Annotated in this window: 448 protein-coding genes, 3 tRNA genes, 4 pseudogenes and 2 riboswitches (1 of these 457 cut by a window edge); of the genes and pseudogenes, 207 read left to right on the top strand and 248 right to left on the bottom strand. The window is 71.4% G+C overall.

All coding sequences use genetic code 11. The annotated features are described in order from the left end of the window. Positions 1-721, bottom strand: the 5' portion of a protein-coding gene (locus ABFX46_RS12780) for a helix-turn-helix domain-containing protein (RefSeq protein WP_346042071.1). 152 nt of this gene lie to the left of the window's left edge; only the first 721 of its 873 coding nucleotides appear in the window; it begins with the start codon at positions 719-721; its stop codon lies off the left edge, out of view. 882 nt (positions 722-1603) lie between these two features. Between ABFX46_RS12780 and ABFX46_RS12775 the strand changes: the two genes are divergently transcribed. Next, a complete protein-coding gene (locus ABFX46_RS12775; RefSeq protein ID WP_346042070.1) occupies positions 1604-3439 on the top strand; it encodes a cyclic nucleotide-binding domain-containing protein in 1836 nt (611 codons plus the stop codon). Positions 3440-3602: 163 nt separating this feature from the next. Here the strand turns inward: ABFX46_RS12775 and ABFX46_RS12770 are convergent, their stop codons facing one another. Next, a complete protein-coding gene (locus ABFX46_RS12770; protein ID WP_346042068.1) occupies positions 3603-4934 on the bottom strand; it encodes a sensor histidine kinase in 1332 nt (443 codons plus the stop codon). Positions 4935-5203: 269 nt separating this feature from the next. Here ABFX46_RS12770 and ABFX46_RS12765 point away from each other — a divergent pair, with 269 nt between their 5' ends. Next, complete coding sequence (locus tag ABFX46_RS12765) at positions 5204-6085, top strand: LysR family transcriptional regulator (protein ID WP_346042067.1); 882 nt, start codon at positions 5204-5206, stop codon at positions 6083-6085. Between the two features lie 115 nt (positions 6086-6200). Here the strand turns inward: ABFX46_RS12765 and ABFX46_RS12760 are convergent, their stop codons facing one another. Then, on the bottom strand, positions 6201-7052 hold the full coding sequence (locus ABFX46_RS12760) for a glycerophosphodiester phosphodiesterase (RefSeq protein ID WP_346042066.1): 852 nt from the start codon (positions 7050-7052) through the stop codon (positions 6201-6203). On the opposite strand from ABFX46_RS12760, the pseudogene ABFX46_RS43500 reads away from it, so the two are divergent. Then, positions 6966-7178 (top strand): annotated as a pseudogene (locus ABFX46_RS43500) (pentapeptide repeat-containing protein); the annotation flags it as partial. The gene ABFX46_RS12760 and the pseudogene ABFX46_RS43500 sit on opposite strands and share 87 nt — an antisense overlap. A 421-nt stretch (positions 7179-7599) precedes the next feature. On the opposite strand, the gene ABFX46_RS12755 reads toward ABFX46_RS43500, so the two are convergent. Both ABFX46_RS12755 and ABFX46_RS12750 read right to left on the bottom strand, forming a co-directional pair. Continuing rightward, a complete protein-coding gene (locus ABFX46_RS12755; protein WP_346042065.1) occupies positions 7600-9267 on the bottom strand; it encodes an adenylate/guanylate cyclase domain-containing protein in 1668 nt (555 codons plus the stop codon). A gap of 49 nt (positions 9268-9316) precedes the next feature. Then, the gene (locus tag ABFX46_RS12750) at positions 9317-10732 is read right to left on the bottom strand and encodes an amino acid permease (RefSeq protein WP_346042064.1); all 1416 of its coding nucleotides are present in this window, start codon (positions 10730-10732) and stop codon (positions 9317-9319) included. Positions 10733-11019: 287 nt separating this feature from the next. On the opposite strand from ABFX46_RS12750, the gene ABFX46_RS12745 reads away from it, so the two are divergent. Together ABFX46_RS12745 and ABFX46_RS12740 are read left to right on the top strand one after the other, a co-directional pair. Next, a tRNA-Asp gene (locus ABFX46_RS12745) sits at positions 11020-11097 on the top strand. A gap of 17 nt (positions 11098-11114) precedes the next feature. Then, positions 11115-11188: transfer RNA gene (locus ABFX46_RS12740), tRNA-Phe, on the top strand. Between the two features lie 76 nt (positions 11189-11264). On the opposite strand, the gene ABFX46_RS12735 is transcribed toward ABFX46_RS12740, so the two are convergent. After that, positions 11265-12101 (bottom strand): site-specific integrase, encoded by an 837-nt coding sequence (locus ABFX46_RS12735; protein WP_346042062.1) that lies wholly within the window; start codon positions 12099-12101, stop codon positions 11265-11267. Between ABFX46_RS12735 and ABFX46_RS12730 the strand changes: the two genes are divergently transcribed. The 5 genes from ABFX46_RS12730 (at position 12088) to ABFX46_RS12710 (ending at position 15003) form a co-directional block, all read left to right on the top strand. Then, a complete protein-coding gene (locus ABFX46_RS12730) occupies positions 12088-12339 on the top strand; it encodes a hypothetical protein (protein ID WP_346042061.1) in 252 nt (83 codons plus the stop codon). The genes ABFX46_RS12735 and ABFX46_RS12730 overlap by 14 nt on opposite strands. Before the next feature lie 289 nt (positions 12340-12628). Then, positions 12629-13060, top strand: coding sequence for a hypothetical protein (locus tag ABFX46_RS12725; RefSeq protein ID WP_346042060.1), 432 nt, complete (start codon positions 12629-12631; stop codon positions 13058-13060). 52 nt (positions 13061-13112) lie between these two features. Beyond that, positions 13113-13691 (top strand): hypothetical protein, encoded by a 579-nt coding sequence (locus ABFX46_RS12720; protein ID WP_346042058.1) that lies wholly within the window; start codon positions 13113-13115, stop codon positions 13689-13691. A gap of 170 nt (positions 13692-13861) precedes the next feature. Continuing rightward, a complete protein-coding gene (locus ABFX46_RS43495; protein ID WP_428831242.1) occupies positions 13862-14299 on the top strand; it encodes a DUF7662 domain-containing protein in 438 nt (145 codons plus the stop codon). Positions 14300-14565: 266 nt separating this feature from the next. Continuing rightward, on the top strand, positions 14566-15003 hold the full coding sequence (locus ABFX46_RS12710) for a hypothetical protein (protein ID WP_346042055.1): 438 nt from the start codon (positions 14566-14568) through the stop codon (positions 15001-15003). Positions 15004-15090: 87 nt separating this feature from the next. Here the strand turns inward: ABFX46_RS12710 and ABFX46_RS12705 are convergent, their stop codons facing one another. Next, on the bottom strand, positions 15091-15435 hold the full coding sequence (locus tag ABFX46_RS12705; protein ID WP_428831249.1) for a tyrosine-type recombinase/integrase: 345 nt from the start codon (positions 15433-15435) through the stop codon (positions 15091-15093). Positions 15436-16106: 671 nt separating this feature from the next. Beyond that, positions 16107-16769: a hypothetical protein gene (locus ABFX46_RS12700; RefSeq protein WP_346042054.1), complete on the bottom strand. Its 663-nt coding sequence runs from the start codon at positions 16767-16769 to the stop codon at positions 16107-16109. Between the two features lie 263 nt (positions 16770-17032). Here ABFX46_RS12700 and ABFX46_RS12695 point away from each other — a divergent pair, with 263 nt between their 5' ends. Next, entirely contained in the window at positions 17033-17548 is a 516-nt protein-coding gene (locus tag ABFX46_RS12695) for a DUF2199 domain-containing protein (RefSeq protein WP_346042053.1), read from the top strand. 501 nt (positions 17549-18049) lie between these two features. Further along, entirely contained in the window at positions 18050-18400 is a 351-nt protein-coding gene (locus tag ABFX46_RS12690; protein WP_346042051.1) for a hypothetical protein, read from the top strand. A 229-nt stretch (positions 18401-18629) separates the two neighbouring features. Here the strand turns inward: ABFX46_RS12690 and ABFX46_RS12685 are convergent, their stop codons facing one another. Further along, on the bottom strand, positions 18630-19220 hold the full coding sequence (locus ABFX46_RS12685) for a TetR/AcrR family transcriptional regulator (protein ID WP_346042050.1): 591 nt from the start codon (positions 19218-19220) through the stop codon (positions 18630-18632). A gap of 122 nt (positions 19221-19342) precedes the next feature. Between ABFX46_RS12685 and ABFX46_RS12680 the strand changes: the two genes are divergently transcribed. From ABFX46_RS12680 to ABFX46_RS43490, 4 genes are all read left to right on the top strand, one after another. After that, entirely contained in the window at positions 19343-20392 is a 1050-nt protein-coding gene (locus tag ABFX46_RS12680; RefSeq protein ID WP_346042048.1) for a zinc-binding alcohol dehydrogenase family protein, read from the top strand. Between the two features lie 93 nt (positions 20393-20485). After that, positions 20486-21607: an alkene reductase gene (locus ABFX46_RS12675; RefSeq protein ID WP_346042047.1), complete on the top strand. Its 1122-nt coding sequence runs from the start codon at positions 20486-20488 to the stop codon at positions 21605-21607. Positions 21608-21621: 14 nt separating this feature from the next. Further along, on the top strand, positions 21622-22386 hold the full coding sequence (locus ABFX46_RS12670) for an SDR family NAD(P)-dependent oxidoreductase (protein ID WP_346042045.1): 765 nt from the start codon (positions 21622-21624) through the stop codon (positions 22384-22386). Beyond that, a complete protein-coding gene (locus ABFX46_RS43490) occupies positions 22383-22841 on the top strand; it encodes a nitroreductase/quinone reductase family protein (RefSeq protein WP_428831248.1) in 459 nt (152 codons plus the stop codon). Before ABFX46_RS12670 ends, ABFX46_RS43490 begins: the two co-directional genes overlap by 4 nt. Here the strand turns inward: ABFX46_RS43490 and ABFX46_RS12665 are convergent. Further along, entirely contained in the window at positions 22729-23226 is a 498-nt protein-coding gene (locus ABFX46_RS12665; RefSeq protein ID WP_346042044.1) for a MarR family winged helix-turn-helix transcriptional regulator, read from the bottom strand. The genes ABFX46_RS43490 and ABFX46_RS12665 overlap by 113 nt on opposite strands. 174 nt (positions 23227-23400) lie before the next feature. On the opposite strand from ABFX46_RS12665, the gene ABFX46_RS12660 reads away from it, so the two are divergent. Continuing rightward, the gene (locus ABFX46_RS12660; protein ID WP_346042042.1) at positions 23401-24354 is read left to right on the top strand and encodes a hypothetical protein; all 954 of its coding nucleotides are present in this window, start codon (positions 23401-23403) and stop codon (positions 24352-24354) included. A gap of 58 nt (positions 24355-24412) precedes the next feature. Here the strand turns inward: ABFX46_RS12660 and ABFX46_RS12655 are convergent, their stop codons facing one another. Next, entirely contained in the window at positions 24413-25375 is a 963-nt protein-coding gene (locus ABFX46_RS12655) for a threonine ammonia-lyase (RefSeq protein WP_346042041.1), read from the bottom strand. 54 nt (positions 25376-25429) lie between these two features. Between ABFX46_RS12655 and ABFX46_RS12650 the strand changes: the two genes are divergently transcribed. Both ABFX46_RS12650 and ABFX46_RS12645 read left to right on the top strand, forming a co-directional pair. Then, positions 25430-25858 carry an MmcQ/YjbR family DNA-binding protein gene (locus tag ABFX46_RS12650; RefSeq protein ID WP_346042039.1) on the top strand — a complete coding sequence of 143 codons (429 nt, stop codon included), beginning with the start codon at positions 25430-25432 and terminating at the stop codon, positions 25856-25858. Positions 25859-25867: 9 nt separating this feature from the next. Beyond that, a complete protein-coding gene (locus tag ABFX46_RS12645; RefSeq protein WP_346042038.1) occupies positions 25868-26611 on the top strand; it encodes a class I SAM-dependent methyltransferase in 744 nt (247 codons plus the stop codon). A gap of 31 nt (positions 26612-26642) precedes the next feature. On the opposite strand, the gene ABFX46_RS12640 is transcribed toward ABFX46_RS12645, so the two are convergent. The 3 genes from ABFX46_RS12640 to ABFX46_RS12630 all read right to left on the bottom strand — a co-directional run bounded on the left by ABFX46_RS12640 (position 26643) and on the right by ABFX46_RS12630 (position 31193). Further along, positions 26643-27353: an alpha/beta fold hydrolase gene (locus ABFX46_RS12640; RefSeq protein WP_346042037.1), complete on the bottom strand. Its 711-nt coding sequence runs from the start codon at positions 27351-27353 to the stop codon at positions 26643-26645. Beyond that, positions 27350-28306, bottom strand: coding sequence for an alpha/beta hydrolase (locus ABFX46_RS12635; RefSeq protein ID WP_346042035.1), 957 nt, complete (start codon positions 28304-28306; stop codon positions 27350-27352). The genes ABFX46_RS12640 and ABFX46_RS12635 overlap by 4 nt, the downstream gene beginning before the upstream one ends. Before the next feature lie 151 nt (positions 28307-28457). After that, positions 28458-31193, bottom strand: a complete 2736-nt coding sequence (locus ABFX46_RS12630) for a helix-turn-helix transcriptional regulator (protein WP_346042034.1) — start codon at positions 31191-31193, stop codon at positions 28458-28460. A gap of 218 nt (positions 31194-31411) precedes the next feature. On the opposite strand from ABFX46_RS12630, the gene ABFX46_RS12625 reads away from it, so the two are divergent. Both ABFX46_RS12625 and ABFX46_RS12620 read left to right on the top strand, forming a co-directional pair. Further along, positions 31412-31957: a GNAT family N-acetyltransferase gene (locus tag ABFX46_RS12625; protein ID WP_346042032.1), complete on the top strand. Its 546-nt coding sequence runs from the start codon at positions 31412-31414 to the stop codon at positions 31955-31957. A 77-nt stretch (positions 31958-32034) separates the two neighbouring features. After that, positions 32035-33318: an FxsB family cyclophane-forming radical SAM/SPASM peptide maturase gene (locus ABFX46_RS12620; RefSeq protein WP_346042031.1), complete on the top strand. Its 1284-nt coding sequence runs from the start codon at positions 32035-32037 to the stop codon at positions 33316-33318. Here the strand turns inward: ABFX46_RS12620 and fxsT are convergent. Then, positions 33249-35783, bottom strand: a complete 2535-nt coding sequence (fxsT, locus tag ABFX46_RS12615) for an FxSxx-COOH system tetratricopeptide repeat protein (RefSeq protein WP_346042029.1) — start codon at positions 35781-35783, stop codon at positions 33249-33251. The genes ABFX46_RS12620 and fxsT overlap by 70 nt on opposite strands. A gap of 247 nt (positions 35784-36030) precedes the next feature. Between fxsT and ABFX46_RS12610 the strand changes: the two genes are divergently transcribed. The 7 genes from ABFX46_RS12610 (at position 36031) to ABFX46_RS12580 (ending at position 46145) form a co-directional block, all read left to right on the top strand. Beyond that, positions 36031-36177, top strand: coding sequence for a hypothetical protein (locus tag ABFX46_RS12610; RefSeq protein WP_346042028.1), 147 nt, complete (start codon positions 36031-36033; stop codon positions 36175-36177). Positions 36178-36227: 50 nt separating this feature from the next. Continuing rightward, complete coding sequence (locus tag ABFX46_RS12605; RefSeq protein WP_346042027.1) at positions 36228-38123, top strand: tetratricopeptide repeat protein; 1896 nt, start codon at positions 36228-36230, stop codon at positions 38121-38123. 265 nt (positions 38124-38388) lie between these two features. Further along, positions 38389-40116: an MFS transporter gene (locus tag ABFX46_RS12600; RefSeq protein WP_346042026.1), complete on the top strand. Its 1728-nt coding sequence runs from the start codon at positions 38389-38391 to the stop codon at positions 40114-40116. Between the two features lie 85 nt (positions 40117-40201). Beyond that, positions 40202-41245, top strand: coding sequence for an effector-associated domain 2-containing protein (locus ABFX46_RS12595; protein ID WP_346042024.1), 1044 nt, complete (start codon positions 40202-40204; stop codon positions 41243-41245). A gap of 1 nt (position 41246) precedes the next feature. Then, positions 41247-43076 (top strand): WD40 repeat domain-containing serine/threonine protein kinase, encoded by a 1830-nt coding sequence (locus tag ABFX46_RS12590; RefSeq protein WP_346042023.1) that lies wholly within the window; start codon positions 41247-41249, stop codon positions 43074-43076. 197 nt (positions 43077-43273) lie between these two features. Beyond that, the gene (locus ABFX46_RS12585) at positions 43274-44659 is read left to right on the top strand and encodes an MFS transporter (RefSeq protein ID WP_346042022.1); all 1386 of its coding nucleotides are present in this window, start codon (positions 43274-43276) and stop codon (positions 44657-44659) included. 52 nt (positions 44660-44711) lie between these two features. Further along, positions 44712-46145 (top strand): arylsulfotransferase family protein, encoded by a 1434-nt coding sequence (locus tag ABFX46_RS12580; RefSeq protein WP_346042020.1) that lies wholly within the window; start codon positions 44712-44714, stop codon positions 46143-46145. On the opposite strand, the gene ABFX46_RS12575 is transcribed toward ABFX46_RS12580, so the two are convergent. From ABFX46_RS12575 to ABFX46_RS12555, 5 genes are all read right to left on the bottom strand, one after another. Further along, positions 46146-46550, bottom strand: a complete 405-nt coding sequence (locus tag ABFX46_RS12575) for an RNA-binding S4 domain-containing protein (RefSeq protein WP_346042019.1) — start codon at positions 46548-46550, stop codon at positions 46146-46148. 12 nt (positions 46551-46562) lie between these two features. Next, positions 46563-47531 carry a 1-acyl-sn-glycerol-3-phosphate acyltransferase gene (locus tag ABFX46_RS12570; protein ID WP_346042017.1) on the bottom strand — a complete coding sequence of 323 codons (969 nt, stop codon included), beginning with the start codon at positions 47529-47531 and terminating at the stop codon, positions 46563-46565. Between the two features lies 1 nt (position 47532). Beyond that, entirely contained in the window at positions 47533-48369 is an 837-nt protein-coding gene (locus ABFX46_RS12565; protein ID WP_346042016.1) for a patatin-like phospholipase family protein, read from the bottom strand. 144 nt (positions 48370-48513) lie between these two features. Beyond that, positions 48514-50439 carry a glycoside hydrolase family 3 protein gene (locus ABFX46_RS12560; protein WP_346042015.1) on the bottom strand — a complete coding sequence of 642 codons (1926 nt, stop codon included), beginning with the start codon at positions 50437-50439 and terminating at the stop codon, positions 48514-48516. A gap of 436 nt (positions 50440-50875) precedes the next feature. Then, complete coding sequence (locus ABFX46_RS12555; protein ID WP_346042014.1) at positions 50876-51859, bottom strand: DUF2382 domain-containing protein; 984 nt, start codon at positions 51857-51859, stop codon at positions 50876-50878. A 361-nt stretch (positions 51860-52220) separates the two neighbouring features. On the opposite strand from ABFX46_RS12555, the gene ABFX46_RS12550 reads away from it, so the two are divergent. Continuing rightward, complete coding sequence (locus ABFX46_RS12550; protein ID WP_346042012.1) at positions 52221-53243, top strand: matrixin family metalloprotease; 1023 nt, start codon at positions 52221-52223, stop codon at positions 53241-53243. Between the two features lie 55 nt (positions 53244-53298). Here the strand turns inward: ABFX46_RS12550 and ABFX46_RS12545 are convergent, their stop codons facing one another. The 3 genes from ABFX46_RS12545 to ABFX46_RS12535 form a co-directional block, all read right to left on the bottom strand. After that, complete coding sequence (locus ABFX46_RS12545) at positions 53299-53844, bottom strand: class E sortase (RefSeq protein WP_346042011.1); 546 nt, start codon at positions 53842-53844, stop codon at positions 53299-53301. A gap of 111 nt (positions 53845-53955) precedes the next feature. Then, on the bottom strand, positions 53956-54951 hold the full coding sequence (locus ABFX46_RS12540) for a chaplin family protein (protein ID WP_346042010.1): 996 nt from the start codon (positions 54949-54951) through the stop codon (positions 53956-53958). Positions 54952-55133: 182 nt separating this feature from the next. Beyond that, positions 55134-55904 carry a hypothetical protein gene (locus tag ABFX46_RS12535; protein WP_346042009.1) on the bottom strand — a complete coding sequence of 257 codons (771 nt, stop codon included), beginning with the start codon at positions 55902-55904 and terminating at the stop codon, positions 55134-55136. Positions 55905-56253: 349 nt separating this feature from the next. Between ABFX46_RS12535 and ABFX46_RS12530 the strand changes: the two genes are divergently transcribed. Next, positions 56254-56508 (top strand): hypothetical protein, encoded by a 255-nt coding sequence (locus tag ABFX46_RS12530; RefSeq protein WP_346042007.1) that lies wholly within the window; start codon positions 56254-56256, stop codon positions 56506-56508. Positions 56509-56704: 196 nt separating this feature from the next. Here ABFX46_RS12530 and ABFX46_RS12525 read toward each other — a convergent pair whose 3' ends face one another. Further along, entirely contained in the window at positions 56705-57964 is a 1260-nt protein-coding gene (locus ABFX46_RS12525) for an FAD-dependent oxidoreductase (RefSeq protein ID WP_346042006.1), read from the bottom strand. Positions 57965-57990: 26 nt separating this feature from the next. Further along, positions 57991-59217: a carboxylate--amine ligase gene (locus tag ABFX46_RS12520; RefSeq protein WP_346042005.1), complete on the bottom strand. Its 1227-nt coding sequence runs from the start codon at positions 59215-59217 to the stop codon at positions 57991-57993. A gap of 293 nt (positions 59218-59510) precedes the next feature. On the opposite strand from ABFX46_RS12520, the gene ABFX46_RS43485 reads away from it, so the two are divergent. After that, on the top strand, positions 59511-60647 hold the full coding sequence (locus ABFX46_RS43485) for a glycoside hydrolase family 26 protein (RefSeq protein WP_428831247.1): 1137 nt from the start codon (positions 59511-59513) through the stop codon (positions 60645-60647). 53 nt (positions 60648-60700) lie between these two features. Here the strand turns inward: ABFX46_RS43485 and ABFX46_RS12510 are convergent. The 8 genes and pseudogenes from ABFX46_RS12510 to ABFX46_RS12475 form a co-directional block, all read right to left on the bottom strand. Further along, positions 60701-61693, bottom strand: a pseudogene (locus tag ABFX46_RS12510) (glycosyltransferase); the annotation flags it as partial. After that, positions 61686-62804 (bottom strand): GNAT family N-acetyltransferase, encoded by a 1119-nt coding sequence (locus ABFX46_RS12505; RefSeq protein ID WP_346042003.1) that lies wholly within the window; start codon positions 62802-62804, stop codon positions 61686-61688. The pseudogene ABFX46_RS12510 and the gene ABFX46_RS12505, both read right to left, overlap by 8 nt. After that, entirely contained in the window at positions 62801-63559 is a 759-nt protein-coding gene (locus tag ABFX46_RS12500) for a YveK family protein (protein ID WP_346042001.1), read from the bottom strand. Before ABFX46_RS12500 ends, ABFX46_RS12505 begins: the two co-directional genes overlap by 4 nt. Then, on the bottom strand, positions 63546-64685 hold the full coding sequence (locus ABFX46_RS12495) for a glycosyltransferase (RefSeq protein ID WP_346042000.1): 1140 nt from the start codon (positions 64683-64685) through the stop codon (positions 63546-63548). Before ABFX46_RS12495 ends, ABFX46_RS12500 begins: the two co-directional genes overlap by 14 nt. Then, positions 64682-65362 carry a polysaccharide deacetylase family protein gene (locus ABFX46_RS12490; RefSeq protein WP_346042148.1) on the bottom strand — a complete coding sequence of 227 codons (681 nt, stop codon included), beginning with the start codon at positions 65360-65362 and terminating at the stop codon, positions 64682-64684. The genes ABFX46_RS12495 and ABFX46_RS12490 overlap by 4 nt, the downstream gene beginning before the upstream one ends. Beyond that, complete coding sequence (locus ABFX46_RS12485; RefSeq protein ID WP_346041999.1) at positions 65334-67001, bottom strand: lipid II flippase MurJ; 1668 nt, start codon at positions 66999-67001, stop codon at positions 65334-65336. Before ABFX46_RS12485 ends, ABFX46_RS12490 begins: the two co-directional genes overlap by 29 nt. Before the next feature lie 11 nt (positions 67002-67012). Continuing rightward, positions 67013-68338, bottom strand: a complete 1326-nt coding sequence (locus ABFX46_RS12480) for an O-antigen ligase family protein (RefSeq protein ID WP_346041998.1) — start codon at positions 68336-68338, stop codon at positions 67013-67015. Further along, complete coding sequence (locus ABFX46_RS12475) at positions 68335-69738, bottom strand: sugar transferase (protein WP_346041996.1); 1404 nt, start codon at positions 69736-69738, stop codon at positions 68335-68337. Before ABFX46_RS12475 ends, ABFX46_RS12480 begins: the two co-directional genes overlap by 4 nt. Before the next feature lie 346 nt (positions 69739-70084). Between ABFX46_RS12475 and ABFX46_RS12470 the strand changes: the two genes are divergently transcribed. From ABFX46_RS12470 to ABFX46_RS12460, 3 genes are read left to right on the top strand one after another with little or no spacing between them, the layout of a single operon-like run. After that, positions 70085-71317, top strand: coding sequence for a L,D-transpeptidase (locus ABFX46_RS12470; RefSeq protein WP_346041995.1), 1233 nt, complete (start codon positions 70085-70087; stop codon positions 71315-71317). A 59-nt stretch (positions 71318-71376) separates the two neighbouring features. Next, a complete protein-coding gene (locus tag ABFX46_RS12465) occupies positions 71377-72024 on the top strand; it encodes a hypothetical protein (protein WP_346041994.1) in 648 nt (215 codons plus the stop codon). Further along, positions 72021-72533, top strand: coding sequence for a hypothetical protein (locus ABFX46_RS12460; RefSeq protein WP_346041992.1), 513 nt, complete (start codon positions 72021-72023; stop codon positions 72531-72533). Before ABFX46_RS12465 ends, ABFX46_RS12460 begins: the two co-directional genes overlap by 4 nt. Here ABFX46_RS12460 and ABFX46_RS12455 read toward each other — a convergent pair. The 3 genes from ABFX46_RS12455 to ABFX46_RS12445 form a co-directional block, all read right to left on the bottom strand. Further along, entirely contained in the window at positions 72469-72972 is a 504-nt protein-coding gene (locus ABFX46_RS12455) for a GNAT family N-acetyltransferase (RefSeq protein ID WP_346041990.1), read from the bottom strand. The two genes, ABFX46_RS12460 and ABFX46_RS12455, sit on opposite strands and share 65 nt — an antisense overlap. Before the next feature lie 7 nt (positions 72973-72979). Continuing rightward, positions 72980-73279 carry a type II toxin-antitoxin system TacA family antitoxin gene (locus ABFX46_RS12450; protein WP_346041989.1) on the bottom strand — a complete coding sequence of 100 codons (300 nt, stop codon included), beginning with the start codon at positions 73277-73279 and terminating at the stop codon, positions 72980-72982. A 103-nt stretch (positions 73280-73382) separates the two neighbouring features. Then, positions 73383-74231: a class I SAM-dependent methyltransferase gene (locus ABFX46_RS12445; protein WP_346041988.1), complete on the bottom strand. Its 849-nt coding sequence runs from the start codon at positions 74229-74231 to the stop codon at positions 73383-73385. A 156-nt stretch (positions 74232-74387) separates the two neighbouring features. On the opposite strand from ABFX46_RS12445, the gene ABFX46_RS12440 reads away from it, so the two are divergent. Next, positions 74388-74807: a Fur family transcriptional regulator gene (locus ABFX46_RS12440; protein ID WP_346041986.1), complete on the top strand. Its 420-nt coding sequence runs from the start codon at positions 74388-74390 to the stop codon at positions 74805-74807. Positions 74808-74858: 51 nt separating this feature from the next. Here the strand turns inward: ABFX46_RS12440 and katG are convergent, their stop codons facing one another. Together katG and ABFX46_RS12430 are read right to left on the bottom strand one after the other, a co-directional pair. Then, entirely contained in the window at positions 74859-77060 is a 2202-nt protein-coding gene (gene katG / locus ABFX46_RS12435) for a catalase/peroxidase HPI (RefSeq protein WP_346041984.1), read from the bottom strand. Continuing rightward, a complete protein-coding gene (locus ABFX46_RS12430) occupies positions 77053-77484 on the bottom strand; it encodes a Fur family transcriptional regulator (protein WP_428831246.1) in 432 nt (143 codons plus the stop codon). The genes katG and ABFX46_RS12430 overlap by 8 nt, the downstream gene beginning before the upstream one ends. Before the next feature lie 156 nt (positions 77485-77640). On the opposite strand from ABFX46_RS12430, the gene ABFX46_RS12425 reads away from it, so the two are divergent. Beyond that, the gene (locus ABFX46_RS12425) at positions 77641-78864 is read left to right on the top strand and encodes a coiled-coil domain-containing protein (RefSeq protein ID WP_346041982.1); all 1224 of its coding nucleotides are present in this window, start codon (positions 77641-77643) and stop codon (positions 78862-78864) included. Positions 78865-78944: 80 nt separating this feature from the next. Here the strand turns inward: ABFX46_RS12425 and ABFX46_RS12420 are convergent, their stop codons facing one another. The 23 genes from ABFX46_RS12420 to ABFX46_RS12310 all read right to left on the bottom strand — a co-directional run bounded on the left by ABFX46_RS12420 (position 78945) and on the right by ABFX46_RS12310 (position 102688). Beyond that, positions 78945-79979: a hypothetical protein gene (locus ABFX46_RS12420; protein WP_346041980.1), complete on the bottom strand. Its 1035-nt coding sequence runs from the start codon at positions 79977-79979 to the stop codon at positions 78945-78947. Further along, positions 79976-80338 carry a PadR family transcriptional regulator gene (locus ABFX46_RS12415; protein WP_346041979.1) on the bottom strand — a complete coding sequence of 121 codons (363 nt, stop codon included), beginning with the start codon at positions 80336-80338 and terminating at the stop codon, positions 79976-79978. Before ABFX46_RS12415 ends, ABFX46_RS12420 begins: the two co-directional genes overlap by 4 nt. A gap of 26 nt (positions 80339-80364) precedes the next feature. Next, a complete protein-coding gene (locus tag ABFX46_RS12410; protein WP_346041977.1) occupies positions 80365-82071 on the bottom strand; it encodes an FAD-dependent oxidoreductase in 1707 nt (568 codons plus the stop codon). A 120-nt stretch (positions 82072-82191) separates the two neighbouring features. Then, on the bottom strand, positions 82192-83412 hold the full coding sequence (locus ABFX46_RS12405) for a PucR-like N-terminal domain-containing protein (protein WP_346041976.1): 1221 nt from the start codon (positions 83410-83412) through the stop codon (positions 82192-82194). Between the two features lie 211 nt (positions 83413-83623). Beyond that, on the bottom strand, positions 83624-84157 hold the full coding sequence (locus ABFX46_RS12400; RefSeq protein ID WP_346041974.1) for a hypothetical protein: 534 nt from the start codon (positions 84155-84157) through the stop codon (positions 83624-83626). Further along, complete coding sequence (locus tag ABFX46_RS12395) at positions 84154-84663, bottom strand: hypothetical protein (protein ID WP_346041973.1); 510 nt, start codon at positions 84661-84663, stop codon at positions 84154-84156. The genes ABFX46_RS12400 and ABFX46_RS12395 overlap by 4 nt, the downstream gene beginning before the upstream one ends. Positions 84664-84673: 10 nt before the next feature. Next, positions 84674-85162 carry a hypothetical protein gene (locus ABFX46_RS12390; protein WP_346041971.1) on the bottom strand — a complete coding sequence of 163 codons (489 nt, stop codon included), beginning with the start codon at positions 85160-85162 and terminating at the stop codon, positions 84674-84676. Next, positions 85159-85647, bottom strand: a complete 489-nt coding sequence (locus ABFX46_RS12385) for a hypothetical protein (RefSeq protein WP_346041970.1) — start codon at positions 85645-85647, stop codon at positions 85159-85161. Before ABFX46_RS12385 ends, ABFX46_RS12390 begins: the two co-directional genes overlap by 4 nt. Positions 85648-85793: 146 nt before the next feature. Next, positions 85794-87038, bottom strand: coding sequence for an MCE family protein (locus tag ABFX46_RS12380; protein WP_346041968.1), 1245 nt, complete (start codon positions 87036-87038; stop codon positions 85794-85796). Next, entirely contained in the window at positions 87038-88135 is a 1098-nt protein-coding gene (locus ABFX46_RS12375; protein WP_346041967.1) for an MlaD family protein, read from the bottom strand. Before ABFX46_RS12375 ends, ABFX46_RS12380 begins: the two co-directional genes overlap by 1 nt. Beyond that, positions 88132-89124: an MCE family protein gene (locus ABFX46_RS12370; protein WP_346042147.1), complete on the bottom strand. Its 993-nt coding sequence runs from the start codon at positions 89122-89124 to the stop codon at positions 88132-88134. Before ABFX46_RS12370 ends, ABFX46_RS12375 begins: the two co-directional genes overlap by 4 nt. After that, entirely contained in the window at positions 89124-90143 is a 1020-nt protein-coding gene (locus ABFX46_RS12365) for an MCE family protein (RefSeq protein WP_346041965.1), read from the bottom strand. The genes ABFX46_RS12370 and ABFX46_RS12365 overlap by 1 nt, the downstream gene beginning before the upstream one ends. Next, positions 90140-91174, bottom strand: coding sequence for an MCE family protein (locus tag ABFX46_RS12360; protein ID WP_346041964.1), 1035 nt, complete (start codon positions 91172-91174; stop codon positions 90140-90142). The genes ABFX46_RS12365 and ABFX46_RS12360 overlap by 4 nt, the downstream gene beginning before the upstream one ends. Next, a complete protein-coding gene (locus ABFX46_RS12355; RefSeq protein WP_346041963.1) occupies positions 91171-92433 on the bottom strand; it encodes an MCE family protein in 1263 nt (420 codons plus the stop codon). Before ABFX46_RS12355 ends, ABFX46_RS12360 begins: the two co-directional genes overlap by 4 nt. After that, entirely contained in the window at positions 92430-93257 is an 828-nt protein-coding gene (locus ABFX46_RS12350) for an MlaE family ABC transporter permease (RefSeq protein WP_131943951.1), read from the bottom strand. The genes ABFX46_RS12355 and ABFX46_RS12350 overlap by 4 nt, the downstream gene beginning before the upstream one ends. A gap of 2 nt (positions 93258-93259) precedes the next feature. Further along, entirely contained in the window at positions 93260-94042 is a 783-nt protein-coding gene (locus ABFX46_RS12345; protein WP_346041962.1) for an MlaE family ABC transporter permease, read from the bottom strand. Between the two features lie 34 nt (positions 94043-94076). Further along, complete coding sequence (locus tag ABFX46_RS12340; protein ID WP_346041961.1) at positions 94077-94595, bottom strand: hypothetical protein; 519 nt, start codon at positions 94593-94595, stop codon at positions 94077-94079. An 11-nt stretch (positions 94596-94606) separates the two neighbouring features. Continuing rightward, a complete protein-coding gene (locus ABFX46_RS12335) occupies positions 94607-95848 on the bottom strand; it encodes a lipase family protein (protein ID WP_346041960.1) in 1242 nt (413 codons plus the stop codon). A 10-nt stretch (positions 95849-95858) separates the two neighbouring features. Beyond that, a complete protein-coding gene (locus ABFX46_RS12330) occupies positions 95859-96968 on the bottom strand; it encodes a DUF6801 domain-containing protein (RefSeq protein WP_346041959.1) in 1110 nt (369 codons plus the stop codon). A gap of 74 nt (positions 96969-97042) precedes the next feature. After that, positions 97043-98371, bottom strand: a complete 1329-nt coding sequence (locus ABFX46_RS12325; RefSeq protein ID WP_346041957.1) for a DUF6801 domain-containing protein — start codon at positions 98369-98371, stop codon at positions 97043-97045. Positions 98372-98628: 257 nt separating this feature from the next. Beyond that, on the bottom strand, positions 98629-99645 hold the full coding sequence (locus ABFX46_RS12320; protein WP_346041956.1) for a cupin-like domain-containing protein: 1017 nt from the start codon (positions 99643-99645) through the stop codon (positions 98629-98631). Positions 99646-99702: 57 nt separating this feature from the next. Further along, positions 99703-101067, bottom strand: coding sequence for a DUF6801 domain-containing protein (locus ABFX46_RS12315; protein WP_346041955.1), 1365 nt, complete (start codon positions 101065-101067; stop codon positions 99703-99705). Between the two features lie 46 nt (positions 101068-101113). Further along, a complete protein-coding gene (locus ABFX46_RS12310) occupies positions 101114-102688 on the bottom strand; it encodes a dolichyl-phosphate-mannose--protein mannosyltransferase (RefSeq protein ID WP_346041954.1) in 1575 nt (524 codons plus the stop codon). Between the two features lie 445 nt (positions 102689-103133). Here ABFX46_RS12310 and ABFX46_RS12305 point away from each other — a divergent pair, with 445 nt between their 5' ends. Together ABFX46_RS12305 and ABFX46_RS12300 are read left to right on the top strand one after the other, a co-directional pair. Further along, on the top strand, positions 103134-104381 hold the full coding sequence (locus tag ABFX46_RS12305; RefSeq protein WP_346041952.1) for a PucR-like N-terminal domain-containing protein: 1248 nt from the start codon (positions 103134-103136) through the stop codon (positions 104379-104381). Beyond that, positions 104378-104965, top strand: a complete 588-nt coding sequence (locus tag ABFX46_RS12300; protein ID WP_346041951.1) for a DUF4232 domain-containing protein — start codon at positions 104378-104380, stop codon at positions 104963-104965. The genes ABFX46_RS12305 and ABFX46_RS12300 overlap by 4 nt, the downstream gene beginning before the upstream one ends. A 1-nt stretch (position 104966) precedes the next feature. Here ABFX46_RS12300 and ABFX46_RS12295 read toward each other — a convergent pair whose 3' ends face one another. Then, positions 104967-105848: an SCO6745 family protein gene (locus tag ABFX46_RS12295; RefSeq protein ID WP_346041949.1), complete on the bottom strand. Its 882-nt coding sequence runs from the start codon at positions 105846-105848 to the stop codon at positions 104967-104969. 60 nt (positions 105849-105908) lie between these two features. Further along, complete coding sequence (locus ABFX46_RS12290) at positions 105909-106982, bottom strand: hypothetical protein (protein WP_346041948.1); 1074 nt, start codon at positions 106980-106982, stop codon at positions 105909-105911. Between the two features lie 251 nt (positions 106983-107233). Here ABFX46_RS12290 and ABFX46_RS12285 point away from each other — a divergent pair, with 251 nt between their 5' ends. Then, the gene (locus ABFX46_RS12285; protein WP_338071303.1) at positions 107234-107656 is read left to right on the top strand and encodes an ATP-binding protein; all 423 of its coding nucleotides are present in this window, start codon (positions 107234-107236) and stop codon (positions 107654-107656) included. Between the two features lies 1 nt (position 107657). On the opposite strand, the gene ABFX46_RS12280 is transcribed toward ABFX46_RS12285, so the two are convergent. Continuing rightward, positions 107658-108239, bottom strand: coding sequence for a TetR/AcrR family transcriptional regulator (locus ABFX46_RS12280; RefSeq protein ID WP_346041946.1), 582 nt, complete (start codon positions 108237-108239; stop codon positions 107658-107660). Positions 108240-108387: 148 nt separating this feature from the next. Between ABFX46_RS12280 and ABFX46_RS12275 the strand changes: the two genes are divergently transcribed. Then, on the top strand, positions 108388-109293 hold the full coding sequence (locus ABFX46_RS12275; RefSeq protein WP_346041945.1) for an alpha/beta hydrolase family protein: 906 nt from the start codon (positions 108388-108390) through the stop codon (positions 109291-109293). A 4-nt stretch (positions 109294-109297) separates the two neighbouring features. On the opposite strand, the gene ABFX46_RS12270 is transcribed toward ABFX46_RS12275, so the two are convergent. Both ABFX46_RS12270 and ABFX46_RS12265 read right to left on the bottom strand, forming a co-directional pair. Beyond that, on the bottom strand, positions 109298-110899 hold the full coding sequence (locus ABFX46_RS12270; RefSeq protein ID WP_346041944.1) for an AMP-binding protein: 1602 nt from the start codon (positions 110897-110899) through the stop codon (positions 109298-109300). A 95-nt stretch (positions 110900-110994) separates the two neighbouring features. Continuing rightward, entirely contained in the window at positions 110995-112554 is a 1560-nt protein-coding gene (locus ABFX46_RS12265; protein WP_346041942.1) for an MDR family MFS transporter, read from the bottom strand. A 151-nt stretch (positions 112555-112705) separates the two neighbouring features. Between ABFX46_RS12265 and ABFX46_RS12260 the strand changes: the two genes are divergently transcribed. Next, entirely contained in the window at positions 112706-113296 is a 591-nt protein-coding gene (locus ABFX46_RS12260; RefSeq protein ID WP_346041941.1) for a TetR/AcrR family transcriptional regulator, read from the top strand. On the opposite strand, the gene ABFX46_RS12255 is transcribed toward ABFX46_RS12260, so the two are convergent. Beyond that, positions 113293-115026 (bottom strand): pyruvate dehydrogenase, encoded by a 1734-nt coding sequence (locus ABFX46_RS12255; protein ID WP_346041939.1) that lies wholly within the window; start codon positions 115024-115026, stop codon positions 113293-113295. The genes ABFX46_RS12260 and ABFX46_RS12255 overlap by 4 nt on opposite strands. 121 nt (positions 115027-115147) lie before the next feature. Here ABFX46_RS12255 and ABFX46_RS12250 point away from each other — a divergent pair, with 121 nt between their 5' ends. From ABFX46_RS12250 to fahA, 4 genes are all read left to right on the top strand, one after another. Beyond that, positions 115148-115678, top strand: a complete 531-nt coding sequence (locus ABFX46_RS12250) for a MarR family winged helix-turn-helix transcriptional regulator (protein WP_131940104.1) — start codon at positions 115148-115150, stop codon at positions 115676-115678. Between the two features lie 103 nt (positions 115679-115781). Further along, entirely contained in the window at positions 115782-116972 is a 1191-nt protein-coding gene (locus tag ABFX46_RS12245) for a homogentisate 1,2-dioxygenase (RefSeq protein WP_346041938.1), read from the top strand. Beyond that, positions 116969-117805 (top strand): hypothetical protein, encoded by an 837-nt coding sequence (locus ABFX46_RS12240; RefSeq protein WP_346041936.1) that lies wholly within the window; start codon positions 116969-116971, stop codon positions 117803-117805. Before ABFX46_RS12245 ends, ABFX46_RS12240 begins: the two co-directional genes overlap by 4 nt. Further along, a complete protein-coding gene (fahA, locus tag ABFX46_RS12235; RefSeq protein WP_346041935.1) occupies positions 117802-118986 on the top strand; it encodes a fumarylacetoacetase in 1185 nt (394 codons plus the stop codon). The genes ABFX46_RS12240 and fahA overlap by 4 nt, the downstream gene beginning before the upstream one ends. A gap of 86 nt (positions 118987-119072) precedes the next feature. Here fahA and ABFX46_RS12230 read toward each other — a convergent pair whose 3' ends face one another. From ABFX46_RS12230 to ABFX46_RS12220, 3 genes are all read right to left on the bottom strand, one after another. Next, on the bottom strand, positions 119073-119651 hold the full coding sequence (locus ABFX46_RS12230) for a TetR/AcrR family transcriptional regulator (protein WP_346041933.1): 579 nt from the start codon (positions 119649-119651) through the stop codon (positions 119073-119075). Between the two features lie 69 nt (positions 119652-119720). Then, positions 119721-120209 carry a GNAT family N-acetyltransferase gene (locus tag ABFX46_RS12225; protein ID WP_346041932.1) on the bottom strand — a complete coding sequence of 163 codons (489 nt, stop codon included), beginning with the start codon at positions 120207-120209 and terminating at the stop codon, positions 119721-119723. Positions 120210-120218: 9 nt separating this feature from the next. Beyond that, a complete protein-coding gene (locus ABFX46_RS12220) occupies positions 120219-121523 on the bottom strand; it encodes an APC family permease (protein WP_346041930.1) in 1305 nt (434 codons plus the stop codon). 51 nt (positions 121524-121574) lie between these two features. Here ABFX46_RS12220 and ABFX46_RS12215 point away from each other — a divergent pair, with 51 nt between their 5' ends. Further along, complete coding sequence (locus ABFX46_RS12215; protein ID WP_346041929.1) at positions 121575-122339, top strand: arsenate reductase/protein-tyrosine-phosphatase family protein; 765 nt, start codon at positions 121575-121577, stop codon at positions 122337-122339. Further along, positions 122336-122716: a VOC family protein gene (locus tag ABFX46_RS12210; RefSeq protein ID WP_346041927.1), complete on the top strand. Its 381-nt coding sequence runs from the start codon at positions 122336-122338 to the stop codon at positions 122714-122716. Before ABFX46_RS12215 ends, ABFX46_RS12210 begins: the two co-directional genes overlap by 4 nt. 56 nt (positions 122717-122772) lie before the next feature. Here the strand turns inward: ABFX46_RS12210 and ABFX46_RS12205 are convergent, their stop codons facing one another. The 3 genes from ABFX46_RS12205 to ABFX46_RS12195 all read right to left on the bottom strand — a co-directional run bounded on the left by ABFX46_RS12205 (position 122773) and on the right by ABFX46_RS12195 (position 124637). Next, on the bottom strand, positions 122773-123003 hold the full coding sequence (locus tag ABFX46_RS12205) for a hypothetical protein (protein ID WP_346041926.1): 231 nt from the start codon (positions 123001-123003) through the stop codon (positions 122773-122775). Between the two features lie 12 nt (positions 123004-123015). Continuing rightward, entirely contained in the window at positions 123016-123984 is a 969-nt protein-coding gene (locus tag ABFX46_RS12200; protein WP_346041925.1) for a hypothetical protein, read from the bottom strand. 62 nt (positions 123985-124046) lie between these two features. Next, positions 124047-124637, bottom strand: coding sequence for a TetR/AcrR family transcriptional regulator (locus ABFX46_RS12195; protein ID WP_346041923.1), 591 nt, complete (start codon positions 124635-124637; stop codon positions 124047-124049). 138 nt (positions 124638-124775) lie between these two features. Here ABFX46_RS12195 and ABFX46_RS12190 point away from each other — a divergent pair, with 138 nt between their 5' ends. The 6 genes from ABFX46_RS12190 to ABFX46_RS12165 all read left to right on the top strand — a co-directional run bounded on the left by ABFX46_RS12190 (position 124776) and on the right by ABFX46_RS12165 (position 130017). Beyond that, positions 124776-125609: a M24 family metallopeptidase gene (locus tag ABFX46_RS12190; RefSeq protein WP_346041921.1), complete on the top strand. Its 834-nt coding sequence runs from the start codon at positions 124776-124778 to the stop codon at positions 125607-125609. Further along, the gene (locus tag ABFX46_RS12185) at positions 125606-126541 is read left to right on the top strand and encodes an alpha/beta fold hydrolase (protein WP_346041919.1); all 936 of its coding nucleotides are present in this window, start codon (positions 125606-125608) and stop codon (positions 126539-126541) included. The genes ABFX46_RS12190 and ABFX46_RS12185 overlap by 4 nt, the downstream gene beginning before the upstream one ends. Beyond that, on the top strand, positions 126538-127452 hold the full coding sequence (locus ABFX46_RS12180; RefSeq protein ID WP_346041918.1) for a metal-dependent hydrolase: 915 nt from the start codon (positions 126538-126540) through the stop codon (positions 127450-127452). The genes ABFX46_RS12185 and ABFX46_RS12180 overlap by 4 nt, the downstream gene beginning before the upstream one ends. A 211-nt stretch (positions 127453-127663) precedes the next feature. Beyond that, the gene (locus tag ABFX46_RS12175) at positions 127664-128830 is read left to right on the top strand and encodes an acyl-CoA dehydrogenase family protein (RefSeq protein WP_346041916.1); all 1167 of its coding nucleotides are present in this window, start codon (positions 127664-127666) and stop codon (positions 128828-128830) included. Between the two features lie 12 nt (positions 128831-128842). Further along, the gene (locus tag ABFX46_RS12170) at positions 128843-129397 is read left to right on the top strand and encodes a TetR/AcrR family transcriptional regulator (protein WP_346041915.1); all 555 of its coding nucleotides are present in this window, start codon (positions 128843-128845) and stop codon (positions 129395-129397) included. A gap of 92 nt (positions 129398-129489) precedes the next feature. Further along, positions 129490-130017, top strand: a complete 528-nt coding sequence (locus ABFX46_RS12165; RefSeq protein WP_346041914.1) for a DUF6199 family natural product biosynthesis protein — start codon at positions 129490-129492, stop codon at positions 130015-130017. A 37-nt stretch (positions 130018-130054) separates the two neighbouring features. On the opposite strand, the gene ABFX46_RS12160 is transcribed toward ABFX46_RS12165, so the two are convergent. Next, a complete protein-coding gene (locus ABFX46_RS12160) occupies positions 130055-131041 on the bottom strand; it encodes an alpha/beta fold hydrolase (RefSeq protein ID WP_346041912.1) in 987 nt (328 codons plus the stop codon). A 100-nt stretch (positions 131042-131141) separates the two neighbouring features. Between ABFX46_RS12160 and ABFX46_RS12155 the strand changes: the two genes are divergently transcribed. Then, complete coding sequence (locus ABFX46_RS12155; RefSeq protein WP_346041911.1) at positions 131142-131627, top strand: nuclear transport factor 2 family protein; 486 nt, start codon at positions 131142-131144, stop codon at positions 131625-131627. Positions 131628-131642: 15 nt separating this feature from the next. Here ABFX46_RS12155 and ABFX46_RS12150 read toward each other — a convergent pair whose 3' ends face one another. Together ABFX46_RS12150 and ABFX46_RS12145 are read right to left on the bottom strand one after the other, a co-directional pair. Next, positions 131643-132098 (bottom strand): carboxymuconolactone decarboxylase family protein, encoded by a 456-nt coding sequence (locus ABFX46_RS12150; RefSeq protein ID WP_346041909.1) that lies wholly within the window; start codon positions 132096-132098, stop codon positions 131643-131645. An 88-nt stretch (positions 132099-132186) separates the two neighbouring features. Beyond that, the gene (locus tag ABFX46_RS12145) at positions 132187-132666 is read right to left on the bottom strand and encodes an RrF2 family transcriptional regulator (RefSeq protein WP_346041907.1); all 480 of its coding nucleotides are present in this window, start codon (positions 132664-132666) and stop codon (positions 132187-132189) included. Positions 132667-132745: 79 nt separating this feature from the next. Here ABFX46_RS12145 and ABFX46_RS12140 point away from each other — a divergent pair, with 79 nt between their 5' ends. Next, positions 132746-133279, top strand: coding sequence for a GNAT family N-acetyltransferase (locus tag ABFX46_RS12140; protein WP_346041906.1), 534 nt, complete (start codon positions 132746-132748; stop codon positions 133277-133279). On the opposite strand, the gene ABFX46_RS12135 is transcribed toward ABFX46_RS12140, so the two are convergent. Genes ABFX46_RS12135 through ABFX46_RS12125 form a run of 3 tightly spaced genes read right to left on the bottom strand, consistent with a single transcriptional unit; the run spans position 133272 to position 135585 of the window. Continuing rightward, a complete protein-coding gene (locus ABFX46_RS12135) occupies positions 133272-134450 on the bottom strand; it encodes a glycosyltransferase (RefSeq protein WP_346041904.1) in 1179 nt (392 codons plus the stop codon). The genes ABFX46_RS12140 and ABFX46_RS12135 overlap by 8 nt on opposite strands. A gap of 1 nt (position 134451) precedes the next feature. Continuing rightward, positions 134452-135033 carry a TetR/AcrR family transcriptional regulator gene (locus tag ABFX46_RS12130; RefSeq protein ID WP_346041903.1) on the bottom strand — a complete coding sequence of 194 codons (582 nt, stop codon included), beginning with the start codon at positions 135031-135033 and terminating at the stop codon, positions 134452-134454. A gap of 27 nt (positions 135034-135060) precedes the next feature. Further along, positions 135061-135585 carry a DinB family protein gene (locus ABFX46_RS12125; protein WP_346041902.1) on the bottom strand — a complete coding sequence of 175 codons (525 nt, stop codon included), beginning with the start codon at positions 135583-135585 and terminating at the stop codon, positions 135061-135063. Between the two features lie 183 nt (positions 135586-135768). Between ABFX46_RS12125 and ABFX46_RS12120 the strand changes: the two genes are divergently transcribed. Next, complete coding sequence (locus ABFX46_RS12120) at positions 135769-135960, top strand: hypothetical protein (protein ID WP_346041901.1); 192 nt, start codon at positions 135769-135771, stop codon at positions 135958-135960. A 68-nt stretch (positions 135961-136028) separates the two neighbouring features. Here ABFX46_RS12120 and ABFX46_RS12115 read toward each other — a convergent pair whose 3' ends face one another. Both ABFX46_RS12115 and ABFX46_RS12110 read right to left on the bottom strand, forming a co-directional pair. After that, positions 136029-136319 carry a hypothetical protein gene (locus ABFX46_RS12115; protein WP_346041900.1) on the bottom strand — a complete coding sequence of 97 codons (291 nt, stop codon included), beginning with the start codon at positions 136317-136319 and terminating at the stop codon, positions 136029-136031. After that, positions 136316-136549 (bottom strand): hypothetical protein, encoded by a 234-nt coding sequence (locus ABFX46_RS12110; protein WP_346041899.1) that lies wholly within the window; start codon positions 136547-136549, stop codon positions 136316-136318. The genes ABFX46_RS12115 and ABFX46_RS12110 overlap by 4 nt, the downstream gene beginning before the upstream one ends. Before the next feature lie 520 nt (positions 136550-137069). Between ABFX46_RS12110 and ABFX46_RS12105 the strand changes: the two genes are divergently transcribed. Further along, entirely contained in the window at positions 137070-137612 is a 543-nt protein-coding gene (locus tag ABFX46_RS12105) for a hypothetical protein (protein WP_346041897.1), read from the top strand. Between the two features lie 95 nt (positions 137613-137707). Here the strand turns inward: ABFX46_RS12105 and ABFX46_RS12100 are convergent, their stop codons facing one another. After that, a complete protein-coding gene (locus tag ABFX46_RS12100) occupies positions 137708-138652 on the bottom strand; it encodes a hypothetical protein (RefSeq protein ID WP_346041896.1) in 945 nt (314 codons plus the stop codon). Positions 138653-138840: 188 nt separating this feature from the next. On the opposite strand from ABFX46_RS12100, the gene ABFX46_RS12095 reads away from it, so the two are divergent. After that, complete coding sequence (locus ABFX46_RS12095; protein ID WP_346041895.1) at positions 138841-139806, top strand: hypothetical protein; 966 nt, start codon at positions 138841-138843, stop codon at positions 139804-139806. Between the two features lie 41 nt (positions 139807-139847). On the opposite strand, the gene ABFX46_RS12090 is transcribed toward ABFX46_RS12095, so the two are convergent. Continuing rightward, the gene (locus tag ABFX46_RS12090) at positions 139848-140066 is read right to left on the bottom strand and encodes a DUF6243 family protein (protein WP_346041894.1); all 219 of its coding nucleotides are present in this window, start codon (positions 140064-140066) and stop codon (positions 139848-139850) included. Between the two features lie 244 nt (positions 140067-140310). On the opposite strand from ABFX46_RS12090, the gene ABFX46_RS12085 reads away from it, so the two are divergent. Both ABFX46_RS12085 and ABFX46_RS12080 read left to right on the top strand, forming a co-directional pair. Then, positions 140311-141381 carry a quinone-dependent dihydroorotate dehydrogenase gene (locus ABFX46_RS12085; protein ID WP_346041892.1) on the top strand — a complete coding sequence of 357 codons (1071 nt, stop codon included), beginning with the start codon at positions 140311-140313 and terminating at the stop codon, positions 141379-141381. A gap of 169 nt (positions 141382-141550) precedes the next feature. After that, the gene (locus tag ABFX46_RS12080) at positions 141551-142801 is read left to right on the top strand and encodes a sodium:proton exchanger (RefSeq protein ID WP_346041891.1); all 1251 of its coding nucleotides are present in this window, start codon (positions 141551-141553) and stop codon (positions 142799-142801) included. Here the strand turns inward: ABFX46_RS12080 and ABFX46_RS12075 are convergent. The 4 genes from ABFX46_RS12075 to ABFX46_RS12060 all read right to left on the bottom strand — a co-directional run bounded on the left by ABFX46_RS12075 (position 142794) and on the right by ABFX46_RS12060 (position 146892). After that, the gene (locus tag ABFX46_RS12075) at positions 142794-144254 is read right to left on the bottom strand and encodes a DUF7059 domain-containing protein (RefSeq protein WP_428831241.1); all 1461 of its coding nucleotides are present in this window, start codon (positions 144252-144254) and stop codon (positions 142794-142796) included. The genes ABFX46_RS12080 and ABFX46_RS12075 overlap by 8 nt on opposite strands. A gap of 33 nt (positions 144255-144287) precedes the next feature. Further along, positions 144288-145121 carry an N-acetylmuramoyl-L-alanine amidase gene (locus ABFX46_RS12070; RefSeq protein ID WP_346041888.1) on the bottom strand — a complete coding sequence of 278 codons (834 nt, stop codon included), beginning with the start codon at positions 145119-145121 and terminating at the stop codon, positions 144288-144290. Positions 145122-145217: 96 nt separating this feature from the next. After that, positions 145218-145454, bottom strand: coding sequence for a hypothetical protein (locus ABFX46_RS12065; RefSeq protein WP_346041886.1), 237 nt, complete (start codon positions 145452-145454; stop codon positions 145218-145220). 307 nt (positions 145455-145761) lie between these two features. Next, complete coding sequence (locus tag ABFX46_RS12060; protein WP_346041885.1) at positions 145762-146892, bottom strand: LacI family DNA-binding transcriptional regulator; 1131 nt, start codon at positions 146890-146892, stop codon at positions 145762-145764. A 295-nt stretch (positions 146893-147187) separates the two neighbouring features. On the opposite strand from ABFX46_RS12060, the gene ABFX46_RS12055 reads away from it, so the two are divergent. Then, positions 147188-147889: a TetR/AcrR family transcriptional regulator gene (locus ABFX46_RS12055; RefSeq protein WP_346041884.1), complete on the top strand. Its 702-nt coding sequence runs from the start codon at positions 147188-147190 to the stop codon at positions 147887-147889. A 250-nt stretch (positions 147890-148139) separates the two neighbouring features. Here the strand turns inward: ABFX46_RS12055 and bldC are convergent, their stop codons facing one another. Together bldC and ABFX46_RS12045 are read right to left on the bottom strand one after the other, a co-directional pair. Beyond that, positions 148140-148343 (bottom strand): developmental transcriptional regulator BldC, encoded by a 204-nt coding sequence (bldC, locus tag ABFX46_RS12050; protein ID WP_012850682.1) that lies wholly within the window; start codon positions 148341-148343, stop codon positions 148140-148142. 273 nt (positions 148344-148616) lie between these two features. Further along, positions 148617-149534 carry a DUF8083 family protein gene (locus ABFX46_RS12045; protein WP_346041882.1) on the bottom strand — a complete coding sequence of 306 codons (918 nt, stop codon included), beginning with the start codon at positions 149532-149534 and terminating at the stop codon, positions 148617-148619. Between the two features lie 84 nt (positions 149535-149618). Here ABFX46_RS12045 and ABFX46_RS12040 point away from each other — a divergent pair, with 84 nt between their 5' ends. Next, positions 149619-150701, top strand: a complete 1083-nt coding sequence (locus ABFX46_RS12040) for a Leu/Phe/Val dehydrogenase (RefSeq protein WP_346041881.1) — start codon at positions 149619-149621, stop codon at positions 150699-150701. Positions 150702-151024: 323 nt separating this feature from the next. Continuing rightward, positions 151025-151231, top strand: coding sequence for a DUF3073 domain-containing protein (locus ABFX46_RS12035; RefSeq protein ID WP_131941167.1), 207 nt, complete (start codon positions 151025-151027; stop codon positions 151229-151231). A 271-nt stretch (positions 151232-151502) separates the two neighbouring features. Here ABFX46_RS12035 and purM read toward each other — a convergent pair whose 3' ends face one another. Further along, the gene (gene purM, locus ABFX46_RS12030) at positions 151503-152528 is read right to left on the bottom strand and encodes a phosphoribosylformylglycinamidine cyclo-ligase (protein WP_346041880.1); all 1026 of its coding nucleotides are present in this window, start codon (positions 152526-152528) and stop codon (positions 151503-151505) included. Beyond that, complete coding sequence (gene purF, locus ABFX46_RS12025) at positions 152525-153979, bottom strand: amidophosphoribosyltransferase (RefSeq protein WP_346041879.1); 1455 nt, start codon at positions 153977-153979, stop codon at positions 152525-152527. Before purF ends, purM begins: the two co-directional genes overlap by 4 nt. Before the next feature lie 128 nt (positions 153980-154107). Between purF and ABFX46_RS12020 the strand changes: the two genes are divergently transcribed. Beyond that, the gene (locus tag ABFX46_RS12020) at positions 154108-154626 is read left to right on the top strand and encodes a hypothetical protein (RefSeq protein ID WP_346041878.1); all 519 of its coding nucleotides are present in this window, start codon (positions 154108-154110) and stop codon (positions 154624-154626) included. Here ABFX46_RS12020 and ABFX46_RS12015 read toward each other — a convergent pair. Together ABFX46_RS12015 and ABFX46_RS12010 are read right to left on the bottom strand one after the other, a co-directional pair. After that, positions 154518-155153 (bottom strand): LamG domain-containing protein, encoded by a 636-nt coding sequence (locus ABFX46_RS12015; protein WP_346042145.1) that lies wholly within the window; start codon positions 155151-155153, stop codon positions 154518-154520. The genes ABFX46_RS12020 and ABFX46_RS12015 overlap by 109 nt on opposite strands. A gap of 35 nt (positions 155154-155188) precedes the next feature. Beyond that, positions 155189-155632 (bottom strand): sterol carrier family protein, encoded by a 444-nt coding sequence (locus tag ABFX46_RS12010; protein ID WP_163064408.1) that lies wholly within the window; start codon positions 155630-155632, stop codon positions 155189-155191. 184 nt (positions 155633-155816) lie between these two features. Between ABFX46_RS12010 and ABFX46_RS12005 the strand changes: the two genes are divergently transcribed. The 3 genes from ABFX46_RS12005 to ABFX46_RS11995 all read left to right on the top strand — a co-directional run bounded on the left by ABFX46_RS12005 (position 155817) and on the right by ABFX46_RS11995 (position 160192). Continuing rightward, on the top strand, positions 155817-157745 hold the full coding sequence (locus ABFX46_RS12005; protein WP_346041877.1) for a serine/threonine protein kinase: 1929 nt from the start codon (positions 155817-155819) through the stop codon (positions 157743-157745). A 136-nt stretch (positions 157746-157881) separates the two neighbouring features. Next, entirely contained in the window at positions 157882-159045 is a 1164-nt protein-coding gene (locus tag ABFX46_RS12000) for a S8 family peptidase (protein ID WP_346041875.1), read from the top strand. Between the two features lie 244 nt (positions 159046-159289). Continuing rightward, on the top strand, positions 159290-160192 hold the full coding sequence (locus tag ABFX46_RS11995) for a coiled-coil domain-containing protein (protein ID WP_346041874.1): 903 nt from the start codon (positions 159290-159292) through the stop codon (positions 160190-160192). A 63-nt stretch (positions 160193-160255) separates the two neighbouring features. Here ABFX46_RS11995 and ABFX46_RS11990 read toward each other — a convergent pair whose 3' ends face one another. From ABFX46_RS11990 to purS, 5 genes are all read right to left on the bottom strand, one after another. Continuing rightward, positions 160256-160471, bottom strand: coding sequence for a PLD nuclease N-terminal domain-containing protein (locus ABFX46_RS11990; protein WP_346041872.1), 216 nt, complete (start codon positions 160469-160471; stop codon positions 160256-160258). 107 nt (positions 160472-160578) lie between these two features. Continuing rightward, positions 160579-162879, bottom strand: a complete 2301-nt coding sequence (purL, locus tag ABFX46_RS11985; protein ID WP_346042144.1) for a phosphoribosylformylglycinamidine synthase subunit PurL — start codon at positions 162877-162879, stop codon at positions 160579-160581. 1274 nt (positions 162880-164153) lie between these two features. Beyond that, the gene (gene purQ, locus ABFX46_RS11980; protein ID WP_346041870.1) at positions 164154-164834 is read right to left on the bottom strand and encodes a phosphoribosylformylglycinamidine synthase subunit PurQ; all 681 of its coding nucleotides are present in this window, start codon (positions 164832-164834) and stop codon (positions 164154-164156) included. 100 nt (positions 164835-164934) lie between these two features. Next, positions 164935-165375 (bottom strand): ATP-binding protein, encoded by a 441-nt coding sequence (locus ABFX46_RS11975; RefSeq protein WP_346041869.1) that lies wholly within the window; start codon positions 165373-165375, stop codon positions 164935-164937. Positions 165376-165591: 216 nt separating this feature from the next. Beyond that, entirely contained in the window at positions 165592-165834 is a 243-nt protein-coding gene (gene purS, locus ABFX46_RS11970; RefSeq protein WP_083946837.1) for a phosphoribosylformylglycinamidine synthase subunit PurS, read from the bottom strand. A gap of 96 nt (positions 165835-165930) precedes the next feature. On the opposite strand from purS, the gene ABFX46_RS11965 reads away from it, so the two are divergent. Next, the gene (locus tag ABFX46_RS11965) at positions 165931-167550 is read left to right on the top strand and encodes a hypothetical protein (RefSeq protein ID WP_346041868.1); all 1620 of its coding nucleotides are present in this window, start codon (positions 165931-165933) and stop codon (positions 167548-167550) included. Between the two features lie 87 nt (positions 167551-167637). Then, entirely contained in the window at positions 167638-170019 is a 2382-nt protein-coding gene (locus tag ABFX46_RS11960) for a hypothetical protein (RefSeq protein WP_346041867.1), read from the top strand. 11 nt (positions 170020-170030) lie between these two features. On the opposite strand, the gene ABFX46_RS11955 is transcribed toward ABFX46_RS11960, so the two are convergent. Beyond that, positions 170031-171140 carry a hypothetical protein gene (locus ABFX46_RS11955; protein ID WP_346041865.1) on the bottom strand — a complete coding sequence of 370 codons (1110 nt, stop codon included), beginning with the start codon at positions 171138-171140 and terminating at the stop codon, positions 170031-170033. 96 nt (positions 171141-171236) lie between these two features. Further along, positions 171237-171788, bottom strand: coding sequence for a hypothetical protein (locus tag ABFX46_RS11950; protein WP_346041864.1), 552 nt, complete (start codon positions 171786-171788; stop codon positions 171237-171239). Between the two features lie 772 nt (positions 171789-172560). Between ABFX46_RS11950 and pdhA the strand changes: the two genes are divergently transcribed. From pdhA to ABFX46_RS11935, 3 genes are read left to right on the top strand one after another with little or no spacing between them, the layout of a single operon-like run. Further along, positions 172561-173691, top strand: coding sequence for a pyruvate dehydrogenase (acetyl-transferring) E1 component subunit alpha (pdhA, locus tag ABFX46_RS11945; RefSeq protein ID WP_346041862.1), 1131 nt, complete (start codon positions 172561-172563; stop codon positions 173689-173691). Further along, positions 173688-174665, top strand: coding sequence for an alpha-ketoacid dehydrogenase subunit beta (locus ABFX46_RS11940; RefSeq protein WP_346041861.1), 978 nt, complete (start codon positions 173688-173690; stop codon positions 174663-174665). Before pdhA ends, ABFX46_RS11940 begins: the two co-directional genes overlap by 4 nt. A gap of 5 nt (positions 174666-174670) precedes the next feature. Next, on the top strand, positions 174671-176056 hold the full coding sequence (locus ABFX46_RS11935) for a dihydrolipoamide acetyltransferase family protein (protein WP_346041860.1): 1386 nt from the start codon (positions 174671-174673) through the stop codon (positions 176054-176056). 52 nt (positions 176057-176108) lie between these two features. Here the strand turns inward: ABFX46_RS11935 and ABFX46_RS11930 are convergent, their stop codons facing one another. The 6 genes from ABFX46_RS11930 to ABFX46_RS11905 form a co-directional block, all read right to left on the bottom strand. Beyond that, positions 176109-176348, bottom strand: a complete 240-nt coding sequence (locus tag ABFX46_RS11930) for a DUF6458 family protein (RefSeq protein ID WP_131944839.1) — start codon at positions 176346-176348, stop codon at positions 176109-176111. A gap of 91 nt (positions 176349-176439) precedes the next feature. Further along, positions 176440-177969: an OmpA family protein gene (locus ABFX46_RS11925; protein WP_346041859.1), complete on the bottom strand. Its 1530-nt coding sequence runs from the start codon at positions 177967-177969 to the stop codon at positions 176440-176442. A gap of 200 nt (positions 177970-178169) precedes the next feature. Further along, positions 178170-179006 (bottom strand): phosphotransferase, encoded by an 837-nt coding sequence (locus ABFX46_RS11920; protein ID WP_346041858.1) that lies wholly within the window; start codon positions 179004-179006, stop codon positions 178170-178172. A 22-nt stretch (positions 179007-179028) separates the two neighbouring features. Further along, positions 179029-179934, bottom strand: coding sequence for an aldo/keto reductase (locus ABFX46_RS11915; RefSeq protein ID WP_346041857.1), 906 nt, complete (start codon positions 179932-179934; stop codon positions 179029-179031). After that, positions 179934-181121 (bottom strand): JmjC domain-containing protein, encoded by a 1188-nt coding sequence (locus ABFX46_RS11910; RefSeq protein ID WP_346041855.1) that lies wholly within the window; start codon positions 181119-181121, stop codon positions 179934-179936. Before ABFX46_RS11910 ends, ABFX46_RS11915 begins: the two co-directional genes overlap by 1 nt. A gap of 9 nt (positions 181122-181130) precedes the next feature. Beyond that, on the bottom strand, positions 181131-181253 hold the full coding sequence (locus ABFX46_RS11905) for a hypothetical protein (RefSeq protein ID WP_346041854.1): 123 nt from the start codon (positions 181251-181253) through the stop codon (positions 181131-181133). A gap of 208 nt (positions 181254-181461) precedes the next feature. Between ABFX46_RS11905 and ABFX46_RS11900 the strand changes: the two genes are divergently transcribed. From ABFX46_RS11900 to ABFX46_RS11890, 3 genes are read left to right on the top strand one after another with little or no spacing between them, the layout of a single operon-like run. After that, a complete protein-coding gene (locus ABFX46_RS11900; RefSeq protein WP_346041853.1) occupies positions 181462-182346 on the top strand; it encodes an SLOG cluster 4 domain-containing protein in 885 nt (294 codons plus the stop codon). Then, positions 182343-183023 (top strand): RibD family protein, encoded by a 681-nt coding sequence (locus tag ABFX46_RS11895; RefSeq protein ID WP_346041852.1) that lies wholly within the window; start codon positions 182343-182345, stop codon positions 183021-183023. The genes ABFX46_RS11900 and ABFX46_RS11895 overlap by 4 nt, the downstream gene beginning before the upstream one ends. Positions 183024-183062: 39 nt before the next feature. Beyond that, positions 183063-183401 (top strand): VOC family protein, encoded by a 339-nt coding sequence (locus ABFX46_RS11890; RefSeq protein WP_346041851.1) that lies wholly within the window; start codon positions 183063-183065, stop codon positions 183399-183401. Between the two features lie 58 nt (positions 183402-183459). On the opposite strand, the gene ABFX46_RS11885 is transcribed toward ABFX46_RS11890, so the two are convergent. The 6 genes from ABFX46_RS11885 to ABFX46_RS11860 form a co-directional block, all read right to left on the bottom strand. Further along, entirely contained in the window at positions 183460-186894 is a 3435-nt protein-coding gene (locus ABFX46_RS11885; protein WP_346041850.1) for a DEAD/DEAH box helicase family protein, read from the bottom strand. A 30-nt stretch (positions 186895-186924) separates the two neighbouring features. Then, a complete protein-coding gene (locus ABFX46_RS11880) occupies positions 186925-188133 on the bottom strand; it encodes a restriction endonuclease subunit S (protein WP_346041849.1) in 1209 nt (402 codons plus the stop codon). 2 nt (positions 188134-188135) lie between these two features. After that, positions 188136-189653: a type I restriction-modification system subunit M gene (locus ABFX46_RS11875; RefSeq protein WP_346041848.1), complete on the bottom strand. Its 1518-nt coding sequence runs from the start codon at positions 189651-189653 to the stop codon at positions 188136-188138. A 231-nt stretch (positions 189654-189884) separates the two neighbouring features. Further along, positions 189885-190052 (bottom strand): DUF397 domain-containing protein, encoded by a 168-nt coding sequence (locus ABFX46_RS11870; protein ID WP_131941702.1) that lies wholly within the window; start codon positions 190050-190052, stop codon positions 189885-189887. 50 nt (positions 190053-190102) lie between these two features. Further along, on the bottom strand, positions 190103-190288 hold the full coding sequence (locus ABFX46_RS11865) for a DUF397 domain-containing protein (RefSeq protein ID WP_131941704.1): 186 nt from the start codon (positions 190286-190288) through the stop codon (positions 190103-190105). After that, the gene (locus ABFX46_RS11860; RefSeq protein WP_346042143.1) at positions 190279-191085 is read right to left on the bottom strand and encodes a helix-turn-helix domain-containing protein; all 807 of its coding nucleotides are present in this window, start codon (positions 191083-191085) and stop codon (positions 190279-190281) included. The genes ABFX46_RS11865 and ABFX46_RS11860 overlap by 10 nt, the downstream gene beginning before the upstream one ends. A 203-nt stretch (positions 191086-191288) precedes the next feature. Here ABFX46_RS11860 and ABFX46_RS11855 point away from each other — a divergent pair, with 203 nt between their 5' ends. The 5 genes from ABFX46_RS11855 (at position 191289) to ABFX46_RS11835 (ending at position 193324) form a co-directional block, all read left to right on the top strand. Further along, entirely contained in the window at positions 191289-191690 is a 402-nt protein-coding gene (locus tag ABFX46_RS11855; protein ID WP_346041846.1) for an ATP-binding protein, read from the top strand. Continuing rightward, positions 191669-192070: a hypothetical protein gene (locus ABFX46_RS11850; RefSeq protein WP_346041844.1), complete on the top strand. Its 402-nt coding sequence runs from the start codon at positions 191669-191671 to the stop codon at positions 192068-192070. The genes ABFX46_RS11855 and ABFX46_RS11850 overlap by 22 nt, the downstream gene beginning before the upstream one ends. 62 nt (positions 192071-192132) lie before the next feature. After that, positions 192133-192525 (top strand): hypothetical protein, encoded by a 393-nt coding sequence (locus ABFX46_RS11845; RefSeq protein WP_346041843.1) that lies wholly within the window; start codon positions 192133-192135, stop codon positions 192523-192525. 112 nt (positions 192526-192637) lie between these two features. Beyond that, complete coding sequence (locus ABFX46_RS11840) at positions 192638-192967, top strand: hypothetical protein (RefSeq protein ID WP_346041841.1); 330 nt, start codon at positions 192638-192640, stop codon at positions 192965-192967. 186 nt (positions 192968-193153) lie between these two features. After that, entirely contained in the window at positions 193154-193324 is a 171-nt protein-coding gene (locus tag ABFX46_RS11835) for a hypothetical protein (RefSeq protein ID WP_346041840.1), read from the top strand. 282 nt (positions 193325-193606) lie between these two features. Here the strand turns inward: ABFX46_RS11835 and ABFX46_RS11830 are convergent, their stop codons facing one another. Continuing rightward, entirely contained in the window at positions 193607-195442 is a 1836-nt protein-coding gene (locus tag ABFX46_RS11830) for an acyl-CoA dehydrogenase (protein WP_346041839.1), read from the bottom strand. Between the two features lie 279 nt (positions 195443-195721). Between ABFX46_RS11830 and ABFX46_RS11825 the strand changes: the two genes are divergently transcribed. The 5 genes from ABFX46_RS11825 to ABFX46_RS11805 all read left to right on the top strand — a co-directional run bounded on the left by ABFX46_RS11825 (position 195722) and on the right by ABFX46_RS11805 (position 200905). Next, positions 195722-197077, top strand: coding sequence for a UDP-glucose dehydrogenase family protein (locus ABFX46_RS11825; RefSeq protein ID WP_346041838.1), 1356 nt, complete (start codon positions 195722-195724; stop codon positions 197075-197077). Positions 197078-197115: 38 nt separating this feature from the next. Beyond that, a riboswitch (guanidine-III (ykkC-III) riboswitch) is annotated at positions 197116-197178 on the top strand. 31 nt (positions 197179-197209) lie between these two features. Next, positions 197210-197533: a DMT family transporter gene (locus ABFX46_RS11820; RefSeq protein ID WP_346041836.1), complete on the top strand. Its 324-nt coding sequence runs from the start codon at positions 197210-197212 to the stop codon at positions 197531-197533. 221 nt (positions 197534-197754) lie between these two features. Further along, a complete protein-coding gene (locus ABFX46_RS11815) occupies positions 197755-198540 on the top strand; it encodes a sporulation protein (RefSeq protein WP_346041835.1) in 786 nt (261 codons plus the stop codon). 86 nt (positions 198541-198626) lie between these two features. Beyond that, positions 198627-200084 carry a hypothetical protein gene (locus tag ABFX46_RS11810; protein ID WP_346041834.1) on the top strand — a complete coding sequence of 486 codons (1458 nt, stop codon included), beginning with the start codon at positions 198627-198629 and terminating at the stop codon, positions 200082-200084. Positions 200085-200158: 74 nt separating this feature from the next. Continuing rightward, entirely contained in the window at positions 200159-200905 is a 747-nt protein-coding gene (locus ABFX46_RS11805; RefSeq protein WP_346041832.1) for an SDR family oxidoreductase, read from the top strand. A 27-nt stretch (positions 200906-200932) separates the two neighbouring features. Here ABFX46_RS11805 and ABFX46_RS11800 read toward each other — a convergent pair whose 3' ends face one another. Together ABFX46_RS11800 and ABFX46_RS11795 are read right to left on the bottom strand one after the other, a co-directional pair. Further along, entirely contained in the window at positions 200933-201571 is a 639-nt protein-coding gene (locus ABFX46_RS11800; RefSeq protein WP_346041831.1) for an HD domain-containing protein, read from the bottom strand. 76 nt (positions 201572-201647) lie between these two features. Then, positions 201648-202235: a rhomboid family intramembrane serine protease gene (locus ABFX46_RS11795; RefSeq protein WP_346041830.1), complete on the bottom strand. Its 588-nt coding sequence runs from the start codon at positions 202233-202235 to the stop codon at positions 201648-201650. An 89-nt stretch (positions 202236-202324) separates the two neighbouring features. Here ABFX46_RS11795 and ABFX46_RS11790 point away from each other — a divergent pair, with 89 nt between their 5' ends. Further along, positions 202325-203254, top strand: coding sequence for an NADPH:quinone oxidoreductase family protein (locus tag ABFX46_RS11790; RefSeq protein ID WP_346041828.1), 930 nt, complete (start codon positions 202325-202327; stop codon positions 203252-203254). A 21-nt stretch (positions 203255-203275) separates the two neighbouring features. On the opposite strand, the gene ABFX46_RS11785 is transcribed toward ABFX46_RS11790, so the two are convergent. Then, complete coding sequence (locus ABFX46_RS11785; RefSeq protein ID WP_428831240.1) at positions 203276-203677, bottom strand: WhiB family transcriptional regulator; 402 nt, start codon at positions 203675-203677, stop codon at positions 203276-203278. A gap of 96 nt (positions 203678-203773) precedes the next feature. Between ABFX46_RS11785 and ABFX46_RS11780 the strand changes: the two genes are divergently transcribed. After that, on the top strand, positions 203774-204232 hold the full coding sequence (locus tag ABFX46_RS11780; protein WP_346042141.1) for a GNAT family N-acetyltransferase: 459 nt from the start codon (positions 203774-203776) through the stop codon (positions 204230-204232). A 21-nt stretch (positions 204233-204253) separates the two neighbouring features. Here ABFX46_RS11780 and ABFX46_RS11775 read toward each other — a convergent pair whose 3' ends face one another. From ABFX46_RS11775 to ABFX46_RS11765, 3 genes are read right to left on the bottom strand one after another with little or no spacing between them, the layout of a single operon-like run. Beyond that, a complete protein-coding gene (locus ABFX46_RS11775) occupies positions 204254-205567 on the bottom strand; it encodes a phosphotransferase (RefSeq protein WP_346041827.1) in 1314 nt (437 codons plus the stop codon). After that, positions 205564-205962: a nuclear transport factor 2 family protein gene (locus ABFX46_RS11770; protein WP_346041825.1), complete on the bottom strand. Its 399-nt coding sequence runs from the start codon at positions 205960-205962 to the stop codon at positions 205564-205566. Before ABFX46_RS11770 ends, ABFX46_RS11775 begins: the two co-directional genes overlap by 4 nt. 12 nt (positions 205963-205974) lie before the next feature. Then, positions 205975-206589, bottom strand: coding sequence for a TetR/AcrR family transcriptional regulator (locus ABFX46_RS11765; protein ID WP_346041824.1), 615 nt, complete (start codon positions 206587-206589; stop codon positions 205975-205977). Between the two features lie 123 nt (positions 206590-206712). Between ABFX46_RS11765 and ABFX46_RS11760 the strand changes: the two genes are divergently transcribed. The 8 genes from ABFX46_RS11760 (at position 206713) to ABFX46_RS11725 (ending at position 214942) form a co-directional block, all read left to right on the top strand. Then, positions 206713-208218 carry an AMP-binding protein gene (locus ABFX46_RS11760; protein ID WP_346041823.1) on the top strand — a complete coding sequence of 502 codons (1506 nt, stop codon included), beginning with the start codon at positions 206713-206715 and terminating at the stop codon, positions 208216-208218. Then, positions 208215-208787: a VOC family protein gene (locus ABFX46_RS11755; RefSeq protein ID WP_346041821.1), complete on the top strand. Its 573-nt coding sequence runs from the start codon at positions 208215-208217 to the stop codon at positions 208785-208787. Before ABFX46_RS11760 ends, ABFX46_RS11755 begins: the two co-directional genes overlap by 4 nt. After that, positions 208771-209412, top strand: coding sequence for a carboxymuconolactone decarboxylase family protein (locus ABFX46_RS11750; protein WP_346041820.1), 642 nt, complete (start codon positions 208771-208773; stop codon positions 209410-209412). The genes ABFX46_RS11755 and ABFX46_RS11750 overlap by 17 nt, the downstream gene beginning before the upstream one ends. After that, a complete protein-coding gene (locus ABFX46_RS11745) occupies positions 209412-210566 on the top strand; it encodes an acyl-CoA dehydrogenase family protein (RefSeq protein ID WP_346041818.1) in 1155 nt (384 codons plus the stop codon). Before ABFX46_RS11750 ends, ABFX46_RS11745 begins: the two co-directional genes overlap by 1 nt. Next, positions 210563-211588 carry an SMP-30/gluconolactonase/LRE family protein gene (locus ABFX46_RS11740; RefSeq protein ID WP_346041817.1) on the top strand — a complete coding sequence of 342 codons (1026 nt, stop codon included), beginning with the start codon at positions 210563-210565 and terminating at the stop codon, positions 211586-211588. Before ABFX46_RS11745 ends, ABFX46_RS11740 begins: the two co-directional genes overlap by 4 nt. A gap of 108 nt (positions 211589-211696) precedes the next feature. Beyond that, positions 211697-213838, top strand: a complete 2142-nt coding sequence (locus ABFX46_RS11735) for a tetratricopeptide repeat protein (RefSeq protein ID WP_346041815.1) — start codon at positions 211697-211699, stop codon at positions 213836-213838. 12 nt (positions 213839-213850) lie between these two features. Further along, complete coding sequence (locus tag ABFX46_RS11730) at positions 213851-214027, top strand: DUF397 domain-containing protein (RefSeq protein WP_346041813.1); 177 nt, start codon at positions 213851-213853, stop codon at positions 214025-214027. 501 nt (positions 214028-214528) lie between these two features. Beyond that, positions 214529-214942 (top strand): ATP-binding protein, encoded by a 414-nt coding sequence (locus ABFX46_RS11725; RefSeq protein WP_346041812.1) that lies wholly within the window; start codon positions 214529-214531, stop codon positions 214940-214942. Positions 214943-214984: 42 nt separating this feature from the next. On the opposite strand, the gene ABFX46_RS11720 is transcribed toward ABFX46_RS11725, so the two are convergent. From ABFX46_RS11720 to ABFX46_RS11710, 3 genes are all read right to left on the bottom strand, one after another. After that, positions 214985-215626: a choice-of-anchor P family protein gene (locus ABFX46_RS11720; protein WP_346041811.1), complete on the bottom strand. Its 642-nt coding sequence runs from the start codon at positions 215624-215626 to the stop codon at positions 214985-214987. Between the two features lie 29 nt (positions 215627-215655). Beyond that, complete coding sequence (locus ABFX46_RS11715) at positions 215656-216486, bottom strand: L,D-transpeptidase (RefSeq protein ID WP_346041809.1); 831 nt, start codon at positions 216484-216486, stop codon at positions 215656-215658. Positions 216487-216629: 143 nt separating this feature from the next. Next, positions 216630-217103, bottom strand: coding sequence for a MarR family winged helix-turn-helix transcriptional regulator (locus ABFX46_RS11710; RefSeq protein ID WP_346041807.1), 474 nt, complete (start codon positions 217101-217103; stop codon positions 216630-216632). A gap of 100 nt (positions 217104-217203) precedes the next feature. Here ABFX46_RS11710 and ABFX46_RS11705 point away from each other — a divergent pair, with 100 nt between their 5' ends. Beyond that, entirely contained in the window at positions 217204-218397 is a 1194-nt protein-coding gene (locus tag ABFX46_RS11705) for a PP2C family protein-serine/threonine phosphatase (protein WP_346041806.1), read from the top strand. On the opposite strand, the gene ABFX46_RS11700 is transcribed toward ABFX46_RS11705, so the two are convergent. From ABFX46_RS11700 to ABFX46_RS11690, 3 genes are read right to left on the bottom strand one after another with little or no spacing between them, the layout of a single operon-like run. Further along, positions 218372-218809: a response regulator gene (locus ABFX46_RS11700; RefSeq protein WP_346041804.1), complete on the bottom strand. Its 438-nt coding sequence runs from the start codon at positions 218807-218809 to the stop codon at positions 218372-218374. The two genes, ABFX46_RS11705 and ABFX46_RS11700, sit on opposite strands and share 26 nt — an antisense overlap. Continuing rightward, entirely contained in the window at positions 218806-220506 is a 1701-nt protein-coding gene (locus ABFX46_RS11695) for a sensor histidine kinase (RefSeq protein WP_346041803.1), read from the bottom strand. The genes ABFX46_RS11700 and ABFX46_RS11695 overlap by 4 nt, the downstream gene beginning before the upstream one ends. Beyond that, positions 220506-221699 carry a PP2C family protein-serine/threonine phosphatase gene (locus ABFX46_RS11690; protein WP_346041801.1) on the bottom strand — a complete coding sequence of 398 codons (1194 nt, stop codon included), beginning with the start codon at positions 221697-221699 and terminating at the stop codon, positions 220506-220508. The genes ABFX46_RS11695 and ABFX46_RS11690 overlap by 1 nt, the downstream gene beginning before the upstream one ends. Positions 221700-222060: 361 nt before the next feature. Between ABFX46_RS11690 and ABFX46_RS11685 the strand changes: the two genes are divergently transcribed. Both ABFX46_RS11685 and ABFX46_RS11680 read left to right on the top strand, forming a co-directional pair. After that, on the top strand, positions 222061-222612 hold the full coding sequence (locus ABFX46_RS11685) for an RNA polymerase sigma factor (RefSeq protein ID WP_346041800.1): 552 nt from the start codon (positions 222061-222063) through the stop codon (positions 222610-222612). Then, on the top strand, positions 222609-223772 hold the full coding sequence (locus ABFX46_RS11680; RefSeq protein WP_346041799.1) for a CU044_5270 family protein: 1164 nt from the start codon (positions 222609-222611) through the stop codon (positions 223770-223772). The genes ABFX46_RS11685 and ABFX46_RS11680 overlap by 4 nt, the downstream gene beginning before the upstream one ends. A 68-nt stretch (positions 223773-223840) precedes the next feature. Here the strand turns inward: ABFX46_RS11680 and ABFX46_RS11675 are convergent, their stop codons facing one another. Then, the gene (locus ABFX46_RS11675; protein ID WP_346041797.1) at positions 223841-224098 is read right to left on the bottom strand and encodes a hypothetical protein; all 258 of its coding nucleotides are present in this window, start codon (positions 224096-224098) and stop codon (positions 223841-223843) included. Between the two features lie 226 nt (positions 224099-224324). Between ABFX46_RS11675 and ABFX46_RS11670 the strand changes: the two genes are divergently transcribed. The 3 genes from ABFX46_RS11670 (at position 224325) to ABFX46_RS11660 (ending at position 228888) form a co-directional block, all read left to right on the top strand. After that, on the top strand, positions 224325-225791 hold the full coding sequence (locus ABFX46_RS11670) for a pentapeptide repeat-containing protein (RefSeq protein WP_346041796.1): 1467 nt from the start codon (positions 224325-224327) through the stop codon (positions 225789-225791). 150 nt (positions 225792-225941) lie between these two features. After that, complete coding sequence (locus ABFX46_RS11665) at positions 225942-228026, top strand: RNA degradosome polyphosphate kinase (protein WP_346041795.1); 2085 nt, start codon at positions 225942-225944, stop codon at positions 228024-228026. Beyond that, positions 228019-228888, top strand: a complete 870-nt coding sequence (locus ABFX46_RS11660) for an NUDIX domain-containing protein (RefSeq protein ID WP_346041794.1) — start codon at positions 228019-228021, stop codon at positions 228886-228888. The genes ABFX46_RS11665 and ABFX46_RS11660 overlap by 8 nt, the downstream gene beginning before the upstream one ends. Here the strand turns inward: ABFX46_RS11660 and ABFX46_RS11655 are convergent. After that, a complete protein-coding gene (locus ABFX46_RS11655; protein WP_346041792.1) occupies positions 228885-230378 on the bottom strand; it encodes a CYTH and CHAD domain-containing protein in 1494 nt (497 codons plus the stop codon). The two genes, ABFX46_RS11660 and ABFX46_RS11655, sit on opposite strands and share 4 nt — an antisense overlap. A 117-nt stretch (positions 230379-230495) precedes the next feature. Between ABFX46_RS11655 and ABFX46_RS11650 the strand changes: the two genes are divergently transcribed. Next, a complete protein-coding gene (locus tag ABFX46_RS11650) occupies positions 230496-231188 on the top strand; it encodes an HAD family hydrolase (protein ID WP_346041791.1) in 693 nt (230 codons plus the stop codon). 30 nt (positions 231189-231218) lie between these two features. On the opposite strand, the gene ABFX46_RS11645 is transcribed toward ABFX46_RS11650, so the two are convergent. Continuing rightward, positions 231219-231767, bottom strand: a complete 549-nt coding sequence (locus tag ABFX46_RS11645; RefSeq protein WP_346041790.1) for a TetR/AcrR family transcriptional regulator — start codon at positions 231765-231767, stop codon at positions 231219-231221. A 64-nt stretch (positions 231768-231831) separates the two neighbouring features. Here ABFX46_RS11645 and ABFX46_RS11640 point away from each other — a divergent pair, with 64 nt between their 5' ends. The 4 genes from ABFX46_RS11640 to ABFX46_RS11625 all read left to right on the top strand — a co-directional run bounded on the left by ABFX46_RS11640 (position 231832) and on the right by ABFX46_RS11625 (position 234586). After that, positions 231832-232227, top strand: a complete 396-nt coding sequence (locus ABFX46_RS11640; protein ID WP_346041789.1) for a nuclear transport factor 2 family protein — start codon at positions 231832-231834, stop codon at positions 232225-232227. A gap of 162 nt (positions 232228-232389) precedes the next feature. Further along, positions 232390-232686 carry a hypothetical protein gene (locus ABFX46_RS11635; RefSeq protein ID WP_346041788.1) on the top strand — a complete coding sequence of 99 codons (297 nt, stop codon included), beginning with the start codon at positions 232390-232392 and terminating at the stop codon, positions 232684-232686. Between the two features lie 65 nt (positions 232687-232751). Further along, positions 232752-233705: an ATP-binding cassette domain-containing protein gene (locus ABFX46_RS11630; protein ID WP_346041786.1), complete on the top strand. Its 954-nt coding sequence runs from the start codon at positions 232752-232754 to the stop codon at positions 233703-233705. Next, positions 233702-234586 (top strand): ABC transporter permease, encoded by an 885-nt coding sequence (locus ABFX46_RS11625; protein WP_346041785.1) that lies wholly within the window; start codon positions 233702-233704, stop codon positions 234584-234586. The genes ABFX46_RS11630 and ABFX46_RS11625 overlap by 4 nt, the downstream gene beginning before the upstream one ends. Here ABFX46_RS11625 and ABFX46_RS11620 read toward each other — a convergent pair. Both ABFX46_RS11620 and ABFX46_RS11615 read right to left on the bottom strand, forming a co-directional pair. Beyond that, complete coding sequence (locus tag ABFX46_RS11620) at positions 234568-237594, bottom strand: ATP-binding protein (protein WP_346041783.1); 3027 nt, start codon at positions 237592-237594, stop codon at positions 234568-234570. The genes ABFX46_RS11625 and ABFX46_RS11620 overlap by 19 nt on opposite strands. Before the next feature lie 22 nt (positions 237595-237616). Continuing rightward, positions 237617-237901, bottom strand: coding sequence for a putative quinol monooxygenase (locus ABFX46_RS11615; protein WP_346041782.1), 285 nt, complete (start codon positions 237899-237901; stop codon positions 237617-237619). Positions 237902-238109: 208 nt separating this feature from the next. Between ABFX46_RS11615 and ABFX46_RS11610 the strand changes: the two genes are divergently transcribed. Together ABFX46_RS11610 and ABFX46_RS11605 are read left to right on the top strand one after the other, a co-directional pair. Beyond that, positions 238110-238235, top strand: a complete 126-nt coding sequence (locus ABFX46_RS11610; RefSeq protein WP_346041780.1) for a hypothetical protein — start codon at positions 238110-238112, stop codon at positions 238233-238235. A 14-nt stretch (positions 238236-238249) separates the two neighbouring features. Further along, entirely contained in the window at positions 238250-238819 is a 570-nt protein-coding gene (locus ABFX46_RS11605; protein WP_346041779.1) for a hypothetical protein, read from the top strand. 383 nt (positions 238820-239202) lie between these two features. Here the strand turns inward: ABFX46_RS11605 and ABFX46_RS11600 are convergent, their stop codons facing one another. The 3 genes from ABFX46_RS11600 to ABFX46_RS11590 form a co-directional block, all read right to left on the bottom strand. Next, entirely contained in the window at positions 239203-240480 is a 1278-nt protein-coding gene (locus ABFX46_RS11600) for an RNA-guided endonuclease InsQ/TnpB family protein (protein ID WP_346041777.1), read from the bottom strand. Positions 240481-240747: 267 nt separating this feature from the next. Continuing rightward, positions 240748-241149 carry a hypothetical protein gene (locus ABFX46_RS11595; protein ID WP_346041776.1) on the bottom strand — a complete coding sequence of 134 codons (402 nt, stop codon included), beginning with the start codon at positions 241147-241149 and terminating at the stop codon, positions 240748-240750. Continuing rightward, complete coding sequence (locus ABFX46_RS11590) at positions 241128-241436, bottom strand: ATP-binding protein (protein WP_346041774.1); 309 nt, start codon at positions 241434-241436, stop codon at positions 241128-241130. The genes ABFX46_RS11595 and ABFX46_RS11590 overlap by 22 nt, the downstream gene beginning before the upstream one ends. A gap of 291 nt (positions 241437-241727) precedes the next feature. Here ABFX46_RS11590 and ABFX46_RS11585 point away from each other — a divergent pair, with 291 nt between their 5' ends. The 4 genes from ABFX46_RS11585 to ABFX46_RS11570 all read left to right on the top strand — a co-directional run bounded on the left by ABFX46_RS11585 (position 241728) and on the right by ABFX46_RS11570 (position 243691). Further along, positions 241728-242531 carry a helix-turn-helix domain-containing protein gene (locus ABFX46_RS11585; protein ID WP_346041773.1) on the top strand — a complete coding sequence of 268 codons (804 nt, stop codon included), beginning with the start codon at positions 241728-241730 and terminating at the stop codon, positions 242529-242531. Next, a complete protein-coding gene (locus tag ABFX46_RS11580) occupies positions 242522-242707 on the top strand; it encodes a DUF397 domain-containing protein (RefSeq protein ID WP_346041772.1) in 186 nt (61 codons plus the stop codon). Before ABFX46_RS11585 ends, ABFX46_RS11580 begins: the two co-directional genes overlap by 10 nt. A gap of 35 nt (positions 242708-242742) precedes the next feature. Next, positions 242743-242928, top strand: coding sequence for a DUF397 domain-containing protein (locus ABFX46_RS11575; protein ID WP_346041771.1), 186 nt, complete (start codon positions 242743-242745; stop codon positions 242926-242928). Between the two features lie 127 nt (positions 242929-243055). After that, on the top strand, positions 243056-243691 hold the full coding sequence (locus ABFX46_RS11570) for a pentapeptide repeat-containing protein (protein WP_346041769.1): 636 nt from the start codon (positions 243056-243058) through the stop codon (positions 243689-243691). A gap of 62 nt (positions 243692-243753) precedes the next feature. Here the strand turns inward: ABFX46_RS11570 and ABFX46_RS11565 are convergent, their stop codons facing one another. The 5 genes from ABFX46_RS11565 to ABFX46_RS11545 all read right to left on the bottom strand — a co-directional run bounded on the left by ABFX46_RS11565 (position 243754) and on the right by ABFX46_RS11545 (position 250749). Beyond that, complete coding sequence (locus ABFX46_RS11565) at positions 243754-244209, bottom strand: lamin tail domain-containing protein (RefSeq protein ID WP_428831239.1); 456 nt, start codon at positions 244207-244209, stop codon at positions 243754-243756. Positions 244210-244391: 182 nt separating this feature from the next. Then, entirely contained in the window at positions 244392-248231 is a 3840-nt protein-coding gene (locus tag ABFX46_RS11560) for a trypsin-like peptidase domain-containing protein (RefSeq protein ID WP_346041767.1), read from the bottom strand. Then, on the bottom strand, positions 248210-248542 hold the full coding sequence (locus ABFX46_RS11555; RefSeq protein ID WP_346041766.1) for a CU044_2847 family protein: 333 nt from the start codon (positions 248540-248542) through the stop codon (positions 248210-248212). The genes ABFX46_RS11560 and ABFX46_RS11555 overlap by 22 nt, the downstream gene beginning before the upstream one ends. A gap of 115 nt (positions 248543-248657) precedes the next feature. Further along, positions 248658-250373, bottom strand: a complete 1716-nt coding sequence (locus tag ABFX46_RS11550; RefSeq protein WP_346041765.1) for a serine/threonine-protein kinase — start codon at positions 250371-250373, stop codon at positions 248658-248660. Positions 250374-250485: 112 nt separating this feature from the next. Further along, the gene (locus ABFX46_RS11545; RefSeq protein ID WP_346041763.1) at positions 250486-250749 is read right to left on the bottom strand and encodes an SDR family oxidoreductase; all 264 of its coding nucleotides are present in this window, start codon (positions 250747-250749) and stop codon (positions 250486-250488) included. Positions 250750-251046: 297 nt separating this feature from the next. Between ABFX46_RS11545 and rox the strand changes: the two genes are divergently transcribed. Together rox and metE are read left to right on the top strand one after the other, a co-directional pair. Beyond that, the gene (gene rox, locus ABFX46_RS11540) at positions 251047-252474 is read left to right on the top strand and encodes a rifampin monooxygenase (protein WP_346041762.1); all 1428 of its coding nucleotides are present in this window, start codon (positions 251047-251049) and stop codon (positions 252472-252474) included. Positions 252475-252505: 31 nt separating this feature from the next. Then, positions 252506-252714: riboswitch (cobalamin riboswitch) on the top strand. Positions 252715-252815: 101 nt separating this feature from the next. After that, positions 252816-255062 carry a 5-methyltetrahydropteroyltriglutamate--homocysteine S-methyltransferase gene (gene metE, locus ABFX46_RS11535; protein WP_346041761.1) on the top strand — a complete coding sequence of 749 codons (2247 nt, stop codon included), beginning with the start codon at positions 252816-252818 and terminating at the stop codon, positions 255060-255062. Positions 255063-255132: 70 nt separating this feature from the next. Here metE and ABFX46_RS11530 read toward each other — a convergent pair whose 3' ends face one another. The 9 genes from ABFX46_RS11530 to ABFX46_RS11490 form a co-directional block, all read right to left on the bottom strand. Beyond that, complete coding sequence (locus tag ABFX46_RS11530; protein ID WP_346041759.1) at positions 255133-255888, bottom strand: ATP-binding protein; 756 nt, start codon at positions 255886-255888, stop codon at positions 255133-255135. A gap of 345 nt (positions 255889-256233) precedes the next feature. Continuing rightward, positions 256234-256431 carry a DUF397 domain-containing protein gene (locus tag ABFX46_RS11525; RefSeq protein WP_067636766.1) on the bottom strand — a complete coding sequence of 66 codons (198 nt, stop codon included), beginning with the start codon at positions 256429-256431 and terminating at the stop codon, positions 256234-256236. Between the two features lie 5 nt (positions 256432-256436). Then, entirely contained in the window at positions 256437-257276 is an 840-nt protein-coding gene (locus ABFX46_RS11520) for a helix-turn-helix domain-containing protein (RefSeq protein WP_346041758.1), read from the bottom strand. A gap of 125 nt (positions 257277-257401) precedes the next feature. Next, positions 257402-257617 carry a DUF397 domain-containing protein gene (locus ABFX46_RS11515; RefSeq protein ID WP_346041756.1) on the bottom strand — a complete coding sequence of 72 codons (216 nt, stop codon included), beginning with the start codon at positions 257615-257617 and terminating at the stop codon, positions 257402-257404. Then, positions 257614-258441, bottom strand: coding sequence for an SAM-dependent methyltransferase (locus tag ABFX46_RS11510; protein WP_346041755.1), 828 nt, complete (start codon positions 258439-258441; stop codon positions 257614-257616). The genes ABFX46_RS11515 and ABFX46_RS11510 overlap by 4 nt, the downstream gene beginning before the upstream one ends. A 67-nt stretch (positions 258442-258508) precedes the next feature. Then, entirely contained in the window at positions 258509-259339 is an 831-nt protein-coding gene (locus ABFX46_RS11505) for an SAM-dependent methyltransferase (protein WP_346041753.1), read from the bottom strand. Positions 259340-259414: 75 nt separating this feature from the next. Then, the gene (locus ABFX46_RS11500) at positions 259415-260245 is read right to left on the bottom strand and encodes an SAM-dependent methyltransferase (RefSeq protein WP_346041752.1); all 831 of its coding nucleotides are present in this window, start codon (positions 260243-260245) and stop codon (positions 259415-259417) included. A gap of 105 nt (positions 260246-260350) precedes the next feature. Beyond that, positions 260351-263452 carry an AfsR/SARP family transcriptional regulator gene (locus ABFX46_RS11495; RefSeq protein WP_346041751.1) on the bottom strand — a complete coding sequence of 1034 codons (3102 nt, stop codon included), beginning with the start codon at positions 263450-263452 and terminating at the stop codon, positions 260351-260353. Between the two features lie 783 nt (positions 263453-264235). Beyond that, the gene (locus tag ABFX46_RS11490; protein WP_346041749.1) at positions 264236-264394 is read right to left on the bottom strand and encodes a hypothetical protein; all 159 of its coding nucleotides are present in this window, start codon (positions 264392-264394) and stop codon (positions 264236-264238) included. 762 nt (positions 264395-265156) lie between these two features. On the opposite strand from ABFX46_RS11490, the gene ABFX46_RS11485 reads away from it, so the two are divergent. Further along, entirely contained in the window at positions 265157-266374 is a 1218-nt protein-coding gene (locus tag ABFX46_RS11485; protein ID WP_346041748.1) for a hypothetical protein, read from the top strand. Positions 266375-266719: 345 nt separating this feature from the next. On the opposite strand, the gene ABFX46_RS11480 is transcribed toward ABFX46_RS11485, so the two are convergent. Further along, positions 266720-268801 (bottom strand): hypothetical protein, encoded by a 2082-nt coding sequence (locus ABFX46_RS11480; RefSeq protein ID WP_346041746.1) that lies wholly within the window; start codon positions 268799-268801, stop codon positions 266720-266722. 302 nt (positions 268802-269103) lie between these two features. Between ABFX46_RS11480 and ABFX46_RS11475 the strand changes: the two genes are divergently transcribed. Further along, on the top strand, positions 269104-269478 hold the full coding sequence (locus ABFX46_RS11475; protein ID WP_346041745.1) for a hypothetical protein: 375 nt from the start codon (positions 269104-269106) through the stop codon (positions 269476-269478). 76 nt (positions 269479-269554) lie between these two features. Then, the gene (locus ABFX46_RS11470) at positions 269555-270382 is read left to right on the top strand and encodes an MBL fold metallo-hydrolase (RefSeq protein WP_346041744.1); all 828 of its coding nucleotides are present in this window, start codon (positions 269555-269557) and stop codon (positions 270380-270382) included. Here the strand turns inward: ABFX46_RS11470 and ABFX46_RS11465 are convergent. The 3 genes from ABFX46_RS11465 to ABFX46_RS11455 form a co-directional block, all read right to left on the bottom strand. Continuing rightward, positions 270373-270663: a hypothetical protein gene (locus ABFX46_RS11465; protein ID WP_346041742.1), complete on the bottom strand. Its 291-nt coding sequence runs from the start codon at positions 270661-270663 to the stop codon at positions 270373-270375. The two genes, ABFX46_RS11470 and ABFX46_RS11465, sit on opposite strands and share 10 nt — an antisense overlap. A 1-nt stretch (position 270664) precedes the next feature. Next, positions 270665-273307 (bottom strand): MFS transporter, encoded by a 2643-nt coding sequence (locus ABFX46_RS11460; RefSeq protein WP_346041741.1) that lies wholly within the window; start codon positions 273305-273307, stop codon positions 270665-270667. A 170-nt stretch (positions 273308-273477) separates the two neighbouring features. Next, positions 273478-274041 carry a DoxX family membrane protein gene (locus tag ABFX46_RS11455; RefSeq protein WP_346041739.1) on the bottom strand — a complete coding sequence of 188 codons (564 nt, stop codon included), beginning with the start codon at positions 274039-274041 and terminating at the stop codon, positions 273478-273480. Positions 274042-274221: 180 nt separating this feature from the next. On the opposite strand from ABFX46_RS11455, the gene ABFX46_RS11450 reads away from it, so the two are divergent. Then, positions 274222-275046: an SAM-dependent methyltransferase gene (locus ABFX46_RS11450; protein WP_346041738.1), complete on the top strand. Its 825-nt coding sequence runs from the start codon at positions 274222-274224 to the stop codon at positions 275044-275046. Positions 275047-275062: 16 nt separating this feature from the next. Here ABFX46_RS11450 and ABFX46_RS11445 read toward each other — a convergent pair whose 3' ends face one another. The 4 genes from ABFX46_RS11445 to ABFX46_RS11430 form a co-directional block, all read right to left on the bottom strand. Further along, complete coding sequence (locus ABFX46_RS11445) at positions 275063-275506, bottom strand: pyridoxamine 5'-phosphate oxidase family protein (protein WP_346041736.1); 444 nt, start codon at positions 275504-275506, stop codon at positions 275063-275065. Beyond that, positions 275503-275730: a non-oxidative hydroxyarylic acid decarboxylases subunit D gene (locus ABFX46_RS11440; protein WP_346041735.1), complete on the bottom strand. Its 228-nt coding sequence runs from the start codon at positions 275728-275730 to the stop codon at positions 275503-275505. The genes ABFX46_RS11445 and ABFX46_RS11440 overlap by 4 nt, the downstream gene beginning before the upstream one ends. A 100-nt stretch (positions 275731-275830) precedes the next feature. Beyond that, complete coding sequence (locus ABFX46_RS11435; protein WP_346041733.1) at positions 275831-277255, bottom strand: non-oxidative hydroxyarylic acid decarboxylases subunit C; 1425 nt, start codon at positions 277253-277255, stop codon at positions 275831-275833. Next, a complete protein-coding gene (locus tag ABFX46_RS11430; RefSeq protein ID WP_346041732.1) occupies positions 277245-277868 on the bottom strand; it encodes a non-oxidative hydroxyarylic acid decarboxylases subunit B in 624 nt (207 codons plus the stop codon). Before ABFX46_RS11430 ends, ABFX46_RS11435 begins: the two co-directional genes overlap by 11 nt. 69 nt (positions 277869-277937) lie before the next feature. Between ABFX46_RS11430 and ABFX46_RS11425 the strand changes: the two genes are divergently transcribed. The 5 genes from ABFX46_RS11425 to ABFX46_RS11405 all read left to right on the top strand — a co-directional run bounded on the left by ABFX46_RS11425 (position 277938) and on the right by ABFX46_RS11405 (position 280556). Beyond that, positions 277938-278846: a helix-turn-helix domain-containing protein gene (locus tag ABFX46_RS11425; protein ID WP_346041731.1), complete on the top strand. Its 909-nt coding sequence runs from the start codon at positions 277938-277940 to the stop codon at positions 278844-278846. 34 nt (positions 278847-278880) lie between these two features. Continuing rightward, positions 278881-279072: a helix-hairpin-helix domain-containing protein gene (locus ABFX46_RS11420; RefSeq protein ID WP_346041730.1), complete on the top strand. Its 192-nt coding sequence runs from the start codon at positions 278881-278883 to the stop codon at positions 279070-279072. Positions 279073-279103: 31 nt separating this feature from the next. Then, complete coding sequence (locus tag ABFX46_RS11415) at positions 279104-279445, top strand: MmcQ/YjbR family DNA-binding protein (protein ID WP_346041729.1); 342 nt, start codon at positions 279104-279106, stop codon at positions 279443-279445. A gap of 261 nt (positions 279446-279706) precedes the next feature. Next, positions 279707-280147, top strand: a complete 441-nt coding sequence (locus tag ABFX46_RS11410; protein ID WP_346041727.1) for an Hsp20/alpha crystallin family protein — start codon at positions 279707-279709, stop codon at positions 280145-280147. 91 nt (positions 280148-280238) lie between these two features. Continuing rightward, positions 280239-280556: a MerR family transcriptional regulator gene (locus tag ABFX46_RS11405; protein ID WP_346041726.1), complete on the top strand. Its 318-nt coding sequence runs from the start codon at positions 280239-280241 to the stop codon at positions 280554-280556. Positions 280557-280582: 26 nt separating this feature from the next. On the opposite strand, the gene ABFX46_RS11400 is transcribed toward ABFX46_RS11405, so the two are convergent. The 5 genes from ABFX46_RS11400 to ABFX46_RS11380 all read right to left on the bottom strand — a co-directional run bounded on the left by ABFX46_RS11400 (position 280583) and on the right by ABFX46_RS11380 (position 284187). Then, a complete protein-coding gene (locus ABFX46_RS11400) occupies positions 280583-281422 on the bottom strand; it encodes an alpha/beta fold hydrolase (protein WP_346041725.1) in 840 nt (279 codons plus the stop codon). Next, positions 281419-281787 carry a DUF4180 domain-containing protein gene (locus ABFX46_RS11395; RefSeq protein ID WP_346041724.1) on the bottom strand — a complete coding sequence of 123 codons (369 nt, stop codon included), beginning with the start codon at positions 281785-281787 and terminating at the stop codon, positions 281419-281421. The genes ABFX46_RS11400 and ABFX46_RS11395 overlap by 4 nt, the downstream gene beginning before the upstream one ends. After that, positions 281780-282229 (bottom strand): helix-turn-helix domain-containing protein, encoded by a 450-nt coding sequence (locus tag ABFX46_RS11390; RefSeq protein WP_346041723.1) that lies wholly within the window; start codon positions 282227-282229, stop codon positions 281780-281782. The genes ABFX46_RS11395 and ABFX46_RS11390 overlap by 8 nt, the downstream gene beginning before the upstream one ends. Positions 282230-282328: 99 nt before the next feature. Continuing rightward, positions 282329-282970: a response regulator gene (locus ABFX46_RS11385; protein WP_346041722.1), complete on the bottom strand. Its 642-nt coding sequence runs from the start codon at positions 282968-282970 to the stop codon at positions 282329-282331. Then, complete coding sequence (locus ABFX46_RS11380) at positions 282967-284187, bottom strand: sensor histidine kinase (RefSeq protein ID WP_346041721.1); 1221 nt, start codon at positions 284185-284187, stop codon at positions 282967-282969. Before ABFX46_RS11380 ends, ABFX46_RS11385 begins: the two co-directional genes overlap by 4 nt. Here ABFX46_RS11380 and ABFX46_RS11375 point away from each other — a divergent pair. Then, entirely contained in the window at positions 284176-286077 is a 1902-nt protein-coding gene (locus ABFX46_RS11375; protein WP_346041720.1) for a protein-arginine deiminase family protein, read from the top strand. The two genes, ABFX46_RS11380 and ABFX46_RS11375, sit on opposite strands and share 12 nt — an antisense overlap. Here the strand turns inward: ABFX46_RS11375 and ABFX46_RS43480 are convergent. From ABFX46_RS43480 to ABFX46_RS11365, 3 genes and pseudogenes are all read right to left on the bottom strand, one after another. Further along, positions 286040-286201, bottom strand: a pseudogene (locus ABFX46_RS43480) (hypothetical protein); the annotation flags it as partial. The gene ABFX46_RS11375 and the pseudogene ABFX46_RS43480 overlap by 38 nt on opposite strands. Before the next feature lie 90 nt (positions 286202-286291). Next, the gene (locus ABFX46_RS11370) at positions 286292-288235 is read right to left on the bottom strand and encodes a WD40 repeat domain-containing serine/threonine protein kinase (protein ID WP_346041719.1); all 1944 of its coding nucleotides are present in this window, start codon (positions 288233-288235) and stop codon (positions 286292-286294) included. Positions 288236-288288: 53 nt separating this feature from the next. Continuing rightward, on the bottom strand, positions 288289-289623 hold the full coding sequence (locus tag ABFX46_RS11365) for a cytochrome P450 (protein ID WP_346041718.1): 1335 nt from the start codon (positions 289621-289623) through the stop codon (positions 288289-288291). Between the two features lie 114 nt (positions 289624-289737). Here ABFX46_RS11365 and ABFX46_RS11360 point away from each other — a divergent pair, with 114 nt between their 5' ends. Further along, the gene (locus ABFX46_RS11360; protein WP_346041717.1) at positions 289738-290391 is read left to right on the top strand and encodes a TetR/AcrR family transcriptional regulator; all 654 of its coding nucleotides are present in this window, start codon (positions 289738-289740) and stop codon (positions 290389-290391) included. Positions 290392-290472: 81 nt separating this feature from the next. Here the strand turns inward: ABFX46_RS11360 and ABFX46_RS11355 are convergent, their stop codons facing one another. From ABFX46_RS11355 to ABFX46_RS11335, 5 genes are all read right to left on the bottom strand, one after another. Next, on the bottom strand, positions 290473-291342 hold the full coding sequence (locus tag ABFX46_RS11355) for an LLM class F420-dependent oxidoreductase (protein WP_346041715.1): 870 nt from the start codon (positions 291340-291342) through the stop codon (positions 290473-290475). Then, positions 291339-291869 (bottom strand): nuclear transport factor 2 family protein, encoded by a 531-nt coding sequence (locus ABFX46_RS11350; RefSeq protein WP_346041714.1) that lies wholly within the window; start codon positions 291867-291869, stop codon positions 291339-291341. The genes ABFX46_RS11355 and ABFX46_RS11350 overlap by 4 nt, the downstream gene beginning before the upstream one ends. Before the next feature lie 66 nt (positions 291870-291935). After that, positions 291936-292484 carry a P-loop nucleotide/nucleoside kinase family protein gene (locus tag ABFX46_RS11345; protein ID WP_346041713.1) on the bottom strand — a complete coding sequence of 183 codons (549 nt, stop codon included), beginning with the start codon at positions 292482-292484 and terminating at the stop codon, positions 291936-291938. Between the two features lie 95 nt (positions 292485-292579). Further along, positions 292580-293506 (bottom strand): Rieske (2Fe-2S) protein, encoded by a 927-nt coding sequence (locus ABFX46_RS11340; RefSeq protein ID WP_346041712.1) that lies wholly within the window; start codon positions 293504-293506, stop codon positions 292580-292582. A gap of 83 nt (positions 293507-293589) precedes the next feature. Beyond that, entirely contained in the window at positions 293590-294666 is a 1077-nt protein-coding gene (locus tag ABFX46_RS11335) for a flavin-containing monooxygenase (RefSeq protein WP_346041711.1), read from the bottom strand. Positions 294667-294746: 80 nt separating this feature from the next. Between ABFX46_RS11335 and ABFX46_RS11330 the strand changes: the two genes are divergently transcribed. Beyond that, positions 294747-295055, top strand: a complete 309-nt coding sequence (locus ABFX46_RS11330; protein ID WP_346041710.1) for an ArsR/SmtB family transcription factor — start codon at positions 294747-294749, stop codon at positions 295053-295055. Between the two features lie 101 nt (positions 295056-295156). Here the strand turns inward: ABFX46_RS11330 and ABFX46_RS11325 are convergent, their stop codons facing one another. From ABFX46_RS11325 to ABFX46_RS11315, 3 genes are read right to left on the bottom strand one after another with little or no spacing between them, the layout of a single operon-like run. Then, positions 295157-295981, bottom strand: coding sequence for an ABC transporter ATP-binding protein (locus ABFX46_RS11325; protein ID WP_346041709.1), 825 nt, complete (start codon positions 295979-295981; stop codon positions 295157-295159). Then, complete coding sequence (locus tag ABFX46_RS11320) at positions 295981-296751, bottom strand: ABC transporter permease (RefSeq protein ID WP_346041708.1); 771 nt, start codon at positions 296749-296751, stop codon at positions 295981-295983. The genes ABFX46_RS11325 and ABFX46_RS11320 overlap by 1 nt, the downstream gene beginning before the upstream one ends. Then, entirely contained in the window at positions 296748-297590 is an 843-nt protein-coding gene (locus ABFX46_RS11315) for an ABC transporter permease (protein ID WP_346041707.1), read from the bottom strand. The genes ABFX46_RS11320 and ABFX46_RS11315 overlap by 4 nt, the downstream gene beginning before the upstream one ends. Positions 297591-297844: 254 nt before the next feature. Here ABFX46_RS11315 and ABFX46_RS11310 point away from each other — a divergent pair, with 254 nt between their 5' ends. Beyond that, positions 297845-298549, top strand: a complete 705-nt coding sequence (locus tag ABFX46_RS11310; protein ID WP_346041706.1) for a FadR/GntR family transcriptional regulator — start codon at positions 297845-297847, stop codon at positions 298547-298549. A gap of 130 nt (positions 298550-298679) precedes the next feature. On the opposite strand, the gene ABFX46_RS11305 is transcribed toward ABFX46_RS11310, so the two are convergent. Further along, positions 298680-300302 carry an amidohydrolase gene (locus tag ABFX46_RS11305; RefSeq protein ID WP_346041705.1) on the bottom strand — a complete coding sequence of 541 codons (1623 nt, stop codon included), beginning with the start codon at positions 300300-300302 and terminating at the stop codon, positions 298680-298682. Positions 300303-300426: 124 nt separating this feature from the next. Between ABFX46_RS11305 and ABFX46_RS11300 the strand changes: the two genes are divergently transcribed. Beyond that, positions 300427-301413, top strand: a complete 987-nt coding sequence (locus tag ABFX46_RS11300) for an ABC transporter substrate-binding protein (protein WP_346041704.1) — start codon at positions 300427-300429, stop codon at positions 301411-301413. A gap of 61 nt (positions 301414-301474) precedes the next feature. On the opposite strand, the gene ABFX46_RS11295 is transcribed toward ABFX46_RS11300, so the two are convergent. From ABFX46_RS11295 to ABFX46_RS11270, 6 genes are read right to left on the bottom strand one after another with little or no spacing between them, the layout of a single operon-like run. Beyond that, positions 301475-302371, bottom strand: a complete 897-nt coding sequence (locus ABFX46_RS11295) for an MBL fold metallo-hydrolase (RefSeq protein ID WP_346041703.1) — start codon at positions 302369-302371, stop codon at positions 301475-301477. Beyond that, on the bottom strand, positions 302352-303335 hold the full coding sequence (locus ABFX46_RS11290) for an ABC transporter substrate-binding protein (RefSeq protein WP_346041702.1): 984 nt from the start codon (positions 303333-303335) through the stop codon (positions 302352-302354). Before ABFX46_RS11290 ends, ABFX46_RS11295 begins: the two co-directional genes overlap by 20 nt. Then, entirely contained in the window at positions 303319-304095 is a 777-nt protein-coding gene (locus ABFX46_RS11285; protein ID WP_346041700.1) for a 2-keto-4-pentenoate hydratase, read from the bottom strand. The genes ABFX46_RS11290 and ABFX46_RS11285 overlap by 17 nt, the downstream gene beginning before the upstream one ends. Further along, positions 304092-305315 carry a 4-hydroxybenzoate 3-monooxygenase gene (locus ABFX46_RS11280; protein WP_346041699.1) on the bottom strand — a complete coding sequence of 408 codons (1224 nt, stop codon included), beginning with the start codon at positions 305313-305315 and terminating at the stop codon, positions 304092-304094. Before ABFX46_RS11280 ends, ABFX46_RS11285 begins: the two co-directional genes overlap by 4 nt. 54 nt (positions 305316-305369) lie before the next feature. Continuing rightward, the gene (locus ABFX46_RS11275) at positions 305370-305888 is read right to left on the bottom strand and encodes a 3-hydroxyanthranilate 3,4-dioxygenase (RefSeq protein WP_346041698.1); all 519 of its coding nucleotides are present in this window, start codon (positions 305886-305888) and stop codon (positions 305370-305372) included. A 14-nt stretch (positions 305889-305902) separates the two neighbouring features. Then, positions 305903-306322, bottom strand: a complete 420-nt coding sequence (locus tag ABFX46_RS11270; protein WP_346041697.1) for a RidA family protein — start codon at positions 306320-306322, stop codon at positions 305903-305905. Positions 306323-306545: 223 nt separating this feature from the next. On the opposite strand from ABFX46_RS11270, the gene ABFX46_RS11265 reads away from it, so the two are divergent. The 5 genes from ABFX46_RS11265 (at position 306546) to ABFX46_RS11245 (ending at position 311771) form a co-directional block, all read left to right on the top strand. Beyond that, positions 306546-307604, top strand: a complete 1059-nt coding sequence (locus tag ABFX46_RS11265) for an amidohydrolase family protein (protein WP_346041696.1) — start codon at positions 306546-306548, stop codon at positions 307602-307604. 16 nt (positions 307605-307620) lie between these two features. Then, on the top strand, positions 307621-307860 hold the full coding sequence (locus ABFX46_RS11260) for a tautomerase family protein (RefSeq protein WP_163062950.1): 240 nt from the start codon (positions 307621-307623) through the stop codon (positions 307858-307860). A 13-nt stretch (positions 307861-307873) separates the two neighbouring features. Further along, positions 307874-309325, top strand: a complete 1452-nt coding sequence (locus tag ABFX46_RS11255) for an aldehyde dehydrogenase (protein ID WP_346041695.1) — start codon at positions 307874-307876, stop codon at positions 309323-309325. Beyond that, on the top strand, positions 309322-310563 hold the full coding sequence (locus ABFX46_RS11250; protein WP_346041694.1) for an MFS transporter: 1242 nt from the start codon (positions 309322-309324) through the stop codon (positions 310561-310563). Before ABFX46_RS11255 ends, ABFX46_RS11250 begins: the two co-directional genes overlap by 4 nt. An 86-nt stretch (positions 310564-310649) precedes the next feature. Continuing rightward, positions 310650-311771, top strand: a complete 1122-nt coding sequence (locus ABFX46_RS11245) for a serine hydrolase domain-containing protein (protein ID WP_346041692.1) — start codon at positions 310650-310652, stop codon at positions 311769-311771. Positions 311772-311784: 13 nt separating this feature from the next. Here ABFX46_RS11245 and ABFX46_RS11240 read toward each other — a convergent pair whose 3' ends face one another. Genes ABFX46_RS11240 through ABFX46_RS11225 form a run of 5 tightly spaced genes read right to left on the bottom strand, consistent with a single transcriptional unit; the run spans position 311785 to position 315104 of the window. Then, positions 311785-312000: a hypothetical protein gene (locus ABFX46_RS11240; protein ID WP_346041690.1), complete on the bottom strand. Its 216-nt coding sequence runs from the start codon at positions 311998-312000 to the stop codon at positions 311785-311787. Then, on the bottom strand, positions 311973-313055 hold the full coding sequence (locus ABFX46_RS11235) for a hypothetical protein (RefSeq protein ID WP_346041688.1): 1083 nt from the start codon (positions 313053-313055) through the stop codon (positions 311973-311975). Before ABFX46_RS11235 ends, ABFX46_RS11240 begins: the two co-directional genes overlap by 28 nt. Next, a complete protein-coding gene (locus ABFX46_RS43475) occupies positions 313004-313849 on the bottom strand; it encodes an NACHT N-terminal helical domain 7-containing protein (RefSeq protein WP_428831238.1) in 846 nt (281 codons plus the stop codon). Before ABFX46_RS43475 ends, ABFX46_RS11235 begins: the two co-directional genes overlap by 52 nt. Before the next feature lie 50 nt (positions 313850-313899). After that, a complete protein-coding gene (locus ABFX46_RS11230; RefSeq protein WP_346041686.1) occupies positions 313900-314256 on the bottom strand; it encodes a DoxX family protein in 357 nt (118 codons plus the stop codon). Further along, positions 314253-315104, bottom strand: a complete 852-nt coding sequence (locus ABFX46_RS11225; RefSeq protein WP_346041685.1) for a sigma-70 family RNA polymerase sigma factor — start codon at positions 315102-315104, stop codon at positions 314253-314255. Before ABFX46_RS11225 ends, ABFX46_RS11230 begins: the two co-directional genes overlap by 4 nt. 453 nt (positions 315105-315557) lie before the next feature. Between ABFX46_RS11225 and ABFX46_RS11220 the strand changes: the two genes are divergently transcribed. From ABFX46_RS11220 to ABFX46_RS11190, 7 genes are all read left to right on the top strand, one after another. Then, positions 315558-316193, top strand: coding sequence for an SHOCT domain-containing protein (locus tag ABFX46_RS11220; protein ID WP_346041683.1), 636 nt, complete (start codon positions 315558-315560; stop codon positions 316191-316193). Positions 316194-316314: 121 nt separating this feature from the next. After that, a complete protein-coding gene (locus tag ABFX46_RS11215; protein ID WP_346041681.1) occupies positions 316315-316746 on the top strand; it encodes a hypothetical protein in 432 nt (143 codons plus the stop codon). A 102-nt stretch (positions 316747-316848) separates the two neighbouring features. Further along, positions 316849-317751 carry a hypothetical protein gene (locus ABFX46_RS11210; protein WP_346041680.1) on the top strand — a complete coding sequence of 301 codons (903 nt, stop codon included), beginning with the start codon at positions 316849-316851 and terminating at the stop codon, positions 317749-317751. A gap of 379 nt (positions 317752-318130) precedes the next feature. Continuing rightward, positions 318131-320917: an ATP-binding protein gene (locus ABFX46_RS11205; RefSeq protein WP_346041678.1), complete on the top strand. Its 2787-nt coding sequence runs from the start codon at positions 318131-318133 to the stop codon at positions 320915-320917. Positions 320918-321164: 247 nt separating this feature from the next. Further along, entirely contained in the window at positions 321165-321989 is an 825-nt protein-coding gene (locus ABFX46_RS11200) for an alpha/beta fold hydrolase (protein ID WP_346041676.1), read from the top strand. A gap of 136 nt (positions 321990-322125) precedes the next feature. Further along, on the top strand, positions 322126-323091 hold the full coding sequence (locus ABFX46_RS11195; protein WP_346041674.1) for an alpha/beta hydrolase: 966 nt from the start codon (positions 322126-322128) through the stop codon (positions 323089-323091). A 109-nt stretch (positions 323092-323200) separates the two neighbouring features. Further along, positions 323201-323593, top strand: a complete 393-nt coding sequence (locus ABFX46_RS11190; protein ID WP_346041673.1) for an ester cyclase — start codon at positions 323201-323203, stop codon at positions 323591-323593. Between the two features lie 178 nt (positions 323594-323771). Here the strand turns inward: ABFX46_RS11190 and ABFX46_RS11185 are convergent, their stop codons facing one another. The 14 genes from ABFX46_RS11185 to ABFX46_RS11120 all read right to left on the bottom strand — a co-directional run bounded on the left by ABFX46_RS11185 (position 323772) and on the right by ABFX46_RS11120 (position 338163). Continuing rightward, positions 323772-324374 carry a hypothetical protein gene (locus tag ABFX46_RS11185; RefSeq protein WP_346041672.1) on the bottom strand — a complete coding sequence of 201 codons (603 nt, stop codon included), beginning with the start codon at positions 324372-324374 and terminating at the stop codon, positions 323772-323774. 233 nt (positions 324375-324607) lie between these two features. Beyond that, positions 324608-325780 (bottom strand): acyl-CoA dehydrogenase family protein, encoded by a 1173-nt coding sequence (locus ABFX46_RS11180; protein ID WP_346042139.1) that lies wholly within the window; start codon positions 325778-325780, stop codon positions 324608-324610. A 185-nt stretch (positions 325781-325965) separates the two neighbouring features. After that, positions 325966-327513 carry a long-chain-fatty-acid--CoA ligase gene (locus ABFX46_RS11175; RefSeq protein WP_346041670.1) on the bottom strand — a complete coding sequence of 516 codons (1548 nt, stop codon included), beginning with the start codon at positions 327511-327513 and terminating at the stop codon, positions 325966-325968. Between the two features lie 41 nt (positions 327514-327554). Then, entirely contained in the window at positions 327555-329111 is a 1557-nt protein-coding gene (locus tag ABFX46_RS11170; RefSeq protein ID WP_346041668.1) for a 4-hydroxyphenylacetate 3-hydroxylase family protein, read from the bottom strand. A gap of 26 nt (positions 329112-329137) precedes the next feature. After that, entirely contained in the window at positions 329138-329719 is a 582-nt protein-coding gene (locus ABFX46_RS11165; RefSeq protein WP_346041666.1) for a flavin reductase family protein, read from the bottom strand. Between the two features lie 19 nt (positions 329720-329738). Beyond that, positions 329739-330149, bottom strand: a complete 411-nt coding sequence (locus ABFX46_RS11160; protein ID WP_346041664.1) for a RidA family protein — start codon at positions 330147-330149, stop codon at positions 329739-329741. Then, complete coding sequence (locus ABFX46_RS11155) at positions 330146-331042, bottom strand: alpha/beta fold hydrolase (protein WP_346041662.1); 897 nt, start codon at positions 331040-331042, stop codon at positions 330146-330148. Before ABFX46_RS11155 ends, ABFX46_RS11160 begins: the two co-directional genes overlap by 4 nt. 6 nt (positions 331043-331048) lie before the next feature. Then, positions 331049-331774, bottom strand: a complete 726-nt coding sequence (locus ABFX46_RS11150) for an ABC transporter ATP-binding protein (RefSeq protein WP_346041660.1) — start codon at positions 331772-331774, stop codon at positions 331049-331051. Further along, on the bottom strand, positions 331767-333581 hold the full coding sequence (locus tag ABFX46_RS11145; RefSeq protein ID WP_346041658.1) for a branched-chain amino acid ABC transporter ATP-binding protein/permease: 1815 nt from the start codon (positions 333579-333581) through the stop codon (positions 331767-331769). Before ABFX46_RS11145 ends, ABFX46_RS11150 begins: the two co-directional genes overlap by 8 nt. Then, positions 333574-334398 (bottom strand): branched-chain amino acid ABC transporter permease, encoded by an 825-nt coding sequence (locus ABFX46_RS11140; protein WP_346041656.1) that lies wholly within the window; start codon positions 334396-334398, stop codon positions 333574-333576. The genes ABFX46_RS11145 and ABFX46_RS11140 overlap by 8 nt, the downstream gene beginning before the upstream one ends. After that, a complete protein-coding gene (locus ABFX46_RS11135; RefSeq protein ID WP_346041654.1) occupies positions 334395-335645 on the bottom strand; it encodes an ABC transporter substrate-binding protein in 1251 nt (416 codons plus the stop codon). Before ABFX46_RS11135 ends, ABFX46_RS11140 begins: the two co-directional genes overlap by 4 nt. A gap of 38 nt (positions 335646-335683) precedes the next feature. Then, complete coding sequence (locus tag ABFX46_RS11130) at positions 335684-336682, bottom strand: VOC family protein (protein ID WP_346041652.1); 999 nt, start codon at positions 336680-336682, stop codon at positions 335684-335686. 33 nt (positions 336683-336715) lie between these two features. Beyond that, entirely contained in the window at positions 336716-337468 is a 753-nt protein-coding gene (locus tag ABFX46_RS11125) for a GntR family transcriptional regulator (RefSeq protein WP_346041650.1), read from the bottom strand. Continuing rightward, positions 337465-338163, bottom strand: a complete 699-nt coding sequence (locus ABFX46_RS11120) for a fumarylacetoacetate hydrolase family protein (protein ID WP_346041648.1) — start codon at positions 338161-338163, stop codon at positions 337465-337467. The genes ABFX46_RS11125 and ABFX46_RS11120 overlap by 4 nt, the downstream gene beginning before the upstream one ends. Before the next feature lie 422 nt (positions 338164-338585). Between ABFX46_RS11120 and ABFX46_RS11115 the strand changes: the two genes are divergently transcribed. Both ABFX46_RS11115 and ABFX46_RS11110 read left to right on the top strand, forming a co-directional pair. After that, complete coding sequence (locus ABFX46_RS11115; protein ID WP_346041646.1) at positions 338586-339746, top strand: CaiB/BaiF CoA transferase family protein; 1161 nt, start codon at positions 338586-338588, stop codon at positions 339744-339746. Between the two features lie 840 nt (positions 339747-340586). Next, positions 340587-341123: a DUF4240 domain-containing protein gene (locus ABFX46_RS11110; protein WP_346041644.1), complete on the top strand. Its 537-nt coding sequence runs from the start codon at positions 340587-340589 to the stop codon at positions 341121-341123. 510 nt (positions 341124-341633) lie between these two features. On the opposite strand, the gene ABFX46_RS11105 is transcribed toward ABFX46_RS11110, so the two are convergent. The 3 genes from ABFX46_RS11105 to ABFX46_RS11095 form a co-directional block, all read right to left on the bottom strand. Next, positions 341634-342050 carry a PPOX class F420-dependent oxidoreductase gene (locus tag ABFX46_RS11105; RefSeq protein WP_346041642.1) on the bottom strand — a complete coding sequence of 139 codons (417 nt, stop codon included), beginning with the start codon at positions 342048-342050 and terminating at the stop codon, positions 341634-341636. Between the two features lie 69 nt (positions 342051-342119). Then, complete coding sequence (locus tag ABFX46_RS11100; protein ID WP_346041640.1) at positions 342120-342488, bottom strand: MmcQ/YjbR family DNA-binding protein; 369 nt, start codon at positions 342486-342488, stop codon at positions 342120-342122. 7 nt (positions 342489-342495) lie between these two features. Continuing rightward, positions 342496-342648, bottom strand: coding sequence for an MmcQ/YjbR family DNA-binding protein (locus ABFX46_RS11095; RefSeq protein WP_346041638.1), 153 nt, complete (start codon positions 342646-342648; stop codon positions 342496-342498). 625 nt (positions 342649-343273) lie between these two features. On the opposite strand from ABFX46_RS11095, the gene ABFX46_RS11090 reads away from it, so the two are divergent. After that, the gene (locus ABFX46_RS11090; RefSeq protein WP_346041636.1) at positions 343274-343984 is read left to right on the top strand and encodes a site-specific integrase; all 711 of its coding nucleotides are present in this window, start codon (positions 343274-343276) and stop codon (positions 343982-343984) included. After that, positions 343957-344268 (top strand): tyrosine-type recombinase/integrase, encoded by a 312-nt coding sequence (locus ABFX46_RS11085; protein WP_346042137.1) that lies wholly within the window; start codon positions 343957-343959, stop codon positions 344266-344268. The genes ABFX46_RS11090 and ABFX46_RS11085 overlap by 28 nt, the downstream gene beginning before the upstream one ends. 90 nt (positions 344269-344358) lie before the next feature. Here ABFX46_RS11085 and ABFX46_RS11080 read toward each other — a convergent pair. Beyond that, positions 344359-344429 (bottom strand) — tRNA-Gly (locus tag ABFX46_RS11080). Between the two features lie 79 nt (positions 344430-344508). Here ABFX46_RS11080 and dcd point away from each other — a divergent pair. From dcd to ABFX46_RS11060, 4 genes and pseudogenes are all read left to right on the top strand, one after another. Next, complete coding sequence (gene dcd, locus ABFX46_RS11075; RefSeq protein ID WP_131943466.1) at positions 344509-345084, top strand: dCTP deaminase; 576 nt, start codon at positions 344509-344511, stop codon at positions 345082-345084. Between the two features lie 171 nt (positions 345085-345255). Then, positions 345256-346506: a quaternary amine ABC transporter ATP-binding protein gene (locus ABFX46_RS11070; protein ID WP_346041634.1), complete on the top strand. Its 1251-nt coding sequence runs from the start codon at positions 345256-345258 to the stop codon at positions 346504-346506. 160 nt (positions 346507-346666) lie between these two features. Next, positions 346667-347323: pseudogene (locus ABFX46_RS11065) on the top strand (ABC transporter permease); the annotation flags it as partial. 217 nt (positions 347324-347540) lie between these two features. Further along, entirely contained in the window at positions 347541-348425 is an 885-nt protein-coding gene (locus ABFX46_RS11060; RefSeq protein WP_346041631.1) for a glycine betaine ABC transporter substrate-binding protein, read from the top strand. A 111-nt stretch (positions 348426-348536) separates the two neighbouring features. Here ABFX46_RS11060 and ABFX46_RS11055 read toward each other — a convergent pair whose 3' ends face one another. After that, positions 348537-349298, bottom strand: a complete 762-nt coding sequence (locus ABFX46_RS11055; RefSeq protein ID WP_346041629.1) for a ZIP family metal transporter — start codon at positions 349296-349298, stop codon at positions 348537-348539. 106 nt (positions 349299-349404) lie between these two features. Continuing rightward, positions 349405-350172, bottom strand: a complete 768-nt coding sequence (locus tag ABFX46_RS11050; protein WP_346041627.1) for a hypothetical protein — start codon at positions 350170-350172, stop codon at positions 349405-349407. A 154-nt stretch (positions 350173-350326) separates the two neighbouring features. Here ABFX46_RS11050 and ABFX46_RS11045 point away from each other — a divergent pair, with 154 nt between their 5' ends. After that, complete coding sequence (locus ABFX46_RS11045; protein ID WP_346041625.1) at positions 350327-352708, top strand: BTAD domain-containing putative transcriptional regulator; 2382 nt, start codon at positions 350327-350329, stop codon at positions 352706-352708. A gap of 49 nt (positions 352709-352757) precedes the next feature. On the opposite strand, the gene ABFX46_RS11040 is transcribed toward ABFX46_RS11045, so the two are convergent. After that, the gene (locus ABFX46_RS11040) at positions 352758-354908 is read right to left on the bottom strand and encodes a (Fe-S)-binding protein (RefSeq protein ID WP_346041624.1); all 2151 of its coding nucleotides are present in this window, start codon (positions 354906-354908) and stop codon (positions 352758-352760) included. A gap of 292 nt (positions 354909-355200) precedes the next feature. Between ABFX46_RS11040 and ABFX46_RS11035 the strand changes: the two genes are divergently transcribed. The 3 genes from ABFX46_RS11035 to ABFX46_RS11025 all read left to right on the top strand — a co-directional run bounded on the left by ABFX46_RS11035 (position 355201) and on the right by ABFX46_RS11025 (position 357460). Continuing rightward, positions 355201-355797 (top strand): TIGR03086 family metal-binding protein, encoded by a 597-nt coding sequence (locus ABFX46_RS11035; protein WP_346041622.1) that lies wholly within the window; start codon positions 355201-355203, stop codon positions 355795-355797. A gap of 277 nt (positions 355798-356074) precedes the next feature. Beyond that, complete coding sequence (locus ABFX46_RS11030) at positions 356075-356620, top strand: PadR family transcriptional regulator (protein WP_346041620.1); 546 nt, start codon at positions 356075-356077, stop codon at positions 356618-356620. 471 nt (positions 356621-357091) lie between these two features. Continuing rightward, positions 357092-357460 carry an ABC transporter permease family protein gene (locus ABFX46_RS11025; RefSeq protein ID WP_346041618.1) on the top strand — a complete coding sequence of 123 codons (369 nt, stop codon included), beginning with the start codon at positions 357092-357094 and terminating at the stop codon, positions 357458-357460. A 21-nt stretch (positions 357461-357481) separates the two neighbouring features. Here ABFX46_RS11025 and ABFX46_RS11020 read toward each other — a convergent pair whose 3' ends face one another. Continuing rightward, the gene (locus ABFX46_RS11020) at positions 357482-358690 is read right to left on the bottom strand and encodes an acetyl-CoA C-acetyltransferase (protein WP_346041616.1); all 1209 of its coding nucleotides are present in this window, start codon (positions 358688-358690) and stop codon (positions 357482-357484) included. Between the two features lie 67 nt (positions 358691-358757). Here ABFX46_RS11020 and ABFX46_RS11015 point away from each other — a divergent pair, with 67 nt between their 5' ends. Further along, complete coding sequence (locus ABFX46_RS11015; RefSeq protein ID WP_346041614.1) at positions 358758-360323, top strand: 3-hydroxyacyl-CoA dehydrogenase; 1566 nt, start codon at positions 358758-358760, stop codon at positions 360321-360323. 305 nt (positions 360324-360628) lie between these two features. Here ABFX46_RS11015 and ABFX46_RS11010 read toward each other — a convergent pair whose 3' ends face one another. From ABFX46_RS11010 to ABFX46_RS10995, 4 genes are all read right to left on the bottom strand, one after another. Next, a complete protein-coding gene (locus tag ABFX46_RS11010; RefSeq protein WP_346041612.1) occupies positions 360629-361834 on the bottom strand; it encodes a CU044_5270 family protein in 1206 nt (401 codons plus the stop codon). Beyond that, a complete protein-coding gene (locus ABFX46_RS11005) occupies positions 361831-362436 on the bottom strand; it encodes an RNA polymerase sigma factor (protein ID WP_346041610.1) in 606 nt (201 codons plus the stop codon). The genes ABFX46_RS11010 and ABFX46_RS11005 overlap by 4 nt, the downstream gene beginning before the upstream one ends. 116 nt (positions 362437-362552) lie before the next feature. Then, complete coding sequence (locus ABFX46_RS11000; protein ID WP_346041608.1) at positions 362553-363704, bottom strand: CU044_5270 family protein; 1152 nt, start codon at positions 363702-363704, stop codon at positions 362553-362555. After that, entirely contained in the window at positions 363697-364308 is a 612-nt protein-coding gene (locus tag ABFX46_RS10995) for an RNA polymerase sigma factor (protein WP_346041606.1), read from the bottom strand. Before ABFX46_RS10995 ends, ABFX46_RS11000 begins: the two co-directional genes overlap by 8 nt. A 500-nt stretch (positions 364309-364808) precedes the next feature. On the opposite strand from ABFX46_RS10995, the gene ABFX46_RS10990 reads away from it, so the two are divergent. Continuing rightward, positions 364809-366152 carry an MFS transporter gene (locus tag ABFX46_RS10990; protein WP_346041604.1) on the top strand — a complete coding sequence of 448 codons (1344 nt, stop codon included), beginning with the start codon at positions 364809-364811 and terminating at the stop codon, positions 366150-366152. An 87-nt stretch (positions 366153-366239) separates the two neighbouring features. Continuing rightward, positions 366240-366596 (top strand): YybH family protein, encoded by a 357-nt coding sequence (locus ABFX46_RS10985; RefSeq protein WP_346041602.1) that lies wholly within the window; start codon positions 366240-366242, stop codon positions 366594-366596. A 125-nt stretch (positions 366597-366721) separates the two neighbouring features. Here ABFX46_RS10985 and ABFX46_RS10980 read toward each other — a convergent pair whose 3' ends face one another. The 3 genes from ABFX46_RS10980 to ABFX46_RS10970 are packed head-to-tail and all read right to left on the bottom strand — an operon-like array spanning position 366722 to position 367977. Next, positions 366722-366931 carry a DUF397 domain-containing protein gene (locus ABFX46_RS10980; protein WP_346041600.1) on the bottom strand — a complete coding sequence of 70 codons (210 nt, stop codon included), beginning with the start codon at positions 366929-366931 and terminating at the stop codon, positions 366722-366724. Next, positions 366921-367121: a DUF397 domain-containing protein gene (locus ABFX46_RS10975; RefSeq protein ID WP_346042136.1), complete on the bottom strand. Its 201-nt coding sequence runs from the start codon at positions 367119-367121 to the stop codon at positions 366921-366923. Before ABFX46_RS10975 ends, ABFX46_RS10980 begins: the two co-directional genes overlap by 11 nt. Further along, positions 367114-367977 (bottom strand): helix-turn-helix domain-containing protein, encoded by an 864-nt coding sequence (locus tag ABFX46_RS10970; RefSeq protein ID WP_346041598.1) that lies wholly within the window; start codon positions 367975-367977, stop codon positions 367114-367116. The genes ABFX46_RS10975 and ABFX46_RS10970 overlap by 8 nt, the downstream gene beginning before the upstream one ends. Before the next feature lie 381 nt (positions 367978-368358). Here ABFX46_RS10970 and ABFX46_RS10965 point away from each other — a divergent pair, with 381 nt between their 5' ends. From ABFX46_RS10965 to ABFX46_RS10925, 9 genes are all read left to right on the top strand, one after another. Then, positions 368359-368700, top strand: coding sequence for a hypothetical protein (locus ABFX46_RS10965; RefSeq protein ID WP_346041596.1), 342 nt, complete (start codon positions 368359-368361; stop codon positions 368698-368700). Then, positions 368697-368948 (top strand): hypothetical protein, encoded by a 252-nt coding sequence (locus tag ABFX46_RS10960; protein WP_346041594.1) that lies wholly within the window; start codon positions 368697-368699, stop codon positions 368946-368948. Before ABFX46_RS10965 ends, ABFX46_RS10960 begins: the two co-directional genes overlap by 4 nt. Positions 368949-369249: 301 nt before the next feature. Next, positions 369250-371109 carry a molecular chaperone DnaK gene (gene dnaK, locus ABFX46_RS10955; RefSeq protein WP_163059984.1) on the top strand — a complete coding sequence of 620 codons (1860 nt, stop codon included), beginning with the start codon at positions 369250-369252 and terminating at the stop codon, positions 371107-371109. Between the two features lie 38 nt (positions 371110-371147). Next, a complete protein-coding gene (gene grpE / locus ABFX46_RS10950; RefSeq protein ID WP_346041591.1) occupies positions 371148-371768 on the top strand; it encodes a nucleotide exchange factor GrpE in 621 nt (206 codons plus the stop codon). A gap of 87 nt (positions 371769-371855) precedes the next feature. After that, positions 371856-373025, top strand: a complete 1170-nt coding sequence (gene dnaJ, locus ABFX46_RS10945) for a molecular chaperone DnaJ (protein ID WP_346041589.1) — start codon at positions 371856-371858, stop codon at positions 373023-373025. Positions 373026-373031: 6 nt separating this feature from the next. Then, positions 373032-373478, top strand: a complete 447-nt coding sequence (locus ABFX46_RS10940) for a heat shock protein transcriptional repressor HspR (protein WP_131942796.1) — start codon at positions 373032-373034, stop codon at positions 373476-373478. 39 nt (positions 373479-373517) lie between these two features. Then, the gene (clpB, locus tag ABFX46_RS10935; protein WP_346041587.1) at positions 373518-376115 is read left to right on the top strand and encodes an ATP-dependent chaperone ClpB; all 2598 of its coding nucleotides are present in this window, start codon (positions 373518-373520) and stop codon (positions 376113-376115) included. Between the two features lie 210 nt (positions 376116-376325). Further along, positions 376326-377111 (top strand): lytic polysaccharide monooxygenase, encoded by a 786-nt coding sequence (locus tag ABFX46_RS10930; protein WP_346041585.1) that lies wholly within the window; start codon positions 376326-376328, stop codon positions 377109-377111. Next, positions 377096-377695: a DUF305 domain-containing protein gene (locus ABFX46_RS10925; RefSeq protein WP_346041583.1), complete on the top strand. Its 600-nt coding sequence runs from the start codon at positions 377096-377098 to the stop codon at positions 377693-377695. Before ABFX46_RS10930 ends, ABFX46_RS10925 begins: the two co-directional genes overlap by 16 nt. Positions 377696-377748: 53 nt before the next feature. On the opposite strand, the gene ABFX46_RS10920 is transcribed toward ABFX46_RS10925, so the two are convergent. Genes ABFX46_RS10920 through ABFX46_RS10905 form a run of 4 tightly spaced genes read right to left on the bottom strand, consistent with a single transcriptional unit; the run spans position 377749 to position 379622 of the window. Next, positions 377749-378090 (bottom strand): hypothetical protein, encoded by a 342-nt coding sequence (locus ABFX46_RS10920; protein WP_428831245.1) that lies wholly within the window; start codon positions 378088-378090, stop codon positions 377749-377751. Between the two features lie 50 nt (positions 378091-378140). Then, positions 378141-378557 carry a roadblock/LC7 domain-containing protein gene (locus ABFX46_RS10915; protein ID WP_346041579.1) on the bottom strand — a complete coding sequence of 139 codons (417 nt, stop codon included), beginning with the start codon at positions 378555-378557 and terminating at the stop codon, positions 378141-378143. 41 nt (positions 378558-378598) lie between these two features. Next, positions 378599-379243, bottom strand: a complete 645-nt coding sequence (locus tag ABFX46_RS10910; RefSeq protein WP_346041577.1) for a hypothetical protein — start codon at positions 379241-379243, stop codon at positions 378599-378601. A 1-nt stretch (position 379244) separates the two neighbouring features. Next, positions 379245-379622: a hypothetical protein gene (locus ABFX46_RS10905; RefSeq protein WP_346041575.1), complete on the bottom strand. Its 378-nt coding sequence runs from the start codon at positions 379620-379622 to the stop codon at positions 379245-379247. 432 nt (positions 379623-380054) lie between these two features. On the opposite strand from ABFX46_RS10905, the gene ABFX46_RS10900 reads away from it, so the two are divergent. From ABFX46_RS10900 to ABFX46_RS10890, 3 genes are all read left to right on the top strand, one after another. Then, entirely contained in the window at positions 380055-380963 is a 909-nt protein-coding gene (locus tag ABFX46_RS10900; protein WP_346041573.1) for a DNA-processing protein DprA, read from the top strand. A gap of 1 nt (position 380964) precedes the next feature. Beyond that, entirely contained in the window at positions 380965-381711 is a 747-nt protein-coding gene (locus ABFX46_RS10895; RefSeq protein ID WP_346041571.1) for a phosphoribosyltransferase, read from the top strand. A gap of 223 nt (positions 381712-381934) precedes the next feature. After that, a complete protein-coding gene (locus ABFX46_RS10890) occupies positions 381935-382957 on the top strand; it encodes an NAD-dependent epimerase/dehydratase family protein (RefSeq protein WP_346041569.1) in 1023 nt (340 codons plus the stop codon). On the opposite strand, the gene ABFX46_RS10885 is transcribed toward ABFX46_RS10890, so the two are convergent. After that, on the bottom strand, positions 382913-383350 hold the full coding sequence (locus ABFX46_RS10885; RefSeq protein WP_176194109.1) for a MarR family winged helix-turn-helix transcriptional regulator: 438 nt from the start codon (positions 383348-383350) through the stop codon (positions 382913-382915). The genes ABFX46_RS10890 and ABFX46_RS10885 overlap by 45 nt on opposite strands. Positions 383351-383415: 65 nt before the next feature. On the opposite strand from ABFX46_RS10885, the gene ABFX46_RS10880 reads away from it, so the two are divergent. The 7 genes from ABFX46_RS10880 (at position 383416) to ABFX46_RS10850 (ending at position 391071) form a co-directional block, all read left to right on the top strand. Beyond that, a complete protein-coding gene (locus ABFX46_RS10880) occupies positions 383416-384462 on the top strand; it encodes a substrate-binding domain-containing protein (protein ID WP_346041567.1) in 1047 nt (348 codons plus the stop codon). Positions 384463-384611: 149 nt separating this feature from the next. Next, on the top strand, positions 384612-384893 hold the full coding sequence (locus ABFX46_RS10875) for an FmdB family zinc ribbon protein (RefSeq protein ID WP_346041565.1): 282 nt from the start codon (positions 384612-384614) through the stop codon (positions 384891-384893). Between the two features lie 13 nt (positions 384894-384906). Next, a complete protein-coding gene (locus ABFX46_RS10870) occupies positions 384907-385536 on the top strand; it encodes an AmiS/UreI family transporter (RefSeq protein WP_346041563.1) in 630 nt (209 codons plus the stop codon). A gap of 35 nt (positions 385537-385571) precedes the next feature. Then, positions 385572-386819, top strand: a complete 1248-nt coding sequence (gene fmdA / locus ABFX46_RS10865; protein WP_163059995.1) for a formamidase — start codon at positions 385572-385574, stop codon at positions 386817-386819. Positions 386820-386955: 136 nt separating this feature from the next. Beyond that, entirely contained in the window at positions 386956-388578 is a 1623-nt protein-coding gene (locus tag ABFX46_RS10860) for an alkaline phosphatase D family protein (protein WP_487046964.1), read from the top strand. A 403-nt stretch (positions 388579-388981) separates the two neighbouring features. After that, entirely contained in the window at positions 388982-390343 is a 1362-nt protein-coding gene (locus tag ABFX46_RS10855) for an NYN domain-containing protein (protein ID WP_346041559.1), read from the top strand. 80 nt (positions 390344-390423) lie between these two features. Further along, positions 390424-391071 carry a tetratricopeptide repeat protein gene (locus tag ABFX46_RS10850; RefSeq protein WP_346041557.1) on the top strand — a complete coding sequence of 216 codons (648 nt, stop codon included), beginning with the start codon at positions 390424-390426 and terminating at the stop codon, positions 391069-391071. 1 nt (position 391072) lies between these two features. On the opposite strand, the gene ABFX46_RS10845 is transcribed toward ABFX46_RS10850, so the two are convergent. Beyond that, positions 391073-391597, bottom strand: a complete 525-nt coding sequence (locus ABFX46_RS10845) for a lipase family protein (RefSeq protein ID WP_346041555.1) — start codon at positions 391595-391597, stop codon at positions 391073-391075. A gap of 57 nt (positions 391598-391654) precedes the next feature. On the opposite strand from ABFX46_RS10845, the gene pyrE reads away from it, so the two are divergent. Beyond that, complete coding sequence (pyrE, locus tag ABFX46_RS10840; RefSeq protein WP_346041553.1) at positions 391655-392191, top strand: orotate phosphoribosyltransferase; 537 nt, start codon at positions 391655-391657, stop codon at positions 392189-392191. A 25-nt stretch (positions 392192-392216) separates the two neighbouring features. On the opposite strand, the gene ABFX46_RS10835 is transcribed toward pyrE, so the two are convergent. Next, positions 392217-392627 (bottom strand): hypothetical protein, encoded by a 411-nt coding sequence (locus ABFX46_RS10835; RefSeq protein ID WP_346042134.1) that lies wholly within the window; start codon positions 392625-392627, stop codon positions 392217-392219. A 72-nt stretch (positions 392628-392699) separates the two neighbouring features. Beyond that, the gene (locus ABFX46_RS10830) at positions 392700-393425 is read right to left on the bottom strand and encodes a DedA family protein (RefSeq protein ID WP_346041551.1); all 726 of its coding nucleotides are present in this window, start codon (positions 393423-393425) and stop codon (positions 392700-392702) included. 172 nt (positions 393426-393597) lie between these two features. Here ABFX46_RS10830 and fbaA point away from each other — a divergent pair, with 172 nt between their 5' ends. From fbaA to ABFX46_RS10815, 3 genes are all read left to right on the top strand, one after another. Continuing rightward, positions 393598-394620: a class II fructose-bisphosphate aldolase gene (gene fbaA, locus ABFX46_RS10825; protein WP_346041549.1), complete on the top strand. Its 1023-nt coding sequence runs from the start codon at positions 393598-393600 to the stop codon at positions 394618-394620. Positions 394621-394693: 73 nt separating this feature from the next. Continuing rightward, positions 394694-395143 (top strand): winged helix-turn-helix transcriptional regulator, encoded by a 450-nt coding sequence (locus tag ABFX46_RS10820; RefSeq protein ID WP_346041547.1) that lies wholly within the window; start codon positions 394694-394696, stop codon positions 395141-395143. A gap of 58 nt (positions 395144-395201) precedes the next feature. Next, positions 395202-395717, top strand: a complete 516-nt coding sequence (locus tag ABFX46_RS10815) for a GNAT family N-acetyltransferase (RefSeq protein ID WP_346041545.1) — start codon at positions 395202-395204, stop codon at positions 395715-395717. Positions 395718-395720: 3 nt separating this feature from the next. Here the strand turns inward: ABFX46_RS10815 and ABFX46_RS10810 are convergent, their stop codons facing one another. Further along, positions 395721-396515, bottom strand: coding sequence for an SAM-dependent methyltransferase (locus ABFX46_RS10810; RefSeq protein WP_346041543.1), 795 nt, complete (start codon positions 396513-396515; stop codon positions 395721-395723). A gap of 188 nt (positions 396516-396703) precedes the next feature. On the opposite strand from ABFX46_RS10810, the gene ABFX46_RS10805 reads away from it, so the two are divergent. The 3 genes from ABFX46_RS10805 (at position 396704) to ABFX46_RS10795 (ending at position 399397) form a co-directional block, all read left to right on the top strand. After that, positions 396704-397126: a DUF3151 domain-containing protein gene (locus ABFX46_RS10805; protein WP_346041541.1), complete on the top strand. Its 423-nt coding sequence runs from the start codon at positions 396704-396706 to the stop codon at positions 397124-397126. Between the two features lie 133 nt (positions 397127-397259). Next, on the top strand, positions 397260-398543 hold the full coding sequence (locus tag ABFX46_RS10800; RefSeq protein ID WP_346041539.1) for an adenylosuccinate synthase: 1284 nt from the start codon (positions 397260-397262) through the stop codon (positions 398541-398543). A 44-nt stretch (positions 398544-398587) separates the two neighbouring features. Next, positions 398588-399397 carry a glycerophosphodiester phosphodiesterase family protein gene (locus ABFX46_RS10795; RefSeq protein ID WP_346041537.1) on the top strand — a complete coding sequence of 270 codons (810 nt, stop codon included), beginning with the start codon at positions 398588-398590 and terminating at the stop codon, positions 399395-399397. Here the strand turns inward: ABFX46_RS10795 and ABFX46_RS10790 are convergent, their stop codons facing one another. Next, complete coding sequence (locus tag ABFX46_RS10790) at positions 399398-400483, bottom strand: magnesium and cobalt transport protein CorA (RefSeq protein WP_346041535.1); 1086 nt, start codon at positions 400481-400483, stop codon at positions 399398-399400. Positions 400484-400851: 368 nt separating this feature from the next. Between ABFX46_RS10790 and purD the strand changes: the two genes are divergently transcribed. The 3 genes from purD to ABFX46_RS10775 all read left to right on the top strand — a co-directional run bounded on the left by purD (position 400852) and on the right by ABFX46_RS10775 (position 404275). After that, positions 400852-402099 carry a phosphoribosylamine--glycine ligase gene (gene purD / locus ABFX46_RS10785; RefSeq protein ID WP_346041534.1) on the top strand — a complete coding sequence of 416 codons (1248 nt, stop codon included), beginning with the start codon at positions 400852-400854 and terminating at the stop codon, positions 402097-402099. Positions 402100-402162: 63 nt separating this feature from the next. Next, positions 402163-403473 carry an adenylosuccinate lyase gene (purB, locus tag ABFX46_RS10780; protein ID WP_346041532.1) on the top strand — a complete coding sequence of 437 codons (1311 nt, stop codon included), beginning with the start codon at positions 402163-402165 and terminating at the stop codon, positions 403471-403473. A 19-nt stretch (positions 403474-403492) separates the two neighbouring features. Then, positions 403493-404275 (top strand): MOSC domain-containing protein, encoded by a 783-nt coding sequence (locus ABFX46_RS10775; protein WP_346041530.1) that lies wholly within the window; start codon positions 403493-403495, stop codon positions 404273-404275. 47 nt (positions 404276-404322) lie between these two features. On the opposite strand, the gene ABFX46_RS10770 is transcribed toward ABFX46_RS10775, so the two are convergent. Further along, positions 404323-405366 carry a suppressor of fused domain protein gene (locus ABFX46_RS10770; RefSeq protein ID WP_346041528.1) on the bottom strand — a complete coding sequence of 348 codons (1044 nt, stop codon included), beginning with the start codon at positions 405364-405366 and terminating at the stop codon, positions 404323-404325. 276 nt (positions 405367-405642) lie between these two features. Here ABFX46_RS10770 and murA point away from each other — a divergent pair, with 276 nt between their 5' ends. Further along, complete coding sequence (gene murA / locus ABFX46_RS10765; protein WP_346042133.1) at positions 405643-406929, top strand: UDP-N-acetylglucosamine 1-carboxyvinyltransferase; 1287 nt, start codon at positions 405643-405645, stop codon at positions 406927-406929. A 791-nt stretch (positions 406930-407720) separates the two neighbouring features. Continuing rightward, positions 407721-408983, top strand: coding sequence for a transcriptional regulator (locus ABFX46_RS10760; RefSeq protein ID WP_428831244.1), 1263 nt, complete (start codon positions 407721-407723; stop codon positions 408981-408983). A gap of 48 nt (positions 408984-409031) precedes the next feature. Here the strand turns inward: ABFX46_RS10760 and ABFX46_RS10755 are convergent, their stop codons facing one another. From ABFX46_RS10755 to ABFX46_RS10700, 12 genes are all read right to left on the bottom strand, one after another. Continuing rightward, positions 409032-409880 (bottom strand): LLM class flavin-dependent oxidoreductase, encoded by an 849-nt coding sequence (locus ABFX46_RS10755; RefSeq protein ID WP_346041524.1) that lies wholly within the window; start codon positions 409878-409880, stop codon positions 409032-409034. Between the two features lie 94 nt (positions 409881-409974). After that, on the bottom strand, positions 409975-410145 hold the full coding sequence (locus ABFX46_RS10750; protein WP_346041522.1) for a hypothetical protein: 171 nt from the start codon (positions 410143-410145) through the stop codon (positions 409975-409977). A 170-nt stretch (positions 410146-410315) separates the two neighbouring features. Further along, a complete protein-coding gene (locus tag ABFX46_RS10745; protein ID WP_346041520.1) occupies positions 410316-410762 on the bottom strand; it encodes a MarR family winged helix-turn-helix transcriptional regulator in 447 nt (148 codons plus the stop codon). After that, entirely contained in the window at positions 410729-411319 is a 591-nt protein-coding gene (locus ABFX46_RS10740) for a sigma factor-like helix-turn-helix DNA-binding protein (protein WP_346041518.1), read from the bottom strand. Before ABFX46_RS10740 ends, ABFX46_RS10745 begins: the two co-directional genes overlap by 34 nt. Positions 411320-411541: 222 nt before the next feature. Then, a complete protein-coding gene (locus ABFX46_RS10735) occupies positions 411542-411895 on the bottom strand; it encodes a hypothetical protein (protein ID WP_346041517.1) in 354 nt (117 codons plus the stop codon). Between the two features lie 86 nt (positions 411896-411981). Continuing rightward, positions 411982-413061, bottom strand: a complete 1080-nt coding sequence (gene hisC, locus ABFX46_RS10730) for a histidinol-phosphate transaminase (protein WP_346041515.1) — start codon at positions 413059-413061, stop codon at positions 411982-411984. A 40-nt stretch (positions 413062-413101) separates the two neighbouring features. Continuing rightward, positions 413102-413377: a DUF6401 family natural product biosynthesis protein gene (locus ABFX46_RS10725; protein ID WP_346041513.1), complete on the bottom strand. Its 276-nt coding sequence runs from the start codon at positions 413375-413377 to the stop codon at positions 413102-413104. A gap of 70 nt (positions 413378-413447) precedes the next feature. Next, positions 413448-414122, bottom strand: a complete 675-nt coding sequence (locus ABFX46_RS10720) for an NUDIX hydrolase (protein ID WP_163060021.1) — start codon at positions 414120-414122, stop codon at positions 413448-413450. 88 nt (positions 414123-414210) lie between these two features. After that, positions 414211-415551: an SPFH domain-containing protein gene (locus ABFX46_RS10715; RefSeq protein ID WP_346041510.1), complete on the bottom strand. Its 1341-nt coding sequence runs from the start codon at positions 415549-415551 to the stop codon at positions 414211-414213. A gap of 114 nt (positions 415552-415665) precedes the next feature. Then, a complete protein-coding gene (locus ABFX46_RS10710; protein WP_131941232.1) occupies positions 415666-415848 on the bottom strand; it encodes a hypothetical protein in 183 nt (60 codons plus the stop codon). Positions 415849-415962: 114 nt separating this feature from the next. Beyond that, positions 415963-416658 (bottom strand): hypothetical protein, encoded by a 696-nt coding sequence (locus ABFX46_RS10705; protein ID WP_346041508.1) that lies wholly within the window; start codon positions 416656-416658, stop codon positions 415963-415965. 156 nt (positions 416659-416814) lie between these two features. After that, positions 416815-417489: a lysophospholipid acyltransferase family protein gene (locus tag ABFX46_RS10700; RefSeq protein WP_346041506.1), complete on the bottom strand. Its 675-nt coding sequence runs from the start codon at positions 417487-417489 to the stop codon at positions 416815-416817. Positions 417490-417897: 408 nt separating this feature from the next. Between ABFX46_RS10700 and ABFX46_RS10695 the strand changes: the two genes are divergently transcribed. Next, the gene (locus tag ABFX46_RS10695) at positions 417898-418251 is read left to right on the top strand and encodes an STAS domain-containing protein (protein ID WP_346041504.1); all 354 of its coding nucleotides are present in this window, start codon (positions 417898-417900) and stop codon (positions 418249-418251) included. 6 nt (positions 418252-418257) lie between these two features. Here ABFX46_RS10695 and ABFX46_RS10690 read toward each other — a convergent pair whose 3' ends face one another. Genes ABFX46_RS10690 through ABFX46_RS10665 form a run of 6 tightly spaced genes read right to left on the bottom strand, consistent with a single transcriptional unit; the run spans position 418258 to position 425728 of the window. Continuing rightward, on the bottom strand, positions 418258-419073 hold the full coding sequence (locus ABFX46_RS10690; RefSeq protein WP_346041503.1) for a glutamate ABC transporter substrate-binding protein: 816 nt from the start codon (positions 419071-419073) through the stop codon (positions 418258-418260). Between the two features lie 23 nt (positions 419074-419096). Beyond that, entirely contained in the window at positions 419097-420635 is a 1539-nt protein-coding gene (locus ABFX46_RS10685; protein WP_346041501.1) for a hypothetical protein, read from the bottom strand. Next, entirely contained in the window at positions 420632-421345 is a 714-nt protein-coding gene (locus tag ABFX46_RS10680; RefSeq protein WP_346041499.1) for an FHA domain-containing protein, read from the bottom strand. Before ABFX46_RS10680 ends, ABFX46_RS10685 begins: the two co-directional genes overlap by 4 nt. Before the next feature lie 5 nt (positions 421346-421350). Further along, entirely contained in the window at positions 421351-422643 is a 1293-nt protein-coding gene (locus tag ABFX46_RS10675; RefSeq protein ID WP_346041497.1) for a vWA domain-containing protein, read from the bottom strand. Further along, the gene (locus ABFX46_RS10670) at positions 422640-423686 is read right to left on the bottom strand and encodes a PP2C family protein-serine/threonine phosphatase (RefSeq protein WP_346042131.1); all 1047 of its coding nucleotides are present in this window, start codon (positions 423684-423686) and stop codon (positions 422640-422642) included. Before ABFX46_RS10670 ends, ABFX46_RS10675 begins: the two co-directional genes overlap by 4 nt. 14 nt (positions 423687-423700) lie before the next feature. Continuing rightward, positions 423701-425728, bottom strand: coding sequence for a serine/threonine-protein kinase (locus tag ABFX46_RS10665; protein ID WP_346041495.1), 2028 nt, complete (start codon positions 425726-425728; stop codon positions 423701-423703). On the opposite strand from ABFX46_RS10665, the gene ABFX46_RS10660 reads away from it, so the two are divergent. Next, the gene (locus tag ABFX46_RS10660; protein ID WP_346041493.1) at positions 425727-426077 is read left to right on the top strand and encodes a hypothetical protein; all 351 of its coding nucleotides are present in this window, start codon (positions 425727-425729) and stop codon (positions 426075-426077) included. The genes ABFX46_RS10665 and ABFX46_RS10660 overlap by 2 nt on opposite strands. Positions 426078-426504: 427 nt before the next feature. Here ABFX46_RS10660 and ABFX46_RS10655 read toward each other — a convergent pair whose 3' ends face one another. Beyond that, entirely contained in the window at positions 426505-427719 is a 1215-nt protein-coding gene (locus tag ABFX46_RS10655; RefSeq protein ID WP_346041492.1) for a hypothetical protein, read from the bottom strand. A 384-nt stretch (positions 427720-428103) separates the two neighbouring features. On the opposite strand from ABFX46_RS10655, the gene ABFX46_RS10650 reads away from it, so the two are divergent. The 4 genes from ABFX46_RS10650 (at position 428104) to ABFX46_RS10635 (ending at position 434461) form a co-directional block, all read left to right on the top strand. After that, on the top strand, positions 428104-429444 hold the full coding sequence (locus ABFX46_RS10650) for a hemolysin family protein (RefSeq protein ID WP_346041490.1): 1341 nt from the start codon (positions 428104-428106) through the stop codon (positions 429442-429444). After that, on the top strand, positions 429441-430457 hold the full coding sequence (locus tag ABFX46_RS10645; protein ID WP_346041488.1) for a hemolysin family protein: 1017 nt from the start codon (positions 429441-429443) through the stop codon (positions 430455-430457). The genes ABFX46_RS10650 and ABFX46_RS10645 overlap by 4 nt, the downstream gene beginning before the upstream one ends. A 91-nt stretch (positions 430458-430548) precedes the next feature. Next, positions 430549-431583 carry a cation diffusion facilitator family transporter gene (locus tag ABFX46_RS10640; RefSeq protein ID WP_346041486.1) on the top strand — a complete coding sequence of 345 codons (1035 nt, stop codon included), beginning with the start codon at positions 430549-430551 and terminating at the stop codon, positions 431581-431583. Between the two features lie 79 nt (positions 431584-431662). Then, a complete protein-coding gene (locus ABFX46_RS10635; protein WP_346041484.1) occupies positions 431663-434461 on the top strand; it encodes a hypothetical protein in 2799 nt (932 codons plus the stop codon). Between the two features lie 86 nt (positions 434462-434547). Here ABFX46_RS10635 and ABFX46_RS10630 read toward each other — a convergent pair whose 3' ends face one another. Continuing rightward, on the bottom strand, positions 434548-434928 hold the full coding sequence (locus ABFX46_RS10630) for a phage holin family protein (protein ID WP_346041482.1): 381 nt from the start codon (positions 434926-434928) through the stop codon (positions 434548-434550). A gap of 82 nt (positions 434929-435010) precedes the next feature. Further along, positions 435011-435451 carry a hypothetical protein gene (locus ABFX46_RS10625; RefSeq protein ID WP_346041480.1) on the bottom strand — a complete coding sequence of 147 codons (441 nt, stop codon included), beginning with the start codon at positions 435449-435451 and terminating at the stop codon, positions 435011-435013. A 183-nt stretch (positions 435452-435634) separates the two neighbouring features. Here ABFX46_RS10625 and ABFX46_RS10620 point away from each other — a divergent pair, with 183 nt between their 5' ends. After that, on the top strand, positions 435635-436294 hold the full coding sequence (locus tag ABFX46_RS10620) for an HAD family hydrolase (RefSeq protein WP_346041478.1): 660 nt from the start codon (positions 435635-435637) through the stop codon (positions 436292-436294). A gap of 44 nt (positions 436295-436338) precedes the next feature. Then, positions 436339-438177: a DNA helicase RecQ gene (gene recQ, locus ABFX46_RS10615; RefSeq protein ID WP_346041476.1), complete on the top strand. Its 1839-nt coding sequence runs from the start codon at positions 436339-436341 to the stop codon at positions 438175-438177. Positions 438178-438203: 26 nt separating this feature from the next. Here recQ and ABFX46_RS10610 read toward each other — a convergent pair whose 3' ends face one another. Continuing rightward, positions 438204-439544 carry a flavin monoamine oxidase family protein gene (locus tag ABFX46_RS10610; protein ID WP_346041475.1) on the bottom strand — a complete coding sequence of 447 codons (1341 nt, stop codon included), beginning with the start codon at positions 439542-439544 and terminating at the stop codon, positions 438204-438206. A 64-nt stretch (positions 439545-439608) separates the two neighbouring features. Here ABFX46_RS10610 and ABFX46_RS10605 point away from each other — a divergent pair, with 64 nt between their 5' ends. The 7 genes from ABFX46_RS10605 (at position 439609) to ABFX46_RS10575 (ending at position 445918) form a co-directional block, all read left to right on the top strand. Continuing rightward, positions 439609-440196, top strand: coding sequence for a TetR/AcrR family transcriptional regulator (locus tag ABFX46_RS10605; protein ID WP_346041474.1), 588 nt, complete (start codon positions 439609-439611; stop codon positions 440194-440196). Between the two features lie 65 nt (positions 440197-440261). After that, entirely contained in the window at positions 440262-440726 is a 465-nt protein-coding gene (locus ABFX46_RS10600; RefSeq protein ID WP_346041473.1) for a DUF5666 domain-containing protein, read from the top strand. A gap of 76 nt (positions 440727-440802) precedes the next feature. Continuing rightward, a complete protein-coding gene (locus ABFX46_RS10595) occupies positions 440803-441486 on the top strand; it encodes a response regulator transcription factor (RefSeq protein WP_346041472.1) in 684 nt (227 codons plus the stop codon). Beyond that, positions 441483-442832 (top strand): sensor histidine kinase, encoded by a 1350-nt coding sequence (locus ABFX46_RS10590; protein WP_346041471.1) that lies wholly within the window; start codon positions 441483-441485, stop codon positions 442830-442832. Before ABFX46_RS10595 ends, ABFX46_RS10590 begins: the two co-directional genes overlap by 4 nt. A gap of 80 nt (positions 442833-442912) precedes the next feature. Further along, positions 442913-443887, top strand: a complete 975-nt coding sequence (locus ABFX46_RS10585) for an alpha/beta fold hydrolase (protein WP_346041469.1) — start codon at positions 442913-442915, stop codon at positions 443885-443887. Beyond that, complete coding sequence (locus tag ABFX46_RS10580) at positions 443884-444738, top strand: SDR family NAD(P)-dependent oxidoreductase (protein WP_346041467.1); 855 nt, start codon at positions 443884-443886, stop codon at positions 444736-444738. The genes ABFX46_RS10585 and ABFX46_RS10580 overlap by 4 nt, the downstream gene beginning before the upstream one ends. Positions 444739-445288: 550 nt before the next feature. Continuing rightward, the gene (locus ABFX46_RS10575; protein ID WP_346041465.1) at positions 445289-445918 is read left to right on the top strand and encodes an acetate uptake transporter; all 630 of its coding nucleotides are present in this window, start codon (positions 445289-445291) and stop codon (positions 445916-445918) included. 270 nt (positions 445919-446188) lie between these two features. On the opposite strand, the gene ABFX46_RS10570 is transcribed toward ABFX46_RS10575, so the two are convergent. Next, positions 446189-446401, bottom strand: a complete 213-nt coding sequence (locus ABFX46_RS10570; protein WP_346041464.1) for a hypothetical protein — start codon at positions 446399-446401, stop codon at positions 446189-446191. A 285-nt stretch (positions 446402-446686) separates the two neighbouring features. Between ABFX46_RS10570 and ABFX46_RS10565 the strand changes: the two genes are divergently transcribed. After that, positions 446687-447445: a transposase gene (locus ABFX46_RS10565; protein ID WP_346041462.1), complete on the top strand. Its 759-nt coding sequence runs from the start codon at positions 446687-446689 to the stop codon at positions 447443-447445. 5 nt (positions 447446-447450) lie between these two features. Continuing rightward, on the top strand, positions 447451-447945 hold the full coding sequence (locus ABFX46_RS10560) for a DUF4265 domain-containing protein (protein WP_346041460.1): 495 nt from the start codon (positions 447451-447453) through the stop codon (positions 447943-447945). A 724-nt stretch (positions 447946-448669) separates the two neighbouring features. Here ABFX46_RS10560 and ABFX46_RS10555 read toward each other — a convergent pair. Next, the gene (locus ABFX46_RS10555; protein ID WP_346041458.1) at positions 448670-448828 is read right to left on the bottom strand and encodes a hypothetical protein; all 159 of its coding nucleotides are present in this window, start codon (positions 448826-448828) and stop codon (positions 448670-448672) included. Between the two features lie 161 nt (positions 448829-448989). Here ABFX46_RS10555 and ABFX46_RS10550 point away from each other — a divergent pair, with 161 nt between their 5' ends. Both ABFX46_RS10550 and ABFX46_RS10545 read left to right on the top strand, forming a co-directional pair. Further along, entirely contained in the window at positions 448990-449595 is a 606-nt protein-coding gene (locus ABFX46_RS10550; protein WP_346041456.1) for a hypothetical protein, read from the top strand. Continuing rightward, the gene (locus ABFX46_RS10545) at positions 449592-449756 is read left to right on the top strand and encodes a hypothetical protein (RefSeq protein ID WP_346041454.1); all 165 of its coding nucleotides are present in this window, start codon (positions 449592-449594) and stop codon (positions 449754-449756) included. Before ABFX46_RS10550 ends, ABFX46_RS10545 begins: the two co-directional genes overlap by 4 nt. Before the next feature lie 183 nt (positions 449757-449939). Here the strand turns inward: ABFX46_RS10545 and ABFX46_RS10540 are convergent, their stop codons facing one another. Continuing rightward, positions 449940-450224, bottom strand: coding sequence for a winged helix-turn-helix domain-containing protein (locus ABFX46_RS10540; RefSeq protein ID WP_346041452.1), 285 nt, complete (start codon positions 450222-450224; stop codon positions 449940-449942). A 121-nt stretch (positions 450225-450345) separates the two neighbouring features. Between ABFX46_RS10540 and ABFX46_RS10535 the strand changes: the two genes are divergently transcribed. Together ABFX46_RS10535 and ABFX46_RS10530 are read left to right on the top strand one after the other, a co-directional pair. Further along, the gene (locus ABFX46_RS10535; RefSeq protein WP_346041450.1) at positions 450346-450597 is read left to right on the top strand and encodes a hypothetical protein; all 252 of its coding nucleotides are present in this window, start codon (positions 450346-450348) and stop codon (positions 450595-450597) included. Continuing rightward, positions 450594-450815, top strand: coding sequence for a hypothetical protein (locus ABFX46_RS10530; RefSeq protein WP_346041448.1), 222 nt, complete (start codon positions 450594-450596; stop codon positions 450813-450815). The genes ABFX46_RS10535 and ABFX46_RS10530 overlap by 4 nt, the downstream gene beginning before the upstream one ends. Positions 450816-451402 lie beyond the last annotated feature (587 nt).

The raw sequence follows: 451402 nt of genomic DNA, 5'->3' as shown, positions 1-451402 counted from the left end.
CCAGATAGAGGACGTCGTCGAGGTCGCCGTCGAACTCCAGAATGCTGAACGGCCCCTCCATGCCGAGGTGCGCGCCCGTACTGAACGGGATGACCCGCACCGTCAGCAGGTCGTCGCTCTCGGCGGCGTCGGCGACATGGTTGAGCTGGGCGGGCATGATCGCGGGGTCGGTCCTGATGCCGACGTGCCGGCGGATGACCGCCTCGTCGATGATGTAGTGCTGGCGGGGCGGATTCTCCCGCTTGGCGAGCTCCTGCTGCCGCTGGATGCGCAGCTTCGCCGCGAGCACCCGCGCCGTTTCGGACGCCTTGCCGGTCGACAGGACCTCGGCGTACTCGGGCGTCTGAATGAGCCCGGGGATGACCGTCCCATGGAACTGGCGAATGAAGGCCGCACCCGCCGAGTACCCGACGTAGTTGAGGAAGCTGGGGTCGAGCTCACCGCGGTAGACGTTCCACCAAGCGGGTTCGCGCGCGCCGCGGGCCAGTGCCTGCAACCGCTCCTGGCGGCCTTCCGAGGTGACGTCGTACACCGCGAGGAGGGCCTGCAGATCGGTCCGGGTGATGGCGTTCTTACCGCCTTCGACCCGGATGAGCTTCGACGGGGACCATTCGAGTTGCCGCGCCACCTGCTCCTGCGTCAGCTTCTTCTGCTTGCGGAGCCGGACGAGCTCCGCCCGCAGCAACGCACTCTGGACTATCGGCCCCTGGTCACTGGACATGGCGTTCGCTCACTCTAAGTAGTTGGTGCCAGCAACCTGGATGCTACATGGCAAACGGGGACCTGACATCCCGCTTGCCACCACGACGCTACATCTCTTGGTCATGTGATCTTCGCTCCACACGCCAGACCCCGTCATATCGCCCAAAACTCGCGCCGGAAGCTTCCAGACTGCTGCACACCGGAAAGTCGTCTGTTAGTCTGCTACCTAGCACATTACAACATAGTCAGCTGCAACAGAACGTCGTGCCACATCGAAGGGGCAGGCGACCTGACGCACGGTGAGGGTCCGGACGGGGACGCGTGTCATCCGGACGGACGCTCGCGACCGGCCGGGGGCGCACGGGCCACGGGGCAACGGGCCGCCCGGGCACCGCCGGCGCAGGCAGCACGAACGGGACACGCACGAACGGGGAGGTCAGCCGCACCACGAGACTTCGGCACCGCCGGCGGGAACGCCGGCGACCGACCGCGAAAAACAGAGTCGCCCGCCACTTTCAGCCGATCACCGGTTGGCAGCCAAGACGATCGACGGAAAGCGGAGAGCGACTCCCGAGCCGCGCGAAAGCGCTCCGGCGGGTCTGCGCAGATACCCTGCGAAAACGCAGAAAGATCCAGGCTGACCTGCCAAAACGTTTTCTGCGGACTCACCCAGTCTAACCGCGATCACGCGGAACGGGCTATAGGTGATGCGACTTCGGCCGCCGCGACCGGATGCCGGGCGATCCCGGGCACCGGCGCACGGAGGCTGAATTCGCGCTTCGAGGCATGGGGTTCCTGACATGTCAAGACAGCAGATTCGTCCCCCGATCTTCGACGTCCACCCCACGAGTTCTTTCAGCCCCAGGGGTTCCCTTCGGCCGATCGCCGGGGCGGTGTTCGGATGAGCGAACACGAGCGCCTGCACGACCCGGACCAGATCGTCAGCCCGGACGCGTCCTCCACCGGTTCCGGGAGCGAGCACAGCCGATCTTCGAGCGAGAACACGGACCTGGTGAGCATGGCGGCGCCGGCCCCGGCGGCGGCGTCCGGCCCGGCGTCCGGCCCGGCGTCCGGGCGGGCGGGCGGACCGTCCCAGCGGCCCGGGTTCTGGCTCGCCCTCACCACCATTGAGCGGGCCGAGTTCCTCGCGACCGCGCAGGAGGTCGTCTACCCGGCGGGCGCGGTGCTCTGGGAGGAGGACCAGGCCGCCGACCACACCATCGTGATCAAGTCCGGCTCCGTGCGGGTCTGCGTGGAGCGGGACGGGCACGAGCGGATCATCGCCTTCCGCGGTGCCGGCGACATCATCGGCGAGCGCGCCGCACTGATGCTCCGCCGCCGCTCGGCGACCATCGTGGCGATGGAGACGCTGCACGCGCTGCACCTGACCACGCAGCAGTTCGTCACCTACCTCAGCAACCATCCGCGCGTGGTCGCCGTCCTGGAACGCGAGATGTACCACCGGCTCACCGAGCAGTCGGGCGCCATGCGGGACGAGACGGGCCAGTACAGGCCGGCAGACGCGCCAGGGGCGGCCGCCCAGTACGGCTCACCCCAGGTGTACGCGACGGCGTACATACCGATACCGGCCATCTGGCCGCACGCACCGCAGGGCGTACCCGCTCCGTACGGGCCGTCCCCCGGCCCTTATGTCGCGGGTGACCAGTACAGGCCACCGTCGGGCCCGTACGCGACGTCCAACCGGTCCAACCCGTCCGTAGCGAACGACCCGTACGCGACAACCGACCCCTACGCGACGGTCGCCCCATCGGCGGCGAACGCCCCGTCTGCGACGACTGACCCGTATGCGACGGGCGACCGGTACGTGACGGGCGCCCCTTACGTGACCTCGGAACTGCCGGAAACGAACAACCCCTACACAACGACCGATTCATACGTGGTGGGCGGCCAGTACGTGTCGTTCGACCCGTATGCGTCGTCCACAGTGCCCGCCGACACCCTGCATCGTGCGAACGGGGCCCATGGCGCCCCTGCGGGCGGGTCGTCTGCCGGGCGTTGGGCGCACGTGGAGGAGACGGTCAACGCGGCCTGGCAGGCGCGTCCTGCGGTCGACGTGCGGGTGCCGTTCCATGGGCAGCCGACTCGGCCCGTGGCGATCACGCCGCCCGAGTCCGCCGGTCCGTCCTGGGCCGGGCAGAACTGCACGATCGTGTTCACCGACATCGCCGGCTTCAGCTCGCGCGTCCGGGACGAGAGCGACCGGCTGGAGGTGCGGCGCGCCATGTACGCCGCGCTGCGGCAGTCCTTCGAGGAGTCGAGGGTGCCGTGGGACGCCTGCTACAGCGAGGACCGCGGCGACGGCGCGCTCATCGTCGTCCCGGCCGGGATACCGACCGCCGCCGTCATCGATCCCATGATCGCCGTGCTCGGGATGCGGCTGCGGCGCCACAACCACCGGTCGAGCGAGGCGGTCCGCATCCAGCTCAGGGTCGCGGTGGACGTGGGGCCGGTGCTGCCCGATCCGCCCGGCGTGTCCGGCTGGACGATCATCAACGCGGCCCGGCTCCTCGATGCCGCCCCCTTCAAGGAAAGGCTCGCCGCGACGGGCGCCGATCTCGGTGTCATCGCGTCGAGGTTCGTCTACGACTCCGTCATCGCCCACAGCCCCGGCTACGTGAACGCCGCCGAGTACGAGCCCATCGGCTGCAGGGTGAAGGAAACGGACATCGAAGGCTGGATCCACCTGCGCGGCATGCCCGCCCGATCCGCCATCTGACCGCACGAAACCCGCTCCCGGCCCGTCCCCGCGCGGGCCCCTCACACCTGTCGACAACCCCGCGTGCACCGGCGCCGCGGGGTTTTCCACGTCCAGCCCGAACGGCCCCCCGCACGCAGCCCCATCGGGCCCGTTGCCGTCCTGCGTCACCAGGAGTCCCTGATCAGGAGCCCTGGCTGGGACGGCCTGGAACGTTCCGAGGGATGCACAGGACGAAACGGGCGCCGCGCTCGCTGTCCTCGATCGTCAGGGTTCCGCCGTGCAGCCGCGCGATCTCCCGCGCGATGGGGAGGCCGAGGCCGGTCCCGCCCGGGTCGCGGGACTTGCTGGCCTCGAGCCGCGCGAACCGCTGGAAGACGACGTCGCGGTGCTCCTTGGCGATGCCCGCGCCGTCGTCCTGCACCTCCAGGATGGCGTGGCCGTCGCTGCGCCGGACCGTGACGTCGACCTGCGATTCGGCGTGCCGCTCGGCGTTGTCCAGCAGATTCGTGAAGAGCCGGACGAGCCGGAGCCGGTCGCCGCGGACGGTGACGCCCTCCTGGAGGTGCGGGACGATCCGCTTCGTCCGGTCCGACCGCGCCACCTCGATGGTGACGAGGGCGCCGAGGTCGATCGTCTCGACGTCCTTCCAGGCGGCGGCGTCCAGGCGGGCCAGTTGCAGCAGGTCCGTGACGATCGCCTGGAGGCGCTCCAGGCTCTGCAGGACGGCGCGGGCCGTGCGCGGCCAGTCCACCTCGTCGGGGTAGAGGAGCGCCTCTTCGATCTGCGTGCGCGCCGCGGCGATCGGGCTGCGCAGGTCGTGGGACGCGTCGGAGGTGAAGCTGCGCTGCCGCTCCAGCGCGCTGTCGAGGCGGTCGAGGGTCGCGTTCGCGGCCTCGGCGAGCCGCCTGAGCTCGTCCCGGTTCTCCGGGACCGTGACCCGGCGGCCCGACTGCAACGCGGTGATCTCCGCCAGTTCGCGCCGGATCGCGTCCACCGGGGCGAGGGTCTGGTCCACCGTCCCCCAGGCGCGCAGGCAGGCCAGCAGGGTCACCAGCAGCGAGACGCTGACCAGGAGCATGGTCAGGCCGGGACTGACGTACCAGGGGACGGTCGGCGCCGCGGCGTAGACGAACCAGTCCCCGGTCGGGTGGTAGACGCGGAAGCCGATCACCCACGCGCAGCCGGGCAGCTCCACCGACGAGCAGACGTCACGAGTGGAGTACACCTGTGCCTGAGATGGGTGGAAATGGGCGATCGGCGGACCGTCGAGGGACGGCCCCGGGGTGCCCGCGATCACCGTCCGGTTCTCGTCCATGACCTGGACGACCACGCCGTCCGGCGCGTCGAGGTCGCCCCGCACCGGACCGCGGCGCATCTCGTAGCTGATCCGCAGCGCCGCCGCCGTCGCCTGGCTGCGCTTGGACTCGGTCTCGGAGCCGCGCACCTCCACAAGGATCAGGATGGCGACGATGACGCAGATGACGGCGGTGACCATTCCGGCAATCACGGTCATCCGCACCCGTATGGACCATGTGCGCCGTCCGTACACCCGACCTCCCGCAGGTGAGGTATTCACCGCCCAGACCGGAATCAGTCCTCTGAACTGCAGCGACGCACCCAAGAAGGTCCAAAGAAATGGTTGCCGAGGCCGGCCGCCCCAGCCCTCGCCCCCCGCATTGGACGGCCGGGCACACTCTTTGCGCACGCCCCGGGGTGGACGGCGCGGGTCGGTCCTGGCAGAAGCCATGGCGCTGAACGGAGGCCCGGTTAGCATGGCCGGTTATGGAGCTGCGCCAACTGGAGTACTTCGTCGCGGTGACCGAAGAGGCCAGCTTCACCAAGGCGGCGGCGCGGCTGCACGTCGCGCAGCCGGGCGTCAGCGCGCAGATCCGGCAGCTGGAGCGGGAACTGGGCCAGCCGCTGCTGGACCGGTCCGGACGGACGGTCCGGCTCACCGAGGTCGGCGCCGCCGTCCTCCCCTACGCGCGGGCGGCGCTCGCGGCCGTCGAGGGCGCGCGGCTGTCGGTGGACGAGCTGACCGGGCTCCTGCGCGGGCACGTCACCGTCGGCACCATCGACTGGATCAGGTCACTCGACCTTCCCGGCATGATCGCCGAATTCCACCGCGATCACCCGGAGGTGGAGATCACGGTCATCCAGGAGGACGCCGACACCCTGACCGACCGGCTGCGCACCGGACGCGTCGACCTCGCGTTCCTCAGCCTCGGCGCCGAACCGCCCGAGGGCATCGCGACCAAGGTCGTCATCGAGCAGGAGGTCCACGCCGCCGTCACCCGTGATCATCCGCTCGCGCGGCGGTCGACGATCACGTTGCGCGCGCTCGCCGACGAGCCGCTGATCAGCCTGCCGAGGGGGACCGGGCTGCGGGCCGTCCTCGACGCGGCCTTCGCGGACGCGGGCCTGCGCCCCCGCATCGCGTTCGAGGCCGGCGAGCCGCCCGTGCTGGCGCAGATCGCCGCGCACGGGCTCGGCGTCGCCGTGCTGCCCGAGTCCGCCGCCCGCGGCCTGCCGGACGCGCTGCACGCGATGCCGATCGTCCGGCCCCGGCTGAGCGGCCGGATCGCGCTGGCCTGGCGGGCGGACGGCCCGCGCAGTCCGGCGGCGCGGGCGTTCACGGCCCACGCCCGCCGGCTGCTGCCCTGACTCGACGCACCGACCGGCCATCGCCGCCGTGGCGCCGGGGCCGATCGCGGCCGATCGCGGCCGGTCGCGGCCGGTCGCGGCCGGTCGCGGCCGGTCGCGGCTGGTCGCGGCGGCCTCAGGCCGCCTTGGACTCCTGGCTCCGCGACGTCTTCAGGACATGGCGCAGGACGTCCGGTTTGTTGGTGATGATCCCGTCCACGCCGAGGCGGGCGGCCTTCTCCATGTCGCCGCGGTCGTTGATCGTCCAGGTGAGGACGTCCATGCGCGACGCGTGCACCTTCTTGACATAGGACGCGGTCAGATCGCCGAACGTCGGGTTGATCTGGTCGGCGTACTTGGCGAGTTTCGGCAGGTCCGCGACCTTCGGGGTGCCGAGCAGGCCCGTCGGCACCTTCGGCAGGACGGCGTGGAACCGCCGCACGGAGTGCCAGTCGAAGGACTGGACGGCGAGGCGCCGCTCCCGCGGATCATGCCGCAGCCAGGACGGCGAGCGCTTCAGCGCCGCGGCGACCCGCTTCTCGATGCCCGGGTACAGGGCCGGGCTCTTGAGCTCCAGCAGCATGCCGAGCCCCGTGCCGCGCATCGCGGACAGCACCCTGCCCAGCGTCGGGACGCGCTCGCCCTTGTACTTCGCCGCGAACCACGACCCCGCGTCCAGCTTCTCGATCTCGGCGAGCGTGAAGTCGGCGACCTTCCACGGCTTGCGGTCCGGATAGACGTCCTCCACGTTCGTCGTCCTGTCGAGCGTGGTGTCGTGCATGATCACGAGCTTGTGGTCCTTGGTCTCCTGGACGTCCAGCTCGAACATGTCGGCGTGCTTCGCCTTGGCCAGCTTGAACGCGGCCAGCGTGTTCTCGGGCGCGTACGCGGACGCGCCGCGGTGCGCGACGTCCACGATCCCGGCGCGCAGCGCGCTCCCGGCCCCCGGCCGCGGCTCCGACGCCGGCTGCTGCGCACCCGGCTGCACCGCCCCAGGCTCGTCCGCCCCGGGCTGGGCCGCGCCAGGCTTCGAGGCACCCGGCTGGGACGCACCCGGCTGCGAGGCGTCGGGCTGAGTGGCGCCAGGCTGGGACGCGCCAGGCTGCGTCGCGCCAGGCTGCGTCGCATCAGGCTGCGTCGCATCAGGCTGCGTCGCGCCCGGTCGTGGATCGGCAGGCCGCGGGTCGGCAGGTCGTGGATCGACAGGCCGCGGTCCGCCGCCGGGACGCGGTGCGCCGGGGTCCACCGCGCCGGCCTGCTGCGGAGCCGCGACCGGATCGGGCCCGGGATCGGCGGCGGCCGCCGTCGCCGGTACGACGAGCGCCGTGGTGGCCGTGACCGTGAGGAGCGCGAGACGATTCCGTCGGTGCATGTGTCACCTTTCGGGAGCCGGAGCTGTCCGCCCCAACCCTCGGGCCGTCCGGTGACACCGGAGTTTTGGGCCGGTAGCAGACCGTTTACAGTCGGTGACGATACGCAGTTGATCGGTTCGCACCGAGCAGGACACGGCGCTTTCCCCGGAACCGCCAGCCCCGCTACTCGGACTCTTCCGACTTGTCCGGCGTACGCGCGCTCTTGGCGGCCTTCGAGAGGATCAGCGCGCCGACCAGCAGCCTCCGGCTCCTCCGCAGCGGACGCGGGAACCGGACCCGCCGGACGGGCCGCTCCGCATCGGACGCCCGCTCCGGCTCCGGCTCGACGGCCGGCGCCGAACGACGCGGAGTACCCAGCCGTGTCGGGCGGCTCCGCCCGCGCAGCGTCACCGACCGGCCGACGTCCCATTCGCCGGCCTCGGACAGATGCGCCAGGTCGAGCACGGCCGCCGAGGCCAGCACCCGTCCCGCCTCGCCCTTCGCCAGGTCGCTGAGCCGGGCCGCCTCGTTCACCGGGTCGCCGATCACCGTGTACTCGAACCGCTCCTCGGCGCCGATGTACCCGGCGACGACCGGGCCCGCGGACACGCCGATCCCCGCGTCCAGCATCGGCACCTCGGCGCGCAGCCGCACCGCCAGTTCGCGGGCCGCGCCGAGCGCGCCGCCGGCCGAGTCCTCCATCCGCGTCGGCGCCCCGAAGATCGCGAGCGCCGCGTCCCCCTCGAACTTGTTGATCCAGCCGCCGTGCTGCGCCACCACCGACACCACGACGCCGAAGAACCGGTTGAGCAGCCCGACGACCTCGTCCGGGCTCCGCGTGTCGGCGAGCCGGGTCGACCCCGTCAGATCGACGAACAGCACGGCCACCTCGCGCGTCTCGCCGCCGAGCGTGATGGCGCCGCGCTCCAGCGCCAGGTCGGCGACCTCCTCGCCCACGTGCCGTCCGAACAGGTCGCGCAGCCGCTCGTTCTCGCGCAGCCCGGCGACCATGTGGTTGAACCCGGCCTGCAGCTGCCCGACCTCGCTCGCGTCGTACACCGCGACCTCGGCGCCCAGGTCGCCCCGCTCGACCTGCGCCATCCCCTTCCGGACGGCCTTGATCGGATCCGCGATCGCCCGTGTCGCCATATAGGTGACATAGACCCCGGCCAGGATCGCCACGCCGCCGAGCCCCAGGATCGTGATCGCGAGCTGCTCGACGTTGATGTCCGGCGCGGCGAGCGCGGCGATCGCGACGCAGATCAGCCCGAACACCGGGATCGCCGTCCCGAGCGCCCAGGCGAGCATCACCCGCGTCGTCACCCCGGGCAGCCGGAACCTCTTCGGACGCTCCGTCCCCAGCACCAGCGCCGCCGCCGGCCGCAGCAGCCGCTCCGACAGCAGGTACACGATCGTGCACGTCGTCGCCGCGCCGAGCAGGCACGTCAGGCCGGTCTTCACCGCCAGCCGCCCGGTGAACAGCACGAGATCGAGCACCGCCCAGCCCAGCGCGCCGACCGTCCACAGGGCTCCGATGAGCAACGTCAACCGGAGCGGCCCCAGCAGGACGGCCCGCCGCTGCTCCCGCCCGGGCTCTCCCCCGTCCCGGACGAACGTCACGACGGGCCGCCACAGCCACAACCCCATGACCAGCGCCACCGGAGCGGCCACCACCGGATAACTGAAGAACGCCACCGCGTTCACCATGTGGACGTAGTCGCGGTCATCCAGCGGCGGGTCGGGCACCACGAACGTCGCGAACAGGAGCACGACCAGCGAACCGACCAGGTTCGCCACGCCCACCACGACCAGCAGGACCCAGCGCACACGGATCTCAAGCTTGCTGGTCACGCGCGCCTCCGGGGGGATGAGACCGCCATACGGAATCATCCCATGGAGGTCAGGCGCTGGTGCTCTCCACCGCCACCTTCATCTCGGCGCTCTGCGAGTTGCGCCGGACGAACGGCCACCCGACCACGATGAGCGCGACCCACGCGGCCATGACGTACAGCGCGACCCGCGTATCGGCCCCCCACGCGATCGTCACCGTGACGAATACGAAGAACGCCAGCACGGCCCAACTGCTGTAGGGCGCCCACGGCATCCGGTAGGGCGACTTGGGCAGCGCACCCGCCGTCGCCCGCCGCCGGTAGATCATGTGCGCGACGAGGATCACCGTCCACACCAGGAGCGCGCCCCCAGTCGAGACCGACGTGATGTACTCGAACGCCTTGTCCGGCACGATCGCATTGATGACGACCCCGATCCCCATGACGAGCGCCGAGATGACGACCGTCAGCACGGGGACCCCACGTCCGTTCAAGCGCGAGAGCACCTTCGGCCCGTCACCGTTGACGCCGGCCGTCCTGAGCATCCTGGACGTCGAGTACAGCCCGCCCGCGTTGCAGGACGACAGCGCCGCCGTCAGCACCACGAAGTTGACGATGTCCCCGCCGCCGGGGATGCCGATCTTGTCGAACGCCAGCACGAACGGGCTGGCCCCGCCCTTGAACGCCGTCCAGGGAACCACCGCCAGGATGACCAGCAGCGACCCGAGGTAGAACAGCGCGAACCGCAGCGGCAGCGCGTTGATCGCCCGCGGGATGTTCTTCTCCGGATCCTTGGCCTCGCTGGCCGTGACCCCCACCAGCTCGACGCCCAGGTAGGCGAACATCACCATCTGCAGCGTCATGATCGTCGCGGAGTACCCCTCGGGGAACACACCCCCGTGATTCCACAAGTTCCCGACGCTCGCCGTGTCTCCGGCATCGCTGAACCCGAAGGCCAGCACCCCGATCCCCACGAGGATCATCATCACGATCGCCGCGATCTTGATCATCGCGAACCAGAACTCCAGCTCGCCGAAGAGCTTCACCGAGATCAGGTTCACCACGAACAGCACCAGCAGCGCCACCAGCGCCGTCTGCCACTGCTCCACGCCCGGCCACCACTTCTCGATGTAGGTGCCGGCCGCGGTGAGCTCCGCCATCCCGGTCGTCACCCAGATGATCCAGTACGTCCAGGTCGTGGCGTATCCCCAGAACGGACCGAGGAACTCCCGGGCATACCCGGCGAACCCGCCCTCCGTCCGCCGGTACGTCAGCAACTCGCCGAGCGCCCGCATGACGAAGAACAACGCCAGCCCCGCGACGGCGTACGTCAGGATCAGGCTCGGCCCCGCCTTGGCGATGTTCTCCCCGGCCCCGAGGAACAGCCCGGTGCCGATCGTCCCCCCGATCGCCAGCATCTGGATCTGCCGCGTACCGAGCCCTCTCTGGTAGTCCTCGGCGCTCTGGTCTGGGAGCTTTGCGACCACGCCGACCTCCCTTCTCCGGCCGTCCTGGCTACAGACGGCGCCACCCTCCGGTCACGCACGGTTGCGCAACCCGGACAGACTAGGACCCCAGGCCGCAAACTCGCGCCACCCGCCAGCAATCCGTACTCACCCGGTACCTCTCCGTTACCGCTCTATCCCCCACCGCCTCCCCCGTTAACGAGTTGGCGCCGCCCTCAGCCATCGCGTATGCTCTCGGACGTGCCAAACGCCGGGGGGTCACCACCGGCCGACACACCCCTCCGAAGCCGCTAAGCTCGGAGCAGCAAGGTCCTGTGGAGCAGTTAGGAGTGCTCGCCACCCTGTCAAGGTGGAGGCCGCGGGTTCAAATCCCGTCAGGACCGCCAGGCGCACCAAGCGTCCTGGGCAGGTAGCTCAGTCGGTACGAGCGTCCGCCTGAAAAGCGGAAGGTCGGCGGTTCGACCCCGCCCCTGCCCACTCCCTTGACCAGCCAAAAGGCCCGGAACCTGATCAGGTTCCGGGCCTTTTGACAGCAACAGTGACAGCAACGGCCTCAGCCGAGCGCATCCCCCAGCTTCCGAAGCGCCGCCCGCTTCTCGTCGACGGCCGCGTGAGCGTAGATCGTCATGGTCACCTCGATGTCGCTGTGACCGACGATGTCCCGGACGATGTGAGGCGGAACGCCGAGGTCTAGGAGCAGCGTGACGCAGGTGTGCCGCATGTCATGGAAGCGGACGCCGTCGAGCCCGGCCGCCGCGCGGATACGGCCCCAGCTACGGCGAAGGTTGTCCGGCTCCATAGGCGTGCCGAGGCGGGACGGGAAGACGAGCCCGTGATCCTGCCAGTCCGGCCAGGCGTCGGCCCGTTCGGCGTTCTGCTTCACCCTGTGCTCGCATAACGCGGTGATGCACAGATCCGGGAGCGGGACCGTGCGTTTGGAGTCGGCAGTCTTGGGCGGGACGAACCGCAGCGCTCCCCCGACCCGTTGCAGCGTCTGGACGACTTCGAGCGTGGCCGACTCGACACCGGACTCGGCGCACCGGCCGCACGGGTCACCGTCGAGGGTGCCACCCTCACCGCCGCAGGCCCGGCAGCCAACGAGCCGCACGTCTTCCCAGCGCAGCCCGAGCAGTTCGCCGCGCCGCAGGCCAAGGCAGAGCGCCAGGACATAGAGCGCGTAGAGCCGTTCGGGCTGAGCCGCCTTGAGGACGTCCCGCACCTGGTCGACCGTGAGCCCCCGGTTGACCCCGTACTTGGGCGTGGAGACGGTGACGAGCTTGGGGACATAGCCGATGACCTGCGGCAACAGATCCGGGAAGGGCGCCTGGTCGCCGACGGCCCGGCTCCGTGAGGAGTACGCGGTGTCAGCCGGAGTCGTGAAGGCCGCCATCAGCGTGTTGCGGACCGAAGGCGTCGTGATCGTCCAGCAGGGCAAGGGCGTGTTCGTGCGCGACCAGCCCGACGCCCGACCGTCCACCGCGGCCCCGCCGGCGACCGGCGAGGACGACGTGACGATGAAGCAGCTCACGGAAGTACTCGCCGCCGTCCGTGATCTGGGAGAGCGCGTCGCCCGGATCGAGCGGACCGTCTTTCCAGCGCCTCCGCAAGCTGGTCAGCCCGGCGAGTGAGCTCGTCCAGCTCCGCAAGAACCAACTCCAGCAGTTCCCGCGGAGTCCGCCCCTGCTCGCCACTGCCCGCCACCGGTGATCGCCTCCCGCCTTGACCTTTTCTCTCGTTCGGCACACCGATATTTCAGTGCAGGAGACGACACCTCTAGCCCATCACTAATGCATCATCGGGTTCTTTCACGTCCGTTTATACTCAGAGCGCCTGCTGATCTCGCTCGGCGTCGACCAGCACGACCGCCACACCGACCTCTACCGCGCCGAGGTACGTCCCCACGAGTACCGGTGCCTGATGAACACCGCCTACGGCAACATCGACTGCGGCGTGTCGATCATCCTCGCCGCGCCGTTCATCACCGAGCTCAGCAACCCGAGCTGGCTCCCACGCCTCACCCACCGATGCCAGGCCAAGGGCGTGGACGTGACGTCCAACGTCTTCAAGGGCGCCCGCTACGCGGCCGCAGCCGGCTGGTTCGGGCCGGGCATGCGGCCTCTGCGGGCCGCCCGGCCCGAACCAGTCGACCGCCCAGCAGCGCAGCACGCAAAAAGCCTGAAGAGATCACATGACTCCGTCTCGTTTCAGCGCTGCACGAATCTCCCGGCCATGTCCGGCGCGTCGAGTCCGAGCCGCTACGTGGTCGACTTGGTCGAGCCTCAACCGTTTACTGACCAGCACGATTTCAGCTGTTTTGGCCGCTGCCCTATCCGGTTCCGGACAGGATAGGTCCATGGGGTATTGGGGCACGTATATAGTCGCGCGCAGCAGCCGCCCGATTATGGAACTCGACGCGCTGCGGGCGTCGGCGGACCGGCTGGCCTGGCGCGGCGTAGCCTCGGACGGCTGGCAGGTGGCGCAGATCCACCGTGGCCCGGAGGGGTGGGAGTCGACGTCGTTGCCCGCTGAGTGGGAGGACCTGCTCGTCGCGGTGATGGAGCAGACCAGGCATCCCGTGCTCGCCGCTGTGGTGATGGATAGCGACGGCGCCCAGTTGATCGGCTTCAGCCCGAAGGCGGGCCGGTGGGGCGGCTGGCTTGAACTGGACAGCATCATCGGGCACATCGTCCCCGGGGCGTGGCCGTACTTCTATGAGGACGAGAACGGCGAGATGCAGCCCGATGAGGGCGAGGACTACCAACGCCGACGCCGCGCGGCCGAACAGCAGATGCATGCGGTGGGACCGCCCGCTCCCCTCGCGGCGCCACTGGCCGTGCAGTGGGCGACCGAGGCCGGGTTCACGTCAAGCATCGCCGCTGTGCAGGCCGTTCTGGACGGTCGAGAGGTCTTCGTCGAGGACCTCTTCTTCCGACTCCTTGAGACGCTGGGCCTGCCCGAGTTCGCAGACGCCGAGTCCTGACCACCAGCGCCTACAGGCCGACGAGGACACCGGTTGAACGTGCCCGAAGCAGTGGCTTCGCAGCCCCCGGTCCCCCGAGCACCGGGGCACTCGTTCGCGCGAGACGGTCTGTCACACCTTGCTCGCCGTTCGCGCGAACGAGCACCCCGGACCGGTTGAGGTCGGCGCGGGTGCTAACGGCAGCGCTGACAGCAACCTCGGATGATCTCGGACGGGTATGGACGCTCGGGGGGGCAGTCGCACTGGTCAGAGGGCAAGTGTGGACATGCCTGGACGGGGCTGATCTTGCTGCGGATCAGAAGGCAACGGACGCCCGACCGGCTGACAGTCGGGGCTTGCTCACCGATGATGGGAGCGTGGTCCGGCGGGAGCAGTACGAACGGCTAGAGCGTCATCTTCGGTCAGACGGTCGCGAGCGTATTGACATGACGTTCGCTGAGGTGTCGACGCTGATCGGTGCGGCGTTGCCCAGGAGCGCCCATAATCACCCGGCTTGGTGGGGTACAGACCCGAAGCACACTCAAGCGGTCTGGCTGGACGCCGGCTACCAGGCACGCCCAAACCTAACCACGCAACGCGTGACCTTCATCAAGACCACCCGAGGCTGACAGCAACAGCGGCAACCGTCCCAACCACGAGCGCACGCCGACAGCCGTCCAACCTCGGACGACGCTGCCCCAGCGGGGAGGGTGCTATAGCTGAAAAGCGAGGTCGGCGGTTCGCCCCCGCCTCTGCCCACATCTTTGACCAGCCAAAAAGCCCGAAACCATAATCGGTTCCGGGCCTTTGACGGCAACCCTGACGGCAACGGCCACGTTCAACGGCTCCCACCCACGTAAGATCACCACCCATGGCACGCCCATGCCGGTCCGCAGTGCTCGCCACACTGATGATCTTCTTTCTCATCTGTGTGAGCATCGCGGTGTGGCACCTCGCCGCCAACGGCCAAGCCGCGGAGCGCCGAGAACAGGTACGAGCTCGCGCGACGCTGGTCACCTATCTCGACCTGGTTCGCCGCCGCAATTGGACGAAGGCTTGCGCCATGCAGGACGAGGACTCCGGGCTGGATGATGCTAACTGCAAGAAGTTCCTGTCCAGCGGTTCACGTCTTGTGATCTTCGACGTTGGCCGCGTTCTGAGGACCGGGTCGGGTATCGACGGCACCTTTATCACGTTCGTGGTTTCACTCACTTACGCTGACGGAAGCCATGAGCAGATCGAAATGCAGGTCAGCCCGAAGGTCAGCGGCTACCCGGACACCGTCCTCGACGGCCCGTCCGTCCACACCCGCAAACGCCCCTACGACGGGTGAACCCCGCCAAACTACAGCAGTGAACGCCGTCCGAACAGGCAAGAAGCTCCGGGCGACCTTCAGCCCGGAGCTTCTGAACCCAACCTCTTAGCCGAGCGCATCCCCCAGCTTGCGGAGCGCCGAGCGCTTGTCGTCGAGGGACGTGTGAGCGTAGATCGTCATGGTCACCTCGATGTCGCTGTGTCCGACGATGTCGCGGACGGCGTTCGGCGCGATGCCCAGGTGGAGCAGCAGGGAGACGCAGGTGTGCCGCATGTCATGGAAGCGCATCGACTCCAGGCCGGCGAGGGCACGGACACGCCCCCAGCGACGGCGAAGGTTGTCCGGTTCCATGGGCGTACCGGGCCGGGACGGGAAGACGAGGCCGTAGTCGTCCCAGGCGTCCCAGGCGTCCGACCGTTCGGCCACCTGCTTTACCTTGTGCTCGCACAGAGCCGTGATGCAGACAGGAGGCAGCGGGATGGTCCGCTCGGAGTCGTCGGTCTTGGGACGGACGAACCGCAGCGCTCCGCCGACCCGTCGGAGCGTTTGCGCAACTCGAGCATGGCGTTCTCGACTCCGCTATCGGCGCAGGTCTAGCACTCAGCGCCGTCCACCTCACCACGCTCACCGTCACAGGCCCGACAGCTGACGGGGGTGACAGACTCCCAGCGCAGGCCGAGGCAGAGGGCTAGAACGTGCAGAGTGTCGTTCGTCCTTCCGCTGGTAGGTCGTCCCTTCGCGGACAACGCTTAGGCACACGGGGCGACGGCATACACAGCAAGACCACTGACCACATCTGCCACGTCGGGTATGGACGGTGCCACGGCTGGGTTCGTTGGCGCGATGCTCAGGTGGAGCAGCGGGGAGATATGGGTGTGCCGCACGTCATGGAAGCGCGCCGACTCCAGGTCGGGGACGGTGCGCGGAAACGGCGCCAGCTACAGCGAAGGCCATCCGACTCCGTGGGCGTACCGCGCCGGGACAGGCGGACGAGGTCGTAGTCCTCCTCCATCCCAGGCATCCGCCATCTGTCCACCTTTTCGTGGACACCTTCGCATCCGCTGCCCTGAGCCGACTCAGCGGCCGTCTGTCGGTGACTGGCCGCTCCCTGACCTCGGGGCTCATGTCTGCTCGGTGCCCGCTGCCGCAGCGGTCGGCCAGATGCCGAAGGCGATGTGGTCGTAGAAGGAGTACGTCGCTATGTCGTCCTCGATGGAGAGGGTGAGCGCCATCGTTCCCCGATCCCAGATCTCTCTCTTCCATCCGATGGTGATGTCACCGACCGAGCGGGTGGGCGGTCCGATTCGGTGCTCGATAAGCGCGCGCACGCGGTGGTACTCGGCTTCGAACTCCGCAGGACCGGCGTCTGGGTACCGGATCCACTCGGCCGAGTAGTCCTCCTGCAGATCGTCTTCGTCGTCTTCGTCATCGTCGGGCTCTTCGGTGTTGAGCGGCGGCCACAGGAGCGCGAAAGGGAAGGCCACGAAGGAGTGACGGTCCACCTCGCCGGCCTCGTCGTCCGGTGGGGGCGTGCCCAGGTCCAGTCGCCATCCGGCGCCATCCGAGTCGTCGGCTAGAGGCCCGGAATCAATAGGTAGGTCCAATTGGGGCCAGATTTCACCGCCCGCCTGCCAGGGCACTCGGGCGGTGCCCGCGTCGTCGGCCTGTATCCATCCGCGGTCCACGAACAGACGCTCGACGGCCTCCCTGGTCCAGGGGCCGGTCGCGAGCGAGATCATGGCATCGACCCACGCGCCGTCCACCGGTAGCAGCTTCATACTCATGTTGGGACCCTACGGTTCACCTCGGACACCGGCTCTTGGGATGCGATGTGTCCAACTGGGGCGCCTCGTGTCTTCTGTGCAAGGCCACCGCGGTGGGGCTTCGGGGCTCGCCTACTGCTTCCCAGCGAGGAGCGTCGAGTTCCGGCACTGAATCCGTCGCATTGCAGCGCCGTTCTTCGCCCGAGCGGGACGGTCGTGTTGAAGGTGGCCGAAGGGTGCATTGGAGGCGATCAGGGACCTGGTTGCGGGTTAGGATCTCCGGCATGAACGGTGATGTCGGGTACATGTGTTCCTGCTGCGGAGAGCGGCATGACGAATTGCCCATGCACTATGGGTCTGACGCGCCTGCGTACTGGTCCGATGCTGTTGCGACGCAGCCTGACAGCGAACTCACCTCCGATCAGTGCGTGATCCAAGGGGAGCACCTGTTCGTCAAGGGGCTCATCGAGATTCCCGTCGTCGGAGGGGACGTCTTCTCATGGGCTGTGTGGGTGTCGCTCAGCCCGCAGAATTTCGCTCGTATGAGTGAGTTGTGGGAAACCCCTGACCGGGAGCAGGAGCCGCCCTATTTCGGGTGGCTGGCGAGCGAGTTGTTCCTTTACGAGCGTCCTACGCTGAACCTCAAGACGAACGTGCACACCCGTCCTGTGGGAGAGCGCCCGTTCGTTGAACTCGAACCGACTGACCACCCTCTCGCGGTCGAGCAGAGGACGGGGATCACCCGGGAGCGCGTGCAATGGTTCGCGGAGCAGATTCTGCATCCGGAACCTCAGCGATGAACCCATCATTCCGGTGGACGGGATCCTCGGGGTCGGCGGCCAGGGTTCCGTCGCTGCCGGCGAAGGCGGGCGGCTGTCGCTTGGAGTCGTTTGTCTTGAGGTGACAGACCGTCGCGCTCTCCTGACTCGGTGGAGCGCCTGTGCGACTTCCAGCCGCCTCGTCGTGCGGAGGCGCGGCACCCGGTACGCGGCCCTGTCCAGGCCCGACGTGCCGGATAGGGGGCCCGTTTCACGGCTTCGGGCATCGGATTCCGGCCTTGAACCCTTCTCTCTAATCTACCCACGGCGTGACAGTTGTGTATTGGAAGAACCTCGCGGCCATTACCTCTCCTTTGTGAGATTCTCAAATTTGACTTTTGAGTGAGATTTCCTGCCTCTGGCCCTCCAGCAGGGCATCTGCCAGGGCAGGCGCCACGGGGGCGAGATTTCTCATCGGGTCTTGACAGACGATCTTGGTCGGGTGATGATCAACTTACCCAATCCCCCCGAAGGGAGCTCGAAATGCGAATGGCGGCTAACCGTGTCATGGCCATGGCGGCCGCGGTGATTACGGCGACCATGGCCCCTGTTGCGTTCGCCATTCCAAGCGCAGCGGCGAGCGAGCAGGGCGTCCAGGCTTCCTGCTCGGACTGGACTCCGCACATTCGCCGGGTCATCGTCGGCTCGGCGAAGGTGCACACCAGCTACTCGGGGTCTTCCTCGGTGATTGCCACCTGGAAGTCCGGCACGCTCTTCCGGATCGACAAGCGGTGCGTGAACAACGCCGGCAACCTGTGGTGGCACTCGGACTGCTGCACCGGCGTCAAAGGCTGGATCTGGAACGACTACACAGAGTTCGCCCACTACAACTAACACATACTCATTCAGCAATCTGCGGCTGTGGGTCACAGCCGCAGATCGCCCGGTAGACCTAGAACGATGAGCGGCGAACTCAGTCCCACGGGGAGCCGGAGTCTGCACTCGATATTTCTTTTAAGAAATCGCAGATATCGGCAGTGGTAATCATTCTATTCAGGGGTAACTGCGGACGCGTGCCACCCCGTGCTCGCATGATTCTCGCAAGCCAGGCATACGACCGTCCTCAGTGGGCGGTTGAGGCGCCTGCGAGGAAGAGGGTGATCGCGTCCTTGATGAGGCCCTCGCCCTGGGACGTGGTGATCCGTCGAGATGCGATGAGTGACGCGGTGCCCTGCACGGTCGCGGACAGCACCAAGGTCAATCGGTCTACATCGCTCGCGTCGTAAACGCCTGCTTCGACACCCGCGCTCATGATGTCGGCCATCGCGGCGAACAGGCGTTCCGCGGCGGTTCGGACGGCCTCGGAAGGGGCGTCCACCTTGGCTGCGAACATCAGGTCCAGCAGCGCCGGCTCTTTGACGGCGAACCTCACGTACGCGGAGCCCGCCGCCTGGAGGGCGTGTGCGTGGTCGGGCGCGTGCGCGGCTGCTTGGTGTATTTCGTCGGCCAGGCGGACGAAGCCCCGTTCAGCCAAGGCGTCCAGGAGTGCGTTGCGGTCGATGAAGTGCTTGCGGGGCGCCCCGTGGCTGACGCCCGCCTCCCGTGCCAGTTCCCGGAGGGACAGCCCGTCGAGTCCGCGCTCGCGAAGCACCGCCTCCGCCTGATCGAGCAGCACGGCACGCAGGTTGCCATGGTGGAACGGCCGGTCGGGCATCTCGCCATCGTATCTCGAAGTAGGCGTTGACTACTTTGTAGGCGGTGTCTACTCTGACACCGGGCGTCCCGCGCGTGTGGATGCGGTGGCATGGCCCGGCGATCGTGGGAAGAGGTCCGGAGATGACCGAGCAGAACGTCGCATTGTGGCTGCCCAAGCGGGGCGGACGGTTCGAGGTGGGGCCCGCCCCGTACACGTCCCCGGCGGCCGGCGAGGTCGTGGTCCGCGTGCGGGCGGTCGCCGTGAATCCCATCGACGGCATCCCGGGCCTGCTGTATCGCGCGGTCCTGCCGTGGCTGACGTTCCCGGCCGTCATCGGCTCGGACGTCGCCGGCGAGATCGTCGAGGTCGGCGCGGACGTGACCCGGCTGCGGCCGGGGGACCGCGTCCTCGGGCACGCGTTCGGCGTCGAGAAGTCGCAGAACCGCGCGGCGGAGGGCGCCTTCCAGCGCTACGTCGTGCTGATGGAGCACATGGTCTCCGCCATCCCCGACTCGCTGCCCTTCGAGCAGGCGGCCGTGCTGCCGCTGACGCTCTCGACCGCCGCGACCGGCCTGTTCCAGCAGGACCACCTCGGGCTTGCGCTGCCCGCCGCCGATCCCGTTGAGCGGACGGAGACCGTGCTGGTGTGGGGTGGTTCGCCGAGCGTCGGGAGCAACGCGATCCAGCTCGCCCGCAACGCCGGCTACCGGGTCGTGGCCACATCGTCTCCGCACAACTTCGACTACCTCCGCTCGCTGGGCGCGGTCGAGGCGGTCGACCGCCGCAGCCGCAGCGCCGTCAAGGAGATCGTGGACCGGATCGGCGGCAGCCCTCTCGCCGGCACGCTCGCGATCGGGGCCGGGTCGCTCGCGGCGGCGGTCAAGATCGCGTCCCGTACGTCCGGCGGCAAGCGCGTCACCTCGGCCCAGCCCGAAAGGGTCACGCGCCTGCGGGGGCCGCGCGCACGGCGGCCCGGCGTACGGGTGAGCGGGATCTGGGGCGGCACGCTCAAGGACAACGAGGTCGGACCGGCCATCTACGCCGATTTCCTCCCGACCGCTCTCGCCACGGGCGCCTACCGGGCCGCGCCGGACGCGGTCGTCGTCGGCCACGGGCTCGATCGCATCCCGGACGCACTCCGGCAACTTCGGGACGGGGTCTCCGCCAAGAAGCTCGTCGTCACCGTCTGACCGGAGCGGCACCCGTCCGATCGGGAATCATTCGCCCAAGGTACTTGTTCGGCTAACTGTTCAGTGAGTCGAGCAAGAAATGAGGACGGCGGCATGACTGCTTCCATCGAAGGCCAAGCCCGCGTGAACCCGTTCGAGAGCATGGAGGTCGGGTTCGGAACGCTCAAGAACCGGGTCGTGATGGCGCCGATGACGCGCAGCCGCGCGTACGGGCCGGACGAGAGTCCCACCCGGCTGATGGCCGAGTACTACGCGCAGCGGGCCGGTGCGGGGCTGATCGTCACCGAGGGCGTCCAGCCCAGCCGGATCGGCCAGGGCTACCCCGATACGCCCGGTCTCCACAGTGCCGCCCAGGTCGAGGCGTGGCGCCGGGTGACCGGTGCCGTGCACGGCGCCGGCGGGAAGATCGTCGCGCAACTGATGCACACGGGGCGGATTGGTCATCCGGACAACTATTCTTCGCCTGCCGTGCCGGTCGGTCCGTCGGTGGTCCGTGCCGAAGGCCAGATCTTCACCGCCGGCGGGCTGCGGGACTTCGTCGAGCCGGTGCCGCTCACCGGCGAGCAGATCTGGGAGACGGTCGCGGACTTCGCCTCGGCCGCCCGCAACGCGATCGCGGCCGGCTTCGACGGTGTCGAACTGCACGGCGCCAACGGCTACCTGCTCCACCAGTTCCTCTCCACCAACGCCAACCGGCGCGAGGACGAGTGGGGAGGGCCGGCGGAGAACCGGATCCGCCTGACGCTGGAAGCCGTCCGCGCGGTGGCCGGGGAGATCGGCGCCGGTCGCACCGCGCTGCGGATCTCCCCGGCGAACCCGCTGAACGACATCGAGGAGCGCGATCACGCCGAGACGTACGTCCAGCTCGTCGACGAGCTGGACGGCCTCGGCCTGGCCTACCTGCACGTGCTGGAGTCCACGGATCCCGGGCTGACGTCCGTCCTGCGGGCGCGGTGGTCCGGCGTGTTCATGGTGAACCCGGCCACTCCCGGGTCGCGGACCGGGCCGGAACACCTCTCGCTCATCGAGGAGGGTGCCGCCGACCTGGTCTCCTTCGGCCGCCTCTTCATGGCCAACCCCGATCTGCCGCACCGGCTGGAGACGGGCGCGCCCCTTCGCGAACCGGACCTGAGCAGGGCCTACGGCGGCGACGCCGCGGGCTACACCGACTACCCCTCCCTGCGGCCCGCGCCGACGGCCGGGGCCTCCTCCTGACAAGGGACACTGCTATGAACACCACCGCACGCACTGACCACGGCACCGGACGGGTCGTCGTCATCACCGGCGCGGCCGGAGGAGTCGGGTCCGCTCTCGTCGGCCGATTCCTGCGCAACGGCGATCGGGTGATCGCCGCGGACCTGTCCGCCGCCGCACTCGGCAGGCTCCGCGCGGATCTTGGCGGCGCGGACGAGTCGCTCGTGACCGTCGCGGGCAGCATCGCCGACGAGGAGCACGTCCAGGCGATCGCCGACGCCGCTCGCCGGTCGGGAGGCGTCGACGTGCTCCTCAACGTCGCCGGATTCTTCCCGTTCGACATGTTCGAGGACACCAGCCCCGACCGCTGGCGCACGGTGATCGACATCAATCTGACCGGCTATTTCCTGGTGACTCATGCCTTGCTGCCCCTGATGAGAGGCCGCGGCTGGGGCCGGATCGTCAACGTCGGGTCGGCGTCGATGTTCCCCGGCGTCCCCGGGCAGGTCCACTACGTCACGGCGAAGGCCGGACTCGTCGGGTTCACCCGCAGCCTCGCACGCGAGGTCGGTGCGGACGGCATCACCGTCAACCTGCTGACCCCCGGCCTGACACTCACCGGGCCCGTGCTGGAGAACTTCCCGCCGGAGCTCATCGCGTCCCAGCGCGAGGGCCGCGCCCTCAAGCGGGACCAGCACGCCGGCGACCTCGTCGGGCCGATCTTCTTCCTGGCGTCCCCGGACGCCGACTTCGTGACCGGCCAGACGCTGAACGTCGACGGCGGCATGTTCATGAACTGACCTCGGCGGGCCGTGCTCCGGCGCGGAGCACGGCCCGGCGGAACGACGGCTGGCTGGTGGTGGGGTCCGCGAAGGGTGCGCCGCGCGACCCGGCCTGGACGGTCGACCTGCGCGCTCACCCCGACACAGAGATCGAGGCCGCGATCGACGGCGATATCGCCACCGTTCCGGTGCGCGCCGTCGAACTGGCCGGCCAGGAGCGCGAGGCCGCGTTCGCGCGGTTCGTCGAGATGACGCCCGTTTTCGCGTCCTACCAGGCCAGGGCGCCGCGGCCGCTGCCGGTGATCCGCTTCGTGCGCCGCGGGCCCGGAAGCCGAGCCGTGTCGCGGACCGGGCCCGCCGTCAGGCCGGCGGGTCCGGATCCCGCTGTTCGGCGGCGGTCAGGTTGCCTTCCAGGACGTGCAGCGCGTGCAGCACCCGGTCCCGCTCGGCGGCGTCCATCTCGCCGACGGTGAGCGACTCCAGCTCGGCCCAGATCCGCTCCACGCTCTGCTTCAGCGCGAGGCTGGCACGGGTGGCCTCGATGATCGTCACCCGCTTGTCGGTGGGGCTGGGGGTGCGCCGGACGAACCCGGCCGCCTCCAGCCGGCGGACCGACCGTGCCACCGAGGGCGCGTCGGTTTCCAGGGTCCGGACGAGGTCGACCTGCCGCTGCGGTCCGCGATCCCACAGCTGGATCATCAGCAGCTCTTGGCCGGGATAGAGGCCGACGTCGCGGAGCAGCCGGCCCGCGAACGCCTTGTGCAGCCGCGCGACGCGGAAGATCGAATGGCTGATGGGACCGAGGCCGGCGACCGAGCCCTCCGACGGCCCGTCCGCCGCACCCGCTGTCTCCGCCACGGTCTCGAGATTACCGAGGCCGATCGCCGGCCAGGCCCTCGGAGGTCGGGCCGCCACCGGTCAGGCTCGCGCCCGGGAAGCAGCGGCCCACGCTCCACCTCCGTGCAAACGCAATGCGGGCTGGCGGGTGGAGCCGTGCCTAACGATGTCGCCAGGCTCGGGTACCGTCGCGCCATGATCGAAGGTCTTGTGGCGCGGGTGGAATCCGGCGATGACGACGCCGTCGAGGAACTGGCCGACATCGCGGCGGCCGACCCTGACGCGCTGGCCCCGTACCACCTGCGGCTGATGAACGCCGGTGCGTTCTGGCGGGAGTCCGCCCTGTACCGGGGCGCGGACGAAGAGTTCCAGCGTGCGGTGGTGGCCCGGATCGAGTCGGGCGGCTCCGAATGGCCGGGCAGGCTGGCGTACGTGCTGGCGCAGACACGCGGCCATGTCGCGGAGGAGGCATTCCGCCGCTGGACGGAGTCACCGCCGACGGCGCCCGACTTCGACCCCTACCAGCGAGGTGTGGCGGCATTGATTCGCGATGGCGGCTGGGAACTGTCGGCGGACGGTGTCCGTGAACTCTGCGGCGCCAGCGCCTATCGCCTCGTCCCGGAGCAGGGCGGCGACGACCGCACCGGAGACACCTGCCCCTGGTGCGGAAGCCCATTGTGGGCCGCGCTGGACCTCGACACCGCCGACCCCAGAGTTGCCGACGCACTGGCGCACACTCATTGGCAGGGCAGGCTGCGCATTGCCACCTGCCACCTATGTTCCTGCTACGGCACCACTTACTGCGAGGTCACCGACGACGGGGGCGCGACGTGGTCTGCGCATAACGAACGTCCGGAGTATCTGCCCGGCGGAGGGGCCGAGGAGCCGCCGCGGATCAGGTTCACGCCCGGCGAGCGGCGGCCCACGCCCCACCTTGCCAGCGCCTGGGATCGGGAGGGGTCCACCCTCGGCGGATGCCCCGACTGGATCCAGGACCCCGCCTACACCGACTGCCCGAAGTGCGGAATGGCAATGGATTACGTCGGCCTGGTCGGTGGGGCAGACCTGTTCGACTACGGCGAAGGCGCCTATTACCTGTTCGTGCACACGCAATGCGGGCTCGCGGCAGTGGAGTACCAGCAGAGCTGAACACGAGATGTGAGACGCCTGCAGCGCACAACGAGAGAAGCGTCCGGCGAACGAACGCTCAGGGGCGTACCCAGTGGTGGTAGTCGTGCAGATTGACGTTGCCGCCGCAGATGATGGTGACCACGTGGCGGTCCGCGAAGCGGTCACGGTCTTCCAGGACGGCGGCGACGCCGAGGGCCGCTGAGGGTTCGGCGACCACGCCCGCGTGCTCCCAGAGCATCCGCATGCCCGCGATGATGGACGATTCCTGGACCAGGACGGCGTCGTCGGCGACCTGGAGGAGGTCGTCCAGGACGGCGGCAATGGGATGCCGTCCGGCGACACCGTCGGCGATGGTGTCGGTGGAGTCGGTGGTGACGACATGGCGCTGATGCCAGGAGCGCGTCATCGCGGGTGCGCCGTGGGGTTGGACGCAGATGACCTCGGTTCCGGGTGCCAGCGTCTTGAGGACGTGGCCCACGCCGGTGGCCATGGCGCCGCCTCCCAACGCGATCAGGACGGCGTCGACGGAGTCCGCCCGTTCCGCCAGTTCCAGGCCGATGGTCGCGGCACCCTCGCAGGTCTCGATGTCCGAGCTGTCCTCGACCAGCCGGACGCCCCGCTGCCGCGCGATGGCCGCCGCCCGTTCCCGCGCCATGTCGAAGTCGCCGTCAACCAGCTCCAACTCGGCTCCCAGGGCGCGGATCCGGTCGAGCTTCGCGGCGGGTGCCCGGTCTGAGGCCACGACCGTCACCTCCATGCCGCGGCGGTGGCCCGACCATGCCAGTGCCCAGCCGAGGTTGCCGGCACTGGCGCACACGACCGCCTTGCGGCCCTGGTCTTCGAGTCCGCTCGCGACCAGCTCGGTCCCCCGCCCCTTGAAGCTGCGGACCGGGTTGGCAGTCTCGAGTTTGATGCTCACCGCGCAGCCCAGCGCGCGTCCCAGGGGGTCGCATCGGTACAGCGGAGTGTCCAGGAACACCGGGTCGATCACGCGGCGGGCGGTACGGATCCGGTCGAGATCAAGGCGCGTCTTGAGCACGGGGTGAAAACGTATCCCATGGGAACCCGAATGCGCACCGCCTAGGCTGGGCTCATGTCGGACGGCGGGAGTCGGCCCGCGCGGGTCGAGGACGTGCATGAACTCGCGCTCGCCATGCCGCACGTCACCATCTACCCCGGCACCGAAGAACGGCCGGTCTACCAGGTGGGCGGAAAGTCGTTCGTCTTCTTCCGGACGCCGCGCCCCGACGCGGTCGATCCGGAGACCTGGGAACGGTACCCCGACGTGATCGTCTTCTGGGTCGCGTCCGAAGACGATAAACAGGCCCTCGTGCAGGACGGGACGTCGCCGTTCTTCACCACGGCGCATTTCAACGGCCATCTGTCCGTGCTCCTGCGGGCGAGCCGCATCGGCGAGCTCAGCCGCGGGGAATTGGCGGAGATCGTCCAGGACGCATGGCTGTCGCGCGCGTCGGCCCGCCGAGCCGCCGATTGGCTCTCCCGCCACGGGCCGGGCAAGTAGCCTTGGGCGGTGTTCTCGGCTCAAGGTCCCTCCCTGCGTGAACTGGCGGTTCAGGCGCTGTCGTCGGTCGAGCACGGTTATGACCTGCTCGCTCCGAAGTTCGACCACACGCCGTTCCGGACGCCTGACGGCATTCTCGACGCGACCGCGGGCGCGCTGCGTTCGCTCGGGCCCTTCAAAGACGGGCTCGACGTCTGCTGCGGTACCGGGGCGGGCATGCGAGTCCTGAAACCGCTCTGCGAAGGACGGAACACGGGCGTCGACTTCAGCGCCGGAATGCTCGCGCAAGCGCGTAAGGCGCACCCCGACGCCGAGTGGGTGCGCGGCGACGTCCGAGCCCTCACTTTCGACGACGAGTTCGACCTCGCCGTCACTTTCGGAGCGCTCGGGCATGTGCTGCCCGCCGAACGGCCCGCAGTATTCGCGGGAGTGCACCGCGCGCTGCGGCCCGGCGGGCTGTTCGCCTTCCCGATCGGCGCGCCGCCGTCCCCCGCCTCGGGCTGGTACTGGGCCCTGCTCGGGTTCGACCTGGCCATGCGGGTCAGGAACGCCCTGTGGCGTCCCCCGTTCGTCATGTACTACCGCACCTGCCCGCTGGGCGCGGTCCGGCGCGATCTGGCCGCAGCCGGGTTCGCGGTGACGACAGCGCCGTTGGCAGACCTGGGACGGCGCGAGGACGGCGGCCCGCGATACCGGCTCGTCCTCGCACGCAAGCCCGGCACCCCCGGCCACGAGGCGCGGCCCGGCGAGTAGAGGCCGGGCCGCAGGCGGACGGACGAATCCGTCAGGCGCATGCCTCCAAGACCGTGTCGGCCACCGCGTCGGGCTGCGAAACGGCGATGGCATGGGAGGCGCCCGGGATCTCGCGGGTGCCGCGCGACCCGGCGCGGTCGGCCATGAAGTGCATCAGGGCCGCCGGGATGTTCCGGTCGTCGGAGCCGAGGATGAACCAGGACGGCTTCTCGCGCCACGCCGGCTCGTCCACCGTGAGGGGCCCGGTCAGGGCGCGTTCGGTCACCGGGCGCTGGGTCGCCGCCATCAGCGCGGCCTCGTCGGCGCCGACGTCGGCGCAGAACTGGGCGTGGAACTTGTCCGAGGCGATCCGGAGGTCGTTGCCGCCCTCGGTGAGCGGGTAGGACTCCAGCGCCGCGCCGAGCGTGCTGCCCTCGAACTTCTCCGACAGCTGGAACGCGGTCTCGTCCCGGTCGGGCGCGAAGCCCGCGATGTAGACCAGGGACTGGACGGCCGGGTTCCCCGAAGCCGCCTCGGTGATGACCATCCCGCCGTAGGAGTGGGCGGCCAGCACGACCGGGCGGTTCAGGCCGGCGATCACGTCGCGGACGTAGGCGGCGTCGCCGGGGACGCCGCGCAGCGGGTTGCCGGCGGCGACGGCGTCGTGGCCGCGGTCGTTCAGGCGCCGGATGACGCGGTTCCAGCTGGCCGACTCGGCGAAGGCGCCGTGGACCAGGACGATGACGGGTCGGTCGTTGCTCATGTGTTCGCCTTTCCGAGCGCGGTCTTGAGGACGTCGATCGCCTGGGCGACGGCGCCCCGGGCGGCGCGGGTCTCGGTCACGTTGTTGAGCATCATGAAGTCGTGCAGGATGCCGTTGTAGCGGACGCTGGTGGTGGGGACGCCGGCCTCGGTGAGGCGGCGCGCGTAGGCCTCGCCCTCGTCGCGCAGCACGTCGTTCTCGTCGACGATCAGGAAGGCGGGCGGGAGTCCGCGCAGGTCGTCGAGGGTGGCGCGCAGCGGGGAGGCGGTGATCTCGGTCCGCTGGACGGGGTCCATGGTGTAGGCGTCCCAGAACCAGGCCATGGCCTTCGCGGTCAGGTACGGGCCGTCGGCGAACTCCCGGTAGCTGCCGGTGTCCTGCCCCGCGTCGGTCACCGGGTAGTACATCGACTGGTGGACGAACCGGACATCGCCCCGCCGCTTGGCCATGATCGCCAGCGCGGCGGTCATGTTGCCGCCGACGGAGTCGCCGGCGACCGCCATGCGGGAGGCGTCGAGCCCCTCCCCGGCGCCGTGCTCGCTGATCCACCGGGCGGTGCCGTACGCCTGCTCGATCGCGACCGGGTAGTGGGCCTCGGGCGACCGGTCGTACTCGACGAACGCGACCGCGGCGCCCGTCCCGGCGGCCAGTTCGCGGACGAGCCGGTCGTGGGTGCCCGCGTTGCCCAGCACCCAGCCGCCGCCGTGGACGTACAGGACGACCGGCAGCATCCCGGACGCCCCGGCGGGCTTGACGATCCGCACCCGCACGTCGCCGGCCTCGGACGGGACGGTGATCCACGCGTCGTCCACGTCCGGCATCGGCACCGGCGCGGACTGCAGGTCGTCCAGGACCTTGCGGGCCCCCTCGGGGCCGAGCTCGTAGATGAACGGCGGCCTGGACGTCGCCTCGGCGAACTCCTGGGCGGCCGGCTCCAGGATGTGGTTGCTCATGCTCCCCCTCGCCTCCTCCGTGATTGAGCCGTTACCGACAACGGTCGCCGGACGGAGGGTCGCGGGGCACCAGGGTCGTGCACGGGCCTTGTCCCTAGCCGGTCCCTAGCCGGCCACGGGGCGGACACGGGGGGGGCGCCGGCCCCCGGGGTCAGGCCCTGCCGGTGGTGGAGGTGCGCTGGAGCTGCCTGCGCGAGGTGATGCCGAGCTTGCCGAACGTCTTGCGGAGGTGCCATTCGACGGTGCGCGGGCTGATGAACAGCCGCGCCCCGATCTCGGGGTTGGTCAGGCCCTCCCGGACGAGCCGGACGATCTGCGCCTCCTGCGGCGTCAGCTCGCTGACGGTCTCGGCGGCGCGCCGGCGGACGTGCTCGCCGGTGGCCTGCAGCTCGTCGGCGGCCCGTCCGGCGAACGCCGCCATGCCCATCGCGGTGAACGACTCGTGGGCGCCGCGCAGCTCCTCCCGGGCGGCCCGCCGGCGCTGCCGGCGCCGCAGCCATTCCCCGTACAGCAGGCGGGCGCGGGCGAGTTCGCCGGGGACGCCGGCGCGGCCGAGCCGGTCGATCGCCTCGCGGTAGTGGTCCTCGGCGGCGGTGCCCTCGCTCAGCAGGGCCCGCGCGCGGGCGTGGACGCCGAGCGCCCAGTCGGTGCCGGCCGGCAGGGCGGCCTCGCCGAGCCGGCGGAGGGCGACGGCGGCCTCGGCGGACCGGCCGCCGCGGGTCGCCGCCTCGATGTACTCGGCCAGGGCCCAGGGCCCGGTGCCCACGTCGGCCGGACGGTCCTCGGCGGCGTCCGGCACCGCGTCCAGCGCCTCCGCGTAGCGGCCGCGGCTGTTGCACAGCAGGGCCTTCGCCCAGGCGCCGACGGTCGGCCCGTTGCCCTCGCCCCGGCGCCGCGCCTCCGCCGCGACGGTCCGCAGCAGCCCGGTGAGCTCGGCATCGCGGCCCTGCCAGGCGGCGACCAGCAGGCCGCCGTAGGGCGGGACGGGGATCCCGATCGCCTCCGACACCGTCGCGACCTCCTCGACCAGCGACGCGGCGCCGGCCAGGTCGCCCGCGAACACGTCCACGGCGATCTGCTGGGTCAGCGCGAGGGGGAGCGCGGCGGTCTGGCCGGACTCGCGCGCAAGGCGGACGTGCCGGGACGCGAGCACGCTCCAGGCGCCGTGGTCCCACAGGGTCGAGGCGGTCACGCCGGCCAGCCAGAGCCAGCGCAGGCCGTCCTCCTCGGTGAGGTCCGGGCCGCGGAACACCTCCAGCGCGGGCCGCAGGACCGGCAGCCCGGCGGCGAGGCCCTCGCCGATCCGCAGCGCCAGGCCGTCCAGGAGGAGGTCGGCGGGGCGCGGCGGGCCGGGCGGCCGGGGCGCGGAGCGGGCGGCCGCGGCCGTCTCGGCCTGCCCGGCGCCGTCGGCCAGCGGGCCCGCGAACAGCGCCGCGCTGATCGCCTCCAGGTAGGTGTCGCGCGCCAGCCGGACGTCGTGCGGGGTGAGCCGGCGGGCCGCCGTGAGCAGCAGGCCGGGCGCGTCGCGGCCCCGGTCGACGGCGAAGGCGATCTCGGCGCGGAGCAGGTCGACCTCGCCGCGCGGCCGCGCGTCGAGCGGGGCGGCCTCGGCGACCGACAGCAGCCGCAGCGCACCGTCGGGCGCGCCCGCCCGGTGCGCCGCCCACGCGGCGGCCAGCGCCCGCTCCTGCCGCCGGACGGGGTCGGGCGTCAGCTCCACCGCCCGGGCGAGGAAGGCGGCCGCCGCCGCCAGCCCGCCGCGGGCCCGCGCCCGTCCGGCGGAGCGCTCGAGTTCGGCCGCGACGTCCTCGTCCGGTGCCGGGGCGCCCTGCGCCGCGTGCCAGGCGCGGCGGTCCGGGTCGGCCCGCGCGTCGGTGACCTCGGCGAGGACGCGGTGGACGCCGCGCCGGTCCTCGGGCGGCGCGGCCCAGTAGACGGCGGACCGGACGAGCGGGTGGTGGAACCGCACCCGGTCCCCGATCTCGATCAGCCCGGCCGCCTCGGCGGGCGTCGCGGCCTCGATGTCGATGCCGAGCCGGTCGGCGGCCCGCCACAGCAGCACCGGCTCGCCGCCGGGTTCGGCCGCCGCGGCGAGCAGCAGCCGCCGGGTGGCGGGCGGGAGCCCGGCGACGCGGCGCTCGTAGACCTCCTGGATGCGGCCGGCGAGGCCCGCGGCGGTCGGCACCCCGAACCCGCCCGCCAGCTCGGCCGGCGTGGACTCCTTCGGCAGCTCCAGCAGGGCGAGGGGGTTGCCGCGCGCCTCGGCGACGACCCGGTCGAGGACCCGCGGGTCCCAGGGGCCGCTGACGACGGACCGCAGCAGCGCCCGCGCCTCCGCGTCGGGCAGCCCGCCGACGGCCATCTCCGGCAGCCCGGTCAGCTCGTGCGCCTCGTCCGGTTCCCGGGCGGCGAAGGCGATCGCGACCGACTCGGCCAGCAGCCGCCGGGCGGCGAACGCGAGGGCCTGCACCGAGGCCCGGTCGAGCCACTGCGCGTCGTCCACCACGCAGGCGAGGGGCTGCTCGCGGGCGGCGTCGGCGAGCAGGCCGAGGATCGCGAGGCCGACGAGGAACCGGTCGGGCGCCCGCCCGGCGCTCTGCCCGAGCGCGGCGCGCAGCGCGTCGCGCTGCGGGGCGGGCAGGCGCTGGAAGCGGTCCGCCATCGGCGCGCACAGCTGGTGCAGGCCGGCGAAGGCGAGCTCCATCTCCGACTGCACGCCGGTGATGCGCACGATCCGGAACCCGGGCGCCCGGTCGACCAGGTACTCCAGCAGCGCGGTCTTGCCCGCGCCGGCCTCGCCGCGGAGCACCAGTGCCCGGCTCTCCCCGCTCCGGACGGCCTCCAGCAGCCCGTCGATCTCGGCGCATTCACCGCGTCGGCCTCGCAACACGAATTCCCACCGCCACTCGGTCAGCCGGCCGCGGGCACCCGCCACGTGTGCCCGCCCGCACCCATCCATCTTTCTCGAACCACGCGGGCCGACCCGCCCGCAATACCCGGTCATGGCGACTTTGTGGGAATACGGTGACCTGTACCGACCGTCCGGCATCGGCCGTCCCGGCCACCGTGCCCGGCATCCGGCGGTGCGCCGGTTAGGTTCCATGCATGGCGATGCTGGTCGGAGCACGGGTCTCGTTGCGGACGGTCGCGGCCGAGGACGAGGACGCCTTCGTCAGGTCGGCCAGGCAGAGCGCGGGCCTGCACCGGCATCTGATCTACGCGCCCACGAGCGCCGCCGAGTTCGGCGAGTACCTGGCGCGCTTCGACGGCGTCCGGGCCGTCGGCTTCGTGGTGGTGCTGAACGGCACCGGGGAGCTGGCCGGGCTGGTGAACATCAACGGCATCGTGGACGGGCGGCGCGCCGGCGGGCCGCGCGCCTGGCTCGGGTTCGGCGGGTTCGCGGCGACGTCCGGGCACGGGTACGTGGGCGAGGGCGTGCGGCTGGCGGTGCGGTACGCGTTCGGGGAACTGGGGCTCCGCCGGCTGGACGCCGACGTCCAGCCGGGGAACGCGGCGTCCCGGAAGGTCGTCGAGCGGGCGGGGTTCCGGCCGGCCGGAGCCGCGCCGAAGAGCATCCGCATCGAGGGAGAGTGGCGCGAGCACGAGACGTGGGTACTGCTGGCCGGAGACGGCCTCCGGAAGGACGTTTAGCGATCTTGAGATAAGTACATATCAGCCCAGAATCCCTCATATGCCGCAGCCCGATCCTGGGTCAGGGAGCGATCAGCGTGGCCGACGGCCCCGAAGGCAGCGAATGGCCGGAGACCCTCGACGTCCAGGCGCTCCTCGGGCGGGGCTGGCGGCCGACGCCGTTCCGGGAGTTCATCCTCAAGGTCCACAGCCGCTGCAACCTGGCGTGCGACTACTGCTACATGTACGAGATGGCCGACCAGAGCTGGCGCCGCCAGCCGCGGAAGATGGCCAGGCCCACCGTCGACTGGACGGCGCGGCGCATCGCCGAGCACGCGCGGGCGAAGCTGCTCGACCGGGTGGACGTCACCCTGCACGGCGGCGAACCGCTCCTCGCCGGGGTGGAGCATCTGCGGTACACCATCGAGACCGTCCGGGAGGCCTGCGCGCCCGACGTCGACGTGCGCTTCAACATCCAGACCAACGGCGTGCTGCTCGATCCGCCGTTCCTGGACCTGTTCGACGAGTACGACGTCCACGTCGGGGTCAGCCTGGACGGTGACGAGGAGGGCCACGACCGGCACCGCAGGACGGCCAACGGGCACGGCAGCTTCCACGCCGTCCGGGACGGGCTGCTGAGGATCGGCGCCGACCGGTACCGGCACTTGTTCAGCGGGCTGCTGAGCACGGTCGACCTGGCCAACGACCCGGAGAAGACCTACGAGGCGATGCTGGAGTTCGCGCCGCCCGGCATCAGCTTCCTGCTCCCCCACGGGAACTGGGACGCTCCCCCGCCCGGCCGGCCGCCCGACGCGTCCACGCCCTACGGCGACTGGCTCGTCGCCGTGTTCGACCGCTGGTACGGGTCACCGGAGAAGCGCACCGTCGTGCGGCTCTTCGAGGACGTCCTGCGGCTGCTGCTCGGACGCGCCTCCACCGGCGAGGCGGTCGGGCTGTCGCCCGTCGCGATCGTGGTCGTGGAGACCAACGGGCAGATCGAGCAGGTCGACACCCTCAAATCGGCCTACGAGGGCGCGCCCGGGACGACGCTGCACGTGTCCCGCGACCCGTTCGAGACCGCGCTGATGCACCCCTCGATCGCCGCCCGGCAGATCAGGGAGCTCGCGCTCGCCGACGAATGCCGGGAGTGCCGGCTCCGGAAGGTCTGCGGGGCCGGCCACTACTCCCACCGGTACCGGAGCGGCACCGGGTTCCGGAATCCGAGCGTCTACTGCCACGACCTCCAGCGGCTGATCACCCACATCCACGGGGTGGTGTCGCGCGACATCGCCGACATCAGGGCGCGGCGGGATCAGATGGGCGGCGCGTCGAAGTCGGCGTCCAAGTGCCGGCCCTCCTGGAACACGACCGCGTCCGGGTGATTCAGGCCGAGCGTCCGCCGGTAGCCGGTCCGGGTGCGCTCGACCAGTTCCTCCGCCTCCTCCGTCCGGCCGACGGCCTCCAGGTCGGCGGCGAGGTTCGCGCCCGCGGTCAGCGTCAGCGGGTGCAGGTCGCCGAACAGGGCGCGGAGCCGCCGCAGCGTGCCCTCGCCGAGCCGGCAGGCCGCCTCGAGGTCGCCGAGCGCCACGAGGTCGGTGGCGAGGTTGATGGCGACCGTCAGCGAGTAGTCGTGGTCCCGGCCGAGTTTGGCGTCCAGGCCGGCCAGGGCGCGCTCGTTCAGCTTGCGCGCCGCCTCCACGTCGCCCTGGATGCGGCGCAGGACGGCGAGGTTGGTCAGGCACGCGAGGGTGTAGGGGTGGTCGGGGCTGAGGACCTCCGCGTACCGGGCGGCCGAGTCGGCGACCAGCCCGGTGGCCTCGTCGAGCCGGTCCGTGGTGCGCCAGAGGTTGGCCAGGCAGACGGCGGCGGCGAGCGTGTCCGGCGAATTGGGGCCGAGCAGCCGGACGCAGCGCTCCTGCACCTGCGTCGCCAGTTCCTCCGCCTGGTCGAATTCACCGTACCTGCGAAGCGCGATCGACAGGTCCTTACCCGTGCGCAGCGTCCAGTTGTGCTCCGCACCGAGGAACTGCTGGCCGATCGCATAGGCGTCGGCCCCGAGGTCGCACGCCTCCGAGTACTCCCCGGACAGCCGGACGGCCCTGGCCAGCCCGCTCAACGCGTTCAGGACACTGGCCCTGACCACTTTGGCGTCGCGGTCCTGCCAGCCGGAATACGACCGGTTGTGCAGTTCGCGGGCCCTTTTGTAGTCGCTTATCAGACCGTAGTCGAGGGCGAGGTTGTTGACGGCGCGGAGGGTCCCGGCATGGTCGGGACCGTACCTTTCCTCATAGCGGCGCAGCGCTTCCTCGTCGCGTTTCAGCGCCTCCCGGAAATCGCCGGCGGCCCGCAGGTCGGCCGCCGATCCCCGCAGCGACCAGAGCGTGACGGAGTCGTCCGGGCCGAGGACTTTCTCCGCCGTCGACAGCACCTCGCCGTTCAACTTGGTGGCGGTGTCGTACTCCCCGAGTTCCCGCAAGGTGTTGGTGAGTTCGAGCTTCACCCGGATGACGTCGGGATGCTCCGATCCCGTATCGGCGCTCCACTTCTCGATGAAGTCCTCCGCGACCTTCCGGGCCGAGTCGTAGTCGCCGGAGCTGAACAGGAAGCGCAGCATCCGGATGGCGAACGCGCGGACGGCCGGGTTACGGCATTCGGAGACCCGCGACGGGGCAAGATGCCCGAGCAGTTTGCCGTAGTCGCCCCAGACCGAGTCGTCGTCCGGGTCGCCGGGGTTGTAGGCCGCCAGCAGCAGATGGACTTCGTGCTGAATCTCGCGCTGCTCTTCCGGCGACAGTTCGTCCTGCACCAGCTTCTGAACGAGGCGGTGGACGTGAATGGTGCGCCCCTGGATGTCCAACCGCGCGAGCGCGTACCGGCCCAGTTCACCGAACGCCCGTCCCAGCCGGATCGTGTCGCCGATGAGCGCCGCGAGTTGCGGTCGGAGACCGTCCGGAGACCGACTGACAACGTCCCGGGGAATGGGCTCGGAACCGAAGAACGCGCAAATGCGCAGCAGGTCGACCGCCTCGGGAAGGCTCTCGTTGAGGTTGGCCACCGAGACGCTCCACGCCGCCGTCATCGGCACCGGGTATTCGACCGGGCGCCCCTGGGAGAGCAGTTGGCTGGTGCGCTCGCGCAACTGCTCCAGGTATTCCGCGACGGTCATCCCGCGTTCGAACAGCAGAGCGCCGGCCTGCTCCAGCGCCAGCGGCAGGTCGCCGAGCTGCTCGGCGAGTTCGCGCGCCTCCTCTTCGCCGATTCCGGCGCGCACCCGCTTGAGGAGGAATTCGACGCTCTCGTCGCGGCGGAACACATCGACCGGGACCGCGTCCACCAGGCTCGCCCAGCGGTGGTTCCGGGACGTGATCAGCACGTGCCCCGGGCCCTGCGGAATGATGTCGAACAGGTCCTCGGGCTGGTCGGCATTGTCGAAGACCAGCAGCCAGCGGTGGTAGGGCTCTCCGCGGCGCAGTGCGTCGAGGACGTCCCGAGCGGCGTCCTCGATCCCGCTCACGGCGGCGGTGGGCAGCCCGAGCTTCGGAGCGAGCGTGGCCAGCGCCGCCTTCACGAGGAACTGCTGGTCGGCGGGAATCCACCAGACGACGTCGTAGGTGTGCCCGTAGCGGTAGATGTACTCCACCGCGGTCTGGGTCTTGCCGACACCGCCGAGGCCGTGCAGCGCGTGCGGCTGCGGGACCACGGCGGTCACCCTGTCGGTGATGCCCTCGCGCAGCGACGCGAGGAGTTCCTCACGGCCGGTGAAGTTCTTGTTGCGCGGCGGAACGTTTCCCCAGATCTGCGAAGGGCGGATCAGCGGACTTCCGACAGCCGTCTCTTCTCCGGACACTCGACCCGCCTCCGACTCAGGCTCGGCACTGCTCACCACCGGTAAGCCTATGTCTGGTCAGCGCATTCATCTATAGTGCCGGGCGATGCCGGGAAAAATTCTCCGCAACCTGCGTCACACGACACATTTGATTCGGTCATTCCCCATACACCATTAGGTCCGGGAACACAAAGAAAAGCCGACCGCCCTGTGGTTATATTGTCGGGGACGGCCTCGGGCCGTGCCACGGAGTCATTGGGGAGAGACCATGCCGCCAATCACCATCGACACCCGGGACTTGACCGCCGACCTGCTCCGCCCGGATGACAACCCCGTTCTCGCGGACGCGGTCATGGAGGTGATCGTCCCGGTCGGGCCCGTGCTCGACGGCGCCGGTTTCGACAACAGGGTCTAGCCGCGAGGGGCCCCGGCTCCGCTCGGCGCCTGTTCCGGCCGCTACCAGACATGAGCACGCGTTTCCCCTTCGTCGGTTTGCGCCCCTTCGACACCGGTGACGAAGCGCTCTTCCACGGGCGGGACGAGGAGGCCGCCGCCTTGGCACGGCTCTGGCGGGACCGCCGGCTGACCGTGCTGCACGGCCCGTCCGGCGTGGGCAAGTCCTCACTGCTGCGCGCCGGCGTGCTGCCCCGGCTCGGCGGGCGGCCGCGCGTGGACGTGCTCCCGATCGGGGGGCCGGCGTTCCGCGCCGACTTCCCGCTGGCCGCGCTGCCGGATCTGAACCCCTTCACGTTCGCGCTGCTGACGTCCTGGTATCCGGACGAGTCGCCGACCCGGGCGTCGGGCTCCTCGGTCTCGGGTCTGGTCCGCCGGAATGTCCGTACCGACCGCTACGGCGACCCGGTGCCCGTCCTCGCCGCCATCGACCACGCCGACCTCCTGTTCCGAGGGGCGGGGCACTGGGACCGGCACCGCGCCCGGTTCGCCGCCGAACTCGCCGGGGCCGCGGCCGCCTGCCACGGCCTGCACCTGCTGATCGCCGTCCGCACCGAGAACCTCGACGGGCTCCTCGGGCTGCTGGCCCGGGCGGGTGTGCCGGACGAGTCCGTGGCCCGGTTCCCGCTGGACGCGTTACGGCCGGCGGCGGCGCGGCAGGCCGTCCGCGGGCCACTCGGCGGCAGCGGCCATCCGCTGGCCGCCTGCGCACCGGAACTCGTCGACGAACTGGCGGCCGGTGAGGCCCGCGTCGATCCGGCCCTCCTGCAGATGGTGTGCCATCGCCTGTGGGGCGAGCTGAGGTCCGGTGGCGAATCCGGGATCGCGCACCTGCCGGAAGCGTTCGACCCGATCCTCCGCGACCACTGCCTGACCGCGCTGTCCAGGACGGCGAACGAGTACGAGCGACTGCCGAGCTGCCTCACCACGTGGTTCCGGGAGACCTTCGGAGGCCGGTCCGGCGGCGTCGCGCAGACGAGGGACATGCCCGGCACGGTGCTGCGCGCCCTTGAAGACGCGCGGCTGCTGTCCGCCGGTGAGCGCGGCGGGTACCGGCTGCGCCACACCCGCCTCCGGCCCGTCGTCCGCGACCTCGATCCGGACCCGGCGTCTCCGGCGCCGCCCGAGCCGCCCCGGCTGGACGCCGCCGAGACGGCGTTCACCTCGGGCGAGCCCGAACTGGCCCGGCGGCGCGCGAAGGCGGTGGCGGCGGCGGGCGGCGACGCGCGGCTGCGCGGCGCGGCCGAATGCCTGCTCGGCACCATCGCCTACCACCAGGGGCGGCCGGGGCGCGCCGTCGAGCACTACGAGAACGCGGCCGGCGCGTTCGGCGCCGCCGGGGACGCGGTCCGCGTCGGCATGCTGCTCGCGGCGATCGGCCGGCTGCGGATGGACGACGACACCGCCGAGGCCGTGAACCGGCTGCGCGCCGCGCTCACCCGGCTGCCCGGCGACCTCTTCGTCCGGACGAGCCTCGCCCAGGCGCTCTGGTACGCCGGGCGGACGCAGGCGGCGATCGCCGTCCTCGACGACGCGCTCAGCCAGGACGGCGGCGTCCCCGAGGCGCTCCGGCTGCGCGGCGAGCTGCTGGCCGACCTGAACCGGGCCGAGCCGGCCCTCCGCGACCTGGACCGCGTCGACCACGGCGACCGCCCCTCCACGCGGGCCGCGTGGGCGCTCGCCCGGCGGACGCGCGACGGGCCCTGCGGCCTGGCCTCGACCGAGGAGCTCGAACTGGCCGCGGACGCCGACGACAGCGGGCCGGTGCTGCTGCGCGTGGCCCGGGTGCTGCGGCTCGGCGGGGCGGCCGACACCGCCGCAGGGCTGGCCAGGCGGGCCGTCAACGCGCGGCGGCCGCCGCTGCCGCAACATTTGCACAAAGAGGCGGAGCGCCTCATGACTCAATAGGCATTGAGTGGGCAGCCTTTGGGGTGAATCGGTCCATCAGCCTGATAGCGTGCGTGGCATTGGCTTCGGGAGGCGGATGACGGGCGCGCCGCTCCTTTGATCACGATCCCATCGCCAAGGGACGCGGATGGCAAGTCTCGTCCGTTTTGTCCCAGCATTGCCCTGCTCCTCAACTTTACATGTGCAATGTTGGTTTTAGCGATCGCTCCATGACCAGGAGGGCGACCCTCGATGAGGATGGTCACTCTGGAAGAGGTCCGCGCCGATGAGAGGGCGTGACTTCACCCTGCTGTGGAGCGCTTCGGCGGCCTCGCAGACGGGGAGCATGTGCCTGGCCGCGGCCAATCCCCTGCTCGCGCTGCTGCTGACGCACTCGCCCGTCGTCGCGGGCTGGGTCGGCGCGGCCGGCACGATCCCGGCCCTGCTGATGCAGCTCCCGGCCGGCTGGTTCGTCGACCGCTGCAACCGCCGGCTGCTGATGTTCATCGGCCAGACGGGGCGGCTCACCGCCTGCTTCCTGCCCGTCTGCGCGATCGTTTTCGATTACCACCCGACGGCCCTGCTGATCCTCGGCGCGTTCTTCGAAGGCGTCTTCCTCGTCCTCTACAACGCCGCCGAGATCACCGCGGTGCAGCGCGTCGTCGACTCCGCGGAACTGCCGTCGGCGCTGGCCACCAACGAGGCCCGCGGCCATCTCGCGCTCATGGCGGGCAAGCCCCTCGGGGGCTTCCTCTTCAGCCTCGACAGAACACTCCCGTATTTCTTCGGCATCGTGGCCTCGGCCGTCTCCATACAGGCGCTGATCTCGATGAAGAAGAAGGACTATCAGCCGCGAGAGGCGGACGGCTCACCCGTCCGGGCGGGCGCGCGGACGCCGCGCGCCCCCTTTCTCGGCAGTCTGAGATTCGTCCTCCTCAGCCCCTTTCTCCGCACGGTGATCGTGGTCTGCGCGGTCGGCAACTTCTTCTTCCAGACCGTCGTGTTGCTGCTGGTGGTGCTGGCCGAGCAGCGGCACATGTCCGGTACCGAGATCGGGCTGCTGCTCGCGTCCTCGGGCGTCGGCGGGCTCATCGGCTCGGTCGTCGCCCCCAAGGTCGGCAAACGGTTCCGGCAGGAGCGGAACATCATCGTGTTCTGCGTCGTGGTCTGGCTGGCCCTGATCGCCATCGTCGCGGGCACCGTGCACCCGGTCGCGGGCCTGCTCGCGTGGGGCGGCCTCAGCGTCACCGGCGGCTTCCTCAACGTGGCGATCATCAACCACCAGACCGGCCGGGTGCCCGAGCACATGCTCGGCCGCGTGATGGCCGTCAACCGCTTCGTCACCGGCGGCGCCGTTCCGCTGGGCGCGCTGAGCGCCGGCTACATCATCGCCGAGTTCCGGCCGGACGGCGCCGCGCTGCTGGTGTTCTGCGTCATCGCGGCCCTGTGCCTCGCCGTGCCCGTCCTGCTGCGTCCGCGGAGGATGCTGCCGGACCGGACGGTCGACCGGCTCAAGTACCGGATCTCCCTGCCGAAGACCCTCCAGGAAGTCCCCGTCATTCCAGCGGTTCCCGCCCTGCCGACGGTTCCCGCCCTGCCGGCGGTCCCGGAGGTTCCGGCCGTCCACGCGCCGCCGGTCGCGCCCGCCATTCCGGCGGCCTCCATGGTCCCGGCCGACTTCGTCATTCCGGCGGCCTTCATCATCCCGGCCGGTTTCGCCATTCCGCCCGCCTACGCGATACCGACCGTGCCGACCGCGCCCGCGCCGGCCATGGCGGCCGTCCGCGCGGTCACCATCGTCCGCGTCACCGCGATCCTTCCGATGGCCTTCGGGGCGCCTACGGTGACCATCATCCGTATCACCGTCGTCTTCCCGATGGGCTTCGGGGTCCCGGCACTGCCCATCGTCGACGTGATCCGCATCCGCGCGACGAGTGCGCTGGAGGTCCGGAGGTCCCTGGCGGTTCCGGAGACCGTCCACGAGCGCCGGCTGAAACCGCTGCCCGCGCATTAGCCGTTTGTGTCACCAGACCTTGACGGGTTCGCGCGCCATGGTGGTAGATGGCATTCGACGGCTCGCGATCTGAAGGCGACGGCGCATGTCCGAATCCGGCGGTGGATGGACGCCCAACGGGTTGTGCTCGCTGTTCGCCTGCGACATCGCCTCGTTCGGGCATCCGGCGCGCAGCGACCTCGACCGGCGGAAGGTGCGCAAGGCGCTCTACGAGGGGCTCCGCGCGAGCTTCGACGCCGACGGGATCGGGTTCCCCGCCTGCTACCGCGAGGACCGCGGCGACGGGGCGCTCGTGGTGGTCCCCCCGTACGTCGACCCGGCGCGGCTGATCACCTCCCTGATCGACCTGCTGCGGGGCGAGGTGCGGCGGCACAACGAGGTCTCCAGCGCCTCCGCCCGCATGCAGCTGCGGGTGGCCGTGCACGCGGGCATCGCCCATTCCGACGGCGAGGGCCTGGTCGGGACGGCGGTGAACCACGTGTTCCGCCTGCTGGAGGCCGACGCGCTCCGGCAGGGGCTGCTGCGGTCCGGCGCGGAGCTGGCGCTGATCGCCTCCGACCGCGTCCACGAGGACGTGATCAGGCACGGCCTGGGCATGGTGCATCCCGGCGAGTACCACCGGATCGACGTCCAGGTGAAGGAGACGGTCACGCACGCGTGGGTGCGGCTGCCCGGCGTTCCCGCGGCGGGACGTCCCGTCCCCGAGCCGCCCCGCGTGACCAGGAACGCCCGGGTGATACCGCCGCCGGCCGAGCCGACGGAGATCGACCCGCCCCCGCCCTCGGTCCAGCCTCCGGTCCCGCCTCCGGCCCTGCCGCCGGCCTCGGTCACGATCGTCGAGCGGCCGCGCGGGCTCGACGCCGCCCTGGACATCGCGCTGACGATCCGGCAGCTCCGCGGGCGCCGTCTGCGGGACCAGATCGTCGCCGAGCTGCCGCTGGCGCTCGCGACGGTCATCGGGCGGCGGCGGGCCGAGGACGACCGGGACGACATGGCCGCCATCGTCGGTGCCTGCCGCGAGCATCCGCAGGGCATCGCGGAGCTGCTGCGCGCGGTGCGGCAGTTCGCGGGCGACTCCGCCGATCTGGAGGAGTTCCGCAGGTCCGTCGAGGCGCTGGGGCGGGCCTAGGGTGGCGCCGCGTCCGCTGGAAGCCGGCGATCCGGAGCGGATCGGCGAGTACCGGGTGATCGCGCGCCTCGGCTCGGGCGGCCAGGGCGTCGTCTACCTCGGCACCGCACCGGACGGCCTGCGCGTCGCGATCAAGCGGCTGCACCCGTGGTTCGGCGGGACGGCCCGCGGCCGGCAGCTGTTCGCCCGGGAGATCAAGTCGGCCGACCGGGTGAAGGGGTACACCGCGCGCGTGCTCGACTCCGGCGAGCAGGCCGGCCGGCCGTACGTCGTCAGCGAGTACATCCCCGGCGAATCGGTCCTGGACCGGGTCCGCCGCGAGGGGCCCTACGGCCCCGCCGAGGCGCTGGCGCTCGCCTCGGGGACGGCGTCGGCGCTGGCCGCGATCCACGAGGCCGGGCTCGTGCACTGCGACTTCAAGCCCGCCAACGTCCTGACCGGGCCGGACGGCGCGCGGGTCGTCGACTTCGGCATCGCCCGCGCGCTGGACACGATCGCCCACCGCGACAACGAGCTGCGCGGCACGCCCGCCTACATGGCGCCGGAGCAGGTCACGGGCGGCGCGATGGGCCCGCACACCGACGTGTTCGCGTGGGGCTCGACGATGGCGTTCGCGGCGACCGGGAAGCCGCCGTTCGGGTTCAGCGAGGAGTACGGCCACGGGGTCATGTACCGGATCGCGCACCAGGAGCCGGACCTCGACGCCGTGCCCGAGCCGCTGCGCGGGATCATCGCGCGGTGCCTGGCGAAGGACCCGGCCGAGCGTCCGAGCGCCGCCGACGTGGTGGCCGTGCTCGGACGGGACGCCGCCCCGGGCGCACCGTCCGCCGGCGCGCAGGTCGGCGACTCGCTGACCGGCCACACCGGCGCCGTCATCTGCATCGGCGGCGGGTCGCTCGGCGGCGAGCCGGTCGCGGTGACCGGCAGCGACGACCGCACCGCGCGGGTCTGGGACCTCACCGCGTGCGAGCAGCGCGGAGCGCCCCTCCGGCACGACGACGCGGTCCTGTCGGTCGCCTGCGGCGTCCTCGACGGCGCGCCGATCGCCGTGACCGGCTGCCAGGACCGCACGCTCGGCGTCTGGGACCTGGCGACCGGGGAACGGATCGGCGAACCGCTGCGGGGCCACACCGGCGCGGTCCTCTCGGTCGCCGTCGCCGTGCTGGACGGCGGTCCCGTCGCGGTCAGCGCCGGCGACGACCGGACCGTCCGGCTGTGGGACCTCGCCGGCCACCGGCAGCTCGGCCCGCCGCTCGTCGGCAACAACAGCGTGATGTCGGTGGCGTGCGGCGACCTGGACGGACGGGCGGTCGCGGTCATCGGCGGCGCCTGGGACCAGTCGCTCCGCGTCCTCGACCTCGCGGACCGGCGGCCGGCCGGGCTGCCGCTGACCGGCCACACCAACTCGGTGATGGCGGTCGCGTGGGGAAGCCTCGCCGGGCGGCCGATCGCCGTCACCGGCGGATACGACCGGACGGTCCGCGTCTGGGACCTCCGCACCCGCCGCGAGGTGGGCCGGCCGCTGGTGCACCGGAGCGCGGTCATGTCGGTGGCCTTCGGGACGCGCGGCGACGAGCCGATCGCGGTGACCGGCGGCGCCGACCGCGCGGTCCGCGTCTGGAGCCTGCTGACCCGGGAGCAGGCCGGCGACCCGCTCCTCACCGAGCGGACGCTCACCGGCCCGGCCGTCCCCGTCGCCTGCGCGGAACTCGGCGGCCGGCCCATCGCCATCACCGGCGGCGAGGATCGGGCGCTCCGGCTCTGGAACCTCGGCACCGGCCCGTCCTCCCCCGCCGCCACCAGGGACGACGAGCAGCCCGCGGGCCGATGAACCGGACCGGGCACCGCGCCGGGTGCACGACGAGGACATGGCCGAGACCGTGCTCGTGCGCCGCATCGTGAACCCGTCCGGAGCCCGGTACACCCGAGCCCGGTACACCTGAGCCCGGTGCGGGTGGGGCTCGACATACCTGGTCGGTCTACGGGCACTACCGGTTGGTGACGTGGACGCCGCGGCCGTGGAGACGGGTGGGCGAAGCCCTCGCGGACCGGCTCGGCGGGCGGCGGCGGGCCCGCATCGTGCTGCTGCTGGCGTGCGTGCTCGCGCTGAACACGGCCGACACGGGGGTCATCGGGGCGATCGTCCAGCAGTTGCGCGATTCCCTGGACATCGGCAACACGCAGGTCGGGGTGCTGACGGCGGCGCCGGCGGCGGTCGGCGCGCTCGCGACGCTGCCGGTGGGGCAGCTGACCGACCGGGTGCCGCGGGTGCCGCTGCTCGCGGGCAGCATCGTGCTGTGGAGCCTCGCGATGATCGTCGGCGGGCTGGCCCAGTCGTACGAGTGGCTGCTGGCGTCGCGGGTGGCGCTGGGCGCGGTGACGGCGACGGCGGGGCCCACGGTCGCGTCGCTGATCGGCGACCTGTTCCCGCCGGAGGAGCGGGCCGGGACGTGGGGCCGCATCCTCGCCGGCGAGCTGGTCGGGGTCGGGTTCGGGCTGATCGCGGGCGGGAACCTCGCGGCGTTCCTGAACTGGCGGTTCGCGTTCTGGCTCGTCGCGGCGCTCGGGCTGGTGCTGGCCTGGCTGCTGTGGCGGATGCTGCCGGAGCCGGAGCGGGGCGCGCAGGCCACGGCGCCGGGCCGGGGCGGGGAGGAGCCCGCCCAGCGGCAGGTCGAGCGGGCGCACGTGGAGCCGGACCCGCGCACCGTCCTGGCGGCCGATCCGGAGCGGATGACGCTGCTCGCGGCGGCCCGGTACGTGCTGCGCATCCGCACCAACGTGATCATCATCATCGCGTCGGCGATCGGGTACTTCTTCTTCGCGGGGCTGCGCACGTTCGCGATGGTGTTCGTGCAGGAGCACTACTCGATCAGCCAGGGCGAGCTGACGGCGTTCATCCCCGTCATCGGGCTGGCGTCGCTCGCGGGGGTGCTCGTCGGCGGGCGGCTGGCCGACCGGCTGGTGCGCCGGGGCGTGGTGACCGCGCGGGTCGCCGTGCCGGGGGTGGCGTTCACCGTGTCCGCGCTGCTGTTCCTGCCGGGCCTGCTCACCGAGCGGGCGCTGATCGCGCTGCCGCTGTTCACGCTCGCCGCGGCCGCGCTCGCCGCCGCGAACCCGCCGCTGGACGCGGTGCGGCTGGACGTCGTCCACTTCCGGCTGTGGGGGCGCGCCGAGGCGATCCGGACGATCGTGCGGATGGCCGGGGAGGCGGTGGCGCCGGTGCTGTTCGGCTGGCTGTCCGGGCTGCTCGCCGGCGGCCGGGAGTCGGCGGTCGGGCTGGACCGGGCGTTCCTGCTGGCGCTCGCCCCGCTGCTGTTCAACGGCCTGCTGCTGGTCAGGGCCCGGCACAGCTACCCGAGGGACGTGGCGTCCGCGCTGGAGTCCGAGCGCCGCTACGCCGACGGCCCGCGCTGAGCCGTTTATGCGGTTCTCATGATCGGAGGGTAGACAGGGCCGCATGAGGGTGATGACACGTCGTGGTTTCCTGCTGTCCGGGCTCGTCGGAGGGGCGGCGCTCCTCAGCGGCGCCGGGTCCGGCCGTCCGCCCCCCGCCGAGGCCGACGCCCCGAGTGGCTACGCGACGATGCCGGACGTGGAGCCGCCCGGCCTCACGGCGCGGCGCCTCGGCCCCACGGAGGGCGGGCTGCTGTTCCTCGCCCCGTTCCGCGGGACGGGCTCGGCCGACGCGCTCATCGTCGACGACACCGGCGAACCGGTCTGGATCCACCGGTCCGCGCAGCTCATCACCGACGTGCGGGTGCAGGTCTTCGAGGGCGAACCCGTCCTCACCTACTGGGAGGGCGAGCGCCGGACGGGCGGGCACGGGGCGGGCACCGGCGTCCTCCTCGGCCGCGACTACCGGCGCGTCGCCGAGGTCCGGACCGGGAACGGCGTCCGGGGCGACTTCCACGAGTTCGTGCTCACCGACCGCGGGACGGCGCTGATCATCGCCTATCCGACGGTCACGGCCGACCTGCGTCCGATCGGCGGGCCGCGCGCGGGGGTGGTCCTCGACAACCGGGTCCAGGAGATCGACGTCCGCACCGGCGAGGTGCTGCTCGACTGGAGCGCCCTCGACCACCTCGACATCACCGAGACCCGCATGCCCCTGGCCAAGGACGCGAACGGCACGAAGGGCAAGGCGTTCGACCCCGTCCACGTCAACTCGGTCCAGGACGACGGGGACACGCTGCTGCTGTCGGCGCGCAACACCTGCGCCCTCTACTCGCTCGACCGGCGGACGGGCGCCGTCCGGTGGCGGCTCGGCGGCCGGCGCGGCGACTTCGCGCTCGGCGACGGCGCCGCGTTCGCCTGGCAGCACGACGCCCGCCGGCAGCCGGACGGGACGATCACGCTGTTCGACAACCACATCGACGAGCCCGGCGACGGCTCCTCCCGGGGGCTCGTCCTCGCGGTCGACGAGGACGCCCGCACCGCGGAACGGGTCCGCGAGTACGCCGACGGCAAGACCTTCGGCCAGTACATGGGCAACATGCAGGTCCTGCCGGACGGGAACGTGCTCGTCGGCTGGGGTTCGACACCGGCGATGACGGAGTTCGCCGCCGACGGCACCCCCAGGCTGGAGATCACCGGGATCGGCGACGGCTCCTACCGCGCGTACCGCGCCGACTGGTCCGCGCGCCCCGCGGCCGCCCCCGACGTCGCGATGACGCCGCTGCCGGACGGCCGCATGCGCGTCCACGCGAGCTGGAACGGCGCGACCGGCGTCGCCCGCTGGCGTTTCGTCACCGGCTCCGAGACCCGCCCGGTGGTGGCGAAGACCGTTCCCCGCAAGGGCTTCGAGACGGCGGTGACGCTCGCGCACTCCCCCAACGTCATCGCCGAGGCCCTGGCCGCCGACGGCACCGTCCTCGGCCGGTCGGAACCGCGGGTCGTGTGATCAGTCCTCTTTCGGTGGGTTGTTGAGGACGCGGTAGCGGTCGAGGATGCGTTCCAGCTCGCGGCGGTCGCGCTTGGTGGGGCGGCCCGCGCCGCGCTCGCGGCGGCCGATCGGGATGAGCGCCTCGCGCGGCGGCGGGGGCGGGCTCTGGTCGATCAGGCACTCCTGCGCGGCGGGCGCGCCGACCCGCTTGCGGACGATCTTCTGCACGACGACGACCCGCTCCCGCCCGTCATGGCGGAGCCGCACCGTGTCGCCCGGCTTCACCGCGGTGGACGGCTTGGCGCGCTCGTCGTTCACGCGGACATGGCCCGCCCGGCACGCCGTCGTCGCCATCGAACGGGTCTTCAGCAGCCGCACGGACCAGATCCACAGATCGACCCGCACGGACCCCTCGTCGCCCATGCGTCCATGATGTCACCCGGACACGGGTGCCCGGTTTGCGCCGATCCAGGCGTCGGCGCGCTCCCACTGCCCGTAGAGCCAGCCGACGCGGGCGTCCCGGCCGGCCGGGACGTCCTCGGCGGGGATCCGCCACCAGCGGGCCTGGACGGGCCCGGTCAGCGGGATGCGCCGCCAGACGTCCCCGACCGTGGCCATGTGGTCGAGGCCGATGTGCGCGACGAACACCACGTCGGCGGACGGCGCGGCGTCGAGCGCGGCGAGGACGCCGCCGGGGCGCGGCGGCATCAGATGGCGCATCGCGGCGGCGCGGGCCGCCTCGTCGGTGCGGCGCAGCCGGGTCAGCCGCCGGATCGCGCGGCGACGCCGCTCCGGGGAGAAGTTGCCGCCCTCGGGGAAGATCAGCAGCGCGTCGCGCGGGCCGAGGCCCGCGGCGAGCCGGCCGATGTCCTCGACGGCGCCGCCGCCGGGCGTGACGAACACGTTCGGCATGCGGTTCGCGGCGATGTCGATGCACGGGTCGAACTGGAGCTGCGCCTTCATGACGACGCGGGGCCGCCGCCGGTAGTCGGTCAGCAGGTGGTGGACGAGCAGGAGCGCGTCCCCGGGCCCGGCGTGCCGGCTGAGGACGATCAGCGGGCGGTCGCCGGGCGGCGCGGCGCCGCCGCCGGAGATCTCGACCCGCAGGCCGAGCCGCCGCTGCGCGGACCCGTACAGCCCGGCGACGTAGCGGCGGATGACGTCGTAGTGCCGGTCGTCGCGGGTGCGGCGGCGGAGCCACAGCAGTCCGCACTCCAGCACCGCGACCGACTCCCGCGTCCCCCAGGCGAGCGCGAACCACAGCAGCCGGAGCGCCCTCTTGCGGTCGCGCCCGATCAGGAACGCCACCGCGTACCCGACCGGGAAGACCACGATGATCAGCAGGGTCAGCACGAACAGCAGCGGCGTGAGGACCAGGCGGCGGACGACGGGGGGAGGCAGCATGTCACGCTCGTTCTTTGAGGTACTCCAAGGATGCCTGGTAGGCGCGTTCGATGTGAGCCCGGATTCCGGACACGTTCCTGTAGCGCATCTGGGCGAGGTCCACGCCGGCCTTCTGCGGCTTGGCGCCCGCCGGCAGGACGTGCACGGCCAGGCCGTCCGGGAGGGTCGCCATCTCCTCGAAGAACCGGTGCCGCCGCGCGATCTCGAACGCGACCATGCCGACCTCCCACGGGCGGCGCGGCGGCGGCAGGTCGCGCTCGATGCGGCCGACGTGCAGGACGTAGACGGTCGTCGCGCCGAGCATCACCGCCCGCCCGACCGGGATGCTGTGGACGAGCCCGCCGTCGACGTAGTGCCGGTCCCCGACCCGGACGGGCGGCAGCAGCCCCGGCACGGCGGACGAGGCCAGCACCGCCGGCACCAGCGGGCCGGAGGTGAACCAGTGCGCCATCGCCGTCTCGATCCCGGCGGCGACGCACTGGAAGGGGACGGCGAGCTCCTCGAACGTCCGGACGGGGAGCAGCTCGTCCAGCATGCGGCGCAGCGGCTCGTTCGAGTGCAGGTGGGTACCGGAACGGGCCAGCGTCCACAGCCGCGCCCAGAGCCGAGCGCCGAACACGTCGCGGGTCGCGTCGTCGGACCACAGGCTGGTGAGGCGTTCGACGGCCGTGCCGGGGTCCGCCGCCACGAACGCGCCGTTCAGCGCGCCGATCGACGTCCCGACGACGAGGTCGGGCCGGACACCGGCCTCCGCGAGCGCCCGCAGCATGCCGACCTCGTGCGCGCCGAGCACGCCGCCGCCGCCGAGCACGAACGCCACCCGCGGCTCGCCGTCCACCCACGTCTCCCTTCACGACGCTGGAAGCCTCACCCGCAGAAACCGGGCTAAACGACCGGACGGCCGCACCGAGTGCGTTGACCTGCGGCGTGTTGTTGTTATGAGGCGCCCTATAACAACAACACGCCGCAGATCAACGGGGGGTCAGTGGTGGTGGGGTCGGGTGCGGAGGCCGTAGCCGTAGGGGAACAGCGGCTTGTAGTCCCGGTCGCCGACGTTGATCGGCTCCTGGGCCTCGCTGCGCGGCCACGTCACCGGCAGGCGGCCGGTGAAGGGACGCTTGCCGAACAGGACGTCCGCGACGCCCGCGCCCTCGCTGCCCGGCAGCCAGGACATGACGAACGCGTCCATCTTCGACAGCTGGTCGGTGACGATCTGCGGCCGTCCCGCGACGTCCAGGACGACGCAGGTCCGGATCGCGCCGCACACCTTGTCGATCGCGGCCTTGTCGGCGTCCGACAGGGTCAGCGTGTGCCCGTTGCCGACGTCGCCGACGCCCTCGGCGTACGGGGTCTCGCCGACCACGACGACGCCGACGTCACTGCCCGCCATGGGCGCCGACGCGTCCGCGCTGTAGGTGACGTGGGACGAGTTCTGCTTGATGCCGTCCAGGATCGTCGTCCCGGGGATGATGTCCCCCGACGAGCCCTGCCAGGTGACCGTCCAGCCGCCCGCCTGGTTGCCGATGTCGTCGGCGTTAACGCCCGCGACGTAGATCCGCGCGTTCTTGCGCAGCGGCAGCGCGCGGCCCGCGTTCTTCAGCAGGACCTGCGACTCCGCGACGGCCTGCCGCGCGACCGCGCGGTGCTCCGGCGACCCGATCGTCGTGGCGAGGCTGCGGTCGGTGTAGGGGTGCTCGAACAGGCCGAGCTCGAACTTCGCCGTCAGGATGCGGCGCACGGCGTCGTCGATGCGGGACATCTTCACGCGCCCCGCCTTCACCTCGGCGATCAGCGTCTGGATGAACTGCGGAGCGCTGTAGGGCTCCATGAACATGTCCATGCCGGCGTTGACGGACGTCCGCACCTGCGTGGCGTAGTCGCCGGGGATCTGCTGGATGGCCGCCCAGTCGCTGATGAGGAACCCGTCGAAGCCGATCTTCTTCTTGAGGACGTCGGTCAGCAGCTCCTTGTGCGCGCTCATCTTGACCGGGTTGCCGACGCCGTCCTCCGTCCAGTCGACGCTGGAGAACGACGGCATGATGCTGCCGACGCCGTACTTGCGCACGGCGGTGACGTACGGCGCGAGGTCGATCTTCGCGAACGTCCTGCGGTCGGTGACGGTGACGCCCTGGTCGATCGTGTACGTCCCGCTCGTGGACGAGCCGAACTTCGTGTCGCCGTCCCCGGCGAAGTGCTTCGCCGTCGCGAGGACGTGCCGGTTCGTCGCCATGTCCCGCTTGTGCCTGCCCTGGAAGCCCTCGATGCCGACGGCCATCTCGCTCACGAGCCGCGGGTCCTCGCCGAAGGACTCGTACGTCCGGCCCCAGCGCAGGTCGCGGCTGACGCAGACGCACGGCGCGAACACCCACTGCGGCCCGGTCGCCTTGGTCTCGATCGCCGTGATCTGCTCTTCCCGCCTGACGAGCGCGGGGTCGCGGGTCGCGCCCATCCCGATGTTGTGCGGGAAGATCGTCGCGCCGACGAGGTTGTTGTGGCCGTGCACCGAGTCGATCCCGTACAGCAGCGGGATCTTCAGCCGGGTGGCGAGCGCCTTGGACTGGTAGGCGTCCACCATGTCGGCCCAGCCGGCCGGGGTGTTGTCGGCGGGCACCGACCCGCCGCCGGACAGCACCGAGCCGAGGGCCAGCGTCGTGATCTGGTCGCGGTCGCCGTCGACGGCGCCGCGCTCGGCCTGCGCCATCTGGCCGACCTTCTCCTCCAGCGTCATCCGGCCGAGCAGGTCGTTCACCCGCTGGGCGACGGGGAGCCGCGCGTTCAGGTAGGCCGGCGGCCCCGCGGCCACCGCGGGCGGTACCGCGATGGCGGACGGGAGCGCGGCGATGGTCGCGAGCGCGACCAGTGATCGCCCGATCCGGGTGGCGATGACGCGTCTGTGGGGGTGTCGCAAGTCGTCCCTCCTGAGTCGCTGCGAGGACGCCGCACGGCCCGGCGGACCGCGCACGGCCGGGCGCGGAGGTCGCGGCACGCCCGGACGGCCACGACCCCCGCGCTCGGCGACGTCGTCACTCAGGAACCTCCCCCGGCTTCCGGGCGGCTGTCAACGGACCCGCCCGGCGCTCGCCGGACCCTGGTGAAAACTGGGGAAGAGGGGTTGACGGAGACTAAATTCACACGTTGAATCATGCACCGAACAAAGCCGGTCGGACGGGCGGGGACCGCGAGCGCCCCCGCCCCGGCGGCGCTGCTCCGCCTGCGCCGGCGCTCCCGCACCACCGGTCGCGCTGACCACCTCCGGCCACGCGAGCGCCCGGGCGGCCGGCGGGTGAACGGCCTGCCCGGGCGCTCGCCATCCGGTGTGGCGCTCACTCAGGACCGCGCGTCGCTCACGTGGACGGGCGACCGCGCTTCCCGCGGTCCTCCCCGCGCACGCCCCCGCGCACGTCCTCGTCGCGGGTCACCTCGATGCGCTCCTTGCGGAGTTCGCCGCGCACCGTCTGCTCGTCCTGCACCTCCTCGGTGCGCACGTGGATGCGCTCGACCGGGATGGTCTCCTTGGCGATGACCGGCCGCTCCTCGTAGAGGATGATCTCGTGGTCGTCCTCGGCGAGGCTGATCTGCGGGTCCGGCTCGCCGCCCACGATCGGCTCGCGGTCGATCCGGACCTCCTCGTGCGAGACCGGGATCGTGCGCTCGACCATCTCCGTCTCGACGTACTTGTGCACCCGGACGCGGCCGGCCTCGTGCCGCTCGGTGCCGATGCGCATCTGCTCCTCCGACCGGGTGATCTCGGTCATCGGGGCCTCCGCGCCCTCGCGCGCCGACTGCGGCGGCATGGCCGGCTGCTCGCGGCCCGCCCGGTCCGGGCGGACGGCCATCCCGGCGGCGCCCGCCGTGCCGGCCGCGCCCGCCGCGCCCGCGGCCCTGCCGGTCTCGGTGCTCCCGCTCGTACCGGTCGTCCCGGCGGCCTTGCCCTCGCCGGTCAGTCCGCGCTCGCCGGCCGTCCGGTCCGCGTCCCGCGTCGTCTCCGCGTCACCGCCCTGGCGGCGACCGCCCGGGGGGCGTACGCCGTAGTGCCGGTACAGGTCCACGATCTGGGCGTGCGACAGGTGCTCGTCGGCGTCGACGTTCGGGGCGCCCTTGATGGTCTCCTTGTCGTACGGGACCTGCAGCATGTCCTTGTTCTTGCGCGAGCCCGAGAGCGGGACGAAGCTCTCCCGCATCCCGAACCATCCGGTGTGCACGGTCACCCACTCCGGCGAACCGGAGTCGTCGTTGAGGTAGACCTGCTTGATCGTGCCGACCTTGGTGCCGTTGGCGTCGGTCACGCTCATGCCCATGAGTTCCCGCACCTGTGTCTGCGTCTGCACGTTGAACACCTCTGCTTCCGTGAACGCTGCCGGCGGCGAGACGGGGGGCCGGGGGAGGTGGGTCCTGCACCCGCCTCTCGGCAACGGTGTTCTGTTTGATCCCGAGTTGCCGGATTACTTGCTGCTTTTCCGCATGGGGGGACAATAAACGTGTTTGCCGTATTATGAGGGATGATTTACCTGATTCTTACGCCGCTCTCCGCGTGGCGCGTCACCGATTTCCCGACAAAGACACATCGGGACGGTCATCGAGGAAAGACACGTGCGCCGAGATGGTGATCATTTTAGAAAGCGGCCGTTTCCCTTTTCCGGCCCCGCGAAAGACTGCCAGGGGACGTTCCCGCACATCGGAGAAAATGCTATGCGCGACTATCCACGGGCGGTCCGGCGAGCGGGGGCCGCGACGGCCGCCGCGGCGCTCGCGGGCACCGCGTTCACCGGCACCGCATTCATCGGCACGGCGTTCACCGGCACCGCGTTCGCGCGTCCCGCCTCCGCCGGGCCCGCGTGGTGCAAGCCGGGCGGCCCGCTGTCCGCCCGCGCCATGCCGCGGCGGGTGAAGATCGCCGACTGCGATCTGCGCGGCCGGACGGTGCGCGGCCCGAACGGGCTCGCGGCGGTCGTCCCGTCCGACGGGACCTCGCTGGTCGCGCACGAGCTGCGTACCGACGGCGCCGCCGAGCTGCGCATCCGGGTGGACGAGCGGGACGGCGAGATCACCATCGACGCGCGCGGCGGGCGGGTGCCGCAGGGCCGCCCGCGCGGCTTCCGGGCGCCGGCCGCCGCCTGCGCGGACGGCACGCACCGCGCCGAGCCGAGCAGGTGGCCGAAGGGCACCACCGTCCAGTGGCGCTACTCCGCGGGAACGGCCGGACCGTCTCGGGACCCCATCGCCAAGGGCATCGCCAACATGGCCGACGCCCGCACGGACTGCGAGGCCGGCGGCGGCTTCACTCCGAGGCCGGACGTGGCCGAGCACTACACCGGGCAGGCGTCGCAGCCTCCGAACGTCACCGGCGCAGCCGACTGCGGGAAGCGGGACGGTGCCAACACGTTCGGCTGGCAGGCCATGCCGGACGCCGACAAGGACGTCCTCGCCGCGACCTGCACCTGGTTCAAGGGCACGACGACCGTCGAGAGCGACATGGCGCTGCAGACGCAGGGCAAGCGATGGTGGACGGACGGATCGTGCCCGGCCGGGAGCTACTCCGCCGAAGCGGTCGCGACGCACGAGTCCGGCCACGTCCTCGGGCTGGCCCACGTCGAGGGCACCGAGCACGAGAACCTGACGATGGCGCCGTCCATCGCGTCCTGCGACGGCGGCCCCGCCACCCTCGGCAAGGGCGACTACGACGGCCTGATCGCCCTCTACGGCGGCCGCTGAACGGCGCGGAGCCGCACCGCGCCGTCCAGCGCCCGGCCTTCGATCGGGGTCCGGATCAGCGCTTCCGCTGGAGCTCGCCGACGACGACGAGGCGGTAGCGGTCCGAGCCCTTCGGGGTGCAGGTGATGAGCGTGACGTACTGGCCGTGGGGCGCGCTGCGCCGCTTGAACGGCACCGGCTCCAGGACCCGCCGGTCACGCGGTTCGATGACGCGCTTGGTCCGCACCCGGTACACGTAGGTCGTCCGGCCCCAGCGCAGGACGATCGTGTCGCCGCGCCGCATCCGGTCGAGCCTGTTGAACGGGCGCAGCCAGGTCGTCCGGTGGCCGAGCAGCACGGTGTTGCCGTCCCGTCCGGGGACGCCGGTCCCCGGGTAGTGGCCGACGGCCCGCCGCAGGACCGCCTGGCCGACGCCCTGCCGGACGTCCGCCTTCAGGCGCATCCGCTTGATCCGGATCTGCCCGAGCCGCGCGCCCTTGTCGGGACTGGCGGCGACGGCCGCCGGCAGCGCCGGGGCCGCCTGCGCCCGCGGGACGCCCACGACGGGCGCGCAGCAGAACGCCGCGACGGCCGCCGCCCCCGCCGCCTTCAGGTTGAGCATGGTGAGCCTCCATCGATCTGGAGTGCCGCGTGCATGGGGAAGGGGCGGCACGTCTGCCGCCCCCTCTCCTCGTCCGCCGGCCGGTGGATCGTCATCCGGGCCGGCGCGTGGTCAGTTCAGGACCGGCGAGCCGACCCGAACGGGCGCCCCGGCGCCGCCCTGCGGACCCACCTGCCCGGGGCGGACGTTCACCCCGGGCACGTTGACGACGCCGCCGAGCGTGTTCAGCAGCTGCTGGACACCGGGCAGGCCCTCCGCGGTGCGGTAGTTCGCGCCGGTGTCCGCCATGCGGCGGCCCTCGGCCCGCAGGGTCGAGGGCAGCTTCTTGTGCTTGGCCGCCGGGCGGTGCTTGGACGGCTTGTAGGGCTTCTTGTGCTTCTTCACCGGCGGCGTCCGCAGGGTGGGCGGCAGGTCGTGGTCGCCGTCCCCGACGCTCGCGCCGCCCTTGCACTGCGCCTGCGCGAGGCCGAGCGCGGCGACGGCGTTGCCGCACACGTTGATCGGGGCGTTGATCGGGATGTAGAACTGGTTGCCGTTCAGCGCCCCGAAGTTGCCCGAGGACTTCATGTCGACGTCGCGGTCGCCGGTCCGCTTCACCGACGCGCCGCCCTCGCACTGCGCCCGCGCGAGCCCGAGCACCGCGACGGCGTTGCCGCACACGTTGATCGGGACGCTGATCGGCGCGTAGACCTGGTTGCCGTTGGCGATCCCGAAGTTGCCGGACGTCTGCATGTGCACGGACTTGCCGTGCTCCCAGCCGCCACCGCCGCCCCAGAGCCCGGAGGCCCGGTAGCCCCGGTCGGCCGTGTGGCCGCCCGAGCGGTGCGACGACACCGAGGCGCCGCCCTTGCACTGCGCCTGCGCGAGCCCGGCGATCGCGACCGCGTTGCCGCAGACGTCCAGCGGCAGGCTGATCGGCGCGTACACCTGGTTGCCGTTGGCGATCCCGAAGTTGCCGGACGACGTCATGTCGACGCCGCCGCCGTGGCCGCCGCCGTAGAACGCGGCGGCGTTGGCCGCGACTCCGGAGCCGAAGGCGGCTCCGATGGTGAGGGCGCCCGCGGCCACCAGGGCGGCGCGGGAGGTGCTCTTTGCCCACTTTCGCATGATGTGTTGCTCCTGTCCTTGCATCGGTGGTGATCGCTGCGCGGCACCGTCCGGGTGGGCGCAGCACTGGCAGCGGCCGGGGCCCGGCCGTTGCGCGTGGAGAAGGGTTCGGTGGGGCGGGCGGCGTGCTGCGCGCACGCGGCCGCCATGAGTCGGCCGGTCACGGCCGGAAGGGGATCGTCCTAGTCGGGGACGACGGACGGGCTGCCCGGGGCGGCCACGTCGGTCAGCGCCGTGCGCCGGAAGGTGCCGGCGTCCACGGCGGCCGGTGCCGCCGGATGCCGCCGGTTCGGCAGGTCGGCGACGGGCATGAGCGGGTGCCCGCCCGTCGATCCGCCGCCCTGCGGGGCGTCCTGGCCGGGCTGGACGGGCGCCTGCGCGGGTGCGCGGTGGTCACCGCGGCAGCGCGAGCAGTCGCCTGCCGCCGGGGCCGCGCTCGTCTTGGCGGCGGCCTTCGGACTCACGGCAGTGGAGGCGGCGTCCTTGGACGCCTCGTGGGAAGCACCGGCGGTGTCCTGCCGCTCCGGCCGCGCGTCGGCCGGCCGCTGGACGAGCCGGGTGTCGGTCACCTTCGTGACGAGCCTGCCGAGGACGGGCCGCTCAGGCCGGACGTCCGGGAGCCGGACCCGCGGCACGCCGGCGGCGTCGGCCGCCTTCCGCACATGGCGGACGGCCCGGTCCTTGTCGTCGAACAGGTCGTGCCGGCGCGACCGGACGTAGCGCATGGGGTCGTTCCCCATGTCGCGCACATCGTCGCTCATCATGTGCCAGCCCGGCTTCGACGTGAAATGCCGGAGCGTGGCCGACCCCTCGCCGGCCGCCTGCACCGCCTGCACCGTGCGCACCGCGTGCGGCCGCTCGGCCGCGAACGCGGCGTCGTGCAGCGCGGAGAGCGCGATCCATCCGGCGACCGCGAACCCGACAATGGCGGCGAGGCGTAGGAGAACGGGCACCAGGGCATGCCGCGACCGATCCTGCGGGCGAATCGCCCCGCGCCGGATCGATGCGGATTCCACGGCCGGTCCTCCCTGTCGCCTATTCGAGGTCCGGTCGAACGTAACACCTGGCGCGGCCGGCGCAAGGAGCCATTGTTCCGTTCACCGGCGTGTCCCGGGATCATTTACCGGCCCGTGAATTCGCCTTTTACCGCACCCGGTTTTCCGTTCCGCCGACGCCCGCTTTGCCGTGCTCATCCGTTCTGCGGCGCCGCCGCCCGAGACCTGGGAGAAGCATGGCGAACGGTATCGGATGCGCTACAGTCGGTGAGCGAGTGGTCACCGACCGCCTCACGGAGGAGCTCCCTTGCCCAACGCCTCGTCCGCGATCACCCGGTTCCGCCCGCTGCGCCGGCCCCGCGCCCCCCGCCGCGAAGTCCACCGCTTCCTCACCCGCGCCGACCTCGTCCGCATCGCGATCGCCAACGTCCCCGCTGATCAGCGCCCGAAGCCGGGCCGCGGCCCGATGTCGGTCTGGACGCTGTACTGGCGCGTGCGGTGGTCCATCGCCGCCGCCCAGACCGAGCGCGCCCGCCGCCGCGCCCGCCCCGTCAGGTACTAGCACGCACGGGCGGCAACGGCCCCGTCCCCGCCCACCCAGAGGAAGAACCTCACCCCACACCCCCGCCCCCGGGAGGACGAAATCCCTCCCGAAGCCCGCCCCAGCCCCTCCACCGGATGCGTTGACCTGCGGCGTGTTGTTGTTATGAGCGCGTCGAAAACAACAACACGCCGCAGATCAACGAGATGGCGGCTTCTTATCGGCGGGACGCGTCCGGCTCCGGGGTGTGGGCCGGGCGGGGCGCGGGCGGGCGCATGCGCGGCGTCCGGCGGATGATGTGCCGGGAGATCCGGGTCGCGGCGAAGTCGGCGCCGTGCACGAAGCGCATGACGGGGCCGAACGTGGCGGCCGCGGCCAGGCCCGCGAAGTACAGGCCGGGCGTGGACGCCTCGAAGTCGCGGCTGAGGACCGGCGCGCCGAGCCGGGTGGCGATGCGGCCGCGCAGGTCGGGGGCGAGCAGGCCGAGCCGGGCCACGTCCGGGACGTAGCCGGTCGCGGCGATGACGTGCTCGACCTCGGTGACGAGCCGGCGGCCGGAGCGGTCGACGGTGGTGAGCGCGAGGCCGTCCTCCTGCTCCACGGCCTTCGCGGGCCGGTGGCCGGTCGTGACGCGGACGCGGTCGTCCAGCCGGTCGCGCAGCCACCAGGAGCCGGCGGGCGGCAGCGTCTCGCGGACGATCCGGCGGCGGGTCGCCTCCGGCAGGTACCGGACGATGCCGGGCCGCTCCGCCCACAGCCAGGTGCGGTAGCCGGTGCCGAGGCCCGAGCGGGGCCCGCCGAGCAGCCGGTCGCGCAGGGCGCGGCGCTCCTGCGGCACCGTGTTCCAGTCGAGCTCCGGCCGCCGCGCGATGACGTGCGGGTGCGCGCCGGCGTCGGCGAGCAGCACCGCGGTCTCCAGCGCGGACTGCCCGGCGCCGAGCACGGCGACCTCCTTGCCCGCGAACAGGCCGAGGTCGCGGTGCGCGCTGGCGTGCGAGACGAGCCAGGACGGCATGCCCGCCAGCTCCTCCGGGATGTGCGCGAACGGGCCGACGCCGACCGCGACCACCACGGCCCGCGCCGCGATCGTCTCGCCGGTGGACAGCGTGACGGCGTAGCCGCCCGGCCGGCCCCGCTCGACGTTCACGACCTGCGCGTCCCGGTCGCCGGGCCGCTGCGGGACGGCCTCGGCGGCGAACCAGCGGCCGTACTCGACGAAGGTCTCCAGCGGGATCGGCTGCCCGATCCGCCAGCCGGGGTGCAGGTCGGTGAACCGCATGCCCATCTGCGGCGACCCCAGGTTGGACGCGAACGGCTCGGATTTCAGGAACATGCCCTCGGGCATGTTCGCCTCCCAGAACCGCATCGGCTCCCCGATGATCCGGATGTCGAGCCCGAGGTTCTGCAGGTGGGCGGCCGTCGACAGGCCGTAGGGCCCGGCGCCGGCGATGACGACGTCGCTGGCCGAGTCGCTCATGTCTCATTCCCCCGTGTGTTGTGGTGTTACCTGGTGCGGAGCCGCTCGACCGCGCGGAGCAGGCTCCGCCGGCCCATCGCAAGGAAGGGCGGCAGGTCGTCCGCGGCGTACCAGGCGAACTCGTCGGCCTCGCGCAGCGGGCGGAGGGCTCCCGCGCGCAGCGGCCGCCGTCCGGCCGTCTGCTGGACGTAGTGGTTCTCCACCAGCAGCCGGCGGCCGGTCGCCGGGCTCGCGTCCGGGACGCGGCGGCCGGACTGGTGCAGGTGCAGGACGCGGGCGAGGTCGAGCCCGTCGCGGTCGGTGAACAGCCGGAACTGCGCGCCGATCCGCGGGTTGAAGTCGAGCAGGTGGTAGCCGCCGTCCTGGTCGAGCCGGAAGTCCAGGTCGACGAGGCCGCGGCAGCCGAGCTGCCGGACGATCCGGACCGCGAGCCGGTACAGCTCGTCGTTGGCGACCCACTGCCCCACGACCGTGTGCCCGGCCTGCGGCGGATGCGCGAGGTGCTTGCGGCCGGTGCCGCCGTACAGGCAGTCGAGGTTCGCGTCGAAGTAGCCCTGGAAGAACCAGTCGCCGCCGCCCGCCGGGACGCGGCGCTGCAGGATGAGCGGGCCGGCGTCGCCGTCGGGGTCGCGGTGCCGGGTGGCGGCGAACAGCCGGTGCAGTTCGCCGCGCGTGCGGACCAGCGTGGTGCTGCGCAGCCCGGTGCCGAGCCGCCACGGCCGCGACCACTTGGCGATCATCGGCAGCCCGAACGCGTCGGCGGCCTCGTCGACGTCGGCGGCGGACGCGGGGATCAGGCTGGGCGGGCAGGTGATGCCGTGCTCCGCGCAGGCGTCCCGCAGCAGGGACTTGTCGGCGACGCGGCGGGGGACGTCCGGGTCCTGGGCCGGGAAGGCGAAGCGGGGCCGGAGCGCGTCCGCGTGCTCGGCGACGAAGATGGCGCCGGCGTCGTCCATCGGGACGAGCAGCGTCTCGCGGCCGATGCGCTCGCCGATCGCGCGCAGGTGGCTCACCATCTCGGCCGGGTAGGCGGCGGGCGGCGCCCACGGATGCCCCCGGTGCAGGTAGCGGGAGCGGGACGCGGGGTTGGCCCGCCCCTCCATGATCGCGTGCACGGGCACGCCGGCGCGGCCGAGGCTGCGGATCGCCGCGAGCGTCCCGTGGTGGAAGACGTTGCGGTCGGTGCGCAGCAGCAGGACGGGAAGGCCGGTGTCGAGGCGGGTCCGCTGCGGGGTACGGGTGTCGAAGAACATGTGTTCAGGCGCATTCCCAGGGAAAGTGGCGCACGACAACCTTCCTAACGTAAATTCTCGGCCTGTTCCGTCCGGACGGCTTTTTCGCGGCGGACGTCCAAGGGCATACGATACGCATGGGAGCTGCGGATATCCATTCAGCCGGGCGGCCATTCGGACCTCGCCGGAAAAGGCCGCTTCCGTTCTGTCCGCTCCCTCCGCTTCTGGCCGCGTTCGCCATCGTGGTCCTGCTCGCGGCGTCCACGATGGTGACCTGGCTGCAACCGCAGGCGATTCAGAGATCACCGTCCTATGTGCCCTTGGGCGCATTTCTGGGCTCCGGTGCGGAGGGGGTGGCCCGGGTCGGCCGGTTCCAGCGGTGGCTCGGCTCGACCGTCACGGTCGGCCGCACCTACCTGCCGGGCGACGACTGGCACGAGATCGAGGGCCCGCACGGGCTGCTCACGCCGTGGGCCCGCTGGAAGGCGGCCGATTCGCGCCGGCTGCTGGTGATAAATGTGCCGATGATGGCCCCCAACGAGGCGTGGATCCCGGTGTCGGTGCTGGACTCGCTGCTGCGCGGCGGCGCGTCGGGCGCCTTCGACGCGCACTACCGGATCCTGTCCCGGCGGCTGGTGAGGCTGGGCGCGGGCGACGCGGTGATCGTCCTCGGCTGGGAGATGAACGGGGACACCTACGGCGGCCGGTGCGCGCCGAATCCCCGCGCGTGGAAGGCGTACTGGAGGCGGATCGTCGCGACCATGCGCTCGGTGCCGGGCGCGCATTTCCGATTCGATTTCGCGCCGACGCGGGGCCGGGACGCGGTTCCGTGGACGGAGTGCTATCCGGGTGACGACGTCGTCGACATCATCGGCTCCGACACTTATGACCAACCACCGGGCAAGTCGTTTGACGATTACGTGAACGAGCCGTACGGGCTGCGCGCGCAGGCCGATTTCGCGGCCGCGCACGGCAAGCGCATCTCGTTCCCGGAATGGGGCCTGTTCCGCAATTCCGACAACCCCGAATATATTCGGGGAATGCATGAGTGGATCATGTCGCACGATGTCGTGTACCAGTCGATCACCGACTACTGCCCGCACGGGGTCTGGTCGTGCGGCGGCAATCCGCGGTCGTCCGCCGCCTACCGCGAGCTGTTCGGCGGCGTGACCGCCCCGCCGCCGGCGTCGCCGCACGGGCCGTTCAAACCGGCACCGGGCGCGCCCGCGGTGCCGCCGCCGACCGCGCCGGCTCCCACCGCACCGGCCCCCACCGCACCGGCCCCCACGGCACCGGCGACGGCGCCGCCCGCCGACCCGACTCCGGCGAGGCCCGCGTGGACGAACCCGCCCGCCACGGCCCGCGCGTCCACCCGGCCCTCGTCGGGGGAGCCTCCGGCCACCTCGCGGGTGACGGCGGCGAGGAGCTCCAGGGTCCCCGACAGGTCGTAGGCGGCCGACGCGGCGGCGCCCGCGCGCCCCTCCCGCCCGGCGGCGTCGGGGCGTTCGAGGCGCGCGGCGATCTCCGCGGCGAGCGCGGCGGGGTCCTCCACGGGCACGAGCGCGCCCGTGCCCGGCGCGACGATCTCCGCGATCCCGGGGATGTCCGTCCCGACGATGGGGCGGCCCATGGCGAGCGCCTCCAGCGCCGTCAGCGGCAGCCCCTCCCACCGGGACGGCAGGGCGACGACGTTCGACGCGGCCAGCCAGTCGCGGGTGTCGTCCACCGCCGGGACGAACCGGACACCGGGCACCCGTTCGCGCCGCAGCCGCGCCAGGTCGTCGCCGTCCCCGATGATCGCGAGCACGGCGGACGGGCAGCGCTCGGTCACCGCCGGCCAGGCCGCGACCAGGACGTCCTGCGCCTTCTGCCGGGTCACCCGGCCCACGCACACGGCGAGCGGCACCCCGGCGGCCAGCCCGAGCCGGATGCGCGCGGTGAGCCGGTCCGCGCCGTCCGCCGGGGTGAACCGGGCCAGGTCGACGCCGTTGCGGACGAGCCGGTACGCGCCGCGCACGCGCGCGTCCAGGCCCTGGGCCTGCTCCCCCGCGCCGACGCAGACGAGCGCGTCGCTCCAGCGCGCGGCGAGCCGCTCCCAGCGGCGGCTGCACGCGGCCTGCCGCCCGGTGGCGGCGAGCCACGACCAGCCGTGCGGCTGGAACAGCGTGGGCGTGCCGCACGGGCGGCGCAGCAGCCGCCCGGCCAGGCCCGCCTTCGAGGAGTGCAGGTGGACGATGTCGGGCGCGAACGTCGCGACCACCCGCCGGAGGCGGAGCGCCTCCGCCAGGACGCCGGGGCCGGGGGTCCGCGCGGCGTCCCAGTTGAGCCACGGGACGCCGGCCGCCATGCACCGCTCGGGCAGGTCGCCGCCCGGCGGGCACGCCACCGCGACGCTCCAGCCGCGCCTGCGCTGGTCCATGGCCGCCTGCCCGACGTACACCGCGACCCCGCCGGCGTTGGGCTGGCTGACGTGCAGCACCCGCAGCGGCTCAGCCATGGCCTTCCTGCCCGCGGTGCCGCCGTGCCGACACGTACCCGCGGGCCTGCGCGAGGCCGGCGAACGCGGCGGCCGCCGCGGACCGCCCGAGGATGATCCGCTCGTTGCGGACGGGCGTCGGCCGCCATTTCAGCTTGTACGGCTCGTCGCCGCGCAGCAGGCTGACGCCCTGCCGGTGCCGGTCCCGCGCGATGGCGAGGTTCTGCCGCAGCATCATCAGCGAGACGTCCACGCAGGCGCGCAGGTCCGGGATCGCGCCGTACAGGTAGGCGCCGACGTACCGGTGGCCGATGAGCACCAGGTCGCTGGCGACGAGCCGGTCGTCCCAGGTGTACCGTATGATGGCGGCGCGCCCGTCGCGGACCATCCCGGGCGCGGCCTCGGCCAGGTGCCGGCGGAACCGCTCCCGCGTGTGCTCGGGGTTGATCGGACGGCCCGCCCACTGGAGGGCGTGCAGGTCGAGCAGGGCGTGGACGGCCTCCGCCGCCCGCTCCGGCGGGGTGCTCTCGGCCGTGATGCCGCGCACGTCGACCTTGCGGAGCTTGGCGCGCATCTTCCCGGCGGTGCGGCGCGGCAGCCGGCCGAGGACGTCGTCGATGCCGCCGGCCGGGAGTTCGAGGCACACCGACGACGGCGTCCGCCACGTCCGGCGCGGCCACCGCGCGGCGACCAGGTGCGCCACCGAGCCGGGGCGGACCTCGCACAGGTCGAGGGCGCACCATCCGCGCTCGTCCAGCAGGGCCCGCGCGAGGTGCGGGACGGCGCCGTCGGCGTACACGGGGTCGAGGAGGAAGTCGGTGAAGTCGCTCTGCTCGGCGGCCAGCGGGACCAGCACCGGGAACCCGTACCGGACGCCCGCCATCAGCGGCGCCGCCGCGACGAGCCGGCCCCGGCACCGGACGAGCGCGAGGCGCAGCCGCCCGCGCGTCCCGTACCAGCCCCACCACGCCCTGATCCACTCGTAGGTCTGGAAGGGCGTCGCGGCCGGGCTGCGGTCGTACAGGTCGCGCAGCTCGTCCGCGAGGCCGACGAGCGCCTGCTCGTCCCGGTGCACCTCGACCGACCATTCGACGGCCGGGGTCGCGAGCCGGACGGGCGCGATCGCGGTCATGACGTCACCTCCGCGCGCTCGGCGTCCGCCGGCTCGCCCTTCGCCGGTTCGGCGACCGGAGCGGCGACCGGAGCGGCGGCCGGCGGGGCGGCGGCCGGTGCGGGGACGGCCGCGTGCCGGGCCGCCGCGTCGCGCCGGGCACCGCGCCGACCGCTCAGCACGGCGGCGCTGAGCCCGGCGAGCAGGACGCCCGCGGCGGTCCCGGCGGCGACGTCCAGCAGCAGGTTCGGCGACGACGGGACGGCCGGCGGCTCGGCGAGCGTCATCAGCGCGACGCGGACGCCGGTGTCGGCGCGGTGCTGCGCCCCGTACCGGACGAGCGCGTCGGCGGCGGCGTTGGCGAACGCGGCGGCGTCGCGGGGCGTCCGGGCGCTGCCGGCCAGCCGGATCAGCGGCGTGTCCGGCGAGGTGGACGCCTGGATGTGCTCGCGGGTGCCGCCCGCGGCGTGCCGCGGCAGCGGGATCGAGGAGTGCTCCAGGGTCTCGGGGAGCGGTGCGAGCCGCCCGTACGCCTGCGCGAAGCTGACCGCCGCGGGGCCGGACTGCCCGTCCCCGGCGTCCACGACCAGGACGAACGCGGTCGCGGTGTAGGTGGTGGGGGCGAGCAGGCCGTAGCCGAGCCCGCCGAGGAGGCCGGCCAGCACGAACGCCAGGGCCGGGCCGAACCGCCGCAGGAACGCGGTGACCGGCCCGCGCAGGCGCCGGACGGCGGCGTCCAGCGCCCCGCCCTTCGGTTTCGGTTCAGGTTGCGGCATCTTGAGCCCTTTCTCGTAGCGGAACAACCCCGCGGGCGGCCGGCTCGGGCAGGTACAGCCGGGCGAGCTCGGCGGCCTGCCGGGCGATGTCGTAGCGGGCGACGACGGGCGGCACGCGCGTCCGGTCCCGGTCGCCGGCGCGGTCCCCGGCCAGGGCGCGGGCGAGTTCCGCGCTCCAGACCGCGGCGTCGGTGGGGAGGCGGCGGGCGCCGGGGGCCTCGCCGGGCGGGAGGTCGTCGAGCGCGGGGCAGGCGGTGTAGCGGACGGGCAGCCCGGCGGCGAGGGCCTCCAGCACACCGAGCCCGAACGTCTCCTGGACGGACGGCGCGGCGAGCACGTCCATCGCGGCGAGCGCGCCGGCGACGTCCGACGTCCCGCCGGTGAACACCACCGGGACGCGGAGCTCGTGCGCGAGCCGCTCCAGCGCGCCGCGCATCGGCCCGGCGCCGACGAGCAGCAGCCGGGCGCCGTCCAGCCGGGCGGCCGCCTCGATCAGCAGGTCGAACCGCTTGGTCGGCACGAGCCGCCCGACCCCGCCGACGACCGGCTCGTCCGGGCCGATGCCGAGCCGGCGGCGGGTCGCGGCGCGGCGGGCGGCGTCGAACGCGAACGCGGCGGCGTCGATGCCGTTCGGGATCACGGCGATCCGGCCGGGCCGCACGCCCCAGCCGCGCAGCCGGGCGGCGACCGTCGGCGACACCGCGATCGTCGCGTGCCCGAGCCGCTCGGTCGCCCGGTACAGCGCCCGGACGCCGCGCGTCGTCGCGCGCCCCTCGATGTGCCCGTCCCCGAGCGAGTGCTCGGTGGCGATGACGCGGGCCGTCCCGGCGAGGCGCGCGGCGATCCGCCCGTAGACGCACGCCCGGTACAGGTGGGTGTGGACGACGTCGTACCGGCCGCGCCGGATGAGCCGCGCGAGCCGGGGCAGCGCGGCGAGGTCGCGGTTGCCGCGCATACCGATCTCGTGGACGGGCACCCCGGTCCGGCGGATCTCGGCGCCGAGCGTGCCGGTGCGGGTGAGCGTCGCGACCTCGCACGCGACCGGCAGGTGGCGCAGCAGCAGCGCGAGCTGGCGTTCGGCGCCGCCGTGCTCCAGCCCGGTGATGACGTGCAGGACGCGGGTCACACGTGGCTCCGGCGCCGCAGCTCGTGCCGGACGAGCTTGACCCGCAGCCGCAGCGGCCCGTCCCGGTCGCCGATGTAGGTGCGCGGCAGCGCGTGCCGGGACGGCTCCTCGGGCCGGATGTCGCACGCGTGGTCGTATCCGGCGGCCCGCACCGCCTCGACCTCGCGGGCGGTGGCGTGCCCGTAGGGGTAGGCGAAGCCGGTGACCGGCGCCTGGACGATGTCCTCCAGCGCGGCGCGGCTCTCCTCCAGTTCCTCGCGGAGTTCGGTGTCGTCGGTCTCGGGGAGGGACACGTGGTGGCGGCCGTGCGAGGCGACCTCCATGCCGGCGCCCGCGACGGTCCGGATCTGGTCGGCCGTCATGAGCGGCTTGCGGGGGCCGTCGGCGTCCCAGGCGTTGTAGGTGCCGATCCGCCCCGACACGACGTAGACGGTCGCGCCGAACCCGTACCGCAGCAGCGCGGGGACGGCCCGGGTCGCGAAGTCGGCGTAGCCGTCGTCGAACGTCAGCCCGACGAGGCCGCGGGCCCGTCCGGCGGCGTGCGCGTCCAGCAGCTCGGCCATGGCGACGCCGCGCAGCCCGCGCGCCCGCAGCCAGGCGAGCTGGCGCTCGAACCGCCCCGGCGACACCGTGATCAGGTACGGGTCCTCATCGACGTGGTCGACCGAGTGGTACATCAGCACCAGCGGGACCGGCCGGATCTCCTCCGCCGGGTGCGGTTCGGTGGTTCTGGCCGGCTGCGCGGTTCCCGCCGGCTCGGTCGGCTGGCTCACTGGTCTCCCCCGATTCGGTCCGGCCGCGCACGCTGCGGCGCGACCGCAAAGCGATCCATGGAGCAACGAGGTCCGGTCCCGCCAGGACGATCAGGACCGCGAAGACGGCGGTGGTCACGAGGCCGCCCACCGCGAGCAGGACGAGCGGCGGCAGCCCGGCGGCGGCGTGCGCGGTGAGGCCGCCCGCCGCGCAGGCCCCGGCGGCGGCGAGCACCAGCCGGGACACGTCGGCGGCGATCCGGCGCGGCGAGACCGGCGCGATGCCGCGCCGCAGCCCGCCGAGCAGCAGCACGGCGGCGAGCGTGATCCCGGCGGCGTTCGCGGCGGCGAGCGCGAGCGTCCCGGCGGACGCGGCGAAGGCGCCGCCGATCGCGGCGGTCACCACGAGGCCGAGGCACAGCACCCGCGCCGGGCGCCAGGTCGGCCGCCGCTGCGCGAAGAACGCGCGGGCGGCGAGGCCGACCGCCGACTGCCCCCACAGCCCGAGCGCGTAGATCCGCATGATGGACGCGGTGCTCGCCGTGTCGTCCGCCGTGAACTCGCCGTGCTGGAACAGCAGCGCGATGACGGCCGGCGCGAACGCGATGAGGAACGCGCTCGCGCCCAGCACCATCGTGCTGGCGATCACGAGGTCCTGCCGGATGCGGCGTGCGACCTGCCAGGTGTCGCCGTCCGCGGACGCCCGCGCGAGCCTCGGGAACGTCACCGTCACGATCAGCAGCGACAGCACCATCGGGACCTGCGCGACCTTCTGCGCGTAGTTCAGGTGCGAGATGGAGCCCGCGGCCAGTTCCGAGCCCAGGAAGCGCTCGACGAACACCTGCGACTGCCGCGTGACCGTGTAGACGACGACGGGCGCCACCGCCGCGATCCCGAGCCGCCATTCGACGCCGTCCCCGCCCAGGGCCCGCACGGGCGGGCTGTCGCGCAGGCAGCGGGCGAACGCCGGGGCCTGGACGGCGATCATCAGCAGGCTGCCGGCGGCGACGCCGACGGCCGCGCTGGTGATCCCGACGACGCCGGACAGGCCCGCGATCAGCGCGAGGATGCCCACGTTGTAGGCGAGGTAGATGGCGGCGGGCGGGCCGAACCGGTGGTGGGCGCGCAGCGCCGCGCTCATGAAGCCGGCGACGCCGAACGTCACCACGGTGATCGCGGTCAGCCGGACGCACTGGACGGCCGCGGCGCTCTCGTCCAGGCCGGGCGCGAGGACGTCCACCACGACCGGGGCGGCGGCGATGAGCGTGACGGTGATCAGCGACAGGCCGAGCACCATGCGCGGCAGCGTCGAGCCCGCGAGCGGGCGCAGGCCGTCGCCGCGCGCGAGGAGCCGGGTGACGGCGGGGACCATGAGCAGCGCCATCGCGTCCTCGATGAGCAGCGGCGACACGGTCTCGGGGATCGTCCAGGCGACGAGGAACGCGTCGGTGCTGCGGCTCGCGCCGAACATGTGCGCCATCACGAGGTCGCGGGCGAAGCCGAGCCCGGTGCCCGCCGCGATGAGCACGCCCGACAGCGCGGCGGCGCGCCCGACGGAGTTCATCCCGCCGCCGGTCATTCCCGCACCGCCCCGAACGCGCGGGCGGCGACCGCGCCGACGACGATCGCGGTGAGCGCGCAGGTCGGCCCGCCGAGGTCCGCGTACAGGAAGTTGACGAGCAGGAACGCCAGCAGGCCGAGGCTCGCGAGCCACAGCGGGTCGCGGACGCGGCGGCGCGTCCACAGCCCGGCGACGAGCGCGGCGATCAGCGCGGCGAACCCGGCGAAGCCGACGATGCCCTGCTCGGACAGGAACAGCAGGTACTCGTTGTGCGGCGACAGCAGCGGCTGCCGCGTGTACCCGTTCACGGGGTCGGCGGTCTCGCTGCCCGACGACAGTTCGATCGTGGCGTAGGTGTCGCGGTAGGCCGGGAAGTTCTTCACGCCGACGCCGGTGACGGGGTGGTCCTCCCAGATCCGGACGGCGGCGGCCCACAGGGTGTACCGGTCGTCCACCGACTGGTCGGGATGGCTGATCGAGGACGCCATCGACTTGGACCGCTCGACGACGGCCTGCCCGCCGCCGCCCAGCACCGCGAGCATCATCACCATCAGCGCGGCGCAGCAGGTCAGCACCTTCACGGCCGTCCAGCGGCTGAAGACGGCCAGGGTGAGGACGGCGGCGGCGCCGAGCGCGAGCCACGTCCCGCGGCTCAGCGCGAGCGTGAGCGCGCCGGCCAGCACGGCGAGCCCGGCCAGCGCGGCCGGGACGGCGGCCGGGCCGCGGCCCGGCGCGGTCAGCGCGAACGCGGTCAGGATGAGGAACGCGAACCCCGCGACGATCGACATCGCCATCACGTCCAGGGCGCCGAACGTGCCGACGGCGCGGATGTTCTCCCCGCCCATCGACGCGCCGTTGCCGGTGGCCGACTGCCAGATCCCGTACCCGGCCTCCGCCAGCCCGAGGCCGAGCACCGACGCGAGGACGATCGCGAGGTCGCGGCGGTCCCGGACGAGCAGCACGACGGCCAGCGGCACCAGCACGAAGACCTGCAGGTCGCGGACGAACCCGACCATGCTCGACCCGATGTCCGGCGAATGCACGGTGCTGATCCCGAGGCCCGCGACCAGCGGCGCGAACGCCCAGAACGCCGCGCGCGGCAGCTCGACCCGCTCGATGGCCAGCAGGAACGCGGCGACCGCGACGAGCGCGCAGCTCGCGACGTCGCCGGCGGTGACCTGCACGCCGGGGCCGAACGCCTCCGCGCCCGGCGGGATGCCGACGCTCGCCACCGTCGCGGCGATCAGCCAGCTCGGCCGGTTCAGCAGGCTCGGCCGGGGGGGCCTGCTCGCCCGCCTCGGCTCCCGGCTCGGTGCGAGCGGCGGGGCGAGGACGGTCATCCGGCGTCCCGGCAGAGCATGGCCCGCGCGGTCAGCAGCAGGATCTTCAGGTCGCCGGCGAACGTCCAGTGGTCGATGTAGTGGTTGTCGAGCCGCGCCCGCAGCTCGATCGACGTGTCGCCGCGGAACCCGTGGACCTGCGCCCACCCCGTCATCCCGACCGGGACGCGGTGCCGCAGCATGTAGCCGGGGCAGGTGCGGGCGAACTGCTCCACGAAATGGGGGCGTTCGGGACGCGGCCCGACGAGGCTCATGTCGCCGCGGACGACGTTCCACAGCTGCGGGAGCTCGTCCAGCGACGTGTTGCGGAGGAAGCGGCCGACCCGCCCCATCCGGGCGTCGTTCTTGACCGTCCAGCGGGTGTCGGACTCCTCCTCGTCCACCGGCTTCAGCGTGCGGAACTTCAGCAGCACGAACTCCTCGCCGCCGAGCCCGATCCGCCGCTGCCGGAACAGCACGCCGGGGCCGCCCTCCAGCCGCACGGCCAGCGCGCACACGGCGAGGACGGGCGCCGCGACGACCAGCAGCAGGCACGCCACCACGACGTCCAGGGCCCGCTTCGCGCGCCGGGCGGCGGGGTCGCGGAGCCGCCAGTCGACCCGCGCGCACGGCAGCCCGGCGAGGTACTCGCGCCGCACCGGCGCCACCGGCACCACGTGCGACGGCGGCTGGACGAGCAGCGTCTCGCACGGCAGCCCGAACGACATGCGCAGCACGGCGTCCAACTGGTCGGGGTGCACGTCCTCGGCGACGACGACGAGCGTGTCGACCGAGTACTCCTCCACCAGCGCCGGGAGGTCGGACGTCTCGCCGAGCACCGGCGTCGACGCGGGACGTCCCGCCGCCACCTGCCCGATCGCCGCCAGGCCGAACTCGGTGCGGTCCCGCAGGATGTCGACCATGTGCGCGGCCGTCCCGCCCGTCCCGACGACGAGCGCCGGACGCGGCCGGGCGCGGCGGCACCGGTAGGTCCGGACGGCGGCGTTCATGAACACCCGGAAGCCGAGCGACATCGACGCGGACACCGCGACCGCCCACAGCAGCGCCGTCACCGGATGCGGCAGCAGCACCGCGACGACCGCGCCGACCACGAGCATCCGGGCGAGGAGCGCCGGCGCGTCGGCCAGCAGCGACGGGCTGCGGCGCGTCCGGTAGAGCCCGCCGGCGGCGTTGAACGCGACCACGCCCAGCGCGGCGAGCCCCGCGAGCATCCCGCCCCGCGACATGGAGACGCCGACGGCCATCGCCCAGCCGTCCACCACGGCGACGCACGCCGGGCAGAGGTCGGCGAGCGTCCGCGCGCCGCGCCCGGCGGGGACCAGCACACCGGCGGCGGCCGGCACGAGGTCCGCGGCGCCGGCGCCCGAGTCGATGGAAGGACTCAGCCCCTGGGCTCTCATCGCGCGGGTCCCTTCACAGCCGAGAACTCATCTGGCGGGGGCCGTCGCTGGCGGCCACGGTCCAGCATCGCAACAGGTCAGCGCGGGGACCGCCGCTTTTAACCGGCCTCACCACAGTCTTGAAGAGAAGATCGACGGAGCGCCCCGAGCGTCAGCGGACCACGAAAGATCCGCCGAATCGTCCCCCGGCGGCGAACCTTCGGGGGACGATGGACGTCCTACGTGATCGGACGCCGCCACACGCGCCGCCCCGCCCTCGGACGGGACGGGAATAAAGGGCCGTTCCGTAAGCGATCTTGTTGCCGTCCCGCGACCCGCGGGCCCGGCGGGCTTGTGAAGGAGAACGGTGCGAGGAAAGGCGTTGGTGCTGGCGCTGGTCCTGGGACTGGCGGCCGCATGCGGCGGCGGCGACGGGGAGACCGGCGGCGTCACCGCGAAGGGCGGCGACGACGGCACGCCCCAGGTGACCATCACCCCGGCGGACGGCAACGGCAAGGCCCGCCCCGACGAGGGCGTGACCGTCACCGCGACCGGCGGCGCGCTCGGCGCCGTCTCCGTCAAGCTGAAGGGCGAGGACGTCCCCGGCAAGCTGTCGGCCGACAAGACGAAGTGGCAGTCCACCTGGACGCTGCAGCCCGGCGGCCGCTACCAGGTGTCGGCCACCGCCACGTCCCCGAAGGGCAAGTCGACCACCGCGACCAGCGCGTTCCGCACCAGCCGCGCCACGGCCGCCACCCGCGTCAACAACGTCGTCCCGAGCCAGAACGAGACGGTCGGCACCGGCATGCCGATCTTCGTCCAGTTCAACAAGGCCGTCCCCGACAAGGCCAAGCCGCTCATCGAGCGCGCCACCGAGATCTCCTCGACCACCCCCACCGAGGGCGCCTGGCGCTGGCTGAGCGCCGGCGAGTCCTTCAACGGCCTCCCCTCGATGGTGTTCCGCCCGAAGCACCCGTGGAAGCCCCGCCAGCGCGTCACCGTCACCGTCCACTACGCCGGCCTGAAGATCGGCGACGACGTCTTTGGCGACAAGGACGTCACCCACACCTTCAAGATCGGCGACTCCCACGTCGTCAGCATCAACGCCAACACGCACCGGCTCACCGTCAAGAAGAACGGCCGCACCGTCCGCAACTGGGGCGTCAGCCTCGGCGTCGGCGGCGACGTCCAGCGCGACGGCGTCGACCACCTGCTCACCACCAGCGGCGTCCACCTCACCATGGACCACGTCCGCCTGGAGCGCATGCGCCCGCCGGGCAAGAAGAAGGGCGACCCCGGCTGGTACGACGAGAAGGTCCCGTGGGCGACCCGCATCTCCAACAGCGGCGAGTACATCCACCAGAACATGGACGACCCGTCCTGCCTCGGCAACCGCAACTGCAGCCACGGCTGCGTCCGCTCCCCCGCCGCCGACGCCCAGTGGTTCTTCCACTGGTCCTACCGCGGCGACATCGTCAAGATCACCGGCACCAAGCGCAACCTCCAGTGGACGAACGGCTGGGGCTACTGGCAACTACCGTTCACCAAGTGGGCCAACGGCAGCGCCCTAGGCAAGCCCATAACCACCACCAAGGCCTGACCACATCCGGAGCCATCGGCTCCCCGCGAAATCCATCCGCGCATTGACACAATGGCCGGATGGGCTTTCCCGACGCCGAACTCAAGATCGTCTCGCTCGTGCGGTACGTCGATGCCTGTGACCCCGCCCGCAGGCATCGCGACTGCCCCTACCCCGTCGAGCGGGACGGTACGCCCACCTGCCGCGAAGAGTGCCGCGAGGTACTCGCGTCCGCTCTCAGGCACGGCCGCGCCGCCGCGCCGGCCGCCCGGACCTTCGACGCCCGTGGACTGCTGCTCGGTGAGACCGGCCCCACACCGCACGTGCTCTGGCACACCTCGTCCCTGCTCCAGGTGCTCGTGGACGTCGCACAGACTCATCCTCTGCTCGACGACGGCACCCTCAACCTGCGGCGTCTCGTTGACGCCACGTCCGCTCTGGGCGCGCTCGGCTGCCGGGGCCTCGACCCCGACCAGGTCGTACGGCGCGGGCTCGCGGAGACCATGAAGCTCACGCTCGCCGGATGGCTGGAGCGCCTGGAGTTCTCGGACGAACCACGAGGCGATGACCAACATGCCGCGCGATGGCGTGCGTTCTTCCGCGGCGACGCCGGCGAGGCGATATCGCCCGGCGGGTACATCCAGGCGATCTGGCACGGGAGGACGTCGCCACCGCACTCGCCGATCGGGCGGTCGCCGGCGGCGACGCCATCGACCCTGCGACGATGACCTCGCTGACCGGCCAGGCGGTGGCGCTCCTGGAGGAGGGGCAGCGCAAGGCGGCCGCCGCCCTCCTGGACGGGGCGCGCAGGCTGAGGCCGTCCGACCTGACCCTGCAGCAGAACCACGCGTTCTGCATCCTGGTGGACGAACCCGAGAGGGCGCGGGCGGCGTTCATGAACGCCCTCGCACGCGACACGCGGCGGCCCGAGGTCGCCCTGTGCAACCTGGCGCTGACCGAAGCGCTCCTTGGCAACGTCCAGGCGGCGTTCGACGCGTGCGAACTGGCTTACACCACGGCGTCGGAGGCCGGGTCGGTCTACCTGTGGGTGCAGGGCGGGGACGGCTGGAGCGTCGAGAACACCGACGTGCGGCGGTGGGCCGCTCATCTCGGGGCAGAACTCGAGTTGTCGCGCGGCGCCACCGGCCGCTGGGCGCGGCGGAAGGCCCGCGTCACCCGGTTCGCAATGCCTTCCGCAAGTCCTTCATCAGCAGGAACAGGTGGAGAGGGTCCGTAGGCGACGGTTCGAATTCCCCGTTGCGCATGTAGAACCTCTTCGCCTGGTCGTCCTTGGCGTGGATCAGCAACGCCCGCACGCCGATCTCCTCCGCGGCGTTCGCCACTCGGACCAGCGCGTCCCTCAGCAAGGCCCTGCCGAGACCCTTGCCCTGGACCGTGGAGTCCACGGCGAGCCGCGTCAGGAGGATGACCGGGACCGGGTGGGCGGGAACGCCCCGGACGACACGTTCCGGGGCGTTGGCCCTCTCAACGCCACCGGTTGCCAACGCGTAGTAGCCGACCACCCTGTTCTCGGACGAGGTGGCGAACACGGTCGCCATTCCGGCCTTCTGATTGACCAAGGCGTATTTCTCGAGCCAGCCGTCGAGGTCGGGCCGGCCGCAGTCGAAGCCTTGGACATCGTCCTGCGCTGTCAGCTTGTGCGGTTTCGAGAACATGCGCGGGTCAGTCCTCGAAGAGGTCCGGTTCCTCGGACAGGAGTTCGGTCAAGCGCGGCTTGACCACGGCCGGCCGTTCCAAGGCGTCCTGGAAGGCGTCCCATGCCGCGTCATCGAGCATGAACCAGCGCCGATCGGCCAATACCTGCTCAGCCGCCGAACTCGCACTGTCGAGGATGAAGGCCGTCACCGTCTTGTTCGTGGCCTGCGCCGCCATCCGGATGAGCGCGTCCTGCCGTTCACTCGCGCGGAGGTTGAGGCGCGTTTGGCGCGCCTGTGCCTCGGAATCGCCGCTGTGACTGGCCATGATCATCCTCCGTACCCTCTGGATACCAAGGGTACAGACAATGTACGTACACTGCAAGGTCCTGTGCGCACGATGTACGTACATGACCAGGCCCCGGGAGTGGTCAGGGGCGGCGGGCGGCCCAGGTGGTGCGTTCGGTGCGGATGGTCAGGTCGTCGCGGTTCAGGATGCCTTCGGGGGCGCTCGGGTCGAGGAGGCGGTCCAGGGCGGCCAGGTCTTCGGACGAGAGGGCGTCGGCGACCCTGCCGCGCATGCGCTGGAGGGCGCTGAGCGCGTAGCGGGCCACCGCTTCGGAGTGGCCGGTGCTGACGGTGATCGTGCGTTCGCCTTCGACGGTGAAGCCGGCCGCGGTCAGCTTGGGGCCCCAGTCGGCGCCGCGGTAGGGGACGTGCTCGGCGTGGTGGCGGTCGCTCGCGGCGTGGCAGCGTTCCTCCAGGCCGGGGCGGTCCTCGGGGGCGTCCTCCGGGAGGAAGCGGGGGAAGTCGGCCAGTTCGACGACGGCGAACAGGCCGCCCGGCGCGAGCATGCCGTGGACCTGGCGCAGCGTCCGGTCGGGGTCGGCCATGTGGTGCATGGACGCCGACGCCCACACCAGGTCCGGCCTGCCGAGGTCCGGCCACTCGGTGTCGAGGTCGGCCCGGACGGTGCGGACGCGGTCGTCCAGGCCACTCGTGTGGGCCTTCTCGCGCAGGCGGTGCAGGTGGTCGGGCGAGGAGTCGACGGCGGTCACATGCGCGTCGGGGAAGCGCGCGAGGAGGGCGAGGGTGCCGGCGCCGGTTCCGCAGCCCAGGTCCACGATCTGGCGGGGGCTCTCCTTGAACGGCAGCCACTCGATGATGGACGCGGTGTGCTCGGCGAGCACTTCCGCGTCGAGGTCGAGGATGTCGGCTTGGTCGTCGGCGGCGTGCCCGTGCCCGTGGTGCCCGCCGTGGCCGTGCGCTGAGTGGGTCATACCGCCACGCTAAGCGGACACGGCGCCGAAGCCCGCGAAGCTTGCCCATTCGGCAAAGCGAGCGAAATGACGGGTGCGGGTTTTCAAGGGGATAGGGGGCCTCGATTACACTTTTGTCATTCGTTGTCGGGAATCGTTCGCGTCTAGAGGTGGGGCATGACCGCGTCGCAGGGCATCGCCGACGAGCTGCGCGGGGTCGGGCTGCGGGTGACGGCCGCCCGTGTCGCGCTGCTGGAGACCGTCCGGGCCGGGGACCACCTCGACGTCGAAACGATCGCCGGCGGGGTCCGCGACCGGGTCGGGCACATCTCGCTGCAGGCCGTGTACGAGGCGCTGCACGCGCTCACGGCGGCGGGGCTCGTGCGGCGCATCCAGCCGGGCGACAGCCCGGCGCGGTTCGAGGGACGCGTCGGCGACAACCACCACCACCTGGTCTGCCGCAACTGCGGGGCCATGCGGGACGTCGACTGCGTCGTGGGGCACGCGCCCTGCCTGGAGCCGGTCGACGAGGCCGGCTACCTCGTCGACGAGGCCGATGTCACGTTCTGGGGGCTGTGCCCGAACTGCCGTCCGTGACGGGACGGCGTCCAGGCCGGCCCGGGAACCGGACCGGCCTGGACGAGCGGGTCACGCGAGGTCGAAGCGGTCCAGGTTCATCACCTTGTCCCACGCGGCGACGAAGTCGCGCACGAACTTCTCCTTCGCGTCGTCGGCCCCGTAGACCTCGGCGACCGCGCGCAGCTCGGAGTTCGAGCCGAACAGCAGGTCGACGCGGCTGCCGGTCCACTTGACCTCGCCGGAGGCGTCGCGGCCCTCGAAGGTCTCGGCGTCCTCGGACGTCGGCTCCCACGTGATGTTCATGTCGAGCATGTTCACGAAGAAGTCGGTGGTCAGCGCGCCGGGCCGGTCGGTGAGCACGCCCAGCTTGGACTGCCGGTAGTTCGTGCCGATGGCCCGCAGGCCGCCGACGAGCACCGTCATCTCCGGCGCGGTGAGGTTCAGCAGCTGCGCCCGGTCGAGGAGCAGGAACTCGGCCGGCAGGCGGTTGCCCTTGCCGAGGTAGTTGCGGAACCCGTCGTGCGTCGGCTCCATCTCGGCGAACGACTCGACGTCGGTCTGCTCCTGCGAGGCGTCGGTGCGCCCCGGCGTGAACGGCACCGTGACGTCGTGGCCGGCGTCCTTCGCGGCCTTCTCGACGCCCGCGCAGCCGGCGAGGACGATCAGGTCGGCGATCGAGATCTTTTTGCCGCCGGTCTGGGCGGAGTTGAACGCCTCCCGGACGCCCTCCAGCGTGCGCAGCACCTGCGCCAGCTCGTCGGGCTCGTTGACCTCCCACCCGCTCTGCGGCTCCAGGCGGATGCGGGCCCCGTTGGCGCCGCCGCGCTTGTCGCTGCCGCGGAACGACGCGGCCGACGCCCAGGCGGTGGTGACCAGCTGCTGCACCGTCAGGCCGGAGGCGAGGACCCGCTGCTTGAGGTCGGCGATGTCCGCGTCGTCGACGAGTTCGTGGTCGACGGCGGGCACCGGGTCCTGCCAGATGAGCTCCTCGTCCGGGACCTCGGGGCCGAGGTAGCGGACGACCGGGCCCATGTCGCGGTGCGTCAGCTTGTACCAGGCGCGGGCGAAGGCGTCGGCGAACTCGTCGGGGTTGTCCTTGAACCGCTGCGAGATCGGCCCGTAGATCGGGTCGAAGCGCAGCGACAGGTCCGTCGTGAGCATCGTCGGGTGGGTCCGGCCGTCGGAGTGGGCCAGCGGGATGGTGCCGGCGCCGGCGCCGTCCTTCGGCCGCCACTGCCAGGCGCCCGCGGGGCTCTTGAACAGCTCCCACTCGTAGCCGAACAGGATCTCCCAGAAGCTGTTGTCCCAGGTGGTGGGCGTGTCGGTCCAGGTGACCTCCAGGCCGGAGCCCATCGCGTCGTCGCCCTTGCCGGTGCCGTAGGTGCCCTTCCAGCCGAGGCCCATCTGCTCCAGCGGGGCGGCCTCCGGCTCGGGACCGACGTTGGCGTGCGGGTCGGCGCCGTGGGTCTTGCCGAAGGTGTGGCCGCCGGCGATCAGCGCGACGGTCTCCTCGTCGTTCATCGCCATCCGGCGGAACGTCTCGCGGATGTCGCGGGCCGCGGCGATCGGGTCCGGGTTGCCGTTCGGGCCCTCGGGGTTGACGTAGATGAGGCCCATCTGGACGGCGGCGAGCGGGTTCTCCAGGTCGCGGTCGCCGGTGTAGCGCTCGTCGGCGAGCCATTCCTGCTCGGGGCCCCAGTAGACGTTCTCGTCGGGGGCGTAGACGTCCTCGCGTCCGCCGCCGAACCCGAACGTCTTGAAGCCCATCGACTCGAGGGCGACGTTGCCGGCGAGGATGTAGAGGTCGGCCCAGGAGAGGCTCTTGCCGTACTTCTTCTTGACCGGCCAGAGCAGGCGGCGGGCGCGGTCGAGCAGGACGTTGTCCGGCCAGCTGTTGAGCGGCGCGAAGCGCTGCTGGCCACCGCCGCCACCGCCGCGGCCGTCGTGGATGCGGTAGGTGCCGGCGCTGTGCCAGGCCATCCGGATCATGAGCGGGCCGTAGTTGCCGAAGTCGGCCGGCCACCAGTCCTGCGAGTCGGTGAGCAGCGCGGCGATGTCGGCCTTCACCGCGGGCAGGTCGAGGCCGTTGAACGCCTCGGCGTAGTCGAACTCCTCCCCGTAGGGGTTGGTCTCGGACGGCTGCGGGGCCAGGACCCGCAGGTTGAGCCGGTTCGGCCACCAGCCGCGGTTGCCGCCGCCCTGGGTCGGGTGCGGGGCGCGCGTGCTGTGCACGACCGGGCAGCCGCCGGCGCTCTCGTTGTTCTCAGCCATGTGCTTCCTTCCAGGACGAAGCAGGGGTCGATTCGGGTGGACAGGCGGGACACAGGCCCCAGTAGACGACCTCGGCCTCCTCTATCGAGAAGCCCCGGTCGTCGGAGGCGGTCAGGCAGGGGGCTTCGCCGACGGCGCAGTCGACGTCGGCGATGGCGCCGCAGGACCGGCAGACGACGTGGTGGTGGTTGTCGCCGGTCCGCGACTCGTAGCGCGCCACGGAGCCGGAGGGCTGGATGCGCCGCACCAGCCCCGCCGTGGTCAGCACGCGCAGCGAGTCGTACACGGCCTGGTGGGACACCGCCGGGAGTTCCTCGCGCACGGCCCCGATGAGCGAGTCGGTGTCGGCGTGCGGGTGCCCGTGCACCGCGCGCAGCACCGCGAGCCGCGGCCGGGTCACCCGCAGGTGAGCCCCCCGCAGCATCTCCCGGAACTCCAAGGGCGTTGCCACGCGACACAGACTGGCCCATTTTCTTGAATGAGTCAAGATAAGGAGTCGTCCAAGTCTGGGCCGGGCGGTTCCGCGGTTCGGGGGCGCGAGGGGGAGGTGCAAAACGGGACGTTTCACTAGGATGCTCGCGTGCGCGAAGATCAAGAGGTCCCGGACGAGAGCCTGCTCACGGCGCCGCTCCAGCTGCCGGACCACGGTTCCGGCGGGTCCGGCCGGGACGAACCGGCGGAGGTGGCCGTGGAGCGCGATACGACGGCGGGTACTCAGGTCGACCCGGGGCCGGTCCGCGCGTTCGGCCAGGAGGTCGAGCGGCTCTCCGGGCTGGTGGCGCAGCTCGGCACGCTGGCCGCCGCGCTGGGCGACCGGCTGGACGGCGAGGTGCGCAAGGTCCTCGACGACGCCGAGCGGGCCCTCGCCGAGGCGAGCGGCGCCCGCAAGCAGTCGCTGGACGCGGACGCGCGCGCCGCGGAGGCCGAGGCCCGCGCCGAGGAGGCCCGGCAGGAGACCGCCGAGGTCCGCGCGGAGTCCGAGAAGGCGCTCGCGGCCGCGAAGGCGAGCATCGCGGCGGCCCAGGAGAGCGAGGCCAGTGCGTGGAAGGAGGCGGGCGCTCACCAGCAGGCCCGCGCCACGTCCGCGAACGAGGCCGCGCACGCCGAGGGGCTGCGCAAGCGCGCCGAGGCGGCGTGGAGCACCGAGCACCAGGCCCGCGGCGACGCCGAGCGCGAGCGCGACGACCTCGCGACCCGGCTGTCGGCCGAGCAGAGCGCGCTGGCCGCCGCACGCGGCGACCTCGCCGACGTGCGGGCCGAGCTGGCCGAGGCGCGCGCCAAGCTGGAGGCCGCCGCGGACGCCGAGCGGCGGCTGCGGGCGGAGCTGAGCGTCGTCCAGGGCGAGGTCGCGGGGCTGACGGTGGAGCGGAACGCCGCCACGGGACGGGCGGAGGAGCAGGCCGTCCGCGCCAAGCGCGCCGAGCAGCTCGCCGACTCGGCGGAGGACCGCATCCTCGCCGCGATGGCGCGCGCCGACCGGGCCGAGCAGCGCGCGGACGCCGCCGAGGAGCGGGCCGACGCCGCCGAGGTCCGCATCGACCGCGACGCGGCGACCGTCCGCGCGCTGCAGGACACGCTGCGGGCGGCGCTGGACCTGCCGTCCATGGAGGACCTCGACGACGGCCGCGGCGTGCGGGTGGGCGACGCGGCCGCGGTCGTCGCGAAGCCGGGCGGGCTGATCGGCGTCGACCAGATCCCGGACGAGATGGACGGCGAGCTGGCCGGCCGGTTCGCCCGCGCGATCCTGGCCGTCCGCGTCCACCAGGCCACCCACCGCACGCCGCCCGAGGAGCCCGAGGACTAGCCCACCTCCGTTGATCTGCGGCGTGTTGTTGTTTTCGACGCGCTCATAACAACAACACGCCGCAGATCAACGGCGTGGGGCTACGTCGGGAGGCGTCTGCGGGTGGGGAGTTCCGCGAGCCGGACGACCAGCATCGGCAGGGCGAAGCCGAGCAGGCACTTCGCCAGCAGCACGGCGGTGGCCGGGAGGTCGCCGGTCACCCCCGGGTGGTAGGGGCTGACGGCGATGAGCAGCGGCGCGCCGGCGGTCGCCACGAGCGCGCACGCCCGGCGGCCCTGCCGGGTGCGCGCCAGCGCGGCGGCGCCGACGACGGCGGCCGCGAGGACGAGGCCGAAGCGCAGCCACTGCCAGTTCTGCGAGAACGCCACCAGCCCGTGGACGTCGTCGAACCTCATCGGGCCGAGGTCGCCCTGGTGGACGAGCGTGAAGAGCAGCGCCGACATGACCGGGACCACGACGGCGGCCATGGCCGTGACGAGGGCGACGCGGGCGCGCCCGAGCAGGCGGGCGCCGTGCCGGGGGCCGGGGGACGCGACCAGCGACGCGGTGGCCAGCAGCGCGAGCGGGAGGACGCTCGTCAGCGCGACCACGCGCCACGCGCCGGGCGCGTCCGGCAGGGTCGTCCCGTAGAGGACGAGGACGGCCTGGGCGCCGGTGACCGCGCACGCGGCACGGGCGGCGAGCCGGCGCGGCCCGCGCCAGGCCAGTGCCGCGATGACCGCCCACGCGAGCCAGTACGGCGCGGTGCCGAAGTGGTGGGCGAGCTGGCCGGGCAGTGGCACGCCCTCGTCGAGCAGTTCGGCGATGACCGCCGCCGAGTGCGGGACGTTGAGCAGGAACCGCAGCCCGTCCCCCACGATCACGAGCATCGCCAGGAACCCGGCCGCGGCGAGCGCGCCCGGCCAGGGCGACCCGGTGCCGCCGCGGGCGGCGCGGCGCACCCGGATCCGGACCGCCCCGTACAGCAGGTCGGCGGTGTCGGCGAGGGACGGCCGCGCCTGCCCGGGGCGGGCCCCGGCCATCAGGACGTCCAGCATCTCGTCCTCGTGCTCCGCGCGGTGGTCGGCCGGATAGCAGGCGAGCAGCCGCCGGTAGCGGTCTTCGAGCGCGCTCATCCGAGCCCCCCGAGGGCCGGGGCGGCGCCGCCGCCGAGGCGCGGCAGGGCGGCGAGGCGGCGGGCGGCGATCTCCGTGCGGCGGTGCAGCGCCTCGACCTCGGCGGCGAGCGCGGCGGCGCCGCCGTCGGTGAGCCGGTAGTAGCGGCGGAGCCGGCCGTCCACGACCTCCTCGCGGTCGGCGGCGATCAGCCCCTCGCCCCGCAGCCGGTCCAGCGCGGCGTAGAGGGTGCCGGCGCGCAGCCGGGTCCGCCCGGCGGAGATCTGCTCGACGTCGGACATGATCCCGTACCCGTGCTGGGGCCCGTCCGCGAGCGCGGTGAGGACCAGGAACGTCGGTTCCTGCATCGGTTTGGACATGCGATCTTTATATATCGATCATCTGACTATGACAACCGGAGCGCGGCCGGAGCGGTCGCGGGGACGGCGGGCCGTTCCGGCATGACGGGGTCGACGCGCCGGTAGGCGGCGCCCGGCGCGGGGCGCGGGTCCTTCTCGCCGCGGTTCGGCCAGAACGCCATCGCGCGCTCGGCCTGGGCGGTGATGGTGAGGGACGGGTTGACGCCGAGGTTCGCGGTGACCGCCGAGCCGTCCACGATGTGCAGGCCCGGGTGCCCGTGGACGCGGTGGTACGGGTCGATCACGCCGTCCTCCGGGGTCTCCCCGATGACGCAGCCGCCGATGAAGTGCGCGGTCGTCGGGATGTTGAACAGGTCGAACCACGTCCCGCCGGGGGTGGCGCCGAGTTCCTCGGCGAGCATCCGGACGGCGTCGTGCGCGACGGGGATCCAGGTGGGGTTCGGCTCGCCGTCGCCCTGCCGCGCGACCAGCCTGCGGCGGCCGAGGCGGCTCCGCCTCTCCCCGACGGTGATCGAGTTGTCGGCGGTCTGCATGACGAGCGCGATCACCGTCCGCTTGGCCCAGTCCTTGAGGGACAGGCCGCGCAGGATGATCGTCGGGTGCCGGGCGGACTGGCCGAGGAACTTCAGCCAGCGGGGCGCGCCGCCGCCGTCGACCAGGAGGGTGCGGATGACGCCCATCGCGTTGTTGCCCGCCCCGTAGCGGGTGGGTTCGATGTGGGTCTTCTCGTCCGGGTGGAAGGACGAGGTGATCGCGAGGCCCGTGCTGTGGTCGACGTCCTTCTTGCGGTGCCACACGGTCATCCGCTCGACGCCGAGCAGCGCCTCGGAGTTGGTGCGGGTGAGTTCGCCGAGGCGGGGCGACAGGTGCGGGAGGCGGCCGGCGGCGCGCATGCGGTGCAGGAGCCGCTGCGTCCCGTAGGTCCCGGCGGCGAGGACGACGTGCTCGGCGGTCAGCCTCCGGCGGCGCTTGCGGAACGGGCCGGTGTGCTCGGTCTCCACCTCGTAGCCGCCGTCCGGGCGGGGCGTGAGCGAGGTGACGGTCGTGTCCGGGATGACCTGCACGCCCGCCTTCTCCGCCAGGTACAGGTAGTTCTTGGTGAGCATGTTCTTCGCGCCGACCTTGCAGCCGATCATGCAGGAGCCGCAGGCGGTGCAGGTCGTCCGGCGCGGGCCGGCGCCGCCGAAGTACGGGTCGTCGGCGTCCTCGCCCCGCCGCTCCCCGAAGAGCACGCCGACGGGGGTCGGGTGGTAGGTGTCGCCGGCGCCCATCCGGTCCGCGACCCGCTTCATCGCCTCGTCGGCGGGCGTGACCAGCGGGTTCACGGTGACGCCGAGCATGCGGCTCGCCTGGTCGTAGAACGGCTTGAGCTCGTCCTGCCAGTCGGTGATGTGGCCCCACTGGCGGTCCTTGAAGAACGGCTCCGGCGGGACGTAGAGGGTGTTCGCGTAGACGAGCGAGCCGCCGCCGACGCCCGCCCCCGCCAGCACCAGGACGCCGGCCTTGCCGCCCACCAGGTGGACGCGCTGGATCCCGCGCATGCCGAGGCGCGGAGCCCACACGTACTTGCGCAGCCGCCACGACGTCTTCGGCAGCGTGTCCTCGTCGAAGCGGCGGCCGGCCTCGATCACGGCGACGCGGTAGCCCTTCTCGGCCAGCCGCAGCGCCGAGACGCTGCCGCCGAACCCCGAACCCACCACGATCACGTCGAAGTCGTCGGCGTCACCGGACATCGCACACCACCTTCGTCGCTGGACACGAGGGCCCCGAGTGTGGCCCTCCGCCGTGCCGTCCGCCATGTAAGCGGCGCAACGATCCGGCCACGCTTTTATCAGTCGGGTGATAAAGGCGGATCAGCGGGCGCCCGCCCCGCCGGCGGCGGCGCGGTTGACCATGCGCGCATGCAGGAACAGCTCCATTTCCAGGCAGCGCCTGGGGTCGCGCAACTCGTCCCCGAAAAGGTCCTGCAAATGGCGCAGCCGGTAACGGACGGTCTGCGGGTGCACACGCAGCCGGCGGCTCGCGTCGGCGGCGTTGAAATTGTGCTCCAGCAATGCCAGCAGCGTTTCGGCGAGCCTTTCCCGGCGGGCCGGCGGGACGGCCTCCAGCGGCGCCAGCCGGGTCGCCGCCGCGTCGTCGATCAGCTCCCCGGCCCGCGAGATCACCAGCACCGGGACGTGCTCGGCGCTGCGGATCAGCCCGCCGTCGGGGATGACGCCGCGGACGGCGAGCGCGAGCGTCTCGCGCGCCCAGCGCAGCGAGTCGGCGGCCCGCGCGACCGGGACCGCCGGGCCGACCGCGACCACCCAGTCGCGCAGCAGCGCCGCGGGCGGCCGGCCGCGGCCGGCCCGGCCCGGGTCGGGGATGACCAGGCACGGCTCCGGCGCGCCGAGGTCCGCCAGCAGGTCGCCCGGCAGCTCGCCCGGCAGATCGCAGGGCAGGGCACCGTCCCGGCGCCGCCGGACGGCGACCGCGGCGACCGCGTCCGGCAGCGGCCAGCGCGCCTCCGCGGCGACCGCGGCGAGGTGCTCGGGGGCGGCGGGCGGCTCGGCGAGCAGCAGGTGCAGCAGCCGGGCCCGGTGCCGCCGCACGACCGGCGCGAGCCGCCGCCGCGCGCGGGCGGCGGCCTCGGCCGCGTACCCGGCGGCGATCACCTCGGCGACCGCGTCCATGTAGCTGAACTGGGCGTCCATGACGAGGCTCAGCGCGGCGCGGTCGAGGTCGCCGGAGACGGCGGCGAGCGTCCGCCACGCGACGCACGCCGACCGGCGCAGCGCCTGGTGCGTCTCCACGGGGTCGCGGCCGTCGCGCGCGAGCCGCCGCCCGACCCGCAGGTAGAACGCCGAGACCCGCTCCCAGCCGGCGTCCGGGTCCTCGACGAGGTCGCAGAAGTGCCGGATCCCGGCGGCGACCCCGGCCCGCGCCCGCCCGGCCTCCTCCTCGCCGACCTGCGGGTCGCCCCGGCGCAGTTCGGTCAGCAGCTCGTCCGCCGCGCGGTCCGCGTGCGGCCGCAGCCGCCGCGCCACCCACTCCGGCACCTCCTCGAACGCGCGGACGTCCAATGCCGTGGCCACCACTCGCCATTCCCCCCTGCCGAGCGCCCGCCGGGATGCGGGCACTTCCCCAGGATTGCCGATGCCCTCCGATCGCGGTTGTCGCTGAAATAACCTGTTAGCCGCCGTTTCATTGAGTCAGTTGACAAAAGCCCAGGCAGCGCGCATGTTCGCCATTTCTTTCACGGACGTCTCATGGACCGCGTCAAGCCGGATCGCGGGGAATGCCCGCTCAGCGGGCGGTGAACGTGTCGAGCGCCGCTATCCTCCACGCGCCGGCGCGGCGGACGGCGGTCACGGTGAGCATCGCCGGGGCGTGGGTGCTCGTGCCGTCGCTCGTCCGGGTGGTCTGCTGGTCGGCGAAGACGAGCACGGCGGCGCGGTCGCCGGTCAGCGCGGTGACGGCGCTGTCGGTGACGCGCGTGCTGAGGACGGTCTTCGCCTTCGGCGCCTCCTCCCGCACCTTCGCGAAGACCTCCTCGTACTGCCGCACGGCATCGCCGGTCAGCGCGGCGCTCGCGGCCTTCCGCGTGCGTGCCGGGTCGGTGTAGTCGAACGAGAAGACCTGGCCGACCATGTTCGCGACGGCGCCCTTCACCTCGCTGGTCGCCGCGCCGTCGGTGAGGGCCGTGTTGCGGACGGACGGGTCGTCCCGCACGGCGCCCGCCCGGTCCAGCGCCCACACTCCGAACACGGCGAGCAGGACGGCCACGATGCCGAGCGCGATCGGAGACGTCGCCTCGGCGCGCGGTCTCGCGGCGTTCACATCGCCTCCGCCGGTGCCTGCCCCAGCTCGCTGAGCTTCCAGCCCGCCGGGGTCCTGGTGACCTTGCCGACGAGGCGGCTCTGCTTGGTGACGGGGTCGCCGTCCGGCGGCGTCACGGTGATCTCGACGGCGACGAGGATGCGGGCCTTGCCGGAGCGCTCGTCCAGCTCGGCGACGGCGGCGTCCAGGATGCGGGCCCTGGTGATCGTCCGCGCCTTCCTCACCTGCTCCTCGAACGCGGCGCGGCCCTGCGTGATCTGCCGGTGGAGGTCGCTGGTGGTGGAGTCCTGCCACGTTCTCAGGCCGGGCCCGAGGTCGCGGTAGTCGAGCGTGGTGAGGTTCTGGACGGCCTGCTCCCCCGCCCGCAGGACCTCCTCGCGCGTCCGGGAGTAGGCGTAGCCGTCGTCGTGCGCCGCCGCGTACCAGGACCATCCGGCCCAGGCGGCGAAGAGCGCGGCGAGGACGAGGAGGGCGGCCGCCGTCCGCTGCGGCGTGTCGTCGATCATGCTCTGCCCCTCATACGGACGCCAGGCCGGTGATCGACCAGTGGCCGCGGTCGCGGTGCGCGGTCACGATGAGCTGCGCGGCGGCGGGCGTCCCGCCGGCCTTCCCGGCGCGCGTGGCGGTCTGGTCGAGGAAGACGAGCAGGCGTGCGGTGTCGCCGCTCAGCGAGACGACCCCCGCCCGGACGACGCGGGTGGTGAGCGCGACGCGCTGCGCCGGCGCCTGCCGCTTCACCTGCCCGAACAGCCGCCGGTACTGCGTGAGCGCGGCGCCGGACAGGTCGCTGTTCGCGGCCTGCTCGGTGGCGGCGACGTCGTCCGGCCCGTAGGTGAACACCTTGCCGAGCGCCGTCGACACGTCGCCGATGACCTCGGTCGTCGCGACGTCGTCCAGCACGGCCTCGTCATGCGGGTTCGCGTCCTCGCGCAGCAGCCCGGCGGCGGGACGGAGGGCCAGGGCGAGCAGGGTGACGGCGAGCGCGGTCACGAGCAGCCGCTTCATCGCGCACCCGCCGGTATCGCGGTGAGCGATTCGAGCCTCCACCCGGACGCCGTGCGCGCCGTCCCGGCCTCGAACCGCTTGCGCTGGAGCGTCGGCGGGCCGTCCCGCAACGTGAGCTTCACCTGCACGGACGCGATGACCTTCGCCTTGCCCGCCCGGACGTCGAGCGAGGTGACGGCGACCCCGGTCACGGTCGCCGCGGCGCTGGTCTCCGATCGTCCGATCTTCACGCGGTTCTGCGCGGCGTCCCGTTCGAGCTGCTCGTGAAGGGGGCCGGTGGAGGCGTCCAGCCACGCCCGCAGCCCCGCGTCCACCTGCGCGGGGTCCATGGTGTTGAGCGCCGCGATCTGCTGCCGCGCACTCTTCAGCACGACGTCCCGAGTACGGTCGGGCCCGCTCTGCGCACGGTCCCCGTCCCGCCAGACCGCCCAGGAGGACCACCCGAGGAACACCACGGCAGCGACCACCAGCGCCCAGCCGGCCATCCCCCGTCCACGCCGCTTTACCGCGCCCGGCTCCCGTGTCGCCGTGCCGACGAGGTGTTCGCCGCGCCGTGGGGACGGCTCGCGCCCCGTTCTCCGTTCGCTGCTCGCCGGAGTACGGCGTGATCTCTGCTTGGTGGACGCGCGCATCAGCTCCCTCCCTGGAGGCCGAGGAGTCCGCGCATGTCGCGGGGGCCGTCGGGGACGCCCGGGAGGGCCAGGGCGCCGGGGAGCGCGGAGGCTCCGCCGGTGAGCACCGAGCCCGCGCGGGCCGGGGTCGGTACCGGTCCGCGGGGGGCGTTGGCGGCGCCGCGCACGTTGATGCCGCTGGACGGCGGTGCGGCGCAGTGGGCCGCCGTGTTGAGCGCAGGGCCGGGCGACGTGTCGAGGCCGTTGCGGTACTTCGTGCCGCCGTATCCGGACGTGCAGTTGGGCGGGTCGAAGAAGGTCGTGACCATCCCGAAGTTGAGCTTGCCGTCCTGCACGACGGACTTTCCGGAGGCGACCGCGTCCGGCAGCTTGGCGAGGAGCTGCTCCAGGCCGTCCGAGCGCGGCGCCAGGAGGTCGGACGTGGTGAGCAGGTTCGCGACCAGGACGCTGAGGGACGGGTCCAGGTCCCGGATCAGCGTGCGGAACTCGCCAGCGGCGCCGGGCGCGGTCGACACGAGGTTCCGGAAGGTCGGGTCCGACTTGCGCAGTTGCTCGGCGAGGAGCCGCGCGTTGCGTCCGAACGACTTCAGCGACGCGGCCTCCTCGCTCTGCGTGCGCAGGACGGTCTCGCCGTCGCCGATGAGGGACGTGGTCGGCCCGGCATTCTCGTTGGCGGCCCGCGTGAGGGAGCGCGCGTTGTCGAGCAGGACCTGCAGGTTCGGTCCCTGCCCGGCGAACGCCCGGCCCAGCTCGCCGACGACCGTCCGCAGCGCGTCGGTCGGGACCGACGCGGCGAAGTCGTTAAGGCTGGTGAGCAGGTCCGTCACCGGCGCCGGCGTCGCGGTGGACGTGCGCGGGATGACCGAGCCGGACGCCAGGAACGGCCCGGACGCGGTGTCGGGCCGCAGGTCGATGTACTGCTCGCCGATCGCCGACCGGTTCGCCACGACGGCCCGCGTCCGCGCCGGGATCCTCGGCGCCGACTTCTCGATCTTCAGGTCGGCGAGTACGCCGTCCCCGGTCAGGTGCAGCGCGCCGACCCGCCCGACCGAGGTGCCCCGGTAGGTGACGTCGGCGTTCTCCGCGAGCCCGCCCGCCTCGGCGAGGTCGGCCTGCACCGTGTAGTGGTCGCGGTATCCGACGTATCCGCCCAGGTCGGCGTAGTTGAGCCCGACGTAGCCCATCGCGAGGACGCCGACGATGAGGAAGACGAGGTTCTTGACCCGGGTGGCGGCGGTGACCATCAGTCCCCCTGCGGCGGTGCGATCGGCGGAACGACCTGGGTGCCCGGACGCGCCGTGACCTGGAGGTACACGTTCAGGTAGTCGCCCTTGACGGCGGGCAGGACGGCGTCGGTGAACGGGTAGGTCAGCAGGACTTGGAGGGCGTCCGGCAGGTCGTGGCCCGCGTCGGACAGCTTCCGGAGCGTCGGTTCCAGGGCTTGCAGGTCGGCGATCAGGTCGTCCTTGCTCCGCCGGACGGTCGTGACGGCGACCCGCGACAGCTCGTCCAGGGACTTCAGCATCCGGACGAGCGCGCCGCGCTGCTCTTCGAGGACGGCGAGCCCGGGTTCGATGTCGTCGAGCGCGACGCCGATCTGCGCCTTGCGCCCGCGCAGCGTGGCCGACAGCCGGTTCAGGCCGTCGATGGCGTCGGTGATGCCCCGCCTGTTCGCGTCCAGGTCGCCGACGAGCCTGCGCGCCCGCTCCAGCAGCGACCGGATCTGCGGCTCGTTGCCGCCGAGCGCCCGGTTCAGCTCGCCGGTGATCGTCCGCAGCTGCGCGATGCCGCCGCCGTTGAGCAGCATCGACAGCGCGCCGAACACCTCCTCGACCTCGGGGTTCCGGTTCGTCCGCGACACGGGGATGACCGCGCCGTCCGCGAGAGTCCCGGTGCCCGCGGACGGCGCGTCCCCGCCCGGCGGGGCGCCGCCCGGCGCGGCGGCACCCCCCGGGACGTTCGTCGGACCCGCGCTGAGCTGGACGAACTTCTCGCCCAGCAGGCTCGACTGGCGCAGTTCGGCGTACGCGTTCGCGGGGAGCCGCACGTCGCCGTCGACCTTCATCGTGACCTCGGCCGCCCAGCCCTCGCGGGGCAGCGCGACCTTCACGACCCGTCCGACCGCGACGTCGTTGACCTTCACCGCCGACTGCGGGACGAGGTTCAGCACGTTCGCGAACCGCGCCTTCACCGTGTACGGGTGGTCGCCGAGGTCGGCCCCGCCGGGCAGCGGAAGATCCTGGACCCCCGAGAACCCGCATCCGGCGAGGGCCACAGAGGCGGCCGCCAGGCAGGCGAGCCGCCGCCGCGTGGCTGGGGGACGTGATGCAGGGCGGGTCATGGTGCCGCCTTTCGAGTGCCCGCCACCGGCAGCGGCGGGGTCAGTTCGCTCAGGTTCTGGCGGCCCATGAGGGTGCGGGTGCGCGGGTCGTAGGCGTTGAGGATGTTGGTCGCGTTCAGCGGCTGGACGTCGAGCGCCTCCGCCAGCGACCGCCGCTGCTTCACGAGCACCTGCGTGATCTTCGCGAGCTTCCCGACGTTCCCGGCGACCTGCTCGCGGTTGTCGCGGATGAAGACCTTGACCCGGGCGAGCGCCTCGGTGAGGGCCTTCAGCGCGGCGTCCAGCTCCCGCCGGTCGGCGGCGAGGAAGCCGGACACGTCCGCCAGCTGCCGCTCGGCCTGCCTGACCTGCCCGTCGTTCGCCTTCAGCATGGCCGTGAACGTCTGGAGGCCGCGGATCGTCGCGAACAGGTCCTGCTGCGAGCCCGACAGCGTCTTCGCCGCCTGCGCCATCCGCTCGGTCGTGGTGCGGATGTCGCGGCCGTTGCCGCTCAGGTTCTCCGCGCCCGTCTCCAGGACCCGCGACAACGCGCCGTCCTTGTTGAGGCCCTTCGGCCCGAGGTCGGCGGCGAGCCTCTTGATGCTGTCGTAGACCTTGTCGAGTTCCATCGGCGTCGCCGTCCGGTCCGCCGGGATGACGGCGCCGGACGCCATCTTCGGCCCGGACGTGTAGGCGGGCGTCAGTTGCACGTACCGGTCGGCGACCAGGCTCGGCGCGACCGCGACCGCCTTCGCGCCGGCCGGGACGTCCACCCCGCGATCGACGGTCATGACGGCTCTGACCTGGGGCCCTTCGGCCCGGACGGAGTCGACCGTGCCGACCTTCACGCCGAGCACCCGGACGTCCGAGCCCTTGTAGATCCCGACCGCGTCGCGGAAGTAGACGGTGACCCGGGTGCCGGACGGTCCTCGCAGGGCCGCGAAGGCGCCGACGGCGACGACGACGGCGATTCCGGCGGCGAGCAGCGGCGTGCCCAGTCTGCGCAGCATCACCGGCCGCCTCCCTTCGGTGGCATACAGCCCTTCTCCGGTGCCTTGGCCAGGTACTCCTTGGGGACGAGCCCGCACAGGTACCCGTCCATCCAGCGGCCGTTGCCCAGCGAGTTGCCGAGCAGCCGCGTGTACGGTCCGGCGGTCTTCAGCGCCTTGTCGAGGTTGTCCTGGTTCTTTTGCAGCAGGTCGGTGACGCGGCCGAGCGCGCGCAGCGTCGGGTCGAGCTGCTTCTGGTTGTCGTCGACGAGCCCGACGATCTGCCGCGACAGCTCCCGCGTCCCGACCAGCAGCGCGTGGATCGCCTCGCGGCGGCGCCGGAACTCGCCGAGCAGCAGGTTCCCGTCGCGCAGCAGCGCCTCGACGTTCGTGCTCTGCTCCGACATCGTCCCGGTGACCTGCCGGGTGTTGGCGAGGAGCCGCGCGAGCTCGGCGTCCCGGGACGAGACGGTCTTCGACAGCGCCGAGACGCCGTCCAGGGCCGTGCGGACGCTCGGCGCCGTCCCGGCGAACGTCGTGGAGATCGCGTCGAGGCTCGCGGCGAGCTTCGCCGAGTCGATCCGCCCGACCGTCCCGGCGAGGTCGTCGAACGCCTCCGTCACGTCGTAGGGGGACGTCGTCCGGGCGAGCGGGATGCGGCGGGCGGGGTCCTGCCGGTGCGCGCCGAGCGGGTCGACGGCGAGGAACTTGTCGCCGAGCAGCGTCTTGATCGCGATCGCGACCGTGCTGGCGTCCCCGATCCAGGTGTCGCGGACGCGGAAGTCCACGGTGACCTTCGCGCCGTCCAGCCGGACGCCGGTGACCTCGCCGACCTTCACCCCGGCGACCCGCACCTCGTTGCCGGACCGCAGCCCGGCCGCCTCGCTGAAGTCGGCGCTGTAGCGGGTTCCGCCGCCGACGACCGGCAGGTCCTTGGCGTTGAACGACAGCAGCGCGGCGGCGGTGATCAGCGCGAGCGACACGACCGCGACGGCGATCGGGTTCCGCTCCCGGACGGGTTTCAACCGTGGCCGTTTCATCCACCGCACCTTTCGGCCGTCAGGGGAATGCCGGTGGGCGGCGGGTGCTGCTCGCCCGGGTACTGCTTGTAGGTGACGCCGCTGAGGTCGGCCTCGCAGAGGTACAGGTTCATCCACGACCCGTACGAGGCGATCCGCCCGATCGCCGCCATCTTCACCGGCAGCAGCCGCAGGAACGCGTCGACCTTCGGGGAGTCGTCCGACAGGTTCCGCGACAGCCGCCCGAGCTGCTCGATGTCGCGCTCGAGCGGTGCGCGGCCGTCCGCCAGCAGGCCGGTGGTGGTGCCGGCGAGGTCGTCGAGCGCGCTGATCGCCTCGCCGATCGCGGTGCGGTCGGCGGCCAGGCCGGACACGAGCCGCCGCAGCGTCCCGATCAGGGCGCCGAGGTTGTCGCCCCGCCCGTTGACCGTGTCGAGGACGGCGTTGAGGTTGTCGATCACCTGCCCGATCACCGCGTCCTTGTCGGCGATGCCGCTGGTGAGCGACCCGATCGAGGACAGCAGGCCCTCGACCGTCCCGCCCTCGCCCTGCACGACCTGGATGATCGAGCCGGCGAGCCGGTTCACGTCCTTCGGCGACAGCGCCTGGAACAGCGGCTGGAAGCCGTTGAACAGCTGGGTCAGGTTGAGCGCGGGCGTCGTCCGCTCGACCGGGATCGTCGCGCCGGGCGCCAGTGTTCCGGCTCCCCCGGCGCCGCGCTCCAGCTCGACGTACCGCTGCCCGATGAGGTTCAGGTACTTGATCGTCGCGGTGGACGACGCCGGGAGGCGGTGGCCGCGGTCGACGCCGAACGACACGAGCGCGACCCGGTGCTCGACGACCCGGATCCCGGCGACCCGCCCGACCTCGACGCCCGCGATCCGGACGCTGTCGCCCTCGCGCAGGCCGGACGCGTCGGTGAACCGCGCCTTGTAGGAGACGGTGCCGCCGCCGCCCGCCCGCGTGATGCTGAGCGCCAGCATCGCCGTCGCGACCACGGTCACCGCGACGAACGCGACCGACTTGGCCATCGGCCCCGCGAGGCTCTTCATCGCAGCCTCACCTCCGTCCCCCGGTAGAGCGGGCCGAGCAGGACGCTGCTCCAGTCGGGCAGCGCCTCCGGAACCTCCTGGAGGCCGGGCGCGAGCAGCTCGTTGACGAGGCGGTTCTCCTCCGGGGAGTTCGGCAGGCCGAGCGCGCCGGGGGCGGCGGCGACGGGCGAGTCCGCGTCGAGCGGCGCGGACTTCACGGTCGCGCCGACCGGGTAGCAGTGCGGGCCGCTCTTGTCGGTGTAGCGCGGACGGTCCCTGCCCGGCACGTACCGCCCCTTGGACGGCAGCGTCGTCACGTTCACGTGCAGGCCCGGCTGCTCGGTGCCCTTGCCGAGCACCTCGTCCATCACGGGGACGAACTCGGTGAGCATCCGCAGCGTGCACGGGTACTCGGGCGCGTACTTCCGCAGCAGTTCCAGCGTCGGACGGCTCGTCGCCGCCAGCCGGATGACGTTGCCCGAGTTCTCGTGCAGGAAGTCGGCGAGGTCCTGGGACGCGTCCGTGACCGCCGCGTACAGCCTCGCCAGGTTGGTCCGCTGGTCGGCGATCGACCGGCTCGTGTAGGCGAAGTCGTTCAGCGCCTGCAGGATGTCGGGCGCGGCCTCGTCGTAGTGGCGGCCGACCTCGACGAGCCGCCTGATGTCGCGGTTGAGCGCGGGCAGGCTCGGGTTGATCTTCTTGAGGTAGGCGTCCAGCTCGACCAGCGTCCGCCCGAGTTCGGTGCCGCGCCCGTCGAGCGCCTGCGACACGGCCGTGAGCGTGGCAGCCAGCTCGGCCGGCCGGACGGCGGTGAGCAGCGGATACAGGGTGTCCATCACCTGCTGCAGCTCGATCGCGTTGGCCGACCGGTCCTGGCTGATCACGCTGCCGGCGGTGAGCCGGGCGCGGACCGGTGCGGCGGGCGGGATCAGCGCGACGAACCGCTGCCCGAACAGCGTCGTCGGGAGCAGCTGCGCCGACACGTTGCGCGGCAGCAGCCGCACCTTGTCGGGCTGGAGCGCCAGCTTCAGCGTCGCGACGCCGCCGTCCGACGAGATCTCCCGGACCTCGCCGACGACGACGCCGCGCAGCTTCACGTCCGCGTGCGGATGCATCTCGCTGCCCGCGCTCGCCGCCTCCAGCGTCACCCACGTGACCTTGGTGAACTGCTTGTCGTAGACGGCGATCGACAGCCAGACCAGCAGCGCCGGCACGAGCAGGAACGCCACGCCCGCGAGCCGCCTCGGCACCAGCTCCCCGGCGCCGCCCCCGGCGCTCATCCGGCCACCTTGACCGTCGTGTTCGTCCCCCACAGCGCGAGGCTGAAGAAGAAGTCGCTGACGCTGATCAGCACGATGGACGTGCGGACCGCGCGGCCGACGGCGCGGCCCACCCCGGCCGGCCCGCCGACCGCGCGGTAGCCGTAGTAGCAGTGCGACAGGATCACCAGGACGCTGAACACCAGCACCTTGAAGAACGACAGGACGACGTCCACCGGCGACAGGAACAGCCCGAAGTAGTGGTCGTACGTGCCGGCCGACTGCCCGTTGAACACGACCGTGACCTCGCGGGACGCCAGGTACGCGCACAGCAGCCCGATCGCGTACAGCGGGACGATCGCGACCGCGCCCGCGACGATCCGGGTCGTCACCAGGTACGGCAGCGACGGGATGCCCATCACCTCAAGGGCGTCCACCTCGTCGCTGATGCGCATCGCGCCGAGCTGCGCGGTGAACCCGGCGCCGACCGTCGCCGACAGCGCGAGGCCCGACACGACCGGGGCGATCTCGCGGGTGTTGATGTAGGCGGACGCGAACCCGGTGAACGCCGACGTCCCGATCTGCTGGAGCGCCGAGTAGCCCTGCATGCCGACGACGACGCCGGTCGCGAGCGTCATCGCGACCATGACGCCGATCGTCCCGCCGATGACGCCGAGGCCGCCGCTGCCGAACGCCACCTCGGCGAGCAGCCGCTGCACCTCCTTGCGGTAGCGGTGCAGCGCGCGCGGCGTCCACAGCAGCGCCCGGACGTAGAAGACGCCCTGGTCGCCGGGCTGGTCCAGCCACGCGAACCAGCGGGTCGGGCCCGCTCTCAGCACGGCCATTGTCAGCCACCCTTCGGCGGGACGACCTGGAGGTAGATCCCGGTGATCACGAGGTTGAGCAGGAACAGGAGCAGGAAGGTGATGACGACGGACTGGTTCACCACGTCGCCGACGCCCTTCGGCCCGCCCTTCGGGTTCAGGCCCCGGTAGGCGGCGACCACGCCCGCGACGAAGCCGAAGAGCAGCGCCTTGGCCTCGCCGACGTAGATGTCGGGGAGCTGGGCGAGCGCGGAGAAGCTCGCGACGTACGCGCCGGGCGTCCCGCCCTGCATCAGGACGTTGAAGAAGTAGCCGCCCGCGACGCCGACGACCGACACCAGGCCGTTGAGCAGGAACGCGACCGCCATGCAGGCGAGGACGCGCGGGACGACGAGCCGCTGGACCGGGGAGACGCCGAGCACCTCCATCGCGTCCAGCTCCTCCCGGATCGTCCGGGCGCCGATGTCCGCGCAGATCGTGGCGCCCGCGACCCCGGACACCAGCAGCGCCACGATCATCGGGCCGGCCTGCTGGATGACGACCAGGACGCTCGCCGCGCCGGTGAACGACTGCGCGCCGAACTGCTGGGTCAGCGAGCCGACCTGGAGCGACGTCACCGCGCCGAACGGGATGGACACGAGGGCCGTCGGCAGGATCGTGACGCTGGCGATGAACCAGAACTGCTCCACGAACTCGCGGAACTGGAACGGCCGCCGGACCGACATGCCGAGAACGGTCGCGGCCAGCGCGAACATCCGGCCGGCTTCACGCAGCGCGCTCACCGGATATCCGAGCACGGGCGTCATGGTCCGACCTCCTCTCCCACTCGGTGCGTTGCGTTCAGCTCGCGCAGGCCGGGGCCGCGGCGAATGCCGCGTTCAATTTCGGGTCCTTGCGGAAGTCCTGTTCGGGGCCCTGGTAGCTGCTGTAGCGGCCGAACGCCTTCCCGATCTGGCCGACCGCGCGCTGCAGCGACTTCTTGTCGTCGACCTTCGCCCGCTCCAGTTGCCGGGACGCGGTGGTGACGGTCGAGTGCGTGCTGGTCAGGTTGCGCATGGCGCCGGAGAGCAGCGCCTGGCCGTTGTCGACGGGCGGCGCGCCGAGCCCGGACAGGCCGGTCTCCAGCGTCCGCATCCGGGCGGAGATGCTCTCCAGCAGCTTCACCAGCGACGCCTTGGACTTCAGCACGTCGGCCCCGTCGAGCTTCGGCACCCGCAGCGGGGCGCCCTGCGCCAGGACCCCGCATGCCTTGGCCGCCCACGCGACCTCGGGGGCCTCCTTCTTCTCCGAGCCGCAGCCGGCCGCGGACAGGACCACCACCGAGGCCAGCGCCACCGGCGCGATGAATCGCCGAACCATGTCTTCCTCCTTCAGCAATCGGACGTGGCGGTCTTTCCGGCGAACCGGTCCGCGAGGAACGCCATCGCGTCCTCGTTGCCGCGATAGACGAGCGTGATGTGGCTGATGCCGTCCCATGTCTTCCAGGTGACGGGCACGCCGAGCTTGCAGTAGTTGTCGCGCAGTTCCTCGGCCTGGCCGAACGCGACGATCTCGTCCGCCGTCGAGTGGTACTGGAAGACCGGGACCTTCACCGGCTCGGTGCCGAGCTGGTTCTCCGCGACCCGGTTCAGCCACGCCTCGCTCGCGAACGGGCTGGTGGTGAAGTAGTCCCCGATCGTCTTGCCCTGGTAGTCGAGCAGCAGCTCGAGCGTGCACCCGTGGCCTTCGAGCCCGCCGACCATGGCGCGGCCGGCGTCGTTCAGGTAGGAGTCCAGGTTCAGCTCGGGATAGGCGTGGTCCAGGCCGACGATCTCGTAGAGCAGGAACCCGAACGGCTTCGTCCCCTCCAGCGGCAGGCCCACGGCGGCGAGGTCGGACGGCACGCCGCCGCCGACGACGCCGGCGAGCTCCAGCTCCGGCGCGTACGCGGGCTGCTTCTGCCCCGCCCACATCGCGGCGGCGCCGCCCTGCGAGTAGCCGCGGAACGCGACCTTCGCGCCGTCCGACAGACCCGCCTCGGGCAGCCGCTGCGCCGCGCGCACCGCGTCGATGACCGCGTACCCCATCGAGCCGACCACGTAGGTGGTGGCCGGGTCCTCGTGGTAGCCCTCGTAGTCGGTGACGGCGACCGCGTAGCCCTTGGCGAGCATCTCGTTCAGCGCGGCCTGCTCGTAGAAGGCGCCCTGGTCGATGAACCGCGACGGCGCGCAGCGGAACGCGGGCCCGCTGGTGCCGGGCCCGAACCCGACGATCGGGGCGGACGCCGGGTCCGCCTTCTTCGGCACCAGCACCATCCCGGTCACCGCGACCGGGTCGCCCATCGCGTTCGTGGACAGGTACATGACCTGCCAGGCGTCGGCGAGCGTCCGCGCGGTGGGCGGTCCCGCCTTGGCCGGACGCGCCCGGATGACGTCCCCGGGCGCCCCGGCGGGCAACGGCGACGGCGGCGTGTAGAACGCGTCCCCCGCGGGCCCCGGCTCGGCGGCGGGCGCGGCCGGACGCGCGGCGGCCGCGGGCTGCGCGGCGGCGGTGCCCGGGACGGCGACCGCGCCGGCCAGCAGGACTCCGGCGACGGCGATCGCCAGCCCGCGCCGGCGGGAGTGGGTCGGCATCGTCCGGCTCCTAGTTCTTCGGGGTGAGGGTGACGGTGACGGCGTTGCCCGGGCCCGCCAGCGCGGAGCTGAGGGCGCCGGTCAGGAGGCCGCAGTCGGCCAGCGGGGCCAGCGTGTACGCGCCCTTGAGGTCGCCGCCGGTCCCGGGGTCGAAGCCGGGCGCGGAGGCCAGGGTGAGGTCGGACGGCGCCGAGGCGCGGCAGGTGTCGCCGCCGCCGATCGGGATCGCGCCGAAGACGTTGAAGGCCGGGAAGGTCGCGGTCACCTTGGACGAGGTGGTGAGGACGCCGTCCTTGTAGGTCCCGGTTCCGCTCTGCGCGGCGAACGCCACGTCGGCCGTCGTGGGGAGGAAGCCGAGGAGCTGGAACTGGGCCTTGGACGGGTCGAGGGTGAGGCCGGCGGTGACGTCCTGCCCGTTGGTCTCGGTGGTCAGCGCGCCGGTGAGCGGGACGTTCGCCGTCTTGAGCGTGGTCGAGCCCTTGAGCGCGTACCCGTGGCCGGCCGGTTCGTTCTCGTCGACGATGTCGAAGCTCGCGAGGACATTGTTCTGGCCCGGGTCCTGCGCGCATTCGGATTCGAAGGTGCCGAGCCCGGATTCGCCGCCGTCGTCCGTTCTCGGGGTGAGCGTCAGGACGAGGTCCCCGACCGAGATCTTGCCGGGGCCCGCCTGCGTGAAGGTGAGGTCCGGCGCCGTGCCGCGCCCCTTGACGGTGAAGCCACCCGTTGCGGGGATCGGCGTCTTCTCCAGGACGGAGTCGACCGCGACCGCCAGGCCGTCCGGCATCTCGGGGACGGTCAGGGTCGCGTCCGCCAGCGCGTGCCCTTCGAGCGTCGTCGCGTACAGCGCGGTGAGGCCGCGCGCGGACTCGGCGTTCACCGCCGACACCGAGTCGACGACGATGCCCGGCATCGACTCGCCGACGGACACGCGGCCCGGGACGTCGGCGGTGAGGTCGACGTGCACCGGCTGTGGGCCGAGCAGGGGGAACGTGCAGTGGTAGTCCAGGCCGAGCGCCGCCGGGGCGGCGGCCGGCGCGGCGGTGGCGGGGGCCGCGCCGGCGAGGCCGGCCGCGGCCAGGGCGGCGGCGAGCGCGGCGGCGATTGCGTTGCGGTTTCTCACGTGTCGACCTCGTTGCGGGGCCGGCCCCCGCCGCTTCCGGCGCGGCGGGGGCCGCCTCTCTAGGGACCGTCCGCTCAGGCCTTGGGCGTGAGGGTCAGGTCGATGGTGTTGCCGTCACCGGCGGTGAACAGGCTGAGGATGCCGGTCAGCGGTCCGCAGTTCTCGATGTCGGACAGCGAGTACGTGCCGCTGATCTCGCCGCCGGCGCCCGGGTCGAAGAACTCGCCCGCGGCCGACCGCAGCGTCACGTCGGACGGCTCCTTGGTCTGGCACTGGTCGCCGCCGCCCAGCGGGATGGCGCCGAACGCCTTGAACGACGACAGCTTGGTGATGACCTTGGTGGTGGTCGTCAGCTGCCCGTCCTTGTAGAGGCCGGTCGTGGCGCCCTGCGAGTTGAGGCCGATGTCGGCGGTCACCGGCAGGAAGCCGAGGATCTGGAAGTTGCCCTTGGTCGGGTCGAGCTTCAGGTCCGCGGTGACCTCGCCCGTGTCCAGGTTGAGGTCGGCACCGACGGAGCCCGTCAGCGGCGCCTTGCCGTTCGGGCCCTTCACGAACGTCTCGCCGGCGATGGTGAAGTCGTAGTGCTCACCGCCACCGCCGGGGGGCGTGGGCGTGGGGGTGGGGGTCGGAGGCGTGGGGGTGGGGGTGGGGGGCGTGGGGGTCGGGGTGGGAGGAGTCGGCGTGGGGGTGGGCGGCGTGGGCGTGGGGGTGGGCGGAGTCGGGGTGGGCGTCGGGGTGGGGGTGGGCGTGGGCGTCGGGGTGGGCGTCCCGTTGGTGATCTCGAAGGTGGCGAACGGGTCGTCCTGGCCCGGGTCCTTCGTGCACTGGACGTCCTTGCCGCCCGCCCAGACCTCGCTGCCGTCGGCCTTCTTCGGGTTGATGCGCTGCAGCATGTTCTGCACGAAGATCTCGCCGGGGCCGGCCTCGCTGAAGACCAGCTGCGGGGCGTCGCCCTCGGCGACCAGGTCCCAGGTCGCGCCGGCCTGCTGCGGGATGTCGTGCGGCGGGATGACGACGTCCACCGCCACCGGCAGCTCCGGCGACTCGGGCACCGACAGGACCGCGTCGGCGGTGGCCGTCCCCTCCAGGGTGGTGGCCTTGACGGCGCGGAGCCCGTTGGTGATCGTGCCGGTGATGTGCGCGGTCGCCTTGATGTGGAAGGCGGGCGTCAGCTCGCCGACCGGAATCTGCTTGGGGATGTCGGACTCGACGTCCACCGAGAGCGGCTGGTTGCCGATCAGCGGGAAGACGCAGTGGTAGTTGATCGTCTGGTGGACCGGCTCCGCCATCGCGGGTCCGGCGGCGGCGAGCACGCCGAGCATGGAGAGTCCGAGGCCGCCGACGGCCGCGGCGGCGAGGCCCTTGGCCCCGGTCCTCCTGCGCTTGCTCAGTTTGGCTTCCAACGTCCTGCCTTTCGTCCGGAGCGGGCAAATCCGGGACTGTTCAGGCCGGTAAGCTACCGGCCCCCATGGGCACTGTCTTTACGGTCCGCTGACAAAATCGATGCCATTCTCACTCACCGGTTCACGGCTTTTTGAATTTCCGAGAACGCGCATGATGCGACATATTTCAGAGGTCCGGCGGCGAGAATTGCTAGCCATCTGACAGGTTTTTCCCCGGATTATCATCCGGTGCTCGTCCCCGCGCTCGCGCGGGCCGGTCAGAGGTGCTTGTAGGTCGTGTAGTCGGACGCGAAGTCGTTGTAGCGCAGGAAGTTGGTGAAGCTCATCGTGATCGTGGCGTCCAGGCCCTCGACGTAGTGCCACCAGCCGATCGGGATGAACAGCAGCTCGCCCGGCGCGAGCGTGCACTCCAGCACCTGCGCCTTGCGCATGGCCGGGAACCGCTCGTAGTCGACGGCGCTCGCGTCGACCTCCGAATAGCAGTGCACCGTGTTGTAGACGTACGCGGTGTCGTGCAGCGGCACCATCTTGATCTTCTTGCGGCCCATGACCTGCGCCATGAAGTTGTTGGTGAGGTCGTGGTGGTAGGGCGTCCTGGTGCCGGCCGGGCCGAGCCAGAAGAAGCTGCGCCCGCGGGCGTCCCCGTCGAGGTAGTCGGAGAGCGCGCCGATGTCGTCCCAGAGGACGTCCAGCGCCCGCTGGTTCCGGGACGTGTTGTTGGCGGTCATGTAGAAGTCGTTGGTCGTCCCGGCGGCCTCGACCATGTCGACGTAGTCGCGGAACGGCATCAGCCTCTTGTGCCGCGGCCCGTTGATCTCGTAGTTCCCATCGGACTCGCGTCCGAACTGCACCTCGACCTCGTTGCCGCCGCAGGTCGCGCGCAGGTAGTCGAAGTCCCACCGGGTGCGCGCGGGCCACGATTCGAGCATTCCGGTGATGATGACCGGGCGGTTCTGGGCGTAGTACTCCTCGAAGAACGCGTCCCGGGAGAGCCGCTCCCGGCGCTCGATCTCGCCGGCGCGGGCGCGCATCCGGGCGAGCCGCCCGTAGACGGTGAGCGTCCATTCGCGCTTGCGGAGCCGGTTGGCGATGCGGGACGCGCCCTGCACGTAGGGGCTGGCCAGCGCGCCGGAGACCTCGCGGGCGGCCTCCTCCTCGGTGAACCCGTTCTCGACCAGCGCCGGGCGGATCACCTCCGGCGGGTTGCCGAGCAGCAGGTTCTCGGCGATCCAGCGCCGCCACTGGTCCGTGGGAAGTGTCGTCGTCGTTGTCATCGCGGTCCTCTCCTTCAGGGGTGGGCACGGGGCGGGCACGGGGGGTGGGCACGGTGGTCAGCCCTTGGGGGCGGCGGAGCGGGACGGCTCGGGAAGGGCGGGCGGGCAGCTGATGTCGGCGTCCGGGATGCAGGTGGCGCCGAGGCTGACGCGCAGCAGGTTCCCGGGCCCGGCGACGGTGCCGCTGAACAGCGGGTCGAGGTCCTCGCCGGCGCCGCAGCCCGAGAACGGCGGAATGGTGAAGGCGCCGTCCAGGACCCCGCCCTGCAGGATGTTGGGCATCCGGCCCTTGAGCGTCAGGTCGACGTCGCGTTCGGTCCGGCAGTCGGGGCCGACGTCCAGCGGGGTCCCCTTGACCTCGACGTCGTAGATGCGGATCGACATCCTCATGTGCGCGCTGACGGACTGGACGCCCGTCTGCATGTCGCTGACCGCCTCGAACGCCCCGTAGTCCGCGCCGGGTTCGAGGGGACGCTGCGTCATCTCCATCGTCGCGGTCGTCGGCATGAACCCGAAGGTCAGGAACGTCGTCCGCGACCGCAGCGGCGACACGAACCGCTGCCGGACGGACGCCCCCGTGTCGGTGAGCGAGTAGACGAGGTTCGTCAGCGCCGGGCGCCCGAACTCCGGGTCGTTGAGGACCGTCGCGCCCTTCAGCTTCTTCACGTTGGAGAACCCGGACAGGTAGGTGCAGCCCGGATACCAGTCGTCGGTCGGCCCGGCGTACGTCCCGCACTCGGCCGGGGTTCCGCCGGGGGCTTCGGCAGCGGGCCGCCCCGCCTTCGGCGCGACCGGTTCCGCTGGGGGCGGCGTCTCTCCCGCCGACACCGGCACCGTCGCGACGACCTGGTCGCCGGACGGTTCGCAGGTGATCGCGAGCGGCTCCTCCGCGTCCTTCACCGCGCCTCCGTGGGCGTCGCGCGGGTCGAGCGCCAGCGCCAGGTCCCCGGCCGTGAAGGTGAGGTCGCCCGTCCCGGCGGGCGTCACCGGCGGGACGTCCCCGGACGCCGCCAGCACCAGGTCGGCGTCCTCCGGTACCGGCGTCACCGGTGTCGCCAACCCAGGCCATCCGACCGCCGTCACCTTGCCGTTCTGGGTCACGGACGCGCCGAGCCGGGCGGTGCCGACGACCGCCGGCCCGCCGAGCGCGCTCACCGCGGGCAGCGCCGCCTTCGGGATCGTGATCGTCGCGGTCACCCGGCCGGGCCGGACCGGCTCGCCGGCCGTCCCCGCCGCGGGGAACACGCCCTGCACCCGGACGCCGACCTTCTCCGGCGTCCCGGACGGGAACGCGCACGTGTAGGCGAGCGCGGCGTCGGCCTCCTGCGCCCGCGCCGCGCCGCCGGGCGGCGACGCGGTCGCGATCGCGGCGGCTCCGGCGGCCGCCGCCGCGCCGAGCGCCCAGCGGGCCCGGATCCTCATCGTCGATCCCCTCTCCTGACTGCGGTGTGCGGGCTTCACGGGACGGTCACGTCCAGCCGGAGAACCACAGGCGCGCCAGCCGGTCGGCCTCCGGCAGGGCCGTGCCCGTGAGGATGGGATGGAGGTACAGCAGGTTGGCCGCGACGACCGCGAGGTAGGCGGCGCCGGCCGCGCCGGTCACCGCGCGCGGCACCGGCCGGTCCCGGAACGGGACGTAGACCGCCTCGAAGAGCAGGACGATCGCGAGGATCGCGAACGGCAGCATCGGCAGCGCGTAGGTGGAGTACATCGTCCGGCCGTCGAGCGCGGCCGGGAACCAGGGCAGCCAGCCCGCCAGGTAGCCGCCGACGGCGGTGACCGCGCGCCAGTCGCGCAGGTAGATGGCGCAGAACACCATGGCGAGCAGCGCGACGACGGAGAACCACCAGATCATCGGCGTGCCGAGGTGGGAGATCTCGCTGACGCACTTCACGGCCCGGCAGCCGTCCTGCCCCTGCGGGACGGGCGTGCGCCACATGACGGCCGGATGCCCGAGGAAGGGCCACTGCCAGGGCCAGGACTGGCCGGGATTGGGGCCGGTGACGCCGCTGTGGAAGTCCAGCGTCATCGCGTGGTAGTGCCACAGCGACCGGATCGGGTCCAGGAAGTCCGGCCAGATCGCGCTCGGACGCCGTTCGGCCCAGTCCCGCTGGAAGCCCGGCACGACCCGCCCGAACAGGCGCTTCTGCAGGCTCGTCCCGGACGCGAACCAGCCCCACCAGCTGGCCACGTAGACCAGGCCGGCGGCGAACCAGACCTGGAGCAGCGAGACCGGGAGGTCGAGTTTGGCCATGCCGCGCCAGGGCTTCGCGACCCCGGCCTCCTTGCGCGCGTTCCGGTCCCAGACGAGGGCGAGGGCCCAGAAGAAGAGCATCGCGTAGGCGCCGGACCACTTCGTCGCGCACGCGAGGCCGAAGCAGACCCCGGCGGCGGCGCGCCACCCGTGCGGGACGAAGGACGCCCCCGCGGCGAGGGCGGCCCGGGTCCTGTCCCGGTCGACGAGGAGGCAGCCGAACCCGGCCAGCACCCAGACGAGCAGGAAGATGTCGAGCATCGAGACCCGGCTGGACACGAGCCAGGAGCCGTCCAGCGCCAGCAGCAGCCCGGCGGCGCAGCCGAGGACGGTCGATCCGGTCATCCGCCGCGCGATCCGGGCGAGCAGCAGCACCGCGAGGACGCCGGCAGCGGCGGCGGCGCTGCGGTAGCCGAACGGGCCGGAGCCGAACACCGCCGTCCCCGCCGCGATGAGCCACTTGCCGAGCGGCGGATGCGCCGCCCACTCCGCGCCGCCCGCCAGTCCCGCGACCGGGTGCCCGGCGAGGAAGTAGGCGTTGGCGGGGTCGCCGTCCGCGCCGGTGCGCCAGTTGTGCTCGATGCCGTAGTGCAGGAACGACCAGGCGTCCTTGGCGTAGTAGGTCTCGTCCCAGACGAGCGCGTGCGGGGTGCCGAGCCGGTGGAAGACGAGGAGCCCGGCGAACGCCGACACGAGCAGCGGGCCGATCCACCCCCACGGCACCGCAGGCCGCCCGGACGACCGGTCCGTCCGGGACGCGGCTTCTTCCACGGCTACCGAGGCGGTCAACGCACTCCCCTTCGCTACGGCATGGGATCAAGAACCGTAATGAAGGAGAACCGGCGGATAAATCAACTGGACGACGAATATAAGGCGCGGCCTACTCAGCCGGATGATGCACGCACCGGCCGAATCCGATTCTCGAATCGAGATATATCAACGGATAATAATTTTTCCGGGGTGCGGGCTGAGAAGCGGCCGCCGAAGAGCCCGCGACCGACCATGAAGAACGTTCATGTATTGCCGGAGCGGGGCGGCGCGGCCCGGCGCGATGCGCGCTCGCGGCCCGCGATATGCAACAGAAAAGGGGCGATCTTCAAAAGGGGCAGCGGCATCGGGCGATGACTTGTAACGAGGTGAGCAGCCCGCCCGGAGTTTTGTTCTCCGGCGCTACAGAACGGCGATGCCGGACGTGCGTACGGTCGGTGCGTCCCGCTGCACCGGAGGTGTGCCGATGTCCAGTCCCCTCGAAACCGTGGGTTTCGCCGAGCGCCCGGTCCCCTCGCTTCCGCCGCGGCTCGCCCGGCTGATGGCGCCGGAACTGCCGAGCCTCGCCGACGAGATCGTCACCGAGATCCGCCGTGCCGTCCCCGCCTACGCCCGGCCGCTCGACGGCCCCTACGGGCACGTGCTGCGGCGCAGCGTGGAGCACCACCTCGCCGCCTTCGTCGACCGGGTCGCCGCGCCCGGCGCCACCGGCCCGGACTCCGGCGCCGCCGCGTCGGCCCGGACGCTCGGCCAGTACGAGGCGCACGAGGGCCGCACCATGGACTGCCTCCAGGCCGCCTACCGCATCGGCGGGCAGGTCGCGTGGCGCCGCGTCATGCGGGTCGCGCCCCGCCACGACATCTCCGCGTCCGTCATGTCGCGGCTCGCCGACGCGCTGTTCGTCTACCTGGACGAGCTGGCGGCGCTGTCGCTCGACGGGTACCGGCGGGCGAAGGCGCGCCCGATCCCCGCGCTGGACGAGCGGCGCCGCCGGCTGCTGCGGCTGATCCTGGACGGCCCGCAGACCGAGGTCGCCGAGACCGCGGAGGCCGCCGGCTGGGCGGTCCCGGCCGAGGCCGTGCTCGTCGCCGCCGAACCCGGGGCCCGCTGCGTGTGGACGGCGCTGGACGACGACGTCCTCGCCGACGTGGAATCCGCCGCCCCGCACCTGCTCCTGCCCGGCCCGTTCACGCCGCGGCGCCGCGCGATGCTGGAGGAGGCGCTGCCGGGCCGCCGGGTCGCGATCGGCCTCACGATGCCGCTCGGGCAGGCGGCGGACTCGCTCCGCTGGGCCCGGCAGGCGCTCGGCCTCGCCCTCGACGGCGTCCTCGACGGGCCGGTGACGCTGTGCGAGGAGAACCTCGTGCCGCTGTGGCTGCTGTCCGACCCCGCGCTCGTGGACGAGATGGCCCGGCGCCGCCTCGGCGTCCTGGACGGCATGACGCCCGGCCAGCGGGGCCGGCTGACCGAGACCCTGCGGACCTGGCTCGTCACCCGCGGCACCGCCGCCGAGATCGCCGCCCTGCTGCGCATCCACCCGCAGACCGTCCGGTACCGGATGCGCAAGATCGAGCAGACGCTCGGCGCCGAGCTGGCCGACCCGGAGGCGCGGTTCGGCATCGAGGTGGTGCTCCGCGCCGCGCACCTGCGCGCCCGCCGGCGCCGGGACGCGAGCACAGAACGTCCGCATTCGTCTGCGATGATCCCCGGGTGACCCCGCCAATCCGGACATCGTTCCTGCTCACCGCGGTGGTGCTGCTCGGTCTGACCGGCTGCGGCACCGAGCGGGCGCCCGCCGCCGCCGTCCCGTCCGAGCCCTATCCGGTGCTGCCCACGCGCTCGGCCGCGCCGCCGTCGTCGCGACCGGCCCCGCCGGTCTGCACCCGGGAGGGCATCAGCATCGGGATGGGGCAGGTCGAGGCCGCGATGGGCCTGCGCGCCACGACGGTCACGCTGCGCAACTGCGGCGACCGCCCGTACCGGCTGAACGGCTACCCGTCGCTGCGCGTCCTGGACGAACGGCGGCAGCCGTTCGACGTGCAGGTCGTGCGGGGCACCGCGCAGATCAAGGACGACGGGCCGAAGCCGCTGACGATCCGTCCGGGCAAGGCGGCGGTCTTCGGGATCGTCTGGCGGAACACGGTCACCGACCCGACCACGACGGCCGTGGCGGGCACGTACCTGGAGGTGCGGCCGGCGCCGGGGCGGCCCGTCGTCATCGTCGAGTCGGACGGGCCCATCGACCTCGGCAACACCGGCCGCCTGGAGGGGACCGCCTGGCACCTCCCCCGCTCCTGACTCAGCGGGGCGGCGCCTGCACCGTGCCGATGCCGAGCGTGTTCTGCGCGGGCATCAGCCCGGTCTCCAGCACCTTGACCAGGATCGGCATCGTCAGCCGCGCGAGCCGGTCGGCCTTGTCCTCGCCGAGCGTCCGCCACGGCGCGTACGCGAGGTCGTCCGTCACCCGCTCGACGGAGTCGCGCAGCTCGCGGCCCCGTTCGGTCGCCTCGCCGGACGCGTCGACGAGGCCGCGGGACGCGAGGCGGTCGCGGGCGGCGGCCCACTCCCCGTCCGTCCAGCCCCGGCTCGCGAACGTCTCCGCGGAGGCGGCGCCGATCGCGGCGAACGAGGCGAGCGACTCGGCCGGGTCGAGCCCGTGGGCGAGGAGCGCGGCGACATGGCCGTCCCCGCGCTGCTCGCGCAGGATGCCGATCGCGTGCCACAGGACGAGATGCGGCTCGTCCGGCCAGGGCAGATCGGCGTTGGCGGCGGCGATCGGACGCCCGGCGGTGCCCGCCTCCTCGGCGGCGGCGCGGGCGAGCGCGGCGGCCTCCGCGACATCGGCGGAACCGATGCCGTCGCCCAGCAGCGCCCGGTACATGCGGTCGACGGCGCGCCACCGCCCTTCGAGGACGCGCTCGGGCGCCGCGACCGCCCACGCGGCGGGGACGTACTCGGCCACCGTCCGCGGGCTGAAGCTGTAGAAGGCGGACGCCACCCGCTCGGGTCCGGCCGCGCCGAGCGGTGCGGCGCGCCAGGCGAAATAGCTCGGCCAGCGGGTGCCGACGTCGTAGCCGAGGGCCGCCGCCTCGGCGAACACCTCGGGCGAGTACCAGAACAAGGCGTGCACGGGTTCGAGCTGGTGCCACATCTGCCGTGCCAGGCCGGGGTTCTCCGCCATCGCGTCGGCTCCTTTCCTCGGGATCGCCTCCGAGCCTATCTAGACAATGACAAGATTGCATCACCCCAGGTGGGTCGGGTGTGCGCGGGACGCCTCCCACCGCCCGTCCGGCCCGAGCACCACCGGCCACCCGCCCGGCGGCGCACTGATCTGCGACGGCGGAACCGGGAACACCGACCGCCCCGGCGGCGGCTGCGCGGACGACGCGGGCTGGGGCGCCCGGGGGCGGCGCGTGCGGCGTTCGTGGCGGGGGAAGGCCGACAGCGCCAGCACGGCGAGGACGACTCCGGTGACCCGCAGCAGGAGCGGCATCGCGTCGCGCGGCCACGGCTCGCCGTAGAGCAGCGTCGCCGACAGCAGCAGATGGGTCTTCGCGGTCACCGTGACGACGGTGACGATGATCATGAGGCGGCAGCGCTGCAGGCCGATCGAGAGCAGGCCGAGCCCGAGGACGCCCGCGAGCAGGAACAGGTACGGGTGCGGCGAGGCCAGCACGCCCGTCCCGCGCCCGTCGGCGAGCATCATCGCCATGCCCTGCCCGAAGACCTCGGTGGCGCCGAGCAGGACGCCCGCGCCCAGCCCGTAGGCGATGCCGGTCAGCGGACGCGCGTGCCGGCCGCCGACCGGGCGGTCGTGCACGAAGAACATCCACAGCGGCAGCGCCAGCGAGGGCACGAACACCAGGCCCGCCTTCCACAGCGGGAGCGCGCCGGCGGCCTCGGCGCCGCCGGTGCGGTGCAGCGCGTCCGGCAGCGACTCCCCGGCGCCCGGCAGCACCGACAGCGCCGCGGTGATCATCGCGGCCACCGTGATGAGGACGGCGAGCCACTCTCGCGACGTGGGCCGCTCGCCGAACCCGCTCATCCCCACCACCAGCAGCGGGACCAGACCGAGCCCGTACGCCGGGAGCGTCGCCACCACGGGCAGCGTGACCAGCGCGAACGCCGACAGGGCGAAGCCCGCGAGCAGCACCGCGACCCCGGCGAGCCAGCGCGGGCTCCGGACCAGCCGTCCGGCGGCGTGCAGCGGATGCCGGCCCCCGATCGGGCTCATCCGCCCGGTGGCCGTCTTGAACAGGACGTAGGCGGCGATGTAGACGGCCTGCGCGGCGCAGGCGAGGACGAGCGCTTGCATGGCGCACCTCCGGGGGCGGGCGGTGCGCCCACCAGACGAAAAACGCTGATGAAACGGATGGTGACATACGGAGGGCGTCCGCTGATTCTCGCCGCGGGACGGAGAAAACACCCGTTTTGTGCGCCTCGGTGAGTATCTTCCGGCCCGGCTGTCCCGGAAAGGCCAAGATCAGTACTCAGGTCGCGTTGCCCATCACTCACCGCAGGTGAATGATTGCGGTGCGCTTCCGAATTCCAGGGTGTGGTGATCCAGTGACCGTGGGGATGGAACGGCTCGGCGAGCCGTCCGGCTTCGGCCGCGACCGCGAGGGCGGCCGCCGGGCCCGCCGGACCGTCCGCGAGCTCGCCGCGAAGGTCGTCGCGGACGAGGAGCAGCTCGACGACGTCGAGCTGATGACGGCCGAGGCCGTCGCCAACGCCGTGCTGCACGGTTCCGGGCCCATCACCGTGACCGTCGCGACCGACGGCCGCGTCCTGCGCGTCGAGATCGCCGACGAGGGCCCCGCGCACACCGGCCCCGCCGACGCCGACCCGCACGGGCGCCGCCGCCTCGACCACGGCCGCGGCCTCACCGTCATCGACGCGCTGGCCGACGACTGGAGCCTCGACCAGTCCCCCGGCCGCACCCGCCTCTGGTTCACCGTGGTGGCGCAGCGCCCGCCGGCCGGCGCCTGAGCTACCGCACGCGCAGGCCCGCGAGAAGGACGCCGACCATGCGGCGGGCGTCGTAGCGGGGGTCCCTGCCGGCGCCGATGCAGAGGTTGCCGACGCCGCGCATCAGCCCGAGCGCCTCGATGTCGGAGCGGATCTCCCCCGCGCCGGCGGCGGCGTCCAGCAGTTCGGCGCAGACGGGCAGCAGCCGGTCGAGGAAGTACTCGTGCAGGGACGCGAAGGTCGCGTCGTCGGACTGCAGCGCCTCGGCCAGGCCGTGCTTGGTCACCAGGAAGTCGACGAAGAGGTCGATCCAGCGGACGAGGGCGGCGTACGGGGAGCCGGCACCTGCCAGCAGGGCCGGGCCCGCCTCGGCGCACGCCTCGACCTGGTGCCGGTAGACGGCGACGACGAGATCGGCCCGCGTCGGGAAGTGCCGGTAGATCGTGCCGACCCCGACGCCGGCCTTGGCCGCGATGTCGCGCACGGGCGCGTCGATGCCCGCGGCGACGAAGGCCGCCGCGGCCGCCTCCAGCAGCGCCTCCTCGTTGCGCCGGGCGTCGGCCCGCTTGCGCGGCGCCGGCGATGCCGATCCGCTTCCGGGCACTGCTCCGCCACCTCCCCGTTGCCAAACGGAACACGGTTCCGTATATTCGTAAGCGGAACACTGATCCGCTTGTTCGATGATGCCAGAGCGGGCGGCCCGTGACCAGGCCGCGCCGCGCTGCTCACGCTACTTGTCGAGGGAGAGACCCATGGCTCACGCACCTGTCGTCTCGGTACGTCCGATCACGCTGCCCGCACCCGGCCGAGGCGAGGACCTCCAGGTCCGGGTGTCGGCCCCGCTGACCGGTGACCGGTTGCCCGTCATCGTGTTCTCGCACGGCTTCGGGGAGTCGCTGGACGGCTATGCCCCGCTCGTCGACCACTGGACCGCGCACGGGTTCGCCGTCGTCCAGCCGACCCACCTCGACTCGCGGAAGCTGAACGTCGCACCGGGCGACCCCCGCTACCCCGACATCTGGCGCATCCGGGTCGAGGACCTGACCCGCGCCATCGACCGGCTGGACGTCCTGGAAGCCGCCGTCCCCGGCCTCGCCGGGCGCCTCGACCGCGACCGTATCGCCGTCGCCGGGCACTCCTGGGGCGCGCAGACCGCGAGCATGCTGCTGGGCGCCCGCGTCCTGGACGCCGAGGGCGTTCCGGGCGCGAGCATGGCCGACCCGCGGGTCAAGGCCGGGGTGCTGCTCGCCGTCACGGGAACGGGCGGCGCCGACCTGACGCCGTTCGCCGCCGAGAACTTCTCCTTCATGAACCCCGACTTCGCGGAGCTGACCACGCCGGCCCTGGTGGTCGCCGGGGAGAAGGACCAGTCCGCGCTGAGCGTCCGGGGGCCGGAGTGGTTCACCGACGCGTACTTCCTGAGCCCCGGCGCCACGCACCTGCTCACCCTGTTCGAGGCCGAGCACTCGCTGGGCGGGATCTCCGGTTACGCCGTCACCGAGACCACGGACGAGAGCCCCGAGCGCGTCGCCCTGATCCAGCGGCTCACCTCGGCCTTCCTGCGCAGCGCGCTCGACCCGGAGGACGCCGCCTGGACGGCGGCGACCGCCGAACTGGCCGGCACCGCCGACCCGCTGGGCCGCGTCGACGCGAAGTGACGGGTCAGTCCGCCGCCAGGGAGCGGCGGACGACCTTGCCGGTGGCGTTGCGCGGCAGGGCGTCCAGGAAGTGGACGTCGCGGGGGACGGCGAAGCGCGCCAGATGCTCGCGGACGTGCGCGCGGACGGCGTCGGCGTCGAGCGTCTCGCCATCGCGCAGGACGATGTAGGCGGCGGCGCGCTGTCCGAAGTCGTCGTCCGGGACGCCGACGACCGCGACCTCCCTGACCTGCGGGAGCTTCTCCAGCACCTCTTCGATCGCGGCCGGGAACACGTTCTCCCCGCCCGAGACGATCATGTCGTCGTCGCGGCCCTCCACGTACAGCCGGCCGTCCGCGTCGAGGTGGCCGACGTCGCCGAGGCTCATGAGCCCGTCCCGCATCTCCTTGGTGCCGCCGCCGGTGTAGCCGGCGAACGGCAGCTCGTTGGCGGCGAAGATCCGTCCGGTGGTGCCGGGCGGGACGGGCTCGCCGTGCTCGTCCAGGATCGCGACCCTGGTCCCGGGCGGCGGCGTGCCGGCGGTGTCGGGACGGGCGCGCAGGTCGGCGGGGGTGGCGATCGTCACCCAGGACGCCTCCGTCGACCCGTACAGGTTGTAGAGGACGTCGCCGAACTCGTCCATGAACGCGGTCGCGAGCGTGGCGGGCAGTGCGGAGCCGCTGAGCGCGGCGATCCGCATCGAGGACGTGTCGTACGTGCGCCGCACCGCCTCCGGGAGGTCCAGGATGCGCTGCAACATGACCGGGACGGCGACGAGCGCCGTCGCGCCCGTGGCCTCGATCGTGCGGAGGGTCTGCTCGGGGTCGAACCGGGACCGCAGGATGATCGTGGCGCGCAGCGAGACCGCCGTCTGCAGCATCGCATAGCCCCAGGTGTGGAACAGCGGCGCCTCGATGAACATCCGCTCGTGCACCCGGTACGGGATGCGCGACAGGATCGAGGTCAGCGGCGACAGGCCGGGGCGGGAGTGCCGGTCGGCGCCCTTGGGAGTGCCGGTCGTGCCGGAGCTGAGGACGATCGTCCGGCCCGCCTTCGCCGGCGGCTCCGCCGTCCCGGCGGGCGCGGTGACGATGGTGTTCTCCAGCTCCGAGCCCGTCCCGCCCGCCGTGATGACGTGCACCGTCTTCGGCACGGCGGCGATGAACCCGGCGAACTCCGTGTCGGCGATGACGACCTCGACGCGCTGCCGCCGCAGCACGGTGCCGAGCTGCTCGGTGCTCATGCCGGTGTTGAGCAGGACGAGGTCGCAGCCGCGCTTGCTGCACGCGACCAGCGCCTCGACCATGCCCCGGTGGTTGCGGCACAGCACCGCGACGCGGGGCGCGTCGTTGATCCGGCCGAGCGCGGCGGCGAGCCGGTCGGTGCGGGCGTCGACCTCGCCGTAGGTCAGCTCCCCGGCGTCGTCGACGAGCGCGACGGCGCCGGGGTCGCGGGCGGCGGCGGAGGCCACCGTCCCGCCGAGCAGGGTGCCCCAGCGGCGCAGGGCGCCGAGCTGGCGGACGACCTTCAGCGGCGGTCCGGGGCGCCACAGCCCGCTCCGGGCGAACATGCCGCCCGCCCGCGCGACCGACGCCGCGCGGCGCCCGAACTCCGATCGTCCGCTCATCTACCGCCTCCGGGGTCCGAGATCCGGATACCGACGGTATAAAGGCGGCTTTTCGTACTCTTCTGACTGAACCCAGCTCTTCCGGGCGTCGATTGTCAGGAGCCTGACAACCGCGCGCCCTTCCCGGCGGGCACCGGCGCATCCGCCTCGGCGGGTTCCACCAGTTCCAGGCTGTCGCGCAGGGTGACCGGCTTGAGGAGCGCCGCCGCGATGATCCCGACGACCGCGATGGCGGCCGACACCAGGAAGATGTGGCCGGTGGCGTCCCCGTACGCGGCCCGGACGATCTCCCTGACCGGGGCGGGCAGCGCCGCGATGTCGAGGTTGCCGGCGTCGCCGCCGCCCGCGGTCGGGTCCACGCCGAGCCGCCGCAGCCCGTTCGCGATCTTGTCGGCGACCTGGTTGGCGAGGATCGCGCCGAGCACCGACACCCCGATCGTCCCGCCGAGCGAGCGGAAGAACGTCACGGTGCCGCTCGCGGCGCCGATCTCGTTCAGGTGCACGGAGTTCTGCACGACCAGCACCAGGTTCTGCATCGTCATGCCGACGCCGACGCCGATCAGGAACATCCCGATGCCGAGGTAGACCAGCGAGGTCTCGTGGTCGATGGCGGCGAGCATCCCGAACCCGGCGGTCAGCACGACCGTCCCGAACAGGATGTACGGCTTGACCTTGCCGGTCTTGGTGGCGAGCCGTCCGGCGACGGTGGACGCGCCGAACACGCCGAGCATCATCGGGAACGTGAGCAGGCCCGCCTTGGTGGGGCTGTAGCCGCGTCCGATCTGGAAGTACTGGCCGAGGAAGACGGCACCGCCGAACATGGCCATGCCGACCGCGAGGCTCGCGATGATCGCGAGCGCGGTGTTGCGGCGCGCGACGATGTCCAGCGGGACGATCGGCTCCGCCGCCCGCGACTCGACCCACACGGCGACCGCCAGCAGCAGCGCGCCGCCGCCCGCCATCGCGGCCGTCTGCCAGGACAGCCACGCGAAGTTCTCGCCGACGAAGGTGACCCAGATCAGCAGGATGCTGACGCCGGCCGCGATCAGCGTCGCGCCCGCGTAGTCGATCTTCACGTCGGGACGCCGGACGACCGGCAGCTTCAGCGTCTTCTGCAGCAGCACGAACGCCGCGGCCGCGAACGGCACGCCGATGAAGAAGCACCAGCGCCAGCCGAGGAACGAGTCGACGATCAGCCCGCCGAGCAGCGGCCCGCCGACGGTCGCGACGGCCATCACGCCGCCGAGGTAGCCGTAGTAGCGGCCCCGGTCGCGCGGGCTGATCATCGCCGCCATGATGATCTGGACGAGGATCTGCAGCGCGCCGACGCCGAGGCCCTGCACGGCGCGGGCCGCGATGAGCTGCCCGGTGTTCTGCGCGAACCCGGACGCCGCCGACGCCACGATGAAGATGGCGACGCCCGCCTGGAGCAGCATCTTCTTGTCGTAGAGGTCGGCCAGCTTGCCCCAGATGGGGGTGCTGGCGGTGGACACCAGCAGCGTCGCGGTGACGACCCAGGTGTACTGCGACTGGCTGCCCTTGAGCGCGCCGATGATCTGCGGCAGCGCGGTGGACACGACGGTGCTGCTCAGCATCGCCACGAACAGCACCAGGAGCAGGCCGCTCAGCGCTTCGAGGACCTGCCGGTGCGACATCGGCGCTGGTCTGGACGGGGCAGGAACGGTCAAGAGACGCCTCCGCGAGAAGTTGGGAACGAGGAGTCAACCCCGCGACCCGGGAATCTTATTCCCAGTGGGCAAGTTTTCTCACCGGGAAGCATTTGAAGATGGGTAGGCTGGGGCGACCATGGAGAGCACCGGCGGACTGCGCGAGCGCAAGAAGGAGGCGACGCGCCGCGCCCTGCACGAGGCCGCGATGCGCCTCGCCGTCGAGCACGGCCTGGACGCGGTCACCGTCGAGGCCATCGCCGACGCCGCCGGCGTGTCCCGCCGCACCTTCTCCAACTACTTCGGCGGCAAGGAGGAGGCCCTCCTCTACGGCGGCGAGCAGCGGATGTGGTCGCTGCTGGAGACGTTCGAGACCCGTCCGCCGGAGGAGCCGTCCTGGGCCGCGCTGCGCGCGTCGTTCGACGCCGTCCACGACCAGTTCGGCCCCCTGGACCCGCAGTGGGCCGCGCAGGTCAGGCTCGCGCGCAACCACCCGTCCGTGCTGGCCCGGCAGCTCGCCCACTACGCCGAGTTCGAGCGCGCCCTCGCCGACCTCATCGCCGCCCGCGACGAGCTCCCGTCCGGCAGCCTGCGCCCGCGCATCATGGCCGGCGCCTTCATCACCGCGCTCCGCATCGCGTCCCTGACCTGGATCGAGGAGCAGCGCGCCCGCTCCATGCCGGACATCGTCGACGAGAGCCTCAGGGAGATCGCCCGCGAGTTCGGCTAGGGCCGCGGGATGTTGCGCAGGTTGCTGCGCGCCAGGTCGACCATCTTGCCGACACCGCCGGTCAGCACGGTCTTGCCCGCGGAGAGCGCGAACCCCTTCACCTGCTGCGGGGTGATGCGCGGCGGGATGGACAGCGCGTTCGGGTCGGTGACGACGTCCAGGAGGTAGGGCCCGGGGGCGGCGAGGGCGCGTTCCATCACGGTGCGGACGTCGGCCGGACGCTCCACGCGCGCCGACTCGATCCCCATCGCCTCGGCCACCGCCGCGAAGTCGACGGCCTCGTGGTCGGTCTCGAACGCGGGGAAGCCGTCCACCATCATCTCCAGGCGCACCATGCCGAGCGACGCGTTGTTGAACACGATGATCTTCACCGGGACGCGGTGCAGCTTCACGGTCAGCAGCTCGCCGAGCAGCATGCCGAGGCCGCCGTCGCCGGAGAGGGAGACCACCTGGCGTCCGGGCGCGCCGTACTGGGCGCCGATGGCGTGCGGCAATGCGTTCGCCATGGAGCCGTGCACGAACGAGCCCATCACCCGGCGGCGGCCATTGGGGGTGAGGTAGCGGGCGGCCCAGACGTTGCACATGCCGGTGTCCACGGTGAATATCGCGTCGTCGGCGGCGAGGTCGTCCAGGACGCTCGCGACGTACTCGGGGTGGATCGGGATGTGCTTCTCGATGTCGCGCGTATAGGCGGAGACGACGTTCTCCAGAGCGCGCGCGTGGCGGTGCAGCATGTCGTCCAGATACGACTGGTCATGCTTCTGCTCGACCTTGTCCAAGACGAGCCTCAGCGTCTCGCCGACATCCCCGTGGACGGCCAGGTCGAGCGGGGTCCGGCGACCCAGTTTCGCCGGGTCGTCGTCCACCTGGATGGTGTTCTTGCCGGGCAGGAACGGGTCGTACGGGAAGTCGGTGCCCAGCAGCAGGACGAGGTCGGCGGCCTGCATCGACTCGTAGCAGGCGCCATAGCCGAGCAGCCCGCTCATCCCCACGTCATAGGGGTTGTCGTACTGGATGTACTCCTTGCCGCGCAGCGCGTGCCCGACCGGCGAGAGCAGCTTGTGCGCCAGCTCCATCACCTCGGAGTGCGCGTCCTTCACGCCGGAGCCGCAGAACAGCATCACCTTGCGCGCCCGGTTCAATGCGCCGGCGAGCTGCTCGACCTGGTCGGCCGGCGGCCGGACGACCCCCTTCGCCACGAGGAAGTCGTGCTCGCCGGTCGGCGCCGCCGCGTCCTTGCCCGCGATGTCGCCCGCCATGGTCAGCACCGCGACGCCGCCGTGCCCGATCGCGTGCTGGATCGCGATCCGCAGCACGCGCGGCATCTGCTCCGGCGTGCCGATCGTCTCGCAGTAGTGGCTGCACTCGACGAACAGCCGCTCCGGGTGGGTCTCCTGGAAGTACCCGGTGCCGATCTGCACGCTCGGGATCTGCGACGCCAGCGCCAGCACCGGCGCCCCCGACCGGTGCGCGTCGTACAGGCCCTGGACCAGGTGCGTGTTGCCCGGCCCGCAACTGCCCGCGCAGACCGCGAGCCGCCCGGTGGTCTGGGCCTCGGCCGCCGCCGCGAACGCGCCCGCCTCCTCGTTGCGGACGTGCACCCATTCGATGCCGCCCGTCCGGCGGATCGCGTCCACGACCGGGTTGAGGCTGTCGCCCACGACCCCGTAGACGCGCCGCACGCCGGCCTGCCGCAGCACCTCGATGAACTGGTCGGCGACGGTCGCCATCGTCCCTCCCCGAATCCGCCGGTCCCCGCATCCGGGGAGATGCCCGGCGATCATCCGCTGACACTCCCCGCCCCGGACGGGTTAAATGGTCAAACCATGAACCGGATGTGGGGCGCGGACGATGAGCGATGAGCCTGACGACCTCGGCTTCTGGACGTTCGTCGACCTCGCGGGACGGCGGCTGTCGGAGGAGTACGGCTTCCCGGACCGGCTCGCGACCCGGCTGCTGCTCACCCTCAACCGGGCCTCGGCGATCGTCACCTACGACCTGGAGTCCACGGTGCACCGCCCGCGCGGGCACTCCTGGGCCGGGTTCCGGCTGCTGTTCGTGACCTGGCTGGCCGGCCCGCTGGAGCCGGGCCGCGCCGCCACGCTCGCCGGGATGAGCCGCGCCGCCGTGTCCAACCTCGCGAAGACGCTGGTCGCGGACGGGATGATGACGCGCTCGCCCGGCGAGCGCGACGGCCGGTCGGTGATCCTCGCGCTGACCGAGCGGGGCCGCGCGGCGATGCTGGAGATCTTCGCCGGGCAGCACGAGCGCGAGCGCCAGTGGGCCGGGACGCTCACCGAGACCGAGCAGCGGATGCTGATCATGCTGCTGGACAAGCTCATCGCCGGCCGGACGTCCTTCGACGCGCGCGAGCGGAACTGACGTCCCGCGGGCGCGTGGCCGGGTTAGGCCCTTCCCTGGACGGGAGAAGACCCGTAGTGTCGGCAGAAAGTAGTTCATGCATTAACCATCGGAGGCGATGGACATGGCCCACTACCGTCGGGTCGGCCACGTGCCGCCGAAGCGCCACACCCAGCACAGGAACGGCGAGCAGCGGCTCTTCTTCGAGGAACTGATGGGCGAGGAGGGGTTCTCGTCCGACTCGTCCCTCCTGTACCACCGGGAGATCCCGTCCGCGATCACGGACTCCCAGCCCTGGGACGTGCCGGACGCGGCGACGACGCCCAACCACCCCCTGAAGCCGCGCCACCTGAAGCTGCACGAGCTGTTCCCCAAGGACACGTGGAGCGAGACCGACGTCGTCACAGGGCGGCGGGTGATCCTCGCCAACAACGACGTGCGCCTCTCCTACGTGGTCTCGGCCGCCCCCTCGCCGCTGTACCGCAACGCGACCGGCGACGAGATCGTCTACATCGAGTCGGGCACCGCCACGGTCGAGACGGTCTTCGGTTCACTGGACGCCGAACAGGGCGACTACGTCGTCATCCCGACGTCCACCACGCACCGCTGGCTGCCGACCGGCGACGAGCCCCTGCGCGCCTACGCGATCGAGGCGACCGGCCACATCGCGCCGCCGAAGCGCTACCTCTCGCGCTACGGGCAGTTCCTGGAGAACGCCCCGTACTGCGAACGCGACCTGCACGGCCCCGGCGAGCCGCTGCTCTCGGACGAGACCGACGTCGAGGTCTACGTCAAGCACCGTACCTCCCGCGGCATCGTCGGCACCCGCATGACCTACGCGCGGCACCCGTTCGACGTCGTCGGCTGGGACGGCTGCCTGTACCCGTTCACGTTCAGCGTCCACGACTTCGAGCCGATCACGGGCCGCGTCCACCAGCCGCCGCCCGTCCACCAGGTGTTCGAGGGCCACAACTTCGTCGTGTGCAACTTCGTGCCGCGCAAGGTGGACTACCACCCGCTGTCGATCCCGGTGCCCTACTACCACTCGAACGTCGACTCCGACGAGATCATGTTCTACTGCGGCGGCGACTACGAGGCGCGCAAGGGGTCGGGCATCGGCCAGGGCTCGGTGTCGGTCCACCCCGGCGGCCTCGCGCACGGCCCGCAGCCCGGCGCCTACGAGCGCAGCATCGGCGTCGAGTTCTTCGACGAGCTCGCGGTCATGGTCGACACCTTCCACCCGCTCGAACTCGGCGAGGGCGGCCTGGCCTGCGAAGACCCCGGCTACGCCTGGACCTGGGCAGGCCGGCGATGATTCCCGCGTTCGCCCTCGCCCTGTGCGACGACGCGGCCGTGTTCCCGCCGGGCCTCGCCCCGCTCGCCGACGCCGTCCCGGCCCACCGCGCGCACCGCGCCGCCCCGTACGCCGACCTCGTCGGCCCGCTCGTCCTGCCGGCGACCGCGCTGGACGAGCTGTACCCGCTGCTCGGCCGCGAGCCCCTGGAGGTGTCGATCACCGCGCCCGGCGGCCCGTGCCAGGCGGTGAAGGCGCTGACGACCGCCGCCGACCTCGCGCTCACCGTGCGCGGCCTGGAGGTCGCCGTCCCGCCCGGCATGCAGCCGGAGGAGTTCTTCCGCCTGCTCGGCCACCCCGCCGTACCGGTCTACGTCGAGATCCCGCGCGACGACCGCCGTCCGGCGATGATCGCCGAGGTCGCCGCGCGCCGGCACCGCGCGAAGTTCCGCACCGGCGGCGTGAAGGCGCACCTCTACCCGAGCCCGGACGAACTGGCCGCCGGGATCAAGGCCGTCGTGGACGCCCGCCTGCCGTTCAAGGCGACGGCGGGGCTGCACCACCCCGTCCGGAACACCGACCCGGAGACGGGCTTCCACCAGCACGGCTTCCTGAACCTGCTGCTCGCGACCGACGCCGCCCTGCGCGGCCGTCCGGTGGCCGAGCTGGCCGCGGTGCTGGCCGACCGGGACGCCCCGTCCGTCGCCTCGCGCGTGCGCGGCCTGGGCGAGGCCCGGACGATCGCGGCGCGCGGCCGCTTCCTGTCCTTCGGGACGTGCAGCATCACCGACCCCATGAACGAACTCGCGGACCTGGGCCTGCTGGCGTCCGCGCTCCAGGAGAGCACTCGATGACCCGCATCGCGATCCCCGAAGACTCCCTCTTCGGGCTCGCCAACCTCCCGTACGGCGTTTTCTCTCCCCCCGGCGGCACTCCCCGCGTCGGGGTGCGCGCAGCCGGTTCCGTAGTGGACCTGTCGCTGGCGCTGCACGACGACGTCTTCGCGGTACCGTCCCTGAACCCGTTCATGGCGCAGGGCCACGCGCGCTGGGTGGAGGTCCGCGAGCAGCTCCTCGACCTGCTCTCGGACGACATCCCGGACGCGGCGGTGCATCCGGTGGACGCGGTCACCCTGCACATGCCGTTCGAGGTGGCCGACTACGTCGACTTCTACGCGTCCGAGCACCACGCCTCGAACCTGGGCCGCCTGTTCCGCCCCGGCGCCGAGCCGCTCATGCCGAACTGGAAGCACCTGCCGGTGGGCTACCACGGCCGCGCCGGCACGGTCGTCCCGTCCGGGACGGACATCGTCCGCCCGACGGGCCAGCGCAAGGGCGACGACGCCCCGACCTTCGGTGAGAGCCGCCGCCTGGACATCGAGGCGGAGGTCGGCTTCGTCGTGGGCACGGGCTCTCCCCTGGGCACTCCGGTGACCACGGAAGACTTCTCCGAACGCGTCTTCGGCGTCGTCCTGGTCAACGACTGGTCGGCCCGGGACATCCAAGCCTGGGAGTACGTGCCCCTTGGGCCGTTCCTGGGGAAGAGCTTCGCGACGTCCATCTCGCATTGGGTCGTCCCCCTCCTGGCCTTGGAGGCGGCCCGTGTGGCGACTCCGCCCCAAGACCCGGAGCCGCTCCCCTACCTCCAGGAGAAGAACCCGTGGGGCCTGGACCTGGCCCTTGAGATCTCCTGGAACGGACAGGTGGTCTCCCGCCCGCCCTACCGCGAGATGTACTGGTCCCCGGCCCAGATGCTCGCCCACATGACCGTGAACGGCGCCTCGTCCCGCACGGGCGACCTGTTCGCCTCGGGCACGATCTCAGGCCCCGCCAAGGACCAACGCGGCGCGTTCATCGAACTCACCTGGGGCGGCAAGGAGCCGATCGAGGTCAACGGCGAACCCCGCACCTTCCTAGAGGACGGCGACGAGGTGTCCATTACGGCCACGGCCCCGGGCGCGTCCGGCACCCGCATCGGCTTCGGCGAGGTGAAGGGCCGAATCCTCCCCGCCCGCAAGGTTCACCGGCTGCGTTGACCTGCGGCGTGTTGTTGTTATGAGTGCCTCGGAAGCAACAACACGCCGCAGATCAACGAGGCGGCGGCCCGGCCGCCTGCCTTGAGTCAGGCCACGGGGAGCCGGTCCGCCAGTAGCCGCACCCTGGCCTCCGCGTCCCCCGGCGGCAGCCGTCCCGCCCGGGTCAGGGTGGCCAGGCCGTGCAGGGCCGCCCAGAACACCTCGGTGAACAGCGCCGGGTGGACGCCGTCCCCGGCGACCTCGGCGAGGCTCTCCAGCAGGGCGGCGAAGGCGTCCTTCAGCGGCTCCGGGGTGTCCTCGTGCGCGAACGCCAGGCCGCCGTCGAGCGAGAACATGGCGTCGTAGACCGCCGGGTTGCGCTCGGCGAAGTCGAGGTAGGCGCGGGCGAGCGCGGTCACCCGGGCGCGCGGCCCGTCCGCGGCGGAGGTCGCCGCCCGCAGCGCCGCGGCCATCTCGGCGGCCCCGTCGAGCGCGACCGCGCCGATGATCTCGCGCTTGCCGCGGAAATGGCTGTAGAGGACGGGCTGGCTGTACTCGATGCGCTCGGCCAGCCGCCGGGTGGTGACCGCGTCCCATCCCTGCCGCTCGGCGAGCTCGCGCGCCGTCGCCACGATGAGCCGCTCACGCTCCGCCCGTTCGCGCCGCTTGCGTTCCTGGACCGACATGCCCGAATGCTAGCATCGCTAGCCAACCGAGCGACAGCAGAACTAGCGACGCTTCACCCTCTAGCAATACTAGATATGCCGCTGGTACCAGGTGCCCGGCTTACCGCCCAGGTCGGCTGGGTCTGCCGGGCCGATCGGCACGAAACCCGCCTTGATCAGCACTCTCTGGGACGCGGCGTTCGCGTGGGAGGTGGCCGCGCGCAGCGTCCGCAGCCCGTGTCGTGCGGCCGCCAGCCGGCACAGCTCCAGGACGGCCGCGGTCGCCACTCCGCGTCCGGCGGCGTGCTGCGCGACGCGGTAGCCGAGTTCGGCGGTGCCGTCCTCGAAGCGGTACAGGTTGAACCGGCCGAGGACCGAGCCGTCGTCGTCGAGGAGCACGTAGTAGGCGCCGATACCGGCTTCTTGCTCGTCCAGCATCGCGCCGTGCCGGTCGGCGAACTGGTCGAAGTACTCGTCGCCGCGGTCGGAGATCGAGGCGGCGAAGTAGGCGCGGTTCGCCACCTCGAAGGCCAGAACCGCCGGAGCGTGGCCGGCGCGCAGCCGCTTCAGCTCGGGCACCGCCCAAGCCTACGCGGAACGCGGGTGGGTGCGGCGTGCCAGGACGAGCTTGCGGCCGGCGAGGCCGATCGCGAACATGGCGGTCCCGGCCAGGACGGATTGCCACGGCAGCGTGGCGATCAGGACCACGCAGCCGATGGCGCCGAGCAGGTTGAGTGCGCGCGGACGGCGCCGGTCGCGCGCGGGCTGGGTGAAGGCCGACGCGTTCGCGATGGCGTAGTAGACCAGCACGCCGAAGGACGAGAACCCGATCACGCCGCGCAGGTCGGCGGTGGCCACCAGCGCGCCGACCGCGACGGCGACGGCGATCTCGGCGTGGTGCGGAACCCGGTGGCGGGGGTGGACGGCGGCCAGCCACTGCGGCAGGTCGCGGTTGCGGGCCATCGCCAGCGCGGTGCGGCCGATGCCGGCGATCAGCGACAGCAGCGCGCCGAGCGCGGCGAGGGCCGCCCCGGCGCGGACCACCGGGGCCAGGCCGGCGGCGCCGGCGGCCTCCACCGCGGTGGTCAGCGGCGCGGCGGACGAGGCGAGCCGGGCCGGGCCGGCGGCCAGCAGGGCGGCAACGCCCACGACCAGGTAGACGGCCACGGTGATGAGCAGCGCGATGGAGATGGCGCGGGGGATGACGCGCCTCGGATCGCGGACCTCCTCGCCCAAAGTGGCGATGCGCGCGTAACCGGCGAAGGCGAAGAACAGCAGCCCGGCGGACTGGAGGACGCCGTAGCCGCCGACCTCGCCCCATCCGCCCAGGTTCGCGGGGCTTCCGCCGCCCACCGCGATCGCGACCACCACGGCGGCCAGGGCGGTCAGACTGGTGGCGACCAGGACGCGGGTGGCCAGCGCGGTCCGGGTCACACCGCGGTAGTTGAGCGCGGCGAGGGCCGCCACCGCGGCGGCCGCCGCGGCCCGTTGCGCCCACCACGGACCCGGGACGGCATAGGACGCGAACGTCAGCGCCATCGCCGCGCACGACGCGGTCTTGCCGACCACGAACCCCCACCCGGCAGCGAATCCCCACCACGGGCCGAGCCGCTCCCGCCCGTAGACGTAGGTGCCACCCGAGACCGGGTAGACCGCCGCCAGCTGCGCGGACGCCACCGCGTTGCAGTACGCGATCACCGCCGCGACCGCGAGGCCGATGAGCAGGCCGGCACCGGCCGCCCGCGCGGCGGGGCCGAACGCGGCGAACACCCCGGCCCCGATCATCGAGCCCAGCCCGATGACGACCGCGTCCCCGGTGCCGAGCCGGCGCGCCAGACGGCCGGAGTCGTCCTCGGACGACCCAGGTCCTTCGTCCCGGCGCGGGGAGCTCATCGATCCTCCGACCCCATATACATCAAATAGCTTTGATGTATTGTGGCCCGTATGGGCTCTCCGGTTCAAGCCGCTCCGGCGTTCGTACGGTTGGCCGCCCATCCGCTGCGGTGGCGGCTGCTGAGCGAGCTGTCCGCCGGTGACTACCGGGTTCGCGAGCTGGTGAACCTGATCGGCGAGCCGCAGAACCTGGTCTCCTACCATCTGCGGCAGTTGCGCGGCGCGGGGCTCGTGACCGCCCGGCGCAGCAGCTTCGACGGGAGAGACGCCTACTACCACCTCGACCTGGAACGCTGCGCGCAGGCACTGGCCTCGGCCGGCGCCGCCCTGCACCCGGCGCTGGGCACCGAGCCGCCGCCGCCCCAGGGGCCCTCGCGCCACCGGCCCGCCGTGTTGTTCGCCTGCACCGGCAACAGCGCGCGCTCACCGATCGCCGAGGCCCTGCTGACCCGCCACAGCGGCGGCCGCATCGACGCGACCAGCGCCGGCAGCCACCCGAAACAGCAGATGCACCCCGACGCCGTGCGGGTGCTGAACGAGCACTACGGCATCGACATCTCCGGCCGGCGGCCGCAGCACCTCGGCACGCTGGACGGCCGCCGCTTCGACTACGTGATCAGCCTGTGCGACAAGGTCCGGGAGGTCTGCCCCGAGTTCGACGGCCACCCCCGGCGCGTCCACTGGAGCATCCCCGACCCGGCGGCGGCCGGCGAGCCCGGGAGCGCGGCCTTCGTCCGCGCGGCGGCGGAGATCGACACCCGCGTCCGCCACCTGCTGCCCCAGATCGTCCGTCCACCACGGGAGGTTCGGCCATGACAACGCCCGATCGGCTCGCGAGCGTCCGCTACCTCGTCGACGACGTCCCGGCGGCCGTCGACTTCTACACGACCCACCTCGGTTTCACGCTGAACACCAACCCGGCGCCGGCCTTCGCCGACGTGGTGCGCGGGCCGCTGCGGCTGCTGCTGTCCGGCCCCGCCAGCTCGGGCGCCCGCGCCACCGCCGACCCCGGCACCCCCGGACGCAACCGCATCCACCTCATCGTCGACGACCTCGACGCCGAGATCGACCGGCTGCGCACCGCCGGAGTGCCCTTCCAGAGCGACGTGGTCTCCGGCCCCGGCGGCCGCCAGATCCTGCTCACCGACCCCGCCGGCAACCTCATAGAACTCTTCGAACCCACCCACCCCTGACCCCGCAGACCGAAAGGCCGCGGGGTCGAGCCGCGCGGCCTTCGGTTCGTTGTGGTTCAGGCGCTCTGGCGCTCGCCGAAGAGCGTCCTCACGAACCTGGTGAGCATGAGGACCGGCAGAATGAACGCGTAGAAGAACATGAAGTACTCGCCGCCGTCGAAGATGAACCCCAGATAGACGGCGTAGCCGAGGAAACCCACTCCGAAAACGGCGTTGAGCAGCCTTTCATCGGCGCTCTGGCCGCCCCCGATGGCCGCCATGGCGAGGCCGGACACCAGCAGAAACACGCTCGCTCGGTCTTATCTGGTGAGGCGCGGCGCGTCGAAGGCGAAGGCCATTACCGCCTGGCGGAGGTGGTCGGACGGGGCGTCGGAGAAGACCGCGGTGTAGCGCAGGAACCTCGGCACGATGGTCGCCACCGGTTCACCGGTCGCGGTGATGACCTGGTAGGCGACGCCTGGGAGGTCGTCGCACGCGGGGTGCGGGCCGATGGCGCCGAGGGGTTTCCGGTCGGGAGTCAGAAGGCGTAGGCGGAGCGGCGAGCGCGTGACGCGTTCGATCGTCACCGCCGGGCGGCCGGTGGCGTGGAATACCCCTATGCCTCCGGCCTGCCGGACGAGAAAGAACGCGGTCTCCCCCGAGGCGCCGCGTGCGGTCACGAAGGGGCGGCGGGTCACCGGGCGCGGAGCGCCATCGCCGGTCTCGCGTTCCAGTGGCGCGGGCGGGAGAGAGGACGTGCGGAAGCGCAGGACCGTCCGGCCGCTCCGGTCACGCCATTTGCGCAGACCCGTCAGCGGCGTTCCCGTGCCCGAGCGGGCGAGTATCCAGCGGCCGCGCGCCCAACTCCGCAGGAGGAAGTAAACGAACACTCCGAAGACCGGAAGCATCGTCACCCACATGAACGCGGCCGGGTACAGCGTGTGGCGGGAGCGGTCGAGACCGCCGGCGTACGGGCCGAGAGGGCCGACGCGCACCGGCACTCGGCGTCCGATATCGGCCTTGCCCACTCCTGAAACGTGGCCGCTGCCACGGGTACCGTCGGCGAATTGCCACGTTCCTCGGCAGTCCGCGTACTCGGTGTCGCGGAGCGGTGTGCGCGTCTCGCATTTCTCAATGGTCGCGACGGCCCTCTTCCCCGACGTGACCGTGTACACGACCATTCCGGGAAGGGCGATCATCACCCATGCCAGCACCAGGAGGGTGAGGAAGAACACGGCGGGAGCGGTGGCGGCCTCGACGGATTCCTTGAGCCCGCGGCCGGGATTCACTGGACGGGGGCGGGTGCTTCGCGTCCGCGCACTGCGTTCCTCCTTCCGTGAAGCCGAACAGCTTAGCGATCGGAGCGGCCTGGAGGGTCGAGGGCTTTCAGCACGCCGCCCAGCACGCGGATGGCCAGGTCTCGGACGGCCGCTCGAGGCATGTCGCGTTCCGCCAGCCAGGATGCCGTGGCGCCCTCGACGAACGACAGCCACCCCTCCAGGGCGATGCGCAGGGCCGGGGACGGTGTCGCGCGGCCGGTCAGGCCGTGCGACAGGGCGGCGAGCAGTCCGCCGCGGACGCGGCGGTGGAGGGCCGCGACCTCGGCGTCCACGCCGACGCCGCCGCTCGTAATGGTCTGGAAGGCCGCGCGGTGGGTGTCGGCCCAGCACAGGAAGGCGTCCAGCGAGCGGGTGAGGCGCTCCAGCGGGGACAGGTCGCCGAACTCCTCGGCGAGGGCGTTCAGGTGGCCGGCGGCGTTCTCGATGACCGCGAGGAACAGGCCGCGCTTGCTGCCGAAGTAGTAGTAGATCAGGCCCTTGGCGACGTCGGCGGCCGCGGCGATCTCGTCCATGGACAGCGCGTCGTAGGACCGGTCGGCGAAGAGCCGGGACGCGGTCTCCATGATCGAGGCCCGCCGGTCGGAGCGGTGCCGGTCCGCCATCTCGCTCCTCCGGGCCGGGGGTTGGCGCGTCCGAGCGTACGCCTCTTGACTTTCGTTCAAACGCGGCCGATATTAGACCTCCAGTCTAATTGATCTGCCCGTCGGACGGCCGGCACCACCGGACGGAGCGTGAGGCGAATGAACGAGAGCCCGGAGCGGTTCCGCGACCTGCAGCGGCTGGCGTACGAGGCCGCCGAGGCGGTCGCGGCCAGTCTGGAGCCGGGGGTGACCGAGCGGCAGGTGGCCCGGCGGATGCGCCGCTGGCTGGAGCACCGCGGGGTGGACGACTGGTTCCATGTCCCGTTCGCGTGGTTCGGCGACCGGACCGCCTTCCGCGGGATCGTCCTGCCGCACCAGTTCCTGCCGACCGGCCGCCGGCTGACCGAGGGCATGCCCTACATCCTGGACGCGGCCCCGATCGCCGACGGCTACACCGCCGACATCGGCTACGCGGGATGCCTCGGCGACAACCCGTCCTGGGACCGGCTCACCCACGACCTGGCGGTGTACCGCGAGCTGATCGTGGAGCTGGTGCGCGAGCGGCGCACCTTCGCCGGCATCTACGCCGAGGTCGACCGGCAGATCGCCCGGCACGGGTACGAGAACCGGCACCGCAAGTATCCGGGCAGGGTCATCGGCCACCAGGTCGGACGGGTCACGAGCCGGCTGCCCCGCAACCTCGTCCTCGGGGCGTTCGGGGCGCGCACCGCGCAGACCGTGGCGCGCGAGCTGATCAAGGAGCGCATGCAGGGGCGGTCCACGCTGTGGAACGGCTCCCGGCAGTCGCGGCACGCGCCGACACCGGGTCTGTGGGCGGTGGAGCCGCATCTGGGTCTCGGGGACGTCGGCGCCAAGTTCGAAGAGCTGCTCGTGGTCACCGAGGACGACGCGTACTGGCTGGACGACGATCTGCCGCACGTCCGGCGATGGGCGTCCGCGACCGCGACGGCGGAGCGGGCGGATCCCGCATGAGCGACTTCGCGACCCGGACGGTCAGGGCGAACGGGGTCCGGCTGGCCGTCCGCGAGTACGGCGAACCGGGCCGGACGACCATCGTGCTGGTGCACGGCTACCCCGACGACCAGGCGGTATGGGAGCCCGTCGCCCGCCTGCTGTCCGGCGATTTCCACGTGGTCACCTACGACGTGCGCGGAGCGGGCGGCTCGACACGTCCGCGCCGGACCAAGTCCTATCTCATGGACGAGTTGAACCGCGACCTGCACGCGGTCCTGGACGCCGTCTCACCGGACCGGGCCGTACACCTGGTCGGGCACGACTGGGGCTCGGTGCAGAGCTGGGCGGCCATCGCCGGCACCCGCCCGCGAGGACGCATCGCCTCGTTCACCTCCATCTCGGGCCCGTGCATCGAGCACTTCGGCCAGTGGATCCGTGACCGGCTGCGCCGTCCCACGCCCCGCCACGTGCGGGAGCTGCTCGGTCAGGCGGCCCGGTCCTGGTACCTGCTGGGCGGCATGATCCCCGGCGCCGGATGGCTGGTGTGGCGCCTCGGCGGCGCCCGGGTGTTCCCCATCCTGGTCGAGCGGATGGAGGGCATCGAGCGCGAGCACGCCCCCACCCTCCAGAAGGACGCCCTCTACGGGATGAAGCTGTACAAGGCCAACGGCGTGCGCTTCCTGCGGCCCGGCCAGAGGGTCACGACGGACGTTCCCGTCCAGGTCATCGTGCCGACGAAGGACCGGTTCGTCTCACCCGCCCTGGCCGCGGACATGGCCCGCTACGCCGACCGGTCGTGGCGGCGGGAACTGCCGGCCGGGCACTGGGGCTCGATCACCACGTGCTCCGCGGACGTGGCGGCGGCCGTGGCCGAACTCGTCCGCCGCATCGAGGGACGGGACGGCGCGTCCGCGGCGCCGGACCAGCGGACCGAAGGAAGGAACCCATGACGGAGACCCGGACCGCCGGCGGCGAGATGGACGAGCGGCACCCCCTGATCACACCGCGGCGGGTGAAGTTCGACTGGTCCGGCACGCCGCTGCACTGGATCCCGGGCGAGCCGGTCGCCACCCACTTCATCAACACGCTGCACCTGCTGCTGCCGGCCGGTGAACGCTGGTTCGTCCGCGTCTACAAGCAGACGCTGCCGCTGATCGGCGAGGACGACCCCCGGCTGCGCGCCGAGGTCAAGGGGTTCATGGGGCAGGAGGCGGTGCACGCGTACTCTCACCAGGGCGTCCTCGACCGCCAGATGCTGGAGCGCGGGCTGGACCCGCGGCCGCTCACCCGCAGGATCGAGTGGCTGTTCACCGCGATCCTCGGCGACCGGCCGCCGCTGCCGCTGATCTCGCGCCGGCGCTGGCTCAACCTGCGCATCGGGATCATCGCCGGGATCGAGCACTACACCGCGGTGCTCGGCCAGTGGATCCTGGACGCCGGGGAACTGGACGCGGCGGGCGCCGACCCGACCATGATGGACCTGCTGCGCTGGCACGGCGCCGAGGAGGTCGAGCACCGCTCGGTCGCGTTCGACGTCTACGAGTACGTGTCCGGCGCCTACTGGCGGCGGTTCGTCACCTTCTTCATCGGCGTGCTCGCGCTGCCGCTGGCCGCCTACGCCGGGGCCGCCTACCTGTGCGCCCGCGACCCGGAACTGCACGGCGTCCGCCCCCGCATCCGCGACTACCGCCGCGCCGTCCGCCGCGGGCTGCTGCCCAGCAACCGGTTCATGATCGCCGCAGCGCGCCGCTACCTGCGGCGCGACTACCACCCGTCCGGCGAGTGCTCCACCCGGAAGGCCCTCGACTACCTGGCGACCTCGCCCGCCGCTCAAGCCGCCGCCACCGGGCGCCCCGCCTGACCCGCCGCACCCACGGCCCCCTCAAGCCGTGGGCCGGACGGGCGCGCCGAGCAGGGCGGCGAGTTCGACGAGACGGGCTCACGGGCCGACGGGCTCACGGGCCGAACACCTCCGAGACGGTCGGTGGCGACAACGCTACGCCCGGTCTCCGACAAAACGAGGGAGGCACCCTCTACCGGTCGACCATACTCAAGAGTATGGTCTCCGTACCATGGAGTATGGAGACGAGATCGTGCGGCGGGTGCGGGAGCTCGCGCCCGTGCTGGCCGAGCGCGCCGAGGCCGCCGAGGCGGCACGCCGGCTGCCCGACGCGACCATCGAGGACCTCGCCGCGACCGGGCTGTTCGGGATGCTGGTCCCCGCGCGGTTCGGCGGCCCCGAGCTGGGCTTCGAGGCGATGGCGGCGGCGTGCCGGGAGGCGGGCGCGGCCTGCGCCTCCACCGGATGGCTGTCGGTGATCTACACGCTGCACAACTGGATGGCCGGCCTGTTCCCCGAGCAGGCGCAGGCCGAAGTGTGGGCGGAGCGGCCGTACGCGCTGATCCCGTGCGTCCTGTCGCCGTCCGGCACCGCGGCGCCCGTCGACGGCGGCCACACCGTCACCGGACGCTGGTCGTGGGGAAGCGGCGTCATGCACGCCGACCACGTGATGGTCATGGCGCTGGTCACCGTCGGCGACGCGATCGAGCCGCGCCTGTTCCTGATGCCGCGCGCGGACGTGACCGTCCACGACGTCTGGCACACCAGCGGCATGCGCGGCACCGGCAGCAACGACATCGAGGTGCCGGGCGTCTTCGTCCCCGCGCACCGGTCGGTGCCGATGCAGGAGCTGACCGAGGGACGCTCGCCCGGCTCGCGCGTCCACCCGGCCGCCCTCTACCGGACGCCGCTGGTGCCGGTGTTCGCGCTGACCGGCGCGGCGCCCGTGCTCGGCGCGGCCGAGGGCGTGCTCGCCCGCTTCGAAGAGCGGATGGCGACGCGGGTGATGGCCTACAGCGGGGAGCGGCAGCGCGACCTGATGAGCGGGCAGATCCGATTCGCCGCGGCGACCGCCGACCTCGCCGCCGCCCGGCTCCTGCTGGAGGACGCGCTCGCGGGCGTCACCGGCGCCATCGCCGAGGGCCGCGCCCTCCGCATGGCGGACCGGGCGCGGGCCCGGCTGGTCGCGGCGCACGTGGCGGCGACCGCCCGGCGGGTCGTGAACGAGTTGTGCTCCGCCGCGGGGGCGAGCGCGCAGTTCACGTCCTCCCCGTTCCAGCGGGCGCAGCGCGATGTGAATACGATCTCCGGGCATGTGGTGTTCGATCCGGATGCGTCCTACGCCCTCTACGGCAGGATCGGGCTGGGCCTCGACCCCGGCCGGGTCCTCCTCGTCTGACGGGCGGCGCGCGTGACCACCCGGGCGGGGGTGGCGCGGGCGAGGGTGGCGCGGCGCGACTGGATCGAGGCCGCCTACCAGGAGCTGGCCCGCGCCGGCGAGCGCGGCGTGACGATCAACGCGCTCGCGGCCAGGCTCGGCGTCACCAAGGGCAGCTTCTACTGGCACTTCAGGGACCGGCCCGAGCTGATGCGGGCCCTGCTCGACCGGTGGGCGCACGAGCGGACGGACGAGGTGCTCGCGCTGTCCCTCGGCAGCACCGCCGACCCGCGCGAACGGCTGCGCCGCATCCAGGCGCTCGGCCGGGAGGTCGCGCCGATCGACCGGGCGATGCGGCTGTGGGCGCAGCACGAGCCCGCGGCCGAGGAGGCGGTGCGGCACGCCGACCGGGCGCTGCTCGGGCACATCGCCGCCTGCCTGGAGTACCTCGGGTTCGACGCCGAGGACGCCCGGCTGCGCGCGCTGCTGATGCTGCGCTCGTGGGTCGGCGGCTACCTGATGCCGGGCGAGAACGAGCCCGGCCTGTACGACCACACCCTCGACGTCCTGCTGGCCCGCCCCGGCTGACCGCCCACTCGGCGCGATCGGGCCGTCCGGATGAAACCGAATTGGATTCCGGCGAGTCTCATGGGGAATCGCACCCCGAGGGAAGGCCCCCCATGACCGCTCTGATCGCCCTCATGTTCGTCCTGGCGGCCGGCTGCCTGATTCTCGCGTGCATGGACCAGCGGAAGCTCTACTGGAAGACCGGCGCCTGGCAGTACCGGAACCCGGGGGCGAACGAGCCGTCCGACACCGCGTTCGCCCTGCGCCGGGCCTCGCTGGTGATCGGCGCCGTGGCGCTGGCCATCATGGGGTTCGTCCTCAAGGCCGCGGACGGTTCGCGTGACTACTCCACGGCCCAGGTGAGGTCGGTCGCGTCCGCGGCGGCCATGGAACTGGACCAAGCGGGGTCCGGGCTCGGTTCGTCGTACAGGACGTCGAGCAAGCTCTACAAAGTCGTGAACGAGGAGGGCAACGGCAACGTGGAGATCCAGAGCGCCGGTAGCGGCAAGTACGAGCTGACGAACCGCAAGGGCGAGAACCCCGTCTGCCTCACCATCACGGTCGACAACAAGCTGACGCCGGGCGGGTCCGACCCCTGGAGCCATTCGATCAGCACGTCCGTGGACGAAGGCTCCTGCTGACACCCCGACACCCGGCGGCATCGGCGGACGGCATCGGTCAGCCGAGGCGCGCGAGGAAGGCGAGCATGGCCTCGTTGACCTCCCCGGCCGCCTCCATCTGCACGAAGTGTCCGGCGCCTTCGATGATGTGGACGTCCTGTAGGCCCGGCACCAAGCTCTCCATCTGCCGCAAAGCACCTGACCCCATCATCTGCAGGACGGGGTCACGCTCCCCCACGAGGAACATCGTCGGAACGGTGACGGGCTCGTCCGGACGGCTCTGCTTCTCCTCCCAGACGTGGTCGTAGGCCCGGTACCAGTTGAGGCCACCCGTGAAGCCCGTCCGGCGGAATTCGTCGGCGTAGTAAGCGAACTCGTCCTGCGACAACCAGGGCCAAGGCAGGGGTGGAGCTTCTGGCAGCACATCGAGGTAGCCGTTGCCCTCGCTTGGGTGCCGCCAGATGTCGAGGTACCGGTATCCACCGCTGAGCGCCCAGAACACGTTCGCCAGGAAACGCTCTGGAGTTGCGCCCAGCTCCTCGTCCGCTGGCCCTTGCTCCTGGAAGTAGTGCACGTGGACGAAGTGCTGCTCTGCCATCCGTGCGTAAAGCTCCGTGGGCGGACGCGCAGAAACCGGCATGCGCGGCACGCTCAACTGCATCAGCGCCTTGACCCGTCCAGGGGCCCACTGGGGAAGGTCCCAGACGAGGGCGGCCCCGAAGTCATGACCGGCGAAGACGGCCTCCTCGATACCGAGACCGTCCAAGAGCCCGACCATGTCCGCGACGGTGTGCCGCCGGTCGTACTCGGCCGGCGAGGCGGGGCGGCCACTCCGTCCGTACCCGCGCATATCGACCGCGATGGCCCGGTACCCGGCCGCCGCCAGCACCGGGAGCTGATGCCGCCAGCTGTACCAGAGCCCCGGGAACCCGTGGCACATGACCACCGGAAGCCCGTCGCCCTGCTCGGCCACGTGCAGCGTGATGTCGCCGGCGTCGAGCATCCGATGCCGGACGTCCTCCCCGCCGAGCTCCTCAAGGCTCATGCCGACGATCCTGAGTGCCGGCCGCACCGGGGGCCTTCTCCCTCCCATTCACCGGGACACCCCTGGACGGCGGCGTCCCCGCGGACGAGAGTCGGCGACCATGCCGAGTCCCGACATCGCCGCGCGCATCGCCCGGCTGGAGGCCATCGAGGACATCAAGGCCCTCAAGCACCGCTACCTGCGCGCCTGCGACGCCAAGGACCCCGCGGAGTTCCGGGCCTGCTTCATCGCCTCGGGCGCCTCCATCGACTACGGCCGGCTCGGCGCGTTCGACGACGCCGACGGCATCGCCCGGGTCTTCGAGCGGATCGCGCTGCAGAAGATCGACGGCGGGAACGCCATCCTCGACATGCACCACGCGATGCACCCGGACATCGCCGTCCACGGCGAGACGACCGCGTCCGGACGCTGGACGCTGAAGTTCCGCCAGGTCAACCTGCTCGACAACACCGAGACCGTCGCGACCGGCGAGTACGACGACGAGTACGTCATCGAGGACGGCCGCTGGAAGATGTCGAAGTGCCACTTCCGCCGCTACTGGTCGATCACCCGCCCGATCGGCCCGGACTGCCGGATCGACCAGTAGACCGGCGGGCGGGGGTCACGCGCCGGCCGCTGCCGCGGGGTTGCGGACGGTGACGTTGATGCGGTTCCAGGCGTTGATCGCCGCGATCGCCATGACGAGGGCGGCGAGGGACGCCTCGTCGTAGTGGTCGGCCGCGTCGTTCCAGACGTCGTCCGGCACGCCGGCCGGGTTGTCGGCGATCCGCGTCGCCGCCTCGGCCAGGGCGAGCGCCGCCCGCTCCTCGTCGGTGAAGTACGGCGCCTCGCGCCAGGCCGCCACCGACCAGAGCCGCTGGTCGGTCTCGCCCGCCTTCTTGGCGTCGGCGGCGTGCATGTTCACGCAGAACCCGCAGCCGTTGATCTGGCTGACGCGGAGCCTGACCAGCTCCAGGGTGCTCTGCGGGACGTCGGTTCCGTTGATGTACGACTCCAGCGCGAGCATGGCCTGGTAGCCCGCGGCGGCGGGCTTGACGACGTTCATCCGTGCCTGCATGGTGCTACCCTTCCTCAAATCTGGATGCTTAATGTCCAGAATTAACCGACATGGCCGGCCGCTTCGCCGGGGTTCGGCGCCGGCCGGTTCAGGTCCGCAGGTTCGCGAACCAGGTGCGGGTCTCACCGGGCACGGACGGAAGGCGGTGCTCCACCGTGCTCCGGAGATCGGCGAGGGTCTGCCCGGCCAGTTCCCTGCGCCAGGCCATCTCCGCGCGCCGCATGGCCTGGGAGACGAAGCAGCGCCGGCGGTAGTCGACGCCCTCGTGGTCGCCGGGCCCCTTCTTCAGGATCTCCTCGCACCGGAACGCCTCCTCCGGACCCTCGATGGCCGTCACCACGTCCAGCAGCGAGATGTCCTCCGGGGTGCGCGCGAGGCGGAACCCGCCGCGCGGCCCGGGAGTGGAGGTGAGGATGCCGGCGCGGGCGAGCGCCTGCAGCTGCTTGTTCAGGTAGGCCGCGGGGAGTTCGTAGTACGCCGCCAGCCTGGCCGCCGTCACCGCCTCACCCGGCTCCAGCCAGGTCAGGTTGAGGCAGCTGTGGATCGCCCACTCGACCCCCTCGCTCATCCGCATAACCTGGATACTAAGTGTCCAGGATTGCCCCCGCAACCCCGGAGCACGGCCGGGACGGCGTTAAAGTCCGCTTGTGAGCACCGTGAACCCCACTTTCCGCGCGGCGTCGCCGTCCGACGTCCCCGGCCTCGTCGCGCTCATCGAGAGCGCCTACCGCGGCGACGCCAGCCGCGCCGGCTGGACCACCGAGGCCGACATCCTCGACGGGCAGCGCACCGACCCCGCCATGGTCGAGGACGCGGTGAGCGGCGCCGGGAAGCGGATGCTGGTCGCCGAGGCCGGCGGCCGCCTCGTCGCCTGCTGCCAGCTGGAGGACCGCGGCGGGCACGCCTACTTCGGCATGTTCGCGGTCGACCCGGCCCGCCAGGGCGGCGGCCTCGGCCGGAAGGTCCTCGCCGAGGCGGAGCGGCTGGCGCGCGACGACTGGGGCGCGAAGGAGATGCACATGACGGTCATCAGTGTCCGCGAGGACCTGATCGCTTGGTATGTCCGGCGCGGCTACACCCGGACCGGCGAGAAGAGCCCGTTCCCTTACGGCGACGAGCGCTTCGGCCTCCCCAAGCGGGACGACCTCGAGTTCGAACTCCTGGTGAAGCCCCTCAGCTGAGGCGGGTCGCCGGGCGTCCGCGGGCCCACGACTTCCGGAGCAGGCGTTCGAGCCGGCCGGCCGCCGCCGCCGGCCCCGGTGCGGCGGCGATGCGGCCGGCCAGCGACAGCGCGGCGGCGCGGTAGGACGGTTCCCCGATGACCGTGCGGACGGCCGCCGCGATCTCCTCCGGACCGGCGTTCTCGCCGTCGAGGGCGATGCCGGCTCCGAGGCCGGCCGCGCGCCGGGCCAGGATCGGCTGGTCGGCGGCCGGGTTCGGGAGCGCGACGAGCGGCACGCCGTGCGCGAGGGCGGCGGCCGCGGTGCCGTGCCCCGCGTGCGTCACGACCGCCGCCGCCTGCGGCAGGATCTCGGCGTGCGGCAGCCACGGCAGGACGGTCGCGTTCTCCGGCACCCGCAGGCCGGCGGCGTCCATCATCCCCGTGGTGATCAGCAGTCGCGGCCCGGCGCCGTCGGCGAACGCGTCCAGCGTGCGCTGGATGCGCGAGACCTGGTCCCAGGCCAGGCCCGTGGAGAAGCCGGCCACCACGAGAGGGCGCGGGTCGTCCGCGCGCCAGGGCGGCCGCCACCCGGACGGCGGCTGCTCCTCGAACATCGGGCCGACGTACTCGAAGGGCGCCCGGTCGGCGAGCGGGTCCAGTTCGGGAATGCTCGCGCACAGGGTCGGGAAGGGCGTCCAGGCGTCCCACAGGCGTTCGAGGGCCGGGCGGCCGATGCCCTCGCGCAGCGCGTTCACGGCGGGCAGCAGCATCTGGTCCATCGCCTCGCCCGGCGGGCAGAGCGCCCCCGGCGCGCTGTGCACCAGCACCGCCGCAGGGATCGCGGACGTTTCCAACCGCGCGAGCGCCCCGAACATCAGGCAGTCGGCGACCACGCCGTCGAAGGACCCGTCCCTGAGCAGCTCATCCACGTCCGGCACCTGCGCAGGGCAGGCCCAGACCGCGCCGACCAGCGCGGGCAGCCACCCCTCAGGCGGCGGCGCGGCGGGATAGCCCGCGTCGGCGCGGAGCAGCGTCCGGAACTCGAACCCCGCCCCCTCGAAGCGAGCCCGCTGGCCGCCGTAGCCGGCGAACACGACCCGGTGGCCGCGCGCCGCCAACTGCTGCGCGAGCGCGATCATCGGGCCCTGGTTCCCGGCTCCGTCCCAGGTCAGCAGCAACCAGCCGGCCATGTCACGCTCCCTCCAGCAGTGCCTCGATCATCATCGTCATCGTCGCCTCGGCCTCGTCCCGCGGACGGCCCATGTCCCGGCGCAGCAGCTTCCAGGTGTAGACGTCGCAGGCGCACACCAGCGCGTCGACGACCCTGGCGCGGCGCTCCTCGGGGACGCCGGCGAGCCGGGGCGCGAGCTGGCTCTCGACATGGCGCCGGTGCCGGGTCCGCCCGATCTGGACGATCGGCGCCACCGCCGGGTCGGACTCGTCCGCCAGGTTGCGCACCACCACGTCACCGAACGTCTCGTAGTGGTCGAACCAGGCCGCCACCGAGCCCGCGACGTCCCCCGGCTCGGGCCGCCGCAGCTCGGCGCCCATCCCTTCGAGCACCTTCTCCAGCGCCAGCTCGATCAGCCGCGCCCGCGTACCGTACGCCCGCAGCACGGTCGGGACGCTCACCCCCGCCTCGGCGGCGACGTCCTCCAACCGGACGTCCGAACGCAGCCGCGAGCTCAGCAGCGTCACCGCGGCGTCCAGGATCCGCTGCCGCGTAGCCTCCACCGACCGCGCCCGAGCCCGCTGCGTGTACACCCTTTTCATGACAATCGACACTAACACGAAAGCCGGTCACTCACCGGCGACCCCATCGACCAACTCCCGAACGACGTCGAGATGCCCGGCATGGCGCGCGTACTCCTGCAGCAGGTGGAACAGGATCCAGATCAGGGCGGGATGCTCGTCGGGCGGGTTGAAGCCGCCGCCGCTGCGCGCTCGGTCCTCAAGATCGGCCTGCGCGACGATCGCGCGCGAGCGGTCGCACTCGTCCATGAAGAGGCGCTTGATCCGCTCGGCGGATTCGTCCGGACGGACGCGCCAGGGCCCTTCGCCGGGGCCTTGGTCGTCCCAGACGTCGTCCATCTGCTCGGCGGCGAAGCCCCAGCGGAGCCAGCGCCGTTCGACGAACGCGAGGTGCTTGAGGAGGGCGAGCGGCGTCCAGCCGGACGGGAGCCGGCTCGCGCGCAGGTCGTCCTCTGGCATGCCGTCGAGCTTTCGCAGTACTGCGGACCGGTAGTAGTCGAGGTATCCGAGGAGCAACTCACGGCTATCGGTCAGGGTGTTCGGCGGTTCTGCCGCCACTGGCGAATCTGACATGCAGCGGACGCTAACCCCGCTGAAGCACGAACGGCCACGCGATTAACGGACTGGCCGACCAGCCGGCAGCAGCCAAGGCGCTTTGAAGGTTGGTTGGCCGGTGAGCCAAGCAGAGGTGGGCAAGCCTCATCCAAAGCTTCACAGGGTCGTTCAATGGGAAACTTGAGGGTGGAGGTGAGTTCGGTGAAGTTCGTGCTTGAGGTCGATATGAGTGAGGGCGCCGTGGCCGAGGACGCGGCCAAGGAGTTGGGGCGGATCCTGCGGTACTGGGCGGGCAACGTCCGGCATTACGACTTGAAGGCCGGCGACGAGTCGTCCATCTACGACTCCGATTATCGCGACGTCGGGCGGTGGCGGATCGTGGAGACGGACTGACCCCCGTCGGGCATGGAAACGCCCGGCCGGGGAGTGCCCGGCCGGGCGTTTCGCGGGGGGCGGTCAGATCACTTGATGTTCTTCGGCCGGTAGGCCTTGTACTGGCTGCCGCTCGACAGGCCGTACGTGCGGGTGCGGTGGTCGGTTCCGTAGCCGCCGCGCTGCTCGTAGGCCCAGTAGGCGGTGTGCCTACTGGACGTCCACTTCTCGAAGATGACGACGTGCCGGGTGGTGTTGCTGCCGATCACGTCGATGATCAGATCGCCCTTCTTGAGCTGGGACATCGTGATGCGCGTGCTGTACTTCGAGGACGCGAGGCCGACCGTGTTCGGGCCGGGCTTGGGCAGCCGCAGCGTCATGGACGCGTATCCCGAGCAGTCCGTGCGGTATCCGCCATGGGTCTTCGACTGGCTGCGCGGGTGACCTTCGGGATGGCCGCCGCCACCTGTGCGTCCGCCGCCTGGAGCCGGGCGCCGTGCGGGGGCGCCGCCGGCGCGGCGGACGTGGACACCCCGGTGAGGCCGAGGACGGTGCCGCCGGTCAGCGCGAGCGCGCTGACGCCGATGAGAAGGGTTCGGGGGGAAGCCATGGGAATTCCTCCTTGAATGGCTGCCAATTGCCCCCTGCCGGGAGCGGTGAGCGGGGCTTCTGCCGATCGACCCGGCACACATTAGGGACTGCGCCACCGAATTCGCGTTCTTCACGGCGAACCTGGGACAAGCAATGCCTGGGACGACTCTGACCTGCGTGTACGCCGTCCCACAGCGGCGACGACTGAGACAATGGGACGTGAATACGCCACGCCCGCCGATCACCTTGAGTGCGCGGCGATAAGCAGTTTGTGATCATCGCGGTAAGCCATCGCGGCTCCCGCGGGACGGGCATAATGGGCCCGCGCTGACCGACTGTGCGGCGCCGACCGGCGCCGCCTCGAAATCCTCTGGGAAGTGGCGGACCGGTCGCGACGTCCGCCATCCCCCGCCCCGACCCCGAAACAGGACACGGAGCCTTCAGCCGACGCACCGGATGAGACGGATGCGGGCCGAGACGCCCAGCGCCGGGGCAGGCGACGGTTGGCGTTCGCCGGGGCCGTCGCGGGATGTGCGCTGGTGGCGGGCAGTGCCGGCGTCGTGCTCGGGGTGACGTTGCAGGGAACACCGGTGGCCGGGGACGACGGACGGCCGTCCGCGCCGTCCGGCGAAGCGACGCGGCCCCAGGTCGAGGCGGTCACCCGGCAGCAGGCCATGGCGCGGACGCGCGCCTGGCATCCGCACACGCCGAAGCGCGTCCCCTACGACCAGACGGCCAATTACGGGGGTTACCGGACCGACGGTTCGGGCTACGCGTCGATGGTGCTTGGCCTGCCGAAACCCGGGCCGAACTCGGCGGCCCTGGAGGCGTCCTACTGCCGCCGCGTCCGCCGGTCGGCGCTGAGACCCGGCGATCTCGTCATCAAGGCGAGCGGCGGCGCCGACGTCCGCGAAGTGCTGATCTTCGAGAAGTGGACCAGCCGCGACCACACCGCCTACTGGGCGTACCAGCAGCGGCGCGGCTACGGCACCGACCACCTGGTCAGCCGCGAGGGCCTGGCCCCCGGCAGCGGCCACGAAGCCTGCCGCCCCTACAACCTCCGCGACGACCAGGTCGGCTGACCCCGGCCCGTGGAAGCGAGCCGGGGAATGGAGAAGGCGCGGAGGGGCGGGCCCCGACCGACCCGCTGGTCCTCCGCGCCTTCGTCTGCGGGCGGTCAGTAGCCGCCTCCCGTGGACGCGCCGGTGGCGGCGGCCTTCTTGCCGGCCGGGGTGGTCGCCCACCAGACTCCGCCGACGCCCTGGCCGTTCGTGTCGCCGGGCCGCGCGTCCTTCTCGTAGTAGTACATGGGCCAGCCGTTGATGGTGAGCTGGCACTTGCCGTCGTCCTTGCGCTCGATGAAGCCGACGACCTTCTTGCTGACGCCTTCGAGTCTCAGCTTCTTCCAGCCCTTGAAGGTGGCCGGCGGCCACGCCTTCTTGCAGGCGCCGAAGCACCGGGTGGTCGGCGGCCTGTTGGTGTCCTTGTCGTAGCGGTAGAGCGTCCGGCCGTTGCCGTCGGTCAGGATCATGCCGAGCTTCGGGTCGTTCTTCGCCTTGACGACCGTCCAGCCCTTCCAGCGGTTGTTCACCGCCTGCTTGACCGGGGCGGCCTTCTTGCCGGTGGGGGACGCGGCGTACCAGGTGCCGCCGACGCCCTGGCCCTTCACGTCGCCGGGGCTCTGGTCCTTGGCGAACCGGTACAGCGGCCAGCCGCCGAGCGTGACCTGCCATGTCCCGTCCGGCCGCTTCACCTTGCCGACGAGGGACTGCTCGACGCCCTGCACCGCGGTCTCGCCCGCGCCGGCCACCGCCGGCGGCCACGCCCTGGCGCAGGCGCCCGCGCAGGTGGACGCGGGCGGGCGCGCGGTGTCGTTGTCGAACCGGTACAGCGTCCGGCCGTTCCCGTCAGTGACGATCTTGCCGAGCTTCGAGACGCTCGCGACCTCCAGCGCGGTCGGCGCGGCGGCGGGCGCGGGCGCGGCGGCGGCCGGTGCGGCCGGCGCCTTCGCGCCCGCGGCCGTGTTCTGCCTCCCGGCGCTCTCCTGCCCGCACGCGCTCACCACGAGTCCCGTGGCGGCCAGGGCGGCCGCGGCGGGGATCGCCCAACGTGGGAATCTCATCCGTCCTCCAGGTCGTCTGGGGCCCGGTCTCCGGTCCGGGTCCCGTCCGTCGGTCCGGGTGGAGCCGCCGCACCGCTCTCCCGGAACGACGAGGAGTACGGTGAGCCGCGCGGAAGGGTTCAAGCCCGGGAACCAGAAGCCCGCGAAACGGGTCAAAACTGGGCATTGGACCGGCAAGGAAGGCAGCGGTGACCGGGGACGACTCTGCGGGCGGCATGCTCGACTTCAGCAAGGAGCCGGCTCCGGCGCGGCCGGGCCCGGCCTGGATCGTCGTCCCGGCGCGCGTCATCGCGCTGATCGTCGTGCTGCCGCTGCGCCTCGTCCACGACCTGTTCGTGCTGATCGGCCGCGGTCTCCGGGCCACGGGCGGTGCCTTCCACCGGTGGCTGCTCGCGCCGATCGGGAGGCTCTTCGCGGCCATCGGGCGCGGGATCGGCGCCCTGCTCGGCCTCCTCGTCGTCAGGCCGCTGCGGTGGCTCGCCGTCGTGGTCGTCCTGGGGTTCCTGCGCTGGTTCGGACGCGGCTCGGGACGGTTCGGCCGATGGCTCTACCGCGTGCTGCTCGTCCCGATCGGCCGGTTCCTGGCGTTCGTCCTGCTCCGTCCGCTGGCGTGGCTGCTGTCCGGCGCCTGGGCTGGGATCGTGTTCCTGACCGGCGTGCTCGTGGTCATGCCGGCCGTGCTGCTGTGGCGGTACGTCCTGCGCCCGCCGCTGCTCGCCCTCGCCTGGCTCGGACGCTGGACCTTCGGCATCCTCGCCGCCGGCCTCAGCGCCTTCGGCGCCGGGCCCGTCTGGTCGTGGCGGCTGCTCGGACGGTGCCTCGCCTGGCTCGGGCACGTGCTGTTCGTCGTCCCGGCGACGGTTCTGTGGCGGTATCTGCTGGCTCCGCTGCTCGCGGGCGTCGCGGGGACGTGGCGGCTCGCGGCCCGCGTGCTCCGCTGGCTCTGGCGGACGCTCGTCGTCATCCCGGTCCGGGTCGTGATCGTCGCCCCCGTCCGCTGGGTCGGGACGAACGTGCTCCGCCCGATCGGGCGCGGCATCGGGACGGTGTGGCGGGTGTCGGTGCGGGAGCCGGTCCGCTCCGTCCGGCGGACGATGCGGCAGGCGAGCCGGGACGTCCGCCTCACGCTCCGCCGCACCTTCCTCGGACGCTGAACCGCGCCGGCCCCCAGGGGAGACCGGCGCGGTTCCGCCGGCTAGGCGCCGCGTTCGGAATCGCCGCGCTTCTCGACGCGCTTCTCGGCGCGCTCGTCGGCGCGCTCGCGCATCTTCCTCAGCAGCTCCGTCTTCTCGGCCGCCGGATCGCCCGCGGCGCCGGCGCCCCGCGCCCGCCCGCCGCGCAACTCGCGTCGCGACAGCTTCTTGCGCTGGCCGCCCACGCTCGACATCCCGTTTCGGCCGCGGCCCTTGGACATGGTGTTCTCCCGTTCGGCTGGGTGTGCTCGTCTGCCTGCACCCAGGCCCGGCCGCTCGGGAGCGTGCAGCTCAGACGCGGATCGCGTCCCGGCCGGACCCGGCCGCGGGACGCTCGCGGTACAGCTGCCGCAGTGCGGGCCACCACGCGGTGGCGGCGAAATCGATCAGCATGCGGCCAGGCTAGGCATCGCTTCCGGGGGTCCTCAACGGGTTTTCGCCGGGCGGCCTGAGATACTCACGGTGATGTATCGACTCCTGTTCTCACTGGTCATCTCCCGCGTCCCGGCGGAGACCGCGCACCACCTGACCATGCGGGGCCTGCGCGCGGTCCAGTCCGTGCCGGGGCTGGCGCCGCTGCTGCGCCGGCTGCTCGCGCCGCGCGACCCGGGGCTCGCCGTGCACGCGCTCGGGCTCGACTTCCCGAGCCCGCTCGGGCTCGCCGCCGGGTTCGACAAGGACGCCGTCGTCTACGAGGCGCTCGGCGCGTTCGGGTTCGGCCACGTCGAGATCGGGACGGTGACCGGGCGCCCGCAGCCCGGCAACCCGCGCCCCCGGCTGTTCCGGCTCCCGCCCGACCGGGCGGTCATCAACCGGATGGGCTTCAACAACGAGGGGTCCGCGGCCGCCGCTCAGCGGCTGCGCGGCCGCCGAGCCGGGACGATCGTCGGCGCCAATATCGGCAAGACGAAGGTCGTCCCGGAGGCGTCGGCCGCCGCCGACTACGTCGCGAGCGCCGAGCGGCTCGCCCCCCACGCCGACTACCTGGTCGTCAACGTCAGCTCGCCCAACACGCCCGGCCTGCGGAACCTCCAGGCCGTCGAGCACCTGCGCCCGCTGCTGACGGCCGTGCGGGAGGCCGCCGACCGGGTGACGTCCCGCCGCGTCCCGCTGCTGGTCAAGATCGCGCCCGATCTAGCGGACGACGACATCGACGCGGTCGCCGACCTCGCCCTCGACCTCGGCCTGGACGGCATCATCGCGACCAACACCACCATCGGCCGGGACGCCCTGCTCAGCCCGCCCGCCCTCGTCAAGGAGACCGGGGGGCTGTCCGGAGCGCCGCTGAAGGAGCGGTCCCTGGACGTCCTGCGCCGGCTGCGCGCCCGCACCGGCGGCCGGCTCACGCTGATCTCGGTCGGCGGGGTCGAGACGGGCGACGACGTATGGGAGCGGGTCCGCGCGGGCGCCACCCTCGTCCAGGGCTACACCGGCATGATCTACGGCGGCCCGCTGTGGGCGCACCGCGTCAACCGCGACCTCTCCCGGCGGCTCCGCGCGAGCGCGTTCCGCACCCTGGACGACGCCCGCCGCTGACACCGCCCGCCGCTGAGGCCGCCCGTCTCGCCGCCGACCACCCGGCCTCACCGCTGAACGCCCGACCCCGCCGCTGAGCGCGACCCCGCCGCTGCCCGTCCGGCCGTATTTGCCCGTCGCTTTCCGCCGGAACGAGCATCAGCGGGACGCGCCTGGGCACCGTGCAGGCATGGCCGGCGCGTCGATCACCCGCAGGACACTCCTCGTCCGGGTCGCGCTGGCGCTGCTCCTCGCGCTGCCCGCGGCCGTGGCGCGGGCCGGCGGGTTCGAGCTCCCCGCGGTCGCCGCCATGGCCGTGTTCGGCATCGGCGTGCTCGCGGCGGCGATCCTGCTCATGTGGGCGGCGGAGACCGCGCGCGCCGACATGTCCGGCGCCCTCGCGATCGCGGTGCTGGCGCTCATCGCGGTGCTGCCCGAGTACGCGGTCGACCTGTACTACGCCTACGCCGCGGGGACGAAACCGCAGTACACCGCCTACGCGGCCGCCAACATGACGGGCGCGAACCGGCTGCTCGTCGGCGTCGGCTGGGCGCTGGTGGTGCTGGCGTTCGCGCTCGCCGTCCGCCGCGCCTCCGGCCGCACGGGCGGCGGACGGGGCAGGCACGCCGCGCGCGGAACCGGCCGGCGGGACGTCCGGCTGACGCCGCTGCACCGCGTCGAACTCGGCTTCCTCGCGCTGGCGTCCGTCCTCGGCTTCATCCCCGCACTGACCGGCGAGATCGGGTGGTACATCTCCGTCGTCCTGATCGCCCTGTACGTCCTCTACATCGTGCGGATCTCCCGCCACCGCCGGCAGGACGTCGAGGAACTCGCCGGCGTCCCCGCCCGCCTCGCCGCGCTGCCGAAACCGCGACGGCGCGCGGTGACCTGGGCCGGGTTCGCGCTCGGCGCCATCGCCGTCTTCGTGTCGGCGGAGCCCTTCGCGAACGCGCTGGTGGACGGGGGCACGTCCCTCGGCATCGACGAGTTCCTCCTGGTGCAGTGGCTGGCGCCGTTCGCGTCCGAGGCGCCGGAGCTGCTCGTCGCCGCCATGTTCGCGTGGCGGCTGCGGGACTCCGACGCGATCGGGACGCTGCTGTCCAGCAAGGTCAACCAGTGGACGCTGCTGATCGGCACGCTGCCGCTCGCCTACCGGATCGGCGGGGGCGGCTGGTCGCTGCCGCTGGACTCCCGGCAGACCGAGGAGGTGCTGCTGACCGCCGCGCAGACCGTCCTCGGCCTCGCCCTCCTCATCGACCTGGTCTTCAAGCGGTGGGAGGCGGCGGTGCTGTTCGTCCTGTTCGCGGTCCAGTTCGTCCTGCCGAGCGAGATGGCCCGCCTGATCATCTCGGGGGTCTACCTGGCGATCGGCTTCTCCGTGCTCATCGCGCGCTACCGCGATGTCGGGACGGCGATGTCGACGGTCGTCCGGCCTAGATGAAGAAGCCGTCCGCGATGAGCTCCGGCAGGACCGCGTCGGCGTGCGCACGCACCTGGGCCGCGTCCATGCCGGTCAGCTGGGCGATGGCGTCGAGGAGCGGATCGAGCGGAAGGGTGCCGTCGCAGACTCCGGCGAGGCCGGCCTCGACCGTCCCGACCCCGGCCGCGCGGCGCAGCCGGCCGGCCTGCCGCAGGACGATCCGCTCCGGATCCTCGGCGCCGGGCGGGCCGACCTGTTCCTGGACGAGCCCGGGCGCCGCCGCCAATAGTTGTCCACAGCTTGTGGAAAACTCCGCGCCCTTGGCGAGGCCGTCCAGGACGTCCGCGACATAGGCGCCGACGGGTTCCTCGACGGCGTGCCGCACCTCCTCGACCCGGACCACCGGACGCTCGCTCCGCCGCAACGTGATCCACCCGAACCCGACCCCGACGACGCCGTGCCGCTCGAAGTGGTCGAGCCACGCGTCGTACCGGGCCCGGTACTCGGGCGTCCCGGCCTCGCACGAATCCCGCAGCCACAGCTCGGCGTACTCGGCCGGATCCTGGACGTCCCGCTGGACGATCCAGGCGTCGCATCCGTCCACCCACGCACCGACGCGCTCCTCCCAGGGAACGCCGTCGACATGCAGCCAATTGGCCAAGAGCTGGCAATATCCGCCCTCGGTCAGGTAATCGGACGCCTTTCCGACGAGCGACCGGCAGAAGTCGTCCCCCGCCATCCCCGACTCCCGATAGGTGAACCGGGGCCCTTCCTCCGGCGCCACGACGAACGGCGGATTCGACACGATCAGATCGAACCGCCGCCCTTGGACAGGCTCCAGCAGCGACCCCTCAAGAAGCTCCGCGCCCTCGACGCCGGAAAGGGCGAAACTCATCGCGGCCAACCTCAGCGCCCGCGGATTGACGTCGGTGGCGGTGACCCTCACCCCGGGATTCCGGGCCGCCGCGTGGACGGCCTGCACCCCGCACCCGGTCCCGAGATCGAGCAAGTTATCCACACCCCTGTGGACGACCAGCCGTGCCAGATTCCCGGACGCCCCGCCCGTCCCCACGACGTGATCACTCGCCGGAAGGCCCCCGCCTCCGGGCCGCCGCACCTTGAGATCGGACACGGCATATCCGACATGCCCGTCCCCGCGGACTCCCTCCAACGGCTCGACCCGCACAAGCGCCCGCATCTCCCCACCGGACACTTCGACAAGCCCGGCCGCCGCCAACTCGTCAGCAGGAATGGATTCCACGGGCACAGGCACCTGCAGCCAGAACAACCGCGTCAACACCTCGAGAGGCGATCCACCCCGAGTAGCCCGCAAGGCGGGCACGATCTCGTCCCGCGCCAACGCCCCGCCCGCAACGGGCCCGAGCAGTTCCCGCACCCCGCCGACCGTGTAACCGGCCCCGGCCAACACCTCACGCACCCGAAGAAGCTGACTCACCGGCCCATCCTCCCGCACCGCCCCGGCACGGGCGGGCGGCCTCGCGGCGGGTCAGCCCAAGTAGTTCTCGAAGCCCTTGGCGAGGGAGTCGGCTATGCGCTGGCGGAAGGGGGCGCTGGAGAGTTTGGCGGCGTCGCCCTTGTTCTGCATGTTGCCGCACTCGATGAAGACCTTGGGGACCTTCGACATGTTGAGGCCGCCGAGGTCGTCGCGGCGGTCGATGGCGTTCTTGCCGAGGTAGTTGGAGTAGGGGATGCCGGTGCCCTCGTGGTAGGCGTCGCGGAGGGCCTTGCCGAGCCTGGTGGAGCCGGCGACCATGTCGGCGTTCCGGCCGATGGAGATCGGCTCGATGATGTGGAAGCCGTGGCCGGACGAGGCGGCGCCGTCGGCGTGGATGGAGATGGCGGCGTCGGCCTTGAGCTCGTTGCCGACGGCGGCGCGCTCGGTGATGCAGGGGCCGACGCCCTTGTCGTCCTTGCGGGTCAGCGTGACCTTGGCGCCGCGGGCGCGCAGGAGCTTGGCGAGCCGCTTCGAGACGTCCCAGGTGAAGGCGTGCTCGGCGTAGCCGGCCTTCGTCTCGGTGCCGGTCGTGTCGCACGCCTTGCTGCCGTTGCCGATCTTGACCTGCTTGTTGATCTCGGACGGGTGCTCGGCGTTGCCGCCGTTGTGCCCGGGGTCGATGACGACGACCTTGCCGGCGAGGGACGCGGCGCCGTCCTCGGCGGACGCCGGCGTCCGGTCGGCCGAGGACGGGGACGGCGCACCGGCCGCGGGCGGGGTCGCGGGATCGGCGGTGGCCGCACCGGAGGAGTCGTTGCACGCGGTGAGCGCGCCGAGGCACAGCGCGAGACCGGCGACCATCGGGCCGCCTCGATGGATGCGCACAGGCCGATTCCTCCGTGATGACTTCGTTACCGGGGACCATGACAGTCTGCACGGCCCCGCCGGTTCGTCAAACGAAGTCCGCGAAATCAGCACGGCTCAGCACAGCGGATCCTCCTTGCCGAGCAGCGCGGCGAGGGCGCGGGCCTCGTCGGCGTCCAGGCCGAGGACGACGCGGGGCCGCCCCCACGGGTGGTCGATCGAGTGGGCCACGTAGCTGGCGACGGACTCCGACACCTGCTCGGCCAGGCCGCGCGCGTGCCGCCACTCCGACCACGCCCGTTCCAATTCGCTCGCCGCGCGCTGCGCGCACGACACCAGTTCCGGATCACGCACGAGCTGAACCCCCCAGTGGACTTTCCGGTGCGGTCCGGCGGGCCTCGTCCGGGCGGCCTCCCCCGAGGCCGCCCGGGTCCACCCGTCGGACGGTGAGTCCATTAACCACCTGGCGGCGGGCCGGGGACCGGCGAATGCGGCAGTCTTGGCCGGGCCCTTACCCGGCTTACACCGGTTCTAGGGACGATCGACCGTCCCCCCTGCCCCGGCCATAACCGGCCACGGGCGCGGCGGCGCCGGGGATGTCGTGCGTGCGGGAGCGGTGTGCGGCGGGGGGACGTCCCTCGGGGCTGCCGAGGGCGGCGGGTCACGGGGCGGGAGCGGGCCCCGTGGTCGAGCGCACCACCAGGTGCGGGACGACCAGGTTCTGGCGGGGGTGCCGGGACGGGTCGCCGATGCGTGCGGTGAGCAGTTCGGCGGCCACCCGCCCCATGTCGCGGCGCGGCTGGTCCACGCTGGTCAGCGAGATGTGCCGGATCGCCGCGAGATGGGTGTTGTCGTACCCGACGATCGACAGGTCGGCGGGGACGGTCATGCCGAGTTCGTCGGCGGCCGACAGCGCGCCGGTCGCGACGAGGTCGTTGGGAGCGAAGATCGCGGTGGGGCGGGCGTCGCGGCGCAGCAGCGAGCGCGCGGCCCGGTAGCCGCCGTCCTCGGTGAAGTCGCCGGGCTCGACGACGATCTCGGCGGACAGCCCGTGCCGGTGCATGGCCTTCTCGTACCCGGCGCGGCGGTAGTGGGCGGTGGTGGAGCGCGCCCCCTCGATGTGCGCGATCCGGCGGTGCCCGAGCCCGACGAGGTGGTCGACGGCCAGGCTCGCGCCGAGTTCGTCGTCGTCCACGACGATGTCGACGCCGTGGACGTCGCGCTCGCCGACCATCACCACGGGGACGCTCGCGGCTGCCTCCTTGAGCGACTCGGGGACGACGCTGAGCAGCACCAGGCCGTCCACCCGCATCTCCAGGAACGCCTCGACCGCCTCGGCCTCGAACAGCGGGTCCCAGCGGCCGCTGCCGACGAGCATCCGCAGGCCGGCGCCGTGCAGGCTCTCCTGCAGCCCGTCGAGGAACTCGGCGAAGAACGGGTTGTGCAGATCGGCGACGATGGCGCCGATCAGCCGGGTGCGGCCCTCGACCAGGCTCCGCGCGACGGCGTTCGGCCGGTAGCCGAGCTCGCGGGCGGCCTGCAGGACGGCCTGCCGGCGCCGCTCGCTCACGTGCGGCGACCCCCGCATCACCAGTGAGACGAGCGACTTGGAGACTCCGGCGCGCTCGGCGACGTTGCGGATCGTCGGTTTCGGCGCCGGCACCGCCCTCCCCTCCTCGCGCCCGGCGGGCGGGGTTCCGCCGCGCGCGGCGGGAGAGGGGCCGCCGCGCGGCCGGGGCACCGCGCCCTCTCCCTGCCGTTCGTACGGGGGGTTCGGTTCATCAGCTGACATGGCACTCCGTCCGGGGGGACCTGCAGGACCTGCCGCGACGGCACGCCGCCGGGGGAGCCGGCGCGCCGTCCTCCGCTCGGGAGGAGATGCCATGATGCCGCGCCTTCCCCCCAAACCGTCGCAACAGGGAGTAACGGGCATCCGCGAATGGTGGTTCAGGCCTGTGGTGTCCGGAATCACAGTCCGGTCGGCCGGTGATCACGGCACGGTGAAGATGATCACGACCCGGTGAAAAGGCCGGCCGCGTCCCGGTCGGCGGGATCGCCCGCGGGCCCGCCTCGGATACCCTGCCCACGTGGCAGAACGTGCGGTGGCCGGCGACAAGGCGCGGAGCCGGCAGAGCGGCGGGCAGCGCGGCGGGCGCGGCCGGCGCAGGCTCAGCGTGGACGAACGGCGCGAGGAACTGATCGACGCGGCGCTGCAGCTGTTCAGCGCGCGCTCGCCCGAGGACATCTCGATCGACGACGTCGCGGCCGCGGCGGGCGCCTCCCGCGCGCTCGTCTACCACTACTTCGGCGGCAAGTACGAGCTGTACATCGCGGCGCTCGGCAGCGCGGCGAAGAAGCTGTCGGTGCTGCTCGAACCGCCCACCGAGGGCAAGCCCCTCGAACGCCTGGGCATCTCGCTGAAGCGCTACTTCGACTTCGTGGAGAGCCACGCCGCGGGCTACACGGCGCTGCTGCGCGGCGGCCCGGCCGACCGCTCCGGCGAGGCGGGCGAGATCGTCGACGGCATCCGCCGGCTGCTGCTGGACCGGATCCTGCACTCGCTGGACGTGGCGGAGCCGCCGCCCGTCCTGCGCATCACGCTGCGCTCCTGGATGGCGCTGGTGGAGACCGCCGGCCTCGACTGGCTGGAGAACCGCGACATCCCGCGGGCCGACCTGGAGCGGCTGCTCGTCGACCAGCTGGTGGCCATCATGCAGACGGCCGGCCGGCACGATCCGGAGACCGGGGCCCTGTTCGACCGCCTCTCCCAGGAGGAGCTGAGCACGTGACTCCTGTGACGGCCGGAGCCTTGTGTCCGATTGTGGACGCTTAGCCGTTGGGTGTCCGAAATTCCACCCAGGCCAGATCCCGCCCGCGGGTCAGCGGGCGGGATCCCGGCCGAACGGTGATCGGCCCGGTGCCCACGGTTCTCGGATGACCGTGGGACCGGCCCATTCGTCCGGGAGACCTCTGGCCGACCTCGCGGTACGAGATGCGCCCCAGCGGCCCCCCGGCCGTCCCCCCTTGTGCCGTGCGCGGTTATTCCGAGCGCTGCTGCGGGATGCCGGCGAGCAGCGCCCGCACCTCCGCCTCGCGGTAGCGGCGGTGCCCCCCGAGCGTCCGGATGGACGTGAGCTTTCCCGCCTTCGCCCACCGTGTGACGGTCTTGGGGTCGACGCGGAACATCGTCGCCACCTCCGCCGGCGTCAGCAGGGGCTCGGCCTCTGGCGTACGTGCTGACATGTTTGCGGCCTCTCCTCCGTGGACCGATGACAGCGATCCTGCGATTGATCCTCGCGTGGTCACTGATGTCCCCTATGGCCCGAAAGAGCCACTATGACATCACAACGTGTAACCTTGCCACCACTCAGCGCAACAAGCAAGTTCCTGGCTGTAGTTGCGTGCAAACATCCCCACGGCTGCGGGGTGCCGCACCTGAGCGAAGGCCACTGGGTCACGCTGCGTGATTCTAGCGACACGTATAGTCGTATCGCGCGCGGATTCGGGAAATTTGTTTTAGTTCGCGGCCTCGAGCGCGCGGACGGGCCGCCAGCGGGCCAGCAGGCGCTTGTACATCGCCACGGTCAGCTCGACCTCGCCCCGCTCCATCCCGGTGAGGGCCACGGTCATCTCGGCGACCGACTCGTCCGCGCGCAGGGCGCGGTCGTCCAGCAGGTGGACGAGACCGCCGTAGTCGAGCTCCACGAGCGCGCGCGGGTGGAAGCCGCCGAGCCACCTGGCGAGCGTCTCCAGCCGTCCGGCCGACAGGAGGTAGACCTCCTCCGTGCCGTCGCCGAGGTTCTCTCGTACCACCGGCAGCGCCGCCTCCACGCGGCGGCGCGCCTCGCCCATGGAGGTGACGTAGATGAGTGTGCGCGCGGGCGCGGCCGTCGCCGAGCCATGGCCGGCAGGCTCCTCGGACGCGTCGTCGGCCTTGCGGTATCCGGTGCCGGGCGTACCGAGCATCAGGCAGCGCTCGCCGCGCGCGAACGGCACGAACCAGTCCAGCGGGACGTGCCAGGTGCTCGTCAGTATGTGCGGGCGCAGCGGCCGCCCGGCCCGCTTCCACTGGTCGAACTCGCTCATCGCCCGCTCCGCCACCGGCGGCGGGACGAACGCGGCCGCGACGCCGGCGGCGTGCTCGCCCCGGAACCGCTCGAAGGCCAGCCACGAGCGCAGCCGCGTCCCCCACGGGCAGATGTAGATCATGTCGTCGAGGCGCCGCACGTAGGCGTCCCTGCTCTCCCGCTCCGGGACGACCTCCGGCGGCGACGCGGTCAGCCGGAGTGCCGCCTCGCGGTGCTCCACGCCGAGCGCGTGGATCCGCCGCGGGCGCCGCCGGGAATCGGCGTAGACCGTCCACAGGGTCCGCGCGGGCTCCGGGAAGGCGGTCACCGGTTCATAAACCCGTAGGTACGCGGCGTACGGAAGCACCACCGCATCGTTACACGAGATCGGGGCGGACGTGGGGCATCCGGCGTCCTAGTCTGATCTAGAGACAGAGAGGAGGGCACTACCGTGCCTAATGTCTTCGGGGCGCCCCACAAGGGCACCGAACCCCGACACGAGCAGGTCGTCTTCTGCCAAGACGAAGCCAGCGGCCTGCGCGCCATCATCGCGATCTACTCGACCGCGCTCGGCCCGTCCCTGGGAGGCACCCGCTTCTTCCCGTACGGCTCCGAGGAGGACGCACTGTCCGACGTGCTGAACCTCTCCCGGGGCATGGCCTACAAGAACGCCCTGGCCGGGCTCGACCTCGGCGGTGGCAAGGCCGTCATCATCGGCGACCCGGCCATCGACAAGTCCGAGGCGATGCTGAGGGCGTACGGGCGGTTCGTCCAGTCGCTGAACGGCCGCTACTACACGGCCTGCGACGTCGGCACCTACAGCGAGGACATGGACGTCGTGGCGCGGGAGTGCCGCTACGTCACCGGGCGGACGGTCGCGCACGGCGGTGCCGGCGATTCCTCCATCCTCACCGCGTTCGGCGTCTTCCAGGGCATGCGCGCCGCGGCCGAGACCGTGTGGGGGTCGCCCACGCTGCGCGGCAGGCGGGTCGGCGTGGAGGGCGTCGGGAAAGTGGGCCACCGGCTGGTGGAGCACCTGCGCGAGGACGGCGCGGACGTCGTGGTCTGCGACGTGAACCAGGCGGCCGTGGACCGGGTCCGGTCACTCCACCCCGAGGTGGAGGTCGTCGCGGACGGCGACGCCATGGTCCGCGCGGATCTCGATGTGTACGCACCCTGCGCGCTCGGCGGCTCGCTCAACGACGACACCGTGCCCGTGCTGCGGGCCAAGGTGGTCTGCGGCGCCGCGAACAACCAGCTGGCCCATACGGGAGTGGAGAAGAGCCTCGCCGACCGCGGCATCCTGTACGCGCCCGACTACGTGGTGAACTCGGGCGGCGTGATCCAGGTCGCGGACGAGATCGAGGGCTTCAACTTCGACCGGGCGAAGGCCCGCGCCACCGGCATCTACGACACCACCCTCAAGATCTTCGCGCTGGCCGCCGACGACGGCGTCCCGCCGGCGGCCGCGGCCGACCGGCTCGCGGAGCGCCGGATGACCGAGATCGGCAGGCTGCGGGGAATCCTCCTCTGATGCCCGTCTCCGCGGTCTGCAGGGCGTGTCCGGACAGTGGTCTTCCTAGACCTGTTTAGACCGTTGCAAGACCGTTGTAAGGGCCGCCGTGGGGCGCGGTACGACCGTCCCACGGCGGCCTTGGCACGTACTCGTGACCACCGGATACACTGTTGTTATCAGCAACAGGGGCGCCGCCACGTACCGTCGATGTACCGAGCCAGGCGCAAAACGGGTACGGTTGTACCCGTGACTGACGCATGGCTCATCAGGCACCGGTTCGTGTGGTACACGCGCGCGTTGATGGGCCCACGAAAGCCCTGACCATCGAGGGGGTCGAGCCAATGGGTCGCGGCCGAGCCAAGGCCAAGCAGGTGAAGGTTGCCCGGCAGCTCAAGTACAACACCGGCAACACGGACCTCGACCGCCTGAAGGACGAACTGGGAGTCGCAGACTCCGGCGACGACTCGTACGACGAGCTCGCCGAGAAGTACGCCGACTACGCCGAGGACTACGGCACGGAGCCCCGCAAGGACGGCACCTCCGGTTGATCGGCCGACAGTGCGCCACTGCCCGCCGCGGGCAGTGGCGTTTGTCGTGACTTCTCCATGTTCGCCGCGGTTCTTCCTTTGTGGGGGGTGTGTGGGTCATGGTTTCCGCCGGCCGCCGAGAGAGCCCCTGGGGCACCTTCGGCGGCTCACGCTGCCCCGTGTGACGCTTGAGGGCTGAGAGGCGCTCAGAGCCCCTCTCAGCCCGTCACGCGCCAGTTGCACGTCTCCCGGTCGCACGATTCTCCGGCCGAGCGCCTGCGGGCCGCGCGCTCTACGCGAAGGCCGCGGTGCCGGTGCCCTCGGTGATCTCTCCGAGGGTCCAGGCGGGGACGCCGCGGGAGGCCAGCAGGCGCAGCGCCGCGTCGGCGGCGTCCGGGCTCACGATCGCGGCCATCCCCACGCCCAGGTTGAACGTCTTGTCCATCTCGGGCTGCGGCACGCCGCCGTGCTCCTGCAGGACGCGGAACAGCGGCGGGACCTCCCACGACGAGCGGTCCAGGACGGCGTCCGCGGTCGCCGGCAGGGAGCGGGCCAGGTTCGCCGCCAGCCCCCCGCCCGTGATGTGCGCGAACGCCCGCACGCCGCCGGCCTCGGTCAGCGCCAGGCAGTCCTTGGCGTAGATGCGCGTCGGGGTGAGGAGTTCCTCACCGAGCGGACGGTCGAGTTCGGCGGGCGCCGATTCCAGGGTCAGGTCCGTCGTGGCCAGGATGTGCCGGACGAGCGAGTACCCGTTGGAGTGGATGCCCGACGACGCCATGGCGAGCACGACGTCCCCCGCCTGGACGCGGTCCGGGCCGAGGATCTCGTCGGCCTCCACGACGCCCGTCCCCGCGCCCGCGAGGTCGAACTCGTCCGACTCCAGCAGCCCGGGGTGTTCGGCGGTCTCGCCGCCGATGAGGGCGCATCCGGCCAGGGCGCAGGCTTCGGCGATGCCGCCGACGATGTCGGCGATCCGTTCCGGGACGACCTTCCCGCAGGCGATGTAGTCGGTCATGAACAGCGGCTCGGCCCCGCACACGGCGAGGTCGTCGATGACCATGCCGACCAGGTCGTGCCCGACCGTGTCGTAGACGCCGAGGCGCCGCGCCAGGTCGACCTTGGTGCCGACGCCGTCCGTGGACGTCGCGAGCAGGGGGCGCTTGTACTTCAGCAGGGCGGACGCGTCGAACAGGCCCGCGAACCCGCTGACGTCGTCGACGACCTCGGGGCGCCGTGAACGCGCCACCCGCGACTTCATCAGCTCGACGGCGCGCTCGCCCGCCGCGATGTCGACACCGGCGGCCTCGTAGGACGTCACCGGCCGACCTCCAGCAGATGCTTGCCGCGGGCGTCCTGCTCCACGGGGATGGGGTAGATGCCGTCGAAGCACGCACGGCACAGGTTGTTCTTGGGGATCTGCGAGGCGGAGATGAGCTCGTCCAGGGAGACGTAGCCGAGCGTGTCGGCGCCGATGGAGTCGCGGATCTCCTCCACGGACAGGTTCCCGGCGATCAGCTCGGCGCGGGTCGCGAAGTCGATGCCGTAGAAGCAGGGCCAGGCGACGGGCGGGCTGGAGATGCGGACGTGCACCTCGGCGGCGCCCGCGTCCCGCAGCATCGCCACGATCGCGCGCTGGGTGTTGCCCCGCACGATGGAGTCGTCCACCACCACGAGCCGCTTGCCCTCGATCGCCTCGCGCAGCGGGTTGAGCTTGAGCCGGATGCCGAGCTGCCGGATCGTCTGGGACGGCTGGATGAACGTCCGCCCGACGTAGGAGTTCTTCACCAGCCCCTGGCCGTAGGGGATGCCGGACGCCTCCGCGTAGCCGATCGCGGCCGGGGTGCCCGACTCGGGCGTCGGGATGACCATGTCGGCCTCGACGGGGTGCTCGCGGGCCAGCCGGCGCCCCACCTCGACGCGGGTGGCCTGGACGCTGCGCCCGGCGATCGTCGTGTCGGGCCGCGCGAGGTAGACGTACTCGAACAGGCAGCCCTTGGGGCGCGGCTCCGCGAACCGCTCGGAGCGCACGCCCTCGCCGTCGATCGCGACGAGCTCGCCGGGCTCGATCTCCCGGACGAAGCGGGCGCCGACGATGTCGAGCCCGGCCGTCTCGGACGACACCACCCAGCCGCCGGCCTCCAGCTCGCCGAGCACGAGCGGCCGCACGCCCTCGGGGTCGCGGGCCGCGTACAGGGTGCCCTCGTCCATGAAGACCAGGGAGTAGGCGCCGCGCGTGGCCGGGAGGATCTCGCGGGCGGCGGTCATGGGGCCGCCCTCGCCGTGGTGGGCGAACAGCGCCGTGAGGACCTCGGTGTCGGTCGTGGCGGTCAGCACTCCGGGGTCGAGCCGCGCCGCCAGCTCCGGCGTGTTGATGAGGTTGCCGTTGTGGGTGAGCGCGAGCCCGCCCGCGTCCGTCGACCGGAACGTGGGCTGCGCGTTCTCCCACGTGGGCGAGCCGGTCGTGGAGTAGCGGCAGTGGCCGACGGCGATGTGGCCGCGCAGCGTGTTCAGCACCGACTCGTCGAAGACCTGGGCGACGAGGCCCATGTCCTTGAACACGACGATGCGGGAGCCGTCGCTGACCGCGATTCCGGCCGACTCCTGGCCGCGGTGCTGGAGCGCGTACAGGCCGTAGTAGGTGAGCTTGCTCACCTCGGCCCGCGACGCCTGGTCGGCGGGGACCCAGACGCCGAACACACCGCAGGCGTCCTGAGGAGCGCGGTCGGAGGGATCGATGTCGTGGCTCAGACGTCCGTCACGGAGAGGCACGTGAATCAGTCTAGATGCCCGGTTCACCTGGTCCGATCGGTGGCATGTCTTAACCGGGCTTTACTCCCCCGTACCACGGGCATCACGCGGTGCGGGGGAATCTGAGGACGACACGTGGGAGGAGATCGATGACGCTGCCCGGGTACGAGACCTACGCGCCCCCCGCACCGCCCCGGCGGAGCGGCCTGGCGAGGGCCTCCCAGGTGCTCGGAATCGCCGGGCTGGTGGGGCTCGTGCTGTGCCTGGCGGGGCTGATTCCCGCTCTCGTGGGGCTCGTCCTAGGGGCGGTGTCCCTCGTCCGGCGCGACCCCGATCGGCGGCCCGCCGTCGTGGGCGTCGTCTGCTCCGCCCTTGCCCTCGCCATCGGCGCGGGGACGCTCATCTGGCTGCTGAGCAAGGCCGCGCAGTGCGGGGACGAGGCGCGATACCCGGACGAGCCGTCGCGCCGGGGCTGCGTGGAGCGCGAGTTCCCCTTCGCCAAGGCGAGAACACAGCAGGGCGCCCTGTCGCCCGCTCAGCCGGACGCTCGGCCGGACGCTCAGTCGGCCAGCGCGCGGACGGCTTCCTCGGTGAGCGGTGAGGCGTACACGCGGAAGTCGTCCATGAGGCCGCCGAACCCGGGCTTGGTGGGTTCGCTGCCCAGGTAGATCGGTCCGGCGGGTGTGACGACGGGGTGCTCCAACGGGACGGCCACATCTAGCTTGCCGTTGACGTAGAGGAACATCCCTCCCGTGTTCACTGCGAAGGCGACATGGGTCCATTCCCCTACGGACAGCCTGGTGTGGCTGTCGACGTAGTCGGGCCCCTTGACGGTGAACAACTGGACTCGCAGCCTCATCTCGTCCGGATACAGCCACAGGCCCAGGCCGCGCGCGTCGTCCTCCGCGACCGGCTTGTAGACGACGCTGCGCCACTCCCCGGTCGGCGGCTCGGTCACCTGGACGAAGAACGCCAGGCTGAACCCGAACACCTGGCTCAGGACGAGCTGCGGCGCGGCCGGGATGACGGCCCGGTCCCGCCCGCTGAGCGAGAGCGCCTCACCGTCCCGGCCCGGGACGATTCCGGCGGTCTCGTCCAGTTCGGCGGCGGGTCCGGCCCCGGTCGCGTCCGCGACCCTGCGGCCGTCCACGGTGGCGACGTCGAACGTCCAGTGCGCGATCAGCACGGGGATCACCTCCAGCAACGCGGATACTCCCGCACTGCGGCGCCTCAGTCGATGGGCAGGGGAAGAAAGGGCGACAGGTCCGCGCGCGCGCCGCTCGCCCTCACCCGTCCGTCCGCGACCGCGTCGGCCCAGGCCAGCCGTCCCGTGGCCAGCGCGATCCAGGCCGCGGCGTCCATCTCCACCACATTCGGTGGTGTTCCACGGGTATGGTGCGGGCCGTCGATGCACTGCACGGCGGCGTGCGGAGGGACCCGGACCTCCACCGAACGGCCCGGGGCCAGCTCGGCGAGCCGGTCGAGCAGGAATCGCACCGCCCCCTTGACCACCGGACGGGACGGCTCGGCGCCGCCCGCCCCGGCGGAGGCGAGAACGGTGTCCAGGGCCGCGCGACGGAGCGCGGCGGGCTCGTCCGGGCCGCCGTGGGGCGGCAGGCCGAGCGCGGCGCGCTGCTCGTTCAGGACGGCCAGAGAGAGCGGAGTTCGCGACATCGCGAACGAAGCTACCCGGTCGGTCGCGGTCCCCGGACGGCCGGTGGCGCACCGGCGGCCGCGGCGGACCGGCCTTCCACGGAAAGTACGCCGAAGCGGTAGAAAGGACCCCCGGTGCCAGGTCTGGGGAGTGAGTTGGACGGGGAGCCGGGGCGCGTCCCCGGAGGACACGGAGGTTCGTCAGATGCCCGAGGCGCTGCCCCTGCAGCCGGGTGACCCGCTGAGACTCGGCTCGGTCGAGATCACGGGCCGGCTCGGCGTCGGCGAGCAGGGCGCCGTCTTCCTCGGCAGGGACCGGACCGGCGGCAACGTCGCCGTGAAGGTCCTGCACGTCCGGCTGAGCGGCGAGCCCGTCGCCCGGTCCCGGTTCGCCGGCGCGTTCTCCTCCGCCCGGAAGGTCTCCGGGTTCTGCACGGCGGCGATCCTGGACGCCGACGTGGACGGCGACCGCCCCTACGTGGTGAGCCAGTGGGTGGACGGGCCGTCCCTCCAGCAGCTCGTGGACGAGGAGGGCGTGCGCGGCGGCGCCGTCGTCGAGCGCCTGGCGGTCGGCATGGCGATCGCGCTCGCGGCCGTCCACCGGGCGGGTGCGGTTCATCACAACCTGAAGCCCGCGAACGTCCTCCTGGGACGGGACGGCCCCAGGATGAGCGACTTCGGCATCGCGCACGCCCTGGAGGCGGTCAACGTCTCCTTCAGCGGGCACATCACCGACGACCCTTCCTACAAGGCCCCGGAGCAGTTGAGCGGCATGGGCATCGGCTCTGCCGCCGACGTGTTCGCCTGGGCGTCGACCATCCTGTTCGCCGCCACGGGCAAGCCGCCGTTCGGGGAGGGTTCGCCTCACGAGATGATGCAGCGCATCGTCTACGACCAGGCGGACCTGTCGGACGTCCCCGATTCGTTGCGCGAGGTCATGGCGAGCGCTCTGGCCAAGGTTCCGGCGGAGCGTCCTACCGCTGCGCAGATCCTTGAACGGCTCCTCGGGGCCGGCAGCCCGCTCCCCGGCCGCATGCCGCCCTCGATGGTCGAGGAGGGGCGCGCCTTGGCGGCGGGCCCTGCCGCCAAGCAGCAGGCGTCGCCGACGGTGCCGCCGCCGCGCTCCCCCATGGGCGCCCCGGCGCAACCGATGGCGAGGCAGGCCCCACCACCACCGCCGCCGGTGCCGCCCGTACCGCCCGTGCCACCCGCACCGCCGGTGCCGCCGGTGCCGCCACCGCCTCCGCCTCCGGGCTCGCCAGGGCCTTCCGGGCCGCCGCCTGCGGCCGAGTCGCCGTCCCTTCCCCTGCTGGGGAAGCTGTCGCGCACCCGCAAGCCGCGCCGCGAGACCCCGCCGCCGGAGCCGGAACCGCTCGCGGCCGACCTGGACCCGGCGGCGTTCGAGGCGACCACGACCTTCGGCGCGGTCGGCCTGGACCGTCCGTCCGGCTCCGGACGCCGCGACGAGCGGGACGACCCGGTCCAGGCGGACCAGACCGCGAGGTTCGACGCGGTGGGCCCCGACCCGACGGCGGTCTTCGGCGCGGTCGACATGCACGACCACCCCGACATCTCCGAGCCGCACCTCATCCCCGGCCTCGGCCATGGGCGGGACGGCGGCGAGCGCCGTCCGTCACCGCTGAACTCCATCGCGCGTATGCGGCGGCCCAGCAACCATGTGCTCGGTCTCGCCCTTTCACTGTTCATCGGTGTCAGCGTCGGAATCGCCATCATCGCGCTGGTGCTGTGGCCTCAGCTCAAGGACGACAGCGGAGGGTCACCCGACAGCGCCAACGCGTCCAACAACCGTCCGGTGACGACGATCCCCGCCGCCTTCGCGGGGACTTGGAGGGGCGATGTGGTCAACACCAACCGCAATGTCTCCTTCCCAGTGGAGATCACCTTCGAGGCAGGCGGCACTACGGCGCACGCGGTGTACCCACGCGAGAAGTGCAACGGCACTCTGACGCTGACCAGGGGCACGGAGAGCGCGCTCAAGATGAACCTGGCCATCGGCAGCCCCTGCACGAGCGGGGTGGTCGAGATCACCCGGCAGCCGGACGGGACGCTGCAGTACACGTGGACCAAGCCGGGGACCAAGCTCGGCTACGGAGGCAGGCTCAGCCGCGCCTGATCCGCCGCCGCTCCCCGCGCCACCCGTCCAATTTGTCACCTCAAGTCAGGACAGTTCCGCTAAGGTTCCCTCGATCGAGATCGTCGATCACTGGACGGGGCCCGCCGCACGCGGTCCCCCGGCTGAAGGAGAGGCCGTGCGGGCTGTCCACCGAAGGCTGCTGCTCGCCGGCGCGGTCGCGACCAGCCTCGGCGCCGCCGCGGCGCTCCCCGTGCTCGCCGACGACTCCGCCGCCCTCGTGCGGGTGACGGCGGCCGAGGGCAGCCCCGTGCCCGGCCAGTACATCGTCACGCTGAAGCCCGGAGCGTCCACGAGCGACACCGCGGGCAAGGTCAGGGCCGCCGGCGTCAAGCGCTTCGACGGCGTGCTGAACGGCTTCGCCGCCAAGCTGACCGGTGACCAGCTCGACAGGCTCCGCCGCGACCACCGCGTCGCCGCGATCGAGCAGGACCAGATCGTCCGGGCCAGCACGACCCAGCGCGCCCCCCTGCCGTGGGGCCTCGACCGCATCGACCAGCGGTCCGGCAAGCTCTCGAAGAGCTATTACTACAAATCCTCTGGAAGCGGCGTCAACGCCTACGTCATCGACACCGGCCTGGACGTCAGGCACAAGGAGTTCGGGGGCCGCGCCTCCATCGCCTGGACGGCGTCGAGGTTCAACGGCGACGGACGTGACTGCAACGGCCACGGAACCCACGTCGCGGGCATCATCGGCTCCAAGACCTACGGCGCCGCCAAGTCCGTCAAGCTCCGCGCCCTGCGCGTCCTCGACTGCGACGGCGCCGGTTCGATGTCGGACGTCGTCGCGGCCGTCCAGTGGCTGCGCACCCACGCCGCCAAGCCGGCCGTGGCGAACATGTCGCTCGGCGGACCGAAGTCCTCCGCGCTGAACACCGCCGTGACGAGCCTGTCGAAGTCCGGGGTCTTCCTGTCCGTGGCCGCGGGCAACGACAACAGGGACGCCTGCAACTACTCGCCGTCCGGCGCCGGCTGGGTCATGGCGGTGGGAGCGACCACCAAGTCCGACGCCCGCGCGTCGTTCTCCAACTGGGGCAAGTGCGTCGACATCAACGCACCCGGCTACGGCGTCTACTCCACCTGGCCCGGAGGCGGCCGCAAGGCGATCAGCGGGACGTCCATGGCCGCCCCCTACGTGAGCGGTGTCGCGGCCCTCTACCTGTCCACCCACAAGAAGGCCACCTTCCCGCAAGTGCAGAAGTGGCTGAACGACAATTCCACCCACGGCCTCAAGGGGCTCCGAACCCAGCCCGACCGGCTGCTCTACAAGGGCAAGCTGTGAAGCCCGTCACGTAGGATGGCCCGGCTCCCAGCAAGGAGCCGGGCTTCACGCGTACCGCGCCGTGCCACCTGATCCAGGGGTCTAACCTTGGCGAGGCCCGGACTTCTTCGGCGCTCATTGACCTCAGGGCCCCCGGACCTCCGTACCTACGGCCGAGACGAGAGGAGAACACGTGGAGACCCCCGCCTCCACCTGTCGGCGGACCGCACGCCGGCGAGGTGGACGACGCACCGCCACGGCTCTCGTGGCCATCGCCGCCGCGCTGCCGCTGATCGGCACCGCCACCCCCTCGGCGAGCGCTGCCCCGGCCGCGTACGTCCCCATGGACCCGGGCGACAGCGCCAAGTTCGCCAAGCTGAACCGCCAGATCGAGAAGCTCGACAAGGAGTACGGCGGCGACCTCGCCAAGCTGAAGGACGCCCAGTACGCGGCGCAGAAGGCGCTGAGCAAGTCCAACGACCTGCAGAGGGACCTCGTCGAGGCCCGCAACCTCGTGGCCCAGCTCGCCGCGACCCAGTACATGACCGGCGGCGAGGACCCGACGGTCGCGTTCCTCGCCGACGCCGACCCCAACGAGATGCTCAGCAACGCCACCCTGGTCAGCCACCTGGCGCAGAACAAGGCGGCGAAGGTCGCGCAGATCCAGAAGCTCGTCAACGACCAGCTGGAGGCCCGCAAGAAGGCCCAGGCGAAGATGGGCGAGCTGAAGAAGGAGATCAAGGATCTGAAGAACCGCAAGGCCCAGATCCAGCAGCTCGTCAAGAAGTACAAGCCCGAGTCGCCGAGCATCGGCATGGGCGGCGTCACGCCCCGCATGCTCAAGGTCAAGAACACCCTCGACCTGGAGATGGGCCCGTTCCCGACGATCGGCTGCGTCCGGCACACCGGCGACCCGCAGGACCACGGCACCGGCCACGCCTGCGACTTCATGGTCACGACCGGCGGCGTCATGGCGAGCGGCAGCGCCAAGGCCCAGGGCGACCGCACCGCCGACTACGCCATCGCCCACGCGAGCGCCCTCGGCATCAAGTACGTGATCTGGCGCCAGCGCATCTACGACATGCGCAGCCCCGGCTGGCGCATGATGGAGAACCGCGGCGGCGTGACCGCCAACCACTACGACCACGTCCACGTCTCGGTCTTCTGACCCGGACGCCGTGCGACGCCGCGCGACGCCGTGTGGCCGCTCCCGGCCGGCGGTGGTCTGCGCCTACTTCTTGCGGCCGAAGAGGAAGTAGGAGACCGGGCCGACGAAGTTGACGAAGGCGACGGCCCGCCACAGCCGCTTCGGCCCCTTCACCTGGTCGCTCGGACGGCGCTGCAGGTCGACGAGTGCGGCCGCCAGCAGCGACAGCTGCACCGTCGTGGCGCCCGCGATGAACGAGCGTTCCGTCCGGCTGAGCTCGGACCAGCGCTTGGAACCCACCGTGCCTCCCCCGTGGATCGGTTCGTCCCTCCCAGGCTAGACCGGCCCTGACGGCGCGGAAGGGGCGCCCCCAAGGTGCGGGGCGCCCCTTCCGTCCGCTGACCGGGTCAGTCGGCGTAGCTGGGCAGCATGCGCTCGTGCGCCTCGCGCAGCTCCGACAGGCCGATGCTGAACAGCTCCTGCTGGTCGCCGTCCGGGCCGCGTCCGGTCACGTGGAGGGCGTCGCCGCCCGCCACGCCGAGCTGGGCCACCGGAACCCCGGCGGACTCGCAGAGGGCCGCCAGGCGCGCCTCAGAGCCCGGCGTGACCGCGACCATGGCGCGGGCCACCGACTCGCTGAACAGCGCCGTGAACGGGTCGCCGTGCAGCGTGATGCGGGCGCCGAGGCCGCCGCGCAGGCACGCCTCCACCAGCGTCTGCGACAGGCCGCCGTCCGACAGGTCGTGGACGGCCGTGAGGAGGCCGTCGCGGATCGCGGCGACCAGCACCGACGCCAGCGCCGCCTCCGCCTTCAGGTCGACCAGCGGCGGCAGCCCGCCCAGGTGGTTGTAGACGACGTGCGCCCATTCCGAGCCGCCGAACTCCTCGCGGGTCTCGCCGAGCAGCGCGATCGTGGCGCCGTCGGTGGTCAGCGACATGTTCACCCGGCGGCGGACGTCGTCGTGGACGCCCAGGACACCGATCACCGGCGTCGGGTTGATCGGGGTGTCACCGGTCTGGTTGTAGAAGCTGACGTTGCCGCCGGTGACCGGGATGCCCAGGTACTGGCAGCCGTCCGCCAGGCCCTCCACGGCGCGCGCGAACTGCCACATGACGCCCGGGTCCTCCGGGGAGCCGAAGTTCAGGCAGTTGGTGACGGCCAGGGGCCGCGCACCGGTCGCGGCGACGTTGCGGTACGCCTCGCTCAGCGCGAGCTGCGCGCCCGAGTACGGGTCCAGGCGGGTGTAGCGGCCGTTGCCGTCCAGGGAGAGCGCGATGCCCAGCCCGGACTCGTCGTCCACCCGCACCACGCCCGCGTTCTCCGGCATGGCCATGACCGTGTTGCCCAGGACGTAGCGGTCGTACTGCGACGTCACCCACGTCTTGCTGGCCAGGTTCGGGGACCCGGCCAGCCACAGGACCGTCCGGCGCAGCTCGTCGCCGGTGGACGGACGCGTGAGCCGTCCCGGGGTGTCGGCCTGGAGGGCGCCGAGGTCGTGCGGGGGCTCCAGCGGACGGTTGTAGACCGGGCCCTCGTCGGCGGCCGTGGTCGGCGGGATGTCGACGATCGTCTCGCCCCGCCACGTCATGACCAGCCGGCGCGTGTCGGTGACCTGGCCGATGACCGTCGCCGGGATCTCCCAGCGGGCGCAGATCTCCATGAACCGCTCGACCTTGTCGGGCGACACCACGGCCATCATGCGCTCCTGCGACTCGCTCATGAGGATCTCCTCAGGGCGCAGCGTCGCGTCGCGCAGCGGGACGGTGTCGAGGTCGACGTGCATGCCGCCGGTGCCGGCCGCGGCCAGCTCCGTCGTCGCGCAGGACACCCCGGCGGCGCCGAGGTCCTGGATGCCGACCACGAGGTCCTCGTCGAACAGCTCCAGGCAGCACTCGATGAGCAGCTTCTCCATGAACGGGTCGCCGACCTGGACCGACGGCCGCTTCTGGTGCGACTCCTCATCGAACGTCGCCGAGGCCAGCACGGACGCGCCGCCGATACCGTCCGGGCCCGTCAGCGCGCCGAACAGGATCACCTTGTTGCCGGGGCCGGGGGCCACGGCGCGCTTGATGTCCTCGTGCTTCATCACACCGACGCACAGGGCGTTCACGAGCGGGTTCTGCTCGTAGCAGGCGTCGAAGACCGTCTCACCGCCGATGTTGGGCAGGCCCAGGGAGTTGCCGTAGCCGCCCACACCGGCCACCACGCCGGGCAGGACGCGCTGGGTGTCGGGAGCGTCCGCCGGGCCGAAACGGAGCGAGTCCATGACGGCGATGGGGCGCGCACCCATCGACATGATGTCGCGCACGATCCCGCCGACGCCCGTCGCGGCGCCCTGGTACGGCTCCACGTAGGACGGGTGGTTGTGCGACTCCACCTTGAAGGTGACCGCCCAGCCGTGGCCGATGTCCACGACACCGGCGTTCTCGCCCATGCCGACCAGGAGCTTGTCGGTCTTCGGGGCCTTGTCGCCGAACTGGCGCAAGTGCACCTTGGAACTCTTGTAGGAGCAGTGCTCGCTCCACATGACCGAGTAGATCGCCAGCTCCGCCGACGTCGGACGGCGCCCGAGGATGTGCCGGACGCGGCGGTACTCGTCCTCGTTCATCCCCAGCTCGGCGTACGGCTGCGGGCGCTCCGGGGTCGCGGCCGCGATGGCGACGGTGTCGGTGCCCTGGTCGACCGGGCCGGACGCGATCGCCGGCATTGGACCGGTCCCCGGCCGGAGGGGCTGCAGGCCGGTTCCGGTCTCGACCGTCGGCTGCGGGCCGGTGCCCGGACCGAGCGCGGGCTGCGGGCCCGTCCCGGGCCCCACGGCGGGCTGAGGACCGGTTCCCGGGCCCCCGATGGCCGGCTGCGGACCGGTGCCGCGGCCGATGCGAGGCTGCGGGCCGGTGCCGCCGCCTTCGGCGCGGACGGGCACCGGCGGACCGGTGTTCGGATTCACGACGGGCTGCGGGCCGGTGCCCGGCCCGACGACGGGCTGCGGACCCGTCCCAGAGCCCACGGCGGGCTGCGGACCCGTTCCCGGGCCAACGGCGGGCTGCGGACCCGTCCCGGTGCCCACGGCGGGCTGCGGGCCGGTGCCGGAACCGATCGCGGGCTGCGGGCCGGTGCCCGTGCCGACGGCAGGCTGCGGGCCCGTCCCAGGGCCTTCAGGACGCGCCAGCGGGCCACTGTTCAGATCGACAATCGGCTGCGGGCCGGTACCCGGACCGACCGCAGGCTGGGGACCCGTCCCAGAGCCCACCACGGGCTGCGGACCGGTTCCCCGGCCAACAGCGGGCTGCGGGCCCGTCCCAGGCCCCTCAGGACGCGCCAGCGGGCCACTGTTCAGATCGACGATCGGCTGCGGGCCGGTACCCGGGCCCACCACCGGCTGCGGGCCCGTGCCGGGGCCTTCCGGACGTGCCAGCGGGCCGCTGTTCAGGTCGACGAGAGGCTGCGGGCCGGTACCCGACCCGACCGCAGGCTGCGGGCCAGTACCCGACCCGACCGCGGGCTGCGGGCCGGTACCCGACCCCACGGCCGGCTGCGGGCCCGTCCCAGGGCCGCCGGGCTCCGCGGGCGGCTGGGGCGCGGTGAAGCCGTTCAGGTCGGGCATGGTCAGCGACGGGTCCACCACGGTGGACGAGGGGTCGCCGCCGGGCCGCTCCTCCTCCAGGGCGCGGGCGAACTCCTGCTCCGGCCCTTCGAGGGGCGCGGCCGGTGCGGGGGCCTGCCGGCCGTCCAGCACGGGCATGGGCCCCGTGAACGGCCCGGGAGAGGCCTGGACGGCCGGGTCCTGCTGGACGGGGCGGCCGGCCTGGCTCGTCTGCCGGTCCTCCTCGATGATGGCCTTGAAGCCCTGGGTCACCGCTGGGTTGACGGGCTGGAGCTCGGGGTCGTCAGCGTCGGACTTGAGCTCCCCGAGCCACTCCATGGACGGCTCGTCGGAGGCGTCCCGGGTAGCGCGTCCGGAAGCGTGGGGCCGTTGCTCACTCATGCGTTGACCAGTCTCTTGACAATGGAGGTGAAGAAACCGAGCCCGTCGGTGGACGGTCCGGTCAGCGACTCCACGGCATGCTCGGGGTGGGGCATGAGCCCGACCACGTTGCCGGCCTCGTTGCAGATGCCGGCGATGTCGTCGAGGGAGCCGTTCGGGTTCAGGTCGACGTAGCGGGCGACGATCCGGCCGGTGTCGGCCAGTTCGATCAGCGTCTCCCGGTCGGCGGTGTAGCGGCCGTCCCGGTTCTTGATCGGGATCACCACCTCCTGGCCCTCGCTGTACTCGCCGGTCCAGGCGGTGTCGGCGTTCTCGATCCGCAGCCGCTGGTCGCGGCAGACGAAGTGCAGGCCCGCGTTCGGCAGCAGCGCGCCCGGCAGCAGGTGCGTCTCGCACAGCACCTGGAAGCCGTTGCAGATGCCGAGGACGGGCAGCCCCGCGCCGGCGGCGGCCACCAGTTCGGTCATCAGCGGCGCGAACCGGGCGATCGCCCCGGCCCGCAGGTAGTCCCCGTAGGAGAACCCGCCTGGCAGGACGACCGCGTCGACTCCGCGCAGGTCGCGGTCGCCGTGCCAGAGCGAGACCGGCTCGGCGCCGGACAGCCTGACGGCACGTGCGGCGTCCTTGTCGTCCAGAGAACCAGGGAAGGTGATGATCCCAACCCGGGCAGCGTCCATCTGTTCTGTTCCTCCGAAAGAAGGCGGCGGCCGGGACGGTCGGGATCTCCTCCGCCGATCACCCCGCTGCGCGTCGCATACCCCCCGCGCGCGACCTAATCTACCCGGCGTTGTGCATGAGTCCGGCGTCGAGTCGGCGGACCAGGGCTCCGTCGCTCCAGGTCAGGCGCTTCCGCAGGTGAACGACGGTGCCCGTGTCGGGGGAGGAGCGGATGTCCAGGTCGTCCACCAGCGCCCGCATGATTTTAATCCCGCGCCCGGACTCGCTCAACGCGCCCCGGTCCACGGGGGCCGGACGGGGGCCGCGCCCCCAGTCCATGATCTTGAGCATGCACACGCCCTCGTCGACGTGCCCGGTCACCTCGTACTCGCCGGTCGCGCGGGCGTGCTGGACGACGTTCGTGCACGCCTCGGAGGCGGCGACCAGGACGTCGTCGACGCAGTCCTCGGAGACGCCGAGCCCCCGCAGGGCGTCCCCCACCACCCGCCGGATCACCGGGATGCTCAGCGCATCGCGCGGCAGCGCGAGCGAGAACCTCATATCCACCCGGACACCTCGTGTCATGCCCCGGGCTTCCCGACCGTTCCCCCGGCCCCGGAGCGCGCTCGACGACTCGACGCAGCTAACACTTCCCCGGCGGATTACTCCGTAATCGCTGTACTCACGGGTCTTTCCGGGAAATCTCGCCGTCCCCGACGCCCGTTCGGAACGAAACAAACCCCGTCCGATGCCGAACGGTACTCAAACAATTTCCGGTCAGAGAACGCGGACCTCGTAGTTCTCGATGACCGGATTGGCCAGCAGCGTCTCGGCGATCTTGCCGACCCGCTCCAGGGCCGCCTCGTCGGCGTCCCCCTCCAGCTCCACCTCGAACCGCTTGCCCTGCCGGACGGCGACCACCCCGTCGAACCCCATCTGCGGCAGCTTCCTGGCGATCGCCTGGCCCTGCGGGTCGAGGATCTCCGGCTTGAGCATGACGTCCACGACGACACGCGCCACGACCGCCCCCTCACTGATCTGCACTTTTCCTTACGATCTGAAGCGTACGGCACCATGGCTCTTCACGAGCCATCCGCATCCCCCCGGAGCCACCCGATGAACATCGAGGACCTGACCCCCTCGGAACGCCGCCTCTGGAAGGCGTTCCCGAAGGGCGAATCCGTCGACCTGTCGACCGGCGACCGGGCGTTCGACGACGTCGCGCAGGCGGACCGGTGGGGGCACGACCGGGTGGTCAGGGCCGAGGTCCTCGTCGCCCTCCTGGTCGGCGCGGTCGAGCCCGAGCCGGGGCAGGTCGCCGCCGTCCGGCTCTCCGGGGCCCGCATCACCGGCTCGCTGAACCTCGGTCACGCGGAGGTCACCGTCCCGCTGGCCCTCACCGGCTGCGCGTTCGACGAGGCGCCGCACCTCTACTGGGCGAACATGAACAGCGTCCACCTGATGCGCTGCCGGCTGCCGGGCCTGGTCGCGTCCGGGACGCGCGTCGACGGCCACCTGTGGCTGGAGGGGAGCCGGATCGACGGCGGCGTCTGGCTGGACGGCGCGAACATCACCGGAATCCTGAACATGTCCGGCGTCCAGCTGACCAACCCCGGCGGGGACGCGCTGCTCGCCGACCGCCTCGCCGTCGAGGCCAACGTCTACTGCGACCAGGACTTCACCGCCAACGGCGAGGTCCGGCTGCCCGGCGCCCGCATCGGCGGCCAGCTGATCTTCCGCGGCGCGCGGCTCTACAACCCGTCCGGCGTCGCCCTGTACGCCAGCCGCCTGGACGTCGCCGCGAACGTGTTCTGCGACGGCGGCTTCACCGCCGAGGGCGAGGTCCGGCTCCGCGGCGCCAGCGTCGGCGGCTACCTGTCCTTCGTCGGTGCGAACCTGTCCGCGCCGCAGCGCACCGCGCTCAACGCCGACGACCTCACCGTCGAGACCGACATCTACTGCTCGGACGGCTTCACCGCCGCGGGCGCCGTCAGCTTCTCGGGCGCCCGCGTCACCGGCCAGCTCAGCCTCCGCGACGCCCGGCTGCTCAACGACAGCGGGACGGCGCTCAGCCTGCAGCGCGTCCAGGCCGAGGAGCTGCTGCTCCGCACCGCCGAACCGATCAAGGGCGTCGCCGACTTCTCCTACGCCCGCATCAACCTGCTCCGCGACGACGCCGCGTCCTGGCCGGAGCGCCTCCAGCTCGACGGCCTCCAGTACGAGACCCTCGACCCGCCCCTCACCGCCCGCGAGCGCCTGGACTGGCTGCACCGCGACACCGACGGCTACGCCCCGCAGCCCTACGAGCGCCTGGCCCAGACCTACCGCGCCCTCGGCCTGGACGCCGACGGCCGCTCCGTCCTGCTCGCCAAGGCCCGCGACCGCCGCAAGACCCAGGGCATCCCCCGCAAGATCGTCGGCTGGCTGCAGGACGTCCTGGTCGGCTACGGCTACCGCCCGTTCCGCGCCGCCAGCTGGCTGATCGGCCTGCTGGCCTTCGGCACGATCGTCTTCTCCCTCCACCGGCCGGACGTCCTGGACGACGGCCACAAGCCGCATTTCAACGCGTTCTTCTACACCCTCGACCTGCTCCTCCCGATCGGCAGCCTCGGCCAGGAGATCGAGTTCGCCCCCAAGGGCGTCTACCAGTGGATAGCGAACTTCATCGTCGCCGCGGGCCTCGTCCTGGGCCTGACCGTCGCCGCCGGCGCCACGAGAGCCCTGTCCCGCGAATAAACCCGGCTTCCACCCTGCCCGAAACACCGTTTCCGCCCCTGCCGCCTCCCCTTTCATTACCGTCCACAGGGCGAAAGGAGGCGGGTCATGACCCTCAAGATCGACGCCCGCGCCGTGCACGCCGAACTCCAGGCGATTTCAACGGCGATGTCCGAGGTGACCCGCCTCATGGGCCCCCAGACCTGGCAGGGCGGCTCCGCAGCCGCGTTCACCACCGACCTGCAAGGCCACAACCGGTCGCTGAACCGCCTGATGCTGGCCGTGGAACGCACGGTGGCCCGCTACAACCAGATCCCCATGACCCTGGCCCCACCAGACATTCCCCGCGCAACCCCCGCGACCGGCAAACCAGGCGTCGCCTCGGTCTCCCCGTCCGCCCTGGAACGCCTGGAAACGGCCCTGAACCGCGCCGCCGCCGACCTCCCCCACCGCGCCAAGATGATCCGAGGCCACCTGGCCCTCGCCTACCCGGACATCCCGAGCACCACGTCCTGTGACAACGCCGCCTCCTGGTGCCGCACGCAGGCCGCCCGCATGCGCACCCGCATCATGTACGCCCTCGCCGAAAACGAAGTAACCGCAACCCCCTTGATCCAGGGCCCGGTCATCGAAATCCCGGACACGGAACGCTTCGGCTCCAAGGAAATGACCGACCTGGCCCGCCTCCAGGCCCGCGCCTGGCTGAAGCACACAACCCACCCAGGCAACGCGACGCCGGCCCTGATGTCGGAGATAGCCCGCACCCTGGCCGAGAACAGCAAGAACACGACCTACCTGGCAACGTTCTTCTCCAACATCCCACCGGGCACCGCAGGCAAACTCCCCTACCGCCTACACCAACTGAGCAAAACAAGCGGCCTGTCTCCCGAAGACAAGAAAACAGTAGGAAACCTGGGCACAGCGCTAGCCGCCCTATCCCGCAAAAAAGAAACCGAAGGCATAGCCACCAAGGCCCTAGGCCCACCAGGAACCGACACCCCCGGCCAAGCCCTCCTGGTCAAACTGAGCGCCCCCAACATCAAATGGAGCAGCGCAATCCTGACCGACTTGGGAAGGGCCGCACTCCGCTGGCGCCAGAAGCACCCGTCCTATGAGCTGAAAGAGACCGTCGCCGCAGGGCGCGGCCAAGCCCGCATCAAAATCCTCAACCAACCAGAGGGAACTTGGTGGACGACCTGGGGCATCGGCGACCCCTACACCCGAGAGGCGGACCTCAAAACCCTGAAGGAGTACGACCCGGCTCTCAACATCCTCGGCCGCATCTCCCAGCAGAAAGACCTCACCGCGGCCCGAAATCTAGCCGCGACACCGTTAGAGCCGTCCTTGCTAATCGAGGACGCCGACAAGGCGGCACCTCTTACCTGGATGACCCGCGGCAATGGGGAGACCTATGCCTCCCTTCTAGTAGCGCCCGACTGGCCCGACGGGGGGACGATCGCCGGCTCGGTGATCAAGCTCGCCACAATCCCGGAGAAAGGGCACGAAGAAGAGGCGGCGACCAACGCCGGCGAGGTCATGAAGTCGGTGGCCTGGTGGAATGGCAAGGGCCGCGAAAAAGTCGACGGAATGCTCAAGAAGGGAAGGTTCCCCGACTGGCTCCCCGGCGTCAACATCCTCCCACGGACGGACCAGGCACCCGAGGGCACAGGACATAGCAAGCACTATATTCTCGAGCTCGGCCCCGGCCTCAACTCCGGCCTCCTCGCGATGACGCGCATGTACATCCCGGCGCTTGGCGACGCCAACCGCACCAGCGGCGGCACCGGCCTGCCGACCCTCGATCCCGCCACCGGAAGAATCTATGTGGACATCGGCGGCGACCTGCAGCAGTTCCTGCGCACCTTTGCCGCAGACGACCGCGCTTGGACGCAGATCGCTGCCGACACGGAGGTCTACCGCCAACTGGTCTTCGCCTGGGGACTTCGCACTGACAAGTGGCCATTGGCCGCGAAACGTGCCGGGCAACTGGAGGGAAACCTCATCGCCGCCTACGGACTCGAAAGGCTCAAGCGAGAGCAACTCACTCTGCAGGAATTCGAAGATGCCAAAAAGCATCTCGCCGTGCTGCGCGACATCGCCGGCAGCATACTCGGCGCAACGAGGGCGGGGGCAGTACCAGGCGCGACCGACGCATATTCCATGGGAACCGACCTCGCTCTGGACAAGATAAAATACAAGGATTACACCAAGAATGTCGAGGAAATCAAGGGTAAGTACTCGACCTATACCGATCAACTCTACCTCGACCTGGCGCATGCCGTTCAACTCTGGAAGGGAACGCACACCGGAGACGAAGACCTTGACGCCGCTCTCCTACTCTGGCCTCTTGACGGACGAGATTCAAAGCACGTCATGAAGGCGATTAAGGAAGCCTGGCTAACCCCTCCGGAAGTGAAACCGCATCTCAGCGGAGAAGACCTCGTCGGTGAAGCAGAGCGAGCCGTCGGGCACAATGCACCGGAGGAATGACCCTGGCCCGGTCACTGACGATAGGGCTCACTGGTGAGGTGGCTCGGCAGCCGGAACGAGTAAATGACCCCACAGAACTTGTTCAGCATGATGTAGCTTCCGTCGCGCCCCTTGGACGCACCGCCAGGATCGGCGGAGGCAACATCCGCCATGGAACCGTCGAACTCGTCGCACTCCCTCTGCAAACCCAACGACAGCGACTGCAAGTCACCGTCCGGCGTGATCAGGGCGGGGCGCGGCGATCCCTGGAGCGGAGACACCCCTCCAAGCAGAAGGACCGCGCCTCCACTCAGCGGCAACGCGGCTGTCCAAGGTGGCGCCGTCTTCGCCGAGCGGGGGAACTCGGTAGCGCGCACGCCGCCATCAGCGCCTACCCGGAGGAGCCCCGCCCTGCCCAGGGCGATCACACCGTGCGGGCCGTCGGCGACAAGTTCGGTCGCATGAAAGTCCTCCGCACCACCCAGGTCTCGCAAGGCCGCTTCGTAACCGGGCGGTTCCCAACGCTTCAACACGTTCCGTCCGACGACCTCGAACAACTGACCGGCACGGGAGAGCACGATGGGCACTCCCGTGCCGCTCAACGCGAACTGGGATCCCCTCCAGTTCTTGTTGAGCCGATCAGCCTCGGTCGCGGAAAGCGGTTCTCCGTGCCGGTCGAGAATCTTGAACCGGGGGTCGGTCTCCTCGTCCGACTCGAGCACGTCCGTCGTTCGGAGACTGGACAGAGACGTCCGAGACAACTCGAGACCGGCGTATGAGGCCATCTGCCACAGGTGATCACCCGATACCGCCAGTTGGGCATCCGCGATGCCGACCGGGAGCATGGTGATCCGCCCGTCAGCTTCGATGCGGGCGATGCGCCGCCCACCGTCTCCGGCAATGGGGACGTAGATCCTCCCTGTCCCCTGGTCAACCGTGAGGCCGCCATTCGAACGCACGTTGACCCGCACCGCGTACTCGCCGTCCCGGGGAGTCCGACTCGTTTCTCGGTCGCCGGCGATGATGACGACCTGGCCGGGGCGGGTGGGGTGGGGAGTTGGGTTGAAGGACGGGGTGTGCTGGGTGCAGGCGCTCAGGGCTGCCAGGAGGGCTACTGGCGGGATGACCCGGGTGTAACGCACCTGTCGAATGATGCCAGGCGAAGGCCCGCCGCGGGCGGTGTGCGCCACGTTTACTCGTCCTGCCGCTGACGGAACTTCTCTGCGCGAGCGGCGGTTCTAGGGGCGGACCGGTCTTGTGAGGGTTTCGGGGAGGCGGAAGCGGTAGACGCGACCGCAGTTCTTGTCGTTCAGGACATAGTCGCCGTTGGGCATTCGCGCTAGGCCGCCGGGGTTGGCCGATGCGACGGCGGCCAGGGTGCCGTCGAACTGGTCGCACCATTGCTGCCCGCCAAACGTGAGTTTCACCAGCCGGTCGTCCGGACGTGCCAGCATTTGTCGCGGTCCGGGATAGAAGGCGAAGGTGGCGCTCAGCACGAGGACCGAGCCGTCGGCGAGCAGAGTCATGGCGGACCAGAGTGGGCGGCCCTTGGCCGCCTCGGGGAATCGGATGGCCTCCGCGGCGCGGTCCGGCCTGACGCGTATGAGGCCGCGGGTTCCGAGGACGATCAGGCCGCGTTGCCCGTCCGGGGCCATGTCCAGGGGCTCCAGGCCCTTCGTACCGCCGAGCTCGCGCAGGGCCGCCTCATACCCCTCGGGCTTCCATTTGCGTACCTTGCCGTCATCGACGACCTCGAAGAGATCCCCGGCGTGCGAGGCGATGACCGGCATACCGTCACCACGTATGCGAGCCTGGAGTCCGGCCGGAACTCGCGCAACTCCTGACCTGCACACGTGCTTGTCGGATCTCCTGCGAAGTCGAGCACCTGAACCGGTCGTTCGCCTATCGTGTCCAGAACCTCTGTCTCGGCAAGGGTCGTGAGCGACACCCTGGAGAGGCGCACCCCCTCGTAGGACGACATGGTCCAGAGTGCTCCCCGGGAGATGGCGAGTTGGTCGCCCGTGTGCTTCGGATGGAGCGTGGTGATGGTGCCGTCTCGCTCGATCCGCTCGATGATCTTGTCGCCGCCGCTGAGCGCCCGGAGGTAGATCAGCCCGCTGTCCGGGTCGACGGCCAGGCCGCCGTCTGACTCGGCGCTTGACTTGATCGCGTACTCGCCGTCGCGCGGAGATGCGAAGTTGTCCGGGGCGCCGGCGATGATGACGACCTGGCCGGGGCGGGTGGGGTGAGGGGTCGGGTTGAAGGACGGGGTGTGCTGGGTGCAGGCGCTCAGGGCTGCCAGGAGGGCTACTGGCGGGATGACCCGGGTGTAACGCACCTGTCGATGATGGCAGGGGTTCGCGCGGGGCGGGTTGGGGTCGTGGGTTTGGGTCAGGGCCTCGGCGGTGGGGTAGGGATCACGGTGGCGGGACTTGCATCGCAGGGTGTGATGTCTGCCACGATGGCATTGCGGCTTTTGTCCCTTACCGGGGCCGATGGCCGTTGACATCGGCCGGCGGCGCGGCGATCCCGTGTACCGGCCCCGAACGAGGAGTGTCATCGATGACGATCGACTCCGTGCGCGGCGCGCCCGACACCCCGGAGCTCGCCGAGCCCGAGCTCGTCCAGCTGCTGACCCCCGAGGGGGAGCGCGTCGAGCATCCCGACTACCCCCTGGACCTCAGCGCCGAGGAAGTGCGCGATCTCTATCGCGACCTGGTGATCGTCCGGCGGATCGACTTGGAGGCCGTGGCGCTGACCCGGCAGGGCGAGCTGGGGCTGTGGGCCTCGCTGCTGGGGCAGGAGGCCGCTCAGATCGGGTCTGGGCGGGCTTTGACCGAGCATGACATGGTCTTCCCGACGTACCGCGAGCACGGCGTGGCGTGGTGCCGGAACGTGGAGCCGCTGAAGCTGCTCGGGCTGTTCCGGGGCGTCAACCACGGCGGCTGGGATCCGGCGGAGCACGGGTTCCACCTGTACACGATCGTGATCGGCAGCCAGACGCTGCACGCGGCCGGGTACGCGATGGGCATCCAGCGGGACGGGGTGCTGGGCACGCCGTCAGCCGGGGCGACGATCGCCTACTTCGGGGACGGGGCGACCTCGCAGGGGGACGTGAACGAGTCGTTCGTTTTCGCGTCCGTGTTCAATGCGCCGATCGTGTTCTTCTGCCAGAACAACCAGTGGGCCATCTCGGAGCCGCTGGAGAAGCAGTCGCGGATTCCGCTCTACAAGCGGGCGCAGGGGTTCGGGTTCCCCGGGCTGCGCGTGGACGGGAACGACGTGTTCGCGTGCCTCGCGGTCACCAGGAAGGCCCTGGAGAACGCCCGGACGGGGCAGGGCCCGACGCTGGTCGAGGCGTACACCTACCGGATGGGCGCCCACACGACGACCGACGATCCCACGCGGTACCGGCTGAAGGCCGAAGAGGAGGCGTGGAAGCTCAAGGACCCGATCGAGCGGGTCAAGGCGTACCTGGTGCGCAACGACCTGGCGGACGCGGGGTTCTTCGAGAAGGTCGAGGACGAGGCCAAGCAGCTCGCGAAGGAGCTGCGCGAGGGCTGCCGGGCGATGCCCGATCCGAAGCCGCTGTCGATGTTCGAGGACGTGTACGCCGAGCGGCATCCGCTGATGACGGAGGAGCAGGAGCAGTTCGCCGCCTACCTGGCGTCGTTCGAGGAGGAGTCGAAGTGACCACCCTGACCCTCGGCAAGGCGCTGAACGAGGGCCTGCGCAAGGCCATGGAGAACGACCCGAAGGTCCTCGTGATGGGCGAGGACGTCGGGAAGCTCGGCGGGGTCTTCCGCATCACGGACGGCCTGCAGAAGGACTTCGGCGAGGAGCGGGTCATCGACACGCCGCTGGCCGAGTCCGGCATCATCGGGACGGCGATCGGGCTCGCGCTGCGCGGCTACCGGCCGGTCTGCGAGATCCAGTTCGACGGGTTCGTGTTCCCGGCCGCCGACCAGATCATCACGCAGCTCGCGAAGATGCGGATGCGGTCGCTCGGCACGCTGTCGCTGCCGGTCGTCGTCCGGATCCCGTGCGGCGGCGGCATCGGCGCGGTCGAGCACCATTCGGAGTCGCCCGAGGCGTACTTCACGCATACCGCCGGGCTGCGCGTGGTGACGTGCTCGAACCCGGTGGACGCGTTCTCGATGATCCAGCAGTCGATCGCGTCCCCCGACCCGGTGATCTTCTTCGAGCCGAAGCGGCGGTACTGGGACAAGGCCGACGTCGACATCGACTCCACGGAGTGGACGCCGCTCCACGAGGCGCGGGTCGTCCGGCCGGGCGAGCACGCGACGGTGCTGGCGTACGGGCCGTCGGTGAAGACGTGCCTGGAGGCGGCCGCGGCGGCCGCCAAGGAGGGGCGGTCGCTGGAGGTCATCGACCTGCGCTCGCTCAACCCGCTCGACATCGGCGCGGTGACGGAGTCGGTGAACCGGACGGGCCGGTGCGTGGTGGTGCACGAGGCGCCGGTGTACAGCGGGTTCGGCGCCGAACTGGCCGCGCGGATCACCGAGAAGTGCTTCTACCGGCTGGAGTCGCCGGTGCTGCGCGTCGGCGGGTTCTCCACCCCGTATCCGCCGTCCCGCCTGGAAGACGACTATCTGCCCGACCTCGACCGCATCCTGGACGCGGTCGACCGATCCTTCGCGTGGTGACGCCGGTGAGCGAGCCGAGACTGTTCAAGCTGCCGGACGTCGGCGAGGGCCTGACCGAGGCGGAGATCGTCAAGTGGCACGTCCAGCCGGGCGACACCGTCGAGGACGGCCAGACCATCGTCGAGATCGAGACGGCGAAGGCGATCGTGGAGCTGCCCTGCCCGTTCGATGGCGTGGTGGCCGAGCTGCTGGTCACCGAGGGTGAGACCGTGGACGTCGGCGTGCCGATCATCGCGGTCGGCGCCGAGGGCGGGGCGGTGGCGACACCGGTGTCCGAGCCGCCGGCGCAGACGGCGGCGCTGCGCGAGGAGGGCGTGCCGACGGCGAACGAGCCGGGCATGGTCACGTCTGAGGAGGCGCCGCCGAAACGCCAGCCGGTGCTGGTCGGATACGGGGTCAAGGAGGGGGCGACCAAGCGGCGTCCGCGCAAGGCGTCCAACGGTGCGGCGCAGGCCGCTCCGGCCGTGACGCCGGCGCCGCCGCAGGTGCGGCCGCCAGCACCTCGTCCACAGCCTGTGGACAACGGGTTGCCGCTGGCGAAGCCGCCCGTCCGGAAGATGGCGAAGGACCTCGGCATCGACCTCGCCACCATCACGGGTTCGGGGCCGCAGGGCTCGATCACGCGGGACGACGTCCTCGCCGCGCAGGCCGCGCCGCCCCAGGCGGCCCCCGCCCAGGCAGGTGCGCGTGAGGAGCGCGTGCCGGTGAAGGGTGTGCGCAAGGCGACGGCGGCGGCGGTGTCCGGTTCGGCGTTCACGGCCCCGCACGTCACCGAGTTCCTCCAGGTGGACGTCACCCGCACCATGGAGACCGTCAAGCGGCTTCGCGAACTGCCCGAGTTCGCCGACGTGAAGGTGTCGCCGCTACTGCTGGTGGCGCGCGCGCTGCTCACCGCCGTCCGGCGGCACCCGATGGTGAACTCCACCTGGGTGGACGGCCCGGACGGCGCGGAGATCGTGGTCAAGCACTACGTGAACCTGGGCATAGCCGCGGCCACCGAACGCGGCCTCATCGTGCCCAAGGTGAAGGACGCGCAGGACCTCGACCTGCCCGGCCTCGCGCGCGCGCTGAACGAACTGGCGACAAAGGCACGCGCGGGCAAGGCGTCCCCGGCCGACCTCTCCGACGGGACGATCTCCATCACCAACGTCGGCGTGTTCGGCGTGGACACCGGGACGCCCATCCTCACACCCGGGGAGGCGGCGATCCTGGCGTTCGGGCAGATCAGGGACATGCCGTGGGTCCACGAGGGCGAACTGGCGATCCGCAAGGTCACCACGCTCGCCCTGTCGTTCGACCACCGGATCGTGGACGGTGAACTCGGCTCGCGCGTCCTGCGCGACGTCGGCGACATGCTGGAAGACCCGATCCGCATGCTCGCCTGGGGCTGACGTTCCGGGGCCGGCGCCGTGGACGCGGCGCCGGCCCTCGGTCAGCTCGTTCTCAGCGCGGCGGGTTGTCGCCGTCGTACATGCGCTCGTCCCGGCGCGGGCCGGAGCCCGAGCCCGGTCCGCGCCCGCGGGCCGTCATCAGCATCTGCAGGACGAACGTCGCCCCGCCGACGATGATCAGGATGACTCCGATGACGTGGATGTCCACGGGGTCCGTCATCGCGTCCGGCTGGATGGCGAACTTGAGGATCAGCCCTATCGTGATCAAGAAAACGCTGACGCCGATACCCATTGCGATGACCTCCGCCGGACGATCCAATGCCGTGCTCTTTACCTATCCGTCCGGCTCGTCCGCCACACGTCGCGGCATCTATGAGACGGGTCTATGAGACGGGGACCTTGTCGACCTTGCCGAAGGGGCCGGCGTTGAAGGTCACCGACGTGACGTTGCCGGGCGGGGCGGGCAGGTAGACGAAGCCGCGGTCGGGCTTGCCCACGGCGGTGACGAAGGTGGCGCGTCCCGTGTCGACGTAGATGCTCGGACCGCCCACCCTTGCCGGGCCGACGCGGACGGCCCGGTAGACGTCCTTACCGCCGGGCGTCTGGATGGAGAACGAGCCGAACACGGCTCCCGGATAGTTGGGGTCCGGGTAGGACGCGTCAGGCGGGGTGGTACCCGGGCCCTGGTTGACGATGTCGAACACGGCGACGATGTAGGCACCGTCCCGGTAGAAGGGTTTGACGTCCAGCCGCCTCTTGTCCGCACCGAAGGTGGCCGTGCGCGTTGCCACCGTCTTGCCGTCCTGCGGTTGGAAGACGGCCGGCGGGGTGGTGCCGCGCGCGCTTGCCTTCAGCCGGTAGGAGATCTCGACACGGTTGTTGCGGGCGGCGTCCTTGGCGACGGGCTCGGCGTTCCCCTTGCCGCTCGCCGTGTAGGTGAAGCCGTTCCCCAGGCGTGTCTTCATTTCCTGCATGACGGCATCGGCCCGGTCTTTCGACAGCTTGGTGTCGTTCTCGCCGGTGTGCCCTTCAAATGTCAGCGCGCCCGTGGCCTTCGTCTTGATCTGCTGCGCGGCCTCGTCCAGGACGGCCTTCGCACGGCTCGACAACTTCGCCGAGGCGCCGTCGAACAGCGCGTCGGCGCGCAGGCTGACAGTGACCTCCGACGGGCTGGACGTGACGTCCTTGGTCTCGCCCTCAACGATGTCGTACAGGTCCACGGGATTTAGCCCCGTACCAACAGGCGTGGACGGCGACGGTGTCGTTGAGGGCGACTGCGTAGGGGCGGTGAAGGGCCTGACCCGTCCGAAGGGCTCGGCACCCACCGACGGCCGCCCGCCGACCGGCGGTGTGGCGGAGGGTGCCCTGGACGGCGCGACCGGTATCCCCGACCCGCTCGGGGGCATCGACGCGCCCGGGCTCCCCGAGGGCGCGCCATCGGTCACCGGAATGCCCGTGAACTCCCCCGCCGTCCCCGGAGTGATCGCCGTGACCTTCTGGACGTCCGCCGGTATCGGCGGGTATTCGGCGGCCATCTCCCGGACCGCGCCCGGGGTGAAGCCGGAGCCGCTCGTCGTCCCGGTCGGCTTGTAGAGCTTGCGTCCCACCGGATCGATCAACGCGATCTCGAACGGAACGGACTTCGTGGACGAGTCGAGCGACGTCACGCCGTACCGCAGCACCGCCTTGCCCGCCTGTCGCTGGACGCCCCGGATGTCGAGCCGCGCATGCAGCCCGTCCGCGCCCCCGAACCAGCCCTCCTTGGAGAACGCCCCACCGCTCTGCGCGGCAGGGCTAGGGACACCTCCCACCGTGACGGTCGGCGGCGCGACCTGCTCGGCCCGGCTACCGTCGGCGCAACCGGCGGCAAGGAGCAGGCCGACGAGAGAGACGGCGAGGGGCGAAGCACGCATCGGCCATCCGTCGGGGGTAACGGGCGAGGGACGCGGCCGATCTTAGTGAACGCCACCAGCCCCCGCCATACGCGTTGTAAGGCTGCGCCCGTTCCGCCACGACGCGAACGGTCAGCCTGCTTGAGAATCACTGGAGACGGCGGTGGCACGTGTTCCAGGACGTGCTGGACGGGTGTCTACCTCGGTATCACTGGAAGCGCTCAGGAAGTTCGGGAGGCACGCTGGTTCTCCAGCAGCCTCTGCGCATGTTCTCGGACATGTGGGGCGAGTCGGGCGTGGATGGGGTCGCGGTCGGCGGCTTGCAGGAGGATGACGGCGACGGTGAGTTCGGCAAGCCGGCCGTCGGGTGTTGCCAGGATGTCGGCAAGGGTGTCTCGGACGCGGGTCGCAAGTCCTGGGGTGAGGAGTGTGTAGGCGTACAGGTGGGCGGCGTCGAATCCGTAAGGGGCGGGGCCGAAGCCTTCCCAGTCGAGGATGGTCAGTTCAGGGCTGGTGAGGTTGGCCCAGTGGAGGTCGCCGTGGGCGAGGGTCCATCGGCGGACGGTGGTGTCGGTGCCTACATCGCCGAGGTAGCGCGGGATGGTGCGGTGTATGTAGTCCTGGGTGATGACGCGGGAGCGGTCGGCCGGGGCCTGGGTAGCTGCGACCGCGCTGATGGCCTGCCGCAATCGCGGCCACCATGCGCCGGGCAGGGTGATGTGTTCGGTGAGGTCTGGGGTCGGGGAGCAGACTGGCGCCGTGATGTAGCTACTGAGTTCGGCTCGGTAGGCGTACCCCTCTCGGGCCCAGTCCGCCGACTCCAGTAGCCGGGGGCGCGGGATCTCTGCCGGCAGGATGGCGGCGGCTTCCTGGGAGCCGGTCCAGAGTTTCCCGCCTTCCTTGCCTGCCGGTGCCTCCAGCACGCGGAGCCAGGCGGTGCCGTAGGACGTCGTGACGGGTGCACCGATGGTCCTTCCGCCGTGCCCCCATGCCTTGGCGGCGCTGTCCGCGGGCACGCAGCCGAGCCGACTCGTCGCGTCGGCGAAGGCCGTGTGCATACGTTCGCGGATGTCGGGGTCGTCAGGCTCTGAGAACACGGCAGATGTCCTGGAGGTGCGTAGGCGGGATGGCTGGACGCTGGAAGGCCCTGGATGCTTCTTGCCAGTGTGCCGTAGTCGAGGCCGAAAGCAGGGCTCCGGTGAGTCCGGGCGTGGAGGCCACTACCGAGAGCGCTGCGGCGACGTGCGAGGAGCCAGGTCTGATGAACTGGGCCAGGTCGGACGTAACCAGGTCGGCGAGTTCGCCGCCGTTCAAGGGCGCAGATGCCCACACGTCCAGACCAGCCCCGGCAGCCTCTGCAATGGGGCCGGTGCCGTGTAAAGCTTCGGCAAGGACGGCGAGTTCGATGAGGCTCACGGGTAGTTGAATCGCCCGCAGGTGGGTTCGAGCACTTCCCGCTGCTTGTTGCGCCGCGGCGATGAGTTCATGGATGGTGAAGGCGCCGCTGGTGAAGCCGCTCCAGGTGGCGATGCCGTAGCCGGCGATGTCGCCTCGGTGTGCGCTTTCCTCGAACGTCGTGAACGCTTGGGTAATCTGTTCGAGCAGTCGTTTCCGGTCGCCGTGTGCGTCGTGTTCGGGGTTGTGCAGGTACAGCAGGTCGAGTCGGTCGCGGCCTATCTCGGTGATGTTGGCCGTGATGCGGTGTCGAAGGTAGGCAGGGGCGATGGAGTGGCAGCGGACGGCCTCCTCAGGGGTGATGAGGCCCGCCCGTTGAGCTGCCTGGGCTTGGCTCCGGGTCATGTGGCCGGCCTTGGTGGAGATCTGCACGCCAGGGTGATGGGGCAACAGGGCGGCCAGTTGGTCGTGTGCGTTGCCCTTGGCGTAGACGGGGGCGGTGTCGATGACCGTGACTCCCGCCGCCATGGCGGCGCGGGCGGCGGCGGTCACGTCGCGGCATCGATAGGTGCCTAGACCGAGAACCGCCATCACGTCCGTCCTACGGCGATAATCCCGCTGTGCAACAACTGGTCGAGCAACTCGGCGGCCTGATCGATGGGGACGTTCGCGGCCTGGGCCAGGCCGCCGAGCGTGGTCGGCCGTCCGGAGACGAGCGTCTCCAAGAGCGGGGCTGCCTGGTCGGCGAGTGTCCAGCGTTGCCCGGCGGCTTCCAAGGTCACCGCCTGCTCGGCGCGGCGCAGGACCGCCCTGGGCGTCGTGAGTCGGACGGGTAGGCCAGGGTCGTCCGGGAGCCGCTCGTGGACCGCGTGCGGCAGTGAGAAGCCGCCTCGCGGCCCACGGACGGCATCACACGCCGCCAGGTAGGCGTCGATCACCGTAGGGTCGTTCAGGCGCTCGGCCAAGAGCTTGCCCATCTCGCAGCGCCAGGCCGTCTGGGTGTCCTGGTCGGCCAGGCGCGGGATGTCGGCCCGGACGCAGTCCTGTGCGCGCAGGTCATCCACCAACCACGACAGCATGTCGATGCCGGTGTGCGTGGCCAGGCCGCAGGTCAGGTGGAGCGAGGGTTGCCCGGTGGACGCGGCGGCGGCGTGCCACCAGCCGCGCGGGACGTGCAGGGCGTCCCCGGCCTGGAGAGTGAACTCGTCGATCGGCTGTTCGGGTGGTGTGTCGTCGAATGCGACGTCGCGATATAGCGGGGCAGGGCGGGTGGGGCCGTAGATCCGCCATCGCTTGGCGCCGGATACCTGGAGGACGATGACGTCGTGGTCGTCCCAGTGGACACCGAAACCTTCCTTCGCGGTCCACGATGCATAGGCGTTGGCCTGTACGCATGTACGAAGATGGCGTTCGAGTGTGTTCACCATGCTGCCGATCGGCGGGTGCATCTCCTCGATCGCGTCCAAGACCAGTGTCGCGCCGTCGCGGAGCTGCTGGGCAACCAGATGCGGTTGCGGGGCCTCCCACGGCGGCATCCGCCGGTATGTCCGGCGCTGACAGTACTCCGACACGGGGATGGCCGCGCCGTCGGCGGACAGGCGCAGACGAGGCGGTTCCAACCGGTGGGTGTCCAAGAGCCGGTTTATTGCCGGCCAGGTCAGCAGGCCGGCGAACCGGTCTCGTCCGACGGACGCGGCTGGGTAGACCCGGTGAGTGCGGCCCAGGTCCTGGGCGAGGAACCGCTCCCCGCCCAGGACCTCGACGATCACATCGATCATGATCGCTGGTCAGCCGTCGTTGAGGTCGGACTTGCCGGAACCCCCGCCGTCGGACGGCTGGGTGGCGCGGCCGCGCGCCGCGACGATTTTCTCCACGGCCACCACCAGGCCGTCGGTGTTGCTGCTGTCCACTGGAGTTCTCCCTTCCCCCCGCCTCTGGTCGGCGGTGGTGTCGGGCCTTAGCTTGTGGTGGTCAGCGCGGATCGAACAGTGACCGGGGCCGTGCCCTGTTCCCGTGGAACCGGCCCACGGACGCGTCTCGCGAATCACCATTGCGCGCGGGCTGTGCGCCGCTACCCTCTGACAAGGGACTTTCGGCGAGTCAAGGACGAATCGCAACGTGACCAGACGCAGGACCTTCGATCCCGGAGTGGTCCCCGTAGGATTCTGGTGTCGCAAGGACGTTGCGCAGGCCCTTACCGGCCGCGATGTCGGTCAACTGTTCCGGCTGTTCCTCGGGCAGTTCGCCGACTGCACCCAGACCCAGTTGGCACTACTCACCCAGCATGATCGTTCCGACATCTCCAACTGGGTGCGCGGTACCCGCCAGGGCCGAGTGTCCGACATCGAGGTACTCACTCGCATCGCCGACGGCCTCCAGATCCCCGATCAGGCCCGTCTCTTGCTCGGCCTCGCCCCGGCCAATTCGTTTCCGCTCCACCTGAAGCCAGCCGTACCCCGCCAGCGTGCGGACGCGCGTGACACCGATGATGAAGCGGCGGCGTCAGCACCAACACACGTAGCCATCTGCGGCAGCAGGGCACCCGACACCGACGCCAGCGTGATCGACGCCGCCGTACGGTGTCTGGCCCGCCTGGTCATGAGCCGCCACTACAAGGTCAGCCATGGCCCGGTCGGCGTGGGGATCGAGGTCATGACCTACATCGCCGACCAGTACCGTCCCCCTGACATCGCCCTGGCCATCGGGCTGTTCGGACATCGCAACGTCATCCGGGACGCGGAGTTCGTCATCGTCCTCGGTGGCGGGGCGGGCACCCAGGCGGAAATCGACCTAGCCCTGTCGATGGGCAAACCCATCATCGCCCTGCCGGCCAGCGGAGGCACCGCCCGCCGCTTCTACCACCAAGCCGCCCGCGACCACCGTCTTCGCGGACCGCTCGACGATGAACAGTTCGCCGCCCTCAACGCCTGCGCCGACCCGGGCGAGGACTTCGTCCGTATCGTCGAGCAAATGATCAACAACGACCCTCGGAGCACCACATGACCGAACGCCCCTACGTGCTGCTGTCCTGCGCCGCCTCGGTCGATGGCTACATCGACGACACGACCGACGAGCGGCTCCTACTGTCCAACGACGAGGACTTCGACCGCGTCGACGAAGTCCGGGCCGGCTGCGACGCCATCCTCGTCGGCGCCAACACCATCCGCCGAGACAACCCACGCCTGCTCGTCCGAACCGAGGAGCGCCGCAAGGCACGTGTCGCCCGCGGCCTGCCCGAAAGCCCGGTCAAGGCCACCTTCACCGCCCGCGGTGACCTCGATCCCGACGCCAAGTTCTTCACCACCGGCGACGTCGAGAAGATCGTGTACTGCTCGAGCGCCGCGGTCGACAAGTGCCGCGACCGTCTCGGCGACGCCGCCACCATCGTGGACGCCGGCGACCCCGTCGACCTCAACACCATGCTTGCCGACCTCGCCCGCCGAGGAGTACAGCGCTTGATGGTCGAAGGCGGCGGCACCGTCCACACCCAATTCCTCACAGCCGGACTGGCCGACGAACTCCAGCTCGTGATCGCCCCGTTCTTCGTCGGTGACTCCGGCGCCCCACGCTTCGTCGGAACAGGCGAGTTCCCTCACCACCCCGGCAACCGGATGGCGCTCGAAGAGGTGCGCCCCATCGGCGACGTCATCCTCGCCCGCTACCTCCTCACCTCCTCCTGAATCGAGAAGAGCGCGTTGTTCACCGCCTGCACCCGAATCATGATCTTCTCCGAGGACCCCGAAAAGTCCGCGCGCTGGTGGGGGAGCGTCTTGAATGCCCCGGTGAACCTGGACGTCAAGAGAGACTCGGTGTTCGCCTGGTTCACGGTCGGCGGCTTCGAAATGGGCTTCCACATGCTGGACGAGAAGAACGACCCGCGCGGCGGCGGCCTGGTCCCCTACTTTGCCGTCCCTCACCTCGACACCGCTCTGAACACTCTGCTGGCCGCCGGATGCACCCAGCACCGCGGCCCCTACGCCCCCGACGACGGCACCGGGCACCGCATCGCTCAGATCGTGGACCCGTTCGGCACCATCATCGGACTCGACGGCCCCTGACCTCCATCCCGGTTTGGAAGCGACGCCGCGGCGGGCCGTTCCGGCGTGCTGCGACCGGTCAGCCGGCTTGGGAGTCGGTGGGAAGAGCGGTCGCGCGGACGCGTTCCAGGACGTGCTCGATGGACGTCACCTCGGTCTCGGTGAAGAGGTCTTCCGGGCCGCCCGGGGCCAGCCCGGTGAACGGCGGCCTGTAGAGCGCGCCGACGTCCACAACGCCGTTCTTGGCCAGGAAACCGATGAGGAGCTGGAGGAAGTCGAGCTGCGAGGCCGAGAGCTTCTTCCCCGCCTGGAACTGGTCGAAGGCGGCGGTCGCGGCCTCGTACTCCAGCCCGGTGGTCGAGCGCAGGAACAGGCCGAGGTCGCCGTACTCCTCCCTGACCTGGTCGATGTCGTCGCGGGTGCCGAATCCGGAGGCGATGAAGACGTCCTCGAAGTGGTGGATGTCGAGGGTGGTGAGCTGGCGGTTGCGCAGTAGCTTCTGCACGGCGAGTTCGTGTTCGTGGCTGCGCAGGTACGTGCGGACCTTGGTCTCGAACCGGGTCCGGTTGGTGCCAAGCGAAACACCCCTGAGTTCCGCCTCGGTGAGCTCGCCCAGCTCGTCCTGGAAGTCGGTGTAGAGGACGCCCTTCTTCGCCTTCTGGATTAGTTTGGCGAGACCGCGGATGCGGCGGCGCATCAGTTCCAGCATCGGCAGGGAGACGTCCTGCCACCACTCGTCAAGGGTGAGGTCGGACAGCAGTTCCCGGTGCTTGGCCACGACGGGGTTGTTCAGCGTGGTCGGGTCGAGGAGCGCTTCGGCGATCTCCTGGACCTGGTCTCGGAGCGTGTCGTACGCGGGGTCGCCGTTGAGGACGGCGAGTTGGAGGCGCAGGGCGAGAAGGTCGAACCGTTTGGCCTCCTCGCTGTTCTCGTCCTCGCGGAACTCGGTGGGCAGGCCCGCCAGGTTCTCGGTGATCTCCTCGCGCTTCTCGGCGGTGATCCGCTGCCAGCTCGCGGGGTCCTGGTAGCGCTCGACCTCCGCCAGGCGGCGGCGGACCTCGATGTTCTGCGGGTTCATGCCCGAGACCTCCTCTTGGAGGCGGGCGGCGAGATCCCGGCGGAGTCCGGTTTCGGTTTGTGTCCCGTCCGATTCCGGGGACGGCTCCGGGGGAAGGTCCTGCCGGTCCAGGCCGTAGAGGAGGTCGGTCCGTTCCCGGAACAGGCGCTCGCTGAGGGACGGCTGGACGCGGCCCTCGGCCGTGGCGATGTCCTGGTTGAAGAATTCGACGTTGCAGCACAGGTCGAAGACCAGGAACTTCTGCTTGTCGATGTTCGGCCCGAACAGGTCCGGGCACAGGCGCGTGCCGCGCCCGATCATCTGCCAGAACTTCGTCTTGGACCGGACGAGCTTGGCGAACACCAGGTTGACGACCTCGGGAATGTCGATCCCGGTGTCGAGCATGTCGACGGAGACGGCGATGTGCGGGGGCGAGTCCTTCAGCGAGAACTTATCGATGAGGTCCTGCGCGTAGGAGTCGTCGTGCGTGATGACGCGGGCAAAGTCACCGCGGTGCTCGGGGTACAGCTTGTCGAAGCGCTCGACGATGTACTGCGCGTGCTTCTTGTTGCGGGCGAAGATGATGGTCTTGCCCAGCCGGTCCCCGCCCTCGACCTTGCCGCCGTGATCCATGAGCGTCTGGAGCATCTTGTCAATGGTGTCGTCGTTGAACAGGAACTTGTTGACCTCGTCGGCGGTGACCCGGTCGGGGACGCCGTCCTCCTCGTCCCAATCGAGGAGGTCCCACATCACCTTCTCTTCTTCGGGCAGTTCGTCGTAGCTGATGCCCTGCTGCGGGAACTTCAGCGGGACGTTCACCGTGAACGGCGGGACGAGATAGCCCTCGGCCACGGCCTCGTCCAGCCCGTACACGTCGGTCGGGACGCCGTCCTCCAGGTGGAACAGGCGGTAGGTGTTGCGGTCGATCTCGTCCTTCGGTGTCGCGGTCAGCCCGACGAGCAGCGCGTCGAAGTACTCGAAGATCACGCCGTACTTCTGGTAGACGGACCGGTGCGCCTCGTCAACGACGACGAGGTCGAAGTAGCCGGGGCCGAACCTGCGCAGGTCGCCGTCCGTCTCGTTGATCAGCCCCATCATCGTCGGGTACGTGGACACGTAGACCCGGCCGTCCTCCTTGCGGTCGGCCAGCAGGTTCACGGTCGGTGTGCCGGGCAGGTGGGCTTTGAAGGCGTTGGCGGCCTGCGTGACGAGGGCCTTCCGGTCCGCGAGGAACAGGACGCGCTTGATCCAGTGGGCGCGCTGGAGCAGGTCGATCAGCGCGATGATCGTGCGGGTCTTGCCCGCGCCCGTCGCCATGACGAGGAGCGCCTCGCGCTGCCGGTCCCGCTCGAACGCCTCGGCGATGCGGCGGATGGCGCGGCTCTGGTAGTGGCGGCCCGCGATCTCCTTGTTGATCACCACGCCCTGCAACGCCTGGCGGCCGGCGCGCCGCTGGATCAGCGTCCGCAGCTGGTCCTTGGTGTAGAAGCCCTGGACCTCGCGCGGCGGATAGGCGACGTCGTCCCAGATGAAGGTCTGGTAGCCGTTGGTGTAGAAGATGACCGGACGCTGCCCGAACCGCTGCTCCAGAGCGTCCGCGTAGAGCTTGGCCTGCTGCTGGCCGGACACCGCGTCCCTGGTGGTGCGCTTGGCCTCGACCAGGCCAAGCGGCCTACCGTCGTCGTCCCAGAGGACGTAATCGACCTTGCCCTTCCCGGACGGTGACGGCAGCCCTTCGACCGGAAATTCGCGGTCTTCCTGCTTGTCGAGCGGCCAGCCCGCCTCCTTGAGCAGAAGATCGATGATCAGGTCACGGGTCTTCGCCTCGTCGTAGTCGTGCGTGTCGGGCTGGTCGACCTTCGCGGCCTTGGCCGTCCTGATCTCGGCGCGCAGCCGGGCGACTTCTTCGTCCAGGTCCTGCGTCCTGCGCCGTTCCTTGATCAGGTCTTCCTGCTGCCGGGCGTACTGCTCGGCCATCGCCTTGATCTCGGCCTGCTTCTTCCGCCGCACCTCCGCCGGCTCCGGGGTGGGGATGAGCGACCGGTCGAACGCCAATTCCGCGGCCGGTCCCGATTCCTGATCCCGGGTGTAGTGCCGGGCGATCCAGTAGAGGACGTGGAACAGTTCCGCGACCGTCCGGACGGCGACCCCGGGCCGCACTGGTTCCGGCCGGTGGACGGCGTTGTTGCCCTGCCGACGGATCACGTCCATCTTCGTGCGGATCGGCGGACCGACCACTTGCGTCAAGGTCGGCTCGGCGATCAACGCCGCGAGATGCCCCTGGTAAGGAAGCCTCAGCTTGCCGTCGGCGCGGTACAGCCAGTTGGCCGCGAGTTCGAGGGTGCGTCTCGCATAGAAGCAGGACGCGCGCGGATCGGCCTCCGCCAGCCGCTCCGCCCGGACCGCTTCGTCGTACAGATCAGGCCACTCGCCTTTGAGGAACCCGAAGTTGCTCAAGAGACACCCTTCCCCGCCGGGACAGATGCCTCAATCGTCCCACAACTCCCCCCGAAACGCCCGCTGTTGCAATGACCCAAACAGGTCATTCAACTCGCGCAACGAGTCCTGATGAGCACGTCGGCTCTCTTCAACCGCACGGACTCGTCTGCCGAACTCGTGCTGTAGCTCAAGCGGGGGCAACTCGATGTCGAGACCCGCCAGGCGGGACTTAGAGATATTCGGCATGGAACCCGCGCTACCGCTTGCCAACTCCTGCACTTTACGACGTTTGTGTCGATTGACAAGGAGCTGCTGGATGTACTGTCTGTCGACAGGAGCGTCCCTCTTGAAGTTGAAGCGAAAAATGAGGTCAGGCAGCAACATTTTGGGCGGAGTCTCATCGACAAGCGCGCAAGCCGCCACGAGCTCACGGGTATTCTTACGAGAGAACAAAAGGTCACCTGGGTGCACCTCATGCTTAGCGACCGGCGCGATCGCCGACGGAAGCGCCTTGTTCTCCTCTGGCTTGAAGCGGCAACTTGTTACGGCCCCCAGCTTGAGAACTCCCCATTCGCCTTCCGCAGCCGATCGGTCCAAGCAGGTAGGGCTCTTCCCACTATCGATGCCCTCCAACAAATCTTCGAAGCGAACTCTGTTCCAGCCTCGTTCATTGACGACCGGGTCGCCGAACATGTCGAGGAAGAGCGATTGAGCGAGGTCGTCGAGGAGGGCGATCGCCGCCCGCCGCTTCGCCCGCAGCGTGTCCACGCGATCCAGCACGTCTGCAACTTTCCGTTGCACATCGGTGGACGGCAGAGGGATCTCCAGAGGCCGAAGATCCTTCTTGTTCAGCTGCGGAACCGAACTCCCATTCGCGATGCTGAGCAGATCGAAGCCAAGGAACCAATGATAGAGATATCGGTGATCAAGAACGTCCGGATGCGGGTTGATCGCCATTAGGTTGGGATCGAGAATGCATGGACGGACGCTGATTCGCTTCTTGTTTGTACCGATAGCACCACCCCTCTTGGGGATGATCACGGAATCCGCAGGGCAAGTACTAGCTCTATTTCCAGGAGAAGCACTCCAGTTTCGACTACTTGTGAGCTTAACTTCATTTCCTGGGAGGTTCAGATCCGACACGCGCATCAATAGGTAGCCCGCGTCCTGTTGCTTGAACGGGACGCCATCCGGCAGAGAAGCACCGGCATAGAAATCTGCGACGTCACTCAACTTTGCGAACTTGCGATCCGCCATGGCTAGCCCAGCATCCCTTTAAGTTCCGACACACCTTGCTGAATCTCGGACTCGATGCGTTCTAGTTCTGCAACTATCTCTAGAGGTGGGCGGTGTTCGACCTCTTCGTGGACGATCTCTTTGTAGTGGTTGAGGCTAAGGTCATAGTCCTGAGCAGCGATGTCGTCCTTGGGGACGCAGAAGCTCTGTTCTGTTCTGGCGCGCTGTTGCTCGCTGCCTTCGCGCCGGTTCCAGCGAGCCAGCACGTCCGGGAGGTTGTTCTTAGCGTGGTCGACTTGGTTGAGCGGTGTGCTCGGACTGGGGCCTAGCTGAGCTTCGGGGAGGAACGGCGTGCGCTTGTCGTCCAGACTGAAGCCGTCCGCTGTCATGTCGTAGAACCAGACATTGTCTGTCCCGCCGCTGTTGGTCTTGGTGAAGACGAGAATGGCGGTGGAAACGCCCGCGTAGGGCTTGAACACCCCACTGGGCAGTTTGACGACGGCCTCTAGCTTTTGGTTTTCGACGAGTAGCTTGCGGACGCCCTTGTGTGCCTTGGTTGAGCCGAAGAGAACGCCTTCCGGAACGATGATCGCGGCGCGACCGCCAGGCTTGAGCAGGCGGAAAAATAGAGCCAGGAAGAGGAGTTCTGTCTTCTTCGTCTTGACGATCTGCTGTAGATCTTTGGCAGTGGTCTCGTAGTCGAGGCTGCCAGCGAAGGGCGGATTCGCCAAGATCAAGGAGTACTGCTCAGCCTCGTCGGCGACATTCTGTGCCAGCGAGTCGCGATGGCGGATGTCTGGTTGTTCAATGCCGTGCATGAGCATGTTCATGCTGGCGATCCGAAGCATGGTGCTGTCGAAGTCGAAGCCGTGGAACATGCTGGAGTGAAAGTGCTGCTGATTGACAGCGTCCAACAGGGCGTCGCGGTGCTCGCGTTGGACGTATTCGGCGGCGGCCACGAGGAAGCCGGCGGTTCCGCAAGCCGGGTCACAGATCTCGTCCTGCGGGCCGGGGTTCATCATCTCGACCATGAGTTGGATGATGTGCCGTGGTGTGCGGAACTGGCCGTTCTGACCCGCGGTGGCGATCTTGCTGAGCATGTACTCGTACAGATCACCCTTGGTGTCGCCCGCGCCGAGGGGGATGTCGTCCAAGAGGTCGACGGCCTTCGTCAGCAGGGTGGGGGTGGGGATGGTGAACCGGGCGTCCTTCATGTGGTGGGCGTATGTGGAGTCGTCCCCACCAAGGCGGCGCAGCCACGGGAAGACTCCTTCCCCCATCATGGTGAACATGGCCTCTGGATCGAGTTCCCTGAGCCGAGCCCACCGCAAGACATCCGTCTCATCGGTGTAGATGGGGCTCTTGATCTCGATGCCCTGGCGGCGCGCGCTGCGTTCCTTGGCCGTCTGGACGTCCTCCAGGCGGCGCAGGAACATCAGGTAGGTGATCTGCTCGATGACCTCAAGCGGGTTGGCGATCCCACCCGCCCAGAAGGCGTTCCAGAGGCGGTCGATCTTGCTCTTCAGCTCACCCGTAATCACGCCAGAACTCTAGTAGGTGTTGGCGGCGCGTGCGCCCGGCTCCCGCAGGTCGGAGGCGGTTGCTTCGACTCCCGCACGTACCCCGCAGATGTCCGCTCAGGGGATGACACTATGTTCGCGGGTGACGAGCTTTGACGCACGGCCGTCGCGCGTCAGCTGCTCCCCGTCCAGACGCATCACCTGTCATGGACAGGGGCGGACCTCGCTAGACCATCCGTCGCGCTACGTCCGTCAGAGGTCCTTGAGCGCCTGCGCGAGCCGACCGAAGTCACGGCGACTCACCACGAGTATCGGACCGTTGGGGTCTTTGCTGTCACGAAATGCCACGACGCTCGACACATCGGCGACCTCGATGCAGTTGTCGCCCTCGGCCGTGCTTCGTGAAGCCTTGCGCCACACCGGGTCCCACCAAACTTTCCCTTATTAGGCTCTCTAAAGCAGGAGCGTACCTACAAGCTCTTGAGAATGCCGGCGAAGTACCGGAAGTCCCTGCGATCGACGAAAATCTTAGGTCCGTCGGGGTCCTTGCTGTCCCGGACCGCTATTACATCGAGAACAGATGTGACTTCGACGCACTGGTCCCCGTCATCGTGGCTGCGGGATGCCTTGCGCCAGGTTGCCCTGCTCAGGTCCATCTGTCTTCAATCACCTTTCGGATAAGCGCTCGCGAATCCTCTGTGTTGAGCGCCTGCGCGTTCAGCGTTTGCATTACTTCACTAATCTTCGCAAGCTCTGACGGATCGCGGGTCGTTTCACCTCCTGTGGCTTTAACGACATAAGCGATCTCACTGCGGTCGGGCTGGGTTGCGATAGTGAACGATGCTCGCACACCTCGGTAGTAGCGGGTCCTGGCGATCTGCAGGAAGATGCCTTCCTGTAGAGACAGCTCGATCAGGTGCTCGAGTTGCTCGCGCATGACCTCCTCCGAGCCGACCTGGCGGTACAGGACGCTCTCCTCCATCACCACACTGATCATGGGGCGAGGCCTTCTCGACAAGAGCTCCTGGCGCTTCATCCGGGTAGCTACCGCTTCGTCCTCGACCAGTAGGACCCGAGCATACGCCTCCGTCTGAAATAGCCCATAGACCAGATAGTTCTCATACACCCGCAACTGGTCGGCCGATGCCTCCGCCTTCGGGAAGGCCACGAAGTGGGTCGGGTACCTGACCTGCTTGACCTTCTCCAGAAGGTCGTCCCATGCCTGGACGATCTCGCCTCCGGCGTTGAGCACGTTGTCCAGGCGTTCGGCGAAGTCCCGGCGGCACTGGGTCCGCCCGCACTCGACGTGGCTGATGTAGGACCGCGCGACGTGGACCAGGTCCGCCAGCTGGCCCTGCTTCAGGCCCGCCGCCACGCGGCACCGCTTGACCACAGTCCCGAAGCCGACCAGTTCGGGGTCGATCTTCGGCCGAGCGCCACCAGATGCCGACATGGCCACTCTCCCTCTCGTTGCTAGTAGCGCGCTAATGGCTGCTACTCGAATGTGCCTACTGCGCGACTCTCCTGAGATTTTAAGGCGCGACCTGGCTTCATGGTGTTCGTTCGATAACACAGGGTGATAGCGGCGGGTACTTCCGGTTTGGCAGGTTGGCCCGGTTCGAGATCAGCCTCCGTCCTGGCTGGAGGGGTTCACCGATGCCAGCAGTACTGCTCGCGCCCGAGGAACCGGCGCCGCTCGTCCTCGATCCGTCCGACGAGGCACCCGCGAAGGCGCGCCGCTACCTCACCGACCGGTTCCGCGAACTGGGGCACGCCGACGACTTCGTCGGCCGGCTCGTGGTTACCGAGTTGGTCACCAACAGCTACAAGCACGTCGGCATCGGGCACATCGTCGTGCGCATCTTCCCGGACGTCCGCGAGCCGCTCACCGTCATCGAGGTCTGGGACGAGAGCACCGCCCTGCCCGTCCTCCAGAGCCAGGACGACGACGCCGAGAGCGGGCGCGGGCTGCTGCTGATGGCCGAACTCGTCCACGACTGGGGCGTCCGTCCGCTCAACGAGGAAGGGAAGATCACATGGGCTCGCTGCGCCCGCTGAACGTCCAGGCGGGCCGCCACCTGCTGCGATGGCGGACCCGGCTGGGACGCTCCACCGGCATCCGCAATCTCGACCTGCTCGCCGTCGCCGTCCAGGCCAGGAGCTACCGCTTCGTCAAGCTCTACCAGGCCGACGAGTTCCCCACCCGTCCGCCAGTGCTGTGGGTGTTCGCGTTCAGCCCGGACGACCACGTCCGCATCGCCATAACCGTCCACGCCATGCCCGGCGGCGGCTGGGCCTATTACGAGGCCGGGAGCGGACGGCACGGCTACCTCTGGCCCTGGCGGCGACACCAAGCACGCCGCCGAGCAGGTGGACGCCGCCCTCAAGCACCGCATGTTCCCGTCCACCTGGTAGCGCGGCCGGAGGTATCGCGATGACCCACATTCCCGAGGCTCGGTACGGCCGGCCACCCCAGGCCCACTCGGCGCCCATGCCACCGATGTCCGCGCGTCCAGTCGGACGTCTGGAGTTGGATCTCGACATCGACCAGGCCCTCGACGATCTACAGCGCGCCTTCCCGGGGATCTGCATCTGGCACGGTGATTTCAGCGGTTCGCTGTGGGCACTCCTTCCGGACCGGCTGGTCGAAGCCAAGACGGCCGTCGATCTGGCCCGCCAACTCCACGCCGCTCTGCCCCGCCCGCGTCCCCGCATCAAGCCCGAGCCGCACGTGCGCCGCTCTCGTCCGTCCACACGGCGGGCAGACGGCACCTGGATGCCCGCGAAGTCCGCCACCCGGCAACCGGCGCAGCACGGAAGCCATGCCCGCCGCATCATCCGCTGGCTCCTCAGCACGTGCCTCCACCTAACGCCCGCGGCGCCACTCCCGTGATCGCCAACCCGGTCGGGCCCTTGACTTCCGGAGGTGATGAGGTTTGATCAGCGCTCCTGCAGATCGACGTACACCAAGTCCTCTGCGCGGTCGATCGGGCACACTGGTGCGTATGAAGGGGCACAGCGGAGAGCCGTTCAGTTACGCCGAGACCAGGCCGTATGAAGTGGCCGACTCGCTGGGTGAACTGCGGGGGCCGGAGCATGGTGTGGTGGTGCTCCCCCTGGAACTGGCCTGGGGTGGGCGGACGGAGTTCGACCTCGACGACGACTACGACCGGGCGGCGCTCTACAAGATTGTGCTGGAGGAAGGCGGGGTGGAGCACCAGCGCCGGTTGCTCAACGGGCGGCTGCTTGTGGAGCACTGGGATGAAGTCCTTCCGGCTCGTCCAGTCCGAGCCCTGTGGGAGCGGCGCTTTTCCCAGTTGCGGCATGCCGCGTGATGGATCGGTTCCAACACCGGCTGGCCCGCACCGCTCTGGAGGTCGTCGGTGACCGGGGTTTCGTGCTGGGTGGTGGGCATGCCGTTCAGATCCACGGCATGGCCGCGCGTCCCTCGGAGGGGCTGCGAGTTGAGGTGGCCCGGCGAAGGACGGGCGGAAGGGCAGTTCGTCGCTCCCTCCTGGTTCATGCCACTGCGCGGTCAACGGATCTCCCAGCCCGTCCGAAACGCCTACAAGGAGAGGTGGGCCGACGCGGGCAGACCTGCGATCGACCGGTTCGGCATCACCGTTACGCCGGAGGGGCAGACGATCTGGCTCGACTCCCCGGACAACCTCGTCGACCCGTCCTCAACGTGAACAGGCCCCCGCCTGGAGTCCGGAGGGCGGGTCAGCCTTTCGGCTCGTCCAGTCCGGACGCTATGGGAGCGGCGCCGCGTTGTTGATCTGCGGCGTGTTGTTGTTATCCGGCGGCTCATAACAACAACACGCCGCAGGTCAACGGAGCCGGTGGAGCCTGGTGGGTGCCGCACCTGCGCGCAGGGCGGGGGTGAGAGGGCGAGTCGCCGTCTGGGAGCGCGGTCTGCGTGGACGGCAGGCCCCCGCCGGGAGTTCGGCGGGGGCCTGTTTGTGCTCGCTCGGTTAGAACGCCTCTTCGGGGAGGTCCATTACGTCGAGGGTGGTCGTCTCGGTGATGGCGCGGTCGGAGGCCAGGCGCGGGAGGACGGTCTGGCAGAAGAACTGCGCGGCCGTGACCTTGCCGTTGTAGAACGCCTTGTCGGAGTCGGACACGTCGCCGCCGCCGAGGGCGGTCAGGGCGACCTCGGCCTGGCGGAGCAGGAGCCAGCCGACGATGAGGTCGCCGAGGCCGAGCAGCAGCCGGGACGAGTTGAGCCCGATCTTGTACAGCTCCTTCGGGTTCTCCATCGAGCCGAGCGCCCACCCGATCATCGGGTTGAGGATGCCCTGGACGTCCTCCAGCGCGCGGCCGAGCAGCGCCCGCTCGTTCTTCAGCCGGCCGTTGCCCGCCTCCGACTCGGCGAACGCCTGGATCTCGCCCGCGAGCACCTTCAGCGCCTCGCCGTTGTCCCGCAGGATCTTGCGGAAGAACAGGTCCTGGCCCTGGATGGCGGTGGTGCCCTCGTACAGGGTGTCGATCTTCGAGTCGCGGATGTACTGCTCGATCGGGTAGTCCTGCAGGAAGCCGGACCCGCCGAGCGTCTGGAGCGATTCGGCGCCGAGCAGCGCGTACGCGCGCTCCGAGCCGAAGCCCTTCACGATCGGCAGCAGCAGGTCGTTGATCTTCTCGGCCTGCTCGTCCTTGCGGCCCTCGTGCTCGGCGATCTGCACGGCGTCCTGGTAGGACGCGGTGAGCAGCACGAGCGCGCGCATGCCCTCGGCGTACGCCTTCTGGGTCATGAGGCTGCGCCGGACGTCCGGGTGGTGGGTGATCGTGACGCGCGGAGCGGTCTTGTCCGTCATCTGCGTCATGTCCGCACCCTGCACGCGCTCCTTGGCGTACTCCAGCGCGTTCAGGTAGCCGGTCGACAGGGTCGCGATGGCCTTGGTGCCGACCATCATCCGGGCGTACTCGATGACGAGGAACATCTGCTTGATGCCCTGGTGCACGTCGCCGACCAGGTAGCCGATGGCGGGGTGCTTCTCGCCGAAGGTCAGCTCGCAGGTCGTGGAGACCTTGAGGCCCATCTTCTTCTCGACGTTGGTGACGTAGGCGCCGTTGCGGTCGCCCAGCTCACCGGTCTCGACGTCCACCAGGTACTTGGGGACGAGGAACATCGACAGGCCCTTGGTGCCGGGGCCGGCGCCCTCGGGGCGGGCCAGCACCAGGTGGAAGATGTTCTCGGACATGTCGTGCTCGGCCGAGGTGATGAAGCGCTTGACGCCCTCGATGTGCCAGGTGCCGTCCGGCTGCCGGACGGCCTTGGCGCGCCCGGCGCCGACGTCGGAGCCCGCGTCCGGCTCGGTCAGCACCATCGTGGCGCCCCACTGCCGCTCCAGGGCCAGCTCGGCGAACTTCTTCTGCTCGGGCGTGCCGATGTGCCACAGGATCTGGGCGAAGCCGGGGCCGGAGGAGAACATGTAGACGGCCGGGTTGGCCCCCAGGACCTGCTCGGCGACGGCCCAGGTGAGGGAGCGGGGCGCGCCGCTGCCGCCGAACTCGGGGACGAGGTCGAGCCGGTACCACTCGGCGTCCATCCACGCCTTGTAGGACTTCTTGAAGCTCTCCGGCATCTCGACGGTGCCGGCGGCGGGGTCGAACTTCGGCGGGTGGCGGTCGGCGTCCTCGAAGGAGTCGGCGAGCGGCCCCTCGGCCAGCCGGTTCACCTCGTCGAGGATGCTGCGCACGGTGTCCTCGTCCAGTTCCGCGTACGGGCCGCTGCCGAGGAGGTCCTGGCGCCTGAACACCTCGAAGAGGTTGAACTCCAGGTCCCGGAGGTTGCTCTTGTAGTGCCCCATTCGAGACTCCGTCTGCTCCGGCGGCGGCCGGCGGCCCCGCTGCGTACTGGTCAGTAACTCAACATCATGCTACCCGCTGGTAACCAGTGCCAACCACCCGTGCCGCCCGGTTTCCGGGGACTCCGGCCACATCGATACCACGCCCGCGCGATCCGCGTGACGCAACTCACAAGGTGGGACAGGGTACGCGAATCCGACGGCAGCCCCTACCGCGCGCCGCCGGAGCGTGGTGGGAAGATCGACCGGGGGCGCGAACATCATGAGGACGAGGAGGTGCGCATGATCAAGGAGGAGCCCCCGGCCCCGAGGCTGACCGTCATCGGGACCGGGTACCTCGGCGCCACGCACGCCATCTGCATGGCCGTGCTGGGCTTCGAGGTCCTCGGCGTGGACGTCGACCGGAACAAGATCGACCGGCTGGCGTCCGGCGAGGTCCCGATCTTCGAGCCCGGACTGCCGGAGCTGCTCACCAAGGCGCTCGACTCCGGCCGGCTCCGGTTCACCACCTCCTTCGCGGAGGCGGGCGCGTTCGGCGACGTCCACTTCATCTGCGTGGGGACGCCGCAGCAGCCCGATTCGGACGCCGCCGACCTGACCTACGTCGACGAGGCCGTCCGCTCCCTCGCCCCGCACCTGCGCCGCCGCGCCCTCGTCGTCGGCAAGTCCACGGTGCCGGTCGGGACGGCCGCGCGGCTCACCGGGCTCGTCCAGGAGCTGGCGCCCGCCGGCGAAGAGGTCGAGCTGGCGTGGAACCCCGAGTTCCTGCGCGAGGGGTTCGCCGTCGACGACACCCTGCGCCCGGACCGGCTGGTGTTCGGCGTCACCTCCGACTGGGCGGACGAGCGGCTGCGCGCGGCGTTCAAGCCCGTCCTCGACCTCGGGACCCCGGTCGTCCGCACCGACCTCGCCACCGCCGAGCTGGTCAAGGTCGCCGCGAACTCCTTCCTCGCCACCAAGATCTCCTACATCAACGCGATGGCGGAGGTCTGCGAGGCGGTCGGCGCCGACGTCAAGGACCTCGCCGACTCGCTCGCGCTGGACGACCGCATCGGCGGCAAGTTCCTGAAACCGGGGCTCGGCTTCGGCGGCGGGTGCCTGCCCAAAGACATCCGGGCGTTCGCGCACCGCGCCGAGGAGATCGGCGTCGGCCAGGCCGTGTCGTTCCTGCGCCAGGTGGACGACATCAACCGGCGGCGCCGCGCCCGCACGGTCGACCTCGTCCGGGAACTGCTCGGCGGCGACTTCGCCGGCAAGCGCATCGCGGCGTGGGGCGCGGCGTTCAAGCCCAACTCCGACGACATCAGGGACGCGCCCGCGCTGGACGTGGCGCGCACGATGCACGGCCTCGGCGGGGACGTCCGCGTCTACGACCCGGCCGCGCTCGGCAACGCCCGCGCCGCGTTCCCCGAGCTGCGGTACGGCGACAGCGCGCTCGACGTCGCCCGGGACGCGGACGTCGTCGTCCTGCTGACCGAGTGGTCGGACTTCCGCCAGGTCGACCCGGCGGCGCTGGCCGAGGTCGTCCGGCACCGGCGGATCGTGGACGGACGGCACGCCCTCGACGCCGCGCAGTGGCGCCGGGCGGGCTGGGAGTACCGCGCACTCGGCCGCTCCTACGCGCACAACCGCACGTAGGCAACGGGAACACCGCGCGCGGCGGGGCCGTTGGCGGAGGTGAGGGCCCGTGGTCCTCCCGGACGAGGTGCGCCGTACCCGGAATGCGAAGACGACGCGTGACCACCGTCGTCTCACTCCGGGAGTACAGCCATGGCCTGGATCCTCGTCATCGTCGCCGGCCTCGTCGAGGTCGCGATGGCCCTGTGCCTGAAGGCCAGCAAGGGCTTCACCGAGCCGCTGCCCGCCGCCGGCTTCCTCGTGTTCGCCGCGACGAGCTTCGGCCTGCTCAGCCTGGCGCTCAAGAACCTCGACGTCGGCACGGCCTACGCCGTCTGGGTCGGGATCGGCGCGGTCGGGACGGCCGCGCTCGGCATGCTCGTCATGGGCGACCAGGTCTCCGCCGTCAAGATCGTCGCGCTGGCGTTCATCATCCTCGGCGTCATCGGCCTGAACCTCGCCGGCGGCGGCCACTGACCCGGCGGGCGCCGAACCGGCGGGCACTGAACCGGCGGGCGCCGAACCGGGCCCGACGGCATGGAACGCGGCCGCCCGCAAGTCCCGCGGGCGGCCGCTCACGGCCATGTGACCGGCTGGTTCGCAGGTCACAGCAGGCTGCCCGGAACGTAATCTCCCGTAACAGCGTCTATGGGACGAGAAGAGCGCGGGGAGTGCTCGTACACGGGAGGGACCGAACCTTGGTCTTCAAGAAGCTGCGGCAGGCGATGGGCATCGGCGGCCCGTCGATCGAAACGATCCTGCACGACCCGAACACGACGCCGGGCGGTGTCGTCACCGGTGAGGTCACCATCATCGGCGGCCAGTACAACTCCGACATCAAGTCGGTGAACCTCGCCCTGCGCACCAAGGTCGAGGTCGAGTCCGGCGACAACGAGTACCACTCCAACCTGGAGTACGCGAAGATGCCCGTCGCGGGCGGGTTCAGCCTGCAGGAGGGCGCGCGGCACAGCATCCCGTTCCAGTTCCCCATCCCGTGGGAGGCGCCGCTCACCCACATGTACGGGCACCCCCTGCACGGCACCACGGTCGGCATCGCGACCGAGCTGGAGGTCGCGGGCGCGCTCGACCCGGGCGACCTCGACCCGATCGCCGTCCACCCGCTGCCCGCGCAGGAGCGCATCCTCGCCGCCTTCTCCAACCTCGGTTTCCAGTTCCGCAACGCCGACTGCGAGAAGGGGCGCATCTGGGGCGTCCACCAGGAGCTGCCGTTCTACCAGGAGATCGAGTTCTACCCGCCGGGCCAGTACGCGCGCGGCATCAAGCAGCTCGAAGTGACGTTCGTGTCGTACCCGCAGTCGATGGAGGTCGTGCTGGAGCTGGACAAGCGCGGCGGCGTGTTCACCGAGGGGCACGACGCGTTCAGCCGGTTCACCGTCGACTACGCGAGCGTCGACCACACCGACTGGGAGCGGCAGCTCGACGGCTTCCTCCAGGACGCCGGCCGCCGCCGCGGCTTCTTCTAAGCGTTCACCCCACGATCCCCTCCGCGATGCCGGCCGCGGAGGGGATCGCCGCGTAAGAAGAGGTCTTCCGTGTAGAAAGAGGTTCCGTGCCCCTTCCCCCCGGACTGAACGACGCGGAACGGCGCCTCTGGGCCGCGTTCCCCACCGGCGCGACCGTCGTCCTCGGCGACGACCTCCCCGCCGGACCCGACCCCGACCGGATCGTCCGCGGTGAGACCATCACCAAGCTGCTCCTCGGCGCCTGCGAGACCCGTGCGGGCGCGGTCGCGGCCGTCCGGCTGCGCGGCGCGTACATCACCGGCCGAGTGGACGTCACCGGCGGCACGGTCGAGCACGAGCTGCGGCTGGAGAACTGCCGGCTCGTCTCGGAACCGGACTTCTCCAACGCCGAGACCAGGCAGCTGCGGCTGTCCGGCTGCCGGATGCCGGGCTTCGACGGCGGCGGGCTGCGCGCGGACGGCTACCTCAGCCTGTCCGGGTCGCGGATCGAGGGCTCGGTGCGGCTGCCGAGGGCGCAGCTCGGCGGCGGCCTCCGGATGAACGGCACGCACATCACGGTGTCCGATCCCGACCAGTGGGCGGTCTTCAGCGGCGGGCTGGTCGTGGACGTCGGCGCGTTCATCCGGGACGCCGAGATCACCGGCGGCGTCCGGCTCGTCGGCGCGCGGATGAACGGCGGCCTGTTCATGGAGCGCACCGTCCTGTCCAACCCCGGCCGGATCGCCCTGGACGCGCAGAACATGGTGGTCGAGGACGCCGCCGAGCTGAGCAACGGGTTCACCGCGCTCGGCACCGTCCGGCTGCGCAGCGCCCGCTTCAACGGCATCCTGTCGTTCTCCAAGGCGCGGCTCGACTCGTCCGATCCGACGCGGATGGCGCTGCACGCCAGCCACATCCAGGCCGACGAGCTGCTGCTGTGGCCGGAGGGGAAGATCAAGGGCCGGGTGTCGCTGTCGTACTCCCGGATCGACCTGATCATGGACCACCCGTCGGTCTGGCCGGACGAGCTCTACCTCAACGGCATGACGTACCAGACGCTGCGCGGCGCCGAGTTCAAGGACCGGCTCAGCTGGGTGTCGCGGGACAAGGAGTTCCATCTCCAGCCGTACGAGCAGCTCGCCGCCTGGTACCACAGCATCGGCTCCGACGACGTCGCGCGGAAGGTGCAGCTCGCCAAGCTGCGGGCCCGCCGGCGGCGGCTGAACCCGGTCGGCAAGGCGTGGAACCACCTCCTGGACTGGACGGTCGGGTTCGGCTACCGGCCGTGGCTCGCGTTCGCGTGGTTCGCGGCGCTGCTGGCGCTCGGGACGACGGTGTTCTCGATCGAGCATCCCCGTCCGGTCAAGCCGGGCGACGAGCTGCCGTCGTTCCACGCGCTGATCTACACGCTCGACCTGCTGATCCCGCTCGACACGTTCGGGCAGCAGCTGTCCTACGACGCGGTGAACTGGTCGCGCTGGGTCGCCTACGGGCTCGTCACGACGGGCTGGGTGCTGGCCACGGCCCTGATCGCCGGGGTGACGCGCGTGCTGCGCCCCAACTGACGCGCGTCCGGCGCGCGAACCAACACACCGCCCCGGGCGTCCACCCGGGTAGGGATCGACCAGAATGGGACTCCATGGGCACGTATCTGATCACGGGGGCGACGGGCGGCATCGGGACGGCGGTCGCCGAACTGCTGCGCGAGCGCGGGCACGACCTGGTCCTCACCGGCCGCTCCCCCGAACGCCTCGAACGGCTGGCGAAGGAGCTCGCGACCGGCGCGCACTCCGCCACCCAGGTCATCAACCCGGGCGCGGTGGCGTCGCCGGCGCGGAACGCGTCCGTCACGACGATCCCGCTCGACCTGACGGAGCCGCGCCGCATCGAGGCGTCCCTCGCGGCGGCCGGGCCGCCCGAGCGGCTGGACGGCGTCGTCCACGCCGCGGGCATGGTGCACCTGTCGCCGGTCGCCGAGCTGGAGGCCGACGAGTGGATGGAGCACCTGTCGGTCAACCTCGTCTCGGCGGCGGAGATGACGCGCCTGCTGCTGCCCGCGCTGCGCGCCGCCGGAGGCCACGTCGTCTTCGTGAACTCCACGGCCGGCCTGCGCGCGAACCCCGAGTGGTCGGCGTACGCGGCGAGCAAGTTCGGCCTCCGCGCGCTGGCCGACTCGCTGCGCGCCGAGGAGCCGTCCCTGCGCGTCACGACCGTGTACCCGGGCCGGACGGCCACGGAGATGCAGCGCAAGGTCCGCGCCCAGGAGGGCCACCCGTACGCCGAGGACGACTTCGCCGCTCCCGCAACCGTCGCCCGCGTCCTGGTGGCGGCGCTGGAGACCCCGCGCGACGCGGTCGTCTCCGACGTCACCGTCCGCCCGAACTAGCCGCGGCCGAGCCGGACGGCGCCCTCCTCACTCCGGCCACGGATTGTCGAGGACCATCTGGACGAAGTCGTCGCGCTGGAAACCGTCCATGTAGTGCTGGAGGACGTCGGCATTCATATTGCCGAAGGTCGTCTGCGGGCGATGGACGTTGCCTTCGGTGAACGCGCCCAGGATGCGGTTCTTGAAGTCGGGCCGCGGGTGGGCGTCCGTCACGGCGCGCCGTTGCTCGTCGGTCAGGTCGTTGTAGCCGATCCCCAGTACGTCGGTCTCCACCCCAGCGGTGACAAGGGCGATCTCAGGGTCGAGGAACTCGGGGACGCCGGGCGTGGTGTGCAAGGCGATGCCGAGCCACACCGTACGTGCGTCGACCTCGCTGTAGCCGCGCTCAAGGAGGAAGTCCCGCGCGGCGTGGGCGCCGTCGACCTCGAAGCGCAGTTGCGACTCCCGGTAGCCGGAGGTCAGGCCGATGTCATGGAACATCGCTCCCGTGTAGAGGAGTTCCAGGTCGGGCGTCAGCCCCCGGGCCTGGCCTTTGAGCGCGCCGAAGAGGAACACGCGCCGTGAGTGGTCGTAGAGCAGGTCGTCCTCGGTGTCGCGGATGTACTCCGTGACGTCCCGGACGAGCGGTGTGTCAGGAATGGTGATGCCTGCGATCGTCTCCCCCATGGGGCCGGGGTTACCCGCATCGCCCCGAGGCACGCGCGCGAGACGTCCTCCGGCTCAGTTCCGGCTCAGTTCCGGCTCAGTTCCGGCGCAGGAACCAGGACGCGAGGACGCCGCCGATCAGCCCGAACAGGTGCCCCTGCCATGAGATGCCGGGATCGCCCGGGATGACACCGAAGATCATCGTCCCGTAGACGGCGACGACGGCGACCGCGATGCCGATGTCGAGCAGCCGCCGCTCGAAGATCCCCCGTCCGACCAGGTAGCCGAAGAACCCGAAGATCAGGATGCTGGACCCGAGCGTGTTCGCCGAGCTGAGGAACCACACCCCGAGCCCGCCGACCACGATGATGATCAGGCTGGCGGCCAGGAACTTGGCGATGCCGCGCGCCGCCGCGATGAACCCGAGGATGAGGAACGGCAGCGTGTTGGCCATGAGGTGGCCGAAGCCGGCGTGCATGAACGGGGCGGTGAAGATGTCCGGCAGGTCGTCCACGTCGCGCGGCTGGATCCCGAACCGGTCGAGCCACCCGTTGGTCGTGTAGTCGAACGCCTCCAGGACCCACATCACCGCGGTGATCGAACCGATCAGGATCAGCGACGACAGGGCACGGACGCCGTGCTTGGCCAGTTCGTCGGACCGCTGCCGGTCGGGGGTGTAGCTCATGTCCTCCACCGTAAGTCCGATGGTCCTTGACTCGTCAACGAGCGGACCGTCCGGAAGGTGCCACCGGGCCTTTCCGGCATAGTGGACGGATGCGCGCAGCGATCTGTGAGGAACTCGGCTCGGTCGTCGTCACGGACACCGAGGCTCCCGCCACCGGCCCCGGTCAGGTGCTCATCGCGGTGGAGGCGGCCGGGGTCAACTACGTGGACGCCCTCTTCGTCCAGGGCCGCTACCAGATCAAGCCGCCGCTCCCGTTCGTCCCGGGCAGCGAGGTCGCGGGGACGCTGCCGTCCGGTGAGCGCGTCCTGGCGATGTGCGGACTGGGCGGCTTCGCGACGCACGTCGCGGTGCCCGCCGCCTCGGCCGTCCCGATCCCGGACGAACTGGACTTCCCCCGCGCGGCGACCTTCACCCAGAGCTACTGCACGGCCCTGTTCGCCCTGCGCGACCGCGCGAACCTGCAACCGGGCGAAACAGTGCTGGTCCTGGGCGCCGGCGGCGGCGTGGGCCTGGCGGCCGTCCAGATCGCGAAGGCCATGGGCGCGCGTGTCCTGGCCGCGGCGTCGACACCGTCCAAGCTGGAGGCGGCCCGCCGAGCAGGCGCCGACGAAACGGTGTCCACCACCGAGGACGTCAAGTCCGCGGCCCGCGCCTGGTCGGACGGCGGCGTCGACATGGTCTACGACCCGGTCGGAGGCACTCTCGCCGACCCGGCCCTGCGCGCCCTCCGTGAACGGGGCCGCTACGTGGTGATCGGGTTCGCGTCCGGGGACATCCCGTCCCTCCCGCTGAACCAGGTCCTGCTGCGCAACCGCGCCGTCGTCGGCGTCGACTGGGGCGCCTGGTCGATGGGCAACCCGCTCGACCAGCGCGCCCTTCTGGAAGAACTCCTCGCCATGGTCGCCAAGGGCGACCTCAGCCCGGTGCCGCCCCGCACGGCACCGCTGGCGTCGGCGGCGGAGGTCCTGGACGACCTGCTGAACCGCCGCGTCGTGGGGAAGGTGGCGCTCCTCCCCTAGCGGCTCCGCTCGGCGGCTCCGCTAGGCGGCCGAGGCGTGCTCGGACTCGGACGCGTCGCCGCGCACCACGATGACGGGCAGCGGCCTGCGGGCCGGGGCGTCGGCCGTCCGGCGGAGGTAGCGGCGCTCCTCCGGGGTCGTCCCGCCCCAGATGCCGTCGGGCTCACCGACCTTCAGCGCCCACGCGAGGCACTCGGCCTTCACCGGGCAGTTCGCACAGATCGCCTTGGCGGCGTCCTCCTGCGCCTGGAGCACCGGCGCGGAGTAGCCGATCGGGAAGAAGAGGTCGGGGTCGGCCCCGCGGCAGATGGCGTGGTCGGTCCAGTGCTCTTCGTTCTCGTTGTTCTCGTTGACGTGCATTGGCTTCTCCCTGCGCCGCGACGAGACCACCGTGCGGTTCTTCTCGGCGGGGGTGGTCTCCACTCAACGTAGTACTACAACCCGTAGTACTACAAGACATACGTGAACGTTGCAACTTAGCGTCCGGATAACCTGGGAGGTGTGCAGCGTGATCAAGAAGTGACCTTCCGCGAGGCAACGGTGGCCGATCTTCCGCAGATCGTCCGGCTCCTCGCCGACGATCCCCTCGGATCGACCCGCGAAACCCCGGGGGACGAGATCCCGGAGGCCTACTTCACCGCCTTCGCCGCGATCGAGAAGGACCCCAACAACGCCGTGATCGTCGCGGAGTCCGGGGGCGAGCTCGCCGGCACGCTCCAGCTCACCTTCATCCCCGGCCTCACCTACACCGGCGGCGAGCGCGCCCAGATCGAGGGCGTCCGCATCGCCGCCGAGCAGCGCGGCCGCGGGGTCGGCCAGCTCATGATCACCTGGGCCATCGACCAGGCCCGCGCCCGCGGCTGCCGCGTCGTCCAGCTCACCACCGACCGGCAGCGGCCCGACGCCATCCGCTTCTACCAGAAGATCGGCTTCCGCCCCTCCCACATGGGCATGAAGTACCACCTCACCGACACGTGACCTCCCTCACCCACCGTCCGGTCAGGCTGCCGGGAGGGAGAGGTGGCGGGGGTTGGCGACGGTGAGTTTGTCCACGATCGCATCCCGGACTGCTTGAGTCACCTCTTCCATGCGGGTGTCCAGGGTGCCTTCGCGGATGGCCTCGGCCAGGTCTGCGTCGGACTCGCAGTTCAGGTCGCGCAGGCGCTTCTCGTGGGCGGCCTTGTGGGGCTCGCCCAGGAGCAGTTCTCGGCGGGCTATCGCCAGGGCCGCGGCGGCTACTCGGGCGTGGAAGCGGAGGCGGTCGTCGGGCTGGTCCGCCTGAAGGAGGAAGGCGCTTACCGCGTCGATGAGGGCCTGCGCGTCGGGACGGTCGTGCGGGGGTGTGTCGGTCGGGTGGGTCGTTTCCAAAGGGTCTTGGACGGTCGTGGGTTCCGTTAGGCCCATGGCTAGGAGCAGGTCGTGTTCTTGTTCGCAGACCTTGCGGCCCAGGACGGCGTACTCGATGGACGGGTCCGATCCGTTCAGGTAGCGCTCGGCCTGGTGGCGGCACAGGATCGTCCAGCGGAGGGTGCCGTAGACCTCCCACCAGTGGAGTTCCTCCAGGGTGGGCGGGGTGCCGCCGGCGGCGGCGTAGCCGGCTAGGAGGTCTTCGCGCGAGCCGAAGCCGCCTACCGGGTGCGGTGAGTTGAAGCGCCAGGCTTTCGTGCAGAGCCAGCCCAGGTCTTCGGCCGGGTCGCCGAGGTGGGTCAGTTCCCAGTCGAGGACGCCGCGCACGCCCGTTTCGTCGATCATCAGGTTGCCGTTGCGGAAGTCGCCGTGGACGACCGTCCGGCGGTCGGAGGCTGGTGGACGGTTGTCGTTCAGCCAGCGCAGCGCCAGTTCGACGGCGGGACGGGGCTCGAAGTTCGCGTAGTGCTCGGTGATGGCGTCCAGGGGGTCGAGGTCGGGGAGGTCCGGGACGGGGGCCATCGTGTGCAGGCGCGCCAGGATCTCGCCGAGTTCGCGGGCCAGTCGCGGGCGGATCTCCGCGAAGCGGTCGTCGCGGAGGAGGCGGCGGGGGATCGTCTCGCCGGGCAGCCGCTCCATGATCAGGAAGGGGGCGCCGGCCAGGTCGGCGCCGTGGTCGGCGAGGGCCGGGACGGGGACGCCGGCCGCGGCGGCGGAGGCCAGCAGGGCCGCCTCGCGGGCCATCGCGGTCGGGTCGGGGGAGCCGGGCGGGTCGCGGCGCAGGATCAGCGCGCGGCCGTCGGCGTCGAACGACCAGGTCTCGCGGCTGGCACCGCCGGACAGGCGGCGCAGCCCGGTGACCGCCGCGTCGAGGCGGGCCGCGAGCGCGGCCTCCACGGCGGTCATGCGCGGGCCGCGCGCTGGGCCGCGGCGAGGTCGCGGAGCGGGTCGCTGCCCCGGGTGTCGGCGTACTCCTCGATGCGGGTGATCCGGCCGCCGGAGACGGTGGCGAACAGGCAGGCGGCCATCTCGACCGGCGTGCCGTCGGGGAGGCTGCCGCGCAGGACGTGCCGCTGGACGTAGCCGTCCGGGAGCGGGTCGCGGCGGACGTCCTCGTAGCGGAAGTCGCGCAGGTTGCGCGACAGCCAGCGCAGGGTGCGGAGGTTGTCGTCCACGGCCTGCTCGGAGCCGCCTCCCGGGCCTCCGTTGTGCCAGATGCGGGCGTCCGGCGCGTAGATCGCGCGGAGGGCGTCGACGTCTCCGGAGGTGATGGCGGTCATGAAGCGGTCGGCGATCTCCACGGGTCTCCTTCGTCAGGACGGCAGGCCGAGGGCGCGCACGGTGAGCGCGTCGAGGGTGTCCAGCAGGCGCTCGGTGCCCTGTTGATCATCGCCTTGGACGAGCCACAGGTACAGGGAGTGGTCGACCATCGCGGCGAGCGCGCGGGCCGTCATCTCGGGGTCGAGGTCGGCGGGGACGAGCCCCTCGCGCTGCCAGCGCGCGATCGCCTTGGCCGAGCGCGCGACCGAGGCGGCGCGGTGCTTGCGCCGGAGCTCCTGGAACTCCTCGTTGAACGTGGCGACCTGCTCGACGATCGCCATCATCTTCGCGTTGCGCCGGTAGCCCTCGTAGTAGGCGCGGTTGGCGCGGCGGATGCGCGCGGCCGGCGTCGGGCCGGCTAAGGGGACGAGGTTGTGGCCCGTCATGTCCTGGAACAGCCGGTCGGCGACCTCCAGGAACACCGCTTCCTTGGACGGGAAGTAGGTGTAGAAGGACCCGTAGGCCACCCCGGCGTGCCGGGTGATGTGCGCGACGCGGGTCTCGGGGAAGCCTCGCTCCTCGAACACCTCGCGGGCGGCGGTGAGGAGACGCTCCCTGGTCCGGGCGCCGCGTTCGGTGAGCGGCTGGCCGCCGGGTTCGTCCCGCATCTGCGTGGTTCCTTTCGCCCGGGGGTGTTGACAACCGGATGTCAGACGGAACAGTATCCGAGCATCGAGCAACTTGATATGACTGTCAAGTCAGGTACCGGGAGGCCGCATGGCGAGGCGTTCATGCTGATCAACGACATCGTCGAGTACGCGGCGCGCAAGCATCCGGACCGCGCCGCGGTCCTGTTCGAGGACCGCGAGATCACGTACGCCGAGCTCAGGGACAGTGTCCGGCGCACCGCGAACGCGCTGGCGACGATCGCCGAGCCGGGCGACCGGGTGGCCGTCCTGTCCGGGAACCGGCCCGAGTACTTCGACCTGTACTACGGCGTTCCGGCCGCCGGGATGGCGCTGACCTTCCTCAACCACCGGCTCCACGCGTCCGAGATCGCGGGGCTCGTCGACCACGCGCAGGCGTCGGTCCTCATCGTGAGCAGCGAGTACGTCGAGGCCATGGCCGCGCTCCGCGACGCGATGCCGTCGGTGAAGGTCGTCCTGAACCTGGACGACGACTACGCCGACCTCGTCGCGAAGGCGCCCGCCACCGAGCCGCCGCGCCCGGACGAGGACTCCGTCGCCTGGCTCGTCTACACCAGCGGGACGACCGGCAGACCCAAGGGCGTCATGCTCAGCCACCGCAACCTGGTCACCGGCGTGATCAGCTCGGTCGCGCACTGGGAGATCCCGGACGCGACGCGGTTCCTGTTCTGCTTCCCGCTGTGCCATGTCGGCGGCTACACGGCCGTCGTGTACCACCTGCGCGCGGCCACGGTCGGGATCGTCCGGTCCTACGACAACGACACGTTCCTGCGGCTGGTCGCCGAATGGAGGATCACGCAGACCGGGCTCGCGCCGACGATGATCGCGTTCCTGCTGTCGCATCCCGGCATCGAGGACCGCGACCTCGGCACGCTGGAGGCCATCGGGTACGGCGCGTCCGCGATCCCGGCCGAGGTGCTGCGCCGCGGGATGGACGTCCTCGGCTGCGACTTCTACCAGGGCATGGGCATGAGCGAGCTGGGCGGCAACATCCTGCACTTCGGGATCGCCGAGCACCGCCGCGCCGCCGCCGGGGAGACGCACCTGCTCGCCGCCGCGGGCCGCGTCATGGACCTCGCCGACGTCCGGATCGTGGACGGGGAGTTCCGCGACGTCCCGGACGGCGAGCCCGGCGAGATGGTCGTCCGCTGCGACCAGGTGATGCGCGGGTACTGGCGCGAGCCGGAGCTGACCGCGGCCGCGTTCCGGGACGGCTGGTTCCGCACCGGCGACGTCGTCCGGCGGGACGCCGAGGGCATGGTCTACATCGTCGACCGCATCAAGGACATGATCATCACGGGCGGGGAGAACGTGGCGTCCCGCGAGGTCGAGCAGGTGCTGTACCGGCATCCGGCGATCGCGGACGCGGCCGTGTTCGGCGTCCCCGACCCGCGCTGGGGCGAGTCGGTCTGCGCCGCGGTCGTGGCGCGCGAGGAGGTCACCGCGGAGGACGTCATCGCGTTCGCCCGCGAGCACCTCGGCGGCTACAAGGTCCCGCGCCGCATCGAGTTCGTCGGCGAACTCCCCCGCAACGTCGCCGGAAAGGTCCTGAAACGCGACCTGCGCTCCCGATTCAAGGAGGTCTCATGAACACCGAGTTCGAACTCGGCGGAATCAACCACCTGGCGCTCGTGTCGTCCGACATGAAGCGCACCATCGACTTCTATTCCGGCGTCCTCGGAATGCCGCTCATCAAGACGCTGGACCTGCCCGCCGGATTGGGGCAGCACTTCTTCTTCGACTGCGGCGGCGGCGACTGCGTGGCGTTCTTCTGGTTCCCCGACTCTCCCGACGGCGTTCCCGGGATCTCCGCCCCGGCCGGACGTCCCGAGCAGGGGGAACTCGTCAGCGCGGTCGGGTCGATGAACCACGTCGCGTTCCACGTCCCGCCCGAGAAGTTCGAGGAGTACCGCAAGCGCCTCAAGGAGAAGGGCGTCACGGTCAGCCCGATCCTCAACCACGACGACAGCCCCGCCGGCGTTTCCCGCGACGTGCACGACGGGGTGTTCGTCCGCTCCTTCTACTTCCAGGACCCGGACGGGATCCTCCTCGAATTCGCCTGCTGGACCCGCACGTTCGACGAATCCGACGTCTCCCACGAGCCCAAGACCGGTGCCGACCGCACCGCCCCGAAGGAGCACCATGCCGCGACTGCGTGAGGTACCCCGCGCCGAAGTCACCGACGAGCGCATCCTCTTCTTCTACGACCACCTTTTCGCGCCCGACCGCGACCCGGCCGTCGACCACGGCACCGCGACCGGCTCGCCCGGCGACTGGTGGACGGTGTTCGCGCAGTCCCCGGACGTGTTCCGGCACGCGGTCAAGGGCTTCGCGCTCTACCGGAACGCCGAACTCGACCCCGTCCTGCGGGAACTCGGGCAGTGCCGGGCCGGCTGGGCGCGCGGCAGCCAGTTCGTGTTCTCGCAGCACTGCAAGCAGATGCGGGCCCTCGGAATGGACGAGATGAAAATCGAATCCATTCCGCACTGGCAGACGGCCTACTGCTATTCGCCGCTGGAGCGGGCCGTCCTCGCCTACACCGACTGCCTCGTCCTGGACGGCGGCCGGACGCCCGACGCCGTCTTCGAGAAACTGCAGGAGCACCTCTCCGACAAGGAGATCCTGCAACTCACCTACATCACCTGCATGTACGACATGCACGCGACGATGTCCCGCGCCCTGCGCCTCGAATTCGACGACCGCCCCGAACCGGTCGTCGAGGTCGCGGCGCCCGAGGGCTACGGCAACCGCGACATCTCCGCCGACCTGACCGGAGGGGCCTGATGCTGTTCCCCGTGCCCGACCGGGTCCGGGACGTCCGGGACGCCGTGCACGCCTTCATGACCGAGCGCGTCGAACCGGCCGAGCCCGCGCTCAACGCCGGCGACCGGGAGAAGCTCCGGCAACTCCGCGAAGAGGCGAAGGCGGAGGGCCTCTGGGCGCTCGGCCACCCGACCGAACTGGGCGGCGGCGGCCTGCCGTTCCTCGACTACGTGTACGTCAACGAGGTGCAGGGGCGCAGCGAATGGGGCCAGCTCGCCCTCGGCACGTTCACCCTCCAGGACTCGCTCATGCTGCACAAGTACGCGAGCCCCCGCTGGCGTGAGCGCTACCTGGCCCCGATGGTCGCCGGCGAGGTGTCGCCGAGCTTCGCGATGACCGAACCCGACATCGCCAGCTCGGACCCCACGCAGCTCCGGACCACGGCCGTCCTGGACGGCGACCACTGGGTCATCAACGGCCGGAAGTGGTTCACCACCGGCGCCGCCGACGCCGCCTACACGACGGTCATGTGCCGCACCGAGCCCGAGGGGACGGCCCCGCACCGCTCCTTCAGCATGATCGTCGTCCCGACGGACACGCCCGGGTACCGGATCGTCCGGGAGACGCCCGTGCTGGGCATCAACGGCGGCCACTACGAGGTCGACTACGACGACGTCCGCGTCCCGGCCGACAACCTGCTCGGCCCGCGCGGGCACGGCTTCGTCATCGCCCAGGACCGCCTCGGCCCCGGCCGCATCTTCCACTGCATGCGCTGGCTCGGCCAGGCCCAGCGGGCCTTCGAGCTGATGTGCGCCCGCCTCGGCACCCGCGTCGCGTTCGGCGAGCCCCTCGCGGCCAAGCAGCTGATGCAGCAGCACGTCTTCGACTCCTACACCGAGATCCAGGCGGCCCGCCTGCTCACCCTCCAGGCCGCCGAGGCGATCGACGCGGGCGGCCAGGCGCGCATCGAGATCGGCGCGATCAAGGTGGTCGGCGCCCGCATGCTGCACAACGTCATCGACCGCGCCGTCCAGGTGCACGGCGCCGCCGGGCTCACCGACGACACGCCGCTGTCCCGCATGTACCGGCACGCCCGGGAGGCCCGCATCTACGACGGCCCGGACGAGGTCCACATCCAGAGCACCGCGCGCCGCATCCTCAGGGAACTCGGATGAGCATCACCCGCAGGTCCCTGCTCGGCGGCCTCGGCGTGGCCGCCGCACTCGGCACCACGGCCGCCGGCCGCTCGCGCCGGCGGCCGCGAAAGGGAGAGAAGTTGAAGATCACGAAGCTGGCCGACCGGCTGATGTTCCCCGAGGGCCCGACCGTCCTGCCCAACGGGGACGTCCTCGTCGTCGAGCTGCACCGCGGCACCCTCACCCGCGTCCGGCCGGACGGCACCACGTCCATCGCCGCGGAGACGGGCGGCGGCCCGAACGGCTCGGCGCTCGGCCCGGACGGACGCGTCTACATCGCCAACTCCGGCGGCCTCAACCGCTTCGAGGTCGGCGGCTTCGTCTTCGCCGGCGGCATCCCCGACGACTACGAGGGCGGCAGCATCCAGGCCGTCGACCTGTCCGACGGCTCCGTCGAGACCCTCTACTCCGACGGCCTGCGCGGCCCCAACGACCTGGTCGTCGACGCGCACGGCGGCATCTACTTCACCGACTACGGCAAGAGCGACGGCGTCACCGGCGACAAGGGCCGCCTCTTCTACGCCAGGGCGGACGGCTCGTCCATCGAGATGATCGCAGGCGGCATGGAGGGCCCGAACGGCATCGGCCTGTCACCCGACGGCACGCGCCTCTACGTCAGCGAGACCTACACGGCCCGCGTCTGGTGGTGGGACGTCACCGGCCCCGGCGAGATCAAGGGCGGCAGGTCGCTCGGCGGCTCCGGCGGCGGCAACTTCCTCTACACGGCCCCCGACTACACCAACTTCGACTCCCTGGGCGTGGACGGCCACGGCAACGTCTGCGTCGCGTCCATGGTCCACGCGGGCATCTCGATCATCAGCCCGAAGGGCGACCTGGTCCGCTTCGTGGACATCAACGTCGACAACGACCCGGGCATCACCAACATCACGTGGGGCGGCGAGGACATGCGCACCGCCTACGTGACCGCCTCCAGCACCGGCCACCTCCTGAAGATCGAGAACTGGCCCCACCCCGGCCTCGTCCTCAACCACGCCACCTGACCACGCCGCACGGTCCGATGGACCGGCGCAAGGGGCGGGCCGAGACCGGCACACCGGCCTGCCCCCGAGGCCCTTCTGCCCGCGGCCGCGCACACTTATGATCCGTCCATGGACCTGGAGGCGGTGTTCGGCGGTGGGGGCCTGGCCGTAACGGCCGCCGCCGCCGCGATCGCGTGGGTGCAGTTACGCCGGACGCCTGCGCCTCCCCAAGGTCAGGGGAATCGGGGCGGCGGGCAGCCCAGGGGAACACTCCGCCCGCCGACCGGCCGCCTGCCCCGGCAGGTCCGCGGCCGGGACCAGATCCTGCGCACGATCGAGGACATCGCCCGCCGACCGGACGGCAGCGTGCACCTCCTCGGCGGCCTCGGCGGCACCGGGAAGACGACGATCGCGCTGCGCGCGGCGGAGACATGCCTCGCCGCCGGGCGGCGCGTGTGGTGGGTCTCCGGCGTGGACGCGGGCTCGCTCGCGTCCGAACTCCTGGAGCTGGCCACGGCCCTCGGCGCCACGGCCCAGGACATCGAGGACGTGTCGAACGGACGGCGGAACCCGGCCGACCTGCTGTGGGAGTTCCTGGAACCCCAGCGGAACTGGGTCCTGGTCATCGACAACGCGGACGACCCGGCCGCGCTCGCCGTGCACGGCCGGACGGCACAAGACGGTTCGGGCTGGATCCGGCCCAGCTCCTCCGGCCTGGTCATCCTCACCAGCCGCAACATCGACCCGATGGCCTGGGGCCGGCACGTCACGATCCACACCGTGGGCTGGCTGCCGGCCGAGCGGGGCGCGGACGTACTGCTCGACCTGGCCCCGGACGCGGGCACCCGCGAGGAGGCACGGGCCCTGGCCGAGCGCCTGGGCGGCCTTCCCCTGGCACTCCGGCACGCGGGCTACCACCTCGCGTCCCCGTTCCACCGGGAGCGCACCTTCGCCGCCTACGCCGATGCGCTGCGGGACCGGTTCCCCGAGCTGATGGGGGTGGGCGCCGACGACCGGTCGATCGTGACCAGCACCTGGCGGCTCACGCTCGGCGCCCTGAGCGACAGCGGACATCCCGAGGCCGGTGCCCTGTTGCGAGTGCTGTCCAGGTTCGCGGGCGGCGTCCCCTTCCGTTGTGACCTGCTCGATCACGACGTCCTCGGGAGCGGGTGCGGCATGCCGGACGGGGCGCGGGTCGCGGACGGTCTGCGGGCGCTGGCGAACACCGGTCTGATCACGGTCTCGTCCGGGGGCGACGCCGATGTGATCACCGTGCATCCGCTCGTCGCCGAGACTCTGCGGACGGACGATGAGGACCGGCACGTCCATGAGCGCGTCGCGGCGGAGCTGGTGGCCGCGGCGGCACGGCGCCTGGATCCGAGGGACTCGGGGCACCGCCCCGCTTGGTCCTCCCTCGTGCCGCACGTGGGAGAGCTGCTCCAGGCCACCGGGTCCCGACCCGGTGAGCCCGCGATCGAACGCGCGGCCGAGGCCGCGAGCCTCATCGCGATCGCCCTCGGCTGGGGCAGCCAGTACTTCGCCGCACTCCGGCTGACCGAGGAGTCGCTGGCGAGCACCGCGGTTCTCGGCCCCGAGCATCCGGCCGTCGTGGAGCTGACGCTCACCCGGGCCAAGGTCACCCGCCTGCTCGGCGCCCCCGCCGACGCCGAGCCGATCGTCCGCCGTGTGGTGCGCACGCGCGAGCGGCTCCTCGGCATCGACGATCTCGAGACCCTGGGCGCCCGGCACGAACTCGGCCTGTGCCTCATGGGCCAGGAGAAGACGGGCGAGGCCGAGCAGGAGTACACGGCCGTCCTCACCGCCAGGCGCCGTCTTCTGGGGAACACCCATCCGAGCACCCTCGCCAGCCGTCACGTCCTCGCCAACATCGCGTACAAGCTGGGAAGGCTGGAGGAAGCGGAGCAGCAGTACCGTGAGGTGTACGCGGAGCGGTGCCGCGTGCTCGGAGCCGAGCATCACGACACGCTGGTCACCCGCAAGCACATCGCGCGGGTTCTCGCTGAGCGGCGGCAGCGGCAGGAGGCGGCGCGGGATTACGCGGAGATGCTCCCGATCATGCGCCGGATCATGGGCGACGAGCACGGCCATGTCCTGTCCGTCCGGTTCGAACTGGCGACCCTCCTCGCGGCGCAGGGCAAGAAGCAGCTCGCACGGAAAGAACTGGAAGAACTGACCGGAGTCCTGTCGCGTGTGCTCGGCGGCGACCACTCGCTCACACGCGCGGCCGAGCAGGTCCTCACCGAGTTGTAAGGGGAGCGCTTGATGAACACCCCGACGTTCCGCAAGTCGCGGCATTCGGACATGCACGACTCGTGCGTCGAGCTCGGACGGGACGGCGTCCTCGTCAGAGTGCGCGACTCCAAGGCACCGGGCACCGGGACGCTCGGCTTCTCGGTGGCGGAGATGCGGAGCTTCTTCGCCGAGGTCCGCGCACGGTGAGCCCGGTGTCGGCGAGGAGTTGTTCGCCGGGTGGGTCCGGAGAGCCCGAGCGCTGGAGTGATGACGTCAGGGTGACCTGACGCGGATGCTCGGGGGATGGCAACTCCTGAGGGGATCGAGCGGGCCGTCACGCTCACCGGTGCGGCCGTCCGGTACGACGAGTTGCGGGTTCGGGACGCGGTCGGGAGGCGCCGCTCGAACGCGGGCAGGTGCCGGAGCCACTCGCGCTCGGGGAGGTCATCGCGCGGAAGGCGGTGTGCGGGCGGCGGCTCGCCGCGCGTCGGCACGGCGGATCAGGGCGTCGTGAGCGCGGCGACTGCGGAGGGCCGGAGGCGGGGCGGGTCTGCGGTGCTGCGCGAGCTCGCGGGACGGGGCGGCGAATAGTCCGCGCGGTCGTGGAAGTCGGTGGGAATATGCGGGTGTCGCGGTTTCCGGGCGGGTGGAGTTTCCCGGAGTGGTGATTGGGAAATCTGGCTGCTAGAGGGAACGGAGGCGATTGGCATGGAGGTCGTTCTCGAAATGACCCTGCCGAGGAACGCCGAGAGCGCTCCGCTGGTGCGGCACACGCTCGACGCCTCTCTCCGCGGGCTCGGGGTGGGATCCGAGGTCCGTGCCGATATCGCGCTCGCTCTGGGGGAGGCGTGCGCGAACGTCATCCAGCACGCCGCGGCCGGAATGGAGTACGAGGTCCGGGCGCGGATGGACGGGGCGAGATGCATCGTGGAGGTCATCGACGGGGGCGCGGGCGACGCGGCGGAGGAGGGTGTCGAATGGGAGTCCCTGCAGGTGCCGCCGCTCGCCGAGCACGGTCGGGGGCTCCAGTTGATGCGGGCGTTCACGGAAGAACTTCACATCGCCGACCGGGTGCACCGGAACGGCGCGATCGTGCATTTCGAAAAGTCGCTGGCGGGCTGACCGGACCCGGCGGGCGGGGCGCCCGCCGGGTCGCGGCGGCGGTCAGCCGGTGACCGGAAGGTCGTGCTTCACCGGGCTCGGCGCGGGCGCCTCGGACGGGGCCCGCTCGGGGGCTCCCTGCCCGCAGGTGGCGGACGCGACCCTGAGCGCGCCCTTGTCGCCGGGCAGCATCAGCTCCATCGCGGTGACGGCGAGCCGGCCGTCGGCGGTGCGCTGCTGCTTGTTGAGGACGAGCGAGGTGCGGCCGACGCCGTCCACGTCGACCGGGATGGTGGTGTTCGGCGGCGGCGTGGAGTCGAGCCGCTTGCCGGCGAGGACGGCGTCGGCGAGGTTCGCGCTGCCCCTGCCGTTCACGCACTTCGCGGAGACGGCGTCCGCGGCGAGCTTCGCGGTCGGGACGGCGAGCCGCGCGACCGACGAGTGCGCGCGGTCGGCGGAGGCGCTGACGTCCAGCGCGGACGCCCTGGCCAGCTTGGTGTGGTTCTCCTGCAGCAGGCGTTTGCTGACCGTCCGGGTGGTGGAGGAGACGGCGGGCACCGGCGGGACGGCGAGCGGCCCGGTGACCGCAAGCCCGTACGCGGACCCCTCGCCCCCGGTGGCCAGGGCGGGGCCCGCGGTGGCGACGAGGCCGCCGGCGAGCAGGCCGGCCGCGGCGAGGCGCGCGAAGGCATGGCTGTGACGCATGGTGGTACTCCGTTCGTTGAGATCTTGGGTCAGGCCGAGATGAACACCAGCGAGCCGAGCGGGACCCGGGACAGCGCCTTCAGCGCGTCCGCGGGCACCCGCACGCAGCCGTGCGTGACGGCCTTGCCGAACACGGCGGCGTCGGGCCAGCCGTGCAGCGCGACGGTGCCCGGCCCGCCGCCGAAGGTGTCCAGGGTCGCCGAGTGGGTGCCGAGCGGCAGGACGATCGGGCTCTGCCGCTTGTCCGGCGGCACGATCGAGGCCATGACGAACGTCCGGCCGGTGGGCGTCGGGGTCTTGGCGCCGCCGACCGCGACCTTCCACCGCCCGGCCGCCCGCCCCGACTTGAGCAGCGTGAGCCGCCGCTTCCCGAGTTCGACCTGGACGGTGTAGGGCGTGTGCGCGGTGCGCAGCCCGGCTCCGGAGACCCAGCCGCTCGCCTGGTTGGGACGGCTCGGCAGCAGCACCCGCCGCCAGCCGCCGGAGCTCTCCACCACGGGCACCCAGGTGGGGCCGCCCAGTTCGGTGGCGGGAAGCGTGGCGATGCGGCGCCCGCCCGGACGGTCCAGCACCGGCGCCGCCTCGGCCGGGTGCACCACCAGCCCGTCGGTGGCGCCGTCCGGCGCGGTGTCCTTCGGGGCGCCGGGGACGGTGCTGAACGTGGTGGCGTCGGGCACCTCGGCGGCGCCGGCCTCCGCGGCGGTCCGCTCGCCGCCGTCCGGGCGCCCGGTGGACGCCGTGCCGTGCGCGGAGGAGCCGCCGCACCCGCCGAGCAGGAGCACGGCCGCCGCGGCGGGGAGCAGCCCGGCCGCGGTGACGGCGCGGCGGGACCGCCGCGCGGGGGCATTCGTGGTCGCCATGGGCCGGGATGTTAGTAGTGGTGGAGGCGTGCGTATGGAGAATGGCGAAAACGTGGCGCGAGTCGCCATTCTAAAAAATGATAAACGCCAATTTGATAGGCGCTTTGCGGAGCGTCGTGATTTACCCGAATAAATCAGGCGAGTCAGGCGAGCATGGAGAGGGAGCCGTCCTCGTCGTCCGGCTTGGAGGCCGCATCGTGGAACTCCGTCAGCCCCCACAGCAGCGCGGCGCGCGCGGACGCCGGCATGAGCGCCAGCACGCGGGTGAGGTCCTCCAGCCGCCGCACCCGGAGCCGGTCGAGCAGCGCCCGGCCGTCCTCGCTCAGCCGGACGGTGACCTCGCGGCGGTCGCGGCCGGGGTCGCGGGTCAGCAGCCCGGCGGCCTCCAGCCGGTCGCACAGCCGGCTCGCCGAGGACACCAGCGCGCCCAGCTCGCCCGCCAGGTTGCTGATGTTGACGGGGCCGCGCTCCAGCACGAACAGCGCGCGCAACTGCGTGGACGGGACGGGCACGTCGGGTGCATTGTGGGCGCGCGACCAGATGTTCATGAGGGTGGATGCCGCGTCGTCCAGGGCCGCCGCGGAGTCCGCGGCTCCCTCACCCGACGTGTCCACCATGCCCTCCACTGTTACACACGACGTCGCCGACGGCATCCCCGGACCTGCGGTTCCACCCGGCCCGGAGACCGCCCCGGCGCCCGTCCAGGCGAGGAGGGCGATGCACGGCGAACCCGCGGACGATGACGGCGCCGGGGTGCCGGCGGAGGCGCTGTGGGCCGCGCCGCCGCACGAGCTGCTGGAGGCCGCGACCGGGCTGCTCGAACGGCACGCGGGCGCGACCGCCGCCGAGATCCTCCTCATCGACTACCGGCAGGCGTTCCTCGTCCGCACCGCCGAGGACGCGGAGGACGGCGACGTGCCCGTCGACAACACCGCCCAGGGGCACGCGTTCGCGGCGCAGCGGACCGTCCCGGAGCAGGACGCCGTCCATCTGCCGCTGACCGTGAAGGGCGAGCGGCTCGGCGTGCTGACCGTCCGCGCCCCCGGCGGCGGGCCGGACCGGCTGGAGGAGTTCGCCGCCGTCCTCGCCCGCGCCCTGAAGATCGCCGACCAGGGCACCGACCTGTACCGGCGGCTCCGCCGGCGGACGCGGCTGACGCTCGCCGCCGAGATGCAGTGGGACCTGCTGCCCGCGCCCGCCTACGACGCCGCCGAGTTCCGCTTCGCGGGCCAGCTCGAGCCCGCCTACGCGGTGTGGGGCGACGCCTTCGACTGGTCGGTGTCCGCCGAGGCGCTCACGCTGACCGTCAGCAACGGGATGGGCTCCGGCACGGACGCCGCCGCGCTCACCCACCTCGGGGTCAGCGCGCTGCGCAACGCGCGGCGGTCCGGCGCCGACATCGCCGAGCAGGCCGCGCTCGGCGACCAGACGCTGTACGCGCGGCATCGCGGCGAGCGGCACGTGGCCACGCTGCTGATGGAGTTCGGGCTCGACACCGGGCGGGTCCGGGTGGTGGACGCGGGCTCGCCGCGGATCTACCGGATGCGCGGCGGCGCCACCGACGGGATCGGCTTCGACGCGCAGATGCCGCTCGGGATGTTCGGCGACACCCGCTACACGACCGAGGAGTTCACGGTCGAGCCGGGCGAGCGGCTGGTCGTCGTCAGCGACGGGGTGCACGCGGCCGAGTCGCCGTCCGGCGTCCCCTACGGGCGGTCCGCGCTGTTCCAGGCGCTGCGCGCGACCCGGCTGCAGGACCCGCCGGAGGCCGTCCGCACCATGATCCGGCACTTCGTCGACTACCACGAGGGGACGAGCCCGGTCGACGACGCCGTGATCGTCTGCATCGACTGGACGGGACGCGGCCGGTCACCGGGCCGGCGGGTCAGCGCGGCAGCTTCACCACGGTGACGAAGAAGTTGTCGATCTGGCGGACGACGGAGATGAACTGGTCGAAGTCGACCGGCTTGGTGACGTAGGCGTTGGCGTGCAGGTGGTAGCTGCGCAGGATGTCCTCGTCGGCCTCGGACGTCGTCAGCACGACGACGGGGATGGAGCGCAGGTCCTCGTCCGCCTTGATCTCGCCGAGGACCTCGCGGCCGTCCTTGCGCGGCAGGTTGAGGTCGAGCAGGACGAGGTCGGGGCGCGGCGCGTTCGCGTACTCGCCCTCCCGGCGCAGGAACGCCATCGCCTGCTCGCCGTCGTTCACGACGCTCAGGGTGTTGTTGACCTTGTTGTGCTCGAACGCCTCGACGGTCAGCAGGACGTCGCCGGGGTCGTCCTCGACGAGCAGGACTTCGATGGGTCGCGGGCCTTCGTTCATGAGTCGTCTCCGATGCCTATGTGCGGCTGGACCGGCAGAGTCCAGTGGAAGGTGGTGCCGGGCGCGTCGCCGCGGTCGTCGGTGTCGAGCCAGATGCGGCCGCCGTGGAACTCGACGATCTTCTTGCAGAGCGCCAGCCCGATGCCGGTGCCGGTGTACTCGTCCCGCGGGTGCAGCCGCTGGAAGATCAGGAAGATGCGGTCGGCGTACCGGGGCTCGACGCCGATGCCGTTGTCGGCGCAGCCGAACACCCACTCGTCGCCGTCGCGGCGGGCGTCGATGACGACCCGGGGCGGCACCCCCTCGCGGCGGAACTTGATCGCGTTGCCGATGAGGTTCTGGAAGAGCTGGGTGAGCTGCGTGCGGTCGCCGGGCACCTGCGGCAGGTCGCGCAGCTCGACCTCGGCGCCGGTCTCCTCGACCAGCGCCGCCAGGTTGTCCAGGGCCTGCCGGCCGACGGCCGCGAGGTCGATGGACTCCTCGTGCTGCGTCATCCGCCCGACCCGGGAGAAGCTCAGCAGGTCGTTGATGAGGGCCTGCATCCGCTTGGCGCCGTCGACGGCGAACGCGATGTACTGCTGCCCCCGGTCGTCGAGCTGGTCGCCGTAGCGCCGCTCGATCATCTGGCAGAAGCTCGCGACCTTGCGCAGCGGCTCCTGCAGGTCGTGGCTCGCGACGTAGGCGAACTGCTCCAGCTCGGCGTTGGACCGGCGCAGCTCCTCGGTCTGCTCGTTCAGCTGCCGGGTCTTCTCCTCGCTGTAGCGCCACTGCCGGATGATCCGGTTGCGCATCGCGTCGATGATGACCGCCAGCTCGTTGATCTCGGCGGGGCCGGGGACGTCCAGCGGGGCCCCGAACTCGCCCTGCGACACGGCGCGGACGCGTCCGGTCAGCGAGGACACGGGGGTCAGCACGGTCCGGCGGAACAGCACGGCGAGGGCCAGCGCCGCCACGACGACCATGATGAGCGCGGCGACCGCCGACCACTGCGCGGTGCTCGCGCGGGACCGCAGCTTCGCGGCCGCCCGGTCGTGCAGCTCGGTGATGCCGATCTGGAGCGGCGTCATGTCGCCGCGCGCCCGGCTGAGCAGCCGCCGCGCCTCCCGGCTCTCGTCGGGGTCGATGCCCGCGCCGCCGGCACTCGTCGCGATCTCGTCGGCGAAGCCGGTCCGCCACGCCCGGGAGTCGGCGGTCGCCTTGTCGAGGAGGCGCTCGACCTCCTCGCCGCCGTCCACGTCCGCCAGCAGCCGGCGCATCCGGTCCGCGCTCTCGGCCTCCTGCCGCACGGCCTCGCGGTACTGGTCGACGTGCTCGGGCCTGCCCTCCTGCGCGTAGTCGCGGATGGCCATGTCCTGGTTGGTGACGGCGGTCGAGAGGCGGAACTGCTCCAGGGTCGCCGGGTCGACCTGGTTGATCAGGACGTCCCGCGCCGCGTTGTTTCCGTACAGCGCGGTCCCGGCCTGGACGAAGGCGAGCAGGAGCAGCAGGCCGAGGACGAGCGCGCCGACCTGGTAGATCCGGACGAGCCGGACACGGCCGAGCCCGTGCCCCTCGGGGAGGTCCGCCGCGGGCAGCACGACGGCCGGCCCGCTGATCCGCAGTTCCCGGGGGACCTCGACGCGGTGCTGCTCATCGCGGTGCTGCTCATCGCGGTGCTGCTCGGTGCCGCCTTCGGTCTCGGACCCGTCGGCCGCCATCAGCCGTCCCCCCGGCTCAGCAGCAGGACCGCGAGGTCGTCGGACAGGACGCCCCCGTTCAGCCGCTCCGCCTCCGCGATGAGCCCGTCGATGAGCACGTCGCCGCGCTGCCCCTCCGCGTGCGCCAGCTTCGCCAGCTCGACCAGCCCGGACAGGTCGAGGTACCCGTCGCCATCGTGGCCCTCGATCAGCCCGTCGGTGTAGAGCAGCAGGGTCCACGACTCGCCGAGGTCGAGGTCGAGGGCGGGCCACTCGACGCCGGGGATGAGCCCGAGCGCCGGGCCGCGCGGCTCGTCCGGGACGGTCGCGACGCCGCCCGGCCCGAACAGCAGCGGCGTCGGGTGCCCGGCCCGGTACACCCGGGCGCCGCGCCGGTCGGGCGCGATCGTCAGCATGCACAGGGTGGTGAAGATCTCCTCGGCCCACCGCTCGTGCTGCAGGACGGCGTCGAGCGTGTCCAGCAGCCGCGGCCCGGTGTGCCCGGCGAGGACGAGCGTCCGCCACGCCATGCGGAGCCGCACCCCGAGGGACGCCTCGTCGGCGCCGTGCCCGCTGACGTCGCCGATCACGACGTGGACGGCGCCGTCGGCGGTCTCCACGGTGTCGTGGAAGTCGCCGCCGAGCAGCGCGCGGTCGCGTCCGGGCCGGTAGCGGGTGTGGTGGCGGAGCGTGCGGTCGTGCAGGATCGGGACGGGCAGCAGGCCGCGCTCCAGCCGGGCGTTCTCCCGGCTCAGCGCGCGCGCCTCGACGAGCTGCCGCTCGGACTCGTCGGCGCGCTTGCGCTCGATCGCGTAGCTGATCGCGCGGGTGAGCAGCGCGCCGTCCACGTCCTGCTTGACGAGGTAGTCCTGGGCGCCGGCGGCGACGGCGGCCACGCCGACGTGCGCGTCGGCGAGGCCGGTCAGCACGAGGACGGCGGTGGCGGGCGCGTGCGTGCGCACCTGGTGGAGCGCGTCGAGGCCCTGCGCGTCCGGCAGCGACAGGTCGACGATGACGCACTGGATCTCGGGCCGCAGCGCGTCGAGGGCCTCCCGCAGCGTGGTCGCGACGGTGATCCGGATGCCGGGCTGGGCCTCGGCGAGCAGCTCCTCGAACAGGAACGCGTCCCCCGGATCGTCTTCGACGAGGAGGAGGTGCGGGGAGCCGGCCACGCCGAGGAGTCGCTCCGCACCGCGACTGTGCATCGCGGCCATGTCTCAGCTCCTTCGGTCCGGCGCAACCGGGGGGATCAGGCGGAGGGTTTGCTTGTCGTCCAGCAAATATTAGAGGCAGTCGATCGCTGGAATGCACAGCAAACGCCCGAAACGACGCCCTTGGCCCCACAACCTACTTGCGCCGCGCGCGGTAGCGCGCAACCCGGGAGCGCTTCACCATGGACGTCTTCGACTTCGGCGCGCTCATCGCGCGCTTCCCCGACCGGGCGCGGCCCGGCCGCCGACCCGGGGTCGGGTGTAACAAGGCCGCACGCCGGGCCACTACCTCGTAACAGGAACACCTGACGGACGGAGAAGCGGTGGCGGACGACAGCGGCGGAGGGACGGGCGGTGACGCGGCGTGAGCCCTGATGAGGAGCGCTTCACCGCGATCTACGACGCCTGCCGGCAGAACGTGTGGGCGTACGCCGCCGGCCGCGCCGGGCGGCAGGTCGCGGACGAGGTGGTCAGCGAGACGTTCGCGGTCGCGTGGCGGCGGCTCGCCGACGTCCCCGACCCGGCCCTGCCGTGGCTGCTCGGCGTCGCGCGGAACGTGCTGCGCGACGGCCACCGGGCGCGGGTGCGGCGCGAGTCGTTCACGGCGGAACTCGGCCGGTGGGCCGCCCGTCCCGTCGGCGACATCGCCGAGGACGTCGCGGAGCGGCTCGCCGTCCTGCGGGCGATGGCGGCGCTGCCCGAGCAGGACCGGGAGGTCCTGATCCTGATCGCCTGGCAGGGGCTGACACCGCGCGAGGCGGCCGGGGTCGTCCGCTGCTCGCCCGCCGCGCTGCGGGTGCGGCTGCACCGGGCCCGCCGCCGCCTCCTCCGCGCCGCCGAACAGGAGATGGCGAGCGACCGCGGACCCGGCGGGGTGCGTCGGCGGGTGGGGATCATCAGCGAGGAGATGTCATGAGGGACGTACTGCACACCCTGCGGCAGGCCAGGCCCGCCGAGCTCGATCCGGGCGCGCCGGTGGACGCGGGCGTCCGGCGCGCGGAGCTGGCCCGCGCCATGGCGAGCGACTCGCCGGGCGCGCGGGCGGAGCCGGCACGGCGGCGGGTGCGGCCGGTGTGGGGGCTGAGCCTCGCCGGAGCGGTGGTGGCGGGGGCGATCGTCGCGGCGACCGTGGTCACGACCGGCGGGAGCCCGGACGGCCCGGCGGCGCCGCCGCGTCCGGGCGGGGCCGAGCCGGTGCTGGACGCGAAGGCCGTGCTGCTCGCGGCGGCGGTCAAGGCGGACGGGCAGACCGAGACGGTGCGGGCCTACTGGCACCAGGCCACGGTCTCGTCCCATCTCTACATGGTCGGGACGGGCGCGGACCGCTACGGCGTCGTCGTCCGCGACAGGGCGGAGACCTGGACGCCGAGCCGGCCGGGCGTCCACAGCTGGACACTCCAGCAGAACCTCGGCGCCCGGCCCGCCACCGCGGCGGACGCGGCGGTGTGGCGGCGCGCCGGATCTCCCGCCGCGTTCGAGATCGAAGTGCCGAAGCCGCCCAACACCAAACCGCGCACGGGACGTGTGAAGTCGTTCACGGTGAAGACCGCTCCGGGCCGTCCCGACGTGAGCAGCGCAGCGCTGGTGGACGGGGACAAGGTGTTCTGGCTGGGCCGGAACGTGACCATGAAGGATCTGCGGTCGCTGCCGTCCGACGCGAAGCGCCTCAAAACCGAACTGCTGCGCTGGTACGAGGGCCACGGCACCGAGTCGGACCGGCCGATGGCGTCGGACGAATGGCTCTACCAGGTGGCGCGCGGCCTGGTGATGGACATGCCGGTGAAACCGGAGGTCCGGGCGGCGGCGTTCCGGATGCTGGCCGCTCTCCCGGCGGTGAAATCGGTCGGAAGGGCGACGGACCCGCAGGGCCGGACCGGAAACGCGATCGCGGTGGACGAGAAGACGAGCCGCGGCGTCGTCCGCCACCAGATGATCATTGATCTGTCCTCGGGAACGGCGCTGGCCAGCGAGAACATCGTGCTGAGCCCGGCGGCCGGGACGGGGATCCCCGCCGGGCGGACGGTGGACTCCACCGTCATCGTCACCACGGAATGGACGGACGCCCACCCGCGCTGACACGACTGGGCAAGGGACGGCGCCGGCCGCGGTGCCGTCCCTTCCCGGCGTTAGTGGCCGAGATGTGATCAGGCGCTTTTAGGCGTCCGGCGGGCCGTTTTCTGCGCGGCCTTGCGCTGCGCGGCGGCGGCCTTCGCGCGGTTGAGGCTTTCTCTCACCTTGGCGGCGCCGCGCGTCGCGGTCACGGTGTCCTTGGCGCGGCCGGCGTAAACGGCGAGCACCTCGGCGACGGGCGGCGGCTGCCATTCCTCCTTCGCGACGATCGGCACGACGGGGACGGACGCGGGGACGGATGCGTGGACGGCTGGGGCTGAGTTTCCGGGCACGGCGTTACCAAGCACGGGGACGAGCGCGAGATGCGATTGGCAGTGCGGGCACTGCACCCCCGGATGGGTGTCTCTGCTCATAACAGAAATCATTACGCAAGGGTCTGACAAAACAACCCCGCCTTTAATCCGGGTTCCGCCGGGCGGCCGGGTGGCGCCGGGGTCGCACGTACCTGGCCACCGGGAGACCTTCACTCAGCGCGGCCGCGTGGGTAGAACGAGAACCGTGACTTCTCACGAGCCTTCGTCGCCGGCGGTGTTCTGGCCGCGCTGCTCGGCCGTCCGCGGATGCAGCGGACGGGCGGCCGGGCGGTCCGGCGGCTGCCCCGCCCACCTGCGCCCCCGCGAGTTCGAGGAGTTCGCCGGCTCGCTGCGCCCGGGCGGCGATCTCGACCTGCGCGGCGTCACCGTCCCGGCGTGGCTGCTCGACGCCGTGCTGGACGCCGTCACCGGGCCGGACGGCCGCCCCCACCTCGGCCGGGCGCGGTTCGACGGCGCCGTGCTGCTGTCCGACGCGGTGCTGCGCGGCGTCTGCGTGGAGGGCGACAGCTCGTTCGACGGCGCCTGCTTCCTCGGCGGCATCTCGTTCTACGACGCGCGGTTCTTCGGCAACGCCTCGTTCCGGGGTGCGCGGTTCGGCCGGAACGTGTCGTTCCACGAGGCCCGCTTCCACCGGTTCACCTCGTTCGAGGAGGCCGTCTTCACCGGCGACGCGCTGTTCGGGGAGGTGCGCTGGCACGCCGACGCCTCGTTCCGGAACGCCGTGCTCATGGGCGCGGCCTGCTTCGACCGGGCCCGGTTCGGGCGGGACGCGGCGATGCAGGCGGCGTGCTTCCGCGGCCCCGTCTCGTTCAAGCGCGTCCAGGTGGCCCGGCACGCCCGGTTCGAGCGGACGCGCTTCCGGCAGGGCGCGGCGCTCGGCCCGCTGGTCGCGGGCGGCCGGATCGGCCTGTCGGACGCGACCGTGCACGGCCGGCTCCGGGTCCACGCGGCGGCCTCGCGGGTCATCGCGCGCGGCGTCGTCGTGCGCGGGGAGGCCGCGTTCCGGCTGCGGAACGCGGAGGTCGACCTGGAGGACGCGGTGTTCGAGGGCCCGGCGTCCGTCCGGTCGCTGGCCCGCCCGATCCAGGGGCTCGCCCCGCCGGCCGGGCCCGCGGCCGTCCGGGTCGTGTCGCTGCGGCGGGTCGACGCGGCCGGCCTCCAGCTCGCCGACGTCGACCTGAGCGGCTGCGGCTTCCTCGGCCTGCGCCGCCCGGACGCGCTGGCGATCACCGGCGACTGCCCGTTCGCGACCGTCCCGGGGCGGCGGACGCTGCGGCCCTGGGGCCGCGACGGCCGCGCGGTGCTCGCCGAGGACCTCGTCCGCGGCACGGGCGACCCCGCCTGCGACGACCGGCTGCGGGCGCTCTACCTGGAGCTGGCCCGCGCGACCGCCGACTCCGACCGGGGCCGGCTCGCCCGCGACTTCCGGTACGGCGCGCTGGAGCTGCGGCGGCACGGCGAGCGGGACCCGCTGCGCCGCCTCGGCCTGACCCTGCTGTGGGTCACCTGCGGCTACGGGCTCCGCGCGGGACGCGTCGTCGCCTGGCTCGCGGTGATCGCGGCGCTGGTCTGCTTCGGCGCGTCCACCCTGCACCACGGTGACCGCGCGGACACCGCGCACATCGCGCATCTGGACGGCGGCGGCACGTGACCGCCGGCCCGGGCCGGGGCGGGGCGGCCGGGCGGGCGGCCGGAAATACCGAATGATCAGCGGGAACCCGGGGCATGATCGGAGTGTCTGATACTTCGGTGAATCCTCCGAGTTCGACCGCCGTTCATCTTGGTCAGGGAAAATTTGGGCATGACCGTCAATCCAGGACAGCTCCCCGTTCCACCCGATGCGCTGCCGGACGACCGCTTCCTCGATCGGGAGGAGAGCTGGCTGAGATTCAACCAGCGCGTCCTGGAGCTGGCCGAGGATCCGGGCCTGCCGCTGCTGGAGCGCGTCCGGTTCCTGTCGATCTTCGCCAGCAACCTGGACGAGTTCTTCATGGTCCGCGTCGCCGGCCTCGCCCGCCGGATGGCGACCGGGCTCGCCGTCCAGTCCGCGAGCGGCCGGCAGCCCCGCGAGGTGCTGGAGCGCACCGGCGAGGTCGCGCACGAGCTGATGGCCCGGCACGCGTCCTGCTTCCGTGACGGGATCCGGCCCGCGCTCGGCGAGGAGGGCGTCGACATCCTGCGCTGGGACGAGCTGGCCGAGACCGAGCAGGAGCGGCTGCGGCGGCTGTTCCGCGACCGGATCTACCCGGTGCTCACCCCGCTGGTGGTCGACTCCGCGCACCCCTTCCCCTACATCTCGGGCCTGTCGCTGAACCTCGCGGTGATCGTCCGCGACCCGGAGACCGACGCGACGATGTTCGCCCGCGTCAAGGTGCCGCCGCTGCTGCCGCGCTTCATCGAGGCGTCCCCCGACCGGTTCACGCCGCTGGAGGACGTCATCGCCGCGCACCTCGGGCAGCTGTTCGTCGGGATGGAGGTCGTCGAGCACCACGCGTTCCGGGTCACCCGCAACCAGGACCTGGAGATCGACGACGACATCAGCGAGGGCCTGCTCCAGGCGCTGGAGCGGGAGCTGCTGCGCCGCCGGTTCGGCCCGGTCGTCCGGCTGGAGGTCGAGGAGTCGATCTCCGCGGCGGTGCTGGAGCTGCTCACGTCCGAGCTGTCGGTGGACGAGGGGCAGATCTACCGCGTCGTCGGGCCGCTCGACCTCGGCGGGCTCGCCGCCATCGCCGACCTCGACCGGCCGGAGCTGAAGTACCCCCCTTTCGTCCCGTCGAAGGAGGCGCTGCCCGAGGACGCGAGCATCTTCGGCGCCATCCGTGAGCGGGACGTGCTCGTCCACCACCCCTACGACTCGTTCACCACGACCGTCCAGCGGCTGATCGAGGACGCCGCCGCCGACCCGCGCGTCCTCGCGATCAAGCAGACGCTGTACCGGACGAGCGGCGACTCCCCGATCGTGGACGCGCTGATGAGCGCCGCCGAGGCGGGCAAGCAGGTCGTGGTCGTCGTCGAGCTGAAGGCCCGGTTCGACGAGCGCGCCAACATCGCGTGGGCGCGCAAGCTGGAGACGGCCGGCTGCCACGTCGTGTACGGGTTCGTCGGGCTGAAGACGCACTGCAAGCTCGCGCTGATCGTCCGGCAGGACGACGAGGGCCAGCTGCGCCGCTACTGCCACATCGGCACCGGCAACTACCACCCGAAGACCGCCCGCCTCTACGAGGACTTCGGGCTGCTCACCGCCGACCCCGAGGTCGGCGAGGACGTCAGCGCCCTGTTCAACCACCTGACCGGCTACTCGCGGCAGAGCTCCTACCACCGGCTGCTCGTCGCGCCGAACAGCCTGCGGTCCGGGCTCGTCCAGCGCATCGAGCACGAGATCGACAACCGGCGGTCCGGGCATGCCGCGCGGGTCCGCATCAAGTGCAACTCGCTGGTCGACGAGGTGATCATCGACGCGCTGTACCGGGCGTCGCGGGCCGGGGTGCCGGTGGACGTCTGGGTGCGCGGCATCTGCGCGCTGCGTCCCGGCGTGCCGGGCCTGTCGGACACGATCCGGGTGCGCAGCGTCCTCGGCCGGTTCCTGGAGCACTCGCGGGTGTTCGCGTTCGAGAACGGCGGCGAGCCCGAGGTGTGGATCGGCAGCGCCGACCTCATGCACCGCAACCTGGACCGCCGCGTCGAGGCCCTCGTCACCGTCACCGACCGGGCGCAGCGCGACGACCTGCTCGCGCTGCTCGACCGCGCCATGGACCCCGGCACCCACGCGTGGGCGCTCGCCGGCGACGGCACCTGGACGCGGGCGCGGCCCCGGCCGGGCGAGACGCTCCTCGACGTCCAGACGCACCTGGTCAAGAGCCGCCGGTGGAGGACGGTCGATGGCTGAGGTCGTCCACGCGGCGGGCGCCGTGCTGTGGCGGGACGGGCCGGGGCAGGGGCCGGAGTTCGCGGTGATCCACCGTCCCCGCTACGACGACTGGTCGTTCCCGAAGGGGAAGGTCGACCCGGGCGAGCACGTGCTGCGCGCCGCCGTCCGCGAGATCGAGGAGGAGACGGGCATCGTCGCCCGCCTCGGCCGCCGCCTCCCGACCAGCCGGTATCCGATCGGCGCGCGGACCAAGCAGGTCGACTACTGGGCGGCCCGGCCCGTCACGTCGAGCGCGTTCGCCCCGAACGACGAGGTCGACGAGCTGGTCTGGCTGCCGGCCGCCGAGGCGGAGGCCCGGCTCAGCTACCGGCACGACATCGACCTGCTCCAGGAGTTCCTGCGCGGCCCTTCGCGGACGTCGCCGCTGATCATCCTGCGGCACGCGTCGGCGGGCGAGAAGACCGCGTGGCGGGAGGCCGACTCGCTGCGCCCGCTGGACGCCGCCGGCCGGCGCGAGGCCGCGGCGCTCGCCGGTCTGCTGCACGCCTACGGGCCGCTGCGGGTGATCAGTTCGGCGACGGCCCGGTGCCTGGAGACCGTCCTGCCTTACGCGCGTCTGACCAGGGCGTCCATCGGCACGGACGCGGCGTTCACGGTCGGCGACACCGGCCCGGAGGCGTCCGTGGAGCGGCTGCTCTCACTGGCCGGCACGCCCGCGCTCGTGTGCACGCACGGCGAGATCGTCTCCGAACTCGTCTCCGGTCTGTGCAAGCAACTCGGGGAGAAAGTCCCGGACGACCCGGGCCTCCGCAAAGCGGAGTTCTGGGTCGCCCACCTCACCGATTCCTCAATGCCCGCCCTGGAACGGCACAGCCCCTAGAACGACGGGCCGAGAGTGCGCGACCAGGTCGTCGCCAGCCGGTCGCGCGCGGTCATGGCTTCGCATTCCTCCTTGCCGTACAGGACGCCGAGCGTGAAAGCCTCCGCCGGAATCTTCGTGCGTTTCGCGGCGGCGGCGAGATGCTCCATGGCGATGACGCCGTCCTGGTACTCGCCGAGGACGCCCTGGATCCGCTTGGCGTCCTCGACCACCCGCTTCGCCGCGACGCCCAGCACCGGAACCGCCAGTTCGGCGGCGTACCGGACGCGCTTGGCCTCCTTGCGGGTCTCGTGCCGCGCCGTGTCGGGGTCGTCGGCCGTCTTGATCGACGCGTACTCCCCGGCCATCCGGTCCCAGGCCCGCGTGACGAGGCCGGGCAGTTCCTTGCGGGCCTTCTTGCCGGCCTCGGCGGCCAGCGGCGGCGCGGTGATCAGCCGGTCGAGTTCGTCGAGCAGTGCGAAATACCTCGGCTCCTTCAAGGCCGCGTTCAGCCGCCGGTACGCCGACCGCTCCTGCTTCTCCAGGTCGTCCAGCAGGAATTCGGGCGCGCCCTGGAACCGCATGCGCAGCACTTCGCGGTCGCGCACTTCGCCGAGCTCCTGCGCCAGCCAGCGCAGTTCCGGACCGAGCCGGACGGTCCGCTCCGCGTCCAGCACGGACCGGTAGCTGCGCAGCGCGCTCCGCGTCCTCCGCACGCCGACCCGCATCTTGTGGACGGCGTCGTGCTCGCCCAGCCGGGCCTTCGGGTCGAAGTGCGCGATCGCCTCGACCTGCTCGGCGAGGTACGCCATCACGACCTCCCCGGTCGTGATCGCGGGCGCCTTCCCGTTGCTGGTGGCCGCCGTGATCCGCGAGCGGGCCCGGGCCCGCGCGGCGGCCGCGGCCGAAGGCACCACGGCCTCCCCGAGCAGCCGCCCGAGCTTGGACGACGACTTGGCCCGCTTCGCGCCGCCCTTGCGGAGCCGCTTCCCGGCCGCCTTCAGCAGGTCGGGCGCGCCCGTCCCCAGCTCGACCTCGATCTCCCGCCACCGCTGCGGCTCCGCGTCCTCGCCGCCCCGCCCGGTCACCAGGTCGTCGGCGACCTCCGCCAGCTCGGCACCGTCCGCGCCGAGCAGCCCGACGACCGTCCGCCGCGTCTCCAGGGTCGCCACCGGGCGCAGCTCGGCGCCCCGCGTGTACGCCGCGACCAGCCCCGCGAGCCGCGCCGGGACGACCAGCGGCCGGCCGAGCGGCGCCCGCAGCTCCTGCTTGCTGTCCGGCCCGGCTGGCATCTTCAGATGCCAGCCCGCGTCCGGCCCGCCCCGGCGCCGCCGCAGCGTGATCTTGTTCGCGGCGAGCCGGAGGTCGGCGGTGTCGAAATAGGTGGCGTGCAGTTCGTGCACCTCGGGCTCGCCGAGCGCGGCCACGCCCGGCAAACCGCTCAAGTCCGGCAGGACGAAGTCGGGGGCGGCATCGTACTTCTGCTCGATCTCCAGATGCCTCTCGGCCACGCTCTGCTCCTTCAGGGACGTCGGTCGACCACCACGCACACCCAGATGACCAGCATTTCACGCCCGGATGAACAGCGGCGGAATCCTTTGCCCGCGCCTTCGCCCTACCATGCGTCCGTGCGGACACTGGTGCTCTGGGACGTCGACCACACCCTCATCGACGCCGGCGGCGTCAGCGCCGGCATCTACGCGTCGGTGTTCGAGCGCCTCATCGGCGGCCCGCCCGAGAAGGTCGCCGCCATGGCCGGCCGCACCGACCTGGCCATCACCACCGAAACCCTCCGCCACCACGGCATAGACCCGACGCCCGCCCTCCTCGCGTCCTTCACGGCGGCCCTGGCCGAGACCTTCGCGACCCGCTCCCACGAGATCGCCGCACGGGGCCGCGTCCTGCCGGGCGCCCACGCCGCCCTGAAGGCCCTCGCCGCCCGTCCCGACGTGATCCAGTCGGCCCTGACCGGCAACATGGAGCAGATAGCCCGCGTCAAACTGACCGCCTTCGGCCTCACCGACCTCTTCGACCTGGACGTGGGCGCCTACGGCATGGACGGCGTCGAACGCCCGCCCCTTGTCCGCCTCGCGCAGCAGCGCGCGTCCGGCAAGTACGGCGACGCCTTCACCGCGTCCAACACGGTCCTGATAGGCGACACCCCGCACGACGTCCGCGCAGGCCACGAAGGCGGCGCCCGCGTAGTGGCCGTGGCGACGGGCGCGACCACAGCCCCCGCCCTACGCCTCTCCGGCGCCGACCTGGTCCTGAACGACCTGACCGACACCCCGAACGTAATCCGGGCAATCCTCCCGATCTGAAACCAACTGCGGTGGGTGTGGGAGCGCCGGTCAAGTGGTGAGGACGGTGCGGCAGGTGGTGGCTATCAAGGGGTCGATGGCCGGTGGGGGCGGGGTGGCGTTCAGGAGGTGGCGGCGGACGGCGCCGTAGGGGACGTCGACGGTGGCGAAGAGGAGGCGTTCGCGGTCGATGGCCGGGTGGCGCTCGATGAAGGCGTCGAGGGCGGCGTCCACCTCGCGGTTCACCGAGGCGAACTCGGCGGGCCATTCGCCTACCAGGTCTTGGCGCCGGTAGAGCAGCAGGACGGCGGCCTCGTCGGGGTGGGAGCGGCACCAGCGGGGCGTGTGGAGCGCGGCCGACTCGGGGTCGTCCGCTGACAGGGCCGCGATGAAGCCCTGCTGGAAGCGGTGCGCGCAGCGCGTCCAGAGGGTGGCGAGCAGCAGGTCGCGGGAGCCGAACCGGTGGTAGATCGAGCCGGACGGGGCGCCGAGCCGCGCGGCGATGGCGCCGATCGTGGCGGCGCCGGGGCCGTTCTCGGCGGTCACCGCGAGCGCGGCGTCGAGGATCTGGTCCTCGCGGAACTTGGACGGTCTTCCCAAGGGGCGCCTCCCGTGTTAGTAGTTGTTTCATTCTAGAACGCCTTCTCTAAAAGGAGTACGTCCCATGGCCGCCGACTCTGACGTCGTCGCCGGGTTCTACGCCGCCACCCAGGCGCGGGACGCCGCCGCGATCCTCGCTCTGCTGCATCCCGAGTTCGAGGCCCATACCGCGCCCGGCCTGCCGTGCGGCGCCGGCGGCGCGTTCCACGGGCCCGAGGAGACCCTCGCCCGTGTGTGGGGTGCCGTTTTCGCCGAGTACGACACCGCGCCCTACGCCGAGACCTGGCATGAGACCGAGGACGGGCTGGTGGTGGTGACCGGCCATTACCGGGGCACGGCCCGCTCGACCGGACGTCCTCATGAGGCGGAGTTCGTCCACCTGTGGCGCGTCGTGGACGGGCGGATCTCCTGGCTCCACCAGTACACCGCCAGGTGGCGCGAAGCCCTGCTTCCCGCCTGATCGGTCGGCGTCGGTGAACGGCCTGGTGGGACGCGGCGATGCGCCCGTGAGTTCGGGGGTTCGGGTGGCCGGTTCATGCCAGTCGGAGGTGGAACCCAGCGGTCGGACGGTGCATCGATACATGCGAGGTCGTCCGACATTGGGGGTTTTGTGAAACGTGCAGTGCCGGTTCTCGCCGTGCTCGCGGCCGGTGGGGTCCTGCTGCTCAGCGGGTGCCAGAGCCACACGCAGCGGTGCGTCAACGGCAAGTGCCATGTGACCGTGAGCGGTGCCGGGCAGACCCTGGAGGTCAACGACGTCGACGTCACCGTCTCGCAGATCTCCACGGAGGGGGTGACGGTGTCGGCGGGCGGGTCCGCGCCCGCCGTGATCGCGAACGGGGAGAGCGCGCAGGTCGGGCCGGTGTCGATCCGGGTCACCTCGATCGAGGGGCAGAAGGTCAAGTTCGACCTGGAATAGGGGGACCGGGGGCCGGGCGCCGGCGTGTGAGCGGTTTGTGAGCGGCGCCCGGAAGCCTCCGGGGCATGGGTTACGCGTTTCAGGCCGAAGGCCTGGTCAAACGATTCGGGAAAACGACCGCGCTGGCGGGGGTGGAGCTCGCGGCGCGGCCGGGGACGGTGCTGGGCGTCCTCGGCCCCAACGGCGCGGGGAAGACGACTGCGGTACGGATCCTCGCGACGCTTCTGCGTCCCGACGCGGGGCGGGCGGAGGTCTGCGGGCTGGACGTCGTGCGCGACGCGGCGAAGGTGCGGGAGCTGGTCGGCCTCACCGGGCAGTACGCGTCCGTGGACGAGGACCTCACCGCGACCGAGAACCTCGTCCTCATCGGGCGCCTGCTCGACATGCGGAAGGCGGAGGCGCAGGCCCGCGCGGCCGAACTGCTGGAGCGGTTCGAGCTCACCGACGACGCCGGGCGCCGGGTGTCCACGTACTCGGGCGGGATGCGGCGCCGCCTCGACCTCGCCGCGAGCATGATCGGACGTCCCGCCGTGATCTTCCTGGACGAGCCGACGACCGGCCTCGATCCGGGACGGCGGGAGGAGGCGTGGCGGCTGATCCGCTCGATGACCGACGGCGGCGGGACGGTCCTGCTGACCACCCAGTACCTGGAGGAGGCCGACGCCCTCGCCGACGAGATCACCGTCATCGACCGCGGCGCCGCCATCGCGTCCGGCACGCCCGCCGAGCTGAAGCGGATCGCGGGCGGGCAGACGATCACCGTCCGGCCGCGCGACCCGGGGCGGCTGGACGAGGTCACCGCGATCCTGCGCGGAGTGTCGGGACGCGAGGTCGAGCCGCCGCACCGGGACGTCGTCTCGGTGCCGGTCGACGGGGACGGCGCCTTCACCGAGACCGTCCGCCGCCTCGACGCCGCCGGGATCGGCGTCACCGAGCTGTCGCTGCGGCTGCCCAGCCTGGACGAGGTCTTCCTCACCCTGACCGGCCACCGCACGGACGAGAAGGAGGTCGCGGCATGAGCGAGGTGAACCAGGAGGCCGTCTCCGCGCAGGCGGCACCGATGGCGGACACGGTCGTCGGCTCCGGCGCGGCGGCCGGGCGCGCGTCCCGGCCGGCGTCCGGGCGGGCGAGCGGTCCGCGGTTCCGGCTCGTCCGGCACAGCCTGCTGCTCGCGGGGCGGAGCCTGACCAAGACGCGGCGCAGCCCAGGGGTGCTGAGCGACGCGCTGTTCATGCCGATCCTGTTCCTGCTGCTGTTCGTGTACCTGTTCGGCGGCGCGGTGTCCGGCTCGACGCGCGCGTACCTGCAGTACGTGTTCCCCGGCGTGCTGGTCATGACGATGCTGCTCGCCGGGATGCTGGCGACCGGGCTCAGCATCAACACCGACATCAAGAAGGGCGTCTTCGACCGGTTCCGCAGCCTGCCGATCGGACGTTCCGCGCCGCTCGTCGGGATCGTCCTCGGCGACATGGTGCGGTACGTGGTCGCGGCCGTGGTGCTGTTCGCGACCGGTTACCTGATGGGCTTCCGCGTCCAGACGGACCTGGTGTCGGCGCTGGCGGCGACCGGCCTGGCGACGGCGCTGGGCTTCGCGCTGGGCTGGGCCAACGTCCTCATCGGCGTCCTGATCAGGGAGGAGGTCATCGTGCAGACGGTGGCGTTCCTCGGCATCTTTCCGCTGGCGTTCGGCACGAACATGGTCGTCCCGGCGGACACGATGCCCGGCTGGCTCCAGGCGTGGGTCGAGGTCAACCCGGTCAGCGACGCGGTGGACGCCTCGCGGGGCCTGCTGATCGGCGGGCCGGTCGCGGGTCCGGCGACGACGACGCTGCTGTGGTCGGCGGGGTTCCTGGTCGTGTTCGGGCCGCTCGCCGTCGCCGCCTACCGGCGCCGCAGCTGATCGTCCAGCAGGGCGAGCGCGCCGGTCACGTCCAGCCGCCGGCCCCGCTCGTAGGCGTCGCGGTAGGCGCGTTCGCCCAGGTCGCGGCGGAGGCGGCGGGTGAGGCCGGCGACGTCGGGGTTGAACGCGTCGGGCGCGCCCCGCAGGACGGACGCGGCGCCGAGCGCCTCGGCCGCCGCGCCCGGATCGGCGGCGGCGCGCAGCCGGGCGACCCCGTATCCGGCGACGGCGGCGATCGGCATGTCGGGGGCGTCGACGGCGAGGGCGAGCGCCCTGCGCAGGTGCCGGCGCGCCGCCGCCGGGTCGTCCCGTCCGATCGCCATCTGGCCGTGCGCCGCCTCCAGCAGCGAGCCGAACTGGGGGTAGGACGGGACGCGGTCGAGGTCGCGTCGAGCGGCGGCGTAGTGCTCGGCGGCCTCGTCCGCGTCACCGGCGTGGCGGGCGAGGTCGCCGAGCGCGACGCGGACGTGCACCAGGTACCGGGACGGGGTCGCGGCGCCCGGCGCGACCATCGCGGCCAACTCCCCGCGCGCCGTGCGGACGTCGCCGGAGTGGGCCCGCGCGACGGCGAGCATCACCCGCTGCATGGACGTGTCGGCGTCCTCGTCCAGCTCGCGCAGCAGCCCGATGGACTCCTCCAGCGCTTCGATCGCCTCGCCGAAGCGCCCGTCGACGGTCTGCGCCCCGGCCGCGAAGGTCAGCGCGAGCGCCAGCCCGGCCCGCTCCCCGGCCTCGCGGAACCCCCGCTGGGCCACGGCGATGTCGGCGCGCATCTGCCCCATCTCGTCCTGGTTGCCGTTGAGCATGGCGCGCATCAGGTGCAGCGCCGCCCTCGTCCAGGGGTCGTCCTCGGGCAGCCGCCGGTCGATGGCCGCGACGCCGCCGGCCGGGTCGTGGTTCAGCAGCGCCGCCGCCGGCTCGATCAGCGCGGCGAGCGGGTGGTCGGTCGGCGCGTACTCGCTGATCAGGGGGTCGTCGCGCGCGTCGCCCCCGGACATGACGGTGTTGAACACGTAACCGCCCAGCGCCGCCGCCTCCCCCGGCACCGGGCCCCGGCGCGGGACCGTGAGCGCGAGCCGCAGCCGCCGCGCCGCCTCCGCGTGGTCGCCCTGGATCATCCAGAACGTGGCGAGCGCGGCGCCCATCCGGACGGCCGCCTCCGCGTCGCCCTCGTCCACGGCGTGCTGGAGTGCGGCGAGGAGGTTGTCGCGCTCCGCCGTGAGCAGCCGGATCCAGGTCAGCTGTTCCGGGCGGCGCAGATGCGGCTCCGCCCGTTCGGCCAGGTCGAGGAAGCATCGGACGTGCGCGTCGCGCGTCTTGCCGATCTCCGCTTCGGCGGCCAGCCGCTCCAGCCCGTATTCGCGGATCGTCTCCAGCATGCGGAAGCGCGGCTCGGGGCCGTCGACGCCCTGGAGGAGCGAGCGGTCGACGAGCGAGTCGAGGAGTTCGAGGGCATCGCGGGCGCCGGTCACCGCGGCCGCGGTCTCGGGCGTGATCGTGCCGGGGAACACCGACAGCCGCTCGGCGAAACGGCGCTCGGGCTCGTCCAGGAGGTCCCAGCTCCACGCGACGACGGCGCGGAGCGTCCGGTGCCGGGGCAGCGCCGTCCTGCTCCCGCCGGTCAGCAGCCGGAAGCGGTCGTCGAGCCGGGCCGCGAGCTGTTCCAGGGACATCGACCGCAGCCGGGCGGCGGCCAGCTCGATCGCGAGCGGGAGCCCGTCCAGGCGGCGGCAGATCTCGTCGACGGCCCGCGCGTCCGCCGCGAACCCGGGCCGGACGGCCGCCGCCCGCTCGGCGAACAGCTCGGCGGACGACGCGGCTTCGAGCGGCGGAACCGGGCAGAGCGCCTCACCGTCGACCCCGAGCCGCTCCCGGCTCGTCGCGAGGACGCGCAGGCTGGGGCAGGCGCCGAGCAGCTCGTCCGCCAGCCCGGCCGCCGCGTCCAGGACGTGTTCGCAGTTGTCCAGGACGATCAGCGTCTCGTCGGCGGACAGCGCCTCGACCAGCCGATGCGTGCCGTCCCGGAGCCCGAGGACGCCCGCGACCGCCCCGGGGACGTCGGCCGGATCATGGACGGCGGCCAGCTCGACCAGCCAGACCCCGCCGGGGAACCGCCCGGCCAGATCGGCGCCGACCTTCGTCGCGAGCCGCGTCTTGCCCGCCCCGCCGGGCCCGACCAGGGTGACGAGCCGCCCGTCCCAGAGCGCCCGCGCGACCCATGCGCGCTCGCCCTCCCGTCCGACGAAGGTGGTCGGCGGCACCCGGAGATTCCCGCGCGCCCGCTCCCTCGGGGCGGCCCGCAGGACGGCGAGATAGGCGGCCTGTAGTTCCTTGCCGGGATCGGCGCCCAATTCGTCCGCCAGCACGCCCCGGAACTGCTCGAAGGCCGCCAGCGCCTCGGCCGACCGGCCGCCCCGGTGAAGCGCCTCGACGAGCAGCGCCCGGGGCCGCTCCCGCAGCGGATGCAGCGCCGCCAGCTCCTCCAGCTCCGCGACCAGCCGCGCCGGGTCTGCCCCGGCGGCCAGCTCGGCGGCCAGCCGATCCTCGACCGCCGAGACCCGGAGCGCCTCCAACCTGACGGCCGCCGCATCCGCGAAGGGAACCCCGGCCGCATCGACCAGCGCGTCCCCGCGCCACAGCTCAAGCGCCTCCCGCAACAGCGCCGCCGCACCCGGAGCATCTCCGTCCCGCAGCGCCCGCTTGCCCTCGCCCGCCAGCCGCTCGAACTCCGGAGCGTCAACCGACTCGACGTCCAGGACGTAACCGCCGGGCACGGACCGCAACCGCCCGTCCGGCAGGCACCGCCGCAACCGCGAGACGAGCGCCTGCAACGCGTGCACGCCAGGACCGCCCTCGGGCCACAAGGCTTGGACGAGCGCCTCGGCCCCGACCGTCCGCCCGGGTTCCAGCGCCAACCGGATCAGCAACGCCCGCAACCGGGCCCCGCCGACGACGACGTCGCGCCCCTGGTCCGCCACGACCAACGGCCCGAGGATCAGAACCCGCACCCCTCAACTCTGCCATTCGCCGCTAGGGCGCCTCGACCCCCGAGATCAGATACCTCATCACCTCGGCGTGCCGGATCTGCACCGCCTGCTCCGGCTCGGGCCCCGCCCCCCGGAACCGCTCGACGTCCTCGCCGCTCTCCCACCGCTCGTACACGTTGACCCGGTCGGGCTCGACAGGGTCGACCGAGACCGCGAAGTCAAGACACCCGGGCGCCGCCCGCGCCATCTCGACGACCTCCCGGCACCCCTCCACATAGGCGTCCCGGCCCCCGGCGTCCACCCGCAGCATCCCCGAAATAATGATCACCAGATCCCCCTCCGTCTCGTCCCCCCACCATGCCCCACCCCACCGACACCCACGTCGAGGCGTCACAACACGTCTGCGCAGTTGCCGACGCGGGACCCTTGTTCTCCAATCGGCGAACATGTACTAAGGGACAGTACACTCGGATTAGTACCTGCTACATGCCCGCGAAGGCAATACTCGCTGCCATCCGTGCCGCTATCGAAGCCGGGTGGCTGCGCTGCCCTGGCGGGCGAGGTTGCTGCCCCAACTGAACATCTACGGAACGCCGCGTGTGGCCGAGCACGAGGCGGCGAAGATCTACAAGGCCGTCGCCGGGTGTCCGGCCAGCCGCTGAGAGAGGAGGACCGAGTGAACGTGTACTGGTTCGATCTTGAGATCGCGGGGCCGGTGACGGACGAACACGTCGACCGGCTGGCGGAAGTGATCATCGCCAACTCCGGTGAGGGCGTCGATGCCACCGTCCAGGCCGATGACCGAGGTGGCGTCGTCATGTTCTCCCGTGAGGCCGACGACGTCGCCGGGGCTATCATGTCGGCGATCACGGATGTCCGCGAAGCGGGGATGACGGTGACCGGCGTCGACGGTGGGGACCTCGTCGCCGTCGAGACGATGGCCACCAGGGCCAAAGTGACGGTCCACGCCGTTCGGCACTGGATCGGGGGTGTGCGTGGTCCCGGCGGTTTTCCCGAACCCGTCCGGCAGCGGCTGTTCTCCTGGGCACAGGTGTCCGCCTGGCTCGTTCGGAACAGGCTCGGCGACGTCGACCACGCCGCAGTGGAAGTCGCTCGCGCTTCCGTGTTCTTCAACGCGCTGTTGACGGCCGATCGCATGATGGACGACGTCATTCCGAAGCACCGTCGAGCTGAGCTGGCACAGGTCTCCACCAAACTGGCGAGGCAAAAGGCCGCTTGTAGTTGATGGAGGAGCAACGGACCGCCCTGGCGAGCGACCAGGCGGAGGCCATCCGGGTACCGTCCGCCCCCTGTGCGCAGCGGCCATGCGCGTCCCACATGCCGGCGATCAGGCCGGCAGCGCGGGCCACGCGGACATTTTGGCCGCGCGAAGGACGCCGATCACCAATCGCCCCAGCAGGGGAGAGCGACGAGGGGACGTCGTACGACGAACAGGAGCGCGAGCCGGGACGTTCCAGGTGCCGTCCGGTCTGCGGGTGGACGGTGTGCTGGGACGACGCACGGGCCGGGGTTGAGGACGGCCCAGAATGCCGTAGAGCTGCCGGGCCAGGTCGGCGGCGGTCTTGGCCTCGACAAGGCGATCCGGCAGAAGCGCCCACAGTGACCCGGTCAACTACTCGGCCCTGAAGGGACCGAGCTTGCTCGTTCGGTCCTTGGGGGGCTTTGTTCGCGCTCCCGACTGCCCGTTACGGTGGGGCGGTCACGGGTCGCATCCACCTGCCCGTCGCTATGCGGGGGCGGGTTGGGCATGTTGACGAATACCCACGCCGAGCGTGCGCGGTCGCGCACGTTGACCCCGGCGACGACGTCGGCGGGCCCAGCGAGGCCGCACCGGCGACATGTGAAGTGGTCCCGTGAGGGACGGTTGTTCCTGGCGGTGTGGCCGCAGCGGGGGCAGCGCTGGGAGGTGTAGGCCGGATCCACCTCGATGTAGGGCACGCCGTGGCGGCGTGCCTTGTAGGCGATGAACTGCCCGAGTTGGTGGAAGGGCCAGGACGACAGGCGTGCCCGCTGGTCGCGTGGAACCGTGACCCGTCCGCGGATCCCACTCAAGTCCTCGAGTGCGATGCCGCGTCCGGTGCGTGCCGCGACGGCGACGACCTGCTTGGAGATCGTGTGGTTGACGTGCCGGGCGTGCCGCGCCTCGCGGCGGGCCCGCTTCTTCAACAATCTGGCGGCCGACCGGGTGCGTTTGGCCTGGAGTTCGGCGCGTTTGCGGGCCTGCCACCGCCGGTACCGGCCCAGCCGACGCCCTTGGTGGTTGTCGCCGTCTGAGGTGGTGGCCAGGTTGACGATGCCGCGGTCCACCCCCACCCAGTCGGCCGGCTCGAACACCGGTGGTTCGGGGACGTCGCAGGTGGCCAGCAGGAACCACATGCCGTCCCGGTGGACGAGATCGGATTCTCCTTTCCGGTGCGCGGCCAGTCCCTTGGCCTGGTCGGGGGAACAGGTGAACCGCAGGTTCTTGCAGCGCCCGGCCGTTGTCCAGATGCTGACGGTGCCCGCGTCCAACTGCCACGACAGGCACCGGTCGTCGAAGGTGTGCGCGGCGTCCGGGCGGAACACGATGGGTTTGGACTCGGCTTTGCGGCGCCGTGCGGATGCCGGGCCGCCCAGACGACCGTTGCGGATGGTGCCGCGCAGGGCGGTGTAGGCGTCCACGACCCGTTTGATCACGTGCTGGGCGGCCTGAGCGCCGAGCCCGCCGGCTTTGAGATCGCCGTAGCACAGCCTCCGCAAGGGCAGTTCACGGCAGCGCAGCCCGAACTCTGCGAAGGCCGCGGCCGAGACCTGGTCGGCGGCGGTGTTGACCCGATGCAGAGTGTCAGCCAGTGCCGCCGCCTGCTCGGGCGTCGGCAGCAGCTTGACCTGCACCACCAATTTCACAGTCCGTGACTGTATCATTACGAACTCTGGGTTGTCTGGGGCCGATACGGGGCGGCGCCGAGGCGCCACGGACGAGAGAAGCGATTCCTCCCGGCCCTGAAGGACCGGGGTTCCTCGCTAGAAGCCCGCTGAACTCCCCGTGCCAGATGCACAGCCCAGGGAAGGAGCGACGCAGCTCATCAAGGGCCCTATCGATGTCAAGATCCAGTTCCAGGGCTCCCGCCTGGCGAACGTTCGCGATGGACGGGTGGTGGGGAGTTTGGGCATTCATGCTGTACCTCCGATAGCAGGTCGCCTCCAGGTGGCCGGATACATGCGGTGCTTGAGGAGGCCGTCGACCTGGTCGGCCGCGTACTTGGCGTCGCCGCAAGGTGCGAGGTAGCCGTGCCGTCCGCGTCCGGCCTGGTGGTAGCCCCAGCCTCCGGCCACGGCGCAGACGGTGACGGCGACCCGCACGTGGTCATCGGGCCCGAACGCGAAGACCCAGAGGACAGGCGGACGCGAGGGCAGATCAGTCGCCTCGTAGAGCTTGACGCACCGGTACCCCTTGGCCTGGACGGCGACGGCCAGCAGATCCAGGTACCGGGTCGCGACGGGGCGCCCGCGCCACGTCCGCCAGCGCAGCACATAAGGCTCGGCCTGGACGCTCACCGGGCGCAACGAGCCCACGTGACCTTCCCCTCCCCGTCCAGCGGCCGGACGCCCCAGTCATGGACGAGCTGCGCCATGAGCAGCAGCCCGCGTCCGCTGGTCGCGCCATGGTCTTCGTCCCGGACGACCGGGAGCGCGGCCCCCTCGTCCTGAACCTCGATGACGGTCAGGGGCTCGCACGCATCCCGGAAAATGCGGACGATGATCTGCCCGACTCCGACGTGCTTGTACGAATTTGTAACCAGTTCCGTAACCACGAGCCGGCCGAAGAAATCGTCGGTGTGCCCGAGTTCGGCGAACCGCACGGTCAGATAGCGCCGCGCCCTGGCAGGCGCCCGATCCGTCGGCTCCAGAACCAACGCCGGCCTCTCCGGCGCAGCGGCAACAACGGGCATGGTGGCCCCTTCCGCGTGGACGGTGTTCGATCTCGGACAGGTCATTCGTCCCGTATCGGGTGCTCTCTCCGAAATCACTCTCTGTTGTCGAACGACCACCATGAAGCCACGTGGCGGCGTACGTTAGCTGTCAACTGGCTAAGCACCCGCAAACTGGTTGCGCGAGTTAGCGCGGGTGTTGCCCCACGAGAAAGGCTCGGCATGGCTGTGACCAGGGAGAAGAGCAAGAGCAGCCCGGAGCTGCGAACCTTCGGCACGGAAGTACGGCGGTTGCGCGAGGTAGCAGGACTCAAGCAGGTAGAGCTGGCCACGCTGGTGAACGTCACGCGCGCCTACGTCAGCCATGTGGAACTTGGCAAGACGTGCTGCCGTTACGATTTCGCGACCCGGCTGGACGCCGCACTACGGGCCAACGGCGAGGTCATCGCGGCGTGGAATGCACTCGTGGAATCGATCAAGTCAGCCAAGTACGCGGCCCACTTCGTGAACTTTCCAAAGGCCGAGTCCACGGCCAGCTTGATCCGTGTCTATGAGACACACATCGTAAACGGTCTTTTCCAAACAGAGGCGTACGCAAGCGCGATCCTCAAGGACCCGGCTGACGTGGCCACCCGGATGAACCGGCAGAAGCACGTGCTCAGCGATCCCGCACCGAAGATATTTGTGGTCCTCGAAGAAAGCATCCTGCGCAGGCAGGTCGGCACCGTCCAAGTCATGCGCGAGCAACTCGAACACTTGCTGGAACTGTCCCACCGAAACGGCATTCGGCTGCAGGTGCTCCCGACCGTCTATGTTGAGGAGGCGCGAGCCGCGTTCGCCATCGCCACCCAGGGCGACCGGAGCGAGGCCGCATACATCGTCACCGGAACCGGCGGCTTCACCAGCGCAGACGCTGAAGACCTTGCCGCACTCAACGAAACCTTCGCTAGTCTGCAAGCCGAGGCGCTCAACGTGAGAGACACCCGGGCGCTGATCAGAAGGGTGATTGAGGAGAGATGGACCTGACCAAGGCCGTCTGGCGCAAGGCCTCCCGCAGCACTGTTCAGAACGACAATTGCGTCGAGATCGCCGGCGTATCCGCCACCGTGGCAATCCGCGACAGCAAAGATCCCAATGGCCCGATGCTCACCATGAAGCGCACCGACTTCAAGCGCTTCACCGAAGCCATCAAAAACCTCTAAACCCAGACTGGGTCCACCCGAAGGAGAGGCAGGGGATGAAGCCGAGCACGGCCGCCTGGCGCACGGCAAGTCGGAGCACAGAAAATGGCGGCAACTGCGTGCAACTCGCTTCTGTGGGCGATTTGATCTCCATCCGGGACAGCAAGGATCCCGGCGGGCCCGTGGTCGCCATGAAGCGCGACGACTTCCAGCGCTTCGCTGAGGTGCTCAAGAGCATCTGAGGCCACGCTTCGAGGCCGGGCGGGGGCTTGGCTGGGTGCGGGGGGCGGGGCTTGTGGGGCTAGTAGAGTCGCGCGGGTGGTGAGTGGTGGTGTGCGGGCTCGTTCTTCTCGGCGGCTCAAGGAGCCCGTGGCTCCTGTGATTCCGGGGTCGCTGGGTGAGGCCGGTCCCGCGGACGGTGAACTGGTCGACGATGGCGTGTACCTGTCGATGCGGTTCGGGGCGCTGGATCTGGCGGAGCGGGACGCGGAGGACGCCGAGTTCGAGCGTTGCCGCTTTCAGGAGACGCGCCTGTCCGGGACGAGCATGCGGCGAGTCGAGTTCAGGGACGTCGAGTTTGCTTCGTGTGATCTGGCGAACCTGAAGCTGTCCGACTCGCGCGTTTTCAACGTTGTGATTGAGGGCAGCCGTCTCACCGGGACGTCGATGACCGGCTGCTCCCTGCGGGACGTGCTGGTCAGCAACTGCCGCGCCGACCTCTCGTCCTTCCGCTTCAGCCGGTTCAAGAACGTGGTGTTCCGGGACTGCAACCTGACGAACGCGAACTTCCAGGAGGCCGACCTCACCGGAGCCCGGTTCGAACGCTGCAAGCTCGGCGGGGCGCAGTTCAGCAACGCCGGTATGAAGGGCACACGGCTCTCCGAGTGCGACCTCTACGGGGTGCACGGCGTCCAGAGTTTCGCGGGTGCCGTGGTGGCCACCGGCGACGCGCAGGGTCTACTCCTCACGCTCGCGTCGGCGATGGGCATCACCATCGAGAACTGAGAGGGCGGCCGCCGTTTCTCGGCCGCCCTGCTCATCGCCTCGTTCGTGAGCGGCGGGACGGATCAGCAGTACGTCGAGGAGCCCTTCTTACCCCACGAGCACTTGTCCGCCACCTTTCCGTTCGCGTACAGCAGGTACGCGGTGTCGCCGGTGTTGTTCCACACGTACCAGCTCTTGCCCCAGTAGCGGTGGGTGGCCGTGTTCTTGCCCTTGCCGGTGTGAATGTAGACCGACTTCCGGCCCGCGAGCCTGTAGGAACCGAACGTGTAGGTGTAGCCGGTCTTGTCGCGGAGCTTGACGCCCTTCAGGCTCTTCGACAGCCGGGACGTGTTGAACAGTTGCACCCATTCGCCGTTCAGCGACTTGTTCGACCCCGTGTCGCTGCCGGGCGAGTTGTAGTACACCCGGTAGATCTGCACCGGACTCGCGGCCTCGGCCGGCGTCGCCACCAGCACCCCGGCTCCCGCCACCGCGATCGCGGCGGCCCCCGTGACGAGAAGCTTCCTCACCCTGCGCATCCCTTCGATCGAACGAATCCCCAGTTGTACCGGTATTCGCCGACACCTGGTGATAGCTGGCCAGCTTCGGGTCCGCCGTCAACCGGCCTCGTCGGACGCGCGTCCCACATACCGCGTTTCCGCAGGTCATCCGGGAAAACCCGGAGTTCCGTCGCGGGAACCCACGGGCGGCCCGAGTCCGGTTAGGAGAAGTCCTTCGCCAAGGTTGTAAGGGCTTGGTCGGCTACGTCTTCGTCGGGGGCGCTTGTCAATGCCGTCAGGTGGTCGATGGCGGCTTTCCGGTCGTAGAAGCCGAGGAGGCGAGCGGCCAGGACGCGATAGGAGACGACCCCGGTGAGGTCGACCTCCGGCGGTTTTCCCGTGGCTTCGTCTGAGCGGAAGTAGTTCTTTCGCGCTCGTTTGACCCTGGCGATTTCGGCGCGCACCAACTCGGCCCTTGCGTCGTCCGTCGTCGGGTCCTTGCTCAGTGCGGCGAGGGCTTCCAACCCGCGGGCGCGGTCGGTGGCCGCCAACTCGAACGCGGCGCGTACGCGGTGCATGCCGTCCAGGCTCGTATCGGTGGCGAGGGCGGCGAACAGGTCGGGGACGCCCGCCTCCATGGCGGCGTGCAGGCGGCGGGCGCCGTCGAGGTCGCGTTCCGCGCTGAGGGACGCGAGCGCGGCCTGCGCGTCCGGGGAGTCCAGGGCGACCAGGCGGCAGGCGATCTCCAGCCGGTCGGGGGCGCTGATCGCGTCGTCGGTGACCAGCGCTTCCAGGGTGAGCCGACCCGACTCCGGGGCGAGCCGGCTCAGCCTCAGCGCGGCCCGGGTTCGGTGCACGCCGGCGATCCGCTCGTCATGCGCGATGGCCGTCAGCGCGAAGGGCAGGGCACTTCGGTCGACCCAGTCGAGGTGGTGGGCGGCTGCTGCGCGGTCGGCCTCGGGAACGCGGCGGTCGGCGGCCAGTGCCAGGAGCGCGTTCGCCGCACGCGGTCGGCTGAGCCAGGCCAGCGCCAGAGCCGCCTCAAGTCGGCCGTCGGCGCCGGACGCCGGGTCGGCTGTGATCTTGGACAGGGCGGCGATGGCCTGTAAGGCGTCGAAGTCGGCCAGTGCGGCGGCGGCGCGGGCGCGGCTCACTCCGTCCGCGTGGCGGTCCGCGGCGATGAGCGCGAACGCGCTTCGGGCATGGTCACCGCGCAGTTGCATCAGTTCCCTGGCGGACCTGACGCGATAGGACGCCTCGACCGCCGGGTCGAAAGCGATGGCGGCGAACAGTTCGGCGGCCCTCGGTCGGAAATCCCACCCGTGGACGACGACACCGATCAAGGTCGCGACGGCGGACAGGCGGTCGGGGCCCGGCACCGTCCGGTCCTCGGCGACCGCGGTGAGCGCGTCGGCTCCCAGCGGCGGGTCCTGGGTGAAAAGGCGCGCCGCCGCCCATTGGCGGTAGGAGCCGGGAAGAACCGATCCGCTCGCGATCGTCCCGAGGATCTCCGCCCGCGTGGGCAGGTCGACGCGGTCGAGCAGGCCGGCCGCCGCCCAGCGCCGCGTCTCACCGGCGATGTGCTCGGCCAGGGCCATTCTCGCCAGCAGTTCATCGCTCCGCCGCCGGCTCAGGACGGTCAGTTCGTACACAATGGCCTGCTGGACGGCGAACGGCGTCTCCCACTCCAGCGCGAGGGGCTCCAGAACGGCCGCGGCACGGCCGGGACCGGCGCGGACGAGACCGCGGATCGCCTCCCTGCGCTCGAAATGGTCGAGACCGCCGTCGGTCGCGAACCGCTTCCAATAGGCGAATCCCAGGTCGGAGTCGATCAGCGTCAGGGCCTCCAAGGCATCACTCTGCCTGCGGGACCATCCGCCGCCGGTGCCGGCCGAGAGTTCTTCCAGTTCGTTCCGCACCTCGTCCACGACGTCGTCCGGAAACTCGACGCCGTCGTTCACCAGCGCGGCGAGGAACGCCATTCCCGCGAGGCCCATACCGCGCAGGGCCACCGCGACGTCCCGGGCTTGGCCGGGTGAGCGCTCGATGAGCACGGCCGACCTGAGCAGCGCGAACGAACTGCGTCCGAGGATCATTCCGAAGTTCATTTCCGGGACGATGTCGGCGGGAGTCTCACGGGCGCACACCGCCAGGTATTCCAGGATCGTCTGGTGGAAGAACTCCAGTTCCCCGGACCGCTCGACCACCAGGCCGCTCAGCCGCAGCACCTCCTCCACCAGGTTCCGCCATTCCCCGGCGGGCAGATGCGCGGGTCGCAGATCCGCCACGCACGCGACGGCGAGGTCGAGGAGCGCCTCCCGGCCCTGCCCGCCCAGCCGCCGGTCGGCGATGTGGTCCAGCAGCGGACGCAGATCGGCCAGCAGTTCGTCCACGGCCTGCTCGGCGGCCGTTCCGTACGGCTTCATCCGCTGCTGGAGGCGTTCCAGCGCGTTCATCTGCGTGTGCCGTTTGGCCATCAGCACCGAGACGAATTCCTCGTACAGGCCGACCCGGCTGGGCGGCAGGCGCCGCCCGTCGTGGTTCGCGAAGACGACGCACAGCATCGTCGCGATCAAGGGGATCTCGGCGAGCCGGTTCAGGCGGCTGAGCGCGAGCCGGTCGAGAAAGGACACGACGAGGGCGTCCGGGTCGGGCATGCCCAGCGCGGAGAACCATTTCCCGGCGAACTCGGGAAGCTGGTCCGGGGAGAACGGCTCGATCTCGTAGAACGGCAGGCCGTCCTCGCGGAACCGGTCCAACTGCCCCTGCGGAAGCGGCCGGGTCGTCACGAGGAACGAATAGCGGGAAGACCGGGAGCGCCAGAACGCGACCGTTTCCAGCACACGCCGGCGGCGCTCGGGGTCCAGGATCTCGTCGACCCCGTCCACGAGGATCATCCAGGGGACGCCGGGCAGCGGCTCGTCCTCGAACAGGTCCGCCAGCCGCCGGTCCGCCAGCCGCGCGCCCAGCGCCGCCGTGACCCCGTCGGCGAGCGCCTCGGGGAGCGGGCAGTCCGCGGCCAGCGCACCCGCCGGGACCAGGACCGGTACGCCCGGCGCGCCCGCGCCGTCCAGCCAGCGGCCCGCGCTCGTCTCCGCCAGGTGGCGCAGCAGGCTCGACTTCCCCGTGCCGGGTCCGCCGACCACGAACACGCACCGCCGGTCGCCTTCGAGCAGCAGGTCGGCCTGGACGGGCCGCGCCTCCACCGCCAGGTCGTCGCCGTCCCCCTTCGCCTCCTGCCCGCGGATCACGGGGCTCGCCTGCTGGCGCAGGTAGACGGAGCCGAGTTGCGGCGCGTTGGCGAGCGCGAGCCGGTACGGATGCTCGCGCGCGGTCAGCTGCGCGGCTTCGAGGTAGCCGCGCAGCCGGGGGCTCGGGTGGCACCAGCGCCCCGCCGCCAGTTGCCGCTCGTCCAGCAGCCGGAACCACGGCAGGCGGTCGGGGGACGGCACCGACGGCGGTTTCAGATCCGGGACGGCTTCGAAAACGCGCTCCGCTCCGATGAGACGGGCGCCCGGAGGCCCACCGGGCGGGGCATCGGCGCGACGCAGAACCCCGCACACTCCGCCCGTGCGCCAATTGAGCACGGGACCGCCGCTGAAGCCCTCAATGGCCCGTCCCTCGGTCACCCTGAGCAGTTCCACGCCTTCGGCATTCACCGAGGGGCCGTCATAGACGGAACGGATGACATCGCCCTGCCGATAGGCGCCGCCCGGATGCCCGTAGGCCCACAGCTCGTCGCCCGGCTCCATTTGCTCGGCCAAGCACGCCACGGGATGGTCGAGTTCTCCGACCACTTTCAGCAAGGCCAGGTCGTGCTCTGGGAGGAATCCCGATGGCGTGACCGCGAGCTTGAATTCGCGGTCGCCCCACTGCCCGACCACGTGCTCCGGGGGTTCGCTCCCCGGCGCGGTGACGACGTGCGCGCAGGTCAGCACCTGTCCGGGCGCGACGAAGAAACCCGTACCGATCCTGTCGTCGGCCGACACCATGACCGTCGCGGCGCGCAGTGCCTCGGCCAGCGCCGCCCGGCCCTCCTTCATGGGCTCGGCTGACCCCACTCCATCGTGACCTTCAGCGTCGACTTCGCGGACGCCTTGCCGAGCACCGCCACGAGCTTTCCGGTCTCCATTGCGACCTCGCACCCGAATTCGACCGCGAACCGGGTCGCGCCGCTCGTGCTCAGCGACGTCCCGAGCTGTTCGCCGAACTGCCGGATCGCCGCGATCACCTCGGTCATGTCCGGTTTCACAGCGGCGATGTCCCGCTCTTCGCCGAAGCCTCCCCCGCTTCCGGGGCGCAGTTCCGACGCCTCGATGTAGAGCGTCGCCCCGCCCAGGTCCACCGGCACGCGCTCGGGCGTGTCCTCCATACGGCCTCCCCGTTACGTCCTCTCAGTCTGCCAGTGGCGAAACGCCGCCGAAAGTGCCGAATACCAGCGGGTTCCCGCCGTTCACGAGCAGCGCCGGCCGGGCCCCGGCACGGGGTCAGACGATGCGGGCGCAGAGGACGCCTTCGCGGAAGTCCGTCCACCGCCACGAGCCGTCCGGGCACCTGCTCTCGTAGTAGCCGGTGAACTGGAGGATGTAGGTGAATTTCTTGGGGACGCGGTCCGAGTCGCAGCTCCACGAGGTCATCAGGCCGTGGCCGCTGATGGCCGGTATGCCTTTCTTGCTGCCCTTCTTGCCGAGGAAGCACTCGCCCTTCCTGAACTGCCGCCGCAGGCAGAGGTAGATCGCTTCTCCGTCGTGCCAGGGGGACCGCCACCAGGTCTCCCCGTCGAGCGCGTTGGAATCGCACCCGCCGCTCGAATCCTCCACCCCGGTCACCCGCACGTAGGCGTCGCTCCGGTCGCAGGACACCGCACGCGGCATGTCCTCGCTCCACTCGCCGAGCTCGTAGGGGTCCTCGTAGGCGTCCAGGCAGTCGTTCACCGAGATCTCGTCGAACGCCTCAAAGGTCGGGTTCGGCGTCGGGGACGGACTCGACGTCGGCCGCCGGGTGCTCCCCTCGTCGCTCGTGAGTCCGGACGTCCGGCTGGAGGACGGCGTCGGGGACGAGGTGGAGCCCGCATTGCGCGACGTGCCCGACTTGTCCGTGGCGGCGTAGGCGACCAGCAACGCGATCACCAGGACGCCGATGACCCCGGCCGCGATCCCGCCGGCCGGCTTCGCCGGCGCCTTGGGCTGCGGCGGCCGCCCCTGCGGCCGCCCCGCCTGCGGTTGCGATTGCGGTCGCGGCGGCGGAGGTGCCTTCGGCCCGGACTTCTTCTGCCGCGGACCGGCCGGAGGCCGCTCGTCCGTGTCGGGCTTCTTCGCGAACTGCTCGGTCTCGGCCACGCGGGTGGCGATCATCGTGCTGTACGTCTTCGGCAGCGGCATCGCTCCGTCCGCGGCCAGTGCGGAAAGGCGCTCCAGGAACTCGCCGGTCGGCGGACGGTCGTCCGGGTCCTTCTCCAGCCCCGCCGCGATCAACTCCAGCAGCGCCGCCGGGACGCCCGTCAGGTCAGGGTCCTCATGCCGCACGCGGTAACCGAGGGCATCGGGCGGCCCCTCCCCGAACGGATGCCGGCCGGTCACCGCGAAGCTCAGCACGGCGGCCAGGCAGAACACGTCACTGGCCGGACCGATGTCGCGGCCAAGGTACTGCTCAGGCGACATGTACCCCGGCGTGCCCACCACCGTCAGACTCTGCGAACTGGCGTCCATCGCCCGCGCGATGCCGAAGTCGATGATCCGGGGACCGTCCGCCGCCAGCATCACGTTCCCCGGCTTGAGGTCCCGGTGGATGACGTTCTGGTCGTGGACGGCCTGCAGCCCTTCGGCGAGCCCGGCGCCGAGCGAGGCCGCCGAGCCCTCGGGCAGCGGGCCGTTCTCGTCGACGGCGTCCTGCAGCGTCGGCCCCGCGATGTACTCGGTGACCAGCCACGGCGGGTCGGCGTCGGTGTCGGCGTCCACGACCTGCGCCGTGTAGAAGCCGCCGATGCGGCGCGCCGCCGCGACCTCCTTGGCGAACCGGCGCCGGAACGAGGCGTTGTCGGCGAAGTGCGGGTGGACGATCTTGACCGCGACCAGCCGCCGCCCCCGCGAGCGGCCGAGATAGACCTGGCCCATCCCGCCGGCCCCGAGCCGCGCCAGCAGCCGGTACGGCCCCACCCGCGCCGGATCGCCGTCCCTGAGCCCCTTGAGTCCTGCGCCGGACATCCCACCCCGCCTCACGCCTGCCGAACACCCTTGTCTATCTGAGGGCAAGCGTAACGAGAGCGATCACCCCGCTCTGCGTCCTCGGACGCACTCACACCCGACCGCCCGCCGCTCAGCGCTCCGGCGGCCGGGCCTCCTCGGGGTCCCGGCCGTCGAGGAAGTTCTCGTACCGCTCGGTGGTGATCGATCCGAGCGCGACGACGTTCGTGTGGATGCCGTGCGGTCCGTAATCGACGGCGAGTGCCCGGCTGAGCCCTTCAATGGCGGCCTTCGCCGTCGCGTACGGGAGGGAACCGCGCACCGGACGCTGCGCCTGATGGGACGAGACATTCACGACGGCACCACCCGTCCCGGTCACCACGTACGACCGACTCACGGCATCCCCTTTCAACGACGTCGTCCGCGCCCGCGATCTGCGACGGGCGCCCAGAACATCTTCAGCAAATGTCGGTCGTCACCGTCCACGCCTTTTCGCGTTTGCGGACGTCACGTCCCAGAGGTAACTGCACACATGGGCCATCAGCGAGGATCGTCCCCGGCACACGAAAAAGGCAAGGAGAACGGGCTCCTTGCCACTACTAACGTATAGCACGCAGGGGGGCTTGCGGCAAGGCCCGGGTGATGCCGCACAATCGTGGGCCGACGCCAGAACCTGCGGAAACGGGGGGTTTCCTTGATCGATGTGATCGTTGCCGGCGGCGGGCCGACCGGCCTGATGCTGGCGGCCGAGTTGCGGCTGCACGGCGTGCGCGTGCTCGTCGTGGAGAAGGACGCGGAGCCGACGAGAATTGTCCGCTCGCTCGGCCTGCATGTGCGCAGCATCGAGGTGATGGACCAGCGCGGATTGCTGGAGCGCTTCCTCGCGCACGGCACCAAGTATCCGCTCCGCGGCCATTTCGCCGGTATCGACAAGCCGCAGCCCGAACGGCTCGACACCGCGCATCCCTACATCCTCGGCATTCCGCAACCGGTCACCGACCGGCTGCTGGCCGAGCGGGCCGCCGAACTCGGCGCCGAGGTCCGGCGCGGCTGCGAGCTGGTCGGGCTGAGCCAGGACGAGGACGGGGTGACCGCCGACCTCGCCGACGGAGCACGCCTGCGCTCCCGCTACCTCGTCGGCTGCGACGGAGGCCGGAGCACGGTGCGCAAGCTGCTCGGCGTCGGCTTCCCCGGCGAGCCCGCGAAGACCGAGTGGCTGACCGGCGAGATGGAGGCGACCGAGGACCCGGAGAAGATGGCCGCCATCGTCGCGGACGTCCGTGAGACCCATCGCACGTTCGGCGTCGGCCCGGTCGGCGACGGCGTCTACCGCGCCGTCGTGCTCGCCGAGGGCGTGTCCGGGGACCGCGCCGCACCGCCCTCGCTCGACGAGGTGAAACGGCGCCTGCGGGTGTTCGCCGGCACCGACTTCGGCGTCCACTCGCCGCGCTGGCTGTCCCGGTTCGGCGACGCGACCCGGCTCGCCGAGCGCTACCGCGCCGGCCGGGTGCTGCTGGCCGGCGACGCGGCGCACGTCCATCCGCCGCTGGGCGGGCAGGGGCTCAACCTCGGCGTCCAGGACGCGTTCAACCTCGGCTGGAAACTGGCCGCCGCGGTCGTCGGACGGGCCCCGGAGACGCTGCTCGACACCTACGAGACCGAGCGGCGCCCGGTGGCCGCCGACGTGCTGAACAACACCCGCGCGCAGGCCGAGCTGCTGTCCCTGGAGCCCGGCCCGCAGGCGGTGCGCCGCCTGCTCGCGGAGCTGATGGACGTCGGGGAGGTGACCCGGTACCTGATCGAGAAGACCACGGCGATCGGCGTCCGCTACGACTTCGGGGAGGGCCATCCCCTGCTCGGCCGGCGGCTGCGGGACGTCCCGCTGAAGCGCGGCCGCCTCTACGGGCTGATGCACGAGGGCCGCGGGCTGCTGCTCGACCAGACCGGCCGGCTCGCGGTCACCGGATGGGCCGACCGCGTCGACCATGTCGCGGGCGCCAGTGCGGAACTCGACGCGCCCGCCGTTCTCCTGCGCCCGGACGGCCACGTCGCCTGGGTCGGGGACGACCAGGCCGACCTGCTCGAACACCTGCCCCGCTGGTTCGGCCCGCCCGCCGCCTGACGGCGCCCCGGGGCGCGCGGGCGAGGCGGCGGTAGACTCCGGATGCGGATGGTTCGCTCGTTTCGAGCGTCGTAAGAGGGAACCCGGTGCGAGTCCGGGACTGCCCCGCAGCGGTGAGCGGGAACGACCGCCGTCATACGCACTGGGCCCGCCGGCCTGGGAAGCGACGGCCAGTAGGACGCCTCCTCCGAGGAGGCGACGCCCGCGAGTCCGAAGACCTGCCTCCGCCCGCGCGCCGCCCGGCGCGCGGTGGTCCGCGGCCTCGTGGGACGGCCGGCGACGCGGCTCCGCCGTGCCGTGCCGTCCTCGCGGTCGCCCGTGGCACAGCGAGGGAAGCCGCCATGAACACGACGATCCTCGGATATCCCCGCATCGGGGCGCGCCGGGAGTTGAAGGTCGCCACCGAGGACTACTGGGCGGGGCGCATCGACGCCGACGCCCTCGCCCGGACCGGCGCCGACCTGCGCGCCCAGGTCTGGACGGGCCTGCGGGACGCCGGAGTCGACGCGATCCCGTCGAACACCTTCTCCTTCTACGACCAGATGCTCGACACGAGCGTGCTGGTCGACGCCGTCCCGGACCGCTACCGGCGGCTGACCGGGCTCGACCGGTACTTCGCCATGGCCCGCGGTGTCCAGGACGTCCCGCCGCTCGAAATGACCAAGTGGTTCGACACCAACTACCACTACCTCGTCCCCGAGCTGGGTCCGGACACCAGGTTCCGGCTCGCGGACGGGGCCGCCGCCAAGCCGCTGGCCGAGTACCGGGAGGCGAGGGCGCTCGGCATCGAGACGCGTCCCGTGCTCATCGGCCCGCTCACCTACCTGCTGCTCGCCAAGCCCGCCGTGGACGGGTTCCGCACGCTGGACCTGCTCGACGGGCTCGTCGACGTCTACGCCGAGATCCTGGAGCGGCTCGCGGGGTCGGGTGCGCAGTGGGTGCAACTGGACGAGCCCGTGCTCGTCGCCGACCGGAGCGCGGCGGAGATCGACGCGCTCGCCCACGCGTACGCGCGGCTCGGGCGGCTGTCCAGCAGGCCCCGGCTGATGGTCGCCGCGTACTTCGGCGCGATCGGCGCGGACGCCCTGCGCGTGCTGGCGCGCAGCCGGGTCGAGGCCGTCGCGCTCGACCTCGTCGCCGGGCCCGGCACCGTGGACGTGCTCGCGTCGGTCGGCGGGCTGCCGCGCAAGACGCTCGTCGCCGGGGTCGTCGACGGCCGGAACGTGTGGCGCACCGACTCCCGGAAGGCGCTGGCCGCCTGCGCGTCCGTGCTCGGCCTCGTCGACCAGATCGTGGTCGGGACGTCCTGCTCGCTGATGCACGTCCCGCTCGACCTCGACGCGGAGACGGCGCTCGACCCGGACGTCCGCGGACGCCTCGCGTTCGCCCGGCAGAAGGTCGCCGAGGTCGTCGCGCTCGGACGGGCGCTCGGCGACGGCGTCCCGATCCCGGACGGCGCGCCGCTCCCCGGACCGGGCGTCGACCGGGGCGTCCGGGAGCGGCTCGGCGGCATCGGGGACACCCGGCGCGGCGACCGCGCCGCCCGGTTCGCCGCCCAGCGGGACGCGCTCGGCCTGCCCGACCTCGCGACCACCACGATCGGCTCGTTCCCGCAGACCCCCGAGATCCGCCGGGCCCGCGCCGACCGCAGGGCCGGACGCATCACCGAGGCCGACTACACCGCCGCGATGAAGGCCGAGATCGCCCGCGTCATCGCACTGCAAGAGGACCTCGGCCTGGACGTCCTCGTGCACGGCGAGCCCGAACGCAACGACATGGTGCAGTACTTCGCCGAGCAGCTCGACGGGTACGCGGCGACCGAGCACGGATGGGTCCAGTCGTACGGGTCGCGCTACGTGCGCCCGCCGATCCTGCACAGCGACGTCGCGCGGCCCCGTCCGATGACGGTCGGCTGGGCCGCGTACGCGCAGTCGCTGACGAGCAAGCCGGTCAAGGGGATGCTCACCGGGCCGGTCACGATGCTCGCCTGGTCGTTCGTCCGCGACGACCAGCCGCTCGCCGACACCGCCCGCCAGGTCGCGCTCGCGCTCCGGGACGAGATCGCCGACCTGGAGACCGCCGGCATCCGCGTCATCCAGGTGGACGAGCCGGCGCTGCGCGAACTCCTGCCGCTGCGCGACGAGGACCGTCCCGCCTACCTCGACTGGGCGGTCGGCGCGTTCCGGCTGGCGACGTCCGGGGTGAAGGACACCACCCAGATCCACACCCACATGTGCTACTCGGAGTTCGGCGAGATCATCGGCGCGATCGGGGCGCTGGACGCCGACGTCACCAGCGTGGAGGCGGCCCGCTCGCACATGGAGCTGGTCGGCGACCTGCGCGCCGCCGGGTACGCGAACGGGATCGGGCCGGGCGTGTACGACATCCACTCGCCGCGCGTCCCCGCCGCCGAGGAGATGGAGGACAACCTGCGCCGCGCGCTGCGGGCCGTCGAGCCGGGACGGCTGTGGGTGAACCCCGACTGCGGGCTGAAGACCCGCGCCTACCCGGAGACCGAGGCCTCGCTGCGCAACCTGGTCACGGCCGCGCACCGCGTCCGTGCCGGACTGCCGGGCAAACGCGGCTGACCCCCCGCCGCCGCATGGCCCGCCCCCACCCCGGGCCATGCGGCGGCCGATCGCGCGGCCGTTGCCGGCCTCAGTCGTGCATCGACTCCCAGAGGCGGACGAGCTCCTCGCACACCTCGGTGATGTCGGCGACCGGCAGCTTGCCGGACTCGCCGGACGGGGCGCACCAGCGGAACGTCGCCGACTCGCACCAGACGGTCAGGTCACCGGGCCCCGAGATGACGGAGGCGCCGAGCTCGTCGCCCGGCTCCAGGTCGTGGATGCCGCGCTGGACGAGCAGCGCGTGCAGGTCCTTCGTGGCGAGCCGCTCGTCGGTCCGCCAGACGTGCCGGCGGCGGCGCCCGGTGCGCGGGAGCGGCAGGGCGAACCAGGTCGCCTTCCCCCGGACGGCCGGCGTCCGCAGCCGGGAGCGGGACGGGTGGTGCCCCCACCGCCCGCGGGTGAGCAGCTCGATGATCTCCAGGCCGCGGCCGTGCTCCAGCATCGGGCCGGCGGGCGCCTGCGGCCGCCACGCACGCAGCGTGTCGAACGCCTTGACGACGAGTTCGTCCCGGCCGCACGCGCTCGTGCGCTGGTAGACCCACAGTTCCGCGCCGGACGGGCCGTCGCCGGGCATGGCGTGCTGTAAGACGTTCGTCGCCAGCTCGCTGACCATGAGCGTGATGTCGTCGACGTCCTGGCCGGACAGCCCGAGTGCGGGGAGCAGACCCGTGATGTGGGCGCGGGCCACCCGCGCGATGGTGTCGTCCGGGGGCAGGGGCAGGGCCGCGCAACCGCCGTTCTCCAGCCTCCACGGAATCCCGCACGTCGTCGCGGCCTTCGTCATGGCGCCCACCTCGGGGGTTTACGGAGACATTCGCGATTCAGACATTCGCGCCTTGAACCTCCACGGTTCGCGACTCGCTATGTGTGAATCACAGAACCCAGCTTCGCACATTTCTGGCCGCCGGGGGCGGTACATCGCAAGGATCATGCGGGAGAAGTTGAGACGTTCACCGATGCGCCCGAAAGCGTCTAAAGTACGTCCCCCCGCGGTGCAAGAAACGTGTACCGGCGGACCCGGGACGGCCGGTGCGCGGCGCTGTACCGTGGACGCGCCTGAGAGAGGGCCGCACACATGAAGATCCCCCAGGGGTGCAGCCCTGGGGGATCGTGTGTGCGGCCCGGTCAGTCAGCGGTCGTACCTGCCGGCCCGCACGTCTTCGAGGAACGCCGCGAAGACGGACCGGGGCACCACGTGCGCCCCGGCCTCCGGCGTCCTGCTGTCGCGCAGCCCGGTGGCCGTCTCGAGGTCGGCGACCTCGACGCATCCCCCGTTGCTGCTCGCGCTCGCGGTGGCCTTGAACCACCGTGCCTGAGAGAGGTCCATGAGTCTTACTCCAGCTTCGCGATGAGTGCCTCCAGGTGGGCCGCGGTGCCGGCGGCGCTCAGCGCCGCCGCGCGGATCTCTTCGAAGATCTCGCCATAGGCCTCCACTTTCGCGGCGTCGTCGATCTCCTGGACCTCCTCGTCGTTCTCGAGGAAGACCATGGACGGCTCGCCGCCGGGGAAATCGAAGATGTTGACCAGGGTCGACATGCCGGGGTGCAGCCCGTCCGACAGGCGCAGCAGCCGCAGCTCGACGTTCGGCCGCGCCGACATGGTCAGCAGGTGGCGGAGCTGGGCGCGGCGGTCGCCGGGGTCGCCCCACTCGTACAGCAGCGACGCCTCGGTGATCAGGGCGGTCAGGGTCGGCGCGTGCTCGTCGCGGTCGAGGATCTGCTGCTTGCGCAGCCGGGCCCGCAGCGCCTTCTCGCGCCACTCCGGCGACTGCGTGCCGGACATCAGCAGCGCCTGCATGTACGGCAGGGTCTGCAGCAACCCGGGGATGACCAGCGGCATGACCACCCGGATGCTCGACGCGTCCCCCTCGTAGCCGGGGAACTCGTTGTTGAAGACGTCCGGGTAGTCACGCCACCAGGCCCGCTGCCGGGCGCGCGTCGCGAGTTCCTCGAGCTCGTCGAGGTCGCTGCCCTCGTAGATGCGCGCCAGGTCGCGGATGTCACTGAGCTCGGGACGAACCCAGTTGTTGGCCTCGAACCGGCCGACCTTGCCTCTTCCCCAGTTCAACCGGTCGCAGACCTGGTTGGCCGTGTATCCGGCCTCGACGCGCAGATCCCGCAGGCGGCGCGCCAGCCCCCGTTTGGCGATCGTGGCGCCGTACGCCTCGCTCATCGGCGCCACCTCCCTTGACATACGGCCGGCATCAGCATACGCCTTCCGAATTTGTGAATCACAGATTTGGCCGGATCAGGAAGCGCATCACGAATCCCGTCGGGTAACGGCTTCATGAGGACGCCTCAGGACGCGGCCCGGTCGAACTCGCCCTTCCGCACGCCGTCCAGGAAGCAGGCCCATTCGTGCTCGTCGAACACCGAGATGAGCTGGCCGGACGTGCGCAAGAGCGTCCATTCGCCGACAAAAGCGACCTCGATGCCGCCCTCGTCGCTCCCCGAGCGCTGCCAGTCCAGGGCGTCCGGGTCGACGCCCAACTCCTCCGCAGTCGGCTTCTTCATGCTGTCTTCCTCGCCACACCGCAGTACGCCCACCGCGACCCATCACTGTCGGCGGCGTCAGGGTCCTCAGCGCCCCATTCGCCGATGTAGGCCACCTCGCGCCCCGCCTTGCCGTGCGGCGGGACGATCTCCAGCCCGTCGAAGAACCGGGTGACCTCCTCCCGCGTCCGCATGTGGACGGCCGCGGTGGACTTGGCGTACACGTCCCTGATCGTGCCGACCGCCCGGTCGGCCTGCCGGTCGTTGGTTCCGGCGGACAGCGCCAGGTAGCTGCCGGGCGCCAGCCGGTCCATGTACCCGCGGATCAGGCCGTAGGGGTCGTCCTCGTCCGGCACGAAGTGGACCATCGCCACCAGCAGCAGGGCCACCGGCCGGTCGAGGTCGATCATCTTCCGGGTGGCCTCGTGGTCGAACAGCGCGTCCGGCTCGCGGAAGTCGGCCGTGACGAACGCCGTCCCGGACGAGCCCGCCAGCAGCTTGCCCGCGTGCACCGCCACGATCGGGTCGTTGTCCACGTAGAGGACCCGGGCGTCGGGCGCGACGTCCTGCGCCGCGTCGTGGGTGTTGTTCATCGTGGGCAGGCCGGCCCCGAGATCGATGAACTGCCGGATACCGTTCTCGGCCAGCCAGCGCACCGAGCGCTGCAGGAAGCCCCTGTTCGCCCATGCCGCGTCGCCGGCCTCCGGCATGTTCGCCTTGACCTTGTCCGCGGCGGCACGGTCGACCTCGAAGTTGTCGGTGCCGCCGAGGTAGTAGTCGTACATCCGAGCCGGGCTGGGGACGGTGATGTCCACCCCGGGTGGCGCCTGCTCGATGTCGCTCACTGCTTCGCCTCCATTACCGCATCGGGGGAAGTGCCCGCCGTGCGCGGGTACGCGATCGTCGGCCTCGTCATTCCGGCTTCCTCGCCACGGCGCAGTAGCCCCAGCGGGAGCCGTCTGTATCCGCATCGTCGGCGTCCACGGCGCCCCATTGCCCCACGTAGCAGATCTCCGCGGGCGCGTTGTCGTACGGCGGGACGATCTCCAGGCCGGTGAAGTAGCGCTCGATCTCCGCGCGGCTCCGCGGGAACCCGCCGGGGGACGACGAGCCGGCGTACACGCTCCGCACCGTGTCGACCGCCCGGTCGATCTGGCGCTCGCTGGTGATGGCCGACAGCGCCAGGTAGCTGCCCGGCGCCAGCCGGCTCACGTACCGCCGCACGAGCCCCCACGGGTCCTCCTCGTCCGGGACGAAGTGGGTCACCGTCACCAGCAGCAGCGCCACCGGCCGCGCGAAGTCGATCATCGCCCGGGTCTGCTCGTGCCCGAGCAGCCCCTCGGGGTCGCGGAAGTCCGCGGTGATGAACGCCGTCCCCGACGCCCCCTCCAGGAGGGTCTTCGCGTGCGCCGCGACCATCGGGTCGTTGTCGACGTACAGGATCCGCGCGTCGGGCGCGACCTTCTGCACCGCGTCATGGGTGTTGTTGCCCGTCGGCAGGCCGGCGCCGATGTCGATGAACTGCCGGACGCCCTGCTCGGCCAGCCACCGCACCGAACGCTGCAGGAAACCGCGGTTCGCCCACGCCGCGTCCTCCAGATCGGGCATCTGCGCGCGGACCCTCTCGACCGCTTCGCGGTCGACCGCGAAGTTGGCCGAACCGCCGAGGATGTAGTCGTACATGCGAGCCGGGCTGGGGACCGTTCCGTCCACCCCGGGTGGAGCCTGCTCGATGTCGCTCATTGTTCGGCCTCCATTGCCGTTTCTCTGGATGAGCCCGCCGGTTGTTCCACGGTCGGCCTCCTCACTCTGGCTTCCTCACTCCGGCTTCCTCGCCACAGCCGCATAGCCGAGCCGCGAGCCGTCACTGTCCGCCGCGCCAGGGTCCTCAACGCCCCACTCACCGAGGTGGCACACCTCCGCGGGCGCCCCCTTGTACGGCGGGACGATCTCAAGGCCGTCGAAGAACCGCTCGATCTCCGCCCGGGGCCGGGGGTAGGCCCCGCCGGACGACGACCTCGCGTACACCGCGGTGACCTTGTCGAGTTCCTCGCCGCCCTGCCGGTCGTCGCTGATCGCCGACAGGGCCAAGTGGCTGCCGGGCGCGAGCCGGTCCATGTACCTCCGGATGAGGCCCCACGGGTCGTCCTCGTCCGCGACGAAGTGGGTCACCGTCACCAGCAGCAGCGCCACCGGCCGCGCGAAGTCGATCATCGCCCGGGTCTGCTCGTGCCCGAGCAGGCCGTCCGGGTCGCGGAAGTCGGCGGTGATGAACGCCGTCCCCGGCACGCCTGCGAGCAACGCGTTCGCGTGGATCGCCACCAGCGGGTCATTGTCGGCGTACAGGATCCGCGCGTCGGGCGCGACCGACCGCGCCACGTCATGCGTGTTGTCGCCCGTCGGCAGGCCGGCGCCGATGTCGATGAACTGCCGAATGCCCTGCTCGGCCAGCCACCGCACCGAACGCTGCAGAAAACCCCTGTTCGCCCATGCCGCTTCTTCCAGGCCGGGCATGTGCGCGCGGACTTTCCGCACGGCCTCGCGATCGACCGCGTAGTTGGCCGAACCGCCGAGGATGTGATCGTACATTCGCGCCGGGCTGGGGACGGTGATGTCCACCCCGGGTGGAGCCTCCTCGATGTCGCCCACCGTTTCGCCTCCATTGCCGCATCTTGTGATGCACGAATTATGAAGCAACCCGTCCAGGCGATGCGATGCTTCGGTGGCGAACGGTCCGGTCGGCGGGGGCCTGGATCAGGCGGAAACACCGTCCATCGTCTGCAGCCGGATCGCGATCGCCCTGGCCTCGGGAACCCCGAGCCGCTCGAACAGGTCGAGCGCCTGCCGCCAGTGGATCCGCGCCGCATCGGGCCCGCGGAGCTGCAGAAGCGCGGCCGCGATCCCCTCGTGCGCCTTTCCCTCGTGGTACGGGTCGCTGATACCGCGCGCGACCGACAGCGCCTCCCGGTAATGATCGAGCGCCGCCGCGGCGCGCCCGGTACCAAGGTGTGCGTCCGCGATTCCCTGCACAGCCCTCACGCGCTGGTAAGGGTCTTCTATCTCCTGCGCCATCCGTTCGGCGTTCTCGTGATGGACCAGCGCCTCCGCCGGGCGATCCATCAGCAGATAGGTGACCCCAAGGCTGTTGAGAGTGTCGGCGACGCTCCGCCGGTCGCCCGCCGCCCGGAACACCGCGATCGTCTCTCGGTAGCAGCGCAGTGCCTCAGCGTAGTTCCCCTTGTACTGGTGAACGTTCCCGATGTTGTTCTGCAGAATGGCGCTGTTGCGGTGCTCCTCGAACCTGCCGAACACCTGACTCGCTTCGAGATAGTGCCGGAGCGCATCCCTGTGGTAGCCGCGCTGCCGCTGCACCTCGCCGAGATTGTTCAGTGCTCCGGCCTCGCCGCGTTCGTCTCCGCTCGACCGATACGCTTCCATCGAGCCGCGCAAATGGAGAACGGCCTCCTCGTAGCGCCCGAGGTGCCATAGGACGATTCCCGCGTGGTCGAGCACCTCCGCCTCGCCGTGCTGATCGCCGGCCCGGCGGTAGATCACCTGGGCCTCCTGGTAATGAGCGAGAGCTTCGCGGTAGCGTCCGGTTCCCCACAGGTAAATGCCAGTGCGGTCGAGCACTTCCGCCACCGCCGGCTGGTCATCCGCACCCCGGTACAGCGCGAGGGCCTCCTGAGCGAACTCCAACGCCGCAGCGAAACGCCCTATGCGCGCATTGGTGAGGCTCAACTCGAAGAGCATCCGCGCGGTGCAGGCGATGTCTCGGAGCTCGCGTGCCGCATGAAGTGCCTCCCGCTGAGCCTCCGCCGCGCTTTCATGCAGCTCATGCGTCTCCAGGTAGCGGGAAAGGAGATGCACCAGGAGGATGCCCTGCCGCTTCCACTCATGCACGATCGCGTGATGGGCGAGGGCCAGGCCGTTGCGCCATTCACGCTTCATCCATGTCCGTGCCTCAGTACTCGTGCTCGGCCTTGCGGTGACATCCGGTGGTCCCCCCGGGAGCGGAAGCCTGCGCCGGTGCGGGTGCAGGACTCGATCCGCCCCGTCCGCGCACGTGAGATACCGGTTCAAGAGTCGCCCGATGGCACGCCTTCGGTCGCCGCTGGAGTCCTCGGTGAACGCCCGGGATCGCGCGAACGCACGGACGAGGTCGTGCATGCGCAACCGACCCGGGCGGAACTCCTCGACGAGATGGTGATCGAGCAGTGTGTCAACGGCATCGCGCGACGCGGCATCCGTGCAGCCGCTCAGCACGGGAACGTCCTCGATTCCGGTTTCGGAACACGGGCTGAGCCCCAGCCGCCGGAGAATCCGCCTCGGCTCATCTGGTAGAGCGCGGTAGGAGAACTCGAACGCTGCCTGGGCCAGGTCGTCGTCCTGATCGGAGTCGGCAGGGGAGCCGAGGTCGTCCTCATGCCCGGTCGTGCATACCGCGGCGCGGCCGGCCGCCACGCGCAGGGCGAGCGGCAGCCGCCCCGACCTGCGGACGATGTCGTCGATGTGCCCATCGGCGAGCCGCTCACCCGCTATACCGCGCGCCAGCGCACGCGCTTCCTCCACATCGAGGACGTCCAAGGGGAGGTAGGCGGCACCCGTCAGCCCGGTCAGCCGCCGCCTGCTCGTGATCAGGAACCGGGTGGAACGCGCGCTGACGATGGTACGGACCTGCTCGATGCCGATGACGTCGTCCAGCACCACGACGGCTCGTCGCCGGCTCATCTCCTGCCGCCAGAGCACGGCTCGCTCGTCGAGGCCGGACGGAATCCGTGCGGGCGCGATGCCGAGCAGGCGCAGGAGGTCCGCGAGCGCGGCGTGCGGTGCGAGTGCCGGACGTTCCGGATCGTGGCCCCGCATGTCCAGATAGATCTGGGCGTCGGGATGGCGGTGGGCGAGTTCGCGCGCGACGCGAAGTGCCAGCGCGCTCTTCCCCACCCCCGCGAGGCCGGTGATGACCGAGACCGGAGCCCGGCCGTCCGCGGCCCGTCCCGGACGTGTCAGCATCTCGATCTCGCGGTCACGGCCGACGAAGTCATCGACGCCTGGTGGCAGCAGATCCGCCGGAACGGTCTCCGCCACGTATCCCGGCGTGGCGGCCAGGCCGAGGTCGCGCCGGAGTATCCGCTCGTGCAGGCGTCGCAGCCTCTCACCGGGTTCCGTGCCCGCCTCGTCCGAGAGCAGCCTGTGCATCCGCTGGTAGACGGCAAGAGCCTCCGCCTGCCGATCGCATCGATACAGCGCGGTCATGAGCAGGGCGGCGGCGCCCTCGTCGAACGGGTTGGCGTCGGTGAGTCGGAACAGGTCGCCGAGCACATCGGCCTGGAGGCCGAGCCGCAGTTCGACCTCGATCCGCTCGAGCCGGGCCGCGTGGAGTTCCTCTCGCAGGCTCTCGCGCAGCCGACGCACCCAGTCCCCCTGCAGTCCCGTGAGCGGCTGTCCCCGCCACAGCGTCTCCGCTTCCCGCAGCAGGATGCGCGCGTGCTCGTCGTCACCGCTGTCCGCGATGGCCCGCGCCTGGCGCCGCAACCGCCGGAACCGGTGGAGGTCGATCGCCTCCGGGTCCAGAGTCAGCACATAGCCGCCGGGGCGGTGCCGCAGTGGCGGCTGGAGAACCCCGGCGCCCCGCAGCCGTCGCCGCAGCCGTGAGACATAACTCGTCAGTGTCGCCCGCGCCCGCGCCGGCGGGGCCGGCCCCCAGATCCGGTCGGCCAGAACGTCCGGCGGCACCACATGCCCGCACTCCACGGACAAGACCGCCAGAACGCAACTCTCCTTCGGCGTGCCTAGATCCAGCCGCCGCCCGCTCACCCTCATCTCGACCGGACCGAGGAGTGCGACCTCCTCCATCTTCCCCTCCGTAAGACCCCACAAATGAAGATCTCACGCGAAATACGGACTTACCACCCCCATCCAGCCCAACGGTGGCAATTGGTACAAATCCTCATTGGGGAGCAAGGGAACGTATGTTCGAAATAGGAGCGACCGGGGCACGGTACCCGAAATATCAATTCTCATCATGGATGTCCGCTTGTGTGCAAGGATCAGAGCCGAAGGGACCGAAAGGACTTCCCCTTCAGCGCCAAATTCCCCAGTAACACCACAAGCACCGCCGTATCTGGATATATTCCATCTTGCGGCCGACCCCGCACGTGGCGTTCCGAGCCGCGATCGTTCATGCATGCGTATGTGCAGATTCGCGTGCAAGTGCACGCCCACATATAGGGAGCAACATGATCAGCTGGATCTTCATCTGGTAGAGCCCAGGCCGCTACTCGCGCACGGGGTGGAGTACTCGAGCTCCACCCCGTCCGGGGCCCTGCGTGGCCGGGCGGACTGCTGAAGGTCTCCCTTCCGACACGGCCACCACCGAAACGCTGAAGCAGACCGCAGGTTCCGGTCAGGGGCCGGATCCCGCCTCCAGCCTCCACTCCAGGTGTGCGCGCAGCAGCGCGACCAGAACGGAAGGCAGCGGGACCACGCGCACGTCACCGGCCGGACGGTGCTTGAGGGAGCGCCGGTCGTACTGGCCGCCGTCATCGGTCCACGTGTCTCACACGTCGGGAGTGCTCCCCGACAGGGTGGCCGACCCCAGCCAGACGTGGGCAGAGTCAGGTCATCGCCGCGCAGGTGTCACGCCTCAGCGGGACGGAGCCCCGCGTAGTCCGGCACACACAGCGGCGTCCAGCCCCACACCGCCAGCGACGCCAGCCACCACCACGCGCCCCACTCCCTGCCGCACGCCGCCGCCTCCCCGTCCGCTCCAGCGTTCCCGGCCCGCTCCAGCGCCACCTCCAACGCCCCGCCGAACTCTGCTCGCCGGCCCTGTACAACCTGCCGTGCTCCCTCGATCTCCCGGTCGCTGCCATGATCAGGCCCACTCGACCGGGAACATGCGGTGCTTCAACAAGGCATCCAGGGCCTCGGCCGCCGTCTTGGCGTCCCCGCACGGCGTGATGAACCCCGCACCGCCCGTTGCCCGCCTCGAAGTAGCCCCACGTCCCACCCGCCAAGGCCCGCACCGTCACCACGGCTCCGATGTCGTCGGCGTGCCCACTCGCGTACACCCACAGCAGCGGCACCGGAAACCGGAACTCCCGCACGCCAGCTAGCCGAGACCCGTGCCAACAAGGCCATAGACCGCGCCCTAGACGGCCCGTAACCAGCAACAACCATTCCGGGCGATGGCCCGCGCATGGCCCGCGAACAGTGAGCACCAGCGGCAACCAGCGCGCCAGTGAGACAAGATCGAGGCCAGCGCCAGACGCCGAGCAGCCGAAACGCTGAAGTAGGCCGCGGGTTCCGGTCAGAGGCCGGAACCCGCGTCCACCCTCCACCCCCAAGGCGTCCGCAAACGCCGCTCGGGCCGCCGCCTTGTTGATCTGCGGCGTGTTGTTGTTTTCGGGGCGCTCATAACAACAACACGCCGCAGGTCAACGAAACCGCGCGGCTCTGGCTGGGGTGCAAGGGGGGCGTCCAGGGGGGTGCAAGGAAGGCGTCCACAGGGTGGGCGCACCTTTTGTCTGTCGTTGGGGCGATGGGCAGGAGGGTGTGATGACGGGCGACGGGTGGTCCATTGGGCCGTTCGGGCTGGACGGGGGGAAGGGGGCGACGCTTTCCGGGCTGCGGACGGTGTTGATGGTCGTGCACCATCTGACGGCGGCTACGCGGCTCGCGGACGTGGCGCCGCTGGTGGAACGGGACCGGCGTGTCCAGACGGTGTACACGGTGGCGCCGTCGTCGGCACTCGCGGCGGGGACGGCGGGGCATCTGGCGGCGTCAGGGGCGCTGACGATTCCGTTCGCGCAGGCGGCGCAGACGCGGTTCGATCTGGCGGTCGCGGCGGGGGACGGCGGGCTGGAGCGCGTCCACGCGCCGGTGCTGATGCTCCAGCACGGGGCCGGGCCGGGGAAGCTCGGGAGGCGGTGGGACGGGGCCGGGCCGCCGGCCGCGCGGCCGGTCGCGGGGATGCGGCGGGAGGCGTTCGTCGCGGGCGGGCGGGTCGTCCCGTCGGTGCTCGCGCTGGCGCATCGGGACCATCGGCGCGCGCTGGCGCGGGTCTGTCCCGAGGCGCTGCCCGTCGTGCGGATCGTCGGCGATCCGGCGTTCGATCGACTCGCCGCCGGGCTCCCGTTGCGCGAGCGGTACCGGGATGCGTTCGGGGTCGGGGACGGGCGGCGTCTCGTGGTGGTGTCCTCGACGTGGGGGCCGCAGGCGCTGCTCGGGCGGCATCGCGACCTGGTCCGGCGGCTCGTGGCCGAGTTGCCGGACGAGTACCGCATCGTGGTGGCCGTCCACCCGGTGACGTGGGGTTTCCACGGCTTCCGGCAGTTGCGGGCCTGGTTCGACGACTGCCTGCGGCTCGGGGCCGGGCTGCTGCCGTTCGAGGAGGGGTGGCGGGCCGCGATCGCGGCGGCCGACCTCGTGATCGGCGATCACGGCTCTGTGTCCGTGTACGCGGCCGCCGCGGGTGTTCCCGTGCTGCTCGGGACGTTTCCGCAGGGCGACGTCCTGCCCGGGTCGCTCAGTGATCTGCTGGGGCGGCGCGTCCCGCACCTGGTGCCGGAGCGGCCGCTGGTGGATCAGGTGAGGTGTGCGATGGGCCGTCCGGCGGCGGTGGAGCTGCGGGGGCGGTTGACGTCGGAACCGGGACGGGCGGCCGTCCTGCTGCGCCGGGAGATGTACGCGCTGATGGGTCTCGCGGAGCCCGCCGAGCCGCCGGAGACGGAGCCTCCCCCGCTGCCCGAGCCGATCGGGAGCCGGACGATATGAGCGGCGCCTGGGTGGTGCGGGTCTGGTCCGATTCCGGTCGGGTGGTGCTGAGCCGGCGGCCGGTCGGCGACGCAGGGCCTTCGCCGGAGCAGCTGGCGGACGAGCACCTCGTCGTGGAGGGTGCGGACCATCCGTGGGCGCCGGTCGCTGACGTGCTCGTTCACCGTGCGGAGCACCGGCCCGTGGAATTCCACGGGCTGGTCGCGTGTGCGGTCGAACCGGGGCGGTGCGTCATCAGGGCACGGGGTGAGCGGGAGGTCGTGGTCGGCGGGCCGCCGTCCGCGGCGGTGTGGGTCGCGTCGGTTGCGCATTTCCGGCTGGTAGCCGGCGGAAGGCTCGGCGCCCTCACCTCCCTCGAAGCCGGTCTCGGATCGCCTGGGCCTGGTAGGAGCCCAGTTCCTCGTAGATAGCGGCGGCCTGTTCGAGGTGCTCGCGTTCGGCGGACGCGTCGTCGCGGCGGCCCGCGAGACGGGCGCGTGCGACGTGGACGGTCGCCAGGGAGTGCCGGGCGTCCACGCGGGCGGCGGCGTCGCGGGCGGTGTCGAGGGCATCGCTCGCGTCGGCGTCGCGGCCGGTGTCGATGAGGGCGCCGGCCAGGGCGGTGAGCGTCCGGGCCAGGTTGTAGTCGTCGCCGCGTCCGGCGAAGAAGTCGCGGGCCGCGTGGAGGTGCTCGACCGCCTCGGCGGGACGGTCGTCGCGCAGGAGCGTCTCGCCGAGCCGGCGCGTCATCATCGCCACGCCGCGCGCCGGGTCCACCGAGGCGCGCCTGCTCACGTCGAGGGCGCGGGTGAACGTCTCGATGGCTTCGCCGAGCTGGTCCTGCGCCAGTTGCGCGACGCCGAGGCGCTCCAAGGCCGCTGCCTCACCGTCAGTGTGGCCTGCGGCCTGTTCGAGGGCGAGTGCCTCAAGGCTGAGCCGGGCCGCCTCGGTGAACTCCCCCAGGTTCAACCGTGCGGACGCCAGTGCCTCCAGCATCCGCGCACGGGCCAGAGGGTCGTCGAGTGCGGTGGCTGACGCGAGACCCGTTACGTGGGTCTCGATCCAGACCGCGTAATGCTTGCGGAACACCACGACGCCCCACAGTGCCTCGCACAGTTCCCACGTCTCGCGGTGGAGGCCGCGCTTGTGCGCCTCGGCGACCATGTCACGCAAGGTGGGGAGCATGCCCTCCAGCCAGCCGATCGCCTCGACGGTGCCCGGAAACGAGGCGGCGGGTGGACGGTCGTACTCCCGCCCCAGATGCCACCGGTCGGGGATGATGACGCGGTCTGCGGCGACGGCCATGCGCAGGTAGTGGTCGAGCAGGCGCCGGAAGGCGCTCGACCGTTCGGTGTCCGGTTCCGCAACCGTCCGGGCGTGCAGGTGGGCCAGGTCGTGGAAGCGGTACGTGCCGTCAGGGGCGGCGTCCACCAGGTTGGCGTCGATGAGGACGTCGAGGTCGCGTGCGGGGTCGCCGCCGGCGAGCGCGGCCACGGCCGGGGCCGCGAACCGGCCGTTCGGGTGGACGCTGAGCAGCCGGTACAGCCGTGCCGCGGACGGCGGCAGATCGCGGTAGGTGACGTCGAAGACGGCCTGCACGGACAGATCCTCCTCGCCGAGGACGGCCAGCCGGTTCCGCTCGTCGGCCAGTTCGCCGACGAGGCGCTCGATGCGCCAGTGCCCGCGCGTCGCGAGCCGCGCCGCGGACGTGCACAGCGCCAGCGGGAGCCGCCCGCACAGCGTCGCCAGCGACCGGACGGCCTGCGGTTCGGCGCCCGTCCGGCCGCTGCCGAGCATCCGGTCGAGCAGTTCGACGGCGCCGTCCTCGTCCAGCGGGTCGAGCGGCAGGAACGACGCGCCGTCGACCGCGAGGCCGGGCAGCCGCCGCCGGGACGTCACCGCCACCATGGACGGGCCGCGCCCCGGCAGCAGCGGGCGCACCTGGGCCGCCGACGCGGCGTCGTCCAGCATGATGATCAGCTGCTTGCCCGCGGTGACGCTGCGGTAGAGCGCGGCCTGCTCGTCGACGTCGGCGGGCACCGCCTCGGGGGCCACGCCGAGCGCCCGCAGGAAGCGGCCGAGGGACTCGCTCGGCGGCGCGGGCGCCCCGGCGGAGAATCCGCGCAGGTCGGCGTAGAGCTGGCCGTCGGCGAACCCGTCCGCGACGGCGTGCAGCCAGGCCAGCGCCACGGAGGTCTTCCCGACGCCGCCGACGCCGCTGATCACCATGATCCCGGGCGTTCCGCCGTCCCGGACGGCGTCGCTCAGCCGCCCGAGGACGCCCATCTCGCGGACGCGGTCGGTGAAGTACGGGCGGGACGCGGGCAGCTGCGCGGGCACCGCCGGATACCCGGTGCCGGGCGCGGCGGTCCGCAGGTGGATGCCGCCGTGCACGATGCCCGCCTGGACGACCGAACCGGACACGTCCGCGGCGACCTCATTTCGCAATGACGGTGTCCCCGTCCGCCATTCCCCGGTATCGCCTTCGGTCAAGGGAGCCACTCCGCACGGGCAGGGAACTTCCGAATCCGGGTCAACATAACCCGGCACCTCGGCCGCGGCAAGACGATCATGCCTCCGCACCCCGCCCCGCCTCAGCAAATGGTGACCTACTCCCCCATCGGAGGACACTTTGAATATCGGCCAAAGGAAAACCACTTCCGCCTCAAGAGGCACAGTTGCAACTCGGTGCCGCGCAAGAAGAGTCAACGTCTGGTCAATGGCCGCCCACGCGTGATGCACTGTCCGCCATGACAGATCCCATGACCGTCGCCATCGCCACCGCCATGGCCGGCAAGGCCGTCGAGGTCGCCGGTGAACCGGTCCGCGCCGCCGTCGCCGAACTCTGCCGGCGGGTCCGGGAGCGGTTCCGGGGACGTCCGGGCGAGGAGGCGGCCCTGGCACGGGCGGCGGCCGAGCACCCGGAGCGGCCGGAGGTGCTCGAAGGGGTCGTGCGGCGGCTCCTGGACGAGGACCCCGCCTTCCGCGCCGAGCTCGAAACGATCTGGCAGCAGGCCCGCACGGACGCGAGCGCGGCGGACGACGGCGTCGTCAACGTCTTCACCGGCAGGGCCGAGAGGGTCGTCCAGCTCCGGGACGTCCAGGGCGATCTCAACATCGGCTAGCCGCAGGGTTCGACGCCCTCCCCGGGGGCATCACGGGTCGTCAGAGCACATCCGTGCCACTCAGGGGGGAACGAGCATGAAGACCGCACCGGAACTCGCGCTGCGGCAGGTCACGATGCAGTTCATCGGCAACGCCACCGCGCTGCTGCGCTGCGGGCCGTTCACGCTGCTGACCGATCCCAACTTCCTGCACCGCGGGCAGCGCGCCTATCTCGGCTTCGGGCTCTCGTCCAAGCGGCTGACCGAGCCCGCGCTGCGCATCGAGGAACTGCCGCGCCTGGACGCCGTCGTCCTGTCCCACCTGCACGGCGACCACTGGGACCGGGTCGCCCGCGCGAAGCTCGACCGGGGCCTGCCGATCGTCACGACGCCGCACGCGGCCCGCCGGCTCCAGGGCTGGCACCGGTTCCGGCACGCGCTCGGGCTGCGCACCTGGGAGTCGCACACGATGGTGAAGGACGGCGCCCTGCTGCGGATCACCTCGATGCCCGGACGGCACGCGCCCGGCCCCGCCCGCATGCTGCTGCCCCCGGTCATGGGCAGCCTTCTGGAGTTCGGCCCGGCCACCGGCGAGGTGCAGTACCGCCTCTACATCACCGGCGACACGCTGATGTACGACGAGATCCACCAGATCGCGCGCCGCAACCGGAACATCGATCTCGCCATCCTGCACTTGGGCGGCACCAAGCTGCCCGGCGGCATCATCGTCACGATGGACGGCGTGCAGGGCGCCGACCTGTTCGAGACGATCCGCCCTGGACGAGCGGTCCCCGTCCACTACAACGACTACGGCGTGTTCAGCTCGCCCTTGGACGAGTTCCGCCGCGAGATGGACCGCAGGGGCTTCGGCGACCAGACGACCTACGTCGAGCCCGGCCAGAGCCACACGTTCACTCAGGCCTGACGCCGCCCCGGCGCCGGCTCGCGCCTCGCCTCGTCGCGCTTCACGCGCTCCTTCAGCGCGCGGGCCATGCGCAGCGGGAACAGGCCGAGGAACGGCGCGCGGCGTCCCAGGTCGTCGGTGTCCTTCCGGTCGAACGCGCGCGCGTACCGCGCCGCCTGGGACGCGGTGCCGTACTCCTTGGAGCCTCCGGCTCCGCATTCGCGCACGCACGACCAGCGCATCGTCGCGCCCTCGGCGGTGAAGGCGTAGTCGTGTCCGAAGATCCGGCAGGCCAGCGTCACGTCACACCTCCGGGTTCGCGTCGTCGTTGTTCTCCGGCGGCCCGTACTGGTTGCGCGCGAGCGGCTTGGCCCGTCCCTCGTGGACGGCCTCGCGGAGCGCGGCGCGGAACCGCCCCGGCCCCCAGTAGCGTGCGCCGACCATCTCGGCGAGCCGGGTGCGGGGCGTCGGCCCGTGCTCGACCAGCGCCTGCGCGATGGTGTTGACCTCGCGGTCGAGGGCGAGGTCCGCGCCGGACGCCCAGTCGGTCGTCCACCCGGTCATCATGGTCGGCGAGTAGAACGCGCGCCCCGGGCCGGGACGGAACCGGCGCAGCCCCGTGCGCTCCTCCCGTTCGCGGCGCAGCACGCGCTCGCGGATGCGGGCGTCGCGTTCGCGCGCCGCCCGCTCCCGTTCCGCGGCCTCGGCGCGCTCGCGGTCCGCCTGCTCGATCGAGCCGGACTCGGCCGCCAGTGACCGCGCGGCGGAGCGGTGCTGCGCGGCCTCCATCCGGTCGGCGGCGGACTCGGCGCGCATCCGGTGGACGCCCGCCTGCCGCTCGTGCTCCTCCGCCGCCTCGCCGTCGTGCTGGGCGCGGGACGCGTGCGCGAGCGCCAGTTCGGTGTGCATGTGCTCCCACGCGTCGTAGGTCTCGGCCTGGCCGAGGGCGATCTCGGCCTCGATCCCGTCGAGGCCCTCGGCGCGGGCGCGGGCCTCCGCGGCCATCGCGCGCTGCTCACCGGCCCGCGCGCGCTCGGTCGCCGCCTCCGCGAGGGCCGCGTGCAGCTCGGCGTCCTCGTGGTCGTCGGCGGACAGCGCCTCCGCGCGCTCCCGCAGCGCGCGGGCCCGCTCGTCCGCCGCCGCGGCCCGCTCCAGGGCGCTCGCGCGCTCGGCGTCGTTCCCGGCGTGCCCGGCCCGGTCGGCGGCGGCGCGCTCGTCGTGGGCGGTCGCCTCCTCCGCGAGGCGCTCGGCGTCCCACTCGGCGATCTGCGCGAGGACCTCCTCGACGCGCAGCCGTTCGCGGGCGTCGCCGTCCTCCGCCTCGGCGCGCGGCGCCAGCTCGTGGACGGCGGCGCGGTGCTCGGCGGCGCGCGCCCGCGTCTCCTCGGCGTGCCGCCGCGCCTCCAGCGCCGCGCGGCGCTCCGGCCCGCCGTCCGCGCGAGGCCCCGGCGCGCCGCCCGCGGTCGTCGCGGCCGGCTCCGCGCCCTCCTCTTCCTCCTCGGCCTCGTGGACGGTGAGCGGCTTGGCGATGTTCTCCAGCGACGCCTGCTCGGCGCGGACGCCGAAGAGCAGCTCGGCGATGCCGCCGAGCGCCATGATCACGGCGCCGATGAAGAACCCGATCGCGACCTTGCTCACCATGCCGCTGTCGATGAAGCTGCCGAACAGCAGCGGGCCGGAGATGCCGCCGACCGCGGTGCCGATCGCGTAGAAGAACGCGATCGCGAGCGCCCGCGTCTCCATCGGGAAGATCTCGCTGACCGTCAGGTAGGCGGAGCTGGCGCCCGCCGAGGCGAAGAAGAACGTCACGCACACCAGCAGGATGAACGTCCAGGTCGACAGCGCCTCGGTCGTCAGGAAGACGCCCAGCAGGACGGTCAGCGCCGCCGAGATGAAGTACGTCCCGGAGATCATCGGTTTTCGGCCGACGGTGTCGAACATCCGCCCGAGCAGCAGCGGGCCGAGGAAGTTGCCGATCGCGAACAGGACGAGGAAGTAGGGCACGTTCCCGGACGCCACGTCGAAGTACTTGCTGAGGATCGTGCCGAGGTCGAACGTCACCGCGTTGTACAGGAACGCCTGCCCGACGAACAGCGCGAACCCGAGCGTCGCCCGCTTCGGATAGATCTTCACCGCGACCTGCGCGATCTCCCGGAACGGGATGGCCTTGCGCTGCCGCACCGTGATGCTCTCGCCCGGCTCCCCGAGGTCGTGGTCGGTCTCCTCGCGGACCTCCCGCTCGATGCCGTCGACGATCCGCTCAGCGTCCTCCTCCCGCCCGTGGATGAACAGCCAGCGGGGGCTCTCCGGGACGTGCCGCCGGACGAGCATGATCGTGAGGCCGAGGACGGCGCCCAGCCCGAACGCGTACCGCCAGCCCATGTCCTTGGGGAAGAACGCGGTGTTCAGCAGGAGCACCGCGGCGAGGCTGCCGAGCGCCGACCCCACCCAGTAGCTGCCGTTGATCGCCAGGTCGACGCGGCCGCGGGCGCGGGCCGGGATCAGCTCGTCGATCGCCGAGTTGATCGCCGCGTACTCGCCGCCGATGCCCATGCCGGTGACGAACCGGCACGCGAAGAAGTACCAGGGCGCGAACGCGAACGCGGTCGCCACCGTCGCGAGGATGTAGACGCCCAGCGTGAGGATGAACAGCTTCTTCCGGCCGAACCGGTCGGTGAGCTGCCCGAAGAACAGCGCGCCGAGGCACGCGCCGGTGACGTAGATCGCCGCGGCGAGCCCGATGTCGCCCGGCGTCAGCGCGATGCCGCTGCCCGGCTCCGTCAGCCGCGCCGCGACGGACCCGACGATGGTGACCTCGAGGCCGTCGAGAATCCACACCGTCCCGAGGCCGACGACGACCATCCAGTGGAAACGCGACCAGGGCAGCCGGTCCAGGCGCGCCGGGATCCGCGTGGTGATCGTCCCCACGCGCGTATCAGCCGTCATTCGGTCACCCCTCCAACGAACCGGCGGTCGATCACGACCGGCGAGAACATCGGTAGGGCTACCCGTCAGCCGGATATCACACCTCTGTGCGCCGACAAGGTCAAGAAAGTCCGAAACGACAGGAAAAGGCGCCCGCCGTGGCGGGCGCCTCTCCGATCTCGGTCATTCGGTCACTTGAGGAACGGGAGCCTTTCGACGAGGCGGGTCCCGCCCCACCAGCGTCCGAGGCCCAGGGTGTCGCCGGCGCTGACCAGGGCCAGCCCGACGATCAGGAGCGCGTAGACGATGTGGTCGTCCATGAAGAGGTTGTTCTCCGGGGGCAGGACCGCGGTCCACATCAGGACCAGCAGCGCCGCGCCGCCGGCGGCCGCGACCCGCATCCCGATCCCGAGGATCAGCGCCGCGCCGACCCCGGCCAGCCCGATCATGAACAGCCAGTCCGCCCACGCGGCCCCGGCCAGGTCGTTGTAGAACCCCGCGAACGGGCCCTTGGGGGCGTGCGCCAGGAACCCCTCGGTCGGGCTGCCGCCGTCCAGCCAGCCCTTGCCCGCCGGGGTCTCGTGGCCCAGCCCGAACAGCTTGTCCACGAACGCCCACGCGAAGATCCAGCCCAGCGCCAGCCGGGCCGCGGCCCAGATGTAGCGGGCGGCGGGCGTCTCGGTCAGCGGCTTGGGAGCCACCACCCGGATCAGGGTGCCGCGTCCCGTGTGCGTCTTGTGCTCGGAGACTGCCATCGCCGTCTCACCTTCCATCACATCGCCGGTTTCTGCACTCCTCACTCAACTCCCCCGCGATGTCCGGCCATAGGACCGTTCGGTCCGTGATCGGGGGGACCAACGTCCCGCCTATCCGGGCACCGACCCCGGATGTGTTTTCGGCCCGCCGTGATCGCCGGAAATGGCTAATCTCTGTCCATGACCGGTACTTCCTCCCCGAATGAACCGCAGCACTCATCGACCGTGGATTCCTCCGTGCCGCACACGGCACGCGTATGGAACTACTGGCTGGGCGGCAAGGACAACTACATCGTCGACCGGGAGCTCGGCGACCAGATCCAGGCGGTCATCCCCGACATCGTCGCCTCGGCCCGCGCCGACCGGGGGTTCCTGGGGCGGGCGGTCACCCACCTGACCGGGGAGGAGGGCATCCGCCAGTACCTCGACCTCGGGACCGGGCTGCCCACCGCCGGCAACACCCACGAGGTCGCGCAGGCCATCGCGCCGGACACCCGCATCGTCTATGCGGACAACGACCCGCTGGTGCTCACGCACGCGCACGCCCTGCTGACGTCCACGCCCGAGGGCGCGACCGACTACATCGAGGCGGACGTCCGCGACCCCGACGCGATCCTGGAGCGGGCGGCGGCGACGCTCGACTTCGGCCGGCCGGTCGCGATCATGATGCTGGGCATCCTGAACTTCATCACCGGCGAGGACGAGGCGCACCGGGTCGTCGACCGGCTGCTCGGCGCCGTCCCGTCCGGCAGCTACCTCGCGATCGCGCACCCCAGCGGGGAGGTCGACGGGGAGGCCGCGCAGCAGGCCGTCGACATGAGCAACGAGTCCGGGGTCGCGCCGATGCGGCTGCGCAGCGCCGCGGAGCTGGAGCGCTTCTTCGACGGGATGGAGATCCTGGAGCCGGGCGTCGTGTCGTGCTCGCAGTGGCGGCCGGCCGTCAGCGACACGGGCCGTCCGCCGAAGCCGGTGTACCAGTTCTGCGGCGTCGCCCGGAAGCGCTGAGTCTCCACGCCCCGGCCTACGGCCATTCGGTCTTGTGGCCGAAGCCCCGCGAGTTGTCGATGAGGCGGAGCCAGGTCGGGCGGACGCTCCAATGGTCGGACGAGGCGAGCGCGCGGGCCAGCCGTCCGTCGTCCGCCACGAAGGGGAAGCGGGCGGCGTAGGCGGCTCGGGCGGCGTCCAGCCCGGTGCCGGTCAGGCGGTGGCAGACGCCGCGCCCTTGGACGCCGCGCAGCGTCCGCCAGCCCTGGTCGTCGTCCTGGACGGTGAAGGCCACGCGCACGCCGCCGGGATCGGAGGCCAGGGCGCGGCCGTGCCGGGTCGAGCGCGAGCTGACGAACACCAGGGACCCGTCGGGCGCGGGGGCGAAGAAGACCGCGCAGGCCTGCGGGCCGTCCTCGTCCGCGTAGGCGAGGTTGAGGACGGCGCAGGCCGCGAGCGCGTCCCGGATCGCGTCGCTCACCGGCCCCTCAGCGGCGGGATCGTCGGCACCTCCGGGGCGGACGCGATGTCCTCGGCGGTCAGCTTGAACGCGTCGGGGAAGCGGTCGCGGCGGGTGCGGCGGTCGGGCTCGGTGGTGCGCCAGCAGTACAGGCAGCGCTCGCACTGGAGCACCTCCCACACGCCGGGGACGGGCGAGGCGAACAGCGTCTCGATCGCCTCGTACGCGCAACGCGGGCAGATCATGTCGGGGTCCTTTCAGCGGCGGACGAGGACGGCGGGCGCACCGGCGGGCGAACGCCGGCGGGCGGGGCGGCGGCGCGCGGGGCGGCGGCGCGCGGGGCGGTCAGCGGCCGGCGGCGAGGGCGCGGAGGCGGACGAGCCATTCGGCGGCCTCCGGCAGGTCGCGGACCTGGTTCCCGTAGTTGCCGCGGGCGTCGGGGGCGACCGGGGTGGTGGCGTCGATGACCAGCTTGTCGGTGATGCCGGGCGTCGTGGCCTGCGGTGCGAGACCCAGCACCGGCATGTTGGGCACCTGGATCAGGTCGCCGGCCGGGTTCATCTTCGTCGACACCGCCCACAGGACCTGCGGGAGGTCGAACGGGTCGACGTCCTCGTCCACGACGATGACCGTGGCGGCGTAGCCGAGCCCGTGCGGGGTGCTGAGCACGCGCATCCCGACGGCCTTCGCGAAACCGCCGTAGCGCTTGGCGGTGGAGACGATGACGACGAGCCCGTGCGTGTACATGGCGTTGACCGCCTGCACCTCCGGGAACTCGGCCTTGAGCTGCTGGTAGAGCGGGACGCAGGTGTTGGCCGCGATCAGGTAGTCGACCTCCGTCCACGGCATGCCGATGTAGAGGTGCTCGAAGATCGGGTCGGTGCGGTAGGAGATCCGGTCGATGCGGATGACGGTCATGTTGCGTCCGCCGGAGTAGTGCCCGGTGAACTCGCCGAACGGGCCCTCGATCTCGCGCTCGCGGCCCTCGATGACGCCCTCGATCACCACCTCGGACCCCCACGGCACGGGCAGCCCGGTCAGCGGCGCCTCGGCGATCGGGGCGGGCGCCCCGCGCAGCGCACCGGCCAGCTCGTACTCGTTCTCGTCGTAGCGCATCGGGGTGGACGCGGCGATGGAGATGACGGGGTCGTTGCCGATGGTGATGGCGATCGGCAGGTCCTCGCCGGCCTCCTCCGCCTTTCGGAGTTGCAGCGCGATGTCGTGCATGGGGACGGGCTGGAGCGCGAGCCTGCGCTTCCCCTTCACCTGGATGCGGTAGATGCCGACATTCTGCTTGCCGCTGTTGTCAGGGTCCTCGGGGTCCTTCGAGACGACCGCGGCCTTGTCGATGTAGAAACCGCCGTCGCCGTCGTTGAGCCGGACGAGCGGCAGCACCTCGAAGATGTCGACGTCGTCGCCGTCCATGACGTTCTCCGCCCACGGCGGGTTCTCGCGCCATTCGGGCGCGACGGGGAACGTGTCCCAGCGGCGGCTGAACTCGTTGACCTGCTCCTTCACACCCGTCCCCTTGGGGAGGCCGAGCGAGAGCGCGTGATTGGCCCACGATCCGTGGACGTTCATGGCGATGCGCGCGCTGGTGAATCCCGCGACATTGTCGAAGTACAGTGCCGGGGCGTCGTCGCCCATCCGGCAGGCGGCGTTGGCGGCGGCCGCGATGTCGGGTTCGGGCATCACCTGGTCGGTGATGCGCAGCAGTTGCCCCTCCTTGTCGAGGGCGTCCAGGAAACTCCGCAGATCGTCAAAGGGCATGGTGGTGGTTCCTTTCACGGGCGGCGCGCATTCCCTCCCAGCGGCGGGCGGGCGCCGGCAGGTCGAACTGGTCCAGCACCCGGGCGGTGATGTGGTCGACGATGTCGCCGATCGTTTCCGGGTGGTTGTAGAAGGCGGGCATCGGCGGCACCATCTGCACCCCCATGCGGGCCAGCGCGAGCATGTTCTCCAGGTGGATCTCGCTGAGCGGCGTCTCGCGCGGGACGAGGACCAGCCGGCGCCGCTCCTTCAGCACCACATCGGCGGCGCGGGCCACGAGCCCCTCCGCGTAGCCGGCGCGGATGGCGGCCAGCGTCTTCATGGAGCAGGGGGCGATGACCATCCCGTCCGTCCGGAAGGACCCGGACGAGATCGCCGCGCCCTGGTCGTCGGGCGAGTACACCGCGTCGGCGAGCGCGCCGACCTCCCGCGCCGACAGCCCGGTCTCCAGCTCCACGGTCGCCCGCGCCCACCGCGACAGGACCAGGTGGGTCTCGACGTCCGGGAGCCGGGCCAGGTTCTCCAGCAGCCGGACGCCCAGCACCGCACCCGTCGCACCCGTCATTCCGACGATGAGCCGCATGGCCGTCCACTCCTCTGAGATTTCGGTCACGCCTGTCCGGCGCCGCGACTCACGCTAGGACGGGGTCGGATAATCGCCCTCATAGATCGAGGACAGCGGATGAAGAAAAACGGACAACCTCTACGGGCGGACATCCCGCACATCCCGTACCGCCCCGCGGCGGGCGCGCCGCCGGGCGTGGAGGTCCTCGACCTGCCCCGGCTCATGGCGCGGGCGCGCGGCCACGCCGTCGAGATCTACGCCCCGCGCCGTCCCGTCTTCCACGAGTTCATCGCGGTGAAGGCGGGGACGGTGCGCTGCTCGGTCGACTTCAACGAGTACCGGGTGCCGGCGGGGAGCTGGTTCTGGATGCGTCCCGGCCAGATCCACCGCTACATGGGCGACCTCACGCAGGCCGAGGCGACGGTCGTGCTGTTCACCTCCGACTTCCCGGACGCCGCCACCCGCGAGGCCGTCGGGCTCGACCTGCGCGTCCACCACCGTCCGCTGACCCCGGTCGGGGCGCAGAAGGCCGCGCTCGACGGGACGCTCCGCCTTCTGGAGGACGAGGCCGACAGCCTCGCCGACCTCCCTCTGGAAGCGCACATCGACGTCCTGCGGCATCTGCTCGGCGTCATCCTGCTGCGCCTCACCCATCTGAACGGCGGGCCCGGCGACCCGGCCACCGCCAACGAGGTCTTCCTGCGCTTCCAGCAGGCCGTCGACCAGGACCTCTCGGCGAGCCACCGCGTCGCCGACTACGCGGCCCGCCTCGGCTACAGCGTCCGCACCCTCACCCGCGCCACCCGGGCCGCGACGGGCTGCGGCGCCAAGCGCTTCATCGACGACCAGATCCTGCTGGAGGCCAAGCGGCTGCTGTCCCACACGGACCTGGCGCCGTCCGCGATAGCCGACCGCCTGGGGTTCGCCTACTCGACGTCGTTCAGCGCGTTCTTCCAGCAGCGGACGGGGATGCCGCCGACCGCGTTCCGGGCCAGGTCCCGGGGCGCGGCCGACGCCGAACCGTGAGGATCGTGTCGTAGGCCGCCGCTAGGTTGGCCCGATGAGCACCGACCTGCCCAAACTCTCCGCCCCGGCGACTCGGGCCCTCGCGGTCGCCGGCTACACCGACCTGGAGAAACTGGCCACGGCCCGCGAGAAGGACATCGCGGCGCTGCACGGCATGGGCCCGTACTCCATCAAGATCCTGCGCCAGGCCCTCCAAGACCACGGCCTGTCGTTCGCGGAGCAGTGAACCGTCCGACCCGGCTGGTAGATCTTCGGGGGTGAGCGTTGACGACTTCCTGAAGACGGCCCACAGCCTGCCCGAGGTGACCGAGAACGAGTCGTTCGGCGGCATGACCGCCTTCAAGGTGCGCGGCAAGGGCTTCGGCTACCTCAACGAAGCCGACGCGACCGCCATGCTCAAGGCCACCCGCGCCGAGCAGGCCGCGCTGATAGCCGAGTCCCCGGACGTCTTCTCCCCCTCGTGGGCCAGCGGCCGCTTCGCGTGGCTCTCGATAGACCTCACCAGAGTCGACCCAGGTGAACTGGTGGAACTGGTGACCGAGGCTTGGCGCCTGTCAGCCCCCAAACGCCTCGCCCAGACCATCGACCCGACCCACTGACCCCGCCAGGCGCATCGCGAGGAAGATGGCGGGCGTTCGCGATCCTCTCTCCGCCGCAGGTAGATGGACGGCATGGGCGAGCAGAGCTGCCTGACAAGGCTCTGCCACCTCCGACGCGACCAGGCGGCACGTGGCCGCGGCGGACGGTCCCTTGACATCAGCCGAGAGGAAACCTATATATGGAGTTGCAGGTTTCCTCTGGCACGAGGAACAGGTAGTCGGCGCCGGGGTGGGCGCCGAGGGTCTTCGGAGGTGATGGTCATGTTGCTGACGTCGATCGACCCGTTCGTGCAGGAGTTCGAGCGTCAGTTCGATCGGGCGATCCGCCAGGTCAGCGGGGCCGGCAGCGGGACCGGCATGCCGATGGACGGCATCCGCCGCGCCGACGACGTCGTCCTGCGGTTCGACCTGCCGGGCATCGACCCGGGCTCGATCGAGGTCACCGTGGACCGCGGCGTCCTGTCGGTGACCGCGCGCCGCGAGGAGGAGTTCGGCGAGGACGAGCGCGCGTTCGTCCGCGAGCGTCCGATGGGCTCGTTCACCCGCCGGGTCTACCTGTCGGAGCACCTGGACTCCGAGGGGATCGACGCGGCCTACGACAACGGCGTCCTGGCGGTCCGCATCCCGGTCATGGAGAAGGCGAGGCCGCGCAAGGTCGCCGTCCAGCAGACGGGCGGCGGACAGAAGGCGATCAAGAGCTGACCCCACGGATTCGGACGCGGCCCCGGACCCGCGACACCCCCCGCGCGGGCCGGGGCCACCCGGCGGCGCGGCGGCACGAGGAGGAACCCCCATGAGCCTGCCGTTCGACGACGAGCACGCCGCCCTGTTCACCGTGGGCCAGGTCGCGCAGATGCTGGACGTCCAGCAGGCGTTCCTGCGCCGCATCGACGACCACCACGTCGTCTCACCGGAGCGTTCCGCCGGCGGCCAGCGCCGCTACAGCCGCCGCGAGATCGGCCGCATCCAGGAGGTCGTCACCATGATGGGCGAGGGCATGACCCTGCCCGCCATCCGCCGCATCTTCGAGCTCCAGCACGAGGTGGCCGAACTGACGCGCGAACGCGACGAACTGGCCCGCCGCCTCGCCGCCCGCGACCGCGACACCTGACGGCACCGGCACCGGCACCGGCGGCGTCACCGCCGAAGGAACTCGTCGATCGTCGCGGCCTGGCCGAAGACGGCGTGGCCGACCTCCGGGAGCAGCCTCACCGTCGACTGCGGGACGCACTCATGAACACGCCGCGCCGTCTGCCGCGAGGCGAACATGGCGTCCCGTCCGCCGACGATCGCGAGCACCGGCATGCGGAGACCGCGCAGCGCGTCGTCGGGGAACACCGGGAGCTTCTCCCTGCGCGGGTTGAAGTGCGTGAACGTCAGGACGATGCCGTCGAGCACCTCACTCGCCTCGCCCTCCCTGAGGCCCGTGACGGTCATCGTCGACTCCCGCAGCCCGCCGCGCCGGAACGCGCGCCCCAGCAGGGTCGTGAACACCCAGCCGATCTTCTGCCGCCCCACCCCGCCGGGGCAGATCAGCACCAGGCGGGTCACGCGCTCCGGCCGCCGGATCGCGTAGTCGAGGGCCGTCCACCCGCCGAGGGACGCGCCGACGACCGCGGCGCCCGCGACTCCGAGCCCGTCGAGCACATCGTCCAGCCACAGCGCGACGGCATCGGTACCCAGCACGGGACGCGAGGGCGCGCTCAGCCCCGGTTCGCCGACGAGGTCGACGGCATGGGTGCGGAAGTGGCGCGACCACACCGCGACGTCGTCCCGCCACATGACCGCGTTCGCCCCCGAGCCGTGCAGCAGCACGAGGGGCGGCGCGTCCGGCGGCCCGGAGACCAGCACGAAGGTCTCCCCTTCGCGCGTCGGCACCTTGACCTGCTCGGCCGGCACGGGCCAGGCGTCCAGCGCCCGGCGGTAGTGGCCGAGCAGCTCGCTCTTCCCGGCCTCCGACTTGTAGATCACGCTCATGGCGTCCCGGCCAGCCGCGCGTCGAGCGCCTCCAGATCCGGGACGAACCACACGTGACCGGCCCGGTTCGACTCCCGCACCAGCGCACGCAGCGCCGAACTCTCGGCCATATGTGCGGAGATGTCGCCGACGACGGCGAGCTTCACCCCGTACTGGACGAACTTCTGCATGAGGTCACCCGCGAAACGGGTGCCGAGCGAGAAGAACCGCTCGTCCAGCCGGCCCGCGGGCACCGCCACCACCTCGGCGCCGAGGTAGGTCGCGCCGACCAGGTCGAGCCCGTCCTCCATGGTCGCGATCAGCGGACCGTCCGGGTCGCACACCAGCACCTGGACCCCGGCCCGCTCCTGCACCACATCAGTCATCGCCGGCCTCCCGTCCGAGCACGCCGCCCTCACCGAGCACGGCGTCGATCAACCGCAGCACCTCGGCCGTGGCCGCCGCACCACCGAGCAGCACGACCTTCAAGCGCTGCCCCTCCTCGTCATGGACGACCTGGATGTGCACCGGCCGCCCGGGGTCGGGCCCGCCCTGCGCGGCGCTCACCACCAGCGTGCCGAGCCGGTCCGCCAGGTGCCGGTCGACACCGTCGACCTGCACGATGCTCGACACTTCGACCCGCGCACCCGACCGTCCGCCGTGCTCCGGCCTACCGGTCAGCTCCTCCAGGTCGTCGCGCCCGATCCGGTACTGCTTGCCGATCCGGACGGCCTTGAGCCGCCCCTCCCGGATGTACCGCCGCACCGTCCGCACATGAAGCCCGAGAAGGTCCGCGACCTCCTCAACCGAGTACATCTTGTCGTCCATCACTCCCTAAGGTACGCGAAATAAGGACTGATAGGGAACTTTAGGGCCCACGCACTGGCCGAAACCGGGCCCGGCGTCGCGGCTGACCGCGGACGGACGTCAGCCGAGCCGGCCGGTCTCCCAGGCCCAGGCGGCGATCTCGACGCGGTTCCGGACGCCGAGCTTGTGCTGGACGCTCGCGACGTGGGTCTTGGCGGTGCCGGGCGTGATGCACAGCTCGGCGGCGATCTCCGCGTTGGTGCGGCCCCGCGCGACGAGGGTCGCGACCTCGGTCTCGCGGCCGGTGAGGCGCTCGTCGTCGGCGCGCGGACGGGGCGGGGCGAACCGGCGCAGCAGCCGGTTGGTGATCGTGGGGCTGATGAGCGCGTCGCCCGCCGCGGCGGCGCGGACGCCCTCCACCAGGAGCGTCGGCCCGGAGCGCTTCAGCAGGAAGCCGCAGGCCCCGTCGCGCAGGGCCGTGTACACGTACTCGTCGAGGTCGAAGGTGGTGACGACGAGCACCCGGAGCGGATCGGCCACGGACGGGCCGGCCAGCAGCCGGGTGACCTCCAGGCCGTCCATGCGCGGCATCCGGATGTCCGCGAGGACGACGTCGGGACGCACCCGCCGGGCCAGTTCGACGGCCGCGACGCCGTCGGCGGCCTCCCCGACCACCGCCATGTCGGGCTGGGCGTCCAGGATGATGCGGAAGCCACCACGGACGTCGTCCTGGTCGTCGGCGATGACGATCCGAGTGGTCATGGCAGCGATCGTAGTGGGATCAGCGCGAGCACCCGCCAGCCCCGGTCACCGGCCGGACCCGCACCGAAGTCGCCGCCGAGGGCCTCGACGCGCTCGGCGATCCCGGGCAGCCCGTGGCCGCTCCGCCGCCGCTCTCGCAGCACGCGCGCACGGCCCCGGGGGCCGTCGTCGGTGACGGCGACGCGGAGGGCGGGCCCGGCCGCGGTGACGGAGACGTCGACGGCGGTCGCGCCCGGGGCGTGCCGGCGGACGTTCGTCAGCGCCTCCACGACCAGCCGGTACGCCGTCGCCGCGACCTCGGGCGGAGGGGCGACGGCATCGTCCATCGCCAGCCGGGCCCGGGTGCCGTCCGACGCGCTGAACCTCTCCACCAGCGCGGGCAGGTCGGCCAGGCCGTGCGGGCCGTCGCGGGGACCCTCGTCGTGGAGCATGTGGACGGTGCGGTCCAGCGAGGCCATCGCCCGCGCCCCGGCCGCCTCGATCCGCTTGAGCGCCGCCGCTGTGTCGCCGCCGACCTGGGCGGCCTGCGCCTGGACGATCATTCCGCCGACCTCGTGCGCGACGAAGTCGTGCAGGTCGCGCGCCAGGTCGAGGCGCTGCGCGCGCCGCGCCTCGGCCACCGCCCGGGACCGCCGCGCGTCCAGCGACCGCAAGTACAGCCCGGTGCCGGCGGCGCCCGCCGCGCCGAGCCCGCAGAACAGGCAGCCGAGCACCGCGCCGAGCCCGCTCGCGGGCGGGACGACGTGCAGGGTCAGCCGCAGCGGGAGCACGGTCACCGCGGCGCCGGCCAGCACTCCCGCGAGCGCGGCGGGACGGGCCTCCGCGCGCCGCACCACCAGGTGGAGGACGACCGCCGCCGCGACCGACTCGGCCAGCCACCAGCCGGCCGTCCGGTTGCCGGCCGGCCCCTGGTAGGCCAGGGTCGCCGCCAGCGAGCCGGCTCCGGCCGCGCCCGCGATCGCGCCCGGCCGGGCGTCCGGGAACGCGAGCATGAGGACCAGCGCGGCGCCGGCCAGCCACGCCGGAGCGGTGATCAGCGGGCCCTCGCCCGGCGTGCCCGCGGCCGCGGCGGCGGCGAGGGCGGCGATCAGCGTCCCGGCCGCGATGGCGCGCGGCCTCCTCTGCCGAACGGCGGAGGAGCCCGCCGGGAAGATCTGCCGAACGGCCGATGCCCGGCCGGTGCCCTGATCGCGAGGCTTGTCCGTATGAACGGTCACAAGCGAATCGTACGAACCGGGCTGGCCGCTGCCGTGGTGGCCTGCCTCGCGGGCTGCGGCGCCACGGCCGAGGCCGGGCTGGCGGGCGCGCCGTCGGGATCGTCCGGCAAGGCGCTGCTGCGCGCCGATACGAACCGCGACGGGCGGCTGTCACCCGCCGACGACGCCCGGCGCGGGACGTGGACGGCGACTCGCGGCGCGATCATGCTGCCGAACCTCGACGACGACGCCTCACGCTGCCCCACGGCGGGCGAGAACGGCGAGCGGCTCACCGACGCCGCACTGGCCGCGTGCAACGACGCGTCCGACACGGTGGTGAACGGCGCGGCCGACGCCGCCGACCTGGCGCCCCTGGAGATCCCGGCGATGAAGGGGGTGTCCGGATCCGCGCGGGCGACGCTGCGGCCCGACGCCCGGTCGCGGAGCAAGGTGCGGATCTTCGTCCAGCGCGGCGGGCGCCTCACGGCCCTCGGCGCGGACGGCGCCGTCACGGCGGACGAGCTGCGGCGCGGGGTACGGCTCGCCGTCGAGGCCCGCGACGTCGTCCGCGACCCGGCCGCCTGGTCCGGGTTCAGCGACCTCACGCTGACGGTCGCCGACGGCGGCCGGACCCGGTCCGACAAGGTGCGGCTGCGCGTGGCGCCGGTCCTCTTCCAGCACGACCTCCTCCCCCTGGACCGCGCCGTCGTCGCGAACCCCAAGGCCCCCGTCACGCTGGAGAAGGGCAAGGCCCCCGACAAGCCCGTCAAGGGCCAGGAGGCGTACCGGCGCGACCTGCGCCGGGCACTGGACGCCGAAGGGCTGCGCAAACCGTTCATCGAGTCCCCGGCAGGGGGCGACCAGTGGATGGGCGACATGTTCAAGGCCGGCTACGCGTCCATGCCGGGGCCGGGCGGCAGGGAGCACCGCATCGTGGTGAACCTCAGGTCCCCGGCCGTGACGCCCGACTTCCCGGCCCGCGACCGTCCGCTGCGGGACGCGTCCCGTCCGGTGTTCACCATGATGCGCGGACCGGGCGTCGCCGGCATCCAGCAGTTCGACGCCACCGCGGTCGACCGTCCCGACGACAACCTGTACTACGGATCGGCCAGTTCGAGCGGCAACTTCGGGACGATCCCGCCCTACGGCAAGTACCGCACCGGCCGGATCGTCTACGGCGGCGAGGGCAAGTTCACGCCCGACGCGAAGTTCGTCCGGATGCTGGAGGCCCAGGGCTACCAGGACCCGATCGCCGTCGACGTGAGCTGGCTCGGCGTCGGCCACATCGACGAGTTCCTCCACTTCGTCCCCCGGCGCGGAGGCAAGGGGTGGGCCATGGTCATCGCGGACCCGCAGATGGGCATGGACCTGCTGAAGAAGGTCGCCGCCACCGGCGGCGGAGGGCAGCGGCTGGTCGAGGGCATCGCCCCGTCCAACACGCAGTTCCCCGGCCTCACGGTCGCCCAGGCCCTCCGCAAGCCGGAACTGGTGAACGGCACCCGCATCGCGGCGGCCGGCGTGGACCGAGCCCTCCGCCAGTTCCGCGAGAAGGCCGGCATCACCGAACGCGACGTCATCCGCGTCCCGGCGCTGTTCTCCAAGATCGACCTGCCCGACGACTACCCGCGCAAGAACCTGACCGTCACCTACCTGCCGGACGCCGCCAACGGCATCAGCACGGGTACCGGCGCATACCTCGCCCCAGCCCAGCACGGGCCACGCCAGGGCGGCCACGACGTCTTCCAGCAAGCCACAGAACAGGCACTGCGCAGCGCAGGCGTCCGCGTCCACTGGATCGAGGACTGGGACTACTCCCACTACGTCGGCACGGCCGGCGGCGACATCCACTGCGTCACCAACGTCCAACGCAACCTCACCACCACCTCCCCGTGGTGGCACCCCACCCGATGAAACAAGGACCGCCGCCACGCGGGTGACCGCCTCGGGTTGGCGCCACGTTCAGGTACCACTGGGGGTGCTTGCCGGTTCCGCCACGGGACGCGACGAGCCGGCGCACGCCGTCCCGCCCTCGGGCTGGCGGTGTCGTCGCCGCTGACGGTGGCCCTGCCCGCGCTCATCGCCGTGCTGGCACTGGAAGTGGCGCCGATCCGGGTCAAAGCGTCGTTCAGGCGGGGGTTTGGCGGGGGGTGGGGGGCATTTGCCACAGGCGGATGGTGTCGTCGGTGCCTGCGGTGGCCAGGGTCTTGCCATCGGGGCTGAAGGCCACTGAGCGGACGGTGCCCTCGTGGCCGGTGATGCGGTCGCCGTGGGGCTTGCCCGTGGCCACGTCCCATACCTGCACCGTCTGGTCGGAGCTGCCGGTGGCCAGGGTCTTGCCGTCAGGGCTGAACGCCACCGCGTTGACGTCCTCCGTGTGGCTGACGAAGGACTGGGGGAGCTGCGTGCGGGTGGCCACGTCCCATAGGCGCACGTCGTCGTGCTTGTCCTCGCCGGCACCGGCGATGAGCTTGCCGTCCGGGCTGAACGCCACCGCGAGGACGCCGCTGGTGTCGCCTTTGATGTCGCGGGCGCGAGGCTTGCGGCCTGACACGTCCCACAACACCACGTCGTAGGCGTCTCCGGCCAGGGTCCTGCCGACCGGGCTGAACGCGATCGAGTCGAAGGTGCCGCGTTGTTCGAGGGGTCCGCCGATGGGTCTGCGGGTGGACGCGTTGCGCAGCAGGAGGCTGCCGACGTCCGCGGTGGCCAGCAGCTTGCCGTCGGAGCTGAAGGCCACCGCCCGGACGGGGTCTTCGTGTTCGGTGAGGGGCTTGCCGATGGGGGCGCGGGTGGCCACGTCCCATATGCGGACGGTTTCGTCCCGGCTGCCGGTGGCCAGGGTCGTGCCGTCGGGGCTGAACGCCACCGACGTGACGTCTTTCTCGTGGCCGGTGAGGGGACTGCCGAGGGGTGTGCGGGTGGCGACGTCCCACAACCGGACCGTGCGGTCGTCGCTCACGGAGGCGAGGAGCTTGCCGTCCGGGCTGAACGCCACCGCGTTGACGGAGAGGGTGTGGCCGGCTAGCGGCTGCCCCATGAGGACCGGTGCGGTGGGAGGCGGTGACTTGATCCGGCGGGGCCGTCCGGACCCGCCGGGCCGGGTCGCCACGTAGCCGACCGGAACGGCCAAGGCGAGGGCCCCGATGCCCGCGGTCACGAGATAGGCGCGGCGGGACATCTGCGGGAGCGGCGGGACGGCCGGGTCCGGGACCGGCAGGGCGGGCTCCGTGATGGCGGGCGTCCCGGCCGCCTGCCCGGCGAGGGCCGCGAGGGCGGTGGCGGCGGCCCTGGCGGTGGGACGGTGCCGGGGGTCGCGGCGCAGCAGGTCCCGCAGCACCGGCGCCAGCCGCCGGGCGCGCTGGACGGGCGCGGGCTCGCCCCGGGCGATGGCCAGCAGCAGCGCCGCCATGCTGCCGCCGGTGAAGGCGGGGCGGCCCTCGACGGCGGCGTACAGGGTGGCGCCCAGGGACCACATGTCAGAGGCGGCCGTCGCCTCCCGGTCGTTGACCTGCTCAGGGGACAGATACGCGGGGGTGCCCAGGAGCGCGCCCGTGGCGGTGAGGGTCGTCTCACCGGGGACAACGGCGAGCCCGAAGTCGGACACCACGACCCGCGGGCCCTCCAGCAGGATGTTGGCGGGCTTGATGTCGCGGTGCACGATCCCCGCCTCGTGCGCGACGGCCAGCGCGTCGGCGATCTGGGCGCCGATGCGGGCGGCCTCCGCCTCGTCCAGCGGGCCGTTGTCGCGGAGGAGGTCGGCGAGGGAGCGGCCCCGGACCAGCTCCATGACGATCCAGGGCAGGCCGTCGTCGTCGTGGAACTGGTCGTAGACGGTGATCACGCCGGGGTGCTTGAGCGTCCCGACCGAGCGCGCCTCCCGCTCCATGCGCGCCACCAGGTGCTCGCGTTCCCCCGCCCCCAGGCCCGGGGGGAGTTTGAGCTGCTTGAGCGCCACGTCCCGGCGCATCCGCTCGTCGTGCGCGCGCCAGACGGCGCCCATGCCGCCCTCGCCCAGCACCTCGAGCAGCCGGTACCGGCCGAGCACGACTTTTCCCACGTCCTGCGTCACAGTGGCACATTAGTCACACGGGCCGCGCCCCGACAGCGTCGCGCGGCGGACGGTCACGCCGGGGTGCGGGGGCGGGCGGCGGGCGGGGTGAAGGTGCAGGGCAGGCGCTTGTAGCCGTTGATGAAGCCGGACATCAGGCGGTCGGGTTCCCCTGCGGCGATGTCGGGCAGGCGCGTGAACAGCTCGCGGAACATCACGGTGATCTCGCGCCGGGCCAGGTTGGCGCCCAGGCAGAAGTGCGGGCCGGGGCCGCCGAAGCCGACGTGCGGGTTCGGTGAGCGCAGGATGTCGAAGCGGTCCGGGTCGGTGAACACCGCCTCGTCCCGGTTCGCGGACCAGTAGAACAGCGTCACGCGCTCGCCCTTGCGGTAGGTGTGGCCGTTCATCTCGTAGTCGCGGGTGAGGTTGCGGCGCATGAAGATGACGGGACTGCTGTAGCGGACGATCTCCTCGATGGCCCCGCCGATGCGTCCGTCGAAGTCTTCAAGGAGCAGTGCGCGCTGGTCGGGATGTTCGGTGAACAGCTTCAGGCCGTGCGCGATCGCGTTGCGCGTGGTCTCGTTCCCGGCGACGACGAGGAGCAGGAAGAACGCGGCGAACTCGCGGGGGCTCAGCCGCTCGCCGTCGACGTTGGCGTTCACCAGGGCCGAGGTGAGGTCGCCGGTGGGCGTCTTACGGCGTTCGCGTCCGAGCTTGAAGGCCAGCCGGTGCAGCCGCCAGCCCGCCGACGCGATCGTGCCCAGCATGCGGATCGTGGCGAGCTTGCCGATCTTCGGGCCGCCGGCCCCGTACTCGAACGCGGCGCCCACGTACTCGGGGTCGCTGTAGCCGACGATGATGTTCGTCCACTCCACGACCCGGCGGTGGTGCTGGACGGGGATGCCGAGCATGTCGCAGATGACCTCGACCGGCAGCCGCGCCGCGCACTGGGACACGAAGTCGCCGCCGCCCGCCTCGATCAGCTCGTCCACGATCCGGGCGGCGCGCCGGGCGATGTCGTCCTCGGCCTTGGCGAGCATCTTCGGGGTGAACGCCCGGGACACGATCCGGCGGATCTTGGCGTGCCGCGGGTCGTCCATGTCGATCATCGAGTTGAAGTACTTGTCCATCCAGCGCGGCATGTCGGCGGGGCTGGTGGCGCTGGGCTCGCTGCTGAACACCTCCGGGTGGCGGCTGGCCTCGGTCACCTCGGCGTGGTGGGTCAGCGCCCAGGACCCCGGGCTCTGCGGGAGGAACGGCAGCTTCGGCAGGACGAGGAACACCGGCTTCGGCTGGGCGCGCAGCACCGCGAACGCCTCCGCCCGCTCGTGGAGGGGACGCGTCCAGAAGCGCAGGTCGCTCAGGTCGATGTCCGCCGGCGTCAGCTGTCGGGGGGTCTCCGTGGCCACCGGACCTCACGCTCCCGTCTCGTCGTGATTCTGGTGACGCGTGGCACCAGATATCTGGTGTTCAGCGTCCCCAGATCTGGGGGTGAAGTCAAGGGATGGGGCACAATCTGGGCTGTGACCTCCGAGCCCGCACCCGAGCGCCCGTACCGCGGCGTGCCCGCCGACCAGCGCCGGGCCCGCCGCCGGGCCGCGCTGCTGGCGGCCGGGCTCGAACTGCTGGGCACGCGGGGCTGGGCCGCCGCGACCGTCCGGAAGGTGTGCGCCGAGGCGGGGCTCAACGACCGCTACTTCTACGAGAGCTTCCCGGACCGGGACGCCCTGCTCCTGGCGGTCATCGACGACCAGGTCGCCCGCGGCACCGACGTGATCCTGTCCGCCGCCCGCGAGGCCCCCCGCGACCCGCAGGCCCGCACCCGCGCCGTGGTGACCGCCATCCTCGACTTCCTGACCGGCGACCCGCGCCGCGCCCACATCCTCACCCACGCGTTCCCGGCCTCACCCCTGCTCCAGCGGCGCCGCATCGAGATCGTCCGGACGATGGCCGCGATCTTCGCCGCCCAGACCCACGAGACCCTCGACCAGGTCCTCCTCCCCGACATCGACGTCGAACTGACCGGCCTGACGTTGACCGCCGGCCTCTGGGAGGTCTTCACCACCTGGTTCCGCGGCGACCTGAACATCGACCGCGACCACCTCATCGACTACACGGTCGCCCTGATCCTCACCACCACCGAACTCGCCACCCCCCTCCACCACCGCCTCCACTAGCGCGGCACCGACGCCTTCACATGCGGCGTGTCGCCCTTATACGGCCGCCCGATAGGGCAACCCGCCGCAAGCGAAGGGGTGTCAGGGGGCGATGTCCAGGGTGGCGGTTTGGGCGAAGGCTTCCAGTTGCTCTAGGTAGTGGGCGAGGGAGGTGTGGCGGACGGTCAGGTTGATGTGGGTTGCGCCTGCTTGTTCGGCCGTGGTGATGATGTCGGCTGCGCGGGATGGATCGGCCATGGGGTCCAGGCGTTCGCCCGGGGTGAAGAGGACGTTGAAGTCGTCCGGCAGGTTGTGGCGGTCGAGCATCTCGCGCATCAGTTCGGGGGTGGGGCCTCGGAACGACTGGGGTGCCGGGGCCCAGCCGTCGCCCAGGGTCACCGCGCGGCGGAGGGCTCGTTCGCTGTGGCCGCCGATCCACATCGGGACCTTGGGCTGGACGGCGTGCGGGTCGACCACCATGTCCTGGAACTCGAAGTACGGGCCCTTGTACGACACCACCCGTCCGGACAGGGCGGCGCGCAGCGCTTTCAGGGCGTCGTCGGCGCGGGGGCCTCGGTCCTCGAAGGGAGCGCCGAGCAGGTCGAACTCCTCCTTCAGGTTCCCGACGCCGAACCCGAGGATCAGCCGGCCGCCGCTCAGGTGGTCGAGTGTCCCGTACCGCTTGGCGATCTCCAGCGGGTGGTAGAAGGGCAGCACGAGGACGTACGGCAGGAAGCGGAGACGGCTCGTCTGCCCGGCGAGGAACGAGAACGTCGCGAGCGGGTCGTAGAAGCGTTCGCCGCGCGGCAGGCCCGGCGGGACGGCGACATGGTCGCCGCAGGTCATGAACTCGTAGCCGAGCCGGTCGGCGGCCCGCGCGACCTGGACGAGTTCGGCGGTGCCCGCCTCGGCCTCCCAGGCCGGGCGCTTTCCCGCCAGTGCCACGATCGGCGAGCTGATTCCCACTTTCACGCGCTTGCCTCCGTTCCCCGCAACGTCCGCTGGAGCCGGTAGAGCGGGTCGTCGCCGTCCCGGCTGCCGGACGGTCCCGCGGCCTCCTTGGGCATCAGCCGGCCGGCGTCGGACCTCGTCCACTCCCGGACGGCCCACCGCTCGGCGATCGCCCACCGCCCGTCCCGCCAGGCCATGTGGTCGACGAACCGCACACCGCTGGTGAAGTTGAGCCGGGGGTCGCCGGCGGGCTCACCCCAGTGGACGGACGTCCCGTACGTCTCGCTGATCGCGGTGTCGCCGAGCAGCTCGACCAGATGGTTCGCGACGATGTGCATCGTCCCGCCGCGTCGGGCCCGCAATTTCGGCTCGACCCAGGCGATGTACTCGTCCAGCGTCCCGTCGAAGCCGGTGTGGTGGTCGATCGCGTCCGGGTGGTACGCCGACCGGACGAGATCGAAGTCCAGCCGATCGATCCCCCGGCAATAGCGCAGGACGACGTCGTGAATGTCGCGGCGGTCGGTCCATTCGCTGCGCTCTGCCTCCATGACAGAAGAGCGTCCCGGTCCCGGTCGGGGACCGCCCCGCAGATCCCGCTCTACGGGACCCGGCGGTCATGGCCGGCCGGCGAAATCCGCGATGTCGGCGAGGACGGGCCGGTAGTCGTCGGTGGTGTCCACGACGAGGGTCGGCAAATCCATACGAATGGGGACGTAGGCGTCCAGCGAGTGGCGGCCGTCGGCGATCGCCTCCAGCAGGTCGAGGTCGCCGTGGGCCGCCCGATGGTCCTCCTTGACCCGCTGGACGATCCGCTCGTGCGCGACGGCGCTCTCCACCGTGCACCGGACGACGCGAACGTCGGCCAAGGCGGTGAGCGGCTCCAGGTTCGGCCGCCACACCCGGTCCTGGTAGGCCGCCTCGGCGACGACGGTGACGCCCGCCTCCAGCAGGAGCCTCAGGACGCCGAAGAAGGCGTGCACGGTCGGCAGGTTGAGCGGGTCGTCGCCACCGCCCCGGTACCCGGGCGTGGCCAGGACCATGCCCTGCTTGATCTCGTCCCGGATGACGGCGGGGCACCCCAGAACCCCGGCGAGCCGGTGCGCCAGAGTCGTCTTGCCCGTCCCCGGACCACCGCTCACCACCACCAACGTCGGCAACCCCATGACGCAACCCTCCCACGCCGTCCGGCCGCGGAAGGGCCGTTCGCGCGACCGTCAGGGCGGTGAGCGGCTCCAGATCAGGCCACCGGGGCGGGGCGTCAGGACGGGATGCGGGTGAGCACGCGGCGGTTCGTCCGGGTGGCGTGCTTCTGGTGCCTGTCCTTCGGCATGCCCGTCGGGGCGAGGCGCACCTCGATGCGGCCGCCCTCGATGCGGGTCTCGTAGCAGGGCTGCGGGGTGCTGGCCGGGCCGCGCCGGACGCTGCCGTCGGCGAACCGGAACGTGCTGCCGTGCCACGGGCAGGTGACGCAGCCCTGCTCGAACGTGCCCTCGCCGAGCGGGCCGCCCATGTGGCTGCAGGTGGCGGCGAGGCCGTACACCTTCCCGTCCATCTTGTGGAGCAGGACCTGCACGCCGGCCGCGTCGACCACGCGGTGCCGGCCCTCGGTCAGTTCGTCCGCGCCCATCACCGGCGTCCAGTCCTCCGGGCCCTCCTGCCAGGCGGTGTGGTTGACGTTGACGCCCTTGACGAACGACAGGTGCCCGCCCAGGTACGCGCCCACCGACATGACGCCGAACCCGGCGTAGCCCAGTGCCTTGCCCGTAGTCCGGTCGCCCTTGGCGCGCATGATGGCCGACGCCGTGTACAGGGAGAGCGCCATCGTGTTGACGGTCGCGTGGACGAACCCCACCCGGCGGTCGCCCTCCAGGGTGTCGGACCAGTCGTTCAGCCCGGTGAGGGCGGTCGGCACGGCGGAGGCGATCCCGGTCACCACCAGCATGTCCGCGGCCATCTCGTCCTCGCGGCGCCCCACGGCGTCCAGGAGCCCGGCCATGGTCCAGGCGCCGATCGTCACGTCGGTGAGCGACGGATGCAGCGGATGGCCGAGGTTCGTCCCGCTGAGCAGGTTGCGGATCAGCCGCGGCCGTACCGCCGCCTGGACCGCCTTGCTCACCGGCTTGGCGACCCCGTCGAGCGCCTTCGTCCGTTCCAGCCGACGCACCATTCTCTGCGGCATGCTCATCCCGGCCTCCCCCAGGGCAGACATCATTTAGTCCGCTCCTATCCCCCCAGGCCCCCTCAAAACCACACCCCGCGCGCGACCGGTCACGCGCCCGTGCCGGCATGTCCCGCCGCCCTGCGAAGACGGGTGAGGACGTGGCGAGCGTCGGCGCCGACGCCGCGCAGAGTCGCCGAGGCGAAGGAGCGCTGCCATTCCAGACCGACGTAGCCGAGGCCGGGGACGGTGGTCGAGACGCCGGCGCGCTGGAGGGGCGTCCCGTGCTCGTCCAGGGCTCCGAGCCCGGCCAGGTAGCCGGCGTCGGGCCGGTATCCGGTGGCGAGCAGCACCACGTCCACGTGCTCGCGGACGCCGCCCTCCCAGACGGCGTCCTCGCCGTCCAGCCGGACGAACAGGGGACGCCGGTCGGGGTTCCCCGATGCGATCGCGGTCCGGTAGGTACCGGTATCCATCACCGGAGTCGCCTTGCCGCCGGCCAGCAGGGGACGCGCCCAGCCGGCGGTGTCCAGGCCGGTGCGCCACAGCCAGATGTGGACGTCGCGGCCCGCGATGCGCTGGGGCATGAAGCGGAGCGGACGCCGGGTGGCCAGCGTGACGTCGGCGACGGCGGCGAGCTCGATCGCGATCTGCACCGCCGAGTTCCCGCCGCCGACGACCACCACCCGCTTCCCGGCGAACGGCTCGGGACGCCGGTAGTCGGACGCGTGCAGCACCGTCCCGCTGAAGGCGTCCAGGCCCGGGAGCGGCGGACGGTGCGGGCGGCTGAACGCGCCCGTCGCGGCGATCACCAAGGGCGCCGCGACCACGTCCCCGGCGGCGGTGACGGCCTCGAACACGCCTTCCGTACGGGTGATCCGCTCGACGCGGTGGCCGGTGCGGATGTCGGCGTCCAGCCGTGCGGCGTAGCCGGCCAGGTAGGCGACCACCTCGTCGCGCGCCGGGTAGCGGTCGGGGTTCCCCGGGAAGGACGAGCCGGGCAGCGCGCTGCGGCGCGCCGGGGAGAACAGGGTGAGGCTGTCGTAGTAGTGCGGCCAGGAGCCGGCCGGCCGGTCCCCGGCCTCCAGGACGACGGGGGCCAGGCCGAGCGTGCGGGCGGTGTGCGCGGTGGACAGTCCGGCCTGTCCGCCGCCGATGACGAGCAGTGGCGCGGTGCGTGCGGTCATGCGGCGCAACATATCATCATTTCGCAATATAACAATATGTCGAGCGGACGCGTAGGCTGCCCTGCGATGGAGGGGGTGTCGTGGCCGAAGCCGAGGCCCGGCTCGGGGCCGGGGCGCGCGAGTTCCTCAAGGCGCTGGCGAGCGAGCAGCGGCAGGCGATGCTGGAGCTGTTCGCCGGCGGGATCGAGCTGACCGTCGGCACCGTAGCCGAGCGCCTGGGCATCGCGCAGCCGACGGCCTCCCAGCAGCTGGCGCTGCTGCGGCGCGGCGGCCTGCTGACCTCCCGCAGGGAGGGCAAGCAGGTCTACTACGGCATCGACGCCCGCGCCATCGACCGGTCGCTGACCGAACTCCGGACCTACCTGAGCACCTGCTGCCCGCCCGGCTGACCGGGCCGGACAATCGGCTTGCCGGCCACCGCCGCACCGCGCGGCAGCACCTGCCGTCGCCGTCCCGGCAGGGCGCTCCGGAGTGGAGCACCCCGACCGGGCTAGGAGTTGTGGGCGGACGCGGACGCGGAGGCCGGGGTGCCCTCCTCGTCGAGCTGGCGGACCTGGCGGTAGACCTGGCCGCGCAGGTGGGCGAACTCGGGGAGTTCCTTCGTGGTGAGCTGGTCGCGGGGCCGCGGCAGGTCGACCTCGATGATCCCGCGGACGCGGGTCGGGCGCGGGGTCAGGGCGATGATCCGGTCGGCCAGGTAGACCGCCTCGTCGATGTCGTGCGTCACGAAGACGACGGTGACGCCGTAGTCGTGGCGGAGCTTGAGGGTGAGGTCCTCCAGGTCGGCGCGGGTCTGCGCGTCGAGGGAGGCGAACGGCTCGTCCATCAGCAGGATCTGCGGCTCGTAGGCGAGGGCGCGGGCGATCGCGACGCGCTGCTGCATGCCGCCCGAGAGCTGCCACGGGTACCGCTTGCCGGCGTCGGCGAGGCCGACGGCGGACAGCGAGTCGGCGATGAGGCTCTGCTTCTTCTTCCGGTCCAGCCGCTTGCGCCGCAGCGGGAAGGCGATGTTCTCCTCCACCGTCATCCACGGGAAGAGCGACCGGCTGTAGTCCTGGAAGACGATCGCCATATCCTCGGGGGTGCGGTCGAGCGGGCGGCCCTCCACGCGGACCTGGCCGCTGGTGGCGGGCATCAGCCCGGACAGGCAGCGCAGCAGCGTCGTCTTGCCGCAGCCGGACGGGCCGACCACGCACAGGAACTCGCTGCGCGCCACGGTGAAGCTGATCTCGTCGATCGCCCGCACCGCCTGGTCGCCGGTTCCGTAGACCTTGCCGAGGCCGTCGACCTCGAGCATCGGCGCTCCGTCGGTCATCAAGATGCTCCCTTTCGTGCTCCGTGGTGCCAGCGCAGCGCGCGACGCTCGATGGTGGCGAAGGCGAGGTTGAACAGGTAGCCGAGGATGCCGAGCAGCACCATCCCCGACCACATCTCCGGGATCGCGAAGGTCCGCTGGGCCTCCAGGATGAAGTAGCCGATGCCGCGGGTGCTCGCGACCATCTCGCTGATCACCATCAGGATCAGCGAGAGCGACAGCGCGACGCGCACCCCCGCGAAGATCTGCGGCGCGGCGGCCGGCAGGACGACGTGCAGGAGCTGGTCGCGGCGGCTGACGCGGTAGGCGCGGGCGCTGTCGAGCAGGCCGGGCTCGACGCCGCGCACCCCGTCGATGGTGTGCATCAGGACGGGGAACAGGGCGACCATCAGGATGATGAACACCTTCATGCCCGTCCCGACGCCCAGCACGACGATGCCGAACGGGATCAGCGCGGGCGGCGGGATCGCCCGGACGAACTCGATGACCGGTGCGAGCGCCGTGCGGAGCTTGCGGACCAGGCCGATGAGGACGCCGAGCGGCACCCCGATGGCGATCGACAGCGCGAAGCCGGAGAACATGTTCGTCAGGCTGGGGACGACGTCCGAGCCGACCCGGTCGAACAGCCACGTCTCCCGGAAGACCGAGAGGATCTTGGTCAGCGGCGGGTAGAAGATGTTCGCGCTGCCGGCCGACCACAGCCCCCAGCCGAGCAGGACGAGGACGGGCGCCGCGATCTGGACGGCGAGGAGCAGCGTGCGGCGGCTCACTGGACGACCTCCTGGGCTCGCTGGGACGGATGCCACCGCAGCAGCCGCTTCTCGATCGCGACGAACACGAGGTTCAGCAGCACGCCGAGCAGCCCGGTGGCGATGATGAGCGCGTACATGAGCTCGTACTGGCCGCCCGCCTGCGCGACCGTGATCGCCTGCCCGAGGCCGGGCGCGCCGATCACCAGCTCGGCGGTGACGCAGAGGATCAGCGCGGTGGTGGACGCGACGCGCAGCCCGGTGGCGATGTAGGGGACGGCGCTCGGCAGCACCACCGACAGCAGCCGGTCGTGCGGGCGGGCCCGGAACGAGCGCGCGGTCTCCAGGGCGACGGGTTCGACGTCCTTCATGCCGTAGATGGTGGCGATGAGGACGGGCCAGGCGGCCGCGAACGTGGCGAGGAAGATCTTGCTCTGCAGGCCGGTGCCGAGCACGAGGACGACGAGCGGGATCAGCGCGACCGACGGGATCGGCCGCAGGAACTCGATCACCGCGGTCGTGGCCGCGTGCAGGACGGTGCTGGAGCCGATCGCCATGCCGAGCAGCACGGCGATCACCACGGCGAGGCCGAAGCTGATCGCCCAGCCCTGCAGGGTGTGGCCGACCGCCGTCCACAGCTCGCCGCCGCCGGCGAGCTCGGCGAGCTGCCGCAGGTCGCTGGATATGCGCGGGAACGTCCGCTCCGGCAGCAGCCCGGCGACGGTGGCCAGTTCGAGGGCGGCCATCACCGCCAGGAGGCCGGCGGCGCCGAGCAGCGCGTCGGTGAACTTCGGCGATAGCTGGAGCCGCCGTCTCGCTCCGGGACTGACTGACGTCGACAAGGTCGAGGTCCGGGTCAACGGGAACTCCTTCCGGGTACGGCCCCGCCGCATCCGCATCGGTGGGTCGGCCGACCCTGGCCACGCGCGGTGCGCGTCGCGGCGAGTCGCAACACCGCGGACCGTTCGCATGGCAGGGTTGCCGCGGCAGGGTCGCGATCAAGCCCTATAATGACGGTATTAAGCATGATGATTATCTGTCAAGGCATGGTGGCTCCCGGCTGCGTGCTCGCTGACCGGCCGCTATCCGACCCGACCTACCTGGGGAGCACCCGTTGAGTCGTCCCGAGCAGACCGACCGCACCGAGTGGCGGCTGTCGCGCGCCGAGGCCATCGCCCGCGAGATCGAGCGAAAGATCATCGAATCCGCGCTGCCGGACGGCAGCCGCCTCGGCACGAAGGAGGACGTGCGCCAGGAGTACGGCGTCGCGGTCGGGACCGTCAACGAGGCCGTCCGGCTGCTGGAGACGCGCGGCGTGGTGTCGGCCAAGCCGGGCCCCGGCGGCGGGCTGTTCACCCTCCGCACCCCGGGCCACGTGCGCATCAACCACCTGATCCTCGGCCTGCGCGAGAACGGGATCACCAGCGCGCAGTGCCTGGCGGTGCGCGACGCGCTGGAGGAGCCCATCCTCATGGAGGCCGCCGCGCACCGCACCGACGAGGACCTCGCGGAGCTGCGCGAGCTGCTGGAGCACATGGACGAGCAGCGCACCGACGCCGCCGAGTTCCTGCGCGCCAACTGGGCGGTGCACCGGCGGCTGGCGGAGATCACCCCCAACGTGGTGCTGCGCGTCATCTACACGACGATGCTCGACATGATCGAGAACGAGATCGAGCACGTCAGTTCGGACGAGCTGTTCACCGCCGGCAAGACCTTCCGCGCCCACGTGGCGCTGGTGGACGCGGTCGAGTCCCAGGACGCCGCGAAAGTCCGCCGCGCGGTCCGCCGCCACAGCCCCCCGACCTCGGTCATCTCCTAACCCCGCCCTCCCCTCCCCCGTCCGCCCCGCCCACCCGTCCCATCCCGTTGATCTGCGGCGTGTTGTTGTTATGGAGGCGCTCATAACAACAACACGCCGCAGATCAACGAAGCGGGTGGGGTGGGGTGGGTCAGGTTTGGTGGTGTAGGGCGCCGTCTACTGCGGTTGCCAGTACTGGTACGTCGCGTAGCTCGTGTGGGGGGCATTGGGTCGGGTCGGCGCCCAGGGCCACCCAGTCGGCGCGCATGCCGGGACGCAGCACGCCGACCGCGTGGTCGTTGAACGCGGCGTAGGCGGCGTCGGACGTGTACATCCGCAGGGCGGCGTCCACGTCCAGGCGCTCGTCGGGGCCCAGCGGTCCGCCGCTCGGCGCGTGGTGGCGGGTCACCGCCTGCCAGATGCCGCGCAGCGGCTGGAACGGGGTGACCGGCGAGTCCGAGCCGCCCGCCAGCCGGACGCCCGCGCGGTGCCAGGTGGCCAGCGGCGTCGCGGACGCGGCGGTCGCGCGGTCGAGCTGGGAGATGAGCCGGTCGGCGAACTGCTCCTGCATCGTCGGCTGCGTCGCCACGACCACGCCGAGCCGGCGGGCGTCGGCCATGTTCTGCTCGGACGGCGTCAGGTACGCGTGGATCGCCTGGCAGCGCAGCGGCTTCACCGGGGCCACGCGGTCGGCGTGGTCGAGGACGTCGAACAGCAGGTCGAGCGCCCCGCCGCCGACGGCGTGCACGCCCAGCGACCAGCCGTGCCCCACCAGGCCCGCCGCGAGCGTGCGCATCGAGTCGGGGTCGAGCAGCAGCTGGCCGTGGTCGCCGCACCGGCCCGGCCACGGCTCGCGCAGGTAGGCGGTGCCGAGCGAGCCGCCGCCGTCCAGGAACACCTTCACCGGGCCGAGGCGCAGCCGGTCGTCGCCGAAGCCCGACCGGACGCCGATGCCCGACAGCCGCGCGATCTCGTCCTCGACGGACGCGCCCGCGACCAGCAGCGGCATCGCGGTCACCCGCAGCGGCAGCTCGCCGTCCTCGTTCATGCCCTGGTAGGTGGCGAGCTCCTCGGTGCGCAGGCCCGGCTCGATCACCGAGGTGAGGCCGGCGGCGAGGGCCTGCTCGGCCGCGGCGGCGATGCCGATGCGCCGGGTCCGGTCGTCCTGCGGCGGCATGTGCCGGCGCACCAGCTCGATCGCCGGGGGCTCGATCAGCACGCCGGTGAGGCGCCCCGCCCCGTCGCGGCCGAGGCGGCCGCCGGGCGGGTCCGGCGTGCCGTCGGTGAGACCGGCGATGGCCAGCGCGGCCGAGTTCGCCGCGCCCTCGTGGCCGCAGCGCAGGATCAGCACCGGACGGTCGGGGCAGGCGCGGTCGAGCTCTTCGCGCGTCGGCAGGCGCCGCTCGGCGACGTCCTCGATCTCCCACCCGTCGGACGACACCACCCACGGGGCCTCGGGGTGGGCGTCGGCCCAGGCGCGCGTCGCCCGGACGATGCCCTCGATGCTGCGCTCGCCCGCCAGGTCGAGCAGCACGTGCGCGAGGCCCGTCCACAGCAGGTGCATGTGGGTGTCGATCAGCCCCGGCAGGACGGTCGCGTCACCGAGGTCCAGCACCGGCGCGTGCTCGCCGAGCGCGGCGCGGGCCTCGCCGAGCGAGCCGGCGGCGGCGATGCGCCCGCCGCGGACCGCGAGCGCCTCCGCGCGCGGCCGCGCGGCGTCCATGGTGATGACGGAGCCGGCCCGGACGATGTGGTCGTCTGCATGATTCCTCATAACGATTGTACGTTATCAGGGCGGTTCGACCTGGCGACACCGTTGACTGGTGAATCATAATGATGATAATCGTTCGACCTTAAGCGGCGCCTGATGCCGCGTCTCCGCTCAGAGGAGTGAAGCCATGATGGGAACGATTCGACGGCGTCGACTCCGGGTGGGCCTCGCGGCGCTCGCGGTCGGCGTGGCCGCCGCCGGGTGCGGTTCGGGGGGCGCCTCCGGCACGACCGACGCCGGCGGCGTGACCACGGTGAAGGTCGGCCTGATCCCGATCACCGATGTCGCCCCGCTGTACCTCGGCGTCCGGCAGGGGTTCTTCAGCGCCCAGAAGCTCAAGGTCGAGCCGCAGCTGGCCGCGGGCGGCGCGGCGATCGTGCCGGCCGTCGTCAGCAACAGCAACCAGTTCGGGTTCTCCAACAACGTGTCGCTGATCATCGCCAAGAGCAAGGGCGTGCCGCTGCAGGCGATCACGCCGGGCGTCGGCATCGCGCCGGACAACAACAAGGCGTGCCAGGTGCTCGTCCCGAAGGACAGCAAGATCCGCGACGTCAAGGACCTGACCGGCAAGACCCTCGCGGTCAACACGCTCAACAACATCGGCGACGTCACGATCCGCGCCGCGCTGGAGAAGAAGGGCGTCGACCCGGAGGCCGTGAAGTTCACCGAGATCGGCTTCCCCGACATGGTCACGGCGGTCGAGACGGGCCGCATCGACGCGGCCTGGGAGTGCGAGCCGTTCGTCACCTCGCTGCAGGAGCGCGGTGCCCGGTCCGTCCTGAACAACTACGCCGAGACCCACCCGAACCTGGCGGTGGCCTCGTACTTCACCTCGGAGGCCTACGCCAAGAGCAACCCGGACGTCGTGCGGCGGTTCGACGCGGCGGTGCGGCAGTCGCTGGAGTACGCCAACGCCCACCCCGAGGAGGTCCGCAAGATCCTGCCCTCCTACGCCAAGATCCCCGCCGACCAGGCGGCCAAGATCAACATGATCGCCTGGCCGACCACGTTCCAGCGGGACTCGATCGAGGAGCTGGTGCGGCTGACGCAGAAGTACAAGCTCATCGAGAAGCCGGTCGGCCTGGACGACCTCATCCAGGAGCCGAAGGGCTGACATGACGAGAAGGCGGGCCGGACGGCGACGTCCGGCCCGCCTTTCGCGTTGTGCCGTAGACCTAGACGGCCGCCTCGCGGCGCAGCTCCGCCGACATCTGCTCCCGGACGCGCAGCCGCCCCTCCGCCACGCGCGCCGGATGCAGGTACTCGGCGAACGGGGACGCGGCGACCGCCGCCTCCTCGTCCTCGCCGCCCGCCGCTTCGAGCGCGATCAGGAACCGCAGGCACGCGGCCATGTCGCCGAACACGCCCGGACCGCCGGCGGGGCCGTGGCCGGGCACCACGATCGGCGCCGCGGTGCGGCCGAGGTCGCGCAGCGCCCGCAGCCAGCCCCGCACGTCCGCGTTCCACATCGACGGCCAGTGCCCGTTGAACGCGAGGTCCGCGACGAAGGACACGCCGTCGTCCGGGACGGTCAGCACCAGGTCGCCCTCGGTGTGCGCCGGGCCCATCGGGGTCAACTCGACGTCGACGCCGCCGAGTTCGACGCGCGCCGGCCCGGTCAGCCCGATCGTCGGGGTCACCTTGGCGCCGCCGCGGATGTCCTGCGCCTGGTGCGGGCGCAGCCGCTCGAAGATCTCGACCTGGCGCGCCCATTCGCGCTGCTCGGCGGCCTGCGTGGACGCGGTCGCGACGATCGTCGCACCGCGGAACGCGCCGTTGCCGAAGACGTGGTCGCCGTGGAAGTGCGAGTTCACGACGATGAGCTCTTCCACCCGCGCGCCCGTCGCCTCGACGACGGTCCGTGCGAACTCCTCCCCGTACGCGGGGGTGACGCGGGTGTCGAACAGCAGCACGCGCTCGTCGCCGATCACGATGCCGGCGTTGGCGGCGCCGGCCGCCTCGCTCTCGATCGCGAGCACCCGGGTGCTCAGCCTGCGGACGCGGGCGTCCGCGAGCGCACGCCCGTCCAACCGGTCCGCCGCGGCCTCCGGGTCACGACGCAATGAGCTCACCGAAGTCGGGCTGCCGCTTGATGAGGCCGGCCTCGTGCGCCAGGCGTCCGACCAGGTCGAGGCCGTTGGCCTTCGGGTCCAGGGTCGCGCTCCAGCCGGGCAGCGTCATCTTCGCGGCGGCCTCCGCCGGGATCTTCGTGAACGTCGTGACGATCGTGCGGACCTCGTCCGGGTGCGCGGACGCGTACTCCAGCGACTCGTTCATCGCGGCCTGGAAGTCCTTCACGACCTTCGGGTTCTGCTTCGCGAACTGCTCGGCGGTGAAGTAGTTCGCGATCGTGATCCGGTCGGCGAGCGCCGGGTACTGGTGCAGGACGACCCGGTCCCCGGACTGCTTCGCCTGGTACAGGAACGGCTCGGTCTGGTAGGCCGCGTCGACCCGGCCGGCGGCGAGCGCCGCGTTGACGTCCGGGAAGCCGATCTCCATGAACTTGATCGTCTTCGGGTCGACGCCCTGCTTCTGCAGCGCGCCGGAGATCAGCAGGCCGCCGATGTTGTTGAGCGCGTTCACCGCGATCGTCTTCCCGGCGAGGTCGGCGGGCGTGCGGATCGGGCTGTCCTTGGCGACGATGACGCCCTCGAAGTCCTTGGACTCCCCCGGCCCGGCCTCCGATCCCTGCGCGACGATCGTGATGGGGAGGCCCTTGTCGCGGGCCGTCATCAGCGTCACCGGGTTGCCGAAGCCGAACTGCTGCTGCCCGCTGACGACCGCCGGGACGATCGCCGCCCCGGACTGCGTCACCTGCGGTTCCAGCTTGAGCCCGTGCTTCTCGAAGACGCCCTTCCGCACGCCGAGGTACAGCGGGGCGAGGGCCGCGATCGGCATGACGCCGACCTTGACGGTGGTGATCCCGGACGCGTCCGCGCTCGTCCCGGACGAGCCGGACCCGCAGCCGGCGAGCGCGGCGGCCGACAGCGCGACCAGCCCGGCGATGGCCGGGAGGGCCTCACGCCTGTTGAGCATCTGTCCCCACTCCCCTCACGGACGCGGTGCCGAGACCGGCGACGTCCACCTCGACGCGGCCCGGCGGGAACGGGGCCGCGGCGGTGGCGCCGCCGGCGAGGACGACGTCCCCGGCCCGCAGCGGCATGCCCTGGCGGCGGGCGATCTCCAGCAGCGCGGGCAGGGCCCGGTCGGGGTGCCCGAGGATGGCGGAGGTGGAGCCGGTCTCGACGACCTCGCCGCCGACGGTGAGCCGGACGGCGAGGTCGCCCAGGTCGGCGCCGAGCGGCCGCCAGGGCCCGACGACGAACCCGGCGGACGAGGCGTTGTCGGCGATCACGTCGGGCAGGCTGAACCGGAAGTCGCGGTACCGGGAGTCGATGATCTCCAGCGCGGGCGCGACCGCGTCGACGGGCAGTTCGTCGTCGTCGGGGGTCACGTCGCGGGCGATGCGGTAGGCGACCTCGGGCTCGACGCGCGGGTGGATGAAGCGGCCGAGCGCGACCTCGCCGCCGTCCTCGACGCGCATGGCGTCGGTGAGCCGTCCGACGATCACCTCGGACACGCCCATCTGCGCCATCTTCGCCTTGCTGGTGAAGCCGAGCTTGAGCCCGGCCGGACGCTCGCCGCGGGCGAGGCGGCGGGCGATCACCGCGTCCTGGATCGCGTACGCGTCGGCGGGGGTGAGCCCGGCGGGGAGCTGCTCGACCGCGGTGGCGGTGTGCTGAGCGGTGTCCAGGCGTTCCGCCGCCAGGTCGAGTGCACCGGTGTCCGTCGTCATGTGGTGGCCTTCTCCGTCTGGGAGCCGCGCCGGTGGATGCGTCCGACCGGCGGATATCCCACGTAGTTCTCACAGAAGTTCTTCATCGCCGCCTCGGACGTGCAGACGTGCTTCAGCTCGGCGTGCTGCAGCCGCCACTCCATCGGGCTGCTCGGGTTGTGGTGCAGCAGCGACGTCATGGAGCGCGAGAACTGCTGCGCGCGCCAGACGCCGCGGAGCGCGTCGTCGGAGTACCGGTCGAGGGCGGCGGCGTCGCCGGACTCGTACCAGGTGCACAGCGCGTCGGCGAGCAGCCGGACGTCCGCGGCGGCGAGGTTGAGGCCCTTCGCGGCCGTCGGCGGGACGATGTGCGCGGCGTCCCCGGCGAGGAACAGCCGGCCGTACTGCATCGGCTCCACCACGAAGCTGCGCATCGCGGTGATGCTCTTCTTCGTGACGGTGCCCTCGGCGAGCGTCCAGCCGTCGTCGGTGCCGAGCCGCGTCCGGAGCTCGCTCCAGATGCGGTCCTCGGGCCAGGCGGCCAGGTCCTCGTCCGGCGGGACCTGGAGGTAGAAGCGGCTGACCTCGGTCGACCGCATGCTGTGCAGGGCGAACCCGCGCTCGTGGCACGCGTAGATCAGCTCGAACGTGGACGGCGGGACGTCCGCGAGCACGCCGAGCCAGGCGAACGGGTAGTCGTGCTCGTACGACGTCAGCACCCCGGCGGGGATCGACGTGCGCGACACCCCGTGGAAGCCGTCGCAGCCCGCGATGAAGTCGCAGGCCAGGACGTGCTCGGTGCCGTCCGCCGCGCGGTAGCGCACCTTCGGCGCGTCGGTGTCGACGCCGTCGAGGCGGACGTCGTCGACGTCGAACTCCAGCGGGAGCCCGGACGCGACCCGCGCCTCGATCGCGTCCCGGACGATCTCCTGCTGGCTGTACATCACGGCGGTGCAGCCGCCGGTCAGCTCCGCCATCGGGATCCGGTAGCGCTGCCGGTCGAAGCGCATCTCGAACGCGTGGTGGACGGCCGCCTCCCGGTTCATCCGGTCGGCGAGGCCGAGCTCGTCCAGGAGCCGGGCGGTGCGGTCCTCCAGCATGCCCGCCCGGATCCGGCCCTCCACGTAGGCGCGGGTCCGGTGCTCCAGGATCACCGCGTCGACCCCGGCGAGCTCCAGCATCCGGCCGAGGAGCAGGCCCGCCGGGCCCGCCCCGATGATGGCGACCTGTGTTCGTTCCATGTCTCTCCCTGAGCACCGGGCGGCGCGAGGCGGGGGTGGGGCGTCAGTGGGGGTTCAGTAGGGCTGCAGGACGTCGCCGCAGCTGTTGCAGGTACGGGCCTCGACGTCGTCGAAGAAGCGCTGGTACGCCTCGCCGACCGGGTCGGTCGAGTAGTCGGCGATGTGGCACGACTCCTCGTGCAGGAACTCCCCGCAGCTCTGGCAGTACCACTGGAACCGGTCGAGCTCGCCGGGCCGGCGGAGCCGCTCGATCACGATGATGAAGGCGTCCGGGTCGAACCGGGGCGAGTGCGGGAGCCGGGACGGCGTGAAGATCGCCGACCCCTCCGGGATCACGTCGACGACCTCGGTGCCGTCCGGCCGGCGGCTGTGCAGCCGCAGCTCGCCCCGGATCGTGTACATGACCTCGTCGCTCGGATTGAGGTGGAACTCGCTGCGGTACTCGCGTCCGCGCGCGACGAACGCGAGGGACTCGCTCTCCTGCCACAGCACCTCGACGCGCTTGCCGCTCTTGCCGAGGCGCTCGGCGATCGCGTCGAGGTCGACGACCGGCATGCGGTACGGCACGGTCATGGCGCTCCTCCCACTCAGCTCTGCTCGGTGACGACGGCGGCGACGCACTCGACCTCGACGCGCACGCCGGCGCGGTGCGGCGGCGCGTTCACCGTCGTGCGCGCCGGGAAGCTCTCGCAGTCGGCGAAGAACTCCCGGTAGGCCTGGTTGAACTCGGGGAACTGCGCGGCGTCGCGGAGGTAGCAGTTGCACTTGAGGATCGAGTCCTTGGTGCCGCCGGCGGCCTCCACGACCGCGAGCAGGTTGGTGAGCGTCTGCTTCACCTGCGCGGCGATGTCGTCGGAGACGATCTCCCGGGTCGCGGGGTCCAGCGGTCCCGTCCCGGAGCAGAAGATGAGGTCCCCGTGGACGATCGCCTGCGACAGGGGCGGGACGGTGCCCGCGGAGAAGCCGACCTTGGGCGCGTTGCTCGAACTGACCGAGATCTTCGACATGGCACTCCTTGCTCGACTGTGCATCCGACCAGCGGAAACCGGCGCGGGCCGGGCGCGGCCCGCCGTTCGGCGCGACTTTAACCACCATATTGGTTAGAGTCAATGCCCCTTGATCAACTATCGGTCGCCGACCTGCGCGACCATCCGGAAGATTGTCAGCCGCGACCTAATCCATCATAATGGTTATCTGAAACTAGGCTCCGGAGGAAGGCATGACACAGGCATGACACCGACGCACGGGCCCGCCGCCTCGGGGGCCCCTCGCGGAGCGGGCGGGCCGGCGGCCGTGGACGTCCACGCGCACGCGATGCCCATGCCGCTGCTCCGCCACCTCGCCGGCCGCGGCCTCGCGGACCTCTCGCGGATCGACGCGGGAACGCTGCTGCTGGACCCGGCCGTGTCCGGGGTCGCCAAGGGCGCCCGGATCCCGCTGCCCGCCGACCAGTACGACGTCCCGCGCCGGCTGGCCTCCCTGGACGCGGCCGGCATCGACCTGCAACTGGTGGCCGCGCCGCCGTTCGTGTTCGGCTCGTCCTCGGACGACGGCGACCTCGTCATGGAGGTCACCCGCCGGTCCAACGACGCGCTCGCCGAGTACGTCGCGCAGGGCGGCGGACGGCTCGCGGCGCTCGGCACGGTGCCGGTCGGCCTGCCCGGAGCGGCCCGCGAGGCCGCCCGCTGCCTGGACGACCTCGGCATGGCGGGGCTGACGACCGGCACCTTCGGCGGAGGCCGCGAACTGGACGACCTCGTCAACGAGGACGTGTGGGCGCTGCTCACCGAGCGCCGCGCCTTCTGCCTGGTGCATCCGAGCCGCGCGTCGTCCCCGGCCCGGCTCCGCGACTTCCACTTGGTGCAGCTGCTCGGCTATCCGGCGGAGACCGCGCTCGCCGCCGCCCGTCTGATCTTCGGCGGCGTCCTGGACCGGCACGACCCGGTGCTCTGCCTGGTACACGGCGGCGGCTGCCTCCCCGGCCTGGTCCCCCGGCTCGACCTCGGCTGGACGCGCAAGGCCGAGTCGCGGACGATCCCGCGACCGCCGCGCGACTACCTGCGCCGGCTGCACTTCGACACCGCCGTCTTCGACGACACCGCGCTCCGCCGCCTGATCGAGGACGCCGGCCACGACCGCGTCCTGCTCGGCACGGACCTGCCGTTCGACCTCGCCGACGTCGACGCGGTCGCCGCGGTCCGGCGGCAGGGCCTGGACCCGGCGGCCGAGCGCGCGGTCCTCGCCGGGAACGCGCTGCGGCTGGTCCCCTCCCTCCAGCAGTGGCACTGACGAAGGAGGTCCCGACATGCCGCTCGTCCAGATCAGCCTGGCCGCCGGCCGGCCACCCGACCAGATCCGGCGACTGATCGCCGAGGTGCACGACGCGGTCGTGCGCGCCACCGGCACCGACCCGGCGCGCGTGCGGGTGCTCGTCCAGGAGCTCCCGCCGACGCACTGGGCGGCCGGCGGCGTCACGCTCGCCGAGCGCGACGGCCCCGCCGCGCCCGCCCCCGGCACACCCGCCTCCGGCACAACAGAGAAGTGAGGGTCAACAGCACATGGAGTTCTTCGGGCACGTCATCGACGGCGAGGAAGCCGAGTCGCGGGACGGCGCGCGCTTCGACAGCGTCGACCCCTGGACCCGGCAGCCCTGGGCGCAGGTGGCGCTCGCCTCCCCCGGCGACGTCGAGCGGGCCGTCGCGGCCGCGCGGCGGGCGTTCGACGACGGACCGTGGCCCCGCATGGGCCACGCCGAGCGCGGCCGCATCCTGCACCGCCTCGCCGACCTCGTCGAGGAGCACAAGCGGGAGCTCGGCATGGCCGACACCCGCGACATGGGCAAGCCGGTCGCGCAGAGCATCGGCAACGACGTCGGCCGGTCGGCCCACAACCTGCGGTTCTTCGCCGACCACGCGCAGCTCGCGGCGGCGGACACGCTGCCGATGGACAGCGGCCACCACGCCTACAGCGTGTACGGGCCGGCCGGCGTCGTCGCCGCGATCGCGCCGTGGAACTTCCCGCTGATGCTGGAGACCTGGAAGATCGCGCCCGCGCTGGCGTGGGGCAACACCGTCGTCCTCAAGCCGGCGGAGGACACCCCCGCGTCGGCGACGATCCTGGCCCGGCTCGCGACGGAGGCGGGGCTGCCGCCCGGCGTCCTCAACGTCGTGCACGGCTACGGTCCGCAGTCGGCCGGGGAGGCGCTGACCCAGAGCGCCGCCATCGACCGGATCACGTTCACCGGCGCGTCCAGCACCGGACGGGCCATCGCGCGGATCGCGGGCGGCAACCTCGTCCCGGTGAGCCTGGAGCTCGGCGGCAAGGGCGCCAACCTCGTGTTCGCGGACGCCGACCTGGACAACGCGGTGGACTGGTCCATCCGCGCCATCTTCACGAACGCCGGCCAGGTGTGCCTCGCGGGCAGCCGCCTCTACGTGCAGCGCGAGGTGTACGACGAGTTCCTCGACCGGTTCACCGCCGCCGCCGAGGCGATGGCGATCGGCGACCCGTCCGACGAGGGCACCCGGCTCGGCCCGCTCGCCTCGCAGGAGCACTACAAGAAGGTGCGCGGGTACGTGGAGACCATCGAGTCGGAGGGCGGCCGCATCCGCACCGGCGGGCTCGGCGCGGGCTGGGTCGTCCGGCCCACGGTGGTCACGGACATGCCGCAGGACGCGGCGCACTGCCGGGAGGAGATCTTCGGCCCGCTGGTCGTCGTGAGCCCGTTCGACACCGAGGCCGAGGCGGTCGCGCTGGCGAACGACACGCCGTACGGTCTGAACGCCATGGTCTTCACCGAGAACCTCAGCAGGGCGCACCGGGTGTCCGCGGCGCTCCGCGCCGGGACGGTCTGGGTGAACTGCTTCTTCATCCGCGACCTGCGCGCCCCGTTCGGCGGGGTCGGCGCGTCCGGCGTCGGCCGCGAGGGCGGCGAGTTCAGCCGGGACTTCTTCACCGAGCCGAAGGCCGTCGTCATGCAGATCGACCGGGACCGGCCCGCCGCGGTGTGAACATCCCCTCCCCCTCCCGGTCCCAGGCGCGTGGCGAGCGCGCGGCACGCTCGCCACGCGTCTGGCCGCTGTACGCGGGCGGCTTCCTCGGCCCGTACGCGGGCACGATGGTCACCCCGATCCTGCACGAGGTCGCCGGCGGCCTGGACACCACGCCCGAGACCACCGCCGCCGCCGTGACCGCGTACATGGTCCCCTACGCCGCGCTGCTGCTGGTCTCGGGGACGTGGGCGGAACGCTGGGGGCGGCGCCGCACCATGCGCCTGTCGCTGCTGTTCTTCATCCTGGCGTCCGCGCTGTGCGCCCTCGCCCCGACCATCGAGACGTTCCTGGTGGGACGCGTCCTCCAGGGCGCCACCAACGCCTTCACCACCCCGCTCCTCGTCGCCGCGATCAGCGACCTCACGCCCCGGGAACGCCTCGGCCGGGCGCTCGGGCTGTTCGCCGCGCTGCAGGCCGCGGGCCAGACGTCCAGCCCGCTGATCAGCGGGCTCTCCGCGGCCGCGGACTGGCGGCTCGCCTTCGTCTTCCCGTCCGCCGTCGCGCTCGCGCTCGCACTGCTCCCGCCCTCGGAGGCAGTCGCCGCCCGCAAGGCCACCGGACGGGCGTCCTGGCGCGTGCTCGCCAACCGGCAGCTCGCGGCCGCCTCCGCCCTGTCGTTCCTGTGCTACCTGCCGGCGATCGCGCTCACCGTCCTCACCGTGCTGCGCGCGGAGGAGCAGTTCGGGCTCGGCCCGGCCGGGCGGGGCCTGGTCAGCGCGGCCTTCGGCGTCGCCGGGCTGCTGTCGGCGAGCGCGCTCGGCCACGGGCTCGACCGGCTGGGCGCGCGGCGCCTCGGCATCGCCCTGTTCGTCCTGCTGGCCGCCGGCCTCCTGGCCGCTGCGCTGGGCCCGACCCTCCTGCTCCTGCTCTGCGGCGTCGTGCTCGCGGGCGTCGCCGTCCCCGGGCTGCGCAACGCCGTGAACGCGCTCGCCGCCGGAAGCGCCCCGTCCAACCGCGCGGGCGCGACCTCGCTCGCGCTCTCCGCCCAGTTCTTCGGCGGTGCGCTCGCACCGGTCCTCTTCGTCCCGCTGTACGACGCCCACGGCGACCCCGCCTTCGCCGCCACCGCCCTGGTGCCGGCCGTCGCCGTCCTGCTGCTCTCCGCCCTCCGCTCCCTGGGCGCCGCGCAGGCGCGCCCGTCCCCGGACGGCGCACGCGAAGACCGCTCCAGTACCGGTCGTAGTACCGCGGTCTGACGAACGCGACGGCATCCGGAGTGAGGCCGTGAATGGCTCACGCGACGGATGTGCGGCCGATCCGCCGCTGCCTATCGTCACTGCACATGATCACAAGAAACGGCATGTTCGGACGGACGACGGCCGTGGTCCTCGGCGCCGCACTGCTGGCTTCGGCCACCCCGGCGATGGCGGCCGGCCACGGCGGGCCGCAGCCGGTGGTGGAGCGGCTGACCGGACCGGACGGAGCACCCGGGGCGCTCGTGGAAGTCGACGAGGCAGGCCGCCGGACGGTCGCCACCGCCGGTGTCGCCGACGTCCGGACGGGCACGCCCGTGAATCCCCGCAGCCGCTTCCGCATCGGCAGCCTGACCAAGCCGTTCACCGCCACCGTCGTGCTCCAGCTCGCCGGCGAGGGACGCATCGACCTGGACGCCCCGGTGGAGCGCTACCTGCCCGGAGTGGTGCGCGGCGCCGACAACGACGGGCGGGAGATCACCGTCCGGCACCTGCTCCAGCACACCAGCGGGCTGCCGGACGTCCTGGACTACCTGAACCCGCTCAGCGTCCTCGACGACCCGTATCGGCACTGGGACGCGCGCGAACTGGTCGGCATCGCCCTGCCGCACCCCCGCGAGTTCACTCCCGGCAAGGGCTGGGGCTACTCCAACACCAATTACCTGCTGGCCGGAATGGTCATCGAGAGCGTGACCGGGCACCCCTACGGCCAGGAGATCCGCCGGCGCGTGATCCGTCCGCTCCACCTGCGCGACACGTTCGTGCCGGGCGACGCGCCCGGCATCCCCGGGCCGAACCCGCACGGGTACGTGCGGCCGGGGCCCGAACTGGTGGACATCACCCGCTTCAACCCGACCGTCGCCGGGGCCGCCGGCGGGATGATCTCCAGCGCGTCCGACCTCAACCGGTTCCTCGGAGCGCTGCTGGACGGACGCCTGCTGAAGCCGGCGCTGCTGCACGCGATGCTGCACACCGTCCCCACGGGACGCTCGTCCGGGGCCGAATACGGTCTCGGCCTGCAGTGGCTGCCTCCCGCCGAGGGCCGCTGCGGCTTCTGGGGACACGACGGCGACATCCTCGGCTTCAGCGTCCGGACGGGAGCCACCGAGGACGGCAGGCGCGCCACCGTCATGGTCAACCTCAACCCGGGCGGCGGCCCGTCCCTCGACACCGCCATGAAGGACGCCCTCCCCGCGGCCCTCTGCGACTAACCGTCGGCTTCTTCTAGGTTCCGCTCGTGTGCCAGGGCGGGACGTCCTCCAGGTCGCCGAACGCCTCGGCGTACCAGGTGCGGGCGGCAGAGTCGGACGGCCAGGGCTCCATCACGATGTGCTCCTGGAGGTGGCGCGCGAGTTCGACGCGGGTCTCGGCCGAGAGGCGGTCGCGGTCGGCGGCGACCTGCCGGAGCAGCCTCAGGAAGAGTGCGTTCCGGCCGACCACGTCGCCCGCCGACCGGCTCGCGAGGATGACTCCGGGCAGCGCCAGGTAGAGGTCGTCGAGCGGAGGCTCAGCGGGATCACTCGACGCGCACCAGAGTTCGAGGAACGCGTTCGTCGTCGACCGGACCTGCCCGCCCGCGCCGCCGAAGGCCCTGGTCGCGCCCTGGCCGAAGGCGTCCAGGTGCTCGACGACCGGGGTGAGGGCGTGCGGTGCGGGAGCCCTGCCCGCTCCGGGCCGAAGCCGTCCCTGTTCCAGCCGTCCCGGGTGTCGACCTGCTGCAGGAGGTCGATGACCACCCGGCCGATCCGCTCCTTCTCCGCCGCGCCGAGGTCGGCCACGAGATCGCCGAGGAACAGCCGGACGAAGTTCTCGCGTCCGGTCAGCGGTGTGAACGACAGCAGCGCCGCCAGGAAGCGGTCGTCGGTGGTGCGGCGGCTCCGCAGCGCGCTCGCCGCCGCGAGTTCGCCCAGCTCGCGGACGACCAGCCGGGCGATCAGGAACTCCAGGGTCGTCAGGCGGCGCGCCCCGACGGTCGCCTCCGACCGGTGGACGAAGAAGAACCGTCCGGCGACGATCTGGGCCGAGGTCAGCGGCTGCTGGAAGCCCGCGTCCGCCGGGGGGGCCGGCGTCCTCCAGGCCCAGTGCGGCGAGATCGGCCGAGAGTTCGTCCTCGGTGACCCATTGGCGCCCTCGGAGAACGCGGTGAGGGACAGGCGGAGAAGCTCGGCCTCGACGGCGGCGCCGCGCCGGTCGCCGGCGAGCGCCGGCTGCTCCTTCCTGACCTCGCGCTGCGCGAACCTGCGGAAGACGCGTTCGTAGAGGTCGCTCTCCCGCAGGCCCGTCCCCGTCCCGGCGTCGTAGAAGGCCAGCAGGAGCAGGAGCAGCGGCTGCCTCGCCAGGTCGCTCTGCGCAAGCGCGGCGTCGAAGCTCTCGAGCTTCACCGCGGCCAGCTCGGAGAACGGGATGCGGGCCCGGTCGGCGACGGCGGTGCGGCTGGTCACGATCACGGCCACCGGGCGGCCCTGGTCGGCCTCCCGCTCCTGGAAGCGCGCCACCTGCTCCAGGTAGTCGCTCTGACCGATCCCGGGGGCCTGCAGGAGTTCGTCGAACCCGCCGAAGAGGACGACCGGGAGCGCACCGCCGGCCGACCGCGTCGGTCGCCGCTCTGACCGCCGCCTCGATCTGCGACTGGACGTCGGTGTCGGCCGGCACCTCCTGCAGCGGGACCCGGACGGGCAGGAAGTCCGCGGCGGGCAGGCGGGCCGCCACGACCTTGATGAGCAGGGACTTGCCCGAACCCCGCTGCCCGAGCACGAGCAGCGGCCGCTCGGCGACCTGCGGCGAGGTCAGGAACCCGGCGAGGAACCCCTGGAAGTCGGTGCGGACGGGCACCTCCGTCCACCACGACTCCTGGTCGAGCGGCGCGGAGGCCACGACCCCGCCGCACCGGAAGCGGGGATTCAGGTACGCCGCGCCGAGCGCGGGGACGACGACGCCGTCGGCGGGGTCGCTCTGCACGATCGGACGGTCCAGGACCCGCCGGTACCCGCGCGCCGGCGCGAGGCGCCGATCGTCGGGCACGCGTCCGGAGGCGATGCCGTCCAGCAGGCGTCCGAGACCGGCGAGACCGGTCCTCGTAACGCCGGACCGCCCGCGCGGGCACCCGCTCCCGCAGCACCGACCGGAGACCGCCACGCCGGGCGTCGTCCAACCGGTCCCAGACGGCCAGTACTTCCAGGTAGTCGATCAGCGCGTCCGCGAAACCGGCATAGACGTCGCCACGACGGGATTGCCGCTGCCGCCGTGGAACCGCACGGCGTCCGCGTAGCTGAACTGCGACCGCATCCACGCTCCACTCGCCCCGGGGATTCCAACCCTACGGGCCGGGCCGCACGGCGGTCAGGTCGTCACGGCGAGTGCCAGGGACGCGGCGGCCAGGGCGAGAAAGGCACAGGGAAAGGCGATGTTGTAGAAGACCCGCGCCCGTACGTGTGCGGCGACGGCGATGACGAAAAAGGCGACGAGCCCGGCCGCCGCGGCGATGCCGATGACGTCGAGACCGAGCAGCCCCAGGACGAGGCCCGCCGCGCCCGCGCCCTTCAGCGCGGCCAGCAGAGGCAGCGACGAATGCGGCACGCCCACCTCGGCCGAGTTGGCCAGGACGAACTTCGCCTTGGCCAGATCGGCGACGGCGATCGCGCCATTGATCGCGACTGTAATGGCGGTGACGATGACGTAAGTGGTGAACATGGTCATCCCTCGATATCCAGCAGCGCCAGCCGCCGGGGGTCCGCGATGACGTCGTAATGGACGATGAGGCCGTCGACGACGTGGAAGACCAGAGCGGCGAGCGGTTTCTCCCCCACCGCGATACCGGGCCGCCCGTCGATGAGGACCGACCGGGCCCGCCGAGCGCTGGCACGCATCGCACCGGTCTCCTCGATCACGGCCTTTCTCCCGTGCACGCGCTGCGAGGCCCCCGGACGGAGAACCTGCGGGTCGGCCGTCCTCGTCACATCCGGGTGCAGGACCTCCACAAGGCCGTCGATATCGCCCTGCCGGGCCGCCTTCATGAAGGCGCTCACGACCCGATGCGCCTCACTGGACTGCACGTCCGGCCATGCGGAATGGCGGACGCGTCCCCTGGCCCGGCTCGCCAACTTCTTGGCCGACCCTTCGGTCGTGCCCAGAATGTGGCCGATCTCCTCGAAGGGCGCACCGAACACGTCATGCAGAATGAGCGCGACCCGCTGCGGAGGCGTCAACTCCTCGACCACCACCGTGAAGGCGGCGGTCAACTCGGCTGCGAGGAGCGCGACCTCCTCAGGATCCTCTCCCCCAGCGGCTTCCGGTAGGTCTTCGGGCTGCCGGGGGTATTCACGAGACCGTCGCAGAAGATCCAGGCAGAGCCGCGTCACCACAGTCGTCAGCCACGCCTGCGTATTGCGGATCTCCTCGACATCGGCGCGGACGTACTTCGTCCACGCCTCCTGCACGACGTCCTGCGCATCGGCGTCCGACCCGAGAATGCGAAACGCCACCGCCAGCAGATGCGACCGCTCCCGATCAAAGACCACAGCCCGCCGGGTCTCCTCCGCCGCCACGCCGCCTCCCCCTTCCGGTAGTCCACCCCTGAGACGCACCGAACCCACAAAAGGTGACTCCCCACCGGCGACAGCACGCCACACGCCAGCGGCACTGAAACCTCCGCCCAAGTGCAGGCCACCCGGTGCTACAGCACCTCAGGCGGTTGGCCATCCAGCCAGCCCACCCCCTGACCACACCGCCGCCAAACCGCGCAAAGTGGGCGCTCCCGTAGTGGGAAGACGTCACTCCGCCCGGCCCCGATCGACTTGATCTCACCCCCGTCCAGGCGCCCCTGCCCTCACTCTCGCTCGCCCACTGACGCATCACTGGCACGGTGGCCATCGTCGCCCCGGCATCGTCGCGCGCGTCGGCTGACCGGGTCGTTATGTCAACTCGCCAGGGTTGGAACGCGTCTAACGGGCGGCAGCACCAACCTCGCCCGCCCGGGCGCACGTACGAACAGGCAGTCGATGACGATCCACTCTGGTCAGGAACAGGTCATCTGGGAAGGCGAGTCCCGTAACGTCACCGCCCGCGCGACCGGCGGACGGTTCACCTTGCGCTACCGGCTCACCACGCACTATCTGTACTTCGAGACCGGCGGCATCTCCGGCACTCGGCAGGAGCAGATACCGCTGATCAACATCCAGGACGTGGACATCTCGCAGACCCTGCTGCAGAAAACACAGAAGGTCGGGAACGTCCTGGTGCACATCATCCGGCCGGGTGGTCCGCGCGAGACCGCGGTGCTCGACTCGATCGTGGAACCCGTCCAGGTCAGGGATCTCATCAACCGGACCGTCCATGATGTGCGCGCGGCCGTGCACCAGCGGCAACTCGACGAGCAGCGCGATCTCGGCACTCACCGCTTCCAGCACACCGGCCCCATGCCGCAGCCCGCCGGCGGATTCCCCCCGCCGCCCGTGCCGACACCGGCGCTACCCCAGCCGCAACCAGGCGGCCTGCAGGCGACCCCCGCGATCCAGGCCACCAGCCCGGAGGAGGTCATGGCGCTGCTCAAACAGCTCGGCGAGCTCCGTGACAACGGCGTAGTCACGAATGAGGAGTTCGAAGCCAAGAAGAAAGACCTCCTCGACCGTCTCTAGGACGCCCTACCTCCGGCGTGCCGAGTGCCGGTCTGTGGCGCCCAGCGCGGGGAACCTCGCCTCCGTGGCCGACTCCGGCCGAGGCAGGGCCGGGGAAGTATCGGACCGCCACCATGACTGCATGAGAAGACGGGCGCTGGTGTGGAGTGGGGGCGGTGTCGCTGCCGCCGCCGCTGCGGGGCTGGGGTGGTACTTCGCCGCGGTGGGGTTGGACAAAGCCGACAAGCTGGCCAGTGTGACCGGGGTTTTCGTGGGGCTGGCGGGCTTGTGCGTCGCGTTCTATGGCGCCTTGTCCGACAGAACGACCAACGAGGTGGAGCAGTCCGGCCAGCATGTTCGGGAAACGACGGTCGGCGGCAACGTCACGCAGATCCGCGGCGTGGGTGGGAGCGTGCGAATCGGTAATGTGCCCGCGCCGTCCCGTCCATCACGGACCCGCGACCGCTCGGCACCGGCACCCGGCTCGGGTGGGCAATCGGTGGTCGAGTCCCAGATATCCGGCGATGTGACTCAAGTGGAAGGGGTCGGCGGTGACGTCGACGCGGACCGCTGAGGGCACTTCCCGTGACCCGGTCTGGGTGATTGCGCATTGACCGGCCCGTCAATCCCCCCGGACAATGAACCGGCCTCGGCTCAGGGCGTCCATCACAGCGATGTGGCGGACAGCGTCTTCCAGGTGAAGGACGTCCGCGGAGACGTCACCATCAACACGCGGTCGGCCGGGCACAACCACCCACCACCTGGACGGCTGGGCTTTCTCGCCAACCCGAGGTTTCTGGGAGCAGTCGCCTTCGCCGCCCTGGTGGCCATTGTCATCCCCGGCGCCTTCTACGTGAGAGGGCAGATCACGCACGATGCAAGGCAGCCCGGACTCGGCGCCGCCCCTTCGCAGAAGAACGCCTCGGAAGCCGAGATCGAGATAGTCGACATGCTGGTCGACACGCCGCCGGCGGGAAGAAGACTCCCCGCCTCCCTGGACATCAAGCTGCTCAATACGGGTGATCGGCGCAGCGTGATCAAGCGGGCGATCGTGAGCATCCGGAAGTTCTCGCTCATCGAAGTCTGCTTCAGCCAGGGCGGCGGCCTCGACGTATCCGCGACATACGGCCTCACCATGCCCGTTCACCCGACACCGGGCCAGGAGCTGGAAGTCCCGCTCAGCCAGGAGATAGGGCCGGACGAAGCCGACAGGTTCAAACTGAACCTGAGGCTGCCGGAAGCCGCTGCGGAGGTGGGCCGCAACCTCGACGCGGAGAGATTCTTCGTCTACCACATCGGGGTGCAGTTGGTCAGGGACAGGGAGAGCCACAAAGTAAACGCAGGCGATGCAGTCGTTGTACTCCCGGGACCGTTTACCGTAAACCCCCAGGACTTCTTCCTCACCAAGGAGTTCGACCGACACCCCAATCGATACGACGCCTACCACCCAACCCCCCAGGAGATGTCGCATATCAGAGAGTGCCTGGCATCGAACAACACCATCCTGCACGGCTTCATGTCGGTCAACGGAGCCAAGCCCACCTGGTTCTCACAGATAAAGTCACAGCTCATCGACTAATGCGGTCGGCCGGCTGTTGCGGGCAAGTCCCCCAGGGCCAAGAGGGCCAATTTGGCCGCGTCGGCTGCTCCGGCGTCCAGGTGATAGATGACGAATATCGAGCCGAACCGGTGCCCCGCGCTGTCCGCGCCCCGTACGGCGCACGCGACGTCGAACGGGGAGAGAAGGCCGCGGCGGCGCTCCCGGAGTCGAGGGGGACGGGCCGACGGGACCCTCCAGGACGATGACGGCGTCCTGCCCTGGTAGACGCGGAGGCACCCCGTCCCGGCGCCGCGAAGGGCAAGCCGCCCGCAGGTGAGGTACTTTCTGGCCATATGCGTGGCCGGTCGTTCGGCTGGTCGTTCGGCTGCTTCGCGCGGCGGGGGGAGTGGCACGGCGGATGCGGGACGGGCAGAACAGGTCGATGGGCGCCGGCTCCGACCCGATCGGGCTGGTCGGCCGAGACCACGAGCTCGCCGAACTCGCGATGTTCCTGGACAAGGCCGCGGCGGACGGGGCCACCGTCCTGCTCACCGGTGAGCCGGGGGTCGGGAAGACGGCGCTCCTCGACGCGACCGCCGAGCTGGCGGCCGCGAAGGGAATCCGCGTCGTCCGCGGGAGCGGCGTCGAGTACGAGACGGACATCAGCTTCGCGGGGCTCCACCAGCTCGTCGCCTCACTGACGCGGGAACTCGACCGTCTGCCGCCTCCCTTGAGAGAGGCCCTGGAGGTCGCGCTCGGCCTCGGCGCCGGACCCGCGCCGCGACCGATCACCGTCATGAACGCGGCGCTGTCGCTGTTCGAAGAGGCCGCGAAGGACCGCCCGCTGCTCCTCGTGGTCGACGACCTCCATGTCCTCGACCACGCGAGCCGGTCCGCGGTGGGGTTCGTCGCCAGAAGGCTGAGCGGCCGCCGCATCGGAGTGCTCGGGGCCCGGCGGCCGGAGTCCGGTGAGCCGTTCCCCGTCACCGGCCTGACAGAGGTCGAGGTCACGCCGCTCAACGACGCGGACGCGCGGCGACTGCTGGCCCGGCGCTTCGCTCACCTCCCCGGCCGCGTCCTCGCCGGCGTGGCGCGGGAAGCGCAGGGAAACCCCCTCGCCCTGCTCGAGTTCGCCGGCTCCACCGGTGTGTCCGGCGACCGGAACGGCACCGAGGCGGACTGGGGCGGCGGCCCGGGACGAGACGTCCGCGCCCTGTACGGCGCCCGGGTCGAACGGCTGCCGGAGAGGACGCGCGACCTGCTGCTGCTCGCGGCTCTCGAAGGCTCCGGCGACATCGGCGTCCTCGCGGCGGCCGGCGGGCCGGACGGGCTGGAGGAACTCGCCCCGGCGGAACGCGACCACCTGGTCATGGTCGCGGAGAGCGGCCGCGCGGTGCGCTTCCGGCATCCGCTGGTCCGGTCCGCGGTGGTCGACGGCTCCACCGGCGAGCAGCGGCGCAGCGCGCACCGCAGGCTGGCCGACGTGCTGGTGGACCATCCCGAGCGCCGCGGCGACCACCTCGCGAAGGCCACAGTGGTGCCCGACGAGTCGGTCGCCGCCGTGATCGAGTCGGCGGCGGAGCGGAGCCTGCGGCGCGGCGACGCCGACGGCGCGGTCACCAGGCTGCGGCGCGCGGCCGAGTTGAGCCCGGGCCGGGCGGACCGCGGCCGCCGCCAGTCGCGGGCCGCGTACATTGCCGCCTGGGTCGCGGGCCACCTGGACGTCTCGTACGAGATCATGGGCGAGGTGCAGGGCGACCCGGCCCGGTCGCTCTCGGCGGCCGCGGCCACCGGCTTCCTGGTGCTCGTCACGGAGGGCGACGCCGACACGGCCCACACGCTGCTGTTCGACGCGATCGAGCAGGCCCCCGTCCCGTCCGGCCCGCCGCACGGCGAACTGGAGACCGCGCTCTTCACCCTCACGCTCGCCGGCACGTTCTCGGGCCGGGAGGAGCACTGGCGCCCCCTGGTCGACCTGCTCGCCCGGTATCCCGAGGCATCGCCCGCCGCCGCGGCGTCCCTCGGACGCATCCACCACGACATCGGCTCCGTCACCGACGACATGCTGCGCCGCCTGGACGAGGAGATCGCGCGGCTGAAGGGCCAGACGGACGCCGACGTGGTCATCCGCACCGCCCTGGTGGCCGAGTACTTCGACCGGCTCCCGGACTGCCGCGAGGACGTGCTGCGCGTCATCCGCGACGGCGGCGCGATGGGGGCGAGCATGCCGGGCCTGATCTTCGTCGCCGTCGACCACATGTACGGCAGCCGGTGGCGGGAGTCGGCGGAGGCCGCGGCCGAGCTCATCGCGCTGTGCGAGCAGACCGGATACCACCTGTTCGCTCAAGTGGGGCACTACTTCGCCGCGATGGCCGCGGCCCAGCACGGCGACCTCGACGTGTGCGACGAGCACTGCCGGAAGATCTGGGACTGGTCGGGGCCCAGGCGCCTGCGGCGGCTGGTGAACCACGCCCACCAGGCGGCGGCCCGGGCGGCCGTCGGCACCGCCGACTTCGAGGCGGCCTACCGGCACGCCACGGTGATCTGCACCCCCGGCGTGCTGCCGCCCTTCAACCCCGACGCGGTGCTGTCGGCACCCGACCTCGTCGAAGCCGCTCTGCGGTCCGGACGGCCCGCGGAGGCGCGACGGCACGCGGAGGCGATACGCGACGCCGGCATCGACCACCTGTCGTCGCGCTTCGCGCTGACGGTGGCCACGGTCACGGCGATGACGGCGGCCCCCGAGGACACGGCCCGGTGCTTCGAAGAGGCCCTCGCCCTTCCGGGCGCCGGACAATGGCCCTTCGAGTTCGGCCGCGTCCAGCTGGCGTACGGCGAGGCGCTGCGCCGTCAGGGACTCAACCGCGAGGCCCGGACGCAGTTGACCGCCGCCCGCGGGCGCTTCGAGGAACTCGGGGCCCGCCCGTGGGAGGCCCGGGCGGCGGCGGAGCTCCGGGCCACCGGCATGACGCGGACCACCCGCGGCAAGGCGGGCGAGACCCTCACCCCGCAGGAGCTGGAGGTCGCCAGGCTGGCGGCGACGGGGCTGTCGAACCCGCAGATCGCAGCGCGCCTGTTCCTGTCGCCGCGGACGGTGTCGTCTCACCTCTACCGCGTGTTCCCGAAGCTGGGCATCGCCTCCCGCGGTGAACTCCGCGACGCCTTGGACGCCCTGCCCTCAGAGCCGCCGTCCGCCGAGGCGTGACGGCCGCAGTACCGCCCCGGATCCGGTGTCAGCAATGTGGGTGACGGAGGCAGTACCGCTCCGGGTCTGGTGTGAGCAGTGCTTCGTTGGATGTCAGTCACCTGACGGAGCCTCCCGGAGGTCAGTCACCTGACGGAGCCGCTCGGATGTCAGTCAGTTGACAGAGGCTGCCGTCGGGCCGGTCGAGCCAATCTTGTGGAGACATCGAAACCGCCCGGCACTCGGGCGGAACCACAAGGAGCAGACCATGCCGTTCGTCACCACCGGCGACGGAACCGAGATCTTCTACAAGGACTGGGGCTCGGGCCGGCCGATCATGTTCCACCACGGCTGGCCGCTGAGCTCGGACGACTGGGACGCCCAGCTGCTGTTCCTCGTCCAGCGGGGCTACCGCGTCATCGCCCACGACCGCCGGGGGCACGGGCGCTCCGCCCCGGTCGGCCACGGGCACGACATGGACCACTACGCGGCGGACGCCGCCGCCGTGGTCTCGCACCTCGGCCTGCGCGACGTCGTCCACGTCGGCCACTCCACCGGCGGCGGGGAGGTCGCCCGGTACGCCGCCGAGCACGGCGCCGGACGGGTCGCCAAGGCCGTCCTCATCGGCGCGGTCCCGCCGCTGCTGGTCCAGACCGCGGCGAACCCGGGAGGGGTGCCGGCCGAGGTCTTCGACGGCTTCCGCGAGGCCGTGGCCACCGACCGCTCCCAGTTCTACCTGGACATCGCCTCCGGTCCGTTCTACGGGTTCAACCGCCCGGGCGCGGACGCGTCCCAAGGCGTCATCTGGAACTGGTGGCGCCAGGGGATGGCCGGTGCAGCACAGGCGCACTACGAGGGGATCAAGGCGTTCTCGGAGACGGACTTCACCGACGACCTCCGGGCGCTCGACGTGCCCACGCTCATCCTGCACGGCAACGACGACCAGATCGTTCCGATCGCCGGCTCCGCCGAGGTGGCGGTCACGTTGGTCGAGGACGCCACCCTGAAGGTCTACCCGGGGCTGTCGCACGGAATGTGCACCGTGAACGCCGACACCATCAACGCCGACCTCCTCGATTTCATCGAGAGCTGACCCCGGCCGGCCCAGGCCCCGGGCGCGCCCGGCCGCGGAACACCGAACCGTCGGCTTCTCAGCTTCGGAGCCTGAGCAGACGGCACCCGCCTGAAGCCCGACCCGTCACACCCCACCTTTTCCAAGGAGTCTCGCCATGCCCGAGTACACGCCGACCCCCGTCCTGGAAGCCGCCGCCGCCGAGTTCGCCGCGGCCACCGCCACCCCGCCCTACCTGTCCGACCTGGGTCCCGCCGAGGGCCGCAAGACGGTCGACGAGGTGCAGTCCGGTGAGATCGCCAAGCCGCGGATCGACGAGGAGTGGATCACCGTCTCCGGCGGCCCGACCGGCAGTGTCCGGGCCCGTATCGTCCGCCCGGCCGGCGCCGCCGGGCCCCTGCCCGTCATCCTCTACATCCACGGCGCCGGCTGGGTGTTCGGCAACGCCCACACCCACGACCGCCTGGTCCGCGAACTCGCCACCGGCGCGAACGCCGCCGTCGTCTTCCCCGAGTACGACCTCTCCCCCGAGGCCCGCTACCCGATCGCCATCGAGCAGAACTACGCCGTCGCCCGGTGGGTCGTCCGCGAAGGCGCGGACAATGGCCTCGACGCCTCGCGCATCGCGGTCGCGGGTGACTCCGTGGGCGGCAACATGAGCGCCGCGCTGACCCTGATGGCCAAGGAGCGCGGCGACGTCCCGCTGGTGCAGCAGGTGCTGTTCTACCCGGTCACCGACGCGAACTTCGACACCGGCTCCTACCGCCAGTTCGCCGAGGGCTACTTCCTGCGCCGCGACGGCATGCAGTGGTTCTGGGACCAGTACACCACCGACCCCGCTCAGCGCGCCGAGATCACCGCGTCCCCGCTGCGCGCCACCACCGAGCAGCTCACCGGCCTGCCCCCGGCCCTGGTCATCACCGCCGAGGCCGACGTCCTGCGCGACGAGGGCGAGGCCTACGCGGCCAAGCTCCGCGCCGCCGGCGTCCCCGTCACCGCGACCCGCTACCAGGGCATCATCCACGACTTCGTCATGCTCAACGCCCTCCGCGGGACGCAGGCCGCCGAAGCCGCCATCACCCAGGCCATCGCCGTGCTCCGCTCGGCCCTCCACACCGCCTGACCCACAGCGCGGCGGGACCGGGCGGCCGGACCGGCCGCAGGCGAGCCCCTGGCGAAAGGCCGCTCGGTCCCGTCCAAGACCCCGACGCACAACGAGAAAGGGAAAGATCATGTCCGACACCGACCTGCGCGAGTTCTACCACAGCTACGTCGACGCCCTGAACAAGCGCGAGTTCGACCGCATGGACGAGTTCGTCCACGAGTCCATCGTCATGCACAGCGAGCCGAGCTCCCGCGACGCCCTCGTCGCGCAGCTGAACAGCATCGTCGACGCCGTCCCCGACTTCCACTGGGAGATCGAGGAGCTCGCCATCAACGGCGACAGCATCGCCGTCCGGGCGACCAACACCGGTACCCCCACCAAGGAGTGGCTCGGGGCCGCGCCCAACGGCAAGCCGATCAAGATCGTCGAGTACGCCATCTACCGGGTCCGCGACGGGAAGTTCCTGCACATGTCGGCCGTCCACGACGCCGAAACCCTGCGCAAGCAGCTCACGGACTGACCCGTCACACGCGGTAGACGAACAACCCGACACGAACAGGATGCCCCGGCCGTCCGGCCGGGGCATCCGGCGTGCGGGACAGCCATCGGCCCCAATCCGGCACCGCTCCTACCGGTGACGGTGCCGACACCACGATCGACTGAGACGCGCATGCCTGACCGTCTTATGGAATGACCGGTCAGGACTCGAACAGGACCGTGCCGCACCACACTGGGCCGAAGCTGCCGCCCGGCCACAGAGGGGCCATGTGGGGAAGATCCGGAGAACCTGAGAGCCAGTTCACCAGGAACTCCGTAACGGTGATCGGGAGTGGCTCCTGGTCGGCCCATTGGTCGCCTCGTCCCCACAGCACGATCGGCCAGTCGTCGGGGTGGCCAACGGTCAGCCAGCCGAAGTGGTCGGCATCGATGGTGTTGCCCCATGACAAGAACCCGCCGGGCTCCGGCCATGCGGCCATTGGATAGCTGTTCGGACAGGCCTTCCTCAGCTCTCGGTAGACATCGCCCTGGTGTATCGACGCCTTGGCCCAACTGCCACCCGCGTACCGCGGATCCGCCACACCCAGGTACTCGAGGCGGCGCCTGTTCTCGCCTCTCCAGTCGGTGCCGTAGCCGCCGATCTCAAAGCTGCCGTACCGTTCCACCAGCAACATGAAGTCCGCGGGAAGCGCGCTGCCGAGTTCGGCGAACACGGCACTCCAGCTCTTGGTGCCCAGATCGGGAACGTCTGGAGGGGGAACGAGCGCCGCAAGCTCGCCCAGCTTGGCACTGAGGTCTGTCATTCAACGTGTCATACACCAATCGGCCGCGCAGTGCGGCTTCGTTAACGTGACGCGAATCGACGATCTCAGGCGCCGCACCCCTTGGACGCGCGATGTCCGCCGCCTCAAATCCTTCGGTCTCACCGAAAGCCCGGAGACCGGCTGCCGCCTTTCTCCACGTGGCTCTGCCGATAGCCGGGGCGGCTGCGGGCACCTGCGGGACGGCGGTGCCTTGGCCCCCTACCTGGGCTGCCTCATTTGAAGGCGGCGTGGCCGGTGAGGGCCTTGCCGATGACCATCTGGTGGATCTCCGAGGTGCCCTCGTAGGTGAGCACCGATTCAAGGTTGTTGGCGTGTCGCATCACCGGGTAGTCCAGGGTGATCCCGGCGGCCGCGAGGATCGTGCGGCACTCCCGGGCGATCTTGATGGCCTCACGGACGTTGTTCAGCTTGCCGAGGCTGACCTGCTCCGGCTGGAGGCGGCCAGCGTCCTTGAGCCGGCCGAGGTGCAGAGCGAGCAGCATTCCCTTCCCGAGTTCCAGGGCCATGTCCGCCAGTTTGGCCTGGGTCAGCTGGTAGGCCGCGAGTTTCCGGTCGAAGATGTCCCGCTCCTGCGCGTAGGCGATCGCTGTCTCCAGGCAGTCGCGGGCGGCGCCGAGCGAGCCGAACACGATGCCGTAGCGGGCTTCGTTCAGGCACGACAGGGGGCCGGACAGGCCGCGGGCCTCGGGCAGCATCGCCGAGTCGGGAAGCCGGACCTGGTCCAGCACCAGTTCACTGGTGACCGAGGCGCGCAGGGACAGTTTCCTCTTGATCTCCGGGGCGGAGAAGCCGGGGGTGTCCGCCGGGACCAGGAAGCCGCGCACCTTGTCGTCCGTCTGGGCCCACACGACGGCCACATCGGCGACGGAGCCGTTCGTGATCCACATCTTGCTTCCGTTCAGCACCCAGTCACCGCCGGCCCAGGTGGCGCGGGTGAGCATCCCGGCGGGGTTGGAGCCGAAGTCCGGCTCCGTCAGCCCGAAGCAGCCGACCGCCTCCCCCGCGGCCATCCTCGGCAGCCACTCCTGCTTCTGCTCCTCCGAACCCCAATGGTGGACGGCGAACATCGCCAGCGAGCCCTGGACGCTGACCAGCGATCGCAGCCCGGAATCGCCGGCCTCCAACTCCAGGCACGCCAGCCCGTACGCGGTGGCGGAAGTGCCGGCGCATCCGTAACCGTCCAAGTGCATGCCGAGCACGCCCAACTCGCCCAACTCGCGGGCCAGTTCACGGGCGGGGATCGATCCGGACTCGTACCACTCCCCCACCTCGGGCCGGATCCTCTCATCGACGAAGCGACGAACCGTGTCGCGTATCGCACGGTCTTCTTCGCCGATGAGGGAGTCGGCCTCGAAAAGGCCCAGGGGGGTGCGGGTGTCGGCCATGGGTCGGGAGGCTCCTTCTAGGACGCTGTTGAACGGTTCGGGCAGGCCGGTGCCGGGGTTCCCGTGCATGCGGCCGCCTCCTGCATCGGAGCCCTGGCCCTCCGAAGTGGCGCGATGCCGCTGATCGTTTCGGGCCGGGGCGGGGGTGTTGCCGTACCGCCATGTGAGCGGCTTCGGACGGCGCGTCAGTTGAGTGCGCGCTTGAGGATCTTTCCCGTCGACGTCATCGGCAGCGCGTCGACGAACTCGACGATGCGGGGGTATTTGTAGGCGGCCATCTTGTCCTTGGCCCACTCGACGAGTTCCGCCTCGGTGGTGGGATCGCCGCCGTTCTTGACGACCACCGCCTTGATCTCCTCGCCGTGGGACGGGTGCTCGATGCCGATCACGGCGGTCATCGAGACCGCGGGGTGGGTCAGGAGGACTTCCTCGATCTCGCGCGGGTAGACGTTGAACCCGCCGCGAATGATCATGTCCTTGGATCTGTCGACGATCCGGTAGAACCCGTCCGCGTCCCTGGTCGCCAGGTCGCCGCTGCGGAACCAGCCATCGCGCATGACCTCGGTGGTGGCCTCGGGGCGCTTGTAGTAGCCCTTCATGATGTTGTGGCCCTTGATCGCGATCTCGCCGATCTCGTTCTGGCCGGCGGGGACTTCCGTCCAGTCGTCGCGGATGAGTTTCATCTCGACTCCGGGGATGGGCACCCCGATCGAGCCGACGCGCGGCTCTTCGCCGTAGGGCGAGAAGCTGGCCACCGGAGAGGTCTCCGAGAGCCCGTAGCCTTCCAGGATCGTCACCCCGAAGCGCTGTTCGAACCGGCGGTGGATCTCGGTCGGCAGCGAGGCGCCGCCGGACGCCGCCACGCGGAGGTGTTCGGCCACGGAGCCGGCGTCCGGTACATCGGCGGCCGCGTCGAGCAGCCCCCAGTACATGGTGGGCACGCCGGCGAAGAAGGTGACCCTGTGCTGCTTCATGAGCCTCAGCGCCTCGCCCGCGTCGAACCGCGGCAGCATGACCAGCGTGCCGCCGAACGCGAACCCGGCGTTCTGGATCACGGTCTGGCCGAAGGAATGGAACAGCGGCAGGGTGCACAGGTAGACGTCCGGCCGCTGCGCGTCCGCCCGGAAGAGCGCCCTGCTGACCAGTGCGTTGTCGCGCATGTTCCGGTGCCTCAGCTCGGCGCCCTTCGGCTGCCCCGTCGTGCCGGACGTGTAGAGGATCACGGCGGTGTCCTCGTCGGAGCGTTCCACCGACGAGAACTGAGGTGAAGCGGCGGCGAGAAGCGCGTCGAGATCTTCGCCCCCGCCGGTGCCGTCATCGCCGGCCCCTCCCATCAGGAACAGCTCGGTGCATCCGTCGGCCTTCTCGAAGGCCGTCCGCGCGTGGTCGCCGAGAGGCAGCGCCGCGTCTCCGCGGAAGGCGAAGTAGGCCCGTGAGTCCGAGTCGGCCAGGTGGTAGGCGATCTCGTCCGGCTTCATCAGGATGTTCAGCGGCACCACCGTCGCGCCGGCCTTCAGGATCCCGTAGTACACGATCGGGAAGTACAGGGTGTTGGGACATGACAGGGCGACCTTGTCACCCGGCCTCGTCCCGCGGCCGACGAGCAGGGTGGCCACCCGGTTCGCGGCCGCGTCCAGTTCCCGGTACGTCATCTGTCCGCCGGCGTGGACGATGGCGGTGCGGTCGCCGAACTCCTGTGCGGTGTCTTCGAGGAGCTGCGCCAGGTTCGACATGCTCTTACTCCTTCATTTCCCCGGGCAGACGGCTTCCGTGGTCAGCGGGGGTCGATGAGGTCGGGGGCGGTCCAGCCGTTGACGTCGTACTCCGACATGCACTCGTCCACCATGGACATGAAGCCGTCGAGCTGGCCGGTCGCCTGGGCGCCCTTGTAACTCAGCATCTTGACCATCTCGTGGCTCCCGCCGTAGTTGCGTTCGTACAACTCGTGGCGGCTGCCGAACTCCGAACCCATGGCGTCCCAGATGAGCTTGATGACCTTCATCCGCTCGTCCCCGGTCGCCCCGTTGCTGCCGCGGGCGTACTTGTCGAGGTAGCCCGCCAGCTCCTCGGAGCCGAAGTCGCTGCTGTGGGAGTTGGTGTAGATCAGTGCGCTGGCCAGGTCCTGCTGGAAGATCTCGCGCACCCGCGGGTACAGCACGCCGAGCATGACGCGGAAGACCTCACCGGCCTCGGCGTTCGGCACGACCGAACCGTCGGACCAGCGCTCGGCACCCTTGACCATGGCCCTGGCCAGCGTCCAGAACAGGTGGCGGTAGGTGATCATCTCGCCGATGCGCACCTGGACGCCGTAGAAGTCCTTGGCGCCGGTCATCTCCAGGCCCTTGAGGAACAGCCCGCAGATGAAGTCGAGCTTGACCGCCAGCCGGACGCATCCCTGCAGCCGGCCGCGCAGCGCGAACCCGGAGCCGATGAAGAAGGAGTTCGCCTTCGCGATGTCGTCATAGCAGAACACGTCCTCCCACGGGACGAGCACCTTGTCGAACACGAGGATCGCGTCGTTCTCGTCCAGGCGGCTCGACAGCGGGTTGTCGAACGGGCTACCGCTGACGGCGGCGTTGTACTCGTAGGACGGACGACAGATCAGCTTCACGCCGGGCGCGTTCATCGGAACCGCGAAGGTGCCGGAGAACGCCTTGTCGCGCACCGGCAGCGGTCCCGCGTTGCTGATGAAGTTCATCTGCGAGTGGACTGAACCTGTGGCGACGACCTTGGCACCCGAGACGACGAGTCCGGCATCGGTCTCCTCCTCCACGTGCATGTAGGCGTCGCGGACCTCCTCCATCGGGCGGTTCCGGTCGATCGGAGGGTTGACGATGGCGTGGTTGAAGAAGGTGACCTGTTCCTGCGCCTTCCGGTACCAGCGCTTCGCGTTCTCCTGGAAGGGTGAGTAGTACTCCTCGTTCGAACCGAGCGTGGTGAGGAAGGCGGCCTTGAAGTCGGGCGTCCGGCCCATCCAGCCATAAGTCATCCGCGCCCAGGCCTCACAGGCGTCCGCGCCCCGCTGCAGGTCCTCGACGGTGTAGGGCGCCCGGAAGAATCCGTGCGTGTAGCCGTTGCCTCCGGTGTCGGTGGCGACGATCAGGTTCTTGTTGCGCTCGGTGTCGTGCAGGGCGTCGTAGAGCCGTGCGATCATCCTGCCGCTGTTCCGGAAGGCGATGTGGGAGGTGACGTCGGAGACCTTCTCTCCCTGGAACCACACCTCGCGTCCGTCGCGCAGGCTCTCCAGGTATTCCGCTCCGGTCGGCGGCTTGGACCCCGGGTTCTCCAGGATCTCGGACGTGACGTCCCAGGTGCGCTGCTCTTCCGTCATTGTGGATCTCCCCCTTTGTGGTGCTGCTACCAGGAAAAAGAAAGGTTCTGTTGCATCGCCGCGATCAGTTCGTTGCTCGCGGCCCAGCTGCGTTCACCGCTCTCGACGCGGCAGAATCCGCCTCCGAAGAAGCCGAGCGGCCGCGGCTCGGCCGCCCTGCCCTCGGACGCGTCGACGACCTCGCCGATGAACAGCCGGTGGTCTCCGGCCTCGTGCACTGCCCAGGGGACGCAGGCGATGTACGCCAGGCAGTCCCGGATGACGGGCGGCTCGTCTCGGCCGTCGGTGCCGGTGAAGGGGTCCCTGACCGAGGACTGCGGGACGCCGGCGAAGTGCAGCGCCAGGTCCCGTTGGCCGGCGGTCAGGATGTTGATCGCGAACGGACGGTCATGCAGGTTGCCGCAGGCCCTGGAACGCCGGTCCAGGCTGACCAGCGCCAGGGGCGGCTCCAGGGACACCGACGTGAAGGAGTTCACGGTCGCACCGCGCGGCACGCCGTCGTCCTGGTAGGTCACGACCGTCACGCCGGTGGCGAACTTGCCGAACACCTGCCGCAGCTCCCGCGGATCGATCCGGGTCATGAGGGCCGCCTCCCGCTGTCCGTTCACGGCGTGGACCTGGCGTTCGCTAGGCAACCGCCACCCCCTCGATCTCGAGTAGCAGCTCGGGCCAGACGAGGCCGGAGACGATGAGGAGGCTGTTGGCCGGGTACGGGCCGTCCGGCAGAAGCTCGGCGAAGATCTCCGACCGGGTCGCGTTGAATCCCGGGATGTCTCCGCGATTCACGACGAAGCAGGTCAGCTTCACGACGTTCGACCACTTCAGCCCGTCCACGGCCAGCACCCTGGTGAGGTTGTCGAAGACCGCGGCGGTCTGTTGCTCGATGGTCGTTCCCACCACCTCACCGGACGCGTTCACGGCGCACTGGCCCGCGATGTGGTAGGTGGAGCGCGCATTGTCGCTGCGGACCAGGAGCGAGTAGGGAGCGATCGGCGCGCTCACACCGTCGGCCTGCGAGAACGTGGTCAGATCACTCATTGTTCGGCTTCTTTCTCTTCGGTTCGTTGATTCGTGTCCAAGAACGTCAGCACGAGTTCGTTGAACAAGTCCGGCTGCTCGAATTGCGGCCAATGCCCCGCCATGCTGATCTCTGCGTACGACGCCTCCGGGATGTACCGGCTCAACCTGCGCGAGGTCTGCGGCGGGACGATTCTGTCGGCGTCGCCGGTCAATACCAGGGTGGGACAAGGGATACGGCCCAATTCCTCGGGCCTGAGGAGATTTCGGGACCGCACGTCGGGATCCTGCAACCGCAGCGCGTATTCCATTCGCCGTCCCGCGTCGGCCTGCGAGTAAATGGCCATGCGGCAGCGCACGAGCTCATCGGTGGCGTGCTCGGGGCGGCCCATGATGGCTTCCAGCCGGCGCCGTACCGAAGCCTCCGTCGCATGCTGGACCGCGTCCAGGCTCTGCCAGCGCACGGTCCGCATCCTCGACACATCACTGTCGAGGCCGCCGGCACCGACGAGCACCAGCCGCTGGACCCGCGCACCGTTCTGCGCGGCGAACCGGCCGGCGATCCACCCGCCGAGGGACTGGCCGCAGAGCAGCAGGGCGGAGATGCCCAGCTCCTCGGTGATGCCCTCCAGGTGAGTGATGTAGTCGGCGATCTCGTACGCCCGCTCCGGAGCGCTGGACCAGCCATGCGCGGGCAGGTCGTAGAGGATCACCCGGTGGCGCTCGGACAGAGCGGCCGCGTTGTGGATGAAGGCCTCGGCATGCCCGCCGGTGCCGTGCACCATGATCAGCGGCGGCGCGTCGGCCTCCCCGAACTCGAGGATGCGGGTGGAGACGCCGTCAATGTGCCGCCAGTACGTGCGTGAGGGCACGTTCGCGATGGAGGACCAGAAATGGTCCGTACGTTGGGGCACGGCCACTCACCCGCCGCTCTTCGACAGGTAGCTCTCCTGGATCCGCGGGTCGCTCCGCACCTCCGCGGCCGGGCCGCTCAGCGCGACCTTGCCCGATTCCAGGATGTAGGCGTGCTGCGCCAGCGCCAGCGCGACGCGCGCGTTCTGCTCGACCAGCGCGATGGTGATGCCTTCGGCGCCGATGCCGCGGATCAGCCCGGCGATCTCCAGGACCATCTTGGGCGACAGACCGAGTGTCGGCTCATCGAGGAGCAGCACCTTCGGGTCGCGCATGAGGGCGCGTCCGATGGCCAGCATCTGCTGCTGGCCGCCGCTGAGCGTCCCGGCGGCCTGGGAGCGGCGCTCGTGGAGCAGCGGAAGCCGGTCGAAGACGCCTCGCAGCCGGGCTTCGACGTCACGGCGCCGGCGGTCGTGCTGCGCGCCGATGAGGAGGTTCTCCTCGACGCTCATCCGCGGGAACACCCGGCGCCCTTCGGGTGAGTAACCGATGCCGGCGCGGATCACGGCGGTACGCCGCCTGGGCTGCTCGGTCCCGCCCATGACGACCGTTCCCTCCGAAACCCGGTGCAGGCCGGCCATGACGTTCAGCGTCGTGGTCTTCCCCGCGCCGTTCGCGCCGATGATCGCCGTCGTCGAACCGGACGGCAGCGCCATCGTGACGTCCGAGAGCGCCTGCACCGGCCCGTAGGTCGCCGACACCGACCGCATCTCCAGGGAAATCGCCTCAGACATGTTCGATTCCCTCCAGAGAGCCGCCCAGATACGCCTCGACGACACGGGGGTCGCCGGTGACGTCCTCCGGTGTCCCGTCCGCGATCACGCGGCCGAAGTCGAGCACGACGAGCCGATCGCAGAGGTCCGTCACGGCGCTCATCCGGTGCTCGATGAGGACGATCGTCGTCTCGCCCGACTGCGCCAGGGCCCGGAGCAGTTCGGTCATCTCCTGGACTTCCGGGTCGGTGAGGCCGGCCATGGGCTCGTCCAGGAACAGCATTCGCGGTCTGGTCGCCATGCCGATGGCGACACCCAGCCGCTTCCGCGCACCGTACGGCAGGTCATCGGCGGCGGCCCCTGCCCAACTCACCATGTCGAAGCGTTCGAGCAGTGACTGGGCTTCGGCCAGAGCCGTCCCATCCCGCTCGACCGGCTGGAGGCGGTGCAGCAGCCCGGTGCCTCGGCTCCGGCAGGCGACCACCAGGTTCTCGAACACCGAGAGTTCCCCGAACACACTCGAGTGCTGGAAGGTGCGAGTCAGGCCGTGGCGGACGATCCTCGCCGGCCCGATCCCGTTGAGCCGCCGCTCACCGAGCGCGATCGTGCCCTGCGACGGGGAGTCGAAGCCGCTGATCAGGTTGAACAGCGTCGTCTTCCCGGCACCGTTCGGGCCGATGATGCCCAACGTCTCACCCGGCAGGACGTTGAACGAGACGTCGTCAAGGGCCTGCAGGCCACCGAAGCTCTTCGACACGCCGGACAGCCGCAGGACCTGGCCTTCCCGAGGCCCCTCGCCATGGGCGGGCGCATCCTGAGCGACCTTCGGGTGCGGGCGGGCGTCCGGCTGGACACGCGTGTGCAGGGCCACCGCCATCGTCCGGCCACCGAACCGGCGCCCGAGCGTGGTGACGATTCCGGTCGGGACGGCCATGAGGATGACCAGCGTCGCGGCGGCAGTGAAGATGGCGACGTACTCCTCGGACCAGTTCGCCAGCACCGGGATCACGGCGAGCACGAAAGTTCCGACCACCGCGCCGACGAGATACCTGGACCCGCCGATGATCACGTACATCAGCACGTAGACCGACAACCAGAACGAGAAGCTGGACGGTGCGATGAACGACACGTAGCCGGCGTAGAAGGAGCCCGCGATGCCCGCGAAGAGGGCGCCGACCGCGAAGGCGACCAGCATGTTCGGGAAGGGCGAGATGCCGATCGACTGCGCGAGTTCCCGCGACTGGCCGAGCGCCTTGAGTCCGAGCCCCCAGCGGGACGACTCGATGAAGAGAAAGATCACGAAGACGAGTGCGGCCAGCGCGAACGTGAGCCAGTACCAGCCGGCGAGCGAGTCGACTCCCGCGGGGGACGAGATCCCGACGATGCCCGAGAAGCCGCCGGTGAGCCCCGTCCACGACTCGATGATCGACGACGCGACGATCAGGAAACCGAACGTCATGAGCAGGAAGTAGGAGCCGCTGGTCCGAAAGCTCGACACTCCGATGATCAGGGCGCCGACCGCCGCCACGAGGCCGCCGAGGGGGACGGTGAACCAGAACGGCATGCCGTGCTGCGTGGTCAGGATGCCCGTGGTGTAGGCGCCGAAGGCGTAGAACGCGCCATGGCACAACGCCGCCTCACCGGCCAGCATGAGAAGCCTGAGGCTGACGGCCATGATCAACGACAGGAACGCCAGGACGGCGACGTTGAGGTAGTACTCACCCGCCGTCAGGCCGAACGCGGCACCCGCGAGAAGGCCGAGAGCCGCGCTGATCTTCCCCCATTGACGCAGGCCTACCGGTCGGCTGGATCGAATGCTGTCAGGCATTTCCGAACACTCCCCGGGGTCGCAGGGCCAGGAAACAGAGCGCGACGGCGAAGCTGCTCCAGACGGCCGCTTCAGGAACCCAGTACGTCGAAATCGCGCTCTGCAGCAGTCCGATCGCGACGGCGACGATGAGGCTTCCCTTGACGCTGCCCATGCCGGCGACGATGACGATGACGAAGGCCAGGAGCAGGGGCGGCTGCCCCATCGACGGCAGGAGCACCTGCTGCGGAGCCACCAGCGCGCCGGCTGCTCCGGCGAGCGCGCCGCCGATCGCGAACGTCATGATCATCACTCGCCGGACGGCGATCCCCTGCAGCCGGGCCGCGAAGGGATCCTGCTGCGTCGCCCGCAGAGCCCGTCCGTGCCGGGTCCGGGTCACGAACAGGTGCAGTGCCGTCACCAGCACGACCGCGATCGCGATGATCAGCATGCGCTGGGCCTCGAGGTACACGCCGCCGAGCGCGACCACATCGGTGAAGGGGCCTGCGACGTTCTTGGGCGAAGCCCCGAACCAGACCAGTGCCAGGTTCTCCAGCAGGAGCGCCAGCAGGATGCCGGCGATCGCGCCCTCGAGCAGCAGGCCCTGGAACCTCCGGAAGACGGTGGCGGCCAGCGCCGCAAAGTAGCTCTGCTCCAGGACCTCGACCACGAAGTAGGTGGTGTAGGCACCGAACATGAACAGCACGCCGTGCGCGAAGTTCACCACGTGGAGGACCCCGAAGACCATCGTCAGGCCCACCGCGATGAGAGCCAGCGTCGCTCCGAGAGACAGCCCGTTGAAGAGCATCTGCAGGAACGAGGCGATGGAGGGGTTCACCAGCGGTTCGCCTCCGCGGCCGGCACCACGGTGACCTGCTTGAGGGTGCCGTCCTTCTGGATTTCGGCCACGGGGAAGTCCATCTCGATGACCTGGTTCAGGCCGTACTTGTCCTTGCCCCCGTACCGGACCTCGCCCACCGCACCGTCGAAGCTGACCTCCTGCATCGCCTGGCTGACCTTCTTCGTGTCGAGGGTGCCCGCCTTCTCGATGGCCGCCTTCAGCAGGAAGAGGTTGTCGTAGGCCAGAGCGCTCCACCCCTGGGAGGGGTCCCCGCCCTTGTGCTTCGAGATGTTGTCGGTCCAGTACTTGCCTTCCTCGCTGGTGAAGGCACCGAAGAACGGCGAGGAGACACTTCCCTCAACGCCTTCCTTGCCCGCGGCCTCGACGACGGCCGGCCGGTAGACGGTGTCCGGGAAGATGAAGTCCCCCTTGTACCCCCGCTGGCGTGCCGTTTTCACGATCCCGGCGTACTGGGACGGAGGCGTGCCACCGAACTGGATGACGTCCGGGCTCTTCGGCAGCACCTGGTTCAGCACCGGAGCGAAGTCCGTGGCGTCACGGGAGATGAAGACGCTGGAAGGCGTGGCGCCCAGCGACTTCGCGATGCCGTCGCTCTGCTCGGCGATGATCCGCCCGACCTCGTCGTCGGTGAAGATCCCCAGCACCTTCTGCACCTTCGAATCCTTCGACTTCAGGTACGAGAGCGAAGCCCCGAAGGACCGGGAGATGTCGTAGTAGAGCCGGAACGTGGTCGGATGGTCCTTGCCGAGGTACTGGTCGCCGCCGGCCAGCGCCATCACCATGACGTCGCGCTTCTCCGCGACGGGCTGCACGGCGGGAACGATCGACCCGCCGTCCACCTGGAGGAAGGAGACGCCGTCCTTGGTGATCGCCTGATTGGCGGCCGTCACCGCCTTGGTGGGGTCATAGGCGTGGTCGTAGCTCTTGAATTCGAACTTGTAGGTCTTTCCGTCGACCTTGACTCCGCCGGAGCCGTTGATGCGCTCGACGGCCGCGGCCATGGAGGCGTTCTGCGGTCCCCCGAAAGCCGCCGCAGGCCCGCTCAGGGCGGCGACGAGTCCCACCTTGATGCTTTCCGAACCGTCGCCCGAGGCACCCTCGCCGCAGCCCGTCAACCCCAGGGCAATTGTCGTGGCAGCGGCCACGGCGACCGTTGCTCTTTTCGTTGGACGCAGCTTCATGCCGTTCTCCTCCTGCTTGTGGCCACCGCGCACGACAGCCATGTGGGCGCACACCCTGAGGAAATATGCGTCGCCGACACTCAGACCAGAAAGGCCGGGTCCTTCGGCGGGTTCTGCAGCGCCGCGGCGTCTCGCGACTGCTGGAAGTAGAATTCGAACAGGATTCCGTCGGGGTCCCGGACGCACACGCTCTGCTTGGTGGCGTGGACGATCTGGCCCTCGACCCGGGCACCGGCGGCCCGCAGTCTTTCCATGACGGTTTCCAGTTCGATGGGGCTGCTCAGTTCGAAGCCGAAGTGGTGCATCCGGGGAGTGGTCGCATCCTCCCCGACCTGGAAGAGCCCCAGGTCCCAGGAGCCGACCGTCCCGGCGAAGACGGCGTAGCCGTCCGCGGCCGAGCCGGCGACGAGCGTCAATCCGACGATGTCGGCGTAGAAGTCGATGGATGTGGCCAAGTCCCTGACGAAGAGCGAGGCGCGCGCCGCACGATGGGGCTGCAACGGTGCACCTTCGACGGTTCGGCGTTCCGTCTCGACGACGTACTTGGGAACGTCCGAGGCGACCGCGGGGTCGGGCGTCCAGTCGCCTGTCAGCAACTGCTCGCTCTTCTCCTCCATGATCGCGCGCCAGTCGTCCTGCGAATCGGCATAGAACTCGAGGTAGTAGCCGTCCGGGTCGAACATGTAGACGCTGTAGGCGATCGTGTGGTCCACCGTCCGATGGACCGGCGCGCCGGCCGCCATGGCCCGCTCGTACGCCGCGACGAGGTGCGCCTCGCTCTCCATTTCCAGCCCGATGTGATTGAGCCCAGGCTTACGCTCCTCCTTCACCGGGACCTGCACCTGGCCGTCCCGACCGATCAGCGTCTTCTTCGGAATCTCGATGAGGCCGACATCATGATGGCTGTTGCCATTGCTCAGGAAACCCGCGCCGATGCCGGGCTCACGGAAAACGACCTGAAGGCCGAAGACATGCTCGTAGTAGGCCATGGAGCGTTCCAGATCGCTGACGAAGAAGTTTCCGTGCCCGATCCGGCGGGGCTTGAACTGGACGTCCTGCACGCTTTTGGACGCGTTCATGAGCGGGCTCCCATCTGAGAGTTGAAGCGTGGACTAGTGGCTTGCCGATGGGTCGGGCGGGCAGACGGTCTTCAGCGCCGTCCTGATCGCCACCGGGTCATGTCCGGGATCGGTGGCGGCGACCATGGTGAGTGCGGTCTGCGCCAGGTGCCTGGCCATCCGCTCACTCGCGGCCTGGGCGTCCCCGCTCAGACACGCGTTCAGGATCTCCTCGTGCTCCACGGCCGATCGGGTCCAGGCCTCGCCGGGGCGCCGGGTGACGTACAGGCTCCTGAACCGGCGTCCATGAGACTGCAGTTGATCGATGTGGCGCACGAGCTGCGCGCCCGCTTCCTCTATCAGACCGTCATGGAATCGCTGATGGGGGAGCTCCCACCCGTCGAAGTCGCCGCGCTCCGCGCACTCGTCCATCTCCACAAGGCACCCCCGCAATGCGGCGATCCGCTCCGCGTCGAGATGCGGAACGGTCATGCGCACGCCGAACGCTTCCAGCACGATGCGGCCGGCATAGGAGTGTTCGAGGTCGGTCACCGAAAGCGATGCGACGCGCATCCTGCGGTTGCGCTCGGACTCGACCAGCCCCTCGGCCTCGAGCATCCGGAGCGCCTCCCGGAGCGGGGTGCGGCTCACCTGCAACTGTTCGGCGAGCTGGACCTGCGACAGCGGGGTACCGGCGGCGAGCTGGCCGGAGAAGATCAGTTCACGGAGGATCGCCCGGATCTGCTCGGGACCCTCGAGCCCCTCGACGGCCAGACTCGAACCCGCCAGGTCGAATGCGCTGCTCATCGGCGCTCGTCCTCACCGTGAGGGCCGCCCGGCGCGGCCACCGTGTTCACCAGCCGGCCGACTCCGTCGATCTCGACGACCACCTCGTCCCCCGCCTGCAGCCATCGGGGCGGGTCGAACGACATACCGACGCCGTGCGGGGTTCCGGTCGCGATGATGTCCCCGGCTTCGAGGGTCATCAGCGTGCTGAGCTCGGCGATGATCTCGGCGACGGAGAACGTCATGTCCCCGATCAGCGCCTTCTGCACGGTGTCGCCGTTGACCCGTGTCACGATGTGCGACCGGGTGAGGTCCCGAACTTCGTCCGCGGTCACCAGAGCGGGGCCGCACGGCGCGAAGGAGTCGCAGCTCTTGCCCGGCAGCCACTGGCTTCCTCGCAACTGGAGGTCACGGGCGCTCACGTCGTTGAAGACCATGTAGCCGGCGACCTGCTCCAACGCCTCCTCCTCCGGGACGTCCTTGCATCGCCGCCCGATGACGACGGCCAGCTCTCCCTCGTAGTCGAGCTGCGCCGTCCGTGCGGGTGCCACGATCGGCTCGGCCGAGCCGATCAGTGCGTTGCGGTACTTGGGGAAGATCTCCGGGAAGGCGCTCCGCTCGAGACCCACCTCAGCGACGTGCCGCGGGTAGTTCAGGCCGATGCAAATGATCTTGTCGGGGTCCGGAATCGGGGGGCCCAGGCGTACATCCGCCACCGGAACCGCCCTGCCGCCGCCATGTCGCACGACATGCGTGTGCACCGCGTTCAAGTCGGCGGCGGACACCGACTCGAGGACGCTTCGCACGGAGACCCACGGGTACGCCGGCCCGTCCGCCAGCCCCACCCGTGTGGCGGCATCGGCAAGGTCGACCACGTTCCCCTCGACCAGAAGCCCCGCGCGCCACGCGGCATCTTGCTCGTACGTGACCAACCTCATCGCCTTCGCACTCCATCCTGTATACAGGTTTGTGTGAGGACAGTCTCAGACCTGCATGCAGGCTGTCAAGATGCCCGAGTGCATCCGCACTTAAGCTCGTCCTACGAGCTGCACTCTCGGGCTGCGCTGGACTAGATGCATACACTTGCTCGAATATCTGTGCACAGATCACCCCGTCCACGTACTCGGGAGGAAGACAGATGGCGTCCGCGCTTGAGGGAGTCCGCGTCCTCGACTTCGGGAGGGTGCTCGCCGCCCCGTACGCGACCATGTTGCTCGCCGACCTCGGGGCCGAAGTGCTCAAGATCGAGAGCCCGCAGGGTGACGACACCCGGCACTGGGGCCCGCCGTGGCGAGACGGCGAGTCGACGTACTTCCGGGCCGTGAATCGCAACAAGGAGTCCGTGGTACTGGATCTGCGCGACGCCGGCGACTCCGCCCGCGCGCGGGAACTCGTCACGACCAGTGACGTCCTGGTGGAGAACTTCCGACCGGGCACGATGGATCGCCATGGCCTCGGCTACGAGGCGGCGCGGAAGCTGAACCCGGGGATCGTGTACTGCTCCATCACGGGATTCGGCACCAAGGGAGGTCGCGAACTGCCGGGCTACGATCTGCTGATCCAGGCCACAAGCGGGCTCATGTCGATAACCGGCGAACCGGCCGCGCCGACAAAGGTCGGCGTCGCACTCATCGACGTCGTGACCGGCCTGCACGCCACCATCGGAATCCTCGCAGCCCTCCGCCACCGCAGCCGCACCGGAGAGGGACAGCGCGTCGAGGCGAATCTCCTCTCATCCGCCCTTTCGGCACTCACGAACCAGGCAAGCGCCTACGTGGAAGGCGGCATGACACCGACCGCCACCGGCAATGATCACCCTTCGATCGTCCCCTACGGTGTCTTCGAGGCCGGTGACGGCCCCATGGTCTTGGCCGTGGGAAACGACCGGCAATTCAGCTCACTCATGCGCACGCTGGGACGTCCCGACGTTGCCGAAGACACGCGCTACGCGACCAACGCGAAGCGCGTGGAAAACCGGCAAGACCTGGTGAAGCTCATCAACGGCCTGCTGGCGACGGCACCGAAGGCCGTCTGGATCACAGAGCTGACCAAGGCCGGCGTCCCGGCGGGACAGGTCAACAGCATCGCCGAGGCATTCAAGCTCGCCGAGGCCCTAGAGCTCGAACCTGTCATCGACCTGGTCAGCGGCGGAACAAAGTCACAGCAGGTCGCCAACCCGATCGGCCTGAGCCTCACACCACCCCGGTACGTCTCACCTCCACCAACTCTCGCGGCTGGTCGGCGCTCCGCTTCCCGTTCGTCCGAGTGCGCTCGGCCTCAGGTAAACGGTCACCATTGACATCTGCGGACGTCCGGCCGTTGAAAGCGATGCGAGATCGATTCGGTTGCCGCGTTCCGGTGTTCCACGATCGGTCGACGGCACGCGGACCGACGGTCGCGAGCCTCCGACCGCTGCCGACCATCCCGGAACTCGCCAGGACAGCGGCGCGCCCCGAGCCTCCTTGCAAGACGGATTCGCCAATGTAGGCCCTGGCTTTGGACAGCGACGCCGTCGGACCTGCTACAGCTGACGCTGTCGCTGGCGGTGATTCGGAGAACGTGACGGGATACCTATAGGCAGTGACGGTCCGCTCACTAGGCGAGTCAGACCGCGTGGTTGCTCCTGCACGCGCACCTAACGCTCCCTCTTCCTATGCAAGGGGACTGATCTTGTTTGGCAGTTGGTACTACGTGCGCGAGAGGCCGAAGGCTCGGGCAGCGGTAGGGATTTCGACGACGCTGAACAGTTCCGCCAGATCCTTGTATTTGAGTACCTGCATGACGTCCTCCAGGCCGTCTGAGATTCGGTTGATCACCTCGTTGGTGCAGCCGATTGTCAGGTGCAATACCAGCCTGAGTCTCAACTGCCGTCGCCGTCGTAGGGGGAAGATCGTCGGCTTGTGCGGTGATGTCAGCGAGGAGGCGTTAGAGCGGGTCAAGCAGACGGGTCTTTGTCGAGGTCTGCGCAGCGTTGACGCTGACCCCGACAGCGGGGTCGGCCAGCCTGGCGCCGTGGGCGTGAGCCGGCGGCCGATGACGCGATTCTGAAGTCGGCGGTGCTTATCTGCACCATGCAGCGGAGATCAAGGCGGTCTAGTCGGGGGCTTGGGATGTCATTGTGGGAAAGTAGGTTTTCCGCATGACTGAGGATGACTTCTGGGAGATCATTGAGGGTTGTCGGGGCGCGAGCGGCGGAGTCTTCGCCGAGCAAGTGCGATTGCAGCGTGCACGGCTGCTGCGACTCTCGATGGATGAATTGGTGAGCTTCGGTCATTGGTGGGAGGCGGTGGATGACCGGGCGTTCACGTGGCCGGTCTGGGATGTGGCGGCGTTGCTGTTGCAGGGGTGCAGCGATGACTCGTTCAGCGACTTTCGGGCATGGCTGATCGGTCAAGGACGGGAGGTGTTCGAGCGGATCAGTGACGAGCCGGATCGCCTGGCCGATGTGGCTGATGCCTGGTCGGACGCCGTTTGCGGGCATGCTGAGACATTCGGTCTTCAGGTCCTTGCGGTCTATGAGGAGCGCACGGGTTCGTATGACATGCCGGAGCGGGCGCCTGCCGGGCCTTCCGGGCTGACCGGTGAATCGGTGAACATCGAGGACGAGCGCATCGCGCGAGCTCACTTCCCTAGGATGGCTGCGATCCAATACGGACCTGACCTGCGTCAGGCATAGTGCCTGAGGTGCCCCGGATCTTCCGGACGTCTCCCGACCAGCGTTGGGGAGAAGCGGAAGGGAAGATCGTTGGCACGACAGGGGCGGCAATTCACCCGGGAGCACAAGGACGAGATCGTCCGCATGGTTTGGACAGCTCGCGCCCGTACCTCGGTTGCGAACCCTCGCAGGGGCGATGAGGACCCCACACGAAGCCGCAAGTTCCGTCGGCGCCAAAGAGCCCGGCCGTTGAGAGGCCGGTTTTTCGTCACCGCATCCGCCGTGATCGCGGACGGTCCAAAGTGATAGACGGGTGATAGAAGATCTTGGCGAAGGGTGCGCGAGGTGGCGATCAGGGCGCTGACCTGGGCGACCCCACTGGCTGGCCGCTGCTGTCAGCATTCGTTTGAACGGTCCGCACACGTCCCGCTCGGTGATGGTTCCGATCCGTGCCGCTCGGCAGGACGGCTGTCCGCACGGGCGGCGCGAAACGGGTCTGGCGGCCCGCACCGCCGCAGGACGGGCGGTGGTCTATTCGGTGATCCCGGCGTAGGCGATGACCTTCGTGGGGTGCAGCCGGACGACGACCTCGCCGGGCATCCCGTTGCGCTTGCCGAGTTCCTCGGCCTGGTCCGGGCCCGCGTACCGGGCGCCGGCCCGGGTGGCGACATCGACCAGCTCGTCCAGGTCGTCGCTCAAGGTCACCTCGCCGCGGGCCTCGACGTAGGCGAAGGGCGGGGCATCGTCGTCGACGCACAGCGCCGCGCGCGGATCACGCCGCAGGTTGCGCGTTTTGGCCGCTTGGCCGTTGGTAGTGAACGCGAACGCTTCGCCGTCGAAGACGTACCAGACGGGAGTGATGTGCGGCGTGCCGTCGGGTCCGACCGTGGAGAACTTCCCCGTGCGGGCCCCGCGTGTGACGAACTCGTGCCACTCCTTTGTCGACATGGTGTGCATCGGACTCCCCTTCTTTCGGTGCACCCCGAGGCGGATACCGCCGGAGCGTTCAGTGGCCGCTCACCCGGTCCTGGGGCGGTGGCGGGCGGGCACCGACGCCGCAACCAGCTCATAGGAGTCCGCGACCAGATCCTTGACCAGCGTGGCGGTGATCTCCCGGCCCGCGGCCAGGGAGATCCAGTGCCCCTTGTTCAGGTACCGGCCTACGGTGATTGATTCGTGCCGTTGCCGCAGTGACCGCGCATGCTCGGGCTCGGCCTTCACGGTGATGATCTGCTCGTGCGGGTCGTCGGTGACGATGAGGAAGACCTTCCCCGCCACCTTGTAGACATCCAGCTTGTCGGTGAACGGCCGTCCGTGACTGACCCCCGGAAGCTCGCTGGCCGTGCTGCGGGCCAGACGCTGAAGTCGATTGCCGGTGATGGCCATGTCCGGCTCACCCGGCGCCGAACCGCGTTGGGCCGACCGGCCGGGGGGACTTGGGCAGGTTGGCGACCATCAGCCGGTAGGACTTGGTGACCAGCTCCTTCACCAGCTTCTCATCGATCGAATCGCCCGGAGACAGCGTGATCCAGTGCCGCTTGTTCATGTGATGCCCGGGGAGATGTCCGCATACGCCTCGCACAATGCCCGGGCGTCGTCCGGACGCGACTTCAAGATCACCACCGGCCTGTCCGGGCACCTCGGTCACCAAAATGAACCAGGTCCACCATCCTGACGGCTTCCCAACCAGGCTCGAAGGAGTTCAGCTTGGTCGCCGGCAACTCCTCAGCCCGCTTCTGCGCCGTATCCTGCAAAGCCTTCCCGTTCAACGCGGCAACCTCCTCTTCGGTTGCGAGTACGGGCGCGCAACCTCGGCCTCGGCACGCCCACCCCCCCCGTCAGCCCAGTTCCATCACCGAACGCTTCAACAGGCATCTCAGCCCAATACCCGCCTGTTGGCGCATCCGCGCAGGAAGCGGTCATGTGTGCGCAAAGGATCCGCTGGCGCTCGGACCGGGCGCCCCTCCCGCACAGACGCGCGACGCTCCGGGGCACTCTGGACGGGGTTCCCCGGTCACACACGCTCAACTCTCCTTGCCGGATCCCTCGGCGTCCTCCGCGCGACGAGTGGACCGCCCCTGAGCGGGGCAGGGTCACGGTCGGCGACTATGCCGCGAAGTGGACATCATCCCGCACCTGGGCGCCGTGCCCTCGGCAAGCTGAGTACGGCCGTGATCCGCGAGTGGCGGTCGACGCTCCTCGCCTCCGGGGTGTCGGGGACCATGACCGCCAAGGCGTACCGGCTGCTGCGGGCCGTCCTCATGACGGCCGTTGAAGAGGACAAGATCCTCCTTCGGAACCCGTGCCGCGTGCGCGGTGCCGGCACCGAAGAGGCGGCCGAGCGTCCCGTCCTCACCGTGGCGCAGGTCTTCGACCTGGCCGAACGGGTCGGCGTGCGGCCGGTCGGCAACATCCGCAAACTCGACTCCGGCGAGTACCGCGTCCGGTACCGGGCCAAGGACGGCGACATGCGGCGGCTCCCGCAGACCTTCGCGACCCGACCGGACGCCGATCGGGCGCTGTGGAAGCTGGCGGAAGACGGGCGCGCGGACGTGACCAGAGACGATCGCCTGCGGGCGCTCATCCTCCTCGCCGCGTTCGCAAGCCTGCGGTGGGATGAGGTGACGGCGCTCCGGCAGTGTGACATCGACGTCGCCAACCGCACGGTCCGGGTCCGCGGTGCCTACGTCGAGCGGGCGAACGGTCAGATGATCCTGGGGCCGACCAAGTCACGGGCTGGCCTGCGCACGGTCGCGATTCCGGACGCGATCGTCCCTCACCTGGTCACGCACCTGACCAAGTACACGAAGAAGGGTGACGATGCCTCGTCTTCACGGGCGTCAAGGGCGGGCCGCTGCGGCGTAGCGGGTTCAACAAGCTGACCCGGTGGACGCCGGTCGTGGAGGCGCTCGGCGTCCCGAACCTGCACTTCCATGACCTTCGGCACACGGGGAACACGCTTGCCGCCGACATGGGCGTCTCCCTGCGCAACCTGATGGCGCGCATGGGCCACGACAACGAGCGGGCGGCGCTGCGGTATCAGCACCGGTCGAGCACCGCTGACCGTGCGATCGCGGACGGGCTCAACGCGCTCGTCCAGGCCGACCAGAAGCGGGACGGGGACGACGATGACGGGGCGGCGGGGTCACTGGTGCCCGTGGCCTAGTTGCACGCTAATTGCACGACAGTGATGTCAATCAAAAACGATCAAGGCCCAGCGTCCGGGATCATGCCCCTGACCTGGGCCTTCGTCGTGAGCGGGTGACGGGAATCGAACCCGCGCTGTCAGCTTGGGAAGCTGAAGTTCTACCATTGAACTACACCCGCGTGGGGCGCTGGGGGCGCCGCCATGCTGTGGATACTGTACCGGATCGTGGGTGTGGGTGGGGTGGGATAGCTTTTCAGCGTGCTGCTCTCCGATCGTGACATCAGGGCCGAGCTCGAGTCCGGGCGGGTGAAGATCGACCCGTACGAGCCCGGCATGGTCCAGCCGTCCAGTGTGGACGTGAGGCTGGACCGGTACTTCCGGGTGTTCGAGAACCACAAGTACCCGCACATCGATCCGGCTGTGGAGCAGCCGGATCTGACGCGGCTGGTGGAGGTCGAGGCCGAGGAGGCGTTCGTCCTGCATCCCGGGGAGTTCGTGCTCGCGTCGACGTACGAGGTGTTCGGGCTGCCGGACGATCTCGCGGCGCGGCTGGAGGGGAAGAGTTCGCTCGGGCGGCTCGGGCTGCTGACGCACTCGACGGCGGGGTGGATCGATCCCGGGTTCAGCGGTCACGTGACGCTGGAGCTGTCGAACGTGGCGACGCTTCCGATCAAGTTGTGGCCGGGGATGAAGATCGGGCAGATGTGCCTGTTCCGGACGAGTTCGCCGGCGGAGTACCCCTACGGGTCGGCGAAGTACGGGTCGCGGTACCAGGACCAGCGGGGGCCGACGCCGTCGCGGTCGTACCTGAACTTCCACCGGACGAAGGTGTAGCCCATTCGTTACCTGAACGTGATGAAAACACCCAAAAGATGAAACATGTTCTCTGGGCGGGTAGTTTCGGGTGACGCACAGGTACGGCGTCCGGTTGACAGCCTCTTTTGAGGCCCAGGCGCTCAGGGCGACCCGTTTCCGCGCATCGACGTGGGAACCCGGAAGGAGATCGTGTCAGTACTCCGCGCGGAAAGCGTCACCAAGCTCTTCGGTCGTAAGACGGCAGAGGCACAACGGAAACTGAAGGCGGGCGCCGATCTGAAGGCGGTCCGCGACCTCGGGGTGACACCCGCCGTGGTGGACGCCTCGTTCGAGGTCCGGCAGGGCGAGATCTTCGTGGTCATGGGCCTGTCGGGGTCGGGGAAGTCGACCCTCATCCGGATGCTGAACGGGTTGCTCGGGGTCACGTCAGGAAGCGTCGAGATCGACGGGCAGGACATCGCGAAGATGTCGCCGAAGGCGCTGCGGACCCTTCGCCAGAACAAGGTCAGTATGGTCTTCCAGCACTTCGCCTTGTTCCCCCACCGGACGGTTCTGGCCAACGCCGCGTATGGGCTCGAGGTCCGCGGCGTCGCGAAGGAAGAACGCGAGAAGAAGGCCCGTGAGTTCCTGGGTCTGGTGGGTCTTGAAGGCTGGGAGGACAAGCTCCCCGGCCAGTTGTCGGGCGGTATGCAGCAGCGCGTCGGGCTTGCGAGAGCGCTCGCTTCCGGAACCGACATCATCTTGATGGACGAGGCGTTCAGCGCCCTGGACCCGTTGATCCGCCGGGAGGTGCAGGACCTCCTTCTCGACTTGCAGGGCCGTTTCGGGAAGACCATCGTCTTCATCACGCACGACCTGAACGAGGCGATGCGCATAGGAGACCGCATCGCGGTGATGCGCGAGGGCCGGATCGTGCAGATCGGCACGGCCGAGGAGATCCTGACCGACCCGGCGAACGACTATGTCGCCCAGTTCGTCGCGGACGTGGACCGTACCAGGGTGCTAACGGCCTCGTCGGTCATGGAGAAGCCGCTGGTCACGGTGCTGGCGTCCACGGGGCCGCGGACGGCGCTGCGGACGATGCGCGAGCACCAGACGTCGGCGGCGTTCGTGATCGGACGCGACCGCACGCTGGTCGGCCGGGTCCGCGCCACGGTGATCGCGGACGCGGTGCAGGAGAACGTCCAGACGCTCGACGGGCTGATCGACCCGGAGGAGCCGGAGCCGGTGGCGCCGGACACCCCGGTCGCCGACCTGTTCGTCCGGGTCGCCGAGAGCGACCTGCCGGTCCCGGTCGCGGACGAGAACGGGACGCTGCTCGGCGTCATCCCGCGGGTGACGCTGCTGGCGGCGCTCGGCGCGATCAACGCGCACGTGGAGGACGTGGTCGAGCAGGAGCCCGAACTCGCGCTGGCGAAGGAGGGCGGCGACGGTGAGTGACGCGATCGAGCTGCCCCGGGTGCCCGTCGGAGAGTGGTTCGACAATCTGGTGACCTGGTGCACCGACAACCTGTCGTGGCTGTTCGACGGGATCGGTTCGGCGATCGAGTGGTCGGTCGACTCCCTGACGAGCGTGCTCGGGTTCCTGCCGCCGCTGGGCCTGACCGTGGTGCTGGCCCTCATCGCGCTGGCGATCAGCGGCTGGAGGCTCGGCGTGTTCACCGTCCTCGGCTTCGTGCTGATCGACAGTATGGAGCTGTGGGACGCGTCCATCGACTCGCTGGCCCTGGTCCTGGTGTCGGCGGTGGTGTCCACCGCCCTGTCGATACCGATCGGCATCGCGGCGGCGCGCAGCGACCTGGTGAGCCGGATCGTCCGGCCCGTCCTCGACTTCATGCAGACGATGCCGGCGTTCGTCTACCTGATCCCGGCGATCTTCTTCTTCAGCATCGGCTCCGTGCCCGGCGTGGTCGCGACGGTGATCTTCGCGATGCCGCCGGGAGTGCGGCTGACCGAGCTCGGCATCCGCGGGGTCGACCCGGAGATGGTGGAGGCGGGCGAGGCGTTCGGCACGCCGCCGAACCGGATCCTGACCCGCATCCAGATCCCGCTGGCCATGCCGTCCATCATGGCGGGCGTCAACCAGCTGATCATGCTGTCGCTGTCGATGGTCGTCATCGCGGGCATGGTCGGCGCGGGCGGCCTCGGCGGCGTGGTGCTGGAGGGCATCAACCGGGTGGACGTCGCGAAGGGCTTCGAAGGCGGCATCGCCGTCGTCATCCTGGCCATCTACCTGGACCGCCTCACCGGCGCTCTGGGCGAGGGCCCCAGCATGCTCCGCGCGCTGTTCGCGCGCGGCAAGGCCACCCGCGGAGCGGCCCCCCGCGACGTGGCCGCCCCAACGGCCGACCTCGTCGGCTGAGCCCGGCCGGACGGCGTCCGGCGGGCAGCCGGCGTGCACAGGCGTCCACAGGCGCCGGCGAAGGTTCCGCTCCCCCTACCTCTCACTGATGCAGGACGACGAAAGGATGGGCATGCGTTTCAAACTGAAGGGTCTGACGGTCGCGGCATTGGCGCTGACGCTCGGCCTGAGCGCCGCCGGGTGCGGCGACTCCGACTCGGGTGGGGGTGACGACAAGGAGATCACCATCGGCATGGTCTCGGGCTGGGCCGAGGGTGAGGCCGCGACGGCGCTCTGGAAGCGGCTGCTCACCGACAAGGGCTACGAGGTCGACGTCAAGACCCTCGACACGGGCCCGCTCTACGCCGGCATGTCGAAGGGGGACGTGGACCTCTTCCTCGACTCCTGGCTGCCCGGCACCCACGAGGACTACTGGAAGCAGTACGGCGACAAGCTGGAGAAGGTCGGCGCCTGGTACGACGCGGCGCCGCTGACGATCGCCGTCCCGGACTACTCGCCGCTGCAGTCCCTCGAGGACCTCAAGGGCAAGGGCAAGACGTACGACGGCAAGATCGTCGGCATCGAGAAGAGCTCCGGCCTGTACCGGGTGTCGCAGGAGAAGATGCTTCCCGCGTACGGCCTGCAGGACGAGTACAAGGTGACGACGTCCTCGACGGCGGCGATGCTGACCGAACTGAAGAAGGCCATCGACGCCAAGCAGGACATCGTCGTCACGCTGTGGCGCCCGCACTGGGCGTACGCGAAGTACCCGATCCGCGACCTGAAGGACCCGAAGGGCGCGATGGGCAAGCCGGACACCATCTACACCGTCGCCCGTGAGGGCTTCGGCAAGGACCAGCCGGACGTCGCCGGCTGGCTGAAGAAGTTCAAGATGGACGACAAGCAGCTGGGGACCCTTGAGGACCTCATGGAGAACAAGTACAAGGGCAACCCCGACGAGGCCGTCGACGAGTGGTTGAAGACCAACCAGAGCTACGCGACGTCCCTGACGAGCTGACGTACCGCGATGGATCGTCCGTCTTGACGCGGGCGACCGTCTCGGAGCAGTTCCCGTAGCGGAGGAAGGGCCGTCCGGTGATCCCGGGCGGCCCTTCGCCGTGCGCGGGGGTCATCCGGCGAGGCTCACGCTGAACAGGACGGCCGCGATCCCGAGCCCGGTGGCGCAGAGCGTCATGACGCGCGGGTGGACGCTGTGCGCCTCCGGCAGGATCTCGGCGGCGGCGAGGTACAGCAGGACGCCGGCGAACGTCCCCAGGTAGGGCCCGAGGACGGACTCCGGGACGGTCGCCAGCGTGCCGATCGCGGCGCCGGCGACGGGCGCGGCGGCGTCCGCGACCAGCAGCAGGACGGCGGGACGGCGGTCGGCGCGGTTCAGTGAGGCCGCCGTGAAGGTGTTGAACCCGTCCGCGAAGTCGTGCGTGACGACGGCCAGCGCGACGAACACGCCGACGTCGGTGCCGGACTGGAACCCGAGGCCGATGCTGAGGCCGTCCACCAGGCTGTGCAGGACGAGCGCGGACGCCGCGAGCAGCCCGCCCGCGCCCCCGCTCCCCTCGGCGCCGCCGCCGGCGCCGTGCGTGTGGACGTGCGGCGCGTACTCGTCCTCGTGCGCCCGGTGGATCGCGACGGCCTGCTCGACCACGTGCAGCAGGACGAACCCGCCCGCGAAGCCGATCATGGGCGCGGGCACGCCGAGCGGGTGGTGCCGGGTCATCTCCAGCGACTCGGGGATGAGGTCGAAGGCGACGACGCCGAGCATGAGCCCGCCCGCCAGCCCGAGGACGAGGTGCCGCCGGTCGCGGATCCGCATCGCCGCGAGACCGCCGGCGAGCGTCATCACGAACGCGAGGACGGACACGAGCACGGCCATCCCCGTGTCTTACCAGCGTGTCCCCGTTCAGAACCTCATCGGTGGAAGTGCCGCCCGCCCGGCGCGCACCCGCGGCCCCGGGACGCGCCGAGCGGACGGACGATCATCAGAACCCGTCGCCGTCGACCACGGCCTCGGCGGGCGGGCGGCGGACGTCCACCCGCGTCCCGTAGGCGAGGTACTCGATGCGGTTGCCGGGCCCGCCGTCCAGCCGCAGCACGTACGGCTCCCCGCTCGTCGCGACCTGGATCGCCACGCCGGGCCCGCCGGTGAGGGTGAGGGCGGGCGTTCCGGCGACCGTCCCGGCCGCGCCCTTCTTCCAGGTGCCGGCGGCCTTCAGGGCCTCCTTCATCAGGGACGTCCGGTCCGTGAGGGCGGCCAGGTCCTTGAAGTCGGCGCTCTTCGCGGTCGTCCGGAGGTGCTTGCCGGAGAGCAACTGCACCGCGCTCTTGCCCCCGATGTCCGTCAGGAACGCCTTGTTGCCCTTGATGTAGACGTCCTTGCCGATCCTGGTGATCTCGACGCGCTGCTTCCCCTGCTGGAACCAGCCGGTCGCCTCCGTCGCCCCCGCGAAGCTGAAGTCGAACGCGACCTTGCCGTCGCCGTCGTCGATCTGCCCGCGCATCCGCAGGTAGCGGGCGGCCGCCGTCGCCTTGCGGGCGCGCGCCAGGATCTCGGCGGGCCGCAGCTTCTCCACCCCGTTGGACGCCGCGGCGGTCGCACCGGCGGTCGCACCGGCGGACGGACGCGCGGGCGCCGACGCCGTCTTCGATGTCGTCGCGGCGTCCTCGGCGGGCCCGCAGGCCGCGCCGGACGCGAGCACGAGGACGATCACGGCCGACACTCCGCCGGCCCGCAGTCGATGCTGAGGCATCCGCTGTTCCCCCTTTTCACCTTCATGGGACATCGCCCTGGATGTCCGGAAAGAGCCTGTCGCGGGCGGATGCGGGATGACTGTCGTTATGCTGCGGTCACTGCGCCCCTGCTGCCGAACGACTGCCGGGGACGGGGGACGGGAGGTGGTCGCGGTGCCGCGCGAGGGATCGTCACCGCGCTTCGAGATCCTGGGCCGGCCGACCGCCTGGCGGGACGGACGGGAGCTCGACCTCGGGCCGGGCAAGCAGCGGGCGGTGCTCGCCGTCCTGCTCCTGACGCCCCGCCGCCCGGTGCCGACGGCGTCGATCGTGACGGCGGTGTGGGGGGACGATCCCCCCGACAACGGGGCGAACGTCGTCCAGAAATACGTGGCCGGGCTGCGCCGCGTCCTGGAACCGGACCGCTCCCCGCGCACTCCGGGACGGCTTCTGACACTCACCGCCGGCGGATACGCCCTGCACGTCCCGCCGGAGGGCCTCGACACCGAGGTCTTCCAGGAGCGAGTGAAGGCGGCGCAGGCGGCCGAGGACGCGGCGCAGACCGAGGAGATGCTCCGCGAGGCACTGGCCATGTGGCGCGGCCCGGCGCTGGCGGGCCTGACCGGCGCCTTCTTCGACGCGGCCCGCAACCGCCTGGAGGAGATGCGCGCGGCGGCCCTGGAAGCGTGCGCCGAAGCCGGCCTGGACGCCGGCGAGCACACGCGCCTGGTGCCCGAACTGCTCCGGCTCGTCGCCGAGTTCCCCCTCCGCGAGGGCTTCCGCTCCCTGCTCATGCTGGCGCTCTACCGCTCCGGCCGCCAAGCAGAGGCCCTGGCCGCCTACCGAGACGCCCGCGACTTCCTGGCAGACGAGTTCGGCGTAGACCCCGGCGAACGCCTACGCGCCCTCCACCAGGCCATCCTCCGCTCCGACCCAACCCTGACCCCACCCAAAAGGAACACCCCCACACCACCCCCACAGACCACCCCGCCGACCAACCCCCCACCCAGCCCCCCGGCAGCCGACCTGGCGCGCAGCACCACACCGGCCGACCCCGAACACAACGCTCCCCCGGCCGACGTCGCGCACGGCGCTCCACCAACCGACGATCCCGGCAGCGCCTCGCCAATCGCCCCGGCGCACGGCACTCCGACGACCGAACACGTCCTCGGTGCCTCGCCAAACGACCCGCCGTCCAGCGCTCCTGCGAGCGGGCTGCCACACGGCACTCCACCAACCAACCCCCGGCACAACGCTCTCCCGGCTGATCTTGCGCACGGCACTCCGGCGACCGGACTGCACCAGAACGCCTCACCAGCCGACCCGGCACACGCTGCTGCGGCGACCCGACAGCCACACGACGCCCAGCCGACCGACCTGCCGTCCAGCGTTGCGGCTAGCGCGGGGTCGCACGACGCCGCGCCTACCAACCCTCCGCACGGTGCTCTCCCAGCCGACTCGGCGCACGGCGCTTCACCGGCCGGGATGCCACACAGCACCCTGCCAACCAACCCCGTGCACGGGGCCCAGCCGACCGAGCTGCCGTCCAGCGTTGGGGCGAGCGGGGGGTCGCACGGCGGTTCCCATGCTGGCCTGGCGCACGCTGCTGTTGCGGCGGGATTGCCGCACGGCGCCGCGCCGGCCGACCCCTTGTACGGCGCTCCGGTGGCTGAGGTGGCGCTCGGTGGTGCGGTGAGAGGGGTGCCGGATGGTGTTCGGACTACCGGCCTCGTGCACGGCGGTGTGGCTGGTGGGCTGCCGTACGGCGTTGCGTCCGGCCATGGTCTGGGCGCGGCGGCGCAGGAGGCGGTTCGGGGCGGGGTTCCGGCTGAGGTGTTGTACGGCGCTCTGCCGGTTCACGATGTCCTGACTTCTGGTGCGGGGCCCCGGCTTGGAGCGGTGGGGGGTGGGCGGCGGGTTTCGTGGGCTTTGCGGGCCGTGCTCATGGGTCTTCCGCCGCTCAGTTTCGGGCTGGTCACCTGGGCTCTGGTCGCCTACTACGCGGCGCGGCGGCGGAGTCGGGCGCTGGCGGGGATGGCGGTCGGGTATCTGGCGCTGTCGGTCGTCTTCCTCGTGGGCGCCACCAGCGGTGATCCCGAGCAGAGCAGCCCGTGGGACGGGCCGCTCTTCTTCGCGCTGCTGGCGACGATGTTCGGCGGTGCCGTGCACCTCGCGCTTCTCACGGCCGAATCGCCGGGCGGGGTGAACGTCCAGTTGATCGAGCGGAGGGCCCGGCGGGAGCAGGCGCGGTCGCTGGCGGCGCACCACCCGGTGATCGCCCATCGGCTCGGTATCGGACGTCCCGACCTGGCGACCGGGTTCGATGACGGCGGGCTGGTCGACGTCAATTCGGCGCCCGAGCATGTGCTCGCCTCGCTGCCCGGGTTGGACGCCCACCACGCGAAGCTCATCGTGCTCGCACGGGCGGCACAAGGGCCGCTCGCGTCCGTGGACGATCTCGTGGCCCGGCAGATCCTGCCCTACCAGGTGGTGGACGCCCTCCGCGAGATGATGATCGCCGTCCCGCCGATGCGGGACACCGAGCTCGTCCTGTGACGTGAAAGTACCCCGGGCCGTGTGGCCAGGGGTCCTTTCTCGTGCTGTGCTATTCGGCGGCGACGGTCTCCTTCTCGGGGGCGCGTCCCTCGCCGCCCTTGATGGAGCGGATCAGGAGCTGGGAGACGTCGACGACCTCCAGAGTCTCCTTGGCGGCGCCCTCGTTCTTCTTCTCGTTGATGGCGTCGCCGAGCATCACCAGGCAGAACGGGCAGGCGGTGGAGACGGTGTCGGGGTTGGTCTCCAGCGCCTCGTCCACGCGCTCGGTGTTGATGCGCTTGCCGATGCGCTCTTCCATCCACATCCGGGCGCCGCCGGCGCCGCAGCAGAAGCCGCGGTCCTTGTGCCGGTGCATCTCCTGCGTCTTGACGCCGGGGACGGTGGCCATGATGTCGCGCGGCTGCTTGTAGACCTTGTTGTGGCGGCCCAGGAAGCAGGGGTCGTGGTAGGTGATGTTCTCCTCGATCGGGGTGACCGGGGTGAGCTTGCCCGACTCGACCAGGTGCGCCAGCAGCTGGGTGTGGTGGACGACCTCGTAGTTCCCGCCGATCTGCGGGTACTCGTTGGCCAGGGTGTTGAAGCAGTGCGGGCAGGTCGCCACGATCTTCTTCACCCCCGCGTCGTTGAGGGTCTCCACGTTCTGCTGGCCGAGCATCTGGAACACGAACTCCATGCCCAGGCGGCGGGCCGGGTCACCGGTGCACGCCTCCATCGGCCCGAGGACGGCGAACTTGACGCCCGCGATGTGCAGCAGCTCGGCGACGGCCTTGGTGGTCTTCTTGGCCCGGTCCTCCAGGGCGCCGGCGCAGCCGACCCAGAACAGGTACTCGGTGTCGTCTGCGACCTTGTCGTCGACGACCTCGACCTCGAAGTCCAGCTCCTCGATCCACTCGAGGCGCTTCATCTCCGACATGCCCCACGGGTTGCCCTTGTTCTCCAGGTTTTTCAGCATCACCCCGGCCTCGGAGGGGAAGCTGGACTCGATCATGACCTGGAAGCGGCGCATGTCCAAAATGTGGTCGATGTGCTCGATGTCGACCGGGCACTGCTCGACGCACGCACCGCAGTTGGTGCACGACCACAGCACGTCGGGGTGGATGACGCCGTCGTCGGCGACGAGCTCCTTGTCCACCTGCATGGCGAGCTTCTGCTCGTCGGTGAACTTCTCGCGCTGCTCCTCCGAGGCGGTGAGGTACGGCGCCTTGGCCAGCGCATGGTCGCGCAGCTCCAGGATGAGCATCTTCGGCGACAGCGGCTTGCCGGTGTTCCAGGCCGGGCACTGCGACTGGCAGCGACCGCACTCGGTGCAGGTCGCCATGTCCAGGAAGCCCTTCCAGGTGAAGTCCTCGATCTTGCCGCGACCGAAGACGTCCTCGTCGGGGTCGGCCTCCTCGAAGTCCAGCGGCTTGCCGCCCGACATCATCGGCTGCGCGGCGCCCAGGCCGTCCGGACGGCGCTTGAACATGACGTTCAGCGGCGCCAGGAAGATGTGCAGGTGCTTGGAGTGCACCACGAACACCAGGAACACCAGCGCCACGCCGATGTGCAGCAGCAGCCCGACCGACTCCAGCAGCTCCAGCGTGTCGTGGCTCATGCCCTCGAACGGCTGGCCGACCAAGTAGGAGAAGTACGCGCCCTTGCCGTAGGGGAGGTTGCCGCTGGCCCACTCGACACCGCGGAAGAAGAACATCGTCCAGATCACGTTGAAGATCAGGAACAGCGTCCACCAGGCGCCCGACAGGTGCGAGCCCTTGAACCGGGACTTGCGGTCCAGCCGCTTCGGCGAGTTCTTGAACCGGATCGCGGTGAAGGTGATCAGGCCCGCGGTGCACGCCAGCGCGATCGTGTCCTGGACGAAGCCGATCGGCCCCCAGGTCTGCAGCCCCGGGATCTTGGCGTCCAACCCGAACAGCAGCGCGACGGCGGCCTCGATGTAGACCGTCAGCAGCAGGAAGAACGCCCACATGACCGCGAAGTGCGCCATGCCCGCCAGCGTCCACTTCAGCAGCTTGCGCTGCCCCAGGACCTCGACGGCCTGGCCCTCGACGGCCTTCTTCGGCTCACGCTTGACCTGCAGCGTCCGCTCAGGGTCGGGCTGACCGCTCATGGCGATCTTGTACAGGAACAGCACCCGCCGACCGGCGAGCGCCAGAGCGACCGCCGTACCGGCGAGCCCAATGACCAACGTGATCCAGAACACTGTTCCGTCCTCCTGGGGTACGGGCGATGGCAGTCAGCGTAGGGCTCGCGACAGACTGCACGTCATCCGGGCCCGAATACTACTCGGTAGTAGCTTATGCGTCACACGCCCTGGTCAGACCCGCATTCGCTCCCTTCCCAGGGCGATGCGGCGCCGAACCGGGGATGTGTCGCCCGTCATACCTTAGAGATCTGGGTTCCGATGAGTATCGGCGGGTTCCCGAGTCCATACCACAGGGCGGCGCCCGTCCAGGGCGGTCCCGTCCACCGGTACAGCGAACGGAGGACCTCAGATGACCCCGATGCCCGACCTCGCACCCGCGTCCCGGCGCATGGCCGCGCTGCTCGCGAACGTCCCCGACCACCGGCTCACCGCCCCGACGCCCTGCGCGGACACCTCGCTCGGCGCGCTCCTCGACCACGTCAACGGCCTGACCCTGGCCTTCACATGGGCCGCGACGAAGAACTTCCCGGACGGCGGTTCGCAGCCGCCGTCCGCCGACGCGTCCAACCTCCCCCCGGACTGGCGCGCCCGCATGCCCGAGCGCCTCGACGCCCTCGCCGCCGCCTGGCGCTCCCCCGACGCCTGGCAGGGGATGACGAAGGCGGGCGGCGTCGACCTGCCCGGCGCGGACGCGGGGAACGTCGCGATGAACGAGCTGGTCGTGCACGGCTGGGACATCGCCCGCGCCACCGGCCAGCCCTACGAGGTCGGCGAGGAGGAGATCGACTCCTGCCTCGCCTTCGTCGCCCCCGCGGTGGAGCAGAGCGACGGCAAGGGCATCCCCGGCCTTTTCGGCCCGGCCGCCGACGTCCCCGCCGACGCCACCGCCCTGGACCGCCTCATCGCCCTGACCGGCCGCACGCCCACCTGGACGCCTCCCGCCTGAAGGCCTCCCGCCCCAATGGCGTGACGCCCCTGGCCGACCGAACGTCCACCGCCTGATTGCCCTGACCACGTCGCACCCCCGCACCGTCATGCCCCGACCGGCTTCCATGATGCGAGCGGCGCACGGCCGCCGGAACTGGAACGCGCTTCTGTGGATAACGTCGCGCGGCCGGCGGCCGCCCCCGACCGGCGGCCGTCCCGGACCGGCAGGCCGACGGTTCCTCTTGACGGGCGCGCGGGCTAACCGTTAGCTATTAGCTGGCCGTAAGGGGTGACGCATGCAGGACGCGGTGCTGGCGATGCTCGCGAAGGAACCGTCGCACGGGTACGGCCTGCGCGCGCGCTTGCGGCGGGCCCTCGGGCCGCTCGGCGACTCGATGAACGCGGGCCAGGTGTACGTGACCCTGGCCCGGCTGGAGAGGGCGGGCCTAGTCGTCTGCGAACGCGCGGACGGCCTCCCCGACCGGCCCGACCGCAAGGTGTACGCGCTGACGCCGGCCGGGCAGCAGCGCGTGGCCGCCTGGCTGACCGAGGTGACCTGGCCGAAGCCGAATCTGGCGGAGTTCCACCTCAAGCTCGCCGCCGCAGCGGCAGCACGGCTCGCCGACCCCGTCGAACTGGTGGACGCGCAGCGCCGCGAACTGCTGCGCCGCTTGAGCGACGTGCAGCGCGCGGTCCTCGCCGAGCCGGACGGCTCCACCGCCGGCCTGCTGCTGGAGGGCGTCGCCCTGCGACTGCAGGCGGACCTGCACTGGCTGGACGCCTGCGAGCGCCGCTGGTCGAACGCCGAGAACGACCGCGAGAACGACCCAAAGGACCCATGAACGAACCCGAGGACGCCTGAACCAGCCCGCCGGCGCCCCAAAGCCCCTCCCGGCCGTCCTGCCCAGGACTCCCCCTGGAGCAGGCGTCCGGGGTGGTGGCGCACAGCGGCCCGCACCGCCAGTACTACACGTCGCTCACGGCGCACGGTTCGACGGGCGCCGCCGTGGTGCAGCCCGCCGGCACGGCACCGGGTCCGGTCGACCGGCCGCTGGTGACGCCGGGCGGCTGGGTCCGTCCAGGAGGCGCCGTGGTCGAGCGTGGCTTCGCCACCGCGATGGGCGTCCATGTCGGTGACCGCGTCACGATCGCCGGACGCTCGTTCCCCGTCACCGGGATCGCCGTGACCGCGGCACGCTCGGTCTACCCGTGGGCGCTGGGCATCGGTCCGAACGGCGGGCCGAGCGACGGCGGCGGCCTCGCTCTGGCTGACCGAACCGGACACCCGGGCGCTGAAGTCACCCGACGTCGAGGTGACCTCCTTCATCTACCTCAAGCTGCGCGACCCGGGCACCGCCGAGGCGTTCGCGCGGCGCGTCCCCGCGATCGCCCCCGCGTTCGAGGACACCTGGGTGAACGTCCGGGCCTGGCAGCTCGTGGCCGACCAGGACGCGACCATGCTCAAGGGCAGCCGGCCGATCCTCGTCATCGGCAGCTGGCTGCTCAGCTTCCTGGCCATCGGCGGCGTGGCGACGCTGGCCGCCGGGCGCGCCGCCGAGCAGACCCGCCGGGTGGGGGTGCTCAAGGCGGTCGGCGCCACACCCGGTCTCATCGCCGCCGTCCCGGCCCGCCTCGCGGCCCGGAACCCGATAGCCAGGACACTCAACGCCGAAGCGACCTGAGCCCGACCCCCGGGCAGCGGCTCAGAGGCGCTCGAAGATGGCGGCGAGGCCCTGACCGCCGCCGATGCACATCGTCTCCAGCCCGTAGCGGGCGTCGCGGCGGTGCATCTCGCGGGCGAGCGTGGCGAGGATGCGGGCGCCGGTCGCGCCGACGGGGTGGCCGAGGGAGATACCGGAGCCGTGGACGTTGACCCTGTCCCAGTCGGCGTCCTTGAGGCCCCATTCACGGGTGACGGCGAGGACCTGCGCGGCGAACGCCTCGTTCAGCTCGATGAGGTCCATGTCGGCGAGGGTGAGGCCGGCCGCCTGCAAGGCTTTGGCCGTGGCGGGGACGGGCCCGATGCCCATCGTCTTCGGCGGCACCCCGGCGCGCCCCCAGGACACCAGCCGGACGAGCGGACGCAGCCCCAGCTCGGCGGCGCGTTCCGGAGTCGTGACGACGCAGACGGCGGCGGCGTCGTTCTGGCCGCTGGCGTTCCCGGCCGTCACAGTGGCTTCGGGATTCTGCTTGCCGAGGACGGGACGAAGCCTCGCCAGGCTCTCGACCGTCGTGTCGGGGCGCGGGTGCTCGTCGGTGTCGACGACCGTGTCCCCCTTGCGCGACGTCACCGTCACCGGGACTATCTCCTCCGCGAACACGCCCGACTGCTGGGCGGCGACGGCTCGCTGGTGGGAGCGGACGGCCAGCTCGTCCTGCTCCGCGCGTCCGATGCCGTACTCGCGGCGCAGGTTCTCGGCGGTCTCCAGCATGCCGCCTGGCACCGGGTAGCCGGCCCCGCCGGCGGTGACGCGGCCCTGCGCGAGCGCGTCGTGCAGTTCGAGGGACGGCCCGCGCACGCCCCACCGCGCCTTCGTCGTGTAGAACGGCGCGCCGCTCATGCTCTCCGCGCCGCCCGCGATGATCACGTCGCTGACACCGGTCTGGACCTGCATGGCGGCGTTGAGGACGGCCTGCAGCCCGGAGCCGCAGCGCCGGTCGAGCTGGCTGCCGCCGACGGAGATCGGGAGCCCGGCGTCCAGCGCGGCGACGCGTCCGATCGCGGGGGCGTCGGACGTCGGGTAGCAGTGGCCCAGGACGACCTCGTCGACCGCGCCGCCCGGCAGGCCGGTGCGCTCGACCAGCGCGCGGATGACGGTGGCGGCGAGCTCGACGGGCGGGACGGTCTTCAGCGACCCGCCGAACCGGCCGATCGGGGTGCGCAGTGGCTCGCAGATCACCGCATCGCGCATGGTGGGCTCCTCACGGGGGTCGGTTGCGGGCACCTCGCACATTACGGCCACCGTCCATCGCGGTTGAATGCGTGGGGAGTGGACGAGCGAGGAGGCGACGGTGGAGCAGTGGGCGCGGCGGGCGACGACCGTCCGGGTGATCGGGACCGGGGCGATGGGGCGCGGGATCGCGCAGCTCGCCGCGGCGGGCGGGCTGACCGTGGAGCTGGCCGACCTCCGGATGGAGGCCGTGGTCAGCGCCACCGAGTACATCGGCGGCATGTTCGACAAGCTCGTCGGCAAGGGGCGGATGACCGCCGAGGACGCGGAGGCCGCGAAGGGGCGGCTGCGGCCGGTCGGCGAGCCGCTGACCCCGTTCCAGGACTGCGATCTCGTGGTGGAGGCCGTCCGGGAGGACATCGACACCAAGCGGGAGCTGTTCACGTCCCTGGAGAAGGTCTGCCCGAAGCACACGGTCCTGGTGACCAACACCAGTTCGCTGCCGGTGACGGCGATCGCGGCGGCGCTGGAGGATCCGTCCAGGGTGGCGGGGCTGCACTTCTTCAACCCGGTGCCGCTGATGCGTCTGGTGGAGGTGATCCCAGGGGCGCGCACGGCGGAGTGGATTCCGGACGCGCTCGCCGACCTCGTCCGGCGTCTCGGGCATGAACCGGTGCTCGCGCCGGACGCGCCCGGGTTCCTCGTCAACCATGCGGGCCGCGGCCTGGTGACGGAGGCTTTGCAGATCCTGTCCGAGGGTGCCGCCGAGCCGGTGGACATCGACCGCATCTCGCGGGACGTCCTGGGCCTGAAGATGGGGCCTTGTGAACTCCTCGACCTCACCGGGATGGACGTGTCGCACCCGGTGATGGAGTCCATCTGGACGGGGTTCTACACGGAGCCGCGTTTCCGCCCGTCCAGGATCGGACGGGCACGCCTCGAAGCCGGCCTCTACGGACGTAAGACGGGCGAAGGCTTCTACAAGTACGTGGACGGCGCCAAGCAAGAGCCGCCGGAGGTCGCCGTCCCGGCGGTGGAGCCGCGCCCTGTGTGGGTGCACGGCGACGTCCGTGAATCACTGGGCGCGCTGCTCTCCGCAGCGGGAGTGGAAGTCGAGTCCGGGGACGAGCCGTCGGCCAATGCGGTCGTGCTCGTCGCCCCGCTCGGGCAGAGCACCCTGGTGGCGGCGGACGGCCTCCCCCTGGAGCGCACCCTGGGCGTTGACCCGCTGGGCGGATTCTTCACCCGCCTCACCGTGATGGTGCACCCGGGCGTGGACGCGGACGCAGGGCGCGCCGGTATCGCGGCCCTCGCCGCGACCGGACGGGCCGTCTCCGTCGTCCGCGACGCCCCGGCCCCGGTGGCCCAGCGGCTCCTCGCCTCGGTCGTGAACGTGGGCTGCGGGATCGCCGAGCAGCGCCTCGCCCGTCCGCAGGACATCGACACCGCCGTCCGCCTCGCCCTCGGCTACCCGCGCGGTCCGCTGGAGTGGGGCGAGCACGAGGGCGCCGACCGCGTCCTCCGGATTCTGCACGGCCTGCAGGAGGCCACCGGAGACCCCCGCTACCGGCCGAGCACCTGGCTGACCGAACGCGTCGCCCTGGCCCTTCCCCTGAACGAGACCGGCACGGCCCCGTCCGACCTCACCGCGTAACGACACCGGAGCCCTGGCGAGGGCCTTCAGTGCGCTCGCCGGCGGGAGCCGGACGGTCGGCCCGCAGGACGAAAGCAGCGAACAGGGCGGCGATCAGCATCGCGGCACAGGCGGCGTAGGAGGCGACCGCGACCGCGTGGCGGTCCCGTCCGGCGAGGGCTGGCGGGCCGCCGCGACCGGGTACGCGCGCAGCCTCCGCGCCGATGCCCTCCGCCCGGACGGTGGGCGGAGGGCATCGGCGTGGAGGCGGCGCTTCACCGAAGGGATAACGCGGCGGCCACCGCCCCCCGGCTCGAAAGGCCCGCTCAGAAGGGCAGCTCCGCGGGCGGCTTCGGCTTGGTGTCGGTCCAGCCCGACGAGCGGACCGCGACGTAGTTGATGATGAAGCCCGGCTTCATCTCCGCGTACCGGCCGCCCGGCTTGGTCAGCGTGTCCTGGACGGACAGGACGCCGCCGGTCTTCTCGTCGAAGACGATGACCAGGCGGTGGCCGTAGCTGCCCCGCTCGGCCTTCGGCCCGCCGTACTCGCCGGTGATCGTGGCGGTGCGCTCGGCGGCGGTGGCCAGCGCGACGCCCTCGCGGCCCATCGGGTCGGCGACGCGGCCGATCGCCTGGACGCCCGGCAGGGACGCCAGCGCCCGCATCAGCCCCGCCCGCACCTTCGGCGGGACGGGGGTGCCGCCGAGGATCGACGACGTCCGCCAGATCCCGGCGGAGGCCGTCTGCGCCTCGGTCGGCCTCCGGCCGCTCTTCGCCCCGGGGTTCAGCCCCCGGCTCGCCTCCTCACCGCTCAGGAACTTCTCGGCGAGCTTGGCCGGATCGGTCGGCAGGTTCTGCCACTCCTCGGCCGGCTCGCCGAGGAACTCGCCGCCCCCCTCGGGGTCGATGCCGACCTCGGGGACGTCCGACCGCCACTTCGTCGCCTCGGCCGTGTAGGTGGAGTAGTGGTCGTTCGACCAGACCCGGAACTTCGACGGCGACCCGGCCTTCTTCCAGAGCGCCTCGTCCCGCGCGGTGAGCGGACGGGCCGGCAGGTCGCGCCCGTAGTACGCCTCGCCGGTCCCCTTCTTCACGCCGGTCCAGTTGAACGACTCGGTCGTGGCGCCGACGATCGCGTACGTGCCGGTCTTCGCCCGGATGATGTACGACTGCCCGTCGATGCGGTCGGTGTACCAGTACTTGCCGGTCGGGGTCAGCTCGACCTTGGCCGCCGCCGCGAGCACCGCCTGCTTGTTGAGGTCGGCACCGGCGGGCGCGTCCGGCGAGCCCGGGGTCCCCTGGCCGGTGAGCGCGACCGCGACGGCCGCCGCGGCCCCCGCCGCGACCAGCCCGAGCCCCAGCCCGGCCGGCCACCCGAACCCGAACCGCCGCCGCCCCGCCCTCGGCGCCGTGGGGCGCCGCCCGGCCATCTCGTCCTCCAGCAGGGCCAGCGCCTTCGCCGCGGTCTCCGCGGACGGGGGCGGCGGCTCGCGCAGCAGGCCCCGGACCCGGTCCATCTCGTTCATGTTCATGCGGGCGTCTCCTCAACGATCAGCGCGGGATCGGTTCCGCCGAGCGACTCCCGCAGGCGGCGCCGGGCACGGTGCAGGCGGGACGCGACCGTGCCCGTCTTCAGGCCGAGCGCCTGCCCGACCTCCTCGTAGGACAGGTCGGCCAGCGCCACCAGCAGCAGGACGTCCCGGTCCCCGCGCGGCAGCCGGGCCAGCGCGCCGGCCAGGTCCTCGCCGGCGCGGCCGGCGGTGACGCGGGCCGCGACCAGCTCCTCGTGGCCGTCCTCGAAGCGGTCGGCGGGCGTGCGCGCCAGCGCCTGGTAGCGGCGCCCCTCGGCGCGCCGGTGCGTCCCGATCAGCCGGGTCGCGATCCCGTACAGCCAGGCGCGGACCGTCCCGCGCGCCGGGTCGAACCGGCCGCGCTTGCGGAACGCGGCGAGGAAGACCTCGGCGGCGATGTCGTCCGCGGCGTCCGCGCCGAGCCGCCGCGCCACGTACCCGTGGATCGCGGCGAAATGGCGGTGGAAGATCTCCGCGAACGCGGCGGGGTCGCGCCGCGACCGCACGATCGCCTCCGTGTCGGGGTCGTCCCCACCGGTGTCCGGCGGGCGTTGGTGGGCCATGAAGTGATCCTTTCGGTCACCCCGTTCTCAGCCGAACCCCCGATTCGCCTTCACGGCCGCGCGCGCCCTCCGTCCGGACGTCCCGGACGTCCCGGACGGAGGGCGCGCGTCCCCGATCAGAAGGGCGGTTCCGCGGGCGGCTTCGGCTTGGCGTCCGTCCAGCCCGACGCCCGGACGATCCAGTAGTCGATCACGAAGCCGGGCTCGCGGTCCCGGTAGGCCCCGCCCGGCTCGGTCAGCACCCGCTGCTCGGCGAGCAGCTCACCGGTCGCCCTGTCGAAGAGGAGTTCCGAACGCGACCGGTAGGTGCCGCGCTCCTCCGGCGGCGCGCCGTACGTCCCGTCCACCGTCGACGGCGCGTCGTCGGCGACCAGCGCGACGCCGGTCCGGCCGAGCGGATCGGTGGCCGCGCCGACCGACCTGACGCCGGGCTGCGCGGCCAGCGCCCGCATCAGTCCGGCCCGGACCCTCGGCGGCAGGGGGACGTCCTCCAGCAGCCGCGCCGTCACGCCGAGCTTGGCGCCGGGAGTCCCGAGCCGGTTGAGCGGGCCGACGCGTGCTCCGTCCTTCGGCACGCGCGGCGTGAAGAACATCTCGGCGAGGGCGGCCGGGTCCTCGGGCAGGCGCCGGACCTCGTCCAGGGTCAGCTCTCGGCCCGTCCCCTGGACGAAGAACCTGCCGCCCGCGCGCGCGTCGGGGGCGTCGCTGTCCCACTTCGACGTCGACCGGTCGTAGGTGGAGTAGTGGTCGTTCGACCAGACCCGGAACTTCGACGGCGACCCCGCCTTCCGCCAGAGCTCCGCGTCCCGCTCCGTCAGCGGCCGGGCCGGGATGTCGCGCGCGTGCAGGGCCTGGCCCATGCCCGGTTCCGCCCCGGTCCAGCCGAACATCTCGATGTGCGCGCCGACGATCGCGTAGTCGCCGGTCCCGGCCCGGACGATGTACGACTGGCCCGAGACCTGGTCGGAGTACCAGTACTTGCCGACGGGCTGCGCCGCGGCCTTCGCCGCCGCGGCCAGCACGGCCTCCCGGCCGAGGTCGACCGTCGCCGGCGGCGGGGCCGGCGCACCGGTCCCGGTGACCGTGGCCGCGACGGCGACGGCCGCGCCCGCGGCGACGGCGCCGAGCCCGATCCGGAACCGCCATCCGAGGCGGACTCGGCGGCGCGGCGGTTCGCCGGTCACCCGGGCGCGGGCCTCGGTCATCTCCCGGAGGGTCGGCGGTTCCGGCTCCCCGTACGCCTCGCGGATCGCCTGCAGTTCATCCATGGTCGTCCTCCCCTTCGTGCATCGGGTTCGTGCCGCCGAGTGCCGCGCGCACCTTCTTCCGGGCCCGGCTGAGCCGCGACCCGACCGTCCCGTACGGGATGTCCAGGGCCGCCGCGATCTCCTCGTGGGTGAGGTCGGCGAGCGCGACGAGGAGCAGCACGTCGCGCTCGCCGGCCGGCAGCGCGGCGATCGCGCCGGCCAGCCGCCCGCGCAGGCCCTGGGCGCTGACGCGGGCGTCCACCCGGTCGGCGTGCCCGCCGTCGTCCCGGACGGGGCCGAGCCGCGCGCGGGCCCGCAGGCCGCGCACCTCGCTGCGCCGGTGCTTGCCGATCAGGTTGGTCGCGATGCCGTACAGCCAGGTCCGGACGTTCGCCCGCGCCGGGTCGTAGCGGTCGCGGTGGCGGAACGCCTCCAGGAACGTCTGCGACGCGACGTCGGACGCGGCGTCCGGGCCGAGGCGCTTGGCGGCGTACCCGTGGATCTCGGCGAAGTGGGCGTCGAAGACCTCCCCGAACCGTTCGGGATCGTGCAGGGACGGCCGCGGCACGTCCGGTCCGGCGGGAGGCCGGTCCGGACGCGCCGCGGCGAGGGGGTTCCCCGTCATGTGGTGCCTTTCCGTCGCACGGATGGCGGTCACACACGTATCACCCGGACCCCCTCCTCACTTTCGTTCCAAGCGGACTTACCGGACGCGGTAGGCGCAAATGATCCGCTGGTCGACGCCACTGCCGCCCGCGTCGTTCGCGGTGACCCGCAGCGACACGGCCTGCCCTGGACGGGGGCCGGAAGCGGGGCGCCGAACCGCCCGCCGCCGAGGTCCTCCATCTGGACGGCCTGTTCGCGGCGGGAGCCGGTAGCATCGGCGGCATGTCCGGCGCTTCGTGCGCGGCCGCCTGCGCCGCAGTGACGAGGACGCTCCGCTAGCGGCGGAGCGTTCGTCTCACTTCCCGTTGAACGTTCCACCGCTCCGTCGACGATCCGGAGCGGCACGTTCGTGCTGCTCGGAACTTCTTCTGAGCAACGGAGCACTCGGTGTCTTCAAGCGTTCTTTCTTCGCGCCGGGACGCGTCGTCCCAAGCGCGCGCGTGGCTGGTGCTGTGCTGCATGGCCATGCTGCAGTTCTTCATCGCGGTCGACGTGACCGTGGTCAACGTCGCCCTGCCCTCGATCGGCGCCGACTTCGGCGTGGACGGTCACTCGCTGACCTGGGTCGTGGTCGGGTACACGATCACCGGCGGGGGGCTGCTGATGCTCGGCGGCCGGCTGGGCGACATGCTCGGCAGGCGGCGCATCCTCCTGCTCGGCACGGCGCTCTTCGGCGCCGCGTCCCTGCTGGCCGGGCTCGCGCCGTCCTTCACCGTCCTGGTGACGGCCCGGCTGCTGCAGGGGGCCGGTGAAGCGATCGCGCTGCCGGCGGCGATGGCGGTCATCGTGCTCATGTTCCCGGAGGGCCCGCCCAGGTCGCGGGCGCTGAGCGTATGGGCGGCCGTCGCGAGCTGCGGACTCGTCCTCGGGTTCGTGGTCTCCGGCGTCATCACCGAGCTGCTGGGCTGGCGGTGGGTCTTCCTGGTGTCCGTGCCCTTCATCCTGGTCGTGCTCGCCGCAGCGGTCTTTCTCGTTCCGGGCGAGCGGCCGGCCGAACGCACACCGCTGGACGTTCCCGGGGCGCTTCTGCTGACCGCGGCCCCACTCCTGTTCACCCTCGGGGTCGTCGAGGCAGGCAAGGGGGACGGCACCCTCCCATGGCTGCCGCCGCTCGCGCTGGCCGGTGCGGTGGCGGCGGGCGCCCTGTTCATCAGGGTCGAACGCCGTTCACGGAACCCGCTCGTGCCTCTGCGGTTCTTCCGCAACCGGCCGCGCGTCCTGGCGAACCTCGCCACCGCCCTGCTGAGCGCGGCCCTGTCCGCCTCGTTCCTGCTGTTCACCTACTACCTGCAGGACCGGTTGGACGCCGGCCCGCTCCAGGCCGGCCTGACGATGCTGCCCCTGGCGGTGTCCCTGATCACGGCCTCGATGCTGGTTCCCCGGCTGCTCGAGCGGTGGGGCGCGCGAGCCTGCGTCCTCGCCGGGATCGGCTTCACCACCGCGGCCATGATCGTCATCGCGCTGGTCGCCCGCGTGGAGGCCACCGGCCCGGCGCTGATCCCGGCCATGGTGCTGATCGCCGCCGGGATGGGGTTCGGAATCGTCGGCCTGCAGTACGTCGCGGTCACCGGCGTGACCGAAGACGACGCCGGCATCGCGTCGGGCGTCCAACGAGCCGCCGACCAACTAGGCGGTTCGACCGGGATCACCCTCTACGTCGGCGTCGGCTTCGCCCCGGCCCTGACCGGCACCGACCCGTTCCTCACCGCCAGCCTCCTAGCGATCATCGGCCTGGCAACGGCCGCGATCATCGCCTGGCGGATCTCCATACCCGCCGAACAGACGCAGGAGATGCTCGGCTAATCCCGCGCAGGGCCGGTCGGCGCGCATCCGAACGTTCTACCGGAATAGATGACACAAGATGTCGTGATTCGCTGGAAGCCTGAGCACATGACAAGCAGGACAGTGGCCACTGAGCCGAACGACCTGGGCAAGTTCTTCGTCGAGCGCGCTAACGCGGGCGACGTCGACGGGCTGGTGGCGTTGTACGAGCCGAACGCCGTGCTGGCGTTCCCGCCGGGCAGTCTCGCGACCGGACACGCGGAGATCCGCAAGGTGTTCGAGCAGATGGTCGCGGCCGGGACGGTGATCTCGCCGGGCAGGCAGCAGCCGGCACTGGTGAGCGGCGACCTGGCACTGACGGCGACCACGCTGACCAACGGCGAGGTGACCGCCGAGATCGCCCGCCGCCAGCCGGACGGGTCATGGCTACGGGTCGCGGACCGCCCGCCGCTCGAAGTGCCCTAGCGATGCGGCGGTGGGCCGGCACAGCCGCGCCCACCGCCGCACAATGTCGTATCGGCGTCCCGCGCGGACACAGGGCCGAACCGTCACCCGACCCGGCCCACGTCGAAGACTCGCCCGGACGGTGATCAGTGAATGGCCAGCCCGCCGTTCTTGATCCGGGCCGTCAGGGCACGCCACGCGGACGGCCCGAACATCAGGACGGGTCCGTCCCGATCCACCGAATCACGAACACCCACAACACCAGGAACGTTCAGCGCCACCTCGATGCAAGTATCGTTGCCTGCCCCCGAATGGCTGCTGATCCGCCATTCAGGCACGGTGCGCTCAGAGGTCATCGTTCTTGATCCGCGACGTCAGCGCACGCCACGCGGACGGCCCGAACACCAACACCGGCCCGTCCCGATCCACCGAATCACGAACACCCACAACACCAGGAACGTTCAGCGCGACCTCGACACACGAATTGTTGCCTGCCCCAGAGTGGCTGCTGATTCGCCACTGGGCTTCGGCCGGGAACCTATGCATGGACATGAGCTCGGAACTCCTCCCGGATGGCGGCGAACAGAGCCACCGAATCCTCTTGAGACAGGGCCGCGTCGGCGATGCGGTCCAACATCGAGCTACAACGCCGCACCTGCGCGATGTCCTCGATGTACATACTTCCTCCCATAGTCTCCACGTGTGCGGTATCGAGTTCCAGGGGCGCCGAGAACTCGAAAATGTCTACCGAGCCTTCACCCAGACCAGGCCGGTACTCGTGTGTCATTGGGACGATCCGTATTGCCACTGACGGCTGTGCCGCTGCCTCAATGAGCGCCGTAAGCTGGCTCGCCATCACGGCTGGCCCGCCCACTGGACGGCGGAGGACTTCCTCGGCCACGAGGAAGTCGAGTTCGGGGGCGTCGGTGCGCGCGAAGCGGGCGCGTCTCGCCATCCGAGCCTGCAACCGCCGGTCGATCTCCTCCGTGTCATCCGGAAACTCACCCGCGATCAGCACGCGAGCGTAATCAAGGGTCTGGAGCAGACCAGGGACGACTTCCGTTTGCCAGGTTCGGATGCGGTTGGCGGCGTCCTCCAGTTCGGCGTAGCCGCCGGCCAGGACGTCGCCGAACGCCGCCCACCAGCCACGGGTACGGATGTCGCGGGTGAGCTGGAGCAACGCTGCCCGCGTCGCGTAGTCGGTGCCGTAGACGTCCAATATGCGCTCGACGTCGGCCACGGTGGGCCTTCCCTTGGCCGTCTCGATGCGGACGAGCTTCGGGCGGCTCCAGCCCAGAAGCCCGGACGTGGCCTCCGGCGTCAGCCGAGCCTCCTCCCGGAGACGTCGAAGCTCCGCCGCCAGGCGACGGTGGCGAGCAGTGGGCCCGTGGTCTATCGGCATGGGCGCCAGTCTCCCAGTGATCACCCAAGGTGCGCGGCCAAATACCGAATGGAATCTTCGTCAAGTACTAGCGCCTTGTACTTGTACATGTCATCCTTCCCGTGTCGAGCCGACTCCGCAGCGTCACCAAGCGCAGGTGAAGGTTCGCCGCTTGGACCGTCGACGCGCTACCCCCAGGCGTGGGCGGCGGTTGGGTGACCGTCGGCGCGGGTTCGTGCCGGCGGGTGTCGCGTGGCCGGGGTGCTCACCCCCGGGCTCCCCGGCCGCGTGGCGTGACAAGAGCGAGTCGCGCCCCTGCGCGCTCGTAGACATAGGGCGGCCCCGGACAGGTGCTGCAACACCATGACGCCCGGGGCCTCGATCGGAAGAGAGGTCCGATCTATGGGCAACCTAGCTGATTGCTCCGCGACGAGTTGGGTCTACCTCGACCCCGACCAGATCCGACAGGAGCTGGAGGCCGCGTTCCCCGGCGTCCGGGCTTGGCTCGGGGAGTACACCGGGCACTGGTGGGCGCTGGTCAACGACCGTCTGGTGGAGGCGGTCACCCCTCGGCTTCTCGCCGACGAGATCCGCGCGGTCCTCGCCGTCCGGCGGACGGTCCCGCCCCGCAGAGGCAAGCTGCGGGATCGTCCGGCCGCCCCCTCACGGCCCCGCGAATCGGCGCGGCCGGGCCATGGACGGCCGAAGCGGCGGCGGCGCGTCCTGCTCGGGGGCTGGCGGTGAGCGGACGGGCGAGCACCCCACCACGGATGTACGCCTGGGACGTCGGGAACGGCCACGCCGGGGTGACCGACGACATGGACACCGCGTTCAGCCACGTCGATCTCGCCCTTCGCAGTGCGGCCACAGGCGTGTGCGGTGCGGTCAGGCTCGTCACGGTGTCCCTGTACGGCAAGAGCGAGTACATCGTCCTCGGCATCGTCGGCCACGCGCGGCGCGATGACGCCGGGGTCATGTGGACGAGGTGGTGACGTCCCCTGGTCGCGGGGAGGAGGTGGTCCTCCTGGCGGGGGACGACAGGCGGGCGCGCGCTCCTCCGTTCAGGCGAACTCTGCGTCGGCGGGTCCGTTCGGGGAACCGGAATACGTGGCTCAATCGTCCTGTTGTAGAGGTCGTCAGCAAAGTTGAGTCGGGTCGGCTCAAGTCATTTGACAGGGGAGCGCGATCCGGGCAATCTTGCGGACAGAAGACGAACCGGCCGCGCCCTGGGCGACGACCGGGGCTGCATGACACCGGCAACGGGGTTAACCGGAAACGACGGAGGACGAGAACATGGCACGTGCGGTCGGCATCGACCTCGGGACGACCAACTCGGTCGTCGCGATTCTGGAGGGCGGCGAGCCCACCGTCATCGCGAACGCGGAGGGGTCGCGGACCACGCCGTCCGTCGTCGCCTTCGCCAAGAACGGCGAGGTTCTCGTCGGCGAGGTCGCCAAGCGCCAGGCGGTCACCAACGTGGACCGCACCATCCGGTCGGTCAAGCGCGAGATGGGCACCGACTGGAAGACCAAGATCGACGACAAGGACTTCACCCCGCAGCAGATCAGCGCGTTCGTGCTGCAGAAGCTGAAGAGGGACGCCGAGTCCTACCTGGGCGAGACCGTCACCGACGCGGTCATCACGGTCCCCGCCTACTTCTCCGACCACCAGCGGCAGGCCACCAAGGAGGCCGGCCAGATCGCGGGCCTGAACGTCCTGCGGATCATCAACGAGCCGACCTCGGCGGCGCTCGCCTACCACCTGGAGAAGGAGAACGAGGCCACCATCCTGGTCTTCGACCTCGGCGGCGGTACGTTCGACGTCTCGCTGCTGGAAGTCGGCGACGGCGTGGTCGAGGTGAAGGCCACCAGCGGTGACAACCACCTGGGCGGCGACGACTGGGACCAGAAGGTCGTCGACTGGCTGGTGGAGAAGTTCAAGAACGCGAACGGCGTCGACCTGTCCAAGGACAAGATGGCGCTGCAGCGGCTGCGCGAGGCCGCGGAGAAGGCGAAGATCGAGCTGTCCGGTTCGTCCGAGACGCAGATCAACCTGCCCTACATCACCGCGTCCGCGGAGGGGCCGCTGCACCTGGACGAGAAGCTCACCCGCGCCGAGTTCCAGCGGATGACCTCCGACCTGCTCGACCGGACCAAGGCGCCGTTCCAGTCGGTGCTGAAGGACGCCGGCATCGGCGTCGACAAGATCGACCAGGTCGTCCTGGTCGGCGGGTCGACCCGGATGCCCGCGGTGTCCGAGCTGGTCAAGGAGCTGACCGGCGGCAAGGAGCCGAACAAGGGCGTCAACCCGGACGAGGTCGTCGCGATCGGCGCCAGCCTCCAGGCCGGCGTGCTGAAGGGCGAGGTCAAGGACGTCCTGCTGCTGGACGTGACCCCGCTGAGCCTCGGCATCGAGACCAAGGGCGGCATCTTCACCAAGATCATCGAGCGGAACACCACGATCCCGACCAAGCGGTCGGAGACGTTCACCACCGCCGACGACAACCAGCCGTCCGTGGAGATCCAGGTCTACCAGGGCGAGCGCGAGATCGCCGCGTACAACAAGAAGCTCGGCACGTTCCAGCTCACCGGTCTGCCGCCGGCGCCGCGCGGCGTCCCGCAGATCGAGGTCACCTTCGACATCGACGCGAACGGCATCGTGAACGTCAGCGCGAAGGACCAGGGCACCGGCCGCGAGCAGTCGATGGTCATCACGGGCGGCAGCGCGCTGCCCAAGGACGACATCGAGAAGATGATGCGCGACGCCGAGCAGTACGCCGAGGAGGACCGCAAGCGCAAGGAGGAGGCCGACGTCCGCAACCAGGCCGACACCCTCGCGTACTCCACCGAGAAGTTCCTGCGGGAGAACGACGAGAAGGTCCCCGCGGAGCTGAAGACCGAGGTGAGCGACGCGGTCGCCGAGGTGAAGAAGGCCCTGGAGGGCACCGACGTCGACGCCATCAAGGGCTCGGCCGAGAAGCTCGCGCAGGTCAGCCAGAAGATGGGCGCCGCCATGTACGCGCAGAACCCGGAGGGTGCGCAGGCGGGCGCCGAGGACCACGGCCCCACCGCCGACGCGCAGGGCCCGCAGGACGACGAGGTCGTCGACGCGGAGATCGTGGACGAGGACAAGCCCAAGGACGGTGCATCGTGACGTCCTCACCCAATGAGGGCGAGGAAAAGGAGGGCCCGGTGATCCGCGACAAGCGGCGCATCGATCCCGAAACGGGGGAAGTCCGGGCGCAGGCGGAGGGTTCGCCTGCCCCGGAGGCCCCGGCCGACGGGGGCGCCGGCAAGACAGGCAAGGCCGACAAGGCCGGCAGTGAGGAGGTCTCCTCGTTGCAGACCCAGCTTTCGGAGCGTCTCGCCGACCTCCAGAGGCTGAAGGCCGAGTACGACAACTACCGCAAGCGGGTCGAGCGCGACCGGGTCGCGGTCCGCGAGCAGGCCCTCGGCCAAGTGCTGATGGAGCTGCTCCCGGTCCTGGACGACATCGGCCGGGCCCGTGACCACGACGAGCTCACCGGCGGGTTCAAGTCCGTCGCGGAGAGCCTGGAGGCGGTCACCGGCAAGCTCGGCCTGGTGCGGTACGGGGAGAAGGGCGAGCCCTTCGACCCGAACGTGCACGAGGCGCTCATGCACTCGCTCTCGCCCGACGTGACCGAGACGAGTGTGGTGGACGTCCTCCAACCCGGCTACCGGATCGGCGAGCGCATCCTGCGGGCGGCGCGCGTCGCGGTGGCCGACCCCGACCCGGACGCGGAGAAGCCCGCCGACGGGCCGGGCGGCCCGGACGGCGAATCGGGCGAATGAGCCCCACGGGCCCGCCCTCTGACCGGGGCGGGCCCCTTCGGGGCATGAAGGCATGTGGCAAGTGGCGATAGCAGAAGGCGGGGCGCCGTGAGCACCAAGGACTACCTGGAGAAGGACTACTACAAGGTCCTCGGTGTCGCGAAGACGGCCTCGCAGGAGGAGATCAAGAAGTCCTACCGAAAGCTGGCGCGCAAGTACCACCCGGACGCCAACAAGGGGGACGCGGACGCCGAGGAGCGCTTCAAGGAGGTCTCCGAGGCCTACGACGTGCTGTCGGACGAGAAGCGCCGCAAGGAGTACGACTCCGTCCGGTCGATGCCGGGCGGGTTCCGCGGCCAGCAGGGCGGCGGGTTCGGGTTCGACCTCGGCGACCTGTTCGGCCAGGGCGGCACCGGGACGCAGACGGGCGGCGCGGGCGAGCGCATAGGGGACCTGTTCGGCGGCCTGTTCGGGCGCGGCGCCGGCACCCGCACCACGGGGACGACGCGGCGCGCGCGGCGCGGCGCGGACGTCGAGACCGAGGTGACGCTGTCGTTCGGCCGCGCGATGAACGGCGTGACCGTCCCGATCAAGCTGACCAGCGAGGCGGCCTGCGACGCGTGCCGGGGGACGGGCGCGAAGGCCGGCACGGTGCCGCGGGTGTGCCCGAGCTGCGAGGGCACCGGGCACGAGACCCGCAACCTCGGCAACTTCGGCTTCCAGGAGCCGTGCAAGGAGTGCCGCGGCCGGGGCCTCGTCGTCGACGACCCGTGCCCGATCTGCCACGGCAGCGGCCGCGCGACCGGCACCCGCACGATCCAGGCGCGCATCCCGGCGGGCGTCGCGGACGGGCAGAAGATCCGGCTGAAGGGCAAGGGCGCGCCGGGCGAGAACGGCGGCCCGGCCGGCGACCTGTACGTCAACATCAAGGTGCGTCCGCACGCGGTGTTCGGGCGCAGCGGCGACAACCTGACGCTGACGATCCCGGTCACGTTCCCCGAGGCGGCGCTCGGCGCCGACATCCGGGTGCCGACGTTCCAGGGGCAGCCCGTCACGCTGAAGCTGCCGGAGGGCACGCCCAACGGCCGCAAGTTCCGGGTGAAGGGGCGCGGCGCGACCCGCCGCGACGGGACGAAGGGCGACCTGCTGGTCACCGTCGACGTCCACGTCCCGCAGAAGCTGGACGAGCAGTCGCGGGAGGCGCTGGCCAAGCTCCGCGAGGCGGGCGGCGGCGAGGACCTCCGCGCCGACGTCCTCCAGAAGGCCAGACAGGAGTGAGACCCCATGGACCCCTTCGGCGATGACACCCCGGTCTATGTGATCTCGGTGGCGGCCCAGCTGTCCGGGCTGCATCCGCAGACGCTGCGGACCTACGACCGGATGGGCCTGGTGTCCCCCGGCCGGACGGCCGGCCGGGGCCGCCGCTACTCGATGCGCGACATCGTGATGCTGCGGGAGATCCAGCGGCTCTCCCAGGAGGAGGGCATCAACCTCTCCGGCATCAAGCACATCCTGGAGCTGCAGCGCGACAACGTGCGGCTCCGCGAGGAGCTCGTGAAGGCGCACGCCGCGCTGGAGGAGCTCGCGAACGAGCTCGAATCGACCCGCGCGGTCGCGGCGCGGCTGGCGCAGCAGCGGCGGCACGGCGAGCCGACCGGCACTCCCGGCGCCGACCTGGTGCCCATCCGGCACACCAGCGTCGTCGTCTGGCACGAACGGAACTCCGACTAGCGACTCTGAGCAAGCACAGCACATTCACGGGGACGGAACATGGACTACAAGCTGACGCAGAAGAGCCAGGAGGCGGTGTCGGTCGCGGTCCGCAGGGCGGCGGCCGAGGGGCACCCCGAGGTCGAGCCGCAGCACCTGCTGGTGGCGCTGATCGCGCTGCCGGACGGCACCGCGGTGCCGCTGCTGGAGGCGGTCGGCGCCGACTGGCAGGTCATCCGGCGGCGGGCCGAGGAGCAGCTCGCCGCGATGCCGAAGGCGCAGGGGTCGACGGTGTCGTCGCCGCGGCTCGCGGCTCAGCTCCAGCGGTCGATCAACACGGCCGCGAACCGGGCGCAGCAGTTGGAGGACGAGTACGTCTCGACCGAGCATCTGCTGGTCGGCCTCGCGGCCGACGGCGGTCCGGCGGCGGGCCTGCTGAAGGAGTTCGGCGCGACGCCGCAGGCCCTGCTGGACGCGTTCGAGAAGGTGCGCGGCCACGCCCGCGTCACCAGCGAGAACCCCGAGGGCACCTACCAGTCGCTGGAGAAGTACGGCGTCGACCTGACGGCGGCGGCCCGCGACGGGCGGCTCGACCCGGTCATCGGCCGCGACGCGGAGATCCGCCGGGTCGTCCAGGTGCTGTCGCGCCGCACGAAGAACAACCCGGTGCTCATCGGTGAGCCCGGCGTCGGCAAGACCGCCGTGGTGGAGGGGCTCGCGCAGCGCATCATCGCGGGCGACGTGCCCGAGTCGCTGCGCGGCAAGAAGCTCGTCTCGCTGGACCTCGGCGCGATGGTCGCGGGCGCGAAGTACCGCGGCGAGTTCGAGGAGCGGTTGAAGGCCGTCCTGAACGAGATCAAGGAGTCCGAGGGGCAGATCGTCACGTTCATCGACGAGCTGCACACCGTCGTCGGGGCGGGCGCGGCCGAGGGCGCGATGGACGCCGGCAACATGCTGAAGCCGATGCTGGCGCGCGGCGAGCTGCGCATGATCGGCGCGACGACGCTGGACGAGTACCGCGAGCGCATCGAGAAGGACCCGGCGCTGGAGCGCCGGTTCCAGCAGGTGTTCGTCGGCGAGCCCACCGTGGAGGACTCGATCGCGATCCTGCGCGGGCTGAAGGGCCGCTACGAGGCGCACCACAAGGTGCAGATCAACGACTCGGCGCTGGTCGCGGCGGCGACGCTGTCGGACCGCTACATCACCTCCCGGTACCTGCCGGACAAGGCGATCGACCTGGTGGACGAGGCCGCGTCCCGGCTGCGGATGGAGATCGACTCCCGTCCGGTGGAGATCGACGAGCTGCAGCGCTCGGTGGACCGGCTGAAGATGGAGGAGCTGAACCTCGCCAAGGAGACCGACGAGGCGTCCCGGCAGCGGCTCGACCGGCTCCGCCGGGACCTCGCCGACAAGCAGGAGCACCTCACCGGCCTCGTCGCCCGCTGGGACAAGGAGAAGGCGAGCCTGAACCGGGTCGGCGAGATCAAGGAGACGATCGACCAGCTGCGCGGCGAGGCGGAGCGCGCCCAGCGCGACGGCGACCTGGAGACGTCCGCGCGGCTCACCTACGGCGAGATCCCGGCGCTGGAGAAGCAGCTGGAGGAGGCGTCGGAGGCGGCCGAGAACCGCGACGCGATGGTCAAGGAGGAGGTCGGCCCGGACGACGTCGCCGACGTGGTCGCGCTGTGGACGGGCATCCCCGCCGGCCGGCTGCTCGAAGGCGAGACGGCGAAGCTGCTCCGCATGGAGGACGAGCTGGGCCACCGCCTGATCGGGCAGGAGGCCGCCGTCCGCACGGTGTCGGACGCGGTGCGCCGCGCCCGCGCGGGCATCTCCGACCCGGACCGCCCGACCGGCTCGTTCCTGTTCCTCGGCCCGACCGGCGTCGGCAAGACCGAGCTGGCGAAGGCGCTCGCGGAGTTCCTGTTCGACGACGAGCGGGCGATGACCCGCATCGACATGAGCGAGTACTCCGAGAAGCACTCCGTCGCGCGGCTGGTCGGCGCGCCGCCCGGATACGTCGGCTACGAGGAGGGCGGCCAGCTCACCGAGGCCGTCCGGCGCCGCCCGTACTCGGCGGTCCTGCTGGACGAGGTGGAGAAGGCGCACCCCGAGGTGTTCGACATCCTCTTGCAGGTCCTGGACGACGGACGGCTGACGGACGGGCAGGGCCGCACGGTCGACTTCCGCAACACGATCCTGATCCTGACGTCCAACATCGGGTCGCAGTTCCTCGTTGACCCGACGCTGGAGAACGGGGCGAAGCGGGAGGCGGTGTGGAACGCCGTCCGGAACTCGTTCAAGCCCGAGTTCCTGAACCGCCTCGACGACGTGATCCTGTTCGACGCGCTCTCCACGAGCGAGCTGACCCGCATCGTGGACCTGCAGGTCGACAAGCTGGCCGACCGCCTCGCCGACCGGCAGCTGACGCTCCAGGTCACGCCCGCCGCGCGCGAATGGCTGGCGCTGACCGGCTACGACCCGCTGTACGGGGCGCGCCCGCTGCGCCGCCTCGTGCAGACGGCGATCGGCGACCAGCTCGCCCGCGAGCTGCTCTCCGGCGAGGTCCGCGACGGCGACGAGGTCGTGGTGGATCTGGACGAGGCCGCCGACCGGCTGACGGTCGAGCCGACGAGCGGCCTCTCCCTCACGAAGTAGGGGTTCCGGGGGTTCGGCGGGCCGGTGCGCGACGCGCGCCGGCCCGTTCGTTCTCCCAGCGTGTCGGCCTGCGAGGGGCGGCCGGAAACGCCTTCACGGTCCCTTCGAGGATTATTAAAGTTTCTTTAGGGATACTCCCGCTAGCGTCCGACGGCATTGCGGCTCGCCGAAATCCGGCGGCCGCGGGACGACTCGTTGGGAGAGTTCCTCATGCGCAGGTCCGTCGCCTACCCCCTCGCCGCCGCGGCGGCCGTCGCGGCGCCGGTGCTCGTCGCCGCCCCCGCCTCGGCGCACGGCTACGTGTCCGCCCCCCCGAGCCGGCAGGCGCTGTGCGCTACGGGCGCCGTCCCCGACTGCGGGCCCATCAAGTTCGAGCCGCAGAGCGTCGAGGGCCCGAAGGGGCTGAAGAGCTGCGACGGCGGCCTCAGCCAGTTCTCCGTCCTGGCGGACGAGAGCCGCGACTGGCCGGCCCAGTCCGTCGGGACGAGCGTCGACTTCCGGTGGGTGTTCACCGCGCGGCACCGCACGTCCAACTGGGAGTACTTCATCGGCGGGACGAAGGTCGCCACCTTCGACGGCGGCAACCGGCAGCCGGACGCGGTCGTCACGCACAAGGTCGACCTCAGCAAGTTCCCGGGCAAGCGCACCGTCCTCGCGGTGTGGAACATCGGGGACACGCCGAACGCCTTCTACAGCTGCATCGACCTCAACGTCGGCGGCGGCGGGAGCGGCGGCGGAGGTTCGCAGCCTGCTCCGGCGCCCACCGCGCAGCCCACCACGCGTCCGAGCACGCCGGCGCCCGCGCCCAGCAGCCCGGCGACGTCCGCGCCGACCGGCGCTCCCGCGGCCGGCGGCACCTGGAAGGCGGGCGTGGCGTTCAAGACGGGCGACGTGGTGACCTTCAACGGCGCCCGGTTCCGCTGCCGCCAGGCGCACACGTCGCTTCCGGGCTGGGAGCCGTCGCAGTTCACGCTGGCCCTGTGGCTGCCGCTGTGACCGCCCGGCGCCGCGCCGTCCTCGCGCTCGCCCTCGCCGCGGCCCTTCCGCTGGCCGCCTGCAGCAGCGAGCCGGCGCGGACGAAGGCGGCGAGCGCGGCGTCCAGCGCCCCGGCCGCCGCCTACAACGACCAGGACGTCCTCTTCCTGCAGATGATGGTGACCCATCACGAGCAGGGGCTGGAGATGGCGGGGCTGGCCGCCGGCCGCGCCGACCGCGCGCAGGTGCGGACGCTGGCCTCGGCCGTCAAGGCGACCGAGGCCGAGGAGCTGAAGCTGATCAAGTCCTGGCTCGGCGCGTGGTCGAAGCCGGCGACGTCGGAGGCGGCGGCGCAGACGCACCTGCACCACGGCGCCGCGCCCGCGACCGGCGCCAAGGAGATCAACGCCCTGCGGAAGACGAAGGGCGGCGGGTTCGAGTCCGCGTTCCTCAACCTGTTCATCGGCCACCAGGGCAGCGCGGTGGAGATGGCGCGGGCCGAGCAGAGCAAGGGCGCGAACGCCGACGCGAAGGCGTTCGCCGGACGCGTCGTCGAGTCCCGGACCGCGGAGATCCAGCAGATGCTCCGCCTGCTCAACAGCTGACGGACGACGGCCCGTCCACCGGTGTGCGCGCCCGGTGGACGGGCCGTCCGCCGTCACACCTCCAGGTTCTCCTCGATGTCGCGGAGCCGGTGCCGGGCCAGGGCCAGGTTCGCGCGGGACCGGTCGAGGGCCAGGTAGAGGAAGAGGCCCTTGCCCTTGCGGCCGGTCACCGGGCGGATGACGTGGTACTGGCTGGAGATGCTGATGAGGATGTCCTCGATGTCCTCCTTGAGGCCGAGCTGCTCCATGGTGCGGAGCTTGGCCCGCACCACCTCGGTGTTCCCGGCCGCGGCGACCTGCAGGTCGAGGGCCTTGGAACTGCCCAGGTGACCGAGCGCCATGCCGCTGTTGTAGTCGACGACGGCGGCACCGATCGTCCCGTCGATCGTCATCATGTCCTTGAGCGAGAGGTCGAGGTTGGACACGTTCTCCCCTTTCGTTGTCGTTACCTTCGGCGCGGAGCCGAGAGATGCGCGGCGATGGCGCGGGCGACCGGGCGCGACTCCAGGTGCAGCCGCCCCACGTTGACGGTCGGTTCCGCCAGCACCGTGAGGGACGCCGCCGGGCCGGCCGCGTAGATGACCACGTAACCGTCCACCCCGCGGATCACCACCTCGTGGAACGCGCCGCCGTGCGCGGTCTGCGCGATCCGGTGCGCCAGCGACAGGCCGGTGGCCGTCACCGCCGCCATCCCGGACGGCTCGACGGACGCGGCCAGGTCGTGCGCGATGAGCAGCCCGTCCGCCGACGCGACCAGGCTGCCGGTGAGCTGCGGGACGCGCGCCCGCAGCGCCCGCAGCTCCGCCGCCACCGCGGCCTCGGGGACCCGCGCCGCCGTCCCCGCCCCCGCTCGTTTCGCCACCGTCGCCACCCTTTCGATCAGTCGTTTCACCGGTCGTCCGGTCAGCCGAGCTCCACCAGCGCCGTCCGCAGCCGGTCGAGCAGCTCGTGATCGGGCGCGGCCCACTCGACCGCCCCCTCGCCCCACCCCTCCGGCGATTCGGCCACGGCCGGCTCCGCCTCCACGAGCGACGCCGCGGCGAGGCCCCGGACCGCGAGCAGGCAGCCGAACGCCGTCCGCCCGAGGTCGCGGGCCAGCCGCGCGGGCGTGCGCCGCCCGTCGGCGTTGAGCAGGATCTCCGCCTGGACGCCGGTCAGGATGACGCGCTGCCGCCGCACCCGCCGGACCGGCACGACGGGCGCCGCGTCGACGCCCCCGTCCGGCCAGGCCGCGTCGAGCCGGGCCCGGCGCCGCCGCTGCTCGTGCACGAGCGTCGGCACGGTGATCCGCAGCGCGCCGTCCGCCGCCGCCTCCGCGAACACGGGCTCGGCGGCCGACCCGAGCAGGAAGTAGGCGGCGTCGAACAGCGCGAGCAGCTCGGGATCGGGCCCGCCCGGCAGGTCGCCGGCACCGGGCACGTGCCTGCTCTCGGCGCGGACGACGGCCCCGCCGGCGAGATGGAACGCGCCATCGTCGCCCACCCGCAGCACCCCGGTGCGCCTTTCCCGCTCCAGCACGCGGAGCACACCGCAAATGTCGCCGCCCATGTCACCCGTCCGCCATTTCGCGAATGAGGCTCTGCATGCGCAACCGCGCGAGCGCGAGATTGCCGTTCTCCCGGTCGAGCAGCAAATGGACGAAGAGATGCCCGTCGAGGTCGGCCCCCGAGAGGGCCAAGAGGTGATATCCCGCCGCGCCGCACACGATGATCTCCTCGACGTCATCGCCCGCCGCGGTCGCGCTGAGCGCCGGCGAGGCCAGCACCGCCCGCACCACATCGGTCGCCCCGGCCGCGTCCTCATGCTGGTCGACGATGTCCTCACGGCCCGCCGCCGCGACGGCGAGCCCGCTGGCACAGTCCACCAGCGTCACCCGCTGGGCCCCCGGAATCGTCATCATCCGCGCAAGCCAGTCGTCAATCCGCACTCATTCCCCCACCGAATGAGAGTTGCAGGAACTCGACCATAGCCACAACTTTGCAGACCGCAACACCAACCAGTTAAATCCCCACAACCTTTCCCGACCGGAGTAAAAATACCCCCCAGTATCCAAACTGATCAGCCCACTTATCCCCCGACCTCCACCAATTCGGCCCACCCCTGTCCGCCATTTCCGACACATCCACAACACCTGGGGGACGACGACCGAACGCGGCCACTCCACCAGCTTCGCAGCCGACCTCGCGGAGGCGACTCCTGCCCGTGCGGCGCGGATCTTCCCCCATGCGACTCGGCCGGCCAACCCCTCCCGCCCGCAACCAGCCGGACGCCGCACCGCTCCCCATGAAATAATCGAACATTCGTTCGACTTAGAGGTTGGAGAGTGGAGATGCAGACATCACGCTCGTACCCTGAGACGGTGAAGACCGTGAGCTCTGAGGAAAGAGCGGCCCTGGTGGCACTCCTCCAGGTCCGTCCTCGGGGCCTGCCCTGGGCGGAGATCACGACAGCAGTCGTCGAGGCCGGCAGCGCACTCGCGGTATGGCACCGTCTCGTCCCGCCAGCCCTGCTACCCGCGCCCGGTGAGGTCGATCCGCTGGAGGCGGCCGCTCGCGACATCGAAACGTGGGCGGATCAGGGCCACACGATGCTCACCGTCCTCGACGCCCTGTACCCCCAGCGACTGCGTGAAGTCCACCAGGCCCCGCCAGTGCTCTTCGCACGAGGCTCACTCGCAGAGGACGACCTGGCCGTATCGGTGGTCGGGTCCAGAGCCGCGTCGGAGCGCGGCCTGGCCATCGCCGCCAGTGTGGCCGAGGGCCTTGTTCGCGACAAGGTGACGGTCGTGGCGGGGCTCGCCGCCGGTATTGACACCGCCGCCCATCGCGCCGCACTCGACGCGGGCGGACGCACGGTCGCCATCATCGGAACGGGCATCAACAAGGTCTACCCGGCCGCCAACCGCGCACTTCACGAAGAGATCTCGTCCCGTGGCCTTCTGCTGTCCCAGTTCTGGCCGGACGCACCTCCGCAGAAGCACACATTCCTGATGCGCAATGCGACCATGTCCGGCTACGGGCTGGCGACGGTCGTCGTGGAGGCGGGAGAGCACAGCGGGGCGCGCGCGCAGGCGCGCATGGCGGTCGAGCACGGCAGGCCGGTCATCCTCACCGATCTGGTGGTCGAGGCCAATGCCTGGGCCCGGGCTCTCGTGGGCAGGCCGGGCGTTCACGTCGCGAGAGGCCTCGACGACGTGCTGACCACCATCGGCGAACTCGTCAGCGGCGATTCTGCGATCGATGCCGCCCTGGAGCGGCTGGTCTCCTGACATGCTCGATCGCGCCACCGAGAACCACCTGCGAACGGCGCTGGTCACCTCGGCGGGCGGCTTCCTCCGCAATCCGGTACGGCGCCCTCGCACGACATGTGCGGTGTGCACAACGCCGATCGACGACCGCTACTCGTTCTGCTACGTATGCAAGCGGCATCGACTGCACAAGGGGACCGCCGACATCGTCGCGCCCATGATCTACGCGGTGCCCCAGCAGCAGTCCGGCTATGTCATGCGCGGATACAAGGCCCGGCCCCCGGTCGGCGCGCACCTGCGCCTGGTGACCATGCTCACGCTGTTCACCCTGTCCCGGCACGGTGCCTGCGCCGGGACGGGCGCCGGGATCGGACTGACCCATTGGGCGGCAGTGCCGTCGCTTCCGGCGAAACCCGGAGAGCATCCGCTGCATCGCATAGTGCGCGGCTCGGCTCCCGGCACCGAGGTCCGCCTGGCGGCCGCCCCCAGAACATCCGACCCACGGGCACTCGATGCGGCCCACTTCACCGCCGATGCACGCCTCCCCCGTGGATCACACGTCCTGCTTCTGGACGACACATGGACGAGCGGCGGCCACGCGCAGTCGGCCGCTCTGTCACTGCGGGAAGCGGGTGCGAGCACGATCTCCGTCTTGGTGGTGGCGCGCTGGATCAAGCCCGAATTCGGCAACAACGCCAAGTTCTTGGACGGCCTGCCCGACTTCGATCCCGACATCTGCCCATGGACCGGAGATGCCTGCCCTCGTTGACAGGCGGCGCCGGGTCGGTTGAGGGGGAGGGCTTCGAGGAAGTGGTCGAGGGTTCCCCCGTCGCGGGCGCGGACGAAGAGCGGGCCGCCACGCGGACGGCAGCGGGCAGCCGCACGCACAGGCTCTCTTCAGCGGCGGCCAGTTCGGTCTCGGAGTGTCGGGGATTTCTGCTGAGAGCAGGGAGGCGTTCCGTGCGGGGGGTGCAGAGGGCAGAGTTCTGCCTATGAGGCTTCTGATGTTGGGTGGGACGGAGTTCGTTGGGCGCGCCGTTGCCGAGGACGCGCTCGCGCGTGGCTGGGACGTCACCGTTTTCCACAGGGGGCGGCATGAGGCGCCGGAGGGTGTCGCGTCCTTGCACGGTGACCGTGCCGCCGAGGGCGGTCTCAAGGCCCTCGAAGACGGGGAGTGGGACGCGGTCGTCGATACGTGGTCGGGGGCGCCGTCGGCCGTGCGCGACGCCGCGCGCCTTCTCGGTGGGCGGGTCGGGCACTACGTCTACGTCTCCAGCCGGTCCGTCTACCGGTTCCCCACGCCGCTCGGGCTCGGAGAATCAGCCGAGGTGGTGGACGGCTCCCCGGACGATGGCGACGTCGACTACGCGGCGGCCAAGCGCGGGGGTGAGCTGGCGGCGGTCGATGTGTTCGGTGACAAGGCGCTGCTGCTGAGGGCGGGGCTCATCCTCGGGCCTTACGAGAACATCGGGCGGCTTCCCTGGTGGCTGGCGCGCATCGCCCGAGGCGGCGACGTCCTGGCGCCCGGACCGCGCGGCGCCGGCCTCCAGTACATCGATGGTCGCGATCTCGCCGCCTGGACGCTGGACGCGATCGGACACGGCTTGAACGGCGCCTACAACGTGGTCAGCGCGCCCGGCCACACGACGATGGAGGAGCTTCTCCAAGCCTGCATCCACGTAACCGGCTCGAACGCGAACCTCGTCTGGACGCCCCCGGAGACCATCCTCAAAGCGGGCATCCAGCCGTGGACGGACCTCCCCGTCTGGCTGCCGCCCGGCGAGGCCCACGACACCATGCATCAGGCCAACGCCGACAAGGCCCTCGCCGCAGGGCTGCGTTGCAGGCCCGTCCAGGAGACGGTCGCCGACACCTGGCAGTGGCTCCAGTCCATCGGCGGACGGGCACCGCAGCGCCCAGACCGTCCAGTCGTGGGTCTGGCCCCCGGCAAGGAGGCCGAGACACTGCGCTCAGGGGAGATGGGTGGAGATCCGGGTGAGGAGGGCGCGAAGTAGGGCCAGTTCCTCGCGGCCTACGGCGTCCTGGACGTTGGTCCACTCGGTCTCGACGGCGGCGGTCAGGCGGGTGACCTCCTCCTGGCCGCGCTCGGAGAGGAACACGAGGATCCTGCGGCGGTCGTCCTCGTCCGGGCGGCGGTAGACCAGGCCCGCGGACACCAGGCGGTCGACCACCTTGGTGAGCGTCGGCGCGGGCAGGAGGGCGTGCTCGGCGATCTCGGTCATCGGATGCCCGGCGCCGTCGGACAGCAGGGAGGTGACGCGCCACTCCTCCACGGTCGAGCCGGCGGTCTTGAGGGCGGCGCCGAGCCGGGCGGTGATGTCGCGCTCGACGCGCGCCAGCACCCGCGGGAGGTCCAGCTCGTGCTGCGGAACACCTGTCGTAGTCATCGCAAACCCAAGATTACCGCCTCGTAGAAAGTATTTTCTGGCGCCCATGGGCTACCGTCCCGGTTATGGACGACCTGAACGTCGCCCTGGTGGTGCCGTTGCAGGGGCCCGCGGGACTCTTCGGGCCCTCCGCCGAGCTGTGCGCTCGATTGGCACAGGAAGAAATCAATGCCGAGGGGGGCGTGCTCGGCCGGCGGCTGCGGCTGCTCCTCGTGGACGGCGGCGCGCCGCCGCCGGTGGTCGCCGACCGGGTCGGGGCGCTGGTCGGCTCGGGCGCCGTGCACGCGGTGACCGGGTGGCACATCTCGGCCGTCCGGCAGTGCCTCGCCCCGCGCCTCGCCGGGCGCGTCCCCTACGTGTACACCGCGCTGTACGAGGGCGGCGAGCGGTCGCCCGGGGTCTGGCTCACCGGTGAGACGCCCGAGGGCCAGCTCCGGCCCGCGCTGCGCAGGATCGCCGCGGAGTTCGGCGTCCGGCGCTGGACGATCGTCGGCGACGACTACATCTGGCCGCGCGCCTCCGCCCATGCCGTCCGGTCGTACCTGGCGGAGCAGAGCGCCGTGCTGTGCGACGAGGTCTTCGTCCGGCTCGGCACGCAGGACTTCGGCGGCGTCCTGCGCCGGATCGACGCGAGCGGCTGCGAGGGCGTCCTCATGCTGCTGGTCGGCGACGACGCGGTGGCGTTCAACCGGGCCTTCGGCGCGGCGGGCCTGCCGCAGCTGAGGTTCAGCCCGCTGATGGACGAGAACATGCTGCTCGCGACGGGCGTGGAGGGCACCCGCGGGCTGTTCGCCGCGGCGGGGTTCTTCGAGACGCTCCCGACCGGGGACGGCCTGGACTTCGGCGCCCGCTACCACCGGCGCTTCGGCACGCAGGCGCCACCGCTCAACAGCATGGGCGAGTCCTGCTACGAGGGGGTCCGGCTGCTCGGCGAGCTGTTCCGGCGGAGCGGCGGGCCGGACGTGCGGCGCATGAGCGCGGTCGCCGAGGGCACCGGCTACGACGGGCCGCGCGGGCCCGTCGAGGTGCGGGACCGGCACCTGCGGCAGCGGGTGTTCCTCGCCGCGGCCGACGGGCTGGAGTTCGACGTCCTGTGCCAGCTCTCCCCGTGACCCCCGGTTCGGATCGAAATAGTTTCCAAGAGAAGTAAGGGCCTCGTCCCCTGGGAAAGCTCCTGGTCAGCCCAGCACTCCTCCATTGACTATTACTTCAGACTCGAATAGTTTCTGTGAGAAGTAATCCGTGCGGCTGGAGGCCCGACATGGTGATCTATCAGTACCGCTGTGCCCGTTGCGGACCCGTCGACCTCGCGCTGCCGATGGGCGGCGCGCGCCCCGAGAACCCGTGCGCGGACTGCGGCGGCCCCGCCCGCCGCGTCTACACCGCCCCGTCCCTCACCCGGCCCGGCGCGCCGCTCACCCGGGCCCTGGACGCCCAGGAGGCCAGCAGGCACGAGCCGAAGGTCGTGTCGGCGCCGCCGCCGGCGCGCCGCCGTCCCGCCGCGCCGGCCGACCCCCGGCACGCGCTCCTCCCCCGGCCCTGAACGAGGTGATCCCGTGGGAAGCGTGGGCCTGCTCTACGTCGGCGCGGCGCTCTTCGTCAACGCGCTGATGATGCTCGGCCGCGTCGAGGCGCGGTCGGCGGCGATCCTCAACCTGTTCGTGGGCGCGCTCCAGGTGGTGCTGCCGACGCTGCTGCTGGTGGCCGCCGGGGACGACCTCGCGGCGATCAGCGCGGCGTCCGGCATCTACCTGTTCGGGTTCACCTACCTGTACGTCGGCATCGGCCTGCTGGCCGGCCTCGACACCACCGGCGTCGGCTGGTTCTCGCTGTTCGTCGCGATCGCGGCGCTCGTCTTCGCGGGAGTCAACTTCTTCGACGTCCGGGACCGCCCGTTCGGGGTCATCTGGCTCTGCTGGTCGTTCCTGTGGTTCCTGTTCTTCCTCGTCCTCGGCCTCAAACGGGACGAGCTCACCCGCTACACGGGCTGGGTGACGCTCGCCAACGCCGCGGGCACGACGACGCTGCCCGCGTTCCTGCTGCTCACCGACACCTACACCACGTCCGCGGTCTTCGCCGCGGTGTTCGCCGCCGTCGCCGTCGCCGTCTGCGCCGGGCTGTGGATCCCGACCCGTCCCGGACGGACGCCGCACGGCACGGCCCCAGAGCCCGCCACCGGCCCCTGACTCTCCTTCCACCAGACCCACCTCAGGAGGTACCCATGCCCGACGTCGTCTTCAGCGTCGACCAGGCCCGGTCGATGCGCGACCAGGACGTCCCCGGCCACAACCGCTGGCATCCCGACATCCCCGCCGCCGCCACCGTCCGCCCCGGAGCGGAGTTCCGCATGGAATGCCGCGAGTGGACGGACGGCCAGATCGGCAACAACGACTCCGCCAACGACATCCGCGACGTCGACCTCTCGCCCTGCCACATGCTGAGCGGACCCATCGCCGTCGAGGGCGCCGAACCCGGCGACCTCCTCGTCGTCGACATCCTCGACCTCGGCCCCATCCCGCAGCAGACGGGAGGGCTCGCCGGGCAGGGGTGGGGCTACACCGGCATCTTCGCCAAGCAGAACGGCGGCGGCTTCCTCACCGACTACTACCCCGACGCCTACAAGGCCATCTGGGACTTCCACGGCCAGCAGGCCACCTCGCGCCACATCCCCGGCGTCCGCTTCACCGGCATCACCCACCCCGGCCTGTTCGGCACGGCACCGTCGGCGGAACTGCTCGCGCGGTGGAACGCGCGGGAGCAGGCGCTCATCGACACCGACCCGAACCGGATGCCGCCGCTCGCCCTGCCGCCCCTCCCGGAGAACACGCTCGCCGGGACGCTCACCGGGGACGCGCTGGCCAAGGTCGGCGCGGAAGGCGCCCGTACCGTCCCGCCGCGCGAGAACGGCGGCAACCACGACATCAAGAACTTCACCCGGGGCTCGCGCGTCTTCTACCCCGTCCACGTGCCGGGCGGCATGCTGTCCGGCGGCGACCTGCACTTCAGCCAGGGCGACGGCGAGATCACCTTCTGCGGCGCCATCGAGATGGGCGGCTACATCGACTTCCACGTCGACCTCATCAAGGGCGGCATGGAGAAGTACGGCGTGACCACCAACCCGATCTTCATGCCGGGCAACGTGGAGCCGCGCTACAGCGAGTTCATCAGCTTCGTCGGCATCTCCGTCGACCACGGCACCGACACCAACCACTACAACGACGCCACCCTCGCCTACCGGAACGCCTGTCTCAACGCCGTCGAGTACCTCAAGACGTTCGGCTACACCGGCGAGCAGGCGTACCTGCTCCTCGGCGCCGCGCCGATCGAGGGGCGGGTCAGCGGCGTCGTCGACATCCCGAACGCCTGCTGCTCGCTCTACCTGCCCACGGCCATCTTCGACTTCGACATCCGGCCGACCGCCGAGGGCCCGCGCCGCGCCGACCGCGGCCAGTGCGCCGTCTCCTCCTGATCCCGTGTGACACCGGGCCCGGCCGCGCGTTCCGCACGCGGCCGGGCCCACCGCGTCCCGGGCCGGCCCGGCGCGCACGACGGCCCGTCCCGTACGGGTGGACGCGGCGGGGTCGGGTCCGCTAGAGAGACCTCTTATGAGCGCTTTGGTACTCGGGCCCCATCTCCGGCACGTGAGTCACCACACCGCGACGATCTGGGTGGAAACGGAGCGGCCCTGCGAGGTACGAGTCGTCAGCGAGGAGCACGGTGTCGACGCGTCCGCCCGGACGTTCACCGCGCACGGCCACCACTACGCGCTCGTCGAGGTCGACGGGCTCGCGCCCTGTTCGCGCATCCCCTACACGGTGCTCGCCGACGGCGAGACCGTCTGGCCTGAGGACGACGGGTTCCCCCCGTCCCAGATCAGGACGCTCCAAGAGGACGGCGGGCTGCGCATCTCCTTCGGGTCCTGCCGCCGTTCACCGGGCACCGTGGAGGAGTTCGGCTACGACGCGCTCGCCGCCTTCGCGCAGCGGCTGCGCGAAGGCGGGGACGACGTCGCCTGGCCGGACATCCTGCTCATGGTCGGCGACCAGGTGTACGCCGACGAGCTGAGCGACGAGATGCGCGCCTTCATCGGCGGACGGCGCGGACCGGACGAGCCGCCCGCCGACGAGGCCGCCGACTTCGAGGACTACACGCACCTCTACAAGCTGGCCTGGCACGGCGATCCGGCGGTCCGGTGGCTGCTGTCGACCGTCCCCACCTTCACGATCTTCGACGACCACGACATCCGGGACGACTGGAACACCTCCTACGCGTGGCGCAGGGAGATGTGGTCGCGGCCGTGGTGGCGGGCGCGCATCACCGGCGGCATCGGCTCGTACTGGATCTACCAGCATCTCGGGAACATGTCGCCGCAGGACCGCGCGTCCGATCCGCTCTTCGAGGCGCTGCGCAAGGCGTCCGACGAGACGGGCGACGCGGGCGCCGTCCTGGACGAGTTCGCGGAGAAGGCCGACCAGGAACCTGCCAGTACGCGCTGGAGTTACGCCCACGACTGGGGAGGCACCCGCCTCATCGTCGTCGACAGCCGGTGCTCCAGGCTCCTCACCGAGGACCGCCGCGGCATGCTCGACGACGAGGAGTTCGAGTGGCTGGACGGCCAGTGCCAGGGCGGCATGGACCATCTCCTCATCGCGAGCTCCCTCCCCTACCTGCTTCCCATGGCGATCCACCACGCGGAGTCGTGGAACGAGGCCGTCGCCGGGGGAGCCTGGGGCAGGCGCGGCGCGGCACTCGGGGAGAAGATCCGCCAGGCCGCCGACCTGGAGCACTGGGCCGCGTTCGAGAAGTCGTTCCGCGACGTCGCGGCCGACGTCATCGCCGTGGGACGCGGTGAACGCGGCCCCGCGCCGGCGAGCATTTCCTTCCTCTCCGGCGACATCCACTACTCCTATCTGGCGCGGGTCACCGAACCCGGCACGCAGTCGAAGGTGTCCCAGATCGTCTGCTCGCCGCTGCGCAACCCGCTGCAGGGCAAGTTCAAATGGGCGAACCGCATCGCGTACTCGCGCGCCTCGGGCGGACCGTTCCGGATGCTGGCGAAGCTCGCGAAGGTGCCCGTCCCGCCCATCCGGTGGCGCATGACGGACGGCCCCTGGTTCCACAACGCCATCGCCACCGTCGAATTGTCCGGCCGGGACTGCAACGTGCGCTGGGAGACTCCGGCCGGCGGCGGCCGGCTGGCGGAGATGGGGCGCGCCCGCATCACCTGAGCCGCCCGCACCGCCCCCGGGACGCCGCGCCGACTTTGCCGCGACCGGCGAAAAGGAAATCGCGTCCGAAATGTATGACCGTCGGTGGTCAAGCCACCACAAGGAGCGAGACTGCGAAAGGTTTCGAGTTTCTCCGTGACCCTCGCCCGTAACCCGTGACCTGCTCGTTCATGCAAAGATCCGGTGGAAGCCCGGGGGTGGACCGAAACGGCTGGTAGCGTCCGCCGTCGGCTCCCAATTCGTAGTTACCGGGGAGTCGCCAACGGGCGGCTCGTCATGAAAGAGTGGCGAATCGCCGTATCGGCCTACTGGGCTGCAGGGCTTCACTACGCTATAAGCGCCCGGGGTCGCTACGTCTAGTGGGCACGCTGTGAGCTCCCGTGTTGAGGAAGGACGGTGCCGCATGGATCGCTGCGCGCTGTTCGTAGACGCCGGCTATCTGCTGGCGGACGGCGCCATGGCCGTGCACGGCACGCGCCACCGCGAGACGGTCTCGTGGGACTTCGGCGGGCTACTGCAACTCCTGGGCAACCTCGCCAGGGAGCGCACCGGCATGCCGCTGCTGCGCTGCTACTGGTACGAGGCCACGATCGAGGGCCGCCGCTCGCCCGAGCACGACGCGCTCGCCGACCTGCCGGGCCTGAAGCTGCGGCTCGGCCGGGTCCGCCCGGGGCGCCGCGAGGGCGTCGACACCGAGATCCACCGCGACCTGATGACCCTGGCCCGCAACGGCGCGCTCGCCGACGCCGTCGTGGTCAGCGGCGACGAGGACCTCGCGCAGGTCGTCACCGACGCCCAGGACCTCGGCGTCCGCGTCACCGTCGTGCACGTCGCGGTCGACGGCAACTGGACGATCTCCCGCGTGCTGCGGCAGGAGTGCGACGACCTCATCGAGATCGGCTCCGGCCACCTGCGCCCCTACGTCAACCTCCTCGCCGGCATGGACGGGGCGTCCTCGGGCTCCTCGCTCGGGACGAGCCCGCTGTCCAACGGGCACGGCGGCTCCAACGGGCACGGCGGTTCGCTCGGCCCGCTGCAGACGACCTCGCACAACGGGCCGCCGCCCGCGTCCCCGGTCAGCGGGCCGCCGGTGTCGTCGGGCTCGCCCGTCCGCGACCTCGGCCCCGCCATGGGCGGCGGGATGAACGGCGGCATGGGCGGCGGGATGAGCGGCGGCTCCATCGGCAACAGCGGCCCGATGGCGCTGCCCGGCGGCGTCGGCGGCGGTATCGGCGGAGCAGGCGGCGGCCTCACCGGGTCGTCCTACGGAACCGGCGGCCAGCAGGCCCCGCTCCAGCCCGCGACCACGTCCGGGCCGTCGCCCCTCCCGTCGATGCCGGCCCCCTCGGCGCCGCCCATGCCGGCGCCGCCGTCGAGTCCCGGGCCGCAGTACGGCACCTCGCCCGTCCCGGCCCCGTCCCCGCCGCCGCCCCCGCAGACGCTGCCGCCGCAGCAGGGCGGCCAGCACGGCCCCTACACCGGGCCGCAGCAGGTGTCGCCCGTCCCGGCGCAGAACACCCCGACCCTCTCGGACGCGGTCAAGGCCGCCCACCAGGAGGGGCAGGACTTCGGCGAGTCCGTCGCCCGGGACGCGCCCGCCCTGTGGCTGGAGGCCGTCCTCGCCCGCAAGCCGCGCATGCCGTCCGACCTGGAGGCGCGGCTGCTGCAGGGGTCGTCGCTGCCGATCGACTTCCTGCTGCACGACGAGGTGCGGCACGCGCTGCGCCGCGGATTCTGGGACGCGCTCGAACGTTCCCGCAGGTGAGCTGACAGGTACGCGCCGGTATTCCACGATCATCGTCGATTCGCCCGCTTCGGCCGGGCGCCGCCGGGTAGCGTTGAGGCGTGACGCATGTGACGGAAGACGATCTCGACGACCTGGAGTTCGACACCCTGCGCACCGGCGATCACATCTCGGCGGCCCGCCGGCTGTCCGAGCTGGCCGAATCGGTCTCCGGTGGGGTGTCGCGCGCCAACGTCCTGCTGCGCGCCGGCGAGCAGTACCAGCACGCCGGCGACCACGGCCGGGCCGCCGAGTTGTACCGCAGGGCCATGGAGGACGGCGGCGAGACCTACGGCGATCCGCGCGCCTACCTCGCCGACGCGCTGTTCGAGCTGGGCGACGCCGACGAGGCCCGCGGGCTCCTCGACCAGATCCGCGCCGACAGCCCGCGCGACCCCGAGGTGTACCGCGCCGTCGCCGAGGTGCTGTACGCCCAGGGCGACGCGACCGGCGCCCACGAATGGGCCACGAGCGGCGCCGACGTCGTCCTCGCCCTCCGCGACCGCGCCGTCGGCACCGGCATGGGCGGCGGCCCCGACGAGGCCCCGGCGCCCGACGCCGAGTCCCTCACCCCGGGCCCGGACGACGTCGCCATCGCCGAAGACAGCCTTGAGGCGCTCCTCCGCCTCCGCTACCGCGCCCGGGTCGACCTCGGCCGGAGCGAAGACGACTACGACGCCCTCCTGGACGACCTCCTCAAGAACGCCTGAGTCAGAGTTCCGCGATCAGTTCGCTCAGGGACTGGGCGACCGTCGCCGGGGGCTCGTGGTCGGTCACCTGCCAGCCGCGCAGCCGCGCCTCCCTGAGGGCCTCATCGTGCTCGGACGAGGCCGAGCGGTCCGAATGTGTGCGGAGGTAACCGCAGGGCGCCTCGGGCCAATCTGGGGCCATCGGGAGGGCATCCTCGGGCGCTCCGTGGTCGTGCCGGCCGCGGCGCGGCAGATCGGCGTCGACGAACACGAATCCCGCGACCGGGCGGTGGGCCGCGCGCTGGGCGAGGGAGATGCCCGGCAGGAGCGGCCCGGCGGCGCCGTGCGCGACGAGGACGAGCGGCGCGACCGGGTCCGTCGCGGTGATGATCAGCGAGACGCGGGCGATGTAGCGGGGGCCGGTCGCGTCCGGGACGTCCGGCGCCACGACGTCCAGACCGTACGAGCGGAGCATCTCGGGCAGATCGCCCCAGGAGGCCGCGGTGGCGCCGGGGGCGTGCAGCAGGACGACGGTTCCGGGGATCACCCACCGAACCTACATGGCACCCGCCGCCCGCCGGCGCGGGGTCAATAGGCTCTACCCGTGAGCGATCGTGACGAGCTGTTGCAGCAGATCAAGGACAAGGCCGTCGTGCACGGCGACTTCGTGCTGTCGTCCGGGAAGCGGGCGTCCTGGTACGTGGACCTGCGCCGCGTGACGCTGGACGGCTCCGCCGCACCGCTGGTGGGGCGGGTCATGCTGGACGAGACGGCCGACCTCGGCTACGACGCCGTCGGCGGGCTCACGCTCGGGGCCGACCCGGTGGCGACCGCGATGCTGCACGCGGCCGCGGCGCGCGGCCGGGCGCTGGACGCGTTCGTCGTCCGCAAGGCGGGCAAGGCGCACGGGCTGCAGCGCCGGATCGAGGGCCCGGACGTCAAGGGCCGCCGCGTCCTCGCCGTGGAGGACACCTCGACGACCGGCGGGTCCGTCCTGACGGCGGTGGAGGCGCTGCGGGAGGCGGGCGCGGAGGTCGTGGCGGTCGCGACGATCCTGGAGCGCGGCGCCGCCGGGCGCATCGCGGAGGAGGGGCTCGTCTACCGCCACCCCTACGACGTGTCCGATCTCGGGCTGGGCTAGGGGGTCGCGGGCGCGGCGGCGGCCGTCAGCCCTTGGCCTTGACGAGCCACTCGCCGCGCTGGCCGGCCGGCTTCTGCGGCTGCTCCCTGCCGTAGATGACGACCGTGAGCGAGCCGCCGTTGGCCGCGACGACCTGCAGCGGCGCCTGGTCGTACTTCAGCGTGGTCCCGGTGTTCAGCGTGGTGTTGGTGAGCACCGTGCCGGCCGTGTCGGCGATGCGGACGACCACGTTCGTCGGCTGGCCGGTCACGCTGATCACGAGGGGCACGTCGGCGGCCGGCGTGGTCTTCTCGTTGCTGCTCGGGGACGTCCTGCCGCCGTCGCCGTCGCCGTTGGACGGCGAGGCGGCCGTCGCCGGTCCCTTCTGGTCCGGTTCGCCCGTAATCGCGTTGACCAGGGCCATGCCGCCCACGACGAGGAGGGCCAAGGCGGCCACCACGGCCAAAGCCGCGATCAGTATGCGCGCGAGACCCCTAGGGTCCGACCGATGACGTCCCACATGGGGAGGTTAGCGATAACTGTCACCGCTGAGCGACGGACGTGACTCTTCGGGACCATTCTTATTCGGACCATGGTCCGCTTTACGCCCCTTCAGGACCTCCCGGATGATCGGAATGACCGACAGGACGAGGATCACCGCGACCCCCGGAAGGATGTACTTCTCGACGTCGGGGACCTCGGAGCCGAGGAAGTGGCCCAGCAGGAACAGGGCGTCCGTCCAGAGGATGCCGCCGATGGCGTTCCAGACGAAGAACTTCTTGGCGTCCATGCCGAGCATGCCGGCGAGCGGGTTCAGGAACGTCCGCACGATCGGGATGAAGCGGGCCAGCACCACGGCCTTCGCGGGGCCGAACCGGTTGAAGTAGTACTCGGCCTTCTCGACCCACTCCTGCTTGAAGATGCGGGAGTCGGGCCGGTCGAAGAGCTTGCGGCCGTATCTCGCGCCGAGCCAGTGGCCGAGCTGGGCGCCGGCGATCGCCGCGATCGGGCCGCCGACGAGCAGCCAGGGCAGCGAGAGCGGCTGGAACTCCTGGCCGTTGATCGTCGAGACCGCCGTGAGGATCCCCGCCGTGAAGAGCAGCGAGTCGCCCGGGAGGATGCAGCCGAAGAGCAGCCCCGTCTCCGCGAAGATGATGGCGAGCACGCCGATCGTCGCGAACGTGCCGAAGAGCTGCAGCCACGCCGCCGGGTGCAGCCACTCTGTGATGTTCAGGGGAAGGGTCGTGAGATCCACACCGCGAGCGTACCTTTCATCGCACTCCGAATACGCGGGATACTGAGGGTGGACGGCATGCCCGACCCGGAAACCGTGTGACCAGGGCAGTGACCCGGGTACACGGACGTCCGGGTGCTACCGCCCAGCCCAGCTGCCCGGCGGCACCGCTGCGTATGAAAGGACGCTGACAATGCCCATCGCAACGCCCGAGGTCTACGCGGAGATGCTCGACCGTGCGAAGCAGGACGGCTTCGCCTTCCCCGCGATCAACGTGACGTCCAGCCAGACGCTGAACGCCGCGCTGCGCGGCTTCGCCGAGGCCGAGAGCGACGGGATCGTGCAGGTGTCCACCGGCGGAGCCGAGTACCTGTCCGGCTCCACGGTGAAGGACATGGTCGTCGGCGCGACCGCGCTGGCCGAGTACGCCCGGGTCGTGGCCGCCAAGTACCCGGTCAACATCGCCCTGCACACCGACCACTGCCCGAAGGACAAGCTGGACGGCTTCATGCGTCCGCTGATCAAGATCTCCCAGGAGCGGGTGGCGCGCGGCGAGGAGCCGCTGTTCCAGTCGCACATGTGGGACGGGTCCGCCGTCGAGCTCCACGAGAACCTCGACATCGCCGCCGAGCTGCTCGACCAGTGCGCCAAGGCGCGGATCATCATGGAGATGGAGATCGGCGTCGTCGGCGGCGAGGAGGACGGCGTCGCCAACGAGATCAACGAGAAGCTGTACACGACGCCGGGCGACGCGCTCGCGACCGCCGAGGCCGTCGGCGTGGGCGAGAAGGGCCGCTACATCCTCGCCGCGACGTTCGGCAACGTGCACGGCGTCTACAAGCCGGGCTCGGTCAAGCTGCGTCCCGAGGTGCTCAAGGACATCCAGGACGCGGTCGGCGCCAAGTACGGCAAGGAGAAGCCGTTCGACCTGGTGTTCCACGGCGGCTCCGGCTCCTCGCTGGAGGAGATCCGCGAGGCCGTCTCCTACGGCGTCGTCAAGATGAACATCGACACCGACACCCAGTACGCGTTCACCCGCCCGGTCGCGGAGCACATGTTCCGCAACTACGACGGCGTGCTGAAGGTCGACGGCGAGGTCGGCAACAAGAAGCAGTACGACCCGCGCTCGTGGGGCAAGGCCGCCGAGGCCGCCATGGCCGCCCGCATCGTCGAGGCCGCCGAGAACCTCCAGTCCGCCGGCAAGAAGCTCAAGTAGCACATCGCGACGACGGCCCCGGGGGACGTTCCCCGGGGCCGTTGTTTCATGAAACTCGGGTAGTGTCGGGCCTGTGGCACTACCCCGCACGTACGAGTCACAGAACTGCTCGGTCGCCCGTTCCCTCGAGGTCGTCGGCGACCGGTGGACGATGCTGGTGATCCGCAGCGCCTTCCAGGGCGTGCGGCGCTTCGACGACTTCCAGGACGTCCTCGGCGTGGCCCGCAACGTCCTCACCGACCGGCTGAACCGGCTGTGCGACGAGGGCATCATGCGCCGCGTCCCGTACCAGCGGCGCCCGGAGCGCTTCGAGTACCGGCTCACCCGCAAGGGCGTCGAGCTGTGGCCGGCGGTCATGACCCTGCTGATGTGGGGCGACCGCCACTACGCCCCCGAGGGGCCGCCGCTGATCATCGGCCACCGCGGCTGCGACGGCACGCTGACCCCCGAGTTCACCTGCGATTCCTGCGGCGCGCACCTCGGCCCGTCCGACGTGGCCCCCCGCCCCGGCCCGTCCGCCTGACCCACCCTCGACCCCTACTGGGTTGCTTCATGCACCTTTCTGCGGTCCAATGAGTTGCATGAAGCAACTGACTGTGCCCGGTGCCGCGCACGTCGACGAGCTGCGGATCCGGCCGTACGGGATCGCCGACGGGCCGCGCGTCCGCCGGATGTCGGACCGGCTGTCGGCCGCCAGCCTCTACACGCGCTTCTTCTCCGGGACGCCCCGCATCCCCGACCACTACGTCGGCCTGCTGGAGGGCCTCGACCACTGGGACCGCGAGGCCCTGGTCGGCCTGGACGGGGACGAGATCGTCGGCATCGCCGAGTACATCCGCGACCGCGCGCGGCCCTGGCGGGCCGACCTCGCCGTCCTCGTCGCCGACCCCTGGCAGCACCGGGGCCTCGGCAGCGCCCTGGTCGGCTACCTCTCCGAGCTGGCCGCGCGGCGCGGCGTCACCGAGTTCGACGCCGACGTCATCCTCACCAACCGGGGAGGGCTCCAGTTCGTCCGGCACGGCTGGCCGTCCGCCCGCTCGACCCTGGACGGCGGCGCGGCCCACTTCACCCTGCCGCTCGCCGCCGGCCGGCCGTGACCCTTACGGCTTGCGCGCCACGCCGCCGTAGAGCCCGACCTGCTCGGGCGGGACGACCGGCCCCTCTGGACGCCAGGCCGTGATGTAACCCAGACCGGGGTCGATCGGCTCGAAGCCCGTGAAGAAGCGTTCGATGTCGGCAGGGGCCCGGAAGGCCATCTGGGTGGTGGGGGCCTGCCTGGTGAACTCGTCGGCGAGGCCCGTCACGCCCTCCGGGTCGGCTTCGGGGGTGCCGTGGGATATCACGAGGTACGAACCCGGTGCAAGCCGTTCGACCAGTCTCGCGACGATGCCGTGCACGTCGTCCCCGTCCGGCACGAAGTGAAGGACCGCCACCAAGAGCAGGGCCACGGGCTTGTCGAAGTCCAGCGTGCGCGCGGCATGCTCCAGGATCGCGTCCGGCTCGCGAAGGTCGGCGTCCACGTAATCGGTGGCGCCCTCAGGTGTGCTGGTAAGCAGCGCACGCGCGTGCGCGAGCACCAGAGGGTCGTTGTCCGTGTAGACGACCCGCGAGGCGGGAGCGACCTGCTGAGCCACGTTGTGGACGTTCTCCTGCGTCGGCAGGCCCGTCCCGATGTCCAGGAACTGGCGGATGCCCGCCTCACCGGCCAAGTACCGCACGGCCCGGCCGAGGAACGCGCGGTTCTGGCGTGCGACCAGCCGCGCGCTGGGCATGATCTTCAGGAGACCCTCGGCGGCCTTCCGGTCCACCTCGTAGTTGTCCTTGCCGCCGAGCATGACGTCGTAGACGCGCGCCGGGCTCGGGACGGACGTGTCGATACCCTCCGGCTTGAGCATCGAACGATGGTAATCGCACGAACGGCCGGCTCGGCGGCACCGAGGCTGACGGACCTGGTCGCCTCCCTGTTCGGATCCCGCGCGTAGCACTCGGCGCCGCGCGGGCGGGCCCTTCCCCGGGGAGCGCCCGCGCAGGGGCCGTTGGGGCCGCGCCCCGGGTTGTCGGCCGCACATCGGTGCTGCTTACGATGGCCCGCATGACCCAGAACCTGCTCGGCGGGCCTCCTCCGACCGAACTGCCGGACAACACCGAAGCCCGGACGGCCCTGGAGAACGGCGTCGACCCGTTCGAAGTCGCCGCGCGCCATCCGGACTACCCGGGCGCGTGGGCCGAGCTGGCCGACCGTGCCTTCGCCAACGGCTCCGTCATCGACTCCTACGCGTTCGCCCGCACCGGCTACCACCGCGGCCTCGACCAGCTGCGGCGGGCCGGGTGGAAGGGGCACGGGCCCGTCCCGTGGGAGCACGAGGCCAACCGGGGCTTCCTGCGCGCCCTGCACGCCCTGGGCCGCGCCGCCGCCGCCATCGGCGAGGAGGACGAGGCCGAGCGCTGCAAGGCGTTCCTGCGCGACAGCAGCGCCACCGCCGCCGACACCCTCAACGGCTCCTGACCGACGGCCCGCGGGCCCGCTGAGCAGCGGGCTCCGGTTTCCTTGCCGCGCGGGGGCAGGTAGGCTTCGATCGCAAGAGGCCCCTTCGACGCTTGCGGCGACCGGGGCCTTCGTCGTGGGAAGGGAAAGTGGCATGCCCGCCATCGTTCTTGTCGGTGCCCAGTGGGGAGATGAGGGCAAGGGCAAGGCAACAGACCTGCTCGGCGGGGACGTCGACTACGTCGTCCGCTACCAGGGCGGCAACAACGCCGGCCACACGGTGGTCATCGGCGACAAGAGCTACGCGCTGCACCTGCTGCCGTCCGGGGTGCTGTCGCCCGACGTCGTCCCGGTGATCGGCAACGGCGTGGTGATCGACCCGGCCGTCCTGCTGCAGGAGATCGACGGGCTGCGGGACCGCGGGATCTCCTGCGAGCGGCTGCTGATCTCGGCGAACGCGCACCTGATCATGCCCCACCACCGCGCCCTCGACAAGGTCACCGAGCGGTACCTCGGCAAGGCCCGGATCGGCACCACCGGCCGCGGCATCGGCCCCACCTACGCCGACAAGATCAACCGGATGGGCATCCGCGTCCAGGACCTGTTCGACCCGAACATCCTCACGCAGAAGCTGGACCTCTCCCTCCGGGAGAAGAACCAGGTGCTCACCAAGGTCTACAACCGGCGCCGCATCGAGACGGGCCCGATCGTCCAGGAGTACCTGGCCTACGGCGAGCGCCTGAAGCCGTTCGTGGCCGACACGACCCTCGTCCTCAACAAGGCGCTGGACGACGGCAAGGTCGTCCTGCTGGAGGGCGCCCAGGGCACCCTGCTGGACATCGACCACGGCACCTACCCGTTCGTGACGTCGTCCAGCCCGACCGCCGGCGGCGCGTGCTCGGGCTCCGGCGTCGGCCCCACGAAGATCACCCGCGTGATCGGCATCCTGAAGGCGTACACGACCCGCGTCGGCTCGGGCCCGTTCCCGACCGAGCTGCTGGACGAGCAGGGCGAGTACCTGCGCAAGACCGGCGGCGAGTACGGCGTCACGACGGGCCGCGACCGCCGCTGCGGCTGGTTCGACGCCGTCATCGCCCGCTACGCGACCCGCGTCAACGGCATCACCGACTACTTCCTGACGAAGCTGGACGTCCTGTCCGGCCTGGAGCGGGTCCCGGTGTGCGTCGCCTACGACGTCGACGGCGAGCGCGTGGACGAGCTCCCCACCACCCAGACCGAGTTCCACCACGCCAAGCCGATCCTGGAGTACCTGGACGGCTGGCGCGAGGACATCACCGGCGCCAAGAAGTTCGAGGACCTCCCGGCCAACGCGCAGGCGTACGTCCGGGCCCTGGAGGAGATGTCCGGCGCCCAGATCTCCGCCATCGGTGTCGGCCCCGGCCGCGACCAGACCCTCTCACTCCGCTCACTTGTCTAACATTGTTCACCGCACGTTCGGTCACGGACGGTAGCGTGCGTGCGGTGATTCCTATCGTCGAGGTGCACGGGCACCGGGGCGCGCGCGGCCTCCGTCCGGAGAACACCCTTCCCGGCTTCGTCCACGCGCTCGATCTGGGCGTGGACGCCGTCGAGCTGGACGTGGGCCTGTCGGCGGACGGCACTGTCGTCCTGAACCACGACCAGGTCCTCTCAGCGAGGAACCTCGCGGACACCGGCCCCGCCCAGCCCGACGACCCCGACTTCCCCTACGTGGGCAAGCCGATCCGCGAGCTGACCCTCGCGCAGCTCCGCACGATCGACGCGGGCGGCACGGGCATCCCCACCCTGGCCGAGGCATGCGCCCTCGTGGCTCCAGCCGGCGTGGCCCTCTCCGTTGAACTCAAGACCGACCCCACGTGGACGGATGAGGAGGTGGCCCTCTTCACCGCCGCCGTGGTGGACGTCCTGAAGACATACGGCGTCACCCACAGGGCCCGTCTACTGGCCTTCGACTGGCGCATCCTCGCTGAAGCCCAGCGCCACTACCCGGACCTCGGCCGCGTGGCCCTCGTCGAGCGCAAGACCCTCGTCCCGAACTCCCCTTGGCTCGCGGGCCTGTCTCCGGACGACCCGGTCGCCGCCGCAGTGGCGATCGGTGCGACGGCCATCTCCCCCGAGCACGCCATCACCACCCCAGAACTGGTGGACGAGGCCCACACCTTCGCCCTTCCCGTCATCGTCTGGACGGTCAACGACCCCGAGGACATGACCCGCTTCGTCAAGTACGGCGTGGACGCGATCGTCACCGACTACCCCGACCGCCTCCAGGACCTCCTGGCCGCGACGGTCTGACTACAGCCAGCCGTTGCGGCGGAAGCCCCGGTAGAGGGAGAAGCAGGCGCCGGCGATGATGCAGAGGATCATCGGGTAGCCGAACTGCCACTGGGTTTCGGGCATGTTCTTGAAGTTCATGCCGTAGACCCCCGCTATCGCGGTGGGGACCATGAAGATGGCGCCCCAGGCGGAGATCTTGCGCATGTCCTTGTTGTCGGCGACGGTGACCTGGGTCATGTGCGCCTGGAGGATCGGGTTGAGGAGCTCGTCGTAGGACTCGACCTGCTCGCGGACGCGGGTGAGGTGGTCCTCGACGTCGCGCAGGTACTCCTTGATCTCGGCCGGGACGAAGCGGCGGCCGGACAGGTTGCGCAGCGGGCCGGCGAGCGGGCCGACGGCGCGCTTGAGCTGGATGACCTCGCGCTTGAGGCGGTAGATGCGGCGGGACTCGTCGGTGCGCTCGGGGGAGAAGACGGCCTCTTCGACCTCGTCGATGTCCTCCATGACGGCGTTGGCGACGCCGACGTAGCCGTCCACGACGCGGTCGGCGACGGCGTGCAGGACGGCGGCCGGGCCGAGGGCGAGGCGGGCCGGGTCACGCTCCAGGTCGCGGCGGACGACGCCGAGTTCGCCGTGCGAGCCGTGCCGGACGGTGACGACGAAGTCGGGCCCGCAGAACAGCATGATCTCGCCGGTGACGACGACCTCCGCGCCGCCCGGCTCGCTCGGCACGTAGCCGACGGTCTTCATCACGACGAAGTGGACGTCGTCGTAGCGCTCCAGCTTCGGCCGCTGGTGGGCGTGGATCGCGTCCTCGACGGCGAGCGGGTGCAGGCCGAAGACCTCGGCGATGTCGGCGAGCTCGGTGGCGGACGGCTCGTGGAGGCCGACCCATACGAACCCGGCGCTGTCGCCGTCGGCGACGAGGCGGCCGTCGCGGATGAGCCGGACGGCGTCGGCGACGGTGTCGGTGCAGACGCGGTGGCCGTCGATGTAGGCGGCCCAGTCGATGACGGCGGAATCGCGGTTCGGAGCCTGCACGCCGTTGGGGCGGCCGCGCGTCTTGAACAGCGCGCGGCCCGGGCGGACTCGTGTCATGGCCATGAGGTGCTCCTAACCCGCCGGCCACGCACGTAGCGCGCGCTCAACCCAGGCTGGTCAGCGAAGGGAGCGCGCGAGCACGGCGGCCGGATGCCAGATGGAGGCGGACGGAAGGGCAGTCCTGTGCGGACTGTGAGGGTTCTCCGGCGAACTGCAAGGATCACCAGGACTCATCCCGACCACCTCCTTTCACGCACCTCGACACCGGGCGGTCAAGCCCGCTGCAGCTTACCAGCCGACATTTAGGACGCCGCCCATAACGGCGAGGTTCACCCGTCCCGCTGTGACGGCCGCCTCACTCGCCTCATCCCCCGTAACGGCGGCGCCCGCGAGCGTCATTCCCCGCACGGCGATCTGTAAGCTCGCGTCACGTGCGAGTACTCGTCCTTGGATCGGGTGGCCGCGAGCACGCGCTCGCCCGCGCCCTGCACCGCGACCCTGCCGTCACCGCCCTCCACTGCGCCCCGGGCAACCCGGGCACGGCCGAGATCGCGGCCAACCACCAGCTCGACCCGTGCGACCCGACGGCGGTGACGGAGCTGGCCGGGCGGCTGCGCGCCGACCTCGTCGTCATCGGCCCGGAGGCCGTGCTGGTCGCGGGCGTCGGCGACGCGCTGCGCACGGCCGGCATCCCGTGCTTCGGCCCGGACCGCGCCGCCGCCCGCATCGAGGCGTCCAAGGCGTTCGCGAAAGAGATCATGGCGGCGGCCGGCGTCCCGACCGCCGACGCCCGGGTCTGCGACACGACCGCGCAGGTCGAGGAGGCGCTCGACGCCTTCGGCCCGCCCTACGTCGTGAAGGACGACGGCCTCGCCGCCGGCAAGGGCGTCATCGTCACCGGGGACCGCACCATCGCCTCGCAGCACGCCGCCGCCTGCGACCGCGTCGTGATCGAGGAGTACCTGGACGGCCCCGAGGTCTCCCTGTTCGCCCTGTGCGACGGCCAGAGCGCCGTCCCGCTCCTCCCGGCCCAGGACTTCAAGCGCGCCCACGACGACGACGCCGGACCCAACACGGGCGGAATGGGCGCCTACGCGCCGCTGCCCTGGATCTCCCCCGGCCTCGTGGACGAGGTCATGTCCACGGTCGTCCAGCCGGCCGTGGACGAACTCCGCCGCCGCGAGATCCCCTACGTGGGCACCCTGTACGCGGGTCTGGCGCTGACGTCCAAGGGCGTTCGCGTGGTCGAGTTCAACGCGCGGTTCGGCGACCCGGAGACCCAGGTCGTCCTCGACCGCCTGGCGACCCCGCTCGCCAAGCTGCTGCAAGCGTGCGCGATCGGCGCCCTCGACCCCGAGTTCCGCCCCGAATGGCATCCGGGTGCGGCCGTGACGGTCGTCCTGGCCGCCGAGGGCTACCCGGCCGCGCCGGTGAAGGGCGACGAGATCACCGGTCTGGAGGAGGCGTCCAAGGTGGACGGCGCCTACGTCCTCCACGCGGGCACGAAGCTGGGCGCCGAGGGCAGCCTCATCGCCAACGGCGGCCGCGTGCTGAACGTCGTCGGCACGGGCCCCGACCTCCACACCGCTCGCACGGCGGCGTACGAGGCCATCTCCAAGATCACTCTCCGCGCCTCCCACCACCGCACCGACATCGCCCTGAAGGCCGCCCGGGCCTGACCGTCCGGAGCACCGCGCGCCCCGGGCGGGCGGAGTGGCCGCGAGACCTGGGACAATGGGCGGGTGATCGAGCGGTACACACTTCCGGAGATGGGGCGCGTCTGGAGCGACGCGCACAAATACGAGCTGTGGTGCCAGGTGGAGGTCCTCGTCGTCGAGGCCCACGCCGAGGCCGGCACGATCCCGCCGGAGGTGGTGGAGCCGGTGCGCAAGGCGCCGCCGCCGACGCCGGAGGCGGTGCACGAGATCGAGGCGGTCACGCAGCACGACGTGATCGCCTTCCTGTCGGCGTGGGCCGACAACACCGAGCCGCGCGAGGCGGCCCGGTACGTGCACTTCGGGATGACGTCGTCCGACCTGCTGGACACCGCGCTCGCGCTCCAGCTCGTCGAGGCGACCGACATCCTGCTGGAGAAGGCCGACGCGCTCGTCGCGACGCTGCGCGACCACGCGCTGGCCCACAGGGGCACGCTGCGGGTCGGGCGGACGCACGGCATCCACGGCGAGCCGGACGTGTGGGGGCACCGCGTCGCCGACTTCGCGTTCGCGATGGCCCGCTCGCGGGACCGGCTGCGCCGGGCGCGCGAGGCCGTCGGCGTGATGGCGATCTCCGGCGCCGTCGGGACGTACTCCAACATCGACCCCGCGATCGAGCTGCACGTCGCGCGCAAGCTGGGCCTGAAGCCGGCGGACGTGTCGACGCAGGTCGTCATGCGGGACGGAATCAGCGAGTGGGTGTCCGCGCTGGCGATCATGGCGACGGTGTGCGAGGCGGTCGCGCTGGAGGTGCGGCACGGGCAGCGCACCGAGGTCCGCGAGCTGTGGGAGCCGTTCGGGAAGGGCCAGAAGGGCTCGTCGGCGATGCCGCACAAGAAGAACCCGATCATCTCCGAGCGGCTCGCCGGGATGGCGCGGATCGTGCGGGCGCAGATCGTCCCCGTGCTGGAGGGCGTCCCGCTGTGGCACGAGCGCGACATCTCGCACTCGTCCACCGAGCGGATCGCGCTGCCGGACGCGTCCATCGCGCTCGACTACATGCTGAACCTCACGAACCGCCTCATGTCCGGCCTCGTCGTGGACGAGGCGCGCATGAAGGAGAACCTGGAGTCGACCGGCGGCCTGATCTACACCTCGACCGTGCTGCTGGAGCTGGTCGAGGCGGGCATGTCGCGCGACGACGAGGCGTACCCGCTCGTCCAGAAGGCCGCGATGGAGACCTGGGAGACGGGCACGCCGTTCCGCGAGACGCTGCGCGAGCACGCCGCCGAAGCGGGGCTGGCCTTGGACGAGAAGCGCCTGGACGAGGTCTGCCGTCCGGAACGCTTCGTCGAGCGGCTGGGTCCGGTGTTCGACCGGCTCGCCGCGCTCAGCTGAGAGACCGAGGAGTGGGGCCTTGCACGGGACCCTGACCGAGCTGAACGCCTACCCGCTCAAGAGCGGCGGCGGGACCGCGCTGCGCAGCGCCGCGCTGACGCCGCGCGGGCTGCCGTTCGACCGCGAGTTCATGCTGATCGGGCCCGGCGGCCGCTTCCTGTCGCAGCGGGAGTTCGCGCGGATGGCGCTGCTGCGCCCGTCCTACGACGGCGAGGTCCTCACGGTGCACGCGCCCGGTGCCGCGCCGCTCGTCCACAAGGCCGTGGACGACGGTGAGGTCCTGGACGTGTTCATCCAGCGGAAGGAATGCCAGGGCATCGACCAGGGCGAGGAGGCCGCCGCCTGGTTCTCCGAGCTGCTCGGCGACGACTGCCGGCTCGTCCGCTTCACCGGTCACCGGGCGACGTCCCGGGGCGGGGGCGAGGTGATGTTCGCGGACGGGTACCCGCTGCTGGTCATCTCCGCCGAGTCCCTGGCCGACCTCAACGCGCGCCTGGACGAGCCCCTCCCGATGAACCGCTTCCGTCCGAGCCTCGTCTTCGAGGGCCTCGGCCCCTACGGCGAGGACGACGTGCGCCTGCTGCGCGTGGGCGACGCCGTCATCGAGATGGTGAAGCCGTGCGCGCGGTGCCTCATCACGACCACCGACCAGGAGACCGCCGAGCGCGGGCGTGAGCCGCTCCGGACGCTCGCCACCTACCGCACCCGCGACCGCGGCATCCAGTTCGGCTACAACGCCGTCCCGCGCGCGCTGGGCACCCTCACGATCGGCGACGAGATCGAGATCCTCGAAGCCCGCTGAGAGCCGCTCAGAGAGCCCGCTGAGGAGTCGGCCGGGACGCGCACCGTTCAGCCGACGATCTCGCCGGTCTCCTTGCCGAAACGGTCCTTCATGGCGGTCGGCACGATCTCGACGGTGAGCCCCGGGAGGGACGCGACGGGCCTGCGTCCCGCCGTGGGCGGCAGGACGGCCGTGAGGTCGTCCAGCGCGGCCGGCGGCACGTGCACCTCCAGCACGCCCTCGGCCGGCTCCTCGACCGCGAACGCGTCGGCGGGCAGGAACGCGAGCGCCGTGTCCTCGGTCCGCAGGACCAGTTCGCGCCCGAACGGGAGGCGGCCGCGCAGCGAGTCGGCGATCGCCGGGGCCTGGAGCGCCCCCAGCCGCAGCGTCGTGGCGTCGCCGCCCCGCTCCCAGTGCGCCGTCGTCACGAACAGCACGCCGCCGCTGGAGCCGTCCCGCGCGATGCCCTCCTCGACGGCGCGGGCGATCTCGGGGTCGGCGAGCAGCGACCGGCGGTCGAGGTCGGTGACGAAGAGCGGCAGGTGCGGGGCGAGCGCCGCCGCCAGCCCGTCGGCGCTCCATCGGCGCAGCGCCTCGTACTCCTCCATCGCGAGCCCGACGACCTGGAGGAACACGACCGCGCCGTTCGGGGTGGAGATCTCCCCCAGCTCCGGGTCCTGGACGAACGTCACCGCGCGGATCTCCGAGTCCTCGCGGCCGGCGGCGATCGGCCCGTTGATGTCCATGTGGTGACCGACCTCGAACCAGTTGCCGGACGTGTACACGTACCGGCCGAGGTTCTGCAGGAGGCCGGCCGCCCACATCGGCGGCTGCTCCTCGGCCGGGTCGCGGACGAGCCGGAAGGTGAACTCGAAGCCCCAGCCCGACTCGTCCGGGTTCTCCGACTCCTTCTCGAACAGCTCCGTCATGCCGTAGGAGATGAAATGCCAGTGCGGGACGGGTTCCGTCCGGGCGTAGACGCTGATCCCGTCGAGGGGGTCGGGACCTCCCAGCGCCCACTTGTGGATCGTGCCGAGGTGGAACGGCTTGGTGTCGCCGTAGAGCGGGCGGAGGGCGGCGTCGATGGCGTCCCAGCCGGGCGATTCGTCCATGCGTGATCACGATAGTGGCCCCTGCGGTGATGCGCCGCCCCTAGGCTCACCTTGGGAAATTTCCTGGGGGAGTGCGAACTTTTGGCGTGTCGCGGAGGTCTCACCTAGCAGACTGGCGCCAGGGTGGCGCGGGTCGGACGGCACATGTCCGGTCCGGTGGTTTACTGGGGTCGCGTTGGCGCAGAGGGGGGACACCGTTCGGCGCGCTCGGCCCTCGTGCTCCCACTTGATGGCAGGCACCTACCCGCACCCGAGAAGGAGTTAGGCGGCATGAGCATGGGCCACGAGGTTCGTTACCGCGTGCGCGGCGGCAGGCAGCTGCACGGCACGGTGTTCATCCAGGGGGCGAAGAACGCCGTCCTGCCGATGATCGGTGCCTCGCTGATGGCCGCCAAGGGGCGCACCGTCCTGCGCAACGTCCCGATCATCGAGGACGTGCGGCGCGCGGTGGAGCTCGCGCGGGCCATCGGGGCCAAGGCCGAGTTGCACGAGACCGAGCGCACCCTGGTGATCGACGCGTCCTCGCTGAGCAGCCCCGTGCTGCCCGCCGACATCGCGTCCCGGTTCCGCGGCTCGTTCCTGTTCGTCCCCGCGCTGCTGCACCGGCTCGGCGAGGCCGTCATCGAGGGCGTCGGCGGCTGCAACCTCGGCAGCCGCAACCTCGACTTCCACTACAACGGCTTCAAGCGGATGGGCGCCACGGTCACCGAGCACGTGGCCGACAACGGCGACGGCATCATCCACATCAAGGCGGGCGACCTGCGCGGCGGGACCCTCTACTGCGACACCCCCTCGCACACCGGCACCGAGAACCTGATCATGGCGGCCGCGCTGGCCCGCGGCACCACGCTGATCAAGAACGCGGCGCTGGAGCCGGAGGTGCTGGACAACATCGCGATCCTGCAGGCGATGGGCGCCAAGATCAGCGGCGGCGGCACCGGGTTCGTCACGGTCGAGGGCGTGGAGGAGCTGACCGCCGTCGAGCACACCGTGATGCCCGACCGGATCGACGCCGGCGTGTTCGTGATGGCCGCCGCGATCACCGGCGGCGACCTCAGCCTCGTCGGCGCCTCGCTGGAGCACCTCGGCGTCGCCGCCGACAAGCTGGAGCAGATGGGCCTGGAGTTCCACCAGCAGGGCGCCGTGCTGCAGGTCCGCCGCGACCGGACGCTCCGCCCGATCAACGTCATCACCGACGAGTACCCGGGCTTCGCCACCGACCTGCAGTCGCCGATCATGGCGCTGTCCTGCCTCGCCGAGGGCCAGTCCTACATCTACGAGCGGATCTTCGACGGCCGGTTCAAGCTGGCCGGCGAGCTGGCGAAGATGGGCGCCGACATCGAGGTGGACGGCAACCGCGCGAAGGTGAACGGCCCGCGCGCGCTGCGCGGCGCCGAGGTGGAGGCGCACGACCTGCGCTGCGGCAGCGCGCTCGTCCTCGCGGGCCTCGCCGCCGAGGGCGAGACGACGATCACCTCGGCCTACTACCTCGACCGCGGGCACGCGCACACCGCCGAGCGGCTGTCGCAGCTGGGCGCCGAGATCGTCCGCGAAGCCGACTAGGGCCGGACGGGCTGGGGCCGGACGGGCGGGGCCGCCGCCGCGAACGGCCGAATGTGGCCCCCTCCTGACCAACTCCGGGTTCGCACCTGACGGGGCGTGTAACGCCGCGTCGCGAAATCACGGAACCGAAGCGTTGCCCACCCGCTACGCACGGTCATGGCATCCGTCCCCACGGGCCGCCGAACCGGACCGCTGACCAGGGAAGAATCCCCATGGAACGCTCCGGTTCGGACGGCCCGTAACGCGGAAAATAATCACCGGAAGTGATCATCCGGCCTCCTCGGACGGATCGTTCGTCTTTCCGGCGCGGCCGGCAGCGACACGTCCGGATTTCGGCCCGTAGGTAAACCAAACCGGTGCCCCAGGGGTCCTTCCTATGCGCGAGAGCGTCAGGAGGGGCCCCTAGCGGTGTTTTAGGGTCTTGCCTTTCAACTTCGGACATCCGAAGATGCTGGATCGAGGCTGCCCGATTGGTGACAAATTACTGACCAGGGGGTCGCGTAGGTTACTTTTTCGCCGCACTCTTGATTCGATTTCGCTTCTGGGCGTCACATCCGGTCGTCCTGACCCGATCTGCCAGAGGGGCTCGGATCGCGAAACGGCGGTGCTGGGGTCAGAAGGCAGGGCTGGCGAGCCATGAGTCAACCGTTGGGCGAGACGTGCGCGAACAGGTGGCCGGGGCGGTGCCCCCGCCGAGAGGACGGACCGGAAGCGAGCGAGCATCGATGACGGCGGCACGAACGGGTTCGGTCACGCCCGATCTCACGATCGGCGTCGTGGGCCCACACGACCTGGTGGAACGGGTCATGCTGATGGGCCACGGCCCGACCCCGGTACCGAGCCGGCTGGTGGCCGCCGCGTACCGGGACGAGCAGGAGGCGGCCGACAAGGTCGTCCGCCTCGGCTCGGGCGTCGACGTGTGCCTGTTCGCGAGCCCCGTCCCGTACGACTTCGCGCGCAAGGCCGGGGTGCTCACCATGCCCGCGACCTATGTGCCGCTGAACGGCGCCGCCCTCCAGGGCGCCCTTCTGCGGGCGTCCCTCGACGAGCGCTTCGACCCGTCCCGGGTCAGCATCGACGTGCTGGGCCGCGCCGAGGTCGAGGAGGCGTACTCCGAGATCAGCCTCGGCACCGAGCAGGTGCACCTCCGCGAGGAGGCCGCGGGCCCCGGCACCCTGGCCGCGTTCCACGAGCGCCTCTGGCGCCGGGGCGCGACGACCGTCGCGATGACGTGCGTGCACGCCACGGCCGAACGCATGGAGATGGCGGGCGTACCCACGATCCGCGTGCGTCCGACCGGCGCCGCGATCCGCAGCTCCCTGCAGACGGCGGCCCTGCTCGGCGCCCACCACCGGCTAGAGGAATCCCAACTGGTCGTCGTCCTGGTGGACGTCCCCACCCTCCGCGAGACGCCTCGCCGCGTCACCCCCCGCTACTGGCGGGACGAGCTGAAACTCGCGCTGCACCGGGTCCTGCTGCAAGAGGCGCACCGCATGAACGCCTCCGTCTGGCCCCTGGACGACCACAGCTACCTGGTCATCGCGACACGCGGCTCGGTGACGACGTCCACGGAGGGCTTCCGCACCCCGCCCTTCGTGGAACGCGTCCGCGAGGAACTGGGCCTGGCCATAGAAGTCGGCATCGGCATGGGCCGCACCGCCCACGAGGCCGAGAACCACGCCCGGGCCGCGCTGGCCCGCTCCCAGAGCTCCCAACGCGCCCAGGGCTTCGCCCTCGACCGCGACGGCCGCGCCCTTGTGCCGGCCCCGCGCACACCCCCGCGCACCCAACCCCAGGCCAAGCCCAAGGGCCTGGAGATCCTGGCCCGCCTGGCCGACAAGCTCGGCGACCAGGAACAGCCCCTCATCGTGGACGCGGAGAACGCCGGCAAGATGCTCGGCGTCACGCCCCGCACGGCCCGCCGCCTCCTGCGCACCCTCGTCGAGGAGGGCCTGGCCTGGCCGCTCCCCCCGAACCGCACCCCCCAGCCGGGCCGCCCCCGCCAGCTCTACCGCCTGATCATCGAAAAGCTCGGCCCCACCAAGACGAGCTGACCCTGAGGGCTGACGGGGCACTCCATCAGCGCTCGGGACGCCGCCCCCTCAGCCCCTCTCCTTCGCGATCGCCTCCCGCACCGCCGGAACGACCTCCCCCGCCCAGCGTCCGAGGGCCGTCTCGTCCGGCGTCCCCCCGGACGGCGAGAAGAGCATGAAGCCGGACGCGCCGTGCTCCAGCACCGCACCGGTCAGCTCCTCGGCCCACTGCCCGGCGGAGCCGCCGACCCAGCGCCCGCCGCCGTCCCGGGTGGCGGGCAGCGGACGGTCGGTGATGCGCCCGGGGAAGTTGAAGACCGTCCGGACGTCGCGCGGGTCGCGGCCCACCGCTGCGGCCGCCTCGTCGATGACCGGCCGCGACGTCCGGTACCGCTCGCTGAGCCAGTCCGCCGCGTGCCCGGGAATCCAGCCGTCGGCCTCCCGCCCCGTCGCGGCCAGCGACTTGGGCCCGACGGACCCGGTCCACACGGGGGGCGCGGGCACCGGGGCCGGCGCGATCCCGTCCACCCGGTAGTGGCGCCCCGCGAAGGTGACCGGCGGGCCGCCGCCGGAGAGCTTCTTGACCAGCGTGATCGCCTCCTCGAAGGCGTCCACGGCGTCCGCGGGGGGCAGCCGCGGCACCCCCATGTCGGCGATGCGGTCCCACAGGCCGCCGGCGCCCATTCCGACGACGACGCGGCCGCCGGTCAGCGACGCCAGCGACGTCACCGTCCGCGCGAGCATGGGCGCGGGCCGTGTCGGCAGGTTGGTCACGTTGGCGAAGCCCGCGATGCGCTCCGTCCGTCCGAGCAGGAACCCGATGGACGCGTAGGCGTCGAGCCGCTCACCGAGGTAGGGGTGGTCGGACAGCGAGAACAGATCCAGCCCCTCCCGGTCGGCCCGCTCCACCATGCGCATCAACGCGGGCTGATCGTCGAAGGTGCTGTGTGCTCCGAAACCGAAAACAACGTCATGTGCGGTCATTGCCGTGCCTTTCATGCACTGAGTGGACTCACCACGCATACGCCTCAGGCGCCGACCTGCCCCTGGTCAACCCGACCCCCGCGAACAGCTCGTCAAGCCGGGCCAGGATGCCTTCGTCCAGCGCGATGCCGAGCGCGCGCAGCGAGCCGTCGATCGAGCCGCTGTTGGTGGTCGTCCGTGGGATCGATGAGGACGACATCGGCCTCGGACCGCAGCGCCTTGGCGACCGCGGCGTCCCCGTAGCCTCTGCCGACGACCGCGACTGTACGGCCCATCATTGCGCGCTCCTCAGAACGAAGCCTTAGTTCGTAGCACGAACCGTAACAGTTCGTATCACGAACAACAAGCCCCGAGTTCTCGGGAGAGGCATCAGCTCAGGCCGTCGACGGCCTCCACGTCCGGTTCCTTGAAGACCAGCGGGGCCTCATTGTCGAGGACGACCCGCCCCAGCAGTCGGGCGAGCATCTCGCGGTCCTGCGGGCCGAGGCCCGCGGCCAACCCGTCGATCCGCCGGCAGGTCTCGGTGTAGAACTCCTCGGCCAACTCCGCGCCCCGCTCGGTCAGCGCGACCCGCACCGCCCGCGTGTCCCGCGGATCCGCCTCCCGCCTGACCAGCCCGTTCCGCTCGGTGCGGTCCACCAGCCCGGTGAGGCTCGACTTGGCCAGCCGCAGCATCGCGCCCAACTCGCCCATGCCGTACGACCGCGACATCAGCACGCAGAGCAACTGGCCCTGCTGCGGAGTCAGCCCGTACTCCCGGCCCGACTCCGCATATACCGCATTCACCAGGAACGAGGACCGCACGAGCGCGGCCACGACCCCGATCCGCCCATCACCCTGCTCAGCCACATGGCCAGGCTAACATTGATCACACTCGGTAATTCGCACAACGAACTGCTGGAAATCGCGCAGCGCGCGGGCCAGTCGGGCAAGGCCCGAGTCCTCGCCGGCTTCCGCCACCTGATTCGCTCGGCGGGCTCGGTGATCTCGTCTGCCGCCGGTTCCAGGCGGTCCAGGCGGGCGCGGGCCCGTTGGAGTGTGCTGTGCACGGCGGCCGGAGTGACGCCCAGGACGTCGGCCGCTTCCTCGGCGGGCCACGAGAGTACGTCGCGCAGGATCAGGACGGTCCGCTGCTGCGGGGGCAGGTGTTGCAGGGCCGCGATCAGGGCCAGGCGCAGGCCGGTTCGTCCGGCGACGATGGCCGCCGGGCCGGCCTGTGAGTCGGGGATGGGCTCCAGCCACGGGATCTCCGTGTCGCGGGGGCCGGTCGCGGCCGGGTCGGTGGACGGGCCGCCCAGTCCGCCGGGCAGCACGGCGGGGCTGCTGTGCCGCAGCGCGTTGAGGCAGGCGTTGGTGGCGATGGCAGTTCGCACCGGAACGGTTCGGTCAGGCGCGCGAACTCGTCACGCGGCTGTTCGACCATGGTCATTCGATACGCCTCCCTTGCTTGTACAGACACCGGTCCGCGGCCGGATTCGCCGGGTGCCGCCCGGCCGATTCCGCCGGGGCGCCGGTCGGTACGGGCATGGACAGGAAATGGGTTCTGGGGCTCGCGTCCGCGGGCTCGGTGATGGTCGCGAATGGACGGTGAACGCCTACAGCCTGAGCTTCGCCGTCCTGCTGACGACCGGCGCCGCGCTCGGCCCGGTGTGGGGGCTGGTCCGCTCGCAGGCCGCCGGGTGGGGCAGCGCCGAGGTGGCCGGGACGCTCATCGCGGGCGCGGCCTGCGGCGCCGGCTTCGTCGTCTGGCAGCGGGCCGCCGCGCACCCGATGGTGCCGCCGGAACTGTTCCGCCTGCGCGGCTTCGCGGCCGGGAACGCCGCCGGGCTGCTCCTGTCCGCCTCGCTGTTCTTCACCGCGCAGTACTTCCAGACGGGACGGGGTGACGAGCCGCTCGCCGCCGGGCTGCACCTGATCGCCTGGACGGGCTCGGTGACGATCGTGGCCACGGTGGCGGGACGCCTGCTCGACCGGGTCGGGGCGCGACCCCCGCCCCGGCGACGCGGCGCCGGGTGCGGGAGCCCGCCGGTCGTTCCTAGTTGCGGTGGGGGAAGGACTTGGCGACGTCCAGGAAGGCGTCGTTCTCCTCCGGGGAGCCGATGGAGACCCGGGCGCCCTCGCCGTCGAACGGGCGGACGCTCACGCCCTGCGCGTCGCAGGCGGCGGAGAACTCCATGGTGCGGTCGCCGAGGCGGAGCCAGACGAAGTTCGCCTCGGTCGGCGGGACCGTCCAGCCGTCGGCGAGGAGGGCGTCCCGGACGCGGTCGCGCTCCTTCACCGTGCCCTCGACGCGCTCCAGGAGTTCGTCGGTCGCCTGCAGGGACGCGACGCCCGCGGCCTGGGCGACCGAGTTCACGCTGAACGGCAGGAAGGTCTTGCGGATCGCGCCCGCCACCTCCGGGTGGGCGACGAGGTAGCCGATGCGGAGGCCGGCGAGGCCGTAGGCCTTGGAGAACGTCCGGAGGACGGCGAGGTTCGGGCGGTCGCCGCGCAGGGTCAGGCCGTCCGGGACCTCGTCGTCGCGGATGTACTCGCGGTACGCCTCGTCCAGGACGACCAGGCAGTCGGCGGGGACGCGGTCGAGGAACGCCTCCAGTTCGGCGCGCCGGACGACCGTGCCCGTCGGGTTGTTCGGGTTGCAGACGAAGACCAGCCGCGTGTTCTCGGTGATCGCGTCGGCCATCGCCTCCAGGTCGTGGGTCTCGTCCCTCAGCGCCACCTGGACGCCCGTGGCGCCCGACAGCGACACGAGGAGCGGGTACGCCTCGAACGACCGCCACGCGTAGACGACCTCGGCGCCCGGCTCGGCGACCGCCTCCAGGAGCATCTGCGTCATCCCGACCGAGCCGCAGCCGACCGCGACGTGGTCGGCGGGGACGCCGCAGAAGCGGGCGATCTCCTCGGTCAGCGCCGTCGCGTTGTTGTCGGGGTAGCGGTTGATGTTCCGGGCCGCCTCGCTGATCGCGTCCACGACCGACGGCAGCGGGCCGTGCGGAGACTCGTTGGACGACAGCTTGTACGAGCGGCCCTCGGGTGACACCACGACCTTGCCGGGCTTGTAAGCCACGAACCGGTCGAGGACGGAGCGGAAGCGCGGAGTGGTTGCCTCGGACACCGTTGTCCTCCAGATCGCGTGGGGGTGAACACCCCTCAGCCTATGCAGCGTCCCTCATCATCCAGCAAACGGCCACGATCCGGACGAACTCCCAGTCGCGGGGGTCGTCCGGCCACCAGCCCCGGTCGAAGGCGTCCTTGGCGAACCCGTGCAGGTAGGCCATCAGCTCGTCCTGGCCCGCGGCGCCGAGCTCGTCGCGGAGCGCGGCCACATGCTGGTCGACGGCCGCCGCGAGCCCCGGGGACCCGGCCATCTCCGCGACACCGGCGTCACCGATGTCCCGGACGAGCACGCCGAGCGCTTCGTCACCGTCCATAGGGGCCGAAAATAGCAACCGCCGCCCGATGCGCGCGACGTCGGCCCAGGTCAAAGGCCGCCGGGCAGGGTCAGACGCGCGGGCGGAGCATGGGCGGGCGCAGTTGCTCGGCGTCGCCGCGCCGGTACAGGCGGGCGGGGCGGCCGCCGTCGCGCGTCGTGGTCCGGTCGGTGGGGATGAGGAAGCGGTCGGCGCCGGTGACCTTCCGGTGGAAGTTCCGCGGGTCCAGGCTGGTGCCCCACACGATCTCGTAGACGCGGCGCAGTTCAGCGACGGTGAACTCGGGCGGGCAGAACGCGGCGGCGAGCGAGGTGTACTCCAGCTTCGCCCGCGCGCGCTCCATCCCGTCCCGCAGGATCCGGCGGTGGTCGAACGCGGCCCGGTCGTGGTGGACGAGCTCGTCCACCGCCGTCCACAGCACCTGGGCGCGGCTGGACGCGGGCAGATCGGGCGCCAGCCCCAGGTAGGCGACGCTCACCACCCGCTGCCGGGGGTCGCGGTCGGGGTAGCCGTAGGTGGCGAGCTGCTCCAGGTGGATCCGGACGTCCGCGAGCCCGGCCCGCTCCGCCATGAGCCGGGACGCGGCGACGGGCAGGTCCTCCTCCAGCTGGATGAACCCGCCCGGCAGCGACCACGCCCCGTCGTAGGGCGCCCGGTCCCGCCGCCACATCAGCGCGCACAGGCGCTGCTCCCGCACGGTGAGCACGACGAGATCGACGGAGACGGCGAGCCGGGGCACGGACATGCAACGAACTTAGCGGGACCGGCCGCCCCCTAACGCCAAGAAGGCCCGGCGGGGCCGGGCCTTCTGGGGTTGCGGCGGGGTTGCGGCGTCAGTCCTCCTTGGGGATCTCCACCGCGGGCACGGCCGGCGTCGCACCGTTGTGGCCGTTGGCGGCGGGCTGCGCGTTGTTCAGGTTGGCGAGCAGCTGGCGGGCGACGCCGAGGCCCGTCCCGCCGAGCGTGAGCGCCTTGGCGAGCATGTCCTCGATGCCTTCGGCGCCGTTGAGCACGACCATGTTGTCGACGTTGCCGAACACGCCCGCGCCGGCCTCGACGATCTGCGGCCACTGCTCGGCGAGCTGCTGCGCGATGACGGCGTCGGTGTTCTCGGCCAGCGCCTCCGCGCGGGCCTTGATCGCCTCGGCCTCCGCGAGGCCCTTCTGCCGGATCGCGTCCGCGTCGGCCTCACCGAGGATCCGGGTGGCCTCGGCCTGCCGCTCCGCCTTCAGCTGGATCTCCGTCGCGGCGGCCTGGGCCTGGGCGATGCGCTCCTCGCGCTCGGCCTCGGCCAGCTTGACCTGCTCGTACGCGCGCGCGTCCGCGGGCTTGCGGATCTCGCTCTCCAGCCGCTTCTCGGTGCGCTCGGCCTCCAGCTCGGCGTTGCGGGTCTCCTTGAGGATGACCTCCTGCCGGGCCTGCTGCGCGGCCTGCTGCACCTGGCCCTCGTACTCGGCCTTCTTCATCTCGGTGTCGCGGATGACCGCGGCGTTCTGCCGCTCGGTCTCCTGCTCGCGCTCGGTGGCCTCCTGGTTGCGCTCGGCCTCGGCGATGCGGGCGGCGGCGGCGACCTTCGCGGCGTGCGGGCGGCCCAGGTTGGCGATGTAGTCGGTCTCGTCGTCGATCTCCTGGATCTGGAGGGAGTCGACGACCAGGCCGAGCTTGCTCATCTCGTCGGCCGCGGAGCTGCGCGTCTCGGACGTCAGCCGCTCCCGGTTGAGGATCAGGTCCTCGACGGTGAGGTTGCCGATGATGGAGCGCAGGTGGCCGGTGAACAGCTCATGGATCGTGTTGTCCATGGACGACTGCTGCTCCAGGAACCGCCGCGCCGCGTTGGCGATGGAGACCAGGTCGTCCCCGACCTTGTAGATCACGACGCCGCGCACCTTGACCGGGATGCCCTGCTGCGTCACGCAGTTCACCTCGAGGTTGGCGGCGCGGCTGTCGAGCTGCAGCCGGCGCGACACCTGGAAACCGGGCAGGACGGACGTCCCCTTGCCGGTCACGATCTTGAATCCGAGGCTGTCCACGCCGTCGATCGGCTTGGACTTGGCGCCGAGCCCGGAGATGATCAGAGCCTCGTTCGGCTCGGCGACCCGCCAGACCATCTTGAACAAGATGATCAATACGATGATGGCGACGACCACGCCGATCGCCACGGCGAGCACGGGCATGCGGCCTCCTCTTCACATTTTGGTGCGGTCGGCCCACGGGCCCGCCCGCGTTTCCCCTCAGACGCACGGTAAGGCCGTCCGGTTCTCCTCCGAGATGGCCTCTTTGTGCCAGTCCTACTGGGGCAGCGCCGGCGCCACGTACACCGTCCGGGGCGGGTGGTGCTCGACGACCACGACGATCGTGCCGACGCCGATCTCGTCCTGCGGGTTCACGGGGTGCGCGTAGAACGCCTCGACACCGCCCCTGATGGGGATCATGACCTCCCCGACGAGCCCCGGCCCGATCCGGCCGGTCACCCGGCCCTCCTTACCGATCAAGGACACCCCCGCTGGGAACGACGCGCCCGGGACGTACGTCCCGTGTAAGGCGAACCGTATCCGGTGGCCGAGACCGTCCGCGAGCCGCGTGACTCACGGCAGGACGCGCTCCGCCTGCGCGCGTGCCTCGCGGGCGAGGTGCTCGGCGTCCTCGCGGGTGACGGCCGGGCCGAAGACGGTGACGGTGGCGAGGTAGTGGCGGCCGCGGAAGACGACGTACCAGGTGCGGCTCCGGGCGCCGCCGCTGGTCGTGGACACCCCGACGGTGCGGGACCCCTCGCCGATCTCGCCCTTCGGCGCCTCCACCACGCGGTGCTCCGCCCAGTTCGAGCCGATCTTGGTGCGGAACCTCAGGCAGCCGGACGGGACGCGCGCGTTGACCTGCTTCTCGGCGTCGGCGGCGGACATCCCCATGAGCGTCTCGGTGGCGGTCTGCCCGGCGCCGCCGGTGAACGAGACGAGCGCCGCCGGGACGTCGCCGGCCACGGTGCCGCCCGGGCGGTCCGTCCCGCAGCGCGGCTTGTCGAGGGTCGCCTCGCGCTGCAGCCGGGCGGCGTTCTGGATGGCCTTCAGCGACCCGTACTCCCCCGAATCGGGCTCCCCGGCCCGCCGGTAGCCGGGCGCCGCGGTGAGCAGCGCCTGCGCGAGCTGGTCGGAGGTGTACCCGATGCCCGCCACCTCCGCCCGGGCGGTCCCGCGCACCTCCCGCGCACGCTCGCCGCCGCCGCCGCACGCACTGGCGGCGGCGGCCGTCACCAACAGGACGATCGGGAAGAACCTGGACGCCATGGCCGCGACCCTACGACCCCACCCCCCACCCGACCCCCCGACGACACGCCCTCACCCCCAACCCGCCGAACCGGAACGGGCGCCATCGACCGCGAGGCCGGGCCGCCTTACGCGACGGCCGGAGCGGAGCGCCAGCGGAGCGGAGGGCGGCGCCTCTCAGCCCTGTTGTTCGGCGCGGTTGTTGTATTCGGCGGCGTAGTCCTGGCCGGACATCTTCTGGATGGTCTCGACGATCTCGTCGGTGATGGCGCGGCGGGCCTTGGCCGGGGGGAGGTCGCGGTAGTGGGAGAAGTCCATGGGCGGGCCGATCCGCACGGTGGGGCGGGGGCCGAAGACGCGCGGGAAGCCCGCGCCGATCGGCTGGATCTTCTCGGTGCCCTCCAGGGCGACCGGCAGGACGCGGGCGCCGGACTCCAGGACGAGCCAGCCGACGCCCGTGCGGCCGCGGTAGAGGCGTCCGTCCGGGGAGCGGGTGCCCTCGGGGTAGATCGCGAAGGCGCCGGCGTTGTCGAGGACCTCGGCGGCCTGCTCGAGGGCGCCCATCGCGGCGCGGCGGGCGCCGCGGCGGACCGGGACGTGCCCGAGGTTGGTGAGGAACCAGCGGACGAAGCCCTTCTTCAGCCCGCCGCCCTCGAAGTAGTCGGCCTTGGCGATGTAGGTGACCGGGCGCGGCACCGCGAGCGGGATGATGAAGCTGTCGATGAACGACAGGTGGTTGCTGGCCACGATCAGCGGCCCGTAGCTCGGCACGTTCTCGCCGCCGACGACGCGGGGCCGGAATAGCAGCCAGAGGATCGGACGCACCACGCGCGTCATGAACGTGTAGAACACCCAGCCTCCCGAATTTCGCCACCTCACTGTAACCTCTGCGCCGATCCGGGCCAGAGTCAGCGTCCGCCTTTCGCGCGTGGAGGCAGGTAAGAAATGGTCCAAGCCCAGGTCAAGCCCTGCGCAAGTGACATTGGACGCCATTTCTTACCCTTCGGTAAGTTTCTCTTGAGTAAGTTATTGCCCACGTTTCCCGGAGGTCCCCGGACGCATCCGGACGTCCGGGACGGCGCGTCGGGTAGAGTCAGCACGTGGGACCGGCCGGACGTCCGGGACGGCGTTGCGGTCCGGCCGGGCGGGCTCGGTGACCGGTCCCCATTCCCGGTGAGAGCTTGGAATGCGGGCACGGGTGCGCAATCCTGAGGAGTCACCTGAGATGGCCGGGTACGACCGGATGGGCGTGAGGTGACCATGGACTTCGACATCAGCCTGATGCGCGACGACCGCTGCACGGTCGTCCGTGTCCAGGGCGACATCGACGTGGTGTCCCGGACGCGCTTCGAGGAGACCCTCTTCGAGGTCGTCGACTCCGACGAACCCGTGGTCGTCGACATGCGCGAGGTCACGTTCTGCGACTCGACCGGCCTGAACGCGCTCGTCGCCGCCAACCGGCGGGCCCTCCAGCGCGACGGCCACATCGCGCTGGTGGCGCTGCCGCCGCGCGTCCAGCGGGTCTTCCGCATCACCGGCATCGACCGGTACATCCCGATCTACGACACGCTGCGCGAGGCGATCGTCGCGTTCCCGTCCACGACCACGCCCTGACCCGGCTCAGGTACAGCCCTCGAACTGCGGGACGCTCGTCGTCAGCTTCAGCCCCGACTTGCCGAACCACTTGGTGAGCAGGCGCTGCGCGGTGCCGTCCTGGTACATCGCGGTGATGGCCCGGTTGACCTCCTCGCAGCCCCTCAGGTCGCCCTTCTTGAGCCCGACGCCGTACTTCTCGTCGGTGAACGGCGCGTTGATCATCCGTCCGGGGCGGCCGGCGGCGAACCCGGCGAGGATCAGGTCGTCGGTCGACACGGCGTCGAGCCTCCCGGCGGCGAGGGCGTCCATGCAGGCCCCGTAGGTGCCGACGGTGACGGGCTCGGCGGCGACCTTGCGCTCCTCGATGACGCGGCGCCAGGAGTTGGAGCCGGTCACCTCGCAGATCCGCTTGCCCTTGAGGTCGCGGACGTCCCGGATGGACGCGGCGTCGGCGCGGACGAAGGTGTCCTGGTGGGCGACGTAGTAGGGCCCGCCGAAGGTGACCTTCATCTTGCGCTTCGCGGTGATCGAGTACGTCGCGACGATCATGTCGACGGTGCCCTTCGCGAGCGCCTCCTCGCGGACGGACGAGTTCGTCGTCCGCCACGTGATGCGGCTCTTCGGGACGCCCATCCTCCCCGCGATGTAGGTGGCGACGTCGACGTCGAAGCCCTCGTACGTCCCGTCCGGGCGCTTCACGCCGAGCGCCGGCTGGTCCTCCTTCACGCCGATGACCAGGGAGTCCTTGTCGGCGACGGACTCCTCCTCGGTGCCGCCGAGGCCGCAGCCCGCCAGCACCGCCGCGGCCAGGACGGCGGCGACGGCTCGGGTACCGCGCATGGCTTGCTCTCCTCCGGTCACGGTCAGCGGAACTCGGCCAGCCGGGGGCGGACCCCGGCCAGGACCAGCAGGGCGATCACGGCGGCGCCGGCGGGCGGGACGGCGTTCCAGCCGCGCAGCCCGCCGTCGGCGTCCTCGATCGCCTCGTCGAAGGCGTCCTGGTGGACGGCCGTCAGCAGGCTGAGCGCCTTGTCGAAGTTGTCGAAGTCGTGGATGGCGCCGGACGTCCGGCCCATCCGCAGGTCGATCGCCCCGGACCGGTTCCCCGCCGACGCCAGCCGCCGCATCTCGGCGTCGTTGCGCTGGACGGTCCGGTACGCCGCGAGCACCGCCGCGAGGGCGTCGGCCTCACGGCCCTTGTCGATGGTGCGGGCCTCGTCCCCGAAGAAGCCGAGGAACGGCACGGCGCCCTTGCCCGGCCTGTAGGGGGCGACCTTCTGCTCCAGGCCCGCGTAGTAGTTCTCCAGGTTCACCGGCTTGTCGCCGAGGTCGGGGTAGATGACCGACAGCGACTTGTCGAGGTAGGTCTGCTCGTAGGTGTCGGCGCGGCCCGGGTCGAGGAGGTAGCGGCTCTCGTCGGCGAACGCGCTGTGGCTGATCGCCCGCGCCCGCGACAGCTGGAGGATCGAGTCGAACCCGTCCTCCTTCGCCTTCTTGATGTGGCCCGCGTGCGCCGTCAATAGGCCCGCGCCGACCGCCGTGAGCACGACCGTGCCGAGCGTCGCGAGCACCAGCGCCGGGTTGAGGACGCGCCGGAACGTCCGGGCCAGGTACAGCTGCGTCGCGATCAGCAGGAGCAGCACGACCAGGCCGGTGAGGGCGACCCAGGCGCGTCCCGCGAGCACCGCCGACCGCTTCGTCTCGTACGACTGCCGGACGTGCGCGCCGCTGTCCAGCGTGATGTTGTACGCCTTCGGCAGCAGTTGCAGCTTCATCAGGTCGGTCGCCTGCCGGTAGGCGTCGACGACCTGCGGCGGCAGCTCGCCCGCCGCGTGGTCGGACTGCGCGTCGAGCTGCATGGCCTGGCCGACGAGGCGCTCGTACTTGCCGAGGCCGTCCAGCACCTCCTGGACCGTCCGCTTCAGCGCCGGGTCGCGCCCGGCGAGCTGCGCGGCCTGCACCGCCGCCGCGTCGGCCTCCGCGCGGCGCATCTCGTACACGCGCAGCGAGTTGTCGTAGCCGATGCCGAGGTTGTGCTCGCGTCCGATCAGCAGGATGTTGGACACCTGCGCGTCCATGTCGCTGAGCGCGAAGTACAGCGTGCCGGTCGCGACGACCTGCGGGCCCGCGTCGTGCCCGATCGTCTGGACGGAGTCGCGCGCGTTCCCGACCGACACGGTGAGGACGGCCAGCAGCGCGACGAGCGCGGCGAGGCAGAGCACCACGTGCGCGCGGATGCGGCCGGGGATCGTCTTCAGCCAGCGGCCGCGCAGGAACGTCCGGAGCCGGCCGCCGCGCGGGGCGCCGGGCGGGTCCGCGGGGGAGCGGGGCGGAACCGGGTCGAGCCGCGGGCCGGACGTCCGGGGAGCGGGAGCCGCCGGCTGCGCGGGACTCATCGTCATGGCGGGCCTTCCTGCAGGGACAGCGTGATGGTCGTCCAGACGCCCACGTGGATGCGGTCGCCGTCCGCCATCGGCACCGGCGCGTTCACCGGGATCGGCGCGGTGCCGCCGTTCACCGTCGTGCCGTTCGTCGAACCGGGGTCGACGAGGGTCCAGGTGCCGCCCGGCCGCGCCAGCAGGACGGCGTGCAGATGCGACACACCGGGGTCTTCGGGCGGCGCGCTCAGGTCGATCTCCGGCACGATCCCGCGGGACGCGCTGCGCCTGCCGATCCGGACCTCGCCGCCGGTCAGCGGGACGCGCCGCTCCGGACAGTAGGGCGGGAACGTGAAGCCGGCGGCGTCCTCGCCCATCTCGGCGACGACCGTGTCGAAGTAGGCGCGGTCGGCCGCGACCAGCGCGGACGGCCCGGAGTGCGCGGCCTGGGCGGCCGGGGAGCTGCCGGTGCGCGGCTGCGGCACCAGCGGCACGGCCCGCGCCGCGCGGTCGATCGCCAGCTCGACCGTGTAGAGGGTGCCGGTGTCGAAGTCGTAGCCGTCCACCTCGCAGAAGCGGCCCGAGCGGGGCGTCCCGCAGTGCGGGCACGCGGGCGGCTCGGACCCGGCCCCGGGACCGGCCGTGAGCGGAGCCTGGGGCGGGCCGATGGGGTCGCCGCACACGTCGCAGCGGTCGGCGCCTCGGGACGTGTGCCCGCGCGGGCAGATCGGCATGGGCCTCAGCCTCCGGCCTTGCCGTCGTCGCCGTGCCGGGTCCGGACGGTCCGGACGGAACGGGTGTCGAGCGACATCTCATCCGCCTTCGACACGTCCCGTTTCAGCCGGACGGTGCCGGTCGCCTCGTCGACGACGTCCACGACCCGGTCGAGCAGGCCGGAGATCTGCTCGTTGCCGACCTCCCGCGCGAGGACGACGGCGCGTCCGAGCCGGGCGGTCGCGCGGTCCCCGTCGCCCTCGCGCCGCGCCTCCAGGCCCTCCTGGATCGCGTCGGCGAGCTCCGACTGCCCGGTGTGGTGCGCGACCCGGCGGTTGATGCGGGTGGAGTGGGCCTCGTCGTCCGTCCACTCGGCGAGGATGTTGCCGGACGCGAGCACCTCGTCGCCCGCCAGCAGCTTCACCCCCGCGGCGCGCATCTGCCGTCCCACGTCGCCAGGCTGGACTTCGACGCACACGTGGTACTCGCGGGACTCGCTCCCCCAGGCGCCGAGCGGGTAGTCGCCCGTCTGCGCGCCCGACTCGACCCGGCGGCCGGTCAGGTCCTCGACGGCGGGGACCATCTGCTTCACGAACCGGAGCCGCGCCTGCTGCGGCGTCCACAGGCGCATCGTCACGTCCGCGACCTCCTTGCTCATCGCGGCCCGCGTCATCGCCAGGAAGTCGGCCTCCAGGTCGGCCGGGTCGGGGACGTCCAGGAACCCGCCCAGCAGCGCGGAGCTGATCTTGCGCAGCTCGGCGACGTCCCAGTCGGTGCCGACGCCGCGCGCGTCGCACAGGAAGCGGCCCTCGCACGCCCGCAGCGCCGCGTCCAGCTCCTCGGCCGGCTCGTGCTGGTTCTTGCCGTCGGTCAGCAGGATGGCGTGCCGGACGGCGTCGTCGTACCCGGTGAACAGGCGCTCGGCGAGGCGCAGCCACGACCCGATCGCCGTCCCGCCGGCCGCCTCCAGCCGTCCGATGGCGCTCACCGCGCCGCGCCGGGACGCCTCGTCCGCCGCGACGAGCCGCTCCCCCTGCGGGTAGATCATCCGCGGCCGGTTCGCGCCCGCGACCACCGCGAAGTGGACGCCGTCGCGCAGCACGTTCACCGCCGCCCGCGCGGCCCGCTTCGCCGCGGCCATCTTCCCCCGGTACGACATCGAACCGGACGTGTCGATGAGGATGATCTCCGCCGCGGGTGCGCCGCCGCCTCCGTCGGAGCGCGCCGCGACGGTGACGATCGCGTGCATCTCCCGCCCGCCCGCCGGAAGGTAGGCGTTCTGGTCGACGCGGACGGTGAACTCCGGAAACCCGCTCATCTGCTCCGCTCCCCAACCGGCGGCGGACAGGGGATCACCGCCGCCGTGACATTGTCGCGGCCGCCCACGTCCAGCGCCGCCCGCAGCAGCCGCCGCGCCGCGCCGACCGGGCCGCCCGCGCCGCCCAGCGCCACCGCCGCGAGGTCGTCCGCCTCCGGCAGGTCGTTCCACAGCCCGTCGCTGCACAGCACGACGAGCCCCGGGACCGCCGGGCGGAACGCCGCCACATGCGGCTCGACGGGCCCGGCGTCCGCGCCGAGCCACGCCGTGATCATGTGCGCCCGCGGGTCGGCCCACGCGTCCCCGGCGGCCATCGCCCCCTGCTCGACCATGGACGCGGCCCAGGAGTCGTCCCTGGTCAGCAGCCGCGAGCCCGCTTCGGACAGCCAGTACGCCCGGCTGTCGCCGACCCACCCGACCGTCACACCGGCCGGGTCGACGATGGCCGACACGAACGTGCACGCGGGCGACGCGTCCGGCCCGCCGGCGAGCCCGGCGACGACCTCGGCCGCCCGCTCCACCGCCGCCCGCGTCGTCGCCCGCGGATCCATGCCGGCGGACACCCGCCCGGTGAGCACGGCCAGCGCCGCATCGGCGGCCCGCCGCGCCCCCTCCGCCGACCCCGGCGCCGTGGCGACCCCGTCGCACACCACCGCACAGGCCCCTCGGGACAACCCCGCGATCGCGACCGCGTCCTCATTCCGCTTGCGCCGCAACCCGCGATCACTGACCGCGCCCCCGACAACCCCAAGGTCGACTTCACCAGGCCCCAGCTTCGGGGATTGCCGGAACCCGCACCGCCCACAGAACCCGTCCGCCCCAACGGCCACCCCACCACAATCCCCACAAACCCCACGCCCCGCGCTGGGCGCACCCCCCGCACTGGACGCAAGACCGGAGGTGGGGGGTGCGTGGTGCGCGGTCGGCGGGCGGGGGACCGGGGTGGTGGGGGTGCCGCATTGTTCGCAGAAGCGGTCGTGGGAGAGGGCGGGCTCGCCGCAGGTGCGGCATGCGGTGGCGGGGGCGCGCTGGTCGGTGGTCATGTCGGTGGTCATGGTCAGAAGAGCGTCCTCGGGCGGACGGCGTTGGCGCGTTTCACCATCGCGTGGCGGTGGGCGGCGCCGTCGGCGAGTTTGGCGAGGACGCGGTAGGTCTCCTCCAGCTTGGCGCGCAGGGCCGATTCGTCCAGGTCCGTGCCGAGGACCTGGCGCTGGAACCCGGCCGGGACGGGGGTGCGGCCGGCGCGGAGCCAGGCGAGGGCGGCCTCCAGCACCTCGGCGGTGAACGCGGCGGCGCGCTCGGTGTCGAGGCGCAGCGACGCGAGGCGGCGGCCCGCCTCGGCCAGCGCCGGCGCGGTCAGCTCGCCGGGGTTCCGGCCCCGGACGGCCGTGGCGACGGCGGCGAGCTGCGCGGCGAGGTAGTGGCTGGAGATCCGTGGGACCGCGTCGAGGACGCGCTCGGCGGCCGCGCGGTCGCCTGCGGCGAGGTACGAGCGGGCCAGGCCGAAGGCCGCGCTGACGTGGGTCGGGTCGGTCCGCCAGACGATCTCGTAGAAGTGGCTGGCGTTGCCCATGTCGCCGAGGGTCTCGTAGCAGAACGCGAGCGCCAGTTTGGGCGCCTGCTCGCCCGGCGCGAGGTCGTACAGGTCGTTGAAGACGGCGGCGGCCTCGGCGGCCCGTCCGCCGGCGAGGGCGCGGACCCCCCGGTACCAGTCGACGCGCCAGTCGTCCGGGGCCTCGGCCGAGATCTCCGCGAGCAGGCGGGCGGCGCCGTCGAGGTCGCCCAGCTCGATGCGGACGCGCAGCAGGGCGAGCCGCACCTCGCGGGACGGGACGGGGGCGGAGCCGAGCGCCGCGGCCAGGTCGCCCGGGTCGCGGGTGGTGAGCCCGGCGAGGAACGCGGCGGCCGGGTCGAACGCCGACACCAGCGGGACGGGCAGCGCCGCCGCGGCGGCCGGCGGCTCCAGCGGCGCCAGGATCACCGTGCTCTCCGGGCCCGCGACGATCTCGGCGCCGGCCGTGTGCTGCTCGGGCCCGAACAGCGGCGACGGCGCGGGGCGCGGCCGTCCGTCCTCGGCGGACAGGACCTCGCGCAGCACGCCGGTGAGCTGCTCGGCCATCTCGGCGGCGCTCTGGAACCGGCGGGACGGGTCCGGGTGGGTGGCGCGCCGCAGCAGCCGGTAGTACGACTCGTGCCGCTGGAACAGCGGGACCTCGTCGCGCGGCGGCAGGCTGCGCAGATGCCGTCCGGTGTAGCCGCGGAACGGGAAGCTGAGCACGGCGAGCGTCCGGCCGACGGTGTAGAGGTCGGAGGTGACCGACGGGCCCTGCGAGCCGATCTCCGGGGACTGGTAGCCGGGCGTCCCGAAGATCGGGCTCTCCACGTCGAACGCGCGCCGGACGCCGCCGAGGTCGATCAGCTTGAGCTGCTCCTCGGACTGGATCGCGTTGTCCGGCTTGAAGTCGCAGTACAGCAGCCCGACGCCGTGCAGGTAGCCGAGGGCGCTCAGCACTTCGAGCCCGTAGGCGATCACCTGGCCGAGCGGGAGGGACGCCTGGTCGCCGTGCTCGGCGCGGACGCTGAGCAGGATGTCCTTGAGGGAGCGCCCGCCGACGTACTCCATCACGATGTAGCCGGAGTCGCCGTGCCGGACGAAGTTGTAGATCTTGACGATGTTGGGGTGCTCGACCTCGGCGAGGAACGCGCGCTCGGCGGTCGCGGCGGCGAGGGAGTCGGCGTCCCCGGTGTCCAGCAGGCCCTTCAGCACGACCCACCGCTCGCTGACGTTGTGGTCGCGGGCCAGGTACACCCAGCCGAGCCCGCCGTGCGCGAGGCAGCCGAGGACCTCGTACTGCCCGCCGACCAGCTCGCCCGCGTGCAGCTTCGGCGTGAACGAGAACGGGTGCCCGCAGCTGCGGCAGAACCCCTCGGTGCGGCCCGGCTTGCCGCCCCGGCTCCGCCCGACCTTCTCGTCGCAGCGGCTGCAGAAGCGCCGGTTCTCCGGCACCTCCGGGTTCTCCATGATCGCGGACGCGGGGTCGCGCGCCGGGACGGGCGGGACCTCCACGAGCCCCGCGCCGAGCATGCCGCGCCTGGTCGAGCCGCTGGACCCGGTGCCGCGGGTGCCGCCGCGCGACGCCGTCCGGCCGGACCCGACCGTGCCGCGGCCGCTTCCCGCCGAACTCCCGGACGTGCCGCCGGGCCCGGTTCCCCCGCCCGGCCCCGGCTCCCTGGCCGTCGCCGGCGCGAAGGGCGTCTGCCGGGTGACCGGGGCGGGAGTCGGGGTCGGCGGGAGTGCCTGGGCCGGAACCCGCACCGGCGCCGCCCTCGTGTACCCGGCCCTCGCCGCCGCCTCGGGCCCCACGGACACCGCCGGCGCGCCCGTCCCGGACGAGGCGGCGCGCGCGGGGGGCACGGCGGTCGCGCGCCCGTGACCGGCGGACGCGGAGCCGCCAGACGCGTGGGCCGCAGGCGAAGGGGCCGCGGACTCCGGAGCCGCGGGCGTGGAACCCGCGGACGTGGAACCCGCGGACGCGGGACCAGCAGAGGCGGGACCAGCAGAGGCGGGACCGGCAGACGCGGGACCGGCAGACGCGGGACCGGCAGACGCGGGACCGGCAGACGCGGGACCAGCGGACGCGGGACCAGCGGACGCGGGACCAGCGGGCGGCGATCCGGCGGGCGTCGATCCGGCGGGCGTCGATCCGGCGGACGCCGGGCTCGCGGGGGCGGGGGCGGGGGCGGGGACGGGGGTCGCCGGGGGGACGGCGGGCGCCGGCTCGGGGGCGGGCGCCATGCCGCAGACGTCGCAGAACCCGTCCGCGTCGATGGCGCCCGTGCAGCCGGGCTGGGTGCATCGGTTCATCGCCGCGTCCCCGTCTCGCTCTCGCTCGCCCTGATCGCCCGCTGGAACTCCGCGAGGACCGCGGTGGCCCGGCGCAGGTCGCAGGGCGCCGTCCACAGCGTCTCGCGGGCCTCGCCGTACAGCGCGGTGAGCCGCTCGTCCTCGGCGAGGCCGAGGCGCGCGGCCTTGGCCCGGTACGCCTCCAGGCGACCGCGCAGCTCGCCCCGCCGGTCCAGCAGGCCGGCACTGAGACGCAGGTCACCGCGCGCCCGTTCCAGCGCGTCCGCGGCGGCGCGCTCCAGCTCGGCGAAGCGGCCCGCCATCTCCACCCAGCGGCCCGCCTCGCGGAGCCGTTCCAGCGCGGCGAGCCGGTCGCGGAGCGCGGTGCCGAGCCCGGTGGCCGGCGCCGGCAGGTTCGGCGAGTGGATCTTGGCGAGCGCGGTCGCGTACGCCTCCCCGGCCCGCCGCTCGGTCCGCTCGGTCTCCTCGATCACGGCCGTGACGCGGGCGACGAGGTCGTCGTACTCGTCCCGCATCCGGGCGACGCCGGCGAGCTCGTCGCCGAGCGTCGTCAGCACGGCGCGGACGCGGTCGAGCCGGCCGGTGTCCGGGCGCCCGTTCCGCACGAACGACAGCGGATCGGTGCGGACCAGCCGCCCGAGCGCGGTCAGCTCCCGCCCGACCCGGTCGAGTTCGGGGTGGCGGGTGCCGTCCAGCGAGTGCGCCAGCCGGGTCGCCGTCCGCCAGCCCTCCTCCGCCTGCTCCAGCGGCATCAGCAGCGCCGACCAGGCGGTGTCGGCGGCGGCGACCTCCTCGGCGACGAACGTGTAGGCGTCCGACATCATCGCCACCGCCTCGTCCAGGGTGATCCGCCGCTCCTGCGGGCCGAGCAGGGTGCGGTGCTCCAGCGGGATCTCGCCGTCCGGCAGCTCCACCGAGCACCCCGACAGCAGCCCCGACAGCTCGGTCAGCGTCGCGGCGTCCGGGCGCTGCGAGCGTCCGCGCAGCTCGCACGCCTCTTCCAGGACGCGCTGGTAGGCGTCGAACAGCAGCCACAGCGTCGCCAGCCGCGCTTGCGCGTTCTCCCACCGCCGCCACGTCTCGCCGGTGAGCCGGGCGCCCTTGAGCAGGCGCGTTCCGGGCTGGTCCTCGAGTTCGACCAGGGACGTGGAGATGCGTTCGCGCTCGTCCCGCAGCTTTCGCAGGGCATGGTCGACGCCTTCACGACTCATGGGCGCGGCGGCCCCGGCCCCGCTCTGGTCCAACGTCTGCCCCGCGATCGCTTCTCCGGTCCCCCGAGCATGCCCTGTGGCGGCGCCGGTCTGGGAGCACGGACCGGTCCACTATCGGACGTACGCTCTCATACAAGTGTGATCCGTGACACTAACCGAGACAAGGTGCTTTCGCCCACGCCCGCCGCATTCCGCGTGGTCGCGCGTGCCCTCCCGCCGGTGGACGCCGGCAGCCGCCCCGTACCCTTTCCACCGGGAACGTCGTTGTGCCGAGTGACGTTACGACAGGTAGTTCGTCTACGAGAGGAGTGGTGAGTCCGCAGTGTCGGACCCCAGTCATAGACCCGGTGCCTCATGGTGAGCGCGGCACTGGGCGTACTCGCAGTGATCCTTCTCACCGCCGCGACCGGGTACTTCGTCGCCCAGGAGTTCGCCTACGTCGCCGCCGACCGCGCGACGCTGGAGCAGGCCGCCGAGCGCGGCGACACGTCCGCGAAGAGGGCCCTGAAGGTCATCAGCAGGGTCTCGTTCATGCTGTCGGGCGCGCAGCTCGGCATCACGATGACGACCCTGGTCGTCGGATTCATCGCCAAGCCGGCCCTCGCCGAACTGATCCAGCCGCTGCTGGACGTCGTGGGCGTCCCCGCGGGCGCGACGGGCGCGATCGCCCTGGCGACCGGCTTCGTCCTGGCGACGCTCATCCAGATGCTTCTGGGCGAGCTGTTCCCCAAGAACCTCGCGCTGGCGCGCGCCGAGTCGCTCGCGCGCGCTCTGGCCGCGTCCACCCTCGTGTACCTGACCATCGCCGGGCCGGTGATCCGGCTGTTCGACCGCGCGGCGGAGCGCCTGCTGCGCGCCGTGGGCGTCGAGCCCGTCGAGGAGCTGCACAGCGGCGCGACCCTTGAGGAGCTCGGCGACATCATCGGCAAGTCGCACAGCGCCGGGCACCTGCCCGCCGACCTGTCCGGCCTGCTGGAGCGGGCGCTGTCGTTCGGCGACCTGACGGCGGACGAGGTCATGGTGCCGCGCCCGCAGGTCCGGACGCTGCCGTCGACCGCGACCGCCGCCGACCTGATCGCGCTGATCCGGGAGACCGGGCACAGCGCCTACCCCGTCTACGGGACGGAGGTCGACGACGTGGTCGGCGTCGCGGGCGTCCGCGAGGTCGCCGACGACGCGCTCGACCCGGCCACCCCGGTCGGCGACATCGCCCGGCCGGCGCTGCTCGTCCCCGGCAGCCAGCCGCTGTACGGGGTCATCGAGCACATGCGCGACTCCCGGCAGGAGTTCGCCTGCGTCGTGGACGAGTACGGCGGCCTCGCCGGCATCCTCACCTTCGAGGACGTCGCCGAGGAGCTCGTCGGGGAGATCACCGACGAGACCGACGGCCTGGAGGAGGCGCCGACGTCCGGCCCGGACGGGTCCTGGCTCGTCGACGCCGGCATGCGCATCGACGAGGTCGGCCGCCTCACCGGGCTCGACCTGCCGGAGGGCGACGCCTACGACACGCTCGGCGGGCTCGTCATGGCGGAGCTGCGCCGGCTCCCGTCCGCCGGGGACCGGCTCACCGTCGGCCTCGACGCCGGCTCCGTGGAGCTGGAGGTCGTCAGCGTGGCGCGCCGCGTCGCCGAGAAGATCCTGATCAGGACGGCGTCCGTACCGGCGCCGCGCCCGCCGTCCACCGCGCCCGAGCCCGCGCCCTCGACGTCGGTGGAGGTGTCATGAACCCGCTGCCGTCGCTGCTGATCACCGTCCTGCTGCTGATCGGGAACGGGTTCTTCGTCGCGGCCGAGTTCGCGCTGGTCGCGGCCAACCGCTCGCAGCTCGAACGCGCCGCCGCCAAGGGCAGCCGGCCGGCCGTCGCCGCGGTCGCCGGGGTCCGGGAGCTGTCGCTGATGCTCGCGGGCGCCCAGTTCGGCATCACGATGTGCTCGCTGGGCCTCGCGATCGTCACCGAGCCGGCGTTCGAGCACTTCCTCGAACCGCCGCTGCACGCGCTCGGCGTCCCGGAGGCGGGCGTGAAGGCCATCGCGCTCGGCACGGCGCTCGCCGTCGTCACGTTCCTGCACATGGTCATCGGGGAGATGGCGCCGAAGTCGTGGGCGATCACGCACCCGGAGCGGTCCGCGCTGATCCTGGCGCTGCCGTTCCGCGCGTTCGCGAAGGTGTCCCGGCCGATCCTGTCGGCGCTGAACGCGACGACGAACGCGCTGCTGCGGCTCTTCCGCGTCACGCCGAAGGACGAGCTGGACAGCCACACCGACCCGGCCCGGCTCAGCCACCTGGTCGGCGAGTCGCGCCGCCTCGGCCTCATCGGGCGGCACGACCACGAGCTGCTCCGCCGCGCCATCTCGGCGCGGGAGGCGACCGTCGGGCGCCTCGTCGTGCCCGCGACGTCCGTCACCACGATCGGCGCGGACGCGACCGCCGCGCAGATCCGCCGGACGGCGACGGCCAGCGGGCACAACCGGCTGCTCGTCCAGGCCGGGGACGGCGCGATGACCGGGATCGTGCACGTCCGCGCCGCCATCACCGAGCCCAACGGGGACCGGCGCGCCGACGAGCTGGCGCACCCGGCGCCCGTCCTGACGGCGGAGACGACCGTCCTGGACGCGGTCAGCCGCATGCGCCGGGACCACGCCCAGCTCGCCGTGGTGAACGACGAGCGGGGCGAGTTCGCGGGCATCGTCACCCTGGACGACCTCCTCGCGGAGCTACTGGCGACGAACCCGCACTGACGAGGAGACCGCACCGGCACAGGCCGCGTACCTGCGACGACAGCGCAGTTATCGAGGTGCTGCAACGGGATTCGTGGTTCATCGTGGACTCATGAGCGCACACGGGCATGGCCACGGGCACGGCCACGGGCACGGCCACGGGCACCGGCGGGGCCGGATCGGGCGCCTCGGGCACATCCTGCGGCCGCACTCCCACGAGGCGGCCGACAAGGTGGACTCGGCGCTGGAGGCGAGCGCCCAGGGCATGCGCGCCCTGTGGATCTCGCTGGCGGGCCTGGGCGCGACCACCGTCCTCCAGGCGGCGGTGGTCGCGTTCACCGGTTCGGTGGCGCTGCTGGGCGACACCCTCCACAACGCCGCGGACGCGCTCACGGCCGTCCCGCTGGGGATCGCGTTCGTGCTGGGCAGGCGTCCGCCCACCCGCCGCTACACCTACGGCTACGGGCGCGCCGAGGACCTGGCGGGCGTCTTCATCGTCGTGGCCATCGCCGCCTCCTGCATCGTCGCGGGATACGCGGCCGTCGAGCGCCTCACCCATCCACAGCCTGTGGAACATCTGCCGGCCGTGGCCGGGGCCGCCCTGGTCGGCTTCCTGGGCAACGAATTGGTGGCCCGCTACCGGATCCGTGTAGGACGGCGCATAGGTTCGGCTGCCCTCGTCGCCGACGGCCTCCATGCGCGCACGGACGGATTCGCGTCTCTGGCGGTTCTCCTAGGCGCGGGTGGCATCGCCCTGGGCGCCCCCTGGGCCGACCCAGTGGTGGGACTGCTCATCACGGCCGCGATCTCGGTCGTCCTCTGGCAGACGGCCCGCGAAGTCTGGCGCCGCCTCATGGACGCCGTGGACCCGGCCCTGCTCGACCGTGCCGAAACGGCCCTCGCCTCAACACCGGGCGTGCTCGCCGTGGGCGACGTCCGCCTCCGCTGGATCGGCCACAACCTGCGCGCCGAATGCGACGTCATCGTGGACCCCGGCTGCACCCTCGTCCGCGCCCACCAGGTGGCCGTGGACGCCGAGCACAGCCTCATGCACGCGCTGCCGCGCCTCACCGGCGCCCTCGTCCACCCGGACCCCGAGGCCCGCGACGGTGAAGATCATCACGCCGTCCTCGCGGGTCACCGCTGATCCCCGACCTGTGAGACGTTAGTCCCGGGCAGAAGGGGAAATTACGCCCCGGACGGTCGATCTGGGACGGGATGACGTCGTGAAGCAGCCGGCAGACACCAACGAGCCTGACGAGCAGCGCTCTGAGGGACCACCCGCCGAGGAAGTGGATCTTCGAGCCGGGCTGGAGACCGTCCCCCTGGACGCCGGGGAGCCCACGCCGGCACTGGGGACGGACGAGGTCGGCTGGGGCGGACGCGAACTGGTCGAGAGCGTCTACGCGCCGCTGAGCGAGTTCTACGAACGGCTCGACGCGCAGCTCGGAGAGGTCCCCGAGGACGTCCCGCCGGTCGGCTGGGCACCGCACATCGCGGCCCTGCGGGCACTGCGCATGGGCCGGGTCGCGGGCGACTGGGAGACGCTGGCCCGCTTCCTGGTGGCCCCCGGCACCCTGGACGAAACGGACACCCTGCGCCTGGTGCACGTCGAGGAGGGCGGCGAGGCCGACGCCGTCCGAAAGGCGATCAAGGAGCTCACGGCATCGGACGCCCGCGCCCTCCTCGTCGCCCCCACCCCGGAGCAGGCCACCGACCTGCTGCGGACCATGGAGAACGACCCCGAGATCTTCTCCCTGCTGATCGAGACACGCCCCGAAACAGCGGAATCCCGCTCGGTCCAGACCCAGGCCCTACCACCGATCGAGGAAGAGCCGCCGACAGCGGACGAAGCCCCCGAACCACCCCCGGTGCGAGAGCCCGGCACCCACGGAACCGTAGAGTTCAAGCCCCTGACAACCCCGCCCGGACCCCCCGAAAGCGCGTCCACGGTGACGCGAGCGGAGCCGCTGCCATCGCTACCGGACGAACTGAACGAAGACGACAGCGCGCCCGCGTCCGCCACGGCACCCGGCGAGGCGCTGCCACCTGCGCCGGCCGAGCCGAGCGAGAGCGCGTCCACGGTGACGCGAGCGGAGCCGCTGCCATCGCTACCGGACGAGCCGCGCGAAGACGACAGCGCGGCCCGCACGCCCGGCGGCGAGGCACCCGCCACGCCTCCCGCGGCGAGCGAGGACAACACGCCGCCGCCCGGTTCGGCTGAGCCGGACGACAACGTGCCCGGCGAGGCGAGCGAGAGCCCGTCCACCGTGACGCGAGCGGAGCCGCTGCCTGCAGTGCCGGACGGGTTTCACGAAGACGACAGTGCGGCCACCTTGCCTGGGGGTGAGGCCGTGCTTGCTGCACCGGTCGAGGACGAGGGCGTTCCTTCGGCGCCGGAGGGGCGGGTGCGGGCGGCGGCGTTGCGGCCCGTCGGGGAGGCATGGCGGCAGGCGTGGGAGACGGAGGTGCGGCTGCTGCGGCGCGGGCTGATGTGGTTGGAGCAGTGGCCTCGGGACGCGGCGGCGCTGCAGGCCGTCCAGGCGGAGAACCTGCGGCACGCCGAGCAGCTGGAGTCCGAGCGGACGGCGCTGCGGAACGGCATCGAGGAGGCGCGGAGCACGGCGGCCGCGGCCGAGCAGGCCGCCGGGGAGGCCGAGGCGGAGGCGGAGCGGCTCGCGGCCGTCCAGGAGGAGACCGAGGCCGAGCTGGTGGAGCCTCGCGCGGAGGCCGACCGGCTGCAGGCGGAGGCGGACCGGGCGTCCGACGAGGCGACCGCCATGACCCGGACGGCGGACGCGTCCTACGCGCGCTGCGCGCAGCTGGACGAGCGGGCGAAGACGGCGCAGGCGGAGCTGCAGGGCGCGCGCGAGGCGGAGGCGTCCCTGAGCGACGAGCTGGCGCGGGCGCGCGAGGCGCTGCCCGCCGCGGCGGAGGAGGCGCACCGGCTGACGGCGGCGGACGCCGACGCCGCAGCCGAGGGGCATGCCGCCTACTACCGGCTGGTGTCGGCGGAGTCGGCGCTGTCGGCGGTCCGCCGGAAGATGACGCTGGGGCAGCGGCTGCACGTGGCGTCGCCGCCGGCGGAGCTGAGCGGCCTGCGCGCCGAGGTCAAGGCCCGGACGCGGGAGGCGGACGAGGCCGCCACGCGGGCGCGCGAGGCCAAGGACGCCGCCGAGTACGCCGAGCGGGTGCGCCGGGGGCTCGCGTCGTTCGTGTCCGAGGGCGGGGCGCGGCTGGAGCAGGCGAAGGAGGCCCAGGAGCGGCTCGGCACCGAGCTGACATGGCTGGCGACCGAGCGGGAGAAGGCCGCGGCCGAGCACCGGGAGCACGCCCGGCGCGCGACGGAGGCCGTGGAGAAGGCGACGGAGGCGGGGCTGCGGGCGCGCACGGCGCAGCAGGCCGCCAAGGAGATCGAGGACCGGTTGACCGCCGCCCGGACGTCCCGCGAGAGCGCGCTCGCGGCGGCGACCCGCGCCCGCGCGGACGCCGGGAACGCGGCGGCGAAGGCGGAGAAGATGGCGGCCGCGCTGGAGCGCCGCACGGCGGAGGCGGCCGAGGAGACGGCGGTCCGGGAGAGCGACCTGGAGACGGTGGCTCAGGCCGAGGCCCGGACGCGGGAGAACGTCGCGGAGATCTGCGGCGCCGACCCCGCCGAGGACCCGGACGCCGTCCCCGCGCACCAGCGCCGCGCGATGGCCCGGATCGAGCAGCTCACCGGCTACCTGGCGGGCGGACGGACGGTGGAGAGCGACGTCCTGCTGCGCACCGCCGACGTCGTCGTGGGAACGCCGCTCGGCGCCGCCCTCACCGCCCCCGACCAGGAGTTCGACGCGCTGATCGTCGCGGACGCGGGGGCGCTGACGGACGCCGAGTTCCTCCTCGGGGCCGTCCGGACGCACCGCTGGATACTGATCGGCGCGCCCGGATCGCGTCCGGAGCGGTACCGCGAGTACGCCGGCGGTCCGTCCGACCGGCTGGAGCGCGGCCCCTTCGGACGCGCCGCGATCGCCGCGGACGGCTGACCCGCGCGAGCGGTTCGGGGCCGGTCCCCATCGGCACCGCGCGCGGCGGCCTGGTCCGGCGGCGGGCGGCCGCCGGGCTCTAGTCGCTAGTCGTCATCGTCGTCCGGGAGGAGGAGGTGCAGGAGCCACCCGACGATGCCGACGACGATCGCGCCCCAGAACGCGGGCCAGAAGCCGTCGACGTGGAAGGGCAGTTCGAGGCGCTGCGCGACCTCGCTCGTCAGCAGGAGCAGCAGCGCGTTCACGACGAGGCCGATCAGCCCCAGCGTGAGGACGTAGAACGCGCAGCCGAGGGTCTTGATGATCGGCTTGAGGACGGCGTTGACCAGGCCGAAGATGACGGCGACCGCGACCAGCGTGAGGACGCGCCGGCCGGTCGTCTGATCGCCGAGCGCGATGCCGTCGATCACGACCGTGGCGACCCACAGGGCGACCGCGGTGATACCCACCTTGAGAAGAATCCGCACACCACGATCATGTCCGGTGCGCGGTGGGTCCTGCATCCCTCTAGGTGACGATCTGGGCGTATCGTCCGGTCACCGTCGCGTACTACTCGTTGCGCTCGAAGAAGGGGGACGCGGCGGGGATGCGGGACCGGGGCGCGACGCGGACGCCCTGCACCGAGGTGGCCGCGGGCTCGGGCTGCTGCCCGCCCCGCCGCGGGGCGTTCTGCCGGACGCGGGCGAGTTCGCGCTCCAGGCGGCGCTTCTCCATCTCCAGCGTGGTCAGCGACTCCTCGTGCTCCTCGCGGAGGTCGCGGAGGTCGCGGCGGTTGCGGATGCGGCGGGCGGCGCCCGAGACGGTGAGCGTCATGCCGAGGACGAACACGACGGCCACGCCCGCGCCGGCCAGGAACACCTGCCATTCGTTGTTCAGGCCCGGCACGCTCTGGCCGAAGACGACGAGGTGCGCGGCGTCGGTGTTGTCGAGGACGACGCCGGCACCGACGGCGATGGCGGCCGCGACCAGGAGAAAACCGAGGAACACCATGGGCGGATCTCCTCTGCAGTGACTCCGGAGGGGGTACGGAGGTGCACCACGATGCCAGACCGAAACTGGATCATGTCGGATTCGCGGCATAAATCCGGTACACCCGGCCCGCCCGGGAGGCGGTTCTGCCCCGCCGGCAAGGGGTAGTGGACCGGAAATCGCGCCGAGATCACTGGAGGTCCCATGTCCGTGCAGGCCATCGTGTTCGACCTGGACGGGGTGCTGATCGACTCGGAGCCGGTGTGGGAGGAGGTGCGCCGCGCCTACGTCGCCGACCACGGCGGACGCTGGCTGCCCGACACCCAGGACCGGCTGATGGGCATGAGCACCGAGGAGTGGGCCACCTACATCGCCACCGATCTCGTCGACGGCGTCACCGCGGAGGACGTCGCCTACGAGGTGATCGACCAGATGTCGCAGCGGTACGCGAACGGGCTGCCGCTGCTGCCGGGTGCCGAGGAGGCCGTCCGCCGGATGGCCGGGTACCGTCCGCTGGGCCTCGCCAGCTCGTCGCCTCGCGCCCTGATCGACCTGGTGCTCGGCGAACTCGGGATCGAGAGCCTGTTCCGCACGACCGTGTCCACCGAAGAGGTCGAGTACGGCAAGCCGGCGCCGGACGGGTACCTCACGGTCGCCGCGCAGATGGAGGTCCCGGCCGACGGGTGCGTCGCCATCGAGGACTCCAGCAACGGGCTGCGCTCGGCGCACGCGGCCGGGATGACGGTGATCGCGATCCCGCGCCCGGCGCATCCGGCGGCGCCGGACGCGCTGGCCCTCGCCTCGCACGTCGCCTCCGGACTGGACGAGGTCACCCCGGATCTGGTGGAGGTTATCCACAGGTGAGGGTTTCGGGGACGGGTGTCGGCGGCGGTTCATAGTATGGGCCGATGACTTCCCCCGAGACGACGGAGACACCGGAGACGCTCGACGTCCTGCGGCGCGTGTTCGGCTACGACGCGTTCCGGGACGGCCAGCGGGAGATCATCGAGCACGTCGTCGCCGGTGGTGACGCGCTCGTCCTGATGCCGACCGGCGGCGGGAAGTCGCTGTGCTACCAGATCCCGGCGCTGGTCCGGAAGGGCACCGGCATCGTCATCTCGCCGCTCATCGCCCTCATGCAGGACCAGGTGGACGCGCTGCGCACGCTCGGCGTCCAGGCCGGCTTCCTCAACTCCACCCAGGACCTCGACGAGCGCCGCGTGGTCGGGGCCCAGTTCGTCGCGGGCGAGCTCGACCTGCTGTACCTCGCGCCCGAACGGCTGCGCCTCCCCGCGACCGTCGAGCTGCTCGACCGCGGCGACGTCTCCCTCTTCGCGATCGACGAGGCGCACTGCGTGTCGCAGTGGGGGCACGACTTCCGGCCCGACTACCTGATGCTGTCCGGCCTGCACGAACGCTGGCCGGACGTCCCGCGCATCGCCCTCACCGCGACCGCGACCGAGGCGACCCGGCGCGAGATCGCCGCCCGCCTCAACCTCGACCATGCCCGGCACTTCGTCGCGAGCTTCGACCGTCCCAACATCCAGTACCGGATCGAGCCGAAGACCGACGCCAAGCGCCAGCTCCTCCGCCTCCTCCAGACCGAGCACAAGGGCGACGCCGGGATCGTCTACTGCCTCTCCCGCAACTCGGTCGAGAAGCACGCCGCGTTCCTCACCGAGAACGGCATCGAGGCCCTCCCGTACCACGCGGGCCTGGACGCCGGGACGCGCGCCGCGAACCAGGCGCGCTTCCTCCGCGAGGACGGCCTCGTCATCGTCGCGACCATCGCGTTCGGCATGGGCATCGACAAGCCCGACGTCCGCTTCGTCGCCCACCTCGACCTGCCCAAGTCCGTCGAGGGCTACTACCAGGAGACGGGGCGCGCCGGGCGCGACGGCCTGCCGTCCACCGCCTGGCTCGCCTACGGCCTGCAGGACGTCGTCAACCTGCGCAAGATGATCGACGGCGGCGAGGGCGACGCCGCGCACCGCCGCCGGCAGAGCATCCACCTCGACTCCATGCTCGCCCTCTGCGAGACGGTCGAGTGCCGCCGCGTCCAGCTCCTCGAGTACTTCGGCCAGTCGGGCGAGCCCTGCGGCAACTGCGACACGTGCCTGACCCCGCCCGAGACCTGGGACGCGACCGTCCCGGCCCAGAAGGTGCTGTCGGTGATCGTCCGGCTCGACCGGGAACGCCGCCAGAAGTTCGGCGCCGGGCACATCATCGACATCCTGCTCGGCAAGCGGAGCGCCAAGGTCATCCAGTTCGACCACGACACGCTGAAGCCCTTCGGCGTCGGCACCGAACTGCGCGAGGCCGAGTGGCGCGGCGTCGTCCGCCAGCTCCTCGCCCAGGGCCTGATCGCCGTGGAGAGCAACCACGGCACCCTGCTCCAGACCGAGACCAGCGGCGACGTCCTCCGCGGCGAACGCAAGGTGATGATGCGCCGCGAACCCGAACGTCCCGCCACGAAGGCGGCCAAGGCCGCGAAGACCGCCAAGGCCCCGGTCGACCTGCCCGCCGAGGCGATGCCCGTCTTCGAACGCCTCCGCACCTGGCGCGCCGCCACCGCCAAGGAGCAGGGCGTCCCCGCCTACGTCATCTTCCACGACGCCACCCTCCGCGAGATCGCCACCGCCCTCCCGACGACCCTCGCGGAACTGGGCCGAGTGAACGGCGTGGGCGAGAACAAACTCGCGAAGTACGGCGACCAGGTCCTGGAAACCCTCGCCACCTCCGACTAACGCCCGCCGAGCGGGCGGCGGGCGGGTCAGAGGGTTCGGGTTGCTTCCTTCGCGGTGCGGTGGGCGGATTCGACGGCGCCGTCGATGTAGCCGGCCCAGCGGGTTGCGGTCTCCGTGCCCGCCCAGTGGAGGGGGCCCACGGGGCGGCGCAGGGACGGGCCGTAGCGGGTCAGGGTGCCGGGGGTGGCGAAGGCGCCGTAGCAGCCGCGCGAGTACTCCTCCTCCGCCCAGTCGCGCTCGATGTAGGCGATCGGGTTCTTCGCGCGCGGGCCGAAGTAGGCGGTCAGGTCGGCGATGACCTGCGCGCGGCGGTCGGAGGCGGACAGGCGCGCGGCGATGTCGGCGTGGCGCCCCTCCAGGAAGCCGACCAGGACGCCCGGCCCGCCGCCCTCCGGGGTGTTGTCGAAGGTGATGCCGAACGGGCGGCGGTCGCTGGTCACCTGGCCGCTGAACCCGTCCGCCCGCCAGAACGGCTCGTCGTAGGCGACGTTCACCTTGATCACCCGCCCCATCGGCATGCGCTGGACGAGCTGGTCGCGGTCCCCCGGCAGGCCGGGGCCGAAGCGGATGCGGGCGGCGAGCGGCGGCGGGACGGCGATGATCGCGCGCCGCGCCCGGACCTCGCCGGTGGCGGCGCGGACGCGGACGGAGTCGTCCGTCCACTCGATGTCCGTGACCGGGGAGTTGAGGACGACCCGGTCGCCCAGCTCGGCCGCGAGGGCGAGCGCGATCCGCTGGGAGCCGCCGGAGACGCGGTCCTGCTGCGCGCCGCCGGTCGTGTCGATCAGCGGGTCGAGCCCGCCGGCGGACGCCATGTAGAAGCCCGCCCACAGCGCCGACAGGTCGCCCGCCTCGGCCGAGAAGACCGCCTGCGTGATCAGCCGCATGAACGCACGGCCCCCGCTCGTGCGCATGGTCCGGCGGATCCACGTCTCGAAGGTCTGCCCGTCCAGGGCGTCGGCGCGGCGGGCCGCCCACGGCTCGTCCGCCGGGATCCCGCGGACCAGGCGGGCGACGCGGAGCTGCGCCTGCGCGATGTCGGCGAGCGTGAGCGCGGAGAGCCGGGGGATGCGGCCGGTGTACTCGCCGCGCGTCCGGCCGAGTTCGGCGATGTGCCGGCCCTCGTCGTAGGTCGGGTAGGTGGAGAGGCCGAGGTCGGCGATCAGGGCGAGCACCCTGTCCTGCCCGGGGCCGACCCACTGGCCGCCGACCTCGATCGGCTCCCCGCCGGGCAGCTCGCCGTTGAGCAGCCGCCCGCCGACCCGGTCGCGCGCCTCCAGGACGACGACGTCGTGCCCGTCCCGGACGAGGTCGCGCGCGGCGACCAGCCCGGCCACCCCGGCCCCGACGATCGCGATATCCGCCATGTCCCCCACGTCCTCTCATGCACGACGCATCTGACATACACCTTGTATGTGTTATACAGACCGCATGGAGCATGTCAAGACCCGGCGGGAGCGGTACGTCGAGAGCACGCGCGCCGCACTCCTCGACACCGGCCGCCGGTTCTTCGCCGAACGCGGCTTCGCGGACGTGTCCGCCGAGGAGCTCGTCCGCGCCGCCGGGCTCACCCGCGGCGCCCTGTACCACCACTTCGCCGGGAAGCAGGGCCTGTTCGAGGCCGTCTTCGAGGACATGGAGGCGCAGGCGGCGGAGCGCATCACCGCCGCGATGGACCGCGAGGACGAGCCCTTCGCGCGGGCCGCCGAAGGCGTCCGCGCGTTCCTGGAGGTCTGCTCCGACCCCGAGTACCGCGAGATCGTCCTGCTCCAGGGGCCGATCGCGCTCGGCTGGCAGCGCTGGCGCGAACTCGACCAGCGCCACCTCGGCACGATCTTGACGAGCGGCCTCACGGAGCTCCTCGGCGAGTCCGGTCCGCATCCCCTCGGCCTCACCACGGCCGCCTTCTACGGCGCGCTGACCGAGCTGGCCCTCTCCATGGCGGACGCGAGCGACCCCGCGCGGGCGCGCGAGCAGGCCGTCCACCTGATCGGAGCCATGCTGAGCGGCATTCGGTGAACTCCCAGGGTTCTCCCAGGATTACCGGAGGACTTCTGCCAGCCGCCTGCGGTTGCATGAGCCGCATGCGAACCAAGACCATCGCGGCCGGAGTCGGCGCCGCCGGCCTCCTCGGGCTCGGGCTGTACCTCGCCGTTCCCGCGTCCGCCGCCGATCCCGCCCCGTCTCCGTCGTCCTCCCCGACGGCGAAACACGCCCATCCCGGGCATCCCGGGAAGGGCCATCCGTTCCGGCGGGCGCGCGCCTTCCGCGGCGTCCACGGGGAGGCGACCGTCAAGCGCAAGGACGGCTTCCACCTCGCGACCTGGCAGCGCGGGCAGATCACGTCCGTCACGTCCAGCGGGGTCACCGTCCGCAGCGCCGACGGCGTGTCCTGGACGTGGACGGCCAACGGCGACACCCGCGTCCGCAAGGACGGCGAGAAGTCCGCCCTGAAGGACCTCGCCAACAACGACACGGTGCTCGTCGCGGGCGAACGCTCCGGCGACACCCGCACCGCCCGCCTGATCCGCGTCCCCAAGCGCCGCTGAACCCCGCGCGCGCGGCCGCGCGGCGGGGCGCGGGCGGTACCTTCGGGCGGGAGGGACGTCCAGCGAAGTGGGGCCGATGAGCGAGAGCCGGCGCGTGCTCGTCGTGGACGACGAGGCCAACATCCGCGACCTGATCGACGTCGCGCTGCGCTTCCACGGCTTCACGACCGTCACCGCCGCGACCGGCGAGGACGCGCTGCGCACCGCCCGCAGGGAGCGGCCCGACCTCGTCCTGCTGGACGTCATGCTCCCCGGCATGGACGGCTTCGAGGTGTGCCGGCGGCTCCGCGCCGACGGCGACCAGGTCCCGGTGATCTTCCTGACCGCGCGGGACACGCCGTCCGACACGGTCACCGGGCTCACGCTCGGCGGCGACGACTACGTGACCAAGCCGTTCTCGATCGAGGCGCTGATCGCGCGGGTGCACGCCGTGCTGCGCCGGGCCGCCCCGGCCGCGTCCTCGCCGGACACCGTCCTGCGCGTCGGCGACCTCGAACTGGACGAGGCGCACTGGACGGTCCGGCGCGGCGGCGTCGACGTCGACCTGTCGCCGACCGAGTTCCGCCTGCTCGCCTACCTGATGCGGAACGTCGGCGTCGTCCTGTCCCGCGCCCAACTGCTCGAAGGCGTATGGGGCTGGGACCACGGCAACCCGCAGGTCGTCGAGACCTACATCAGCTACCTGCGCCGCAAGCTCGACCCGCTCGGCGCGCCGCTCATCCACACCCGGCGCGGGGTCGGCTACGCGCTGCGGCCATGACGCTCAACGCCCGGCTCCTCGCCGGCCTGCTCGCGGTCACCACCGCCGGGCTGGCCATCATGGGGCTGGTCAGCGCGCTCGTCCTGAACGGGTACCTGATGCACCGGGTGGACGAGCAGCTCCAGGCCACCCGCGACCGCGCCGTGGCGCGGCTGCGTCCCGGCCTGCCCGAGCAGGGCATCGCCCCGGCCCAGTTCGTGGTCCTCGCCGTCGGTTCGGGCGGACGGGTGCGGGTGCTCAGCGGCGACGACCCGAACCCCGCTCGGGCTGTGGCCGCGATCGAGAAGCTCGGCCCGGACGAACTGGCCGCCCGCGCCCGCGGCCTCGAACCGTTCTCCCTGCCCGGCCTTCGCGCCGTGGCCCGCCCCTGGCGCAACGGCACCGTCGTCGTCGCGGCCCCGCTCGGCGAGATCCATTCGGCCGTCCGGAACCTGGTGCTGTCGGAGGTCGCGACGGCGGCGCTGCTGCTCGCCGTCCTGATCGTGCTCGGCCGGTGGCTCATCGGACGCGGCCTCCTCCCGCTGAACCGGATGGCCGCCACCGCGCACGCCATCACCGCCGGCGGCGACCTGCGCGCCCGCATGCCCGCGACCGGCCGGCGCACCGAGACCGACCGGCTCGCCGCCGCCGTCAACGTGATGCTGGAGCGGATCGAGCAGGCCTTCTGGGCGCGCAGCCGGTCCGAGGCGCGGGTGCGGGAGTTCGCCGCCGACGCCTCCCACGAGCTGCGGACGCCGCTGACCACCATCCAGGGCTACGCGGAGCTCTACCGGCACGGCGCCCTCGGCCCGGACGAGCTGCCCGACGCGATGCGCCGCATCGAGGGCGAGGCCCGCCGCATGAACGACCTGGTCACCGACCTTCTGGAGCTGGCCCGGCTGGACCGCGAGGCATCCCTGAACCCCGTCCCGACGGACCTGGCCGCCCTTGCCCGGGACGCCGTGGCCGACGCGACCGCCGCCGAACCTGACCGTCCGGTAAGGCTGGACGCCCCGGAAACGCTCATCGCCAACGTGGACGAGTCGCGCCTACGCCAGGTCTTCGCGAACCTGCTCGCCAACGTCCGCGCCCACACACCCCCCGGAACGCCTACGACCGTCCGTCTGGCGCCAGGTCTGATCGAGGTCGCGGACGAGGGGCCGGGCATGTCGCCGGAGGACGCCGCGCGCGCTTTCGAACGCTTCCACCGCGCGGAGAAGGGCACCGGCGGGACGGGCCTCGGCCTGCCGATCGTGGACGCCATCGCCGCAGCGCACGGCGGCCGCGCCGAAATACGCACCGCGCCGGGGGCCGGTACCACCGTCCGCGTGACGCTCCCCATGGCCGATGGGGGCGGCTCCCACTGAGCGGGACATCGCGGCGCCCCGGGCGATGGCGTGCTGCACAGTCGGTCGCACATCGCCCTTGAAGCCCAGAGGAACCGCGCATGGCCGGCTGGAGTCATCGGTACGCGAAGATCAACGGCCTCGACGTCCACTACGTGGAGGAGGGGACCGGGCCGCTCGTCGTCCTGCTGCACGGCTTCCCGCACACCTGGTTCAGCTGGCGCCACCAGATCGGGCCGATCGCGGACGCCGGATTCCGCGTCGTGGTGCCCGACATGCGCGGCATGGGGCAGACGTCCGGCCCGGCGGACCCGCGCGAGTACGCCCCGGACCGCATCATCGCCGACGTGACCGGCCTCCTCGACCACCTCGGCGCGGAGAAGGCGGTCTTCAGCGGCCTCGACTTCGGCCTGTTCGCCGCCTACGACCTCGCCTACCACCGCCCCGAGCGGATCGCGGCGATCATCGGGCTGGAGAACCCGTTCATCACCCCGTCCGGGGAGCCGCCGCTGGCGATCGCCGCCCGCCAGGCCGCGCGGCACTTCAACCACATCCACTACTTCGTCGCGTCCGGCACCGCCGACGACGACCTCGCCGCCGCGCCCCGCGACTTCCTGCGCAAGCTGTTCTACGCGCTCTCCAGCGACTACCACTACCTCGACATCTGGCGGAAACCGCCGGGAACGACCTACATCGACGCCCTGCCGGACGCGCCACCGCTCCCCTGGACGTGGCTGACGGACACGGAACTGGAGTTCTACGTCGCCGACTACAGCCGCAGCGGCTTCACCGGCGGGCTGAACTGGTACCGGGCCATGGACCTTTCCTGGGAGTACCGGAAGTCGTACGCCGGCCGGAAGAACCCCGTCCCGTTCTACTTCATCGGCAGCGAGCAGGACGTCGACCTGGAGGCATGGCACGGCGACGACCCGCTGAGCCATCTCGGTGAGCACTACGAGGATCTGCGCGCCGTCCGGATGGTCGAGAACGCCGGGCACATGATGCAGATGGAGAAGGCCGCCGAGACCACCGCGGCAATGCTGGAATTCCTGGGGGAGATCAAGGAATGGGCGTGACCGGGAACCGGGTGGCGGTCGTCACCGGAGCGAGCCGCGGCGCCGGAAAGGGAATCGCACTGGCCCTCGGCGAAGCCGGGGCGACGGTGTACGTGACCGGGCGCACGCGCACCGAAGGAGGCGAACTCCCCGGCACGGTCTTCGCCACCGCACAGGAGATCACCGAACGCGGCGGCACCGGCGTCCCGGTGATTTGCGACCATTCCGATGACGCCCAGGTCGAGGCTCTCTTCAAGCAGGTGGAGCGGGAGTCGGGCACGCTCGACATTCTCGTGAACAACGCCTTCACGATTCCCGACGGACTGGCCCGGAAGGGCCCCTTCTGGGAGAAGCCGCTGGCGCTCCAGAGCATGTTCGACGTGGGAATGCGCTCGGCCTACGTGGCGAGCTACTACGCGGCCCCGCTGCTCATCTCTGCCGCCGGAGGGCTGGTCGTCAACACCTCCTCCTTCGGCGGACGCTGCTACATGCACGGCCCCGCCTACGGCGCGGGAAAGGCCGCCGTCGACAAGATGGCCCACGACATGGCCGTCGACTTCAAGCCCTACGACGTCGCCGCCGTCTCCCTCTGGATGGGCCTGCTGAAGACCGAGCGGAACAGGGCGCTCTTCGAGGGCGTCCCCGACCGCTACCAGTCGTTCGCCGCCGGAGCCGAGTCCCCCGAGTTCAGCGGACGGGTGATCGACGCCCTCGCCCGCCACCCCGACCGGATGCGCTGGAGCGGCCGGGTCCTCATCGGTGCCGAGCTCGGCGAGGAGCTCGGCGTCGTCGACACCGACGGTCGCAGCCCGCGCTCGCACCGCGCCATGCTGGGCGACCCGCCGACCTTCAGCGACGCCGTGGTCGACTGACGCGACCTGTTGTCTAGCCTGTCTAATAACATCCGCCCCAGCGGCCCATTCGGCACCCCGGGTGACCGGTCACACCCTTACCACGACTTGTCGATAATTCGCACACCTAAGTTCAACCCCACGGACGCAGGGCAAAGGCCCCGTCGCATGCAGGCAAAGCCATCCCAGGGAAGCGAACGCCGCACCCCATCTCGATCACGTCCTGAGGTGCCGAGAACGCCCCTACCCTCCCAATTCAACTTTGATGACTTGGCTTTGCGGTGATACGCCGGGAATATCCGGCGAACAGGGTCCTGACCGGACGGGCCGGCGGAGTTATGATCCGAATCGAGACCGTCCGGATAACGGTCTCCGCAGTTCAGGGACGCATCTGACGCCGTCCGAATAGCGCCGGATGCCTGGCATGACGGTGAGGTCGGATCACTATGGGACGACGTTCCCGCGGGTGCGGCCTTCCCCGACGTCCATTGCCGCATTCCTTCGTCCATCCCTGCCCGGCCCGTACGAGTCCGAGCGAGACACGGCGATGGGACTCCACCAAGGAGGCACCATGACCTACGTCGAGCAAGAGTCCACTCCGCAGACACCGCCCTCGGCCGCCGACCCCGCACCCCTGGGGCTCGCGGCCTTCGCCCTGACCACGTTCCTCCTGTCGGCCAAGAACGCCGGCTGGACCGACGGCACCGACGCCTGGCTCGGCTACGCCTTCGCCTACGGCGGCCTCGTCCAGCTCCTCGCGGGCATGTGGGAGTTCCGCAACCGGAACGTGTTCGGCTGCACGGCGTTCTCGTCGTACGGCGGTTTCTGGATCGGCCTCGGGCTGTACGTCGTCCTCGTCGCCGGCGGCACCACTCCCGCCCAGGAGGCCAACGACCTCGGCTGGATCCTCCTCGCCTTCGCGATCTTCAACACCTACATGATGCTGTGGGCGACCCAGGTCAACCAGGCCATCCTCGCCGTCTTCGTCACCCTGGAGGCGACCGAGATCATCCTGTTCATCGGACAGTTCTCCACCAGCGAGAACACCATCAAGATCGGCGGCTACATCGGCGTCCTCACCGCCGTCTGCGCCTGGTACGCCTCCGCCGCCGGCATCATCAACGGCATGACCGGCCGGACGTTCCTAGGCGTAGGCCGCCCCCTCTTCCAACACCTCACCTCCACCCCCCAATCCCGCTGACCCACCTCCCCGCGCCCCCCCCCCCAAAGGCGGGGGCGCCGCCCTCTCCACCGGACGCCACCGGGAACCTGCCGCCGCAATTCCCGCAGCCAGCCGGCAAGAAGCGTCCGCAAAGAACCTCACAGCCTCAGGAGCCCAGCCGTCAGGACGACCCCCACCTCACCCACCCGCCGAGCCACGCCCCGGCGAACCGCCTCGTCCGAACTCAGTAAGCGCAATCCGAGATTGTCTAAGGTCTTCGCAGGTCACTGCCGTGTTGGACGGCCTCCGTCAGAGGATGAAGATCCAGGCACTTCCCAATAGCAGGCACCACACCCCGAAGGCCCGCATTATCCAGCTTGGCAGCCATGTACACATGCGCCCGATGACCGGTTCCTCCTGAAGCCGAAGAAGCATCTTCGCCCCGCACTCGCCGATGTCGGCAGTGAAGGCAACACCCACGGCATAGGTCATGACCGCTAACGGCAGATCAGCGAGCGTCACGGCGTCACCCTACGCTCGGTTAAGCGCCAACAAGGCGTCCCCCGCACGGCAGAGCCCGGTGAGAACGTCACCGCCGAAGCACGCCAAGGCCAAGCATCACCCCTAGCGAGGTGCGCAGGATCACCGGCTCACCTTCGTGGCCGGAGCGCGACGCCCGCGCCGTCCTCGTGCTCGCGTCCACCCCGACGGCGGCCGCAAGGCTGTCGCGCACGCATCGCCGCGGCGTTGCGGCGGACCCGTCGGCAACGCGGCGTCGACGAGCCGACCCGCCGGATCCAGCGGGCCATGCGGCTGCCGCACCTGCATCAACCACCGCTGGTCGAAGACGCAATGAGCGTCCAGGCCGGCGCGCTGTCCGTCCTGGACGCCGAACGCACCAACGTCGACCGGCTCGGCCAGGCGGTCGCCGAGGCTTTCATCCAGCACCCCGACCGCAAGATCATCACCAGCCTTCCCGGACTGGGCGACGAGTTCGGCGCCCGGCCTCCGGCCGAGATCGGCGATGACCGGGCCTGGTTCGCCGACGCCAGGGTGTTGAAGGCCTACGCCGGGTCGGCGCCGGCCACGCGCGCCTCGGGGCGCAGCGTGTCCATTACCCGGCGCTTGATCAAGAACAATCGCCTGGCCGCCACCGGGCTCAGAATGCGTTTTGCGCGTCCGCCAATGCCGGAGCCCCGCAGCCACTACCAGCAGCGGCGCGACCACGGAGGCCGGCACGCCGCCGCACTGCGCAACCTGTTCAACCGGATGCTCGGCCAACTCCCCCACTGCCTTCAGACCAGACAGCACTACGACCCGGTCAAGCCTTCGCCCCACACGTCGCGGCAGCAGCGTGAGGCAGCAAGCAGATCGCAGCCAACTGCCCACGCCAGCGGTCTCGAACCGGGTGAAAGAGGAATCTGCGGCACCGGCGGGCTTCAGCCCGTCGCAGCAGGCGCAGCATGCCCTGGAACTCCTCGGTGGAGAGCCGATCCCCCTCGTGCGATTCACACTGATCACATGAGGATCCTTGACGTGTTGGTGTGCGCGATCATGCGGAGGTGACTTCCGTGCCTGTACCTGACAGTCCCCTCCCTGAGGATGGTCAGATCAAGATCTGGTTCCGGTTCATTCCGCGAGAGGGGTGGCTCCCATATGACACGGAGGGGCTCTGGGCCACCCGACTGAGTAGCACCACCGCCCGTATCGCCAACGCCCCCTTCTTACAGGACGGGCTAGCCGAAGGGACGGTCGTTCGTTTCGTCACTGACGCTGACGGTCTTCACTGGGCAACCGGACAGGTGGTGGCATCGGGCAACTGCACTGTCCGCATCCTCGCCGACCCAAGTGGGCCACTCGGGTCGAGTCCACGGGCCGTCCACGAACGACTCGCGCCGTTTGGCCTTGGTGGTGAAGTCTTCAGCGAAGAGTTCCCTCTGATGGCTATCACGGTGCCTTCGGAAGCGAATCTGACCGAGATCAAGACGCTGCTGCTTCGAGGTAGGGATGAAGGCTGGTGGCACTTTGAGGTGTCGTGCATGACCGACGCATGGCGTGTTGCGTAGCTCTACCTCGTCTCTGTGTCTAAGTTCCCCGCCCGCCGGAGTACCGCGCACCGCACTGCTAGCACAGACGCGGCGCGGCGCCCTTGCAGACATAGAAGGGTCTCACCTGGTCGGCTCGTTGCCCGGCTGACCTGGGGTTCTTAGGTGCCTTGGCCACCGATGGTGGGCCCGACGGTCGTCCTGGTGGGTTGGTCGGTGTCGGCGAGGTTCGCCTGCGGCTCGGGCTGACCAACTCGCGCCTTGTAGGCCGTGATCGAGTACTTCGTGTAGGGCGAGTTGGCGGGCGGCGACCTTGGTGAAGCCGGCGAGGCGGAGGTTGAGGCGTAGGCGGACGTTGGGGCCGGCGCCGTAGAGCCAGTACGCCCGCGTCTACCTCGGTGGTCTGGATGGTGAGGTTGAACGGGGCCGTGCTGCCGGTGGCGTGACGGACGGCCTGCTCGTAGTCGTCGGCGGCCTGGCGGATCGCGTCGGGTGCCTGGCAAGACCATTAGCAAAGCCCCCTCGCGGAAGACCACGAGGAGGCTCTGACCTGGGTGCACCCGAAGGGATTCGAACCCCTAACCTTCTGATCCGTAGCCCTAGGCGGGAGGTTCGCCGCGGTTCGCGTGAGTCTGTGACCTGCGGGAACGTCCGTCAGTGAACCTCACGGGACTCTAGCGAACCTCGGCGCGTTGCTACACGCGTTGCTACATGGGGCGAGTGGGGGTGACCTGCGAGGACGCGCCTACCCCTTCTTGCGCAGGTACCGCCGTAGGCAGTCGTTGACGACGTCCGAGACGTTCTTGCCCTCCGCTTCGGCCTTCTTCTTCGCCTCATCCCAGACGGCATCAGGCACCCGCACCGTGCGCTTCGGCGTCTGTCCAGTCTTCGGTCTCCCGACCATGGGCGTCCCTCCTCGTTTGTGTCCGGACAGAATTCTAGGGCAACCAGTGGAAACACGGCTTGAAGTACCGGTCCGTATGTGCCTATTCTTGTCCGGACAGAAAGCAGCCCCGACCAGCGATTAGGGCGCTGGCCGGGGCCTAGACGGAAGGGTCCTCCGCCATGAACACGAATCCTACCGAGCCGTGCGCCGCGTGCGCCGAGCCGGTCGACTGGTCGGCCGGACCGCACGAGTTCGTCCGCGCGGACGGGTCGACGGCGGTCGTCTGCGCCGACTGCTGCGGCAGCATCGCCGAGGCCATGGCGCCCGACGAGCAGGGGGTCCACAGCGTGGAGGCCCTGGGAGACGAGAGGGCGTCCGCGGTCGTGGACACCCCCGCCGACGTGAAGGGGGTGCACAGTGTGCGCACCCTTGGCGACGAGCGGGGGGTCATTGCTGCTGAGACCCCCGCCGACGACGACGCGACGGCCGGGAAGTCGGCGACGTGGCCGGACGGCGAGCCGGCCGACGTGCGCGACATGGCGCGGCGACACGACCTCGCGCGACGCGCCGACGACCTCGCGGCCATGCTGTCGCGCGACCTCGGGGACGTCCGCGACGAGCGTCTCACCGTCGCCGTCCGGGCGACCGTCGAGGGCCTGCGCGCCCTGTCGGCCGCGTGCCCGACCGCCGACGAGGACGCGATCCTGCGGGCCGCTGAGCACGCGCACACGGCCCTCGTCCGCTGCGCCGACCTGGTCGCCGAGATCGAGCGGGGGGACGCGTGAGCGGCCAGCAGGCCCCGGACGCGGCCGAGCTGGTCGAGCGCCTGGAGCGCGCCGAGGCCCGCATCGAGCGCCTGTCGGAGATCCTCGCCGACGTGTTCGGCGAGGCGCTCCGGGAGTCGCAGCGGCGGCGCGGGCGCCCGCACCTGCGGGCAGTGAAGTAGCCGGTTCGGTCCGGCAGACGGATGGAACGCCCTGAACTACCGCCTTGAGACCGGTGGTTCGGGGCGTTCTCGCGTCTGGGCAAGGTACCGGGCAGTGCCCGGTCCGTCGACCTGCGTATGGTTCACCTCAACTCAGGTGGTCTGACCTGCGGGTTTGCCGTCATGGCAACTCGTGTTGCCGGGTCACTCCTGCTCGTCGCCGGCGGCCACGACGAAGGTCCCCTTGGCGGGGAGCGTGACGACGAGCCCGCGGTCCCGTAGCTCTCGGACGGCGCGGCGGGCGGTCTCGACGGCGACGCCGTACTCCTCGGCCAGGTCCCGCTCACCGGCCAGGCGGGCGCCCGGTGCCAGCGCGCCCGCGGGCGGGTCGTCCAGGCGCCCGGCATCGATGCGCAGCGCGAGGTGGTCGGCGACCTCGGCATAGACGTAAGCGGCCGGACTCGGCGCGTACGGCGGGATCTCCTCCATACAGAGCACGTTAGATAGCCGCTGAGCTGGGCAAACACGTGGGGTGCGCTGCACTGCTATGCACCGCACTGCAAGGCGCGTAACGTTGTCCGCACGTTCGGCAACCTCGGGAGGGTCCCCCGTGACAGAGCCACGACGCGCGCACGAGCCCGCGCGCCAGATACCGGAGTTCGACGTCTTCCAGATCGGCGACCGGTGGCAGGCCGTGCACCGCACCGATCACGACCTCGTGATCGAGCACTCGCAGTGGACCGAGCTGTTCATGGTGTGCGTCACCACTCGCATCCGGCGCGAGATCGACCGCGCCCGCGACGAGCTGATGGAGCGGCACCTGCTCGCCCGCGACGAGCACGGACGGACGGGCCGGCTGTGACCGGGCAGGCGACACCCGACCTCGACGGCCTCGAGCTGTACGGCAAGCACGGCGTGTGGATCGTCGCCGAGCCGGACGGCGGCCCGGTGGTCGCCGCGTTCTACACGGTGACGGGCTCGCCCGGCTGGTGGCGCGGCCACAGCCGCGGGCGGGTCAAGCAGGTGTTCGCGCCGCGGGACGAGCCGCCGGCCGTCGCGGCGCGGTTCCTGCGCCCCTGAGACGCCACACCCCCGGTTGCCTGCGCGGGAGACCGGGGGTGTGGTCTGTCTGGCATTCACGCAGGTCAGAGGGTTGCCGGGCAACCTCGGACGGCAGGGAGAAGAGACGCGCAGCGTGACGCCGGGGCGTGATCATCGGCCGCTAAATCGGCTCCGTGCGAGTCCGGTCGATAGCGGGACCATGATCGAAGAGTGTCACAGAGTGTAACGATCACAGGGGGTCGCTAATTGAGGCAAGTCCGAGTTCGGCTCGGTAAGGCCGTTACCCTGCGTTACAGGGAGAGAAGAGGCCGACCGTGGTTTGGGTCATTGACCTGCGGATTCTCAAGAATCGAGCCCCCATCCCCGTTTCCGCAGGTCAGACGCTTGCGTGACGTTGCGTGACCGGTCAGGGCCCCTCTCACCCTCGTCACGCTCCGCTATCCCCGCGTCGATCATGGTTCGGGCGCTGCCGTCACGGTGTGTGATGCGGGAGCCGGGACGCAGGTCGCCGTCTGCGCTGTGGTCGGCCTCGGGTGACCGACCGGGCTGCCGACCTTGCTTCCCCTGCGGTGCGGAGATGCCCACACCGAGCGGCGAGGTTGACG

Source organism: Actinomadura chokoriensis (assembly GCF_039529475.1).
GTDB classification, from domain to species: domain Bacteria; phylum Actinomycetota; class Actinomycetes; order Streptosporangiales; family Streptosporangiaceae; genus Spirillospora; species Spirillospora bangladeshensis.
Note: the sequence above shows the minus strand (reverse complement) of the source record. Positions and strands in the feature narration are given on the sequence as shown.

Bases quoted from the DNA above. Each gene is read 5' to 3' on its own strand.
- ABFX46_RS11680 (WP_346041799.1), top strand. From the start codon at position 222,609: ATGAGGGACGTACTGCACACCCTGCGGCAGGCCAGGCCCGCCGAGCTC.
- ABFX46_RS10750 (WP_346041522.1), bottom strand. From the start codon at position 410,145: ATGTCGTCCTCATCGATCCCACGGACGACCACCAACAGCGGCTCGATC.
- clpB (WP_346041587.1), top strand. From the start codon at position 373,518: ATGGACTACAAGCTGACGCAGAAGAGCCAGGAGGCGGTGTCGGTCGCG.
- ABFX46_RS12125 (WP_346041902.1), bottom strand. From the start codon at position 135,585: ATGTCAGATTCGCCAGTGGCGGCAGAACCGCCGAACACCCTGACCGAT.
- ABFX46_RS11145 (WP_346041658.1), bottom strand. From the start codon at position 333,581: ATGCCTGACAGCATTCGATCCAGCCGACCGGTAGGCCTGCGTCAATGG.
- ABFX46_RS11805 (WP_346041832.1), top strand. From the start codon at position 200,159: ATGGGCACGTATCTGATCACGGGGGCGACGGGCGGCATCGGGACGGCG.
- ABFX46_RS10645 (WP_346041488.1), top strand. From the start codon at position 429,441: ATGAACCCGCTGCCGTCGCTGCTGATCACCGTCCTGCTGCTGATCGGG.
- ABFX46_RS11895 (WP_346041852.1), top strand. From the start codon at position 182,343: ATGACCGAACGCCCCTACGTGCTGCTGTCCTGCGCCGCCTCGGTCGAT.
- ABFX46_RS10805 (WP_346041541.1), top strand. From the start codon at position 396,704: ATGGCCCGCATGACCCAGAACCTGCTCGGCGGGCCTCCTCCGACCGAA.
- ABFX46_RS10715 (WP_346041510.1), bottom strand. From the start codon at position 415,551: ATGCCCGTGCTCGCCGTGGCGATCGGCGTGGTCGTCGCCATCATCGTA.
- ABFX46_RS11775 (WP_346041827.1), bottom strand. From the start codon at position 205,567: ATGACCGCCGTGGAGGCCGCGCTCGCGGCCCGCCTCGACGCGGCGGTC.
- ABFX46_RS11435 (WP_346041733.1), bottom strand. From the start codon at position 277,255: ATGCCCTTTGACGATCTGCGGAGTTTCCTGGACGCCCTCGACAAGGAG.
- ABFX46_RS12265 (WP_346041942.1), bottom strand. From the start codon at position 112,554: ATGTCGCACCGGCAGGTCCTCGAAGCGCTGAGCGGCCTGCTCCTGGTG.
- ABFX46_RS12060 (WP_346041885.1), bottom strand. From the start codon at position 146,892: ATGTCAGCTGATGAACCGAACCCCCCGTACGAACGGCAGGGAGAGGGC.
- ABFX46_RS11865 (WP_131941704.1), bottom strand. From the start codon at position 190,288: ATGGACCTGAGCAGGGCAACCTGGCGCAAGGCATCCCGCAGCCACGAT.
- ABFX46_RS12580 (WP_346042020.1), top strand. From the start codon at position 44,712: ATGACACGTCGTGGTTTCCTGCTGTCCGGGCTCGTCGGAGGGGCGGCG.
- ABFX46_RS11395 (WP_346041724.1), bottom strand. From the start codon at position 281,787: ATGACTGATGTGGTGCAGGAGCGGGCCGGGGTCCAGGTGCTGGTGTGC.
- fbaA (WP_346041549.1), top strand. From the start codon at position 393,598: ATGCCCATCGCAACGCCCGAGGTCTACGCGGAGATGCTCGACCGTGCG.
- ABFX46_RS12490 (WP_346042148.1), bottom strand. From the start codon at position 65,362: ATGTACCACTCGGTCGACCACGTCGATGAGGACCCGTACCTGATCACG.
- ABFX46_RS11255 (WP_346041695.1), top strand. From the start codon at position 307,874: ATGGAGTTCTTCGGGCACGTCATCGACGGCGAGGAAGCCGAGTCGCGG.
- ABFX46_RS12440 (WP_346041986.1), top strand. From the start codon at position 74,388: ATGACCGCGTCGCAGGGCATCGCCGACGAGCTGCGCGGGGTCGGGCTG.
- ABFX46_RS11585 (WP_346041773.1), top strand. From the start codon at position 241,728: ATGGCTGTGACCAGGGAGAAGAGCAAGAGCAGCCCGGAGCTGCGAACC.
- ABFX46_RS11010 (WP_346041612.1), bottom strand. From the start codon at position 361,834: ATGAACATGAACGAGATGGACCGGGTCCGGGGCCTGCTGCGCGAGCCG.
- ABFX46_RS12270 (WP_346041944.1), bottom strand. From the start codon at position 110,899: ATGAGCGGACGATCGGAGTTCGGGCGCCGCGCGGCGTCGGTCGCGCGG.
- ABFX46_RS11575 (WP_346041771.1), top strand. From the start codon at position 242,743: ATGAAGCCGAGCACGGCCGCCTGGCGCACGGCAAGTCGGAGCACAGAA.
- ABFX46_RS12115 (WP_346041900.1), bottom strand. From the start codon at position 136,319: ATGACGCTGCGGCTGCCCAAGCCCGGCCCGAACACGGTCGGCCTCGCG.
- ABFX46_RS11265 (WP_346041696.1), top strand. From the start codon at position 306,546: ATGACACCGACGCACGGGCCCGCCGCCTCGGGGGCCCCTCGCGGAGCG.
- ABFX46_RS10720 (WP_163060021.1), bottom strand. From the start codon at position 414,122: ATGTCCGTGCCCCGGCTCGCCGTCTCCGTCGATCTCGTCGTGCTCACC.
- ABFX46_RS11275 (WP_346041698.1), bottom strand. From the start codon at position 305,888: ATGACCGTGCCGTACCGCATGCCGGTCGTCGACCTCGACGCGATCGCC.
- ABFX46_RS12550 (WP_346042012.1), top strand. From the start codon at position 52,221: ATGCGCGACTATCCACGGGCGGTCCGGCGAGCGGGGGCCGCGACGGCC.
- ABFX46_RS12230 (WP_346041933.1), bottom strand. From the start codon at position 119,651: ATGTCGGTCCAGGAACGCAAGCGGCGCGAACGGGCGGAGCGTGAGCGG.
- ABFX46_RS11375 (WP_346041720.1), top strand. From the start codon at position 284,176: ATGAACGGTCACAAGCGAATCGTACGAACCGGGCTGGCCGCTGCCGTG.
- ABFX46_RS11880 (WP_346041849.1), bottom strand. From the start codon at position 188,133: ATGGCGGATCGCAAGTTCGCAAAGTTGAGTGACGTCGCAGATTTCTAT.
- ABFX46_RS12720 (WP_346042058.1), top strand. From the start codon at position 13,113: ATGGAACTCGACGCGCTGCGGGCGTCGGCGGACCGGCTGGCCTGGCGC.
- ABFX46_RS11345 (WP_346041713.1), bottom strand. From the start codon at position 292,484: ATGGGGTTGCCGACGTTGGTGGTGGTGAGCGGTGGTCCGGGGACGGGC.
- ABFX46_RS12145 (WP_346041907.1), bottom strand. From the start codon at position 132,666: ATGAGCGAGGGGGTCGAGTGGGCGATCCACAGCTGCCTCAACCTGACC.
- ABFX46_RS10550 (WP_346041456.1), top strand. From the start codon at position 448,990: ATGAACACGAATCCTACCGAGCCGTGCGCCGCGTGCGCCGAGCCGGTC.
- ABFX46_RS10810 (WP_346041543.1), bottom strand. From the start codon at position 396,515: ATGCTCAAGCCGGAGGGTATCGACACGTCCGTCCCGAGCCCGGCGCGC.
- ABFX46_RS10595 (WP_346041472.1), top strand. From the start codon at position 440,803: ATGAGCGAGAGCCGGCGCGTGCTCGTCGTGGACGACGAGGCCAACATC.
- ABFX46_RS12625 (WP_346042032.1), top strand. From the start codon at position 31,412: ATGGCGATGCTGGTCGGAGCACGGGTCTCGTTGCGGACGGTCGCGGCC.
- ABFX46_RS12175 (WP_346041916.1), top strand. From the start codon at position 127,664: ATGGAGTATGGAGACGAGATCGTGCGGCGGGTGCGGGAGCTCGCGCCC.
- ABFX46_RS10985 (WP_346041602.1), top strand. From the start codon at position 366,240: ATGACAAGCAGGACAGTGGCCACTGAGCCGAACGACCTGGGCAAGTTC.
- ABFX46_RS10555 (WP_346041458.1), bottom strand. From the start codon at position 448,828: ATGGTCGGGAGACCGAAGACTGGACAGACGCCGAAGCGCACGGTGCGG.
- ABFX46_RS10755 (WP_346041524.1), bottom strand. From the start codon at position 409,880: ATGCGCATGGTGGAGCGGGCCGACCGGGAGGGGCTGGATCTGTTCTCG.
- ABFX46_RS11580 (WP_346041772.1), top strand. From the start codon at position 242,522: ATGGACCTGACCAAGGCCGTCTGGCGCAAGGCCTCCCGCAGCACTGTT.
- ABFX46_RS11350 (WP_346041714.1), bottom strand. From the start codon at position 291,869: ATGGAGGCAGAGCGCAGCGAATGGACCGACCGCCGCGACATTCACGAC.
- ABFX46_RS11115 (WP_346041646.1), top strand. From the start codon at position 338,586: ATGGCGTCCGCGCTTGAGGGAGTCCGCGTCCTCGACTTCGGGAGGGTG.
- ABFX46_RS12525 (WP_346042006.1), bottom strand. From the start codon at position 57,964: ATGAGCGACTCGGCCAGCGACGTCGTCATCGCCGGCGCCGGGCCCTAC.
- ABFX46_RS11700 (WP_346041804.1), bottom strand. From the start codon at position 218,809: ATGAACGAAGGCCCGCGACCCATCGAAGTCCTGCTCGTCGAGGACGAC.
- ABFX46_RS11475 (WP_346041745.1), top strand. From the start codon at position 269,104: ATGACAGATCCCATGACCGTCGCCATCGCCACCGCCATGGCCGGCAAG.
- ABFX46_RS12010 (WP_163064408.1), bottom strand. From the start codon at position 155,632: ATGTCGCGAACTCCGCTCTCTCTGGCCGTCCTGAACGAGCAGCGCGCC.
- ABFX46_RS10680 (WP_346041499.1), bottom strand. From the start codon at position 421,345: ATGCCGATCTGCCCGCGCGGGCACACGTCCCGAGGCGCCGACCGCTGC.
- ABFX46_RS11285 (WP_346041700.1), bottom strand. From the start codon at position 304,095: ATGACGACGGACACCGGTGCACTCGACCTGGCGGCGGAACGCCTGGAC.
- ABFX46_RS11750 (WP_346041820.1), top strand. From the start codon at position 208,771: ATGCCGCGACTGCGTGAGGTACCCCGCGCCGAAGTCACCGACGAGCGC.
- ABFX46_RS12320 (WP_346041956.1), bottom strand. From the start codon at position 99,645: ATGACAACGACGACGACACTTCCCACGGACCAGTGGCGGCGCTGGATC.
- ABFX46_RS11710 (WP_346041807.1), bottom strand. From the start codon at position 217,103: ATGGTGGACACGTCGGGTGAGGGAGCCGCGGACTCCGCGGCGGCCCTG.
- ABFX46_RS11450 (WP_346041738.1), top strand. From the start codon at position 274,222: ATGACCGGTACTTCCTCCCCGAATGAACCGCAGCACTCATCGACCGTG.
- ABFX46_RS11290 (WP_346041702.1), bottom strand. From the start codon at position 303,335: ATGCTCAACAGGCGTGAGGCCCTCCCGGCCATCGCCGGGCTGGTCGCG.
- ABFX46_RS10540 (WP_346041452.1), bottom strand. From the start codon at position 450,224: ATGGAGGAGATCCCGCCGTACGCGCCGAGTCCGGCCGCTTACGTCTAT.
- ABFX46_RS12355 (WP_346041963.1), bottom strand. From the start codon at position 92,433: ATGAGCGCCGGGGGCGGCGCCGGGGAGCTGGTGCCGAGGCGGCTCGCG.
- ABFX46_RS12595 (WP_346042024.1), top strand. From the start codon at position 40,202: ATGTCCGAATCCGGCGGTGGATGGACGCCCAACGGGTTGTGCTCGCTG.
- ABFX46_RS12540 (WP_346042010.1), bottom strand. From the start codon at position 54,951: ATGCGAAAGTGGGCAAAGAGCACCTCCCGCGCCGCCCTGGTGGCCGCG.
- ABFX46_RS11260 (WP_163062950.1), top strand. From the start codon at position 307,621: ATGCCGCTCGTCCAGATCAGCCTGGCCGCCGGCCGGCCACCCGACCAG.
- bldC (WP_012850682.1), bottom strand. From the start codon at position 148,343: ATGTCAGCACGTACGCCAGAGGCCGAGCCCCTGCTGACGCCGGCGGAG.
- ABFX46_RS12295 (WP_346041949.1), bottom strand. From the start codon at position 105,848: ATGGCGGAGAACCCCGGCCTGGCACGGCAGATGTGGCACCAGCTCGAA.
- ABFX46_RS12450 (WP_346041989.1), bottom strand. From the start codon at position 73,279: ATGGCCAGTCACAGCGGCGATTCCGAGGCACAGGCGCGCCAAACGCGC.
- ABFX46_RS10920 (WP_428831245.1), bottom strand. From the start codon at position 378,090: ATGATGACGATCGACGGGACGATCGGTGCCGCCGTCGTCGACTACAAC.
- ABFX46_RS10610 (WP_346041475.1), bottom strand. From the start codon at position 439,544: ATGGCGGATATCGCGATCGTCGGGGCCGGGGTGGCCGGGCTGGTCGCC.
- ABFX46_RS10980 (WP_346041600.1), bottom strand. From the start codon at position 366,931: ATGACCTCTGAGCGCACCGTGCCTGAATGGCGGATCAGCAGCCATTCG.
- ABFX46_RS11105 (WP_346041642.1), bottom strand. From the start codon at position 342,050: ATGTCGACAAAGGAGTGGCACGAGTTCGTCACACGCGGGGCCCGCACG.
- ABFX46_RS12770 (WP_346042068.1), bottom strand. From the start codon at position 4,934: ATGACCGTGATTGCCGGAATGGTCACCGCCGTCATCTGCGTCATCGTC.
- dnaK (WP_163059984.1), top strand. From the start codon at position 369,250: ATGGCACGTGCGGTCGGCATCGACCTCGGGACGACCAACTCGGTCGTC.
- ABFX46_RS10585 (WP_346041469.1), top strand. From the start codon at position 442,913: ATGGCCGGCTGGAGTCATCGGTACGCGAAGATCAACGGCCTCGACGTC.
- ABFX46_RS11915 (WP_346041857.1), bottom strand. From the start codon at position 179,934: ATGGCGGTTCTCGGTCTAGGCACCTATCGATGCCGCGACGTGACCGCC.
- ABFX46_RS12725 (WP_346042060.1), top strand. From the start codon at position 12,629: ATGAACACCGCCTACGGCAACATCGACTGCGGCGTGTCGATCATCCTC.
- ABFX46_RS11660 (WP_346041794.1), top strand. From the start codon at position 228,019: ATGGCTGAGGTCGTCCACGCGGCGGGCGCCGTGCTGTGGCGGGACGGG.
- ABFX46_RS12460 (WP_346041992.1), top strand. From the start codon at position 72,021: ATGACCTCGCTGACCGGCCAGGCGGTGGCGCTCCTGGAGGAGGGGCAG.
- ABFX46_RS11550 (WP_346041765.1), bottom strand. From the start codon at position 250,373: ATGTCCGGCGCAGGACTCAAGGGGCTCAGGGACGGCGATCCGGCGCGG.
- ABFX46_RS10855 (WP_346041559.1), top strand. From the start codon at position 388,982: ATGGATCGCTGCGCGCTGTTCGTAGACGCCGGCTATCTGCTGGCGGAC.
- ABFX46_RS11170 (WP_346041668.1), bottom strand. From the start codon at position 329,111: ATGACGGAAGAGCAGCGCACCTGGGACGTCACGTCCGAGATCCTGGAG.
- ABFX46_RS12430 (WP_428831246.1), bottom strand. From the start codon at position 77,484: ATGCTGCGGGGGGCTCACCTGCGGGTGACCCGGCCGCGGCTCGCGGTG.
- ABFX46_RS12675 (WP_346042047.1), top strand. From the start codon at position 20,486: ATGACTGCTTCCATCGAAGGCCAAGCCCGCGTGAACCCGTTCGAGAGC.
- ABFX46_RS11470 (WP_346041744.1), top strand. From the start codon at position 269,555: ATGAAGACCGCACCGGAACTCGCGCTGCGGCAGGTCACGATGCAGTTC.
- ABFX46_RS12445 (WP_346041988.1), bottom strand. From the start codon at position 74,231: ATGACCCACTCAGCGCACGGCCACGGCGGGCACCACGGGCACGGGCAC.
- ABFX46_RS11800 (WP_346041831.1), bottom strand. From the start codon at position 201,571: ATGGGGGAGACGATCGCAGGCATCACCATTCCTGACACACCGCTCGTC.
- ABFX46_RS12395 (WP_346041973.1), bottom strand. From the start codon at position 84,663: ATGATCGACGACACGCCGCAGCGGACGGCGGCCGCCCTCCTCGTCCTC.
- ABFX46_RS12610 (WP_346042028.1), top strand. From the start codon at position 36,031: ATGCCGCCAATCACCATCGACACCCGGGACTTGACCGCCGACCTGCTC.
- ABFX46_RS11515 (WP_346041756.1), bottom strand. From the start codon at position 257,617: ATGAAGAAGCCGACTGCGGAGGAGTTGGGCGTCGACCCGGACGCCCTG.
- ABFX46_RS12370 (WP_346042147.1), bottom strand. From the start codon at position 89,124: ATGCTGCGCAGACTGGGCACGCCGCTGCTCGCCGCCGGAATCGCCGTC.
- ABFX46_RS11150 (WP_346041660.1), bottom strand. From the start codon at position 331,774: ATGTCTGAGGCGATTTCCCTGGAGATGCGGTCGGTGTCGGCGACCTAC.
- ABFX46_RS11485 (WP_346041748.1), top strand. From the start codon at position 265,157: ATGACGGGCGACGGGTGGTCCATTGGGCCGTTCGGGCTGGACGGGGGG.
- ABFX46_RS11280 (WP_346041699.1), bottom strand. From the start codon at position 305,315: ATGGAACGAACACAGGTCGCCATCATCGGGGCGGGCCCGGCGGGCCTG.
- ABFX46_RS12160 (WP_346041912.1), bottom strand. From the start codon at position 131,041: ATGAGCCTTGAGGAGCTCGGCGGGGAGGACGTCCGGCATCGGATGCTC.
- ABFX46_RS10565 (WP_346041462.1), top strand. From the start codon at position 446,687: ATGCGGCTGCCGCACCTGCATCAACCACCGCTGGTCGAAGACGCAATG.
- ABFX46_RS12085 (WP_346041892.1), top strand. From the start codon at position 140,311: ATGTATCGACTCCTGTTCTCACTGGTCATCTCCCGCGTCCCGGCGGAG.
- ABFX46_RS10590 (WP_346041471.1), top strand. From the start codon at position 441,483: ATGACGCTCAACGCCCGGCTCCTCGCCGGCCTGCTCGCGGTCACCACC.
- ABFX46_RS11555 (WP_346041766.1), bottom strand. From the start codon at position 248,542: ATGGAGGACACGCCCGAGCGCGTGCCGGTGGACCTGGGCGGGGCGACG.
- ABFX46_RS12135 (WP_346041904.1), bottom strand. From the start codon at position 134,450: ATGGCCGGCTGGTTGCTGCTGACCTGGGACGGAGCCGGGAACCAGGGC.
- ABFX46_RS12600 (WP_346042026.1), top strand. From the start codon at position 38,389: ATGAGAGGGCGTGACTTCACCCTGCTGTGGAGCGCTTCGGCGGCCTCG.
- ABFX46_RS12210 (WP_346041927.1), top strand. From the start codon at position 122,336: ATGACAACGCCCGATCGGCTCGCGAGCGTCCGCTACCTCGTCGACGAC.
- ABFX46_RS12765 (WP_346042067.1), top strand. From the start codon at position 5,204: ATGGAGCTGCGCCAACTGGAGTACTTCGTCGCGGTGACCGAAGAGGCC.
- pdhA (WP_346041862.1), top strand. From the start codon at position 172,561: ATGACGATCGACTCCGTGCGCGGCGCGCCCGACACCCCGGAGCTCGCC.
- ABFX46_RS11495 (WP_346041751.1), bottom strand. From the start codon at position 263,452: ATGGAGGAGGTCGCACTCCTCGGTCCGGTCGAGATGAGGGTGAGCGGG.
- ABFX46_RS11400 (WP_346041725.1), bottom strand. From the start codon at position 281,422: ATGAGCGTGATCTACAAGTCGGAGGCCGGGAAGAGCGAGCTGCTCGGC.
- ABFX46_RS10910 (WP_346041577.1), bottom strand. From the start codon at position 379,243: ATGGGCGGCGACATTTGCGGTGTGCTCCGCGTGCTGGAGCGGGAAAGG.
- ABFX46_RS11975 (WP_346041869.1), bottom strand. From the start codon at position 165,375: ATGAGGTTCTCGCTCGCGCTGCCGCGCGATGCGCTGAGCATCCCGGTG.
- ABFX46_RS10880 (WP_346041567.1), top strand. From the start codon at position 383,416: ATGGACGACCTGAACGTCGCCCTGGTGGTGCCGTTGCAGGGGCCCGCG.
- ABFX46_RS11325 (WP_346041709.1), bottom strand. From the start codon at position 295,981: ATGACCGACGGAGCGCCGATGCTCGAGGTCGACGGCCTCGGCAAGGTC.
- ABFX46_RS10890 (WP_346041569.1), top strand. From the start codon at position 381,935: ATGAGGCTTCTGATGTTGGGTGGGACGGAGTTCGTTGGGCGCGCCGTT.
- ABFX46_RS11845 (WP_346041843.1), top strand. From the start codon at position 192,133: ATGTCCGCGCGTCCAGTCGGACGTCTGGAGTTGGATCTCGACATCGAC.
- purQ (WP_346041870.1), bottom strand. From the start codon at position 164,834: ATGGACGCTGCCCGGGTTGGGATCATCACCTTCCCTGGTTCTCTGGAC.
- ABFX46_RS12660 (WP_346042042.1), top strand. From the start codon at position 23,401: ATGATCGAAGGTCTTGTGGCGCGGGTGGAATCCGGCGATGACGACGCC.
- ABFX46_RS10675 (WP_346041497.1), bottom strand. From the start codon at position 422,643: ATGAGCGGGTTTCCGGAGTTCACCGTCCGCGTCGACCAGAACGCCTAC.
- ABFX46_RS11720 (WP_346041811.1), bottom strand. From the start codon at position 215,626: ATGCGTCACAGCCATGCCTTCGCGCGCCTCGCCGCGGCCGGCCTGCTC.
- ABFX46_RS12260 (WP_346041941.1), top strand. From the start codon at position 112,706: ATGGAGAGCACCGGCGGACTGCGCGAGCGCAAGAAGGAGGCGACGCGC.
- ABFX46_RS11095 (WP_346041638.1), bottom strand. From the start codon at position 342,648: ATGAACAAGCGGCACTGGATCACGCTGTCTCCGGGCGATTCGATCGAT.
- ABFX46_RS11530 (WP_346041759.1), bottom strand. From the start codon at position 255,888: ATGACGAAGGCCGCGACGACGTGCGGGATTCCGTGGAGGCTGGAGAAC.
- ABFX46_RS10940 (WP_131942796.1), top strand. From the start codon at position 373,032: ATGGACCCCTTCGGCGATGACACCCCGGTCTATGTGATCTCGGTGGCG.
- ABFX46_RS11390 (WP_346041723.1), bottom strand. From the start codon at position 282,229: ATGGACGACAAGATGTACTCGGTTGAGGAGGTCGCGGACCTTCTCGGG.
- ABFX46_RS12080 (WP_346041891.1), top strand. From the start codon at position 141,551: ATGGCCGGCGCGTCGATCACCCGCAGGACACTCCTCGTCCGGGTCGCG.
- ABFX46_RS12215 (WP_346041929.1), top strand. From the start codon at position 121,575: ATGGGCTCTCCGGTTCAAGCCGCTCCGGCGTTCGTACGGTTGGCCGCC.
- ABFX46_RS12220 (WP_346041930.1), bottom strand. From the start codon at position 121,523: ATGAGCTCCCCGCGCCGGGACGAAGGACCTGGGTCGTCCGAGGACGAC.
- ABFX46_RS11705 (WP_346041806.1), top strand. From the start codon at position 217,204: ATGCACGGCGAACCCGCGGACGATGACGGCGCCGGGGTGCCGGCGGAG.
- ABFX46_RS12520 (WP_346042005.1), bottom strand. From the start codon at position 59,217: ATGTTCTTCGACACCCGTACCCCGCAGCGGACCCGCCTCGACACCGGC.
- ABFX46_RS10705 (WP_346041508.1), bottom strand. From the start codon at position 416,658: ATGGCGTCCAGGTTCTTCCCGATCGTCCTGTTGGTGACGGCCGCCGCC.
- ABFX46_RS12685 (WP_346042050.1), bottom strand. From the start codon at position 19,220: ATGCCCGACCGGCCGTTCCACCATGGCAACCTGCGTGCCGTGCTGCTC.
- ABFX46_RS10990 (WP_346041604.1), top strand. From the start codon at position 364,809: ATGGCCATGCTGCAGTTCTTCATCGCGGTCGACGTGACCGTGGTCAAC.
- ABFX46_RS11420 (WP_346041730.1), top strand. From the start codon at position 278,881: ATGAGCACCGACCTGCCCAAACTCTCCGCCCCGGCGACTCGGGCCCTC.
- ABFX46_RS11925 (WP_346041859.1), bottom strand. From the start codon at position 177,969: ATGCGTGCTTCGCCCCTCGCCGTCTCTCTCGTCGGCCTGCTCCTTGCC.
- ABFX46_RS12680 (WP_346042048.1), top strand. From the start codon at position 19,343: ATGACCGAGCAGAACGTCGCATTGTGGCTGCCCAAGCGGGGCGGACGG.
- ABFX46_RS12455 (WP_346041990.1), bottom strand. From the start codon at position 72,972: ATGTTCTCGAAACCGCACAAGCTGACAGCGCAGGACGATGTCCAAGGC.
- ABFX46_RS12575 (WP_346042019.1), bottom strand. From the start codon at position 46,550: ATGGGCGACGAGGGGTCCGTGCGGGTCGATCTGTGGATCTGGTCCGTG.
- ABFX46_RS11215 (WP_346041681.1), top strand. From the start codon at position 316,315: ATGAGAAGACGGGCGCTGGTGTGGAGTGGGGGCGGTGTCGCTGCCGCC.
- ABFX46_RS12110 (WP_346041899.1), bottom strand. From the start codon at position 136,549: ATGGCTTCCCCCCGAACCCTTCTCATCGGCGTCAGCGCGCTCGCGCTG.
- ABFX46_RS12545 (WP_346042011.1), bottom strand. From the start codon at position 53,844: ATGCTCAACCTGAAGGCGGCGGGGGCGGCGGCCGTCGCGGCGTTCTGC.
- ABFX46_RS12360 (WP_346041964.1), bottom strand. From the start codon at position 91,174: ATGAAGAGCCTCGCGGGGCCGATGGCCAAGTCGGTCGCGTTCGTCGCG.
- ABFX46_RS12410 (WP_346041977.1), bottom strand. From the start codon at position 82,071: ATGTCCGGTGACGCCGACGACTTCGACGTGATCGTGGTGGGTTCGGGG.
- ABFX46_RS10575 (WP_346041465.1), top strand. From the start codon at position 445,289: ATGACCTACGTCGAGCAAGAGTCCACTCCGCAGACACCGCCCTCGGCC.
- ABFX46_RS11640 (WP_346041789.1), top strand. From the start codon at position 231,832: ATGGCCGCCGACTCTGACGTCGTCGCCGGGTTCTACGCCGCCACCCAG.
- ABFX46_RS11405 (WP_346041726.1), top strand. From the start codon at position 280,239: ATGAGCCTGCCGTTCGACGACGAGCACGCCGCCCTGTTCACCGTGGGC.
- ABFX46_RS12695 (WP_346042053.1), top strand. From the start codon at position 17,033: ATGAACGGTGATGTCGGGTACATGTGTTCCTGCTGCGGAGAGCGGCAT.
- ABFX46_RS10685 (WP_346041501.1), bottom strand. From the start codon at position 420,635: ATGACGATGAGTCCCGCGCAGCCGGCGGCTCCCGCTCCCCGGACGTCC.
- ABFX46_RS12020 (WP_346041878.1), top strand. From the start codon at position 154,108: ATGACGCTGCCCGGGTACGAGACCTACGCGCCCCCCGCACCGCCCCGG.
- ABFX46_RS12345 (WP_346041962.1), bottom strand. From the start codon at position 94,042: ATGACGCCCGTGCTCGGATATCCGGTGAGCGCGCTGCGTGAAGCCGGC.
- ABFX46_RS11135 (WP_346041654.1), bottom strand. From the start codon at position 335,645: ATGGCTGTCGTGCGCGGTGGCCACAAGCAGGAGGAGAACGGCATGAAG.
- ABFX46_RS11840 (WP_346041841.1), top strand. From the start codon at position 192,638: ATGAAGGGGCACAGCGGAGAGCCGTTCAGTTACGCCGAGACCAGGCCG.
- ABFX46_RS11180 (WP_346042139.1), bottom strand. From the start codon at position 325,780: ATGGCCGACACCCGCACCCCCCTGGGCCTTTTCGAGGCCGACTCCCTC.
- ABFX46_RS11665 (WP_346041795.1), top strand. From the start codon at position 225,942: ATGACCGTCAATCCAGGACAGCTCCCCGTTCCACCCGATGCGCTGCCG.
- ABFX46_RS12385 (WP_346041970.1), bottom strand. From the start codon at position 85,647: ATGGCCGGCTGGGCGCTGGTGGTCGCTGCCGTGGTGTTCCTCGGGTGG.
- ABFX46_RS11920 (WP_346041858.1), bottom strand. From the start codon at position 179,006: ATGCACACGGCCTTCGCCGACGCGACGAGTCGGCTCGGCTGCGTGCCC.
- ABFX46_RS11630 (WP_346041786.1), top strand. From the start codon at position 232,752: ATGGGTTACGCGTTTCAGGCCGAAGGCCTGGTCAAACGATTCGGGAAA.
- ABFX46_RS12365 (WP_346041965.1), bottom strand. From the start codon at position 90,143: ATGAAACGGCCACGGTTGAAACCCGTCCGGGAGCGGAACCCGATCGCC.
- ABFX46_RS10625 (WP_346041480.1), bottom strand. From the start codon at position 435,451: ATGGTGTTCCTCGGTTTTCTCCTGGTCGCGGCCGCCATCGCCGTCGGT.
- ABFX46_RS11410 (WP_346041727.1), top strand. From the start codon at position 279,707: ATGTTGCTGACGTCGATCGACCCGTTCGTGCAGGAGTTCGAGCGTCAG.
- ABFX46_RS11520 (WP_346041758.1), bottom strand. From the start codon at position 257,276: ATGAGCGAGGCGTACGGCGCCACGATCGCCAAACGGGGGCTGGCGCGC.
- ABFX46_RS12380 (WP_346041968.1), bottom strand. From the start codon at position 87,038: ATGGTCACCGCCGCCACCCGGGTCAAGAACCTCGTCTTCCTCATCGTC.
- ABFX46_RS11860 (WP_346042143.1), bottom strand. From the start codon at position 191,085: ATGTCGGCATCTGGTGGCGCTCGGCCGAAGATCGACCCCGAACTGGTC.
- ABFX46_RS10790 (WP_346041535.1), bottom strand. From the start codon at position 400,483: ATGGCCATGACACGAGTCCGCCCGGGCCGCGCGCTGTTCAAGACGCGC.
- ABFX46_RS12275 (WP_346041945.1), top strand. From the start codon at position 108,388: ATGGCTCACGCACCTGTCGTCTCGGTACGTCCGATCACGCTGCCCGCA.
- ABFX46_RS11340 (WP_346041712.1), bottom strand. From the start codon at position 293,506: ATGAGCATGCCGCAGAGAATGGTGCGTCGGCTGGAACGGACGAAGGCG.
- ABFX46_RS12255 (WP_346041939.1), bottom strand. From the start codon at position 115,026: ATGGCGACCGTCGCCGACCAGTTCATCGAGGTGCTGCGGCAGGCCGGC.
- ABFX46_RS10665 (WP_346041495.1), bottom strand. From the start codon at position 425,728: ATGCTCGGCGCGGGGCTCGTGGAGGTCCCGCCCGTCCCGGCGCGCGAC.
- ABFX46_RS11020 (WP_346041616.1), bottom strand. From the start codon at position 358,690: ATGCGCGATGCGGTGATCTGCGAGCCACTGCGCACCCCGATCGGCCGG.
- ABFX46_RS11790 (WP_346041828.1), top strand. From the start codon at position 202,325: ATGCGCGCAGCGATCTGTGAGGAACTCGGCTCGGTCGTCGTCACGGAC.
- ABFX46_RS11850 (WP_346041844.1), top strand. From the start codon at position 191,669: ATGGGCTCGCTGCGCCCGCTGAACGTCCAGGCGGGCCGCCACCTGCTG.
- ABFX46_RS12775 (WP_346042070.1), top strand. From the start codon at position 1,604: ATGAGCGAACACGAGCGCCTGCACGACCCGGACCAGATCGTCAGCCCG.
- ABFX46_RS11270 (WP_346041697.1), bottom strand. From the start codon at position 306,322: ATGTCGAAGATCTCGGTCAGTTCGAGCAACGCGCCCAAGGTCGGCTTC.
- ABFX46_RS11455 (WP_346041739.1), bottom strand. From the start codon at position 274,041: ATGGCAGTCTCCGAGCACAAGACGCACACGGGACGCGGCACCCTGATC.
- ABFX46_RS12035 (WP_131941167.1), top strand. From the start codon at position 151,025: ATGGGTCGCGGCCGAGCCAAGGCCAAGCAGGTGAAGGTTGCCCGGCAG.
- ABFX46_RS11505 (WP_346041753.1), bottom strand. From the start codon at position 259,339: ATGAGCGACATCGAGCAGGCTCCACCCGGGGTGGACGGAACGGTCCCC.
- ABFX46_RS11565 (WP_428831239.1), bottom strand. From the start codon at position 244,209: ATGCGCAGGGTGAGGAAGCTTCTCGTCACGGGGGCCGCCGCGATCGCG.
- ABFX46_RS11055 (WP_346041629.1), bottom strand. From the start codon at position 349,298: ATGGCCGTGCTCGTGTCCGTCCTCGCGTTCGTGATGACGCTCGCCGGC.
- ABFX46_RS12165 (WP_346041914.1), top strand. From the start codon at position 129,490: ATGACCGCTCTGATCGCCCTCATGTTCGTCCTGGCGGCCGGCTGCCTG.
- ABFX46_RS11185 (WP_346041672.1), bottom strand. From the start codon at position 324,374: ATGACAGACCTCAGTGCCAAGCTGGGCGAGCTTGCGGCGCTCGTTCCC.
- ABFX46_RS11125 (WP_346041650.1), bottom strand. From the start codon at position 337,468: ATGAGCAGCGCATTCGACCTGGCGGGTTCGAGTCTGGCCGTCGAGGGG.
- ABFX46_RS11230 (WP_346041686.1), bottom strand. From the start codon at position 314,256: ATGACCATGTTCACCACTTACGTCATCGTCACCGCCATTACAGTCGCG.
- ABFX46_RS11795 (WP_346041830.1), bottom strand. From the start codon at position 202,235: ATGAGCTACACCCCCGACCGGCAGCGGTCCGACGAACTGGCCAAGCAC.
- ABFX46_RS11910 (WP_346041855.1), bottom strand. From the start codon at position 181,121: ATGATCGATGTGATCGTCGAGGTCCTGGGCGGGGAGCGGTTCCTCGCC.
- ABFX46_RS11625 (WP_346041785.1), top strand. From the start codon at position 233,702: ATGAGCGAGGTGAACCAGGAGGCCGTCTCCGCGCAGGCGGCACCGATG.
- ABFX46_RS10860 (WP_487046964.1), top strand. From the start codon at position 386,956: ATGAGCGCTTTGGTACTCGGGCCCCATCTCCGGCACGTGAGTCACCAC.
- ABFX46_RS12185 (WP_346041919.1), top strand. From the start codon at position 125,606: ATGAGCGACTTCGCGACCCGGACGGTCAGGGCGAACGGGGTCCGGCTG.
- ABFX46_RS11200 (WP_346041676.1), top strand. From the start codon at position 321,165: ATGCCGTTCGTCACCACCGGCGACGGAACCGAGATCTTCTACAAGGAC.
- ABFX46_RS12190 (WP_346041921.1), top strand. From the start codon at position 124,776: ATGAACGAGAGCCCGGAGCGGTTCCGCGACCTGCAGCGGCTGGCGTAC.
- ABFX46_RS10875 (WP_346041565.1), top strand. From the start codon at position 384,612: ATGGTGATCTATCAGTACCGCTGTGCCCGTTGCGGACCCGTCGACCTC.
- ABFX46_RS11960 (WP_346041867.1), top strand. From the start codon at position 167,638: ATGACCCTCAAGATCGACGCCCGCGCCGTGCACGCCGAACTCCAGGCG.
- ABFX46_RS11835 (WP_346041840.1), top strand. From the start codon at position 193,154: ATGCCACTGCGCGGTCAACGGATCTCCCAGCCCGTCCGAAACGCCTAC.
- ABFX46_RS10655 (WP_346041492.1), bottom strand. From the start codon at position 427,719: ATGAGTCGTGAAGGCGTCGACCATGCCCTGCGAAAGCTGCGGGACGAG.
- ABFX46_RS11965 (WP_346041868.1), top strand. From the start codon at position 165,931: ATGAACATCGAGGACCTGACCCCCTCGGAACGCCGCCTCTGGAAGGCG.
- ABFX46_RS12485 (WP_346041999.1), bottom strand. From the start codon at position 67,001: ATGAACTCCGTCGGGCGCGCCGCCGCGCTGTCGGGCGTGCTCATCGCG.
- ABFX46_RS11830 (WP_346041839.1), bottom strand. From the start codon at position 195,442: ATGGGGCACTACAAGAGCAACCTCCGGGACCTGGAGTTCAACCTCTTC.
- ABFX46_RS12415 (WP_346041979.1), bottom strand. From the start codon at position 80,338: ATGTCCAAACCGATGCAGGAACCGACGTTCCTGGTCCTCACCGCGCTC.
- recQ (WP_346041476.1), top strand. From the start codon at position 436,339: ATGACTTCCCCCGAGACGACGGAGACACCGGAGACGCTCGACGTCCTG.
- ABFX46_RS12155 (WP_346041911.1), top strand. From the start codon at position 131,142: ATGCCGAGTCCCGACATCGCCGCGCGCATCGCCCGGCTGGAGGCCATC.
- ABFX46_RS12245 (WP_346041938.1), top strand. From the start codon at position 115,782: ATGGCCCACTACCGTCGGGTCGGCCACGTGCCGCCGAAGCGCCACACC.
- ABFX46_RS12180 (WP_346041918.1), top strand. From the start codon at position 126,538: ATGACGGAGACCCGGACCGCCGGCGGCGAGATGGACGAGCGGCACCCC.
- ABFX46_RS10995 (WP_346041606.1), bottom strand. From the start codon at position 364,308: ATGACGGGGAACCCCCTCGCCGCGGCGCGTCCGGACCGGCCTCCCGCC.
- ABFX46_RS12315 (WP_346041955.1), bottom strand. From the start codon at position 101,067: ATGAGGATCCGGGCCCGCTGGGCGCTCGGCGCGGCGGCGGCCGCCGGA.
- ABFX46_RS12350 (WP_131943951.1), bottom strand. From the start codon at position 93,257: ATGGCCGTGCTGAGAGCGGGCCCGACCCGCTGGTTCGCGTGGCTGGAC.
- ABFX46_RS11460 (WP_346041741.1), bottom strand. From the start codon at position 273,307: ATGACGGCTGATACGCGCGTGGGGACGATCACCACGCGGATCCCGGCG.
- ABFX46_RS10815 (WP_346041545.1), top strand. From the start codon at position 395,202: ATGAAGCAACTGACTGTGCCCGGTGCCGCGCACGTCGACGAGCTGCGG.
- ABFX46_RS12690 (WP_346042051.1), top strand. From the start codon at position 18,050: ATGCGAATGGCGGCTAACCGTGTCATGGCCATGGCGGCCGCGGTGATT.
- ABFX46_RS11825 (WP_346041838.1), top strand. From the start codon at position 195,722: ATGATCAAGGAGGAGCCCCCGGCCCCGAGGCTGACCGTCATCGGGACC.
- ABFX46_RS11305 (WP_346041705.1), bottom strand. From the start codon at position 300,302: ATGAGGAATCATGCAGACGACCACATCGTCCGGGCCGGCTCCGTCATC.
- ABFX46_RS11005 (WP_346041610.1), bottom strand. From the start codon at position 362,436: ATGGCCCACCAACGCCCGCCGGACACCGGTGGGGACGACCCCGACACG.
- ABFX46_RS12335 (WP_346041960.1), bottom strand. From the start codon at position 95,848: ATGCCGACCCACTCCCGCCGGCGCGGGCTGGCGATCGCCGTCGCCGGA.
- ABFX46_RS11745 (WP_346041818.1), top strand. From the start codon at position 209,412: ATGCTGTTCCCCGTGCCCGACCGGGTCCGGGACGTCCGGGACGCCGTG.
- ABFX46_RS10970 (WP_346041598.1), bottom strand. From the start codon at position 367,977: ATGCCGATAGACCACGGGCCCACTGCTCGCCACCGTCGCCTGGCGGCG.
- ABFX46_RS12340 (WP_346041961.1), bottom strand. From the start codon at position 94,595: ATGGTTCGGCGATTCATCGCGCCGGTGGCGCTGGCCTCGGTGGTGGTC.
- ABFX46_RS12650 (WP_346042039.1), top strand. From the start codon at position 25,430: ATGTCGGACGGCGGGAGTCGGCCCGCGCGGGTCGAGGACGTGCATGAA.
- ABFX46_RS11735 (WP_346041815.1), top strand. From the start codon at position 211,697: ATGGACCTGGAGGCGGTGTTCGGCGGTGGGGGCCTGGCCGTAACGGCC.
- ABFX46_RS11175 (WP_346041670.1), bottom strand. From the start codon at position 327,513: ATGTCGAACCTGGCGCAGCTCCTCGAAGACACCGCACAGGAGTTCGGC.
- ABFX46_RS12305 (WP_346041952.1), top strand. From the start codon at position 103,134: ATGTCCAGTCCCCTCGAAACCGTGGGTTTCGCCGAGCGCCCGGTCCCC.
- ABFX46_RS10605 (WP_346041474.1), top strand. From the start codon at position 439,609: ATGGAGCATGTCAAGACCCGGCGGGAGCGGTACGTCGAGAGCACGCGC.
- ABFX46_RS12505 (WP_346042003.1), bottom strand. From the start codon at position 62,804: ATGACCGCGATCGCGCCCGTCCGGCTCGCGACCCCGGCCGTCGAATGG.
- purL (WP_346042144.1), bottom strand. From the start codon at position 162,879: ATGCCGGCGATCGCGTCCGGCCCGGTCGACCAGGGCACCGACACCGTC.
- ABFX46_RS11050 (WP_346041627.1), bottom strand. From the start codon at position 350,172: ATGCCTCAGCATCGACTGCGGGCCGGCGGAGTGTCGGCCGTGATCGTC.
- ABFX46_RS12240 (WP_346041936.1), top strand. From the start codon at position 116,969: ATGATTCCCGCGTTCGCCCTCGCCCTGTGCGACGACGCGGCCGTGTTC.
- ABFX46_RS11335 (WP_346041711.1), bottom strand. From the start codon at position 294,666: ATGACCGCACGCACCGCGCCACTGCTCGTCATCGGCGGCGGACAGGCC.
- ABFX46_RS12005 (WP_346041877.1), top strand. From the start codon at position 155,817: ATGCCCGAGGCGCTGCCCCTGCAGCCGGGTGACCCGCTGAGACTCGGC.
- ABFX46_RS11690 (WP_346041801.1), bottom strand. From the start codon at position 221,699: ATGGCCGCGATGCACAGTCGCGGTGCGGAGCGACTCCTCGGCGTGGCC.
- ABFX46_RS10800 (WP_346041539.1), top strand. From the start codon at position 397,260: ATGCCCGCCATCGTTCTTGTCGGTGCCCAGTGGGGAGATGAGGGCAAG.
- fmdA (WP_163059995.1), top strand. From the start codon at position 385,572: ATGCCCGACGTCGTCTTCAGCGTCGACCAGGCCCGGTCGATGCGCGAC.
- ABFX46_RS12475 (WP_346041996.1), bottom strand. From the start codon at position 69,738: ATGAGAGCCCAGGGGCTGAGTCCTTCCATCGACTCGGGCGCCGGCGCC.
- ABFX46_RS11160 (WP_346041664.1), bottom strand. From the start codon at position 330,149: ATGAGTGATCTGACCACGTTCTCGCAGGCCGACGGTGTGAGCGCGCCG.
- ABFX46_RS12635 (WP_346042035.1), bottom strand. From the start codon at position 28,306: ATGAGCAACCACATCCTGGAGCCGGCCGCCCAGGAGTTCGCCGAGGCG.
- ABFX46_RS11855 (WP_346041846.1), top strand. From the start codon at position 191,289: ATGCCAGCAGTACTGCTCGCGCCCGAGGAACCGGCGCCGCTCGTCCTC.
- ABFX46_RS11030 (WP_346041620.1), top strand. From the start codon at position 356,075: ATGCAGGACGCGGTGCTGGCGATGCTCGCGAAGGAACCGTCGCACGGG.
- ABFX46_RS11015 (WP_346041614.1), top strand. From the start codon at position 358,758: ATGCGTGGGGAGTGGACGAGCGAGGAGGCGACGGTGGAGCAGTGGGCG.
- ABFX46_RS11525 (WP_067636766.1), bottom strand. From the start codon at position 256,431: ATGGACCTCTCTCAGGCACGGTGGTTCAAGGCCACCGCGAGCGCGAGC.
- ABFX46_RS12465 (WP_346041994.1), top strand. From the start codon at position 71,377: ATGGGCTTTCCCGACGCCGAACTCAAGATCGTCTCGCTCGTGCGGTAC.
- ABFX46_RS12100 (WP_346041896.1), bottom strand. From the start codon at position 138,652: ATGAGATTCCCACGTTGGGCGATCCCCGCCGCGGCCGCCCTGGCCGCC.
- ABFX46_RS11765 (WP_346041824.1), bottom strand. From the start codon at position 206,589: ATGCGGGACGAACCCGGCGGCCAGCCGCTCACCGAACGCGGCGCCCGG.
- ABFX46_RS11205 (WP_346041678.1), top strand. From the start codon at position 318,131: ATGCGGGACGGGCAGAACAGGTCGATGGGCGCCGGCTCCGACCCGATC.
- ABFX46_RS11220 (WP_346041683.1), top strand. From the start codon at position 315,558: ATGACGATCCACTCTGGTCAGGAACAGGTCATCTGGGAAGGCGAGTCC.
- ABFX46_RS11110 (WP_346041644.1), top strand. From the start codon at position 340,587: ATGACTGAGGATGACTTCTGGGAGATCATTGAGGGTTGTCGGGGCGCG.
- ABFX46_RS11300 (WP_346041704.1), top strand. From the start codon at position 300,427: ATGATGGGAACGATTCGACGGCGTCGACTCCGGGTGGGCCTCGCGGCG.
- murA (WP_346042133.1), top strand. From the start codon at position 405,643: ATGGGCCACGAGGTTCGTTACCGCGTGCGCGGCGGCAGGCAGCTGCAC.
- ABFX46_RS12130 (WP_346041903.1), bottom strand. From the start codon at position 135,033: ATGAAAAGGGTGTACACGCAGCGGGCTCGGGCGCGGTCGGTGGAGGCT.
- ABFX46_RS12480 (WP_346041998.1), bottom strand. From the start codon at position 68,338: ATGACCGTCCTCGCCCCGCCGCTCGCACCGAGCCGGGAGCCGAGGCGG.
- ABFX46_RS11730 (WP_346041813.1), top strand. From the start codon at position 213,851: ATGAACACCCCGACGTTCCGCAAGTCGCGGCATTCGGACATGCACGAC.
- ABFX46_RS11440 (WP_346041735.1), bottom strand. From the start codon at position 275,730: ATGATCTGCCCGCGTTGCGCGTACGAGGCGATCGAGACGCTGTTCGCC.
- ABFX46_RS10660 (WP_346041493.1), top strand. From the start codon at position 425,727: ATGCCGCGCCTGGTCGAGCCGCTGGACCCGGTGCCGCGGGTGCCGCCG.
- ABFX46_RS11740 (WP_346041817.1), top strand. From the start codon at position 210,563: ATGAGCATCACCCGCAGGTCCCTGCTCGGCGGCCTCGGCGTGGCCGCC.
- ABFX46_RS10695 (WP_346041504.1), top strand. From the start codon at position 417,898: ATGGACTTCGACATCAGCCTGATGCGCGACGACCGCTGCACGGTCGTC.
- ABFX46_RS11190 (WP_346041673.1), top strand. From the start codon at position 323,201: ATGTCCGACACCGACCTGCGCGAGTTCTACCACAGCTACGTCGACGCC.
- ABFX46_RS12605 (WP_346042027.1), top strand. From the start codon at position 36,228: ATGAGCACGCGTTTCCCCTTCGTCGGTTTGCGCCCCTTCGACACCGGT.
- ABFX46_RS11695 (WP_346041803.1), bottom strand. From the start codon at position 220,506: ATGGCGGCCGACGGGTCCGAGACCGAAGGCGGCACCGAGCAGCACCGC.
- ABFX46_RS12250 (WP_131940104.1), top strand. From the start codon at position 115,148: ATGAGCGATGAGCCTGACGACCTCGGCTTCTGGACGTTCGTCGACCTC.
- metE (WP_346041761.1), top strand. From the start codon at position 252,816: ATGAACACGACGATCCTCGGATATCCCCGCATCGGGGCGCGCCGGGAG.
- ABFX46_RS10600 (WP_346041473.1), top strand. From the start codon at position 440,262: ATGCGAACCAAGACCATCGCGGCCGGAGTCGGCGCCGCCGGCCTCCTC.
- ABFX46_RS10965 (WP_346041596.1), top strand. From the start codon at position 368,359: ATGGGCAACCTAGCTGATTGCTCCGCGACGAGTTGGGTCTACCTCGAC.
- ABFX46_RS10895 (WP_346041571.1), top strand. From the start codon at position 380,965: ATGCTCGATCGCGCCACCGAGAACCACCTGCGAACGGCGCTGGTCACC.
- ABFX46_RS11245 (WP_346041692.1), top strand. From the start codon at position 310,650: ATGATCACAAGAAACGGCATGTTCGGACGGACGACGGCCGTGGTCCTC.
- ABFX46_RS12735 (WP_346042062.1), bottom strand. From the start codon at position 12,101: ATGGCGGCCTTCACGACTCCGGCTGACACCGCGTACTCCTCACGGAGC.
- fahA (WP_346041935.1), top strand. From the start codon at position 117,802: ATGACCCGCATCGCGATCCCCGAAGACTCCCTCTTCGGGCTCGCCAAC.
- ABFX46_RS11950 (WP_346041864.1), bottom strand. From the start codon at position 171,788: ATGCCGGTCATCGCCTCGCACGCCGGGGATCTCTTCGAGGTCGTCGAT.
- ABFX46_RS11890 (WP_346041851.1), top strand. From the start codon at position 183,063: ATGATCTTCTCCGAGGACCCCGAAAAGTCCGCGCGCTGGTGGGGGAGC.
- ABFX46_RS11715 (WP_346041809.1), bottom strand. From the start codon at position 216,486: ATGGCGACCACGAATGCCCCCGCGCGGCGGTCCCGCCGCGCCGTCACC.
- ABFX46_RS11385 (WP_346041722.1), bottom strand. From the start codon at position 282,970: ATGACCACTCGGATCGTCATCGCCGACGACCAGGACGACGTCCGTGGT.
- ABFX46_RS12090 (WP_346041894.1), bottom strand. From the start codon at position 140,066: ATGTCCAAGGGCCGCGGCCGAAACGGGATGTCGAGCGTGGGCGGCCAG.
- ABFX46_RS12500 (WP_346042001.1), bottom strand. From the start codon at position 63,559: ATGCCGCAACCTGAACCGAAACCGAAGGGCGGGGCGCTGGACGCCGCC.
- ABFX46_RS12375 (WP_346041967.1), bottom strand. From the start codon at position 88,135: ATGACCCGCCCTGCATCACGTCCCCCAGCCACGCGGCGGCGGCTCGCC.
- ABFX46_RS10620 (WP_346041478.1), top strand. From the start codon at position 435,635: ATGTCCGTGCAGGCCATCGTGTTCGACCTGGACGGGGTGCTGATCGAC.
- ABFX46_RS12150 (WP_346041909.1), bottom strand. From the start codon at position 132,098: ATGCAGGCACGGATGAACGTCGTCAAGCCCGCCGCCGCGGGCTACCAG.
- ABFX46_RS11755 (WP_346041821.1), top strand. From the start codon at position 208,215: ATGAACACCGAGTTCGAACTCGGCGGAATCAACCACCTGGCGCTCGTG.
- ABFX46_RS12640 (WP_346042037.1), bottom strand. From the start codon at position 27,353: ATGAGCAACGACCGACCCGTCATCGTCCTGGTCCACGGCGCCTTCGCC.
- ABFX46_RS10930 (WP_346041585.1), top strand. From the start codon at position 376,326: ATGCGCAGGTCCGTCGCCTACCCCCTCGCCGCCGCGGCGGCCGTCGCG.
- ABFX46_RS10975 (WP_346042136.1), bottom strand. From the start codon at position 367,121: ATGCATAGGTTCCCGGCCGAAGCCCAGTGGCGAATCAGCAGCCACTCT.
- ABFX46_RS11425 (WP_346041731.1), top strand. From the start codon at position 277,938: ATGAAGAAAAACGGACAACCTCTACGGGCGGACATCCCGCACATCCCG.
- ABFX46_RS12700 (WP_346042054.1), bottom strand. From the start codon at position 16,769: ATGAGTATGAAGCTGCTACCGGTGGACGGCGCGTGGGTCGATGCCATG.
- ABFX46_RS12420 (WP_346041980.1), bottom strand. From the start codon at position 79,979: ATGAGCGCGCTCGAAGACCGCTACCGGCGGCTGCTCGCCTGCTATCCG.
- ABFX46_RS11000 (WP_346041608.1), bottom strand. From the start codon at position 363,704: ATGGATGAACTGCAGGCGATCCGCGAGGCGTACGGGGAGCCGGAACCG.
- ABFX46_RS12290 (WP_346041948.1), bottom strand. From the start codon at position 106,982: ATGCAAGCGCTCGTCCTCGCCTGCGCCGCGCAGGCCGTCTACATCGCC.
- katG (WP_346041984.1), bottom strand. From the start codon at position 77,060: ATGGCTGAGAACAACGAGAGCGCCGGCGGCTGCCCGGTCGTGCACAGC.
- ABFX46_RS12390 (WP_346041971.1), bottom strand. From the start codon at position 85,162: ATGAAGCGGCTGCTCGTGACCGCGCTCGCCGTCACCCTGCTCGCCCTG.
- ABFX46_RS11130 (WP_346041652.1), bottom strand. From the start codon at position 336,682: ATGAACGCGTCCAAAAGCGTGCAGGACGTCCAGTTCAAGCCCCGCCGG.
- ABFX46_RS12570 (WP_346042017.1), bottom strand. From the start codon at position 47,531: ATGCTGCCTCCCCCCGTCGTCCGCCGCCTGGTCCTCACGCCGCTGCTG.
- ABFX46_RS11725 (WP_346041812.1), top strand. From the start codon at position 214,529: ATGGAGGTCGTTCTCGAAATGACCCTGCCGAGGAACGCCGAGAGCGCT.
- ABFX46_RS12195 (WP_346041923.1), bottom strand. From the start codon at position 124,637: ATGGCGGACCGGCACCGCTCCGACCGGCGGGCCTCGATCATGGAGACC.
- ABFX46_RS10725 (WP_346041513.1), bottom strand. From the start codon at position 413,377: ATGGACGGTGACGAAGCGCTCGGCGTGCTCGTCCGGGACATCGGTGAC.
- ABFX46_RS11930 (WP_131944839.1), bottom strand. From the start codon at position 176,348: ATGGGTATCGGCGTCAGCGTTTTCTTGATCACGATAGGGCTGATCCTC.
- ABFX46_RS12670 (WP_346042045.1), top strand. From the start codon at position 21,622: ATGAACACCACCGCACGCACTGACCACGGCACCGGACGGGTCGTCGTC.
- ABFX46_RS10885 (WP_176194109.1), bottom strand. From the start codon at position 383,350: ATGACTACGACAGGTGTTCCGCAGCACGAGCTGGACCTCCCGCGGGTG.
- ABFX46_RS11060 (WP_346041631.1), top strand. From the start codon at position 347,541: ATGCGTTTCAAACTGAAGGGTCTGACGGTCGCGGCATTGGCGCTGACG.
- ABFX46_RS10690 (WP_346041503.1), bottom strand. From the start codon at position 419,073: ATGCGCGGTACCCGAGCCGTCGCCGCCGTCCTGGCCGCGGCGGTGCTG.
- ABFX46_RS10670 (WP_346042131.1), bottom strand. From the start codon at position 423,686: ATGACCACCGACCAGCGCGCCCCCGCCACCGCATGCCGCACCTGCGGC.
- ABFX46_RS11760 (WP_346041823.1), top strand. From the start codon at position 206,713: ATGCTGATCAACGACATCGTCGAGTACGCGGCGCGCAAGCATCCGGAC.
- ABFX46_RS11820 (WP_346041836.1), top strand. From the start codon at position 197,210: ATGGCCTGGATCCTCGTCATCGTCGCCGGCCTCGTCGAGGTCGCGATG.
- ABFX46_RS11035 (WP_346041622.1), top strand. From the start codon at position 355,201: ATGACCCCGATGCCCGACCTCGCACCCGCGTCCCGGCGCATGGCCGCG.
- ABFX46_RS10770 (WP_346041528.1), bottom strand. From the start codon at position 405,366: ATGGACGAATCGCCCGGCTGGGACGCCATCGACGCCGCCCTCCGCCCG.
- ABFX46_RS11100 (WP_346041640.1), bottom strand. From the start codon at position 342,488: ATGGCCATCACCGGCAATCGACTTCAGCGTCTGGCCCGCAGCACGGCC.
- ABFX46_RS11195 (WP_346041674.1), top strand. From the start codon at position 322,126: ATGCCCGAGTACACGCCGACCCCCGTCCTGGAAGCCGCCGCCGCCGAG.
- ABFX46_RS10640 (WP_346041486.1), top strand. From the start codon at position 430,549: ATGAGCGCACACGGGCATGGCCACGGGCACGGCCACGGGCACGGCCAC.